332 protein-coding genes, 5 tRNA genes, 22 pseudogenes and 1 riboswitch are annotated in these 410,635 nt (G+C 61.9%); of the genes and pseudogenes, 215 read left to right on the top strand and 144 right to left on the bottom strand.

Translation table 11 applies throughout. The annotated features are described in order from the left end of the window. Positions 1-175: 175 nt before the first annotated feature. The 3 genes from AU175_RS02675 to AU175_RS02665 all read right to left on the bottom strand — a co-directional run bounded on the left by AU175_RS02675 (position 176) and on the right by AU175_RS02665 (position 479). Positions 176-247, bottom strand: a tRNA-Val gene (locus AU175_RS02675). A gap of 40 nt (positions 248-287) precedes the next feature. Continuing rightward, positions 288-358, bottom strand: a tRNA-Cys gene (locus AU175_RS02670). 48 nt (positions 359-406) lie between these two features. Further along, a tRNA-Gly gene (locus AU175_RS02665) sits at positions 407-479 on the bottom strand. Between the two features lie 238 nt (positions 480-717). On the opposite strand from AU175_RS02665, the gene AU175_RS02660 reads away from it, so the two are divergent. The 14 genes from AU175_RS02660 (at position 718) to hisF (ending at position 11,862) form a co-directional block, all read left to right on the top strand. After that, a tRNA-Val gene (locus AU175_RS02660) sits at positions 718-789 on the top strand. Between the two features lie 104 nt (positions 790-893). Then, entirely contained in the window at positions 894-1,751 is an 858-nt protein-coding gene (locus tag AU175_RS02655) for a cytochrome (RefSeq protein WP_066285613.1), read from the top strand. Positions 1,752-1,815: 64 nt separating this feature from the next. Next, positions 1,816-2,418 carry a peptide deformylase gene (def, locus tag AU175_RS02650; protein ID WP_066285612.1) on the top strand — a complete coding sequence of 201 codons (603 nt, stop codon included), beginning with the start codon at positions 1,816-1,818 and terminating at the stop codon, positions 2,416-2,418. Next, positions 2,415-3,335 (top strand): methionyl-tRNA formyltransferase, encoded by a 921-nt coding sequence (gene fmt, locus AU175_RS02645; protein ID WP_066285611.1) that lies wholly within the window; start codon positions 2,415-2,417, stop codon positions 3,333-3,335. Before def ends, fmt begins: the two co-directional genes overlap by 4 nt. After that, positions 3,332-4,912, top strand: coding sequence for an RsmB/NOP family class I SAM-dependent RNA methyltransferase (locus tag AU175_RS02640; RefSeq protein ID WP_066285606.1), 1,581 nt, complete (start codon positions 3,332-3,334; stop codon positions 4,910-4,912). Before fmt ends, AU175_RS02640 begins: the two co-directional genes overlap by 4 nt. Positions 4,913-4,930: 18 nt before the next feature. Beyond that, a complete protein-coding gene (rpe, locus tag AU175_RS02635; protein WP_066290423.1) occupies positions 4,931-5,611 on the top strand; it encodes a ribulose-phosphate 3-epimerase in 681 nt (226 codons plus the stop codon). A 40-nt stretch (positions 5,612-5,651) separates the two neighbouring features. Further along, positions 5,652-5,804, top strand: a riboswitch (FMN riboswitch). A gap of 174 nt (positions 5,805-5,978) precedes the next feature. Then, positions 5,979-7,130, top strand: coding sequence for a bifunctional diaminohydroxyphosphoribosylaminopyrimidine deaminase/5-amino-6-(5-phosphoribosylamino)uracil reductase RibD (ribD, locus tag AU175_RS02630; protein WP_066285605.1), 1,152 nt, complete (start codon positions 5,979-5,981; stop codon positions 7,128-7,130). Then, positions 7,130-7,765 (top strand): riboflavin synthase, encoded by a 636-nt coding sequence (locus AU175_RS02625; protein WP_066285603.1) that lies wholly within the window; start codon positions 7,130-7,132, stop codon positions 7,763-7,765. Before ribD ends, AU175_RS02625 begins: the two co-directional genes overlap by 1 nt. Further along, a complete protein-coding gene (ribB, locus tag AU175_RS02620; RefSeq protein ID WP_082978988.1) occupies positions 7,762-8,475 on the top strand; it encodes a 3,4-dihydroxy-2-butanone-4-phosphate synthase in 714 nt (237 codons plus the stop codon). The genes AU175_RS02625 and ribB overlap by 4 nt, the downstream gene beginning before the upstream one ends. Then, on the top strand, positions 8,472-9,218 hold the full coding sequence (gene ribA, locus AU175_RS02615; protein WP_066285601.1) for a GTP cyclohydrolase II: 747 nt from the start codon (positions 8,472-8,474) through the stop codon (positions 9,216-9,218). The genes ribB and ribA overlap by 4 nt, the downstream gene beginning before the upstream one ends. A gap of 18 nt (positions 9,219-9,236) precedes the next feature. Next, positions 9,237-9,722, top strand: a complete 486-nt coding sequence (gene ribH, locus AU175_RS02610; RefSeq protein WP_066285599.1) for a 6,7-dimethyl-8-ribityllumazine synthase — start codon at positions 9,237-9,239, stop codon at positions 9,720-9,722. A 96-nt stretch (positions 9,723-9,818) separates the two neighbouring features. Beyond that, positions 9,819-10,082 (top strand): phosphoribosyl-ATP diphosphatase, encoded by a 264-nt coding sequence (locus AU175_RS02605; RefSeq protein ID WP_028270786.1) that lies wholly within the window; start codon positions 9,819-9,821, stop codon positions 10,080-10,082. A gap of 91 nt (positions 10,083-10,173) precedes the next feature. Then, the gene (gene hisG, locus AU175_RS02600) at positions 10,174-11,034 is read left to right on the top strand and encodes an ATP phosphoribosyltransferase (protein WP_066285597.1); all 861 of its coding nucleotides are present in this window, start codon (positions 10,174-10,176) and stop codon (positions 11,032-11,034) included. 51 nt (positions 11,035-11,085) lie between these two features. Continuing rightward, positions 11,086-11,862, top strand: a complete 777-nt coding sequence (hisF, locus tag AU175_RS02595) for an imidazole glycerol phosphate synthase subunit HisF (protein WP_066285595.1) — start codon at positions 11,086-11,088, stop codon at positions 11,860-11,862. Positions 11,863-11,945: 83 nt separating this feature from the next. On the opposite strand, the gene AU175_RS02590 is transcribed toward hisF, so the two are convergent. After that, positions 11,946-12,590 (bottom strand): TIGR03085 family metal-binding protein, encoded by a 645-nt coding sequence (locus tag AU175_RS02590; protein ID WP_066290420.1) that lies wholly within the window; start codon positions 12,588-12,590, stop codon positions 11,946-11,948. Between the two features lie 112 nt (positions 12,591-12,702). Here AU175_RS02590 and hisI point away from each other — a divergent pair, with 112 nt between their 5' ends. From hisI to pyk, 11 genes are all read left to right on the top strand, one after another. After that, positions 12,703-13,158 carry a phosphoribosyl-AMP cyclohydrolase gene (gene hisI / locus AU175_RS02585; protein ID WP_066285593.1) on the top strand — a complete coding sequence of 152 codons (456 nt, stop codon included), beginning with the start codon at positions 12,703-12,705 and terminating at the stop codon, positions 13,156-13,158. A gap of 123 nt (positions 13,159-13,281) precedes the next feature. Then, on the top strand, positions 13,282-14,859 hold the full coding sequence (locus AU175_RS02580; RefSeq protein ID WP_066285591.1) for an anthranilate synthase component I: 1,578 nt from the start codon (positions 13,282-13,284) through the stop codon (positions 14,857-14,859). Further along, positions 14,859-15,494, top strand: coding sequence for a Trp biosynthesis-associated membrane protein (locus AU175_RS02575; RefSeq protein WP_066285588.1), 636 nt, complete (start codon positions 14,859-14,861; stop codon positions 15,492-15,494). The genes AU175_RS02580 and AU175_RS02575 overlap by 1 nt, the downstream gene beginning before the upstream one ends. A 142-nt stretch (positions 15,495-15,636) precedes the next feature. Beyond that, positions 15,637-15,924, top strand: coding sequence for an HGxxPAAW family protein (locus tag AU175_RS02570; RefSeq protein WP_066285586.1), 288 nt, complete (start codon positions 15,637-15,639; stop codon positions 15,922-15,924). Then, positions 15,924-16,745, top strand: a complete 822-nt coding sequence (gene trpC / locus AU175_RS02565; RefSeq protein WP_066285584.1) for an indole-3-glycerol phosphate synthase TrpC — start codon at positions 15,924-15,926, stop codon at positions 16,743-16,745. Before AU175_RS02570 ends, trpC begins: the two co-directional genes overlap by 1 nt. Positions 16,746-16,843: 98 nt before the next feature. After that, complete coding sequence (trpB, locus tag AU175_RS02560) at positions 16,844-18,169, top strand: tryptophan synthase subunit beta (protein ID WP_066285582.1); 1,326 nt, start codon at positions 16,844-16,846, stop codon at positions 18,167-18,169. After that, positions 18,166-18,978: a tryptophan synthase subunit alpha gene (trpA, locus tag AU175_RS02555; protein WP_197497026.1), complete on the top strand. Its 813-nt coding sequence runs from the start codon at positions 18,166-18,168 to the stop codon at positions 18,976-18,978. The genes trpB and trpA overlap by 4 nt, the downstream gene beginning before the upstream one ends. A 5-nt stretch (positions 18,979-18,983) precedes the next feature. Continuing rightward, a complete protein-coding gene (gene lgt, locus AU175_RS02550) occupies positions 18,984-20,126 on the top strand; it encodes a prolipoprotein diacylglyceryl transferase (RefSeq protein ID WP_066285580.1) in 1,143 nt (380 codons plus the stop codon). Between the two features lie 262 nt (positions 20,127-20,388). Then, positions 20,389-25,002: a glutamate synthase large subunit gene (gene gltB / locus AU175_RS02545; RefSeq protein ID WP_066285578.1), complete on the top strand. Its 4,614-nt coding sequence runs from the start codon at positions 20,389-20,391 to the stop codon at positions 25,000-25,002. Further along, a complete protein-coding gene (locus AU175_RS02540; RefSeq protein ID WP_066285576.1) occupies positions 24,995-26,452 on the top strand; it encodes a glutamate synthase subunit beta in 1,458 nt (485 codons plus the stop codon). Before gltB ends, AU175_RS02540 begins: the two co-directional genes overlap by 8 nt. 72 nt (positions 26,453-26,524) lie before the next feature. Then, on the top strand, positions 26,525-28,015 hold the full coding sequence (pyk, locus tag AU175_RS02535) for a pyruvate kinase (RefSeq protein ID WP_066285574.1): 1,491 nt from the start codon (positions 26,525-26,527) through the stop codon (positions 28,013-28,015). A gap of 101 nt (positions 28,016-28,116) precedes the next feature. Here pyk and AU175_RS02530 read toward each other — a convergent pair whose 3' ends face one another. Then, positions 28,117-28,722, bottom strand: a complete 606-nt coding sequence (locus AU175_RS02530; protein WP_066285573.1) for an ANTAR domain-containing response regulator — start codon at positions 28,720-28,722, stop codon at positions 28,117-28,119. A 204-nt stretch (positions 28,723-28,926) separates the two neighbouring features. Here AU175_RS02530 and AU175_RS02525 point away from each other — a divergent pair. The 4 genes from AU175_RS02525 to AU175_RS02510 all read left to right on the top strand — a co-directional run bounded on the left by AU175_RS02525 (position 28,927) and on the right by AU175_RS02510 (position 31,511). Further along, positions 28,927-29,008 (top strand) — tRNA-Leu (locus AU175_RS02525). 86 nt (positions 29,009-29,094) lie between these two features. After that, positions 29,095-30,225, top strand: a complete 1,131-nt coding sequence (locus tag AU175_RS02520) for a tyrosine-type recombinase/integrase (RefSeq protein WP_066285571.1) — start codon at positions 29,095-29,097, stop codon at positions 30,223-30,225. Between the two features lie 102 nt (positions 30,226-30,327). Continuing rightward, positions 30,328-30,600 carry a hypothetical protein gene (locus AU175_RS02515; RefSeq protein ID WP_156642164.1) on the top strand — a complete coding sequence of 91 codons (273 nt, stop codon included), beginning with the start codon at positions 30,328-30,330 and terminating at the stop codon, positions 30,598-30,600. Positions 30,601-30,782: 182 nt separating this feature from the next. After that, positions 30,783-31,511 carry an HNH endonuclease family protein gene (locus AU175_RS02510; RefSeq protein ID WP_066285568.1) on the top strand — a complete coding sequence of 243 codons (729 nt, stop codon included), beginning with the start codon at positions 30,783-30,785 and terminating at the stop codon, positions 31,509-31,511. Positions 31,512-31,878: 367 nt separating this feature from the next. On the opposite strand, the gene AU175_RS21170 is transcribed toward AU175_RS02510, so the two are convergent. Then, on the bottom strand, positions 31,879-33,582 hold the full coding sequence (locus tag AU175_RS21170; RefSeq protein WP_082978987.1) for a competence protein CoiA: 1,704 nt from the start codon (positions 33,580-33,582) through the stop codon (positions 31,879-31,881). Between the two features lie 292 nt (positions 33,583-33,874). Here AU175_RS21170 and AU175_RS02505 point away from each other — a divergent pair, with 292 nt between their 5' ends. From AU175_RS02505 to AU175_RS02485, 6 genes are all read left to right on the top strand, one after another. Next, positions 33,875-34,675: a TIGR02391 family protein gene (locus AU175_RS02505; RefSeq protein WP_066285566.1), complete on the top strand. Its 801-nt coding sequence runs from the start codon at positions 33,875-33,877 to the stop codon at positions 34,673-34,675. 38 nt (positions 34,676-34,713) lie between these two features. Then, complete coding sequence (locus AU175_RS02500; RefSeq protein WP_197497025.1) at positions 34,714-36,711, top strand: SIR2 family protein; 1,998 nt, start codon at positions 34,714-34,716, stop codon at positions 36,709-36,711. A 275-nt stretch (positions 36,712-36,986) separates the two neighbouring features. Further along, positions 36,987-37,475 carry a hypothetical protein gene (locus AU175_RS02495; RefSeq protein WP_066285563.1) on the top strand — a complete coding sequence of 163 codons (489 nt, stop codon included), beginning with the start codon at positions 36,987-36,989 and terminating at the stop codon, positions 37,473-37,475. Continuing rightward, positions 37,472-38,509, top strand: coding sequence for a hypothetical protein (locus AU175_RS02490; RefSeq protein WP_066285561.1), 1,038 nt, complete (start codon positions 37,472-37,474; stop codon positions 38,507-38,509). Before AU175_RS02495 ends, AU175_RS02490 begins: the two co-directional genes overlap by 4 nt. After that, positions 38,499-38,942 carry a hypothetical protein gene (locus AU175_RS21165; protein WP_082978984.1) on the top strand — a complete coding sequence of 148 codons (444 nt, stop codon included), beginning with the start codon at positions 38,499-38,501 and terminating at the stop codon, positions 38,940-38,942. The genes AU175_RS02490 and AU175_RS21165 overlap by 11 nt, the downstream gene beginning before the upstream one ends. Next, positions 38,929-40,104 (top strand): alpha/beta hydrolase family protein, encoded by a 1,176-nt coding sequence (locus AU175_RS02485; protein ID WP_197497024.1) that lies wholly within the window; start codon positions 38,929-38,931, stop codon positions 40,102-40,104. The genes AU175_RS21165 and AU175_RS02485 overlap by 14 nt, the downstream gene beginning before the upstream one ends. On the opposite strand, the gene AU175_RS22725 is transcribed toward AU175_RS02485, so the two are convergent. Further along, a complete protein-coding gene (locus AU175_RS22725) occupies positions 39,996-40,319 on the bottom strand; it encodes a helix-turn-helix domain-containing protein (protein ID WP_442855303.1) in 324 nt (107 codons plus the stop codon). The two genes, AU175_RS02485 and AU175_RS22725, sit on opposite strands and share 109 nt — an antisense overlap. A 204-nt stretch (positions 40,320-40,523) precedes the next feature. Between AU175_RS22725 and AU175_RS02480 the strand changes: the two genes are divergently transcribed. Then, positions 40,524-41,030 (top strand): hypothetical protein, encoded by a 507-nt coding sequence (locus tag AU175_RS02480; protein WP_066285558.1) that lies wholly within the window; start codon positions 40,524-40,526, stop codon positions 41,028-41,030. Positions 41,031-41,057: 27 nt separating this feature from the next. Here AU175_RS02480 and AU175_RS02475 read toward each other — a convergent pair whose 3' ends face one another. The 3 genes from AU175_RS02475 to AU175_RS22235 all read right to left on the bottom strand — a co-directional run bounded on the left by AU175_RS02475 (position 41,058) and on the right by AU175_RS22235 (position 42,113). After that, positions 41,058-41,381, bottom strand: a complete 324-nt coding sequence (locus AU175_RS02475) for an ArsR/SmtB family transcription factor (protein ID WP_066285556.1) — start codon at positions 41,379-41,381, stop codon at positions 41,058-41,060. A gap of 252 nt (positions 41,382-41,633) precedes the next feature. Further along, complete coding sequence (locus AU175_RS22240) at positions 41,634-41,909, bottom strand: hypothetical protein (protein ID WP_231938444.1); 276 nt, start codon at positions 41,907-41,909, stop codon at positions 41,634-41,636. Positions 41,910-41,951: 42 nt separating this feature from the next. Next, complete coding sequence (locus AU175_RS22235; RefSeq protein WP_231938443.1) at positions 41,952-42,113, bottom strand: hypothetical protein; 162 nt, start codon at positions 42,111-42,113, stop codon at positions 41,952-41,954. A gap of 1,330 nt (positions 42,114-43,443) precedes the next feature. Between AU175_RS22235 and AU175_RS22230 the strand changes: the two genes are divergently transcribed. Continuing rightward, positions 43,444-44,331, top strand: a complete 888-nt coding sequence (locus AU175_RS22230; protein ID WP_156642162.1) for a C40 family peptidase — start codon at positions 43,444-43,446, stop codon at positions 44,329-44,331. 304 nt (positions 44,332-44,635) lie between these two features. On the opposite strand, the gene AU175_RS02455 is transcribed toward AU175_RS22230, so the two are convergent. Continuing rightward, positions 44,636-45,781: a hypothetical protein gene (locus AU175_RS02455; RefSeq protein ID WP_066285548.1), complete on the bottom strand. Its 1,146-nt coding sequence runs from the start codon at positions 45,779-45,781 to the stop codon at positions 44,636-44,638. A gap of 165 nt (positions 45,782-45,946) precedes the next feature. Here AU175_RS02455 and AU175_RS02450 point away from each other — a divergent pair, with 165 nt between their 5' ends. The 9 genes from AU175_RS02450 to AU175_RS02410 all read left to right on the top strand — a co-directional run bounded on the left by AU175_RS02450 (position 45,947) and on the right by AU175_RS02410 (position 55,918). After that, entirely contained in the window at positions 45,947-46,723 is a 777-nt protein-coding gene (locus AU175_RS02450) for a hypothetical protein (protein ID WP_156642159.1), read from the top strand. Between the two features lie 480 nt (positions 46,724-47,203). Next, entirely contained in the window at positions 47,204-47,491 is a 288-nt protein-coding gene (locus AU175_RS02445; RefSeq protein ID WP_056084497.1) for a hypothetical protein, read from the top strand. 78 nt (positions 47,492-47,569) lie between these two features. Next, positions 47,570-48,862, top strand: coding sequence for a type IV secretion system protein (locus AU175_RS02440; RefSeq protein WP_197497023.1), 1,293 nt, complete (start codon positions 47,570-47,572; stop codon positions 48,860-48,862). Continuing rightward, positions 48,855-50,351: an SCO6880 family protein gene (locus AU175_RS02435; RefSeq protein WP_156642155.1), complete on the top strand. Its 1,497-nt coding sequence runs from the start codon at positions 48,855-48,857 to the stop codon at positions 50,349-50,351. The genes AU175_RS02440 and AU175_RS02435 overlap by 8 nt, the downstream gene beginning before the upstream one ends. Positions 50,352-50,578: 227 nt before the next feature. Further along, complete coding sequence (locus tag AU175_RS02430; protein WP_156642152.1) at positions 50,579-51,793, top strand: ATP-binding protein; 1,215 nt, start codon at positions 50,579-50,581, stop codon at positions 51,791-51,793. 89 nt (positions 51,794-51,882) lie between these two features. Then, on the top strand, positions 51,883-53,613 hold the full coding sequence (locus tag AU175_RS02425) for a type IV secretory system conjugative DNA transfer family protein (RefSeq protein WP_156642150.1): 1,731 nt from the start codon (positions 51,883-51,885) through the stop codon (positions 53,611-53,613). Next, positions 53,600-54,112 carry a hypothetical protein gene (locus tag AU175_RS02420; RefSeq protein WP_066285540.1) on the top strand — a complete coding sequence of 171 codons (513 nt, stop codon included), beginning with the start codon at positions 53,600-53,602 and terminating at the stop codon, positions 54,110-54,112. The genes AU175_RS02425 and AU175_RS02420 overlap by 14 nt, the downstream gene beginning before the upstream one ends. Positions 54,113-54,196: 84 nt before the next feature. Continuing rightward, positions 54,197-55,357, top strand: a complete 1,161-nt coding sequence (locus AU175_RS02415) for an ArdC-like ssDNA-binding domain-containing protein (protein ID WP_156642141.1) — start codon at positions 54,197-54,199, stop codon at positions 55,355-55,357. A gap of 57 nt (positions 55,358-55,414) precedes the next feature. Continuing rightward, positions 55,415-55,918: a single-stranded DNA-binding protein gene (locus tag AU175_RS02410; protein ID WP_066285536.1), complete on the top strand. Its 504-nt coding sequence runs from the start codon at positions 55,415-55,417 to the stop codon at positions 55,916-55,918. Positions 55,919-56,255: 337 nt separating this feature from the next. Here AU175_RS02410 and AU175_RS02400 read toward each other — a convergent pair whose 3' ends face one another. The 9 genes and pseudogenes from AU175_RS02400 to AU175_RS02370 all read right to left on the bottom strand — a co-directional run bounded on the left by AU175_RS02400 (position 56,256) and on the right by AU175_RS02370 (position 67,027). Beyond that, a complete protein-coding gene (locus AU175_RS02400) occupies positions 56,256-56,540 on the bottom strand; it encodes a hypothetical protein (protein ID WP_156642139.1) in 285 nt (94 codons plus the stop codon). Positions 56,541-56,605: 65 nt separating this feature from the next. After that, positions 56,606-57,136: a hypothetical protein gene (locus AU175_RS22225; protein WP_156642137.1), complete on the bottom strand. Its 531-nt coding sequence runs from the start codon at positions 57,134-57,136 to the stop codon at positions 56,606-56,608. 21 nt (positions 57,137-57,157) lie between these two features. Continuing rightward, a complete protein-coding gene (gene mobF / locus AU175_RS02395; protein WP_197497022.1) occupies positions 57,158-60,721 on the bottom strand; it encodes a MobF family relaxase in 3,564 nt (1,187 codons plus the stop codon). Further along, the gene (locus tag AU175_RS02390) at positions 60,718-61,125 is read right to left on the bottom strand and encodes a hypothetical protein (protein WP_231938442.1); all 408 of its coding nucleotides are present in this window, start codon (positions 61,123-61,125) and stop codon (positions 60,718-60,720) included. The genes mobF and AU175_RS02390 overlap by 4 nt, the downstream gene beginning before the upstream one ends. A gap of 778 nt (positions 61,126-61,903) precedes the next feature. Then, positions 61,904-62,389 (bottom strand): TetR/AcrR family transcriptional regulator, encoded by a 486-nt coding sequence (locus AU175_RS02385; protein WP_231938441.1) that lies wholly within the window; start codon positions 62,387-62,389, stop codon positions 61,904-61,906. Then, complete coding sequence (locus AU175_RS02380; RefSeq protein WP_231938440.1) at positions 62,386-64,338, bottom strand: MFS transporter; 1,953 nt, start codon at positions 64,336-64,338, stop codon at positions 62,386-62,388. The genes AU175_RS02385 and AU175_RS02380 overlap by 4 nt, the downstream gene beginning before the upstream one ends. A 101-nt stretch (positions 64,339-64,439) precedes the next feature. Further along, a pseudogene (locus tag AU175_RS21155) lies at positions 64,440-64,908 on the bottom strand (glycogen debranching N-terminal domain-containing protein); the annotation flags it as partial. A 48-nt stretch (positions 64,909-64,956) separates the two neighbouring features. Next, positions 64,957-66,474 carry a TRAP transporter large permease gene (locus tag AU175_RS02375; protein WP_082978979.1) on the bottom strand — a complete coding sequence of 506 codons (1,518 nt, stop codon included), beginning with the start codon at positions 66,472-66,474 and terminating at the stop codon, positions 64,957-64,959. Next, a complete protein-coding gene (locus tag AU175_RS02370) occupies positions 66,467-67,027 on the bottom strand; it encodes a TRAP transporter small permease (RefSeq protein ID WP_082978978.1) in 561 nt (186 codons plus the stop codon). The genes AU175_RS02375 and AU175_RS02370 overlap by 8 nt, the downstream gene beginning before the upstream one ends. 180 nt (positions 67,028-67,207) lie before the next feature. Here AU175_RS02370 and AU175_RS02365 point away from each other — a divergent pair, with 180 nt between their 5' ends. Then, positions 67,208-68,464: a TRAP transporter substrate-binding protein gene (locus AU175_RS02365; protein WP_066285524.1), complete on the top strand. Its 1,257-nt coding sequence runs from the start codon at positions 67,208-67,210 to the stop codon at positions 68,462-68,464. 149 nt (positions 68,465-68,613) lie between these two features. On the opposite strand, the pseudogene AU175_RS21150 reads toward AU175_RS02365, so the two are convergent. Next, positions 68,614-68,776, bottom strand: a pseudogene (locus tag AU175_RS21150) (IS3 family transposase); the annotation flags it as partial. Positions 68,777-69,030: 254 nt separating this feature from the next. On the opposite strand from AU175_RS21150, the gene AU175_RS02360 reads away from it, so the two are divergent. From AU175_RS02360 to AU175_RS02335, 6 genes are all read left to right on the top strand, one after another. After that, positions 69,031-70,653, top strand: a complete 1,623-nt coding sequence (locus AU175_RS02360; RefSeq protein ID WP_066285523.1) for a flavin-containing monooxygenase — start codon at positions 69,031-69,033, stop codon at positions 70,651-70,653. A 594-nt stretch (positions 70,654-71,247) separates the two neighbouring features. Further along, positions 71,248-72,396, top strand: a complete 1,149-nt coding sequence (locus tag AU175_RS02355; RefSeq protein WP_197497021.1) for a serine hydrolase domain-containing protein — start codon at positions 71,248-71,250, stop codon at positions 72,394-72,396. 312 nt (positions 72,397-72,708) lie between these two features. Then, positions 72,709-73,755 carry an NAD(P)-dependent alcohol dehydrogenase gene (locus AU175_RS02350; protein ID WP_066285520.1) on the top strand — a complete coding sequence of 349 codons (1,047 nt, stop codon included), beginning with the start codon at positions 72,709-72,711 and terminating at the stop codon, positions 73,753-73,755. A 1,052-nt stretch (positions 73,756-74,807) separates the two neighbouring features. Continuing rightward, the gene (locus tag AU175_RS02345; protein ID WP_066285436.1) at positions 74,808-76,841 is read left to right on the top strand and encodes an oxidoreductase; all 2,034 of its coding nucleotides are present in this window, start codon (positions 74,808-74,810) and stop codon (positions 76,839-76,841) included. A 334-nt stretch (positions 76,842-77,175) separates the two neighbouring features. Continuing rightward, positions 77,176-77,949: an EthD domain-containing protein gene (locus AU175_RS02340; protein ID WP_066285518.1), complete on the top strand. Its 774-nt coding sequence runs from the start codon at positions 77,176-77,178 to the stop codon at positions 77,947-77,949. A gap of 396 nt (positions 77,950-78,345) precedes the next feature. Then, positions 78,346-79,092: an SDR family oxidoreductase gene (locus tag AU175_RS02335; RefSeq protein WP_066285517.1), complete on the top strand. Its 747-nt coding sequence runs from the start codon at positions 78,346-78,348 to the stop codon at positions 79,090-79,092. Between the two features lie 284 nt (positions 79,093-79,376). Here AU175_RS02335 and AU175_RS02330 read toward each other — a convergent pair whose 3' ends face one another. Together AU175_RS02330 and AU175_RS22720 are read right to left on the bottom strand one after the other, a co-directional pair. Further along, entirely contained in the window at positions 79,377-79,691 is a 315-nt protein-coding gene (locus tag AU175_RS02330; protein WP_156642133.1) for a helix-turn-helix domain-containing protein, read from the bottom strand. Continuing rightward, positions 79,688-80,017, bottom strand: a complete 330-nt coding sequence (locus AU175_RS22720) for a tyrosine-type recombinase/integrase (protein ID WP_442855269.1) — start codon at positions 80,015-80,017, stop codon at positions 79,688-79,690. The genes AU175_RS02330 and AU175_RS22720 overlap by 4 nt, the downstream gene beginning before the upstream one ends. A gap of 1,253 nt (positions 80,018-81,270) precedes the next feature. Here AU175_RS22720 and AU175_RS02320 point away from each other — a divergent pair. The 3 genes from AU175_RS02320 to AU175_RS02310 are packed head-to-tail and all read left to right on the top strand — an operon-like array spanning position 81,271 to position 83,271. After that, the gene (locus AU175_RS02320; RefSeq protein ID WP_082978977.1) at positions 81,271-81,903 is read left to right on the top strand and encodes a biotin transporter BioY; all 633 of its coding nucleotides are present in this window, start codon (positions 81,271-81,273) and stop codon (positions 81,901-81,903) included. 34 nt (positions 81,904-81,937) lie between these two features. Then, positions 81,938-82,639 carry an energy-coupling factor ABC transporter ATP-binding protein gene (locus AU175_RS02315; RefSeq protein ID WP_066285516.1) on the top strand — a complete coding sequence of 234 codons (702 nt, stop codon included), beginning with the start codon at positions 81,938-81,940 and terminating at the stop codon, positions 82,637-82,639. Next, positions 82,636-83,271 carry an energy-coupling factor transporter transmembrane component T family protein gene (locus AU175_RS02310; protein WP_066285515.1) on the top strand — a complete coding sequence of 212 codons (636 nt, stop codon included), beginning with the start codon at positions 82,636-82,638 and terminating at the stop codon, positions 83,269-83,271. Before AU175_RS02315 ends, AU175_RS02310 begins: the two co-directional genes overlap by 4 nt. Here the strand turns inward: AU175_RS02310 and AU175_RS21145 are convergent. Next, on the bottom strand, positions 83,235-83,498 hold the full coding sequence (locus AU175_RS21145; RefSeq protein ID WP_231938591.1) for a CHY zinc finger protein: 264 nt from the start codon (positions 83,496-83,498) through the stop codon (positions 83,235-83,237). The genes AU175_RS02310 and AU175_RS21145 overlap by 37 nt on opposite strands. On the opposite strand from AU175_RS21145, the gene AU175_RS22215 reads away from it, so the two are divergent. Beyond that, on the top strand, positions 83,427-83,588 hold the full coding sequence (locus AU175_RS22215; protein ID WP_231938623.1) for a hypothetical protein: 162 nt from the start codon (positions 83,427-83,429) through the stop codon (positions 83,586-83,588). The genes AU175_RS21145 and AU175_RS22215 overlap by 72 nt on opposite strands. Positions 83,589-83,714: 126 nt before the next feature. Here the strand turns inward: AU175_RS22215 and AU175_RS02305 are convergent, their stop codons facing one another. From AU175_RS02305 to AU175_RS02275, 7 genes are all read right to left on the bottom strand, one after another. Then, on the bottom strand, positions 83,715-85,106 hold the full coding sequence (locus tag AU175_RS02305) for a class I adenylate-forming enzyme family protein (RefSeq protein WP_066285513.1): 1,392 nt from the start codon (positions 85,104-85,106) through the stop codon (positions 83,715-83,717). A 515-nt stretch (positions 85,107-85,621) separates the two neighbouring features. Continuing rightward, complete coding sequence (locus AU175_RS02300) at positions 85,622-86,302, bottom strand: 3-oxoacid CoA-transferase subunit B (protein WP_066285511.1); 681 nt, start codon at positions 86,300-86,302, stop codon at positions 85,622-85,624. A gap of 1 nt (position 86,303) precedes the next feature. Continuing rightward, entirely contained in the window at positions 86,304-87,005 is a 702-nt protein-coding gene (locus AU175_RS02295; protein ID WP_066285510.1) for a 3-oxoacid CoA-transferase subunit A, read from the bottom strand. Between the two features lie 4 nt (positions 87,006-87,009). Beyond that, positions 87,010-88,224 carry a thiolase family protein gene (locus tag AU175_RS02290; RefSeq protein ID WP_066285508.1) on the bottom strand — a complete coding sequence of 405 codons (1,215 nt, stop codon included), beginning with the start codon at positions 88,222-88,224 and terminating at the stop codon, positions 87,010-87,012. Between the two features lie 357 nt (positions 88,225-88,581). Continuing rightward, positions 88,582-89,955 (bottom strand): acetyl-CoA carboxylase biotin carboxylase subunit, encoded by a 1,374-nt coding sequence (gene accC / locus AU175_RS02285; RefSeq protein ID WP_066285505.1) that lies wholly within the window; start codon positions 89,953-89,955, stop codon positions 88,582-88,584. Next, on the bottom strand, positions 89,948-90,478 hold the full coding sequence (gene accB / locus AU175_RS02280; protein ID WP_066285503.1) for an acetyl-CoA carboxylase biotin carboxyl carrier protein: 531 nt from the start codon (positions 90,476-90,478) through the stop codon (positions 89,948-89,950). Before accB ends, accC begins: the two co-directional genes overlap by 8 nt. After that, positions 90,468-92,009 (bottom strand): pyruvate carboxylase, encoded by a 1,542-nt coding sequence (locus AU175_RS02275; RefSeq protein WP_066285501.1) that lies wholly within the window; start codon positions 92,007-92,009, stop codon positions 90,468-90,470. The genes accB and AU175_RS02275 overlap by 11 nt, the downstream gene beginning before the upstream one ends. Positions 92,010-92,167: 158 nt before the next feature. Here AU175_RS02275 and AU175_RS02270 point away from each other — a divergent pair, with 158 nt between their 5' ends. Next, positions 92,168-92,896 (top strand): IclR family transcriptional regulator, encoded by a 729-nt coding sequence (locus tag AU175_RS02270; protein WP_197497020.1) that lies wholly within the window; start codon positions 92,168-92,170, stop codon positions 92,894-92,896. 539 nt (positions 92,897-93,435) lie between these two features. On the opposite strand, the gene AU175_RS22715 is transcribed toward AU175_RS02270, so the two are convergent. From AU175_RS22715 to AU175_RS02255, 3 genes are all read right to left on the bottom strand, one after another. After that, positions 93,436-94,203 (bottom strand): IS5 family transposase, encoded by a 768-nt coding sequence (locus AU175_RS22715; protein WP_066285498.1) that lies wholly within the window; start codon positions 94,201-94,203, stop codon positions 93,436-93,438. A 184-nt stretch (positions 94,204-94,387) separates the two neighbouring features. After that, the gene (locus AU175_RS02260) at positions 94,388-95,374 is read right to left on the bottom strand and encodes an amidohydrolase family protein (protein ID WP_066285496.1); all 987 of its coding nucleotides are present in this window, start codon (positions 95,372-95,374) and stop codon (positions 94,388-94,390) included. 472 nt (positions 95,375-95,846) lie between these two features. After that, positions 95,847-96,080, bottom strand: a complete 234-nt coding sequence (locus AU175_RS02255; RefSeq protein ID WP_066285494.1) for a hypothetical protein — start codon at positions 96,078-96,080, stop codon at positions 95,847-95,849. A 136-nt stretch (positions 96,081-96,216) separates the two neighbouring features. On the opposite strand from AU175_RS02255, the gene AU175_RS02250 reads away from it, so the two are divergent. The 5 genes from AU175_RS02250 (at position 96,217) to AU175_RS02230 (ending at position 102,105) form a co-directional block, all read left to right on the top strand. Next, on the top strand, positions 96,217-97,032 hold the full coding sequence (locus tag AU175_RS02250) for an enoyl-CoA hydratase/isomerase family protein (protein WP_066285492.1): 816 nt from the start codon (positions 96,217-96,219) through the stop codon (positions 97,030-97,032). Beyond that, the gene (locus tag AU175_RS02245) at positions 97,023-98,210 is read left to right on the top strand and encodes a CaiB/BaiF CoA transferase family protein (protein WP_066285490.1); all 1,188 of its coding nucleotides are present in this window, start codon (positions 97,023-97,025) and stop codon (positions 98,208-98,210) included. The genes AU175_RS02250 and AU175_RS02245 overlap by 10 nt, the downstream gene beginning before the upstream one ends. Positions 98,211-98,264: 54 nt before the next feature. Next, the gene (locus AU175_RS02240) at positions 98,265-99,965 is read left to right on the top strand and encodes a long-chain-fatty-acid--CoA ligase (protein WP_197497019.1); all 1,701 of its coding nucleotides are present in this window, start codon (positions 98,265-98,267) and stop codon (positions 99,963-99,965) included. 2 nt (positions 99,966-99,967) lie between these two features. Continuing rightward, positions 99,968-101,143 (top strand): thiolase family protein, encoded by a 1,176-nt coding sequence (locus tag AU175_RS02235; protein ID WP_066290402.1) that lies wholly within the window; start codon positions 99,968-99,970, stop codon positions 101,141-101,143. 338 nt (positions 101,144-101,481) lie between these two features. After that, the gene (locus AU175_RS02230) at positions 101,482-102,105 is read left to right on the top strand and encodes a TetR/AcrR family transcriptional regulator (RefSeq protein ID WP_082978975.1); all 624 of its coding nucleotides are present in this window, start codon (positions 101,482-101,484) and stop codon (positions 102,103-102,105) included. Between the two features lie 195 nt (positions 102,106-102,300). Here the strand turns inward: AU175_RS02230 and AU175_RS22210 are convergent. The 7 genes and pseudogenes from AU175_RS22210 to AU175_RS02185 form a co-directional block, all read right to left on the bottom strand. Next, a pseudogene (locus tag AU175_RS22210) lies at positions 102,301-103,529 on the bottom strand (IS1634 family transposase). A 569-nt stretch (positions 103,530-104,098) separates the two neighbouring features. Beyond that, positions 104,099-104,821: a nitroreductase gene (locus AU175_RS02210; RefSeq protein ID WP_066285481.1), complete on the bottom strand. Its 723-nt coding sequence runs from the start codon at positions 104,819-104,821 to the stop codon at positions 104,099-104,101. Positions 104,822-105,374: 553 nt separating this feature from the next. Continuing rightward, a complete protein-coding gene (locus tag AU175_RS02205; RefSeq protein ID WP_066285479.1) occupies positions 105,375-106,070 on the bottom strand; it encodes an acetoacetate decarboxylase family protein in 696 nt (231 codons plus the stop codon). 24 nt (positions 106,071-106,094) lie between these two features. Further along, positions 106,095-107,582 (bottom strand): TRAP transporter large permease, encoded by a 1,488-nt coding sequence (locus AU175_RS02200; protein WP_066285478.1) that lies wholly within the window; start codon positions 107,580-107,582, stop codon positions 106,095-106,097. Then, positions 107,579-108,136: a TRAP transporter small permease subunit gene (locus AU175_RS02195; protein WP_066285476.1), complete on the bottom strand. Its 558-nt coding sequence runs from the start codon at positions 108,134-108,136 to the stop codon at positions 107,579-107,581. Before AU175_RS02195 ends, AU175_RS02200 begins: the two co-directional genes overlap by 4 nt. A gap of 3 nt (positions 108,137-108,139) precedes the next feature. Further along, positions 108,140-109,387, bottom strand: coding sequence for a TRAP transporter substrate-binding protein DctP (gene dctP / locus AU175_RS02190; RefSeq protein WP_066285474.1), 1,248 nt, complete (start codon positions 109,385-109,387; stop codon positions 108,140-108,142). Between the two features lie 256 nt (positions 109,388-109,643). Beyond that, positions 109,644-111,968, bottom strand: a complete 2,325-nt coding sequence (locus AU175_RS02185) for a CaiB/BaiF CoA-transferase family protein (RefSeq protein ID WP_066285472.1) — start codon at positions 111,966-111,968, stop codon at positions 109,644-109,646. Between the two features lie 133 nt (positions 111,969-112,101). On the opposite strand from AU175_RS02185, the gene AU175_RS02180 reads away from it, so the two are divergent. From AU175_RS02180 to AU175_RS22200, 9 genes and pseudogenes are all read left to right on the top strand, one after another. Further along, entirely contained in the window at positions 112,102-112,770 is a 669-nt protein-coding gene (locus tag AU175_RS02180) for a TetR/AcrR family transcriptional regulator (protein ID WP_066285470.1), read from the top strand. A 79-nt stretch (positions 112,771-112,849) separates the two neighbouring features. After that, the gene (locus AU175_RS02175) at positions 112,850-113,617 is read left to right on the top strand and encodes an SDR family NAD(P)-dependent oxidoreductase (protein ID WP_066285469.1); all 768 of its coding nucleotides are present in this window, start codon (positions 112,850-112,852) and stop codon (positions 113,615-113,617) included. Between the two features lie 32 nt (positions 113,618-113,649). Then, positions 113,650-115,119: an aldehyde dehydrogenase family protein gene (locus tag AU175_RS02170; RefSeq protein WP_066285467.1), complete on the top strand. Its 1,470-nt coding sequence runs from the start codon at positions 113,650-113,652 to the stop codon at positions 115,117-115,119. Next, positions 115,116-115,556 carry a MaoC/PaaZ C-terminal domain-containing protein gene (locus tag AU175_RS02165; protein WP_066285465.1) on the top strand — a complete coding sequence of 147 codons (441 nt, stop codon included), beginning with the start codon at positions 115,116-115,118 and terminating at the stop codon, positions 115,554-115,556. The genes AU175_RS02170 and AU175_RS02165 overlap by 4 nt, the downstream gene beginning before the upstream one ends. Further along, complete coding sequence (locus tag AU175_RS02160) at positions 115,553-116,707, top strand: thiolase family protein (RefSeq protein ID WP_066285463.1); 1,155 nt, start codon at positions 115,553-115,555, stop codon at positions 116,705-116,707. The genes AU175_RS02165 and AU175_RS02160 overlap by 4 nt, the downstream gene beginning before the upstream one ends. Continuing rightward, positions 116,704-116,859: pseudogene (locus tag AU175_RS22710) on the top strand (zinc ribbon domain-containing protein); the annotation flags it as partial. The gene AU175_RS02160 and the pseudogene AU175_RS22710, both read left to right, overlap by 4 nt. 24 nt (positions 116,860-116,883) lie before the next feature. Then, positions 116,884-117,129 (top strand): Zn-ribbon domain-containing OB-fold protein, encoded by a 246-nt coding sequence (locus AU175_RS22205; protein ID WP_231938437.1) that lies wholly within the window; start codon positions 116,884-116,886, stop codon positions 117,127-117,129. Beyond that, positions 117,122-117,589: an FAS1-like dehydratase domain-containing protein gene (locus AU175_RS02155; RefSeq protein ID WP_066285461.1), complete on the top strand. Its 468-nt coding sequence runs from the start codon at positions 117,122-117,124 to the stop codon at positions 117,587-117,589. Before AU175_RS22205 ends, AU175_RS02155 begins: the two co-directional genes overlap by 8 nt. A gap of 249 nt (positions 117,590-117,838) precedes the next feature. Further along, positions 117,839-118,075 carry a hypothetical protein gene (locus AU175_RS22200; protein ID WP_231938436.1) on the top strand — a complete coding sequence of 79 codons (237 nt, stop codon included), beginning with the start codon at positions 117,839-117,841 and terminating at the stop codon, positions 118,073-118,075. Positions 118,076-118,395: 320 nt separating this feature from the next. On the opposite strand, the pseudogene AU175_RS22705 reads toward AU175_RS22200, so the two are convergent. From AU175_RS22705 to AU175_RS02125, 6 genes and pseudogenes are all read right to left on the bottom strand, one after another. Then, a pseudogene (locus tag AU175_RS22705) lies at positions 118,396-118,500 on the bottom strand (hypothetical protein); the annotation flags it as partial. Between the two features lie 1,384 nt (positions 118,501-119,884). Further along, positions 119,885-120,313 (bottom strand): aspartate 1-decarboxylase, encoded by a 429-nt coding sequence (panD, locus tag AU175_RS02145; protein WP_197497123.1) that lies wholly within the window; start codon positions 120,311-120,313, stop codon positions 119,885-119,887. Positions 120,314-120,472: 159 nt separating this feature from the next. Beyond that, positions 120,473-121,609, bottom strand: coding sequence for a bifunctional 2-methylcitrate synthase/citrate synthase (locus tag AU175_RS02140; protein WP_066285455.1), 1,137 nt, complete (start codon positions 121,607-121,609; stop codon positions 120,473-120,475). A 24-nt stretch (positions 121,610-121,633) separates the two neighbouring features. After that, positions 121,634-122,542 carry a methylisocitrate lyase gene (prpB, locus tag AU175_RS02135; RefSeq protein WP_066285453.1) on the bottom strand — a complete coding sequence of 303 codons (909 nt, stop codon included), beginning with the start codon at positions 122,540-122,542 and terminating at the stop codon, positions 121,634-121,636. Then, the gene (locus AU175_RS02130) at positions 122,542-124,062 is read right to left on the bottom strand and encodes an MmgE/PrpD family protein (RefSeq protein WP_066285451.1); all 1,521 of its coding nucleotides are present in this window, start codon (positions 124,060-124,062) and stop codon (positions 122,542-122,544) included. The genes prpB and AU175_RS02130 overlap by 1 nt, the downstream gene beginning before the upstream one ends. After that, positions 124,055-124,714, bottom strand: coding sequence for a GntR family transcriptional regulator (locus AU175_RS02125; RefSeq protein WP_066290395.1), 660 nt, complete (start codon positions 124,712-124,714; stop codon positions 124,055-124,057). The genes AU175_RS02130 and AU175_RS02125 overlap by 8 nt, the downstream gene beginning before the upstream one ends. Positions 124,715-125,193: 479 nt before the next feature. Here AU175_RS02125 and AU175_RS02120 point away from each other — a divergent pair, with 479 nt between their 5' ends. The 4 genes from AU175_RS02120 (at position 125,194) to AU175_RS02105 (ending at position 130,428) form a co-directional block, all read left to right on the top strand. Further along, on the top strand, positions 125,194-126,753 hold the full coding sequence (locus AU175_RS02120; protein ID WP_066285450.1) for a Re/Si-specific NAD(P)(+) transhydrogenase subunit alpha: 1,560 nt from the start codon (positions 125,194-125,196) through the stop codon (positions 126,751-126,753). After that, a complete protein-coding gene (gene pntB, locus AU175_RS02115) occupies positions 126,750-128,228 on the top strand; it encodes a Re/Si-specific NAD(P)(+) transhydrogenase subunit beta (RefSeq protein WP_231938435.1) in 1,479 nt (492 codons plus the stop codon). Before AU175_RS02120 ends, pntB begins: the two co-directional genes overlap by 4 nt. Before the next feature lie 639 nt (positions 128,229-128,867). Next, a complete protein-coding gene (locus AU175_RS02110; RefSeq protein ID WP_231938434.1) occupies positions 128,868-129,920 on the top strand; it encodes an MBL fold metallo-hydrolase in 1,053 nt (350 codons plus the stop codon). Positions 129,921-129,993: 73 nt separating this feature from the next. Then, positions 129,994-130,428, top strand: a complete 435-nt coding sequence (locus AU175_RS02105; RefSeq protein ID WP_082978973.1) for an acyl-CoA thioesterase — start codon at positions 129,994-129,996, stop codon at positions 130,426-130,428. An 814-nt stretch (positions 130,429-131,242) separates the two neighbouring features. On the opposite strand, the gene AU175_RS22535 is transcribed toward AU175_RS02105, so the two are convergent. Next, a complete protein-coding gene (locus AU175_RS22535) occupies positions 131,243-131,371 on the bottom strand; it encodes a hypothetical protein (RefSeq protein WP_269449470.1) in 129 nt (42 codons plus the stop codon). Positions 131,372-131,537: 166 nt separating this feature from the next. Between AU175_RS22535 and AU175_RS02100 the strand changes: the two genes are divergently transcribed. The 8 genes and pseudogenes from AU175_RS02100 (at position 131,538) to AU175_RS02060 (ending at position 145,701) form a co-directional block, all read left to right on the top strand. Continuing rightward, complete coding sequence (locus tag AU175_RS02100; RefSeq protein ID WP_066285448.1) at positions 131,538-133,199, top strand: flavin-containing monooxygenase; 1,662 nt, start codon at positions 131,538-131,540, stop codon at positions 133,197-133,199. A gap of 271 nt (positions 133,200-133,470) precedes the next feature. Continuing rightward, positions 133,471-134,880, top strand: a pseudogene (locus AU175_RS22700) (transposase). Positions 134,881-135,479: 599 nt separating this feature from the next. Continuing rightward, positions 135,480-136,064: a TetR/AcrR family transcriptional regulator gene (locus AU175_RS02085; protein WP_066290385.1), complete on the top strand. Its 585-nt coding sequence runs from the start codon at positions 135,480-135,482 to the stop codon at positions 136,062-136,064. Between the two features lie 1,523 nt (positions 136,065-137,587). After that, positions 137,588-137,773: an ATP-binding cassette domain-containing protein gene (locus AU175_RS22190; RefSeq protein WP_231938432.1), complete on the top strand. Its 186-nt coding sequence runs from the start codon at positions 137,588-137,590 to the stop codon at positions 137,771-137,773. A 61-nt stretch (positions 137,774-137,834) separates the two neighbouring features. Then, complete coding sequence (locus tag AU175_RS02075; protein WP_066285440.1) at positions 137,835-139,886, top strand: hydantoinase/oxoprolinase family protein; 2,052 nt, start codon at positions 137,835-137,837, stop codon at positions 139,884-139,886. Beyond that, positions 139,883-141,991, top strand: coding sequence for a hydantoinase B/oxoprolinase family protein (locus AU175_RS02070; protein ID WP_066285438.1), 2,109 nt, complete (start codon positions 139,883-139,885; stop codon positions 141,989-141,991). The genes AU175_RS02075 and AU175_RS02070 overlap by 4 nt, the downstream gene beginning before the upstream one ends. A gap of 781 nt (positions 141,992-142,772) precedes the next feature. Beyond that, complete coding sequence (locus AU175_RS02065) at positions 142,773-144,806, top strand: oxidoreductase (protein ID WP_066285436.1); 2,034 nt, start codon at positions 142,773-142,775, stop codon at positions 144,804-144,806. Between the two features lie 142 nt (positions 144,807-144,948). After that, positions 144,949-145,701 carry an SDR family NAD(P)-dependent oxidoreductase gene (locus AU175_RS02060; protein WP_066285435.1) on the top strand — a complete coding sequence of 251 codons (753 nt, stop codon included), beginning with the start codon at positions 144,949-144,951 and terminating at the stop codon, positions 145,699-145,701. Between the two features lie 480 nt (positions 145,702-146,181). Here AU175_RS02060 and AU175_RS02055 read toward each other — a convergent pair whose 3' ends face one another. After that, on the bottom strand, positions 146,182-147,210 hold the full coding sequence (locus tag AU175_RS02055) for a DUF4192 domain-containing protein (protein WP_066285432.1): 1,029 nt from the start codon (positions 147,208-147,210) through the stop codon (positions 146,182-146,184). Between the two features lie 659 nt (positions 147,211-147,869). Here AU175_RS02055 and AU175_RS02050 point away from each other — a divergent pair. Together AU175_RS02050 and AU175_RS02045 are read left to right on the top strand one after the other, a co-directional pair. Continuing rightward, positions 147,870-148,076 (top strand): ribbon-helix-helix protein, CopG family, encoded by a 207-nt coding sequence (locus tag AU175_RS02050; protein ID WP_231938431.1) that lies wholly within the window; start codon positions 147,870-147,872, stop codon positions 148,074-148,076. Next, complete coding sequence (locus AU175_RS02045; protein WP_066285427.1) at positions 148,073-148,441, top strand: type II toxin-antitoxin system death-on-curing family toxin; 369 nt, start codon at positions 148,073-148,075, stop codon at positions 148,439-148,441. Before AU175_RS02050 ends, AU175_RS02045 begins: the two co-directional genes overlap by 4 nt. 1,470 nt (positions 148,442-149,911) lie before the next feature. On the opposite strand, the gene AU175_RS22695 is transcribed toward AU175_RS02045, so the two are convergent. Both AU175_RS22695 and AU175_RS02035 read right to left on the bottom strand, forming a co-directional pair. Continuing rightward, the gene (locus AU175_RS22695; protein ID WP_442855302.1) at positions 149,912-150,235 is read right to left on the bottom strand and encodes a carboxymuconolactone decarboxylase family protein; all 324 of its coding nucleotides are present in this window, start codon (positions 150,233-150,235) and stop codon (positions 149,912-149,914) included. 1,464 nt (positions 150,236-151,699) lie between these two features. Beyond that, complete coding sequence (locus AU175_RS02035; protein WP_066285424.1) at positions 151,700-152,635, bottom strand: zinc-binding dehydrogenase; 936 nt, start codon at positions 152,633-152,635, stop codon at positions 151,700-151,702. A gap of 1,046 nt (positions 152,636-153,681) precedes the next feature. Between AU175_RS02035 and AU175_RS02030 the strand changes: the two genes are divergently transcribed. From AU175_RS02030 to AU175_RS01995, 9 genes are all read left to right on the top strand, one after another. Then, positions 153,682-154,905 carry a cytochrome P450 gene (locus AU175_RS02030; RefSeq protein ID WP_066285422.1) on the top strand — a complete coding sequence of 408 codons (1,224 nt, stop codon included), beginning with the start codon at positions 153,682-153,684 and terminating at the stop codon, positions 154,903-154,905. Beyond that, the gene (locus AU175_RS22690; RefSeq protein WP_082978970.1) at positions 154,902-155,138 is read left to right on the top strand and encodes a ferredoxin; all 237 of its coding nucleotides are present in this window, start codon (positions 154,902-154,904) and stop codon (positions 155,136-155,138) included. Before AU175_RS02030 ends, AU175_RS22690 begins: the two co-directional genes overlap by 4 nt. Beyond that, entirely contained in the window at positions 155,119-156,078 is a 960-nt protein-coding gene (locus AU175_RS02025; RefSeq protein ID WP_066290383.1) for a PDR/VanB family oxidoreductase, read from the top strand. Before AU175_RS22690 ends, AU175_RS02025 begins: the two co-directional genes overlap by 20 nt. After that, positions 156,036-157,349 carry an MFS transporter gene (locus AU175_RS02020; protein WP_082978969.1) on the top strand — a complete coding sequence of 438 codons (1,314 nt, stop codon included), beginning with the start codon at positions 156,036-156,038 and terminating at the stop codon, positions 157,347-157,349. Before AU175_RS02025 ends, AU175_RS02020 begins: the two co-directional genes overlap by 43 nt. Before the next feature lie 5 nt (positions 157,350-157,354). Continuing rightward, a complete protein-coding gene (locus AU175_RS02015) occupies positions 157,355-159,151 on the top strand; it encodes an FAD-dependent monooxygenase (RefSeq protein WP_066290380.1) in 1,797 nt (598 codons plus the stop codon). Then, positions 159,144-159,905 (top strand): SDR family NAD(P)-dependent oxidoreductase, encoded by a 762-nt coding sequence (locus tag AU175_RS02010; RefSeq protein WP_066285418.1) that lies wholly within the window; start codon positions 159,144-159,146, stop codon positions 159,903-159,905. Before AU175_RS02015 ends, AU175_RS02010 begins: the two co-directional genes overlap by 8 nt. Positions 159,906-159,926: 21 nt before the next feature. Beyond that, positions 159,927-160,721, top strand: a complete 795-nt coding sequence (locus tag AU175_RS02005; protein WP_066285416.1) for an HpcH/HpaI aldolase family protein — start codon at positions 159,927-159,929, stop codon at positions 160,719-160,721. Further along, on the top strand, positions 160,721-161,503 hold the full coding sequence (locus AU175_RS02000; RefSeq protein WP_082978967.1) for an SDR family NAD(P)-dependent oxidoreductase: 783 nt from the start codon (positions 160,721-160,723) through the stop codon (positions 161,501-161,503). The genes AU175_RS02005 and AU175_RS02000 overlap by 1 nt, the downstream gene beginning before the upstream one ends. A gap of 191 nt (positions 161,504-161,694) precedes the next feature. Beyond that, the gene (locus AU175_RS01995) at positions 161,695-163,050 is read left to right on the top strand and encodes a glutamyl-tRNA reductase (protein ID WP_066290375.1); all 1,356 of its coding nucleotides are present in this window, start codon (positions 161,695-161,697) and stop codon (positions 163,048-163,050) included. Positions 163,051-163,274: 224 nt separating this feature from the next. Here the strand turns inward: AU175_RS01995 and AU175_RS01990 are convergent, their stop codons facing one another. From AU175_RS01990 to dctP (AU175_RS01940), 12 genes and pseudogenes are all read right to left on the bottom strand, one after another. Then, a complete protein-coding gene (locus AU175_RS01990) occupies positions 163,275-163,904 on the bottom strand; it encodes a FadR/GntR family transcriptional regulator (RefSeq protein ID WP_197497013.1) in 630 nt (209 codons plus the stop codon). Between the two features lie 460 nt (positions 163,905-164,364). After that, entirely contained in the window at positions 164,365-165,987 is a 1,623-nt protein-coding gene (gene mhpA, locus AU175_RS01985; protein ID WP_066290367.1) for a bifunctional 3-(3-hydroxy-phenyl)propionate/3-hydroxycinnamic acid hydroxylase MhpA, read from the bottom strand. A gap of 24 nt (positions 165,988-166,011) precedes the next feature. After that, a pseudogene (locus AU175_RS22685) lies at positions 166,012-166,239 on the bottom strand (YciI family protein); the annotation flags it as partial. A gap of 85 nt (positions 166,240-166,324) precedes the next feature. Continuing rightward, positions 166,325-167,221 carry a VOC family protein gene (locus AU175_RS01980; RefSeq protein ID WP_231938428.1) on the bottom strand — a complete coding sequence of 299 codons (897 nt, stop codon included), beginning with the start codon at positions 167,219-167,221 and terminating at the stop codon, positions 166,325-166,327. Positions 167,222-167,285: 64 nt separating this feature from the next. Further along, positions 167,286-168,143, bottom strand: a complete 858-nt coding sequence (locus tag AU175_RS01975) for a fumarylacetoacetate hydrolase family protein (RefSeq protein WP_066285397.1) — start codon at positions 168,141-168,143, stop codon at positions 167,286-167,288. A gap of 299 nt (positions 168,144-168,442) precedes the next feature. After that, a complete protein-coding gene (locus AU175_RS01970) occupies positions 168,443-169,654 on the bottom strand; it encodes a cytochrome P450 (protein ID WP_066285411.1) in 1,212 nt (403 codons plus the stop codon). 39 nt (positions 169,655-169,693) lie between these two features. Continuing rightward, positions 169,694-170,692, bottom strand: a complete 999-nt coding sequence (locus AU175_RS01965; protein ID WP_082978965.1) for a zinc-binding dehydrogenase — start codon at positions 170,690-170,692, stop codon at positions 169,694-169,696. Further along, a complete protein-coding gene (locus AU175_RS01960) occupies positions 170,689-171,099 on the bottom strand; it encodes a nuclear transport factor 2 family protein (protein ID WP_066285410.1) in 411 nt (136 codons plus the stop codon). Before AU175_RS01960 ends, AU175_RS01965 begins: the two co-directional genes overlap by 4 nt. After that, positions 171,096-172,103: an aldo/keto reductase gene (locus AU175_RS01955; RefSeq protein WP_066285409.1), complete on the bottom strand. Its 1,008-nt coding sequence runs from the start codon at positions 172,101-172,103 to the stop codon at positions 171,096-171,098. The genes AU175_RS01960 and AU175_RS01955 overlap by 4 nt, the downstream gene beginning before the upstream one ends. Positions 172,104-172,160: 57 nt before the next feature. Beyond that, the gene (locus tag AU175_RS01950; protein WP_066285407.1) at positions 172,161-173,645 is read right to left on the bottom strand and encodes a TRAP transporter large permease; all 1,485 of its coding nucleotides are present in this window, start codon (positions 173,643-173,645) and stop codon (positions 172,161-172,163) included. Beyond that, positions 173,635-174,279 (bottom strand): TRAP transporter small permease subunit, encoded by a 645-nt coding sequence (locus AU175_RS01945; RefSeq protein WP_066285405.1) that lies wholly within the window; start codon positions 174,277-174,279, stop codon positions 173,635-173,637. The genes AU175_RS01950 and AU175_RS01945 overlap by 11 nt, the downstream gene beginning before the upstream one ends. Before the next feature lie 77 nt (positions 174,280-174,356). Further along, a complete protein-coding gene (gene dctP / locus AU175_RS01940) occupies positions 174,357-175,475 on the bottom strand; it encodes a TRAP transporter substrate-binding protein DctP (RefSeq protein ID WP_197497012.1) in 1,119 nt (372 codons plus the stop codon). Between the two features lie 558 nt (positions 175,476-176,033). Here dctP (AU175_RS01940) and AU175_RS01930 point away from each other — a divergent pair. From AU175_RS01930 to AU175_RS01910, 5 genes are all read left to right on the top strand, one after another. After that, complete coding sequence (locus AU175_RS01930; protein ID WP_066285401.1) at positions 176,034-176,729, top strand: FadR/GntR family transcriptional regulator; 696 nt, start codon at positions 176,034-176,036, stop codon at positions 176,727-176,729. A gap of 413 nt (positions 176,730-177,142) precedes the next feature. Continuing rightward, on the top strand, positions 177,143-177,583 hold the full coding sequence (locus AU175_RS01925; RefSeq protein ID WP_156642123.1) for a hypothetical protein: 441 nt from the start codon (positions 177,143-177,145) through the stop codon (positions 177,581-177,583). Positions 177,584-178,356: 773 nt separating this feature from the next. After that, positions 178,357-179,214 (top strand): fumarylacetoacetate hydrolase family protein, encoded by an 858-nt coding sequence (locus tag AU175_RS01920; RefSeq protein WP_066285397.1) that lies wholly within the window; start codon positions 178,357-178,359, stop codon positions 179,212-179,214. A gap of 64 nt (positions 179,215-179,278) precedes the next feature. Then, positions 179,279-180,208 carry a VOC family protein gene (locus AU175_RS01915; RefSeq protein ID WP_066285394.1) on the top strand — a complete coding sequence of 310 codons (930 nt, stop codon included), beginning with the start codon at positions 179,279-179,281 and terminating at the stop codon, positions 180,206-180,208. Positions 180,209-180,212: 4 nt separating this feature from the next. Further along, positions 180,213-180,506, top strand: coding sequence for a hypothetical protein (locus AU175_RS01910; RefSeq protein WP_066285393.1), 294 nt, complete (start codon positions 180,213-180,215; stop codon positions 180,504-180,506). A 1,422-nt stretch (positions 180,507-181,928) separates the two neighbouring features. Here the strand turns inward: AU175_RS01910 and AU175_RS22530 are convergent. Continuing rightward, the gene (locus AU175_RS22530; protein ID WP_269449468.1) at positions 181,929-182,057 is read right to left on the bottom strand and encodes a hypothetical protein; all 129 of its coding nucleotides are present in this window, start codon (positions 182,055-182,057) and stop codon (positions 181,929-181,931) included. 321 nt (positions 182,058-182,378) lie between these two features. Here AU175_RS22530 and AU175_RS21595 point away from each other — a divergent pair, with 321 nt between their 5' ends. From AU175_RS21595 to AU175_RS01900, 3 genes and pseudogenes are all read left to right on the top strand, one after another. Next, entirely contained in the window at positions 182,379-182,546 is a 168-nt protein-coding gene (locus AU175_RS21595; RefSeq protein WP_156642121.1) for a hypothetical protein, read from the top strand. A gap of 358 nt (positions 182,547-182,904) precedes the next feature. Further along, positions 182,905-183,273 (top strand): annotated as a pseudogene (locus tag AU175_RS22600) (trehalase-like domain-containing protein); the annotation flags it as partial. Between the two features lie 174 nt (positions 183,274-183,447). Further along, positions 183,448-184,728 carry a glycoside hydrolase family 15 protein gene (locus tag AU175_RS01900; protein ID WP_331711948.1) on the top strand — a complete coding sequence of 427 codons (1,281 nt, stop codon included), beginning with the start codon at positions 183,448-183,450 and terminating at the stop codon, positions 184,726-184,728. An 886-nt stretch (positions 184,729-185,614) separates the two neighbouring features. Here the strand turns inward: AU175_RS01900 and AU175_RS01890 are convergent. The 8 genes from AU175_RS01890 to AU175_RS01855 all read right to left on the bottom strand — a co-directional run bounded on the left by AU175_RS01890 (position 185,615) and on the right by AU175_RS01855 (position 192,133). Then, entirely contained in the window at positions 185,615-186,112 is a 498-nt protein-coding gene (locus AU175_RS01890) for a hypothetical protein (RefSeq protein WP_082978960.1), read from the bottom strand. Between the two features lie 95 nt (positions 186,113-186,207). Continuing rightward, the gene (locus AU175_RS01885) at positions 186,208-186,825 is read right to left on the bottom strand and encodes a recombinase family protein (RefSeq protein WP_231938427.1); all 618 of its coding nucleotides are present in this window, start codon (positions 186,823-186,825) and stop codon (positions 186,208-186,210) included. 402 nt (positions 186,826-187,227) lie between these two features. Further along, complete coding sequence (locus tag AU175_RS21090) at positions 187,228-187,911, bottom strand: histidine phosphatase family protein (protein ID WP_082978959.1); 684 nt, start codon at positions 187,909-187,911, stop codon at positions 187,228-187,230. 234 nt (positions 187,912-188,145) lie between these two features. After that, positions 188,146-188,742 (bottom strand): hypothetical protein, encoded by a 597-nt coding sequence (locus AU175_RS01875; RefSeq protein ID WP_066285381.1) that lies wholly within the window; start codon positions 188,740-188,742, stop codon positions 188,146-188,148. Positions 188,743-188,974: 232 nt separating this feature from the next. After that, a complete protein-coding gene (locus AU175_RS01870; protein ID WP_231938426.1) occupies positions 188,975-189,202 on the bottom strand; it encodes a ferredoxin in 228 nt (75 codons plus the stop codon). Next, positions 189,199-190,401: a cytochrome P450 gene (locus AU175_RS01865; protein ID WP_066285377.1), complete on the bottom strand. Its 1,203-nt coding sequence runs from the start codon at positions 190,399-190,401 to the stop codon at positions 189,199-189,201. Before AU175_RS01865 ends, AU175_RS01870 begins: the two co-directional genes overlap by 4 nt. A 15-nt stretch (positions 190,402-190,416) precedes the next feature. After that, positions 190,417-191,724, bottom strand: a complete 1,308-nt coding sequence (locus AU175_RS01860) for a hypothetical protein (protein WP_066285375.1) — start codon at positions 191,722-191,724, stop codon at positions 190,417-190,419. Beyond that, the gene (locus AU175_RS01855; RefSeq protein WP_197497009.1) at positions 191,717-192,133 is read right to left on the bottom strand and encodes a PEP-utilizing enzyme; all 417 of its coding nucleotides are present in this window, start codon (positions 192,131-192,133) and stop codon (positions 191,717-191,719) included. Before AU175_RS01855 ends, AU175_RS01860 begins: the two co-directional genes overlap by 8 nt. Before the next feature lie 126 nt (positions 192,134-192,259). On the opposite strand from AU175_RS01855, the gene AU175_RS01850 reads away from it, so the two are divergent. Together AU175_RS01850 and AU175_RS22680 are read left to right on the top strand one after the other, a co-directional pair. Then, on the top strand, positions 192,260-193,696 hold the full coding sequence (locus AU175_RS01850) for an aldehyde dehydrogenase (protein WP_197497008.1): 1,437 nt from the start codon (positions 192,260-192,262) through the stop codon (positions 193,694-193,696). Positions 193,697-193,732: 36 nt separating this feature from the next. Next, positions 193,733-194,812, top strand: a complete 1,080-nt coding sequence (locus tag AU175_RS22680) for an alcohol dehydrogenase catalytic domain-containing protein (protein ID WP_066285368.1) — start codon at positions 193,733-193,735, stop codon at positions 194,810-194,812. Positions 194,813-195,148: 336 nt separating this feature from the next. Here the strand turns inward: AU175_RS22680 and AU175_RS01840 are convergent, their stop codons facing one another. The 8 genes from AU175_RS01840 to AU175_RS01805 all read right to left on the bottom strand — a co-directional run bounded on the left by AU175_RS01840 (position 195,149) and on the right by AU175_RS01805 (position 204,012). After that, positions 195,149-195,649: an HtaA domain-containing protein gene (locus tag AU175_RS01840; protein WP_066285366.1), complete on the bottom strand. Its 501-nt coding sequence runs from the start codon at positions 195,647-195,649 to the stop codon at positions 195,149-195,151. Between the two features lie 8 nt (positions 195,650-195,657). Continuing rightward, a complete protein-coding gene (locus tag AU175_RS01835) occupies positions 195,658-196,914 on the bottom strand; it encodes an NAD(P)/FAD-dependent oxidoreductase (protein WP_066285365.1) in 1,257 nt (418 codons plus the stop codon). After that, positions 196,911-197,102 carry a ferredoxin gene (locus tag AU175_RS01830; protein WP_066285363.1) on the bottom strand — a complete coding sequence of 64 codons (192 nt, stop codon included), beginning with the start codon at positions 197,100-197,102 and terminating at the stop codon, positions 196,911-196,913. The genes AU175_RS01835 and AU175_RS01830 overlap by 4 nt, the downstream gene beginning before the upstream one ends. 32 nt (positions 197,103-197,134) lie before the next feature. Further along, complete coding sequence (locus AU175_RS01825) at positions 197,135-198,403, bottom strand: cytochrome P450 (protein ID WP_066285360.1); 1,269 nt, start codon at positions 198,401-198,403, stop codon at positions 197,135-197,137. A 69-nt stretch (positions 198,404-198,472) separates the two neighbouring features. Beyond that, positions 198,473-199,264: a coniferyl-alcohol dehydrogenase gene (locus AU175_RS01820; RefSeq protein ID WP_066285358.1), complete on the bottom strand. Its 792-nt coding sequence runs from the start codon at positions 199,262-199,264 to the stop codon at positions 198,473-198,475. 2 nt (positions 199,265-199,266) lie between these two features. Beyond that, positions 199,267-200,712 (bottom strand): aldehyde dehydrogenase family protein, encoded by a 1,446-nt coding sequence (locus AU175_RS01815; RefSeq protein ID WP_066285356.1) that lies wholly within the window; start codon positions 200,710-200,712, stop codon positions 199,267-199,269. 70 nt (positions 200,713-200,782) lie between these two features. Further along, entirely contained in the window at positions 200,783-201,754 is a 972-nt protein-coding gene (locus AU175_RS01810; protein ID WP_066285352.1) for an ABC transporter substrate-binding protein, read from the bottom strand. 479 nt (positions 201,755-202,233) lie between these two features. Then, positions 202,234-204,012, bottom strand: coding sequence for a PEP-utilizing enzyme (locus tag AU175_RS01805; RefSeq protein ID WP_066285350.1), 1,779 nt, complete (start codon positions 204,010-204,012; stop codon positions 202,234-202,236). Between the two features lie 129 nt (positions 204,013-204,141). Between AU175_RS01805 and AU175_RS01800 the strand changes: the two genes are divergently transcribed. Both AU175_RS01800 and AU175_RS01795 read left to right on the top strand, forming a co-directional pair. Continuing rightward, on the top strand, positions 204,142-205,113 hold the full coding sequence (locus tag AU175_RS01800; protein ID WP_066285347.1) for a DUF7065 domain-containing protein: 972 nt from the start codon (positions 204,142-204,144) through the stop codon (positions 205,111-205,113). A gap of 732 nt (positions 205,114-205,845) precedes the next feature. After that, positions 205,846-206,934 (top strand): annotated as a pseudogene (locus AU175_RS01795) (IS630 family transposase). Positions 206,935-207,179: 245 nt separating this feature from the next. Here AU175_RS01795 and AU175_RS21590 read toward each other — a convergent pair. After that, positions 207,180-207,329 carry a hypothetical protein gene (locus AU175_RS21590; RefSeq protein ID WP_156642119.1) on the bottom strand — a complete coding sequence of 50 codons (150 nt, stop codon included), beginning with the start codon at positions 207,327-207,329 and terminating at the stop codon, positions 207,180-207,182. 130 nt (positions 207,330-207,459) lie between these two features. After that, positions 207,460-209,088 carry a pyruvate, phosphate dikinase gene (locus AU175_RS01790; protein WP_082978957.1) on the bottom strand — a complete coding sequence of 543 codons (1,629 nt, stop codon included), beginning with the start codon at positions 209,086-209,088 and terminating at the stop codon, positions 207,460-207,462. A gap of 135 nt (positions 209,089-209,223) precedes the next feature. Here AU175_RS01790 and AU175_RS01785 point away from each other — a divergent pair, with 135 nt between their 5' ends. Next, complete coding sequence (locus tag AU175_RS01785) at positions 209,224-210,114, top strand: tyrosine-protein phosphatase (RefSeq protein ID WP_082978956.1); 891 nt, start codon at positions 209,224-209,226, stop codon at positions 210,112-210,114. Positions 210,115-210,404: 290 nt separating this feature from the next. On the opposite strand, the gene AU175_RS01780 is transcribed toward AU175_RS01785, so the two are convergent. Further along, complete coding sequence (locus AU175_RS01780) at positions 210,405-211,124, bottom strand: FadR/GntR family transcriptional regulator (RefSeq protein ID WP_066285345.1); 720 nt, start codon at positions 211,122-211,124, stop codon at positions 210,405-210,407. Positions 211,125-211,323: 199 nt separating this feature from the next. Between AU175_RS01780 and AU175_RS01775 the strand changes: the two genes are divergently transcribed. From AU175_RS01775 to AU175_RS21930, 4 genes are all read left to right on the top strand, one after another. Then, positions 211,324-213,033, top strand: a complete 1,710-nt coding sequence (locus AU175_RS01775; RefSeq protein WP_066285343.1) for an FAD-dependent oxidoreductase — start codon at positions 211,324-211,326, stop codon at positions 213,031-213,033. A gap of 5 nt (positions 213,034-213,038) precedes the next feature. Next, positions 213,039-213,710: a nitroreductase gene (locus tag AU175_RS01770; protein WP_066285340.1), complete on the top strand. Its 672-nt coding sequence runs from the start codon at positions 213,039-213,041 to the stop codon at positions 213,708-213,710. A 431-nt stretch (positions 213,711-214,141) separates the two neighbouring features. After that, entirely contained in the window at positions 214,142-214,909 is a 768-nt protein-coding gene (locus AU175_RS21935) for a hypothetical protein (RefSeq protein ID WP_197497006.1), read from the top strand. Beyond that, the gene (locus AU175_RS21930) at positions 214,861-215,448 is read left to right on the top strand and encodes a hypothetical protein (RefSeq protein ID WP_197497005.1); all 588 of its coding nucleotides are present in this window, start codon (positions 214,861-214,863) and stop codon (positions 215,446-215,448) included. The genes AU175_RS21935 and AU175_RS21930 overlap by 49 nt, the downstream gene beginning before the upstream one ends. A gap of 177 nt (positions 215,449-215,625) precedes the next feature. Here AU175_RS21930 and AU175_RS01760 read toward each other — a convergent pair whose 3' ends face one another. After that, positions 215,626-216,045 (bottom strand): Zn-ribbon domain-containing OB-fold protein, encoded by a 420-nt coding sequence (locus AU175_RS01760; RefSeq protein WP_066285338.1) that lies wholly within the window; start codon positions 216,043-216,045, stop codon positions 215,626-215,628. Then, positions 216,042-217,238, bottom strand: a complete 1,197-nt coding sequence (locus AU175_RS01755; RefSeq protein WP_066285335.1) for a thiolase family protein — start codon at positions 217,236-217,238, stop codon at positions 216,042-216,044. The genes AU175_RS01760 and AU175_RS01755 overlap by 4 nt, the downstream gene beginning before the upstream one ends. Before the next feature lie 159 nt (positions 217,239-217,397). Here AU175_RS01755 and AU175_RS01750 point away from each other — a divergent pair, with 159 nt between their 5' ends. From AU175_RS01750 to AU175_RS01725, 6 genes are all read left to right on the top strand, one after another. Then, entirely contained in the window at positions 217,398-219,992 is a 2,595-nt protein-coding gene (locus tag AU175_RS01750) for a CaiB/BaiF CoA-transferase family protein (RefSeq protein ID WP_066285334.1), read from the top strand. Between the two features lie 98 nt (positions 219,993-220,090). Continuing rightward, entirely contained in the window at positions 220,091-220,858 is a 768-nt protein-coding gene (locus AU175_RS01745) for an ABC transporter permease (RefSeq protein WP_331711932.1), read from the top strand. Then, positions 220,855-221,628, top strand: coding sequence for an ABC transporter permease (locus tag AU175_RS01740; protein WP_066285332.1), 774 nt, complete (start codon positions 220,855-220,857; stop codon positions 221,626-221,628). Before AU175_RS01745 ends, AU175_RS01740 begins: the two co-directional genes overlap by 4 nt. A gap of 67 nt (positions 221,629-221,695) precedes the next feature. Further along, positions 221,696-222,547: an ABC transporter ATP-binding protein gene (locus AU175_RS01735; RefSeq protein ID WP_066290344.1), complete on the top strand. Its 852-nt coding sequence runs from the start codon at positions 221,696-221,698 to the stop codon at positions 222,545-222,547. 117 nt (positions 222,548-222,664) lie between these two features. Continuing rightward, entirely contained in the window at positions 222,665-223,297 is a 633-nt protein-coding gene (locus AU175_RS01730) for an adenylate kinase (RefSeq protein WP_082978955.1), read from the top strand. Next, on the top strand, positions 223,290-224,480 hold the full coding sequence (locus tag AU175_RS01725; protein ID WP_082978954.1) for a 4-hydroxybenzoate 3-monooxygenase: 1,191 nt from the start codon (positions 223,290-223,292) through the stop codon (positions 224,478-224,480). Before AU175_RS01730 ends, AU175_RS01725 begins: the two co-directional genes overlap by 8 nt. Positions 224,481-225,423: 943 nt before the next feature. Here AU175_RS01725 and AU175_RS01720 read toward each other — a convergent pair. After that, positions 225,424-227,580, bottom strand: a complete 2,157-nt coding sequence (locus tag AU175_RS01720) for an amylo-alpha-1,6-glucosidase (protein WP_066285330.1) — start codon at positions 227,578-227,580, stop codon at positions 225,424-225,426. A gap of 362 nt (positions 227,581-227,942) precedes the next feature. On the opposite strand from AU175_RS01720, the gene AU175_RS01715 reads away from it, so the two are divergent. Beyond that, positions 227,943-228,617: a histidine phosphatase family protein gene (locus AU175_RS01715; protein WP_066285329.1), complete on the top strand. Its 675-nt coding sequence runs from the start codon at positions 227,943-227,945 to the stop codon at positions 228,615-228,617. Positions 228,618-230,337: 1,720 nt separating this feature from the next. On the opposite strand, the gene AU175_RS01710 is transcribed toward AU175_RS01715, so the two are convergent. The 4 genes from AU175_RS01710 to AU175_RS01695 form a co-directional block, all read right to left on the bottom strand. Then, positions 230,338-231,939, bottom strand: coding sequence for an aldehyde dehydrogenase (NADP(+)) (locus tag AU175_RS01710; protein ID WP_066285328.1), 1,602 nt, complete (start codon positions 231,937-231,939; stop codon positions 230,338-230,340). A 69-nt stretch (positions 231,940-232,008) separates the two neighbouring features. Next, complete coding sequence (locus tag AU175_RS01705; protein WP_066285327.1) at positions 232,009-232,914, bottom strand: carbohydrate ABC transporter permease; 906 nt, start codon at positions 232,912-232,914, stop codon at positions 232,009-232,011. Continuing rightward, positions 232,911-233,840 (bottom strand): carbohydrate ABC transporter permease, encoded by a 930-nt coding sequence (locus AU175_RS01700; protein ID WP_066285326.1) that lies wholly within the window; start codon positions 233,838-233,840, stop codon positions 232,911-232,913. Before AU175_RS01700 ends, AU175_RS01705 begins: the two co-directional genes overlap by 4 nt. Before the next feature lie 4 nt (positions 233,841-233,844). Then, a complete protein-coding gene (locus AU175_RS01695) occupies positions 233,845-235,188 on the bottom strand; it encodes an ABC transporter substrate-binding protein (protein ID WP_231938424.1) in 1,344 nt (447 codons plus the stop codon). Positions 235,189-235,319: 131 nt separating this feature from the next. Between AU175_RS01695 and AU175_RS01690 the strand changes: the two genes are divergently transcribed. The 3 genes from AU175_RS01690 to AU175_RS01680 are packed head-to-tail and all read left to right on the top strand — an operon-like array spanning position 235,320 to position 238,065. Beyond that, complete coding sequence (locus AU175_RS01690) at positions 235,320-235,985, top strand: GntR family transcriptional regulator (protein WP_231938423.1); 666 nt, start codon at positions 235,320-235,322, stop codon at positions 235,983-235,985. Beyond that, the gene (locus AU175_RS01685) at positions 235,982-236,932 is read left to right on the top strand and encodes a dihydrodipicolinate synthase family protein (RefSeq protein ID WP_066285325.1); all 951 of its coding nucleotides are present in this window, start codon (positions 235,982-235,984) and stop codon (positions 236,930-236,932) included. The genes AU175_RS01690 and AU175_RS01685 overlap by 4 nt, the downstream gene beginning before the upstream one ends. After that, positions 236,929-238,065 (top strand): mandelate racemase/muconate lactonizing enzyme family protein, encoded by a 1,137-nt coding sequence (locus AU175_RS01680; protein ID WP_066285324.1) that lies wholly within the window; start codon positions 236,929-236,931, stop codon positions 238,063-238,065. The genes AU175_RS01685 and AU175_RS01680 overlap by 4 nt, the downstream gene beginning before the upstream one ends. A gap of 433 nt (positions 238,066-238,498) precedes the next feature. On the opposite strand, the gene AU175_RS01675 is transcribed toward AU175_RS01680, so the two are convergent. The 5 genes from AU175_RS01675 to AU175_RS01655 form a co-directional block, all read right to left on the bottom strand. After that, positions 238,499-239,290 (bottom strand): SDR family NAD(P)-dependent oxidoreductase, encoded by a 792-nt coding sequence (locus AU175_RS01675; RefSeq protein WP_066285323.1) that lies wholly within the window; start codon positions 239,288-239,290, stop codon positions 238,499-238,501. 168 nt (positions 239,291-239,458) lie between these two features. Then, on the bottom strand, positions 239,459-240,280 hold the full coding sequence (locus tag AU175_RS01670) for a sugar phosphate isomerase/epimerase family protein (protein WP_082978951.1): 822 nt from the start codon (positions 240,278-240,280) through the stop codon (positions 239,459-239,461). 179 nt (positions 240,281-240,459) lie between these two features. Then, positions 240,460-241,869 (bottom strand): MFS transporter, encoded by a 1,410-nt coding sequence (locus AU175_RS01665; protein ID WP_066285322.1) that lies wholly within the window; start codon positions 241,867-241,869, stop codon positions 240,460-240,462. A gap of 400 nt (positions 241,870-242,269) precedes the next feature. After that, positions 242,270-242,812 carry an AAA family ATPase gene (locus AU175_RS01660; RefSeq protein ID WP_066285321.1) on the bottom strand — a complete coding sequence of 181 codons (543 nt, stop codon included), beginning with the start codon at positions 242,810-242,812 and terminating at the stop codon, positions 242,270-242,272. Continuing rightward, positions 242,812-243,459: a bifunctional 4-hydroxy-2-oxoglutarate aldolase/2-dehydro-3-deoxy-phosphogluconate aldolase gene (locus AU175_RS01655; protein WP_066285320.1), complete on the bottom strand. Its 648-nt coding sequence runs from the start codon at positions 243,457-243,459 to the stop codon at positions 242,812-242,814. Before AU175_RS01655 ends, AU175_RS01660 begins: the two co-directional genes overlap by 1 nt. Before the next feature lie 146 nt (positions 243,460-243,605). Between AU175_RS01655 and AU175_RS01650 the strand changes: the two genes are divergently transcribed. The 9 genes from AU175_RS01650 to AU175_RS01610 all read left to right on the top strand — a co-directional run bounded on the left by AU175_RS01650 (position 243,606) and on the right by AU175_RS01610 (position 252,164). Continuing rightward, a complete protein-coding gene (locus AU175_RS01650) occupies positions 243,606-244,592 on the top strand; it encodes a Gfo/Idh/MocA family protein (protein ID WP_066285319.1) in 987 nt (328 codons plus the stop codon). After that, entirely contained in the window at positions 244,585-245,580 is a 996-nt protein-coding gene (locus AU175_RS01645; RefSeq protein WP_066285318.1) for a LacI family DNA-binding transcriptional regulator, read from the top strand. The genes AU175_RS01650 and AU175_RS01645 overlap by 8 nt, the downstream gene beginning before the upstream one ends. After that, positions 245,577-246,155, top strand: coding sequence for a VOC family protein (locus AU175_RS01640; RefSeq protein ID WP_066285317.1), 579 nt, complete (start codon positions 245,577-245,579; stop codon positions 246,153-246,155). The genes AU175_RS01645 and AU175_RS01640 overlap by 4 nt, the downstream gene beginning before the upstream one ends. Positions 246,156-246,158: 3 nt before the next feature. Then, positions 246,159-247,058, top strand: a complete 900-nt coding sequence (locus AU175_RS01635; RefSeq protein WP_066285316.1) for a sugar phosphate isomerase/epimerase family protein — start codon at positions 246,159-246,161, stop codon at positions 247,056-247,058. Further along, the gene (locus AU175_RS01630) at positions 247,058-248,050 is read left to right on the top strand and encodes a Gfo/Idh/MocA family protein (RefSeq protein WP_066285315.1); all 993 of its coding nucleotides are present in this window, start codon (positions 247,058-247,060) and stop codon (positions 248,048-248,050) included. The genes AU175_RS01635 and AU175_RS01630 overlap by 1 nt, the downstream gene beginning before the upstream one ends. 191 nt (positions 248,051-248,241) lie before the next feature. Beyond that, entirely contained in the window at positions 248,242-249,516 is a 1,275-nt protein-coding gene (locus tag AU175_RS01625) for an MFS transporter (RefSeq protein WP_231938422.1), read from the top strand. Between the two features lie 83 nt (positions 249,517-249,599). Beyond that, positions 249,600-250,607 carry a Gfo/Idh/MocA family protein gene (locus tag AU175_RS01620; protein WP_231938421.1) on the top strand — a complete coding sequence of 336 codons (1,008 nt, stop codon included), beginning with the start codon at positions 249,600-249,602 and terminating at the stop codon, positions 250,605-250,607. A 127-nt stretch (positions 250,608-250,734) separates the two neighbouring features. Then, the gene (locus AU175_RS01615) at positions 250,735-251,484 is read left to right on the top strand and encodes an SDR family NAD(P)-dependent oxidoreductase (protein ID WP_066285314.1); all 750 of its coding nucleotides are present in this window, start codon (positions 250,735-250,737) and stop codon (positions 251,482-251,484) included. A 215-nt stretch (positions 251,485-251,699) separates the two neighbouring features. Further along, the gene (locus AU175_RS01610) at positions 251,700-252,164 is read left to right on the top strand and encodes a VOC family protein (protein WP_066285313.1); all 465 of its coding nucleotides are present in this window, start codon (positions 251,700-251,702) and stop codon (positions 252,162-252,164) included. A 170-nt stretch (positions 252,165-252,334) separates the two neighbouring features. Here AU175_RS01610 and AU175_RS01605 read toward each other — a convergent pair whose 3' ends face one another. The 3 genes from AU175_RS01605 to AU175_RS01595 are packed head-to-tail and all read right to left on the bottom strand — an operon-like array spanning position 252,335 to position 255,436. Further along, positions 252,335-253,195 (bottom strand): carbohydrate ABC transporter permease, encoded by an 861-nt coding sequence (locus AU175_RS01605; RefSeq protein WP_066285312.1) that lies wholly within the window; start codon positions 253,193-253,195, stop codon positions 252,335-252,337. Next, the gene (locus AU175_RS01600; RefSeq protein ID WP_231938420.1) at positions 253,192-254,124 is read right to left on the bottom strand and encodes a carbohydrate ABC transporter permease; all 933 of its coding nucleotides are present in this window, start codon (positions 254,122-254,124) and stop codon (positions 253,192-253,194) included. Before AU175_RS01600 ends, AU175_RS01605 begins: the two co-directional genes overlap by 4 nt. A gap of 55 nt (positions 254,125-254,179) precedes the next feature. Continuing rightward, positions 254,180-255,436, bottom strand: a complete 1,257-nt coding sequence (locus AU175_RS01595) for an ABC transporter substrate-binding protein (protein ID WP_082978950.1) — start codon at positions 255,434-255,436, stop codon at positions 254,180-254,182. 778 nt (positions 255,437-256,214) lie between these two features. On the opposite strand from AU175_RS01595, the gene AU175_RS01590 reads away from it, so the two are divergent. After that, entirely contained in the window at positions 256,215-257,465 is a 1,251-nt protein-coding gene (locus AU175_RS01590; RefSeq protein ID WP_066285309.1) for a saccharopine dehydrogenase family protein, read from the top strand. A 579-nt stretch (positions 257,466-258,044) separates the two neighbouring features. Here AU175_RS01590 and AU175_RS01585 read toward each other — a convergent pair. Then, complete coding sequence (locus tag AU175_RS01585) at positions 258,045-259,265, bottom strand: MFS transporter (RefSeq protein ID WP_066285308.1); 1,221 nt, start codon at positions 259,263-259,265, stop codon at positions 258,045-258,047. Between AU175_RS01585 and AU175_RS01580 the strand changes: the two genes are divergently transcribed. The 6 genes and pseudogenes from AU175_RS01580 to AU175_RS01560 all read left to right on the top strand — a co-directional run bounded on the left by AU175_RS01580 (position 259,171) and on the right by AU175_RS01560 (position 268,060). Beyond that, positions 259,171-260,061 (top strand): LysR family transcriptional regulator, encoded by an 891-nt coding sequence (locus AU175_RS01580; RefSeq protein WP_331711931.1) that lies wholly within the window; start codon positions 259,171-259,173, stop codon positions 260,059-260,061. The genes AU175_RS01585 and AU175_RS01580 overlap by 95 nt on opposite strands. 523 nt (positions 260,062-260,584) lie before the next feature. Next, a pseudogene (locus tag AU175_RS22175) lies at positions 260,585-261,065 on the top strand (glycogen debranching N-terminal domain-containing protein); the annotation flags it as partial. 337 nt (positions 261,066-261,402) lie between these two features. Next, positions 261,403-261,694 (top strand): annotated as a pseudogene (locus AU175_RS22170) (formylglycine-generating enzyme family protein); the annotation flags it as partial. Between the two features lie 265 nt (positions 261,695-261,959). Then, entirely contained in the window at positions 261,960-263,813 is a 1,854-nt protein-coding gene (locus tag AU175_RS01575; protein WP_066285307.1) for a PKD domain-containing protein, read from the top strand. Positions 263,814-263,938: 125 nt separating this feature from the next. Further along, positions 263,939-264,970 (top strand): LacI family DNA-binding transcriptional regulator, encoded by a 1,032-nt coding sequence (locus AU175_RS01570; RefSeq protein WP_066285306.1) that lies wholly within the window; start codon positions 263,939-263,941, stop codon positions 264,968-264,970. A 678-nt stretch (positions 264,971-265,648) separates the two neighbouring features. Beyond that, positions 265,649-268,060, top strand: a complete 2,412-nt coding sequence (locus AU175_RS01560; RefSeq protein ID WP_066285304.1) for a glycoside hydrolase family 3 N-terminal domain-containing protein — start codon at positions 265,649-265,651, stop codon at positions 268,058-268,060. 253 nt (positions 268,061-268,313) lie between these two features. Here AU175_RS01560 and AU175_RS01555 read toward each other — a convergent pair whose 3' ends face one another. Further along, on the bottom strand, positions 268,314-269,420 hold the full coding sequence (locus tag AU175_RS01555) for a LacI family DNA-binding transcriptional regulator (RefSeq protein ID WP_066285303.1): 1,107 nt from the start codon (positions 269,418-269,420) through the stop codon (positions 268,314-268,316). A 297-nt stretch (positions 269,421-269,717) separates the two neighbouring features. Between AU175_RS01555 and AU175_RS01550 the strand changes: the two genes are divergently transcribed. The 27 genes and pseudogenes from AU175_RS01550 (at position 269,718) to AU175_RS01430 (ending at position 302,997) form a co-directional block, all read left to right on the top strand. After that, on the top strand, positions 269,718-271,247 hold the full coding sequence (locus tag AU175_RS01550) for an ABC transporter substrate-binding protein (protein WP_066285302.1): 1,530 nt from the start codon (positions 269,718-269,720) through the stop codon (positions 271,245-271,247). Between the two features lie 27 nt (positions 271,248-271,274). After that, complete coding sequence (locus AU175_RS01545) at positions 271,275-272,216, top strand: ABC transporter permease (RefSeq protein WP_066285301.1); 942 nt, start codon at positions 271,275-271,277, stop codon at positions 272,214-272,216. Beyond that, positions 272,213-273,979, top strand: coding sequence for a dipeptide/oligopeptide/nickel ABC transporter permease/ATP-binding protein (locus tag AU175_RS01540; RefSeq protein ID WP_066285300.1), 1,767 nt, complete (start codon positions 272,213-272,215; stop codon positions 273,977-273,979). The genes AU175_RS01545 and AU175_RS01540 overlap by 4 nt, the downstream gene beginning before the upstream one ends. A 5-nt stretch (positions 273,980-273,984) precedes the next feature. Next, a complete protein-coding gene (locus tag AU175_RS01535; RefSeq protein WP_066285299.1) occupies positions 273,985-274,818 on the top strand; it encodes an ABC transporter ATP-binding protein in 834 nt (277 codons plus the stop codon). Positions 274,819-274,907: 89 nt separating this feature from the next. After that, positions 274,908-277,727 carry a family 78 glycoside hydrolase catalytic domain gene (locus tag AU175_RS01530; protein ID WP_082978949.1) on the top strand — a complete coding sequence of 940 codons (2,820 nt, stop codon included), beginning with the start codon at positions 274,908-274,910 and terminating at the stop codon, positions 277,725-277,727. Beyond that, the gene (locus AU175_RS01525) at positions 277,724-279,220 is read left to right on the top strand and encodes a glycoside hydrolase family 43 protein (RefSeq protein WP_066285298.1); all 1,497 of its coding nucleotides are present in this window, start codon (positions 277,724-277,726) and stop codon (positions 279,218-279,220) included. The genes AU175_RS01530 and AU175_RS01525 overlap by 4 nt, the downstream gene beginning before the upstream one ends. 12 nt (positions 279,221-279,232) lie before the next feature. Next, positions 279,233-280,981, top strand: coding sequence for a DUF5605 domain-containing protein (locus AU175_RS01520; protein ID WP_066285297.1), 1,749 nt, complete (start codon positions 279,233-279,235; stop codon positions 280,979-280,981). A 177-nt stretch (positions 280,982-281,158) separates the two neighbouring features. Next, on the top strand, positions 281,159-282,460 hold the full coding sequence (locus AU175_RS01515; protein WP_066285296.1) for an MFS transporter: 1,302 nt from the start codon (positions 281,159-281,161) through the stop codon (positions 282,458-282,460). A 67-nt stretch (positions 282,461-282,527) separates the two neighbouring features. Further along, positions 282,528-284,270 carry a DUF5605 domain-containing protein gene (locus tag AU175_RS01510; protein WP_066285295.1) on the top strand — a complete coding sequence of 581 codons (1,743 nt, stop codon included), beginning with the start codon at positions 282,528-282,530 and terminating at the stop codon, positions 284,268-284,270. Positions 284,271-284,333: 63 nt separating this feature from the next. Next, positions 284,334-285,350 (top strand): Gfo/Idh/MocA family protein, encoded by a 1,017-nt coding sequence (locus tag AU175_RS01505; protein WP_066285294.1) that lies wholly within the window; start codon positions 284,334-284,336, stop codon positions 285,348-285,350. Beyond that, positions 285,347-287,830, top strand: a complete 2,484-nt coding sequence (locus tag AU175_RS01500; protein WP_066285293.1) for a DUF4982 domain-containing protein — start codon at positions 285,347-285,349, stop codon at positions 287,828-287,830. The genes AU175_RS01505 and AU175_RS01500 overlap by 4 nt, the downstream gene beginning before the upstream one ends. Positions 287,831-288,737: 907 nt before the next feature. Then, entirely contained in the window at positions 288,738-289,268 is a 531-nt protein-coding gene (locus AU175_RS01495; protein ID WP_066285292.1) for a YbhB/YbcL family Raf kinase inhibitor-like protein, read from the top strand. 71 nt (positions 289,269-289,339) lie between these two features. Further along, the gene (locus tag AU175_RS01490; protein ID WP_066285291.1) at positions 289,340-290,899 is read left to right on the top strand and encodes an IS1182 family transposase; all 1,560 of its coding nucleotides are present in this window, start codon (positions 289,340-289,342) and stop codon (positions 290,897-290,899) included. Positions 290,900-291,178: 279 nt separating this feature from the next. Next, positions 291,179-291,396 (top strand): annotated as a pseudogene (locus tag AU175_RS21070) (transposase); the annotation flags it as partial. A 61-nt stretch (positions 291,397-291,457) separates the two neighbouring features. Next, entirely contained in the window at positions 291,458-291,664 is a 207-nt protein-coding gene (locus tag AU175_RS01485; protein ID WP_231938419.1) for a ribbon-helix-helix protein, CopG family, read from the top strand. Beyond that, on the top strand, positions 291,661-292,029 hold the full coding sequence (locus AU175_RS01480) for a type II toxin-antitoxin system death-on-curing family toxin (RefSeq protein WP_066285289.1): 369 nt from the start codon (positions 291,661-291,663) through the stop codon (positions 292,027-292,029). The genes AU175_RS01485 and AU175_RS01480 overlap by 4 nt, the downstream gene beginning before the upstream one ends. Before the next feature lie 555 nt (positions 292,030-292,584). After that, positions 292,585-293,256 (top strand): sugar phosphate isomerase/epimerase family protein, encoded by a 672-nt coding sequence (locus AU175_RS01475; protein WP_082978948.1) that lies wholly within the window; start codon positions 292,585-292,587, stop codon positions 293,254-293,256. 145 nt (positions 293,257-293,401) lie between these two features. After that, positions 293,402-293,563 (top strand): annotated as a pseudogene (locus tag AU175_RS22675) (Gfo/Idh/MocA family oxidoreductase); the annotation flags it as partial. A 252-nt stretch (positions 293,564-293,815) separates the two neighbouring features. Then, on the top strand, positions 293,816-293,992 hold the full coding sequence (locus AU175_RS22160) for a hypothetical protein (RefSeq protein ID WP_231938417.1): 177 nt from the start codon (positions 293,816-293,818) through the stop codon (positions 293,990-293,992). Between the two features lie 572 nt (positions 293,993-294,564). Beyond that, positions 294,565-296,085, top strand: coding sequence for an ABC transporter substrate-binding protein (locus AU175_RS01465; protein ID WP_066285288.1), 1,521 nt, complete (start codon positions 294,565-294,567; stop codon positions 296,083-296,085). Between the two features lie 39 nt (positions 296,086-296,124). Beyond that, positions 296,125-297,066 (top strand): ABC transporter permease, encoded by a 942-nt coding sequence (locus tag AU175_RS01460; RefSeq protein WP_066285287.1) that lies wholly within the window; start codon positions 296,125-296,127, stop codon positions 297,064-297,066. Beyond that, on the top strand, positions 297,063-298,868 hold the full coding sequence (locus tag AU175_RS01455) for a dipeptide/oligopeptide/nickel ABC transporter permease/ATP-binding protein (RefSeq protein WP_066285286.1): 1,806 nt from the start codon (positions 297,063-297,065) through the stop codon (positions 298,866-298,868). The genes AU175_RS01460 and AU175_RS01455 overlap by 4 nt, the downstream gene beginning before the upstream one ends. Positions 298,869-298,879: 11 nt before the next feature. Continuing rightward, positions 298,880-299,776: an ATP-binding cassette domain-containing protein gene (locus AU175_RS01450; RefSeq protein ID WP_066290316.1), complete on the top strand. Its 897-nt coding sequence runs from the start codon at positions 298,880-298,882 to the stop codon at positions 299,774-299,776. Positions 299,777-299,841: 65 nt separating this feature from the next. Then, complete coding sequence (locus AU175_RS01445) at positions 299,842-300,420, top strand: Gfo/Idh/MocA family protein (protein WP_066285285.1); 579 nt, start codon at positions 299,842-299,844, stop codon at positions 300,418-300,420. Beyond that, positions 300,327-300,719, top strand: coding sequence for a Gfo/Idh/MocA family protein (locus AU175_RS01440; RefSeq protein ID WP_442855301.1), 393 nt, complete (start codon positions 300,327-300,329; stop codon positions 300,717-300,719). The genes AU175_RS01445 and AU175_RS01440 overlap by 94 nt, the downstream gene beginning before the upstream one ends. After that, positions 300,716-301,570, top strand: coding sequence for a VOC family protein (locus tag AU175_RS01435; protein WP_066285283.1), 855 nt, complete (start codon positions 300,716-300,718; stop codon positions 301,568-301,570). The genes AU175_RS01440 and AU175_RS01435 overlap by 4 nt, the downstream gene beginning before the upstream one ends. After that, the gene (locus AU175_RS01430; protein ID WP_066285282.1) at positions 301,567-302,997 is read left to right on the top strand and encodes an amidase; all 1,431 of its coding nucleotides are present in this window, start codon (positions 301,567-301,569) and stop codon (positions 302,995-302,997) included. Before AU175_RS01435 ends, AU175_RS01430 begins: the two co-directional genes overlap by 4 nt. Before the next feature lie 103 nt (positions 302,998-303,100). On the opposite strand, the gene AU175_RS01425 is transcribed toward AU175_RS01430, so the two are convergent. Genes AU175_RS01425 through AU175_RS01415 form a run of 3 tightly spaced genes read right to left on the bottom strand, consistent with a single transcriptional unit; the run spans position 303,101 to position 306,403 of the window. Then, positions 303,101-304,363 (bottom strand): metal-dependent hydrolase family protein, encoded by a 1,263-nt coding sequence (locus AU175_RS01425; RefSeq protein WP_197497002.1) that lies wholly within the window; start codon positions 304,361-304,363, stop codon positions 303,101-303,103. Further along, a complete protein-coding gene (locus AU175_RS01420) occupies positions 304,353-305,243 on the bottom strand; it encodes a sugar phosphate isomerase/epimerase family protein (protein ID WP_066285281.1) in 891 nt (296 codons plus the stop codon). Before AU175_RS01420 ends, AU175_RS01425 begins: the two co-directional genes overlap by 11 nt. 29 nt (positions 305,244-305,272) lie before the next feature. After that, positions 305,273-306,403, bottom strand: coding sequence for a Gfo/Idh/MocA family protein (locus AU175_RS01415; protein WP_066285280.1), 1,131 nt, complete (start codon positions 306,401-306,403; stop codon positions 305,273-305,275). A 245-nt stretch (positions 306,404-306,648) separates the two neighbouring features. Here AU175_RS01415 and AU175_RS01410 point away from each other — a divergent pair, with 245 nt between their 5' ends. Further along, complete coding sequence (locus AU175_RS01410; RefSeq protein WP_231938416.1) at positions 306,649-307,935, top strand: ROK family protein; 1,287 nt, start codon at positions 306,649-306,651, stop codon at positions 307,933-307,935. 580 nt (positions 307,936-308,515) lie between these two features. Further along, positions 308,516-309,442 (top strand): nucleoside hydrolase, encoded by a 927-nt coding sequence (locus tag AU175_RS01405; RefSeq protein WP_066285278.1) that lies wholly within the window; start codon positions 308,516-308,518, stop codon positions 309,440-309,442. A 362-nt stretch (positions 309,443-309,804) separates the two neighbouring features. On the opposite strand, the gene AU175_RS01400 is transcribed toward AU175_RS01405, so the two are convergent. Both AU175_RS01400 and AU175_RS21065 read right to left on the bottom strand, forming a co-directional pair. Then, complete coding sequence (locus tag AU175_RS01400) at positions 309,805-310,173, bottom strand: sulfatase/phosphatase domain-containing protein (protein ID WP_066285277.1); 369 nt, start codon at positions 310,171-310,173, stop codon at positions 309,805-309,807. Beyond that, positions 310,143-310,589 (bottom strand): annotated as a pseudogene (locus tag AU175_RS21065) (cupin domain-containing protein); the annotation flags it as partial. The gene AU175_RS01400 and the pseudogene AU175_RS21065, both read right to left, overlap by 31 nt. 180 nt (positions 310,590-310,769) lie before the next feature. Here AU175_RS21065 and AU175_RS01395 point away from each other — a divergent pair. The 3 genes from AU175_RS01395 to AU175_RS01385 all read left to right on the top strand — a co-directional run bounded on the left by AU175_RS01395 (position 310,770) and on the right by AU175_RS01385 (position 314,360). Continuing rightward, positions 310,770-311,453 carry a FadR/GntR family transcriptional regulator gene (locus AU175_RS01395; RefSeq protein WP_066290310.1) on the top strand — a complete coding sequence of 228 codons (684 nt, stop codon included), beginning with the start codon at positions 310,770-310,772 and terminating at the stop codon, positions 311,451-311,453. A gap of 180 nt (positions 311,454-311,633) precedes the next feature. Beyond that, entirely contained in the window at positions 311,634-313,541 is a 1,908-nt protein-coding gene (locus tag AU175_RS01390; protein ID WP_066285276.1) for a hypothetical protein, read from the top strand. A gap of 63 nt (positions 313,542-313,604) precedes the next feature. Beyond that, positions 313,605-314,360, top strand: coding sequence for an SDR family NAD(P)-dependent oxidoreductase (locus tag AU175_RS01385; RefSeq protein ID WP_066285275.1), 756 nt, complete (start codon positions 313,605-313,607; stop codon positions 314,358-314,360). A 98-nt stretch (positions 314,361-314,458) separates the two neighbouring features. On the opposite strand, the gene AU175_RS01380 is transcribed toward AU175_RS01385, so the two are convergent. Continuing rightward, on the bottom strand, positions 314,459-315,097 hold the full coding sequence (locus AU175_RS01380) for a TetR/AcrR family transcriptional regulator (RefSeq protein ID WP_066285274.1): 639 nt from the start codon (positions 315,095-315,097) through the stop codon (positions 314,459-314,461). Between the two features lie 186 nt (positions 315,098-315,283). Between AU175_RS01380 and AU175_RS01375 the strand changes: the two genes are divergently transcribed. The 8 genes from AU175_RS01375 (at position 315,284) to AU175_RS01340 (ending at position 331,898) form a co-directional block, all read left to right on the top strand. Then, a complete protein-coding gene (locus AU175_RS01375) occupies positions 315,284-316,804 on the top strand; it encodes an ABC transporter substrate-binding protein (RefSeq protein ID WP_066285273.1) in 1,521 nt (506 codons plus the stop codon). An 80-nt stretch (positions 316,805-316,884) separates the two neighbouring features. After that, entirely contained in the window at positions 316,885-317,826 is a 942-nt protein-coding gene (locus tag AU175_RS01370) for an ABC transporter permease (RefSeq protein ID WP_066285272.1), read from the top strand. Continuing rightward, positions 317,823-319,688, top strand: coding sequence for a dipeptide/oligopeptide/nickel ABC transporter permease/ATP-binding protein (locus tag AU175_RS01365; protein ID WP_066285271.1), 1,866 nt, complete (start codon positions 317,823-317,825; stop codon positions 319,686-319,688). The genes AU175_RS01370 and AU175_RS01365 overlap by 4 nt, the downstream gene beginning before the upstream one ends. Continuing rightward, positions 319,685-320,545, top strand: coding sequence for an ATP-binding cassette domain-containing protein (locus AU175_RS01360; RefSeq protein WP_066285270.1), 861 nt, complete (start codon positions 319,685-319,687; stop codon positions 320,543-320,545). The genes AU175_RS01365 and AU175_RS01360 overlap by 4 nt, the downstream gene beginning before the upstream one ends. Before the next feature lie 55 nt (positions 320,546-320,600). Further along, positions 320,601-323,117 carry a beta-glucosidase family protein gene (locus AU175_RS01355; RefSeq protein ID WP_066285269.1) on the top strand — a complete coding sequence of 839 codons (2,517 nt, stop codon included), beginning with the start codon at positions 320,601-320,603 and terminating at the stop codon, positions 323,115-323,117. Beyond that, positions 323,114-324,628 carry a glycoside hydrolase family 43 protein gene (locus AU175_RS01350; protein ID WP_066285268.1) on the top strand — a complete coding sequence of 505 codons (1,515 nt, stop codon included), beginning with the start codon at positions 323,114-323,116 and terminating at the stop codon, positions 324,626-324,628. The genes AU175_RS01355 and AU175_RS01350 overlap by 4 nt, the downstream gene beginning before the upstream one ends. Before the next feature lie 101 nt (positions 324,629-324,729). Continuing rightward, positions 324,730-329,484 carry a family 78 glycoside hydrolase catalytic domain gene (locus AU175_RS22155; RefSeq protein WP_066285267.1) on the top strand — a complete coding sequence of 1,585 codons (4,755 nt, stop codon included), beginning with the start codon at positions 324,730-324,732 and terminating at the stop codon, positions 329,482-329,484. Further along, positions 329,481-331,898 (top strand): glycoside hydrolase family 2 TIM barrel-domain containing protein, encoded by a 2,418-nt coding sequence (locus AU175_RS01340; RefSeq protein ID WP_066285266.1) that lies wholly within the window; start codon positions 329,481-329,483, stop codon positions 331,896-331,898. The genes AU175_RS22155 and AU175_RS01340 overlap by 4 nt, the downstream gene beginning before the upstream one ends. 588 nt (positions 331,899-332,486) lie before the next feature. Here AU175_RS01340 and AU175_RS22150 read toward each other — a convergent pair. The 8 genes and pseudogenes from AU175_RS22150 to AU175_RS01300 form a co-directional block, all read right to left on the bottom strand. Further along, positions 332,487-332,687: an RICIN domain-containing protein gene (locus AU175_RS22150; protein WP_231938415.1), complete on the bottom strand. Its 201-nt coding sequence runs from the start codon at positions 332,685-332,687 to the stop codon at positions 332,487-332,489. Between the two features lie 307 nt (positions 332,688-332,994). Then, positions 332,995-333,573 (bottom strand): annotated as a pseudogene (locus AU175_RS22140) (CBM35 domain-containing protein); the annotation flags it as partial. 573 nt (positions 333,574-334,146) lie between these two features. Then, positions 334,147-334,374, bottom strand: a complete 228-nt coding sequence (locus AU175_RS01330; protein WP_066285265.1) for a hypothetical protein — start codon at positions 334,372-334,374, stop codon at positions 334,147-334,149. Positions 334,375-334,434: 60 nt separating this feature from the next. Continuing rightward, positions 334,435-335,332: pseudogene (locus AU175_RS21060) on the bottom strand (IS5 family transposase). Positions 335,333-335,380: 48 nt separating this feature from the next. Then, complete coding sequence (locus tag AU175_RS01315) at positions 335,381-335,938, bottom strand: nuclear transport factor 2 family protein (RefSeq protein ID WP_066285262.1); 558 nt, start codon at positions 335,936-335,938, stop codon at positions 335,381-335,383. Positions 335,939-336,161: 223 nt separating this feature from the next. Next, the gene (gene catA, locus AU175_RS01310; RefSeq protein ID WP_066285261.1) at positions 336,162-337,010 is read right to left on the bottom strand and encodes a catechol 1,2-dioxygenase; all 849 of its coding nucleotides are present in this window, start codon (positions 337,008-337,010) and stop codon (positions 336,162-336,164) included. Between the two features lie 51 nt (positions 337,011-337,061). After that, positions 337,062-337,349, bottom strand: a complete 288-nt coding sequence (gene catC, locus AU175_RS01305; RefSeq protein WP_066285260.1) for a muconolactone Delta-isomerase — start codon at positions 337,347-337,349, stop codon at positions 337,062-337,064. Between the two features lie 34 nt (positions 337,350-337,383). Further along, positions 337,384-338,487, bottom strand: coding sequence for a mandelate racemase/muconate lactonizing enzyme family protein (locus AU175_RS01300; RefSeq protein WP_066285259.1), 1,104 nt, complete (start codon positions 338,485-338,487; stop codon positions 337,384-337,386). Positions 338,488-338,692: 205 nt separating this feature from the next. Here AU175_RS01300 and AU175_RS01295 point away from each other — a divergent pair, with 205 nt between their 5' ends. Further along, positions 338,693-338,959 (top strand): hypothetical protein, encoded by a 267-nt coding sequence (locus AU175_RS01295; protein ID WP_066285258.1) that lies wholly within the window; start codon positions 338,693-338,695, stop codon positions 338,957-338,959. An 86-nt stretch (positions 338,960-339,045) separates the two neighbouring features. Here the strand turns inward: AU175_RS01295 and AU175_RS01290 are convergent, their stop codons facing one another. The 3 genes from AU175_RS01290 to hpaC form a co-directional block, all read right to left on the bottom strand. Continuing rightward, a complete protein-coding gene (locus AU175_RS01290) occupies positions 339,046-340,473 on the bottom strand; it encodes an MFS transporter (RefSeq protein WP_231938413.1) in 1,428 nt (475 codons plus the stop codon). A gap of 104 nt (positions 340,474-340,577) precedes the next feature. Further along, positions 340,578-341,894 (bottom strand): amidase, encoded by a 1,317-nt coding sequence (locus AU175_RS01285; RefSeq protein ID WP_066285256.1) that lies wholly within the window; start codon positions 341,892-341,894, stop codon positions 340,578-340,580. Continuing rightward, complete coding sequence (hpaC, locus tag AU175_RS01280) at positions 341,891-342,409, bottom strand: 4-hydroxyphenylacetate 3-monooxygenase, reductase component (RefSeq protein ID WP_066285255.1); 519 nt, start codon at positions 342,407-342,409, stop codon at positions 341,891-341,893. The genes AU175_RS01285 and hpaC overlap by 4 nt, the downstream gene beginning before the upstream one ends. Positions 342,410-342,632: 223 nt before the next feature. Here hpaC and AU175_RS01275 point away from each other — a divergent pair, with 223 nt between their 5' ends. Beyond that, complete coding sequence (locus AU175_RS01275) at positions 342,633-343,253, top strand: response regulator transcription factor (protein ID WP_066285254.1); 621 nt, start codon at positions 342,633-342,635, stop codon at positions 343,251-343,253. Positions 343,254-343,363: 110 nt separating this feature from the next. Here AU175_RS01275 and AU175_RS01270 read toward each other — a convergent pair whose 3' ends face one another. The 6 genes from AU175_RS01270 to AU175_RS01245 all read right to left on the bottom strand — a co-directional run bounded on the left by AU175_RS01270 (position 343,364) and on the right by AU175_RS01245 (position 348,554). Then, positions 343,364-344,302, bottom strand: a complete 939-nt coding sequence (locus AU175_RS01270) for a PDR/VanB family oxidoreductase (protein WP_231938412.1) — start codon at positions 344,300-344,302, stop codon at positions 343,364-343,366. An 82-nt stretch (positions 344,303-344,384) separates the two neighbouring features. Beyond that, on the bottom strand, positions 344,385-345,125 hold the full coding sequence (locus AU175_RS01265; protein WP_066285252.1) for an SDR family NAD(P)-dependent oxidoreductase: 741 nt from the start codon (positions 345,123-345,125) through the stop codon (positions 344,385-344,387). Between the two features lie 7 nt (positions 345,126-345,132). Further along, complete coding sequence (locus tag AU175_RS01260; protein WP_082978945.1) at positions 345,133-345,690, bottom strand: aromatic-ring-hydroxylating dioxygenase subunit beta; 558 nt, start codon at positions 345,688-345,690, stop codon at positions 345,133-345,135. Then, positions 345,680-346,960, bottom strand: coding sequence for an aromatic ring-hydroxylating oxygenase subunit alpha (locus tag AU175_RS01255; RefSeq protein WP_066285251.1), 1,281 nt, complete (start codon positions 346,958-346,960; stop codon positions 345,680-345,682). The genes AU175_RS01260 and AU175_RS01255 overlap by 11 nt, the downstream gene beginning before the upstream one ends. A 57-nt stretch (positions 346,961-347,017) precedes the next feature. Then, positions 347,018-347,392, bottom strand: coding sequence for a hypothetical protein (locus AU175_RS01250; protein WP_066285250.1), 375 nt, complete (start codon positions 347,390-347,392; stop codon positions 347,018-347,020). 22 nt (positions 347,393-347,414) lie between these two features. Beyond that, a complete protein-coding gene (locus AU175_RS01245; protein WP_066285249.1) occupies positions 347,415-348,554 on the bottom strand; it encodes an acyl-CoA dehydrogenase family protein in 1,140 nt (379 codons plus the stop codon). 165 nt (positions 348,555-348,719) lie between these two features. Here AU175_RS01245 and AU175_RS01240 point away from each other — a divergent pair, with 165 nt between their 5' ends. Continuing rightward, entirely contained in the window at positions 348,720-350,243 is a 1,524-nt protein-coding gene (locus tag AU175_RS01240; RefSeq protein WP_197497001.1) for a PAS domain S-box protein, read from the top strand. 97 nt (positions 350,244-350,340) lie between these two features. Here the strand turns inward: AU175_RS01240 and AU175_RS01235 are convergent, their stop codons facing one another. The 3 genes from AU175_RS01235 to AU175_RS01225 form a co-directional block, all read right to left on the bottom strand. Further along, positions 350,341-350,934 carry a TetR/AcrR family transcriptional regulator gene (locus AU175_RS01235; RefSeq protein ID WP_066285248.1) on the bottom strand — a complete coding sequence of 198 codons (594 nt, stop codon included), beginning with the start codon at positions 350,932-350,934 and terminating at the stop codon, positions 350,341-350,343. Positions 350,935-351,130: 196 nt separating this feature from the next. Next, positions 351,131-352,678, bottom strand: a complete 1,548-nt coding sequence (locus AU175_RS01230; protein ID WP_082978943.1) for an APC family permease — start codon at positions 352,676-352,678, stop codon at positions 351,131-351,133. A gap of 91 nt (positions 352,679-352,769) precedes the next feature. Beyond that, positions 352,770-354,182: an aldehyde dehydrogenase family protein gene (locus AU175_RS01225; RefSeq protein WP_066285246.1), complete on the bottom strand. Its 1,413-nt coding sequence runs from the start codon at positions 354,180-354,182 to the stop codon at positions 352,770-352,772. A gap of 283 nt (positions 354,183-354,465) precedes the next feature. On the opposite strand from AU175_RS01225, the gene AU175_RS01220 reads away from it, so the two are divergent. Next, positions 354,466-356,409 carry a primary-amine oxidase gene (locus AU175_RS01220; protein WP_066285245.1) on the top strand — a complete coding sequence of 648 codons (1,944 nt, stop codon included), beginning with the start codon at positions 354,466-354,468 and terminating at the stop codon, positions 356,407-356,409. A 1,125-nt stretch (positions 356,410-357,534) separates the two neighbouring features. Here AU175_RS01220 and AU175_RS01210 read toward each other — a convergent pair. The 4 genes from AU175_RS01210 to AU175_RS01195 are packed head-to-tail and all read right to left on the bottom strand — an operon-like array spanning position 357,535 to position 361,875. Next, complete coding sequence (locus AU175_RS01210; protein ID WP_066285243.1) at positions 357,535-358,917, bottom strand: MFS transporter; 1,383 nt, start codon at positions 358,915-358,917, stop codon at positions 357,535-357,537. Between the two features lie 44 nt (positions 358,918-358,961). Next, positions 358,962-360,200 (bottom strand): NAD(P)/FAD-dependent oxidoreductase, encoded by a 1,239-nt coding sequence (locus tag AU175_RS01205; RefSeq protein ID WP_066285242.1) that lies wholly within the window; start codon positions 360,198-360,200, stop codon positions 358,962-358,964. A gap of 3 nt (positions 360,201-360,203) precedes the next feature. Beyond that, a complete protein-coding gene (locus AU175_RS01200; RefSeq protein WP_066285241.1) occupies positions 360,204-360,527 on the bottom strand; it encodes a 2Fe-2S iron-sulfur cluster-binding protein in 324 nt (107 codons plus the stop codon). Between the two features lie 34 nt (positions 360,528-360,561). Continuing rightward, positions 360,562-361,875: a cytochrome P450 gene (locus tag AU175_RS01195; RefSeq protein ID WP_082978942.1), complete on the bottom strand. Its 1,314-nt coding sequence runs from the start codon at positions 361,873-361,875 to the stop codon at positions 360,562-360,564. A 120-nt stretch (positions 361,876-361,995) separates the two neighbouring features. On the opposite strand from AU175_RS01195, the gene AU175_RS01190 reads away from it, so the two are divergent. Continuing rightward, entirely contained in the window at positions 361,996-362,907 is a 912-nt protein-coding gene (locus AU175_RS01190; RefSeq protein WP_066285240.1) for a LysR substrate-binding domain-containing protein, read from the top strand. A 118-nt stretch (positions 362,908-363,025) separates the two neighbouring features. On the opposite strand, the pseudogene AU175_RS01185 reads toward AU175_RS01190, so the two are convergent. Both AU175_RS01185 and AU175_RS01180 read right to left on the bottom strand, forming a co-directional pair. Then, a pseudogene (locus AU175_RS01185) lies at positions 363,026-363,301 on the bottom strand (aldehyde dehydrogenase family protein); the annotation flags it as partial. 238 nt (positions 363,302-363,539) lie between these two features. Beyond that, complete coding sequence (locus AU175_RS01180) at positions 363,540-364,493, bottom strand: NAD(P)-dependent oxidoreductase (RefSeq protein WP_066285238.1); 954 nt, start codon at positions 364,491-364,493, stop codon at positions 363,540-363,542. Positions 364,494-364,581: 88 nt separating this feature from the next. Here AU175_RS01180 and AU175_RS01175 point away from each other — a divergent pair, with 88 nt between their 5' ends. The 14 genes from AU175_RS01175 to AU175_RS01115 all read left to right on the top strand — a co-directional run bounded on the left by AU175_RS01175 (position 364,582) and on the right by AU175_RS01115 (position 377,941). Beyond that, a complete protein-coding gene (locus AU175_RS01175; protein WP_082978941.1) occupies positions 364,582-365,301 on the top strand; it encodes a FadR/GntR family transcriptional regulator in 720 nt (239 codons plus the stop codon). Next, on the top strand, positions 365,294-366,772 hold the full coding sequence (locus AU175_RS01170; protein ID WP_066285236.1) for an amidohydrolase family protein: 1,479 nt from the start codon (positions 365,294-365,296) through the stop codon (positions 366,770-366,772). Before AU175_RS01175 ends, AU175_RS01170 begins: the two co-directional genes overlap by 8 nt. Then, positions 366,769-367,725 carry a nucleoside hydrolase gene (locus AU175_RS01165; RefSeq protein ID WP_066285235.1) on the top strand — a complete coding sequence of 319 codons (957 nt, stop codon included), beginning with the start codon at positions 366,769-366,771 and terminating at the stop codon, positions 367,723-367,725. The genes AU175_RS01170 and AU175_RS01165 overlap by 4 nt, the downstream gene beginning before the upstream one ends. A gap of 264 nt (positions 367,726-367,989) precedes the next feature. Continuing rightward, positions 367,990-369,150 (top strand): extracellular solute-binding protein, encoded by a 1,161-nt coding sequence (locus AU175_RS01160; RefSeq protein WP_066285234.1) that lies wholly within the window; start codon positions 367,990-367,992, stop codon positions 369,148-369,150. 11 nt (positions 369,151-369,161) lie between these two features. Further along, positions 369,162-370,082, top strand: coding sequence for a carbohydrate ABC transporter permease (locus tag AU175_RS01155; protein WP_082978939.1), 921 nt, complete (start codon positions 369,162-369,164; stop codon positions 370,080-370,082). Position 370,083: 1 nt separating this feature from the next. Continuing rightward, positions 370,084-371,013 carry a carbohydrate ABC transporter permease gene (locus AU175_RS01150; RefSeq protein ID WP_082978938.1) on the top strand — a complete coding sequence of 310 codons (930 nt, stop codon included), beginning with the start codon at positions 370,084-370,086 and terminating at the stop codon, positions 371,011-371,013. A 35-nt stretch (positions 371,014-371,048) separates the two neighbouring features. Then, complete coding sequence (locus AU175_RS01145; RefSeq protein WP_066285233.1) at positions 371,049-372,005, top strand: nucleoside hydrolase; 957 nt, start codon at positions 371,049-371,051, stop codon at positions 372,003-372,005. Positions 372,006-372,083: 78 nt separating this feature from the next. Then, complete coding sequence (locus AU175_RS01140; protein WP_066285232.1) at positions 372,084-372,869, top strand: SDR family NAD(P)-dependent oxidoreductase; 786 nt, start codon at positions 372,084-372,086, stop codon at positions 372,867-372,869. Continuing rightward, entirely contained in the window at positions 372,869-373,804 is a 936-nt protein-coding gene (locus tag AU175_RS01135; RefSeq protein ID WP_066285231.1) for a polysaccharide deacetylase family protein, read from the top strand. The genes AU175_RS01140 and AU175_RS01135 overlap by 1 nt, the downstream gene beginning before the upstream one ends. Then, positions 373,797-374,924, top strand: coding sequence for a M24 family metallopeptidase (locus AU175_RS01130; RefSeq protein ID WP_066285230.1), 1,128 nt, complete (start codon positions 373,797-373,799; stop codon positions 374,922-374,924). The genes AU175_RS01135 and AU175_RS01130 overlap by 8 nt, the downstream gene beginning before the upstream one ends. Positions 374,925-374,938: 14 nt before the next feature. Further along, positions 374,939-375,706: an SDR family NAD(P)-dependent oxidoreductase gene (locus AU175_RS01125; protein WP_066285229.1), complete on the top strand. Its 768-nt coding sequence runs from the start codon at positions 374,939-374,941 to the stop codon at positions 375,704-375,706. An 88-nt stretch (positions 375,707-375,794) separates the two neighbouring features. Then, positions 375,795-376,733, top strand: a complete 939-nt coding sequence (locus tag AU175_RS01120) for a ribokinase (RefSeq protein ID WP_066285228.1) — start codon at positions 375,795-375,797, stop codon at positions 376,731-376,733. Next, positions 376,730-377,089 carry a glycerate kinase gene (locus tag AU175_RS22670; RefSeq protein ID WP_197496999.1) on the top strand — a complete coding sequence of 120 codons (360 nt, stop codon included), beginning with the start codon at positions 376,730-376,732 and terminating at the stop codon, positions 377,087-377,089. Before AU175_RS01120 ends, AU175_RS22670 begins: the two co-directional genes overlap by 4 nt. A 288-nt stretch (positions 377,090-377,377) precedes the next feature. Next, a complete protein-coding gene (locus tag AU175_RS01115) occupies positions 377,378-377,941 on the top strand; it encodes a dihydrofolate reductase family protein (protein WP_066290288.1) in 564 nt (187 codons plus the stop codon). A gap of 71 nt (positions 377,942-378,012) precedes the next feature. On the opposite strand, the pseudogene AU175_RS01110 reads toward AU175_RS01115, so the two are convergent. Further along, positions 378,013-378,366: pseudogene (locus AU175_RS01110) on the bottom strand (MOSC domain-containing protein); the annotation flags it as partial. A 143-nt stretch (positions 378,367-378,509) separates the two neighbouring features. Next, positions 378,510-378,899, bottom strand: a complete 390-nt coding sequence (locus AU175_RS01105; RefSeq protein WP_066285227.1) for a hypothetical protein — start codon at positions 378,897-378,899, stop codon at positions 378,510-378,512. A 92-nt stretch (positions 378,900-378,991) separates the two neighbouring features. Here AU175_RS01105 and AU175_RS01100 point away from each other — a divergent pair. Then, positions 378,992-379,387, top strand: a pseudogene (locus tag AU175_RS01100) (recombinase family protein); the annotation flags it as partial. A 205-nt stretch (positions 379,388-379,592) separates the two neighbouring features. Here the strand turns inward: AU175_RS01100 and AU175_RS01095 are convergent. Continuing rightward, the gene (locus AU175_RS01095; RefSeq protein ID WP_066285226.1) at positions 379,593-380,612 is read right to left on the bottom strand and encodes a LacI family DNA-binding transcriptional regulator; all 1,020 of its coding nucleotides are present in this window, start codon (positions 380,610-380,612) and stop codon (positions 379,593-379,595) included. Between the two features lie 107 nt (positions 380,613-380,719). Here AU175_RS01095 and AU175_RS01090 point away from each other — a divergent pair, with 107 nt between their 5' ends. From AU175_RS01090 to AU175_RS01075, 4 genes are all read left to right on the top strand, one after another. After that, positions 380,720-381,832 (top strand): Gfo/Idh/MocA family oxidoreductase, encoded by a 1,113-nt coding sequence (locus AU175_RS01090; protein WP_066285225.1) that lies wholly within the window; start codon positions 380,720-380,722, stop codon positions 381,830-381,832. Between the two features lie 263 nt (positions 381,833-382,095). Further along, positions 382,096-383,091, top strand: a complete 996-nt coding sequence (locus AU175_RS01085) for a substrate-binding domain-containing protein (RefSeq protein WP_066285224.1) — start codon at positions 382,096-382,098, stop codon at positions 383,089-383,091. A 52-nt stretch (positions 383,092-383,143) separates the two neighbouring features. Continuing rightward, positions 383,144-384,193: an ABC transporter permease gene (locus AU175_RS01080; RefSeq protein ID WP_066285223.1), complete on the top strand. Its 1,050-nt coding sequence runs from the start codon at positions 383,144-383,146 to the stop codon at positions 384,191-384,193. A gap of 11 nt (positions 384,194-384,204) precedes the next feature. After that, positions 384,205-385,104 carry an ATP-binding cassette domain-containing protein gene (locus AU175_RS01075; RefSeq protein ID WP_066285222.1) on the top strand — a complete coding sequence of 300 codons (900 nt, stop codon included), beginning with the start codon at positions 384,205-384,207 and terminating at the stop codon, positions 385,102-385,104. 908 nt (positions 385,105-386,012) lie between these two features. Here the strand turns inward: AU175_RS01075 and AU175_RS01070 are convergent. The 5 genes from AU175_RS01070 to AU175_RS01050 form a co-directional block, all read right to left on the bottom strand. After that, complete coding sequence (locus AU175_RS01070; RefSeq protein ID WP_066285221.1) at positions 386,013-387,521, bottom strand: CoA-acylating methylmalonate-semialdehyde dehydrogenase; 1,509 nt, start codon at positions 387,519-387,521, stop codon at positions 386,013-386,015. Positions 387,522-387,603: 82 nt separating this feature from the next. After that, the gene (gene iolD, locus AU175_RS01065) at positions 387,604-389,553 is read right to left on the bottom strand and encodes a 3D-(3,5/4)-trihydroxycyclohexane-1,2-dione acylhydrolase (decyclizing) (RefSeq protein ID WP_066285220.1); all 1,950 of its coding nucleotides are present in this window, start codon (positions 389,551-389,553) and stop codon (positions 387,604-387,606) included. 29 nt (positions 389,554-389,582) lie between these two features. Then, positions 389,583-390,518 (bottom strand): Cgl0159 family (beta/alpha)8-fold protein, encoded by a 936-nt coding sequence (locus AU175_RS01060; RefSeq protein ID WP_066285219.1) that lies wholly within the window; start codon positions 390,516-390,518, stop codon positions 389,583-389,585. Then, entirely contained in the window at positions 390,515-391,537 is a 1,023-nt protein-coding gene (gene iolC / locus AU175_RS01055; protein ID WP_066285218.1) for a 5-dehydro-2-deoxygluconokinase, read from the bottom strand. Before iolC ends, AU175_RS01060 begins: the two co-directional genes overlap by 4 nt. Before the next feature lie 101 nt (positions 391,538-391,638). Next, positions 391,639-392,043 carry a tautomerase family protein gene (locus tag AU175_RS01050; protein WP_066285217.1) on the bottom strand — a complete coding sequence of 135 codons (405 nt, stop codon included), beginning with the start codon at positions 392,041-392,043 and terminating at the stop codon, positions 391,639-391,641. Positions 392,044-392,218: 175 nt separating this feature from the next. Between AU175_RS01050 and AU175_RS01045 the strand changes: the two genes are divergently transcribed. The 3 genes from AU175_RS01045 to AU175_RS01035 all read left to right on the top strand — a co-directional run bounded on the left by AU175_RS01045 (position 392,219) and on the right by AU175_RS01035 (position 395,241). Then, positions 392,219-393,049 carry a TIM barrel protein gene (locus AU175_RS01045; RefSeq protein ID WP_066285216.1) on the top strand — a complete coding sequence of 277 codons (831 nt, stop codon included), beginning with the start codon at positions 392,219-392,221 and terminating at the stop codon, positions 393,047-393,049. A gap of 208 nt (positions 393,050-393,257) precedes the next feature. Continuing rightward, positions 393,258-394,286, top strand: coding sequence for a LacI family DNA-binding transcriptional regulator (locus AU175_RS01040; RefSeq protein WP_066285215.1), 1,029 nt, complete (start codon positions 393,258-393,260; stop codon positions 394,284-394,286). Between the two features lie 43 nt (positions 394,287-394,329). Further along, positions 394,330-395,241, top strand: a complete 912-nt coding sequence (locus AU175_RS01035) for a sugar phosphate isomerase/epimerase family protein (RefSeq protein ID WP_066285214.1) — start codon at positions 394,330-394,332, stop codon at positions 395,239-395,241. A 365-nt stretch (positions 395,242-395,606) separates the two neighbouring features. Here AU175_RS01035 and AU175_RS01030 read toward each other — a convergent pair. Further along, positions 395,607-396,665: pseudogene (locus tag AU175_RS01030) on the bottom strand (MFS transporter). 3 nt (positions 396,666-396,668) lie between these two features. On the opposite strand from AU175_RS01030, the pseudogene AU175_RS21570 reads away from it, so the two are divergent. After that, positions 396,669-396,918 (top strand): annotated as a pseudogene (locus AU175_RS21570) (5-deoxy-glucuronate isomerase); the annotation flags it as partial. Beyond that, positions 396,911-397,373, top strand: a pseudogene (locus tag AU175_RS01025) (acyl-CoA thioesterase). The pseudogenes AU175_RS21570 and AU175_RS01025, both read left to right, overlap by 8 nt. A 405-nt stretch (positions 397,374-397,778) precedes the next feature. Here the strand turns inward: AU175_RS01025 and AU175_RS01020 are convergent. Further along, the gene (locus tag AU175_RS01020; protein ID WP_082978937.1) at positions 397,779-398,933 is read right to left on the bottom strand and encodes an AI-2E family transporter; all 1,155 of its coding nucleotides are present in this window, start codon (positions 398,931-398,933) and stop codon (positions 397,779-397,781) included. 622 nt (positions 398,934-399,555) lie between these two features. Between AU175_RS01020 and AU175_RS21565 the strand changes: the two genes are divergently transcribed. Further along, entirely contained in the window at positions 399,556-399,867 is a 312-nt protein-coding gene (locus AU175_RS21565) for a hypothetical protein (protein ID WP_156642103.1), read from the top strand. Positions 399,868-399,898: 31 nt separating this feature from the next. Here the strand turns inward: AU175_RS21565 and AU175_RS01005 are convergent, their stop codons facing one another. Then, positions 399,899-400,921 (bottom strand): helix-turn-helix domain-containing protein, encoded by a 1,023-nt coding sequence (locus tag AU175_RS01005; protein ID WP_066285211.1) that lies wholly within the window; start codon positions 400,919-400,921, stop codon positions 399,899-399,901. A gap of 311 nt (positions 400,922-401,232) precedes the next feature. Beyond that, positions 401,233-402,507, bottom strand: coding sequence for an ROK family transcriptional regulator (locus AU175_RS01000; protein ID WP_066285210.1), 1,275 nt, complete (start codon positions 402,505-402,507; stop codon positions 401,233-401,235). A gap of 246 nt (positions 402,508-402,753) precedes the next feature. Here AU175_RS01000 and AU175_RS00995 point away from each other — a divergent pair, with 246 nt between their 5' ends. The 7 genes from AU175_RS00995 to AU175_RS00965 all read left to right on the top strand — a co-directional run bounded on the left by AU175_RS00995 (position 402,754) and on the right by AU175_RS00965 (position 410,438). Next, positions 402,754-403,887 (top strand): Gfo/Idh/MocA family protein, encoded by a 1,134-nt coding sequence (locus AU175_RS00995; RefSeq protein ID WP_066285209.1) that lies wholly within the window; start codon positions 402,754-402,756, stop codon positions 403,885-403,887. Next, positions 403,887-404,930: a Gfo/Idh/MocA family protein gene (locus tag AU175_RS00990; RefSeq protein ID WP_066285208.1), complete on the top strand. Its 1,044-nt coding sequence runs from the start codon at positions 403,887-403,889 to the stop codon at positions 404,928-404,930. The genes AU175_RS00995 and AU175_RS00990 overlap by 1 nt, the downstream gene beginning before the upstream one ends. A 44-nt stretch (positions 404,931-404,974) precedes the next feature. Next, entirely contained in the window at positions 404,975-406,111 is a 1,137-nt protein-coding gene (locus AU175_RS00985; RefSeq protein WP_066285207.1) for an ABC transporter permease, read from the top strand. A gap of 65 nt (positions 406,112-406,176) precedes the next feature. Then, complete coding sequence (locus tag AU175_RS00980) at positions 406,177-407,166, top strand: sugar ABC transporter substrate-binding protein (RefSeq protein WP_066285206.1); 990 nt, start codon at positions 406,177-406,179, stop codon at positions 407,164-407,166. Positions 407,167-407,246: 80 nt separating this feature from the next. Continuing rightward, a complete protein-coding gene (locus AU175_RS00975) occupies positions 407,247-408,098 on the top strand; it encodes a sugar phosphate isomerase/epimerase family protein (protein ID WP_066285205.1) in 852 nt (283 codons plus the stop codon). Further along, positions 408,091-408,945, top strand: coding sequence for a sugar phosphate isomerase/epimerase family protein (locus AU175_RS00970; protein WP_066285204.1), 855 nt, complete (start codon positions 408,091-408,093; stop codon positions 408,943-408,945). The genes AU175_RS00975 and AU175_RS00970 overlap by 8 nt, the downstream gene beginning before the upstream one ends. Then, complete coding sequence (locus AU175_RS00965) at positions 408,942-410,438, top strand: sugar ABC transporter ATP-binding protein (protein WP_066285203.1); 1,497 nt, start codon at positions 408,942-408,944, stop codon at positions 410,436-410,438. The genes AU175_RS00970 and AU175_RS00965 overlap by 4 nt, the downstream gene beginning before the upstream one ends. Positions 410,439-410,635 lie beyond the last annotated feature (197 nt).

Below are 410,635 nucleotides of genomic sequence, written 5' to 3'. Positions count from 1 at the left end.
CTGGAGGTTCCAAGGTGCTGTGACAAATCCTGTAAAGTCCCGGCCGGCCTGAGGAACCATGGACCGCGTTGCCTTATCAGTTTTGGTTGCCTCACCTGCTGATTGGCGACCGAAAGTGATAGGTCAAAGGGGGGAGCGGGCAACAAAAAAGCAGCTCCATGGAGAGCTGCTGCTGTGGGCGATACTGGGATCGAACCAGTGACCTCTTCCGTGTCAGGGAAGCGCGCTACCGCTGCGCCAATCGCCCATTGCCATCCGGAATCAACCGGAAACCATGGTTTTCACCGAGGTGGGTACGGGATTCGAACCCGTGTATACGGCTTTGCAGGCCGCTGCCTCGCCTCTCGGCCAACCCACCGTGTAAGCGCCGGATCGTAAAGAGCCGTTGCCGTGACAGTGTCCTGCGAGCGGACGACGAGATTCGAACTCGCGACATCCACCTTGGCAAGGTGGTGCTCTACCAGCTGAGCTACGTCCGCATTTTGGAGGCTTGATTCCGTGCCGTTTGGGCATTTCCTCGCGTTCCAACGAGTAAGAACTCTATAGGAGGTTCAGGGATTCTCCAAATCGAACACCACCGGCAGTGGGCTGATGCCTCGGGATCCGCGAATTCTAGGGAAATATCCGAATTACAGGCCTGTAATTAGGGCCAACGCCCGGTGCCTTTCCACCCGATTTCCGAATCGGCGCAGGGTGGGCTAGCATTCAAATGCATCGGGGCGATTGGCGCAGTGGTAGCGCGCTTCGTTCACACCGAAGAGGTCACTGGTTCGAACCCAGTATCGCCCACCGAGAAACAGGTCCGTTTCCGCTCCTCCAAGCGGAAACGGACCTTTTTTGTGCCCGGCCAATGTGCCCACCATTCTGTCAGCCCCTTGTGAAAGAGTCTTTGTATGACTGATCCGCTTCTTGCCCACGCCACCGAATATGGCCGCATGTACGCGCGCTCGACGTCCGAGCCGTTCACGGTCCCGTCCATCACCACGGTGATCGGCCAGCAGCCGCACGGACTGGACGGCTGGTTTGGGTACATGGGTGCAAGCAGCCTGGCGAAGGATCCGCTGCTGGCTGACTGCCTCGGCAGTCCGGCGAAGATCCGCCAGGCGGTCAACCGGGCGGCGAAGGCTGCCGAAACCTACCGTGACGAGGCGGCCAGGCGTGGAGACCGCGTCCACAACTACTGCGAGCAGGTGGCCCTGCGTGCCCTCGGCCGGCCGCACGCCATGAAGGAAACCCGTGAGGCGCTGGCCGCAAACGGTGAGGAAGCCTTCGCCGTGCGGTTCGACGAATGGTGGGAGCTGTACAGGGTGGAGCCCATCGCTCCGGAAATCACGGTCTGGAACAAATCAGTGGGCTACGCAGGGACCTTGGACCTGGTGGCAAAGATCAACGGCCGGATCTGCCTCATCGACTACAAAACCAAAGGCACCACTCGGGACGGAACGGTCAAGCCCCTCGACGACAAGGTAGTCATGCAGCTGGTCGCCGGAATGAAGGCGGAAGAAAGCCTGGTGGATCCCGTCGCCGGTGAGTGGGAGGCCTGGAAACACGGCGAAAACCCCGTCCTCCTTGCAGTGGCCATCGGCGAGACGGAAGTGCGGCCGGTGCGGGCAAACCCGGACGTCCTGAAGCACCACTGGTGGAAGTTCTGCGCACTGCGGCGCGTCTGGGAACTGTCCGCCGACACCATCAGCGCCGGCACAGCGCTGCTGCCCATCGCGCCCCCGCCCGTGCAGGCGCGGACCGCATAGCCCGCTGCGCACCGCCTAAACTGGATTGGTTCCCCAATCCGCCAACCGTGAGGAAAGACAGCACATGGCCATTCTGAATATCCGCATCATCGGCGATCCTGTGCTCCGCACAGTGGCCGATCCCGTGACGGAGTTCGGGCCGGAGCTGGCCAAGCTGGTGGCGGACATGACCGAGACCATGGAGGACGTGGACGGCGCCGGCCTCGCCGCACCGCAGATCGGCGTCAGCCAGCGGGTCTTTACCTACCGCGTCGGCGGCGTGGACGGCCACATCATCAACCCTGTCCTGGAAAACAGCGAGGACTACCAGCCGGACCACGTGGAAGGCTGCCTGTCCATCCCGGGGCTTGGATTCCCTGTCCGGCGTTTCCGCGCCACGAAGGTCACCGGCGTGGACCTCCATGGCAATCCCGTCACCGTCGAGGGTGAGGGCATGCTGGCCCGCTGCTTCCAGCACGAGACCGACCACCTGGACGGCATCCTCTACACCGACCGGCTGGAGGGCGAGGACCGGAAGAAGGCCCTGCGGTCCATCCGCAACGCGAACTATGACGCCATTACGGAACGCACGACGGCGAAGCGCGCCAAAACAGTCGGGTCCAGTTTCGGCGGGTCCAGTTTTGGCGGCGCAAGCTTTGGTGCCCCGGCGCCCGGTGCCGCTGAATGAGGGTACTTTTTGCCGGCACCCCCGCAGTCGCGGTGCCGTCACTGGACGCCCTCGTCCAGGCGGGCTTCGACGTCGTCGCAGTGCTGACCCGCCCTGACGCGCCGGTCGGACGCAAACGGGTGCTGACGCCGTCGCCCGTTGCACAGCGCGCCGCCGAGCTCGGCATTGACGTCATCCGCGCGGCCAGGGTTGATGCGGAGGTAACGGCAAAGATCGCAGCGGTCAACCCGGATGTTGCGGCCATTGTTGCCTATGGGGGACTGATCCCCCCGGCTGCCCTGGGCGTACCGCGGCACGGCTGGATCAACCTGCACTTCTCCCTCCTGCCGGCCTGGCGCGGTGCCGCGCCCGTGCAGCGCGCTGTGATCGCAGGCGACGACGTCACCGGTGCTGTGACGTTCCAGCTCGAAGCCGGCCTGGATACCGGCCCCGTGTTCGGGACCCTGACAGAAAGCGTCGGCCCCGAGGACACCGCCGGGCTGCTGCTGGAGCGGCTGTCCCACAGCGGTGCCGTACTCCTGGCGCAGACCCTCTCCGCCGTCGATGCGGGCAAGGCTGCCCCGCAGCCGCAGCAGGGAGACGTTTCGCTCGCCCCCAAGCTGACCCTCGAGGACGGCCGGATCGACTGGGGCCAGCCCGCGCTGGCCATCGGCCGGCGCGCCCGCGGGGTCACGCCGGAACCCGGCGCCTGGACAACCCTCGACGGACAGCGGGTCAAGCTGGAGCCAGTCCGGCTCCGGCCGGAGGTCACAGACCTCGGGCCCGGGGCGCTGATGCTCAGCGGCAAAAGCGTCCTGGCAGGCACCGGCTCCCACGCCGTTGAACTCACGCGGATCCAGCCCTCGGGCAAAAAGATGATGGCCGCGGCCGATTGGGCACGCGGTATGGCTTCCCTTGAAAGCGTGGTGTTCGAATGAGCATGTCCGGCGGAAACACAGGCGGCTCCGGCCGCGGCGGCAGCTCCGGCGGTACGGGGCGTGGCGGCGGCGGGGGACAACGGGGCGGTCGCGGCGGCGGCCAGCGGGACAGCAGCCAGCGCAACGCCCAGGGCCGGGAGCGCAACCGGCCCTCGCAGCGCAGCTTCACTGAAAACGCGCCGGCGCAGCGGACCCGCCGGGCGGATCCGGCGCGGCTGGTTGCTTTCGAAGTCCTGCGCGCCGTGGCTGCGGAGGATGCGTATGCCAACCTGGTGCTGCCGTCCCGTATCCGCCATCACGGCCTGGACAAGCGCGACGCCGGCTTCGCAACGGAGCTGAGCTACGGGGCACTTCGCGGCCAGGGTACTTACGATGCCGTCCTGGCCCGCTGCGTCGACAGGCCGCTGGACCAGCTTGATCCCGCCGTTCTCGATGCCCTTCGGATCGGTACCCATCAGCTGCTGGCCATGCGCGTGCCTGCCCACGCGGCCCTTGACCAGACGGTTGGCCTGGCCCGCGCCGTGATCGGCGCCGGCCCGTCTGCGCTCATCAACGCCGTGCTCCGGAAGGTCACGGCGCACACCCTCGACGAATGGCTGGACGTGCTGGTCGCCGGTGAAAGCGATGAAACCAAGGTCGCTTCCATCCGGCATGCGCACCCGGAATGGATCGTCCGTGCCATGCGCCAGTCCCTGGTGGCCCATGGGCGGTCCGCCACCGAGATCAACGATCTGCTGGAAGCCGATAACGCGGCCCCGGTGGTCAACCTGGTGGCCCTGCCGGGACTGGGAAGCCTGGACGAGGCACTCGAAAACGGAGCCACCCCGGGCGAGCTGGTTGAGGGTTCGGCCCTCTCCAGCGGCGGCGACCTCGGCCGGCTGGCCTCCGTACGCGAAGGCACCACCCGGGTCCAGGACGTGGGATCGCAGCTCGTGGCCCGCGCACTGGCCGCGGTGGACCTTGATAGCGCCACCAGCCCGGAGGCCTGGCTGGACCTGTGTGCCGGCCCAGGCGGAAAAGCGGCCCTCCTTGGTGCCCTGGCCAATGCCCGGGGCGCCAAACTCCTCGCGAACGAACCCGCGCCGCACCGGGCAAAACTCGTCAGCCAGGCCCTTTCCGCCGTCCCGAAGGACGCTTGGGACGTCCGCACCGGCGACGGCCGCGACGTCGGCACCGAGCAGGCCGAATCCTTCGACCGCGTCCTGGTGGATGTCCCCTGCAGCGGACTCGGCGCGCTCCGCCGCCGGCCGGAATCCCGCTGGCGCCGCACTCCCAAGGACCTCGCCGACCTGGGACCTCTGCAGCGCGACCTGCTCAAATCAGCGCTGGCCGCCGTCCGCCCGGGCGGCGTGGTGGCGTATGTCACATGCTCACCGCATCCCGCCGAAACCACCACCGTCGTGACTGACGCACTGCGCAAGCGCGACGACCTGGAACTCCTCGACGCCGGCGCGGTGCTGGACAGTGTCAGCCTCACCGGCAGCCTGGGCGCCGGGCACGGGCTGACTGCCCAGCTCTGGCCCCACATCCACAGCACGGACGCCATGTTCCTCGCCCTGATCCGTAAGAAGGCCTGACCCGTGAAAGGTACCCACGTGACGCAATGCTGCATCAACCCGAGCATCCTCTCCGCCGACTTCGTCAACCTCGAGGCGGAACTGCACCGCATCAGCAACGCTGACGCTGTCCACGTGGACGTGATGGACAACCACTTCGTTCCCAACCTCACCATCGGACTACCGGTGGTCCAGCGGATCCAGGCGGTCAGCCCGGTGCCGCTGGACGCGCACCTGATGATCGCCGACGCCGACCGGTGGGCCCCGGGATTCGCAGACGCAGGCCTCGCCTCCGTGACTTTCCATGCCGAGGCCTCCATAGCCCCGATCAAGCTGGCGCGCGAGCTCCGCGCCCGCGGCTCCAAGGCGGGCATGGCGCTGCGGCCCGGTACACCTGTGGAGCCCTACCTGGACATGCTGGCCGAACTGGACATGCTGCTCATCATGACCGTGGAGCCAGGCTTCGGCGGACAGGCGTTCCTGGACCTGACGCTTCCCAAGATCCGCCGGGCCAGGGCGGCCATCGACGGCTCGGGAATCGGAGTGGCCATCCAGGTTGACGGCGGCATCACCGAGGAAACCATCAACCGGGCAGCCGAAGCGGGAGCCAACGTCTTCGTTGCGGGCTCGGCCGTTTACGGCGCGGAGGACCCGGCGGCGGCCATTGAACAGCTGCGCAAAGCGGGCAGCCAAACGTTACGCGCGGGGTCGCCGGAATAGTCAGCCCACCTTCATGGTTGTGGCAGAATAGCAACACACAATACGTGCTCCGGGGTCGGTGTAAGTCCGAACCGGCGGTGACAGTCCGCGACCCGCGAGCCGGCGCTTTCCCACCAGGGAGGGAACCGGCGGACGGTTGAACCGGTGAAATTCCGGTACCGACAGTTAAAGTCTGGATGAGAGAAGCACGTACAGCTGTATCTGCGGCATCATTTGATGCCGCAGCCTTCTGCTGTCGTATACCCCCGGAGCCATCGCGGTTCTAGAGGGAAGGAACGACAACACACATGAACCCTTTGCGATGGCTCTTCGACGCCCTGACTCCTCTTGGCGTGGAAGCTGAAGCCGCCGGGCCGGCGGTCAGGCCATGACCGCGTCCACAGGGCAGGAGGCGCCGGTCTCCCAGGACACCAGGATGGTGTCTGCGTTCACCGCCGCGGAAACACGCGCCATGGAAGCCGCCCTTGACGCAGCCCTGCGCGGCCCGCGCGGCGCCAACCCGCTGGTGGGCGCCGTCGTCGTCGACGCTGAAGGCCGGCATCTGGTGACCGGGTTCCACCGCGGCGCCGGGACGGCACACGCCGAAGCCGACGCCATCGCCCAGGCCGAGGCAACCGGCTTGGACCTGCGCGGCGCCACCATGTTGGTCACCCTGGAACCATGCAACCACGTCGGCCGGACGGGGCCGTGCGCCCAGGCGATCATCGAAGCGGGAATCACTGACGTTATCTATGCCGTGGACGACCCCCATGACCCGGCGGCGGGCGGCGCCACCACCCTCCGCGACGCCGGTGTCAGGGTGCGCAGCGGACTCGCCGCGGAGGAGGCGCTTGAGCTGAACCGCCAGTGGTTCCAGGGAGTTGCCGAAAAGCGGCCGTTCGTGACCCTCCACATTGCCCAGACACTCGACAGCCGCATCGCCGCCGAGGACGGGACCAGCCAGTGGATCTCCAGTCCCGAATCCCTCGCGGACAACCACGGATTGCGCGGGAGGATCGACGCCATCCTGGTGGGGACGCAGACCGTGCTCATCGACAACCCGCGGCTGACCGCCCGCGACTCCTCCGGCGTGGTGGCGGGCAAACAGCCCCTCCGCGCCGTGATGGGCCTGCGTGCCATCCCGGCGGACGCGGCCGTCCACGGCGACGACGGAAGGGTGCTCCACCTGCCCACGCGTGATCCGCATGAGGCGCTCTCGCTGCTGTTCGCAGCAGGAATCCGCCACGTCATGGTGGAAGGCGGCTCGCGGATCCTCAGCGCGTTCCTTGCTGCCGGCCTCGTTGACGAGCTGATCGTATATCTGGCTCCCACGCTGCTGGGGTCCGGCACACCGGCACTGAACGGACTCGGCATCACAACGTTGCGGAACGCCCAGCACTGGAACTGGGACCAGTCCGACGGCGGCGCCGTCAGGACGCTGGGCCGGGACCTCCGGCTGCACCTGCGTCCCCACAACACACAACCTTTGGAACCACAACCGGGCCTTGCAGGCGCGGAACCAGCCTTGGGAGGGCACTGATGTTTACCGGAATAATTGCCGAGCAGGGGCGGGTCCTGTCCGTTGAACGGGACGGCGACACCAGCGCCACCGTCAGGCTCCACGCCCCCGCCAGCACCGAGGGCCTCGCCCTGGGCGGCTCCATCGCAGTCAACGGTGTCTGCCTGACCGCCACCCGGATCGACGGCAGGGACTTCAGCGTGGATGTCATGGGCGAAACGCTGGTCCGCAGCACCATCGGCGAACTCGCCGCCGGCGACTCCGTCAACCTTGAGCGTTGCGTCCCTGCAGGCGGCCGGCTGGACGGCCACGTTGTCCAGGGCCATGTCGACGGCGTTGGGCAGCTGCTGGAGCGCGAGCCACTGGGCAACTGGGAGCGGCTGCGGTTCGGCGTGCCGGCCAACCTGGCGCGCTACATCGCAGAAAAGGGCTCCATCGCCATCGACGGCGTCTCACTCACAGTGACCGCCGTCAGCCCGGCAGCGGAACCCGAGCCCTGGTTCGAAGTGGGGCTGATCCCCACCACCCTCGCTGAAACCGGGCTGGGTGCCAAATCCACCGGAAGCAGGGTCAACCTCGAGGTTGACGTCCTCGCCAAGTACACCGAACGGCTGCTGGCCTTCAGCACCGGCGCAGCCACTGGAGGAACCCGATGAACGGCACCGCGCACCTGGAGCAGCCAACAAAGGCCGCACTGGGACTGGACGCCGTGGAGGACGCCATCCGCGCCATGGCCGCAGGCCGCCCCGTGCTGGTAGTTGACAACGAGGACCGCGAAAACGAAGGCGACATCATCTTCGCCGCCCAGCACGCCACTCCGGCGCTGATGGGCTGGACCATTCGCTACAGCTCCGGCGTCATCTGCGTCCCGCTTTCCGGGGAACGCGCCGACGACCTGGCATTGCCTCCCATGGTCGCGGTGAACCAGGATGCCAAAGGCACGGCCTACACAGTATCTTGCGACGCCGCAGTGGGCGTCAGCACCGGCATCTCGGCCACGGACCGGGCCTTGACTGCCCGCATCCTGGCTGACCCCGCCGCCGGTCCGGCCTCCCTGACCCGGCCCGGGCATATATTCCCGCTGCGGGCAGTTAAGGGTGGAGTGCGCGAACGCGCCGGCCACACCGAGGCGGCCGTGGACCTGTGCCGGCTTGCCGGCCTGGAGCCCGTGGGCGTGATCGCGGAGGTGGTGTACGACGATGGTGAAATGATGCGTCTGGACGGACTGCGGATTTTTGCCGCCGAACACGGTTGTCCCCTGATCTCTATCGAGGATCTGGTGGCCTACCTTGAAGCAAGACCGGCGGCTGCAGCGGAGAGTGACACCGGGGTTATTCACCCGGGCGGAGAAGAGGAGAAACGATGACGGCTTCCGGAGCCAGTGACGACAGCCACGAGGGCAACCACGGCAACGGCCACCACAAGGGGCAGGCAGGCGACAGTAAAGTCCTTCACCCAGTTAGCGGTGGCCCCATTGTTCAACTGCCCACGGCGTTTGGGGACTTTGTGGCGCAGGCGTGGACTGACCTCGTGACTGGCGCAGAGCACCTTGCCGTCAGCTCGCCAAACGCGCCCAAGGACGGCAAGGCTCCTTTGGTCCGGTTGCACTCCGAATGCCTCACGGGTGACATCTTTGGCTCCTACCGCTGCGACTGCGGCGAGCAACTGGCCTTTGCCCTGGAAATGATCCATGAGCTCGGCGGAACCCTCCTGTACCTGCGCGGACAGGAAGGCCGGGGAATCGGTCTGGCCAATAAGATCAAGGCCTACGCCCTCCAGGAGGCCGGTTTCGACACGGTAGAGGCCAACGAACAGCTGGGCCTGCCGGTGGACGCCCGTTCCTATAACGCTGCTGCCCAGGTCCTGGCGGAGATGGGCCTGCACGAGGTCCGGCTCCTGAGCAACAACCCGGACAAGCAGAACAGGCTCGCCAAGGCGGGTGTCAAGGTGGTGGAGATGGTTCCCACCGAGGTGCCCTCGCGTGACCAGAACATCCGCTACCTGCAGACCAAAAAGGACCGCATGGAGCACCGGCTGACGCTGGACACCCATGTGGCGGCGGTGCCCGGCTCGTCCGCACCCGAAATTTTCCAGCACGAACAAGACTGAACGGAACCCAACATACCCATGAGTGGCCACGGCGCACCCGATATCGACCTCACTACCCTCAACCCGGCGGAAACGTCGCAGCTTAGGCTGGCCATCGTGGCCGCCAGCTGGCACACCCAGATCATGGACGGCCTGCTCGACGGCGCACTTCGCGCGGCCAAGGACGCCGGAATCAGCGAGCCCACCGTGCTGCGGGTGCCCGGAAGCTTTGAGCTCCCCGTCGCTGCCGCGCGGCTGGCACCGCACTTCGACGCCGTGGTGGCCCTCGGCGTCGTGATCCGCGGCGGCACACCGCACTTCGAGTACGTCTGCCAGGCGGCGACGACGGGGCTGACCGACGTCAGCGTTGCCACCGGCGTGCCGGTGGGCTTCGGGGTCCTGACCTGCGATACCGAGCAGCAGGGCCTTGACCGCGCCGGGCTGCCCGGATCCAGCGAGGACAAGGGCCACGAGGCCGTTACCGCTGCCCTGGCCACCGCCGTCGTGCTCAAGCAGTACACATAGGCCGCTGACGGGCGCGTTGTGTCTTCACTCACATCGCGCCCGTCATGCAACGGCCCGACAGGCGCCCTCCGGCCCGCAGCAAGTAGGCTGTAGGGCGTGAAGAATTTCGAGACGCTGTTCGCTGAACTGAGTGAGAAGGCAGCCACCCGCCCGGCAGGCTCCCGCACCGTCGCTGAATTGGAGTCCGGAGTCCACGGCATCGGCAAGAAAGTCGTGGAGGAAGCAGCCGAAGTGTGGATGGCTGCCGAGTACGAATCCGATGAAGCCGCGGCCGAGGAAATCTCCCAGCTGCTCTACCACCTGCAGGTTTTGATGCTCGCCAAAGGCCTGACCCTGGAAGACGTCTACAAGCATCTGTAGCCACTGCTGCAGCTGCGGCCAGCCCTGTCTGCCGTGCTCCAAGTGGCCCCGTTTGCCTGATCAACAGACCTCCCAACCAAGAAAGACCCCCATGCTGCGAGTAGCCGTCCCCAACAAAGGCTCCCTGTCCGAAGCCGCCTCCGCCATGCTGTCCGAAGCCGGCTACCGCCAGCGCCGGGACACGCGGGAACTGGTCATGGTGGACCCGGACAACGACATTGAGTTCTTCTTCCTCCGCCCGCGTGACATCGCCGTCTACGTCGGCCAGGGAACGCTCGACGTCGGCATCACCGGCCGCGACCTCCTGCTGGACGCCGAGGTGGAGGCTGAGGAGCTACTCCCGCTGGGCTTCGCCGCGTCGACTTTCCGTTTCGCAGGCCCCGTGGGCGACTTCGCCAGCGTCGAAGCGCTTGAGGGCAAGCGCCTGGCCACCAGCTACGACGGACTGCTCCGCGGCTACCTCGCGGGGCTCGGAATCAAAGCCAAAGTAATCCGCCTCGACGGCGCCGTTGAATCCTCCGTGCGCCTGGGCGTCGCGGACGCCATTGCCGACGTCGTCGAAACCGGCAACACGCTCAAGGCCGCCGGGATGGAGATCTTCGGAGAACCGATCCTCAAGTCCGAGGCAGTGCTGATCCGCCGCACCGGAGAAGGCGGCGCCGCGAACGGCACCGCCAAGGAAATTGAGGTCCTCATCCGCCGCCTCCAGGGTGTCCTGGTGGCGCGCCAGTACGTCCTGATGGACTACGACATCCGCAAGGAACTGGTGGAGCAGGCAGCAGCACTGACCCCCGGCCTGGAATCGCCCACCGTCTCGCCGCTGCGCGATTCGGAATGGGTGGCCGTCCGCTCGATGGTTCCCAAGAAGGAAACCAACCGGATCATGGACGAGCTTTACGACCTCGGCGCCCGCGCCATCCTGGTCAGCAGCATCCACGCCTGCCGCATCTGAGTTGCCGCTTTTCGGTAGCGCCGTATCCACCAGAGAATTCCAGGAGTACCCATGGCTGTAGCTGTACGAGTCATTCCCTGCCTCGACGTCGACGCCGGACGCGTCGTCAAGGGCGTCAACTTTGAAGGACTCCGCGACGCTGGTGACCCCGTAGAGCTTGCGCACCGCTACGACAACGCCGGCGCCGACGAGCTGACCTTCCTGGACGTCACTGCGTCCTCGGGCAACCGTGAAACCACCTTCGACGTGGTCCGCCGCACCGCCGAGGAAGTCTTCATCCCGCTGTGCGTGGGCGGCGGCGTCCGCGGCGTCGCCGAAGTGGACAAACTCCTGCGTTTCGGCGCCGACAAGGCCTCCATCAACACAGCCGCCGTCGCCCGCCCGGAAGTCATCGACGAAATCACCCGCCACTTCGGCTCGCAGGTGCTGGTCCTCTCGGTGGACGCCCGACGCACCCGGCCCGGTTCCGAGCCCACGGCGTCAGGCTTTGAAGTCACCACCCACGGCGGCCGCACCGGCACGGGCATCGACGCCGTGGCCTGGGCCAAGGAGGCGGCAGACCGCGGCGTAGGCGAAATCCTGCTGAACTCCATCGACGCCGACGGCACCAAGGACGGCTTCGACCTGGAGCTGATCCGCCTGGTCCGTGCCGCGGTGAAGGTTCCGATCATCGCCTCAGGCGGCGCGGGGGAGCCAGCGCACTTCGCGCCGGCCGTTGCCGCCGGAGCCGACGCCGTGCTGGCCGCATCGATTTTCCACTGGGGCCCGGACGACATGATGTCCCAGGTCAAGCAGGCCATCCGCGAAGCTGGCTTCGAGGTCCGCTGAAGCGCGTTCCAACCCAACTAAGTCGCAGCTGATGTCGTTATGAGGGCTCAAAACGACACCTGCTGCTACTTAGTTGGGGAAGCCTAGAGGCCCACTTCTGCGGACTGGAGCAGCGCGACGGCGTCGGGCTGGCCTTCGAACGTGACCAGCGCGTGGCGTGTCCGGCCGTGGGCGTGCATCAGCAGCTCGCCGGGCTCCCCGACGATTGCCACCGAAACAGGGGCGCGCTTGGCCACGTGCCGCGGGCCCGATGGGCGGACCAGGACAATGCCGAGGTCCACGCCGCGGTACAGGATGGCGGCTCGCTTGATGAGCTCGTCCCACAGCGCCTCGGAGTACGCTTCGTCGAGTGCCCGCGGTGCCCAGCGGTCCACGGCGCGGCGGACGTCCTCAGTGTGGACGAAGTACTCAATGAGGTTGGAGCTTTCGTCCAACGCCTTGATGTTCATGGGGGACAGTGCCGGCGGACCCGCCCGGAAGGTGTTCACCAGGCGGGTGTAGTCATCGCCGGTCTTCAGCTTCGCAGCCAGCTTGGCGGTGGCCTTGTCCGACGCCCTGGACAGGCTCTTGATGATGAGGCCCAGCCCTACGGCCGCCTTGCGTTCGCGCAGGTAAAGGTGCGCGGCAAGGTCCCTGGTGCGCCAGCCCCTGCAAAGGGTGGGGGCATCAGGGCCAGCCGCCAGCAGGGTTTCGGCCAGGACTTCTCGGGACGGGTCGACGAAATGCATCACTTGTGAAACTAGCACGACAGCGGGGGAGTTGGGCAGCAGAACCGCCAGCCCCAATGTGCGGTTCTTCACACTCCGGCGGGGGCTGTGGGGAGGCACTAGACTTGGTCTGATGTCTGAGCAGCCCGCCCCCGCCCGAGCCCCCGGTTCGCCCCTGTCCGCACCTGCTGCGGCCGCCCCGGCGGCGACGCCTGCTGGCGCGCCCGAAGCCAGCCCGCTTCCCGTCGAAGTAGCCGCTGCACTGAAGCGGGACGGCGCCGGGCTGGTGGCCGCCGTCGTGCAGCAGTTCGATACCAACGAGGTGCTGATGCTCGGCTGGATGGACGACGAAGCGCTGCACCGCACCATGACCAGCGGCCGCGTCACGTTCTATTCGCGCTCCCGCCAGGAGTATTGGCGCAAGGGCGACACGTCCGGCCACGTCCAGTGGGTCAAATCCGTGGCCATGGACTGCGACGGCGATGCGCTCCTGGTGCGTGTGGACCAGGTTGGCGCCGCCTGTCACACAGGCAGCCGCACCTGCTTCGACGGCAGGGGCCTTGAGGTGCGGACGGGCACGGCCCTCTGACCGGCGTCCCTGGAAAAGGCTTCACGGAACGCGGGACCGGCCCGCATCCCTACATACTTTCGGCAGCATACAACTGACGCCCTCCACCCGGCGTCGAACCAGAACAGGCGGAGAAGCATAGCCATGCAGGACCTTGGAATCATCAGCCCGGGCCTCGAGGAGTTCCGCGAACTCGCAGGCAGCAGCCGTGTCATTCCCGTCCGCCTCAAGGTGCTGGCGGATGCGGAGACACCCATTGGCCTCTACCGGAAGCTGGCCCAGGGCCAGCCCGGAACGTTCCTGATGGAGTCGGCGGCGGTCGGCGGGACGTGGTCCAGGTACTCGTTCATCGGCGCCAGGTCGCGCGCGACGCTCACCACCAAGGATGGCAACGCGCACTGGCTGGGACAGCCGCCGGTCGGTGTGCCCGTGGATGGCAATCCGGTGGACGCCATCCGGGACACCATCGAAGCCCTCCGCACGGACAGGTTCGACGGGCTGCCCCCGTTCACCTCCGGCCTGGTGGGGTTCCTCGGCTGGGAAACCGTCAGGCACTGGGAACGGCTGACCAGCCCGCCCGAAGACGACCTCCAGCTGCCCGAAATGGCACTGAACCTGGTCACCGACATGGCCGTGCATGACAACGTGGACGGCACGGTCCTGCTCATCGCCAACGCCATCAACTTCGACGGCAGCTCCGACCGCGTGGATGAGGCCTGGCACGACGCCGTGGCCCGGGTTAAAGCCCTGCTGACCCAGATCAGCACGCCCGTGGCCCAGCCGGTTTCCGTGCTGGAGCCCGCTGCGCTCGATTTTGCCTCCAGCGTGCAGGAACGGTGGGACGAAACGGACTACCTCGCCGCCCTGGACCGCGGCAAGGAAGCAATCGTCGACGGCGAAGTCTTCCAGGTGGTGATCTCCCGCCGCTTCGAGATGGAGTGCCGCGCGTCGCCCCTGGACGTCTACCGGGTGCTCCGCAACACCAACCCGAGCCCGTACATGTACATCTTCAGCCTCGAAGACGCGGACGGCCGGGAATACTCCATCGTCGGCTCCTCACCCGAGGCGCTTGTGACCGTGACCGGCCAGGAAGTCATTACCCACCCGATCGCCGGCTCCCGCCCCCGCGGCAAGACCGTCGAAGGGGACAAAGCCTTGGCCGAGGAACTCCTGGCGGACCAGAAGGAACGCGCAGAGCACCTGATGCTGGTGGATCTCTCCCGCAACGACCTCTCCAAGGTCTGCGTGGCCGGGACGGTGGACGTCACCCAGTTCATGGAAGTGGAGCGGTTCAGCCACATCATGCACCTCGTCTCCACGGTGGTGGGCACGCTGTCACCGCAGGCCAAGGCCTACGACGTACTGAAGGCCACCTTCCCGGCGGGCACCTTGTCCGGCGCCCCGAAACCGCGGGCGCTGCGGCTGCTCGACGAACTTGAGCCCCACCGCCGCGGCATTTACGGAGGCGTGGTGGGCTACCTGGACTTCGCCGGCGACATGGACATGGCCATCGCCATCCGCTCGGCGCTGCTCCGCGAAGGACGTGCCTACGTCCAGGCCGGCGGCGGCATCGTGGCGGACTCCGTCAACCCCACCGAGGCGCTGGAAACCGTGAACAAGGCCGCGGCCCCGCTGCGGGCCGTCCACACCGCCGGTTCCCTGCACAACATCTCGGCCGAGACCATCCCCGACGCCGGAACCACAACCCAGGCGGGCGCCTGATGCCGGTTCCGGACGTCACTGCCGGCAGCGCGTCCAAGGCCGCAGGAACCCCGGCCTGGGCCCGCAAGTCCACGCTGGTGCTGCTGGTTGCCGTGCTGGCCCTGGCGGTGTTCGGAACCACCACGCAGACCTGGATCACTGTCACACTCGACCCCAACCAGGTGGGCCAGGCCGGCAGCGCCCAGACCGCGCTGCAGGTTCAGGGGAGCAAGGCTGCCACCGCGGTGACGGCGCTGGCGCTCGTCGCCCTCGCCGGCGGCCTGGCTGCTGCCATCGCCGGACGGATCGCCCGGTGGATCATCACGGCCATCATCGTGCTGGCATCAGCCGGCATCGTCGGGGCGGCAGCCACCGTGCTTGCGGACCCACTGGCAGCCGCGCAAGGCTCCATTGCCGCCGCCACGGGTGTCACCGGAAGCAGCGCCGGGGTGACTGTGACCGCCTTCCCGGCGATCGCCGTCGTCGTCGGTGTCCTCCTGGCGCTGGGCGCCCTGCTGATCATTCCGGCGGGCCGGTACTGGAAGTCGCGGACAAAATACGACGCGCGGACAACGGGCAGCGCCGCAGCCACCGCCGGGCCGGTGGACGAGATCGACAGCTGGGACCGTCTTTCACGCGGAGACGACCCCACCTGACCGCACCAAGGTCGACGGACCGTCGCGGACGGTCGCCGGATCCGCGCCTGATCCGGCAATTGCCCCTCTGCGGGCAGCCGATAACGGGGTCCCGGCCAAAAAATGGCAGAATGTAAGCAGTATTGATCCTGAGGAGATTCACATGAGCAAAGCACCCGCGTCCGCGTCCAAGTCCGCCACGGAATCCGCTGTCCACCACGGCGTTGACCACAGCCAGGAACTCGGCCACGGCAACAGCCCGGCAGCCTGGACCTGCGTGATCGTGATGCTGGTCGGCGCGCTGGTCTGCTCCATCGCGTTTGTCATTGCCAACACCCCGATCTTCATCGCGGGCGCAGCAGTGATGGTTCTCGGCCTGATTCTGGGCTTCGTCATGCGCAAGGCAGGCTACGGCGTCGAAGGCAGCAAGCTGAAGAACTCCGGCCACTGATGGCGACTGTTCTCGATGACATCAATGCCGGTGTCAGGGAGGATATGGAGGCCAGGAAGCGCCTCGTGTCGCTTGCGGAACTGAAGGACCTGGCGTCGGCCGCTGCTCCGGTCCGGGACGCCTGGGCCGCGCTTGGCGGTCCTTTGGACCCCCGGGACCAGCTGAAGGTTATCGCCGAAATCAAGCGCCGCAGCCCCTCCAAAGGCGACCTGGCTGCGATCGCGGATCCTGCATCGCTCGCCGAGCAGTACGCCGACGGCGGCGCCGCAGTCATCAGCGTCCTCACCGAGCAGCGGCGCTTCCACGGTTCCCTCGCGGACCTCGACGCCGTCCGCGCCCGTGTGGACGTTCCGCTGCTGCGCAAGGACTTCACGCTCGACGAGTACCAGATCTGGGAGGCCCGCGCCCACGGCGCGGACCTGATCCTGCTCATCGTCGCAGCCCTTTCGGACGGCCAGCTCCAGGAATTCAGCTCGCTCAGCCGCGAACTCGGCATGAACGTGCTGGTGGAGACCCACACGGAAGAGGAAATCGAACGGGCGGTGGCGGCGGGGGCGCGCATCATCGGCGTGAACGTGCGCAACCTCAAGACGCTCGACGTCGACCGTTCAGTTTTCGCCTCCCTCGCCGGGATGATTCCCGCCGAGGCGCTGGTCATCGCAGAATCCGGGGTGCGCGGCGTCGACGACGTCAGGCACTACGCTGCCAGTGGCGCCAACGCCATCCTGGTGGGCGAGGCCCTGGTCAGCGACTCAACGCCGCGGGAGCGGATCGCCGAATTTACCGCGGCTGGTGCCGCTGCCATCGCCGCACGCGCGTAGCGCCGGCTCCATCCCGTCCCATCCGGCTTCGCACGCAGCCGCGGACAGGATGCCGCATGACAACTCATTAGTGAAAAGTGAACAGGATGGTGAGACTGATGGCCGAAGCGCCGACAGCCGGCTCTGACGAAGGCTCGGTGGATGCATTCCTGCAGGGCGGCTCCCTCAAGCACGCCCCGGGACCCTACTTCGGCTCCTACGGGGGCCGGTGGATGCCCGAGTCACTGATCGCGGCCCTTGACGAGCTTGAGGACACGTTCGAGAAGGCGAAGGCTGATCCTGACTTCATCGCCCAGATCGCCGAGCTGAACAGGAACTACTCCGGCCGGCCCTCACTGCTGACCGAGGCCAAGCGCTTTGCCGAACACGCCGGGGGAGTGCGGATCTTCCTCAAGCGCGAGGACCTGAACCACACCGGCTCGCACAAGATCAATAACGTCCTGGGCCAGGCACTCCTGGCCAAGCGCATGGGCAAGACCCGCGTCATAGCCGAAACCGGCGCAGGCCAGCACGGAGTGGCCAGCGCCACCGCCGCAGCGTTGCTGGGCCTGGAATGCGTTGTCTACATGGGCGCGGAAGACTGCCGCCGGCAGGCCTTGAACGTGGCGCGGATGGAACTCCTCGGCGCCACGGTGATCCCGGTCACCAACGGTTCGCAGACGCTCAAGGACGCCATCAACGAGGCGCTCCGCGACTGGGTGGCGAACGTCGGCAACACCCACTACCTGCTGGGCACTGCCGCCGGCGCGCACCCGTTCCCGGCAATGGTCCGCTACTTCCACGAGGTTATCGGCGAGGAGGCCCGCGCCCAGATCATCGAGCAGGCCGGCCGCCTTCCCGACGCCGTCTGCGCGTGCATCGGCGGCGGCTCCAACGCGATCGGCATCTTCCACGGCTTCCTGGATGACCCGTCCGTGAAGATCTACGGCTTCGAGGCAGGCGGCGACGGCGTCGAAACCGGCCGGCACGCGGCCACCATCACGCTGGGCAAGCCCGGTGTGCTGCACGGCGCCCGCTCCTACCTCATGCAGGACGACGACGGCCAGACCATCGAGTCCCACTCCATCTCCGCAGGCCTGGACTACCCGGGCGTCGGCCCGGAGCACTCCTACCTCGCCGACATCGGTCGGGTCAGCTACGAGCCCATCACGGACAGCGAAGCCATGGAGGCCTTCCGGCTCCTGTGCCGCACCGAGGGCATCATTCCCGCCATCGAGTCCTCGCACGCCCTCGCCGGCGCCATCAAGGTAGGCCAGCGGCTGGCGGCGGAAGCGGGTGACGCAGGCGGCGCTTCGGAGAAGATCGTGATCGTGAACCTGTCCGGGCGCGGTGACAAGGACGTGGCCACCGCAGCGGAGTGGTTCGACCTGCTGGACAAGGATTCCGCAGAGGCCGCCATCGGCAAGGAAGGGGAGCAGCTGTGACCGGGGTTCAGAACATCAGCAGCACCAGCAAATCGGCAGTCGCCATCGACAAGGCCCGCGCAGAAGGACGGGCGGCCCTGATCGGATACCTGCCCGCCGGGTACCCCACGGTTGAGGACACCATTGCCGCCGGCATCGCACTGGCCCGGAACGGTGCGGACCTGATCGAAATCGGCATCCCGTACTCGGACCCGGTCATGGACGGCCCGGTCATCCAGGCGGCCACCACGGAGGCGCTGGCCAAGGGCTTCGCGGTCCGCCAGGTCTTCGACGTCGTTGCCGGCATCACCAGCCAGACCGATGCCGCCGTTCTGGTCATGACGTACTGGAACCCCGTGGTCCGGATGGGCGTGGACGAGTTCTCGCGCCGCCTGGCCGAGGCCGGCGGAGCCGGCCTGATCACGCCCGACCTGATTCCGGACGAAGCCGCGGAATGGATGGAAGCGTCCGACAAGTACGGCCTGGACCGGGTGTTCCTGGTGGCGCCGTCGTCGTCCACGGAGCGCATGAAGCGCACGGTGGAGGCCAGCCGCGGCTTTGTGTACGCCGTCTCGATCATGGGGGTCACGGGCGCCCGGACCTCGGTCAGCTCTGCGGCCAAGGGCGTCGTGGCAGCGGCCAAGGAAGCCGGCGCCGAGCGCGTCTGCGTCGGCCTTGGCGTCTCAACCGCTGAGCAGGTGTCGGAGATCGCCGCGTATGCCGATGGCGTGATCGTGGGCACCGCCCTGGTGTCCGCCATCAGGGATGGCGGTGTGGAAGCTGTTGCCAGCCTGACCAAAGACCTCAGCACCGGACTGACCAGGAAGTAGCCCTCATGCAGACCCTCCTCCACGCCGCGGCCATGGTGCCGGCCAGCATCCCTAGCCCGGACTGGTCCGGCTTCGACATCCCGCTGCCGTGGGGTTCGCTGCGCATCCACGCCTACGCCCTCTGCATCCTGGCGGGCATCATCGTGGGCCTGTGGCTCACGTCCGTCCGCTGGGCGCGGCGCGGCGCACCGGAGGGAAGCGTCTGGGACATCGTTATCTGGGCCATCCCGTTCGGCATCATCGGCGGACGGCTCTACCATGTGGTGTCCTCTCCGGATGCCTACTTCGGCCCCGGGTTCGACGGCACCGGGGACCTGTGGCTGATCCCGCAGATCCAGCGTGGCGGCCTGGGAATCTGGGGCGCCGTGGTGCTTGGCGTTGTGGGCGCCTGGATCGGCTGCCGCCGGTCAGGCGTAAAGCTCACCGCCTTCCTGGACGCCGCGGCTCCCGGGCTGCTGCTGGCCCAGGCCGTGGGCCGCTGGGGCAACTACTTCAACCAGGAACTCTTCGGCGGGCCCACCACGCTGCCATGGGGCCTGCAGATCGATGCCGACAACGCCAACTTCCCGGCCGGAGTGCCGGCAGACACCCTGTTCCACCCGACGTTCCTGTACGAGTCGCTGTGGAACATCGCGGGCGTGCTGCTTCTCCTGGCCCTGGACCGCAGGTTCCACTTCCGCCGCAGCCGCCTCTTCTGGCTGTACGCCATGTATTACACCCTGGGCAGGGTCTGGATCGAAGCCATGCGCATAGATGACGCGGAGCAGATCAACCTCTTCGGCATCACCGCCCGGCTGAATGTCTGGACCAGCATCCTGGTCTTCGTGGTGGCGCTGGTTGCCTTCATACTCCTGGGAAGGAAGGGAAAACCCCAGCCTGACACCGTCTATCTGGACGGCCGGGAACCCACAACTGACCAGGTTGGCGGGGACGCAGAGCCGGTCCGTGATACGGACCCTGTTGTCTCAGATAGTGAATCGCGTGATAATCTCCCTGATAACCAAAGCGGTTCCAGGCGCCCTTCCACCCCAACGGAAGAGGAGCAGGAAACTTCGGCAGGCGGGCAGTCCCTTAAGGACTCACCGGCGGCCGGAAGGTCCGGCAGCAAAGCCGCAGGAACCGCGCCGGAGGCTGGCAGCACGAAGTAGCCAGCCGGCAAGCAGGGTCGCAGAGCCACCGCTCGCAGCGCCCAAACACCACAGCGTCGTGGCATCGGGACAGCCCGGACCAGCATAGAGCTGCCGGCCGGTCAATCCCGGGTCGGGGGCCTGCGTAACTGTTAGTTCAGCAGGCCGTGCTGACCTACAATTTCCAGTAGTAACACTTTGTTGCGCCCATCACAGTGGCGCCGACGAGTGGGGCCAACGGTGTCCCTTCCATACGCACGATCAGGAGGAAGGACGTCTCCCCATGAGCCAAACTCTTCACACTCCCAGCTGGTCCGAACCGGACAAGCCTGAGGCTGCCATGTCGCCGTTCAAGCGATTTGCTGCCCTGCCGGAGGCGCGTGGCCTGTACAACCCGGAGCAGGAGAAGGACGCCTGCGGTCTTGCGATCATCGCCACCCTCCGCGGCGAGCCCGGCTATGACATTGTCGACGCCGCCCTGACCGCGCTGCGCAACCTCGAGCACCGCGGTGCCGTGGGCGCCGACGAGGGAACCGGTGACGGTGCCGGCCTGCTGATGCAGATCCCCGACGAGTTTTTCCGTGCCGTTAGCGAGTTCGAACTTCCCGCGCCCGGGCAGTACGTTGCCGGAACGGCCTTCCTGCCCGCCGAGCAGCGCGAAGCCGATGCCGCCAAGGCAGGCATCGAAGGCCTTGCCGCCGACGAAGGCCTGAAGGTGCTGGGCTGGCGTGAGGTGCCCATCGTTGCCGACCTCGTCGGTGCCATGGCCCGCGCCTGCATGCCCTACTTCTCCCAGCCGTTCCTGGCCCCGGCCACCGGCGAAGAGCTGGACCGCAACGAGCTGGACTCCCGCGCCTGGCGGATCCGCAAGCGTGCCCAGAACAAGTACGGCGTGTACTTCCCCTCGCTGTCCTCCCGGACCATCGTCTACAAGGGCATGCTCACCACTGCCCAGCTGGAGCCGTTCTATCCGGACCTCTCGGACAAGCGTTTCAAGACCAAGCTGGCGATCGTTCACTCGCGCTTCTCCACCAACACGTTCCCCTCCTGGCCACTGGCCCAGCCGTTCCGCACCATCGCCCACAACGGTGAGATCAACACGGTCAAGGGCAACCGGAACTGGATGCGCGCCCGCCAGTCCCAGCTGGCCAACCCGCTGCTGGGGGATGCGCCGGAGGAGCTGTACCCGATCTGCACCCCCGGTGCCTCCGACTCCGCGTCCTTCGACGAGGTCGCCGAACTGCTGTGGCTTTCCGGCCGCCCCATCACGCACTCCATCATGATGATGATCCCCGAGGCCTGGGAAAACCACGCCACCATGGATCCGGCCCGGCGTGCGTTCTACGAGTACCACTCGCTCCTGATGGAACCGTGGGACGGCCCCGCCGCCGTGTCTTTCACCGACGGCAATTTGGTGGGCGCCACCCTGGACCGGAACGGCCTCCGCCCCGGACGTTACTGGATCACGGAGGATGGCCTGGTGGTCTTCGCCTCCGAAGTCGGCGTGATCGACGTCGAAGCCTCCAAGGTGGTCAAAAAGGGCCGCGTTTCGCCGGGCAAGATGTTCCTGGTGGACACCGACGCCGGCCGCATCATCGACGACGAAGAGGTCAAGGCAGAGGTGGCCGCGGCCAACCCCTGGGCCGAGTGGGTCAAGGACAACCTGATCGACCTCAACGACCTCCCCGAGCGCGAGCACGTGGTCCACACGGCTGCCTCCGTCAACATCCGCCAGCGGACGTTCGGCTACACCACCGAAGAGCTCAGGATCCTGCTCGGCCCGATGGCCCGTACCGGCGCCGAGCCGCTGGGCGCCATGGGTTCGGACACCCCGGTGGCAGTGCTCTCCAAGCGGCCCCGGCTCCTGTTCGATTACTTTGTGCAGTCTTTCGCGCAGGTCACCAACCCGCCGCTGGATGCCATCCGCGAAGAGCTGGTCACGTCGCTGACCTGCGCCATCGGCCCGAACGGCAACCTGCTGGACACCAAGCAGGTCCGCCAGCCCCAGGTCTCCCTGCCGTTCCCGGTGATCAACAACGACCAGCTCGCCAAGATCGCCAACATTGAGACGCCCGACGGCGACCGCATAGCCATGAAGGTCCGTGGCCTTTACCGTCCCGAAGGCGGCGAGAATGCGCTGCGTGCCCGGCTCACCGAAATCTGTGAGCAGGTCTCCGGTGCGATCAACCGCGGTGTGCAGTACGTTGTGCTGTCCGACCGCGACTCGAACGCCCAGTGGGCCCCGATTCCTTCGCTGCTGCTGGTCAGCGCCGTGCACCACCACCTGCTGCGCAGCGCCAACCGCACCAAGACCGCCCTGGTGGTCGAGGCCGGCGACGTCCGTGAGACGCACCACGTTGCTGTCCTGATCGGCTACGGCGCCTCTGCCGTAAACCCGTACCTGGCCATGGAATCCGTGGAGCAGCTCATCACCTCCGGCGACGTCGTTGGCGTCACGCCGCAGGACGGCGTCTACAACCTCATCAAGGGCCTGGGCAAGGGTGTCCTGAAGATCATGTCCAAGATGGGCATCTCCACCGTGGCGTCCTACACCGGCGCCCAGACGTTCGAAGCCCTGGGCCTCGGCCAGGAACTGGTGGACGAATTCTTCGCCGGCACGCATTCCCAGCTGGGTGGCGTTGGGCTGGACGTCATCGCAGCAGAGGTTTCCGCGCGGCACCAGATGGCCTACCCCGAGGGCGGCATCGAGCAGCCGCACCGGCCGCTGCTGGGCGGCGGCGAGTACCAGTGGCGCCGCGACGGCGAGCCGCACCTCTTCAACCCGGAGACTGTGTTCCGCCTGCAGCACGCCACGCGTGAGCGCCGCTATGACATCTTCAAGGCGTACACCAGGGGCGTGGATGACCAGTCTGAGAACCTGATGACCCTGCGCGGGCTCCTCAAGTTCAAGAACGACCGTCCCGCTGTCCCGCTGGAGGAGGTCGAGCCCGTTTCCAGCGTCGTCAAGCGCTTCTCCACCGGTGCCATGAGCTACGGGTCCATCTCCAAGGAAGCCCACGAGACCCTCGCGATCGCCATGAACCAGTTGGGCGGCAAGTCCAACACCGGTGAAGGCGGCGAGGACGTTGACCGCCTGCTGGACCCGAAGCGCCGATCTGCCGTCAAGCAGATCGCGTCGGGCCGGTTCGGCGTCACCAGCCTGTACCTCAGCAACGCCGACGACATCCAGATCAAGATGGCGCAGGGTGCCAAGCCCGGCGAAGGCGGCCAGCTGATGGCGCAGAAGGTGTACCCCTGGGTCGCCCGGACGCGGCACTCGACCCCCGGCGTCGGACTCATTTCCCCGCCCCCGCACCACGACATCTACTCCATCGAGGACCTCGCGCAGCTCATCTACGATGCGAAGCGCGCCAACCCCTCGGCCCGCGTGCACGTCAAGCTCGTCTCCGAAGTGGGGATCGGCACGGTTGCCGCCGGTGTCACCAAAGCCAAGGCCGACGTCGTACTCGTCTCAGGCCATGACGGCGGCACGGGTGCCTCCCCGCTGAACTCGCTGAAGCATGCCGGTGTGCCGTGGGAGCTGGGGCTCGCAGAGACCCAGCAGACCCTGATGCTCAACGGCCTGCGCGACCGTGTGGTGGTGCAGGTGGACGGCCAGCTCAAGACCGGGCGCGACGTCGTCATTGCCGCTCTGCTCGGTGGCGAAGAGTTTGGTTTCGCCACGGCTCCGCTGGTGGTGGAAGGCTGCATCATGATGCGCGTCTGCCACCTGGACACCTGCCCGGTGGGTGTTGCGACGCAGAACCCCGAACTGCGGGCCCGCTTCACCGGCAAGCCCGAATTTGTGGTCAACTTCTTCGAGTTCCTGGCCGAGGAAGTCCGCGAGATCCTCGCGGAACTTGGGTTCCGGAGCATCGAAGAGGCCATCGGCCACGCCGAGGTGCTGGACGCCCGTGAGGCGATCAACCACTGGAAGGCAGACGGCCTGGACCTGGACCCGATCCTGCACGGACTCGAGTTCGACGACGACGCACCGCTGCGCAACCTGACCTCGCAGAACCACGAGCTGGACAAGCACTTCGACCAGCGACTGATCACGATGGCCACCGAGGCGCTGACCGACCGCAGCCCCGTGAAGATCGCCGTGGACGTCATCAACACCGACCGCTCGGTGGGCACCATGCTGGGCCACGTGGTGACCAAAACGTTCAGCACCGACCTGCTGGCCACCGACACCATCGATATCACGCTGACCGGAACCGCGGGACAGTCGCTGGGCGCTTTCCTGCCCGCCGGCATCACCTTGCGCCTTTTCGGCGACTCGAACGACTACGTGGGCAAGGGCCTCTCCGGTGGGCGGATCATCGTCCGGCCGGACCGCACCAACGTATTCAAGGCAGAAAGCAACGTCATTGCCGGCAACGTGATCGGCTACGGCGCCACCAGCGGCGAGATGTTCCTGCGCGGCCAGGTGGGCGAACGCTTCCTGGTCCGCAACTCCGGCGCCACGGCGGTTGTTGAAGGAATCGGCGACCACGGCTGCGAGTACATGACGGGCGGCCAGACGCTGATCATTGGCCGCACCGGACGCAACTTCGGGGCTGGCATGTCCGGCGGCACCGCGTACGTGCTGGACCTGCAGGCAACCCGGGTCAACAAGGATGCCCTGCAGTCAGGCGAACTCCAGCTCGTGGCGCTCGACGCCGAAGACCGTGACATCGTCCACGGCCTGCTGGTCAAGCACGTCGAGGAGACGGAGTCGCTCCACGCCCAGCGGTTGCTGGAGAACTTCGACGACACTGCTGCCCGCATTACCAAAGTCTTGCCGCGCGACTACGCGGCAGTCCTGCAAACCCGTCTCGACGCCATCGAAGAGGGCCTTGACCCTGACGGCGAAGAAGTATGGTCTCGAATCCTGGAGGTGACCGGTGGCTGATCCACGCGGATTTCTGAAAGTACGCCAGCGTGAAACCCAGCCGCGCCGTCCGGTCCCGGTCCGCATCATGGACTGGAAGGAAGTGTACGAGGCCCAGGAAAAGGGTGTCCTGAAGGCACAGGCCGGCCGCTGTATGGACTGCGGCGTCCCGTTCTGCCACCAGGGCTGCCCGCTGGGCAACCTGATCCCGGAGTGGAACGACCTCACGTGGCGGGACAAGGGCGAAGAAGCGATTGAGCGGCTCCACGCCACCAACAACTTCCCCGAATGGACCGGACGGCTCTGCCCGGCGCCATGCGAGGCGTCGTGCGTGCTGGGGATCAACCAGCCTGCGGTGACCATCAAGCAGGTTGAAGTCTCCATCATCGATGAAGCCTTCGAAAACGGCTGGGTCAACCCGCTGCCCCCGACGCGCCTGACCGGAAAGACCGTTGCCGTCGTCGGCTCCGGCCCTGCCGGCCTGGCCGTTGCCCAGCAGCTGACCCGCGTGGGGCACACCGTTGCCGTCTACGAGCGCGATGACAAAATCGGCGGGCTCCTCCGGTACGGCATTCCCGACTTCAAGATGGAGAAGGAGCAGGTTGACCGCCGCATCGAACAGATGAAGGCGGAAGGCACCCGGTTCCGCACCGGCGTCGCAGTCGGCACCGACGTGACGTGGGAGCAGCTTCGCCGCCGCTACGACGCCGTCGTGATTGCCACCGGTGCTACCGTTCCGCGGAACCTGCCCATCCCGGGCCGCGACCTCGAAGGCGTGCACTACGCCATGGACTACCTCGTGCCGGCGAACCGCGTCGTGGCGGGGGAGACCGTCGAGAACCAGATCCACGCCAGGGGAAAGCATGTGGTGATCCTGGGCGGCGGCGATACCGGTGCTGACTGCCTCGGCACCGCGCACCGGCATGGAGCAGCGTCGGTGACCACCCTGGCGATCGGCAAGCAGCCGCCGTCGGAACGGGCCGGACACCAGCCCTGGCCCACGTTCCCCACGCTGTTCGAAATGGCCAGCGCGCATGAGGAGGGCGGCGAACGCACGTATCTCGCCTCCACCGTGGAGTTTGTGGGCGAAGACGGCCAGCTCACCGGAGTCAAGGTTGCCGAAACGGAATTCGTTGACGGCAAGCGGCTGCCCAAGGCCGGTACCGAGCGGATCATTCCGGCGGACCTGGTCTTCCTGTCCCTGGGCTTCACCGGCGCCGAGCCTGCGGGCATCAGCGAACAGGTCAGCGCCGAATTCGACGGGCGCGGCAACGTATCCCGCGACGGTTACTACATGACCAACACCGAGGGCATCTTCGTGGCCGGCGACGCCGGCCGTGGGCAGTCGCTCATTGTGTGGGCCATCGCCGAAGGCCGGGCATGTGCCGCCGCCGTGGACAAGTTCCTCATGGGCAGCACCATCCTGCCTGCCCCGGTGGCCCCGACGGACCGTGCGATCGCGGTTCTCTGACACCCGTTCAGTTCGCCGCGGGTTCACCTCCACAACAACTTAATCCATGCAGCAAACTACTAGGGTAGGTATATGAGACGCGCAAAAATTGTGGCCACTTTCGGCCCGGCCATCGCCAGTTATGAGAACACCCTCGCGGTACTCGAAGCCGGCGTTGACGTAGCCCGGATGAACATGAGCCACGGCGATTACTCCGTGCATGACAACACCTATGAGAACGTCCGCAAGGCAGCGGCAGACCTGAGCAAGCCGGTGGCCATCATGGCTGACCTGCAGGGTCCGAAGATCCGCCTGGGCCGCTTCGTGGACGGTCCGCACGACCTGTCCGAGGGCGACACCTTCACGATCACCACCGAAGACGTTCCGGGCACGAAGGACATCTGCTCCACCACGCTCAAGAGCCTCACCGAAGACGTCAACGTGGGCGATGCCCTCCTGATCGACGACGGCAAGGTGGCACTGCGCGCCATCGAGGTGGACGACGTCAAGGTCGTCGCCACCGTGACCGTGGGCGGCATGGTGTCCAACAACAAGGGCATCAACCTGCCCGGCGTTGCTGTCAATGTTCCGGCGCTGAGCGAAAAGGACGAGGACGATCTCCGCTGGGCCATGCGCCGCGGGGTTGACCTCGTTGCCCTCTCGTTCGTCCGCGACTCCTCCGACATCGTCCGCGTGCACGAGATCATGGACGAAGAAGGCCGCCGCGTACCGGTCATCGCCAAGATCGAAAAGCCGCAGGCCGTGGACCAGCTCCACGAGATCATCGACGCGTTCGACGCGATCATGGTTGCCCGTGGCGATCTCGGCGTTGAGCTTCCCCTCGAGGAAGTGCCGATCGTGCAGAAGCGTGCCATCGAACTGGCTCGCCGCTGGGCCAAGCCGGTCATCGTGGCCACCCAGGTGCTGGAGTCCATGATTGACAACCCGCGCCCCACCCGTGCAGAAGCCTCGGACTGCGCCAACGCCGTGCTCGACGGTGCAGACGCCGTCATGCTCTCCGGTGAGACCAGCGTGGGCAAGTACCCGATCGAAACCGTGAAGGTCATGGCCCGGATCATCGAATCCACGGAGGTCCACGGACTGGAGCGCGTTCCCCCGCTGGGGACCAAGCCCAAGACCCGTGGCGGCGCCATCACCCGTGCCGCCGTCGAAATCGCCGACCAGCTGGAAGCGAAGTACATCTGTACGTTCACCCAGTCCGGCGACTCCGCACGCCGCCTTTCGCGCCTGCGTCCCATCAAGCCGGTCTTCGCGTTCACGCCGGTGGAGCATGTGTGGAACCAGCTGGCGCTGACCTGGGGCATCCAGCCGGTGCTGGTCCCCATGGTGGGCCACACCGACGAGATGACCGCCCAGGTGGACCGCAGCCTGCTGGAAATGGACCTGGTGGAAGACGGCGACCTCGTGGTCATCGCTGCCGGTTCCCCTCCCGGAAAGGCCGGTTCCACGAACTCGCTGAAGGTCCACAAGGTGGGCGACCTCGCCGACACCACCGGTCCGGGCGACGCCGCCGGAAACAAGGAAAAGCTCGGCCCCTGGCCGGAAAAGAAGAAGAAGTCCTAGGCTTCTGACAGCGAAAAGGACCCCTGCCGATTGCGGGGGTCCTTTTGCTTGTGGTCTGGTGATGGGGCTTGCCGGGTCACCGGCCGGCCCCATCGGGGCTGCTAGTTGACCTGGTTGATGATGGTCTCGGCAACCTCGCGCATGCTGAGGCGGCGGTCCATGGAGGTCTTCTGGATCCAGCGGAACGCTTCGGGTTCGGTGAGGCCCATCTTGGTGGTCAGCAGGCTCTTGGCGCGCTCCACGAGCTTACGGGTGGCGAACTGCTCCTGGAGGTCCGAGACCTCGCTTTCGAGGGCCTTGATTTCCTCGTGCCGGGAGAGTGCGATCTCCAGTGCCGGTATGAGGTCTGCGGGGGTAAAAGGCTTGACCACGTAGGCCATGGCGCCGGCGTCGCGGGCCCGCTCCACGAGTTCCTTCTGGCTGAACGCGGTCAGCAGCACCACGGGGGCAATGCGGGCCTTGACGATCTTCTCGGCGGCGGAGATGCCGTCCATCACGGGCATCTTCACGTCCATCAGGACGAGGTCCGGCTTGAGTTCCTCTGCGAGCTGCACGGCCTTCTCGCCGTTGTCTGCCTCGCCGACAACCTCGTAGCCCTCACCGCGCAGGATCTCGATGATGTCGAGGCGAATGAGAGTTTCATCTTCAGCCACAATGACGCGGCGCGCCGGCTGGGACGTGGGGTTTGACTCCGTCTGTTCAGTCACGGGATCTCCTTGAAAAGGTACGGCGGGAACATCACTATCTTAGGTGGGCCCGCGGCTGTACTTTGATCTGCATGGTCAGTTGCGGCGTCAGCGGCGCGATTCTGGAATTCAGCCTATCTGCATGTAGAGTAATTCCGCGTACGTGAAGTGATCGCGTTGCTCACAATCAGCTGTGGGCGTACCCTGATGCTCCATGTATTCCGCGCCCGAGTGGCGGAATTGGCAGACGCGCCGCACTCAAAATGCGGTATCGAAAGGTGTGTGGGTTCGAGTCCCACCTCGGGCACAGTGTTTCCGCAGGTCAAAGGCCTGTCGGGCGGTTGAGTGTGTACAAAACCACCAAAAGTGTGTACACGAGCGTAACGTTTTTCTATGGCCAGCATCGCTACACGCACCAAAAAGGACGGGTCCAAGTCCTACATGGTGCGTTGGCGGGATCCGAAAACCCGAGCATCGCAAGGCCTCACCGTTGGCACCCTTGTTGAAGCTGAGACGCTGAAGCGGCTCCTGGACGCCAATGGTCAGTCCTTCGAAATCGCACAGCATGCCATCCTGTCGAACGAGAAGCGCACGCCGACAGTGGCTGAGGTCATTCAGGAACACATCGACCTGCTGATCCGCCCATCCAGCGGAACCACGAAGACCTACCAGACCATGCTGGACCTGCACATCCGGAACGTTATTGGCCATGTACCGGTGGACAGGCTGGACTATCGACTGATCGCGCATTGGGTGAAGTCCATGATGGCCAAGGGCAAGGCGCCGAAGACCATCCATAACGTGCACGGCCTGATCTCGGCCGCCATGAATACCGCAGAGATGCTCGGATACATTGCGAGGAACCCTTGCCGCGGCGTGCAGCTTCCCGGGATTGAAAAGGCCGAGGATGAGGCCATGTTCCTCACTCATGCGGAGTTCAGCCTCATCATGGAGGGGATGGGGGAGCGGTACAAGGCCTTCACCAACTTCCTGGTGATGACCGGCACCCGATTTGGCGAGGCCACCGCCCTTACTGTCGCTGACGTCGACCTGCTCTCGAAACCGCCCACGGCCCGGATCAACAAGGCATGGAAACGGGACGGCCAGAACCAGTTCTACATTGGGGCGACGAAGACAGGTGCCGGCAAGCGAACCATAGGGTTGAACCCTGCGCTGGTGGAATTGCTGATTCCGTTGGTGGCGAGCAGGCCAGGGAGGGAACTTGTGTTCACGACGCCTAAGGGTGAGCGCATCATCCACAAGCTCTACTGGCACCACTACTGGGTTCCTGCCGTTCAAACAGCCCAGGCTATCGGCCTCACCAAGAATCCGCGGATCCACGACCTGCGGCACACTCACGCGTCCTGGCTGATCCAGGATGGTGTGCCCTTGTTCACCATCTCGCGCCGGCTCGGGCACGCCTCCACGCGGACTACAGAGCAGGTGTACGGGCACCTGATGCCGGAGGCGCTTCAGGCGGGGGCTGACGCTACGGAACGCTCGGTGACAGCTTTCCTTAGGTGACGGTTGGGCGGCGCGATGCCTCTGGCTACTTCCGGTCATGTCGATGGGATTGACTGGCGTCTATGGAAGTAGCAAATAAGCTCCTTCCCGATGGAGGTTTCCATGGAGATCGAATTCTTCGAACCCGCAGAAGCTGCCGCCCTCATGCGCTGCACGGAGTCATGGCTGCGTGATGGCGCCACAAGCGGACGCTTTCCCCACGCGTGCTGGGGAAAGGGAAAGATCATCTTTACTTCGGAACACATTCTAGAAATCGCGAAGTTGAGTGAAATTCTCCCCGACGCTACTCGACCCCCGCTCTCACCCAGTCGCCCGGTGACGAAGGAACGACTCATCGGTACCCGCTCGAAGGTCAGACTGGCCAATGCGAACTGAGCAGGGTGACGTTTCGCATCCCGGCAACGTTTGGAACGAATGAGCCAGCGAGTGGCCATCTGGAGCGGATCACGCCGGAGTCTTAAGGCGTCGACGTGTCTGGCCGGTGCCACGTACACGCTTACAGGCGGCAGGCATTGGTCGAAGCTAGCGTGGAACAATCGCCAACAACCAAGAGGACAATGAAGACGACCTTTTCTCCCGCCAAAGTACTGACCGCTGTCACCGCCTTGGTGTTGGCTGGGTCATTAGTAGGTTGCGACGCTGCAGCTGACGCTCTAGGGGTTATTGAGTCTGCTCAGGGTAGTGCTACTGATGGGCCTGCCCCGCTGGACCCGGCCGCTGCCAGTGACGCCGCCGACGCCCTTGTACAACTGGAGGGCATTCCGGTGAAGGGGCGCGCCCCAAAGACCGGTTACACCCGCGATGAGTTTGGACCGGCTTGGGCCGACGTTGACCGCAACGGCTGCGACATCCGCAACGACATCCTCGCCCGCGACATGGCGAACGAAACGTTCAAGACGGGCACCAACGACTGCGTGGTCATAACAGGAACCCTGACCGATAAGTACGCAGGCACCACGATTACCTTCGCGCGCGGCCAGGACACCAGCTCCGATGTCCAGATCGACCATATTGTTCCCCTCAGCGACGCCTGGCAGAAGGGTGCGCAGCAGTTGAGCTCGGACCAGCGCAAGGAATTAGCCAACGATCCGCTGAATCTCATGGCTGCCGACGGGCCCACCAACAGCGCCAAGGGTGACAACGACGCAGCAACGTGGCTTCCGCCGAACAACGCTTTCCGATGCGAGTACATCGCCCGCCAAACTGCCGTTAAGGCCAAATACAGGCTCTGGGTTACCCAGGCGGAGCACGACGCGATCATCAGCATTCTAGAAGGCTGCAAATAGACCCGTTGGTCCAAGGAGCGAACTAACCGATCTACGATTTTGGCGCGTTCTACGAAGGTGCGCACCCTAGAAAGGGGATCATCTCCATAGCGCTGATGGTTTTTCCATTCCCGCTACCCCTCGTATCCCACAATCGGGCTCTCACTATCTCAGGGTGGCTTTCAGCGGAACCTGCCGTTAGACACGAGTCTGGAAAGGTGACGGATTTCAAGAACGACCCGTTTCTGCCCCTGCAATACGAGCTTTGGGCTGCAGCCGGTGATGCAGGTGCTCACAGCTGCTTGTACGCAGCCCAGACAGGCAAGTCAATAACGACCGGTTTGACCTGTATTTGGCAAGCCTCCAAAAAAGTCTGTGAATCGCAGAGCTATTTGGCTTTCTTTTTCGCACCGTTCAGTGGTCGATGCGGAGGGTTTCCCTTTGGGTAGCGCTCGCCCAACAGGTCCGGGAGATTGTCATGGAGCCCCTGTCTCCGACGGGCAGCTGAAACGTCTAGAACATGGCCGTTTTCGAGGAGGCTCACTGCAATGAATAGGGCATTGGCTAACTCCTTCAACGTCATGTATTCCACAGGCTTCACTCCAGGCATCTCCGTCACTTTGTTGGGGGAGTGACTCCTAGCCGCCAGCACTCGAAGGCGGGCTTCTGACCAGCTTTCCTGCTGTGCCGGCTGTCTGGGAGCCTTGTCCACCTCGCTATTAGGTGGGATTGCAGGGCGTGATTCTGGTGCAGGTCCTCCTGCGGTTGGGGCCATCGCAGCAGGCGGCGACTGCTTGGGGCGTGGCTGCCTTTGTGCCGCCTTGGCTGACCTCTGAAGACGGTTGCTGTTTGCCGCACTTCCTGAATTACGCGACTGCGGCCCGGTCATTGCCCCTGCCGCCGCCCTTGCCCCTTTCGGAGGAATGGGAGAAAGCACGTCAGTGAGGAGTTCCCGGCTGTGCCAGACTCGTGCGACCTGACCATCAGGAAATGATGCGGCAGTTGGGTCTTTGGGTGACTGGCTACAGAATCCGATGCCATGATCTCTACACATATGTGTGGCCCGTAAGGCCGAGGCCTTCAGCGGGATGGGTGCAGGCTCTGGAATGACATACTCGTGCCAGTTTCGGATTTCCTCCGTCATGGGAATGTCGCCCTGGAGGTAGCCGCAAGAGGGGCAGGTGTAGCCGAGGTAGGCGTGCCCGGCTGCATTGCTGTTCTTCATGCGAAGTGGTGCTGGTCTGGCCAAGTCGCTTTCGGCATAGAGGGCTTTGAGGATGACCGGCCAGGCGGCCTTCTCAGCGCGGTCTTCCAGGTGCAGTCTGCCGAAGTACTCTGCTCCTACGGTGCCCCTTAGACCGCACCGTGTTTCGATCTGGACGCGCTCAAGACGGCAGATCGTCATCCATGCTCGGCATTCGCTGCGGAAGCACTTCTTCATGCCGGTTGAGATGCTGAATGCAGTGACGGTGGCGTCTATGAATTGCAGATGGTGTCCGGTTAGAGCGCTGCGGATGGCTGAGGCTAGCTCTACATCTCCGCCCGGTTCACCGAGGTTGGCTGTCGGGGTTTCGATGATGACTTTATCTGGGGAATCTACGATCACATAAGACGGGACTCCGGCTGCATTCTGCCTGTTGAGTGGTGCGACAAGCCAGATACATTCGAGGCCAGACGCTTTGTAGCGTTCTTGCCGCCGGACGAATTCTGCCGGTTGCTGCGGGGAAAGCTGTATCTCGATGGCGACTCGTCGTCCATCTTTTTCCGCTAATACGTCCGCAATCCAGCTACGCTGGGGGCCAGCGTATTCGAGATTGGCAGTCCATCCGCACGCTTCTACAGCAGCTTCCACCGCGGCCTTTAGCGCCAGGTGTTCAGGACTTTCTGGCCCACCTGCATGAATTGTGCAATCAGTGCCAGGCTTATGTGCGAAGTACTGAAAACCGAGTTTGGATGTCTTGGGGACACCAGGTTGACCGCAGGTCATTGTAAGAGTTCGTTGCTTATAGACCGACTTGAGAACGGCCCATTCATCTGCTGAAAGCTGATGGGCCTCGGTCCTCGAACCATTGAGATGTGCAACGAGCGGCATAATGTTTTCCCCAGAACCTGGCCAGATCGTTCAGCCTTCTATGGATTCCGGCGTGAACGTGAACGACTGGCTAGCCAACCTAATTGCAGACAGTGTGACACCAGCCACTGACAGAATTGTGGATGCGAGGGAGCCACGTCGTCGTCTCAGTCTCAAAGAAGTGGGATGCACAAGCCATTGGCTATGAAGTTCCACGTCTGGAGCTTGACGGCGCTATTGCGCTGTAACGGTCTAGACGTCTCCGCATGCGAGGATGGCTCTCAGTTCCGATGATTTTTGTAGAGGAGAATTCGTGGCTGGACTGGACGTTCAGTGGGCTGAACAAGAAATTGACCAGTTTCTGCAGGTGACGACTCAGGTCAGTCCTAACCAGTCGGGTTCGGGTGTCTATTACATGGGAACGGTTATGCGCGGATCGCAGAGTGCGGCGAGCGAAGCAGCCGTTGTGGTCGAGCAGATTCTGGATCGCGTGTTGCCGGCAGGCTGGGCCAGTGGTCGGCCGAACCCGGACACCAAATATAGGTGGCTGCGAGACCAAGCTTCGAGAGCGAAAGCCTTGCTGAAGAGGGCTGATGAGATCGCCCAGCGTCTTGGGGACGGTGCGCCGGAGATGAACGCAAGCGCACTACATGAATGGGCGTGGGGCAGTGGCAAAGCGTTCTGGCACACGGGTCATTTCCACCAAGCTGTAATGCAGGCGGCTATCCGAGTGAACGCAGAAACGCAAAACAAAGTTGGACGCAAAGACGTTTCTGAAACGAAGCTATTCAATGAAGTTTTCAGCCTCGAATCCCCCAAAGTTGGTGCGCCCCGTTTGCGTCTAATGAAGGATGATTCAAGCGATACCTATAAAAATCTTCACAGGGGTGCCCGCGCGTTGGCAGAGGGACTTTACGCCGCTATTCGTAACCCTGGCATGCACGAGCCTGCAGGGCCAACGGATGAGCATTTGGCGCTGGAACAGCTGGCTGCGTTCAGCATTCTTGCGCGCTGGGTTGATCAAGCCGAGCTCGAAACCTACCCAGCAGAGGCTTGCCGGGGAGTGCAGGCCAATCGTGTCCCGTTACCAGGGAAGTGGGACACGTTCCATTAGTGTGATGCCCAATGTCTCAGCCTCGATATCGTGATTCCATGACGACTTCCACCCTTGACGAGGACACACTGTTATCACTTGCCTTTTCTCTGCGGGCAAACCCAGGGGCATACGCAGTACTCCTTGGCGCTGGCGTTTCTGCCCCGAGCGGAATCCTCACTGCCTGGGGTGTAGTGACCGATCTGATCTCCCGAGTCGCCGTGCTTGTCGGAGAAGACGCACCTGAGGATCCTGCGGCGTGGTACGAAGCACGTTTTGGTGAGGAAGCCAGGTACGAAAATTTGCTGGAGAAGCTGGCGCCGTCCCAGCTTGAGCGACAACGGCTCTTGCGTGAATACTTCGAACCGGCCGATCCTGACGATGAATCCGAGGCGAGAAAGCCTACGTTGGCGCATAGGTCGATCGCCAAGCTGGTCAAAGCCGGGGCCTTGCGGGTTCTGGTGACGCTTAACTTCGACAGGCTGTTGGAGCAGGCAATTAGGGATGAAGGCATTGAGCCGACAATCGTTGCGTCGGCGGGCGACGTGGCGGGGTTGGCTCCGCTTCATACTTTGGAATGCTGCATCGTCCATCTACATGGGGACTACCTCAACCCGAGTTCCATGCTGAATACGACGGCAGAACTTGATGTCTATGAACCGGAGATGTTGGAGCTTCTGCGGCGTATCCTTCGCGACTATGGCTTGATCATCGCCGGCTGGTCGGCGACCTACGATCCTGCTCTAGTGACTGCCATCAAAGCCAACTACCCTTCCCGGTACACAATGATGTGGATTGAACCCGGCTTTCAATCCACGTTGGCGGCAGAATTCAGGCAGCTGATGAACGGCTACTTAGTGCCCCTAGATGCAGATACTGCTTTTGGCCGCCTCGCAGACTCCTTGGCCGCCCTGGTGAACCGCGCAGCGCGTCATCCCCTAACAGTCTCCGCAGCTGCGGAGACTGCCAAGAGAGAACTGTCCGGACGGTGGGTTGCGATCCGTTTACACGACACACTGTCTCGGGAATTCGACCGGCTTCGGCGCGTCCCCGAGCTGAACTTGGGGGAAAACCTAACCGAAGCGGAAGACGGCTACTTGGCGATGGTCGGCAGAGTAGAAGAGGCAAGCAGGGTACCGGCCGCTTTGGTCTCAACCCTTGCGTACTGGGGAAGCGATGACACCGACGGCTGGTGGATAGAAGAGCTCGATCGATTCTCACATCAGCTGAGGGCCTCTGGCCTCGTGAAACTTCTTCGGATGAACCATATAGCCGGCTCTATTCTGTTCTACGCCGCCGGTATCGCCGCCGTCGCCTCCAAACGTTACCCCCTGGTGCGCCGCTTATTGTCACGGGAGGTGCCAAGCGGGCACAAGGATCAGGATGAGCTGCTCGCGCGCATCTTCGGCACGGACCGGGCTCTGGAAAACGCGTCTCCCCGGCTCTACGGTTTTCTCCGTCCTGTGCTTTCTGAAGCTCTCTCTATCAGCTCCGAAGCGCTGGAGGATGCGTGGCAGCAGTTTGAGGTCCTTCGAAACGCGAAAATAACAATGGCCCACAAGAATTTCCCTGATGGTTGGGAAGCTTTCTCGGACGCAGAGAGCGATCTTGACCTAGAGCACAGGATCGGCGCCGAAGGCTCTAGTGGTGACAAGCTCGACGGGGCACGAACACAGATGTTCAGAGAGCAAGACGAAAGACTGATGGAGATTGGCAGGCTCGCGGATCTTTGGAACGTTCACCTCTACGCAGTCGACAGACGACTAAACGAACGCTGGCATGTCCCAGTCGCCGAGCGACTCGTCAAGGAACTTTATTCTCAAGGCGATGCACATCCCTTGGTGCGGGCCGGGCTGGGATCTAATTCACAACAGCTGGCCGTAGCACTCCGGGGAGTGAGTAAGTTTGCAGGAGACATTGCCAACGAGCTGACTTGGAAGCGACTAAACGTCGGAGGAAATCGCGTGGGAGCCGGATTCTTGCCCGACGAAATTTGGATTGATACTGGCATGACAGCTCAGGAACACGCCGTGCACCACGAGGCTGGCTCTCCCTGACACGGTCCCATTGTGGCTGTAGCCCCCACCAAGGTGTTCCGGTTCCAAGGAACTGGGACAGCCCAACTGCACACCCGACGCCGTCGCGACCATCTGGCCGTCGCGACCATCTGTACGCCTCTTGAAGCCGCCGTCCATAGTGGGCCAACTTGATGCCCCCTCTCTGGACATGTCCAGAGAGGGGGCGTTCAATTGAAGTTGGGGCGCCTGGTGCACTCCCGTGGCCGCCGTCAATGGCAGTCACAACTTGCTGTCCGCTGCAAGGAGGGGGCGGTATGGACCAGCAAAAATCGCAAGAACAGGGGCCAGTTCAGGTTGCGGCCGAGGCGTTCGCATCACTGCGGCTACCGAACCACCTGACGCTGGAGAGGCTCATCGCCATCGTGGCCGCCCGACGTCGGCGTCGAATCGAGATCGAAGCCACGACGATCCTCAACGGCACGTCCGTCTGCGGTCTCTGGTTGTCGACGGATACTCGGGAAATCATTCTGCACGCCGTCACGGACTCAGCGCTCCATAGGCAGCAGTTCATCCTTCATGAACTTGGGCATATGATCCTGCGCCACGATGAGTTGGGAATTTCCTCCGACTATGCAGCAAGCCTCTTCCCGAATCTTGACGGAGAGATGGTGTCACGAGCTTTGGCACGGAGCAGTTTCGTCGACGACCTGGAGGCCGCAGCTGAGACTCTCGCAGATCTTCTTGCCGGCGCTATCCGCGACAGCACCATGGAGCCAAGGTCATTTGAGCAGGTTTTCGGGTGATCCAGGCAGTCACGGCTGCGGTCATCTGGTGCCTCGTTCTGTGCTTGCTGCCAGGCGCGCGCACGAGGAAGGACCACAGCATCCTCGTTGCCGCCGTTGCGATTGCAACGGCGCTCTCCTTGAACGTCGATCCAATCTATCTCGTGGGTGATCGAGCCCTCGGCGGCCGCAACCTCCTGGATCTTCTCGCGAACATTTTGATGGTCGTGGGAATCTACTTCCTTTCCCAGGCGATCCTCCGGGCCTCAGAGCTTAACGATGCACCTGTGCGCAGAGACCGTCGCGGCCTCCTAATTCTGGGTCTAGTCTCCGTGGGGCTGGTCCTTGCATTCCTCCGCATCGAAGCACCCGCGTCCTCAACGAAATTCATGTTGGATTACGGGGACCAGCCTGCTGCCGCCCTCTATTCCGCCATCCAGTTTATTTACATCGGGGTGGTAGTCGGCGTCACCGGATACGTGTGCTTTAGATTCCGACGTCGGATGGCCGCATCTTACTTTCGCATCGCCTTCACCCTCATCGGCGTTGGGTGCTTCCTCGCAATCGTCGTAGTGTTCTCAGTCTTGGGGATGGACCTAGCCCATCTTCTCGGAGACCAGGCGACCATGCAGCAGTTGGCTGCCATCTACGACACCAGTTTTGCTGGGGCGATGTTGTTCCTGTGTGCTGGACTGGCCCTGCCACCAGTTGCGCGCCGGATCGCTCACCGAACGCAACTGAGGACCCAGGCTGGCTTACTCGAAGACCTCACATCCACTTGGGAAAAAGCGACAGCTACCCGCAAGGATGGACGCATGGCGACGCCCACTGGAGTCATCGAGCGGGGAGACTCAGAGACGCGGAGGCTTCATCGGATGCTCGTCGAGATCGAGGATGCTCTCCTGATGGATCCCGCTGCTGCTAAGTTGCTGGATGAAGCTGATTTCCAAACATTGACTCGGACAGAGAGCTACCTCGCTTCCCATAGGAGCACGCAGGGTGGTCGATTGGGCATGGCGCGATGGGGGAGGGGGAAGAACCCAAGTGGCAGATGATGCCGTAGAACCCTCTGAGTCGCCGCAGGCCAGGCTCGCTCGCAAGATTAATCTCCTGCTGGATTTGTATGAGTCCCGAGGAACAGGCCCCTTGTCCTACAGGGAGGTCAGCGAAGCAATGTCTCAGCATGGCACGCCGTTGTCGCGGTCAAGATGGGCCTACATGCGAAGCGGTGACAGCTCCCTGGCTATGGACCAGGATCTGCTGCAGAACCTCGCGTCATTCTTCGGCGTGGATCGCCGATACCTTCTGGATGACTCAACAGAGATACCCGAACTAGTGGAAGCCCAGCTCAACCTCCTTAGGTCGATGCGTGAAGCTCGCGTCAAGAATTTCGCAGCAAGGCAATTGCAGGACTTGTCTCCGGAGACGCTGGCGCGGCTTAGGGAGGTCATTGACAAGCATGTCAGGAGCGAAGATGAAGGCTCCTAAAGTGCTGGGCCCGCTGGCGCTTGCAGCTGTATGTGCATCTTTTATAACGTTCCTCGGCGCCGCCTACTTTGCGCGCCGGGTGGTGGTGCCGAGCACTACACGTCGGGAGGATCTTCCCATCAGGCAAGTATTCCCCGGCGAGGATGGATCCCTGAGGATCGAACTGCCAGCGACCCTATTAACGAGAGCGCCAGGCCGATATAGCTTGTGGTTCGACAACGGGAAGGGCCACGCCTGCATAGGGGCTGTAATAGCCGAGGACGCCAGCGGGGGAACATTGACTCGGCTTGTGGAGCGAGTCGACTACGGTGACATACACGCTGCTACCGCCGGCATCTGGAGCGGGTACGCGTACTCCAAACCCGAGCAACTGGGTCTGCCATTTGAGAACGTGGAGATTCAGGTCGACGGCGGTATGGCACCCGCATGGAAATTCGCGCCCACGGCCGCCGGTCCGGTGTCTTCGACATGGGCCATCCACGCGCATGGGATGGGTGGAAAACGAGCCGGCGCCCTTCGCGGTGTTCCTGTTGTGAGCAGACTCGGCATCATATCGCTGGTCGTGTCGTTCCGGAACGACGGCGAAGCGCCGCCGTCGAACGATTCCCGGTACTCATTAGGCCAGAATGAGTGGTTGGATGTAGAAGCGGCCATCAACTACGCCGTGGACCATGGCGCTGAGCGGCTCGTATTGTTTGGATGGTCCCTGGGCGGCTCGATGGCCCTGCGTGCAGCAAATCTCTCAGCCCACTCTGATCGGATCGTCGGCCTGGTGCTCGCGGCTCCCGTTCTGGATTGGGCCGAGACTCTGACGTCTAACGGGAGTGCCAGTGGATTGCCCAAAGCTATCGCCAGGGCTGGGCTGAGCTTGCTGGGTTCGAATGCGGGCCGCTGGGTCACGGGTCTCAAGCAATCCATTGACCTCTACGCGCTGGACTGGGTTACCCGCGCTGCCGAGCTCAAGACGCCGACGCTTATTCTCCACGGCGTCGAGGACAAGTCGACGCCGGTGGAGGTCTCCGAGCGGTTCGCGGAACTGCGACCGGACCTCGTTCAACTGGTTCGGTTCGACGTCCCCGGGCACTCGCTCGAGTGGAACGGCGCTACCGAGAAATGGGAGTCATCCGTTGCCCGGTTTCTGACGTCGCTGCCGGCTGACTGAAACGCGGCCGCCAGGTCAGCGAGTTGCCTTTCGATTTCGTCCGGCTGAGCCATGTACGTTCCTGAACGGGGAATGATCATGCCTGCCTCGGACAACAAGGTTAGGTGTCTACGGACGCATGTGACGGCTATGTTCAGGGCTGCAGCAAGTTGGTTGGACGTCGCCGGGCCGCAGGTAATCAAAATGCGAATGAGGCGGCTTCGCGTCCGGTTCATCAAGATGTTCGCCATGAGACCACAACCACGTGATGAGGAAGCTCTTGAGCCCGCTGTAGACGGGTCTACAGCAACACGATACGCTCATCCCCATAGTGATGGAAGTACGGTGCCCCACTTATTGCGTAGGGAGTTTAGCTAAGGCAATACTGGGCAAGAATCGGTGGCTCGTATCCGAGGGCCATGTGAGTCTGGGAGGTGAACGTGTCCGCAGATGGAGAAGATGGCAAAGGCACGGAAGCCTCCCCGCAGGCCGAACTTGCACGCCGCTTGAACTTGCTGCTCGACGTCGTCGTGGCCGAGAAGGGACAACCCGTCACGTTCCGCGAAGTCCAGGAAAAGCTGGGGAAGAAGGGGATCAAGCTTTCTAGAGCCCGCTGGTTCTACATGAAGGACGGCACGGGCAGGCTGGTGAGTGACCCGGCACTACTGGGCGCCTTGTGCGAAATCTTCAATGTGGATCCCGCGTATCTGCTCGGGAGCGACACCACAGATCTGCCTCAGCGGATTGATTCCCAGCTTGAATTCGTGAAATCTCTCCGTGCCGCGAGGGTGAAGACGTTCGCGGCCCGCACCCTGGGGGATGTGTCGCCGGAGACGCTCCGGGCAATCACCGAGTACTTGAACAAGGACATTAGCCGCCGGCCGGAGGGGGAGCGGGCGGCCAGTTCGCAACCCGACGGGGGCGAGGAAGCGGAAAACGAAGTGTAGACGCGCCTTCGCTACGAAGGTACCCAGCTACTTCTCCAGCAGGTACTTAAGGTGAGCGTCGAGCAGTTCCTTGATCCGGACAGGGTTCGCCGAATACCGTGGTGACCGTCCGTGTCTACGTCCAGGCTCGACGTCGACTGTCACCACGCCTGCCTCTTCGAGCGCGGCCAGATGCTTGGCCACGCTGGGATCGCCCGCGCTGACAGCAGCGACGATGTCTCCGCGCGTCGCGGGCCCAGTGGCAGTGAGGAATCGAAGAATCTCGTTTCGCGCCCGGTTGCCGAAGGTTGCGACGGCAGCCTCCACGTCAGCCGACCAGGCGGCGTCGTGAGGCTGCGTAATTCTCGGCATAAGGTCATTCTTCCCGAAGGCGGTGCAAAAAGTAAGAACCGCACTCTTGACGATACTTTAATTATCTTCGACAATAATTCCTATAGCTTCTTCTGATCGTTGTTGGATCTCCGCATCCACTAACTGGGGTGGCCGTTTGCGCGACTCTGCGAACTACTCGATCTGAACAGTCAAAGCGGTGAAGCCATGGAAATTGAAGCCAAGGCGTATCAATCTACAGAGGGACTAGAGACGGTCGCTGACGTTGATGTCTCATTGCGAAGCGCACCTCCGCCGGGAGAACCCGTCATCCAGATCGACCGGATCATGGTCGCGGTTGATGGGGTGCACCGGTACGTCGTTTCTCGGCTCGCGCGGATCGGGCGATCCTGCGATGTGGACGACGTCATGCAGGACATCCGGGTCGCCGTGTGGGACGGGGTTGCGCGGGGACGTTACCGGGAACTGCCCGGCATCCCGTTTGAAGCGTGGGTCCAAGGTGTCTGCAATAAGATCTGCGCTGCCCATATCCGGCGCGAGCTTAGCCATCAAACGTTGCCCTTGCTTGTTGACTTCACGACGACGGAAAGCTCACCGGAGCTTCTTGCTGTCGTCCATGCCGGTGCGGCAGGAAACGACGTCGAGAACTATGTTGATCAGGCCTGGGCACACGCCATGCTGGGCCTGGTCCAGCGCAGCGTCAGTGAGGAAACCTGGAGGCTTGCCGTATCCGGCCTCACGGGGCCGAGGCATTACGGACCTCCGTCCCCCAAAGACCGGCGTCGATGGCATGCCGTAACCGTCGTTCGGCAGACGGCAAAGACAATCAACACGGCATTGAACTGCCACCCCGAACCCGGATTAGGCGTCGACGAACTCTGCCGGTGCGCTGCGAACTGCCTTCCCACAAACGTTCTTCGGAGCGTCGCGGAGACTATCGTCCGTCCGGGACTGCGGGGACTGGATAGGTCCGTCCAGATGGCTGCTCTGGCTTGCGAGCTCGGCGTCACCGAAAGGTACATTGCGGTCAATATCGGATTTGCCCGGCAGCTGTACCACGCAGCTTGGCGCGTGCTTCAGCACGAAGTACATAGACCGGCTCTGTAGGTCTTGGTCGTCATTCACCGGAGTTGGCCATGAATTGGTTCCGAAGAGTTAGCCGCCGGGAGTGGCTGGCGGGAGGGCTGGTTGCCCTGCTCATGATTAGTGCGGTCTTCCTACTTTGGCCTGCCGATAGTCCCAGCGGACCGGTCCCGTCGACCACGTCCGCAACCGCGCCTTCAATTGCGAAGCCATCAGGCACTGCCACTGCAACCGGCAGTACGTCCGGTGTTCCTGACGAGCCGGTCGTTACGGCGGATGCGTCGGCGGATGGTTTGCCACGTACCCGCGATTACCGGACGCTCGCTGTAGCGGCAGCAACGGGAATCTATAGCTGGGACAGCCGTTCGTCGTCGTACTCAGACGTATATGCCAAGGTGCGGTCCTGGTGGGAGTTGCTGCCCGATGGATCGAATCCCTTATCTGTGCTGGTTCGGGAGTTTGAAGGGACAGGCGTGACAGCGGCGACGTTCACCACCCTGGCAGAACACTCCGCTCGCCGAAGCGGCACCGCCGAGTCGTTGCGCTGCGATCTCGAGTTGGCCAAGGTTCAGGAGTATCCGGCCCCGTGGGAGGGCCTCCACGTATGCACTGTGACGGTGCAAGTTGTAGACGAGTCCACTAACGGCAGAAGTGCCTATGCGGCACCTGTCACGGTGATGGTCAACTGTCCTCCTGCCACCACCGCTCCATCTGGGCACTGCGCCATGGTTGCCTTCTACGCGACCGCAGAGAGAATCGTCTACTAGTGTCTGGACTGGTGGCCGTCGCAGGCCTCATGCGGCGCCGGGCATTTATGAAGGTCGTATCGGCGGCCGTTTCCCTCGCTCTGCTGGTTGGCGCCATGGCATTTGCCGGAGGCGTGGCGGCGCTAACTGGTATGGCGCGCCAATCCGCAGTCGCCTGTACACCAGTAGGATCCGAGGTGTCCACTGCCCCTAACGTCACTGGTGCCGGCTTGGAAGTTCGGAACGCCGGACGCTTGCTCTACGAGCTGACGCCTCGTCAGGAGAGCGTTGCGCGGACATACATCGCGGTCGGCAAGCAGCTGGGCATACCGCGCTCCGGCCAGATCATTGCCATCATGATGGCGCTGCAGGAGTCAAGCCTGCGCATGCTTGCGAACCCCAGCGTGCCGGCTTCCCTGCATTTCCCCAATGACGGCGTTGGACGTGACCACGACTCGATCGGTTCAGCGCAGCAGCGCCCGGCGGCAGGTTGGGGGACGGTTGAGCAGCTGATGGATGCCTCTTACAACGCGCGTGCCTTCTACGGGGGTCCGTCTGGACCGAATCGCGGAAGTCCGCGAGGACTGCTGGACGTTCCCGGTTGGCAGGCAATGGACAAAGGTTTGGCGGCGCAAGCCGTCCAGGTGTCTGCTTTTCCTGAACTGTATGCACGTTGGGAGCCTGCGGCCACGGCAATCGTTGCTGCGCTTGAGGGCGGCACTGCTACTGCCTCTTGTGCAGATTCCTCGCCCGCGCCGCAACCTGGAGCACCTTCCCGTAGCTTGAGCCAGCTGCGTCAGGACATTCTGAGGTTCACGCAGGACGGTCTAGGCGGCAGATATGTGTGGGGAGGGACTGCCTTCAAAGCTTGGGATTGCTCCGGCTATGTGCAGTGGATCTACAGGCAAGCCGGAATCGAGCTGCCGCGAGTAGAACAGTGGCGTGTGGGTGTCCGAACAGAGGACCCTCAACCAGGAGATCTGGTCGTTCAAAATCCCCAGGGACCTGACAACTGGGGCCACGTCGGCATCTACGCGGGCGACGGCATGATGTGGAGTGCTCTGAACCCGGCGGTAGGGACGTTGTTGCATCCAGTGAGTTGGAATCCTGGTCCTGCGTATTTCGATCTGTTGGAGCGCTAGAGAACTCTTCTAGTGCCATTAGTACGTCGCTAACCTGCGACGTCCCGCCTATCGCTGAGACTTGTTATTGACCGCCTGAACCGAACATATACCAACGGGCAAATCAACCCAGCTCGATTTCAGGGCAGAATTACGTTCATGGCAGCTGTTTCGATTGCCTTTGTCATCCTCGGTGCAGCCCGGGCTTCCGGGAGGTTCAACCCTTGCTGGCGGCAGCGGTCGTTTTCGACAGCGCGACGCGCCGCTTACAGCGTGGAGGTTGCGGAGGACATCGGCCAGCCAGTGTCGAATAGATGGCACATGGTCAAGCTGACGCTTCCTTGCTTACGGTAGCGGCGGCATTTTGTCGGCGTGCCAATTCGTCAAGCAATCGTAGGGTCGAAAGATTCGTCCAGAATACCCAGTCCAGGAACTCCTCCCCGTAGTCCGACTTCTGGGACTTATCCCGGTGTCGGAGATTAAAGGTATTTGCAATTCGGAAGAGATCGCTCTCGTCACCAGAGGAGAGTTTCCGACCGATTGCCTTCCGCTTCGGTTCCATCTCGCCGTAGAGCATCACAATCGCGGCGCGCTTCTCGGCGATGGATGCGTCACGAGCTCTGAATTTTCTAACGGCATGAGCCACTTCGTCTTCGGGGGCGTCGGCGCGTTTAGTAATCTCGGAGCTGGCGAGGTCGTCCAGGGGCGAGTTGAAATGCCGTATAAGCCGCCCTTGCTCTTCGCCCGAGGAGCCTAGCCGGAGCGGTACGCGGTGGTTCTCCAGTAACGCGTTAAGTCGCCAGCGATAGACGCTCTGCCCCGATTGGCTGTTCCAGTTCTGATAGTGCAGACCACAGTCCCCGTAGCTGTGAATGGTGGCTGTTCGCGGCCTTTGGGCTTGGTCGTGAAAATACTCGACTAATGAGTACACCGCCCCATCGGAGAGCCCGAAGATATCGCCGGGGGTCATGGGCCACTTTACGTCCAGCTTTGTGGCGCGGCGGATCGTCTTTCGAACCTCGTCCAAATCGAGGGGGTCGTCGACACAGTTCTTTTTCAGGACCTTGGGGAAGTAGCCTACCTCCTCCAACTCGGTTATGAGTTCGAAGAAGTCTTCAGCGAAGGTCTCGTAGGGTTTGTCTGCTGCTAAAGCATTAGCGGCTCCGTTCCGCTCCGCCCAGTAAACGGGCGCCTTGTAGGGCCGTAGCCTGGAGTGGTCCTTCAGGAGATCGGTCAACCAGGCCCGAGCCAGTGCATCGCTCTGTGGAAGCCACGTCCTCGTATAGGCGTTGTCAGGGGGTATTGCAGCCAGAAACGCGGAGGCCACTTCCTCGTCCTCGTAAGCCTCAAGTAACAGGTGGCTGACCTTAGAAACCCACTCGGGGTCACCGGAAGGCAATTCCAAAATGCGCCGGGCTTCCCACTCGAATAGGGGCCGAGGCCAAAGCAGAGCGTAGGTGGGATCATTCATAGCTAAAACGATAGGGGTTCGTGGCGGCATTTCCCGGCTGGAGACCCCTTGTTCGATGACGAAAGTTGCCGCTGTATTCGCTGGCGCTGGTGTCGAATAGAAGACACGTGACACATAGGTGACGGAAACTGCGCCGTAGAGATACAAGTGTTGTAATCTCACCGCATGTCCTCGGAAGTTGGAGTATCTCAGCCCCCACCAAATGATCCGACCTCCGGTTCCCGGTCAGATGATATGCATAGAGAGCCGACCTGGAAGCAGAACCTGGCCGTTGCGGTAGCGGGTGCTTTAGCAGGTGCACTACTAACTGGTATCGGGGCATACTTAGTGGCTCAAGAGGCCGGTAGACACTCTCTGCGCACCGCGGAGATAACGGGGGATTACCTTCTACGCAATTCTGAGAATGAGTTCCTCCGAGAACAACAGATAGCTGCGTACGGCGACTACATCGAGGACCTGCTTACTCTGGAAGAAAAGTACCGAGAAGCAGTCGAGATAATTGCCCCTGCCGTACCGACGGATGAGAAGCAGGCAAGCGAGGAGGCGACCAAGGCCGCTCAAAGAGCTTTGGAGCTTCGCGGTGAGTTTGACGATGCTATGGACGGCATAACGCAGTCAAAGTCAGTGGTCGACGTGGTGGGCCTCGACGCCGTCAAGAGTGCCGCTAAGACAGCCATCGAGTGCTATGGGCCGCTGAAGGGTGAGATACAAAATCACCTCGCGGCACACTCAGCAAAGAAGCCGATCCCCCCTATGACGCAAACTTACGTCCAGGCGCTGGACAAGATGCACGACGTGGGGCGTGAACCTTTCACAACAGAGGCGCGAAAGAGCCTCGATATTCCGGACGCCATTAGCAGCAGCGCTAAGGTGAGTGCATGGTCGCAGACGAAGACTCAGCCAAGTCCGGGCACGAGTCCGGCCACGAAGTGTATGACATAGTCCTGGCGGCCGAGGAGCTGCTCGGCGGCAAACTGTCCGGCGAGGAGCTGGCTGAGCTCCATTGCCGATGGCGGTACTGAAGCTTGCGTCACGACAGCGCCAGCGGGCACAGGGCACCCGAACCTCCAACGAAGACGCAAGAGCCGAGAATCCACCAGAGCATCTGCGGCACTTCCTTGCGCCTATTCGTCCTATCCAGATCTGAATCATGCCCTGCAACGTGCCCATGTCATCGGTCATCCGCGCGTGTGCCGATTTGCTCAGCGGCAGGGTCTACGGTCCCTTCCTTAGCGGTGCTCTCGTGCCGAGCTCCAGTCTTAAAAGGATGGGTTGTGAGACGTTCTTACTGCTCCGTCGTGACTGTCGTGATCAAGGCTCTGCCAATGGTTATGGAAAGAGGTCATGTCGCTTTCTTCCGCTGGTTCCATGAACCCGTGAGCTCATCTGCTCACTCCATGGAATACGACGGACGGAGCACCCATGTTTTTCGCAGCGGTGGACCCGGGGATCACCCCGAATGCGAGCTTTCCCTTCCTGGAATCGCTCAAACAGATCGGCGGCGGCATCCTCGTCGGCGCCTTCATCATCATTGCCATCGTGGCCATCATCGGCGCTGCGATGCTTTTGGCTGGCAAACTTAGCCAGTCGTCACGTCTTGCTTCGGGCGGTGGCGTGATCCTCCTTTGGACCGGCCCGGTTGCTGCCATTCTCGGGGGCATCAACGGCTACATCCTTTGGTCGCAGACCGCCTTCCCGCTTGGATTTTAGCTCATGCCTGTTGAGTGTGACCTCAATGGATGGTGGCCGCCCGGCTGCGGTTTGGTCTCACAAGCGAACGACAACGCAATGGGCGCAGTCACTTCCCTCTTCGCAAACATCCTCCAAAGCATGGCGGCCTGGCTTTGGGCCTTTATTACCGGCGCCTTCTCAGTGTCGGACGTCGACGACTCCCAGTGGCTCTCCATTGAAGGGCTGACGAGGTGGTGGGTGGTCGTCATGATGACGCCGCTCGTCGTCGTGATGATCCTCCAGGTCTTATCGGGCCTGGTCAGCCAGCAGCCGAGACGAATCGGCCGCGCGATGCTCGGCGGCGTTGCCGCCATCCCACTCGTGGGGGCTGCTGTGTATCTCGTCCGGCAACTGACGCGGGTGAGTGACTTGGCATCGGCCGCGCTGCTCGAGTCGATTGGGTCGGACCCATACCTCGTGTTCATGAGGCTCTTTGGGTTTGAACGGGCACCAGAAGGAAGTGGTCGGGAATGGAACTTGGTATCGCTTGCACCTGGGACGACAGGGGGCCCAGCCGGTGCCGTCGTCGTCACAGTGATGGCAGTTATAGTCGTGTGGATCCTTGCCTTCATCCTGATGTGCTCGATGATCTTCCGTTCCTTTGCACTCGTCGTTTTGGCGGCCGTCGCGCCGGTGGCCCTGATGCTTCTGCCTTGGGACAAGACAAAGTCCTGGGCACGCCGCTGGTGCGAGGTGGTCATTGCCCTAGTGTTGGCGAAACCCTTAGCCGCAACGGTATTGGCCGTTGCAGTGAAGCTCTTTGCGGAGTCAAAGTCCTTTGCTGGTTTGGCGGCCGGAACGGTGGGCATGGCGCTTGCCTGTGGCGCGCCCTTGATGGCCCTGCGCTTGGTTAGCTTCGCGGGTGGGGAACTTGCGGCAGCGGCCCAAACGGCCGGTGGCGGCCACGTCCTGTCGCGGAGCAGCAGCGTGGCGGCTCGCCAGATCAGTCGGCAGACAGGTGGTCGCCTAACTCTTGCTGGCTTGGTGAATCGTTCGGCCATGACCCGGCCAGTCAGCTCAAGCCGTAGCCTCTTCCCGACACAAGTGTTGGCCCCCGCTGTCCGGTCCGGCGTGCCGTCGCCCCACGGTGACGGGGGCCAGCTGGCCCTGAGAATCGCGCCCTCCACCGGAGGCCCGAACACCCTGATGTCGCAGCAGGGCTTAGTGCGCATAGACCCTCACGAAAACACCAGTACCGCCCCGGCATCCGCCCGGCAGGCTCCACTCGGAGATGCCGAACCGCAAGCGCATCCCAACGCAAGCCCAGCGGCGGCCCCTTCTAGGGAGCGGCCTCCGAAACCCCATCCACCAAGAATCGACCCTCCGAACGGAGGAAACCCACATGTCTGAAGATGCTCGTGCCCTTGAGGCCGTTAAGTTCCCGAGATACGAGCGCCGGGGCTTCTTCCTCGGCCTCAAGTGGTACCAGTTGCTGATCGTCGCGGGGGGAGGGGCAATTGCCATCGTGGCTTCTGCGAGTAGTGGGCCGGTTGGCCTGTTCTCCTCCGGCCCCCTATGGCTTGGGCTTATGCTGCTCGGGCTCCTCCAGTTTTCCCGCATCCCTTATCCCGCATGGGCAAAACAGCTCGCTGTGTTCTTCTACCGGGCAGCCGCGGGGCAAACACGGTTCCTTGCAAAGCCCGCTGTTCCGCAATTAGCTGGTCGGCTCGCCCTCCCGGGTGGTCTCGGCAACATGGAGATTCGAACAATGGCCAGTGGTGAATGCTTCATGGTCGACCGACACGGCCGGGAGGCAATCGCTGTGCTGCGCTGCAGCACGCGATCCTTTGCCCTCCTGGATGCAGAGGAAAAAGCGTGGGCGGTGCAAGCCTGGTCACGTGTGCAAGCCGGCATGGCTCAACGGCCAGGCGTGGCCAGGATTGCCGTCCAGGATTACACCGTGCCCTATCCGTCGTCGGCACTCTGGGAGTTCTACAGAGGCCACGCCATACCGGTCCAGGACGGTGAAAAGGCTGCGTGGGGACAACGGGCGTATGAGGACTTGCTCAGTGCGGCGGGATCAACTATGAGCCATGAACTCCTGGTGGCAGTAGTCCTGGATACAAGCAAGGCACGACGGCGAATCAAGGAGTCGGGCGGGGGACTGGTCGGTCTGGAACACGTCCTGCGGCTGGAAGTCGAGGCGATGAATACGTCCCTCGGTACTCACAGCGTGAAGGTAGAAGGGTGGATTGGGGAATCGGGAGTACTAGGCATCATCCGTGGTGCATTCGATCCCGCTGCTTTGCCGGCTACCAAAGCGCCCGTTGCGGTAGCACCGCCGTCGGACGAACTGGCAAGTAAGGCGATGGATTCTCTTCACCGCCATGGCCCAATGGCTGTAGAGGAACACTGGACCTATCTGCGGACCGACACCGGGTTCCACCAGACTTTCTGGATCGCTGAATGGCCGCGCCAGAAAGTCTTTCCGGGATTCCTGCACCCGCTGATCTACGTGGGCGAATTCCGCCACACGTTCACGGAAGTCATACGGGCAGTGCCTACCGCTGAAGCCCTCCGTGACATCCGCTCCGCGCAGGAAGCGCATGAAACCCGCCGCCGCATCAATGCCCGCTTCGACAGGCCCCTCACCCGTGAGCAAAAGGCCGAGGAAGAGGAAGTGATCCAGAGGGAGGAAGAGATCGTCGCCGGCCATGGTGACGTCCGTCCGGCGGCTTACATCACCGTCACGGCGACCTCGCTGGAGGACTTGGCACGGCATCGCCAGGAACTTGAGTCCGCTGCCGCCGGGGCGTTCGTTGAGCTCCGGCTTCTCTACGGACAGCAGTGGGCCGCGTTTGTCGCCGGTGGCCTGCCGCTTGGAAGGGGACTGCGGTGAAACAGGCATTGAAAAGCTTCGAGTACCTACCGTCAGGGAAGAACCGGATGGGACGGAAGGCACGAGGGCGGCCCACACCGCCCGGTGAAGGGTGGGCGAGTGCCGCGGTAGGGGACAAGCAGCGCGACCCGCAGGGGTTTCGCCTCGCGGGTGACTGGGGGAGCAGCGAGCCGAACTCCCTGCGTGGTCCTCATCGGCTGCGGCCCGCGCCCCACCGCGCATCAACCATGACGTTTGCGGCCGCCTACCCGTTTCTTACGGAGTCGGGGCTGGGGCACGAGGGAACCTACATCGGTACCGATGTGTTCGGGTCCGGGGCTTTCTCGTATGACCCTTGGATCCTTTATGACAAGGGGATCATCAGCGGTCCTTCCATTGTTGTTATTGGGACAGTCGGCACCGGCAAGTCCATGTGCGGCAAGTCGCTCGTGACGCGGTCAATCACACTAGGGCGAAAGGCAGCCGTCGCGTCTGATCCCAAGGGCGAGTGGGTTGCAGTGGCGGCGGCTGTTGGCGGCAAGGTCATTTCCATTGGCCCGGGCCGGCCCGCGAGAGTGAATCCCCTCGACGCCGGTCCACGCTCCACTGCCCTTACCGAGGCCCAGTGGCAAGCGGTGGTGAGGCAACGGCGTCGGTATCTCCTGGGGGCTTTGGTTTCGCTCATGCGGCAAGGCACGCCCCTTCGCCCCGTGGAGCACACAGCCTTGGACATCGCCCTCATGGAAACCATGGCCGAGAACTCAAACCCGACCCTGCCCATGGTGCTGGACCACCTCCTCAAGCCGTCGAAGGAGATGACGGCCCTGGTTGGTACAGATGGAGCAACCGCCGTGAGCCACTCACTGAGACGTACCGTATCCGGTGATCTCGAAGGCATGTTCGATGCTCCATCCACTGTGGCCTTCGACGCTGACGCCCCGATGATGGTGATGGATACGTCAGCGCTGATCGGAGCGTCGGAGCAGGCCCTCTCGCTAGCCGCGGCCTGCGGCGCCACGTGGTTGGAAGCCGCCATCACCAATCCCGACGGCGGGAAGCGGCTTGTGGTGTACGACGAGGGGTGGCGGATGCTCGCGGATCCGTACATGTTGGCCAAGATGAGCGAACAGTGGCGGCTAGCCAGAACGTATGGGATTGCAAACCTGCTCATCATGCACAAAGTCGCCGACCTCAACGAGATCGGGGACAGTACTAGCGGACACCGGCAGAAAGCCTTGGGTCTGCTGACTGAGGCTGACACCAGGGTCATCTACCGGCAGAAGCACGACGCCATGCGCCTGACCAAGGAAGCGCTCGGCCTGACCGAAGCTGAGTGCGAGCATGTGGAGAACCTCCCGAAGGGCGTCGGGCTCTGGAAGGTGGGGAACCGCTCCTTCATCGTGGCAAACCGCGTGACCACGGACGAGCTTGCCGTGTTCGGCACGGATGACAGGATGCTGTGAGGAGGCCAGGCAGCGCACGGGCTGCAAGCGACAACCCTTTGGTTACCGCTGGGCTTGTCGCCGCTGCAGCCTACATAAGTCTTTGCGTAGTGGTGCAGGCAGCAGCGCACGTGGCCGGCTCTTGGCAGTGCGGCGCCATGCCGCCGCCGCCCTTCAACCCTGCCGCCGCCGTCGGACTCATCGCCAACAGAATGGAATGGATCATTGTTCGCCGGGCTGATTGTGTGTTTGGCACAGACAGCGTCTGGTGGGTTCTGGCCCCGGCTCTACTGCTGGTTGGTGCGCTCGCCGTCGGTGCGGTGGTCCTTTGGCGGCGATGGAAGCAATCGGGCGGCTGGCTGCGCCAGGACATACTGAACCGCGACGGCGTTGCCCGCCGGGCCGAGATTCTCCACGATTTTGGCGCGAGGGCCGTGCGGAAAAGAGGAAAGTTCACGCGCCCGGGACTCGCGAATCCTTCCGTGCAGGATCTGTCATGGACGCTGGGCCGCTCACGGGGCGTCACCGTTCATGTTTCCACGGAGGAGTCGATGGTGATTCAGGGTGCGCCACGATCCGGCAAGGGCTTGTACGTCGTCATCAACGCCATTCTTGATGCGCCGGGGGCAGTCGTCACAACATCCACGCGTGCGGACAACCTGGTGGTGACGATGAAGGCGCGGGCTTCAGGTGGGCGACCCGTGACCGTCTTTGACCCACAGGGTATGTCGGGGATCCCGTCGTCGCTTCGCTGGTCACCCGTACGTGGGTGCGAGGACCCCGATATTGCTACCCGGCGGGCGTTGGTCATCACCGCGGACACGGAGATGAAGGGGGAGAACGCAGCGTGGCAGAAGCGTTCCCTGATCGTTCTTCAGTGTCTGCTGCATGCGGCGGCGCTGTGCGGCGAGGGAGTGAAGGCTTTCCGACGCTGGTCTTCCAGCCCTGTACTGGCGCGGGAAGCACTGGAGGTGCTGAGCCGGCCCGGGGCTGCACTTGGCTGGCAGGCCGACCTGATGGGCATACTCGAAGATGACCCGCGGAATACGTCCAATTCGTGGATTGGGGTTTCGGCGGCGGTGGCGCCGCTGTCCTCGCCCAAGGTGCTGGCCGCGCTGAATCCGCAGGATGCATCTGAAGAGTTTAATCCGAAAGCCTTCATCCGGGAGCGGGGAACCCTGTACCTGATTGGCACTCGGGCTGGAGCCGCTGCCGCAGGGCCGTACCTGTCCGCGCTGATTGACGACATCGACAATGCAGCGCGGGAAATGGCCTTCGTATCGCCAGGAGGACGGCTGGAGCCACCTCTTTCCTTGATCCTCGACGAAATCGCCAACCTGGCCCCATGGCCCGGGCTGCCTGTGGCGCTGTCCGACGGCGGCGGTATCGGGATCTCAACGCTCGTCGTTTTGCAGTCGTTGTCCCAGGCCCGTTCGGGCTGGTCCATCGATGAGGCATCGACCATCTGGGACTCGGCGATCATCAAAGTGATCTTTGGAGGCGGATCTGACGAACGGGACCTGCGTTCGCTCGCCGGGTTGCTGGGGGAGAGGAGCCTCACCCTCACCACGCGGTCCTGGTCTTCCGCTGGCCGGCAGGACGGGGAGCAGATACGGGAAAGTCCTGTGATTGCTCTGGACGAGATTCGACGCCTGCCCGCTGGCACCGCGCTGATGCTTGGGCGGCGGACTCGACCGATCCTGCTCGACCTACTCGAGTGGCACAAGCGTAAGGACGCAGGGGAGCTGCGCCGCTTGAAGGCGGAGATGGAGCGCATCTTGGCCGACGGGCACAGGGAGCGTCAGCAAAAGACAAAAGGGGCGCCGGATGCGCAGCCATGACGAGACCGAGGAGTTCGATGTTCCGTCTGCTGGCTCCTTCGGGGACGACGAGATCACCGCACAGTTGTTTCGATCCGCTTTTGGTGCTTCAGCGGCGTCCAAGAGCGTGACCCGCCGTTGGCGGGAAATGACTCCGGAGCAGTCCCAGGAAGTTTGGGGTGCCCTTTTCTCATGGGTGCGATGGCTTGTCGCGACTTATCAGCTGACGACGTCGGTCATTCCTGACTGCTGGTGGCGTCACCCCGAGATTGTGGCTGAGTTGTATGCGCTTCACCGCGCTGAGCTTGCCTCCTACACCCAAGATGACCCGGGCTTTGGCCCGCTTGCCTTTCACGAAAGGCTCCCGCACGCCGTCGAACGCTTGCGGATGCACACCAGGACCGCCGGGTGTGTGGGGCTGCAGGCACACAAGGAGCCTGCGCCCCGAATCCTGTCTGGTGATGACCCTGACTTTGTTGAGTGGCGGAAGGCTGCTCATCAATTGGTTGCTGACTTCTGAGTCATGTCGCTCTTCAGGTGCTTAACCATGAACGGGTGTCTGCGCAGCGATGCTGCGGTCCAAGAAGCATGAAGGGTGGCTGTCGTGGCCGCTACACCTGAAGTTCCATCTAGCATTTTGCCTGGCCAGAGCTCTCCGGAAGCCAGCGTCGGCGCTCGCCGTATGGCGCCCGAGGAGCGAATCGCCTCATTGATGGATGGCCTCCACTCGATCCTTGAGGAGGCGGTCGAGTCACCTTCACATTGGCAGGTTCTGCTCGATGCCTCAGCCAATTTGTGGCGGTACTCAGGTGGCAACGTCGCCTTGCTCATGATGCAGATGGCGCAGCGGGGTACGGACGAGCCGACGCTCGTCGCCGGGTACAAGGAATGGGAACGACACGGCCGCACTGTCCTTCGTGGCGAGCAGGCCCTGTGGGTCATTGCACCTCGGACTGCCCGTGTGCAGCAGATGCTGCTGCCCGACGGTACGCGCCAGCGCATTCCTCTCGGCGACAAACTTCCCAAGGGCGCCATCGACGAGGGGAAGAAGACCCTCATCACGGGTTGGCGCGGACAGGCAGTCTTCGACGTTTCGCAGACCCAGGGGGCTCCGCTGCTGGTTCCCAGGCCGAGTGATGCCCCGACTTTCGACGCGCTACACCTATGGGAGTCGCTGGCTCGTGGTGCCCGCACGCATGGCTTCTCGATCCAGGTCACCGATGCGCAGTTCGGGCTGACGAGCGGCTTCACTGACTTCGCACAGCGCCAAGTTCAAGTGGGCGGCTGGCTGAACGCGGAGGAGCGCGTCGCCGTCCTGGCACACGAGCTCGGCCATGTCCTGCTGCACGGGCCCGACGACAGACTGGGCAAGCTTTACGGGAGCAGCGTGGACCACCGCGGCCTTGCCGAGGTCGAGGCCGAGTCTGTGGCGTACACGATCCTCAAGGCTCATGGAATCGACCGGGGTCGCCAGTCTGCAAGTTACCTGTCCGGCTGGGCTGATGCAGTGATTGAGGCGGAGCATTCAGCCGCTGTGCGCAGCTCTTCTCTGAAGCAAACCGCCTCGCGGGTGGATATTGCGAAGTCAGTTTTAGGCCGCGTCACGGCGGCAAGCAAGGACATCCTCGAATCCACGAATCCGCCTGGTTTTGGCGGGAAGGTTCCCACTGCTGAGGTCTCGCCCCAGGTGCAAGGCAAGGATTCGTACGTAGGCCTGCAGCAGCCCGGCGGACCATCCCGAGGGTTGGAGATTTCCGGACCGTAGGGCGGCCGCGAAGTGTTGGACGGGAGAAACCCGTCTGCGAAAGAAAGGGCAGAAGATATGAGTACCAAGATTCCGGTCAACATTGCCGGAAACCTCGTCGCGGACCCTGAGCTCACCTACGGTGAGTCCGGGGTAGCGCACGCCAAACTGCGGGTTGCTGTGAACCAGCGGATTCAGGGAGCCGACGGGTCCTGGCAGGACGGAGAGCCTGTCTTCCACAACGTCTCGGCGTTCCGCGCGCTCGCAGAGAATGCTTCGAACTCCTTGAAGAAGGGTGACCCCGTTACGGTGTCGGGTGAACTCGAATTCCGTGCCTTCGAAAAGGACGGCGAGCGGCGGGAAGCCCGCCGGATTGTTGCTGAGACGATCGGTCCTGACCTTCGGTTCGGCACGGCGGCCTACCAGCGCTCACCGCGGGCGGCAGCCGGTCCGGATGCTGCTGCAGATGCGGGTCTTCAAGCGGCACCCGAAGCTGCCCAGCCTGCTTACAGCATCGCTACGAAAGGACCGGTGGCCGCGCCCCCTTTAGGCGGGCCGGCGCGAGCTGACATAAGCATGTAGCTGACTGCTGCTGGAAGTGGGTGGCCTGATCCTCATTTGGACCAGGCCATCACCTTGTCTACGCTCCGCTTGTACGCTCTGACGCTTTCGGCCGCCGCTCTAAGAGAGTCGGCGGAACTGCCCAGGCTTCACCTGCACCAGGATCGGCAGCGCGAGCTGGACAGGTGCGGTGCCGACCGGCTTATCGAGAAGATCGTTGTCGACGTCTGTCCTCTCAGCTCCCCTGAGGGATCTCTTTCCATGCCCACGACCCTAGGCACGACCGCGAGCCGTGCGTTCCTTCGACACGCACGGCGCTACCCGATGATTGCCTGATCGTGGCCGGGATGGCTGCCGACTACAACGCACTGCTGCCCTTCCACTCTTCGGGCTTTACCCGCCTGATGCTTGAGGAATGAGCCCACCCCATGTGGTACTTGCCTGAAGTATCCAGCCACTCGATGAGGCCGTACTTGTGGGTCCACCCGACAGCTTTACCGTAAATTCCGCTGACGTACACAAGCGGACGCCCATACTTCGGAAAATCTCGGATGGGGGCCGGGTCGTCTATCGGCCGGCTTGCTTCGGCGTCCATGCGAATCATCATTCGCTCGACATCTTCAGGGGAGCCGGACTTGATCATGAAGTCATTTTAGAACATACGTTCGAATGTTTGTATCGCCGGAGCGTCGTAACAGTAGATGCCGCTTAGGGGCTCCGGCCTTCGGCGGGTGCCCAAGCTAAGCAGTCGGCGGCTCGAACGAAGTACGTCTCCGGCCATGGTGTGCTGGGCATTACTTGAGTGGGGTCGGGGGTGATGAGCAGGACGGATCCTGGCCATAGTGGTTCGGGTAGTGCTTCTATCCAGGCACGCTGAACGTGGTTGAGGCGGTTCCACATGATGGTGACCCATGAGCCGGTGGGTTGCACCGCGTCGACGCTGAGGAGGGTCACCTCTGTCGTGGTTCCGTTGGCCAGCTTAGCGTTGTCAAAGGATCGCCATCTGTTTGCTGCATTAGCGAGCCAAGTCCGTCGTTGGGCAGATCTTTTCCCCCATAACAGCGCCAGCACTAGAACAGTTGCCAGCAACAAGCTGCCAACGATGACCTTCATGACGAGAGGAAGTTCCGTGGCAGCCAAAGCTACGAATGAGAAGGCAAAGACTATGAAGACAACCGCGCTAGCTATCACTAGTCCGGTTGTCGCTACCTTGGGTCTTACCGCCGGATTGACGACCATTCGCATTACCTCCCTACCAGATTAGAGCTGCCAGCCGGCACCTGTAAGGAGGACTTGCTGAGAAAGGGCTGAATCCAAAAGTGAGTTATCTAGTTGAGCCGTGCCACGGCGATGAACATTGTTAATTGCTGCGTTGATTCGTTCACGCTGGCCCTGTTGTTCCCATTCGTAATCCGCGGGAGACGGACCCAGGGGGAGGGGAGAGTCCGGCAACGCCCACCTGTCGCGAAAGACGGCAACGTCACGGACCAGCTGCCAGGTTTCGCCGCTGGTGCTATCTCCGACGGCTTCAAGCAAAGCACGTTTCCACTCAGGATCGGCTGTCAGCGCTGCCATGCTCACGGTCTCCGTTCTTTGGGAGATACGTACCCTGACCTGCTGAATCATCGACGCTAAGTCAGGGCGCGGAATGGTGAGCTTTTCAACCAGAGGTTCCTCAACCGCCGTCGTCCTTCCTGTCATGAACCGGCGGAGGCGCACGCTGAGGACAGCGCAGCGATCATTGGCAATACTACTTTCCTGGCAGAACTGGCTCAGTATGCGCTCGGTACCCTGCCGGCTGACGGCTGTGGCTTTCCGCCATGCCGCGACAGTTGCGCCCCACGACGGAGATTGTTCGAATTCCTGTGAGGCACCAGGGGCATGTTCGTCCAACTGCTGCCTAAGATCCAGTCCTGCCGCGATCTGCGCGAGGTAGTCATACTCCGCGTAGAGCCGCTCAAGGCTGTCCGCCTTCCTAAGCTCCGCGTCACGAATCTCGTGGGCAGTCCGTTCGGCGCCCTCAGCCGCCAGCACCTCGCCAAGGATGCCCTGCCATGAGAGCTGCAGTGATGGATCGACAGCTAAATGTTCGGCGTCGTCACCTTCGCTGACGTAGGCAAAGTTGCCGGAACGGCCGCGGGTCATGCTCACATACAGCAGCTCGCGCGTGAGCCTGCCCTGAGTGATCACGGTGTGGCCCGTGTCCACGGTAAGGCCCTGGGAACGGTGTGCCGTGGTTGCATAGCCCAGCTCGACGGATGTCTCCAGATATGCCCGGGGGAGTAGGACGCACGCGCCTGTGTCCCGCCGCCGCGCGAGCAGGGAGCCGTCACGCCGACTGATGCCTTCGACGTCGAACAGCGTTCCGTTCCTCACGAAATTACCGTCACTGTCCACTAGCTTTCGGTTATTTCCGCGGGCGATGACCGTATCACCGGAACCCGCCCCTAGGCCATCGCTGAGCAGCACCGTCTGCTCTGGATCCACCTCTCCCTGGGCCACTCGATCCGCCTGCGCCCGTTCATTGAGCATGCCGACCGTTTCATTGTCGGCGGCAATGAGGATGGACGACTTGCCTGCCCGGGTATCTGCCTGCCAGGCGAGGTACGCCTGGTCAGCCATATTCAGGTAGGTGCCGTGCCGGATCCGCCCATGTTGGGCATAGTCGTTGACGGCTGAGTAGTCACCGTTCCGGAGCTTGAGCGACGACGCACGCTCCCACTCCCCATGGAATCTCCAGATCGTGCTCAGCCGTGTTGCCTTCCCCTGCCGGTCCAGCCAGCCAAGTACGCCTCCGGCGTCGATGGCATCCAGCTGTCCCGGGTCGCCGACCAGGAGGATCTTCGCGCCAGCATTCTGGGCCTGCTGTACGAGAGCCGCAAGCTGGAAAGTCGAAACCATCGACGCTTCGTCAACGATGATGAGCTGATTCGCGTGGAAGCACCAGCGTTGCTGGGTGGCAGCGAGCTGCGCCGCCTCCTGGGCTAACGTGATGCTCCAGCGCTCGCCGAAACGAGCCGTGGTCAGTTGCGAATGCACGTTGAAGAAGCGCCCCGCCCGTGAACTGGCCCCCTGTCCGGCCGATTCGTGCAGCCACTTAGTGACGTTTTCCGTTGCCATAGCGAGTTCGCGGCCCAGCACTTCCGCGCTGGCAGCTGCCGGGGCAAGTCCTATAACGCTGCCAGCGCCGTACTCCGCTTCCCAAACTGCTTTCAGTGCACTCAGCGTTGTCGTCTTTCCCGTGCCCGCTGGCCCCACGATGGCGTCGAGACGGTTGCCGCTCAGGACCACCTCGGCGACGGCGGCACGCTGATCGGAGTGAAGCACTCGGCTCTCCGGCTTTTGGACTCGGTCAAGTAGATCCATAATGACGTCGGCGCGGACTGCAGGGCCGCCGTCGTCGTCCCTTGCTTCCATGACCGCGCCCTCGCAGGCGAGCGTGGACGTATCGGTGTAGAGGCGTGACCCGTGAAAGTCGAAGACGCTTCGAGGCCCATGCTGGACGTCTGCCTCGGCGTGGGCCGGGACGGTGTACCGGTAATCATTCAGAGGCACGGATTGCTGCTCGGCTGCGGTGGCGATGGCGTCCATGAGCGTGCTCCTGTCCGCCGCCGTGCGGCAACGCACCTGGGCACAGACGCGTTCGGCTTCCGCAAGGAGATTCCAGCGATTCCAGGTTGAGCGCTTTTGAGCGACCCGCTCACGGGTCAGGGTGGCGACGGCGGTGATCCAGTCAGGGGTCAAATCAGTGAAGGCAAATGGCGTAATTCTGGAACGGTTGATCGTTGCCGGAATAACATCGTCCGGTTGGAATCCTTTGGCGGTGGCGCGTGCCTTCCATTCTCTGGATAGCTCGTGCAGGGGAGTGGGGAGCTCGGACTTGGGAACGCGTGTGGTCAGGGTCGCTTGCTGCCGCAGCTTGATGACCGTTGCTGTGCTTGGCGGACGGCCGTGTTCCATTGTCCACTCCGCGACGAGGCGGTCTGTTTCCACGTTGATCAGCCGGGACCGGTTGGAGAACTCGCGGATGAGGTCCTCATCGATCCCGGTGAGCTGCTGGCTGGGATTGCCCGTGTTGATGACGGGGAGGCGGATGTCCGTGTCGCTGCCAAGTTTCCGGTGGAGCGCGTCAAAGAGGAGTCCGTTGTAGTGTTCGCTGGCAGCGACGGTGGCCTTGTATAGCGTGCGGGAGTCAAGGGTGACCCAGGCGTCGTCGGTGATGCGCTGGATGCGGTTGGCGATGACAAGGTGGGTGTGAAGTTGCGGGTCGCCGGTGCGGGATTCCCAGTGGTCGAAGGCGGCGGCGATGGCGCCCCTTGTGCCGACGTGGGCGACGCCGTTTCGTCCGGCGCGGGTGTGGATGACCTGCTCTTCCAACCAGGCAAGTGTTGCTTTCACTGATTCGTGGTGGACGCGGAGGATTAGGTCTTGCGTGCTCCTAGGGCTGAGTGCCCAGAGGACTGACACTGACTTCGGCACACTGAAAGTCAGGTCGAAGCCAACGACGGCGTTCCTCCCTGCTGGTGGGCCGGTTTTGTTTTCGACGGCGGTGGGTTGGCTATGCGGGCGGCCCAGTGGTGCGTTGGTGTCCGGATGTACGGCTAAGTCGAAGACTGCTTTCGCGTCTGTTTCGGTGACGCCGCCGCCGGCACCTCTGTTGATGCCCGGCAGTCCGCTGCCGATCCACCATCCTTCAGGCGTCCCGGCCTTCATGTAGTAGGTGGTGGCTTCCGGGGGAGTAGTGGTGAGGTCGTCCATCATCGTGGTCTTGAACAGATAGCGGAGACCCGACTGTGCTGAAAGGCGTGCGATGGACATCGTCATGACCGCGGCGCTCCTGCCTGGCGCTTGGATGGATGCCATCCGCGGCGGGCGAGGATGTCCAGCGTTGCGGGGTCCAGGGCGACACCTTTTGCGTTCGCAAGCGAGACCAGCCAAGCTGCGAGATGCGCGAGGTCCTGCACGTTGGTCCGTTGCGCACGCTTCAGCCGGGCTACTTCGAGCTGGAGGACATTGTTGCTTTGACGCTGCTCGGAGTTCTCAGCTTCGAGACGATCGATCTCACAGGTCTGGGAGCGGAGCTTGGACTGCAGAATCTCGACACGCCGCTGGCAGATCCTTGTCCTAGTTGCCAGCTGGCGCTGCAAAGCCTTCAGCTCGTCCTTGGGAACTACGGCTCCGGCGTCAGCCTCTACCGCCACTGCGAGACGGCGCGCAGTTCGACGCATCCGGTCCCGCTTCCTGTTGCCGCAGCGGATCGAACAGAAGCGCTGACTTTTGCGGGAAGGCTCGAAGCCCATCGTGCACTCTTCGCAATTCTTGATCACGGAAGTTCATAAGATCGGGGTCCGGTTTCGACATGACCTAGCGTGAGCTGTCCTCACGCTGATGACCTTGGATGCCAGAGGTGTGAAGCGTTGATGCGGTGAAGGCTCGTCGCAGACGAGGAGCGGCAGACATAGCTGCGCACTGCTTTGGCTTGTGGGCACTGTTACTTGTTGCCCATGGGTTCGAAGCGGTTTGTAGTCGTCGGAGCGGCAGACGGGGCGATGCGTGAGAATGGGTGGATACGGGATTGCCCGCTTGCTGCAAGCCCCCGAATCCGCTCACCGCAGTCCCAACTGATCCTGTTCGTGATGCGCCGGGACTGTGTGGCGGGAGAACCGGTCCCGACAAGCTGACGAAGCCGGCTTACTAACAGCCCACGGTGTCCGGTCTGGGTCTATGAGTTCCCCTAGTCACCGTCAACAAACGAGGGATCGTACTCTACTGTGACAGTTTGCGTCTGGCTGCCTGACGTCAGGTTGGGGTGTACTTGATTGGGCGTCGGAGCAGCGCAATCTGCCATTTTCTGCTGCCGACCGATAATTGGCCTTACGGCAATAACGTCAACCGCCGTTTCCTACCCTTAATGGAGATGTCTAGCAGCCGTTTCCTACCGGCCATCGTTCGTTGGCGACGCACAAGCGTCGATTTGTGTCTGAACGATTGCGCCGTAGTGTGCGACTAGTTCGTCAAAAGTCCAGGCGCCAAACAGGTCCAGGGTTGGACGCTTTCGCCGAATCCAATCATGAGGGCAGTCACGGTCGCGGCGAAGCGGCGATCGGCCGAGCCGTCGCCGATGAGGTGTGCAATGGCGGCGAGGTAGCGTTCACAGGTGTCTGCGCGGGCAGCCTCAGGGTTCGGGGAGTCGAGTACCGCGAACGGAATGTTGGCCCAGGGCTCCTGTATGCCGCGTTCGCGGCGGATGAGCACCCGGAACACCAAGGCTCCTCCGAGCTCTGACGTAGGGACGTTCAGTTCGGCGAGCAGCGACTCGTCCGGTTGCACCGCGGCAAAGAGTTTTTCCTTTGAAACAAACAGTTTCATGACCAAGGCTGCCGAAACGCCCGCCTCTGCGGCGATATCACGGACTGTGACGGCACGGTATTCGCGTTCCCCAAAAGGCCGGGATGCTGCACGGAGGATCGTGTCGTGGCTCGGGCCGCTCATGCTCCCACCGGCTCTCCAGAGCTTTGTTCCATAGCTGGCGCGGTGAAGTCCAGGGTGACCGAACGGTTGTCCACCGCGAGCTTCTGCGCCATCGCGTGTTCCGTCCGCGGATGGAGCATGGTCATTACGTAGCGGCCCGCAGGGGGCAGCGGAAAGGCATAGGTGCCCTCTTCGTCTGTCCGCGTCGTGGCAACATAGCCACCGCCGGCCTCTAGCAGGGTAATCGCCGCTCCGGCAATCGCGTGACCACCCGTGCTGGCTGTGCCAGTGATCATCAGCCGGTTCCGAAGCTGGAAGTTATGCTCCAAGGTCCGGCCGTCGAATTCGAAGACCTCCGCCATCGGCGTCCAACCGGCCGTGTTGGCCACCATGAGGTACTTCCCAGCGACAGGCAGGGCCACGGAATAGTTTCCCTCCGCATCCACGCGGCTCCAGTCCACCGGCTCGCCTCCAATGTGCAGGACCGTAACTACGGCGGGGGTAAGGGGCCTCCTGTCGGGGGCCAGGACACGTCCTCGGACCACGAGCTCACCTGCAGTGACATCGGGGGCGGGTGGCCGCGTGACCGCAGCAGAGTGCGGGATGAAGACCGCGGCCAGCATGGAAGCGGCCGAGGCAAGGGCGGCCATCCAGAACACGTCTTTGAACGCATCGAAGGCAGGGAAGCGCTCAGCCCCGACCGTCATCGTGACAGCGGTGAGAACGGCGGCAACCGCAGCGCTCGAGGTTGAGGTACCGATCGACCGGACCAGGCTGTTCAGCCCGTTCGCGGAGGCAGTTTCGGTGATGGGCACCGCACCCATGATCAGGGTCGGCATGGAGGCGTAGGCGGTAGCCGTGCCCACACTCACCACCGTTGAACCGATGATCACCAAAGCGATGGAATCGTAGAAAAAGACACGGCCCACATAGCCCACAATCAGGACAACTGCCCCGGCCATCAGCGCAGTCTTCCCGCCGAAGACCCGGATGATCCGCCCCGAAATGGGCGCGAACAACACCATCGCAAGCCCGGACGGGACCATGCACAGGCCGGCGCTGATTACGCTCAACCCGAAACCGTACCCGGTCGAGGCCGGCAGCTGCAGCTGCTGCGTGGTGAGGAGCATGTTGGCGAACATGGCGAAGCCGATGAGCAACGACGCCACGTTGGTCATCAGCACCGGCCGGCGCACCGAGGTCCGCAGATCCACCATCGGCTGGCTGACCCTGAGTTCATAGGGCACCCAGACGGAAAGCAGTATCGCCGCAGCCAGGAACAGCAGGAGGACCGGCTCCGAGCCCCAGCCCCAGGAACCGCCCTTTGATATGGCCAACAACAACGCGGCCAACGCCGCGGACAACACCAACGCACCCCCAAAGTCGAAGCGGCCAGGCGTACGGACCCTGGACTCAGGGACCACCAGTGCCACAGCTAAAAGCAACAAGGTGCCGGCGGCAGCGGCCACCCAGAAGATCGACGCCCACCCCAGACCCTCATAAAGGACCCCAGTAAGAGGCAGGCCCATGGCGCTGCCGATTCCCAGGGTTGCGCTCATTAACGCGACGGCCGTACCCATCTTCTCCTTAGGCAGCTCATCGCGCATGACGCTGATGCCCACCGGAATCAGGGCCGTGGCGAAACCTTGGAGGGTCCGCCCGATGACCAGCCACACAAACGAACCGCCCACGGCCGCCACCACCGACCCTGCCACCATGATGGCCAGGCACACCACCATCATCTTGCGTTTGCCGTACATATCAGCGCTGCGCGAGACAATCGGGGTTGCTACGGCGCTGGCGAGCAGGGTCGATGTCACCAGCCAGGAAGCATCGTCAGCACTTACGCCAAGGATTCCGGGGAAATCCGGAAGGAGCGGAATCACCGAAGTTTGCATCAGCGCAACGACGGTGCCACTGAGGGCCAGGACCGCGGTGATGGCGGAGGAGGACGGGTGTCTGGGTGTCAAGGCGCTGGAGCGCGGCATCGGTCGCTTTCGGCTGGGCGGGGTTTGATTGCACGGCGGCGAAGTGCTTTCCTACGGTGAGCAGGGTAAGCCCGGCGCTGTTGTTAGTCCCTTTCGCGTCCAGCTTGTTCTACCAGTTCTGTCAGCCAGGGCCGCTGATTGCGGTGAAAAACTATGCCGTCGGGCAGGTCCTGCACGGTAGGTTCGGAATCGGTGATGTCGATGGTGATGCGGCCGCCGCCCAGGGGAGCGTTGGTGATGTGCAAGCGCCATAGGATTCGGGGAGCACGGGGTCCATCCAAAGGCCGCCCAAGGAAATATGAGTGTCCTAGCGCGTCAAACTCGTCACCAGCTGGACCGGTGTGGTCGCTGCCCATGCTTGCGCGCACATGCCGTTGGGTAAGGGACGGGCGCGGCGGTCTCGTCCCGGCTGAAGCCGCAGAACAGCTCCGGCAGCCGGCCATCGGTATATTCGGCCGCGTCCAGCAGCGCCATTGCGATGCGCTGCGCCTCCTCCACAAAGCCGTAGCGCAACAGGCCCGCGGCGATGATTGCGTTGTCATGAGGCCAGACCCCATCCGGAGGCGGTTCAGGTACTCCTCCTGGACCGAATCGCGATCGTCACTGGCCTTCCATAGCGTTCGGAATCCAGAGCACGATATCGGGGTACAGGATCAAAAGCAGGATCGTCAGGAGAATCGACGGGAAGAACATAAGGATTGAGTTAAATACGTCGCCAAGCGTGATCTTCTCACCGCTGAGCGTGCGTTCATTTTTCACCATGGAATGAATGATGAAGGATAGTAGCCCTACGGGGGGGGATAGAACTGCGATCTCTCCCAGGATGACCACGAAGATCCCAAACCAGATCAGGGGGATGTCTAGTGCAATCAGGGTAGGCAGAAGGAGGGGGACGGTAAGAAGAAGAATTGCGAGCGAGTCCATTGCCGTGCCCATGATCAGATAAATCACTGTAAGCACCAATAGGAACTCAATTGGTCCCAGACCGAGTTCAATAACCCACGTTGAGAAAGCCCTGCCCAGCCCTGTCACGGCGACGAGTTGAGATAGTACGTATGAACCGATCAGCAGAAGGAACATCGCACCGCATGTTGAAACCGTTCCGGCAGCAGCATTGTAAATCCGCTGGAGTGGCTTGTCCCCGCGTCGAAAAACAAAGCAGACGATGATAGAGGCCAGCGCCGCAAATGCCCCAGACTCTGTCGCCGTGAATATGCCCGTATAGATTCCGAAAACTGTGACGAAAAGGATCACTGGTAGCGGCCAGGTGCCACCAAGAGAGCGAAAACGCGCCCCCCATCCTTCCCCGGCAGCCTTTTTCGCGCCGACCGTGTCCTTACCGACCATCTTTGGGAACAGTGATGTCACCACAATGATGGTGATGATCATGACGGCTGTGATGAGCACCCCTGGGAGGATTCCGGCCATGAGCTGCGGGCCAATTGGCACCTCCGCGATGCCCGCGTAAATCATCAGCAGGATGCTCGGTGGAATGAGCTGCCCTGGAAGGCTTGACACCGCCACTGCGCCAACGGCCAGATGCTTGCTATACCCGGCTTTGAGCATCTCCGGAATAGCGACCTTTCCGATCGCGTACGTTGTCGCCACAGTCGAGCCGCTCACGGCTGCAAGTCCGGCCCCGGCGACGTTTGTTCCCACGGCGAGTCCGCCCGGAAGCCAACCCAGCCAATGGCGGGCAGCCAAGAATATTCTGGTCGTTAGCCCCGATTCGGCGAAGAGTGCACCCATCAGTACGAACAGCGGGATGACGGTGAGGCTCCACTGCGCGACGGACCCGTAGGGAATAGTTCGCATCGCGTTCTCGACCGCGAGAGAGCCATTGAGTGCGTAGAGGCCCAGGAATCCCGGGACTGCCAGGGCAAAGAAGACGGGGACCTTCAAGAACATTAATACGATCATGAGGGCAATAGCTGCCACTCCGACCGCTTCCCGAGTGTCCGCGACGAACACGATAATTACGGGGGCGATCACCAGGGAGGCTGATATGCCGCGGACAAACCACGCGGGGAATCGTTTGGCCGGCGCCTTCCCGATACTCGGTGTTACCGCCTCCGCGACTAGCGGATTCGGGGGAATGCTTTTTTGCAGGTCAAACACTTTCGAGTTCCTTCCGGCTGAAAGAAGTGGTGCTTGCGATGTCCCGGAAGGCTTCTCTGCCCCACAGGAAGGCGAGGCTTGCGAAGACGGCAGTCATGATTGCTAATACGGGCCAAACCTGGATGTCTGTGAAGCCAGCTTTTAATCCAATGGAATACGCACGCTGAGTTTGCAAGACGCTGAAGTATGTGAGCAGGAGGCAGGTTGTGGCGCTCAGTGCGTTGCCGAAGACTCGGTATTCGCGTTGCTGGCCTGGCTGCAACTTTTCGTACAAGAGCGTGGCCTCGATGTGTTCATTTCTGAACTGCGCTACTAGGGCCCCAACAAAAACTATCAACGGAAGGTACCAAAACTGAGCCCACTCTGTAGTGGCTGGAAGAGGAGTGCTGAAGAGGTGCCGAGCCCCCACACTTAAGATCGTTTGAGTCATGAGTACCAGGAGAGCGAGAACGCCAACCATGGTGAGAACGGCACCGAAAGTTCCGGCGAATCTAGATTTCTGAGAACTTTTTCCGGCGCTAGACGGCTTGGCTTGTCCATGCACTGTGGTCATCCTTGACCCTTTCAGCGTGTTTTATTTATCGATAGCTACATGCATCGCGGCGTTGAACCGGGACTCTACTAGCTGGTGACGCACTTGTCCACGGTCGAAGATCAGATGATCTAGCGCTTGATATACAGCGGCGGTCATGCTTCCATAGCGGGAAGCGAGAGATCAATCGAAAGGAATCACGTGCCTAAAAACTTGATCAAACAATCTGCCGCACTCACGGGCTTTGTGCTCCTGGGGCTTGCCTTCACCGGATGCTCAACGGATTCAGGTCTCGGAGCAGCGGCGGCGGGAACCGGCGAAGGAGTTGCTGCGGGCGCGTCCGCGGCGGTGTGGCAAGAGGCCTTGGCCGATATGGACCCTGTCAAGCTGATTTTTCAATCGAATGCGGCGTCGGAGCTCTCGCCGCTGGGCGAAGCTGAAGTCAACTTCAAAGCATTGGTTGAGGAGTACTCCGGCGGAAATATTGAGATCGAGATCGCTTGGAATCATTCGATAGCTCCTCCCCTGGACGTTGATGAAGCTCTCCTGGACGGGAGAATTGACATGTCCCGCCTCCTCACGGGGAGCCAGCCGCAGGATTTTCCGGTGAGCAACGAGATGCCCACAACCACATTAGTCCGAGATTCTCGGCCCGCCGTTGGAGAAATGGCACTAAAGGGTTCATTGATCGAAACGGCTTGGGGTACTCCTGAACTGATCGCTGAATTGGAAGGTCAGGGCCTGACTGTTATCGTCCCGGCGCTGTCTGGTGGAGGCTCGCCAGTGGTGGCCTGCAATTCTCCTCGCGAAGATCTGAGAGGTGCCCAGGTGCGGGTTGCGGGCACGCACATGCACCGCCAGATTGAGGCCTTGGGAGGAGTCCCAGTTTCTATGAGCTTTGCCGATGTGTATGAAGGCCTGCAGCGCGGCGTCATAGACTGCACATCTGGAGGCATCGCGACTGTTGCCGAATTCTCTTGGCTTGAGCAGGCACCGAACGTGATTATCCCCGCGGGTGAAACTGCGTTCGTAGGCGGTAATGCCCCCATTCTTGCCGGGCCCTCGTTCAGTAGGTTGCCCCTCGCCGCTCAGCAGCTCCTTTTCGACATGACTTATAAGACTTTTGTCCCAGCCTCCCTCGACAATGAACTTAGCTGGTTGAGCTACTCGCTCGGGAAGGGCACCTTCACCGAGCTGTCGAAGGATGAGTCGGACAAGCTCTCTAACGCGAATCAAGAACTGATCCGCGACTTCTACGGCTCAAATCTCGTCGATGGGACGTCTTTCGAGAAACGCATTAACGACGCAAAGGCCGACTGGGTAGCGCTTCTGGAAGACACCGACGCCGCAAAGGTCGGCCTGAAGGACTTCCATGCCTGGTACGAGGGCGAGCCTGACCTGAGCGCATTCGTTGACCATGTGACAAAGACCGTGCAGGGCTACCGTCCGGGCGCATAGTTATCAGAGGGCGGATGGCTAAATGAATCGAATGATACGCGTCGGTGGCGGTGGAGCCGTCCCGCTGAGTGCAGCATGGTTGTGCACGTGCGGCCTCTGGATACTTCTGGAGAAGGGGCCTGCCCCGGCTTTTGTTGACTCGGGGTTTCTTAGGCCGCTGTGAGCGCAGTCCAGTTGATTGTTTTAGATTCAATAGGCGTGAGTTTTCCCAGCAGCCATCCATCGCCGCCGTTGGTAGGTCCTTTCGATCCAAGTCGTGATGGCGAGGCGCAGTTCCTGCCAGGTGAGCCACCGCCTGCGCGCAAGGATATTTTCTGCAGCAGATTTCAGTGTGACATGCAATTTCATATATGAAACAGGCGGGCATGGCCCTAGTGCAAGACGAGTCATGAGTCTTCGCCTGGCAAAGGCGAAGACATCGTGAACAAATGCGGACCGTATCTGCTGCAACTCCGGCCTCCAGGTCCCTGCGATTGCCCTGACTTCTGCCAAAGGGACAACGAGGGACAAGTCGCACAACGTGTAGCCGTGCAAGAACTCGAATCAGTGTAAATAGGAGTTATTTCGTGTCAAAAAGAAGCATTGCGCAAGATTCGCCTGCAGCACTGGATGCTGTTGTCGTGGGTGCCGGTATAACAGGCATCTATCAGCTCCATCGCCTGAAGGAGATGGGCCTCTCGGTAGCCTTATACGAGGACGGAGCCGGCGTGGGGGGCACCTGGTTCTGGAATCGTTATCCCGGAGCGCGTTTCGACTCTGAAAGCTATAGCTACGGCTACTTTTTCGACGAGCAGTTGCTGCAGGAGTGGGACTGGAAAGAACTTTTCGCAAGTCAGCCGGAAATCGAGCAGTATCTGAACTATGTGGTTGACCGGCAAAGCCTGCGGCCGCTGATTCACTCGAACACTCGTGTCGTAGGGGCGTTTTTTGATGAAGACACAGCTTTGTGGACGGTGACGCTGGGCACGGGCGAGAGCGTCCTCACAAAGTACCTAGTGTCTGCCGTAGGGATTTTGTCCGCTCCCTTCACCCCCGATATCCCCAATCACGAGCTGTTCCGCGGGGAAATGCACCATACAGGTCGATGGCCGCAAACACCTGTTTCCTTCAAGGGGAAAAAGGTTGCTGTCATTGGCACCGGAGCCAGCGGCGTCCAGATCGTCCCCGTTATCGCTGGTGAAGTTGAAACCCTGACCGTTTTCCAGCGCACACCCAACTGGGCCACCCCGCTGAACAACCGGCCTATCAGTGCCGAGGAGATGGCGGAGATCAAGGCGACGTATCCCGCTATCTACGAAAAGGTGTCGCAGAATAAGAGCGGCCTTCCGCACGACGCCGACCCCCGGAGCGCCTTCGATGTCACCGAGGAAGAGCGTCTGGAGAAGTACGAGGCGCTTTGGAACTCCCCCGGATTGCGAAAAATTACCGAAAACTTCAGGGACACCGAACTGGATTCCAAAGCTAACACCATGTTCACCGAGTTCCTCGAAAAGAAAATCCGGTCCTTGGTAAACGACCCTTCCGTAGCTGAGCGGCTGATCCCAAAGGACCATGGGTTCGGGGGGAAACGACCTCCTTTTGAGGCTGGCTACTTCGAGGCTTTCAACCGTGAGAATGTCTCTTTGGTCGATATGCGTGCTGATCCAATCGTGACCTTCACTGAGCAAGGGCTCAATACAGTGAAAGGTCACCATGAGTTCGACATCATCGTCCTCGCCACCGGATTCGACGCTGGTACTGGTGCCCTGCTTAGGATGAACATCCATGGCCGCGAGGGGCTGTCCCTTGCGGATGCCTGGAAGGACGGCCCACGCACCCTCCTCGGGGTGATGGTACCTGGCTTCCCAAATCTGCTCATTGCCGGCGGCCCGCACGGGACCCGCGGCAACGTCCCTCGATCGAGCGAAATGCATGTCGATTGGATCTCCGACCTAATCAATTTCACCGAGCAGAAGGGAAGCAAGTGGATTGAACCCACTCCCGAGGCGGCTGATGCCTACACCGCTCACGTCTACGAAACCGCTGGAGGCGGAAAACACGGCAGTACTCAAGCCTCCGCTTGGTACAACGGCGGCAATATTCCAGGGAAGGCGAACCACTTCCTTTTGAGTCCGGACCCCCACCCTGAGTACAGGCGCAGGGCGCGCGAAGTCGCAGACGACGGCTACAGAGGCGTCACCTTCGCATGAGCTCATCGGGAAGCGCTAACCCCACCCAGGACCTCGATCACGATCTGACGATCTCCTACCGAATGAAGCAGAACGCGCCCCGCGTGACCGGCTCCGTGTCATGAAGAGAAGGCCCTCATCCTTAATTGCCGATGGCGAAGGTGCGCGCTGTTGAGACCGGGAGTCGGTTGACTTCTTCAAGATCAACCTTCTTCATGCAGCGGCATGAGGCTTGTGGGCGAACTATTGTGTACCAGGGCAACGGGAAAGCAACATTGACATAGCGTTCGCTAACGAATATGTTTGGCTAGGATAAACGTTCCAGCAGGGTGTTCGCGCGGTCTGGGGATCCTAGCCTCGCGGACGATTAGCGCGAGGAGTGAGATCCGAGCCGCGAAAAAATCCGACGGTCCCGTACACCTGACAGGGGCTTCTGCTGCGATGTCTCGAGTTTCGCGCCAGTGCGGGCCCGGCAGTCGCCGGCTATCAGCCCGCCTGCTGAGGTAAGACTCTGACGTGGAGGAAATTGACTGCCCCGTCTGAGGAGGTCATTGCAGGTCCGGGTGTAGCTCGACCGCACGTCGAGTTGCCAAGAATGCAAAGGAGATTGACCAAGTGGTCGCAGTTCAAGGTATGTGCGCTACAAAGTTCGAGGCTGTTCGTGAAGCGTTCGAAAAAAACTTTGAGAAGGGCTTGGAGGTCGGCGCCTCGGTGGCCGTCGCCGTAGAGGGTGAACTCGTCGTCGATCTGTGGGCGGGAGTGGCAGACGAGGAGCAAGGACGCCCCTGGGAACGCGACACGATAACGAACACTTGGTCGACGACCAAGACGATGGCGGTACTCTCTGCACTCTTGCTGGTCGACCGAGGTGCCCTGGAGCTCGATGCGCCGGTCGCTCGCTACTGGCCGGAATTCGCAGCAGCGGGTAAAGACGGTGTCCTAGTTCGACATGTCCTGAGTCACACCTCGGGGCTTGCGGGCTGGGAGAAAGCCCTGCGACCTACTGATTTCGGTGACTTTGAAAAGATGACCTCCCTCTTGGCAGCGCAGGCCCCATGGTGGACCCCGGGAGATGGTTCGGGTTACCACGGCTTCACGCACGGATTCCTGATCGGAGAGCTTGTTCGTCGCGTTACAGGTCAGACCCTTCCGGACTTCTTTCGCAGAGAGTTGGCCGAGCCGCTGGGAGCCGACTTCCAGATTGTAGTTTCCGAGGCGGACTACAGTCGGATCAGCCCCAACATCGCCCCGCCCCCGCGCGTCGAGGCGCACTACGGCTTCGATGACGAAAACAGCATCGCGGTGCGTGCTCTCAAGAACCCAGGAATCGGCGGCGACGATGCCAACACCGATTGGTGGCGTCGGGCTGAGGTAGGCGCCGCAGGCGGGCACGGCAACGCCCGATCGGTCGCGCTGGTGCAGCGGGTATTGTCGAGTGCTGGGGAGATAGGCGGGCGTCGTTTCCTCTCCCGCAAGACATGTGAGGCCGTTCTCTCGCTGCAGGCCGACAACGTTGATCGTGTCACAGGTAGGCACATCAAGTGGGGTGTCGGGTTTGCGCTGAGATCCCCCGGACTTCCCCTTCCGGTAAACGACTCAACGTACTACTGGGGCGGGTGGGGTGGTTCATTCGTCACGAATGACCTCAGTTCCAACATGACGGTGGCCTATGTCATGAACAGGATGCAAAACGTAACAGTTGGGGATGAGCGCGGGGTTGCCTTGTTCAAGGCCGCTGAGCAATCCCTCGCTGGAACCGTCTGAGCCTCATGCCGTCTGTCCCGGTTTTACAGATCCCATCAATTGTCTCTCAGCGCAAGACTCATCCGAATACGTTGCGTTTTTGACTATTGTTTTTATCCTGCTGGCCGATGCAGCCAGTCGTAATTTCAGGTTTCACACGTTAGCTCGACGTGACGTCCAGCCGCCACGTCCAAAGGAGATTGCCCCAGTGGTCCAAGTTCAAGGCTATTTGCGGTACGAAAGCGACATCGGCAACGTCCCGCCCACTAACGAAACGGCGGCGACACCCATAACAACGCGAGGCCGTCACCGTAATGGATTTAGGGGGGCTTGATGCGGGCACTGCGATATCACACCCTCGGTGAACCACCTCGCATCATGAATGTTGATGTCCCAGTACCCGGACCTGGGCAGGTGCTGCTTCGAGTGACTGCTGCGGGGGTTTGTCACTCCGACGAATGGCTCATGAGCAGGTCACGCGAAGACTACACGTACGGCGCGCTCCCGCTTACGCTAGGGCACGAGGCTGCGGGCGAGGTAGTTGCGGTGGGAAGTGGCGTCACCGGCATCGACTTAGGCGAGGCTGTCTTGGTTTACGGCCCCTGGGGGTGCGGTAGGTGCCCGTCCTGCGCCGCCGGCAGTGAGAACTACTGCCGACAGCTTGGCGGACCTAGGCCACCGGGAATCATGGTCGATGGAGCGATGGCGGAGTATTTGCTCGTTCCGGCCGCCCGTCATCTGGTTCCACTAGGGGACCTTGATCCGGTCGCTGCCGTTGCGCTGACGGATGCGGGGCTGACTTCGTACCACGCGATCATCACTTCGATGCCGCGTCTGCTTCCCGGTTCCACTGCGCTGGTAATCGGTATCGGGGGACTAGGGCACATGGCAGTCCAAATCCTACGGGCTCTGGCTGGTGAGACGACCGTAATCGCCGTCGATGCGCGCGAGGACAAGCTCGACCTCGCGCGGGAAGTAGGTGCCCATCACACCCTTCTCGCGGGGCCATCAACGGCCGACCGTGTCCGCGACCTCACTGCGGGAGCGGGTGTCAACCTCGTTCTAGACATGGTCTGCGCGCAGTCGACAGTTGATCTCGCTCGACGCAGTGTTGCGATCGGGGGTGACATCGCAATGATCGGGACGGGTTCTGGGATCCTCGGAGTAGGAGTCGGTCAGATGGCATTCCAGGCCTCAGTGCGTAGGCCGTTTTGGGGGTCGTTGCCAGATCTATGGGAGGTCGTAGCGTTGGCGCGTAACGGAAGAATTCACACGGAGTTCGAGGCGCATCCCCTCGAATCCGGGCCGGAGGTCTACGAACGTCTAAAGGCGGGCGAAGTGCGCGGCAGGGCGGTGTTGGTTCCCGGCCGCCCGTCCTAGGATCGGGCTTGCCAATTGGTTCGACCGCCGGAGACGTGATATTTCCTGGGAGTCGAGTGCGGGAGAGACCTGGTTCCCTTCATGCACGTGCTCCTTATGATCAGCTGATGAACTGGAAATGGCAATTCTGAGTGCCTGCCGGGATCGTTGGAAGCAGCCGAGTTCGGGCACTCGATGGCGGCACGGTCACACGGTAGTCGTCCATTCACTGTAAGCAGGGGAGATCCACCGCACTATTCGACCCCTGCGGCAACTACCGTCCGCGGACGGCCAAGAGTAGACGGAGCCGGCAGCGGACCGGGAAGATCACCATTGCGACACCTTCGTTGTACCAGCCTTGGATGCCGCTCCACACGCGTAGAAGGAGCCGCGCGGTGAGTGGGACGTCAGCTGCCACGACAGTCCTCAATCACGCCGACTTCCAAAAGCTCCACCAGCGTTTCCTGAACCGTCATTCGCTTGGCAACATACCTCCCAGGAAATCGGATCTTCTGAAGCGAAGCTCGTCATAGAGTCGAGCTAGCTCGTGCCGGGCTGGACCAGGACAGGCGAGGATTTGGCTCTTAGCCGATTCTCGCCGCTGCACTTACCGGAGCTCAAAGAGCACGGATAGCAGGAACAACAGCGCCGAGGATCGCGGTGCGCGTTGGCCTCCGCGACACCTCTGCGAGCGTACAGCTTCCCGGCCTTCCACTGGTGGGCGAAGGGCCGGACGCCCATTCAGGCAGTTGTCGTTTATCACTTTTGAAACATCCTGCGTAGCAAGCGTCACACTGGTTGCTGAGCCACGCTTCCCGCTGGGATCGTTCGTTTCACAAAACGTGAGAGCCCCCTTCCGTTGCCGCTGCAGAGAACCACGCCCCTAAGAGGAGGGCTCAACTGAGGCAACTAATTGGTCTACTCGGGTTTCACAAGACAAGGCAGGAAGTTGACTTATTTCATAGCGCTCGATAGCCTTCAGTCGCTACGTCGTAGTGTGTCTCACCACACACCCGGCAGGCCTCCCTGTTGCTAGCAGGGCTGAGGGACGTTGGAAATCAATTGGAGATCACATGAGAACGATCGATCGTGAGGCTGTCGGGGCGGGCATTTCGGACCTGGAGATGTTGTGGCAACCCATCATGATCGGCGGGCTGGAGATTAAGAACCGGGTGCTGTTGCCGGCTCATGGAACGTCTTACACCCGCGACAGTGGCGGGGGCCTCATTTCAGAAAGATATGCACGGTACCTCGAGCGCAGGGCGGAAGGCGGAGCCGGACTTCTTGTGACCATGGCGGCCGCGGTAGATCCGCGATCGGCGGGGCCCTCAGGGATTCACCTCTTCGATGAGCGTAATATCCCGCTTGCTCGTGACCTTACGCGGCGTGTTCAGAAACATGGCGCGAGGATTTTTACTCAGCTCTACCACGGCGGTTACCACGCTGATAACTCCATTGACCTCAACTGGAGCACCCCTGTGTCCGCATCGGCGCTCGTGTCGCCGACTCTTGGTCGGACAGCCCACGCTCTGACCGAGGCGGAGATCGCCGAGATCGTCGAACTCTACGGGCGTGCAGCAGCCAACGCGAAAAGCGGGGGATTCGATGGAGTAGAGCTCAGTGCCGGCCACGGATACCTCGTTTGCCAGTTCTTGTCCCCGTTGACCAATCGGCGTGAGGATCGGTACGGGGGCTCAGTGGAAAACCGCGCTCGGTTTGCTATCGAAATCGCACAGTCCGTCAGACGGCATGCTGGTCGTGACTTTGCCCTGGGTATCCGTCTGTCATATGACGAATATCTGGGGGAGGCCGGCCTCACTCCCGATGTCTCTGATGAGCTCCTGCGGGAAATCAGTGGGAGCGAGCTCTTCGATTACGTCAGTGTGAGTGGCGGTAACTACCACACGATGCACCATATGATTCCGCCGTCCTCGAGTGGGCTCGTGGCCAACCGGATTGACAATTCCGCGCGCGCGAAGGCGATCGTCGGAGACTCAATCCCAGTGCTGGTCGCCGGCGCAATCCGTACTGTTGAGGTGGCAGCAGCGGTGCTGGCCAGCGGCTCTGCAGACATGGTCGCCATGGCGCGGGCTCATATCGCTGACCCCGATCTGGTCAAAAAAGCACAGGAGGGCCGTGCGGCTGAAATCAGACACTGCATTGGATCCAACACGTGCTGGAAGCGTGCGTCGACCGATAAGTACCTCGCTTGTTCGGTCAATCCCCACGTGGGCCGTGAAGGCGAGTGGCCTGATGGGCAGGCGGCTTCCTCACGTTTCGTTGTAATCGTCGGCGGGGGACCGGCTGGCTTGAAAGCAGCGGTTATCGCGGCTGAGCGAGGCCACAGAGTAACCCTGCTGGAACGACAGGGAGAGCTCGGCGGGCAATTCCGCCACATGCGTGTACTGCCAGGGCGCGCACAATGGGCGACCCTGACAGATGACCTGACGGCTGCCGCGTACCGACTCGGGGTCGACGTGCGGCTGGGCGTAGATGCCACTCCAGAGCTTATTTCGGACCTGAAACCAGATCACGTCATCGTCGCAACCGGTGCCCGTTTTGATCATTCCGGCTATTCAAGCCTTCTGCCATTCCAGCTCTCCGGCATTGGCGGCGCATCCGACAATACCGTTCTGGATCCGATATCAGTGCTGGAAAACCCTGCACTCGTCGGGAAGCGCGTCGTGGTGATGGAAGACAGAGGCGACTACACAGCGCTTGGAATCGCCACCCTCCTAGCAGAACGCGGCCACCAGGTGGAGTTGGTCACACCACGAAGTCACATCGGAGCCAATCTCTACGCATCAGTGGAGGCACCTTGGGTGGTCTCGCGCGCCGCACAAGCCGGTGTTCGTGTTACAGCGTCGTCCTACCTATCAGAAGTCTCCCCCGGATCGGTCACCATCAACTCCGTCTACGGCGGTGAAAGCCGGAAAGCCGAAGTCGATTCCGTCGTACTGGCCCTGATGCGGCAACAAAACGATGAACTGACCCGGGCACTCGCCCAAACCGGCATCCCCACCCAAGCCATCGGCGACTGCGACGCTCCCGGCGACGTTGACGAGGCCGTATTCGCTGCAGAAAAAGCAGCGCGCCTCATCAAATGACTCACCCTGCCGACACGAACCAAACAACTGGACCAGCCTCCTGCCCGTATTCATGTGTAGGAGTTGCGGACCAGGCCTGTTTTCATTCAAATTGGTGAGGTACGAGAGGTTCGGTGTGTCGGTTGCCGGACATACCGCCTCTTAGCCCAGGATTGCACACACCCCGTAGCGGACTCTTCCTTTCAGCCCCCGTTGTGGGTGTAACTCAGTGCGCTATGCGGTTTGGGCGCGTCCCCCCGGTGGGACGTGGAGGGCCCGCCCGTTTCCGGGTTCGCCACCTCTTCATCGAATCCATGCGTCCATAACACCTAGGCCTAGCAGAAGGAATGATCAAATGATCCGGCTTGTATTTCTCTTGCGGCGCCATCCTAAGCTCAGCGTGGAGGAATTTCAGGAGCACTGGCGCGATCAGCACGGACCGCTAATGGCTTCACATCAGGTGCGGCTTGGAATTCTGAGATACACCCAGACTCATCGCCTCGACGACGCTTTTAACGCGCTTGCCGCCGCTCCACGGGGCCCAATGGAGCAGCCCTACGACGGAGTGGGCGAGGTGTGGTGGGAGTCGGAAGGAGCAATGAGGGAGGCATCGGGCAGCGTTGCCGGCAAGCGAGCCAATGCTGAACTCCTCGCTGATGAGGCGGATTTCATCGACCTGCCCAACTCTCCGCTCTGGTTTGCCCACGAGTTTCCACAGTTCAGCACCTCCTTGGACCACTTTGTCGCCCGTCCGATGAGCGGACTAGTCAAGGCGCACTTTCCCTTGCGACACCGCCCTGAGATGACCATGCAGGAAGCGCAACACTACTGGCACACGTCTCACGGACCGCTTGCCCGTTTGCTGGCTCCAGCCCTGACTTTGCTGCGATACCAGCAGGTGCATCGGTTTGAGACGCCCTTGGAGGCAGCATTTAGGTCAGCGCGAGGCACGGCGGTCGAAGCCTACACGGGCCATGCCGAAATGTGGTTCGACCGAGGCAGTTCTCGAGATGGCTTCCAGGCCGACGAGTTGCGTAGACGGGCCGTAGAGGACGAGGCCCGCTTTGTTGATTTTGCTCGGTCGTCCATCTGGGTTGGAAAAGAACACGTCTTCGTCGACCGCTGGTAGCGAGCAGGTATAAATGCGTAAGCTGCCATGGCGATTTCCTGAACTACGCCGGAGGGGGTGCGTCATACTCCTATCATTCGTGCATATGCAGGTTGTTCACTCCTCTCTGGTCCGTGTTCTGCCCGTTCCCTTATTACTTGATCACGACGAGAGCGAAGATGATTGAGCCAGCACTGAATGCGAGCGATCCAAGAAGCATCTCCCGGACCGAGAGAGGCTGCTCGCGCAAGGCTGGGGGTCTCCCCATTCCGGAGAGACCTCCCCGACGGTCCTGCTACGACACGAGATGTCACGCCGCACCGCAACCGAGATCCGGTCAAGCCATCAGACGGGTGTTGAACCGGGGATTAGCACAAGGCCGGCCGACAGGCATGCCCTTTCAGGAAAGAAGTGAGTATGGGACGCGTAAGCGGAAAAGTTGGTCTTGTCAGCGGTGGAGCGCGTGGAATGGGTGCGGCGCAGGCGCAGCGCCTCGTCGAAGAGGGTGCGCGGGTGATAATCGGCGACGTCCTCGACGAGGAAGGTGCCTCAACTGCCGCCGCCCTGGGTGACAACGCCCGGTTTCTGCACCTCGATGTTACGAAGCCCGAGGACTGGGACGCAGCCGTGGCGGCTGCCGTGTCCGAGTTCGGAGGACTGGACATTTTGGTGAACAACGCTGGAATAATGAACTTCGCACCTGTCGACGAGTACACCCTCGAGCAGTGGAACACGATCATCGCGATCAACTTGACCGGAACCTTCAACGGCATCAAGGCCGCGATCCCGGCGCTCAAATTGTCGGGGAAGGGATCAATCATCAACATTTCGTCAACGGCCGGTCTCAAAGGGTTCGGATCCTTCCCGGGATATACCGCTGCGAAATTCGCCACACGTGGACTGACCAAAGCAGTTGCCATCGACCTCGGTAAGTACAACATCCGTGCCAATTCTGTGCATCCGGGCAACGTTCGCACGCCCATGACTGATGGTTATGACATCGACCAGAGCGGCGTGCCGCTGGCCCGTTTGGGCGAAGCATATGAGCTTGCAAACCTGGTCCTATTCCTCGCGAGCGACGAATCTAGCTTTTCCACCGGGGCCGAATTCATCGCGGATGGCGGCGAAATGGCGGGGTCTGTTCCGCCAGCCGCCGACATATAGGTCCACCGGTCATCAATACGCCCGGGCCAGCTGATGCAGTGGTAGTCCTGGTCGATGCCTGCGCAATCAACGCGGCCAGGAAGCATGCGCTCTGTTCGGCAGCCGGGGCAAGGTCCGTGTGTGCGCATGGCCGCTGTAAAGCAGGTCCCGCAGATCCTGCCCTCGGGCCAGCTGGCACGGTGCTTGCCGGCTGCCCTGGAGCATCTGGCGCAGATGAACGCGCCGGTCGTGCGAGGGCGGCCGCGAACCGTGGCGCGCCGAGTGATGTCAGCCATCGTCTCGGATTATGCGGCCGCGTTTGGGGCGATGGTCTTGTTAAGGTCTACGACATTGGGGTCGGACGCGACTTTGCGGACCTTGGCGTCTGCGGCCGTGACGGTGACCAGGTCCTCGGGTCCCCAGGCGAAGATGTCGCAGAGGGCGGCGACCATCATGAGTAAAACCCGTTCCGGGCGCTGGGTGACCAGCCGATAGACCTGCGAGGCAGAGAGTTCGATGCCGCGTTCCTTCAGCAACGGGCTCAGGTCGGTGCTGTTGTGTATTCCTCGGGCTGCCATAAGTTCTGCAAGCCGCCACCGGTAGTCGATCTCTCGTTTCATGGGGCTTCCGTCTTCCATCCAGCAAGGGCGTCCTGGACGGTGGAGTCCAGGGCCCGGCGCAGTGTCTTGACCCGGTAATCGCTGGAGACGGAGGTGTAGAGGGCTGTTGTTGTTGACGCGTGTTCGTGCCCGGCCTGGTGCCGAACGAATAAGGGGTCCATTCCTGATTCGATCAGGTGGGTGACGTAGGAGCGGCGCAGCGAGTGGATGTCGAAACCGGGGGAGAGGCCGAGGCCTTCCCAGTACGGGTTGAAGCGGCGGTTCAGGGCGGTTTCGGAGACAAGGGTGCCGCGTTCAGAGGGAAACAGGTCCAGACCGTCAGTCATGTGCAGGTGTCCTCGTTCCAACCAGTCAGCGATGATCTCCGCCGACCAGGCGAACACCGTCAGGACACTGCGGCGTTTAGGGGGAGACCCTCTCATGGCCTTCACATATCGGACCTGCAGTACCCCGTACTTGCTGAACTCCCGGGCGTGCGGGGTCCTGGAGAAATCGACTGTCTGCAGGTGCCTAACCTCGTTACGGCACAGCCCCCAGCAGTAGGCCACCTTGAAAAGGACCGTATCGCGGTAGGCCGGCAGGCAGCCCTTGCGGCCGAGCCAGCGATCCGGTCCACCTCGTCATCGGCCCGGTCAATGAACGCCTGCAGCTCCTGCCTCGTGAAGGGGCGCCGCTTAGGAGCCGATTCGGTCGCCTGGGCATGGACCGCGGTGTTCCAGTCGAAACAAACCTGCGCAGGGTGCGTACCGAAGTACTGTTCGCAGACCCGGTCCCAGCCATACTCAGGCGACGCTGCGTATGCCCAGAACCCCTAAGCGCTGCCTGGTAGCTCCGGATGGTGGACTGCGAGGCGTGCTTCACGCTACGCAGATCCCCGAAGAACTCGTCCACGTGGGCCGGCGTCCACCGCCATGGATACTCGTTCGTGGACTCCTGGAACCGCGCGTCACCACCCGTTCCCGGCTCTCGATGGTGCCAAACGCTAGGTTCCGGCTCAACTGCTGGTTGCGCCAGCCGCTAGCATCGGCGTGAACACGTGGTCCTCGGTGTGAAGGAAACGCACAGCACCGAAGTCGAGCACCCGTCCCGATGAATCGCCGGCCAAGAAACCCTCCCGACTCCTTGCATTGGATGGATGCAATTGATGTTGAATCCGCACAAATCCGCGGATTGGAGGCCATCCCAGCTTGATGCACTCCGGCTCGCGAGGGCTGCTTTCCAGGACTTGCCACCAGCCCGACCGGGCCAATTGCGCGGTGTTACCGCAGCTCACAGGCTCTTTCAGCTTCGACTCGCGGGTTGCCGGATAACGACCTTGCGGAAACGGTAGCGGTGAAACTCTTACGCCAGGAACAACTCCCCTCGGCCATCCATCACTTACTGCTGCTAGGGAGTTCTTGGACGATCCATATCTTGTTTGTTTAGCGAGCGATAGGTAAACTACAGATGTCCTGCATTACATTCAATCGCCCCACACCACTGTCCGGGACTCTTGAGCGCATGGTTGCTGGCACGCTGCCACCACCTTAAAGCCACCCATAAAGCCGCAACGCCTGCGTTGTTGAGTAAAAGGATTCTAATGCCAGATAGTCTTATTTCCAGTCAGCCCACTGAGGTACCTCGCTCCCGACGACGCACCACCCTGTTGCCGCGTGACCTTGGGCTTATTGCCTTATTTGCTGCGCTCATTGCAACCTTGGGTTTTGTCGCGGTTCCAGTTGCAGGTGTGGCGGTACCGATCGGTTTGCAGAACTTGGGTGTGTTCCTAGCTGGTGCCATTCTTGGCGCGCGGCGTGGGACGCTGGCCATCGTCACCTTCTTGGTTTTGGTCGCGGCCGGACTCCCGCTGCTGTCAGGAGGACGCGGAGGCATCGCGGTGTTCATGACTCCATCGCTGGGATATCTCCTGGGATGGGTCGTCGGTGCTTTAGTCATCGGCTTTCTGACGGAAAGGATCCGTGCCGGAAAACGTTTTTTTCCGAGGGTTTTGGCCGCCGTCCTGCTCGGCGGAGTACTGGTGATTGACCTGCTGGGAGCGCTTGTTTCGCCCATGTTTACGGGCTTGGATCTCGGCGTCACCCTAATCGGCTCGGCGGTGTTCCTTCCGGGAGACATCCTCAAAGCAGTACTGGCCGCGCTGGTGGCAGCTGCAGTACACCGCGCTTATCCGATTCCACCCGTGGGCATCCGGCGAGGCGAAAGCGGGAGCTAGGATCCGCATACAACCGCCGAAAGGATCTGCGCCCATGATTTCCCTGAAAGACGTCAGCCATGACTTTGACGGATTCGACGTGCTTCGAGAGGTAAACCTTGACCTTCACGAACATCGGATTGCCTTCATTGGTGCAAACGGGAGCGGCAAATCCACCCTGGCCCGCACCCTCAACGGCTTGCTGATCCCGCGGCGGGGTTCGGTTCTAGTGGACGGTGTAGATACGCGCAAGAACGCTGTCCAGGTGCGTCGCAGAGTTGGGTTCATGTTCTCGGACGCGAATCACCAAATCATCATGCCATCTGTTGCGGAGGACGTCGCTCTGGGGCTCCGGGGACAGAAGCTTTCAAAGCTGGAAAACGCAGATATCGTGGCCGCGGCTCTGGACCGTTACGGGTTATCGGAATTTTCCAGCCACTCAGCTCACCTCCTATCCGGCGGGCAGAAGCAAATGCTGGCCCTGGCCTCCGTCTTGGTTACCCAACCGGACATTCTGATTTGTGATGAACCAACGACCCTCCTTGATTTGCATAATGTCCAGATCTTCCTCGATACCCTTGAGACACTGAGCCAGCAGGTCATCCTGATGACGCATCATCTGGAAATTATTGAGGATTTCGACCGAGTCATCGCAATGGATCGGGGACAGGTTCACTTCGATGGCTCACCCCAGGACGCCGTGGCCGCTTACCGACGTCTCATCGGCAATCGGGAAAAGGAGCGCATCCGCCGATGATGGGCCTGTACGTCGACGGTGCTTCTGTGCTGCACCGAGCGCCCGCGTCCGCTAAATTCCTAGTGCTGTTCCTGATTCTCGCAGCTGTTTTCCTCGTAGAGAATCTGTATGCGCTAGGTGCAATCCTACTGTCCAGTCTGCTGGTCTACCCGGCCGCTGGCATTCGGCCTCCACTGGTGTGGGCGGCGGTGCGGCCGGTTGTCCCCATCGTGGTGCTGACGGTCGCAGCCCAAATGCTTTTCCATAGTCTGCAGCGCGGGGCAGTGTTCGGCATCCGCCTACTTATCGCCATTCTGCTGGCAAGCCTGCTCACATACACCACCCGAAGCAGCGATATGATCGAATTTTTCGGCAAGATGCTTGAACCGCTGCGACGCATCGGCATAAGCCCTTGGCGGGCCAGCCTGGTCCTGTCGCTGACGATGCGCGCGATTCCTCTTCTGTCATCGTCCGTCACCACGGCGCGGGAGGCGTTTCTGGCCCGTGGGCAAAAAGTTTACAGCTATGAAATCGTGGTTCCCGTTATCGTCGGGCTCATCCAGTCTGCTGAAGCCATCGGCGACGCCATATCGGCCCGAGGCCTCGAAGCGGACACCTACGAGAGCGGAACACTGGACGAGGTGTCAAAATAGAGGTGCGCGTGACTGCTGCAGGCCTCGTTGAACTCCGATGAGCACGACGGGCAGTGGGTGCTTGCACGGTACTCAGCAATGGTCAGCTCGGTCCGGCAGATCCCGCAGAGAATCGCCAGCTCCTGCCATTGGTCCTCCGGCCACAGCCTAACCGAGTGGTGCGCACATTCTTCGTGACACCGGAAGCAGGGATAGTAGTTTCCGCAGCAGTTGAACTTAACGGCAATGATGTCCTTACGGGTCCGGTAGTGGACGCAGCGCGTCTGCTCATCGACGGGTTTGCCGTAAACCTCCACGGGGTCCTTTCGGTTGTATGAGGGTGCACGAAGTTTTACGTGCACCGAATTCTTGACGAATGCCCGGGCAATGGGCAGCCTAGCCAATTCTCAGGCGTTTGTGTTCTTCATGCCTCAATGCCCTCCTTGTGCGGTAGATACATAGGTCTACTGCAGCTGATTGAGTCGCGCGTCGTTGTTGTTAATCCACTCCAGAAACATCTTGCGGTCTATTTTGCCTCTGTCTGTCAGGGGAATCTCGCTGAGCAAGTAGTAGTGCAGCGGCCTCTTGTCTCTGCTCAGGAGTGCCTCTAGGCCCGAGTTGAGTGTGGTTGGGGTGATCCCTCCATAGGAGAGCACGACTCCCGCCACCACACGCTGGCCGCGCAGGTCATCAGGCATGCCAACTGCCACCGCAGCTTCTACACCGGGGATGGAGGAAATAGCGAGTTCGACCTCGTGCGGGTAAATGTTCTTACCTGCCGTGTTGATCATGTCCGAGCTCCGCCCGAGTATGTGCAATTCGCCGTTCTGAAGGTAGCCCTGATCGCCCACCGTGAAATGGCCGTCCAGGCAACGGAGGGCTTTGCCGTCATCACCCCAGAGGTATCCCTGACACACCATGGGGCTTTTGACGCTGATGTTGCCGGGGGTGTTCTCTGGCAAGCGCCGACCCAAATCGTCGAGGATCTGTACTTCTACGCCGGGGAACGGCCGGCCTATGGCGGTGCCCGCGGCATCCAGCGGCGCCCCTGCGGGAAAGCCACGGCCTGACACGAAACTAAGCTCTGCTGCACCGTAGTACTCGAAGACCGTGGCGTTCGGCGCCCAGCGCCGGGCGGCTTCCAGTGTCCGAGCATCCAACTTGGATCCGGCGCAGATGATTGTCCTGATCCCGGAGGCGTCAACCGATGCCATGAGACCGCGTTCGCTCAGGAGCCGGAGCATCGTGGGGACGAGAACCAGTCTTGTAATCCCATCATGCATGATCACAGCGTGGGCATCTCCGACATCGAAACCACGCAGGGTATGGAACGCGGTACCTGCGTAGAGGCACTCGGAGAGCGCGTAAAGATTCAAACTTGCCGAGAGCGGACCGGGTGCAAACGTCTTGTCGTCCGGGCGAAGGCCGAAAAAGTCGATGGACGCGTCAAGAGAGGCCTGCCAGGACCGGCGGGAGCGCGTAAAGGCCTTCGGCGTCGACGTCGTCCCTGCAGTGAACCCAATGAGGAACGCCGAGTCAGGGTCGCCGTCTTCCAACACAGTACCCGCACCCCACGACGGGGAGGGCAGCCTCCGAAGAATCTCTTCCCTGGCCTGAGGCGTCCATACGTGATCCAGGACGGCGATTTGCCGTTCCCCGGCGATTCCCGCACAGTAAAGCGCGGCAAACTCGGCCGTGTTGGGTTCGGACAAAATGTACAGTTCCGGAGTGGAAGGGAGGAGCTCCGCGGCTGCTCCACGAAGCTCAGACCAGCTGAAACCGCGGCCGCCGACGGCGATGGCCGTGTCGTCTGGGCGGAGGTCCGCCCACATCTGAATTCTGTTCAGGAATGGCACCGGTTCACGTCCTATTGATGGGTATAGCTTTTTCTGCCCAGTTGCAGGACGACAAGCACCTAAGCGGTGGTGTTCCGTCGAGGGCCCCAGCTATCGATGAGCTTTTCTGGCGGCGTTGGTCAGCCGCGATAAGCAGGTTGCCCCTGTTCGAGCAGCGGCAGCCCATTTGTCCATAGGCTGCGCAAAGACATCAGCATAAGCCGCGGGGTCAATTGGGATCATGTCAGCGACCCCAGCTGGGTGGAGGTGGACAGCGTCGCACTAGATGCTCATGAATGTCCACCAGCCTTCTTTCACCGATGTCTGTGCGAATCCACGCGACGCCCAACTCCAGCGCCGTCTCCTGGATCACACCCCGGCATTGGAAGACGTTCTTCCAATCGAATACCTCTACCGATTCCCCTGGAGCGAGTGAATGGAAAGGAATGCTCCAGGTTGGCGTGTTTACGTACATGGGTCTTGTCTCCTTGCTTGCCTCGGAATACTTTCCTCCTAGGGGTCTAGAGGAACGCCTATTACTTCACGACGGTCTTGAGCGGGACGGGTACGAGTTCCTGGAGTTCTTCGAGGGTGCAGCCGAAGGTTTCGCGGACGGTGACGCCCTCGGGGCCGGTGAGGAACACGGCTTTGTCGGTGTAGACGCGAGTGACGCAGCCGACGCCGGTGAGCGGGTAGGTGCAGGCGTCCACGATCTTGGAGGCACCTTCTCGGGTCAGGAGCGTCATCATCACGAAGACGTCCTTCGCTCCGGTGGCGAGGTCCATGGCACCGCCGACGGCGGGAATGGCACCGGGTGCCCCGGTGTGCCAGTTGGCCAGGTCACCCGTGGCAGAGACCTGGAACGCGCCCAGGACGCAGATGTCCAGGTGCCCGCCGCGCATCATCGCGAACGAGTCGGCATGGTGAAAGTACGCCGACCCCGGGAGTTCGGTGACCGGGATTTTGCCAGCGTTGATGAGGTCGCCGTCGATCTGGTCGCCCTCGGCGGCGGGTCCCATGCCGAGCATCCCGTTCTCCGTGTGGAGGGTGATGTCCTGGTCCTCGGTGAGGTAGTTGGACACCAGGGTGGGCTGGCCGATCCCCAGGTTCACGAACGATCCCGGGGCGATGTCCTTGGCCACGAGGCGGGCCAGGTCGTCCCGGCCCAGGGGTGTGGCGGAGGTCTGGATGGATGTTTCGTTGGACTGGACGGTCATCTCAGGCCACCTTCTCACTAGTGCCGGCAATGCGGGGGTCTGAGGCCGCCACGCGGACAACCGTATTGACGTAGATACCGGGCGTGACCACGTTTTCCGGGTCCAGCGCCCCGGTCGGAACGATCTCGGAGACCTGGACGATGGTCTGCTTGGCGGCGGCGGCCATGATGGGGCCGAAGTTCCGGGCGGTCTTGCGGTAGACGAGGTTGCCCTTGCCGTCGGCCTTCAAGGCCTTGATCAGGGCGACGTCGGCGTGGATGGGTGTCTCAAACACCTGGCCCCGGCCGTCGATAATGCGGGTTTCCTTGCCCTCGGCCAGCATGGTGCCGTAGCCGGTGGGGGTGAAGAATCCACCGATGCCGGCTCCGGCGGCGCGGATCCGTTCCGCGAGGTTGCCCTGCGGCACCAGTTCCAGCTCGATCTCGCCGGCCTTGTATTTGGTATCGAAGTGCCAGGAGTCGGACTGCCGCGGGAACGAGCAGATCATCTTCTTCACCCGTCCTTCCTTGATCAGCAGCGCCAGGCCCTGGTCGCCCTGGCCGGCGTTGTTGTTCACCACCGTCAGATCCTTGGCCCCGCATTCGAGCAGCGCGTCGATCAGTTCGAACGGCTGCCCGGCGTTGCCGAACCCTCCGATCATCACGGTGGAACCGTCCCTGATGCCGGCCACGGCCTCCTGGACTGAATCTACAAAGTTCAGCATTCGCCTACGCCTTTCGAGCAGTTACGTTTTCGAGGACTACGGCCAGGCCCTGGCCCACGCCGATGCAGATCGCGGCGACACCCCAGCGTTCACCCGAGGCCTGCAGGGACCGGGCGAGGGTGCCCAGGATCCGGGTCCCGGAAGCACCCAGCGGGTGGCCCATCGCGATGGCCCCGCCGTGCCGGTTCACAATCGAGGGGTCAATGCCCCAGGCGTTGATGCACGCCAGTGACTGCGCGGCAAAGGCTTCGTTAAGTTCGACGGCGCCCACCTGGTCCCAGCCGATGCCCGCCTTCGCGAGGGCCTTGTTCGCCGCCTCCACCGGGGCGAACCCGAAGAACTGCGGATCATTGCCGTGCGCACCGCGCCCGGCAATCCGGGCCAGGGGCTCGAGCCCGAGCAGCCTGACGGCACGCTCGCTGCCGATCCAGGCCGTGGAGGCGCCGTCGGACAGCGGCGACGCATTGCCGGCAGTGACCGTGCCGCCCACCTCAGCGCCCTCGGGCTCTGAACGGAACACCGTCTTCAACGCGGCCAGCTTCTCGGCGGTGGAACCGGGGCGGATGCCCTCATCCCGCACCAGGTCCGTGCCGGGCACGGGTGCGACGAGGTTGTCGTAGAAGCCCTCGTCCCATGCCGCAGCGGACAGGTTATGTGAGTTCGCGGCGAACTCATCCTGCGCCTGCCGGGTCACTCCATACCTCTCGCGCAAACGCTCGGTGGCCTCGCCCAGGGAAATGGTCCATTCCTTAGGCATCGCCTTGTTGACCAGGCGCCAGCCCAGCGTGGTGGAAGCCAGCGTCATGTCCCCGGCCGGGTAGGGCTTCTCCGTTTTGGGCAGCACCCACGGGGCACGGGACATCGATTCGGCGCCGCCCACCAGCACCAAGTCGGCGTCGCCGGCGTTGATCTGGCGCGAAGCGATGATCGCCGCGTCCAGCGACGAGCCACAGAGCCGGTTGACCGTGGTCCCCGGAATGGACACCGGCAGGCCCGCCAGCAGGGTGCCCATCCGGGCAATGTTGCGGTTCTCCTCGCCGGCGCCGTTGGCGTTACCGAACACCACCTCATCAATCCGCTCCGGATCCAGGGCGGGAGCACGCTTGACGGACTCCTGGATCACATGCGCGGCAAGGTCGTCCGGACGCACGGCGGCAAGGCCGGAACCGAACTTACCGAAAGGGGTGCGCACGGCGTCGTACACAAAAGCCTGATTCATGATGCTGTATCCATTTCTCGAAAGACCTGCTGGGCAGTCTTGAAGGCGGTGTTGGCGGAGAGGACACCGCAGTAGAGGCCATTTCTGAGGACCGCACGGACGGGCACGTCGCCAGTTCCCAGTGCCCGTGCGCAACCGCTGATGTGCCTGTTCCTCATCACCACCTGCGCCCAGCATGTCGTTGTCAGTCCACGCCCGCTCGGCATGTCAGGACGATGTCCCGGTTGCAGTCCGGGTCCCGCTGCTGGTCCTGGCACGCACTGGATGCTAAACCTGAGTGCATTCCTGTGGCGGGGCGTGCGATCAGGTCGGCCAGGTCCGGCGACGGGTTTGCGTCTGTGAGGACACAGATTGTCCCTATACTCCTGCGGTGGCGCGTGTTGAAGATAGGAGTTCGGCGACGAATGCGGTGTTGAAGTCCCCGCTTCGGAACTTCTCGGTCTCGAGGATCTGCTTGTGGAAGGGCGCTGTGGTGGTGATGCCGTCGACAACGAGTTCGTCCAGGGCACGGATGGTCCGTGCGATGGCTTCATCGCGGTCTTTGCCCCAGCAGATGAGTTTGCCAATCATTGAGTCATAGAACGGCGGGATTGCATAGCCCGTCTCGATATGGGTGTCCATACGGATCCCGAAGCCGCCGGGTGCACGGAAGTTCGCGACGGTCCCTGGACGCGGTGCGAAGTTGTTGTCCGGGTCCTCGGCGTTGATGCGACATTCGATGGCGTGGCCGGCGATGACGATGTCATTCTGCCTCAAACTCAGTGGGATGCCACCGGCGATCTGCAACTGCAGCTTGATGAGGTCGATCCCGGAAACCATTTCCGAAACGGGATGCTCTACCTGGATACGGGTGTTCATCTCGATGAAGTAGTACTTACGCTCGATGTTGTCGAAGACGAACTCTACTGTCCCGGCATTCGTGTACCCCACTTCCTTGCAGAGTGCGACCGCTGCGTCCGCGAGGCCCTGCCTGAGCTCCGCGTCCAAGACCGGCGAGGGTGATTCTTCAATGAGCTTTTGATTGCGCCGCTGTGCCGTGCAGTCACGTTCACCCAGATGCAGAACGGTAGCGCCGTCGGAGATGACCTGGATTTCGATGTGACGGATGTCTGTGAGGTACCGCTCGATGTACACCGACGCATCCCCGAACGCGACCTCGGCTTCCGACATGATCTCGCGCAGATCGTTTTCGAGCGTCTCGGCAGCCTCGACGACCCGCATGCCGCGCCCGCCGCCGCCTGCCGCCGCCTTTATCAGCAGCGGGTAGCCGACCTCGCTGGCGACGGCAAGGGCTTCGTTGTACTCAGCGATCGCGCCGACCGAACCGGGAACTGTCGGTACCCCGGCCCGGCGGGCGATCTTCTTGGCTTCGATCTTGTCGCCCATCCGACGGATGATGTCCGCTGCGGGGCCAACGAACCCGACGTTTTCCGCTTCGCAGAGTGCAACGAAGTCAGCGTTCTCAGACAGGAATCCGTATCCGGGATGGATGGCATCAGCCCTGTAGGCCTGCGCAGCTGAGATGACAGCGTGCATGTTGCGATAGCTTGACTTGGCCTGCGCCGGCCCGATGCACACTGCCTGGTCTGCCAGCTTCACCGACAGCGAGCCGGCGTCTGCTTCGGAATAGGCAACGATGCTCCGGATACCAAGTTCCTTGCAGGCCCGGACGACGCGCAACGCGATCTCGCCGCGGTTGGCGATCAGGACGCTCCTCAACGGTTCAGGCATCGCGGGTGATCACCATCAGCGGCTGACCGTACTCGACTGCCTGCTCGTTATTGACCAGGATCTTCGTCACGGTGCCTTCGACGCGCGCCTCGATGTTGTTCATCAGCTTCATCACCTCGACGATGCCCAGCACCGTCGAGGCGCTGACGGTGTCCCCCACCTTGACGAAGGCGGGCTCCCCTGGCTTGGGTGACGCGTAAAAGACGCCGACCATGGGCGCCTTGATCAGTACCTCGTTGGCCCCCAGTTCGTCTGCGGATGCCGGTTCAGTCACTACGCGGCTGGCCACCGGGGCTGGTGCGGGTGCTGGTGCGGGTGCTGGTGCGGGTGCGGGAATGGAGGTCGATTCCGGCGCGGGCGTCACGGCTTGGGGGGCCGGACGGTCGTTTGAGGACTGTCGATCGCGGGAGAGGAAAAGCTCCACGTCGCCGTGTTTGATCGAGAGCTGGCGCACGTCCGGTGTCAGGTTCGCCCAGTCGACGATGTCCCGAAGTTCTTTGATATCGAGCGGGTTAAGCGACATCTTCACAATTTCCTTTTTCCAGTCGTATGTTTAGGTTCCCGGCAGTCAGCGACTGAGTGCCGGATTCGGTTGAGTCGTAGAGCGCCTTGACCAGGCCCAGGATGGGCCGGTAGATCTCGTCCGGGTTTCCCCCGGATGCCACAACTCGTTTCATCTCATCGACCTGGCTTCCCGCGAACATCGCGCGCAGGAGCAGGAAATCGATGGATTCATCCGGGTGCCGATCCCGCAATGCGGGCAACATCGGCTCAATGGCCGGCGGCTCCAACGGGATGTCCGATGCCCCATTGGCAATGACTTTCTCGAGCACTTCGGGATCGATGGGGGCAAGAAGTGTTCCGTAGTAACCCAGGGCGTATTTCTTGATCTCGTTCGGAACCACGGAGTAACGCTCACCCGAGATCACGTTCATCACCGCCTGTGTTCCCACGAACTGCGCAAACGGCGTGATCATGATCGGGTAGGCAAGCTCCCCGCGCACCCGCGCCACCTCGAGCAGCAATTCGTCGTATCGGTCGGCCAGACCTGCCGTCTCCAGCTGCGACCGGAAGTTCGACAGCATCCCGCCCGGGGTCTGGTGCATGTAGTGCAGACCGTTGTACTCGATCGGAACACCCAGGGGCTTGTCCTCCGCCGCGGCGATATCAACGATTTTTGAACTGATCGCGTCGATCCGCTCATCATCTACGTTGACGACATACCCGAGTGCGCGCAGGTCACGCACGATGCCCTGCGTCGACGGCTGCCCGTTGCCTGCTGAAAGCGGCGCGATAGAGGTGTGCAGTGCATCTGCGCCCAGTTCCACCGCTTCCAGGCAAACCAGAGGGGCGAGTCCTGTCAGGGAATGGGTATGCACTTCCAGCGACCGGTCGCCCATGACGCTTTTGAGCGCAGGAACAAGCGTGCGGATGCGGTCCGGCGTCAGCAGGCCAGCGGCATCCTTGAGCATGATGGCGTCGACGTCCGCCTTCTCGATCAGTTCGATCGCCTTCTTAACGAAGAGCTCGTCCGTATGTACAGGGCTCTCGGAGAACGACACTGCACCGAAAGTCGATGCCCCCAGTTCCTTGGCTCGGATCAGGCCGGGTGCGATGTTGTCTACGTCGTTGAGCCCGTCAAACGAACCGATGACACGGAAACCGTTTGCGTACAGCCGCTCCACCCACCCCGCGATCACATCGTCGGCGAGGAAGTCGAACGCTGCGATATTTTTGGACCGGATCAGTGCCCGGAACGTTGTGTTCGGGGCGTGCTGGTGCGCAAGCCTTACCCGCTCCCACGGGTCCTCCTTCAAATAGCGGACCGCGACGTCGAACTGGATCGGCGCGACCAGGTCCACCTGCGCGAAGCCGGCTTCATCGAAGTCCTTCGCCATAGAAATGATGTGCTCGGTCCGCATCCTCGTCGCCCATAGCGACTGGTGCGCGTCGCGCAGTGTCGTATCAATGATCTTGATCTCGCGCCGACTTCCCGCCGGCCGCCCCCCAAGACTCATTACCGACGCAATCGACGGTGGTGTACTGGTCGACATCGCTCTCCTTGTGTCAAGATAGTGAAAGTGAGTTTCAGAATCTGCCACACTATGGAATGATTTGCTAACAAAGTCAAGTATTTTTTGGCGTCAGCGGGACGGATTAAGCAATGAATGCAGCGTCGATAAGCGAAGTAGAATCCGGAAAACAACGCCAGGTGATCCAATCCGTCGCCCGGGCTTCGCGTATCCTGCTCGCGGTCGCGCGGTCACGGCATGGACTCACCGCGACCGAGGTCGCGTCGATCGTTGGCCTCTCCATGCCCACGGCCTACCACCTGCTCGCGACCCTTGAGGAAGAAAAACTGCTGAGCAAGGAGTCGGGCAAGCGATACACGCTCGGCTTCAGCGCCATCGACATCGCCAACTCGCCCAGCCTGCGCGTACGCGTGGACGCCAAACACAGGCAGGCCCTCAGGCAACTCGCCGAAACCACCCGCGAAACGGCGTATCTCACCGGCTGGTTCCGTGGCGAGATCCGCATCCTCGCCATGGTCGAAGGGTCCCAGGCCGTGCGGGTCGCCGGCCTCGAAGTGGGTTTCACCGGTGATGTGCACGCACGAGCAAGCGCCAAGGTACTCCTCGCCTTCGCCGACGAGGAACAGCGCTCATCGATCCTGGATAACCTGGATTTCACCCGATTCACGCCCATGACGGTAAGCGATCGAGCCGGCCTCGAATCCCAAATGGCCGAGATACGACGCACCGGCATCCTCTACGACCGCGGCGAATACCGGGAGGACGTTCGGTCATTGAGCGCCCCGATCCGCACTGACGGACGTGTCGTCGCTGCCTTGGCGGTGACAGTTCCCTCCAGCCGCTACGAGCGAACCGAGTCTGCGCTGGTCGCAGCTCTCGTGTCAGCAGTCACGCTCGCGGAGCAGTAGGCTCGGCGCTGCGATATCCACCAAGACGCCTGCGCCCCTGAAGTCAATTTGTTTGGCACCTTCTCGGCCGATCCAGCATGGACCAGCGCGGTGCCAAGCCGGACGTTGACACAATCCCGGGCCGCTTCGTGCTACCGCGATGACCACCTCCAGCCAAGAGGTCGACGAAAACACCTGGTGCCGCGCCTGCTCGGGAAAGCCCGTGATCGATCGGGGCCGCGCTCCTGTAGGCAAGGGCCTTCTTCGACGTCGCGGCATGTTTCTGCGTCCTCGCCACCTCCATGAAAAGGGCATAACCGCAGCCCGGCATCCCCGGCGCCGTGCAACACGCGGAGGTTTTTCCTGAGGCAGGGCAACGCACTCTTGGAGGTTTCCCACTGAGGCAAAATAACCACTGCGGTTACGTGAAGGTTTTAGGTCAACGCGTCGATTGTCAAATCGACGTACTGTACGCTGCCGTGTTTGTAAGGCACTCGGGGGCGCGATTGGAAGGCGTCAGTAGACGCCGCCTATGCCCTGCGCGCCAAGAGCCCCACGCGTTAGTGGCGCCACGGGTTCGTCAACAACAATGGAAGTCTGGTCACTGTGTGCGCGTGCGAGGACGGTGCGCCGTGCGCTTGGAGGCTGTTCGCGAGCCGTTCCAATCCAACTTCACCAAGGGTTTGGGCGTCGGCGTCCGTCGCGGTCGCAGTTGAAAATGAGATCATCGTCGACTGTGATGCGGACTGAGCGACGAATCGGACGGCAGGGGTGGAAGGAGACAAAATCACCAACACACGTGTAGCCCTTATCTGCCAAAACGCGGTCCCGAGGGGGTGCGCGGTATTCCCCTTCCAGGACATGGGACCCGAATCTCCTCGAGAGCGGTGGCCTATGGTCGTGTCATTCAGGTTGCCGGCCGTAAGGACGGCTGAGAGTTTTTGCCCTTTGCCGTGGGTGGCCATGTGCCCCTTGGATGTCAGGCCACCGCGGGAACGTCCGATCGCGTGGTCAGGCAGTTCGATGCCGAGTTTCTGTAATTTGACGGGTCCCCCTGTGAGGCGTGGAAGGGTCGCTCCGTGCTGGCGGAGGCGCACGATCCTGGAATCAATTGAGGCAACCCAATCAAGATCGCCCAAGGTCTCCGCTCGGGTCTGGACGTGTTCGAGTACTTTCGTCCACGTGCCATCTTTGGCCCAGCGGTCGAAATTCTTGAGTACGGAGTTCCAGTTCCCGAAGTGCGCGGGAAGGTCCCGCCACGGCGCCCCGGTTCGAAACTTCCATGCAGTCCCCTCCACGATTAGGCGCCGATTCGCGACCGGGCGCACGTTGCCCTTCTATGCCGGGAACAGGGGACCGATCACGGACCACACCTCGTCAGGACCAGAAAGCGTCGTTCATCACCCAGCCACCGCAACACGCCCTCAATGGGGTTTAGTAACACACCCTAGGACTCTCCAGTTGCTCACTCTTCGGCGTCAGGCGAGACGACTCTCCCCGGCCGCTGCCAAATTACAGGGTGTACAGCTTCCGCGCTGTGCCACCGAGGACCATGTGCTGGTCGGTCGCCGGGAGATCCGCTAGGAGGAGTTTGATCGCATTCCATAGAGTCCGGTAGCTGGCAACGCCGCGGTCCATGGGGAAGTTGGACTCCGCGATGCAGCGCTGAGCTCCGAAGGCGGATAGCGCATATGACACGAAGGGAGCCCAGTGATCTGCGATCTCGGCGCTCGACACCGGAGTATCGCGCCCGGCAAGGGTGCCGGCCATTGGGGGCCAGCCCAGGCCCCCGATCTTGAGGTAGGTATTCGGGAGCTCGCTGAACTCGTCGATCCCGGCGCGCCACTCGGCGAAGACCTCGTCGGGCCTTCCGGCATGGCGGCCGACTGCGGCCGGCGACCCAAGGTGCTCAAGCACCACCGTCGTCTCCGGGACGGCACGAGTGGCACTCGCCAGCTTTGAGATCTGGGGGTGGTACACGAACGCTTCGAACAGGTAACCGCGGTCACCGACGAGCTTGAGTCCGGCGCGGAATGGGTCGGAGTCCATGAGCTCGGGAGCGGGCTGCTCTTTCGGTCGCGGAACGGCCGGGTCCTCGTCCCACGCGGTCGAGTGCCGGATCCCTCGGAACCGGCCTCGAGCCGCCTGGTCGTGAGCATCGAGGGCCTCTCCCAACTCCGGGCTGGTGAGATCGGTGAACGAGATGATCCCCGACAGGGCTGGAGCTCCCTCCGTGTCCGCAGCGACCGCGACCGCTTCCGTCTCCCCCACCGACCTGAGGTGCTCCGGACCGTCGGGCCGAATCGCCCACCCGCATTCGACGTAAACGGAGTCGACAATGCGATGTCCCGATTCCGTATCGGCACGGAACTCCGGGATCATGTAGTCGGGAAGCCGCGGTTTCTTGTCGTCCCAGATGTGCATATGAGCGTCGATGACTTCGACATCCGGATTCACAACGTCTTCGACGTCACCGCCCCGCAGTCCACTGTCGGACATCCCGCGCCTCCTTTGCTTAGCGTTCGCTAACTACGATCGTGGCTTGTGGATCGGCTTACTGTCAAGCCCAGCAAATTACTCGACGCAAACAGGCTCCTCCGGGCTGTCTTCGCCTGAACTCCGGACCGCGTCGAGCTAGCATGACGCAGCGGTCGGCGACATCCGGCGGCGTCAAAGCGCCGCCGGGATTGAACCAGTAAACTTAGACCGGGCAACATGCCGAGGATCGCGCGGCTCGCTTCGCGGGGGAGTGGAGTGGCGAAGGAGCCGTCCTCGCACCCCTGGGCCACAGGCAGGTGGTGACAAGGTTCTCGATGTAGTCACGTCGAGCAGCATAACGGTCGAAGTCTCCGGTGTCAGGCTCCGCATCTCGCGATTGAGGAATGCCGGATTCCAGTGTTGCGCCATGTACTCGACGATCGAGCGGACCAAGGCCGCCAGCCAAGGACGAGGCCCCGTTTCTGTATTACTACTACGCGAACAAGAGGGAATTCTCACGTACGCGATGAACGTTCTGGAAGTAGGGGTCAATGAACCATCCCCAGGGGTCCCGATGTGTGGTGGTGACACCCACACGTTTCGTGATGGTGCGAACCAGCGTCGCGTCATCTCCGTGAACTACGAACTCCGCGAGGGAAGCCTCGAGAATGTCCGGCAACATCTCGGTAGCCAGCTGGGCCTGCCCCACAACTTCACCTGCACGCATGGCTCCTCCCTCCGCGCTGCGAACTTATCAATTGCTTGATCAGGGCGGGAGCGCGGTTCTTGCTTCCATCGCAATTCACGCCTATGCTAGCGAGCGATAAGTAAAATTTCCGGGGTGAAAAGAATTGACTAACAACATGCCAAAGACCGACGACGCATCGCTAGTAGTCACCGAGAAGGTCGATCATGTGCAGGTCATCCGGATTAATCGCCCGGAAGCGCGCAATGCCATTAACGCTGAGGTTTCCTCCGCCCTAGGCGCTGCCCTGTCCGAGGCGAACGCCAATCCGAGTGTGCGGGTTGTGGTGCTCACCGGTACAGGTTCGGCGTTCTCCGCCGGGGCGGACCTCAAGGAACTCGCGCGAGGCCTGACCGCCGACAGCGTCCACTCGCCTGAGCACCCCGAGTGGCATTTCGGCGGCATCGTGCGGCAGTGGTGCGACAAGCCTGTCATCGCCGCCGTAAACGGGCACGCGATGGGAGGCGGCCTGGAGATCGCCCTAGCTTGCGACCTGATCGTCGCGTCGACGACGTCGAAGTTCGGATTCCCGGAGGTGAGTTGGGGCCTCTTCGCCGCAGGTGGGGGAGCGGTCCGATTGCATGAGTTCGTCGGCCTGCGCCGATCGCTCGAGATGCTCCTGACGGCAGACCCTATCGATGCGGCGACGGCGGTGTCATGGGGTCTGATCAACTGTGTAGTCGCGCCTGATGAGGTACTCGAGCAGGCTATGATCCTCGCGGCACGCATCGCGTCCCACGGCCCGAACGCGGTCCGGCTCACCAAGAAGGCTGTTTACCGCTCCGCGACCGACGGGTCAATGTGGAGCAAAGACTGGGGCGACGACCGCACCTGGAACATTAACGATGAGACTACGCTCGTCACTTTCCCCAGCGCTGAAGGCATCGAGGGGATGGCGGCGTTCGCAGAGAAGCGAGAGCCGCGATGGGAGTAGGCAGCCCTTCTGAGCAGTTCGGACCGCTCACCGGTTTGCGGGTGCTTGAACTGGGAGGAATCGGACCTGCCCCCTTCGGCGGCATGCTTCTCCGCGACCTCGGCGCAGAGGTGACGCGTATCGAGCGGGTTGAACACGTCGATGCCCCCGATATCAGCGTCTTCGCCCACTCCATTCTCACTCGGGGCCGCCGATCGATCGCCCTCGACATCACGACACCCGAGGGCGTTGCGGCGGTGATGGGTTTGATCGGCGACGTCGACGTGCTCATCGAAGGGTTCAGGCCCGGTGTTCTCGAGCGGCTCGGCTTCGCTCCTGAGACACTTTGGTCGCGCAATCCCCGGCTCGTCATCGGCCGCATGACGGGGTGGGGCCAAGACGGCCCGCTTTCTGCTTTCGCCGGACACGACATCAACTACCTCGCGGTAAGCGGCGTGCTCGGCGGAGCCGTCGGCCCGGACGGTACGCCCGTTGCTCCTCTGAACATGCTGGGGGACTTCGCCGGCGGGGGCCTGCTGCTGGCGTTCGGAGTGCTAGCCGCGGTGCACGAGGCGACCCGAACCGGCACAGGGCAAATCGTCGATGCGGCGATCGTCGATGGTGTGGCCCTGTTCACCGCGATGCTGCACGCCATGCGCCGTCACGACATGTGGGACGACGGCGACATCGGCGGGAATCTCTTCGACGGCGGCGCACCGTTCTACGGAGTGTTCCGCACACGCGACGACCAGTGGCTCGCCGTTGGCGCGATCGAACCGCAGTTCTACAACCGATTCATCGACATTCTCGGTCTCTCCGACCAGCTCAACGCCCTCGGGCAGCACGACAAGTCGCACTGGGCGCAGACCCGCGCGCTCTTCGTTGAGACAATTGCCGAACGCACCCAGTCGGACTGGCTTACCGCCTTCGACGGAGTGGATGCCTGCGTAAGCCCCGTCGTCCGACCAGCCGACGTGCTCTCCGAGGTTCACCTGGACGCGCGCCGCGTCTACACGGACGTCGATGGGATGATTCAACCGGCTCCGGCTCCCCGCTTCTCGCGGTACCAGACGATGACGGCAGCCCCGACCGTTGCCCCTGGCGCCGACACCGTGGCCGTCCTTCGGAATGCGGGCTTCGACGACACCGAGATCGATTCCCTGATCGCGCGCGGGGTGGCGCGTCAGCGACGGACCTGACCCGCATCGGTCACCTCTCGCGGTGGCCTTCGACAGCACAACGGAGTGAAATACATGGACGCAACACCGAGCCGCAGCCGCGGCGCCGAACACCGACCGACGGCAGCGACGACCCGCCCGGGCCTAATGATGGACTTTCCATTGACAACAGGCCAGTTCTTCTGGCGTATGCGTCACGTCAACCCCGACAGTTGCATCTTCTCCGTCCGGGACGCGGAGGGAACGTTCGACACTCACACGTTCGCCGAGGTCGCCGGCCGCAGCTTACGACTAGCCGCTGCCTTGGACCGGCGCGGCATCCGGCCCGGCGACTGCGTGGCGTCGTTCGCTTGGAACAGCGTCGAGCACATGGAGACGTACCTGGGCGTCATGGGCATGGGTACCGTGCTCCACACCATCAACCTGCGCATTCACGACGACCAGATCGCGTGGACTGCCCGCCACGCTGGTGACCGTGCCCTTATCGTCGATGACTCCCTCGCTCCTCAGATTTTCACGCTACTCGACCAAATGCCGGACGTCGAGTTCGTCGTCGTGATCGGCTCAGGCGACGTCCCTGGCATCGATCGACCGATCTTCCGCTACGACGAACTCATCGCCGAGGAGGTCGGCGACTACGCCTTCCCCGAGTTCGACGAACGCAGCGCCGCGGCACTCTGCTACACGTCGGGGACGACGGGCGATCCGAAGGGGGTGCTCTACTCGCACCGATCCATCGTCCTCCATGCGTTGACGATGGTTGGGGGAGACGTCTTCGGCATCCGACGCCATGATGTCGTGCTCGCGGCGGTATCGCTGTTCCACGCGATGGGATGGGGACTGCCGTTTATCTCGATCCTGACGGGTTCCAATCTCGTCATGCCGGGGCGCTTCCTCCAGCCGGCCAGCTTGGCGCGCACCATTCGGGATCATGGCATCACGTGGTCGAGCGGCGTGCCGACGATCTGGATGGACCTCCTCAACCACCTCGACGAGCACAAAGAGGACGATCGCCGCTGGGACACTCTCTCGTCGCTGCGCAAGCTCCTGCTGGGTGGCACCCAAGTTCCCCGGGACCTCATCACCCGAATGCACGACTTTGATGTCGAGGTTGTATCGGGGTGGGGCATGACCGAGACCTATCCGGGTGCCGCCGTGACGGTCGTTGACCCCTCCGAGACCCACGAGCAGAGCCTGCCCAAGCGCGTTCGCGGCGGAAAGGTGAGCCCGCTTTACGAAGTGCGGCTCGTCGACGACCAAGGCGTCATCCTGCCTCACGACGGTGAGGCGCACGGTGAGATCGAGGTGCGCGGCCCGATGGTCGCTTCGCACTACTACGGGCTGGAACCGGAGGAGGTCGCCGGCAAGTTCCGCGACGGATGGTTGCGGACTGGAGACATCGCGACGATCGATCGGGAGGGATGGATCACCCTCACGGATCGCGCGAAGGACATGATCAAGTCGGGCGGCGAGTGGATTTCGTCGGTTGACCTGGAAGTCGCGCTACAGGATCATCCGGACGTCAACGAGGTGGCGGTCGTCGGCCGACCTGACGAACGGTGGACGGAGCGCCCGCACGCATTCATCGTCTCGCCGAAGGATCTGGACGTGGATGGGCTGCGGAAGCATCTGCTCTCGCGCGTCCCGAAGTGGTGGGTACCAGAAACGTTCGAGCGTCTCGACAGCATTCCGCGTAGCACCACTGGGAAGTTCGACAAGAAGGCGCTTCGCGCGCGGCTCAAGGAGATTAACGACAAGACAGGAATTGAGAAGTGATGATACGAAACGCAGTGATCGTCGACGCCGTTCGCACGGCGTCCGGGAAGGGAAAGCCTGGCGGGGCCCTCTCCGGCGTGCATCCGGCCGATCTCTTGGGGACAACGATTGCGGCACTCGTGGAACGGACCGGCATCGATCCGGGCCTCATTGACGACGTCATCGCCGGATGCGTCAGCCAGGTCGGCGATCAGGCGCTTAACATCGCCCGGACCGCGGCGCTCGGGGCCGGACTGCCGATCCATGTTCCTGGCACCACCGTCGACCGTCAGTGCGGGTCCAGCCAGCAAGCCGCGCATTTCGCCGCGCAGGGCGTAATGGCCGGTGCCTACGACATCGTCATCGCCGGCGGGGTCGAATCCATGAGCCGGATTCCGATGTACTCGAATACCGGCGGCGGAGATCCGCTCGCACCGCTCGCCCGGCGCTTCCCGAGCTTGCCGCCTCAGGGCATCGGTGCCGAACTCATCGCATCGCGCTGGGGGCTGACCCGGAACGATCTTGACGAATTCTCGGCGCGGTCACACACACACGCCGCGCGCGCTGCCGAAAGCGGGGCGTTCGATGGCGAGATCATCCCTGTCACTGTCGCCGACGGGTCACTCCATACTCGAGATGAGACCGTACGCCCGGCGACCACAGTGGAGGGACTCGCCGCACTCTCTCCGGCATTCAAGAGCCCCGAGTACTGGGAGCGCTATCCCGAGATCGCGTGGAGCATCACCGCGGGAAACGCATCCCCGTTGACCGACGGCGCATCCGCAATGTTGATCATGTCGGAAGAGCGGGCACTCCAGCTCGGGATGCGCGCACGCGCCCGCTTTCACGCGTTCGCGGTGCGCGGATCCGATCCCGAAATCATGCTCACCGGGCCCATTGACGCCACGCGGCACATCCTCGAACGCACCGGCATGAAGATCGAGGACTTCGACGCCTACGAGGTAAACGAGGCTTTCGCACCTGTGCCGTTGGCGTGGGCCGCGGAACTCGGAGCCGACTCCCAGCGGCTCAATCCCCGCGGCGGCGCGATTGCGCTCGGCCATCCACTCGGGGCATCAGGCACACGCATCCTGACCACCATGCTTAACTACCTGGAGGACACGGGCGGGCGCTTCGGGCTTCAGGCCGTGTGCGAAGCGGGCGGCATCGCCAACGTCACCATCATCGAGCGAATCTGAACTTGAGGAGGCCCCACGGCGGGCGGACGGCCCTCGTGATCCCGGAACTGACGGTTGGATGTCGGGGTCGAGCGCAGCGTAGTCCTCTATGCTCGAATCATGGGCTTCCATAGCTGGTATTTCTTCGCCCTAGACGACCGGTTGCGTGCGCCCTAGGAAATAGGGTGCCCTACAATCGATGTATACTATATCGAACGAACGCTAGCGCACGGCGGAGCCTCAGCCGCGACCCCCAGCTGCTCATTCGAGACGCCTGACGTGGCGCTGGATAAGCCACAGGGGTGTTAGATCAGTAGTTGGGGGTTTTAGCCGGTCGATAAGAAAAGGACCTGATCGACGTGGCAGACGCGACCCAAATGGCAACATCGACGTGGCGCACAGACAGTGATTTGTCGCTCTCGCCCATTCTCGAAGCCGCACTGAAGGACCTCCAACAGCACGGCTACCACGGGACGACCGTGCGCAGCATAGCTGCCGGCGTCGGTCTAACGATGCCGTCGTTGTACTACCACTACGGCAGTAAGGAGGGCATCCTCTTCGCCCTCCTTGACATCGCGATGGACAGGCTCCTAGCGCGAATCGAACAAGCCGTGGATGAAGCCGCCGGCGACGACTACAAGGGCTTGTCGAACTACGTTGCCTCTGTTGCTCTGCACAACACTCTCCACTACGACCTCGCTCGATTGCACGACGAGTTCCGTTATCTGGGTCCCGACCTGCGTGCCAAGTACGTGGAGAAGCGGTCAAAGGTGCAAGACATTCTCGTCGATCTGCTGATCGCGGGAACGGCCGCGGGCAAGTTCGACGTCCAGGACCCGAGGTTCACAGCGCGCGTGATGCTCGGTACGGTGAGCGGAATCATCGACTGGTACAGCCCTGGCGGGTCACTTCAGGCGGAGGAGATCGCCGACCGATACGCTAGGTGCACGCTCCGAATGGTGGCGGCCGAACCGGATCACTGACTGCTGTCAGTGATGCCGCGCAGACGGCAAACTGCGGCAAAGCCGTCTCCGTTCAACACAGACTTCCATGGGGGCCATCGCGCTCGCTCCGGAAGTACTCAGTCAGTTGAGCTGCCAGAGTGCCTTGAATTGGTCCTCGTAGTCCTCAGTGCAGACCGGAACCGAGCCGGGTTGACTCGAGGTTGTGGGGAGTCATCACCCGGGAACGGGTAGAAGACGCTGTCTGACCTGACTTGGCTCATTTGCTTGGTGCGTGACTTTTGGGCTTTGAAGTGCCTTGAGAATGGCCTGTTGCTCGGGCGTGATGACGGGTGCGAACGCCTGCGTGGTGCCGTTGATGGTGATGGTTGCTGAGCGTAACGGCCGGAGCTGCTCGATGACATTGCGCACTCCGAGCCCGGTCCTGGACTGGACAGTCCGGGAGACCGCAAGCGCTGTGAAGACGATGGTCAAGTGAGCTTCTATCGCGTTGCGGGTGCGGTGGAGCATGGGCCTGGCCCCGCAGGTCTGACTTGCTCATCCGGTAGGACTGCTCGACGTGCCATAGGTCTTGGTAGGAACTGATGATACTTCGGACGCGGATATGAGGTCCGCCGGGATGTCGCTCCCGTAGCCTTTCACCCCGTCAAGTTGCCAGGCCCGTGCCAGCGAGGCTTCGTCCAGGCTGCGTTTGCCGCCCGTGGTCTGGATGAAGCGTGGGATCATCCCAGACGGACTTGGCGCGCAGGTCGGAGTCATTCTTCTGCTTGTGGCCGGTTCCGGGCGTGGTGGTGTCGATCAGTTTTCCCGTCGGTAACCGCGTCGCCGTCCCAGCGGAAGTGCGAGGCCAGATTGTTCGGCGCCTTCCTCATCCGGGAACCGACAATGAACCGAAAGTTCGCCTCGTCCAGCTCGCGCAGGTTCCCGCTGAGAGCATGTCGGCGTCGGCGTCGGCGACGACGACCATGTCGGCCCGGCAGTGGCGGGCCTGGACCTGCTTGATGATCGGGATGATGGTTGCGGTTTCGGCCTTGTTGCCTTCGAAGCAGCCGATCTGGAACAGGAAGCCGCCGCGGTCAACGAGCAGGCCGACGAGGGTCTGGGAATTGACGCGACGTCCTTGGAGTACCCGACCTTGCGCAGCTGTGAGTCCGTGACGACACCGCGGGGCAGAGCCGGTGCGCCCAGCAGTGTCCGCGGCCGTGCCGGGGATGTCGAACAGGGCCGGATCGCCCGCCCGAGCGAGCAGGCCTTTCAGGGGCGACGCGGGCTGAACTTCAAGCTCGAGGACACCCATGGGCGGGGTTCTCAAGCAGCACACCGAGCTCAGCCTCGGTATGCGCCGAGTCGACGTGCTTAACCATGCGCTACCGGCCCCTGACATCCTCCGCGATCAGCACCCCGGTCGCGCTCGAGTCCGTCCGCACCCGCCTAATGAAAGCCACGCGGTGACACTAGGACAAAACCCATTAGTGCGTGAAAAGCTGCCCGTTATATTTATTGGGTCCCCGAGGGTCGGGGATATGGTCGCTGGATCCGGTATGACTTTCTTGCCCTGTCTTTGATGATCCGGGGGTGTTGTCGCCCGGGTTCGGAGGCACGCGTTGACTGCCGATAGGGACACGGCCGGTTCCTTCCGATGGGGCCAGGTCTCTTTGTAACGTGGGTGCCAGCATCGGGTGTCGTGACTGGGGCCATAGGGGAAGAAGCACAATGCCTGCCGTCATCTGCCTGGCCCGCCGGCGCTGCGACGTCATCTACTCAATGCTCAGACAAGGCACCTTCTACGAGGAAAAACCCGCCCTGGCCGCTTGACCAAAAGCATAGGGACACCCCCGCGAACATTACCGCAGCTCAGCGACCCGCTGGCTCGCGAAACCACAGCCCGTGAGCCAATTCAGGAAAACGGGTAGAAGTCGCTCTCAGATCGCTGATCGAGTACGGAAAAGCAGCTGTCGAACCACGCGTCGATGACCTCCTGGTTGTCCGTCGGCGGGCTCCATGCGCTGCACGGTCATGGCCCACTGGGCGGCTTTCCCTCGACGAACGTCACGGCATCGGTGAGTGTCGCCCGGTCCGTGCGGAACGCGTTGACCGGGTGGTCGAGATCGGCGTAGCCGAACGAGACCGCACAGACCACCAATCGGTCCTGCGGAATCTCGAAGAACTGACGGACTACGTCCGAGTACATGGCAATGGCGGCCTGCGCGATGGTGGCGACACCGAGCGACGATGCCGCGTTCACCAGGTTGGCGACGTAGCCACCGCAGTCGATCGCACCGTAAACACCCTGGTTCCGGTCGGTCGTGACGATCGCGACGTGCGGAGCGTCGAAGAACTCGAAGTTCCGCAGCAGCTGACGGGCACGGCCTGGCATGTCCGACTTCTCGATGCTGAGGCTGTCGTAGAGCGCGAATCCAGATTTGCGCCGCCGGTCCTTGTAGACGCCGACGTATTCGACAGGCGGCGGGAAGTCGGGGCTTTCGCCCTCCTCCTGGGCACGAGCCACGAGCTTGTCCGCTAACGCGCGCTTTGCGTCGCCGCTGGCAACGTACACGTGCCACGGCTGCGTGTTGCACCAGGAGGCGGTCCGTTGCGCCAGCGCGAACATGTCCGAGACGACAGCCGTGGGTACCGGCGCGGGGAGGAAGGCACGGCAGCTCCACCGCTCGCTCAGGAGCCGGCGGAAGGCCAGGGCACACTCGTCGTCTCCGTCGGCTGTTGAGTTCTGGATCACGGTCGTGGTGCTCCTCTGTTGGGTGATCAGTGGTGCGCGGTGCCCGGGGGTGTGGTCCGGGCGTGAAGACGTACTTGCCGACGTACTGCGCTGCCCCGTTGGGAGAGGACGCTGTCCCGCGTCCGCCAGCGGTACCGCGGTCGGGTGGCGTGAACGTACCGTTCGCGACTTTGCTGAAGACACTCGGACAGGGTGGTGCCCTCACCGACCCGGAGCCGACCGGATCCGGCATTTTTGCGGTCCTCCGCCGTAACAGGTTGCCCTGCAGCCTTGAACACGATCTTGCTCGTCAGGACCAGAATCCGGCGGAACCGTATTCCCACCGGCTGCGTAGCGGTCGTGCTTCACGGCCAACTCCTGATATGCCAGCAGGTGGTCTCCCTGATACCGTAATCGTTTCACCGTGCTTACAGCATCTAATGCACTAGGCACCCACACATTTGCTATCAAGCATGGCAAGCCTGTTTCAGAATTCGCAGCGTGTAGGACAGGCTGCAAGTCTGCGCTCGGCCTCTGTCACCACTATTCGTCGACCGCCGTCCGCGGGCACCGGTCACCATTCGGTGATCAGCGAGCCGCGGTCCAGAGAACTCCGGCCGCCCCGGTTGTATCGGGCATCGACGACCTCTAGCACCGGTAGCAAAGACCAGTCGTCGCCAGGATCCCCCCCCAGCAGCTTCAATACCGCAGTCGCCGACCAGAACTGCACCTCGGCCGGTTCGAAGACCTGTCCTAGGGGCGACAGCAGTCCGTAGCGGGCTTCAGGTTCGAATGGGTTGAGTCGCGTCGCATAGGTAAGCATGCCCAAGCTCGCCGGTGGATCGGTCCGTACCCCGAGACGCATGACCATGCGCACGTAATCGAACCCGTGCCGGCCCGCCGTGAGGATGAGTACGTCGCCATCCCATTGCATCTGCGCCTCGCCGGTCTGGAGCGGCATGCCCCAGATCTCGCGGCCCGCGATGACGCCTGTGAACGTCGTCTTCATCCCGGTAATCCCGTACAAAACCGGCTTGCCCTCCAACTCGGCACGCACGCTCAGGTACACACCGACGTAGGGGCCGAACGTGCTGCGCCGATGATGAACCGCACGCAGCACACCATAAGCCTCACCCTCAGGAAGCGAGAGCACCGGCGGAAGCACCGAAGCGACCACGGCGCGGTCCGTGCGAAACACGACAGTAACCTCGTCGCCCTTGTCGTAGTGGTAGGGAGGATCGTCGATGACGTGCCCGATGAGTTCAGTCATTAGCTTGCTTCTTTCGAGAAGTGATTACTTGGCTGCGAGCGAGGGTATGAAGAGCGGTATGTCCGGTAGAAAAATCAGGATCACCACCACCACGATCGAGATGGCCGTGAAGGGCATAATTCCGAGGAACACGTTACCGAGCGTCACCTTAACACCCCGATTGACCTTCGGATCTTGCGCGATGCGGTGCACCACAAAGGTAAGCAACCCGATCGGCGGGAACACCATACCGATCTCGCACATGATCACGATGAACACTCCGAACCACAGCAGGTCGACATCCATTGCCTGCAGTGGAGCGATTAGCAGCGGCACGGTCAGAAGGATCATCGGGAGCGATTCGAGGAACATCCCGAGAACGATGTAGACCAGGATAAGTACAAGCATGAACTGGACCCGGTCGAGATCGAGGCTAATGAGCCAAGTCGTCAGGTTCTGGGCAATCCCGCTGAGCGCGATCACGCGAGTGAGCAGCAGTGCTCCGATCATGAGGATGAACAGCCCCGCCATTGAGATGATCGCCTCGCGGAAGATATCTCCGACGAATTTCAAGGTTGAAATGAAGCCGCGGTTACCGCGCGCGAGGCCAAACCAACCGACGATGAGCGCAAACACAGCGCCAAATGCCGCAGCCTCAGTTGCCGTGAAAACGCCGACGAAAATGCCACCAACCACGAGGAACGCGATAAGTACCAGCGGGATGGTGCCGACTAGCGAGCGCAGGCGCACGCCCCAGGTCGCCGACGGATCAGTAGATCGAGGCGCGACTGATGGCTTCAGGCTTGCCCATAGGACGATCACCAGTCCGAACCCGGCCGCGAGCATGAGGCCGGGGATGAGGCCGGCCAACAATTGCGGGCCCACCGGAACCTCGGCGACGCCCGCGTAGATAACGAGCATGATACTTGGCGGGAGAACTTGGCCAAGCGTCCCCGCCATCGCGACCGAAGCCGTTGCGAGCGTCGGTTTGTAACGGGCGTCGAGCATCTCGGGAAGAGCCATCTTGCCGAGGGCAAAGGTGATGCCCATCGTGCTGCCGCTTGTCGAGGCGAGACTGGCCCCGGCGGCGTTCGTCGCGAACGCTAAGCCCCCGGGCAGCCAGCCCAGCCAATGTCGAGCGGCCGTATACGCTTTGGCGGTCACCCCGCCCTTCCACATTGCGATGCCCATGACAATGAAGAGCGGGATGACGCTGAGCGACCACGAAGCGACTCCAGTGAAGGCGACCTCCCCCGCGGAAGCTCCTGCTGTCTTGTACGACGACACCGCAGCAAGCCCGACGACGGACGCTGCGATCATCGCGATGCCGATCGGAACGGTAAGCGCCAAGAGCAAGAGCAAGAGCACGATAGTCAGGACGCCGATCATAAGTTTCGGCGCCTCGCCGAGCAGCATTACGGCCACGACGACAGCTGTAGCGACCACGAATGCAACCGTCAACCATACAGGAAATCGCTTGCGGACCGTGCCGTCCTCCGCCAGCGGTGGCAGAAACTGGGTGTGGGTATTCATACCAGTACGTTCTCCTCAGGGGGAATCTGTTCTGTCGTGTCGATGCGCTTGCCAAGTTTGTATAGGTTCGCGACGGAAGCCAACGCGAGTATGACGAAGGAAACAACGACTACGAGCCTGCCCGGCCAGAACGGCACCCATCGGGTCCCATTCGCCCGCTCCCCGTGATCGATCGAGCCAAGCAGCGCCTCGAATGAGACGAACGAAAGCCAGGCAACGATCAGCAAAGTGATTACCTCCACCAGTGCGTCCAGTCGGCGTTTGGAAACGCTATCCAGCGCCTCGAGCAGAAGGGTCACACGTATCTGCTCGTTCCGGAACTGAGCGTATCCAAGCGCCAGAAGGGACACCCCGGGCATCCAGAAGTACGCGACGACGTCCAGGGTTCCTGGCAGTGGCGCACTCAGGAGATTGCGGGCGGTTACATCGATGATCACGTGAACCATCATCAGGGCGACAAGTCCGGCCGCGACCCCCACCGCTACAACCGTGATGCGATCGATGATGCGGATCCAGGCCGGGGATGAGCTGGGGGGCAGGCTCGCGGTCGTCATTATTTATCCACCTACCGCCGCCGCAGCCAGCCGCTCGCGGTAGTCATCCCAAGAAAACGATTCGGCGGCGTCCAGGTAGGCCTGCTTTAGTTCCTTGCCGTTGGGCTCTTTATTGAGAACGTACCCCAGGTCATCATTGAGGTAAGCGTCCCACTCGTCTACCGTGGCCTTGTACCTCTCGATCACTGATTCCGGGTCCTTTATTGTGTCGGGAGCCAGGCCTGCGATGTTCTCGATGCGCGCTTGGTGAGCTTTTTCGATGGTCGGAAGCAGCTCACTTGTGTCGACCCAGGTGACCCCGTGCGCCTCGCTCTCGGTGGCCCATCGGGCGTTCACCTCCGCGTAGCCGCGGAGGTAGTCTCCCGCCAGACCGGTCGCTTCCTCACGGAAGATCGTCCGGACCTCCTCAGGGAACGCTTCCCAAACATCTTTGCTGACCATGTAGCCGGAACCCGCCGAATTCGGGAGCGGGAGGGGGTGCACATAAGTCGCAACGTCCCATAGGCCGGCACCCATAGCGACCGACGGTGCGGTGACCGCGCAGTCGATGACGCCGCGCTGCAGGGCTTCGAAGATTTCGAGGTCGGGGGTGAATACGTTCGTCATGCCCAGCGCCTCGATGTCGTCTGAGAACGGCCAGCCCGCGGTGCGGGTCTGCACGCCCTGGGCATCCGCCAGTGTCTCGATCGGCTTCGTGCACAGCAGGAACAACGACGGCCCCGTATAGGAACCGAGGGGAACGGCGTTCCATTTCTCGAGTTCGGCGCTTAACTCCGGCGTGCTGAGGGTAAACTCCTGGCTAGCGGCAGTTCCGCTGAGCATGTCCTGCGGGTAGCCGCCCCACTGCAGAGTCGCAAGCGCGTTTGCCCACTGGCCCCCGGGGAGCGAGTCGCCGAAGTAGCCCGGAATGTAGTTCGTCATGTCGGTCAGGCCGGACTGAACCGCCGCCAGGCCTTCTGTCACGGGGTGCAGCGATCCGGAGAGATATACATCGAACGTGACCTTGCCCTCCGTGCGTTCGGTGACGGCCTCCATGAAGTTCGCCGTCGCCTTCTGCGACAGCGAACCTTCCCCGAAGGCTTCGCTGTACGTCAGCGTGACCGGCTCCATGTCTTTCAGGGTGGGGCCGTCGGCATTTGTAGTCCCCGAGCCCGTGCACGCTGCTAGCGTGATTGCACTAGCGGCGACCACGGCCGCTGCAATGATGCGTTTGCCAATGCCGGGCGATGAGTTGGTTGAGGCATAGAGCATGTGACTTCCTTGTCTGAAAAAAGTGTTAGAGCAGTGCCGATCCTAACCCGGTGATTTATCGGATTCGGTCGCAAAGCAATTCACAAATTATATATAGCTATCGCTCAATAGGTCAATGTCCGCTACCGTGGTCGTCGTTAGACCTCGCCGCCCGATCCGCGCTCCGTGGAGGCGATCGATTGGAGTGCATTGTTCAACGAACCCTGTCTGATCGAAGACGACTACGCAGGTTCCAATTTGGGGCTGCGCGATGACGCTACGACTCCGGTGCCTCGTGGACGAACAGGACGCGGTCCTTCACGAGCGCGTCAATCTCATCGTCGGCCATCCCGAGAACATCGGCCACGACCTCGCGCGTGTGCTCAGCCAGGAGTGGCGCAGGATGCCGGAGAGGCATGCCTAGATTTGTGAATTCCACCTCGGCACCGTGGACGCACAAACCCTCCGGATAGTGCGGCTGGGCGAGCATCGTGAACGCAGAGCGCGCCACCAGGACCGGGTCGTCGGGTAGGTTCACCTCATGCACGACCGGGGCGGCCTTCACTCCTGCTCGTTGCAGAGCGGCGGCCATCGTCTCGGCCACGAGTCCCGCTGTCCAGACTTTCACGATCTCTTCGAGCTCGGCGCGGTGCTCGACGCGTCGAGAAGCTGAGGCGAATCGCCTATCGTCGGCGAGATCAGGCCGCGCCATCGATTCGCACAGCGCGCGGAAGGACGCATCCCCGTCCACCTCGAGATAGATCCATTGGTCCTGATCCGGGTCACCGGCTGCAGCGAACACACCCCGGGGTGCATCACCCAGGCCCTGCGGCCGGTCCAGCTCCGCGATCGCCTCGGCTGCCGCGTTCATGATGATGTCGATCTGCGCGGTCTTGGCGTCACCGCCGCGGCCGGTGCGACGCCGGCGCAGCACGAGGGCGAGGGCGATCGACGCACTGAGCCGTCCGGCGAGGTGATCCGGGAAGACCGTGAGCCCATCGCCGAAACCCTCCTCGAGGTCGGGATAACGCCATTGATGGGTCAAGCCCGACACCGCCCGCACGAGCGGTCCGTACCCGAAGAACCCGCGGAATGCCGGAGATTCCCCGAACGCACTCGACTCCACGGTGACGATTTCCTCGTTGCAAGCGGAGAGCGCGGGGTGATCGATTCCGAGGGATTCAAGCGTTCCGGGTTTGAAGTTGCTAAGAACCACATCCGAAACTTCGGCGAGCCGGCGGAAAATCTCCTTTCCGTGGTCGCTCCGCAGATCCAGACCCAAGCTCCGCTTGTTGCGGTGCCCCCGCGCAAAGCTCGCCGACATCCCCGTTGCGAGGGTGGCCAGGCGCGACCCGTCGAGGTGGTCACGGCTCTCGATCTTGATCACATCGGCGCCGTGATCGGCAAGAAGCCGCCCGGCTTCGGCCCCCGCAACGATGACGCCGAGGTCTAGCACCCGGAGTCCCTGCAGGGGTGAGGAACCCGGCGACCACGGGCCGAGTTGGTCAAGCAAGGATGCGGCGGAGCGCCAGTCCAGGCCGGACTTCGGTTCGCTGGAGCGCACCCGCTCGCCGTCGATCACGAACATGCTCTGGACTTCACGATGGCAGCGGCCGTCCCCGTCGACCACGGTGAGGATGACGCCCGACTCGGCCATGGCCTCCGAACTCGCGGCGGCCGCCAGCGAATCGACGCCCACGATGGGCACCCCGCGCGACTGACCCGCGGCGATTGCCTCCGAACGTGTCATCGAAGCGAGGTGGGCAGCGATGAGCGGATAGAGCCTTGCGGCGGCGGCGAGTCGGACATCTCCGCGGCCGAAGCGCTCGTCGGCGAATTCCGCTGGCTCGCCGAGCCATCCGAACATGCTCCGCCACTGACCCGGGCTCAAGATGCACAAGCGTACCCAGCCGTCGGCGACACGAAAGACCGGGTAGAGCCCCGCCGCGTCGGGTCGGCCGATCGTCGCGCTCATGTTCTGGGCACCGAGGACGCTGCCCTTGATCCCAAATGGCGGGTCGAGCGCGTGGATCATGGCATCGGAGACCGCAAATTGGATGGTCTGCCCAACGCCGCTGCGTGCAGTCGCGACGAGAGCGAGAAGCACCGTCCAGAGGCAGTGAACGGCGACCGTGACGTCAACGATGTACGCCGGCGGGATGAGAGGCGTCCGCTTCTCGGGCAGACCCGAACGCGCGAGCGCTCCCGACTGCGCAAAGTGGACGCCCGGCGAACCCGACCATTCCGACCGCCGACCGGACGTTCCGAATTCGCTGATGCGGACCCAGATGAGCTGCGGCCGGGCTCGCCGCAGCGTCGTCTCTACGAGGCCGTCCGCGCAGAGCCGATCCTCGCTTCGGTCGGTAATCACGACATCCGCGTTGGCGGCGAGCCTCGTCAGATCCTCCGCCCGGCCTAGGCGCTTGTTGTGCTGCCGAACTCCATCCGCGATGTCGTCGCGATCGTCACCGACGGCGATGACATCCGCCCCGAGATCGGCGAGCAACCGCGTTGTGTATCGCGCCGGGCCGCTGACAAGATCCAAGATTCTAAGTCCGGCGAGGGGCTTGGAGTGGGATTCACCATCGGGATCGTGGTTCACGCACGACTCCTTCGTTGCATGTGAGGGATACTAAACAGGCACAGTTGACTGTTATTACGACGGTAGGGGACTTCGCCCCGCTCCGCAATTCCGACATCATAAAAGGGCGATTCAACACAAGGGAGGCGCATTGATGAAGGCAGCCTATTCAACGCAGGCACGTTCGCGGGCAGTTCAGGAGCGGAGTGTCCAGACCAGGTCACGGATCCTTGAGGCAGCAATCGAGGTGCTGACGACCTACGGCTACTCGGGCGCGACGACCACTCGGATCCAGGAGACGGCCCGAGTGACCCGGGGCAGGCTGTTGCATCATTTCCGGTCGCGAGATGAGCTTCTGATCGCGGCGGTTCAGCAACTCGCCGCCGCACGTATGGGCCTGCTTCGTGAGCGTTCGACGTGGCCCGAGGACCGGCATGAGCGCCTGGACGCGGCAATCGACGCGATGTGGGAAACGCATCAGCAGAGCTACTTCTGGGCATCCAGCGAACTGTGGATGGCCGCACGGCATGACGACCGACTCCGAGCTGCGCTCCTGCCGCGGGAGCGCGCCCTCGCCAGGCTGATCCACGACACGATCCGCTCGTTCTTCGGTTCGGAACTCTCCGAACTGCCGAACTTCCGTCTTCTGATTGATGTCCTTCTGACGTCGATGCGCGGGACGGCCATGACGCACGCGCTCACGGGACCTTCGACGTCGCCGCAGCCGCTCGACGAGTGGAAATTCGTCGCCCGTAGCGTGCTCGGGATGTCAACGGGCACCCCAGCCCCTCAGCCCGCCGCGCCTGCGGGACCACTCACTTGACGCATCGCCTCGCCCCCCGCTAAGGTCCAATACAGTCAATCACGACTGTTTTTTACCCGATCAGCTCAGAAGGGTTCAGATGCTTGATCTCACAGGGGCCAGCGCACTCGTCACAGGTGGGGCCTCAGGTCTCGGACTTAGTGCCGCCCGCCGTCTGCACGCCGCAGGCGCATTCGTGACCATCCTCGATATGTCTCCGGCAGCCGGAGCCCAGGTATCAGCCGAACTCCGTGACCGCGTGGCGTTCGTCGAGGGTGACGTCACGAACTCGGAGTCCGTCGGCGCCGCCGTCGATCGGGCAAGAGATCTCGGTCCACTGCGCGTGCTCGTCAACTGCGCGGGCATCGGCACCCCGGGGATGATCCTGCGCAAGGGTGTCCCCATGCCTCTCGAGGAGTTCGAGCGTGTGGTTCGCGTCAATCTCATCGGCACGTTCAACGCCATCCGTCTCGCCGCTCCCGCGATGGTCGCGACCGACGAGGTGGGTGAGGAGCGCGGCGTCATCGTCAACACGGCCTCTGTCGCCGCCTTCGACGGTCAGATCGGACAGGCAGCCTACGCCGCTTCCAAGGCCGGCGTGGCCGGATTGACCCTCCCGCTCGCCCGCGAGTTTGCCCGCGCGAAGGTACGCGTCGCGACGATCGCCCCGGGACTGTTCGAAACCCCTATGCTCCTGAACAGCCTCAGCCAGGAATACCGCGACGCCTTGGGCGAGCAGGTTCCCCACCCCTCCCGGCTCGGCGTGCCCGACGAATACGCAGCCCTCGTGATGCACATCATCGCCAACCCGATGCTCAACGGGGAAACCATCAGGCTCGACGGCGCCATCCGCATGGCACCTCGCTGACCTTCACCCCCTCGCGAATCGCAGGAATGAACATGACCTATACCGCCTTTCCCGTCCCCCAGGTGACCTCTCCCCTGACGCCCCAGCTGCTGATTGGTGGCAGGCTCGTCGACGGCGACCGCCCGTCGATGGCGATCCTCAACCCGGCGGACGAGACGGTGTTCGCCCTCTCCGCCAGCGCGTCGCCCGAACAACTTTCCGCGGCGATTGATGCCGCGAAGACCGCGTTCCCCGGGTGGCGCGACACTCCCGTCGACGAGCGGCGCGCCGCAGTGCGCAGGATCGGCGAGCTGATCAGCGAACATCAGGAGGAACTCGCGACGCTCCTCACCTCCGAGCAGGGCAAGCGCATCACCGAGGCGCGTGGCGAGATCGGTCGGGCCGCGCTATGGTTCAGTGAGATGGCTACGCTCGACGTCCCGTGGGATGTCGTCGTCGAGGAGGACGACGAGCGAGTGGTGCGCATCCGGCGCGTTCCCATGGGCGTCGTCGCCGCGCTGTCCCCGTGGAACTTCCCGGTCACCTTGGCCATGTGGAAGGTCGCCCCGGCGCTGCTGACGGGCAACACCGTGGTGCTCAAGCCCTCGCCGTACACGCCCGTCACGAACCTTCGTATCGCCGAGCTCATCAACGGGGTGGTCCCCGCCGGAGTGTTCAACGTCGTCGCCGGCGACCACGACCTCGGGCCGCTCCTGACGAGCGACCCGCGGATTGATCGGATCGTCTTCACCGGGTCAACAAGCACAGGTTCGGCGGTGATGCGTTCGGCCGCTGCGACCCTCGCGAGCGTCACGCTCGAGCTGGGCGGCAACGACGCGGCAATCGTCATGCCCGACGTCGACCTCGACACCGTTGCGGGGCAGGTATTCTGGACGTCGTTTACGAATAACGCCCAATACTGCCTAGCATCCAAGCGCGTCTACATTCACGAGAGCATCTACGACGAGTTCGCGGCGCGCGTGGTCGCGTACGCCAGGAGCATCCGGGTGGGCAACGGGCTCGATCCCGAGGTCGACCTCGGACCGGTCGCGAACCACGATCAGTACACCCGTGTGCGCGCGATCATCGACGATGTCGAGAAGTCCGGACTCACGTTCCTGCTACGCGGCGAGATCCCCGAGGGTAAGGGGTTCTATATCCACCCGTCAATAATCGACAACCCGCCGGACGACGCCCCAGTCGTTGCGGAGGAGTCGTTCGGCCCCATCGTTCCGTTCCTCAAGTTTTCCGACGTGAACGAGGTTATCGAGCGCGTCAACGCGTCGCCGTACGGACTCGGCGGATCGGTGTGGTGCGCGGACCCCGAACTCGCCGAAGGCATCGCGCGACGCATCGACTCCGGCATCGTCTGGATCAATGAAGTGCAGCGGCTGTCGGCGCGGTTCCCGCTCGGCGGCCACAAGATGTCCGGTGTGGGAAGCGAGAACGGGATCGACGGGGTGCTGCAGTACACAAACGTGCAGGTCCTCTCCGCGCATCGCCAAGGGATGGCGCCCTCGTGAGTGGCATCGCCGCCCTCACGCCCGGCACAGTAGTTGCGTCGCGAGATCACCGTGTCGATGAGATCGACCTGTTCCTGTTTAGTGCCGCTTGCTCGCTGCCACACCGCATTCACTACGACCCGGAGTTCGCGCGCTTGGAGGGGCTCGCAAACGTACCCGTGCACGGCCCCCTGCAGGCGACCTGGCTCACCCAACTCGCATCCGAATGGGCTGTTCAGCACGGAGCGACGCTCCAGTCGTCCTCGGTGCGACATCTGAAACCCGCCTATCCTCGCGAGCTGCTGCGCGCCTACCTCACCGTCGCCGATTCCGAGCTCGAGGACAACGGGATTGTCCTCGAGCTTCGTCTCGCGAAGGAAGACGGCACGGTCACCACGACCGGGACCGCCACCATCGTCCCCCGTGGCGCGTCCCGCGACGGTGGAGGGTCGCCGTGAGCAGCATCTCTATCGCGGGCGTCGGATCGAGCGCATTCACGCGCGCGAGCGGGAGGTCCGTCCCCGCGCTGGCCCGCGAGGCGACACTTCTCGCCCTCGCCGACGCGGGCATGTCACCGGCCGACCTTGGCGCGGTCGTGCCCGTTGGCGGTTCTCTCTTCACCGAGGACGTCGTCGCCGGGTTGGGTCTGCGTGATGACGTCCTTGACGTGCTGCCGCCACCTGGTGGAAACGGCGGCCTCAACTCCGTCGGCGCCGCAGAGCTGATCCTCCGGGCCGGAGCAGCCGATGTCGCGGTCGCCGTGTTCGCCCGCAACGGGCGGTCGGCGAGCCGAATCGGACGCCGTGTGTCCGATCTGCCCGGCCAACAGTTTCGGGAGTTCCTAGAGCGCCCCTATGGATGGGTCGCTCCGGCACAGTGGTACGCGATGATCGCGCAGAGACATATGGCCTTGCACGGGACGAGTACGGACGCCCTCGCCGAGGTCGCCCTGACGATGCGGGCCCACGCACAGTTGAACCCGCACGCGATGATGTTCGGCAAGCCTATGACGCGTGAACACTACGACGCCTCGCCGATGGTGAGCGACCCGTACCGACTGTTCGATTGCTGTCTTGAGACCGATGGCGCGGTGGCGGTAGTCCTGACATCGCGCGACCGACGATCCAATCCGGCGGGGGAGCGCGACGTCCGGCTGCTCGCTTTTAGCTCCGCGCGTCCTCAGAGCGCCGACGATCTCACCAACCGCGAGGACTGGTTTCGGATAGGGCTGACCACTGCCGCTCCGGCGGTCTACGAGCGGGCGGGAATCGGTCCGGCCGACGTCGACACCGCTATGATTTACGACTGCTTCACATTCGAGGTGCTCCACCAGCTCGAAGAGGCGGGCTTCTGCCCACGGGGCGAGGCCGGCGCGTTCGTGCTTTCCGGTGCTCTGCGGTTGGGCGGACGTCTTCCGACGAACACCCATGGCGGCCTTCTCTCCGAGGGGCACCTTCTCGGACTTTCGCACGTCGTCGAGGCTGTGCGTCAGGTGCGTGGGGAGGCCGGGGACCGGCAGGTCCCTCACGCCAGGGTCGCCGCAGTGACGGGCTGGGGAGACTGGGGGGACGGCTCGATGGCGCTGTTCGGCGGAAGGGGTGTGGAATGAATGCCGAGGAACACATGAGCCGGGCGCAGCTCCTCGCGCCGGAACTCGCGCCACACCTCGACGGTTCCGACGCCGCACCGCTCGCGGTACCGCGTTGTGTCGCTTGTGGTACCCACCAGTGGCCGCCACGCCCCTCATGCGCCGTGTGTAGAAGCACGGAGTTCGTCTCAACGCCTGTGGACCCAGTCGGCACGATCTACTCGTGGACGACGACGCACCGGGCTCCCACTCCCGAGTTCGCCCACCTGGTGCCCTACACAATCGTCGTGGTCGCGCTTGATGAGCCGCACCGCATCCGGCTCCTCGGTCGGCTCGCACCGACGAACGAAGCGCCATCACTTCGTGTAGGCCTGCGCGTCCAGGGGACGCGCGAGCGATCCGCAGAAGGAGTCCCTTTGCTCGTCTGGAACATCATTGCTTGACGACGGCAGCGACGACCTTCTCGAACCGCGGCATGTCGAGGTCCTTGTCACCCGTGACGCCATCAGCCGGTTCGCCGCCGCTGCCGGCATCACCGCAGCCACACATCACGACATCGCCGCGGCGCGACTCGCGGGTTTCTCCGACCTCGTCGCACCGCCGTACTTCTTCGTCTCGTTGGGACTGACCATGAGTCGAATCCTCACGCGACGGGAGCTAAGCGACGGCGGGATCCCGAACGATGACCCCCTTGCTGCGAAGAAAGTCATGGCGGGCGAGACGACGGTCCGCTGGTTCGGTGACATCGTCGCCGGAGACATAATCACAGTCACACAGACGTTCATCGGATCCGTGGCGAAGGCCGGCCGTTCAGGTCCATTCGAGATCTACACCTTCCGACGCGACTACTCCCGTGGTGGTGAAGTAGTCGTGCGGGAAACCTACTCGCGAGTTGTACGATGAGCTCCCGCAGCGACCCCGCGCCCGGCAGTAAGGACCACAACGCAAAGGTACTGCCATGCCCGGCAGATCAGCTTCACCACGCCCCGGCCGGGAAGCAAAACGACGGGGCCCATGTGGAACAGAAGAACTGGGCCCGTGTCCGAACTGGTGGTGGTCTACTACTACCACGACACCACCCCGAACTTTGAGAAGCTCAATTGAATCTGGGATCTGTCCTACAACGAAAACAAGCTCACCTTACTCCACATCATGTGGTCATTCGCTGAGCTGCTCGGCCCCAATGGCATTTTTGTCAACGCGATCGCACGCGGCCCGGTGAACACTCCCATGTGGGCACAGTTCGCAGAGAACGCAGGCCCCGACGCGGCTGCCAATCGTGCCACGCGGGCCGCGCAGCTGCCAATGCGCCGGTTTGCTGAACCGACGAAGTCGCCCGCGCCATCCTTTTCCTGGCCGATCCGGACAACCGCGACATCACCGGAGTAACACTGGACGGTGCAGGCGGAGCACCTCTCGGAATGGATACTTGGTCCGCCCCAAATGAACCCCCGCCAATTGCCGTCAGTGGCAAACACTTGGTTGCGGGACGGTGACCGGGAGCGGATGACCCCTCTCCGCGTAACTCCCGGAGGACTGTCTCTGGCCCCTCTGTCAAGCCACCTGGATGAGCGTGCTGGCCGCGGAGGTCTTGTGATCCCCGCTCAGAACCCGGTATACGACGTCGGATAGTCGGCGTTTGAGGATAGGCAGTGCTTCCATGCTGCCGTCCCCGCCTGCTTTAGGCGGGCCAGAAGTTCCCGCGCGCCTTGATGGCAGCGGGCCTGAGTCAGGACGATTCCGTGCAGCGCAGCGTTCAGCTGTCTGTTCCCGGTTCGGGAGAGTCGGTGCCGGGCCTTGTTCGAAGACCACACCGGCGGTCTCTCCCAGGATCTTCTTCGCTGCCGTCAAGGACCCACAGCTGACGATCGCCATCCGTGCCGCAGCGATGACTGGGGTCCGCCGGCTGGGTTCGGCTGTGAGTTCATCGATCTCCTCGGTGAGGCGGTGCAGATGGGTGAGGAGCCGTTGAGCGAGGTTGGCGACGACCCCGGAGAAGTCATCCAGGCGGAATTTGATGCGTGCGAACGTGCCCTGGTCGAAGTTGGCCGGGCAGGATCGAGCTCGTGCAGGTGCCAGCGTAGCTGGCTGATCACGCGGGTCCGTTCAGCGGCGATGTCCTCGTGGTGGTTGACCAGGACGGGCGACGGGCAGATCGGGTTCTCGCAGGGCGGAACGTGCGATCGCGAGAGCGTCTATGGGGCGGACTTGCCGAACGTGGGGGCGCTGTCCCGAACGTGGGATTCACACGCGCCGCAAGGAGGTCGCCTTCCAATCGTCTCCTCAGGTGCCGCCAGTCCTCGATCGCCCAGAGCCGTTCCTGATCATCTTGTTTGTTCGCCCATGCCAGCAGGAGAGATGGTCGCTACTGGTCGTGCCGATCGTCTTGACTGCCAGCTGCTGCCAACCGTGTCAGCGATCACGGCCATGTGGGAGCGCTGTGTGGGGTACGCCCAAGTCTATGGTTTCCAGCCCGGTAGCTCCGGGGAATAGGAAGAAGAAAAATGGGACGTGTAGGTGGAAAAATTGCCATCATTAGTGGAGGGGGACGCGGAATGGGCGCAGCTGCATCCCGGCGACTCGTTTAGGAAGGCGCGAGGGTTGTAATCGGTGAAGCGCTCGGCGAAGCGGGTGCCGCGACAACAGCCGAACTAGGTATGGACGGGCGATTCGTGCACTTCGGCGTTCGTAAGCGTATGTTTCCACCTTCGGTCTCGTTGCTCTGAAAGTGCTTTACCCGGCGGTGCCAGTCGCCCTAGAGGTCGTCCCGGCTTTCCCTTATGTCCTCGACCGATCGGAGCGGTTGGTACCCGACTCCCGGCAGACGCGCAAAATAAGAACGCCGTCAGCGCAAGTAAATAGTCTTCGTCCTGCGCCAGCTTCAAGATGAAGCCAAAGGACCAGGCCATTCTCAGTTACAACATCAACTTGGCCCGCTAGGTCAGGCCGTCGTTTTCGACAAGTAGAACGCTGTCTCCGCTCGCCAGCCTTGTCCAGTTCCTAATGTAGTCCGCGCAGGCTGTGAGCATAGCGAAGCGGAGACTGTCGTCTGTGGTTGCTGCAGGTGATGGGTCCGGATCCGACCTCCGGGTTTCGTTGCCTTATCCGTAGTTTGAGCGCCGGTTCTTATAGGGCCGTTTTCGTATGTGCCGGGACTTCTGCAGAGATGCTTTCGGAGCTGTTGCTCATGACCACGACTCAGTTCACCGCGCTGTTGTTCAATGCTAAGGGCGGGCGGACCAAGCCGGGGGTGACTCCTTCGGCGGGGTCGTTGCCGAGCTGGAGGATCCTGTTGTGCTGGTCTACATGCACAATCCTGGGTTCGAAGGACCTGGCTTCTTCGGTGGTCATATTCGCATAGGAGATGAGAATGACAGTGTCATTCTCATGGATCACGTGCGCAGCAGGTCCGTTTATGCCGACTACACCGGTGCCCCGTTGGCCGGCGATGGTGTAGGTCTCCAAGCGGGCACCGTTGGTAACGTCGACGATCGCTACGAGCTCTCCGGGCAGGATGTCGGCCGCCTCCAGCAGGTCCAGATCCACGGTGACCGAGCCAACGTAGTGCAGGTCGGCGTGTGTGACGGTGGCCCGGTGAATTTTTGATTTGAACATCGTGCGAGTCATCAGATTCACGGAGATTACCCCTGACTAGTTTGAGGACGCAGGCGGCGTCGTGTTGCTTGGCGAGCAGACGGTGAGGTGCCGTAGCCGTTGCGATGTTTGATGATCCGGGTGATCATCCGGCACCTCACCGCTGGAATCGAGAGGCAATTCAATTGCCAGCTACAGGGAACGCTGTTCGTGCCCGTTGTATTCGCTCAGAGGACGGATGAGGGAGTTGGAAGCGGCTTGTTCCATGATGTGGGCGGTCCAACCGGTGATGCGGCTGGCGACGAAGATCGGGGTGAAAGTGGGAGTGTCGAAGCCCATGAGGTGGTAGGTCGGCCCGGCGGGGTAGTCGAGGTTGGGTTTGATGGCCTTGGCCTGGTCCATGGCCTGTTCCAGGCCGTTGTACAGGCCCAGGACTTCAGGCCGGCCGTAGTAGGCGATCATTTTGTCGAGGGCTGCCTTCATGGTGGGCACCCGGGAGTCGCCCTGTTTGTAGACGCGGTGGCCGAAGCCCATGACCTTTTTCTTCTGCGCAAGGGCATCTTCCATCCAGGCCTTGGCACGTGAGGCAGCTTCTTCGAGGGACTCCTCCTTGCGGATGCCGATCTCGTCGAAGGTGTGCATGACGGCTTCGTTGGCGCCACCGTGCAGAGGGCCTTTGAGGGCTCCGATGGCTGCGGTCACGGCCGAGTGGAGATCTGAGAGGGTGGACGTGACGACGCGGGCGGTGAAGGTGGAGGCGTTGAAGGAGTGTTCTGCGTACAGGATCATCGAGACGTTGAAGGCCTCGGTGACCTCGTCCACGGGCTCTTCGCCGAAGGTCATCCAGAGGAAGTTGGCGGAGTAGCCGAGGTCATCGCGCGGCTCGATGACGTCGTGTCCGTGGCGGCGGCGCTGGTCGTAGGCGACGACTGCGGGCATTGCTGCCCAGAGGTCGATGGCTTTGTTCATGTTGGCCCCGGGCGAGGAATCCTCTGCCAGCTTATGGCGCGCTCCGAGCACCGACGCCGCAGTGCGGCACACGTCCATCGGGTGGGCGTTCTTAGGCAAGGTGTCGATGATGGCTTGGAGTGTAGGGTCGAGTGCCCGACCGGCCCGTTCGCGTGCAGTAAACTCGGCCAACTGCTGCTGGGTGGGCAGCTCGCCGTTCCAAAGCAGGTAGGCCACTTCCTCGAAGCTGCACTTTGCGGCAAGCTCCTGGACCGGGTACCCGCGATACAGCAGTGAGTTGGTGTCGGGGTTGACCTTGGAGACGGCGGTGTAGTCCACCACAACGCCGGCGAGGCCCTTTTTGATGTCTGTGTCAGTCATGCTGAACTCCTTCGTTGCAGCCCTTTACAAGCGAGTGTGGGGGATTTGGAAGTTGAAGATACCGGAATCGAATTTGTTGTATGCCTCGTAGTCCACGAGCTCATAGAGGCGTGCCCGCGTCAGCATCTCAGGAACAAGTACTTCTTGTGTTCCCAGACTCTTGAGCGTGTCCAGGACACGTTCAGCTGCCCCCATGGCGCTGCGGAGCAGGGTGACCGGGTAGATGACCATGTTGACGCCCACGGCCTGGAGCTCTCTCGTCGAGAAGAGGTCGCTTTTGCCGAATTCGGTCATGTTGGCCAGGATGGGAACGTCCACGGCGTCCCGGATCGCACGGAATTCGTGCAGGTCGCGCATGGCTTCGGGGAAGATGGCGTCGGCGCCGGCGTCCACCAGGGCTTTGGCGCGATCTTTGGCTGCTTGCAGTCCGTCGGTGGCGCGGATGTCGGTGCGGGCCATGATGAGGAAGTTTGGGTCGCGACGGGCGTCGGCTGCGGCGCGGATGCGTTTGGTGGCGGTGTCCAGGTCCACCACGTTTTTGCCGTCGAGGTGGCCGCAGCGTTTGGGGTTGAACTGGTCTTCGATGTGCAGGCCGGCTAGGCCGGCGTTTTCGATTTCCTGGACGGTGCGGGCGACGTTCATGGGTTCGCCGAAGCCGGTGTCGGCGTCCACGATGGCGGGCAGGTCGGTCATGCGGGCGATCTGCCCGGCGCGGGTGGCGACTTCGGTGAGGGTGGTCAGGCCGATGTCGGGCAGGCCGAGGTCGTTGGCGAGGACGGCGCCGGAGATGTAGACCCCGCCGAAACCTTTCTCCTCGATCAGCCTGGCTGAGAGCGGGTTGAATGCGCCGGGGAACTGGGCGATGGTGCCCGAAGCAAGCAGGTTGTGGAAATCGATTCGCTTCTGCTCGGGCGTGACCTTGGAATACAGCATCAGAAGAGTCCCTTGGGTGCGGCGCTCAGGTTGATGACGCCGGGGGCAGCGGTGATGTTCAGCTGGTCCAGTTCCCCATGACCGAGTTGGGGGAGGCGTTCGACGGCGGTGAGGAACCGTTCGATTTCGGCTTCCTCTACGAGGCCAGCGGCCAGGGTGCGGAACTTGTGGATGTACTGTTCGCGGCCGAAGGGGCGGGCACCGAGAGGGTGGGCGTCGGCGAGGGCGATCTCATCACGGATCACGGTGCCGTCGGCCAGGGTGATTTCCACGGACCCGCCGAAGGCCTTCTCTGCGATGTCCAGGGAGTGGTAGCGCCGGGTCCATTCCGGGTCTTCCTCGGTGGAGACCTTCTGCCACAGCTCCACGGTGTCCGGCCGGGCGGCACGTTCCGGGGAGTAGGAGTCCACGTGGTGCCAGGCGCCGTCCTGCAACGCGACGGTGAAGATGTACGGGATCGAGTGGTCCAGCGTCTCCCTCGAAGCTGTGGGGGAGTACTTCTGCGGATCGTTCGCGCCGGAACCGATCACGTAGTGGGTGTGGTGGCTGGTCCTGATCAGCACCGACTTCACGTTTCCCGGGTCCGTGGCTTCGGGGTGCTCTTTGTGGAGTTTCCGGGCGAGGTCGATCCAGGCCTGGGCCTGGTACTCGGCGGAGTGTTCCTTGGTGTAGGTGTCCAGGATGGCACGCTTGGCCTCCCCGGGAGTGGGAAGCGGGACCATGTAGGACGCCTCCAGGCCATCGAGCAGCCAGGCAATCACACCGTCTTCGCCCTCGTAGATCGGCACCGGGGAAGTCTGCCCACGTATTGCACGGTCCGCCGCCTCGACCGCCATCTTCCCGGCGAACGCGGGGGCGTGGGCCTTCCACGTGGAAATCTCGCCCTTACGGGACTGCCGCGTGGCGGTGGTGGTGTGCAGCGCCTGGCCCACGGACTGGAAGATCGTCTCAACGTCGAGGCCCAGCAGGGTGCCGATGCCGGCCGCGGCGGAGGGGCCAAGGTGGGCCACGTGGTCGATCTTGTGCTTGTGCAGGCAGATCGCCTTCACCAGGTTCACCTGGATCTCATACCCGGTGGCGATGCCCCGGATGAGATTCGTGCCGCTGGCTCCCACGTGCTGTGCGACGGCGAGGATGGGCGGGATGTTATCGCCGGGGTGGGAGTACTCCGCAGCAAGGAAGGTGTCGTGGTAATCCAGTTCGCGCACTGCTACCCCGTTGGCCCACGCGGCCCACTCCGGGGAGACGCGTTCGCCGATGCCATAGATCTTCGCGCCTTTGCCACCGGTGCTCGGGGCGTGCGCCAGAGCCTGGGCACGGGCCGCGACGATCGGGGCCCGGTTCAGCGATGCTATAGCCACCGAGGAGTTGTCGATGATCCGATTAATCACCATGTCGGTTACTTCGGCCGCTACGTCCACGGGGTCAGCGGCTACCACGGCGATCTTGTGCGCCAACTGGTCCTCGCGGGCGAGGTTTTCCTCACTTTTGTACACGCGGACGTGGTGCTTCTTAACCATGGGGCTCCTTCGGGAGTGCGGGGTGAGTGGCTTTGATATGGGCAAGACTGCGGTGCAAATGGAGTGTGGTGGCTGCTTCGGCCAGTCGCGGCTTCCCATCGGCGATGGCCTCGGCGATGGCTGCGTGCTCGGCCGCTGCGGCTATGAGCCGATCGTCCACTTCCGCGGCCAGCCGTCGGATCCGCACGAGGTGCACACGGAGGGTCCGCGTTGCCTGGACGAGGTAGGAGTTGGAGATGGAGGAGTCGATGGCCTGATCCAACCGGGCTACCAGGGCGTAATACGCGTGTCGGGTAGGGTCAGCTGCGGTGAGGAGCGTTGGAGCATCCCGAAGTTCCCGATGGAGCGAAGCAAAAACACTGGCGGTGCCCCGTTGCGCAGCCAGAACAGCGGCTCTGCACTCCAGTATTTCGCGCAGCTCGAAGAGTTCATCAACGTCGTCCAACGAGATGTCAGTCACGACGACACCTCGACCGCCGGCAGCCTGGGTGAGACCCTCAGCGCTTAGTCGGCCAAGGGCCTCCCGTAATGGTGTTCGGGAAACGCCAAGCCGTTCCGATTGTTCGACTTCAGCCAGAACTGTTCCGGGTAATAGACGCCATTCGACAATGTCTTCACGAAGAACTTGGTAAGCCCGCTCACTAGCACGCATGAAAGCAGTGTATACAAATATTTTGGACACAGCAACGGGGTGGAACACTTATGTATACACGACGGGGGCTTGAAGGCCGTTGAATAGCTAAGTGGCCAGCCATAAATCGTCCGCGTCTGGGCCTAGCGTGGCCGTAGTTGGCACACCGTTCCCTATAAGGGTTAGTTAGCAGGCGGAATCGCTGCGAGCATAATGTATACAACCTGCAGTATATTTTCTGGACCACCATGGACGAGTGCTCCCCAAATGTATACACTGGTTTCGATTACTCCCGTGTTCTGGATCCCAGACAGAGCGTTCGGCTGTGCCGGTGATGGTGATGCTCGACGTTCCTACTTCTGCCCAATGGCATTCCCACAACACCAGCGAGGGTCAGGGACACGTCAAGCCTGCGGACGATCCCTACAAGAGAAATCAATCGATACCGCGCCCTGGGCAGTAAATTTCTGCTTGCCCCGGCTGGATGAAAGAGAGTTAACGTGGCACTTATTGGCGTTGTGGCCGAGTTGGGTCGCGAGACGCGGGTGGCGGCGACGCCCACCACCGTGAAGCAATTATTGGGATTGGGCTACGAGGTTGTGGTCGAGAAGGGTGCGGGGGAGTCCGCGTCGTTCCGTGATGAGGCTTATGCCGAGGCCGGTGCTGTGATTGTGGGTGCTGATGAGGCGTGGGGGAGCGAGGTGGTGTTGCGGGTCAATCCGCCCACTGAGGATGAGATCGCCCGCCTGGCCGAGGGTGCCACGCTGATCGGGTCGTTGAGCCCTGGGTTGCGGCCGGAGTTGGTGGAGGCGCTGGCGGCGCGTCCGATCACGGCGCTGGCGTTGGATGCGGTGCCGCGGATCTCGCGGGCCCAGTCGATGGACGTTCTCAGTTCGATGGCGAACATTGCCGGTTACCGTGCCGTGATCGAGGCGGCGCACGAGTTTGGCCGGTTTTTCACGGGACAGGTGACCGCGGCGGGCAAGGTCCCGCCCGCCAAGGTCCTGGTCGCCGGCGCCGGTGTCGCCGGGCTGGCGGCGATCGGGGCCGCGTCCAGCCTGGGCGCGATTGTCCGGGCGACGGACCCCCGGCCCGAGGTCGCCGACCAGGTGAAGTCCATTGGCGGAACCTACCTCAAGGTCGAGGTGGAGGTCGCCGAAGAGATGAGGTCCTCCGACGGGTACGCGAAGGCCACGTCGGAGGCATACAACGCCCGGGCTGCGGAAATTTACTCCGAGCAGGCAGCGGATGTGGACATCATCATCACCACCGCACTCATCCCGGGACGCCCGGCGCCGAAGCTGCTCACCGCCGAAGACGTTGCCGCCATGAAGTCCGGCAGCGTGATCGTGGACATGGCGGCGGGCCAGGGCGGGAACGTCGAAGGCTCCGTCGCCGGGGAACGCGTGGTCACTGACAACGGTGTGGTGATCCTGGGCTACACGGATCTTCCGGCCCGGCTCCCGGCCCAGGCATCGCAGCTGTACGGGACGAACATGGTGAACCTGCTCAAGCTCCTGACCCCGGACAAGGACGGGCAGCTTCGGATCGATTTCGACGACGTCGTGCAGCGTTCCGTGACGGTGGTGCGCGAGGGTGAGAAGACCTGGCCGCCGCCCCCGGTCCAGGTCTCCGCCGCACCCGCGGCAACGACCCAGGCCCCGGCCGCCGGAAGCACCGCGCCGAAGAAGAAGGAAGGACTCAGCCCCGCCGGCAAGGTCGGCTTGTTTGCCGCCGGGATCGCGGTGCTGTTCGGGATCAACGCGGTCGCTCCCGCGCCGCTGCCCCAGCACTTCACAGTCCTGATGCTCTCGATCGTGGTCGGCTTCTACGTCATCGGGAAAGTCCACCACGCCCTGCACACCCCGCTGATGTCCGTCACGAACGCGATCTCCGGAATCATCGTCGTCGGCGCCCTGCTCCAGGTCACCTCCGAGAACATCGTCATGCAGGTCCTCGCCGCCGTCGCGGTGTTGCTCGCCAGCATCAACATTTTCGGCGGCTTCGCTGTCACCCGGCGGATGCTCGCCATGTTCTCGGCCGGGAAGGCACGTTCATGAGCGCCGCCACCGCAACAGCAGCAGCAACACTTACGAGGAGCTTCACCGTGACCGACACCGTCTCCGGTCCATTGACCGCCGACTCCATAGCGGGGGCGGCCTACATCGTCGCGGCCCTGCTGTTCATCCTCAGCCTCGCCGGGCTGAGCAAGCACGAAAAAGCCCGCGCCGGGGTCGTCTACGGCATCACGGGCATGGTCATCGCCCTTGCCGCCACGATCTGGCTAACCCTGCAGGACGCCTGGGGCACCGGCCACGCCCTGACCGGCCTGGGCCTGCTGGTCGCCGCGGTTCTGGTCGGCGGGGCCATCGGACTCTGGCGCGCCCGGGTGGTCGAAATGACCGGCATGCCCGAACTCATCGCCCTGCTGCACAGCTTCGTCGGCCTCGCAGCGGTCCTGGTGGGCTGGAACGGCCACCTCGAAGCCCCCGCGCTGTCGTCGGACCTGATGGCGATTCACCACGCCGAGGTCTTCATCGGCGTGTTCATCGGCGCGGTAACCTTCACCGGCTCGATCGTGGCGTTCCTCAAACTTTCCGCCCGGATGAAATCCGCACCCCTGATGCTGCCAGGCAAGAACGCCATCAATCTCGGCGCCCTCGCCGCGTTCATCGCCCTCACCGTCTGGTACGTCAACGACTCCCAGCTCTGGCTCCTCATCGTGGTCACCCTCCTGGCTCTGGGGCTGGGCTGGCACCTGGTTGCCTCCATCGGCGGCGGCGACATGCCCGTCGTCGTGTCCATGCTCAACAGCTACTCCGGCTGGGCCGCCGCCGCGGCCGGCTTCCTGCTGAACAACGACCTGCTCATCATCACCGGCGCCCTGGTCGGCTCCTCGGGTGCGTACCTGTCGTACATCATGTGCAAGGCCATGAACCGATCCTTCATCTCCGTGATCGCAGGAGGGTTTGGCATCGCCGCCCCCGCCAGCAAAGGGGACACGGACCACGGCGAGCACCGCGAGATCACCGCCGAGGCGACAGCGGAAATGCTGACGAACGCCTCGTCCGTCGTCATCACTCCCGGCTACGGCATGGCCGTCGCCCAAGCCCAGTACCCCGTCGCTGAACTCGCCCACCAACTCCGCGAACGCGGCGTGAACGTCCGGTTCGGAATCCACCCCGTCGCCGGGCGCCTGCCCGGGCACATGAACGTGCTCCTCGCCGAAGCCAAAGTCCCTTACGACATCGTCCTGGAAATGGACGAAATCAACGACGACCTCGGCGACACCTCCGTGGTCCTCGTCATCGGCGCCAACGACACCGTCAACCCCGCCGCCGCCGAAGACCCCGGCAGCCCCATCGCCGGGATGCCCGTCCTGAAGGTCTGGGAAGCCGAAAACGTCATCGTCTTCAAACGCTCCATGGCCGCCGGCTACGCAGGAGTCCAAAACCCGCTCTTCTACCGCGACAACTCCCAAATGCTCTTCGGCGACGCCAAACAGCGCGTCGAAGACATCCTCCGCGCGTTCTAACCAATAGCGCCCGCGTAGCCTTTCTGCTGGTCAATATAACAACACCGGGGTGGCGCTAGTCCGGGTTACACAACCGGATCCGTTTACGAGGCAGACGACAGAAGAGAGAGATGAGACGACGAGACCATGCCCAAACGCCAGGTTCCTCCAAAGTACCCTCTGCAGACCTTCCGACGCTGTGTGCGCCGGATCGGACTCCCTGCGCTGAAGAAACACCAGTACCCCGTCAGGCCATTAACATCGACGAACTGACCGCATCCCCCTGGATTGGTCTTCACTACAAGCACGAATTCTTGCTCCACTACAGGCACGAGCTGTTAGAGCAGCATCCGAAGGACTAGCTGGGGGCTTCGGACAAAGAGAGACTAGTAGAGTGCGTGAGACAAGCAGGGGGTAGAGGGCCGGGCATACTCGATTTCAAAGTAGCCGGATATGCCTCATAGATCATCGGAATCAGCGATTCCGGCCGCGACCAGCCCCGTCATTACTTCTTCCTGCACGCAGGCCGCTGCGTAGGCTCCCATTCATAAGGGACCGCAGAAGCTCCTGAGCGTCTTCCGGCTAGCCACGCCCCGCATTCATGCAAGGGCGGGGCTGGCGGGAGGCGCCGCAACCCATTTTGCTGTTTGAGAGGAAATAATGAACCTGCCGCCGATTACCCTGACCGGCCACGCACAGAAGGAGGCGTGGAGGAACAGGGTCCTGCCGCCCGTGGAGCGGCTCGCTACGGAGGTGTGGTCCATTCCCGTGCCGTTTCCGGATAATCCCATGCGTTACACCCTCAGTTACCTGCTCCTGGGGGACGGCGACGCGGTCCTGATCGATCCGGGCTGGGACAGCGACGTCGGCATTGAGCATTTGGCGGCCGGAGTGCGGCAGGCCGGCCTTGGCCTGCCCGACCTGACCGGCATTGTCGCCACCCACTATCACTCGGACCATCTGGGGATGGCTGCCCGCCTGCGGACGGCCACGGGCGCGTGGGTTGCCCTGGGTGACCGGGAAGTCCGCCGGCTTACCGCCGGCGAGGACCCTGATGTTGTTCTGAACAACGACCTCGAGGAGCTGACGCTCTGGGGCGTGCCGGCGGACCGGCTGCCCGAAGCGGCCCTGGACCACGCGCATTTCACCCATCTGCAGAACCTCGCCGATCCGGACCTGCGTCTCACCGACGGCAGCCTCGTGCCCGCCAAGGGTCTTGACCTGCGCGTGGTTATGACCCCCGGGCATTCACCGGGGCATATCTGCCTGGTCGATGAGCCGCACGGCCTGATCTTTAGCGGGGACCACGTCCTGCCGCGCATTTCCCCGCATATAGCGCTGGAGGTGCCGGGGCCAGAAAACCCGCTGGCAGACTACTACCATTCTCTGGACCTGATTGGGTTCGAGGACGAGATGGAGATCTGTCCGGCGCACGAGTACCGGTTCCGCGGCATGCAGCGGCGGGTCGCACAGCTGATCCACCACAATCGCGAACGCTCCGCCGAGGTCCTGCGGGTGCTGGAGGCGCATCGGCCCGAAAGTGTCTGGGACATCGCCCGGCACCTGACGTGGTCCCGCGGATGGGAGTCTCTGCAGGCCTTCTCGCTGCGCTTGGCGGTTTCCGAAACTGCCAGCCACGTCGTGTACCTGCGTTCCCAGGGACACGCCATCGACGTACCCGTCACCGAACCCCGCACAGCTATGTCCCAATGACGGCAAGCCGCCGGGCAAGCTCCCGATTGGAGCGAGCCTAGAAAGTGCTCGACCACGAAACGTAGGAGAACTTGTGAAACTTATCACACCCATGCAGGTGCGATTTTCGGACGTCGACCGCTTCGGCCACATCAACAACGCAGTCTACTTGACCTATATCGAGCTCGCACGTCTCCGGATCTTTCAGGACGAGTCGCGCGGAGCTTCGGTGGAAAGTCTCTCGGGTGAAGGGGCCGGGATCGTGATCGGCTATCAAGAGATCGCCTATCGAGCTCCGATCGGGCCGAACGTCCAGACTGTCGAGGTGGCCGCATGGGTGACACGGGTGGGGCGATCGAGCTTTGATATCGCCTACACCGTTCGTGACGGAGAAGTTGAGTGCGCGATTGCTGCAACATCTATCGTGCTAGTTGACGTTTCGACCGGCCGCCCTCGTACACTCCCGGTTCCTGCGAAGGCAGTCCTTGAACATTTCAGCGGGCCGCCCGTCAACGTACGCGGGCGGTGAGGTCGGGCCCAGCTCCTCAGTGATTCCACCCGGCGACTCATCACAGGCGCGCGCCGCAGAAGTTCTTAAGACAAAATCTAGGGCGATGCCGGATCCTCCACCGGTAAAAAGGAGAGATTTGCCTTTGAACTCAGCCCGCGAAATGGCTCACTTTTCGACCATCGCTGACACCTGAGTCATCGCGCAGAATCTGACCGCGTTCAGGGTCCGCAGTGCTGTGGTCTATCCCTGCCAGTTCAGGGCCTTAGGGTTAACCAGCGTTGTGCTTGCTGCCATCCTTCAACAGTGCGGGGATTCTGCCAGTTGCGGCATCAAGCCGGCCCAGCGCTTTGGGTGAATTCAAGCCGGTATTAACCCGAGCCCCAGCTGCCACCCAGTACCCATGCGTCCGGTGCGAGACCCTGAGCTCGTACCTCAATGGCAGTAAGCAGCTGCTCCAAGGAGAGGTTCGGTGGTGCATTGAATCCGCATCAACCGGGTCGGATGCCGACACCGGCTCGGCCCTGTCGGCGCCCCGGTTTCATCTCCGCCACGGCGATTCCGGCCGCCCTCCGGGGCGCGGATTAGCCCGGCGCCGTAGGATGAGCCCCTCGACGGCAACGACTTGTTGCCGTTCGTGCTCGAGGCCATACAATCGAGGCTCCGCCCGATGGCAGCTGCCGTGGCGGGGATCGATTCGGTTGCGATGCATGCACTGGCAGAGGTGTCGATGACTGCGTAGGTGGGGGCTCTGGCGCGTTTCCCTGCCAGGCGGGGCCGCAGTGGATGACCACGTCCGCTTCGATGAACCCATGAACCCAGAAACCTGTTCGTGCTAGTCCCCTGCCTTGCCGACCCTGATCGAGTTCCGCAGCAGCGGCCCGGCCTTGGTCGCCGACAGTCCCCGTTTGGCTGCATCGGTGGGTTTGAGAAGCCAGTCGATCGTGGCCCCCGAGGCTTCCATCAGTTGGTCGCCACAGCCGGTGTCAGCCGCCCCGCGTCCAGTTCCTCAAAGGACCTTCACAGTATCATTGTAGAAGCCTTAGAGCATTGACGTAGCGCTCGCTAAGGGCTAGTCTGGCCGTTGTAACCGCAGACCTTTTGCAGGATTATCATTCGAATGGAGAGCAATGGGGCACTCAACCAATGCAACAGTTTTAAATTCACCTCACGCAGCTACGTCAGCCGACATTGACTCGGATGTTCTGGATGCACTCGTCATCGGCGCTGGGGTTAATGGTGTGTATCAGCTCTACAAACTTCGTGAAGAAGGTCTTAATGTCCGGTCCGTGGATGCGGGCGCGGGTCCGGGGGGGACTTGGCATTTCAATCGGTATCCTGGGTCACGTTTTGATTCGGACAGCTATATCTACGGATATTTCTTCTCGAAGGAAATCTACGAGGGGTGGGAGTGGAGCGAACATTACGCTGGCTATGAGGAGATCGAGCGCTACGTTAATTACGTAGTCGATAAGACCGATCTGCGACAACTCATGACGTTCAACACCCGGGTCGAGAGTGCAACTTTTGATCAAGAAAACAATCGCTGGGAAGTTGTAACCAATACAGGTGAGACCATCCGTGCTCGGTTTGTGGTGGCCACTCTGGGACTTCTGTCGGTGCCCTTGTATCCACCGGTTCCAGGTCGCGAGAAGTTCGCCGGGGAGGCCTACCACACGGGTGAGTGGCCCGATGGCGTGGACCTGAAGAACAAGCGAGTGGCCGTCGTCGGTGTCGGCGCTAGTGGCGTGCAGGTCGTGACGGCAATTGGCAAAGCCGATGAAGTCGCCGAGATGACTGTTTTTCAGCGCACGGCTAACTGGTGTTCGCCATTGCGCAACCGGCCGATCACGCCCGAAGAACAGGCCAAGCTGAAGACGTCGATGAAGGAACTTCACCACAGTTCCAGCAATTCTTTCGCAGGCTTCCTCAGCTATGATCTGGAAGCCCTGCCTCCGTGGCAGGAGCACACTCCCGAACAGCGCCGCGCCCACTTCGAAAAGATCTGGGCGCTACAAGGGTTTGCGAAGTTTTACGCCAACTACAGCGAGTTTCGAACCTCTCCTGAACTTAACGACGAGTTTTGCGGGTTTATTGCAGATACGATTCGTGAGCGGGTCAAGGATCCAGAAACCGCGGAAACTCTGATCCCGAAGGACCATCGCTTCGGCGAGAAGCGCCCCCCTTTCGAAGATGGATATTATGAAGTTTTCAACAAGGACAATGTGGCTTTGGTTGACCTCCTGAAGACGCCCATGGTGGAGATCACCGAGCGGGGCATCAAAACCACGGAGCAAGAGTTCGAGTTCGATGTCATTATTTTCGCCACGGGCTTTGACGCCATCACAGGACCTTACAACCAGATCGATATCCGCGCCGGTGACACTACACTGAAGGAAGCGTGGGAACACGGACTGCTCACGAATCACGGAATCCAGACTCCCGGATTCCCCAACTTGCTGTTTGGATACGGGCCGCACAGCCCGGGTGGTAACGTGCCTCGCTGCGCTGAACCCCAGATCCATTTCGTGACGGAACTTTTAGTGAAGGCCCTCCGAGAGGACCATGCGCGCCTGGAAACAACAAGCGAGGCCGCCGAAGCGTGGACCCAAGAAGTGGCAGACCGCATAGCCGGTACTGTGTTTGAAAACGCTAAGGACTGGAGATCAGGTGCCAATGTCCCTGGGGCAAAGACGGTTGCCTACCGCTTCTTTGCCGGAGGCCTAGATACTTACATTGCTAAGCTGAATAAGATTCGGGAAGCAGACTACGAAGGATTCGAATTCTCCTAGCATTCAGTGCTCAACTTTGCAGGTGTCACAGCCGGCAGAGAAGCTTGGGCGCCATGCCGCTTCAGCTTTGAACCCCGCAAGGGGATGGAACGGGTGACGTCTCGTTGGTACCGATGGGCGTCACCCTCAGGATTTCAGTCCCTTCCTATTAGCCCGGAGTTTTCATGGCGGGTCCGTCGGGACGGCAAGTTAATCAGGGGGAGGGGTGCTCTGAGCTGGGAAAATAGTTGTTGTCGAGACAATTATTTGCCTGCGAAGGAGCACCCTTTCAATGCAAAAATATAGTCGCATGTTCCCGTCCCTGCCGGTCAGTTTCACCAGCCAGTTGCTGATCTCCCGCGCCGGAGCCTCGGTCCTCGCCGGCTTCATGGACCCGGGCAGTCTCTGCGAAGACAGAATCGGCCAGTTTGTTCCCTCCGGCGCGCGGCACCGGTCTGGCCGGCTGGTTGGATCCCTGGCCGCGATGCTCGCCGCCGGCGAACGCGCCTCGGATCTCGACATCCTGCGGCCCTCACCAGGGGGTCTTCGTTCAACTGCCCTCGAACGCGACCTTGTCCTGGTTCGTCGAAGGCACCGTCACCTACCCGGAACTCGTTCAGCTACGGCTTTGAAACCCGCACCCGGGCCTGGCATGCAGTAGGGAACCGGAACCGGCCCTGGCCGCCCCAGCCGCGGACCCGCTCGTCGGATAAGGAAGACGTCGCCGGAACCTACAAGGGCGGCTACGGGTTCCCCCGTTCATCGCCAGGGTCGATGACGGCACCGATAAGGGTTCTAGGGAAATGCTCGCCTGCTCGCTGCGGCCCGGCAAGCCGGACCGAACAGCGCCGAGGACCACATCTGCGTCTTCCACCGCAGCAGCCCAACTCCCCGAGAGCCTCTTCAACGACACCGGGGCCCTGGCCAGGGAGAAGATCCTGGTCCACAACGACAGCGCCGGGGCCTCACGGAGATCCCTCTGGCATCTGCACAGCTTCGGAGTGCAGTTTTCCACCAGCTAAACACTCCCGTTCGCAAAGCAACATGCGCGACTGGATTAGCGACAAGGAGTTCTGGCAGCCTGCCCCTGGACCAGCCAGGGAACGACCGGACCGATGCTTAGGTCATCAACGTCACCGACGTCATTTCCGCTCACCGATTTACCCGCCAGGCACCAAACTTTTCCTCCGCGCCGGGTCGCTGCACCCCGGCGCGCAGCCGACCCTGCTCCATGCTGATGGGCATCGGATCACTGCTCTTCTGACCACCTCGCCGCGCTGGCACGAAGCCTGCGATGCCCGGCACCGCGCCGGGGCCGATGCGAGAACCGGATCAAGACCCTGAAGAACACTGACTGGGCAAGCTGCCCTTCTTTGATTTCGCCGCCAACCAGGCCTGGGCAAACGTCGCCGCACTGGCCTCTAATCTCGTCTCCTGGATCCAACTCGCCGCACTCCTGGACGGTCACCATGCCAAAGCCCGGGACATCAAACGCTGGCACTACCGGCTCTTCACAGCCGCGTGGAAAATCACCGTTGTTCTTTGGCGAAGAACGCCGAAACTTTTTCAAGAGATCATTGTCCATTGTGTTTCGCGGGTCCCCCGGACCATCAGGCTTGCCGGCGTCGCCCGCCTCTCCTTCCCCATGCATGCAGCGAGACCCGCCGCTCAGCGCCCGGTCACGAACCTTCACGGACCCTGACTCCCGTATCATGAAGACCGCCGACGCCTCCTACCACAATTGCTGTAGCGCCGCCCAGGGCTCCGGTTGACGCAGGCCATAGGTCATCGTCTCGACCGAATTGAATAACACCGCAGTGGACATGCAGCAATTTGTCCCGAACTGGAACACACCAGGTTCCTCGCTACAACAGGAACTAAGAGAGGGGTGTCTCAGCCACGGAGCTCCCTACTACCCCGCCAAAGAGTCCGAGACCTCCGACAAACTTGGCCAGTTCGCGCGCCCTCACCGCAAACCAGAGAACCAGTACGGCAGCCGGCGACGCGCAGCAGCTCAGATCACAATACGTCAACCCACTGAGCCACCTACCGCCCACGCTCCTGGGGCGTATCTTGTAAATGGGGGACTATCTGGCGGGAATACGCTGCATCCTTTACGGTCAATCAATATGCTGTCCGGGGCGCGCTCCGAGAAGCCGTAAACATATCCCGACCGCGGCGTTTCGCGCTATTATTTAGCTAGCGCAAGACACAAACCACTAGACCTCCGAACGGGATCAAGCCATGCCTACTGTGAACGTCCCCGCGCTTCAAACAGCGGACGAGTCCGACCGTGTAGGAGTGTCTGACCAGTTGCCACTCTCACCAATTCTCGCCGCCGCCCTTACCGAACTCAAGGAGCACGGATACCACGGAACGACCGTGCGCGGGATTGCGTCGCGCGTCGGCTTAACCATGCCATCGTTGTACTACCACTATGGCAACAAGGAGGGTATACTTTTCGCCCTTCTCGAAATAGCGATGGATGATCTCCTAGCGCGCATTCAAGGCGGTCTGGAACAAGCTGGTGGCGATACCAAGGCTCGATTTTCCAAGTTTGTTTCCGCCGTCGCCTTGCATAACACTCTCCGGCATGACCTGGCGCGACTCCATGACGAATTTCGTTTTCTCGGCTCCGACTTCCGTGCACGGTACGTCGCTAAGCGCAGAATTGTTGAGGAAATCTTAGTGGAGCTATTGGAAGCCGGCGTCGCCGAGGACATCTTTGACGTCGAGGACATCCGATTCACCTCGCGGCTCATCCTCGGCATGTTGACGAGCATCCCAGACTGGTACAACGAAGACGGTCGCTTAAGCGCCGGGGAAATTGCCGAAGAGTATGCGCGAAATGCTCTTCGTTTGGTCGCGCACAACGGCGCTGGCTGACGTGGTCTCGGGCTGGGGTGCTGATCTCGGCCCGCGCACCAGTGCCTTGGGCGGGGAGGTCGCTTCGTTGGCGGCGCGGGCCGTGGTGGGTCTCATGTTCACCACGGGGACGCTCTTCACGAACACGAGGCGTTGCGGTCGAACACCGCCAACGTGCCGCGGGCCCGGCCTTCCAAAACGACTACCCATGCACTGGCCGATGGTCGAGCGGTTTTTTGCTTGGCTCACCTGCGGCAACCGCCGCCTTCCCCACCTCGGCATCAGTAGGGACAACGCCTGGCTGCAAACTGCGGATCGTGGGAGTTGACCTGTGCAGGCTCCTCCAACCCGGGCTGACCTTGCACGAGGGATGGGCACTCGGATATTCCACTGTTCAAACCCGGCCATTGATAAACCATTGTATGACGCCTAGATCTGATGCAAATGAACGCAACCGGGCGGAATGACCCCGTCGCTTTCCAGACCTGACGGTTGCCCCGCTTTCAGCTTCATCCAGGAGCCGACCCCTGAACGCCGCTGCGGGAGGGGGTTCTCGCGTTCACGGGAAGTCAGTGGGCATTCCCATACTCCCATGGCCGGTGGGGTGCAACGGCTCTTAGGAAGACCAAGATGATGTATTACAAGCATGTTGTTCACGCACTTTTATCTACAGGCACAATACCCCGTTCCTAACTGATTTCTAGGACGAATCCACATCCGGTGGAGTAGTAAGGCACAATTTCGCCCGGCCTGTCTGTGATCTACGGCTTGTCGCGCGTGTTCCCGCTACTGCTGCTGAGGGAGCTACCCCCAATTACTCCCCGATCCCGGCCGTGGATAACCGGATTGACCCCAACTGTGGACTGCTCAGTTCCCAGCCTGACGTTGCGACGGGCGCCCTTGTGGGGTCCGATGTACCAGGGGATCGTGCGGACCAGCGTGGCGGGAGCGCCGGAGGCGAGGGCGACGGCGCGGCCGCGGTTCGGTTCGGCAGGTTGGAGACGTCGAAGATGCGTTCCTTGCCCTCTTGCCGGAAGCGGCTGGAGCCTGATTCCCGGAGGAGCTGGAGATGTTTGGGTAGCTGTAGTCCCCGATGAGATCCGAAGGTGCGCGGAGGAATCGCCGCCAGATGGGCAGACCACGCCTCGGACACTGCGTTTGGGGCTCTTCTGTTGGAGAGAAAGGTCATGGAGTGAAAAGCATGGAATTCCCAGAGTTTGGTCGGGTGCAAGAGGCGAACGAGACGCGCTGAGGCATCCCCGCTCCACCGGGGAGCGCGATTGTCAACATATGCCCGCCGCCCCGACGAGTAAATGCTGCAGGCGCACTTTTGCAGAATTTCCAAAGGATTTCCTTTAATGGTTGACTGCCGTTCGCGTCTGTGGAAACATAGCGAACGCTAGAGCATCGTTGCTCAAGCGACTGAGTCGACGATGCCTCTTACAAGGACGCCTCCCGCTGGCGAATCGCCGCTCTCTAACATGCGAGAAGCCTCAAAGGAGAGACATGAACGCGTCAAACCACCGCGACTTCAGATGCTAGACGTGTCGAAGACATTCGGCAGCGCTCACGTGCTGCATGATGTCGCACTCACCGCTCTGCCGGGTGAGGTCCACGCGCTCATGGGCCAGACCGGGTCGGGCAAATCAACGCTTATCAAGGTCCTCGCGGGGTTCCACGAGGCCAACCCCCGAGCGATTTTGTTCGTTGACGGCGTGAGCGTGTGTTAGGTGAATCCAATGACGTGCACAAAGCCCTTTTCGAACTTTCATTTGACACAAAGGAGTTGCAGTGAGTTTCACTATTGGCGTTGATGTCGGAGGTACTTTTACCGATATTATGCTCAGCGATGGCCAGCAGAGCTGGCGTAGTAAAGCGTCGACGTACCCGCAGGAGTTTGGTCGAGGTGTGAAGGAAGCATGCACCCTTGTTGCGGATCAGGTCGGCCTTTCTCGGGCGGAGATGCTTTCGCGAGTGGACCGTTTCGGGTTAGGTACGACAGCGGTTACCAATGTCATCACCGTGCAGAAGGGCCGCAAAGTGGGGCTCTTGACAACGGCAGGGTTCGAGGACGTGCTTTCGATGGCCAGGGGCCGACGCGCGTCAGTGGATGGGTGGCTGGAGGTGCCGTGGCAACCTGTCGAGAGGCATTGCACGTTGGGAGTGAGCGAACGAATCGGGCAGGGCGGAGTCGTGGTTGAGCCTCTTAATGAGGCACAGGCTATCGAAGCAATTGACGATCTCGTAAATGTTCAAGCGGTGGAGGCCATTGCGATCTCGTTGCTTTGGTCGTTTGCTAACCCTGTGCATGAGGACCGACTGGCAGCCCTCGTGCGCGAGAGGCACCCGAATATCCCGGTTTTTTCTGGTTCTGGTTTGCACCCGACGATTCGAGAGTATGAACGCACAATGGTCGCCGTTCTCAATGCTTATTGTGGGCATGCGCTGGATGGGATCTCGGATCTAGCGGAGGATCTCGAAGACGAGGGTCTGGCTGTTCCGATGATGTTGTTGCAAGCCAATGGTGGCTTGACGACGCTGGATGAGGTACGCCGGTCACCGTTCAGTCTGAATGCGTCAGGGCCGGCTGCTGGGGTGATGTGGGCTGCTGAGATCGCTTCTAAGTCTGAGTTTGGCAATGTTATCTGTGGTGACACCGGTGGTACTAGTTTCGATGTGGCGCTCATTCGAGAGGGGCGGCCAGAGCGTACGCAACGCAAGTCCCTGCACGGTGCAATTGTGGCGCAATCAACTGTGGACATCGAGTCGATCGGCGCTGGCGGGGGTTCCATCGCCTGGGTTGATGAAAGAGGGCTGCTTCGCGTTGGTCCTGAATCGGCGCGTGCTTACCCTGGGCCTGCTTGCTATGGGCGGGGCGGGGTTGCGCCGACGATCACCGATGCAATGTTGGTATTGGGATATATTGATCCACTGAAGTTTTTGGGTGGTGCGATGCCACTCGACGTCAATGCTGCGCTTCGGGCTTGTGGTTCCCTGGGGGAGCAGCTTGGCCTTGATGCAGAACAGGTTGCGTTGGGGATTCACTCTATCGCCGTCCAGCAGATGGGAACGGCAGCGCGCCTTCTGGCAACGTCATCGGGCCTGGATCCGTCGAGCGTCGTGTTCCTCGGATATGGCGGAGCAGGGCCGCTTTTTGCCGGTGAACTCGCCGCGATAGCTGGTCTACCTACGGTTTTGGTGCCGCTTGCAGCGTCTGTGCTGTCGGCCGGTGGTGCTGCGTCGGTTGACGTTCGAAGCGAGCGCATCCTGTCTGTGAACGAATCGGTCGATAAGGTCCAAGTCGAAACCCTCATGGCTCAGCTGAAGTCGCTCGGGGTTGAAGTTGACGGCGACGTGGCACGCACCAACGTGCCCGAACATAACCGATCCGTGATGTACGAGGCCGATATGAGGTTCCAGCGCCAAGCGTTCGAGCTTACTATTCCCATCGATGTGGATGCTCTTGACTTTGAGACCCTCAAAGAAACGTTCATCGCGCAGTATTCTCAGCGATATGGAAGGAGTGCGGTCGCTCTTGGAACTCCGGTGGAGGTGGCCTCGGTTAGAGCCGTCGGTTTTGGAGAGATACCGAGTGCGGCGGTTCTTGAAGACAAAAACTACGGCGCGAGCTCAGAACCGCCTGTGAACAGTTTCAGGATGGTCCTTCTCGAGGGGACCGAACGCACAAAGGTCAAGACCTATCAAGCCGAGGATTTACTCCCACAGCACAGCTTCCTCGGGCCCGCCCTCGTCGATCAGGGCGATACCACGATTGTGGTACCGGAAGGTTATCGAGCGACGCGTGACTCACGTCATTCACTACTTATGGAGGCAATCTCATGACTCTCATCGACGCAACCACTGCAACAGTCGCCGACTCGATGAACATCATTGAAGTCGAAGTCCTGCGTCATCGGCTTCAGGCTCTAGTGGATGAGGCTGCTCTCATCATCCAACGCACCGCAGTCAGCCCCATCATCGTTGAGAGCGGCGACTACAGCTGCGCCATGCTCGACGCACGGGGAAACCTCATCGTGGGCGGTGGGCAGATCACCATGCAATTCAACGAGGCAACTAACGCAGTTCGCGGCATATTGAAGGTTCGGAGCGATATCTCTGAGGGAGACGTATTCCTGGCGAATGACCCCCACGGCGCTGGCGGTCTGCAGCCACAGGACGTCATCGTGCTCCGACCCGTCTTCGTCGAAGGTGAGCTTTCGGCCTGGCTGGCCAACGATGCTCACCTGATGGACATGGGCGGAATGGTCCCCGGCTCGCTTTCACCAGATGCCACCGAGTGCTATCAAGAAGCGCTCCGATTCCCGCCCGTGCATTTGGTGCGCGCCGGCGTTGAGCAAGTGGACGTATGGTCGATCTTTATGAACAACGTGCGCATGGCAAAACTGGTCGAAATGGATCTTCGCGCACTGGTTTCCGGAGTGAACGTGGGCAGCGAGCGTCTGAAAGAGCTTATCGAGTCCACGGGCCTCCAGCGGTTTCTCTACGGCATAGCAGAACTGAACAGGCGGACCGAACTCGCCGTACGCGGACGCATCGCAGAACTGGCCGAGGGGACGTATTCCAACACGACGTGGTCTGAGTGGAACGGTTCGTTCCACCGAATCCCATGCTCCCTCCGCGTTGAGGATGCATTGCTGACTTTCGACTTCACCGGGGCCGCACCACAGGTGAAAAGTTTTCTCAATTCCAAGCAGCACGTGGTTAAGAGCATGATCAGCATGTATCTCGGCAACTACTTGCTCGGAGACCTGCCACATAATCAGGGTTACCTAGACTCCTTCGAGGTTATCTGCTCGGAGGGTTCTATCCTCGACAGTCGACCGCCCGCACCGACTGCCGCGAACCATCTCCTCTCCGCCATGGATGCCGTTGAGGCTGCCCTCCGGTGCCTACTCGCCGCTGCGGTGGCGTCGCCGGGAAGTTACGTGAGCAAATTCCTCTCCGTAGTACCACCCCATTCCGAACAGGCGCTGACCATGTTTAGTGGAGAGAACCGCGCCGGAGAGTTCTTCGTGTGGCTGGCAGGGGACACTCTCCTCAGAGGCTCCGGCGCCACGCCCGATCGGGATGGAATGGACTACTACTGGGAAACGGTAGGCAAGCAGACCCTCTGGGAGCAAGCCGATGTGGAGAGTACAGAGGCGTGGTACCCCGTCCGTTACCACCACCGCCGCCGCGATGTGCGTTTCGCGCACGGAGCTCAGCGCGGTGGCATCGGTGGACAGGCAACGTGGGAACCGATCGGGTCCACCTCTCTGTTCGGAACTTCCGTGGGACAGCACGATCTCCTTCCGTGCGACGGTTCAGCCGGCGGATTGGAAGGTCCCCGTACACGAATCGCTGTCGGTCATCATGACGGCACGGAGACTGAGCTCAAACACACTGCCCAGCAATTTGAGGTCAAACCGGGCGAGGAGTTCCGTTCCTGGGGAGGGAGCGGTGCGGCCTGGGGCGACCCCCTTGACCGGAGCGTTGAACTGGTCGAAGAAGACGTCCGTCAGGGACTGCTCACCGAATCAGAAGCCCGTGAGATTTACGGCGTAGCCGTCGGGGATCTCGAGACGACGATGTCGACTCGGACGCAAATCGGTGCTGAGCGTCTTCGGCGGGCGTCACTACCTACAGACGAACCAGTGGCTCTCGATGCCTCCATGGATCTTGACGTCCCGGGGCTCCCTATCGCACCTGGCGTCGAACAAAGGGGAATGTTCGCTGTGGCAATCGACACGGGAGCAGTGCTCGCAAAGGCACCACAGCACTGGACCGCTGGTTGCCCCGTCATCCTTGAATCCGCCGGCGACTCTGTCCAGCGGCGAGGATATCTGGATCCCAAATCTGGACGCCTACTTCACTCCGAAGTAATTCCTATGGGAGAACCTCGCACCTTCGCATCATTGCCTGACCGATGGGTCACTGCGGGGATGTGAGGACGGCTCCAGCTGCGCCGTAGTTCCGGCAGGGAATGCCTCCATACCGCTGCCGACACCCTTCACCTGGGTGCCGGCAGCGGTTTTGGTTGCTCGAATCGACGCTGCGCCAGGAAATACCTCCGGGAAGGGCGATTCATTGCCTCATTTGAAAAGCTAGTTTGCGGTCGATCGGCGCCGCGCTCATGCGCGCCAGCAAATCAGCCTGTCCGTCGCTGATCGCGAGCTCTTTCTCCCGGCGCAGCATCGGCACAAGGACCGGAAGCATCGGGCCAGCAGCCTGCTTTCAGGGGCGCGCAGCACGCCCAGCACCTGACCAACGGGGGCAGGAGATCAGCTCCGTATTCCGGATGTGGCCCGGCCTGCGCCGGACAACTTTCAGGACCAAGGCGCCCCGCAGAATCGCCCGGACGTAACCGCGTTGGCACCCGGTCAGGTCCACTAGCTCATTCAAGATCCGGGACTTCACTGCCCGATCCGAGGTCTTGTAAGACGAGGCCTTCTTATCGTCCCAGCCTTCCAGTGCATCACCGTTAGCCCAATGAAAACGTGCAGAGCCCCCTTCCGTTGCCGCTGCAGAGAACCACGCCCCTAAGAGGAGGGCTCAACTGAGGCAACTAATTGGTCTACTCGGGTTTCACAAGACAAGGCAGGAAGTTGACTTATTTCATAGCGCTCGATAGCCTTCAGTCGCTACGTCGTAGTGTGTCTCACCACACACCCGGCAGGCCTCCCTGTTGCTAGCAGGGCTGAGGGACGTTGGAAATCAATTGGAGATCACATGAGAACGATCGATCGTGAGGCTGTCGGGGCGGGCATTTCGGACCTGGAGATGTTGTGGCAACCCATCATGATCGGCGGGCTGGAGATTAAGAACCGGGTGCTGTTGCCGGCTCATGGAACGTCTTACACCCGCGACAGTGGCGGGGGCCTCATTTCAGAAAGATATGCACGGTACCTCGAGCGCAGGGCGGAAGGCGGAGCCGGACTTCTTGTGACCATGGCGGCCGCGGTAGATCCGCGATCGGCGGGGCCCTCAGGGATTCACCTCTTCGATGAGCGTAATATCCCGCTTGCTCGTGACCTTACGCGGCGTGTTCAGAAACATGGCGCGAGGATTTTTACTCAGCTCTACCACGGCGGTTACCACGCTGATAACTCCATTGACCTCAACTGGAGCACCCCTGTGTCCGCATCGGCGCTCGTGTCGCCGACTCTTGGTCGGACAGCCCACGCTCTGACCGAGGCGGAGATCGCCGAGATCGTCGAACTCTACGGGCGTGCAGCAGCCAACGCGAAAAGCGGGGGATTCGATGGAGTAGAGCTCAGTGCCGGCCACGGATACCTCGTTTGCCAGTTCTTGTCCCCGTTGACCAATCGGCGTGAGGATCGGTACGGGGGCTCAGTGGAAAACCGCGCTCGGTTTGCTATCGAAATCGCACAGTCCGTCAGACGGCATGCTGGTCGTGACTTTGCCCTGGGTATCCGTCTGTCATATGACGAATATCTGGGGGAGGCCGGCCTCACTCCCGATGTCTCTGATGAGCTCCTGCGGGAAATCAGTGGGAGCGAGCTCTTCGATTACGTCAGTGTGAGTGGCGGTAACTACCACACGATGCACCATATGATTCCGCCGTCCTCGAGTGGGCTCGTGGCCAACCGGATTGACAATTCCGCGCGCGCGAAGGCGATCGTCGGAGACTCAATCCCAGTGCTGGTCGCCGGCGCAATCCGTACTGTTGAGGTGGCAGCAGCGGTGCTGGCCAGCGGCTCTGCAGACATGGTCGCCATGGCGCGGGCTCATATCGCTGACCCCGATCTGGTCAAAAAAGCACAGGAGGGCCGTGCGGCTGAAATCAGACACTGCATTGGATCCAACACGTGCTGGAAGCGTGCGTCGACCGATAAGTACCTCGCTTGTTCGGTCAATCCCCACGTGGGCCGTGAAGGCGAGTGGCCTGATGGGCAGGCGGCTTCCTCACGTTTCGTTGTAATCGTCGGCGGGGGACCGGCTGGCTTGAAAGCAGCGGTTATCGCGGCTGAGCGAGGCCACAGAGTAACCCTGCTGGAACGACAGGGAGAGCTCGGCGGGCAATTCCGCCACATGCGTGTACTGCCAGGGCGCGCACAATGGGCGACCCTGACAGATGACCTGACGGCTGCCGCGTACCGACTCGGGGTCGACGTGCGGCTGGGCGTAGATGCCACTCCAGAGCTTATTTCGGACCTGAAACCAGATCACGTCATCGTCGCAACCGGTGCCCGTTTTGATCATTCCGGCTATTCAAGCCTTCTGCCATTCCAGCTCTCCGGCATTGGCGGCGCATCCGACAATACCGTTCTGGATCCGATATCAGTGCTGGAAAACCCTGCACTCGTCGGGAAGCGCGTCGTGGTGATGGAAGACAGAGGCGACTACACAGCGCTTGGAATCGCCACCCTCCTAGCAGAACGCGGCCACCAGGTGGAGTTGGTCACACCACGAAGTCACATCGGAGCCAATCTCTACGCATCAGTGGAGGCACCTTGGGTGGTCTCGCGCGCCGCACAAGCCGGTGTTCGTGTTACAGCGTCGTCCTACCTATCAGAAGTCTCCCCCGGATCGGTCACCATCAACTCCGTCTACGGCGGTGAAAGCCGGAAAGCCGAAGTCGATTCCGTCGTACTGGCCCTGATGCGGCAACAAAACGATGAACTGACCCGGGCACTCGCCCAAACCGGCATCCCCACCCAAGCCATCGGCGACTGCGACGCTCCCGGCGACGTTGACGAGGCCGTATTCGCTGCAGAAAAAGCAGCGCGCCTCATCAAATGACCCACCCTGCGGAACACGAACCAAACAACTGGACCAGCCTCCTGCCCGTATTCACGTGTAGGAGCTAGGAACTAAACAGTCCGATTAGATCGGGGAGAAGTCCAGAATCTGCTGATTGAGTAATCAAGGGAGAAAGTCGAACATGGGCCAGGAATTCAACGGAAAAACCCTCCTTGTAACCGGGGGAGGATCGGGCATCGGTGAAGCCGTTGTCCTGAAGATGGCGGCAGAAGGGGCCTCAATCCTTGTCGTCGATCTGAACGAAGAGGCCGCATCCTCAGTCTCTACCGCAGCTTCAAGCCTTGGGGGCAGAGCCATCGCTTTTCGGGCCGATGTGGCCAATCCGGAAGACATGAAGAGAGCCGTCGAGACCGCATCATCAGAATTTGGTGGCCTCCACCTGGCGTTTAATAATGCCGGCATCGGTGGACCACTCAGTCTCCTCGCTGATACTGATGTCAACGACTACACGCGTGTAATGGAAGTCAACTTACATGCGGCGTTCTACGCCATGCGTTATGAGATTCCAGCGATAATCGCTGCGGGGGGCGGTTCGATTGTCAATACGTCTTCAGTTTTGGGCTTGGTCGGCGATCCTTTGGCAGCACCTTACGTCGCTGCAAAGCATGGATTGACGGGTCTAACCAAGGCTGCTGCGCTGGGGTACGCGGATCAGGGCGTGCGGGTAAATTCGATTCATCCCGGCTACATCGACACTCCGCTACTGGAGAAACTGCCTGAAAAAAGCTACTCGAACATTGTCGCCAAACATCCCATAGGCCGACTCGGAACAGCTGCTGAAATCGCTGAGATGGCTTTGTTCCTATTCTCCGATAAGGCCTCCTTCATAACGGGATCGCAGTTTACAATTGACGGCGGCTATACCGCTCGATAACTCAAAGTCCCGTTCAATGAAAGACCTTTCGTGGCTTGCTTATTTGAAGTAGTGTAGGCCCCGCAGGAACCGACGCGTGGAGGGTGGTGGGTGTCCGCTTTGTCCGCTGGGGTTACCTCCTGACCCCTGAAGATACCGGGACCGCCCTGACCGAGACTTGGGAATTCCTGCCGGGCGGGATCGCCGTGTTTGAGGAGAAGTACTCCTGTAAGTCTTGCTCGCCATGAGCATGGATGTGCACGGAGGAATGGTCGAGGAGTTGTTCCGTAACGAGACTCACGGTCGCTTCCGTGCCGGTTAGAACGGTGGGCGAGGTAGTGGCGAGGGGCCCTTCAAGAAGTTCTGCGCTTCCTTCGGGAAGGTGGAAACAACCAGCATGGGCATTTCCCTGCGACTGCGCCTCGGAAAGCCTCTCACGCGTGGGCGTAGTCAAGGGCACGCTGGCAGGGGCTAATTGAATCTCTAATTTTTCCGAAAGGGCTAGTCGAACGGTAATGCTTTGTAGGCGGTGTTTTTGTTTATGTTCCAGCCGGCGACGATGCCTGAGCCGATCATTTGGTCGCTAAGGCGGGCGAGGCGGTAAGCAGGGTCGGTGTCGAGGGCGAGCTGGAGAAACTGGTGGGCTTTGCTGCCTCTACCTTCCCACCAGTTGATGTACCCAATGGTTGTGAGGACTGGTGCTGCGTGTTCGGCGCTGGTGCGGGTGTAGGCGTGCAGCAGCAACTGTTGCGCCCACTCGATGCGTGACCACTTCGGTGCGGCTTCTGTTTGGGCGAACAGGATCTGCTGCATGGGTTCGTCCACCCCTGGGATGTCTGCGATGAGCCGGTCGCGGATCGCGGGGAATTGCAGGTTGGCGACGAGGGCGTGGCAGTCGTCGTCGCTGGGGAAGGTTTTGGAGTCGAGCATGTCTGCCCAGAGCTTCCGGCCTTGCTGGAGCGCGGTGTCGGTTGGTTGGGAGGCGATGGTTTCCATGTGGTGTTCGACGGCGGCCGCTTTGGCTTCTCCCTGGCTGGTCCTAGGGAGGGTAATGTGGTCGGTGGATTCAACGAAGCTGCCACGGTAGATAAATTCGGCGTTGATCGCGCTGGTCTGGGTGGAACTGACGGGCAGCGCGAGGCTGGTGCCGGGGTCGCCGTCGTAGGGGGAGAACGTTTCGTCACCGACGAAAAGCCCGTCCCGGATGGTGATGCCCTGTTCAGCGAGGACCCCGGTGAGCGCTGCAATGGTGCCGGCCCGGGGTCTGGCCTGGCCGTGCTGGGCTGTTTCGCTGGTGTAGACGGCGAAGAGGATTGATGTGGCGGTCGTGTCGCTGGTGAGGTAATGGGCGACGGTGCGTGCGTAGGGAAGTTCCTGGCCTGGTTGACGGGGGAGATCGATGCGCAGGGTTGCGCCGATGCTGTTCTCGTTCAGGGTGATGCAGACCAGGCTTTCCTGTGGCCAGAAGCCCAGGGTGTGCCCGATAAAGCTGAGTACATCTGATGGTGTTTTGATCGTGAGCTTTTCCATGACCAGTGGTTTCCCTTCACCCTTTGTTTTGCTGTGTTTTCTGCGGTTGTTCGTTGTGGGCGTCGTTCTGGTAGGGGACCACCCGCTGGGCTGAGGGGCCGGAGTGCAACTTGGGGGACCGGCGCCGGGGCGAAAACTTCATGTGGCGGTTAGTGCTGCACCGGTCTGATGAAGAAGTTTTCGGTTCGGGGTCGGCGCGGTAGCGCCCTGGTTGCGCGGAGGACCCGTCCAGCGATCATGGGGCATATCAGAATGACAAGCAGCGGTGATGCTTTTACTTGTTCATCGAAGTCAACGCATCAAGCCGCATGACTTCCGGCGAATACCCTGCCTTCGTCCTGTGGCCGGGCATTGTTTAGCCATCGTGTGTGGCAGCTGTGATGACTAAAGGGAATGAAGGCCTGAGTGCAATCCAAGAATCGCCCTCTGCACCGGTCACGCGATACGTTTTGCTGAACCTGCCCGGTGTCGGCACAGAGACACTCGTAGGCGAGACCCGGCGTTCTCAGCAGAGCGTCCTGGAACGCGCCGGCAGCCACATTCCATTGCCGGTAATCTGACCCAACTGCGAGAAGCGCTCGGTTCTGCAGGGCACTCCCCGGTTGTCGCGATTACCCTAAATGTGATCTGATCTGGTACTGGTCCGGTACCATTGGTGGATGGCTATGAATCTGCGTGTCCCGGAAGATCTTGATCGTCGTCTGGACCAACTTGCCGCCGAGGAACACACCTCGAAGTCGGCTTTGTTGCTGCAGGGTGCGGAGTTGGTGCTCGAGCGTCACCGGCGCACTCGTGAGATCGGTGAGGGCCTGGATTTCGTGATGAGCCATGACGCCGAGCTTTTGACGCGCCTTGAGGATGCGTGAGCGAGTACTTCGAGATTGAAGACGCGCTGCAGGTCGTTGACCGGTTCGGGTTCCATATCCGGGATATCGGTCTGCTGGCCTCGGCTCTGGCCCGGCCGGCAACGACAGTCATGGGTGTGGAAGCTTATCCGCAGTTGGCGATGAAGGCGGCGGCCTTGATGGAGTCAGTGGCGCGCTTCCACCCGCTGATCGACGGCAACAAACGCACAGCGTGGACACTGATGGTTTTGATGCTCTGGGTCAACGGTTACCGGCATGACTTCAGCACTGATGCGGCATTTGATCTCGTGATCGGGGTGGCCGCCGGTGATGTCTCACTTGAAGTCAGCGCCGGGCAGATTGGCAAGCATCTCATCAGGCGCTAACTAACGGGTTCGGGAGCTTGCCGGCTGGACGGTTTCCTCACGCGTCGTCCTTGAAAGCGGTGCAGGCCGGTTCAAGGGATGGCCCAAAGGAGGTGGCAGCGACCATGAAGCTCCTGGAAGCTGGCCAGCAGGCGAACGTAGGTCTGGTGCTTTTGTGGCGGTTCGTGGTTGCCGGATGTTGAAGCCGCGGCCGTTCTTCCAGCTGGGCAAAACCTATCAGGACCAAGAGAACCGCATCCTGCCGCTTGGGGGTGCCATCGTTGGTCCGAAGACTCTAAGGTGACGGAAATGGTGTGTGGACAATGTCCACAGATTCGGCTTCGGACCGCGTCGTACAGCCCTCGAACCGTCGTGGATTCAGCGTTTTTTCGCGGGTTCCCAGGGTTTGCAAGACCCGGAAGACAGTTCGAGTCCCACCTCGGGCACAAGAGATCCCCTCGTCAGAGGGGATTTTGCTTTAACGTGTGTACAAAGATTGTGGTGGCGTCCCTCTGACGCTAGGTTCGCGGGCTGTGGCCTGGCCGCTGCGGGGGCCTATTCAGGTGTGTGGGTGGCGGGTTCAGGGCCCTGGCTAGTGGGTCCTCCGCCTGCTGTGGGCTGGGATTATGTGGTTCCTCGTTTCGGTTCTAGGGGTTGGTCGGGGTGCCCAACACTCATTCATGGTTCGGGGTTGCGGGGACAACATGACGTCGCCGACTGTGGCGGGAAATTCTTCTTGGAGGGTTCCTCTTAGACGTCAGGGGAGTCGTATGTGCGCGTTTTGTCCTATCAAAGTGTGTGTGGACACTGTCCACATTTACGTCTGCTTTATTGAGTCCTTCTTGTGGCGTAGGAGTGCGGGGGAGCGGCGGGGACTGAAGGTGTGTGGGACCGTAGACCACCTGTCGACCCAGGGTCCCGCAGTTAAGAGGCGTGTCAGGCTAAGCGTGTGTACAAACTTCCGGTGAAGTGTGGACGCAGTCATGACTTCACTTCAATCCGCATCCCGGCATGGACTGGAGCGGTAATCCTTTCACGGTGTAATCCGGTCCGCACAGCGTCGGATTCGCGGGACCCGGGGGAGTTCCATCCTTAAGACCGGCCGGGCGGTCGGCCGGGACAGGATCGTGACCATTTTTCGAATGCCAAGCACTTAATGAGGCGTGGAGCAGGGCAGTTCGCAAGCCGGAGCGGGCAGCACAGCCGTGAGTCGAGGAGAGTCGAGCAGGGAGCCGGGCCTTCACCCGGTACAAGGCAGCCTGATGGCAGCGGACGTGGTTGGACTATACGGTCGGCCTGGCAGCAAAGGACGGCCTCGGGCAACCATCAGTCAGGGGGATCTAAGACTCTTCACAGAGGGAGTGTATAAACGCCTTTGGACCCTATTCTGACGTTATTTGCGTGAAAGCCTGACGGTAGGTTTGGGCGTGCCATAACCGGTCAGGCGTCCACGGGCGACTTCCTGAGCGGGGGCTGAGCGGGTTCTAGCTCCTATGATCTGTGATGGCTATTTCTGCGACACGGAGGGCTTCTAGCGCGGCGGCTGGAGCACCACAATATGTCAAGGTCTGTAGCAGGACCTCCTGAATCTCCTTTATTGACCCCCTTGTTGAGGGCCCCATGGACGTGCCCTTCCAGTTCGTGCGAACGGTTAAGGGCTGTCAGCATGGCGAGATTGAGCATGCTCCTCGCCTTCAAATCGAGCCTTGGCCTGCACCAGATCTGACCCCATGCATACTCTGTAGCAAACTCTTGGACTGGACGGCGGAAAACGATTGCCAGTTCAAGCGCCCTGTCGACCTTCCTTTGTCTCATCACCCTTTCCGGATGCAAGCCCTCAAAGTGCTTTGCTGTCTTTGGCTCTCCAAGGCTCAAAAGTCTTCCTCTTCCTATCAACTCGTCGGCTCGACTGACCTTTCGCGTCGAATGCAATTGGGGAACGGATTAGCAGGCTGCCTAAGGGATGAATTCATAGCAATTACACACAGCCTGGGTGCGGGCGCCTCTGGCGACCAGTGCGTGCCAACCAGAGATCCGTGAGCTATCGGCTTCTTAGCTGTTCGAGCCCGCTGGCGACCATCGACATATTGACCTCAGTAAGTTGGTGAGCGGCCACGCCTGCGGTGGCATAGGGATCTTTTCGCCAGTTCGACCTCGAGGTGCTTCCTGTCCTGCACCATGGAGAGCCGGATACTGCCGTTGCGGGTCGCCTTGCTGCCGGCGGCTGCGATCAGGCCGGAGTCGACGGCCGCATGGAGCCACTCGATGTGGGGATGACGGTGAGCAGCTACGACATCGGCGGGTGCTGTGTAGCTGATGTTAATGACGAACTTGGCGAAGCCTTTCAGACATCTTTATCTTCTACCCGCGCTCTTAGACGGGCTGTGAGTGGATCCCGAGGGCGGCGAGGTCGTCGGGTTCGAGGAAGGAGGGGGGAGGTGGCGGCCCCCGGTTGAAGAACCCTGGCGGGAGGTGGCGGCCCCCAGTTGAAGAGCCCTTGGGCGCCTTTGAAGTTTCGGGGTCCAGATTTCGTCGGAGTAGTAGTCAGAGAAGTTTCCCGCGGGTCTTTGAGGTTCCAGAAGAAATTCGAGCCGGCGTGGTGGCGGCAGGGGCCCCAGATGTGGCGTTCGGGGTTGTTTTCGAGCATGGCCTTGGCGCCGCGTCCGACGTCGTCGATGTCGTCGTCCGGCCCGGAGGTGTGATGCAGGACGTTCACGGGGCGCGGCGAGGGCCAGAACGTTGTGGTCCACCGAGCAGCGCATCAAGGCGCCTTTGTCAGAAATGTAATCGCTGACCCTGAAGCCGATGCCTTCGGTGAAGACCCGCATGGCTGCTTCGAAATTCACGGTGCCGATGACGGTATGTCCGAGTTTGCGGGGCTTGATGGGGACAGAGACAGACCGACGTGTGCCGGGACGGAGACTCCGGCCTTCTTCGCATGCAGAGCGCGTCGAGTGCGAACCCGGGCCGGGCAGCCGGATACTCGCCGACGCTTTGCAGCTCTGGGGGAACGGCCACACAGTCTAGCTCAAGCCGTGCGCCGTGAGTCATGCTCTTCGGGTGGGCCCGGGCGCACCGTCGCGACCGACGAAGTAAGCGCACTTGTCTTTGGTAACAACTTCCAGTTTCGTGGCGTTTTGTGGCCGTTCTGCATGCCCTATTCCTTGAAGAGCCAGCCAGGTATCTGAGGAGAGAGAAGTGCATGAAAGTTCTGGTATCGGAACGGGTAAATAGCCTGGTTGTTTCTCCATTTGCTGCTCGTCGTGACTGCTGGAACTTTTACGGTCGCATTGCGACCAGACGGCCGTTGACCTCGCCGCGCTCGAAACGCAGGATCGCGTCGTAGACGTCGTCGAATCCGACGATCTCAACGTGGGATGACACTGTCCCTGCGGCAATCAGATCCAGCACTTCCGCGCAGTCCTCATTGGTTCCGCCGTTGGAGCCGATGTAGGTCAGCTGTTTGAGGATCATTGTCGTGGTCGAGATGTTCGTGCGCTCGGTCCCCATTCCGACCTGTACGACGGTGCCGCGGAAGCCAACAGTTTCAATCGCATCGTCTGTGGTGGAATCGAAGCCCGCGTAGTCCACGATCACGTCGAGGTGCTTGTCCGTGAAGTCGCGGATGTTCTCAGCGAGGCCGTCGACTCCCAGTCCCTCAACCCGTTCCCATGCCCCTCGGTTCACCTCGGCCACGTAGATCTTGGCACCTATCGCCTTCGCGAACTGGATTGCCAAGCTGCCGAGGCCGCCGGCGCCGATGATCCCGAGCCGGGTCCCCGCCTTCACGCCGCCGACTTTCAGCGCGTGGTATGACGTCATGCCGGCGTCGGTGGCGGGTGCGGCCTGTTCCCACGGCACCGCATCCGGAACGGGGATGACTTGGTAATCGAACGCTTTGACCTTATCGGCGAAGCCGCCGTCGGTGCCGGTGCCCGGACCCGCCACAGTAGCGGGGATGGCCACACGCTGTCCGACGTCAAAGCCAGTGACGTCAGCTCCGAGCTCCGAAACAATCCCGGCAATTTCGTGTCCGAGAGTGATCGGAGTGAAGCCCAGAATTCCCGTCAGCGTGCCATCGAGATAACCGACGTCGGTGTGACAGATGCCCGCGGCCTTGACCTCGACCACGACTTCGTTCGGCCCGGCTACCGGATCGGGGACGTCGACGTAGATCAGCGGTTCGTGTGCGGCCAAGAGGCGCCAGGCTTTCATAATCGATCCATTCTGTTGGTAGCCGATGAGGGTGCGTTGTCGTCCTGACGTTCTTGTCATGCCTATGTGTGTCTGCGTCTACTTTAGCTCCCCGGCGATCCCATATGAGGTCGCCTTCAGACCGTTCTCGGGCCTTCACGTATGGCTTGGTCTCGGTCATGGTGTCCTTATGGTGTCGGTATGTCGGTATGTCGGCATGTCGGGGCTCGCGGGTTAGAGGTGCGGACGGGACACCGCCCGCACCTCCAGAGATGGTCAGGCGCTGGCGCCCACGCCGGTTGCCACGTAGGGGCAGCCGGAGGGGCGCCAAGGCGCCGATATAGAGCAGGGGTCTGGAAGGTTTGCCTCGGCTCTACGAGGGCGACTTTCCCGTCTAGTGATAGCAGATCGTCCACGAGGAACTCCTTTTCTTGTCGGTCGTTCCTGTCCGTAGCGGTAGACGAGGAAGACTGAAGGGCCTGATCCCCCGTTCGGGCCTGATCAACCGCTAGCGATCACGCTGTCGAACGGGGGTGTCAGGCATTCAGGGTTACAAAGCGGCGACGGACTGAGTCTTAGCGAAAGGGGGTGCGCTGAAAAGCAACCGCGAAAGAGGCACAGCAAAAGACAGGCATAAGAGGAAAGCAAACGTCCGATCTTGAACCGTGATCTGCCCTCACGGTTGCAGACCTCACGGTTTCAACTGGCAGCCGGCAGCACCCCCTTGGTGCATGACCCGTGAAGCGTTCCTGGCCCGGCCGCCTGAAGTCTTTCCGGTGGTCTTGTAATGGCACCCCCGACATCACCCATGCACCACACGCAGAATCACGCGCATCGCGTCCCTGACGCAGGGCAAGTGCCCGCCCGCTGGGCCATCCCCTCTAGTGATTCAACACTTGGCTTTGCGATCGTGCTCACAGACCCCAATCGTAGCGGGAATCCGTGACGTAATCAGCACTATTGATCATGATCATCTCTTGACTTAGAGATGGTGTTCACACATAGTATTAATAACCATTGATTGTAATAGTTTCGTATTCAGCTGGATCGCTAACAAAGGAGTTTGGATGTCAACGCTGCCGGAGTACAGGGCGCCCCGTGATATGCGGTGCCCGTTCGACCCACCGCCGGCCACGATGGAACTGGCCCGAAAATCGACTGTCACAAGGGTCCGTCAGTGGGATGGGATCGTTGCGTGGCTGGTCACGGGATACGAGGAGGCGCGAGCGGTGCTCTCTGACAACGAGCACTTCAGCGTGAACCCGGCTAACCCGGGATTTCCCGAGAAGAACGCCGCGTACACCGCGGTGATGGGTCGAGACCACAACCTACGGACAATGGATCCGCCCGAGCACGGTGAGCAGAAGCGAATGCTCGTGCGTGACTTCACGGTAAGGAAGGTCGAGTCGCTCCGGCCGAAAATGCAGGATCTTGTGGACGAGCTGATTGACGAAATGCTTGATTCGCCTCAGCCATTCGAGTTCCACCATGGGTTCGCGCTCGAGATTCCAACACGCATCATTTGTGACCTTCTCGGAGTGCCTGTTGAGGATCGAAACTGGTTTACCGGGCTGAGCCTCACCGCTACCTCGGCCGGTGTCTCGGTTGAGGAAGCGGCGGCTGCTGGCCAGGATCTCTACGACTACATCGACAAGTTGCTGGACGTGAAGCTTGCAACTCCTGGAGAGGACCTCACCAGTCGGCTGGTCCACGAACAGCTCCAGGCGGGCGCCCTCAGTCGTAAGGACACGATCGAGTTGATCCGGTTTCTACTTATCGCGGGGCACGAGACGACGGCCAATACAATCACCCTCAGCGTGCTTGCCCTGCTGCAGCACCCTGATCAGCTCGAGGCCATGAAGAGCGATCCCGAGTTGATTCCGAACGCCGTCGACGAGCTGTTGCGGTACCTCTCGGTGGCCCACACCGGACGCCGACGCGTGGCTATCGCCGACGTCATGGTCGGTGACCAGCTCATCAAGGCTGGTGAAGGTGTCATCGTTGGCAATCACATCGCCGACCGTGATCCTGACCAGTTCCCGGAGCCGGCGACTCTCGATATCCGGCGGCAGAACGCAAAAACCGCGCTGGCCTTCGGATTCGGCATCCACCAGTGCCTGGGACAGACCCTGAGCCGGGTCGAGTTGCAGGTCGTGCACAGTACTCTGTGGCGCCGCGTCCCGAGTTTAGCGCTGGCCAAACCGATCACCGAGCTCGACTTCGTCGAGGATCGTCCGATCATCGGTGTCGATTACGTTCCCGTTATCTGGGACGCAGGTTCGGTCCAATGAGGGCGGTCGTGGACCCACAGATTTGTGCGAGTTCCGGGCTCTGTGAGATGACGCTGCCCGAGGTCTTCCAGCAGGACGACATCGACGGCAGGGCACATGCAGTCCGAGACCCCCGACCCGATGAAGAAGCGCAGGCACAAGAGGCAGCTGATATGTGCCCCGCACGTGCGATCAAGCTGCTGAGGGGTGATTCAAGTGACGGAGGTGATTCAGATGACAGCACACGCCCTTAATACATTCGAGGGGGAGGTGTGCATCACCGAGAAAAAGTTGGTGGCCGAGGACACCTTCCTGTTCAGGTTCGTACCCGTCGGCAATGGCACATTCCCCCAGTGGGCGCCCGGTTCTCATGTTGAGATCCGCCTGGGCGAGGGTTTGATTCGGCAATACTCCCTTTGCAGCCGTTCCACAGACCGCTTCTGGGAAATCGCTGTTCTCCGGTCCGAAGCAGGGCGAGGCGGCAGCGTGCAGCTGTGCGACACCCTGGGCATAGGTGACAAGGTCGAGATATTTGGGACGCGGAACCACTTCGGGTTCGAGGACTCACCGCGGTACCTCTTCCTCGCAGGCGGAATCGGTATCACGCCGATCCTGCCGATGATCGAGGCCGCCGAGGAGGCGGGTCGCAGCTGGGAACTCCACTATGGAGCCCGGTGCAACGAAGCCCTCGCATTTGAAGACCGACTGAGCCAATACGGCGACCGCGTCACGCTGTACCCAGAGGATCGGACGGGGCGAATTCCCCTCGGGGAGCTGACCGCAGGACTCGATCCGGCCACCTTGGTCTACAGCTGTGGGCCCGGCCCGATGCTGAACGCCGTTGAAGCGGCCATGGCGCATCTGCCGGAGTCAATGCTCCGTATCGAGCGTTTCGCCGCGGTCGAAGCACCGCAGCCAGTCGGTGGTGACCAGCCCTTCAAGGTCGAGTTGGCCCTGTCGGGAGAAACGATCGAGGTGGCCGCGAATGAATCCATGCTGGACGCCTTGAGAAAGGCTGGCACCAAGGTCGACTTCTCATGCATGGAAGGTACCTGCGGCGCCTGTGAGGTCTCCGTGCTTCGGGGGAAGATCGATCACCGAGACGCGGTTCTCACGAAGGCGGAGCAACGGGCCGGTGAGCTGGTCATGCCGTGCGTGTCCAGGGCCACCGGCACATTGACGCTGGAGTTGTGAACGCGCGCGGCGCCGCCCGCCTGGGCGTTCGTCCATCCAGAAGCACGAGTATCGTCCTTACGGCAGTGGCGCTCATCACGATCGCTTGCTTGCTAAGGCCGCCGACGTCGGCACTCGGTCCGGTGATCACGAGCGTCCAAATCGACCTCGGCGTGGGGCCGGTGTGGGCAGGATTCCTTCAGGGCCTGGGATCGCTGTGCCTCGCCCTGCTCGGTTTGGTGGCCGCGGGGGCCGCGTCGAAGGCAGACCTGAAAACCCTCATGGTCGTGGTTTCGATCGGCCTGGTGCTGGGCTCGCTCACCCGTGCACTGATCGTCCACTGGACGGTATTTTCAGTGGCAACCGCTATTGCCGCCGCTTGCGGGGCGCTGGCTACCGTGCTCATCCCCAGCCTCATTATGCGGTGGTTCCCTCGACACATCCCGCAGATGAGTGCGATCACGGCCGCCGGCATCATCGCGGGCACGGCGCTCGGTTCCGCGGTGACGCCCGCAGTGGCGGCGGCTACCGGATCATGGCGGTACGGGCTGGGCCTGTGGGGTGTATTGGCGGTCGTCCCGCTTGTGCTCTGGCTGTTCGTTCCCCGGTCGTCGACGCCCGAGGCGGCGCCCAAGAAGACCAGTGTCCCGAAACGCCGGATGTCGATCGGCTGGACCGCTACATTCTTCGGAATGCACTCCGCGAACGGGACAATAGTCATTGCGTGGCTGCCTGGCCTGCTCGCCCAGGAGGGAATATCGGCTTCCTCGGCCGGGCTTGCTGTCGGCCTCTTCTCGGTCGTCGGCGTCCCCGCGGCGCTGCTCCTGCCGACGTTGTTGGCCAGGAAGGTATGGGCGCCTGTCTGGCTCCTCCCCGTTGGGTCGGCAGTGTCGACGGCCCTCGGATGGGCCGGGCTCACGATCGTGCCCTCGTGGTACATCGTCTGGGTGGTCCTCTTCGGGTTGTCCATGGCCGCCTACCCCTGGACGTTGACCAGAATCGCCGAACGGTCCCAAGACTCGCAAGCGGCCATGTGGGTTACGGCTCGAGTCAACCTGATCGGTTACGGGATGGCGGCACTCGCACCTCTGTTGGTGGGTGCGCTGATCGGGGCCCAGCTGGACAGCCGGCTGATTTTTGCCATAGTCGGCGCCTTCAGCCCGATTTACGCGGTTGCAGGCTTGATGGCGTCACGGGCCCAAATAGCCGAAACCGAACGTTCGGACCCTTCGAGCGGCCACAGCTCGCGGGCTACACGACCTGGCACGAGTAAGGAATTCGAAAGGAAATGAGAGAGATGACCACCATCGAAAGCAGCACCGATGTATTTGCCGGCCTCGGCCGCCCGGACGTGAATGTCGACGTCCTTGTCATCGGCGCCGGTCCTGCCGGGCTGACCGCTTCACTGGCCCTGGCGCGCGACGGGGTGTCGGCCTTGACTGTCACCAAGTATCCCGGGACCGCAAATAGCCCGCGCGCACACATTACCAATCAGCGCACCATGGAGGTGCTGCGCGATCTGGGGGTGGAAGAACAGGTACGCGCCGTCGCGGTGCCGAATGAGTTGATGGGCCACAACGTCTGGGCGACGAGCTTCGCAGGTCAGGAAATCGCTCGGCTCATGACTTGGGGATCGGGCGTGGAGCGACACCACGAGTACCAGAAAGCCAGCCCATCGGAGATGTGCAATATTCCCCAGCACATCCTCGAGCCAGAGCTTCGGGACGCTGCTCTCGACCAAGGCGCTGATATCCGGTTCTCCAGCGAGATGGTCGGGATTCGCCAGGACGATGACGGTGTGGACGTGGTGGTGCAGGACCGTGACAGCGGTGCCCGCCAGTTGGTGCGGGCCAAATATGTGATCGCCGCGGACGGTGGTCGGTCCCGCGCGGCTGAGCTGTTGGACTTCCCCTTTAGAGGGGAAAGCAATCTCGGTGCGGCAGTGAGCGTCTGGATTGAGGCCGACCTAACTAAATACACCGAGCACCGCCCGGGAACGCTGTACTGGATGACCCAACCCGGTAATGACTACTGGGTCGGTTCCGGGACATGGATCTGCGTGAAGCCGTGGACCGAGTGGGTTCTGCTGTTTATGTATGACCCCGCGGAGGGGGAACCGGACCTGTCGGAGGAGGCGCTGAGGGCCCGGGCGCACACCACCATCGGTGATCCCGACATCGATGTCCGCATCAAGTCTGTCGGCACCTGGCAGATCAACCATGTGGTGGCCGAGCGATATTCGATCGGTCGAGTCTTCCTCGCTGGTGACGCCGCCCATAGGCACCCGCCAGCGAATGGCCTCGGAACCAATACATCGATCCAGGATGCTTACAACCTGTGCTGGAAGCTGAAGATGGTCCTGGAGGGTGTCGCTGGTACTGAGCTGCTCGAGACCTACCACCTCGAGCGCCAGCCCATCGGAGAGCAGGTAGTCGACCGGGCGATGAAGAGTGTCGCGGATATGCTGCCAATCAGCCAGGCAATCGGTGTCGAGCCCGGTCAGTCGCCGGAGGAAGGCTGGGCCCGGCTCCATCACCTGTTCTCTTCCGAGGAGGGTGCACCCGAACGGCGGAGGAAACTCGATGAGGCCATCCAACTACAGAATTACCAGTTCAACGCGTTAGGTGTAGAGATTGACCAGCGCTACCAGCATGGCGCATTAGTCAACGATGGTGAGCCTTGGGACGAAGGATCGGTGGATCCTGAGCTACATCACCGTCCAACCACTCACGCGGGAGCCCGCCTTCCACATGCTTGGATTGAACACAAACGAACCCGCCTGTCCACACTCGACATCGGTGCTTCGCAGTTCCGACTGTTCACCGGTCGCACCGGCCAGATGTGGATCGATGCAGCGGCGAGGGCTGGGAAAGCTATCGGCATCGACGTGCCCGTTTTCCAACTCGGTCGCTCGTGTGAGTATGACGATGTCTATCTCTCGTGGGAGAAGGTGCGCGAGGTCGGTGACGATGGAGTCATCCTGGTTCGACCCGACGGACACGTCGCGTGGCGTGCTCACAAGATGCCAGTCGATCCTGAGGCGGAACTGACTGCTGCATTGGCCGCGACGCTGGCTGTTGATGTCAATGACTGAGCCTAACGCGACTTCGGAGCGTCGGGTCGCGATGGTGACTGGTGCAGCGTCCGGGATCGGCTTGGAGGTGGCGCGGCGGCTAGCGAACAGCGGTGCAGCCGTCGTTCTCCTCGACGCCGACGAGGAGCGTGGGCACAAGGCCGCGGCCACGCTGACGTCGGAGAAGGGCGAAGCATTGTTCCTCCCCGTGGATGTCTCCAACCCCGACGACGTTGAGTGCACTGTGGCTCAGGCCGTCGAGCGGTTTGGCCGCCTCGACTTGGCGTTCAACGGTGCCGGCATCTACCCCAGTCCGCGCCCATTCCACGACACTGACCGGGACACCTGGCGGCGCACACTGGAGATTAACGTGCTCGGTCTGGTGTGGTGCCTGCAGGCCCAGGTGCGTGTAATGCTCGCCACTGGTGGTGGAGCCATCGTCAACGCAGCATCGGGAGCAGGCTTGCGTGGCAGCCCACTCACCTCGCCCTATGTGGCGGCGAAGCACGCCGTGGTCGGTATCACGCGGACCGCTGCTATGGAGTACGCCCGGCAGAACATCCGCATCAATGCTGTTGCGCCCGGGCTGATCGAGACCCCGATGACCCTCCGGCTGTCCCAGGAGCAGCTCGCGGAACGGATCGCGAAGTCCTCGATGGGCCGGTTCGGCACGTCCACGGAGGTGGCGGCCATCGTGACGTTCCTCCTGTCGGACGAGGCCTCATTCGTTAACGGCACGACCTACACCGTCGACGGTGGCGGCGGCCCTGTATAGCGCTGTACGAGAGGAATAACAATGTCACAGTCACCGCCATCCGCGGCACAGGAAAGAACCTTCCGGGAGGCGTTTCGCTCATTGGGAAAGCGGCACGCGCCACCGGCCCAAGGGGCATTCGTCACGACCCCCGACCCCGCGTTCACCCTAATCAACGGCTACGCCGGTCTCGACTTCGTCGTGATCGACAACGAGCACTCACCCCTCAGCCCGGCAGAGGTGGCACCGCACGTTATCGCAGCCCAAGCGGCCGGGATCCTCGCCCTCGTGAGAGTGGGGGTGAATGATGCCGCGCGCATCCAGAGCTTCCTCGATTTGGGGGTTTCCGGCGTTGTGGTGCCCAAGATCGAGTCCGCAGAGGAGGTCCGCGCAGGTGTCGCGGCGACTCGCTACCCACCTGGCGGTCAGCGCGGGATGTTCCCCCAGGGGTACGCGGCAAGCTTCGGCTGGACGGGCTGGCATATCTATAAGCAGCGAATGCGAGACGGGGCAGTGGTCATCCCGATCGTCGAGACGGTTGCCGGCCTCGACCGGCTGGACGAGATCGTCGCCGAGGACGGCGTCGACGCAGTCTTTCTTGGTGCCGGCGACCTGTCGGAAGACATGGGTGTCGACATCATGGACTCGCGAGTCGGTGAGGCGTATGAAGCTGCGCTCACGAGTTGCCGTAAGGCGGGGAAGTTGATCGTCGGCACCGAGTACTTCGGTCGCGACGCTGACTTCATGATGCACCAACCCGAACGCTCCGCCTACGCAACTCTAATTGGCGATGCCGTAAAGCGAGTCCGAACCGCACGGCAAGAAGGGACCCTCTAGTGACCACCTCATGGGCAGATCTCGTCCGTCCTCCCGTGGACATGACCGGAGACCGGGTCCTGGTGCTTGGTGCTACAGGCGGAATCGGCCGCGCTACTGTGGCCGCCTGCCTGGGGGCCAACGCCCATGTCACGTTGCTCGACCTGCGAGATCCAGAGGAGGACGTGCGTCAACTGCGGGCACTCGTAGGTGAGGACCGAGTCGCCGGGGCCGCTCTCGACAACGGCGACAAGGCGCAGGTGGCCCGGATGATTGATGAGCTAGGGCCCTTCACTGCGGTCGCCGACTGCAGCGGCATCTACGTTGACGGCGATCTGTTAAACGACGACCCCGACTCATGGGAAACAAACTTCGACCGCATCATGCGGATCAACGTTTTGGGGCCACTGAACGTCCTCCGGGCGGTGCTGCCTGAAATGCAGCGTTGCGGACGGGGACGGGTGGCATTGATCGGCTCGCTCGGCGCCCGCAATGGGGGCAGCAACGCTGCCGTCAACCCGGCCTATGTTGCTTCCAAGGGCGCGGTCCAGTCCCTGGTGCGTTCACTGTCACGTTCCATGGCGCCGCACGGCATTGTGGTCAACGCCGTGGCCCCCGGCATGATCGAGACACCAATGATGGCCGCAGCGAGCCACACCGGCGCCACCCAGAGGCCGACGATCCCACTGGGACGGACCGGTGCGCCCGAGGACATCGGGCGCCCCATGGCCTTCCTGTGCTCACCCGCGGCCTCGTTCATGACCGGCATGATCCTCGACGTCAACGGCGGCCTGTATGCATAACGGCCTAGCCGGACATGTCCGTCACTAATTTGCTGAGTCACATCCACCCGCGGGTGGCGCTGTCTCCACGGTCCAAGGTTCCGTGGCCAGACAACGCGCCTTTCCAACGGGGCAGGGGCATCCCCGTCGCAGAGGAAGTTCCCGGAGGGAAGCCAATGGCCACGGAGAATGCCGTGTCAGAAGGTGACGCGATGCCGGTGGGAGCAGAGAAGTATGCCGCTGCGCGGTCAGCCCCGGGCGGCCAGGTGTTTGCCCTGGTCGCCTCCCACCACGGAACCGGACTGGACTTCCTTGCGCGGCTGGGGGCAGGCCCACGCCGGATCACGTCCGCAGCCCTGGCCGCATCCCCCGACCTAGCCGGCACCGTGCTGCTGTCGACCTGCAACCGCTTCGAGGTCTACTTCGAGATCGCGGCCGGCACGGAGCCATCAGCAGCCCGGGGCCGGATGCTGTCGATCATCAGCGACTGCTCCGGCGTCCCCGACGAAGAACTCCGCGCGTCCCTGGACTTTTTGTCCGGGCAAGCGATGACGGAGCACCTGTTCTCCGTAGGTGCGGGCCTGGATTCAGTGGTGGTCGGCGAACGGGAAATTGCAGGCCAGCTTCGGCGGTCTCTGACAGCAGCCCAGGAATCGGGAACGGCCAGCGGCGCCCTGATCCGCCTGTTTCAGGCCGCCTCACGCGCCGCACGCGACGTCGGGTCCCTGACGACGCTCGGCGACGCCGGGCGCTCTATGGTCTCTGCCGCCCTGGACCTGGCCGCCGTGAAGCTGGGCAGCAGCGGGGTGGCAGGGCTATCGGTGGTTGTCATCGGCACCGGAGCCTATGCCGGGTCTACCCTGGCACTTCTTGCAGCCGGGCACTGTGACAACGTCTCCGTCTTTTCGTGGTCCGGACGCGCCGAGACCTTCGCGGGAGCCCGGGGTGCTGCCGGGCTGAGCCGCTCGGAACTGCCTAAGGCAGTCCAAGGCGCCGATGTGGTGATTGGTTGCAGCGGCCGCGGCATCCGGCTTGGGGCAGATGAATTCAGGCGGTTCCGGCAGACCGGGCAGGAGCGTCTCATCGTCGTCGACCTTGCCCTGAGCCGCGACTTCGAACCGGAGACCGGTGAGCTGCCCGGGGTTGAACTCATCACCCTGGACGACGTGCGGTCCGCATCACCCCGCGAGCACTCTGCCGTTGTCCAGGAGGCCGCCGAAGTCGTCCGACAGGCTGCACTGCGGTTCGAAGACGACCAACAGGCCCGCCTCCTGGACCCCGCGATCGTGGCACTGCGAGGGCACATGCAGCGGGTTCTTGCCAGCGAGGTGGTGCGGGTCAAGAACCAGCATGGCTGCACCGCCACCGCAGAAGCCGTGGAGTTCGCTTTGCGGCGCATGGTCCGGCAACTCATGCATGTGCCCACGGCCCGGGCACGGGAACTGGCGGCGTCCGGCCGGCAGGGCGACTACACTGCAGCCTTGGAGGCCCTTTACGGACTGAACGTTGAACCAGCACCCGAGCAGATCGCCGCCAGCGAGAGGGTCGACGCGGCGCAAGCAGGTTAAACGCACTCGATTAGGGCACCGCTGGATGTTTCTGCCCGCTGCCCTGCGCAGTGGCCCGACCGCTGCAGCACTCGACGCCGCCACTGCGCACTTCAGGCCCTGACACCGATCAGTGGGCTGCAAGCGCCTGCCTGTGATGGCTGGCCACGCCCGCACGGTGTCTCACATCCACGCAGGCACCGTCGAACATAAGCGCGCGGCAGGTCCGGCTGCACCGTCAAGATTCAGGACTTAACGGTAATTGTCTTGTGCTCCAAAAGGAGTTGACGGGACAGTTCCTCATCCCGCTGCTCGATTGCATCCACCATGCGCTCGTGCATCAGTAAGAGGTCATGGAAATACTCCGCAAGCGGCTGGTCCTGGGCATGCACCTCGAGCGTGTGCGACTCGATGATCTCAAGCAGGCTCTTGTAGAACGACGAGAGCATCTGGTTCGGGCTGACATCGGCGATCTCAGCATGCAATCCCCAGGTAGCCCGCACGAACGCGACCGCGTTGGCTTCCTCAGACGCGACCCGCATGGCCTCGACCTTCTCCCGCATCGGCACGATATCTGCGGGAGAGGCGTAGGCGAGTGCGTCCTCCATAAGCAGCGGATCGAGGGCATCGCGGATCCGGACCGCATCGGCCACGGCCATCGCACCTGCATCCAAGGCGAGCATGGAGTTTCCGAATCGAACCTGCGCAGTCTGCTCGGCGGCGAACAGGCCACCGCCGGGCCCGGGTCGGACCGCTACCAGTCCGCGCGTCTGCAACAGCCGAAGCGTCTCGTTGAACGTGCCTACCGCCACCCCGCATGCCTTGCGAAGCTCCTCCTTGGTGCCCAGGCGGGACCCGGGCTCGACCGACTTCACGATCGTCTCGATAGCGGCAGCAGCCTGCTCAGCCCTGTTAAGATTCGAACTCCCGGGCCCCATAAGCCCCGGTCGCCTCTGGGTTCCGAGCAACTGCGGGACCACGTTCGATCGACCGGCCGTGACTTCCGAGTTGTCAACTGACACCAGCAGGCCTCCTACGCTTATATTTGATACCTATCAATATAGACGAAAGCTTGACTGGGCGTTCAAGACCCGGCGATCGAGACTTCACCATCAAATTACCGTGCAGATCTGACCGGCGTTGGTCTTTGACCTTCACAACTCAACGGGACGTGTCGTCGAAGCGTGTGCTTGCGGTAACGGGGGGAACGTCCGGGATCGGACTGGCGGTAGCGCGGAGCAGCAAACGGCAAGTCAGCCGTTGTTCTCCGCACCGACGAGGAGCGGGGACACAAGGGGGCGAGCACGCTGACATTCGAGAGGAGCGCTGCAGTTGTTACCGGTTCGCGGTCGCAGGTTCAGGGCGGCGGCGGGCACCGTTGCTTTCGCAGCGGAGAGCGGCCATGAAGTCGTTGGCAAGTTCTGGGATTGCCGCGGCGGCCGCTGTTCCGTAAATGTAGCCGTCGGGCCGGATAAGCACCGCGTCGGTTTCCATTTGGTCGAGCCAGCGCTCGTAGGCACCGGTGGTGTCGACGGCGGTTCCTGCAGCCGGGATCTGACCGAGGGCAACGACCTCCACCCCAACTGAGGCCAGGGCGGCCTTTTGGTTCTCTGGCAGCTGCGAGGCGAGCGCGTTGTTCCTTGTGAGCAGGGTGCCGGTCACGAAGACGTCGTCAAATAGGCCTTCTCCTGCTGGGCCGCGGACGGTTGCCTGGATTGATAGGGTCCCGCCCGGTCCATCGTTGCGGAACAATCCGTCTCCCAGACGGGGTGCGGGGTGGGCGGGCATGCTGATGCCAGCGGCAATATCGCCCATCATTTTCGCGTCTCTCTTTGCAGCGTCCGCGGGGTCGGTGAGGCAGATGATTTCGCCGAGCTGGATGGAGCGTTCAATGAAGTGGCGGACGTGTTCTGCCCGTTCCGGTCCGTAGGAGTCCAGGACGGAGTCGTCAGCCAAGCCGGAGAGGACCAGATCGAGTTTCCATTCCAGATTTGCAGCGTCCCGCAGTCCCGAGCACATGCCTTGTCCTGCAAACGGCGGCATCAGGTGGGCGGAGTCACCGGCGAGGAGCATGCGGCCCTTGCGCCAGACATCACACGAGCGGGCCTGGAAGGTGTAGATGGTCCGTCGTTCCAGATCGGCAGTCTCAGGCGTGACGCCCCAGGGCCGGAGGAGTTCCCAAACACGTGCCTCGCTGTTGAGTTCTTCTTTGGTCTCCCCGTCAAGACGCAGGAATTCGAAGCGGCGCCGCCCCGGTCCGCCGGGGACGAGGGTGGTCGGTCGACTTGGGTCACAGATTTGCAGTGCCGGCGGATCGACGTGCACTGGCCCTTTCGGAAGCAGGTCAATGACCAGCCAGTCGTGGAAGTAGCCGAGATCCGTCATGGTGGTTTCCATCCACCGGCGGACTTTGCTGTTGGCGCCGTCGGCACCAACCAGGTACTTGCCCTTCAGTGAGCGCCGGTCGCCTTCCGGATTGCGCACGTGCAGGGTGATGTGCTCGTCGGTCTCGAGCCGGGATTCTGCTTCCCATCCGCGCAGCAGGGTGACCGTTCCCAAAGCCTCCACCTTTTCGTGGAGGAACGCTTCAACGCTGGGCTGGTGGAAGAAGTAGCTGGTGTTCCAGCCTGTTTTTCCTCCTCCCCGCCATTCCAGTCGTAGCAGCGCTTCACCGTCTGCATTGTGCCATTCGTAGAGGTCGTCGTAGGCCTCGACAGCGTGGGACATCTGGTCGGGGGAGGCATCCAGGGACTGCAGCAGGCGGGCGATTTCGTCGTCGAAATGGACGGCGCGCGGCAGCGGGTAACTGACCAGCTGACGTTCAACGACGGCAACGCGGTGGCCGCGCCGACCGAGCTGCAAGGCAAGGACTCGTCCTACCGGGCCGTAGCCGGCAATGATCACGTCGAAGTCCTCCGCGGCCGGGGTTTTCAACTGTTCGAGGCCATTGCCGACCATGGGCACATTGACTTCTGTCACGTGATGGTTCGCCACCCCTGTGGTGGCATAGGGGTCCCTCGCCAGCTCGGCCTCGAGATACTCCCTGTCCTGGATGAGGGAGAGCAGCATGCCGCCGTCCCGTGTCGTCTTGCTTCCCGCAGCTGCGATGATGCCCGAATCGACGGCGGCCTGCAGCCACTCGATGTGGGTTTGGCGGTGTTCCGCCACGACGTCGGCGGGCGCGATGTAGCTGATGTTAATGACAAACAAGGTGGGGCCTTTCAGGCATCGTTGTCTTGCCGGATTCAGACCGGTTGGGAGTGGAGCCCAAGGGCGGTCGGTGCGTGGGTGCCGGTCATGAGGGCGGCGAGGTCGTCGGGTTCGAGGAAGGAAGGGGGTGGGGGTGGGCCCCAGTTGAAGAGGCCTTGAGCGCCTTCGAAGGTTTCGGGGGTCCAGATTTCGTCTTCGGGGATGCAGTCCATGTCGGAGTAGTACTCGGAGAAGTTTCCCGCGGGTCTTTGAGGTACCAGAAAAAGTTGGAGCCGGCGTGGTGCCGGCCGAGGCCCCAGATGTGGCGTTCGGGGTTGTTTTCGAGCATGGCTTTCGCGCCGCGGCCGACGTCGTCGATGTCATCGACCTGCCAGGAGGTGTGGTGCAGGAAGTTCACGGGTGCGGCGAGGGCCAGGACGTTGTGATGGTCCACTGAGCAGCGCATGAACGCGCCTTTATCGGAGATGTAGTCGCTGACTTTGAAGCCGATGCCTTCGGTGAAGAACCGCATGGTTGCTTCCAGGTTCACGGTGCCGATCACGGTGTGCCCGAGTTTGCGGGGCTTGATCACGTAGTCCCTGACGACTCCGGGGGCCCGGCCGAAGCGGTCGATGCGGCCTGGCCCGTTGTATGGGGTGGCAGGAGTTTTTTCCTGAGCGATCCGGGGTGCGACATGGATGCGGGCGGTAAACCCGGAGACGGGTTCGGTGGCGAGCAGTTCGGTGCCGTTGTGGTTGATCGGGACACCGAGTCGGGTCATCTGGGAGGTGACCTTGGCGACGTCGTCATCGTTGTCGGCGCCGACGCCGAGTTCGACCAGACGGCGGCTGGGGGCGTGGATGATTTTGAGTTGTTCGCCGCCGTCCCGGGTCCCGAACGAGTTGTTGCCCAGAGGGTCGAGTCCGAATTCCTCATAATAGGCGGCCGTTTCGGCGACGTTCGGCACACCCATCACCACGCGGGTCAGACGGTGCAGTGACATGGGATTACTCCTTTGTATCCAGGGGTTTAGGTAGGTCGTGGATCCGGCGCCAGTACAGTTCTGTTTATTTGCCGGGAGAAATGAAGGTCTGGCTGATTTCGCCGATCCCTTCAATCCGGGAGACCAGGGTTTCACCGGCCTGGATAAATCGCTGAGGGCTGCGGCCCAGGCCGACACCGGCAGGGGTGCCAGTGAAGATGATGTCGCCCGGGAGCAGGGTCACCGTCTGGGACAGGCCCTCGATCAGGGCCGGGACAGAGAAGATCAGTTCACTGGTCCGGCCCTTCTGAAGTTCCTCGCCGTCGATACTGCACCCGATTTCCAGATCATCCGGATTATCAAAGGAGTCGGGAGTAACCAGCCACGGCCCAACAGGACCGAACCCGGGAAATGACTTACCCAGCCCGAACTGCGGCGCCGGGCCGCGGAGTTGGGAGACCCGTTCGGAAATGTCCTGCCCGACCGCGAGCCCGGCGACGTACTCCCAGGCCCGCGCCGCGGGGACGTTTTTGGCCTCGGTACCGATGATGGCAACGAGTTCGACTTCCCAGTCCGTGTTCCCTCCCTCAGGCAGCACGACTTCGGTTTCGGCGCCCGCGAGGCAGGTGCCAAACTTCGTGAACACCGGAGGCAGCGTATCCGGCTGGGCGAACCCTGACTCCTTCGCGTGCTCACTGTAGTTCAGCCCAATCGCGAAGATCTGCCGGGGCGCAGGCGACGGGGACCCGAGCAAGGACCGGTCAACGACCACGTCAACGGAAGCCTTGGTCAGGGAACCGGCCCACCCAGCGAACTCATTCCATTGGGCGTAGACCGAACCCAAATCCGGGCCGAACCTGCCGTCGCTGGCGGTATGGACATCAATGCCGGCCTCGTCAGAGACCAGCACAACAGCTCGGTTGTCGTGGTTAGCGATACGCACAAAAGCTCCTTGTTAGTAGTGCTGCCGGTTCGATGTGCGGCGGCAGTCCGCAGTGTGGACGTGCGATCAGTTCTGTAACCAGAACCCGGGGCACCCCCTGGTAAAACCGGAGGTTACCTTTGGGGCTCAGGTCAACCCCTGGGTCCTGAAGTGGTGCACTGTCGAATTGTGGTCCGTTGCATCAACAATGGCGGGAGTGCCCCCGCACGATAGCCTCGCCCTCACCGTTCGTGTGGGGTGTCCGGCCAGCACTGTGCATCCGGCCACTGGCGGATGACAAGAGCCGCTCTGTCGCGTCATCACCCCCAGGCCACTGGCAGTTCATACACCCCGAAGACGGTGTGGTCGGTTTTGTACGGCAGGTCTTTACGTTCGACGGTGAGGCGGAGGTCCGGTAGCTTGCGCAGCACGGCAGGAAGCACGACCTGCAACTCCACCACTGCCAGGCGTTCCCCGACGCACCGATGGGTCCCGTACCCGAAGCTGGCCGATTCCTGAAGGTGCTCGCGGTCGAAGTCGACCTCGCTGGCGTGCTCGAAGACACTCGGGTCCCGGTTGGCCGATTCGCTGGAGACGATAACCCCTTCCCCGGCCTTGATTGTGACGCCGCCGATGGTGACGTCCTGCAACGCTACCCGGCACCGTCCGGCCTGAGCGATGGTGACGAAACGGAGCAACTCCTTGACGGCCCGCTCTACGAATGCAGGGTCCTCGGATTCACGCAGCTGTGCGGCGAGATGGGGGTGGTCGAGCAACACGAGGATACTCATCGATATGGCATTGGCTGTTGTCTCGTGGCCCGCGAGGAAGAGCAGGCGGATGCCCTGCGTGAGTTGTTCAAGAGTGCACTGGCCGGTATTCACGTGTTCCTCGATGGCTTCGGAAATCACGTCGTCGTCCAGGGGGTGCTCTTTGCGCTGCTTCACCAGAGACTCGCAGAACTGGAGCAGCACGGCTGAGGCAGCGGCCGATTCCTCAGTGGTCGAGCGCCACGAGAGGATCGTGTTGGTCGCCTCCTCCACCACGAGGTGGTCTTCGTAGGGCGCATTGAGCATGGCGAAAATGACCTGTGACGGGATCGGCAAGGCTAGCTGTGCGTAGAGATCTGCTGTATCACCCTCAGCGATCAGGCCGTCGAGGACACGGTCGACCAGGTCAGCGATCTTCTCGTGCAGCGAATTGATGCGGCGTACTGTAAACCACTTGGTGAACATGCGGCGCTCGAGGCTGTGCTGGGGGTTGTCCTTGTTGTTGAAGGTCTCGAGTCCGCTCTTCCGGTAGCCGGCGAGGGCGGGGCTAACGTGCGGGTAGCCAGGGACATCGGGGCGTGCACTGAAGCGGTCGTCGGCGAGCACCTCGTTGGATTCCTTGTGGCCCACAATCAGCCACGCCTGGTCGCCGTTCCATAGGCGCGCCTTGGTGATCGGCTTGGTCAACAGGGTGTCGAGGTAGGCCGCTGGAGGCTCGTACGGGCAGCGGGCATCTCGGGCGATCGGGTAGTCAATGGTCATTAGTTTCTCCTCTGTGTTACAGACATGGGTAGTTTGTGGTCAGCAGGTCTTTGGGCGGGTGACCAGCCGGCGGCCTGCGAGCTCGTTGTGCTGGATACGCCGGTACGCCTCCGGCAGTGCGTCGAAGGGGACCTCGTCAACGGTCGGGGCGAGGTTTCCCCGCTCCAGCTCGACGAGCACCTCGGCCAGCGTTGAATGGTCTCCTCCATGGGAGCCCCTCAGGGTTTTTTCGCCCATGATCAGGTCGTAGGTGTCGACCGGTACGTTTCCGTCCGCCAGGCCCACGACAACGACTCTGCCGCTGGGCGCCACCGCCTGCAAGCTGCCGTGGACAGAGCCCGCGGAGCCGACGAAGTCGATCACGACGTCGGGAACCAGCCCGATCTCCGATAGATTCAGGGTGCATTGGCTCGCGCCGGCTGCCTTGGCAGGCGCGAACGACGCAGGGTTGCGATCGACGCCTACCACATGGGCCCCCAGGAGAGCTGCAGTGCGTACAGCGTTCATCCCCAGGCCGCCTAGACCCAGGACACACACCAGCTGCCCTGCGGTCACGGCTGCAGTCTTTTTGACCGCTGTCCACGCGGTAGTAATGGCATCCGGAGCGATGGCCGCCAGAGCATCCGGGACGGCGTCGGGCACACGGACCAGCCTGGCTGCCGGCAGTTCGCAGAACTCGGCGAACCCGCCGTCAATCGTATTGCCCGGGGAGCCGAAGGCGACGTTGCTCGGGTCGTTGGCGGAGATGACCCTGTCGCCCACGGTCCACCCTTCGACGTCCGTGCCCAGCGCGACGATCCTGCCGCAGATCTCGTGCCCGAGGGTGAGTGGTGGCTGAGTAAGGTTCCGCGCGCCAGTGGAAGAGCCAAAGACCTTTCCTTCCATCAGGTAGAGGTCGGTGCGGCACAAACCGGCCGCGAGTACTTCGACAAGCACCCATCCGGGGCGCGGCGACGGAATGGCTACCCGTTCTAGCTGGATGGGTTGGCCCACGGCGACGAATCTCGCAGCCCTCATGGAGGTAGCGGTGGCGCTCATGACGGTCGGTAGCGGAAGGAGATGACCCGTTCGGCGAACTTCCACTCTTCCCCGTCCCACCGCACCCGGTCGATATAGGATCCAAGCTCGGTAATTGCCGGCGGCGAACCGGTGCCTTCCACGTCCACCACCATGAGGTAACAGCGGCCCTGCACATGGGACTCGTCGATGCGGGTCAGGATCAGGTTGTTGTTCCAGTGCTGGCGACGGCCCCGGAGCGGGTCCGCCCGACGCTGCTCAACATGAGCGGCTAGCCCTCGTCGGAGCTCGATGCCGTTGCGAATCGTGACCGCGTCCTCGGTGAAGCAGGTCTCCCACAGCGCCAAATCGTCCTGGTCGGCAGCCTGATTGTAGCGCGCGTAGAGGGACGTGATGGCGGCATAATCTTCCGCAGATAGCCCTCTCACTTGGGCACCTCGGGCGTCTGGCCCTCGGCCCAGGACATGTCCCAGTAGCGGTTCCCGGCAGTGGTGCCGACCGGGAGCAGGTCCTCTATACGGTCCAGGTCGGCCTGGGACAACACGAGCTCCACGCTGGCAGCGTTCTCCGCTACCAGCTCAGGGCGGTCGGACCCTGGGATAGGCACGACGTGGTCGCCTTGGGCGAGCAGCCAAGCCAGTGCGATCTGGGCGGGGCTGCACCCCTTCTCCCCGGCGATTTCGCGAACGATTCTCACGATCTCGAGGTTACGGTTGAAGTTCTCCTCTTGAAATCTTGGCATCCGTCTGCGTGAATCGTCTGGAGGCAGGTCGGCAAGCGACGCGATGGCGCCGGTGAGGAAGCCACGCCCCAAGGGGGCGAACGGAACAACACTGATCCCAAGTTCTTTCGCAACCGGGATCACTTCGGACTCAATGTCGCGTGAGAACAAGGACCACTCGCTTTGAACTGCACTCAGCTCGTGGGTGCGGTGCGCCCGCCGAATAGTCTCAGCACTGGCCTCACAGATGCCGATCCAGCGGACCTTTCCAGCTTCGACCAGTTCGCCCATTGCCCCCACTGTCTCTTCGATCGGCACTTTCGGGTCAGGGCGGTGCAGATAGTAGAGGTCGATGTGGTCGACTCCGAGACGGCGTAAAGACGCTTCGCACGAAGACTTCACGTACGGCCTGTCACCGCGGATGGCGTCGGCCGTGTTCTCGGCCATCGCGACGACACCGAACTTTGTGCTGAGGGTCACTTCGTTCCGTCTGCCGGCGATGACCTCGCCGACGAACAGCTCGTTGGCGTGGTCAGTACCGTAGGAATCTGCCGTGTCGAACAGCGTCATGCCATGTTCGATCGCCGCGTCTACCGCCGCCCTCGCGGTAGCTGTCCCGACGGGCTCGCCGTATTGCCCCGTCAGGTTGAGGCAGCCGAGCCCGAGGGCACCCACTGCCGGGCCCCGGGCACCGATTCTTCTCGTTTTCATTGTCGTAGTCCCTAGTGTGCTTTGGATTGGATTTATCAGGATGCGGTGTGGCCCCGGTCAATCCACCAGGTTAGGTAGCCACATAACGAGGTCCGGGAAGAGGAAGAACACAAACGTCAGCGCGAGATCAAGCAGGACGAAGGGCACTGCCTTCTTGTAGATTCCTTCTGCTTTGAGTTTGGTGATGCCCGAGATGATGAAGACATTCAGGCCGACCGGAGGGGTGATGAGTCCGATCTCGATGATTTTCAGCATCAGGATGCCGAACCAGACGAGGCTGAAGCCCATCTCGTCGACGATCGGCAACATCACCGGGCCCGCGAGGAGCAGGATCGACAGGCTGTCCATGAACATCCCCAACGGGATCAGGATCAATAGGAACAGCAGGATGAGTGCCTGGGGAGGGACGTTCAGCTGTCCTGTCCAGTCCGAGACGAGTTGTGGCAATCCTGCCCGGGCCGCGAAGAAGCCGAAGACCGAGCCGCAAATCAGCAGGAGGAAGATCATACTCGTCGTGTTGGCTGTCTCCTTCAACGCCAGCGATACCACGTTGCGGCGTGTCAGCCCTTTGGGTCGGGCCGACGTGAATATAACGATGAGCAGTGCGGCGAATGCGCCCCAAGCACCGGCCTCTGATGCGGTTAGTAATCCTGAGTACATGCCGCCCATGACGACGGCGAAGAGCATTCCGGCGTAGACGATGCCGCTGAAGCCGGCGAACCGCCTGGACTTTTGTGGGACGCCGAGATCCAGATCAATCCCGGCCGCGGGAATCCGACTCTTCGAAACCGTCGACGCGGCAGGAGCTTCGAGCAGCATCGTTGTTTCGCCGGCGGAAGAACCGCCAGCGGCAACGCCAACCGGTGCAAGATCAGAGATGGCCAAGGATTTGGAGCCGGTGAATTTGCGCAGACCTCCGGTCCCGGTTTCCTTACCGACGTAGGCACGGACCACTACGAAGATGATCAGCGCCAAACAGGATGCAACGCCCGGGATCAGGCCAGCCATGAGCATCTTCCCGGCAGACTGCTCGGCGACCACTGCAAAGATCAGCAGGATTACGCTTGGTGGGATAAGGACGGCGAAGGTACCGGCGGCGACTGTTACGGCGGCAGCGTACGCCGGGTGGTAGCCGGCGCGCCGCATTTCCGTGACCGACAGCCGGCCGAAGGTGGCGATGTCGGCCGCGCTAGTCCCCGAGATCCCGCTGAACATTCCGATGGCCACAGCTGTCGATGCGGCGAGTCCGCCGTGCACCTTGCCCACGACCTTGTTGACCGCCGCGAAGATGGCTTCACCGATTCCGGTATGCGCCACCAGAGATCCGAGCATGATGAACATGGGGATCACGAACAGCGTGTACTTCGACGAACCCGAATAGGGGAATGAACCAAGGATGGACATTCCGACGCCGAATCCGCTCAGGATGACGATGCCGATGAAACCAGAGATGCCGAGCGCGAGAGCGATGCGAACCTGGAGGGAGATCATTATGAAGAACGACGCGAAGGCCACGATGGTGGCGAGTAACTCAGTACTCATGATGAAGAACTTTCTCGTTGTGCTGAGCGGCAGGTTGTGTCGCGTCGGGGCTGGTGGCCATTTCGGGTGCCCCATCAAACGGCCCACCGGTCGCTGCGAAAGCGGTCGCCGGGACGCCTTCTTCAGATGACGCGGTTCCGTCGGGATCATGACGCAGATCGAGAATCTGGCGCAAAATTCCGCACAGGATTGCTACGGCGAGGAGCACGAATCCCAGGAAGATGAAAATCTTGGCTGGGTAAATTGGGATCCGGATCAGGCCGAACTCGACTTCCTGGATCGCCACCGACCGCAGAGCGGGCGCGGCACTCGCGTAGGCGAAAAGCGAGGCCCCGAGGAAACTTATGGTCGTGCCGATGAGTCGTGCCCCCCGGCGCGCCCGCGCAGGCAATTGATCGGTGACAATCGAGGTGGATATGTGCGAGTCGGTTACCTCGGCTCCCAACATCCCGGCGAAAACCAGAATGACCAGAAAAACCTCCGTGATCTCGACGCTTCCAGGAATGCCTCTCCCGAATAACGTCCGCTGTATACCGTCGGTGACCGTGAGGAGCATAAGAATGAATATCCCGGTTCCGGCGGCGATCGAGGCGATCCTACTGGTTGCCGCGAGTACCGAATCGACGACGCGCATTTTCTCGCTTTCTGGTGCGGGGTCCGTTTCCGCAAGCGCTGGCGGCGGGACCGTCGTGTCTGGTGACATCGGGATCGTCACTTATTCACGCACGCTTCTGTGGCAGACTCGTAGGCGGGATAATTCTTCTGCTTGGCTTCTACCTGTTGGGTGTACCGGTCGAAGAACGTCCTGGCCTTCTCTTCGTCGCCGATGGTGCCCGCCCAGGATTTGTAGACGCTGTCACCGACAGCCTTCTCCCATTGATCGACCATGTCGTCAGAAAACACTCCGACCGTCGCACCCTGCTTCAGGAGTGCATCGCACACCTCCGCGCCCATTTCGGCCTTTATCGAAGTCAGCTTTGCGTTGAACTCCTTGCGGAGGTCAACAAACACCTGCTGCACGTCGGGGCCAAGGTTGTCGTATACCGATTTATTGATCACGGTGGTGTCGATCGCGTACACACCAGAACCCGTCTCGTAGGTGTAGGGCGCCACCTCGGCAAATGATTGCTGCGGGATGTATTCCAGTGACTGGGCACCGTACGCATCGATCGTTCCGCGCTGGAGTGACTCGTAGACCTCTTGGCCGGGGATTCCGATTGGGTCCGCGCCGATGGCGTTGAATACCTGGGTGATGTTGCCAGCGGTCCGAACCTTGAGTCCCCTCATGTCCTCAAGCGAATCGATCGGTTCTTTGGCCCCCATCATTGCTGGCCCCAACTGTTTCCAGGCGAGAACTACGACGCCGTTGTTCTCCCATTCAGCCCGGAACTCTTCATCGGTTTCGTAGAGTTCCGCGTAGGCGTCGGTGACCGCAGCGGGGTTGCCTTCGTTGGTGAAGGGCAGTCCCACTACTTGGGTCAGTGGCAGCTGGGCGGGGTAGTAGATCGGGTTGATTTCCCCCATGTCGACCTGGTGGCTGGCGACTCCTTCGAGCATCGTGTCCCCGCCGAGAAGGGCACCTGACCATGATCCCTTCATCGTCACGCATCCGTTGGTTCGCTTTTCCAGTTCGGAGGCGTACCAGCCCGCCATGGTTATTTCGGAAGGGCTCTTGGGCGTGCTGTACGCGGCGTACTGTAACGTGACTTTCTCGCAGGACTCTGCGTTGGTGGTGACGCTGCTGGCACTGCCGCCCGCACACGCGGTGAGCGAAGCGCAAACTAGTGTCACGATGGATACGCCCACAGCGCGTTTTGCTGGACTTTTCATTTTATTTTCTCCGTTTTCGGTCTGCGCACTCAGGCAGCAGAAGGCTTTCGACTTTTCGTTTCGCCCGGAAGCGAAGTGCATTTCGACGAGAGGACCGAACTAGTTGGTGAAGCGAGCGTGCACAGCAGGTGAAGATCCAGGCTCTTATGATCGGTACAGAACGTCGATGGGTGCCGCTCCTGAGCTCCGATTCGGCGCCGCAACCGTAGCCGCAGGGCCTACTCAGCTCGGGAGCGGGCGAACGAAAATCCGCTCCGGCGAAGCGTCGGCAACTAACGTATCCCCAGGCCCCGAGGTCACGCCGAGCTCAGCACTGAGCTCAAAGGACAACGGGACGATAAGGTTTGTCACTCGCATCGATACCCTCAATCAACCATGATTAATGTTACCGATTTCAACTTTGATGTGATCTGCACTGCATGTCAAGACCTTCGGCTATATTGATAATAATCAAATATAAGTGTTAGGGGTGCTGCGTTGATTGATAACGAAGAGATCGCAGGCACGCGGTCAAGCTCGGCCGCTAATCTGTCTGGCACCAGGTGGGGACCCGAGCTCATGGGAGCCGGGAGTTCGATTCTGAACAGGGCTGAGCAGGCCGCGGCCGCCATCGAGACGATCGTGAAGTCGGCCGATCCTGGGTCCCGCCTGGGCACCAAGGAGGAGCTGCGCAAGGCATGCGGGGTGGCTGTGGGCACGTTCAACGAGGCGCTTCGACTGTTGCAGACACGGGGTCTGGTAGCGGTCCGCCCCGGGCCCGGTGGTGGCCTGTTCGCGGCCGAACAGTCCGTGCAGGTCCGACTGGGAAACTCCATGCTTGCCCTGGACGCAGGTGCGATGGCCGTGGCCGATGCAGTTCGGATCCGCGATGCCCTCGACCCCTTGCTCATGGAGGACGCCCTCGCCTACGCCTCGCCGGCCGACATCGTGCTCATGCGCAAGAAGGTCGAGACCATGCGCCTCGCGTCCGAGCAAGGCGACGCGATCGCGTTTGTGCACGCGAACTGGGGACTGCACACGGAGATCGCCAGCGTCAGCCCGAATCAGTTGCTCTCTTCTTTCTACAAGAGCCTGCTAGAGATCATCGAGTCGCACACGCGTGCGGTGCACGGCACCCAGGACCAACCGCTTCCGGAATATCTCCACGAGCGCTCCGTGCTGCACGAGCGGATGGTGGATGCAATTGAGCAGCGGGATGAGGAACTGTCCCGCCAGGTCCTCTTCGACCACAACACGACAAGCGTCAAGACCTGAGCGTTGGCTGTTGACAGGATGAGATGCCTGCGCAGATGATCGACACGGTGTCCACGTCGATGCAAGGCAGATTCCAGATGGACCCTGTCATCCGATTAGTTGTAGTCCATTGATCGGCGCCAGGGTCCGACGAGACTGACCTATAGCTCGCGAAACGGGGTGATTGCCTCATTTGGAAAACGCTCGCGAAATCACGGGCGGCTACGGTCGCGGCGGTGAGATGAGGGATGGACCTGTCGAAGGCAATGCGTAGGGAGAACACGAAGAAAAGTACGCAGCCGATTATGCGAAGTCGTCGAAGAACGCCAAGGGATTGCTTCTGGACGAGCTCGTTGCCATCATCCGGGGTTGTCCAGGGCTAACGCCGCCGGGCACTGTCCACGGGGGATAGGCGTAAGGCCCAGCGAAAATTGGTGGTGCGGAAGCCGCGGGGACGGATTTACGGCGATGACACCCTCAAGGTCCTGATCAGTGTGTGGCGGCTCGCCGGGATGCCCTCAGGCAAATACCTGGCAGCGACCATTGACTTGTGGCTACCGAAGCTGGACGCGTTCGGGGAACTCGATGCGAAGCGGCTGGCCCCCGCAGTGGCGGCCCAGCTGATGCAGGGTCTCCGGGGCCACGATCGACCGGCTCCTCAAGCCCACCAAAGACGCAGCCAAACCCAAGGCCCGCCTACAACCAAGGCCCAGCGCGTCATCGACTCCGGAATCCTCGCCAAAGCCAAAGCCTCTGAACTCGCCGAGCTGACGGCGGCTACCAGCTCGGCCGACCCCACCCGCGGCATCACCACCATCCAGACCGAACTGATAGCCCTCGCCGTAGCGAAGCATCAGCTGCGCGAGCAAAAATAGATGAGGCACGCGCACCACTTTCGCGAGCATCTTGCCATGAGTCACTACGGGGCCGGCCCCTGATTCACGCTCGAAATCGACATTGGATTGGCCCTCATAGGCAGTGTTCGTGTCAGATGCACCGCGTCGCGAGCGTCGGTCTTCAGGGTGGAGAACTCGATGGGTTTCGGACATGACGGACCGGAAGTAGATGTCCCTGAGCGGAGTTGGCGAGGGCTGCCTCTGTCACGGTCCGACCATGGGGGTAGGCCCGGACGGCAGGCTCGACTTCCTCGATTGTGGGTGAGCCGTTAGTCCCTTTTTGTTTCGTGCAAGTGGAATTACCCGACGAGCTGGATCAGGAACGCTATCCCGTGGCCTCTGCAGCACGAAGGAACAATTCCGGGAGAGGCACAAGCCTGCTTTGGTGAACTTCGCTGCATAGGAATCCAACTTCCCTAACTACTGGGCGTGGAGGTCGATCTTGGCCGCCCCGTAAGTGGAACGCCGCAAGTCTTTCATTGAGCCGGTCCGATACCGCTGGCGACAGCTTGGTAACCAAAGGCCAAGGCGCAGCAGGTCTTGGACGACGGGCCGGGGCGCTGGCTTAGTTGCGGACCTCACCTCGGGGGCTGCTGAACGCTGCAGCAAGGGGCGCAGAGGCGGTCGTCCTTATGATTCCAGTCTTGACACTAGACCACATCACATTTACCGTTGAAATCGCTATTATCGATCATTATGATTATGGCTTGAAGCCGCGATCGGTCACGCGATTTATTCCAAGAGGAGCTTTTGTGCGTATCGCTAACCACGACAACCGAGCTGTTGTGCTGGTCTCTGACGAGGCCGGCATTGATGTCCATACCGCCAGCGACGGCAGGTTCGGCCCGGATTTGGGTTCGGTCTACGCCCAATGGAATGAGTTCGCTGGGTGGGCCGGTTCCCTGACCAAGGCTTCCGTTGACGTGGTCGTTGACCGGTCCTTACTCGGGTCCCCGTCGCCTGCGCCCCGGCAGATCTTCGCGATTGGGCTGAACTACAGTGAGCACGCGAAGGAGTCAGGGTTCGCCCAGCCGGATACGCTGCCTCCGGTGTTCACGAAGTTTGGCACCTGCCTCGCGGGCGCCGAAACCGAAGTCGTGCTGCCTGAGGGAGGGAACACGGACTGGGAAGTCGAACTCGTTGCCATCATCGGTACCGAGGCCAAAAACGTCCCCGCGGCGCGGGCCTGGGAGTACGTCGCCGGGCTCGCGGTCGGGCAGGACATTTCCGAACGGGTCTCCCAACTCCGCGGCCCGGCGCCGCAGTTCGGGCTGGGTAAGTCATTTCCCGGGTTCGGTCCTGTTGGGCCGTGGCTGGTTACTCCCGACTCCTTTGATAATCCGGATGATCTGGAAATCGGGTGCAGTATCGACGGCGAGGAACTTCAGAAGGGCCGGACCAGTGAACTGATCTTCTCTGTCCCGGCCCTGATCGAGGGCCTGTCCCAGACGGTGACCCTGCTCCCGGGCGACATCATCTTCACTGGCACCCCTGCCGGTGTCGGCCTGGGCCGCAGCCCTCAGCGATTTATCCAGGCCGGTGAAACCCTGGTCTCCCGGATTGAAGGGATCGGCGAAATCAGCCAGACCTTCATTTCTCCCGGCAAATAAACAGAACTGTACTGGCGCCGGATCCACGACCTACCTAAACCCCTGGATACAAAGGAGTAATCCCATGTCACTGCACCGTCTGACCCGCGTGGTGATGGGTGTGCCGAACGTCGCCGAAACGGCCGCCTATTATGAGGAATTCGGACTCGACCCTCTGGGCAACAACTCGTTCGGGACCCGGGACGGCGGCGAACAACTCAAAATCATCCACGCCCCCAGCCGCCGTCTGGTCGAACTCGGCGTCGGCGCCGACAACGATGACGACGTCGCCAAGGTCACCTCCCAGATGACCCGACTCGGTGTCCCGATCAACCACAACGGCACCGAACTGCTCGCCACCGAACCCGTCTCCGGGTTTACCGCCCGCATCCATGTCGCACCCCGGATCGCTCAGGAAAAAACTCCTGCCACCCCATACAACGGGCCAGGCCGCATCGACCGCTTCGGCCGGGCCCCCGGAGTCGTCAGGGACTACGTGATCAAGCCCCGCAAACTCGGGCACACCGTGATCGGCACCGTGAACCTGGAAGCAACCATGCGGTTCTTCACCGAAGGCATCGGCTTCAAAGTCAGCGACTACATCTCCGATAAAGGCGCGTTCATGCGCTGCTCAGTGGACCATCACAACGTCCTGGCCCTCGCCGCACCCGTGAACTTCCTGCACCACACCTCCTGGCAGGTCGATGACATCGACGACGTCGGCCGCGGCGCGAAAGCCATGCTCGAAAACAACCCCGAACGCCACATCTGGGGCCTCGGCCGGCACCACGCCGGCTCCAACTTTTTCTGGTACCTCAAAGACCCCGCGGGAAACTTCTCCGAGTACTACTCCGACATGGACTGCATCCCCGAAGACGAAATCTGGACCCCCGAAACCTTCGAAGGCGCTCAAGGCCTCTTCAACTGGGGCCCACCCCCACCCCCTTCCTTCCTCGAACCCGACGACCTCGCCGCCCTCATGACCGGCACCCACGCACCGACGACCATGGGATAAAACGATGATCCGTACAGCCATGCCGGCTGAGTTTCCAGGAATCCATGGCCTGCCCGCAATACGGCGGCAAGCCGCCTACGTCGGACACTGGGAAAACCTGTGGTGCAGGGAGTTCATCGAGCTGCGCTGTGGCGCAGCAGTCGTCGGGGCAGGATGGGTCGATGAAATCGCGGACGACGGCACGGTTATCTGGGTGAATCGAATTAACGGACTGGGCAGGTCAATGATCCACCGCTCCGATGGAATCGACGTCTGGCGTGTGGATTCACGGGTCCAGGGGAACCGGCCCCAATCCTGAACTTCTCCAATCAGCGACCGAGCAGACCCGAACCTGCAGCTTGAAATCGCACAAACCACGTGAGTGCCGATCAGGACAATCTCCCCTACGGACGACTACCCCGCCGCCCCGCGCGCTAAGCGTATATACACCGGTAGTAGATCGCTGGATTCGTTAAGGGTTAGTCCAAGCCGGCCAATTCGAGCCCATAGGAGATCCAATGCAAACCCGAACTTGCCCGATGGGCAGCCCGACCCGACAATGCATCCGAGAAAAAAGACCACAGCGTGGTGCTCATCCAGCCTGATGGAGCAAGTCTCTGACGACGACGAACTCATTGCGTGGCCGTGGGCGGGGTTCCAACCCAACAAGGTGACCTCGTCGAAGGCTTCGGCGGTGCCATGGATCTGGTAGTTGGCGCCACACGTGGCATCGTGGTCACAGACCACGTCGCCAAAGGAATGCAGCCCTAAAATCGTTGCGGAGTGCGGCCTTCCCCTTACCGTTGACCGGATGATCAGCGACCGAGCCGTCACTGACGTTGGAAACGGAGGCCATGTCCCCGGGCAAGACGCACCTGGACATACTGTCTTAGAAATGCAGGAAATTTGCCGGACGTCCTTGCTCGTCTACCCTGATACTTCTATTTGGGGATGGCCGGACGTCGAATTCTCCGCGGCGCTGCGTCAGCAGGCCCTCGAACACGTGAGGGATACTCAGAACATTCGGGGCGCCCGGGCATTACGCCGCCGAGCAAGCGGCCTTGGCTGCGCTGATGGCGTGGCCGCCGAGGAGTGCCGCCGGGATGGAGGAGAAGCGTCCATTGAATCGGGAGAAGGGAGTCCAGGCATAAAGGGCGATTCGGGCGCTTATGCTTATGCCCCTACTGGAGGGGACCGGGTGGCAGAAGCGGTGGCCTGCTGCGAGGCATGCACCCCTCATTCAGCTGCCAGATGACCAAGTGCTGCCGAATACGGCATCGCTTGCGCCGGGATTCCCGTTCTGGCACTGCTCAGGACCCCATGGCACTGCCAGACTTGGTCAGCGGCCCAATCACTTCAGCCGTCAGGACCTCTATGCGATCAAGAATCCGGTCGGCTCCGGGTTGGTCAATATAGAGAGCAAGCCCCTGGATACGCGCGGTGCATTGATCCGGATGACCAGCACGGGCTGGGCCTGATCGTTTCTATCCTTCTGTCCGGGACTACGCACGAGAATCGCATCGCTTCCTTCTTCGACCGGAACGAGAGGAATCCGCAAGGTTGCTCTGGGGTGTGCCATCAACGTGGATGTTAGGTCGCGCATCCAGGCGGATGCCTAAGCGTGTAGTGCGTTGTGCACGGCAGTGGATAAAGCCGGCGCGTAACGGTATGCCACGTGGAGGACCGCTGCCCCTTGCCTGCTTCCAAAGAGGCGATGGATCCGCCGCAAATTTCTGCCCTGTCAGGTCTCAGGATCCGCTTCATACCAACCCACCCAGGCGGACGAGGTCAATTTGATGCTGGGCGCCGCCAGCTCCGCTTCCCACAGGGCAAGGTCCTTGCTGTGGACAAGGTGGGACAGCAGTCTCATTTGATGTGCCAGGAAAATCATGGAGCCATTTCCCTTCCAAGCGTAGGTCGCCAGCCGTTCCAAGTCCGCAGCGACGACGCTGGGGAGACTCGACGGGCGGCATGTAGGGCCATTGAACGGAACCGGATGCGAGATGCAGGCCGGCGTAGATAGGGAATCAGCGGGGAAGCACCTCGATGGCTCCGATTTGACGTAAGGGGAAGCCTTTCGTCATGGAGAGGTGGCACAGGAACGGACGATGGAGCAGGAGCCGACGGTCCTGCACGGCGGAACGTTGTCAGGCTCCCGTAAGCGCACGGTCGGTCAAGTTGGAAAGCCCGTATGCTCCACGGCATCATCGACACCCCAGCAAGGGCTGCGGCGCTAAACATGGACATTCCCCTATACCAGCAAGTAGTCGCCGTCAGGCTGGCAGACGAAGAAAGGAGGCTGTTCGACCTGGGCGAACGGAACAATCAGCCATTCGTTCCCATAAAATTCAACGTATGAGTCCGATGGGCATCGGGAATAGGCTTCTTCGCGTGTCATCTCACTGCTTCCTTTCTCGTCGTGTATGTACCCATAGGATGACCATAATCAATCACTATTAATGATAGATGTGACCGACGACTCAGTCAATAATCGATCATTACCATTATTATCTATAACTATTAATCGTGAGGTGCGGAACCCCCATCAGCGGAGGCCGCGCGTCGTGTGCTGAGATCGGTGGAACCGCTCACGCGATACCTAGCCTCCGGCGGGACGGCAACGGGCTACATTGACGCCTGCCGGCCCATTTCACTTGGCTGCATTTGCCTTGCACCAGGGTCTCCCGTGGGCGTGGCCGTCGTGCTTAGGTATAACCATGGCTGCACCAATAGAGGACTACGCGCTCCTGTCAGACCTCGCTACCGGGCCACTCATCTCCCGGAGCGGAAGCGTGGATTGGCTCTGCTTTCCGCGCTTTGACTCACCTTCAGTTTTCGCAGCACTTCTGGGTACTGAGAAGCATGGGCGGTGGCTGATCGCACCGGCTCAGCCCGACGCTGTAGTCGTAAACCGTCAGTATCTGGAGTCAACTTTCGTTCTTGAGACGACGTGGCGTACCCCGAGGGGACGGATCCTGGTGACGGACTTCATGCCAGCCGGGCGGGGACGGTCCTCACTTTTGCGACGGGTGACCGGGCTCAAAGGTAGAGTTGCCGTGCGGCAGGAGCTGGCTATCCGCCCTAACTACGGAGCGCTCACCCCATGGATGAGCCGGGGGCGCAGGGACCCGGCCAACTTAGCCGGGGAAACGCTGCTAGCCATCGCAGGGCCTGATGCCTGGGTCTTACACGGTGGACAACTGCCTCACGCCCATGACCAGAGACATATTGGCGAATTTACGGTTAGTGCCGGCCAAAATGTGGACTTTGAGTTGACGTGGTTTCCGTCGTACCGGGAGATTCCGCCACCACTTGACTTTGACGTTGCCTTGGCCGAGACGGTGAACTATTGGACCCGTTGGGGTAACCATTGCCGGCAGGACGGTGCATACGCGGCCGAAGTCAAGCGATCCCTGCTGGTGCTGCGCGCTCTGACGCATTATGAGACAGGCGGCATCGTCGCCGCACCGACGACTTCACTGCCTGAAGATTTCGGCGGTACACGCAATTGGGACTACCGCTATTGTTGGCTTCGTGACGCCGCACTGACCCTGGAAGCCATGCTGACCCATGGGTATGAATCGGAGGCGCTAAAGTGGCGCAATTGGCTCTTGCGCGCCCTCGCCGGAGACCCCGAGGATATACAGATCATGTACGGGCTCGCGGGCGAACGCGATTTGGCAGAGAAAGTTCTGAATCATCTGCCCGGGTACCAGGACGCCAGACCGGTACGGATTGGGAACGCTGCGGTCTACCAGTACCAGGCTGACGTTGTAGGCGAGGTCTTGGTCGCCCTTGAAAGGCTGCGCCTCGCCGGCGGCAAAGAAGATCCCTTCTCCTGGGCGCTTCAGCGGGCACTGCTCGGTTACGTGGAAAAGCACTTCGATGACAAGGACTGTGGCTTGTGGGAGATCCGTGGCACCGCCGAATACTTTACGCATTCGAGGGTGATGATGTGGGCCGCATTCGACTGCGGCGTCCGGGCTGTCCGTGACCACGGGCTGCCTGGCCCAGCTGACCGCTGGGACGAACTGCGCCGGCGTCTGCGGGCGGAAATTATGGGCCGCGGCTTCAACCACGGGCTCAAGTCCTTCACCCAAACCTACGGCGGCGATCACACGGACGCGGCCCTTCTGACCCTGCCGCAGGTTGGCTTTCTCGCCTACAGCGATGAGTGCATACTCGGTACGGTGGCGCAGTTGGAAAGAGAGCTACTCACCGAGGAAGGCCTGCTGCTACGCTACCGGACCGAAAGCGGCATCGACGGACTCGAACCAGGTGAGCAACCGTTTCTGGCCTGCTCCTTTTGGCTGGTAGAGCAGTACGCGCGTACTAACCGCAGGGCAGAAGCCGAGGCGCTCATGGACACCCTCGTGGGCTTCACCAATGAACTGGGCTTGCTCAGCGAAGAGTTTGCCCCAAAGGAGCTGCGGATGGCCGGAAACTATCCACAGGCATTTTCCCATTTGGCGCTGGTGCGTGCTGCAGACGCGATGCATGGAGTTGACAGGCTGAGCCTGGCTGCCAAGTCGGCAGCATAAAAGCTCCCGGCAAGAACTGGCGTAAACGTGCGTACAGTGCCGGGGTTCGTGCGACCTGGTCGCTTAGGACAGGGAATCTGCTAAGGACGGCCGGGGACGCTATGAAGCTGTCAGCCAGAATGTTCGCGCGGTCGCCGGGCATCGTGTAGGCCTTCGATAGGTCGCTGAAGGTCAGGCAGCAGAGATCCTCGGCCGCAGCGGCCGTGTGAATGAATTATCGGCGTTAGGGGTCTGAGGCCTCCGTAGATGGAAATAGTCAGCCAAAAGGAATGGCAGAGCGTAATCCGCTGCCTATGCTACAAGTTCGACCGTTGTCAGCTTTCGGGGTGCGATCCCGCCGCGCCCTCTATGAGAGCTACTTGCGCTGGGACCCGAAGCGCCACAAGTGCGGGCGGGAGGCAGAGGGCCGCTGTCTGCTCGGGGTTTCGCACCTGGCCGACGGCGGCCAGAGTGGCGCCCAGCAGGGACGGTACCTGCAGCAAAGGTGGCTGACCTGCGGAAACGCCGGATTTGTCATGGGACGGGAGTTCTCTCAGCTACTTCTACTCGTCCCACTCAAGAGCCCGATAATTGATATTCCGTCAACCAAGCGATAACTACGGCGGGGTGCCAGCTGTCGTATCTAATCGCGCACCCGATTCGGTGATGGTTCTTCCCTTGCGTCTAGCCCTAAGGGCAGACGAGGGAAGACCGGTAAGGAGTGGTTGGGGACGGATGCGGCTCGCGCTTGTTTGCACGATTCGTGCCATATAGAGTGAAGTGTGCAAAGGGCATTAGCTCTGCGAAGTGGGCCTGGCAGTCTTCCGGATGGTATGACGAGCCGGGCCCGCGTCTGTTAATCGACGCAGTCCACGACTTCCTGGACGAGTGGACTCGCTAACCTGATTCAATCTCCACCTTTCTGGTGGCACCAAGCGACTGCGTCACTGACCCACAGCAGGGGTTCCTCGTGGGGCCGACGGTGTCCGTATTCCAGCTTGCCCGTTGCATTGACGGAAGCGAGATACGAAGCGATGACCCGGCGGTCCGCCTTTTCGAGGGATGCGTCGCTTTCCAAGACCAATCGAGCTGCACCAGCGGAAGTGAGGTCCTTGAGGAGATACCGCAGGCACAGGGGACGGGCTACCTTGTCCGGCAGGTTCATAGCAGCATACACGCGAGTTGTAAATCCGGCTTCGATTGCACCTTTCAGGAAGGCCTTCCGTGAAGCATCGCTTTCACTCTTGAAATGGATTCTGCGCTGACCTGCACGGTTCAAGGCAGCGACCGCCTTCCTTGCCACACTGACGTCCGCCGGTGCTATTACGGAAGCGACAACGTAATAGGCCTTGGATTTGGACTCGTCAACGAATACGTGTGCTCGGGCGGGGATCAGCGATGTCACTGTTGAACTCTACCTACCCGGTCCGACTGCCCCGCCCATAGTCCGTCCTCGACGACGGGCCGCCGCCCTGAGACCCCGAAGAAATCAGGATTGTCTTAAGCTGGCCGTGCTCGTCTCCCGCAAAGCGGCCGCGGTGGGGGAGGGTGGTACCCCCAATGAGCTTGGCGCAGGTACTGGTAGACAGTCTCGCGACTGATTCCGTAGTCACGGGCGAGAACGACTTTCGAAACGCCGCTGCCGGCCCGCTTGACCAACTCGGCGGCCCGTTCCGGCGTGAGGGTCTTTTTCCGTCCTTTGTAGGCGCCGCGCTGCTTGGCCAAGGCGATGCCTTCACGCTGGCGTTCCCTGATGAGGGAACGTTCGAATTCGGCAAACGCACCCATGCCCGAGAGCATGAGGTTGGCCATGGGGGAGTCTTCACCGGTGAAGACTAGGCTCTCCTTGACGAACTCCACCCGCACTCCCTTGCGAGTGAGGCCCTGGACGAGGGCGCGCAGGTCATCGAGGTTTCGGGCGAGCCGGTCCATGCTGTGCGCCACCACGGTGTCGCCGTCGCGTGCGAACTGCAACAGCTCGGTCAGTTCTGGCCTGGAAGTGTCCCTGCCTGAGGCCTTGTCCGTGAAGACCCGGTCCAAAACCTGGCCTTCAAGCTGACGTTTCTCGTTCAGATCCAGAGTGCTTACACGCACGTACCCGATCCGCCGTCCAGCCACGTAATGCCTCCAACCCTGAACCCGTCAGGTTGAGTTCTAGACCTGTCTCAGAAAGAAGTCAAGACGAGTACGGAAGTTTGTCAGATTTGGGTGTGCCTAACCGGACAACCTCCCCATCCATGAGCCAGGTACTCCGCGGCTGGTTAGCCAACAGGACCCGTCCGTAAGTGCCAGCAGATATTCCCCGTGCAGAGCAAGGTGCTATCCAGTAGCCGGCGAGGTGGCGAGAACCCCGAACAGCAGATGCGTGCGCCAGTGGGGGAATATCCCACGCCTTGGGCGGCTTCGGACAGGGCACCTGAACCGGCGGTGGTTCGGTGCGCTTGTTGATCCACCTCGCATAACGGACCACGGTGATCGCACACTGGAAATTGAATCCCCCTCAAGCGGACAACTTGTGCTCTAACGTAGGTCTTGCTCAGTGAGGGATCCGGTCGGCCCATCTTTACGACTTAGGCTGTGTGATGCAGCGCCGCCCTCGGGGCCAGCATTCCACATCAGGAGCTTCCATTTTCCGCTGACGGACCGCTCAACAAGCGCGCTACCAGTGTTGTGCAGTTCAGCGTCAGCCGCGAAACTATCAGATACGTTTTGGCAGCGCAGCCCGGCCCAGACGCGAATTGATGCTCCATGGCTGACGATGACGGGAAGTTGCTCGTCTCGACTCGTCACTCGGTCGACAACGTCGTCAAAACGTTCGAAGAATTCACGCCCGTTTTCGGCTCCCGGCATACGAGGGCTAAGGTCGCCTGCCGCCCAACCCCAGGCGATCTTGACGTAGCGGGCCAGAGCTTCTTCTCCCGCGGCCATTTCCATGTCTCCGGCGAGGATCTCGTGCACCCCGTGCTCGACAGCGAGGGTGAGAAATCGTTCATCCGCGAGCGGCTCACCGGTTTGCACCGTACGCACCATTGATGATGCTGTGACGCTGCTGACTGGATAAGTTTTGAGCGCGCCCGGGACCGCCGCGGCCTGTTCGCGACCGAGGTCCGTGAGGCCAGGTCCTGGAATGCGGCTGTCGAGGAGGCCAAGGACGTTGGAGGGAGTCTGGGCGTGTCGGAGAAGTAGAAGTTGCGCTGCAGGCATAGGTCAGTCCTCAGGAGTGTATTGTCCAGTCGCCAGGTCAAGACCAGGCTGCAGGCGAGCGTAAGGATCGTGTGCGTTTGTCTGCGTAGAGGTTGAGTATGAGAAACCGGACGCCTAGGACAAAGGACTAGACGTTCGGCTGGGTCCTAGCCGGACGTCTAGTTGCTCATTCAGCACACGTGGTTCGGCAAGGTTTCACCGCATGGTTCCAGTGCTTGACAGCGCCAAACCCCCTCATTCGTCTTTGTCGGTTCTTTCATGGCCCAGCGTGGTGAGAAGGTCTTCGTGGAGTTCCATCCAGACATCGTGATAGGAGTCAGTCATGGGGGCTGCGAGGGCCTTGCCGTCGCCGTTGCTGAAGGCGTCGAAGGCGCGATCAAACCTGGGTTGGTAGTACGCAAATCTTTTCATGGCCGAGGAAGCGGAGGTGAGAACGGAGGACAACTGTTCATGGACCGTGGTGAGGCGGGGCAACACCATGCCAATATCTCCTGCAGCAACAAGTTGCCAGTCGGTGGTCACGGCCTTGAATTCCTTGTTGGGGGCAAGGAAAGACTCATAGGCAGGCTCAAGCGCCGAAATTTCATCCGCCGTCAGGACATCGGCCCGCAGCTTGGCGTGACGCGCCCTTCCATCTGATGTCAGCAGGTACCCAGTGATTCGACCGGTGCGGTGCTTTACATATCCATCCTCCACGGCTTTTGCCAGGATCTTTTCGACCTCTGCGGTGGTCAGGCCGGTGCTCTCGCTGAGAGGTTGCGCTTCGGTGAATCCTCGTACTTTCAGCGCGTGAAGAATGCTGTATTCGTCGGCTTCGACGTTGATGGACAAGGAACCTCCATTGGTTCGGTCGTGCTTACTGTTGGTGGACACGACATTTGCTATTAGGAGCGGCCCCGGACGAATCTGTTTCAGACGAGAAACGGTAATCCGTCGGGTTTTAATTTTAGGGTCAGCGCGTATGCACCTGGGCTATCTGGGTGCATACGCGCTTGATGCGGGGCAGCGTTCGTGCAGCTGCATTCGTGCCACTATCGGCACAGGGGTTGTCCTGGTGAGCGGGTTAGCCCTGGATCCTGAGGGCCTGGGTTGGGCATCGCCGAACGGCTTGTTCAACAGCGGCGCGTTGGCTTTCCGGGATTTCTCCTTCGATGAGGACATCGAGGTCACCCTCATCATTGATCGTGAAAACGTCCGGTGCGGCGAACTCACATTGCCCGTGGGCCTCGCAGAGGTCCCAGTCCACTTCCACTTTCATCGCTTCTCCATTCCTTACTGATGTAATTGTCATGACTTTTCCACGGCTACCTGAAGGCGCTTGAACGCGTGGAACTGGTTGGTGTGCAGCCGGTCCGGCTCACTGAGGGGGCGGAAGCGAATGCCACGCTTCAGCACCTTCTCCAGGAAGGTTTTCACTTCCGCTCGAGCAAGGTGTGATCCCATGCAGGCGTGGATTCCCCAACCGAATCCCATGTGGTCATTGGGGAAGCGGTTGATCTGCACCTCCTGGGGGTTCTCGAAGACCTCGGGATCCCTGTTTGCCGCCTGGAACCAGAGGACAACTTTGTCGCCCTTCTTGATGGTTTGTCCGCGGAACTCCACGTCCTTGGTGGCTGTTCGACGCATCGCGCGAATGGGCGTGACGTACCGCAGCATCTCTTCGATCGCGGGCCGGATCAGTGCGTGGTCATTCACGAGGGCGTTCCACTGGTCAGGAAATTCGTCGAAAGCGAGAACTGAGCCGGTGATGAGATTGCGTGTGGTCTCATTGCCTGCCCCTACTAGAACAAAGTAGTAGGCGGCAAGGTCTTCCCAGCTGAGGGGCTCATCATCGATTTTCGCCGCAATAAGTTTCGAGACGATGTCGTTGCGGGGCTCTGCCCGGCGCTCTTCGGTCAGTTTGCGGAAGTATTCGAAGAGTTCGTCACGCGCCCGTTCCTTTTCGTCTGGGCCTGTAATGAACTCCGGGTCATCCGAAATCACGCGGTTGGTCCAGTCGAGGAGCAGCCCACAGTCTTCGCCGGGGACACCGAGAACCTGGCCAAGTACCCGGATGGGCAACAGCGCGGCTACGGTATGGACCAGCTCGATCTCTTCCTGACCCTCTATGGAGTCAAGAATTTCGTCCACGGTCTGGTCAATGACGTCTTGCCATTCCGTAATTTTTACGGCCCGCAGGTGGGGTGTGACGATTTTACGGAGCTTACCGTGGCGGGGCGGGTCGGTGTTGTGTACCGTGCTGGTCCCTCCCTCCACTTTCCGGCTGAGGATCTGTGTACCGTCGCCGTTGATGAAGGTGGTCGGATCATTCACGATTTCAAGGATGTCAGCGTATCTGGTGATGGACCAGAATCCTGGCCCATCTTTCTCAGGGTTCCAGTGCATCGGTTCGGACTCCCGAAGTCTGGACAGGAGTGCGTTTTCGGCGCCGTCGATGAACGGGCCGAGATCCATCAGGTCGATATCAGACTCGGGCCTGGTTGCGGTCATGGCGTTCCTTCTTTTCTAGCTTGCGTTTGAGACGTGAGGAAATCCTGCCCCGAAAAGCAAAACAGGGGTGAGAATTTCCGCGGCACGTTCGCTTGTGAGCGCCGGCCAGGCTGCTTCGGCATGGGGATGGAGTGTGTCGAAACCCTCCTCTTTGAACTTTTCCCATAAGCCCACCTTTGAGGCATGGGGGAGGAGGAACTCTCGGGTGTAAACCATGACTCCGTCCCGGATTTTTTCTTCCTTCGACTTCTTAGAGAGGACCTTGTACATCTCCATGGTGCCTTTCTGGCACTGAGCGGAAATGCGCTCCATTTCGTCATTTTCGAGCACCCGGATTTCACTCATGGGGGTGTCGATCTTGTCGCGGGCGAAAATGACGGCCCCTTCCAGGTAGTCGAGGTAGTTCGACGGTTGGGAGAAGGTGGTCTGGATCTCGTTGACGGTTGCCGTGACCTTGTCGGAGGGGAAGATCATAACCTGCGTGACAGCGTAGGGGAGGCCCGCTGCCACTCCTGCCCACGGGTATGCCGTTTCGTTGAGGAAGTGGTCGCGGACGATGGCGAAGCGTCCGTCTGGGAGGGGATACGGTCCGGTGTCCGCCATCCCGGCCCGGCAATCGTAGTGGAGCATGAACCCGAAGAGTTCTGTGCGCGCGTTGAACTTACGGAAGGCGGCAAGGGCTTCCGGATCCTGAAGTGGCCTAACTTGGTCCACCAGCTGCTGGAGCACCTCCGGAGCCAGTGTAGGCACGGTGTACTGGCGGCCAGAGACGAAGCCACTTCCACCATTCCATGTGCCGTGCTGTAGGCGCCGGCCGAACTGGATGATGGTTTCCAGGTCCTCTCGGCGTTCATCTGGCGATTGCTGGCCCAACTCAATGCTGATACCGCGACCAAGGATGGGGCATACAGAGGCAGCCCAGTTGCGGGTGACGTTGACCTTGGTCCCGATTTCTCGGCTCGAGGTCTTGGCCAAATCCAAGAGCCCGTCGACGCCGATTTCTTCGGTGAGCCTCCGGATGAAGCGTGGGTAGTTGTTCCACTGCTGGACGAAAGAAATGGTCTCGTACTCCTGGCGTGGAATAAGCCCTGATTCTCCTTCGGACGCCCGGCCAAGAATAAAGTCAAACAAGTTCCAGCCCGCGTAGTCCAGCCAGCTGTTGATCTCCGGGACCGTCAGCTTGTCACGGCGAACGTTCTCATCCGTGGTGTCCATGAAAGGCACCTCCACGCGGGCGCGCATCTGCTTGTCGCCTTCTATACCCTGAGGGACTTCTCCCAGCCAAGCGGACAGGTACTTTTGGACGTCGATGGTCTCAGACATTTGCCGCACTCCCAGCTGCGTTGACCAGGAAAATCCGACCTTCAGCACCAGCTATATCCAGCCGCACGGTCGTTCCATCGGCGGGAATCGTCTCTCCGCGGGAGGTCGAGACACCTTCAGAGAAGTTCGTGGACATGACGCATGGGATCCCGAATTCGCGGGAAAGTATGCCCAAGTGACTTTCCGGGGCTCCCTGGAGAGTTATAAGTCCTGCTACGCCCGACATCAGGGCAGGAGACATGAAAGTCGTGGTTCCACCACGGGAAATCACCACGGTGGACTCCACATCTGGGCCGTCAATGAAGTCCAGCACCTCTTCGGGAGAGTCAAGGAATCGTATCGTTCCGGTCGCCCCCTTCTCCGAGGTAAAGGCCTTGACTCCTGTGCCGATCATCTTGTCTTGCGACATGCTTTGTGCCTCCATTGGCTGTAGCGAAAGGAACTCTAGATGAGTTTATGTCCTACCATTTATTTGGACCAACTCTTTATGTATGATGTGACGTAACCAACATGCCTGTCAAGGGGGTTCCTGCTCGTGATCGAACTACACGACGACGTTTACATCGATGGCCGCTGGCGGCCGTCCAAATCTGAACGCCGCAGTCCCATTTTCAATCCTGCCACAGGAGAAATCTGGGCAAACGTTCCCGACGGGAACACAGAAGATATAGATAATGCCGTGGCAGCCGCGCGCAGGGCCTTCCCTGGCTGGGCAGCGACGCCCGCTGAAGAGCGCGCTGGCATGCTTCGCCTACTGGCGGATCAGATTGATGCCCGCTCGGATGCTCTAAGTAATTGTATTACCACGGAGAATGGCACACCCATTTCCGAAACACGGTCTGCGCCTGGGTATGGAGCGGCTCATCTGCGTGAGGTGGCCAGCCTTGCGCATCTCCTGACGGAGGAAGACAAGCGTTCGAACCCACTGTCGTCGGGTTCGTCTCTGGTGCGGCGGCACCCTCTGGGAGTTGCGGGGCTTATTACACCCTGGAACTTTCCGCTGGGCCTGATCATCGTCAAACTGGGGCCTGCGTTGCTGGCGGGCTGCACGGTAGTCCTGAAACCTGCTCCGGAGACTCCCATGGCTGCCCGGATGCTGATGGAAGCCATTGAGGCGACGGGCTTTCCGCCCGGAGTTGTGAACATGGTGACAGGTTCCGCGGAGGCAGGATCGGCTCTTGTTGAGCATCCTCGCGTCGACAAGATTTCCTTCACGGGATCCACTGATGTGGGCCGGATGATCGGTGCCTCCTGCGGCCGCTTGCTGCGTCCGGCCACTTTGGAACTGGGAGGCAAATCTCCTGCGATTGTCCTGGACGATGTCGATACGTCAGTTCTGGCTGCGAACATCCTCAAGGTTTCCATGCGCAATACAGGACAGACCTGCAAAGCCTGCACTCGGTTGCTGCTCCCGGCGCACCGCCATGATGAGCTCCTTGAATTGGTGGCTGAAGTGGTTTCAAGTGCTCCGCTCGGTGACCCGTTCGATCCGGCCACCTTCTTTGGGCCCCTCGTCTCTGAGCGTCAGCGCCAGCGGGTCTTGGGCTACATGGAGATCGGTGCAGCTGAAGGTGCCAAGGCGGTTGTAGGCGGGGGCCTGCCCGCAGGACTGCAGCGGGGCTTTTACGTTGAACCCACGGTGTTCCGGGATGTCACCCCAGGCATGCGCATTGCTCAGGAGGAGATCTTCGGTCCCGTCCTGGCGGTGATTCCCTACTCGGACGTGGATGAAGCCGTCGCAATCGCCAACGATTCACCCTTTGGCCTTGCCGCCACAGTCTTCGGTGCCGACATAGACCGTGCCCGCAATGTTGCGGACAGGCTGGACACCGGAAACGTGGGGATCAATCACTACGGTTCAAACGCCGCAGCACCTTTCAGTGGCCACAAGGCGAGCGGGCTTGGCACCGAATTTGGGCCTGAAGGCCTGTCTCAGTACCTCACATACACATCGATTCATTTCCCAAACTGATCCTTCGATGACCGAAGAGACTAGGAAGAGAGACTCATGAAAGCTGCAGTCATGTGGGAAGCGGGCACCCCCTTTGAAGTCAGGGATATCGAGATATCTCAACCCGGCCCCGGGCAGGTATCCGTTGAGCTGCGGGCGTGCGGAATCTGCGCGTCCGACCTGTCGCTGACAACTAAGTTCGGACAGCCCACTCCCGTTGTCTTGGGCCATGAGGGTGCAGGTGTCGTAACCGCCACAGGTGACGGTGTCGACACCATATCCGTCGGCGATCACGTTGTGATTGTCTGGGTTCCCCCTTGCGGCCGGTGTGCTCCCTGTCGCCGCGGTGATGACTACCTGTGCGCCAACCGCCGCTCCTCTGCGGATATGAGGGCGGGCAACGGGCGTGTCTTCTCTCCCTTGAGTGTGGGTGACAAGTTGGTCCATCAAGGAATGGGCACTTCAACGTTTGCGGAACAGACAGTCGTTCCGGCGAATGCAGTGGTACGCATCGATGACGATGTTCCGTTCGAAGTGGCAGCAATGATGGGATGCGCTGTGCCAACCGGTGTTGGTGCCGCCCTGCGGAGCGCAAAGGTCCAGCCTGGAGACGACGTCGTCGTCATCGGCTGTGGCGCCGTCGGACTCAACGCCGTGATGGGCGCGGTCGTGGCCGGAGCGGCCCGCGTGGTGGCTGTCGACCCCATGGCATCCCGGCGCGAGCTTGCGTTGTCATTGCGTGCAACTGCTTCCGCCAGTTTCGAAGAGTTCTCATCTTCGATTTCAGACATGGACATCGTTATCGATGCTGTAGGTGCCCCGGCAACGGTCCTCGCAGCCTGGAAGGCGGTCCGCCGCGGCGGGACTGTCACAGTAGTTGGGGCTGGCCGCCCTGACCAGGTCGTGGAAATCCCGGCATACGAGCTGTTCCACGACGACAAGAAGCTCACTGGCAGCTTCCACGGCGGCATCAGCATGCACCGGGACCTGCCGATGCTCGTGGGACTGTGGCGTAATGGCCGGCTCCCGATCGAACGGCTGATCAGCGGAACAGCGGGACTGGCGGACATCAACGAGGTCGTCACAGCCCAGCAGTCCGGAAGTGTTGTAAGGACGATCCTTACGCCGGGAAACTAAAACTTTTCCGTACCAAGCCGGGATGCACGGCTGCCAGTATTGACGGCCTGCATCCCGGCTTTCTGTTTGCCATTGAGCACATGGCCTCTGGACCCTTCGGTCATTGGTTGGGCATCGGCCAGCTAACCGGGTGCAGCCACGGCCAGGAGTGGCTCCAGGCGGTGCCTGTGGCCGGAGGTTTGGTTCGCAGTAAGAGGGCACTCTGCGTAGTGTTCTGAATGCCGGCTTCCCGGGAAGATGCCGTCCGGTCACTGCCAAACTCCCCTGAAGACGTTTTGCGCACGACAAAGCCGCCAGGACCCGGGAACGGTACTGGCGGCCTGTGTCTGGAAGTTCTTATGTGGAGACCCAGAAGCTGCAAGGATCTGCCTCGGAGCCGGGCGGGTAAACTCCCCCAAGCAGCGTGGACCCGTGCTGGGTCAGTGCGGTCGGCACGTCCTCCCAGGTCAATCGATCCGCGGATGTTGAGGCCGGCAGTGTGCTGGCTATTGCAATTGCCACCCGGCTGGGGCTAAGTCCCTGTGGGGATCGGTTCACCGTCAGTTGGGTTTTTTCACCTTCAATTTCGATCCACGGGTCTGAGATATCGACCCGTAGCGCTCCATGGTATCCCTCGAAGCGAATACTTCCGGCGAACTTCAGGATGCCCAGCCCGGACCGGGAATCAAAGGATGAGGCGCTGTCCAAGCCAAAGGCTATTGATTCCGGTTCGATGCCGCCGGGACCGCTTATCCACCGTTCCGCACCGTCGGGAAGGGAGCGGACATATTCGCGGAAGCGGCTCTTGATGTTCCACCGCAGTTCTCCCTGAAGCTTGGCAGCAGCATCTTCAATCATTGGTGCCCCTAGACCGTTTCCTGCTGGATCAGGGCCAGTTTCCGGCCCAGTTCCTTATAGTGTTCCACCGCTTCAGCCCAGGTGGAACGTTGTTGGATACGGCGGCGGTCCTTCATGATTTTGGCCGGTTCGTTGACAGCAAGGGCTCCAACGACGTGGTCACCGGACCGGTAGAGAACGACGAACTTTTCCTCCTCGTACCCTCCGATCACCACTTCGGGTTCTGCATCGTGTGCTGTGCCGGCGAACTGGATCCGGTGGCCGTACCAGTCGCTCCAGAAGTACGGCACGGTCGAGTAGGCAAGGGCGTCTTCAACGCCTGCGGCGTTTCGCCCGGCGATAGCGCCCTGTTCGTTCGCGCTGGTCCATGTCTCGAGTCGTCCCGTCCGCCCGGTATGGGCGTTGGGCCAGCTGATGGCGTCACCAGCAGCGTAGACATCGTCCAGTGACGTCTTCAGGTACTCGTCGCAGGCGATGCTGCCGTCAGGGTGAAGTTCTATACCGGAATCTTTGAGCCAGGAGGTGGTGGGTACAACGCCGATGGAAACGAGCAGCAGGTCAGTTTTGATTTCGCTGCCGTCACTTAGGACAACAGATGAAACCTTTCCACCCTCACCTTCAGTGCGCAGTTCAGCCAAAGTTACTCCGCAGCGGAGGTCGGTGCCGTTTCTGGGGTGCATCTGGGACAGCACCAGCCCCATTTCCCGGCCTACCGCCCGCTCCAGGGGGTAGTGGGTTGCTTCAATAACGGTTACCTCGCAACCACGTTTGCGGGCCGCCGTCGCGATTTCAGCACCGATAATTCCCGCACCCACAATGGTGATGTTGTGGGTAGCATCCAACGCCCGCCGCAAAGAGTGAGTGTCTTCCAGATTACGGAGAGTCACCACACCGGGGATTTCGGAGTAGCCGGGCAATTCGCGGGGAGCAGCACCGGTAGCGATGACAAGGGAGTCGTACGAGATTGACTCCCCATTGACCACGACGGCCTTTTCGTCGGGCCTCAATGCCGTAACCGGGTTGCCCAGGACCGCCCTGACGTTGAGTTCATGGACGTAGGAGTCAGGATCGCGCAGGTAGGGAATTTCCGCGTCGCCCAGGTACTGCTTGGACAGCGGCGGACGATCATAGGGCAGGTGTTCCTCGGCCCCGATGAGAACTATCTCTCCGGTAAAGCCACTGGCCCGGGCGCCCTCGGCCGCCCTCAGCCCCGCCAAGGAGGCTCCGACAATGACCAGCCGCTTCGACACCACGGGGGCGCTCATGAGATCAGCTTCAGGGCGCTGGTGGGGCAAGAGCGGACAGCTTCTTCGGCCTGGGCCAGATCCTGCTCGTCCACGGTTTCCCGCAGCACGATCAACTGGCCGTCGTCGCCGACTTCGAAGTGGGTAGGAGCCGCCGCCTCGCATAGTCCGAGTCCGACGCATTTGATTCTATCGACAACGATTTTCATGGTATCCCTCCTTGGGATGCGTAACTTTATAGCTAGACCGCGGCGATGTGGACCGGCAGGTGCCGGACGCCGTGGATGAGGTTGCTGACCAGGTATTCCGGTTCACCGGTGACGGTGACCGTGGTCCGCTGAAGCAACTCTCCGAAGATCGCCTTCAGCATTGTGGTGGCGAACCTGTTACCGAGGCAGAAATGCACGCCGCCGCCGCCGAAGGAAACATGCGGATTCGGGTTCCGGGACAAGTCAAACTTCATCGGGTCAGCGAAGCGTTCCTCATCGCGGTTCGCGGAGCAGTAGAAAAGGACTGCTTTGTCTCCCTTCGCCATGTGCTGTCCGCGGAACTCAACATCGCGCGAAACTGTCCGGCCGTGGTGGATCACCGGGCTTGCGTAGCGCAGGAACTCATTGGTCGCCGTCGTGATGCGCCCGTTGAAGTCCTCCATGAGCCAGTCCTTCTGATCCGGGTTGGCGTCCAGTGCCATCATGGTGAGGGTGGTAGTCTGCTTCGTCGTGTCATTCGCGGCGATGGTAATGAGGTAGGCGAAGCCCCCAATGTCATCGTCGGAAAGACTCTGACCGTTCTGTTCTGCCCTTACGAGGTTTGTGATCAGGTCATCGCCGGGATTCTTCCGCCTGTCAGCTGCCAGGCTGCGGCCTAATTCGAAGACGTACTCACGAGCCTCCTTGAAGGCCTTCATCGGGTCCTTCGGATTCCCCAGTTCGGGATCGGCCTTGCCAATGAGCTGGCCGGAGGCCCGCATGAAATTGTCCAACTCGGTGGCTGGAACCCCGATAAGGCGGGCCCCAGTAATGCCAGGGAGTCGCTCAGCGACGGTGGTCACGAAATCAACATCGCCGGCTCCGGCAACATCATCCACTATGGATGTGGCATTTGCATGGATCTGGTCGACGAGCTTACCCACCTGCTTGGGCGTGAATGCCGAACTGACCAGCGACCGGTTCTTCTGGTGAAGTTCCCCGTCCTGGGTATGAAAGAAGCTGGACGTAGATCCATCCCACGGGTAGGGGTCCATATGGAGTCCTTGACCGGAGAGGAACACGTCATTCATCTTGGCGGCCTCAGCGAGGTCATCTGCTTTCGTGATCGCCCAGAATCCTTTTTCTTCATGCTGAGCCGGAATCTCGGTCGGCCGGTTGAAACTGACCGGCGCTTCCTTGCGCAGCTTGGCGAACGTACCCTCCCGCTCGTTGAAGGTCTGCGACCAGAACTTCGCTGAGGAAATGTCCAGGTCGGTGGTGTATTCGTGCTCAGTAAACGCCTTTTTGGCGAGTATGGCCATTTCTGGTTTCCTTATCTCGGTTGTCGGAGTCGAGTTTGTTTACGGGCAACTGCCCTGAGGCCGGATCCTTTAGTAGCCGGGAAGCGGGACGTCCCCCGTTTCCATGCCGGCCTTCAGACCTCCATCGACGTTGATGAGCTGGCCGTTGACGAAACGGGCAGCATCGGAAGCCAGAAAAATGATGACTTCGGCGATGTCGGACGGCTCCGCGAAGCCACCGATCAGCCGCTTGATCCGGTCTACTCGCTCCTCACCCATAACTTCAGTGAAGTGGTTAATGAGGGGCGTGTTCGTCATCCCGGGGCACACCGCGTTAATCCGCAACTTTGCCTGGGCGAAAGCGATCGCGCGGTCCATGGTGTAGTAGCTCGTGGCCTCCTTCGAGAAGTTGTAGGCCTTACCCTCTGGCTTGTTGGTCCGGTACCAATCCAGCCCCTCCGCGAACGATGTGGTAGCCATCAACTTTTCATGAACGTCTTTACGCGTACGCCACATCACGTCGCCGTTGGATGACACGTTAACTACTGAAGCGCCAGTGTTCAGGTTGCCGACCATCGCTTCGGTAAGGTGCCGCAAACCAAGGAAGTTGACGGAGAAGACGAACTCCGGTTCCAGTTTGCCTCCGGGAACGCCAGCGACGTTCAAGAGACCATCCCAGCCTCCGCTGAGCTCGGCCACGACTGAATCAATACTCTCTGGCTGCGACAAGTCGATGGGGATGTGCCGGGCGACCGGCGCGGTCGGTTCGTTACGGTCCAGGCTGACAACTTCGGCCCCTGCCTCAATGAGTTGGACGGCGGTAGCATGTCCCATTCCTGACGCTGCACCGGTGACGATGATTCGCTTACCTTTGAATGTCATGATTAGGACCTCTCGTTGTCTGCTCGGTTGTTCTGCGCTTGGCGCGGCGGCGCTGCCAAGGTTTGGAGTTGGGTATATGCTTCGTAGCCCCAGCGGCCGTTTTCCACCCCGATACCGCTCCATTTGAAGCCGCCGAAGGGAAGATGCGGTCGAATGCCACGGGTGTGGTTGTTCACGGATGCCTGCCCTGAATCAAGGCGGCGGGCCACAGTGAGTGCGTGGTCTATGTCTGTTCCCCATACGGAGCCACCGAGACCGTAGTTGCTGGCATTGGCCCGGGCGATGGCATCGTCTTCGTCTCTGTACGCCATGATGGGCAGGATGGGACCGAATTGCTCTTCGTCAACGATCCTGTCTCCGTCAGTGACGTTTGTGAGGACGGTAGGTTCGAAGAAGTAGCCGTTGCCGTCGATGGGGTTGCCGCCGGCAGCTGGAACGGCTCCGCGGGCCAGGGATTCGTCGGCAAGCTCCTTGATCCATGCCAGCTGGGCTGCCGTGGTGAGCGGTCCCAGCTGCACTCCGTCGCTCATTCCGTCACCTACGCGTGCTGTGCGGGCAACCTCGGCGATGGCTTCCACATAGTCGTTGTACCGCCGTGCGGGGACGTACAGCCTTTTGATGAGCGCGCACATTTGACCGTTGTTTTTGAAGGCTGCCCAAAACAGATCGCCGGCGATGGCCGCTGGGTCCGCGTCCTCGAGCACGATGGCTGCATCGTTGCCGCCGAGTTCCAGGGTGACCCTTTTTAGGTCAGGCGCTGCCGCGGCCGCAACCTTCTTGCCGACCTCAGTCGAGCCGGTGAAACTGATCTTTCTGACCAGGGGGTGGGCGGCAAGCTTGTCGCCGAGGGGGCTGGGCCCGGTCAGAACAGTGAAAACCCCGGGAGGAAACACCGATTTGAGCACGTCGGCGACGGCCAGTGCCGTAAGCGGCGTGTAGGGCGACGGCTTTAGGATGATGGTGTTACCGGCGCGCAGAGCAGGGGCAGCCTTCCAGGCGGCGAGAAGCATAGGCTGGTTCCACGGGACAATTCCTGCGACGACACCGAGCGGTCGGCGGACAACTTCCACGTATCCGTCCCGGGTTTCCTCGTGGAATTCAGGTTCCAGCTCCAAATCCCGGTAGTAGCGGAACCAGTCAGCGGAGCGGTGTACGTCCGCGACAGCTTCCGCAAGAGGCTTCCCCTGTTCCGCGGTGAGTACCTTTCCGATCTGGTCAGCATGCGCATCGAGTGCATCTGCTGCAGCCCCCAGGCGTTCCCTGCGGTATGCCTCGTCCAACTGCCACGTTCTGAAGGCTTTGTCAGCGGCGCGTACTGATGCATCCAGCTGTTCCGGAGAACAGGCCGGGGCTTGGGCGAACACTTCACCGGTTGCGGGGTTGACGACGTCGAAGGTGGCGCCGTTGGTCAGGTCGGGGCCCCTGCTGGTTGTTGTAAGTGATTGCATATCTGCTGCTCTCTCGTCCCGCTCCACCACTGGAGCTCGATTGCGAATTGCCGGAGTAGTGGTTCGGCGCCTAGTCCGCGACCATCGCCGCGACGTCAACGTCTGATGCGGTGTAGCCGTACTTGGTCATCAATCCGGCGAACTTCTGAAGCTTGTCTGTGTGCACCTGGGCATCAAGGTCCTCGATCACAACCGTGTCGGCAGTGGCTTTTTCCATCTTGATGAATGTGGGAAGGACTGCGCGGAGTTCGACTTCATGCTCGGCGGCGTATGTCAGGGTTTCCTTCAGCGCGGCCCGGAACTCTTTGATGACATCGCCGTGGGAGGAAGCCCAGCTGGAGCTCGTGAACACGAGCTGCGTACTCTGGCCCGGCAACGCTGCGCCGTAGGGCGATGTCACGATTCGCAGGCCTGAGTTGACGGCATTTGTCAGGAAGGGCTCGGACAGCCAGATCGCGTCGGCATTGCCGCGTTCGAGCTGTGCCTGGGCATCAGAGAACGGCATCTCGGTGAATTTCACCGCGTTGGGATCACCGCCATCCTTGGCAACGGCTTCCTTGATGGTCAAATCACCGGGACCTTTGATGGTGTTGACCGAGACCGTCTTGTCGGCCAGGTCCTTGGCCGACTGAATGCTTGCATCCTTGGTAACTACACCGTTGCTGTCTGCCCTGCCTTCAGGCGAGTATCCGTAGCCTGCAACGATGCTCATGTCCAGGCCCTTGTCCTGGGCAGTCAAGACAGCCAGGGGATGGCCCAGGGCGATGTCCAAGGAACCGGAGGTGACCGCTGGCAGAAGAGCCGCGCCGCCAGTTCCCTGAGTCAGTTCGAGCTTGAATCCATGCTTTTCGAAGATGCCCTTATCCATGCCGAGCTGAAGAGCACCTGCGGACGCTGCGGGCACGAACCCGACCCGGAGGGTTTGCAGGCCTTCCTGATTCTGGGTAGTCCCTGCTGAACCTGAGACTGACCCGCCTCCGCAAGCGGACAAGGCAGTCAGCAGTAGGGCTGCCAATGCCGCCTTGAGGTAGTTGTTCTTCATTGAACCCTGCTTTCTGTTCTTCACATGAATAGGACCATATCAATGGTCCTTCCATTGATATGGTCCAACTCACATGCCGTTTTGTCAACGTAGGGAGTCTAGGGCGGGCATTTGAGGACCACATGCAGGTAGGCCTCAACGGGGCGATAAAGCTTGTTCGCGTTACAGGTGAAGCGGTGGGGCACCCAGAGCGTTGCGATAGTTGATGATCCGGACGATCACCGGTGCCCCACCGCTAGTGATTCGCGCCGTTGACTACAGGGCGCGCTGCTCGACGCTGTTGTAGTGGCTCAAGGGGCGGATGAGTGAATTGGCCTCAAGTTGTTCCATGATGGGTGCCGTCCAGAAAGCGTGGCCACACTTCTGAAGGCACATCAGCGGTAAGAATCACAGGTTTTCCTCGTCGCGTCAGGAACGAAGGCGAGGACATCGAAGGGGAGCCCGGGCTACCGCATGTGCAGCCCGGGCTCCCGGCATGCCTAAGGTACTTCGAGGACCTCGACCACGCCGGTGTTACCGTCGACGCTCACCTTCATTCCGGTAACCAGACGCTGCATGGCGAACGGCACGGAGACGGAGGCTGGAATTCCAAGTTCCCGCGACACGATCGCCGCGTGCGAAACCGGGGCTCCCGTCTGAGCAATCAGCGCGCCGGCGCTGAGGAAGAGCGCGCCCCATGAGGAGTCGGTGGTGTTGGCCACCAGGATGTCGCCAGGTTCGATTTCCACGTCGTCCTCGATTGATTCGACCACTTTGACGTATCCAGTGTGCGTTCCCGGCGAAACGCCAAGTCCGGTCAGTGTTTCCCCGACGGTCGCTTTGGCGAGTTCTCCCGTTGACTCGGAGACAAAGTCTTCGATGGAAGGGTACTCACTGTCGATGATGAAGGGGGGCGTTCGCCCTTCCAGGTCCAACAGGGTGGCGCGGCGATCTGAGATAGCGGCTTCCCAAGGCGCGGGATTTGCCAGGAAATCATCAATTTCGGAGTCCAGCAGCAACAGGATGTCAGTCCACTTCTCGAACTGCCCGTTGCGGACGAAGCGCTGGCCTAGCTCCCGCATCGTAATGCGGGCCTCATCCACCAGGCGAGTGCAGAGAACCTTCGATCCTTCCCGGCCGGGCAGGGCAATCTGGGCAGCGGCAGCGGCGGCCTGGAAGGGTCCGTGGAGCTCTGTGCCTTCGAGCAACGCAATAACTGTTGCAATCGCAGATGCGCGTTCGTCGATGAATGACGCGGTCCTGGTCTGGGGGGACCCCTCATCTGCTACTTTGCGGGCACCTTCGAGCATGTGCAAAACAATGCTCGGCTCTGTGCCGTATGTGGCTGATCGCAGTTCCCACACGCTTGGACCGATGAAACCCCAATCGAGCATGAAGGCGTCCCACCGGTCAAAGAACTCATCGACGTCAGGTCCGGAGAGGGTCAGAAGCCGGTCGGAAAGCCCGTCCAGCCCCTTGTCGAACTCCGCCGTCAAGGTCGGCGAGGACCGGATAATGCGCGAGAGTGACCACAGCTCGAAGGACTGGCGCGCGGAGTCTACGTCACCAAAGCCTGAGATCACCTTTGATTCGAGATCCGGGCGCCCCGCAGCCCTGCAGCCTGCGGAAATGGTCCCGGAGATAATCGTGGCACCGTAAAGGTTGACCATGTGCGTGGCAAACACGGGGCGCAGTTCCTCAGCAAGCCACCGGGCACGGGCAACGAGGTCTGTGTTGGAGAGCTTCGTCAGGTCCGGGCGTGCGGCGACGAGCTCCTCGATCGCCTGACGATGGCCACGATTCACGGCATCAGCATCGGGCGCAGTAAGGATCTGATTCATCCACGCACCCGTCGCGGCCGAGCGTTCCTCGTCCTCGTCGTCGGGATGTGCTCGGTAGGGGCGGACATCCGGGTGCTCACCAAAGAAGGACTGGTCGATGGCCTCCGGGGTCATACCCGGGGCTCGCACCCCGAGGATGCGCGAAATCGACACACTGATATAGATGTAGCCCCCGAAAGAGGCTACGCAGACACACCGCCCTGGACCCTCTTCACTGAAGTCCTCAGCCGTGAAGGCCCCCATGCGGATAAGGGCGTCGCGGAAGCCCCCTTCATAGTCCACCCGGCCAAAGAGGCTCCACGTGAACGGGCTGGAAGCAACAGTAAAAACCTCGCCCGTGTTGGCGCGGGTGTAGATGGGAAAGCGGGGACTGACGATGTCGTCACTGGGAAAAATTTTCGTCTCGCGCTCAGCAAGGGCGGTATCGTTCAAAACCACTGGATCTCCTTTGACAAACTTCATTGTCCGACTCGGTAAAAAAAGACTACAAGGGTTGGACCATTTACGGAAGGGATATATGGTAATGGTTCTACCGTTAGTCCAAGTTTCTACTAGATGGAGTGCAAGATGATCCTCGCCAACGACGCCGAGTTCCACGAACCGCCCGCAAATGAGCCGCTCTGGGCTGAAACGAACTACTTCGGATTCGAGATCCCCCAAGCCTCGGCACACATCGGTCTCTATTCACTGTTTCGCCCCAACCTCGGTGTGGTCAATTCCACCGTCTTTGCCAACTCCCGGAAGGTGAACGCCGGGTGGGAGATCGATTACTGGGACCATAGGGCCTACCTGCCGATCAAAGACCAGCCGCTGACAAATTTTGCCCTTGACAACGGCCTTAAGGTGATCTGCCGGGAGCCCAACCGTATTTGGGACATTTCGTTCCACAATGACGTGGCCCTTGACGTGGATGTGACCTTCGAAGCACTCATGCCACCCTTTGACATGCACGATCCGGAAATGAATCCCCGGGCCAAGCGTAAGGGAACCGACCTGTCCGCGGCCCCCCTGTGGGCCGGCGGACACTTCGACATGACTGGGAAAGTCACCGGCGAAGTCACCCTCAGAGGCTCACGGTATGACGTCGACTGGCTGTCGACGATGGATCACAGTTGGGGTGTCCGGGGCGAATACCAGCCAGGAACCATGACATGGCTTCAGGCTCATTTCTCCCGCGATCTTGCCGTTCATGCGATGTTCCAGTTTGATCCCACCGTTCCTCAGGATCAACCCCTGGACCTTGAACTCACCCATGGGTTCGTGATGCAAAACGGTAAAGTCTTCGGCCTCAAGAGTGGGACGGGGCGTACTGAACGAAAGGGCTTGTACCAGGTCCAAACCATCCTGGACCTGGTTGACAAGGATGACCGCGAGTGGCACCTGGTGGGGGACAGCATCACGCAGTTCCCCGCCGAATACTGGCCCGGCTCCATGTCCATGATGGTTATGAAGAAATGGAGGATGAATGATGAGACGGGTTACGGCACCAGCACCGACTTTTACGACTACTCCCACTTCGCCGGGTTGTTTCCGAACTAATTCATCGGGGGAGGGCCGTTAGCTCCTGTGTTCGGGGGAAAGACGGCTGCTTCCAACATGCAGCTTCCCATGGGTGATCAGGTCCTGCCTGTTCACCCATGGCCGTTAAGCCGGCTCTGCCCGGTACCAGCGGCATGCAACCATTTTGGGCCTTTTCCGAGTTTCCGGAATCCGACAGGGAGGCAATGGAATCGTAGTAAGACATGGCTGGTTGGTGAGGACGTGACTTCCCAACGACTTGGGCGTCGGAAATGGCGCCCTGTGCAATAAGCGGCGCAAAATGAGGTGCCAACGGAAAACGTGTTGGCTCAGGAGTTTTTAGTTTCCCATCAGCTCGAATGTCACCGTCAGAGACTGCTGGATCGAGCTTTCGGTGGCCCTGCTGCTAAAGACGCCGGCGGAGCCCATGCCGGACGCCCCGACCTGAACACGAGGACGTGCACAGGCTCAGAGCCACGTATGGAGCAGCCGTCGCGCGGTCTTTCTGATCTGCCATTGTTGAGGCTCCTTGGGTCCCGGGCTCGGCCTTTGGCACCGGTGCGGTTTCCGGTCCGGTTCTCCTGCCAGTCGAGTGCGGCCACTGACTTCAGGGAAGTTGCGAGTGGCAAGCTCGGCGAGCGAATGCTCGAGTGGCCGACTTCGTCGCACAGGTATGTCTGTGCTGCCGGTCCGCCTCGGGCACCTAGTGGTGTGTCTCCAAAATATCTAGAGGTCGGCTGTTAATATTGGTGTATGTCGAATCGTGCTCCTGCTTTGGTGGTTTCTGATGCCCAGCGCGTGCTTCTTGAGAGGCTTTCCAGGTCCCAGACGGCGTCGCACCGAGAGGTCCAACGGGCGCAGGTTCTGCTGATGGCTGCGGAGGGGTTGGCGAGCGAGTGGATCGCGGGGGTTGTTGGGGTGAGTCCGGCGACGGTCAGGTCGTGGCGTGCCCGCTTCGCGGAGGATTGTCTCGCTCATCTGGGTGAGGTTCGTCCGGGGCGGGGCCGCAAGCCGGTCATTCCGCAGTCCAAGATCGATGAGATCGTTGATCTGACGCGCAATTCCAGGCCCGAAGGCCAGACGCACTGGTCGGTACGGACGATGGCCGCCAAGGTCGGGGTCTCTCCGGCGCAGGTGCAGCGGATCTGGGCGGCCCGGGGCTTGAAGCCGCACCTGGTCGATACGTTCAAGCACTCCAACGATCCGCGTTTTTAGGAAAAATTCATCGATGTCGTTGGTCTGTATCTGAACCCGCCGGAGAAGGCGATCGTGCTGTGCATGGATGAGAAGTCCTCGATCCAGGCCTTGGACCGCACCCAGCCGTCCCTGCCGATGACGAGGGGCCGGGCGGAGACGATGACGCATGACTACAAACGCAACGGCACGACTACCTTGTTCGCAGCCTTGGACGTGGCCACCGGGAAAGTCATCGGTTCTTGCCTGCCCAAGCACCGGCACGAAGAATTCCTGGTGTTCCTCAAAACCATCAATAAGGAAGTCCCGCAGGGCCTGGATGTCCACCTGATCCTGGACAACTACGCCACCCACAAGCACCCGGACGTGAAGGCCTGGCTGGAGAAAAATCCCCGCTTCCAGCTACATTTCACCCCGACCTCGTCCTCATGGCTGAACCTCGTTGAACGCTGGTTCCGGGAGCTCACAGACAAGGCCCTGCGCCGCGGAGCGTTCCACTCCGTACCGGACCTGATCACCAAAATCGAAGAATATCTCGCCGCCCACTACACCGAACCCAAACCCCTGGTCTGGACCGCGACCGCAGACACAATCCTCAAAAAAGTCGCCCGCGGCCGCGTCGCCCTCGAAACCATCAAACAAAACTGAGACACACCACTAGTAGCCCCGGGGTAGAGGCCGACCTAACCACAAGTCGGCGCCCCTGTCGCGCTCGGAAAAGTGAGTGGTCAGCCGACCGGCTCAGCCTTTCAGGCTAGGCCGTCACGTGCCGGGGCAGGCCGCGGTGGCTGCTGTTACGTCCGAGCAGCATCGCTGCGTCACCGCGCAGCCACGAGACCCTATCTGCGCCCGCTGCGCTCTGCTGCAAGTGACTGCTGAGCGCAGCGGGGGTTTTATAGTTGCTGGGGCGAATCTACTGCGTACTGCCAACCCACCCAGGCTGTGTGGATGAGTGTTTCCACAGCCGCGTCGTCGTCGTCGTAGCTCTTGGGGCTTGTTGCGGGTTCGCCGGCGCTTGGGACGTTGGGATTGATTAGCTGCATGATTTCTCCTCATTCTCTGATGGCGGCACTGCAAGCACCCATCTACGAATTTCTTGAGGCGCTGTCGTTGTGCCGTCGTCCCGCTGGTCGCGGGAGCTCCCCCAACAGATAGATCCGCTGCCGTGTGCGGTTATACCGTGGTCAGTTTGCTGGCCCAGCTTTCCAGTTCGGCCAGTTCAGGAAGGGCGCTAGCGAGCACGTCGTCCGCCGGGTCGCTGAGGTCGGACGCAACTTCGCCAACCCAGACCTGACCGGTCGTGCCATCGATGGTGATGATGTCTCCCTCCCGGATCTCCTTGTCGGCGGTGACGAGCTTGTCGGACGACCAGGTGATGCCCTTGGCTCCAACCACTGCCGGTATGCCCCATCCTCGCGCGACTACTGCAGCGTGGCTGACGAGACCGCCTTTGGTAGTGAGTACTCCGGCGGAGGCGGCCATACCGGCTACATCCTCGGGGCTGGTTTCGCGGCGGACCAGGATGACGTCCCCATCGGCGTCTGCGGCAGCCTCACTTGTCAGGACGACGGCCCCGGTTGCCCTTCCGGGGGATGCCCCCATGCCTGTGTCGACCAAGTCGTCCTCATGGCCAGCGGCGCTGACACGGGATAGTACTTCGTGGCGCGCCTTTTCCCGCACTTCGACGGGTACGCGCTCCAGGGCCTCTTCGCGTGTGAGACTCACGTCAGGATCGTGGACGAAATCGACGGCTGCTTTAACCGCGGCAACGCAACCGCGTTTTCCGGCCCTTGTTTGCAGCAACCACAGGTGGCCATCTTCAATCGTAAACTCGACATCGCAGATGTCCCGGTAGTGGATTTCCAGCCGCCGCAAGACCGTCAAAAGGTCGGAGTAGGCGGCGGGCTGGTGTTCCCGGAGGTGTGTGATGGGGAACGTCTGGGCGGTGCCAGCAACGACTTCCTCGCCCTGAGCGCGGGGAAGATAGTCACCGTAGGGCCCCGGCGCACCCGTTGCCGGGTCCCGGGTGAAGACAACACCGGTGCCCGAGTTGTCGCCACGATTACCAAAGACCATTGTCTGGACGTTCACAGCGGTACCCATTGATTCATCAATGTTTTCCTTGGCCCGGTAGGCCTTGGCCCGGTCACAATCCCAGGACTTAAAAACGGCTTCGATTGCCTCCCGCAATTGCTGTCGCGGTTCCTCCGGCACGGAACGTCCCGCGAGCTGGACAATCTTCTCCTGCAGTACAGACACTGATTCCTTGAGCTGATCAGCGTCATCACCGGCCGGCCCGTGACTTCCGAGGTCTTCGGCGGAAATGCCCATCACGGTCGTGGCGAACATGTGCAGGAACCTGCGGTAGCTGTCCCACGCGAACCGCTCATCTCCTGAAGCTGCTGCAAGTCCCTGAACGGTCCTGGCATTGAGTCCAAGATTCAGCACGGTGTCGAGCATCCCGGGCATTGACACTGGTGCTCCACTGCGCACTGCGACCAGGAGTGGATCCTCTGAGCCGCCGAACAACCTGCCCATCCTTTTTTCCAGGGCCTCGATGTGGCCGCTGAGCGCTGCTTCAAGTTCGGTCGTCCAGCCAGAATGGCGATATGCACGCGATGCTTCCAGCGTGATCGTGAACCCTGGCGGAACGGCCATGCCCAGCGCCGCGGTCATTTCGGCAAGGCCGGAGCCCTTTCCGCCGAGGAGATTAACCAGCTGCCGGGCCGGCACCGCGTGGCGGTGATCGAACGCGTAAATGGGCGCTGCGGAATGAGAATCAGCGTCGAAGAACTGTGCCACGTCGCACCTTTCGTTTTTGGGTTATGGTCGAACCATTGAAAGTCTGAACCAAATGTAGCATCGTAGAGATCGCAGGGGAAGCCCTGCTTGTGACAGCGGTCACCCGACCGCCACACCCAGTGTAGGGAGCCCTTTATGTCAGTTGATAACACCAGAACCGTGCTGCCGGGAGTCGCTGAGTCGCGGGATCTGGGAGCAGGAGAGCTCTTCACGCCACTTCAGAGCACGAGAATCGAGCTACCCGGACTCGAAAACCTGCGGGACCTGGGAGGCTATCCGAGCCAGGACGGAAGGGTGATTGCCCCCCGTCGACTGTTCCGTTCCGAAGTCCTCGTGGCCGAGGGAGTCAGCAAGATCCACGGCGTGTGGAGTGCCGCTAACGCCGATCAGCTCGCGGGGCTGGGCATCAAAACCGTCATCGACCTCCGGGCAAGGCACGAGGTCGCACGCACGCCCTCATCCTGGAGGGAGGCCACCGGCGCCCTGGTCGTTGAACTTCCGATCGCCGAGGGCGGGGAAGGGACCGACACCAACTACGTCCGGCGCATGCTCACCGGAGAACTCACACAGTTCACCGAACTCGACATGGCCAACTTTTACAGGGAAACCCTTGACCGTCGCGCAGATATTTTTGCCGCGGCCATCACAGTCCTTGCCGACAGTAGTCAGGTGCCGGCGCTGGTCCATTGCTCCGCCGGCAAGGACAGGACAGGGCTCCTTATCGCGCTCGTCCTTGAATTGATAGGGACCCCTCGTGAGCTGACGGTCGCCGACTACACGCTTACCGGCCTGTTCCGGCCGAACCGCGTCCAGGCATACGCTCCGATACTCCAAGGCGCGGGCCTGGAACTCGATAACGTCCGCATCCTGTTCGAGACACCGGCATCGGCAATGGATGCTGCGTTGGCGTATTTGGACGAGCAGTTCGGCGGAGCCGCCGATTACCTGATCGCCGCCGGGGGGATCTCAAAGGAAATACTGGAATGCCTCAAAGCCACGCTGCTTATCACCCCTGAATTGCACTGACCGTAACTGCTGGCGCAGGGAGCAACCCATCCGCATGAGCGGTGAAACAGCAAGGAGACACTCGTGGCAGGCCCAAACTTCGTGCCAGGCCGGAACAGGCAGCACCTACTGGGCTGGCCCAGCCCACGCCTCTTGGCGCCGGACGCCGACCTGGTTGCAGGTCCAAGACTAATACCGCGACGGAGCTAATTTTCCAGCAGCCCAAAGCGCAAATGCCCTGATCGAGGGTTACCGCATCGATGAGCAGCAAGACTGGTCCGCAGTCCGGAGGACGCAGCGACCTCCGGGGACTAATTGCCGTTGGCCTCCAGCCACGTATCGTGAATCCCCTGCAGGTAAACCGTCACTTCATGCGCTGCCGCGTCAGCATCCCTGTCGCGTAGAGCCTTGATCAACCGGCGGCGGTACTCCCACACGGCTTCACCTGCCCGCGGTCCGATTCGTCCAGCGAGATCCTGCGTCATTCCAAAGAGTGGCCTGAGCATGCTTGCAAGGATAGGATTCCTCGCAGCCAGAGCCAGTTTCTCGTGGAATTCGCCGTGAGCCTGCAGGACAGCGGGAAAATCAGCCTTGGATGACAGCTCATGGGCGCGGGCAACCGACGCTTCGAGGTCATCGAGTTCCTCTTCGGTAATCTCCACGGCCGCTTTACGGACGATGAAGGACTCCAGCGCGATCCGCGCCTCCGTCAAGTCTGCGATAGAGAATTGGGTCAAGGCCAGGCCATCAGAGATGCCTTGCGTCACGGCATCAGTATTGGACTCAGTGACGAAGGCCCCCCCGGTGCGGCCCTTCTTGAGGGTCACGAGTCCGGCGATCTCAAGCATGCGAAGGGCCTCGCGTACCGTATTTCGGCTTACACCCAACTGAACAGCGAAGTCACGTTCATTGGGCAGCTTCTGCCCGGGACTCAGTTCGCCGCTTCGAAGCAATTCGCGGACCTGATCAATAATGTCATCGAATGCGCGCTTGGGTTTCGCTGGCAGAAATGCCACCTGCTGTTCAGACATGCGTACTCCTTCTAAATTCCGGCCCTGATACCCAATGGATGCATTGCCCAGGTCTTCCTAGTCGTAGATCTTCCCATGATTACTTCTTCACGTTCTGTAGTGCCTGCAACCGAGGGCGCTTGACACCTGAGTTGGTGACCACCATCATATCAATGGATGGACCAAAAAGGGGTCAGTGAAGGTTTAGGAGCCAATTTCGATGAACAAGCCGACGGAGTGCGACGTCCTGGTCATAGGATCGGGGGTTGCCGGCCTGGCCGCTGCTATCCGCGCTGCGAAGCAGGGACTCAGCGTGATCGTAGCCGAGAAGGACCAGTACCTGGGCGGAACGACGGCGATCTCCGCGGGTTGGGCCTGGGTTCCGGGAAACAAGAAGGGAGCGGCTGAGGGGGATACCCGCGAAGAAGCAGAAACATACCTTCGGCAGTTGGCCCCGGAAACTTTCAACGCTGCGGGGGTCAAGGAATTCCTGGACGCAGTGCCGGAGGCCTTGGAGTTCTTCGAAAACGAGACGGACGTGCAGTTCCTCTACCCGGACAAGGCCCCGGACTACCAGATGGACCTGCCCGGTGCGCGAATGTCCGGCCGCGCACTTATTCCAAAAGACGTGGATGCGCGCATTCTGGGGGACAAACGTTTGCTGATCCAGCCCTACTTGAGCTCCTACACCGTCTTTGGGTACATGCCCCAGGTCGGGCCGGACATCAACGAGTTCTTCCACGTCAACCAGTCATTCAAATCCTTCGTCTACGTGGCAAGGAAGTTGTTGAGGACGTGGGTGGACACGGCACGGTACAAACGCTCAGTCCTGCGATCCAACGGCAACGCAATGATTACCCGCATGGTCAAGAGCGCTGATGACCTGGGCGTACGCATTTGGGTAAACACCCCGGCGTTGTCCCTTCGCCGTGCTGAGGACGGGGCCGTAACCGGTGCAGTTCTTGGAGGCGAACACGCTGGAACGGTCAACGCGCGGTTTGGGGTCGTGCTGGCAGCCGGCGGATTCTCCGGCAGCAAAGAGCTCCGCATGAAGTACTTTCCCCACGACCCCCAGGGCGACAACCACTTCACTCCTACCGTGGGCCATGGCGGCGACGCGGTGACCTTGGCACAGGAAGTGGGGGGATTCGTTGACAACTCCGTGTATTCGGTCGGTTCCTGGGCACCGGTGACCGTGTTCAAGTATCTTAACGGCAATCAGCGTCTCTTCCCCCATCTGCGGGCAATTGGCCTGCCCGGAATCATCGCGGTAGACGGTGATGGGAAGCGATTCGGCAACGAGGCTTTGAGCTACCACGACTTCGGTGGGCAAATGCTTGCCCACACCCAAGGGCAGCGGGATACCTTCGGGTGGGTTATTGCGGACGCCAAGACGATGCACAAATACGGCATTGGCTACGCCAAACCCTGGCCCATGCCCCGCAGCTATTTCTACAAGACCGGCTACTTAGTTAAGGGCGACTCTTTGGTCGACCTGGCCCTGAAAATAGGCGTGGACTATGACAACCTCGCCGAGACGATCAGGGAATTCAACAAGGGTGCAGAATTGGGGGAAGATCCCCACTTCGGGCGAGGTTCAACCCTCTACAACAACTTCCGCGGTGACATGGAACACAAACCTAATCCGAACCTCGCCCCGCTGGATGAAGGAAAGTTCTACGCAGCCAAAATCCAAATGGGAGACCTGGGTACGTTCGCCGGCCTGGGGGTCAACGAACGCTCGGAGGTACTGACCGAGGAGGGCCAGGCTGTGCCGGGTCTTTACGCCGTAGGTTCCGCGGCGGTAAGCGTGTTCGGTGGTGGCTACCCCGGCTACGGCTCCCATATCGGCCCTGCCCTCGTCTTCGGCTACCGTGTAGGCCGCGATATCGCGGCCCATGCGGCAGAGCGTGGCACCCTTCGAATCTGACGCTCATGTCGATGAACAGGTTCGAAGCACTTCTGGAGTCCCGGTACAGCTGCCGGGCGTTCCTGAGCGACAGCATCGCCGAACAGGAGTTAGCCACGCTTTTTCGCATGGCTCAGAGGGCGCCGTCATGGTGCAATGTCCAGCCTTGGCAGGTCAGCCTCGTCTCGGGCGCCATCCTGGCGGAGCTCAGCGCAGCACTGCTGGCGGCAGAATCCAGCGACACTCCACAGCCTGATCTGCCCGCCCCGGCCGCATATGAGGGTGTTTACCGGGAACGGCGGGCAGAGACTGCCTACGGGCTTTATGGGAGTCTAGGAATAAGGCGCGAAGACAGGGAACTTCGGAGGGCCCAAGCCCGCGAGAACTTTCGCTTTTTCGGCGCCCCGCAGGTCGCCGTGGTGACGACAGAAGATGTTCTTGGCAGCTACGGTGTGCTGGACTGCGGCGGATACATTACGACACTCCTGCTGGCGGCGGAGAGCCTGGGACTGGCAGCGGTCCCGCAGGCCGCGATCGCAATGTACTCCCAGACAGTAAGACGAATTCTGGACCTCCCGAAAAACCGGCTGGTCGTCGCCGCGGTCGCCCTTGGCTATTCGGACGACCGGCACCCGGCGAACCGGTACCGCACGTCCAGAGCATCAGTTTCAGACGTAGTGGTGAGAATAGCCACGTAGGTTTAGGAGTCCTGGCGGGGCCAGCTGGAGCTTACAGTCTCGACGCTGGGACGTGGCAATGCTGCGGCACCTTCAGGATTCGGTGAATGACCGCGTCGATAGGCGCCGGGATACTGCCCGGCGCCGATACTCGCGGGCAGGCGCTCCTGCATATGCATTAGCAACGCACTCTTCTGGATGCCATCACACACTTCAATGCGAGCGAGCATTTGATGGGGAAGAAGTGGGACGGCGTCGCCTCCCTCGGCAACGCACTGTAGCGCCAACTATGCTGCCGAAAGACGCCCAGACCTGGGCGGCGTCAGGCTAAAGGAAGCCAACTATTTCCGTTCGCTCTTGACGTGTCGGCAGAACCGCATATGGTTGGACCGTACGTATGGAATGGCCATTGCTTAATGACGATGTTGAGCCATACACCTAGGCAGGCATGCGTGACCGAGACAGTAGATTTCGCAAAGTTCGTGGAAAAATTTATGGCCGAAGTTCCCGGAGGTCATGAGGGCGACCAGGAAATGAGACGACGGGATCCTCATCCCTTTGTTGACACAACTGTTGCAGACATACGGCCCGACAAGCTCGAGGACCACCAAGTTGATAGCTGGTTCAACTACATGGCGTGGAACCTCTGGGAGCTCATTGCCTCGCGTTCCACTGAGGGTGAATCCGGGCTCATTCCTCGTCAGGAGTATGAGACGCTGTCCTTCGTTCAGCAATGGGATCTTTACCCGGAGGCGATGCGCACAATAACGTCCGAGATCGGCGTGGATGGCCTGGTGGACCTTGGAAGGGTATCCAAACGCGAAGTGGGAACCAAGGTCAACCATCTTCGAAACTATGCCTGTTCCTTGATGCCTATCCTCGGCAGGGGCGTCGGTGTGAAGCTGGGCCTCGTGGATGCCGAGGCTTCACGGCCCGATGTTGAAACAGCCATTCAGTTCGGACGACGGCTCTGGCACGGAACGTGGGGTGACGGTCCCGGCCTGGCTTCCGGCAGGGGATTCGTCCTCCCCCATCTTGACCGCGATGTCCTGGACCCGCTTATTGACAAGGCCACTGCACTGGACGACCCGGCCAGGAGGGCAACCTTCCGACGGTTCAATGCAACAACAGAACTTTTTGCTTCATGCTGCACTATGACAACAGACTGGGAATGGGAGATACCGGTCCATACCCACTACCTGGCGGCGGATTCGCCTTAGTCCGTGATCACTTCCTCAACGAATCAGCCTACCCGTGGGCCGACGTTGCCGAAGGCATGCCATACGCCGTCACCGAGGTGATGGTTTTTGGCGCCGGAGACATAGAAGTGACCATAAATGACATCGGCACCACCTTCACTAAGCCCAACACTTACTTAGATCACCTCGATCGGGTAGCGGTCTTTGCGCGCGACACACCGGAAACTCCAATGTCCGAACTTCGGCTTCTGGCAGACGACGAGCTGAAACGTATTTCCGGGCTCTCAGAAAAGGGAACTCTTGCCCTCTATCGCATGTACTCGAAGATGAGCACAGGCGACAAGATCTGGGGCGGCATTACGGTGTATTCCCACGACTTCATGCGGCCAATAGCTGAGAGGGCAGGGATCTGGGACGAGGTCCGGCAGGGCGGGTTCGATGCCCCAACAGCCCGCACAAAAGAAGCCTGGTCAGTGCTCACCAGTGGTCGGGCAGGGGAAATCTTGGCCCCGGTGTTCCTGATGGGAGACGGTTTCCCACCTGTCCGCTCCAACAAGTAGCAACGACGCTTGGCCTCTCGCACGCCGGCAGCTGCAAAAGTGTGACGGATAGGTGCGATCCCTTGGGGTCTGCCGGAAGGAAAGGGCAATGGCGGGCTGGGTGATGTAGCCGCACAACCAAGATGGGCCGCCCCCGGAAATACCGGAGGCGGCCCATGTTGTAGTGGGAGCAGAATGTCAGGAGTTCATCGCCCGCGCCGCGTAGGACAGGCCGTCGGTGTGGCGGACCGCCACCAGTTCTACGGCGGCACCGATCGAAACCTCCGCCGAACCGATAAGGCGGGTGGCCAGCCGGATGCCCTCCTCCAGATCGACAATGCAAATGCGGTAGGGCAAATCCCCAACAAAGGCAGATGGCGAGGCGTGAACAGTCGTGTGGGCGTACAGCGTCCCGCGGCCGCTCAGTTCCACCCACTCCACCTCTTCATCCCATGCGTGGGGGGACACGGGCTTGGGGGGAAACGTCAACTGTCCGGTTTCAACGCCGGCTGTTGTCATGAAACGGCCCTCACCCAAGGCATCCCAGAACTGCCGGGTAAATTCCGTAATCCGCGGCGGGTAAGGATGCGCCTGCCCCGATTCGATTACCGGAATCATGAGTGAACCCCTTCCAGGATGTGCACCAATGCTGCGTTGTAGTTTCCGAGTTCGGCGCTGGTCAGTGCCAGCTCGGCGTCCTTTACCTGACGCTCGTCTGCCAGGCCCATCAGCTGTTCGTAGGCCTCCACAAAGCTGTAGAGCGGTGTCACGTATGCCGGATGCCCCCGTGATGTGAGTCCACCGGATGTCGAGATTGGAATCTCCCCGCCCAGGGAAGTGCGGCCCTCCGCGGCCCATTTGCCTCCATTGCCCCTGGGCGTCAGGCCGAGAGCTTCACTGACCAGGACTTCCACGATTGTGCAGGGCGCGTAAAGCTCAGCGACGTCAATGTCAGTAGGCAGGAGCCCAGCGTCGGCAAAGGCCTGCTCGCCGGCCGCCCGCGCAGCCCCAAACGCCGTCATGTCGTTGGGGACGTCACTGAGCTGGTGTACACCTTCATGGTAGAAGCCCCTGGAACGGACTCTGACGTAAGGCCGGCCCAAGGACTTCGCATAGTCCTCTTCAGCGAGGATCAGTACCACAGCCCCGTCACTGCGCGGCGGTACCTCGTACAGGCCCAACGGCTCAACGATCATCCGCTGGTCCAGAACCTCGTCCAGCGTGATGGGCTTCCGGAACTGGGCAAGCGGATTCAGCGAGGCATGCATCCGGTTCTTGACGGCAACCGATGCAAGCTCACGGCGTGAAGAGCCATACTCGTGGATATAGCGGCTGGCATCCAGTGCGTACCAAGTAATTGGAGTGATACCAAACGGTGCATGGAAGTCGACATCACCTGTTGCCCGCATAGAACTCATCATGTGGTCCTGGGCGCGGGCTGCAGTCTCAAAGTTAATCCCGAGGGCGAGGCTGACCTTTGACCGCCCGAGCAGGATATCGTTCGCCGCGTTCTCAAAGGCCCAACCTCCGGTCATTCCATTCCCCAACACCTCGGAGACGTTGCCGTAACAGGGCAGCCGAAGGTAGCTGGCCATGAACGTGGCGAAGTACTTCTGCAGGGTGTAGTGCCGGTTCATGGCGAAGCTCAGGCCTTGAATGTCACCTTTGTCAATGCCGGCAGTCTTAACCGCATCCACGACAAGTTTCGCCAAGACTTCGTGCTCCAGGACCTGCGTCTCAGCATCCGGCTGCGTCTGCCATTTTCCCACCGGCAAAGCTGAAGCACCGATGATCGTCACTGATCTACTCATTGATCTCCTAAAAAGCATCCCGGTTACCGCTCGGAAGGGATCGTCGGTTGACAGCCTTCCCAAGTGAGGTCCATCATATCAATGGATGGGCCAATAACCCATTAGTTGAGGATTTCGACGACGTGATCCTTTAGCCGGATCGGAATGTGGTGAACGCGAATGGGTGAAACAGCCAAGGACACTGGATACCTCAACGACCTTAGGGTCCTTGAAGTGGCTGACGAGCTGGGGGAGTACTGCGGGAAGGTTCTGGCCGGCCTTGGGGCGGATGTGGCCAAAGTCGAACAGCCCGGCGGTGAGAAGACACGTGGATACGGTCCTTTCGTAGGCGATGTCGAGGACCCCAACCAAAGCCTGCACTTTTGGCACTACAACCTTGGAAAGCGTTCCGTGACGCTGAACCTGGAAACGAAAGACGGACAGGAGTCCTTCCGACAGCTATCCGGAGCCACGGACGTGATCATCGATTCCAGGCCTCGGGGGTGGATGGATTCCAGAGGGATCGGCTATGAGGCGCTGCGAAGGGCCAACCCTGGGCTTATCTACGTCAGGATCAGCCACTTTGGCGATGACGGCCCGTGGGCCGACTATTCCGGCAGCGACCTGATCCACCTGGCCCTGGGCGGGGTCATGATGAACAGCGGCTACGACCCTGATCCGTTCGGCCACTACGACACCCCCCCTATCGCCCCACAGATGTGGCAGGCCTACCACGTCGTGGGAGAGATGGCCGTCATCTCCATCCTGGGCGCTTTGAACTACCGACTGCAGTCGGGAGCTGGGCAGCTGCTATCTGCAAACGTGCACGAAGCAGTTAGCAAGAACACCGAAACCGACCTTCCCGACTGGATTTTCCTCCGTCAGAAACACCTGCGCCTGACTTGTCGGCACTCGATGGTCTCGGGCAGCACTCCGGCGTTGTCCATCACCAAGGACGGCCGGTATCTGCTGCCCTACCGCACATACCTCAAGGGTTCCGTCACGGCCAACGGCGGAGCCTGGGACGGCACCGTGAACGTCCTGCGGAAATACGAGATGCAGGGTGATCTGGATTCTGCCCGATATCACAGCGCGGAGAGCCGCAATGAAGACACCGCGACCGAGCGCCTGTCTTTGCAGACCGACAAACTCATATCCCGTTCCTTGTTCAAGAGCGACCTGTGGCGGGACGCCCAAGACAATGGACTTCCATGGGCGCCGGTCCGCCGTCCCGAAGAAAACATCGACGACGAGCACTGGCTGGTTCGCGGCGCCTTCACCGATGTCCACCACGCCGAACTGGACCGGACTTTCACCTACACCGGCGCCAAATGGTATTCCCCGGATGTCCAATGGCAAATCGGTCGGCGTCCGCCTTTGACCGGCGAGCATACGTTGGAGGTGCTGGGGGAGTGGCAGGCGCCTCACGAGGATCGTACCCAGTCGATGGAAGCCCGCCCGGCTGCAGAGCAGATTCTCAGCAAGCACGGCAAACCCTTTGCCCTCTCAGACGTTCGCGTCATCGACCTCAGCTGGATGCTGGCAAGCGCCGGCGCCGGGCGGTTCCTGACGGCGATGGGAGCTGAAGTCATCAAGGTAGAGCACGCTTCCCGGCTGGACGGCATGCGCACCGGTCTCGGTGCATGCCCCCCAGGCGGCCGTGCCGAGCGCGACGCCGCGACGGAGCCCCTGCCTACGCCCACCTCCAAAAGCCCCAACCGTGGCGGCTCCTTCATGGAGATCAACGCCGGCAAACTCGGGATGTCACTCAACCTGAAAAGCGCCGAGGGTAAAGCAATTCTGGAGGACCTGATCCGGGGCGCGGACATGGTGGTCGAGGGCTTTTCCCCCGGCACCATGGACCGGATGGGGCTCGGATATGAGCGGCTCAAGGAACTTAACCCGAAGATCATCTACGTCCAGCAGTCCGGCTTCGGGCAGTACGGCACGTACGGCCGGGCCAGGGCGTTTGGCCCGACCGCCCAGGCGTTTACCGGCATCAGCGAAATGTCCGGCCTTCCCGAACCGTTCCCGCCAGCCGGAATCGGCTACTCCTACCTGGACTGGGTAGGAGCCTACAACATGTCCCAGGCAATGCTGGCAGCTCTCTACCGCAGAAACATCACCGGCAACGGCTGCCACATTGACGCCTCTCAGGGTGAAGCCGGTCTCTACCTGACCGGCACTGCCATCCTGGACTGGTCGGTCAACAAGCGCCAATGGTCCAGATACGGGAATCGGTCCCCGTATAAGCCCGCCGCTCCGCACGGCGCCTACCGAACGGTCGGCAGTGACCGTTGGATATCAGTGGCCGCTTTCACCGAGGACCACTGGCAGAGCCTCACCGAGGTTCTTGGCCATCCCGCGTGGACCCAGAATCCAAGGTTTGCCGACCTGCAGCAGCGATTGGACAACCAGGATGAGCTGGACGCCGCGCTGGATCTCGAGACCAGGAAATGGGACGGGTATGAGCTCATGTCCGCCCTCCAGATCCGCGGTGTGCCGGCCGGGGTCTGTCAGGATGCCCAAGACCGCTACGAGACCGATCCGCAGCTCAAACACCTTCAGTGGTTGGTTGAGCTTGACCAGACCGAGATCGGGACGTGGCCGGTGAAGGAACACCCGGTACGGATGGAGGCGACGCCCGCATATATGGGCGGTCGCTTGAACCGGTCGGGTCCGAACTATGGGGAAGACACAGATTATGTTCTGTCAGAAATCTTGGGCTTTGACGATTCCCGGATCGAAGAACTCCGTCAAGGCGGCGTGGTGTGAGCAGCCGGGCGGCCCACACCGTGCAACCGGATATCGGGAACGGAGGGGCGGACGCTCCTGCCCGTCCAGCCCGAGGCCGCAGCCTGGCATTGGGACCCTTGAGCAAACCCCTTCTAGGGCTGGTCGGCATTGCCGGATTTTTGCTGATCTGGGAGGTGTGTCCACGAGCTGGTCTGGTTGACATCCGGTTCCTGCCGCCAGCGTCCGAGGTTCTCGGGATTCTGCTTGCCGACCTTGGGCTTGCGGCGTTCTGGGCCGCCGTCGGCGAGACCATGACAGCCTGGGCCGTCGGTCTGGTCACAGCCGTCATTGCCGCAGTCGTGCTGGGATTTGTGGTGGGATCGTCCACCTTCTTACGCACGTTCACGTATTCCCTTGTCGAGTTCATGCGCCCCATCCCCTCAGTGGCGCTAATACCGCTGGCCGTGCTGCTCTTCGGCGTGAAAATTGAATCTTCGCTGATGCTGATTATCTATGCCTCGTTCTGGCAGGTCTTTATCCAGGTTCTCTACGGCGTCGCCGACGTGGATAACGTCGCCATGCAAACCGCTAGGTCCTACGGCCTGAAGGCCACCGCCCGCGTCCGTCACGTCGTCTTTCCAACCGCCTTGCCGTACCTCATGACAGGGATTCGCCTGGCTGCTGCCGTAGCGCTCATCCTGGCTGTCACGGCAGAACTGGTAATTGGATCACCTGGCCTTGGCCGCGAGATTGCCTTGGCACAGTCCGGCGGCGCCATTTCATCTATGTACGCCCTTGTGCTCGCTTGCGGGCTGCTTGGGGTTGCAATCAATGTGGCCATGCGATGGGTCGAGCGAAAAACCTTGGCATGGCACTCATCTGTGCGATCGGAGACGGTCGTATGACAGCCCTGAAGTCGGTCCTCTTCGCCCTAACCTTGCCGGCACTGCTCGTGGCCTTCTGGTACATCGCCACCTCGGGAGCCAAGAACTTCTTCATCCCCACACCGGCCTTGCTGGCGGAAAAGTTTGTGTCAGTCTGGTTCTCGGACCGATTTTTCTCCGACGTTTTGCCTTCACTGGGACGGCTAGTCATAGGGTTGGTCTCCGCATCTGTTCTAGGCATCGCCGCAGGTCTTCTGATTGGATCCTTCAGATGGCTACGGAGTTTGACTGAACCGGTCCTTGAGTTCTTTCGCGCCATTCCACCTCCCGTGCTGGTTCCGATTCTGATGCTCCTGATTGGCGTCTCGGACCTTATGAAGGTGGCGGTGATCGTCTCGGCGTGCGTATGGCCAGTCCTCCTCAATACTGTGGAGGGTGTACGAGCCGTTGACAGCGTGCTCTCGGAGTCTGCCCGCACCTATGGACTCAGTGGGGCAGCCCGGGTACGCTATCTGGTCCTGCCCAGTGCCAGCCCACAGATCATGACGGGGATCCGCCAAAGCCTGTCCGTCGGCCTGATATTGATGGTCATTTCCGAAATGTTCGCCTCTTCGTCGGGGCTGGGATTCACCATCGTCCAATTCCAGCGTTCGTTCGCGATCCCGGAGATGTGGTCGGGCATCGTCGTTCTGGGCCTCATCGGCGTGATCATGTCGTTCATCTTCCAGTGGACCGAGCGCAAAATCCTGCGCTGGTACCACGGCCTGCGAGAGGTAGAAAATGCAGCTTGAACCCAACCTGGCGGCGACAAACGTCCCGGACGAGATACGAAACGCCGACACCCCCTGCGATAAGGCGATGCACGCCACCGAACCCTTGCCCTCGTCCGAGGGAGTCATGCTCTCAGTACGGGGCCTGAAAAAGGTGTACCAGACTGACGGCGGGGACAACGAAGCGGTGAGGAACCTGACCTTCGACGTGCGTGCCGGAGAACTGGTATGCCTCGTCGGACCGTCCGGATCAGGCAAAACCACTTTGCTCAAATGCATCTCCGGGCTCATGGCCCCGACCGCCGGTGCTGTCCTTTTGGATGGAAAGCCTGTATCCGGTCCACCCAAAAAAATGGCAGTCGTGTTCCAGGAGTACGGCCGGTCCCTGTTTCCTTGGATGCGGGTGCGGGAAAACGTAGAGCTTCCGTTGAAAAATCAGCGTGTTCCGAAAGCTGAACGTACCCGACTGGTCAATGAAGCGCTGGAAGCGGTGGGCCTGTCCCACGTTCCCAGGTCCTTTCCCTGGCAACTGTCCGGTGGGATGCAGCAACGCGTCGCGATCGCCCGTGCGATCGCGTACCAGCCTGAAGTTCTCCTCATGGACGAACCCTTTGCAGCCGTAGACGCACAGACCCGGGCAGACCTGGAAGACCTGATCCGGGTGGTCTGGAAGAAGCTTGGCGTAACCGTGCTATTCGTAACCCATGACATCGACGAATCCGTCTACCTCGGGGAGAGGGTAATTATCCTGTCCAGCTCGCCCACCGTGGTTCAAGAGGACATTGTGATTGACCTTCCGGCTGATCGGGACCAGCTCAACACCCGTTCCACTCCCCGCTTCGCGGAGCTGCGGCACCACGTGTACAAGCAGATTCAGCTGGCCAAGAAGGGCCACCGGCCCGCCTCTGCCAGCGCCGGGAAAGACGCACGTAGCGACTGACGCCGTTCCTTAAAAAGGTTCTTCAAACGGAGAGCACATCGGTGTGTCCTGACGCGAACGCCTCGCGATCCCCAGTTTAGAGACGACCAACCCAACACTTAATGAAGGGCTCCGGCCATGAGTAATGTTTTGATAATCGGGCCTCCGGGCTCGGGCAAGGGCACCCAGGCGGGGCGCATTGCCGACCACCTCGGCATCGTGCCGGTTTCCACCGGTGATATCTTCCGCGCCCACGTAAAGAGCGAATCGCCCCTTGGCATGGAAGCAAAAATCTACATGGAGGCAGGAGACTTCGTCCCGCACGGTGTGACCAACAGGATGGTACGGACCCGCCTCAACGAGGCAGACGTCAGCAATGGCTTTCTTTTGGATGGCTACCCCCGCACCCGAGCTCAGGTGGATTATCTCGACCAGATTCTCGCCGATAGTGGCCAGCGAATCGACGCCGTCCTGCAAGTCACTGCGGTGGACGAGGAACTTGTCCGGCGGTTGCTAATACGAGCGCAAGAAGCAGGCCGCAGCGATGACACCGAAGTAGTCATCCGCCACCGACTTGATCTCTACCACGAGCAAACCGAAGCCATGGTAGCCATCTACGCTGACCGTGGGATCCTTGCCCGAGTAAACGGCATGGGTGCCGTGGGCGAAGTCACGGAACGAATGCTGCTCGCTCTCGGCACGGTTACCCCGGAAAACCTCGAGGCCAGAGCCAGCGTCGCCCAAAGACTTGCAGGAGGAACACTTGTCTAACCGTCACATCATCACCACCCAGGTGGCTATCATGGGCGCCGGTCCCGCCGGGCTGATGCTTTCCCACCTGCTGGCCCAGGCCGGCATCGACTCCACAGTGATCGAGATCCGCAGCCACAAGGACATCGCCGAGACAGTCCGCGCCGGAATCCTGGAGCACGGCACCGTCAACCTGCTCGTGGACAGCGGAGTCTCGGACCGGGTGCTCCGCGACGGGGACCGGCACGACGGCATCGAGCTCCGGTTCAATGGGGAAAGCCATCGCGTGGACTTCAAGGAGCTGGTGGGGGAGTCCGTCTGGCTCTACCCGCAGACAGATGTTTTCCTCGACCTTGCCGCCCGTAGGAGCGCCGACGGCGGCGATGTCCGCTACAGCGTTACCAACACCACCATCCATGATTTGGAAGGCAAACCCAAGGTCTGGTTTACGGATGCCGACGGTGTCGAGTACGAGATCCAGGCCGAGTATTTAGTGGGTGCGGACGGTTCCCGAAGCCACTGCCGCTTCGAAATCCCTGAGGCCGACCGGAAGTGGCACTTCCATGAATACCCGTTCGCCTGGTTCGGCATTCTCGCGCAGGCCGCCCGCAGCGCCGAGGAGCTCATTTACGCCAACTCCGACAAGGGTTTCGCACTCATCAGCCAGCGCACCGAGACCGTGCAGCGGATGTACTTCCAGTGTGATCCGAAGGAAAACGTGGCGGAGTGGGATGACGACCGGATCTGGGCCGAGTTCCGCCGCCGGGTCAACGGCAACGGCTTCGAACTCAACGAAGGCCCCGTCATCGAGAAAATGGTTTTGCCCTTCCGCAGCTTCGTCCACACTCCCATGCGGTACGGAAACCTGTTCCTGGTGGGGGATGCCGCGCACACCGTGCCGCCCACCGGCGCAAAAGGCCTGAACTTGGCCATCCACGACGTGAGGATGCTCTTCGAAGGACTTGAAAGCTACTACCGTTCGGGCTCCTCCGACCTCTTGGGGGCCTACAGTGCCCGTGCTCTGGACCGCGTCTGGAAAGCCCAACAGTTCTCCTACTGGATGACCACCATGCTGCACACGCCCGAAGGCGCCAATGACTTCTCAAGGGCACGGCAGTTGGGCGAACTGAACTCGGTTGTCTCCTCACGGCACGGATTGGCGTACCTCGCGGAGGCGTACACCGGCTGGCCCGGCATCAGCTGATTCCTGACGCGCCCCAACGGAGCCGGTGCCTGAAATGCGGACACGACGCTCCACCCGCAACCACGACAAGAAACTGGAGGGAGATCTGGATGGCCGCACACCGCCCTGAGGATTGGAGTCAACTCGTCGGAGTCCGGGTGGAAGTTGGAAGTCAGAAAGCACCACCAAGGTTTCCGCACAGGGACCGTCGAAGAGGCAATGCCGGATTCCTCAGCTCTTTGGCTGGCAGCGTCCGGGCTGGACCGCAGGATAATGATAGAAGCCGCTGAAGGCTACGAAGTTTGGGTGGAACCTCAAAAGTTGCACTCAACGATGCCCTACCGTATGACGGCCGCGACCCCTTGACCTGGTCCCGATGAAGGCTCAAATAGCCTTTGAATAAGGTCCTCGCACGAGCCGGCCACCACTCCGTGCGTCAGACAGATTCGCCTTATCCGGCCAGAAAGTGGCAGCCGCCGAGCAGCCACTGACGCAGGCTAGCTCAATTTCGACCGCCGAACTGGCGTTCTTCTTAGGCGCACAGATGATCAGTGGACACCAACAGACGAACAACGGGAAACAGCATGTCTAACATCATTGAAGCCATCAATATCGAAGTCACCAGCAGGCACGACCTTGAGCAACGACTGGAGGCCGCTGAAGCTGCCCTTCAGGAAGCTGCCAGGCGCACGAGGGCACACGGAATCCTGATAACCCGTCAAGAAGCCGGTAGGTACACGGCCAGATTATCGGATCAGGTTCCTTACGGGTTGACACGGGAGCTTCATTCCTGATCCGCGGCGATCCTCGCCAATGGCAGGAGGCCGCCCTGTGGGTTCCCTTCCTGTCAACGGCAGAACTGAGACCGATGGAGAATATGGAGTGTCATCGACCCTAAGCGTGTCACTAGCGTCTGGCAGTACGCACTGAAGCCAAGTGGTTCCTTGGGCAGCGGCCGCTGCCGCTAGTTTTTCTTGCGCAGCCGACCCATTCTTACGAGATCGGCAGACCAGGGGCGCATTCCTCGATGGAATACGAGCTCTACGGGGAGCCCTTGAATAGTCGCATTGGAACCTGAAACATCAATGCTGATCCGGCTGCCTGCCATGGGGGCGTTGCTGATGTGTAGCTCGCCATAGGATTCCGGAAGCACCGGCTCCATCCACAAGCCGCCAAGGGCAACGTCAGGGTAATACCCCATCAAACTTTTTATCAGCATGATCGGAGTGGTAGCGGCCCATGCCTGCGGCGAACAGGCGGTTGGGTATGGAATTGGTTCACCGGTTTGGTCCCGGGTGAACCCGCAGAACAGCTCGGGTAAACGACCCTCTGAATATTCTGCTGCCTCAAGCAGTGCTGTGGCTATACGCTGTGCCTCATCCACGAAACCGTAGCGCAGAAGTCCGGCCGCGATGATGGCATTGTCGTGCGGCCAGACGGAGCCGTTGTGATAGCTCACGGGGTTATAAGCCTCCATGTCGGAGGCCAACGTGCGCACGCCCCACCCGCTGAACATTTCAGGGGACATGAGTTTTTTTGCTACCAACTCGGCCTTGTCCTCGTCGACAATGCCGAACAACAAGCAGTGGCCCATATTGGAAGCACAAGCGTCAACTGGCTTTTTGTCACCGTCCAGTGCCATGGCGTAGTAGCCTCGCTCCGGCAACCAAAAGCGCTCATTAAAGTCTCGCTTCAGCCTCGCTGCGCGGTCCTCGTATTCCGTCGCCAAGGGAACATCACCGGCGTCGAAGGCTAGCCAGGAACGAGCGAGATATGCGCCGTACACGTATGCCTGCACCTCACACAACGCGATTGGGGGCTCGGCTAAACGGCCGTCCGCAAAACAGATGGCGTCCCAGGAATCTTTCCACCCTTGGTTAATGAGACCGTCGGGGTTGAGTCGTGCGTATTCCACGAATCCGTCGCCGTCACGATCACCATAGTTTTGAATCCAGCCCAGCGCCCGGTCCACGTGAGGAATCAACGCGGCGATGGTTTCCGGAGCGAAACCCCAGCGGCTGATTTCCCCTATGACAGCCACGAACAGTGGCGTGGCGTCGACACTGCCGTAATACGCAGACTTTCCGCCCAGCGCCAACTCGCTGGAAACACCAAGTCTGACTTCATGCAGAATCTTGCCAGGCTCTTCCTCGCTCATTGTGTCCACAACCCTGCCCTGACGATCGGCCAGGGTTTGCACAGTGCCGAGGGCAAGGGAGGGGTCGACAGCCATGGCCATAAAAGAAGCCCACAACGAGTCCCTGCCGAACAATGCCATGAACCAGGGCACGCCCGCCGCAACAACAACTCTGTCCGGATGGGCAGGATCTTCGATACGAAGGGCTCCCAGGTCGTCGTAACTGCGCCTAAGGGTTCGCTCGATTGAACGGTTGGTTACATGGACGACAGGAATTTTGGAGACCCATTCCTGCCTTCGCAGGTCTCTTGGAGACATTTCGCCTTCGGACGGATGCGCGATTGGCCCAGCCGGTCGGTAGCCTTCCTTCGTTGGAGTCGCGCTCACGGTGGTGTGCCATTGTCCGTGCGCAGGGACAATTGTGCGATATGTCAGCGACTCTGAGATCGCTGCACCGTGGCCGGCCGACACGACCACGCCCTTCCGAAGGTCCTGCCACACAGCCCTGATGATCAGGGAGTCACCTTCCACTTCCCGCGTCTCGTCCCAGTGTCTACGCGTACGCGCTTCCTTCACCTCGAAAAGATCGGCGAAGTCCGCCTCAACATTGATGGAAATCAAACAGTCCAGTGGTGCGGCTGAGTAGTTATGAAGGTGAAGCTGCTCCACAATTCCTGAACCAATCTCCCGGATGCGCTCCATAATCAACGGGCTGTCGGCATAGCCGCCCTCACTGGCTGTGCGCGCCGTAAAAATGGCTCGGTAGGGCGTCACCATCCGCGCGGCCAAAGGCTCCAGCGGTTCTCCATTAACAGCGAGATTCCAGCTCGATAGGATACGGGTGTCATCCACGAAAACCCCCTGTGAACGACCAGGATAGATGTCCCCGTTCCCAGCGGATATGCAGAACGACGAGCCTTCCACCAAGGTGACCGTTCCAGGACCGAGTGGCCCGGCGGAGGTGTCAGCGTTCCATCCAGCCATGCCGCTCCTTCAACAGACGCACTTTCCAAAGGACCACCAGTAGCGTCACCCTTGGTCCATTCGACGCTACCCCTGCCGACAAACCAATTCCAGCCCTAAACGCCCCCAGCCCCCACTCGTCGACGAGCAAATAGTCGGCATTTGGGCGTGAGCACACCATCCCGTCGTAATATCGGCTAGGCAGGGCGGTCTTCGGTCAAACTGCAAAGCCATTCTCATGCTCGCAGCTCTGGCTATTCGGTCTCAGCTTTGGAAAGGGCGTTTACCACACGTGGGCTGAAGGCTCCGCATCAACTAAAGCCGAGGAGACTAAATGGTACGTCCATTGACATTTCGGGTGCTTATGATGCGACACTTGAGGCATGAAGCTGCTCCTTATCCGCCACGGACAGACCCCCGAAAACGTACTCGGCCGGTTGGACACAGACCACCCCGGCCCCGGCCTTACAGAATTGGGTGAACAGCAGGCACAAGCTATGGCCCGCTCGCTCGCGAACGAGACAATCGGGGCGCTTTACGCATCCACGCTGACCCGAACGCAGGTCACCGCTGCACCGTTGGGCATTATGCACAGCCTGGATGTGGAGGTCCTCGACGGCCTTCATGAAATTGAAGCGGGTTCCCTTGAAAAACTGGCTGACCGTGAATCCCTCAAACGCTACTTGGGGACGATTTTCTCTTGGGCGGCCGGCCAACTGGATCCACGTATGCCAGCCGGACCGGACGGTCACGCCTTCTTCGGCCGTTTCGACGCTGCCATTGCCCATGTCGCGGAACGCGCGGCTGGACAACACGGAACGGCCGCAGTCGTAAGCCACGGTGCCGCTATCCGCACCTGGGTCGGTCGCCGGGCAGAGGACATAGACCACGAATTTGCTGCGGAGCACGAACTGGACAATACAGGCATCGTGGCCCTTGAAGGGGATCCTGACGGCGGCTGGAAGCTCATCCATTGGGACCGCAGCCCCGTGGGTGGGCTTGCCTTGGCTGATCCAGCAGCAGAGGACCCGACCGGCAAGAACGCAACCAACCTCTAGTGCAATACAACCTTGTGTACCCCGCTAACGAGCTGACACGGCCGCGTTGCGCTAACTGCCCGAGCACGCTCAGATAATCGCCGAAAACTTGCCTTTCGTCACAACGGTGAAGTCCTCCTGCTGCCCTTTTTGGAATAGGAATGTGGCAAAAATCAAGTGTGGACATTGTCCACACTTTTGGCTTCGGACTGGGTCGTACATCGGTCGGATTGGGCCGGATTGGCTATGTTTTCTGGAGTTCCCAGTGTTTGCAAGAGCTGGAATGCGGTTCGAGTCCCACCTCGGGCACAGTGGATCCCCTCGTCAGAGGGGATGTTGCTTTTAACGTGTGTACAAAGCTTGTGGTGTCGTCCCTCTGACGCTGGTGCGCGGGCTGTGGCCTGGCCGCCGCGGTGGCCTATTCAGGTGTGTGAGTGGCGGGTTCAGGGTCCTGGCTGATGGGCCCTCCGCCTGCTGTGGGCTGGGATTATGTGGTTCCTCGTTTCGGTTCTGGCAGGTTGGTCGGGGGTGGCCAACACCTATTCATGGTTCGGGATTGCGGGCACAACATGACGTCGGCGACTTTGGTACGAAAATTCTTTTGAAGGGCTCCTCGTACACGTGAGCGAGCGGTTTGTGCTCGGTTTGTCCTGCCAAAGTGTGTGTGGACACTGTCCACACTTACGTCTGCTTTTATGGGTCTGCCGGTGGCTAGGGAAGAGCGCCGAAGCGAACTAGCGTACGGGCGGGCACTAGCGCCCTGATGGCGCAGGGGGACGGGTCGGCGACCATGAAGTTCAGGGTGACAAACAGCGAAGATGGCTTGGCTTGGTCGTTCATAAATTGTGGGGGAGCGGGGCACCATGACTAACAGGAGTGGACCCGACCCCTGACACCCTGAAATGTTGGACAGACGGCAAACACTGGCGCTGCTCCCGCCACGGTAAGCTCACAAACTCCACCCAGCAGTTTCGCCGATCGGTCCCCTCGAATACTTGACGAGCTGACATGGTCCGACGAGGGACCGTGCCCGACGGACGTCGATGTTGCGCTGTCGTGGGCTCTGTCGCAAGTATCAGGTCTGGATATACGGGCCTTCCCAAGCCAATGTCAAAAGAGAAGAATCGAACCTCATTCTGACCACGCATGGTTTCCGCCCTGACGTCAGCTTTGGGTGTGCCCTAATTCGCCAAGCATCCTTGCCACGACGTCAAATCTCCAGATTTTCCGAGTCTGGCCCGGCTATACCTCCGCCTGACTCGACAAGGGGTTTTCGAGCTCTCAACCTGATAACCCTGTGAGCGGAGGCAGGTGCTTACGTAGGCTTTCACGATGCAAGTACTGCTAGGTCGCCGGTGACAGTTTCGATGGCCTCTCTGCGACTTGGTTGCTTCCGGCCCAGGTACGTCTGTGGAGGCTCGGCCGGCAGGGAAGCCGCTGAAAAGCTCGAAGATGCCGTTATTAATCGGACCTATTCCTTTAGGCCGGATGGGGTCGTAAAAGATGACATTTGTGCTCTGCCTGCCGAGGAACATTCCTGGTCTGAACATATCCCTTGGCGTGGCACTGTTGGGGTGCGGGATGGCATTGGGGTACCTAACGCCCAGAACGACCATGGTGCATTCACGTGGGTGAAAAGGGCCGCTGGGAGAGTCGGAGTCTTCGTGAATCTGCCGCCTCCCGCGTTTTTGCGGGGTTGGGGTCCCGCAGGTGAATCACATAGGGACGCCGCAACTGCCGTTCACACGTAGGTTGTCGCCAACTGCTGTTCGCCGTTGATGCGGCGGTTGAGGTGCCAGGGGTTGTCGTCCTGCAGCGGGGCCGGGAGGAGTTCTGGCGGAAGGTTTTGGTACGCCACCGGCCGCAGGAAGCGGCTGATGGCGAGGGTTCCGACGGAGGTGGTGCGTGAATCGGACGTGGCGGGGAAGGGTCCGCCGTGGACCATGGCGTGGCCTCCCTCGACGCCGGTGGGCCAGCCGTTGACGATGATCCGTCCCACTTTCTGTTCGAGGGCCGGGATGAGCGGCGCCGCCGTCGGGTAGTCCGCTTCGGTGAGCTGCAGGGTGGCGGTGAGCTGGCCTTCGAGCCGGTTGACAGCCTCGATGAGGTCCGCTGTGGAGGAGTAGCGGATGACCAGGGATGCTGCGCCGAAGATTTCCTGGTGCAGGACGTGGTTGCTGACGAAGTCCCGGACCGGGGTGCCGAAGATGGTGGGTGCCGGTGCGTTTTCGGTGGGGCCGGTGGTGCCCTTTCCGACGACGGTGACGCCGTCTGCGGAACCGAGGGCTGCGGCGCCGGCGTTCCAGGATCCGGCGATGCCTTCGGTCAGCATGGTCTGTCCCGCGCAGGCGGACACGGCGCGGCCGACGGCGGCAGCGAGTCTGTCACCTGCCTCGCCTGCGGGGGCGAACAGCAGGCCCGGGGAGGTGCAGAGCTGCCCTGAGCTTCCGGTGACCGCGGTGACGTACTGGGTGGCGAGGGCGTCAATGTCTTCGGCGGAGCCGTTGAGCGCACCTTCAAAGACGAACACAGGATTGAGCGAGGACATTTCGGCGTAGACCGGGATGGGTTCGGGCCGGGAGGCCGCGGTGCGCATCAGGGCAATGCCGGCGGCCTGGGAGCCGGTGAAGCCGACGGCCTTGATGTTGGGGTCGGCTACGAGGGCCTGGCCGATGCTGGCGCCGGGGCCGTAGACCAGGGAGAACACGCCCGGGTGTAGGCGGAAGTCCTTGACGGCCTTGACCACTGCCCGGCCCACGAGTTCGCCGGTGCCGGGGTGGGCGTTGTGGGCCTTGAACACCACCGGGCAGCCCGCGGCCAGGGCCGAGGCGGTGTCTCCGCCCGCCGTCGAGAACGCCAGCGGGAAGTTGCTGGCACCGAACACGGCCACCGGGCCGAGCGGGATCTGCCGCTGGCGGATATCGGCACGCGGCAGCGGGGCACGGTCCGGGAGGGCCGGGTCGATCCGGACGCCGCGGAAGTCGCCCTGCCGGACAACGTTCGCGAAGAGCCGCAACTGGCCGGTGGTGCGGGCCCGTTCGCCCTGCAGCCGGGCCGCGGGCAGCCCGGTTTCCTGGCCCGCGCGGATGATCAGTTCCTCGCCGATGGCCTCGATATTGTCCGCGATCGCGTCCAGGAACGCGGCATGGGTTTCCGGATCCAAGGTGCTGAACGAGGGGTAGGCAGCAGCGGCGGCGGAGGTCGCCGTCGTCAACTGCTCTTCGGTGATCAACGAGTAGGCGGGGTGGAGCTGTTCATTCGTGGCGGGGTTGAAGGCAAAAGTGGTCTTGCCGTCGCCGACGAGGGGCTGCCCGGCGATCAGTGAGTGTCCTGTAAGGGTCATAGTGATTCCTCGGGGAAATTAGTGGCTAGTGGGGGAAGGATAACCAGCAGCGGCGGTTGCGGGTGTTGGTTATCCCTTGACTGCTCCGGCGCTCAGTCCCTGAACCAGGAATTTCTGGACGTAGGCGAAGAGCAGCACCACGGGAATGATGGCGATGACGCCGCCTGCGGCGAGGGCTCCGAAATCGGCGCCGAATTCGCCCAGCAGGTAGCTGAGACCGACGGGGACGGTGAATTGGTCCTGGCTGCTGATGAACATGATGGCGAAGAGGAAGTTGTTCCAGGCGCTGATGAAGGCGAACGAACCAACGGCCACGATGCCAGGCTTTAGGAGGGGCAGTACCACTAGCCGGAATCCTTGGATGCGGGTGCAGCCGTCAACCCAAGCAGCTTCTTCCAGTTCCACGGGGACGTTCCTGATGAAGCCTGACATCAGGACCAGGGACAACGGTAGATGAAACACGGTGTCCGAGATGATGAGGCTCCAGAGGCTGTCGGTAAGGCCGACTGCGTTGAAGATCTCGAAGAGTGGGATGAGCATCATGGCCCCTGGCACGAACTGGGTGCAGAGCATGGCTACCAGGAAGAGTGTTTTCCCGCGGAACTTGAATCGGGCAAGCGCGTAACCGCCCAGCAGGGCGATCACGGTGGAGGTCAGCAGGCTCATGACGGCGACAAAGAGGCTGTTTTTGAAGTAGATACCGAATCCGGACCCGTTCCATACGGTCTCGAAATGCTCGAACGTAATCGGCCACGGGACCAGCGACGTTGATCCTGAGGGGCGGAATGCGAACAGCAGCATCCAATAAAAAGGTACGAGCGTGAAGATGAGGAACAGTGCCAGCGGCACGTAAGTCAGGATCCGGTCTATGCGGCGCGCGCGCTTTTTCAGAGGGCTGAGGGGCCGGTTTGTGTATTCGCCGTTGTCCCCTGTCTGAGGGCGGGTTGGCCTTGTTTGGGGAAGCAAGGAGGTCATTTGTCATCCTCTTTGGACTTGGTGATGCGCAGATAGACCAGCGAGAAGAAGGTCAGGATCATGAAGGCCACCACTGTTAGTGCGGAGCCGTAGCCGAAGTCTCGGTCATGGATGGCTGTTTGTGCCACGTAGAGGGGCAGCGTTGTGGTGGCGCCGGCAGGTCCGCCGCCGGTCAGGGTGTAGAGGAGGTCGACGTTGTTGAATTCCCAGACGGCCCGAAGCAGGGTGGCGATGATGACGGCCTGCCGTATGTGAGGCCATGTGATGGACAGGAATTTCCGCAACGTGCTGGCTCCATCGACATCTGCGGATTCGTAGAGTTCGAGGGACACCGATTGGAGGTCGGCCAGGATAAGGATCGCGAAGAAGGGTATGCCTTTCCACATTTCGGCTAGGACCACGGCCCAGAATGTTGTTCCGCTGCCGGAAAGGAGCGAGAACCCATATTCTCCGATTCCGATATCTGCGAGGTAGCGGCCGATTCCGGTTGATGGGTTGTAGATCAGGATCCAGATGGTGGTGGTGAGGATGCCGGAAACTGCCCAGGGAGAGAAGACGAGCGAGCGGGCGACGGCCCGGCCGATGAATGTTTTGTTGATCAGCAGTGCCAGTGCCAACCCAAAGATGAACTGCAGTCCAACCTCCACGGCCACCCATTGGAGGGTGAAGGTGAGGCTGCGCCAGAAGAGGGGGTCAGAGCCCATGGCGATGAAGTTGTCCAGGCCGGCGAACCCGTCGTTCCACGGCTGGGTGACGTTGGAGTGCTGAAGGCTGTAGTAGAAGACGCTGCCGACCGGGTAGACCAGGAACACCAGCGTCAGCACCGCTGCCGGGCCGATCAGGAAGTAGGGGTAGAAACGGCGGAGCTTGGCTTTGGGCTTTCGTTGTTTTGATTGCGCCGGACGTTCGGGGGTTATGACAGACATGGCGTCACTTCTTCATGTATTTTTGTTGGGCCTTCGTGAGCTTCTCGGCCGATTGGGTCAGGAAGTCCTTGACTGAAAGCTGTTTCTGAAGCACCCGCTGCCATTCAGGAAGCATCTCCGTGGTGGTGATGGAGTTGAACTCCGGCAGGTAGAACGGCTGTTCAAGGACAACGGCGTCTTTGTTTTCGAGTGCCTTGATGGACGTCTGCATGGCGGGGTTCTCGGTGACCCAGGATTCCTTGGCGACTTCGAGGTTGCCCGGGAGGTAACCGGATTTCTGCGCCCAGAAGCTGTTGCCCTCAACGCTCATCGTGTACTCAAGAAACTTCCAGGCGGCTTCCTTGTGTTTGCTGGTCTCGAACATGGCAAAACCGGTAGTCATACGGCCAGAGAGCACTGACTTGCCCGACTTTGAGGGAAATGGTGCCACCGCTGCGACTTTGTCGGCTCCGAGGGCGGCGACGTGGGTGGGGTACGAACCGATGCTGTGGCTGAGCATGGCGGCGCCACCGGAGCCGAACTGGGCCACCATCGTTTTGAAGTCAGCAGTCAGGTCACTCTCGGCGGTGTCCTTGCCGTAGAGATCGACATAGTCCTCGGCCGCGGCTACGACTGCAGGATCGTTCAGGGTTGAGGTGCCGTCTTCCCGGAAGAATGTATCGACGCCGGCCTGCGGGTAGACCATCTGGACAAATTGCGAGAAGAAGCCGTTCCCACCGCGCAGGGTGTAGCCGAACTTCCCCGTTGACTTGTCTGTGAGCTTGTCCGCCACCGCGTAGAAGTCATCCCAGGAAGTAGGAGCTGACAATCCGGCGTTCTTGAAGAAGTCTGACCGGTAATAGATGACGTCCGCCAAACTCGTGGCTGGTGTCAGGTACAGCTTCCCGTCAGGAGATGCAGCCTTGGAGGACTTGGTCATGGCCGGTGAAACCTTCGCGTCCCAGCCGCCGCCTTCAAACTTCTCATCCAGAGGCGCCAGCGCCTTCTGAGCAACAAGCGCGGAAATGTCCGATGCCTTGGGTGTAATGATGTCCGGTGTCGCCTTCGTCGCAATCGCCGTGCTGATCTTCTGCATGTAAGAGTCCGTCGGCAGGCCAAGGTAATTGACCTTGATGGACGGATTCTTCTCCTCGAACATACTGATCAATTTCTTCAGGTTTTCCGTGCGCTCGGGGCGGGTGTCCGTGTCCCAAAGTTCAAGGACAACATCGCCCCCTTCCGCGCCGGAGCTGTCAGTGCCCGTCCCGCAGGCACCCAACCCCAGTGCCGCCGTGATTATGGCAGCGACCCCGACCAGGGTCCCGCCACGGCGGTTCCTTTTGAGCGACGGTCCCTTGTTCTTACGCATCATTGCGTTCCTCTCAATGGATGAAGCGGGTCAATGGATTAGCGGGAAATGATCCCCGTCCGGCCCTTCTCGTACATCATATACTACATACGATGTGCATGATATGATGTTTTGGTCGAAAGGAAATTATTATGAGTACGCAATTCATGGGCGGGGCGTTGCTGCCGACGGCGTCCAGGACCAACCTCGTTGTTGAGGCCCTCCGGCGCTCGATTCTGACTGGTGAGCTAGCCGCCGGGCAGGCTTTGGTGGAGACCGAACTGGCTCGTCATTTTGGCATTTCCAAAACTCCGGTCAGGGAAGCGCTTAAGACTCTGGCTGGGGCAGGCCTGGTAACGATGAGCGAATACAAGGGCGCCACGGTGCGCGTTGTTGATGAGGAAATGGCGACCAGCATCTTCGATGTCCGCTCCTTGCTGGAGCCCGTTGCGGTTGCGCGAACCGTCGAACGTGGCTTCAACGTGGTGCGGGCGCAGGAGGCCCTTGACCGGGCAGCGGAAGCCAGGGACGAAGCGGAACGTAGCCTGGCAAACCGTGATTTCCACCAGTTGCTGTACTCAAACAGCGGCAACACAGTTCTTACGCAGATGCTTGACGGGCTGCGGGAGCAAACGGCCCTCATTTCGGCGAACGCCTGGATTAAGCAGCACTCCTGGGAGGAAGAAGCGGCCGAGCACGCTGAAATCCTTGCCGCGGCACGAAGCGGTGATGCAGGCAAAACGGCGGAACTGGTACTCCATCACATTCGCAGTTTCGCCGCCCGCGCGGTCGGACAGATCGCTAAGGGGCAATCATGACCTTCTCCGACCTGAGGTCAGCTTTAGCGGACGTCGTGGCAATTCCAGTGACGCCGTACAAGAACGGCGCTGTGGACCTTTCGACATTCAAGATCCTTTTGCGCCGGCTGATCGACAACGGTGTCACCACCATCACGCCGAACGGGAATACCAGCGAGTTCTATGCGCTGACAGCAGCTGAACGCAAATTGCTGATCGAGGCATCTGCCGAGGCGGCCGGGGATGAGGCGACGCTTCTCCTTGGCGTGGGTCATGACATCCAGACGGCCATCACGGACGTGCGCCTTGGCAGGGATGCAGGCATTCCAATGGCCATGATCCACCAGCCCACCCATCCACATATTTCAGCCGCCGGCTGGGTGGAGTACCACGCCGAGATCGCCTCCGCTGTCCCGGAAACGGCCTTCGTCCTGTACATCCGCAATGAATGGGTGACCGCGCCCATGCTGGTGGAATTGTCCGATCGGTGCCCGAACATCATCGGAATCAAATACGCAGTGCCCGATCCAACTCAGTTCGCACGGATCCGGGACCTGGCCGGCGCCGACCGCTTCGTCTGGATTGCCGGCCTGGCCGAACCATACGCCCTTTCCTACGCTGCCCACGGGGCCACGGGATTCACTTCGGGACTCGTCAACGTCAACCCGGAACTTTCGCTTGCCCTCCGTGACGCCCTACGCAATGGAAGCTATTCATTGGCCGGGTCGCTGCTGGCTCGGATATCCAGGTTTGAGGAAATGCGCGCCGAACACCGGTCGGCCAACAACGTCAGCGTGGTCAAGGAAGCCCTCGCGCAGCTGGACCTTTGTGACAGATCCATCAGACCGCCCAGCCGCGAAGTTGATGATTCGGACAGGACCGAAATCGCGGAGATCCTTGCAGACTGGGCAACCAGCCACAACCTTCTCGCCACTCCCCGGCCCTCGGAAAAGACAGTGGTCGCATGAAAATCACGGGCTTCAAGACCTTCATGCAACGAGTCGGCACCCGGCCGCGGCTGCTCCTTCGGATTGACACCGATGAAGGAATATCCGGCTGGGGTGAGGCCTATAACCATGGCCCGGACTGGGCCCTTGTTCCGGTCCTGGACTACCTGTTTGAACAGGTCAAGGGGGATGATCCCAGGCGCGTGGAGTACGTGACCCAAAAACTCATTCGCAAAGCCCGGTTCCCGCAAGGAGCCATCGGCCTGGCAGCAATCTCGGCAGTAGACCATGCACTGTGGGACATCGCGGCCAAAGCACTCGACGTTCCTGTCTACAGCCTCCTCGGGGGATCAGTGCGAGACCGCGTCTCCGTATACGCGGGCGTTTACTCAGCCCCGGACCCGATCGAATGCCGGGAAATCACCCAGGAACTCAACGAAGAATACGGATTCACCGCTTTCAAGCTAAGCCCGTTCCGCGGAGAGCTGCACGATCGCCGCTGGGGGCTCGTGGTCAAGGAAACGGCTGACTACTTCGCCGCCGTACGGGAAGCATGTTCCGACGCCTGGGACTTCGCTTTTGATGCCCATGCCAAGATTTTCGAGCCATACCAAGCGATCCAACTCGGCAACGCCCTGGCGCCATACCAGCCGCTCTTCTTCGAAGAACCCATCCGGCCCGAATACTTCCCGGCATGGCACAGGCTCCGCGCAGAACTCCATGTCCCCCTGGCGACCGGCGAGAGCCTCTACTCGGCAAACGAGTTCCTGAGCCTCCTCTCAGGCGCTGGAGCAGACATCATCCAGCCGGACATCTGCGTCGTCGGAGGAATATCCCAAATGCGGAGAATCGCTACCATCGCCGAAGCACACTTCACCACAGTGGCACCCCACAACCCCATGGGCCCACTCGCAGTCGCCCACAACCTGCACTTTGCCGCAGCCTGCAGCAACTTCTCCATCCTCGAATACAAACTCGAAGAAACCACCTGGTGCCCAGACCCCTACCTCCCGACCGACGGCCACCTAGAACTCCGCCCCGACCGCCCCGGCTGGGGAATCGACATCGACGAAGCCGCGCTGAGCACAGATGACTACGTCCACTGGGAACGTCAGCTTCCAATACGGCCAGATGGATCCATGGCTTATTGCTAAAAGGAGCAGCGCCCCGCCGAAGATCGCACGCGCTCGTTGGTTCGGCGTCCAGCCGACGAGTCTGGCACCTTCAAAAGAAACTGCGGCCTAAGGCTCCGCTGTGTCAGGTTGGGGTGTACGCGAATTTGACGGGCATCGCTGCCACTTACGCGTCTGGTCTTCTAACGCGGGGACCCCGCAGCTCAGAGGCGCGCGGGGCGACCGCCCCCCACGGCGTTTGCGAGAGTGCGCGGCAGCTTCGGGCGACACTGCGGCAGCGTCGGGCCGAGCGCGACGGCGGGACGGCCTAGCGCAACCGACCCTAAGCGCAAGGGTGCACTGACCCGCCATAGTTAGTCAGGGCAAATGCCTGGAGCAGCTCGCCGGTAGCGTGGCCGCTAGTGTGAAGGGCGACGGAGACGCCACTTTTCGGGGTGCTGGTACAGACCGGGTGTCAGGATTTAGAGCTGGGTCGACCAGGGATATGGCTAAGAATGGACTTGGTAAAGCCGCCATCGACGCAGATGTCTTGCCCCGTGACGTACCCCGAAAGCGGGCTTACAAGGAACTCGATCACGTTCGCAATGTCCACGGGTTCTCCAACTCTTGCCAACGGGATGATGTTTTCCCTTGCCTTTTTGATTTGGGGATCGGCATACATTTTTTCGGTCAACCGCGTGTGGGTCATGCCTGGTGAGACGACGTTGACGCGAATTCCTTCGGGTGCCCATTCCAGCGCAAGTGTTTGGGCCAGCATCGTCAGCGCGGCTTTGCTGGGGCTGTAGGCGCCTGATCCAGCATGCGGTACCTGACCAGACATGGAAGAGGTGAAGCAGGCGGATCCGCGGCTCTGCCTCAAATGTGGGTGGCTTGCTTTCGCGAGAAGCCACGGGCCGCGAAGGTTGACGGCGAACATTTCGTCCCAGTCTTCAAGGGACACGTCGCAGATGGCGCCGGGGTTTGCGATTCCCGCGTTTGCTACGAGTGCGTCCAACCCGCCAAATTCGGTTACCGCGGCTTCTACCAATTTACCTGGCACCTCTGGGTCGCCAAGGTTGCCTGCCAACGCGATAGCGGTACCCCCCATTGACTGGATTGAACGAACGACTTGTTCCTGGTTGCCGTTCGAATCGTGTCCTGCCACGGCGATCATCGGGTGCACGCCACGAGCCAGAGCCGCCTCTGCGATTCTGAGGCAGGTTGCTGCTCCTATACCGCTGCTTCCGCCACTAACCAAAGCTCTCATCGCTCATACTCCTTTATCAGCGGTTCACATGCCAAAAATTGCTGCTGCAAATCTCATGCAAATCATGACCTGCCACATTCCTGGCGTTGATGATCGATTCGCAATGTGAACTATTTACACACTTTCCTGCGGATCCTCCGCTACCGCGCCGCGTCACCGGACATCGGGCTAGTTTGCCAGTTCCCAGCCCTGATCTTTGAGGTCCTGCATTGCCTTCTGAAATTCTTGGACGGGGTTCTCTTCGCGAATGATCTCAAGAACAACGTTGTTGACTCCGCACGTTTCTCTGACGGCCTTGCCCAGGCCGCTCCAGTCGATTACTCCGGTGCCGATCGGATCGTGGCCCCAAGTGTCCGTGCCCGTATCAGAAATGTGTACCAGGCCAATCGATTCGTGATGGGAGAGCAGGCTTTCTACGGGATCCTCTCCGATGTACGCAGCGTTGGCGACGTCGTACACGACCTTGACTGAGTCGTCGTTGATCGTGCTTACGACCCCTGCCAGGTCCTGGATGGTGGGGGTGAAGCAATAGGGGGTGTTTTCGAAAAGCAGCCGTGTGCCGGCCTGTTTGGCAAGCGGAATCAGGTTCTCCAGGCTCTCGTACATCCACCCGTAGGTCTTCTCGAGTGACGGTGAGATCATCGGGCGCCTTGTGCCGGGGGAGATCACAACCTCGGGGACATCCCACGCTGCAGCCAAGTCGATCACCGACGTGATGTGCTCGATACTTTTGCGGCGCATGCTGGCGCCAGGGCTGGCCAGGTTGATGTCGTATCCGCCGGCGTTCAGTGACCTGATTTTGGCGCCATATTCATTAAGTCTTTCACGGATTGCCGCACGTTCGAGGGCGGATATTTCATCCGGCCAGCAATGTGGGGAGCTAACCGGAACTTCGAAAGTTTTATACCCGTTGTCGACTAATTCGGTGATTGCATCAATTGCCGAAGATGACCATAGGTAGGAAAACGTGTTAATAATCATTTGGTTCATGTGGAAACCCCCTTTAGTTCTGCGCCTATGGAAAAATTGTTTCGTTCATACGGCAATGTCTATTTCGATCGTGCTTAAGGGATCGCACCCTTCACGAGTCGGGCGGCTCGACGAGGCCCGGGGCCGTCACGCCCCTGTGCCCGGTCGAGCCGCCGCGGCTTCCCAGGGCGGCAGCGTGCCTAGTGGGAACGCTTCACCGCGCCGGTGGCCTGCGAGGTGCTCGCGAGCAGGTGTTCGCCTTCGAGTACTTCAGGGTCAGCAAGCGCCACGGTGGCACGGTCGCCGCGGTTGCCCGTCTCCGGGAGGGTGAAGTAGACGATGAGGCTGAGGGCGACAATGGCGATCATGTAGACCGCGACGAGCATGGGCTGTCCGGCGCCGACGAACGCTGCGGCGATCAGCGGGGCGGTGCCACCGAAGACGGCGATCACGATTTGGTGTGCGAGGCCGATGCCCGATACACGTACTGAAGCTGGGAACAGTTCGGCCTGGATGGTGGGGTAGACCGACTGCCATATGCCGAGAACCACCCATCCGGATGCCGAGACCAGAACGTACACGCCGAAGCCGGGCTGGTTCAGCAGCAGGAGCATGGGGTAGAAGAGAACGATCATGCCGATGGCGCCGACGATGGGGAAGATTTTGCGTCGGCCGAGGCGGTCGGAAAGGTATCCGCAGGCCGGAACGATGATCACGAGCAAGACCAGCCCGATCACGCTCCCGGCCAGGGTGGAGGACAGGTCCCTGCCGGTGGTGAGCTTTGCGTAGGTAGGAAGGAAGGTGGCCCAGGTGTAGTACGCCACCGCCGGGGCGGACAGCGCAGCTGCCTGCAGCAGCGCCTTGGGGTGTTCGCGGACCAGGTCCACCAGGCGGGCCGCAGCGGACTTTTGATCAACCAAGGACTCTGCCTCAAACTCAGGCGTTTCCTGTGCGCGGGCCCTCAAGATGAGGCCGACTATACCGAGGATGCCTCCAATGACGAACGGGATGCGCCAACCAAAGGCGGCAAGGTCCGCTGGGGCAAAGGATGCTGTCACCATTGCCGCGGCCCCGGTCGCCGCGAGCGTCGCCAGACCGCTCGCCATGTTGGTGAACGAACCGAACAGGCCCCTCCGGTTCGCGGGGGCGTGTTCGACCATGAACGCGATGGCACTCTGACCCTCACTGCCGGCGGAGATGCCCTGGATGATGCGTGCAACCAGGAAGAGAACCGGCGCTGCATAGCCGATGGTCGCAAATGAAGGCGTGAGGCCGATGATGAGCGAGCCGAGCGCCATCCCGGAGACGGACAGCGTCAGGATGAGCCGCCGGCCGAAGCGGTCGGCCAGTGGGGAGATGATGATGCCGCTGAGCGGGCGGACAACAAACCCGACCGCGTAAGTGAGCAGTGCTGCGACCAGGGAGGCGAACGGGTCATCGCTTGGGAATATCTGTGATGAGAACACCGCTGCCAGGAGCCCGTAGATGTACCAGTCATACCACTCCACAAAATGGCCGATCGTGCCCGCCACGACGTTGCGGTAGCCACGACCGGGGGCCTTGAGATCGGTAGGGCCCGGGCTGCCGGGGACGTCTTGTGAGGTCTTCATTGAACTCTCCATATTTTTCCGTGTACTAGGAGGGGTGTTGGAATATTCCCGGCCACCTGAAACGGTACGCGGCTCTCTCCCGGCTGCAACCCGGTTCAACCGGACAACCGCCGGCTAAAGCCAAAAGCCGAGCCGCAGCGCCTACGCGCTGCCTGCCTTCACGTGGGAAGGAAAGCAATCCAGCCCCTCCACTTAGTCAGTGAGATCGGTTGCTGAGATCGGTTGCAAGCAACGATACGGACCCCATGTGATCCTTGTCAATGTCTTGTGGGGTTCTAGCGCGAATTTGGATGAAAGGTCTTTACTTCGGAGCAAAGACAGGGTCAAGGCTGTGACTTCTCCGTGCCCCGTTGATCATCGTGCGCGAGCCGGTGCCCCGAATGCGCGGCGCGAGTTCACTTCAATCGACTCGAAGGGGTGCCTCATTGTTGAAGTCTTGGAAATCCACTCCGGACCAAGCGCACTCCAGGCTGCCGTATACAGACCAGTAGTCATCCCAGTGGGCAAGTTTCCACTGGTCCCGCTCCAGTCCGCGCCGGGTGAGCCGGGTACGCAGGACGTCTTGAGGTACCCGGACGCGTATCACGGTGATCACGGGGGACGGCCATTGGAAGTCTTCTGCTACACGCGTCAAATAGTCTGGTTGTCGGAAATAGGCTCCGAAGGGAGCATCGAGGACAACGGATCGGCCGAGGCGCAGGTTTATCCCCGCGACATCCATGAGAGTTTCATACTCGAGGGGCAGCAAATGATCGCGATAGTAGTCGTTGGACTCGCGGTCGCTGGGATCATGCCCGGTGGCGGTTAGCGCGAACTCGACGAAGCGGCCACTGACCCGGTCCTTGTCCAGGTAGGCAGCCTCATGCTGTTGAGCTGTCTGCTGGGCAATGGTCGTCTTTCCCGATCCGGCAGGACCGATAACAATAAAGACGCGGGGGGACATTATTTGCGTGCCTCTGCTACTGCTGTGAGGAACGCCCGGGCCGCCTCCGTGACACGGGCGAAGTCGCCGTCGCGTTGCCATGCTTTTGTCACGTAGCTGCCCACGCCGACTCCGGCCACGCCCGCCGCGAACCAGTCGCCGACATTTTCAAGGGTGACGCCGCCTGCCGGCATGATCGGCAGGTGTGCCAGCGGTGCCAGCACGGACTTCGCATACGGGATGCCACCGGCTTCGGTGGGGAAGAGCTTGAGGATGTCAGCGCCGGCTTCGGCGGAGTTAATGAGCTCGGTTGGCGTGTAGGCCCCGCTGACGGTTGGTACCTGGTACCGGTTCGCTGTCCGGATCATCGCGGGGTTCAGCTGAGGGCTGACCAGGAACTGGGCGCCGGCCCGGATGCACTCGTACGCTGCGTGCTCGTCGAGTACTGTCCCGGCACCGATGGCCACGCCGCTGGGTCCATGCTTGGCGGCGAGCCGACGGATCACGTCTACGGCGCCGGGAATTGAAAGGGTGATTTCGAGGGCACGGAAACCTCCTGCGATGGCAGCTTCCGCAACGCGCTCGGCAACCCCGGCGCTCTCCAGTCGCACAATGAGGACGGCCCCGGACTCGTCGATGGTTTGCAGGGTGCGAAGTTTCTTATACATGCTGGCCTCTCTCTGGCCGGGTATGCCCTAACTTCTTCAGCGTCCCGGCCCCTATGGGTGTTGGTTCCATTGACAAACTCTCCCACCATCCATAGTGTTATTGCAACCGATCTCAGCAACCGATCTCATACAAGGGGGTATCGCGGTTGACTCACGTACGCACAATCATTCTGGGTGCTTCGCACTGGCATGTTCCGCTCTGCGCGCAGGCGATTGCCGAAGAGCACGAAGTTATCGGGGTCGGTGACGATGATGTTTCCCTGGTGCAGGTGCAGGAGCTGGCCAAAGTTTGGGGCGCACCGCTTGAAGCCGACTGGCAGAAGCTGGTTGATCTCCCGGACGTCGGGCTGGCCTATGTCTTTGGTCCCCATGACGGTATGGCCGAAAAGTGTATGGCCCTGATCGAGCGCGGTATCCCGTTCGTCGTCGAAAAGCCATTGGGCACTTCCCTCAACGAGCTTTCTGCCGTGCGCCAGGCCGCCGAGGCAGCTGGAGTGCCTGTAACTGTCCCCCTGGTCCAGCGCGGCGGACCCACCGAAAAATGGCTTGCCAAGGCAGGCCCGCCTACTTACCAGCGGACCTCATTTATCGCTGGTCCACCATCCCGGTATCTTGAAAATGGCAATCCCTGGATGCTCGACCCCGTGAGGGCGGGCGGGGGTTGCCTGGCCAACCTTGCACCGCATTTTGTTGATCTGTTCCTCCGGGGCTGCGATGAGTCGGCAGCACATGTGGACTCCCGGCTCTCATCTGTTCTTCACCACCAAGCCGTTGAGGATCATGCAAGCCTCATCATCACGACACCGCAAGGACGTGAAGCCATTGTGGAGGTCGGCTACGCATTCCCTGGCTCTCCGCTTAAGCGCTACTGCAGCTTTACATCGGTCGGTGAGGCAGGATTCGCCTCCGTTGATTCGGACGGCACAGCTACTTTCACGGCACTGGACGGCACCACGGAGGTCGACAAGATCAATGTGGACAGCGACCCTCTCTACGATCCGTTTGTGCGGAGCGTTGCCCGGACGCTGGAAGATGGATTCCGGGGCCTGACTACGCTGGCCCAGCTCGAAAATGTCATGCGCCCCATCTGGCAGGCCTATGACGACCAGCACGGAGGAAAAGAACATGCCTGACTTGAGTATCGACGTCGTTGCAAAAGCTGCCGGTGTCCACCGCTCTACGGTTTCCCGGGCGTTCTCACGCCCTGAGGCTGTGAAGAGTGAAACCCGCGAGCACATCCTCCGGGTCGCCGAGGGACTCGGCTACACGATGAGTCCGCTCGCCCAGGCGCTTCGGACCAAGACCAGCACGTTCATCCCGCTGATCGTCCCGGACATCACCAACCCGTTCTTTGCAGAACTTGCCAAGACGATGACGCAGGCGGCAGACGAGCGCGGCTACCAGCTGCTGCTCTGCGTGACCAATGGCGACCCTGCCAAGACCGACGGATATTTCACCGCCATGCAGGCCATGTATGCCCCCTTCGGTATCGTCGCGCCCTCCACAAAGGTCGATACCGAGGCCCTGAAACGCTTCGACTTCGGCCACAAGGTGGTGGTGATCGACCGGGTGGAAGGGGACGATGCGGTCCCAACCGTCACCGTCGACAGCCGGCGGGGCATCATGCTCGCACTGGAGCACCTGCATGGCCTCGGGCACACTTCGATCGGCTATGTTTCCGGCATCGCCGGAACGCACACCGCCCAGGACAGGATGGACGCGTACCTGGAGCTGTCCGCCGAGAGCGGCAGCACGCCTGTTGTGCTCGACAGCGGGTCGGATCTGGATGCGGGCACGCGCGGCGCCGAACATTTCCTCGAAATGGACAATCCGCCGACCGCCATCATCGCGGCAAATGACATGGTGGCCTTTGCAGTCATGTCGGCGCTCGGCCAACGCGGGGTGCGGGTACCAGAGGACGTATCGGTCATCGGGTTCGACGGTCTCGCTCTCGGCGCCCGGTTCAACCCTCCTCTGACCACGGTTCGGCAGCCCATCGCCGACATGGGACATATCGCCATTGAACTGGCTGAGAAGCAGAACGCGGACGGCTCCGTGGACCATATCGTCCTCGAACCTGAACTCCTGGTCCGCGGCTCCACCTCGGGACCGCGCAAATGACCGCGCAGACTAACGGCGCCCCGGCAGGAACACTGCGGCGGCTACCGGGACTCCAGCACACAGACCACGTCGGCCTAACGGTGCCCAATCTTGAGGACGGGATCCGGTTCTTCGTTGAAGTCCTGGGGGCTGAAGAGCTGTACCGCTCCGAACGAGGACCCGACGAAGACTTCATGCCCACAAACTTTGAAGTCCCGGCCGATGCCAAGCTCACACTGGCGATGCTGCGCCTGCCACCGAACCTGAACATCGAGCTTTTCGAGTGGAGCAGCGCTGAGCGGCGCGAGACGCCGCCGCGGCACTGCGACGCCGGCGGGCACCACCTGTGCTTCGTCGTGGACGACGTGGATGCAGCGATCGCAGTGCTGCAGGAAACACCTGGGGTACGCGTGCTTGGTGAACGCAAGGAAGTCGCTGGCGACAGCCCCCGCGTAGCCGGCAACCGCTGGACCTACTTCGTCGCCCCGTGGGGATTGCTGATGGAAATCGTGGACCGGTCCCGCGTCGCAGCACCGCCCCGGCTGGTCGGTCCTGCGGACTGGACAGCAGCTCCAAACATCTCAGAAAGGACATAACCAATGCGGCTAGCCGGCCACACCCTAGGCACACCGGACCACACGGTTCCCCAAGCACTTGATCTCTTCCAAGCCGCTGGGCTCGACGCCGCCGAGGTCATCTACCAGAATGACTACAAATCAGGATTGCCGTTAGGTGACCGTCGCGCCGCGATGGAGGCATTGAGAGCAGCCGAAAGCGCAGGCGTACCCATCGTGGGTCTGACGCCTTACACCACCGCCATCAACTCACTGGATAATGTCGAATGGCGCACAGCAGTCGATGAATTCCGTGGCGCCATAGAGACCGCACACCTGCTCGGCGCTGACCGGGTCCGCGTCTACGCCGGATCCTGGCATCACGGGGACAACGACCACGCAGCGCATTGGGCAAAACTGCGCGAGGCACTGGAAACTCTCGCGCCCGTTGCAGACCAGGCCGGGGTTCGCCTTTGCGTGGAAAACCACTTCGGTACCATGACCCAGACCGCGGCGGATACCGCTGGCCTGGTCCGGGAAATAGACCACCCTGCCGTCCGCGTTCTGTACGACCAGGCGAACCTGACATTCACGCACGACGAAAAGTATGAACAAGCCCTCGCTGTTCAAGGTGACCTGATCGGTCACGTCCACGTGAAGGACCTTGTCTTCACGGATCCCGACGCGGCCTTCCGCGCCACGGAAACGGCCCGGGTCAACGCTTCTGAGCGCGCTGTCCGGTCCCGCGTCGTCGGAAACGGCGTCGTTCCGTGGCCTCAAATCCTCGCCGGGTTGCTGAAGCATGGCTACGACGACGTGCTGAGCATCGAGCTCGAGTACCGTTGGCACCCGCAAGACCTCCCTGCGCCCGAGGACGGATTCCGGGAATCTGCCGCCGTCCTGCGCTCAATGCTCTCTAATTTGGCTGAAGTGAGGAACGCCTGATGAACACCACCCGTCTCCGAGTCGGAGTTGTCGGCGCAGGCAACATCGCTACCATCGCCCAATTACCCACCCTCGTCCAACGCGATGACGTTGAGCTGGCCGCCTTGGTGTCCCGGCGTGAGGATCCAAGCAGCCTGGTCCGGCGCTGGGGGTTCAACACCGCCTACAAAACGGTGGAGGACATGCTGGATTCACAGGAACTGGATGCAGTCTTCGTGCTGACGCCCCGCTCAGAGCACGCCCACGGCGTCCAACTGTGCCTGAACCGTGACGTCGATGTGTTCTGCGAAAAGCCATTAGCCCCGGAAACCGATGAAGCAGAACGTCTGGCAGATCTCGCCGACGAGCGGGGCCGGATCCTGATGGTTGACTTCAACCGACGCTACGCGCCCGTCTACACTGCCGGGCGGGAAGTCTTCGGCGATAAAGGCGCCACCTTCTGCGTCGCCCAAAAAAACCGCCCGGGATCGGAATACCGTGCAACATTCGAGAACGCTATCCACATGGTCGATCTCCTCCGCTGGTACTGCGGCGGCGAGCCCCTGGATGTGGCCGCCCATGCCGCCGGTGACGACCCGTGGGAAGAAGACGGTGTTGCAGCAACCATCCGCTTCAGCACCGGGAACACCGGAGTGCTGATGGCAGCCCGCACGGCAGGAGCATGGAACGAAAAACTGGACGCCTACGGCGACGGGAAGACCGTCGAAGTCAGGGCACCGGAGACGGTTTCGACCACCGTCAAGGGCGTTACCACATCACGGGAACTCAGCGCCGAGGCCTATGGCTGGGCTACGGCGACAGACACTCTGGGATTTTCGGCCGCCGTTCATCATTTCCTGGACCGGGTTGCTGACAGGGCGCAGCCACTTACTTCAGGCCGGGAAGCTGTCCACACCCAGCGCTTGCTCGACCGGATTCTCGCTGCCTCCGGTTTGCCCACAGAAGAGCAAGCCGGCCGGGAATGGGCCAGCCACGCAGTAAACGGAAGCTAACAACCAACCGAGGTCGCCCTTCTGCACAACACTCGCAACCCTTGAGCACTGCGGAACTGTGGCTTGAACAAACCTGCTGAAAAATTGGAGGTGCAGACATAGCTCTACTTCGCCTCCGTCAGGGCAGACCACAAGCCGGGGAAGCGGGGGGACAACCGCTACGCGGCCGGCTCGCCGCGCTTGCCGGTATCGTGCTGGTCGCGTTCAGCGCCAGAGAAGCGGTTTCGGCGGTGTCCCCCCTCCTTGATCCGATCAGCGGGGATCTTCCCCTCGATGCGGTGACGACAGGGATCCTTGGGATGCTTCCGACCGCGGGTTTCGCAGCGATGGGCTTCCTGGCTATGCCGCTCCTCCGGCGAATCCAACTGGAACACCTGCTACTGGTTTCGATCCTGCTGACGACACTTGGTCAGGTCGGCCGCGCACTGGGGTGGAATACCCCGACATTTTTGGTGTTCACCTGGGTCGCCATGCTCGGGATCGGGCTGGTCAATGTCGTGGTTCCGCCTTTGCTGGTGAAGTACTTTCCCGACAAAATCGGGATCCTCGCAGCGCTCCACGTAACTCTCCTGGGCGTCAGCACCGCTGTGGCCGCCCAATCTGCCATACCCTTGGCAGATCTTTATGGCTGGCGGTTCTCCGTCGGCATTTGGGCGGCCTTCAGCGCGGTCGCCGCGGTGCCTTGGTTGATTGTTCTCGCAGGCAAGCGGACTGTGGCCCGCTCCACGACATCACCAGCCAACGATGGGCGGTCTCGGCCAACGAACGCGATCAAACCCTGGAGATCATCGATTGGCTGGGGTGTAGCACTAGTCTTCGCAGGGTGTTCAAGCAATACTTTTGCGGCGCTCACGTGGCTTCCGGCTGTTCTTATTGACAGAGGAATGAGTCAGGGAACCGCTGGATCCATGCTGGCGCTCTATTCGATCCTCGCCCTGCCTGTCGCCTTGGTTGTGCCTCTGGTAGTAGTGAGAATGCCTCGTCCGCTACCCGTCGCAATCCTGTTTGTCGTAGCATTCGCCATCGGCTACGGGGGCATAATCTTTGCTCCACCAGCCTCTGCAGTGGTCTGGGTGGTTATTGCCGGACTTGGCCAAGGCGTGTACTCCTACGCGTTCACGATGATCAATAAGCGAACACGAACGCAATCCGGTTCAGGGATCCTCTCCGGGTTTGCTCAAGGAGTCGGTTACGCCCTGGCAAGCGTTGGCCCGTTCCTTTTTGGTCTGCTGCATCATCCAGGAGACGGCTGGCAGCCCTCGTTCGTCATGCTCGGAGCCTGGCTCCTGGTGCTTTCGGCAGGAGCCGTGATGGTCAACAAGCCACGCTTTCTCGAGGATGCCTTCCAACTGGCACAGCCAGGCACTAAAGAAACCACTGCAGAGCCGGACTGCAGCAGATCAACAAGCCGAAATATTCCTCGCCGAAAGCGGAGAACGCCGGGCAAGAAAATTCGAACCGAATAGACCCCTGACAGACCCTTCCTGCAACCGACCTTTATTTGCAACCGACCTCGAAGGAGAGATGTGATGATCAGCTGGTTCCTCCCGTGCCCGACCTTTGGCGGTATTACATGATGACCGGGGCGGGAAATGCTCCTCGCGTCGCTGTCGTAGGCGCGGCCGGCTGGGCCGGATCACGGCACGCGCGGGCATTTACCGCGGCAGGTGCTAAGGTCACCGTCCTTGTGGAGAGGGACGAGCGCGGCGTCGCCCTCGCGCAGGAGCTCGGCGCACAGTTGATGCCCACTACCGCAGAACTCCACCCCGAACATTTGGACCTGGTGGTCGTAGCCTTACCCACCACGGTGCAACCGGTCCTATGTGCAGATCTGCTGAACCGGGGATTCCGGGTGCTGACTGAAAAGCCGGTGGCCGCAGATACGGAAGGTGCTGCCGTCCTGGCTGCCGCTTCCGGGGTGAACGAGAGGCTCATGGTCGGGTATACGCTCCACCAGCATCCCGCCGCCGCACAGATCACTCAATGGATCAGGGACAAGAACGTGATCGCCGTTTCCGTCCGTTCGGTCGCCCACAAACAGAACGTCAATTCATGGCGCGCTGACCCGAAGGAGGGCGGCGTCGCTGTCGTGAACGGCATTCACGCCATCGAATTAGTCTCATCATGGTTTGACGGCGACCCGAAAGTACTTGCCACCAGCGCCAGCAGCAGCCTATATGGGTCGCCGGTACCGGAGCACGTCGTGTCCACCCTCGAGTTTCCTGAGGGCGTCGTATTCACCATGCAGAGCTACTGGTCTCCCTGGCAGGAACCTCAAGGTCTCAATCAGGGCGACTGGAGCCTCACCATCGATGTCCTGGCCAGTGAAGGCCGGATGCTCTGGACCAACGACTCCCTTCAGGTGTGGGAGCGTGAGGGCGACCACTACGAAAAGACCTTCGAGCCCTCCGACCTCTTCCTGCGCCAGGCAGAGACGGCGCTGAAGTTCTGCGCCGGTGGAACCCCTCCGGTCACGTTCGCCCAGGCACTCCGCGCCACGCAAATCGCCGATGCGGTCCTGGCAGCATCCGGCGCTGACACCACGATCGCCCCGTAGGGTCACCAAAAACCTGAACACTGCCCACCGTCCATTGCACAACCTTAAGTAAGGAACTAGACATGAAACCAGCAGCCCGCGTTCCGACCGCAGGAGATCCGCGCGGAGTCCAGAGCGGAGAGAACCGATGAGCCTCAAAGACCAGGTGGTTCTCGTAACCGGATCAAGCGGAGGAATAGGCGATGCCGCCGTCAGTGCATTCACAGCTGCCGGCGCCACCGTCATCGGTGCTGATCGTTCCGCTAAAGACGACCAAACCCTGGACGCCTTCTACCCCCTCGACATCACCTCGGAACAACAGTGCGCAACGACTGTGCAGGACATCGCGGCGCGGTATGGCCGCATCGATGTCCTCGTCCATGCAGCTGGAGTGCTTGGTACAACCCCCGACATCATGGAGACAACCACCGAAGAATTCGATTCCATTCTGAGGATCAATGCCTCTGCAACGTTCTCGATGGTACGAGAGACAGCAAAATCAATGCTCGGGTCCGGCACGGCCGGCTCAATCGTGGTCTTATCCTCAGTGGCGGCCAAGGAAGCACGCCTCAACTACCTGCCCTACAATGCGAGCAAACTCGCAGTCCTGCACATCATGTGGTCATTCGCAGAACTGCTGGGACCTCAAGGCATTTCCGTCAACGCCATCGTCCCAGGTCCAGTGAACACACCCATGCGGGCACAGTTTGACAACGATTCGAGCCCGGACGCGGCAGCCAGCCGCGCGAAGAGGGCAGCGCAACTGCCGATGCGCCGGTTTGCCGAACCCGACGAAGTCGCCCGCGCCATCCTTTTCCTGACCGATCCCGACAACCGCTACATCACCGGAGTGTCTCTGGATGTCGCCGGCGGGGCACACCTGGGAATAGGAACCTGAACCCCCTGTACCGTGCCCCGCGATCGTAGAGGCCCGTGCCACACCTATTTGCAGTGCGGCACCACGCATGCCCATATGCCAGGCAAACCAGCACGGCCCCTCAAGGCTGTGTCTGACCAACCCCGACCAAGTTTAGGTCCGCAACGACGAGGAGAAGACCTGATGTCTGTTCTTTTGGTCCAGTTCAAGCCCCTGGGAATGTTTAGGCGGGAGAAATGAAAACTGCAATTCGACATCATCACACTGCCCTGCACGTTACGGACATGGAGCGCAGCGCACGGTTCTACGTGGAAGGGCTTGGCCTTACCCGCGTGAAAGCGTGGACGTCGGGTCCATACGTCGGCGAACTTTACGGCCGTCCCGACGTCAAGGTCAAAGCCCTAATGCTCTCAACGGGTGACGGGACCTTCAACTTGGAGCTGGTCCAGGTTGAGGATCCGCCACCCGCTGTAAATCCATCAGAGGCGCAGCCGGGGACTGCCCATCTTGCCTTTACCGATATTGACCTGCGCCAGGTTTACGCCAGAATGACAGCGCTCGGGTACAGGGCTTTGTCCGAACCGGTTGCCCCCACGTCGGGGCCGGTTTCAGGAGGCCTGCTGATCTACCTGCTCGATCCGGACGGAAATCGCGTGGAGCTGATTCAGCCGCCCGACTGGCGGCCAAACGACAACTCTTGAGCTATCCGCATCCGGAGAAATTGACTTGTGACGCGGGCTGAGGGGCCTGCCAGGGTCTAGAAGATTGCAGATCCGGTGAGCTGCTCTACACAGGCACGCACATGACCGCTCGGAAGCGGTCATGTGGCGTGCTTTCTGGGTTGGGCCCGGCGGGAGAACTCTTGCTTCAGTTATCCCTTAACACCACCGGACGTCATGCCGGCAACAAACCAGCGCTGGAACGCCAGGAAGATTGAGAGGACGGGGATGAAAGCAACGACGATGAATGCGGCGAAGAGTCCCCAGAAGCTACCGAAGCCGGTGGTTATGTATCGCACTATGCCGTTCTGTACGGTCTTCATGTCTTCTGTCGTGGCGAGGACGGTGCCCACAAGGAAGTCGTTCCACACGAATACGAAGATGAAGATGGCTACGGCAGCGATACCGGGACGGATGAGCGGGAGGATGATTCGCCACAATATCTGTATCCGGGAGCAGCCATCGATCGCGGCCGCTTCCTCAATCTCAACGGGGATATTCTCAATAAAGTTGCGCAGGAACAATATGGTCTGTCCACAGATAATGGCCGTGTAGACAACGATCAGCAGCGGGTAGGTGTTGATCAAGGCGGTTCTGACGAACATGGAGTACAGGGCGATGAAGACCACGATCGCGGGAACCATCGAAAGCACCAGTATGCCGGTCATCAGAGTTTCCATGCGCCGGCTTCGGTACCTGGTGGCAACGTATGCCGCAGGAATGGAAATCGCCAACGCGAGAATGATAGAGCCCACAGCGTAGATGAGGGAGTTAATAAAGAACCGGCTGTTCGTTGAGGTCAGCAGGCCAACATAGCCCTCGAATGAGAGCGGGTCCGGGATCCACCGTGGCGGGAACTCGATGGTATCCGAGGCGGTTTTCAGCGAGGTGGAGACGATCCATGCGACAGGCGGCAGAACGACTGCGGCTGAAAGGATGACGTATGCCCAGGCCGGAACCGCCCGAAGGACCGCGCCGGGCCGGCCTTGGCGACGCGAGGTTGTGGTGCTCACAGGCTTTCCTTCCGTCGGAAGCGAATCGCGACAAGGGTGAGGACGATATTTACGGCAAAAAGGAGGATGGCCGTTGCTGATGCCCCGGAAAGATCGAACCTGTCGAACATCTGGTTGTATACCCGCATTGACAGCGTCTCGGTCGATCCGATAGGACCGCCTCGTGTCGTCACCAGGATGATGGTGACCATCTGTACATAGAGCATGAGTAGAACGATCACCACGGAGACGATCGTGTTGCGCAGGTGAGGCAACGTGACGTTGAGAAATGCGTGCCGAATGCCCCCGCCGTCCACTTTGAGGCTTTCGTACAATTCCACTGGAACGGTCTGAAGGGCACCGAGAAAGAGAAGCATGGCCTGCGGGTAGGACCACCACGCCGTCATCAGAGTCACGGCAACGAGCGCGCTGTTTGGGGACGAGAAAACATCAGTAGGACCGAACCCAAGGGCTTGGGTGATAGCTGAGGCCGGCCCGTAATTGGGGTTAAGAAACCAAAGCCAGATTGTTCCTGCTGTGGCCTGGGAAAAAAGCCACGGCAACAGGAAAAGACTGCGGACGGAACGCTTGAACCGATGCAGGTTGTTCAGCACAATCGCAGACAAGAGTCCAGCAGGCAACGCGATGACCAGTGCCCCGAGCGAAAATACAAGCGTTGTCCAGATGCGGGCGGGAAGCTCGGAGTCCGAAAACAGCTCGGCAAAAGAGTTCAGACCCGAGAATTTGCCAATCTGGTAGTACGAAGTCTCGTGAAGCGCTGTCCATGCCGTGTAGATAAGCGGTCCAACAAAGACAAAGAGAAACACGGCAGTGACGGGGACGACGTACACCCAGACCATGCGGTCTTTACGAGCCCGGCGGAAAGCCTGGATTCCTGTGGATGGAGTGGCCGTCTCATATGAAGTGCGGGTCGGGTTGTTTGTTGACATTATCTCTCCCTTCCGGGGAGAGCCTGATTTTCAGGCTCTCCCCGGACGTTGGGCACTATTTCTTGTTGGCCGCATCTTGGGCGGAACGGATAAACTCGCTCCCCGATAGATTGTTGAGGGTTAGTCTTTGCCCGGCCTGGGAGAGTCCGGTGGCCAGCGAGGTCCAGTTATTGGAGTATGTGCGGGGTTCGCTGTTGCTCTTGACGTAGGCGGCGATGTCGTTCACCGTTTTCGCTTCGGGTGTGGAGAAGAACGGCTGCTCATAAGTGGCCGCACGCGTGGGGACCTCACCGCCGGTGGCCATCTTCGCACCGGCTTCAGGGCCGGTCATGTACTCGATAAACTTCCAGGCCGCCTCTGTATTCTTGCTCCCAGAGCCTATTCCCAGAGTCCACCCAATGGTGGTGCCGGTGGTGTCTCCGGTAGATGCCTTTGGCAGAGCGGTCCACTTGATATCCGGGTTTTGGGAAGCGAACGAAACGATTCGTTCGGTGCCCATGACTGACATTGCGACAGTGCCGCTGGCCATGCCGTCCGCTACGGTGCCGTACGTGTCGGAAACAACGTTGCTACCCAGCGCCTTTGCGTCCCGGAGCTTGGCTAGGAAGTTGCCAAACTCCTCGGCCTTCTGGGTGGCGAAATCCGCTTGTCCGTCTTCAGTCCATATGTCCTGATCAACTTGCGTCATGAAGCAGTTGAAGAAAGTGCTGATGATGGCTGAGTTGTCGGTGTCCGAGAACCCGGTTCCAAACCCGGTGAATCCAGCTGCTGCAGCTTTCTGTGCAACGTCAACGACTTCCTCGTAAGTGGTTGGAACGGTCGCACCGATCTGAGACAGGATTTTTTCGTTGTAGTACAGGGCGCAGGTGCGGTACTCATAGGGCACCGCGACCTGCTTGCCGTCAGGACCCGCAAAAGTGTCGGTAGGACGGAGCCAGTCGGTGACCTCCGACGCAGCATCAGGCAGCGGCGAGTAAACGCCGGCAGAGGCCATCTGGGGGACGAGAGGGGTGAACATCTTAAACACGTCCGGCGCCTGCCCAGCCGCTGCTGACTGCGGCAGCCTGTTCAACATATCGCCCAGCGAAACCACCGAGAGATTGATCTTGATGTCGGGATTTGCCGCCTCGAAATTGGCGACGTTTTCCTTCAGTGCCTTCGATCGCGGATTGTCTTGGCTGGGATCGAGGAAGTCCCAATAGCTGAGCGTCACCGGCCCCCCGGGTTCCGAAGTTGAGGGGGAGCAGCCGCTAAGGGCAAGGCTGACTGAGACGGCTGTGACGAGTGCCAGGCCCCATCGCTTTTTGATCATGAGTTTCTCCTGTGGACTGGGTTGCTGATGCGGGAGCATGCCGTACTCAAAACGACGCCTGCTAACTGTGGGGCCACCGAAGGTCCGGGGATGAGCCAGTTGATCATCGAGTCTCTCCTTTGAGATCGGTTGCATTCGCTGGAACAGTGAGATCGGTTGCTGAGATCGGTTGCAATAAACATAGGGCTACAGGAAGGCTCTGTCAAGGATTCTTTTTGTTCGGATCTTTGGGGTCCGGATTTCTGGACGGTCATCGAATATTTCGTTTGTGCTCTGCCGCGATAGGGCTCTGTATCAGCTTCTTGATTCGTTCATCTATGGAAGATTTGCCTTGGTAGCCGCCAAAAGGGCGAGTCGCGCCATGGTGGGCGCGGGCTGCGGGCAATCTGCGATCTGCCTAGCACAGGAAGATGCCAGGCGACGGACTGGGACGAGTCATCCCATCCACCTCTACTCGTCCCACTCAAAGGTCAATATTGGACCTTTCGTCAGTCTGCCTCGGCGGGGCAAACGCGTGCTCACTGACCACGCGACCGGTTCTGGTGGCGACTTTGATCCGTCATGGCTGGAGTCAATTCCGGTTATCCACTGCCGGAAAGTAGGAGCCGTCGGTGTGCTCCCTGGCAGCAGTAGCGGTGGATAACCCACGAGAATTGTCCCCGGCTGTGGGCGGGCGGACCCGACTTCTCGTTGAAAGTAGATCAGTTCCGGTTGTTCCGCGGACCACGGCAAGGAGCCGTGTGTCAGCTTGGAGTTGCCGCTGTGAAAGGCTGCAGTTATGGACACCTCATCTCGGGAACATGACCTCGTTCTCTACGGAGCGACGGGTTTCGTCGGCCGACTGATCGCCGTCTACGTCGCGGAGCATGCACCGGCCGGTATGCGAGTCGGACTCGCGGGCCGGTCGAGGTCCAGACTCGAGGCGGTTAGGTCGCAGTTGCCGGTCGCGGCGCACGGATGGGCCCTCATCGAAGCCGACTCGGAGGACGCGGACTCGGTCGCCGCCCTGGCCGCGGGAACACGCGTGCTCTTCACAACCGTCGGTCCATACGCGAAACACGGACTACCTGTCGTCGACGCGTGCGCACGGGCTGGTACCCACTACGCGGACCTCGCTGGTGAGGTGGCCTTCATCCGGGAGGCGATCGATCGCTACGACGCTCTGGCCAAGACGAGCGGGGCCAGGATCGTGCACTCCTGCGGCTACGACTCCGTGCCGTCCGACCTCGCCGTACTGCTGCTTCATCAGGCAGCAGAAGCCGATGACGCTGGCGGTCTGGGCGAGGTCCAACTCGTTGCTACGGCCAAGGGCGGCATCAGCGGAGGCACGCTCGAATCGATGCGCGGGCAGCTCGACGCGATGCGATCGAGCACCGCCCTGAGGTCATTAGCCGCGGACCCCTACGCTCTGAGCCCCGACCGGACTAGGGAGCCGACGACTCAACAGCCTCCTGACACCGGTCCTGTGCGCCGTACCGATGACGGCACCTGGACCGCGCCTTTCATCATGGCCCCGGTCAACACTCGGATAGTGCGCCGCAGCAACGCATTGCAGGGCTGGGCCTATGGCCGCTCCCTTCAGTACGGCGAGGTGATGGGGGTGGCCCCCGGACCGGCAGGAGCGGTCATCGCCAGGGCAATCGCCCTTGGGATCCGAGCATTCACGGGCGCGATGGCATTCCCGCCCACCCGGCGGATGCTCGACCGCTGCCTTCCGGCACCAGGTACTGGTCCGAGCACCAGCACGCAGCGCGCGGGCTGGTTCCACTCCCAGGTAACCGCCCGCACCGAGCACGGGCACCGATACCAGGCGATAGCTGCCGGCCCCGGTGATCCCGGCTATGCCGCCACCGCCGTGATGGCAGGCGAGACTGCACTCGCTTTAGCCCTCGACGGTGACCGGCTGCCGACCGTTAAAGGGTCGCTGACACCGGCCACCGCACTCGGCAACGTGCTCATACAGCGACTCCGCACGGCCGGCCACACCTACCAAGTAACCAAACAGGGGAGCGTGCCTTACTCCACCTAGGGGGACCGGCCCCGGGGCGAAAGCTTCGTCTCCGAGCCATCCACCTCACTCCGGGAAGTTTTCGTTCCCGGGGTCGGCGCGGTAGCGCCTTGGTTGCACGGAGGATTCGCCCAGCGATCATGGGGGCATATCAGAATGACGAGCAGCCGTGGCACTTTTGTCTGTCCATAGACGCCAAGCAATAAAGCGGCTGGACTTCTGCAAGGCACCGGCGACGGGGATCGCTTAAACGCTCATGAGTGCGGCTTTCGAATTATGACGGTGACCGCACCTGTCTGATCTTCTTAGTGTCGGCTGGTCGCGGGTACCTGCGGCATGTGCCGCCAGTTTCCGAGCTTTGGTCTCCTGTAAGTTCCGGCTCGGTCATGCCCCTGCCCGATTTCTACCGGCGACGATCAGCAAGAGCAAGGACGGAAGACCGAGAGGGCCGGGCTTCGTCTACACCTCCGCCAGATGCACCTTTGGGTTTTTGGCCGGAATCTCTTATTTTGTTCAGCAGACGCGGCCCTGATGGAGCCTGCAGGCTAGGGAGTCGCAGATCGGATGCTCACGGAACATACGGCGACTGAGTGCACAAACTCAACTGATGACACGGTTCCTCCCGGACAGTACGGCCATGACGCATAGAACGAGCATCAGCATGGCGGTGGCGGTCAGCGGGAGAGTCCAGCTGCCGCTGAGATCGTGGAGGGCGCCGAATGCCACGGGCCCGGCGGCGGCGATCGCGTAACCCACCGACTGTGCCATTCCCGAAAGCGAGGCGGCCTGCTCGTGGTTCACGGCGCGGAGGCTGAACAGTGACAACGCGATCACGATGAGGCTCCCGCACCCCAAGGCTCCGACCACCACCCACAGCAGGGTGAGTTGCGGCGCAAGGGCGAGGCCCGCATACGCGCAGAACGCGAGGATGCTGCTGCCAAGGGCGATCGGCCGCTGGTCAGATGTGTGGTGCAACACGGCTCCGGCGGCTAGGCTTGCCAGCACGCCAACCAACAGGAACACCGAGGTGTGCAGGCCGGAGGTGGCCGCAGGAATCCCTTGTTCATGTTCAATTCCGGGTAGCCAGGCGACCATGACGAAGAACGCCAGCGACTGGAGCCCCATGAAGAGCGTGACCTGCCAGCCCAGCGCTGACTTCCACGGGGAACGCAGATGGCCTTGGGCATGGCCTTCGACCTTGGCCGCGATGGGATTCCGGGACCGCAGCTTTGGGAGCAGGATGGCCAGCGCGATCAGCGCCAATCCCGCCCAGACGCCAAGCGCCAGCCGCCAGCCGTATGTGCTGGCGTTTGCAATAGGAACGACGACGGCGGCACCGGCCGCGGCAACGGCACCTTGAACGGCAGTGTAAATTCCGGTCACCTGACTGACTCGCGTAGGCAGGTCTCTCTTGACCAGCGATGGCAGCAGGACGTTCAGGAAGGCGATGCCGCTTCCGATGAGCACGGTACCGGTCCAGACAGCGGCTTCCACCGGAATAGAGCGGCCGAGGATTCCTGTCGCGAGCAGCAACAGCGATACCCACAGTGCCCTCTCTAAGCCCAGCCGGCGCGCCAGACCCGGGGCGACGGGGGAGAAGACGGCGAAAGAAATCAACGGCAGCCCGGTCAGCAGGCCCGCAGTGCTACCGGACCAACTAAATTCGGCGCTGATGTCTGAGAGCACCGGACCCACGATGACGAAGGCTACGCGCAGGTTCAGGGCGATGAGCAGGATGCCGAGGAAAGCCGCGCCAGCCTGTGCCGTGCGTATCGTTGTTACCCGTTCAGTCACTTCGAGGGCGGCTGAACAGCTGCTCATCTCCCAGCCTGCCTTGACGCGTCAGATCCGCCTTTTGGAGCACGAGTGCGGTACACCCCTGTTTGAGCGTCTGCCCAAGGGCACCTTCCCAACTCCGGCCGGCGTCGCCCTCCATAAGCACGCCCTGACCATGCTGGCCATGGCCGGGTCCGCTCGGGACGTAGCGCGTCAAGCCGGGCCGGCACGGCAGCCTGTCGCTCTTGGGTTGGCCCCGGGTCTGCCTTTCGAGTGGGTGGACCGGCTTCTCGTGGCAGTAGCTGCACAAGCACCCCTGGCTGAGCTGGAGTTGACAGACGGCGACACCACCAGCCAGCTGAGAATGGTCCGGGAAGGTCGTCTGGATATTGGCCTGGTGCATCAGGAGCCTTCACAGGACTTGGTCGGCGGGCGCGTAAGGAAGGAGTTCTTCGGGCTTGCCTGCCGACCCGGACTGCCGGCGATCGGCGCCGAGGCGGACTGCCGGCTGGCCGATGTTCATGATCAACGGGTGCTGATTCATTCCAGGGAGCAGTTCCCCCTCGGGCATGACCGGCTGTTGGCAACCTCCCATGAGCTGGGTGTGGCTCCAGCCTGGCGGATTGCGACCTTCAACGAACACGCCCGCGCCTGCGCGGACTCCACGTCGTCGGTCGCGGTGATGCTGACCGAAGCAAGCGCCCACAGGCTCCTACCCGATTGGCACTGGAAGCAGCTCGTGGACCCCGCCATTGCGCTTGAGACGTGGCTGGTTCGCCAGCCCGTGACGCGCGGAATCGTTGAAAAGGTCGCGGACATCATCCTGGAAACATTTCAGTAGCACCGGGGAAATCGGCCTACGAGGGGTGTTCCTGGGACGCGTTTCTAGCCGGACATGCATTTTCCGCAATGCCCCTCCGTCTCGGCTGAAGCGGCCAATGCCTCTACCCCTCGTACTACAAAATGGTTTTCTTTGAAGCGGCTGCAAGTGCTCTGGCCGTCAGTTTGAGGTGTATTTTAGCCTGGCACGCCCCCGCCAGAACTGACATGGTGAGTTCGCGGTCGACCCTGGAGATTTGCCCGTTGACAGGGGAAGCAAGGAGACCGGCTCGACGGCTTCGGCTGGGCAGTCCACATCTAGTCGTCGTCGGCCCACGAGACGAACTGCCATACCGGGCCGGGATGGCCCTGCGTTCTTTCCCGGAGATCGTCGCGGAGGCTAACTATACTTGGCGAGCCTGCTGGGTGAGCTTGAGTGGGGGAGGGATCGCGTGTTGTTGTTTCGGACAGCGATGGCGGGGGAGAGCGATCCCAAGGGCCTTTGCGTGTCTCAGCCGTTCTTGTCGCGAGAGCCGCGGTCCGGATCCAGTACAGTGTGGCCGCACGACAATGCAATCATCGCAACCGGACTCCTGCGCTACGGCCTCGTAGGACAGGCGCAGCGGATCGCCACAGCCCTGTTTGAGGCGGCCGAATATTCGGACGGCCGGCCCCCCAATTGTTCTGCGGCTTCAGCCGCGAGCACTACGACGAACCCGTGCCCTATCCCACTGCGTGCTCTCCGCAGGCTTGGGCAGCCACCACCCCCATCCAGCTGGTGACGAGTTTAATGGGATATTGTCCGGATGTTGCGCGCGGCGGCCTATGGATGGATCTGGTGCTTCCGGAATCCTTCGGGGAACTGCACATCACCAACGCCCCCATAGCAAACAGCCGATCAGCATCCATATCTCCGGTTCCTCTGCGAACGTAGAAGGGCTGCCCGACGGCATGGTGTTCCACCACGCAACGCGGCCCCGGGCGGCAGACTTGGTGGAACAGGCCAGAAAGCGAGGAAAGGCCTAGCAGTTCAATGCATGCACCCGGATCGGCGGGGTTTCCAAGGCCTGCGGAATACGCGGCCTGCATTCGTTGAGGATTAGCAACTCGAAGGCCACGGCGCAGTCGGCGTAGACGCCGTTAAGACTCTATCTGCGGGAAATCGACCCACAAATGGCGGTTGTCGCCTCTCATGGGCAAAGGGTTTGGTCTCCGCGCCCCAGTATGGCTATCCGTTCCACAGTGCCCGGAAACGGCTCGTTTCCGCGTTGCTGGAACGTGCCCACACCTACAACGCCGCCCCGGACAAGCGCCTGTTCATCAACACACTCAGGGTTTTCGGAAGCTACCTCAGGCCGGAGATCGATCCGATCGGTTACGTGGATACGGATTCTGGCAGGCCGTCGGCAACGTGTGGGAATGGTGTTCGGACTGGTTCGATCTCCGACCTACTACCGGGATGCGCAGAAGGAGAACCCGACCGGTCCGGAGTCAAGGGTTTTGCACGTGCTCCGCGGGGGGAGCTATCTGTGTCATGACTCCTACTGCAACCGCTCCGGAATGCGGCGCGCTCCCAGAATACGCCCGAGTCGTCCATGGGCAACGCTGGATTCAGAACGGTGGCAGTGCCTGCAACATCAACACGGGTCCGATGACGGGCGCCGGGACAGAGCACATTCCTGCCGGAAACGTGCGCCTAGATGTTAGGTCAAAAGGGCAAAGATGCCCAGAGCTAACAAGTCTCCGGCCAGCGCCTTTACATTCGCATACCTGGAATGCTGCAGGCGGTTTTAGGGGTTGACCGGGTGAGTGCGTCCCTGTAATCTCCTTGAAACGTTCCATTGAGAACGTTCTCCAAAGCAGACGGTTGACAGCCCAAGTCCTGTAAGTCGCGCTGGAGATCCCCAATGAAGGAGGACCATGACCATCCATTCCACACTCGCTCGCCGCGGAGGAGTCGGTGCCCTCGCAGCAACGCTACTGCTGGGGTCCGGGCTCGTCACGGCCGGACCGGCACTTGCCGCGCCAGCCGAATGCACTACCATCGGTGGCGCCATGCAGGTCACCGCCGACTGCCTCGACCAGACGTACGCCACGCCCGTCATAGACAGCGAGACCGACGAGTCCGCGCCCACGCCACACCACCGCATTCGGGGTCATTTCGAGGGCACAAACATCCAATTCACCATCTATCTGCACGCCCAGGAGGACAAAGCCCGTTGGGAGGGGCGGTTCTTCCAGTACACCTACCCCGTCGTGTTCACCGCCGGGCAGGACACCTCACAGGCGGATGACCGCGCCATCGGGTTCGCGCTTTCCAGCGGCGGGTACGCCGTGCAGGCCGGAAACAAGTCCCTGTCCCTGGGTTACCGGCACGCGGCCGCGGCAGCGAAATTTGCGGAGACGGTCGCCGCGAAGTATTACGGCAGTGACCGGCCGATTGCCGGTTACCTTTATGGACCAAGCGGCGGCTCGTTTCAGACGGTTGGCGCCGCAGAGAACACCTCCGGCGTGTGGAACGGGTTCGTGCCGATGGTTCAGGCAGTGCCTCAGCCGACGAGCTACAACTTCCTCGGCCGGTCCGCCGCCGAGCTCATCCTTGGCGGCAAGGCCGCGCAGATCCGGTCTGCCCTCCTGCCGGGCGGCAGCGGAGACCCGTATGCAACCCTCGACGAGGCCGAGCAGGCCATGCTGAAGGAGGTCCACGCTCTAGGCATCCCATGGAAGGGCTGGGAGTTCCCTGACTACCTGCTTGGCCGCTCTGAGCAGTATCCGAACGGCCTCGACTCCAGCGATCCGCTTTGGTATGACCCGACCTATGTCGACGACTTCTGGAACGCGGAAGGTTACCTTGGCACGGAGACCTCGCCGCTGGGCGAACGTGTCCGCGCAGAACTAACCAAGGCCGGCGATACCGTCGCCAACCGCTGGAATATCGCCAACCGCTTTTATTATCGCTACCAGATCCCTGCCGCCAGCGAGGGCTGGATCGGGCTCGATCAGTTCCGCAATCCTGACGGCACACCGCTCTATCCGCAGCGGCCCGTGACTGCACCCGGCTTCTCTGGCGCCGTCTCCGGCAACGCCGCCTTCGACGGCTCCGTGAACGGGAAGGTCATCGCGGTGTCAAACCTTTACGACGCCGATGCCCTGCCGTGGCACACTGACTGGTACCGCCAGCGTGTCGAAGCGAGCCTGGGTGACGCCGCGGCCGACACCTACCGGGTCTACTTCAACGACCACGCGGACCATCAGGACGCGCCCGTCTCGGGGGAGCGGGCCAAACACCTCGTCAACTGGTACGGCATGGCTGAGCAGGCGCTCCGGGACGTTGCCGCTTGGGCCGAAGAAGGCGTGAAGCCGCCCGCGTCCACCAACTACAACGTCCAAGATGCTCAGATCGTCGTGCCGGGCAATGCCGCCGCCCGACGGGGGATCCAGCCCACCGTCGACCTAACAACCCACGGCAAGGAGACCGCCACGGTACACGCTGGCAAGCAGGTCACGCTAGAGGCCAAGGCGCAGGTGCCCACCGGTGCCGGAAAGATCGTGAAGACGGAGTGGGACCTCGACGGCGACGGCGTCTACACGGAAGCCCCGCTCAGCCGGATCGGCAACGCGATCACGTTCCAGGCCACCGCCACCTTCGACCAGCCCGGCACATACCTGGTCGCGGTACGCGTGTCTTCCGAGCGCGACGGCGACCCGACGGCCCGGTTCGCTCTGGCCCAAAACCTCGACAGAGTTCAGGTCGTCGTCACGGCCGCCGACTGACGTCCAGGCATCTGGACCAGTAGAACAGGGGAGCCCCCGCATCAGTGCGGGGGCTCTCGTTGTCAGGCCTTGTCGGATACCGCTTCGTCACCAAGTAACCTTGGAATCGAAGTTAGGGGAAGTCGATGAGCGAGGCCAACGACCAGCGTCGGCGCCGAGTCACGATTGTGGACGTGGCAAAGCACGCGGGAGTGTCTACAGCGGCCGCCTCCAGAGTCCTCCGTAACGCCTACGGCGCCAGCGAGTCGATGCGGGCCCGCGTTCAGGCCTCCATGGAGGAGCTCGACTACCGCCCCCACGGCCCCGCGCGCGGTATGCGGGGGCGCACATTCACGATCGGCGTAGTCGTCTCGGACCTTGAGAACCCGTTTTTCAGCCTCATCACCGACGGGTTGTCCAGCCTAATCCGCCCCAAGTCGTATGAGCTGTTCGTCTCGCCTGGCGGTTTTGAGGTGCCCCCGCAAAAGTCGGTTGTCGAGGCGATGATCGACCATCACATGGACGGGCTCGTGCTGGTGGCCCCGCCGATGTCCATCGCCGAACTCGAACAGATTGCCATGAGCATCCCGCTCGTGGTCGTAGGCCATCACAGCCAGAGCCCGGCTTTCGACACGGTTGCGGCCGACGACGAGCGGGGCGCGCAGCTCGTCGTCGACCACCTCGTAGGGTTGGGCCACCGGCGCATCGCGTTCGTCATGCACGCGGATGGTCGAGGCGACGAAGCCAGGCCGGAGTCCCACCGCCTGCACGGCTTCGAACGCGCTATGAGCCAGCATGGCCTCGCCAGCGACGCAATTGTCGTCGACTCGCGTTGGAGCCTCGACGGCGGAGGAGACGCTGCCCGGCAAATCGATGCACTGGACACGCCTCCGACAGCGGTGCACGCCGGCGCGGACATCGTCGCGTTGGGAATGATGAATGAGTTGTGGGCTGGCGGCAAATCAGTGCCCGAGGCCTACTCCCTGGTGGGCTACGACAATTCGAGCACGTCGTCTCTCGGGCCGATCTGGCTCACGACAGTTGACCAATCCGGTGTGGAGATGGGCAAGCGGGTCGGCCACCTGCTGATCGAGCGCATCGAAGGTAGGTCCGAGGCCCGCCATGAAGTGTTCGAACCGCGGCTGGTGGTACGCGGGACGACTACTCGTCCGGCCTGATTATCAGGGAGCCAAGTGCCCTCAACCGATCCGATCATCAGGGCGGGCAACTCTGGATTTCTTTCCGTCCCGAAACAGAAGTGCTCAGGGACGGCTGGACGATGAGCCCGTGCCTGCAGCGTGAGCGTCGTCTCTCCCTCATGCAGGAGTTTGATCACGGCACGCTCGTCCGCATCGGCTTGGAGCACTGCGGATCGGAGGCGGTGAAAGGTGGATCGGGTTGCCAACAGCCCGCCAATAGGTTGGCGGTCCGGTAAGCATCGAAGCCGGTTCCGGGCCCAGACCAGATGTTGTTGTCCGTTCTGCCGTACAGCCAGTACGTCGGGCCGGCGGCGTCGCTAAGGACGAATGGTTCACGGATCTGAACACTGTCCGGACCTATGCCGGGCGTGCCGGGCGTTCGCGCTGCGTCGGCTGGTTTGTGGGTTTGTCCTGGCATCTCTACCTTCGAACAATATCTGGAGCCGCCGGCGTCAGGGCGTCACCTCGTCGTGACCATCTGCTTGCGGGTTTCCGGCTTCGGCGGCTAGTGTAGCGTACAACGTTGCACGCAGTAGTGCCTCGTTGATCTCGAAGTCCGGCGCCCAGTCGTCCGGCACGGCGGCCAGATCCGCCGTCAGCCGGTTCGGAAAGAGCGAAGCCTCCTCCACCGGAAGGACCAGTGAAGGAGGACTGCACATGAGTGCGAACGAAACGGATCCGTGGATGGACGAGCAGCTGACGGCTGGCGAAAGAGCCCACCTGCTCCTGGCCGAGTTGAGCCTGGACGAGAAGATGGCCCAGGTCTCCTGCTACTTCCCGACGGACATCACTCAGACCGACGACTTTCTCCAACGCTTCCCGCGCGGAATCGGTGAGGTGTCGTGCCTGGAAGTGCGCTCCGCGCTCACCCTGGACGAAGTAACCGCCTTCCAACACCGCGTTCAGGCCGCGGCCATGGAGGGGTCCGGGCACGCAATCCCGGCGATTTTCCACATGGAGGGACTGTGCGGCGCGTATCTTCCGGGTGCGACGAGCTTTCCCTCGGGGCTGGGCCGAGCTGCCAGCTGGGACATTGACCTGGAGCACAGAATCGGCGAGATTGTGGGCAGGCAGGAACGTGCTCTGGGTATGACGCACACGCTGGCTCCCGTCCTGGATGTATCCCGCGATCCCCGTATGGGACGGCAGGGGGAGACCTACGGGGAGGACCCCAGCCTCGCGGCTGCGCTTGGCGTCGAATACACCCGTGGCCTCCAGGGCGAGGACGCGGCCGGCCGGCGCACCGAAGCCGTGGCAAAGCACTTCGTCGGCTCCCACCATACTGAAGGCGGAATCCACGGCGCTCACTGCAACGTCCCGGACCGCACCCTGATGGAGGTTTACGGCAAGCCTTTCCAGGCCGCAATCACCTTGGCCGGGCTACGTGGCGTGATGCCGTCCTATAACTCGGTGGCCGGCGAGCCCGTATCGGCATCGAAACGACTGCTGGCGACTCTGCTGCGAGAGCAGATGGGTTTCGATGGAATGGTCGTCTCGGACTACGGAGCGGTAGGAAACCTCCACACCGTCCAGCGCGTCGCGCAGTCCCCGGCACACGCAGGGCTCGCCGCCCTGCGCGCAGGCATGGATGTCGAACTCCACGTGCCACAAGGTTTCGGCAGCGAGCTCCGGGAGTGGTTCGCCGCAGGACGCGCTGACGTGGCACTGCTCGACCGGGCTGTCCACCAGGTGCTGGCAGCCAAATTCCGGATGGGCCTGTTCGAGCATCCTTTCGCACCCGATCCAAACGAGCGCGACAACACTTTCAGGTCAGCGGCCGACTCGACAGTAGCCCTGCAGTCGGCGCGGGAGTCGATCGTCCTGCTGCACAATGACGGTGCGTTGCCGCTGCAGCCGGGTATTCGAAAACTAGCGGTGATCGGCTGCCACGCGGCGAGTGCACGGTTCTTCTTTGGCGGGTATACGCACTACTCCATGGCCGAGGGCAAGCTCGCGGTCAACTCCTCGATGGCCGGCCTTGCGACCCCCAGCGACGATCTTGAAACAATCACCAACACCGTCCCAGGCACCACCATCGAGGCATCCGACGATAAGGCCTTCGAAGCCCTGCTCGAACAACAGCAGCCAGGCATCCGCAGCTTACTGGACGAACTTCGCGTTAGAATGCCTGACACCGAGGTCAACTGGGCGTACGGCTACCCGTTCGCCGGTGACGACGATTCCGGACACGACGAGGCCATCGCGGCCGCCGAGCGCGCTGACGTCGTGCTCCTGACTCTCGGCGGTAAGCATGGCACCGCATCCATCGCCTCGATGGGCGAGGGGATCGACGCGACGAACATCAACCTGCCGCCCTGCCAGGAGGACCTGATCGCCAAACTCGCTCGGCTGGGCAAGCCGGTGATTGGCGTGCACTTGGATGGGCGGCCAGTGTCCAGCGACGCCGCAGACACCCACCTGTCGGCTCTCCTTGAGGCGTGGAGCCCGGCAGAGGCCGGCGCCGAGGCCATTGTGGACGTGCTTACAGGCACGCACGGACCCAGTGGCAGGTTGCCGGTCAGCATCGCCCGAAACGCCGGCCAGGTTCCGGTCTACTACAACCACCCGCACGGATCGGCATGGCACCAAGGCGAGAGCATCGGATTCCCTGACTACGTCGATGCACCACACACGCCGCGATACCCGTTCGGTCACGGCCTGTCATACACCAGGTTCGCGTACACGGACCTGACACTCTCCAGGCACCGCGTCGAGGCTGGCGACACGATCGACATCACCGTCACTGTCACAAACGACGGCGTGAGTCCCGGCACGGACGTCGTCCAGTTGTACGTGAGCGACACGTTCGCCTCGGTCTCCAGGCCGGTTCTGGAACTCGCCGGGTTCCGTCGGGTCACCCTTGAGCCCCGGCAGCAGGCCCGGGTCGTCTTCCAGCTCGACGTCAGCCAGCTGGCGTTCCTCGACACTGATATGCGGTGGCGAGTCGAAGCAGGCGAGATCGACGTGATCGTGGGGGCTTCATCAGAGGACCTGCGGCTGAAAGACACGGTGGTCATCGGGTCGGACGCTCTGGTCGATGGCAGGACGCGGGGGTTCTACGCCGGGTAACCACCGGTGCATGCGGTTCCCGCGAACGAGGGCATCACAGCCAGGCCCGGGTAAGCCCCGGGCCTGGCTGTGATGCCAGTCAAGGCCCCAACAGGTCCTAGGGCTCTTTGGCAAGGGGACTGGGTTCGGCAGTCGCTCAGATGGCAGGCGACGGTTCCTGCGCGATTCGTCCGGGGCGGAGCGTCACGAGAGCACGCTACCAAAGCTCAATAAGCTGCAACTCGCGGGAGGATGTCGGCCGAATCAGCAGCGCCTAGGTGGAGGACAGCTCAGCCTGCGACTGCAGCGTTGCGGTAGCCGGCGGACCGCTCGTGGCCCGGGGGATGAGCCGGGGCGCGACGACATAGTTTTTGGGCGTCTCCCGGCCGTTGATGCGTTCCAGCAGCAGCTTGGCGCTGTTGGCGCCGGTGAGCTGTCCGGACTGGTCGACGGTTGTCAGTGAGATTCGCCCGATGGTGGACACGTAGATGTTGTCGTAGCCGGTCACGGTGAGGTCTTCGGGCACCATCAGTCCTTGTTCTTCGGCTGCCCGGAGGACGCCGAGGGCAGCAACGTCTGCGCCGGCGAAGATGGCCGTGGGGCGTGGTGTCCCGGCCAGCGCTTGGAGGGCAGCTTGGTAGCCGCCCTTCTCGGAGTAGGAGGTAACGATAACCTCAGGTTCAAGGCCATGCCGCTTCATTGCCTGCTCATATCCGTCAAGCCTGGCCGTGTGGGAGAGCACGAAGGGCCTCGTTAGTCCGCCGGACGGCATGCTGGTGTGAACGATGCGTCGGTGACCTAGCCCGACCAGGTGATCGACCATGAGACGTGCGCCCTCGTAGTCGTCGTCAACTACGGTGTCGAAGTTTCGGGCGCCACCGTGCCGGGCGACGACGACAGTCGGGATCTTCGCCGCGATGTCTTCGAGCCATTCCGCGGTTGTCCACGGGGCGATGAGGATGAGGCCATCCACCTGTCGATCAATAAGGGCCTCGACGGCGCGTTGCTGGCGTTCAGGCGCTATTCCTGCGGCCACGATGATTTCCTGGTAAGGGCTGGTTTCCAGTTCGTCGCTGATTCCCTGCACAACTTCGGGTTGGAAAGGGGAGGTCAGCTCAACCAGGACTACGCCAATGGTGAAGGACTTGCCGCGCATTGCCCGCGCCCCTGCATGCGGCCGGTAACCGAGCTTCTCAATCGCCGCTGTCACTTTGCTGCGCATTTCCGGGCTGACGCCGCTGGCACCTCGGATGACTTTGGACACTGCGGAGAATGAGACCCCGGCCTCGCTCGCGACGTCCTGGAGCGTGGTACGGCGTGATTTGCTACTGATTGCGCCGTCGTGGGACGTCTCCTGCGGCGCATTTCCTTTGTCCTTCATGGCATTCCAAGTGTAACCCGCCGGACAACGTTTTACGATCCGCTTGGAAGAAGCACATTTTGAAATGCGTCTTTAAGAAGGCGGAAGGCAGGAAATTCCTTGTAATCGCGGGGGGGAGGGGCGGATGGTGTGACCGTCGCGACAATATGTCCTTGACGTCAACTCGATCGGTGCCCTACGCTTTTCATGGACAACGTTGCACGCCGATTCAGTCTCCAGACTTCGCGAAGCCGCGAATAGGTGTGGCGGCAGCAGTCGGCAGGCGTTCCTGCGATTCAAACTAACGAAGGAGTTAACATGCGGCGCACACGACGACGTGCACTTGTCGCCCTGGCAGCCCCACTGGCACTTAGCCTCGCGGCACTCACTGGTTGCACCAGTGGCGGCCAAGCGGGTGGAAATACGGGCGGCAATGCCAAGGACACACTTACCCTGGGCCTCACAGCCGACATTCAGGGGTGGGATCCCGGCGTCCAGCCCACCTACCAGGGCTGGGGCGCCGACGCTGTTTGGGATTCCCTGCTTCGCTGTGGTCCAACGGGCGAGCCGTCTGCATCACTGGCAGACAAATGGGAGTTCAGTCAGGACCAGAGGACGGCCACGCTGCACATCCGCGAAGGCGTCAAGTTCTCTGATGGAACACCTGTGGACTCGGCAGCTGTCAAGGCAAACGCTGAATACTACGCGACGGCCGGCGGAGCATCCAGCCGCTGGGCCGGCATCACGGTCGAAACGCCCGACGCGCAGACGGTCAAAATCTCCTGGCCCGCGGCCAACCCGCTGCTCGCCCTGCGGATGTGTGAGTCGAAGATCGCGACTCCCGCCTCGATCGCGGAGGGCAAGTTCGAAGCCCCCATTGGTTCCGGCCCCTACACCCTGGACACATCAGCGACCACTGGCGGCTCCGTCTACACCTTCGTCAAGAACGACTCCTTCTGGGACAGCGCAAGTTTCCCTTACAAGAAAGTTGTGCTGAAGGTCCTCGAGAGCGAGACGGCCTCGATCAACGCGCTCAAGACGCAGCAGATCAACGGTTCCCTGATCACGACTGCAACCTACGAGGAAGCCAAAGCGTCGGGATTGGCTTTGGAGACTCTGAAGGCCAACACCACCCGGTTGCTCATCACAGATCACCTCGGCGAGAAGATCCCCGCGCTGGGAAGTGTTGACGTTCGCCGGGCCATGAACATGGTCTTCGACAAGGATGCCATCGCGGAGAAGCTGTACCTTGGCCGTGCCACCCCCGCCTACCAGATCTTCCGTGAGGGAAGCAACGCATACATCGCGGACATGAAGGACCCTTACCCCTTCAATGTCGACGAGGCCAAGTCCTTGATGGCGAAGGCCGGCTTCAGCGATGGATTCACGCTCCAGATTCCCACCATGCAGGGGCAGGGCCACGAAAAGCTGATGCCCTATATCAGCCAGCAGCTGGCACTGATCAACATCAAGGTGGAAGAGGTGCCGTTGTCCGGCCCGAACGCCATCAGCGAGCTGCTCAGCGGTAAGTTCCCGGTTCCGTTGTGGCAACTCGGCAACTATGGCGAGTCGCTCCAGGACATCAGCGACTACACGCTCAAAGACGGCATCTGGAACGTTTCCCATCAGGCGGACGCGAAGATCGACGAGCTGTGGAACACGATCCTGACCGGAACCGAAGCTGAGCGCAAGCAGGCCCAGCAGGACGTCAACCGCTACATCACCGACCAGGCATGGTTTGTACCCATGGCATACCCGGAGCACTTCTACGCGACCACCGCCGGCGTGGAAGTTTCCCAGGTCAGTGATTTTTCAGGGCTGCACCCGCTGCTCCGCGACTTCAAATAACCAATTCGAGAAACCCGGCAACCCACAATGATGTTATCTGTCCTGAAAAGACTCCTCCGTTCGGCAGTGATAGTGCTGATAGTCACCTTCGCAACCTTTAGCCTCATGTTTGGCAATGGGCCCGGAATCGCACGGGCGATTCTCGGATACCAGGCCACCGAAGGTGACGTTCAGCGCAAAGTGGTCCAGCTGGGTCTCGACCGCCCGTTGTTGGTGCAATACGGGGATTGGTTGGGTAACGCCGTCACCGGCAACCTCGGAGAGTCGTTCTTCACGGGTCAAACCGTGACGTCTGCTCTCGCAACGAGGGTGCCGGTGACTCTCACCCTGGTCGTCCTGACCATGATCCTCACCATTATCATCAGTGTGCTGCTGGGTGTCGCGGCTGCAGTATATGGCGGGTGGCTGGACAGGGCGCTCCAGTTCGTGGCGGTTCTCGGCGCTGCAGCCCCCTCATTCATCATCGCTATCGGCCTCGTGTTTGCCTTCGCGATTGCAGTCCGGATCTTTCCCGCGACCGGGTACGTTTCACCGGATATCAGCCTCGGCGGCTGGCTGCTCTCCGTGACACTTCCGGTGATCTCACTACTGGTCGGTTCGGTCGCCAATGCAGCCAGCCAGTTCCGCGGCGCGGTGCTTGACGTCTTGTCACGGGACTTCGTCCGGACGCTCCGCGCCCGCGGCATCCCCGGATCACACATCATCTTCCGCCACGTCCTGCGCAACGCCGGGGGACCGGGCCTGACAGTCCTCAGCCTCCAAACGCTTGGGCTCGTGGGCGGTGCGATTTTCGTCGAACTGGTCTTTGCCCTGCCAGGTATTGGGCAGCTGGCGAACCTTTCGACCCAGAACGGCGACGTGCCGATGGCCATGGGGCCAGTGGTAGTGACCATCATTATTGTCCTGGTCGTCAATTTCATCGGCGATTTCGCCAACACGATGCTGAACCCGAAAGCGAGGACGCGATGAGCGCCGAAACGCCAAATCCGGCTGCTACAGAGGCTCCCGTCCCGGTTGCAGGCCGCTCCGTCATGAAGCGACTGGTCACCAATCCCATGGGTGCCATTTGCCTCGCCTATCTGCTCTTCGTTATTTTCCTGGGGCTTTCAAGCCCCTTCCTGGCTCCCTTCCAGCCGAACCAGGCAGACCTCAATGCTGTCAACGCGGGTCCCTTCGAGCCCGGACACCTCCTCGGGGCTGACAGCGCAGGCCGCGACATTCTCTCCCAGCTGATGTGGGGAACCAGCCAGACCCTCCTGGGATCGGTGCTTGTTCTGACTATCTCGGTTGCCGCCGGCGTCACCGGAGGCCTCTTGGCCGGCTTCTATCGCGGCAAGTTTGAGACTGCCGCTGACTGGGTCAACGACGTCATTATGTCCCTGCCCAGCATCGTCCTGCTCATCGCCCTTTATGCCCTGACTGGCCCCAACGTCATGGTCGCCATGGCCGTGTTCGGTTTGCTCGTCGCGCCGACCTACTACCGCCTGGTCCGTGCCGTGGTAGTCGGGGTCAGGACCGAACTGTACGTCGACGCCGCAAAAGTCGTGGGGCTCTCAGACCAGCGGATCATTGGCCGGCACGTGTTGTGGGCCGTACGTGCACCCGTGGTCATCCAAAGTTCATTTATCCTCGCGGCCGGAATCGGCATCCAGGCCGGCGTCGAATTCCTTGGCCTGGGCGACCCGAAGCAGGCCTCCTGGGGTGGCACGCTCCAGAACGCCAACAACAACATCTACAACAACCGGTTCGGTGTCCTTTGGCCGGCGCTCCTGGTCACACTTACGATTCTCGCCCTGGTTTTGCTCGGAAACGTGCTCCGCGACGTTCTTCAGTCCTCGGCACGCAACAAGACACTGCGTAAGGACCGGCGCCGCGAGCTGGCCCGCAAGGCCCAGCAGGAGCGGACAGCCGCCACTTCAGACTTGCCAGCTCAGGACGTCGTCCTGTCCATCCGGGGGCTGAGGGTTGGGTACCCCGATGGCCCGGACAGCGTACGGGAAGTCGTTCATGGCGTTGACCTCGACGTCAGGCGTGGCGAAATCCACGGCCTCGTCGGCGAATCAGGCTCCGGAAAGTCCCAGATGGCCTTCTCCACGCTCGGCATCCTGCCCAAGGAAGCCGTCATCCTCGGCGGAAGCATCTACCAGGGCGGCGAAGACATCCTCGCGGACGACAAGTCCATGAAGAAGGCCCGGGGTCACCGGATCGGCTACATCCCGCAGGAACCGATGTCCAACCTCGACCCGTCATTCACCATCGGCGCCCAGCTGGTTTACGGGCTCCGGGCCGTCAAGACGATCAGCGCCAAAGAAGCAAAAAAACAACTCACAACGCTGCTGGCCAAGGTTGGCATCCGCGATCCGGAGGGTATTATGCGCCTCTACCCGCACGAGATTTCCGGCGGAATGGCCCAGCGCGTGCTGATCTGCGGAGCCGTTGCTGCGGACCCGGACCTGATCGTTGCAGATGAGCCCACCACCGCGCTCGACGTCACGGTGCAGGCGGAGGTCCTGGAACTTCTCAGGCAGTTGAGCAAGGAACGCGGGCTGGCCATGATTCTGGTGACGCACAATCTCGGCGTCGTGGCCGATCTCTGTGACACAGTCAGCGTCATGAAGTCCGGCCGGATCGTCGAACACAACGATGTTGAGTCCTTGTTCGAAGACCCCCAGCAGGACTACACCAAAGAATTGCTGGAATCCACACGTCGCGTTGAACTGCTGGAGGTCTGAGCGAGATGCCTAGTCCCATTCTTGAAGTCAAGAACCTCGATGTCACCTATACAGGACGTCATGGCCTTTCGAAGAAGGTCATCAACGACGTTTCCTTCGACCTGCATCCCGGCGAAACGGTCAGCCTGGTGGGCGAGTCCGGCTCGGGCAAGACCACCATCGGACGGGCGATCCTCGGCCTCGCACCGGTGACATCAGGATCAATCACCTTCTGCGGTGAAACCATCAGCAACATTTCCCGATCGGAGCGACGCAGGATCGCGCGAGGCATCCAGGTAGTGTTCCAGGATCCCTATTCCTCGCTGAACCCATCCATGACGGTGGAAGACATCCTCGTTGAGCCCATGCAGGCGGCAGGGGCTTCAGGCGGACGGGACCGTGTTCGAGAGCTGTTGGACTCCGTCGGCCTGCCGAGCGACTCTGGGAGCCGCTACCCGAAGGAGTTCTCGGGCGGACAGCGGCAACGCATCGCCATTGCACGCGCGTTGGCCCTGGATCCGGCCGTCATCATCTGCGATGAGCCAACGAGCGCATTGGATGTGACGACCCAGGCACGCGTCCTGGCGCTCCTGAAGGACCTCCAGCAACAGACGGGCGTGGCTTACCTTTTCATCAGCCACGACCTCGGCGTTGTGAACCTGATCAGCGATCGGATCGGAGTCCTGTACCAGGGTTCGATCGTGGAACTGGGAGAACATGTGGCCACCAAGCCCCAGCACGAGTACACCAAGCGCCTCCAGATGGCAGCGCCTGTGGCCGACCCCAAGAAGCAACGCGAACGCCGGGCGGCCCGGTTGAAGCTCCTGGCCGATGAAAAGGTTGGCGCGGGCCGCCTCTGAATTCCGGTGCAGCCCCTCGACCCCGGCTACCACCGCGGACCTGGCACGCCAGCGGTCCGCACCCGAATCAACCCTGTATGGAGACCCCTATGGCACTCGCTGCCGCTCCCAATGCCCCCCGTTTTGAACACCGCACCGACTCCGGCCCCGTCCTCGGGCTGGGAACGGGAACGCCCCGGCTGTCCTGGTCGGTTCCGACTGCCGACGCCGCTTATTCGCAGACGGCCTATGAGGTTGAAGTGACCCGAACGGGCCAGGCGGAGGTTTACAGGGTGGAGAGCCCCGAGCAGGTGCTGGTCCCATGGCCCGCTCCCGCCCTCTCCTCTCGGGAACAGGCAGAGGTAAGGCTACGCGTTGCCCACAATTCGGACTGGAGCGGTTGGAGCGAGAAATCACTCGTCGAAGCCGGCCTCCTCAACACCGACGACTGGCAGGCCGACTTCATCAGCCCCGTCGGTGTCGGCGGACAGGACATGCCTGCGCCCATTCTGGCCGGGACCATTGACGTGCCGGTTGAAGTAGCCAAAGCACGCCTCTACGCCACCGCCCACGGAATTTATGTTGCCACGCTGAACGGGCAGCGGATCGATGACAGTGTCCTGGCCCCTGGCTGGACATCGTATGAAAACCGACTCCGGTACCATACCTACGACGTCACGGCGCTCGTGCGCCAAGGTGCCAACACCCTGGACATGCTCTTGGGCAACGGCTGGTACCGCGGCCGTCTCGGTTTCGAAAACAAGCGTGCACTGTATGGGGACAGACTGGCAGTGCTCGCCCAGCTTGAGGTCACAACGGTCGACGGCGGCACTTACGTCCTGCTGTCGGACGGCTCCTGGACGGCCCGGGAAAGCAACATTCTGTCAGACGACCTGTACGACGGGCAGCGGACCGACCTGCGCGTCAGGAATGCCGTCGGCGCCCCGGCAACGGGCACGGTGGAAGCCATCACTGCCGATCTCTCCCGCCTTGTCGCCCCCGAAGGCCCGGCGATCCGGCCAACGGAGGTTATCCAGGCGCAGTCCGTTTTCACGTCGCCTTCCGGGCAGACGCTGGTGGACTTCGGCCAGAACCTGGTCGGCTGGGTCCGGCTCCGGGCCCACAACCTGCCCGCCGGCAGTGAGGTTGTCATCCGCCACGCGGAGGTCCTCGAGAACAGTGAACTCTGTACCGAACCGCTGCGCACGGCCAAGGCAACGGACTCCTACCTCGTTGCAGGCGCGGCCGAGGAAACGCTGGAACCAGAGCTCACCCTGCACGGCTTCCGCTACGCCGAAGTGGCAGGTGTGCGGGGGCTCAGGGCAGAAGACATCGAGGCCGTTGTTGTCGGATCGGACCTCCGACGGACCGGATGGTTCTCCTCGTCCAACGAACTGCTCAACAGGTTCCACGAAAACGTTGTGTGGAGCGTACGGGGCAACTTCGTGGATGTTCCCACTGACTGCCCGCAGCGCGACGAACGGCTGGGCTGGACGGGGGATATCCAGGTCTTCGCGCCCACAGCCTCGTTCCTTTTCGATAGTGCAGGCTTCCTGAGGTCCTGGCTGGCGGACCTTGCCGCCGAGCAACTGCCGGACGGTTCGGTACCCCACGTTATTCCCGACGTCGTGCATTCAGATTTCACGAACGCCCCCACGGCGGCGTGGGGTGACGCAGCAGTGCTGGTCCCATGGACGCTTTACCAGCGGACCGGGGACGTCCAGGTCCTGGAACAGCAGTTCCAGAGCATGTGTGCGTGGGTAGACAAGGTTGCCGCGCTGGCAGGCCCTGACCGATTGTGGACGGGTGGATACCAGTATGGTGACTGGCTGGACCCCAGTGCGCCGCCGGAGGATGCCGCGCGAGCCCAAACAGACCCCGACGTTGTTGCATCGGCTCATTTCGCCCGCTCGGCAGAGGTCCTCGGCAAGGCGGCTGCAGTGCTTGGGCGTGACAATGACGCTGCTCGGTATGCCACGCTGGCCGAAGAGGTCCGTGCCGCCTTTGCCCGGTCGTTTGTCACCCCTTCCGGCAGGATCCTCTCGGACAGCCAGACGGCTTATGCCATGGCCCTGGAATGGGCGTTGCTTCCCGCTGAAGAACAGCGGGCGGAAGCCGGCCGCCGCCTGGCCGATCTGGTGCGTGTCAGCGGATTCCGGATCAGCACCGGATTTGTTGGCACCCCGCTGGTTTGTGACGCCCTTACCTCCTGTGGGCACGTGGACACGGCCTACCGCCTTCTGCTGCAGACGGGCTGCCCGTCATGGCTCTACCCCGTCACCATGGGCGCGACCACGATCTGGGAACGGTGGGACAGCATGCGGCCGGATGGCAGCGTCAACCCTGGCGGCATGACATCGTTCAACCACTACGCGTTGGGTGCCGTCGCTGACTGGATGCACCGCAGCCTCGCGGGCCTGGCGCCTGCGGCTCCTGGCTACCGCGCGCTTGAAGTGCGGCCGTATCCGACGGCGGCACTCACGTCGGCATCCGCCAGTCACCTGACTCCCTACGGCGAGGCGGCTGTTCAGTGGGAGCGTACCGGCGGACGGCTGAAACTGGACGTAAAAGTGCCAGTGGGCGCTACAGCCCAAGTTCATGTTCCCGGTGCCCCGGAGCCCGAAACGGTTGCGCATGGCGAGCACACCTGGGACGTTTCCGATCCCACGACAGCCTCGGAGAGCCAGGCAGCCGAAACCATCCGCGACGTGCTTGACCATATGCCTGCCGCGTGGTCGGCTGTGGTGGCTGCCGCCGTCGAAACCGGCGTCACCCCCGAGGGCGAAGCCCAGGCGGCAGACAAAATCAGCCGGTACCTCAACGAACCCGCCAACACATTGGGGACCGTGCTGGTCCCCGAACCGTGGGTCAATGGACGGGCTCCGCTGCGAAAGCGCGTGGCCGAAATCCTTGCTGAGCCGCGTTCATGACGGCTCGGGACAGGACCGGGAACTCCGGGCTGAAGCCTATTTTGCCTGGCTTCTACCCGGACCCCACGATCTGCCGGGTGGGCGAAGACTACTACCTGTCGACGTCGAGCTTCGAATACTTCCCCGGCGCACCCGTCTTCCACAGCCGGGACTTGGTGAACTGGTCGCAGATCGGCCATGTCCTCGACCGCAGGAGCCAATTCAAGCTGGGGGACCCCCGCCCGTCAACGGGCATCTACGGATCCACGCTGCGCCACCACAACGGCATGTTCTGGTTCATCACCACCAATGTCAGCGACTACGAATCCGGCCAGGTCCTGGTGCACGCAGAGGACCCGGCCGGACCATGGAGCGACCCCGTCTTCATCGCGGGCGCAATCGGCATCGACCCCGATCTGTGCTGGGACGACGACGGCGCCTGCTATCTGAGCTGGAAGGCCATGAGCTTTACCGAAGGTGAGATCGGCATCCTTCAGGCCCGCCTGGATACCGCCAACGGCCGACTCCTGGGCGACCCGTATCCGATCTGGCAGGGAAGCGGCATGGGTGCCGTGGAGGCACCCCACCTTTACCGCGTTGACGACTACTGGTACCTGCTGCTTGCCGAGGGCGGAACCGAGCGCGGGCACTGCGTCACGGTCGCCCGCAGCATGCGGCCATCCGGGCCGTTCGATCCCTGCCCCACAAACCCCGTCTTTACGCACCGCAGTTCGATCCACCCGGTTCAAAACGTAGGGCACGCCGATCTTGTGCAAACACCGGAAGGGGAATGGGCCGCCGTCTATCTCGGCGTCCGCCCCAAGGGCCCTACACCGGGCTTCCACGTCCTCGGACGAGAGACATTCATCGCGGGTATTGACTGGGTAGACGGATGGCCGTGCTTCGACGAGGACCGCTTCGACGTCCCGGCAACGGAGACTGCATTTACGGAGAACTTTTCCACAGGGGAGCTGGACGCCCGATGGGTAGTCCCCGGCGGCGAACCTGGCAACGTGACCATCAGGAACGACGACGGCGGCATCAGCCTTTCCAGTTTGGCTGATGGAACCCCGGGGCTGCTCTGCGCACGTGTTCGTGACCTCGGTTGGGCTGCGGAAGCGACCCTCTCCGGAGCAGGCAGTTTCCAGCTCCGCCTCGACGACCGGTACTGGTACGGACTGACGGTTCAGGACGGACAAGTCCGGGCGTCGGCCAGTGTGGGCGATATCCGTCACGACCTGGGAACAGCCGACGCAACGACGCCCACGGTCACCCTTCGCATCGAAAGCGTGCCGGCGTCGTCCCCCACTGTCCCTCTTGGCCATGGCGGGCCTGACGAGATCGTGCTGTCCGTCGTCGGGCCTTCACAGCCCCGTGAACTCGGAAGGCTGGACGGCCGCCACCTTTCCACCGAAGTGGCCTCCGGCTTTACGGGCCGGATGTTGGCACTTCAGTCGGCGGGCCCCGAAGGCAAATTCCTGTCCGTTAGCTACACACCCCAGCCCCTGCAGTAGGAACTCATCCCCATGCCATTTACACAGAACGCGACCGTGGCGGACATTCTCGCCGACCCCAAGGCTTCGTCCGTGCTGGACCGCCACCTTCCGGGTTTCCGGACCTGGAACGATTGGACGCTCTCACCGCTGGCGAAGCTGGCGGAGATTGCCCATTGGGCGAGGGGAGTCGGAGCGATGGATCCTGACCTGACAGCACTGTGGGAGGAATTGGGAACTCTGGAATCCTCGCCCGTGGTCAAGGAGATTCCTGCGGCGCCGCCGGGGCCCCTAGCGGATTATGAAGCATCCGGCCGTGTACGTGCCCGAGCCGTCATCGATTCCGTCAGGTCCGCTCAGCAGTGGGGTGTTGCAGAAGTGGTCCTGGAGGGTCCGTCACACGGCAATCCATTCACGGACGTGGAGATCCACGCGACGTTCCGATGCGACGGAGATTCGGTACAGGTCGGCGGATTCTATGACGGGGACGGCGTCTACCGCATCCGGTTCATGCCGCCGCGTCGCGGCCAGTGGGCGTTTGAGAGCGGGTCCAACGCTTCCTCGCTTGATGGGCTCACCGGAACAGTTGACGTAACCGGGCGGGATGAAGGCAACCATGGCCGGGTGGTGGTCCGGGACATGTTCCATTTCGCCTATGAGGACGGCACTGCCTACTTCCCGTTCGGGACTACCGCCTATGCCTGGACTAACCAAACTCAGGAACTGCAGGACCAGACGCTTCGAACACTGGCAGATTCTCCGTTCACGAAGATCCGCATGTGCGTTTTCCCGAAATCCTATTCCTACAACGCCAACGAACCCGACAACTACGCCTACGCCCGGAACGCCGACGGCAGCTGGGACTTCACCCGCTTTGACGTAGCCTTCTTCCGCAACTTGGAGCAGAGAATTTTAGGCTTGCAGCAACTAGGTATCGAAGCGGACCTGATCCTCTTCCACCCTTACGATCGTTGGGGCTTCTCGGATATGCCGGCGTGGGCCGATGACCTGTACCTCAGCTACATCGTGCGCAGGCTCGGCGCCTTCCGCAACATCTGGTGGTCCCTGGCCAACGAATACGACTTTATGCAAACCAAAAATGAGGCCGACTGGGAACGGTTCGCTGCCGTGGTCGGCCGGGAAGACCATGCGGAGCACCTGATCTCCATCCACAACGGGGCCAAGTTCTACGACTACTCCCGGCCGTGGGTCACGCATTGCAGCATCCAGCGGACGGACAACTACGTCTCTGCGGAAAACACGGATTCATGGCGGAAGCAGTGGGGTAAGCCTGTTGTCATCGACGAGGTCGGTTATGAAGGCGACGTGGCGGAGGGCTGGGGCAACCTCAGTCCACAGGAGCTGGTCCGCCGCTGCTGGGAGGGCGCAGTCCGCGGCGGCTACGTCAACCACGGCGAGACGTACCTCGATAAGGACGACGTGATCTGGTGGGCCAAGGGAGGCACCCTCAAAGGCCAGTCGCCGGAGCGCATCGGCTTTCTCAGCGGTCTGGTGGCCGAATCACCCAGCGGGCGGTGGGACCCGCTGCCGGGGGATTGGGACTCCCGGACAGGAGGCGACGACGACCACCGGATAATCTACCTCGGTCTGGGCCGCCCCCGATTCCGGTCGGTCCTCGTGCCGGCAGGAGCTGCCTGGCACGTGGACATCATCGACACTTGGAACATGACGGTCGATACGTTGCCGGATCCCGTGCAGGGGCGGGTGGTAATCGACCTGCCAGGACGGGAGTACATGGTCATCCGAATCCGTCGTGCATAAAACGTTGCACAGATTCATTTGAACATGTTGAGCTGCCTTGACGCCTCAATGCAGGCTCGATTAGTCTATAACGGACAACGTTGCACACCGATGCGACGGCGTTCCACTAGCCCTCGTTAGGGCTTCTGATCCGCACCACTTCGCGGCAGAAATATTAATCTGTTGTGAGGAACCAGCATGGCGCCAAATCTGAAACACGGCCAGGACGAAGAACAGGTCCAGGTCCAGCAAAGCAATGAGAAGTTCCCTTTCGTCGGGCTTGTGGTCCTCTCTGCTGCCATTTTTGTTTCGATGGCTACCGAGTTCCTGCCGGCCGGACTTATCCCCCAGCTATCCGGGGATTTTGACCGCTCGGTGTCCGAAGTCGGAAACCTCATCACGGTCTTCGCGTTGACGGTGATTGTCACGGCCGCACCTCTGGCCGTTCTCACCCGCCGGATTCCGCGCAAGGGAATGGTCCTTGGCTCGTTTGCCGTCATCGGTGCGGCCAATCTGATGACAGTAGTTGCGCCGACGTTTGAGGTACTGCTTGTGGCCCGTGTGCTTGGTGCCGTAGCGCACGGTGCCTTCTGGTCCGTTGTGGCGGCCTACCCGGCGCACCTCGTCCGTCCCTCACAGTTGGGCAAGGCCACGGCGATCACAGCGGCCGGAGGTTCTGTGTCCGGGGTCGTCGGCATCCCTCTCGGTAATGCCCTGGGGCAGGCCTTTGGCTGGCGGGTGTCATTCGCCGTACTCGCTGTGCTCGTGTTGATCGTTTTTGTGTTGATGATCCGCCTCCTTCCAGCCATACCCAGGCAATTGCCCGCCCGGACAAGCAAAGCGAAGGTCCGTTACGGGCAGGACAAGAGCTTGCCCGCCATCCTGATGGTTTGTCTTCTCATCCTGCTTGTCGTGGCGGCGCAAAACGGCTTCGGAACATTTCAAGTGGTGTGGCTGCTGGATGTCGCCCATTTCGCCCCAGGCGCCATCCCCATTGTTCTCCTGGCCGGGGGAATCGCAAGCGCGGTCGGAGTCGCCTTGGTGGGTGGCATTTACGGCCGGTTCCCGCGGAGGTTGTTCCTCGGTGCGCTGACAGTCATGGTTGTCATACTGTGCGCTGTTCCCCTGGCCGCAGCCAGCGGCTCAACGACCATTGTTTGGGTTCTCGTCATCCTCATGGGGGCCGTTTTCGGCGGCATACCAGTCATGCTTCAGACACGGATGATGTGGTCGGCTTCCCCAGGCAGCCGTAATCTGGCGGCGGCCCTTCAAACCACCGCGTTCAACGTCGGTATTGGGGGAGGGGCGTTCTTCGGCGGGCTCGCCGTGGAGGAAACATCCATGGCCGTTTTGCCCTACTGGGCTGCCGGCGGCATGTTCCTAGCCTTGCTCACAGCCGGCATCTGGGAAATCTACAGCGGCCCTGGCCGCAGGAAAATTCGCCCGCAACCCTCAACGGAACAGCCAGAGAACTGGACGCACCAGACGGCCGATGAGTAGTACGGGCCGCCTCCGAAATCACGGTACGAATTTTCGCCAACCCGAACACCAGAAAGGACCACTCTCCATGCTCTTCATGGATGAACAAACCAAGACCCGCGAGATTCTCGAGGACGAAGCGGGCCGGAACGCCCTCCGGATTGCACTTCCTGAAGTGGTCGACAAACCCGCGAAGTTCGGCGGCGCACTGGAGCTCCCCATCGGCGCCCTGGCCACAGTCTTCCGCGTCAAGGAAAGCATCCAAGCAAAGCTCTGGGAACGGCTGGCGAGTATTCCTGCCAAAGAGCGCACCGAGCCGCTCCCCGTCAAGCCCAACGAGGACTACGAGGGACCGGAAGTGCCCACCGCTTCGGCCGCCATCTCCGCTCCGGCGGCCGGGAAAGTCAATGCCACGCTGGAAATCGTCCTTGGAGGGCCAAGGCATGACAACCCCTTCACCGACGTCGAATTGCACGCGAACTTCAGGCTCGGCGATATCGAACTACGCGTAGGCGGCTTCTACGACGGTGACGGCAGGTACGTGATCCGTTTCCTTCCGCCGAAACCCGGAACGTGGGAATTCCGCACTCTATCAACGGCCCGTTCGCTGGATGGACACGCCGGCACCATTACGGTCGAGCCCTCCTCAGCACCCGGACCGGTCCGAGTCGCTGAGACATTTCACTTCGCCTACGCCAATGGCGAGGTCTACCGCCCGGTTGGCACCACTCTCTACGCATGGACGCATCAGAGCCAGGAACTTCAGGAGCAGACGCTGGAGACGCTGGAAAAAAGCGCCTTCACCAAGGTCCGTATGTGCGTCTTCCCCAAGGCATTCATCTTCAACGACAACGAGCCTGAGTTGTATCCCTTCAATCGTGACGGCGACACCTGGGACAGCTCACGATTCAACCCGGCATACTTCCGTCACCTGGAGAAGCGGATCCGTGACTTGGAAGACCTCGGAATCCAGGCCGATGTGATCCTCTTCCACCCCTACGATCGCTGGGGCTTCCAGGACCTGGGCAGGGCCGCTGACGACCGATACCTCCGCTACGTCGTCCGGAGGCTGGCAGCCTTTCCAAACGTATGGTGGTCCCTGGCGAACGAATACGACTTCATGACCACCAAACGGCGCGATGACTGGGAACGATTCGCACAGATCGTCACCGATGAAGACCACGCGGACCACCTGCTGTCCATCCACAATGGCACGCGCATGTACGACTACTCTGCAGAGTGGGCAACCCACTGCAGCATCCAGAAGGTCGACTATTACAAGACCGCCGAACAGGTCACCGACATGCGGGAACAGTGGGGCAAACCCGTTGTCCTCGATGAAATTGGCTACGAAGGTGACCTGGAATATGAGTGGGGAAGCCTGTCAGCAGTTGAAGTTGTCCGCCGGGCCTGGGAGACAACCCTCCGAGGCGGCTACTACACCCACGGCGAAACGTACTACGACGACAACGACGTTCTCTGGTGGGCCAAGGGCGGACAACTCGTAGGACAAAGCGCCGAAAGAATCGCATTCCTCGACCGGCTCATCGGAGAATCCCCAACCGGGCGGCTCGAGCCGATCCTGCGGATGTCCCCAACACCGATTGGCGGCGTCGAAGGCAAATACGAACTCCACTACCAGGGCTATAGCCAGCACCGGTTCCAGACGATTGATATTGCCGAGGGCCATACGGCCCAGGTCGACCTGATCGACACCTGGGCGATGACCATAGAGACGCTACCGGACACGTTCACCGCGGGACAACGGATTGAACTGCCCGTCCGGCCTTACATGGCGTACCGGTTGCGGATTGAACGAATCGCATCTTGAGAAGGGAACAGGGGTGAAAAGGGCGGCTTTTCACATGGAAATCCGCGCACCAAGGAGGCACACATGTTGAGGATCGGTATTCTGGGAGCATCCGGGATCGCGCCTGCCGCGGTCATCCGCCCCGCCCAAAGACGGGACGACGTCGAGATTGTGGCTGTTGCATCCCGCCGCCGAGGATCCGCGGCGGAGTACGCCAGACTGCACTCCATTTCCCGTGCTTATGGTTCTTACGAGGAACTGCTTGGAGACGCCGAGGTTGACCTCATATACAACGCGTTACCGCCCTCGCAGCACGCTAAATGGTCGATCCGAGCGATGGAGCGTGGCAAGAACGTGCTTTGTGAAAAGCCATTCGCGATGAATGCCGTCGAAGCGCAGAAAATGCGCGACACCGCAGACCGGACTGGCCGGCGACTGATCGAAGCGTTCCATGATCGCTATCACCCTTTGAGCCTCGAACTGGACGCCATCAAAGCATCTGGGCGGCTAGGGAGAACCATCTCGATTCGCGCCGAGTTTTCGGCCAGCATCCCATACGACTCCGGTTCGATCCGTCACGACCCACAAGTCGGTGGCGGGTCTCTCATGGATCTCGGCTGTTACCCGGTCCACTGGGTGCGCTCGTTTCTGCGTGAAGAGCCCCAAGTGACGAGCGCCAAGGCAACCCTGAATGCCCTGGGTGCAGACATGAGCATAGAAGCAGACTTGAAGTTCCCCTCCGGTGCGGCTGCGACCGTTTTCTGCACCATGGACGAAGGGCCGCTGGTGCAGACATTCGACGTTGTCGGATCCTTGGGAAGACTCTACGTGAAAGGCCTGGTCTTCCCCTCCCACGGGCACAGCATCGCGGAGAGTATTGCGGGAGTCACGAGAGTACGGACCGTTCAAGGAACAGAAACCTACGACCATCAGTTGGATGCGATCGTCAAATGCATCAAAAGCGGGGAATCGCTGCTGACGGAAGGCACGGATTCGGTTCGAAACATGACGGTGATTGATGCCATCTACAAAGCCTCCGGGGTCCGGACCACCACAACCCCTGCCACAGCCAGCCCACACATAGACAAGGACGTTCAGTGAGACTTCCCTTTAACACCGGTTGGACGGTGAAGCCCAAAGTCAGCAGCTTCACGGATATCGTCGGCAGTCGAAACGCCGGGAAATCGGTGACGCTTCCTCACGATGCGATGATCGAACTGCCCCGTTCAGCAACGGATGGCGAAGGAGCGTCAACGGGCTTCTTTCCTGGTGGTGTAGTCGAGTACGCGAAGACCTTTGACGTCCCCGAAGCGTGGCTCGATAAATGCGTGAGCATTGAATTCCAAGGCGTCTACCGTGACGCGATGGTGTTCGTCAACGGTTCCTTCGCCGGGCAACACCGCAACGGGTACGCACCATTCCGCCTCCCTCTGGACGGCCATCTGCGCCATGGGGAACCCAACACCGTACGGGTGGAAGCCCGAGCCCATCAGGACTCCCGATGGTACTCCGGGCTCGGAATTCATCGCGACGTCACGCTGATCGTGAGCCCGCTGGTACACATACCCGTCGACGGGGTACGCATCACGACACCGGATGTCGACGGTGAAGGAGCGGTTGTCGAAATTTCCACTTCAATACGGAGCGAAGACCGCCAAACACGGGAACTGACGCTAAGGACAGAAGTGTGCGACGAGCAGGGCCGGGTTGTGATTCACGACGAGGGCCTCATCACCATCGCCCCGCAAAGCTCAACAACCATTCGGCAGCGTCTCTACGTTGTTCAGCCAAGGCTGTGGAACACGGACCAGCCTCACCTGTACCAAGCGCGCCTGACGTTGAACGCCGGCAGCCAGAAGCAAGAGGAAACTCTTACCGCTTTCGGCATCCGCAAACTTCAGCTCGATCCGCAGCACGGACTGCGCATCAACGGGGAAACGGTAAAGCTCCGGGGTGCCTGTATTCACCATGACAACGGGCTGCTGGGTGCGGCTGCCATTGGTCGGGCAGAGGAGCGACGAATCGAGATCTTGAAGTCTGCAGGTTTCAATGCGATCCGCAGCTCCCACAACATGGCCAGCCTCGCCATGCTGGAAGCCTGCGACCGTCTGGGAATGCTTGTTCTGGACGAGGCTTTCGACATGTGGTTCGAGGGCATGAAGCCTTTTGACTACTCTCTTGATTTCCCTGAATGGTGGGAACGGGACATTGAAGCGATGGTGACGAAGGACTTCAACCACCCAAGCGTCATCATGTACTCCATTGCGAACGAGGTTCCCGAATCCGGTTCCGGAAACGGTGCCATTTGGGGGCGCCGCATCACCGAAAAGATCCGCGCTCTCGACGACACCCGCTTCACAACAAATGCCATCAGCAGCTTCTGGGCAGTGAGCGGAGAAATCCTGGAAGAGTTCGTGGCGGAAGTGTCATCCCTGCAGGCCCGAGGCGTCAACGATGTCATGAACGCGATGACTGACATCTTCGACCGCATCACCACCTCGGACCTCGTTACCCAACGGACCGCCGAATCACATGCAGCCGTCGACGTAGCAGGACTCAATTACGCCGAGCAGCGGTACAAGACCGACGGCGTCCAGTTCCCCAACCGCGTGGTACTCGGCACTGAAACCAACCCGCGCCAAACCGACATCATCTGGGGGCTTGTTGAAGAGCTCCCATTTGTCATCGGAGACTTCACGTGGACTGGCTGGGACTATCTCGGTGAGGTCGGCCTGGGCAGGACAGATTACACCGACCACGAAGGTGCAGCTGGCGGCGGCGACCCCGACTACCCATGGCTGCTTGCCTGGTGCGGCGACATCGACATCACGGGTTACCGTCGCCCGGCCTCGTACTACCGCGAAATCGTCTACGGGCTCCGCAGCGAGCCGTACCTTGCTGTGTTCAGGCCAGAGAACCGCGGAAAACGCCGTCTGGAGATGCAGTGGGCGTGGAGTGACACCGTGTCGAGCTGGACCTGGGATGTGCCGGAAGGGACTCCCATGGAAGTCGAGGTATACAGCGACGCCGAAGACGTGGAGCTCCTCCTCAACGGAATATCGGTTGGACGGGCACAATCCGGAGCGGCGAACCACTACCGTGCTCTCTTCACGGTTCCCTATCAACCCGGGACACTCACCGCAGTGGCGTACGACAACGGAAAAGAACGAAGCCGCACGGCGCTGACTAGCGCCAGTGAACCCGGACTGGCAGTGAACATCGACCGCGACCAACTATCCGCAAACGAGGCAGATCTGGCCTTCGTGTCACTGGAACTCCTTGATCCTTCCGGCAATCTCGCTACCAATGCCGACCGGGAAGTTTCCGTGCAGGTCACCGGTCCCGGAATCCTGCAGGCACTTGGGAGCGCACGACCCGTCAGCACCGAGAGTTTCAACACCAGCAGGTGCACAACATTCGATGGAAGGGCGCTGGCAATCATCCGACCGACTGCCGCCGGCATCATCGAGGTGACCGTATCCTCTCCGGATCTCCACGACGTGCACAGCAAGATAACGGTGGCACCCACACAGAACGGGCTCAAACCGGCCCCGGCAACCGCAACGAGCAAGCCCCACTAATTTATGACCAGGTTCCGGCCTAGGAGCCTCTGATGCGCACATTCTCGCGGCTGGAATATTTATCTGCCTGTTGTAAGGAACAGAAATTGAAATCATTCGAGAAATATGGCCAAGAGCAGACGATCTGAAACTGCCATGACGCAGGAGCGCTTACCCTTGGGAGGCTTGCTCCTATTCCATAATGTTCGCCACGACAGTTGACACGAGGCCCATCTTCATTTAGGCACTGCGTTCTACGCCCGGGCAACAAGGATCATCCACTAACCATCCGCCACATGGATGCGGGGACCGCTTCGGGAAGACGTGGATCGCTGAAGTCCTGTAGAGCCGTTCGTTCGTAAAGTTTCTGGTTACGGCGTGCACAAAGGGACAGAGAGTATGAACGTGACTGAAATCGACAAGTTTGGTGGTGGTGAAGCCGAGCCTAAGCAATTTCCCGATGCGAGGGTGAGAATGCAGGACGTCGCCGTAGCGGCCCTTTCATCACCAAATGGTTGTGTGCAAGTCGAATGCGATGGGCTTTCAGCGTCTCCCAAAAGGGCCCCGGGTGCTTGCGGGTCTTGCTTGTTCATCAGACACCAGCTGGTGTTGGGTTGGAGTCCCAACTTGAGTCCAGTTGCGGGTTATCGTCGACTTTCTTGATGCGAAATGGGCTCGATCGCCCGAATTCTGTGCTCCCAAGCCAAAATTCCACCCCTTAGATAGGCTGTCCCCGTGACGGACGAGATAGAGTGGCCCGCCTTGCCAGCTCCTCACGCATGCGGCCATAGCTGCTGCCGTGACCGTCTCACGCGCTGGCGCTAATCCGCCCACGCGTGCCGAACTCAACTGCATTGAAACCGCGGCAGAGGACGCTCCTGCCGTCGAACTGACGGGTGCGGAGCTTGACAACAACTGAAAGGAAGCCATGAAAACGCATGATCCATTTGCACCAGCATCCGGTATCGAATCCTTCGAAGTCATCAGCGAATCCTTCGAGGATGGCCAGGTTCTTCCGGAAGCCCAACGCAGCGCCGTCCTGGGAGCCGGCGGGCAGGACGAATCGCCCCAGCTCACCTGGTCGGGCGCGCCCGAGGGAACCAGGAGCTACGCAGTCACCGTCTTCGACCCCGATGCCCCAGGCGCGGGCTACTGGCATTGGGCTGTGGTGAACATCCCGGCAGACGTCACCTCCCGCCCGGCCGGTGCAGGTTCCCGGGACAACTCCCGGTTACCGTCTGGTGCGGTGCAATTGAAGAACGACGCCGGATATGCCGGTTTCGTGGGAGCTGCCCCGCCTCCCGGGCACGGTCAGCACCGGTATTTGCTGGTGGTCCACGCCATGGATGTTGAGCGGCTGGACCTGCGCACTGATGACACCCCGGCCGCCCTGCAATCCGCTCTCTCCACCCACACCTTGGGCCGGGCGAGGCTGACGGGAACCTTCGAACGCCGCTAGGAGACTGCTGAATTAGTCAAGGTTGGGGCGCGTCGGCTGGACTCACGTGTCTGGTGGTTAAGACTGGTCTTATGCAGGGACGCGAGGACGCGCAACGCGGGTATTTGGATGTGGAGGCGCTGGCCGGAGAGTTGTTGGCTCCGGGCAGTGTCTTCGCTTTTCTGGCCAAGCATCGGGGGCGGTTGTTTCCGGATTCGATGATGGAGGACCTGTTTCCGTCGCGGCGGGGCCGGCCTTCGGTTCCGGCTCCGGTGATCGGCTCGGTGCTGGTGTTGCAGTCGTTGCAGGGCCTCTCTGACCGGGAAACAGCCGAGGCTTTAACCTTTGATCTGCGTTGGAAAGCCGCGTGCGGGTACGGGCTGACCGATACCGCGTTCCACCCGAGCACCCTGACGTACTGGCGCAGGCGTCTGGCCGGTTCCGGGAACCCGCACCGGATCATGGAAGCTATCGCCGAGGTCGTCGCGGAGACCGGGGTCCTGAAGGGCAAACGCCGGCGGGCTGTGGATTCAACAGTGTTGGATGACGCGGTCGCGAGGCAGGACACCATCACGCAGCTGATCGCGGGGATCCGCCGCTTCGGCCGTGACCTCCCCGGCGGCCGGGAACTGCTGGCCAGCCAGGCCACAGGCTATGACTACACGCGCACCGGCAAACCGGACATCGCCTGGGATGACCAGGATGCCAAGGAAGGGCTGGTTTCGGCGCTGGTCACCGACGCGCTGGCGCTGCTGGCCGCGGTCGATCCCGAGACCTTGGACGGCAGGGCGGCCGATGCGTACGCGCTGCTCGCACTGGTCGCCGGGCAGGACGTGGAACCGGCCGAGGATTCGGACGGGACCGACGGGCGGTGGCGTATCGCCCGCAAGGTCGCCCCGGACCGGATGATCTCCACCGTGGATCCGGAGACCCGGCACGCGCATAAAACCCAGTCCCGGCAGCAGGATGGATTCAAGGCCCATCTTGTCATCGAGCCCGATACCGGACTGATCACCGCCGTGGAGCTGACCAAGGCCTCCGGGCCGGAGAACAGTGACGGGACCGTTGGTGCCCGGCTGATCTCCATGGATCCCACGATCGCCGGCACCAGCGTGGACGTCCTGGCCGACTCGGCCTACGGTTCCGGGGAAATGCTCGCCGCTCTCGCCCGCACCGGCCATACCCCGGTGATCAAACCGTGGCCGCTTCGCCCTGCCGTCGAGGGCGGGTTCACCCTCGATGACTTCACCGTCGATGAAGCAGCCGGCACCGCAACCTGCCCGAACGGTATCACCAGGAACATCACCGCCAAACGGCGGGTCACGTTCGGCGCCGCCTGCACCGGCTGCCCCCTCCGGCACCGGTGTACCGCCTCACCGCGGGGACGCAAGCTCGATCTCCACGAACACGACGCGCTGCAGCGCGAGCACCGTCAACGCGCCGCGGACCCGGCCTTCCGGGACGCTTACCGCAGGCACCGCCCGATGGTCGAGCGGTCCATCGCCTGGCTCACCCGCGGCAACCGACGCGTTCCCCACCGCGGCATCAAACGGAACAACGCCTGGCTGCACCTACGAATCGCGGGACTAAACCTGCGACGCCTGCTGGCCCTCGGACTCACCACGAACAAGGGATCATGGGCGCTGGGATGAACCGCCCGCCGGACCGGATCCATCGGTAAAAATCGCTGGATGACACCCCAGATCTGCGGCAGAATGTACGCAAGCGGGCGGAACGACCCCGTTGTCGCACCCAAGGGTGCTGACCAGAACACGCCGCTAGACGGCCATTGGCGGCGTTCCGCCCGCCCCAACATCCCGCTAATTCAGCAGTCTCCTAGGGCGTGTCTCCCAAGCCCTGAGGCGGTTGTCCGGAATGCTTGATGTCTCTCGTATTTCTATGTTTTGACTGATGGGCAATGGGCTCTCATTATGTCGTTGCTGCCGTCTTCCAATGGTCGCCGGGGTCGCCCCTTCCGGGACGACCGGCGGGTGGTCGAGGGCATTATTTACCGGTACGGCTGCGGGATCGCTTGGCGGGATGTGCCGGCCGAGTTGGTCCGAGGCAGACGCTTTGGAAGCGGCACCGCCGCTACAGCGGTGACGGAACTTGGGACAGTATCCTGGCCGCGCTGTTGACGGTCGCGGATCGGCGTTGCCAACTTAACTGAGACCGGACCCGTGCTGGTACTGATTTGGTACCATTGGTGGATGGCTATGAATCTGCGTGTTCCCGAAGATCTGGACCGCCGGCTGGACCAGCTGGCGGCAGAGGAACACACTTCTAAGTCTGCGTTGCTGCTCCAGGGTGCAGAGCTCGTCCTGCAGCGTCACCGTCGGACCCGTGATATCGGCGAGGGCCTGGATTTCGTGTTGAGCCATGATGCCGAGCTTTTGACGCGCCTTGAGGATGCGTGACCGAGTACCTCGAGATTGAGGACGCTTTGCAGGTCGTTGACCGGTTTGGATTCCATGTCCGTGATATCGGGCTTCTGGCCTCGGCACTGGCGAGGCCTGCGACCACTGTGATGGGAGTGGAAGCCTATCCGCAATTAGCGACGAAGGCAGCGGCGCTCATGGAGTCGGTGGCGCGGTTTCATCCACTGATCGACGGCAACAGGCGTATGGCGTGGACGCTGACGGTTCTGATGCTCTGGATCAACGGCTACCGGCATAACTTCAGCACTGACGAGGCCTTCAATCTCGTCGTGGGTGTGGCAGCCGGCGACATCACACTGCGGGACAGCGCGGGGACGATTGCGACCCACCTAGTCAGACGGTAGCCCTGCGTTCACCTGCGGTTCGGAGATGCTTCGAAGTGGCAAAAAGAGAGTGTTGACACTGTCAACACATTCGGCGTCGGACTGGGCCATATCTCGGCCGGATTGCCTCGGATTGGTTATGTTTTCGGGAGTTCCCAGTATTTGCCAGGGCTGGAATGCAGTTCGAGTCCCACCTCGGCACGTGTTTCCCTTGTCAGAGTGGATTCTAAGTTCGATTCAGAATTTTATTCGCCATCTTTTGGCCGCTTTTGTGCAGGGATAGCATTCCGATAACGCCTGGCACTACTAGACCGGCGCTTGCTGCCTCCCCGAAGGACCCTCCATGCCCCTTTCCCCGCAACAATTCGCCCTTAACCCGATTCAGTGGCTGGCCACAGAAGACGGATGGATTAATCCACGGCTCGCGCCGCCGCTCCACGACATGCTGCCGGTTATCGCTGGGTCCGGATTTGCTGCCATTAAGACCGAAGTCCCGGCCGGTGTTTCCGCTGAGGCCTATCGTGCAGAACTGGCCAAGGCCGGCGTCGGGCCCGGACCAGGCTACGTACCCATGCCTTGGGTCATGGACGACTCGGATCGACTTCCGTACTTCGAACGTGCCCGCCTGACCGCAGCCAACAACGCGGCCCTGGGCGTCCCCCTGGTCTTTCTGGCTCTTGGAATGGACCAGGCTGCCCCCGGGTCCGCCATCCGGGGGTGGGATATGACAGCCGCGAAGACCGCCTGGCGCAAATATCGGAATACATCGCGCGGGCAGCCGAGATCATGGCCTTTGAAGGCGCGACCCCAGCCCTGCACCCCCATGTCGGAACGTGGATTGAAACTGTCGACGAAGCCAGATACGTTCTTGACCGGGTTGATGAGAGCGTCCTCAAATTCGGGCCGGACGCTGGCCATCTCGCGTGGACAGGGGTTAACCCCGCCGACGTCATTGCCGAATACGCGCCCAGAGTCGCGGGAATCCATATTAAGGACTACCACAGCAGTATTGCGCGGCGGAGCAGAATCGAAGACATTGACTACCGATCGACTGTGCTGTCGGGTTTGTGGACCGAGCCCGGTACCGGGGACGCCAACATCGAGGAGGTGCTGGCTGCGGCCGGGCCGGCTTTCACAGGCTGGGTGGTGGTTGAGGTCGACAGGGGCTCGGTCCCTCCGGCTGAAAGCATCAGACGATGCGGCGCATGGCTGACCAACCGATTCGCGTTTCAGAACGCCGGCAGTTGACAGAGATGACACGAACGCAATTCGCTCTGGTCGACACGGGAGTCATCGGCACCCATCACGGCAAAGTCATGCATCAGTTGCATGACGAGCTTGAGTTGGTCGCGGTTGCGATCCGAACGTAGCCCGGGCGCGGAGTCTTGCTGCGCTGCATGGTGCCGGCGCCTACAGCACTCTTACCAATGCCCTCTCTGACGTTGAGTTCGACGCCGTATCCGTCTGTACTCCTACTGGAGCCCACGGCGAGGTTGCGATAGAGGCGTTCCGGTCCGGCAAACACGTACTTATCCAGACGCCGGCCGACGTTTCCCTCGCAAAAACCGATGCGAACATCGCTGCCCAGCAGCGGGCGGGCACGGTCCTCAGCGTTGTATCGCAATACCGCTTCGACCCGGCGACAGACATTGTTCTCGCCGCGATTGGGTCGGGGTCTGGGACGGCTCACTTCCGGAAGTGCCGCCATCAGCTGGTGGCGAGGCCAGAAACACTACGACTCGGGGGACTGGCGGGGTACATGGCGCCTGGACGGCGGGGGAGCTTTGATGAATCAAGGGTGTACACAGTGGATCTCCTTGTCGCCGCGTTGGGCACGCCGATGGAGGTATTTGCATACACCGCATGCCTGGTCCATGAACGCCTGGAAGTGGAGGACGTGTCGGCTGCCGTAGTGAAGTTCGCAATCAGTGCGCTGGGTGTGCTGCGCACCCACAGCCGGGGCGGACCCGGGCTCGCTGTCTGATTCACACAAGCTCCAGTTCAAAAACTTCCTAGCCGCCATCAGGGTCGAGGGAGACATCCGGGTGGGTCTGACCGAAAGCAGGACATCCGTCAGCGTAATCCTCGGGGCTTAGGAATCAGCCCGAACGGGTCTTAAAGTCAGTCTTGTCTAGATCGACGAAGTAAAGGATTCCTTCGTCGGTAATGGGGATTCCTACGACCGTCGAAAGCCCATCTTTAAGCAGTGAGAAAAACTAAATTCGGCATCTTGCAGGCCACGTCGTACTAAAACATGCTTATGGAACAAGGTGTGACAACAGCCACAAGCCCGGACCGGGAGTGGAAAGACAAGAACGTGAAAGCCTGCGCAGGATCAACCTCCAGCACACACTCCGGAAACGGAATCACGGTAAGGCAAGAACGGCGTACGCGACGGCGGCCAGGCGCCGCCGTCCTAACTCCCGGTGTTCTTCTGCTCAGTGTGAGACATAGCCGGCCCTGAACTGCCACATCAACAACTTAATCAACAACAATGCGCACCCGCGCACCGGAAGCGAAACAGACGCCCACGACGGCGTTCCATGAGGAGAAAAAATGATCAAGAAGCTAGCAGTGGCAGGCACCGCAGTGCTTGCACTGACACTTTCGGCCTGCGGCGGAGGTGACACCGGCGGCACTCCGGGGGAGGGGGCTACTGGCGGAACACTGACGCTTTCCATTTCGCAGGACATGAAAAGCTGGGACCTGGCCGAAGCCGGTCTCGGTCACTCCGAGCAGTATTACCAGCCGGTTTTTGACCCGCTGCTCAGGCTGGACCAACAGGGCGAGGTCAAAGAGAACCTTGCGACATCCTGGACCTACGATCCGGCGCTGACGACCCTCACGCTAAAGTTACGGACCGACGTTAAATTCAGCGACGGTTCGGCCCTTGACTCCACTGCAGTCAAGACCAGCCTCCTGCACGCCAAGGCAGGTACCGGCGAATCTGCGGCCAAACTCAAGTCCATTGACGACGTGCAGGCACCAGACCCCAGTACCGCCGTCGTCAAACTTACCGCACCCGATCCGGGACTGCTGCGAAACTTTGCCAACGTTCCCGGGATGATTGCCAGTTCCACCGCGCTTACGGCCGCCTCTGGTCCAGTGGGCTCCGGCCCCTACAAGCTTGACGCCTCCGCCTCAACCGCCGGAACGGAATACGTCTTCGTCGGCAATCCGGATTACTGGAACAAGAAAGACTTCCCTTTCGACACCATTGTGATGAAGACCCTGGATGACCCTACGGCGGAGACCAACGCGCTGCTTGCTGGCCAGGTCGACGGCGCGAGCATCACACCGGACAGAATCCCCGCACTTGAAGGTGGCGGGCTGGACATCACAAAATTCTATTCAGGGATCGTTGAGGGACTCTACATCTGGGACCGCGCCGGAAAGATCACCCCTGCCCTGGCCGACGTCCGCGTTCGCCAGGCCTTGAATTATGCCTTCGACACGAAGGCAATTGTCAAGGTCGCCAAGAAAGGCCTGGGCGAAACGACCACACAGCACTTCGCCCCTGACAGCGAGGCCTTTTCGGCCGACCTGGACAAGAAGTACGGCTACGATCCGGCCAAGGCCAAGGCGCTCCTGGCTGAGGCCGGCTACGCCGGCGGCTTCGACGTCGTCATGCCCGACATCTCGACGCTGTTCCCCGAGGCCCAGGCTGCCATGGTGGAACAGCTCGGTGCCGTGGGTGTCCGCGTGCAGCTTGACAAGATCCCCTTCTCGCAGTTCATGCCGTCACTGCTCCAGGGCAAGTACGCCCTGTCCTATTTCAAGACCGGCTCGACGGACCCGTGGAATGTGATCCAGCTGCTCGTCAAGGAAAAGGCAACATGGAACCCTCTGGGCTACAAGGACGACCATGCTCTTGACTTGGTGAACCGGATCAGCCTTGCCACCGGCGAAGAGCAGGACAAGCTGTATAAGGAACTGAACGAGTACATGGTTGACCAGGCTTGGGACGCACCGTGGAACTTCGTCCAGGACGTTTATGCCTCGTCTAAACGCGTCCAGGTAACGACGCAGCCGTACTCGATGCTGCCTCCCATCTACAACTTCAAGCCGGCCAGCTAGTCCAGCTAATTCGGGCCGCAACCTACAAAGGAGGATGCCATGGTCTCGTTTCTGCTCCGGCGCCTGTTAGCCGGAATCACCCTTGTACTTCTCGTTGCCAGCGCAACATTTGTCATGCTGAATTTCACGGGAGCCGACATCGCGCGCAACATCGTAGGAGAAACCGCGACGCCGGAGCAGGCCTGGGCCAAGGCAACCGAACTGGGCTTGGACGAGCCCCTAGCGCTTCGCTACATCGAATGGCTGGGTGCCACGCTGACAGGAGACCTGGGTAAATCCTGGTTCACCACGGTCCCGGTAGGCACGACGCTCCAGACAGCGCTCCCAGTCACTCTTTCCATCATTCTGGGCGCCCTGATCATTTCAGCCCTCGTCAGCGTCGTGCTCGGATCGCTTGCCGCTGTGCGGGCAGGCTGGTTCGACAAGACCGTGCAATTCTCCGCAGTACTTGCCGATGCTGTCCCCGGATTCCTTGTGGCCTTGGCACTGGCGCTTGTGATTGCCGTCAACTTCGGCTGGCTGCCCGCCACCGGATACGTGCCCTACCAACGCTCGGTTGTCGAATGGCTGCGGTCCATCACGCTTCCCTCCATAGCGCTTGCATTCGGCGCCATCGCGGCCACAACATTGCAGCTGCGCGGCTCGATGTTCGACGTACTGCAAAGGGACTACGTCCGTACGCTCCGCAGCCGCGGACTGACTGAAAACAGCATTGTCTTCAAACACGCGCTGCGGAACGCAGCTCCGCCTGCGCTCACAGTGCTGTCACTCCAATTCATCGGCCTGGTGGGCGGCGCGGTCATCGTGGAAAAGGTCTTCGGACTCCGCGGGATCGGCAGCTTGGCCACGGCAGCCGCAGTACAAGGCGACGCGCCGGTGGTGCTCGGAGTCGTCATCGTCATGGTCCTGCTCGTGGTGGCAGTAAATCTCGTCGCCGACCTGGCCTACGGTTGGCTGAATCCAAAGGTGCGTGCCGAATGAGTGTCCCCCCTACCGACGGACTTGTCGTTGTCCCCAGCGCGCCTGTACGCCGCCGCCACCTGATGGTCCGGCTGCTGCATGATCCCGTCGCGGTTGCAGCGCTGGTCATCCTGGCGCTGTTGGCGGCAGCCAGTGTCCTTGCACCCGTCCTGACGAGCCACGACCCGATAAGGTCATCTCTTTTCGACACACTGGCGCCCATGGGCCCTGATCATCCGCTTGGAGCCGACGGCGTCGGCCGGGACGTGTGGGCACAACTGCTCTACGGGGCACGGACCAGCCTCGCAGCAGCCCTCGTTGCTGTCGCTGTAGCGTTCGCCGTGGGTATCCCTGCCGGCCTGCTTGGCGGCTACTACCGAGGAAAAGCTGATGCCATCCTGTCGTGGGCCAGCAACTTCATGATGGCCGTCCCGGCGATTATCGTGCTGCTGGTGGTCATGGCTGCTGTCAGCCAGAGCACGTACGTGGCCATGGCCGTTCTGGGCCTGATCATTTCACCATCGGTGTACAGGCTCATCCGGGCCTCCGTTGTGTCAGTTCGTGAAGAGCTGTATGTTGACGCTGCCAGAGTGTCCGGGCTGACTGACGGCAGGATCATGCGGCGCCATATTCTGCCGGTGGTCCAGGCTCCCTCCATCATTCAGGCGGCCCAGATATTCGGTGTTGCCATCAGCATCCAGGCGGGCCTGGCGTTCCTTGGCCTGGGCTCACCGTCGGAAACAAGCTGGGGCGCCATGCTTAACGACGCCTTCGCCAATATCTACACCGCCCCTATGCTGCTCCTTTGGCCGGCGCTTGCCATCTGCCTGACGACGACCTCGTTGGCTCTGCTCGCCAATGCGCTTCGGGACGCATTGGGCGGCAAAAAGGTCCGGCAGAAGAGTTCCGTTCAGCGGCCAAAGACATCCGTGAGGCCCGCCCGCGGAGCCAAATCAGCAAAGCCTGCGGTGCGTAATCTTGGAGCCGAGCTGCTCCGGGTGGACAACCTCAAAGTGACCTACCCGGTCGACGGCGGCACGAGGACCGTCGTGGATGGTGTCTCCCTCGTGGTGGAGCGCGGCAAGGTCCTCGGACTGGTCGGCGAATCCGGCTCGGGCAAGTCCCAGACGGCTTTCTCCCTTCTGGGACTTCTCCCGCCGGAAGCGGGCATGCAGGCAGATGGCATCAGGTTCGACGGCGACGAACTGGGTGGGTTGGGCCGGGGTGCCATGAACCGGTTCCGCGGCAAGCGGATCGCCTATATCCCTCAGGAACCCATGTCCAACCTGGACCCGTCCTTCACCGTCGGATCGCAGCTTGTTGAACCCGTGCGCCAGCATCTTCGCATCTCGGCGCGGGCAGCCAAAGCAAAGGTTCTCTCGCTCCTCGAAAGGGTTGGCATCACCGAACCGGGAAGGGTCTTCGATTCCTATCCGCATCAGATCTCTGGGGGCATGGCACAGCGCGTTCTCATTGCCGGTGCTGTTTCGTGCGACCCGGATTTGCTGATCGCGGACGAACCGACGACCGCGCTTGACGTGACCGTCCAGGCAGAGATTCTCGACCTCATCCGTTCCCTGCAGGACGAACGCAATATGGGAGTCATCCTGGTGACGCATGACTTTGGCGTGGTCGCAGATATCTGTGACCGGGTAACTGTCATGCGTTCCGGAAAACTCGTAGAAACAGCCGACGTGGCTGAGCTTTTCGCGAATCCGCAGGCCGACTACACCAGGATGCTGCTTGCTTCCACTCTGGAAGACGCAAAACCACGCACCGCACTGAAGGGGCCCGCCGTCGGGCGCCGGGACCGGACCGCCTGATGGGAACCGACATGACAAATCTCGAACTGCCCGCCGGAACATCCGGGGACGGCGGGGGAAACCCGTTGCTCCGCGTGGACAACATCAGAGTGGAGTACCCGTCCAAGAAATGGCGCAGAGCCGGGTTCGTCGCGCTGGATGGAGTGTCCTTGGACGTCCAGGCCGGTGAAACCGTGGGAATCGTTGGTGAATCGGGATCAGGAAAAACGACACTGGGGCGTGCCGTCCTCGGCCTCGCTCCCGTGACCGGCGGGTCGATCGTTTATGACGGGCGGGAGATCTCCTCGATGAGGCGATCCGAGAGGCGCTCCCTCAGTGATGAGATTCAAGTTGTCTTCCAAGACCCTTACACGTCCCTGAACCCGGCGCTGACGGTGCTGGACATCCTGAGTGAACCGCTGCTGATGTCCGGAACGGGCAGGGCAGCCGCTGAAAAGCGCGTCCGGGACCTGCTCGACCAGGTGTACCTGCCGTCCGACGCCGCCCAGCGGCTCCCCCGGGAGTTCTCCGGCGGACAGCGCCAACGGATTGCGATTGCCCGCGCACTGTGCCGGGATCCCCGCCTGATCGTCTGCGACGAACCCGTCAGCGCCCTGGACCTGTCGAATCAGTCCCGCGTCCTGGATCTCTTCATCGAGATACAAGAGCGGACAGGCGTCGCGTACCTCTTCGTGACCCATGACCTCTCCGTTGTCCGCTACATCAGCCACCGTGTTGCGGTCATGTACAAGGGAGGCATCGTCGAGACCGGTGATGCGGCCGTGGTCACTGCCCATCCCGTGGAGGCATACACCCGGCGGCTGCTCCTGGCAGCCCCCGTGCCGGACCCCCAACGCCAGGCTGTGAGGAGGGCCGCCCGGAAGCAATTTGACGCAGCCCAGCGTGAGGCAACCCGGATTGGCGCTTAGAAAACCATCACTTCCCGGCAGGTCCTCATCACCGCCGCCGCGCCGGAATCATTGAACGGATCACCTTGAAAAAAACCCTGAACGTGGGCATCATCGGCGCGGGCTTCGCGGCAGATTTCCACGCCGAGGCTCTTAAACGTGTCACGGGGACCGATGTCAGACTCGTCGGCATCGTCGGAGGAAACCGTCAGCGGGCCGAAAACTTAGCTCGTCGCCACGGAATCCCGGACGTGTTTGGCAGCATTGCAGAACTCCTGGCACAGCCGCAGATCGATGTGGTGTGTGTCTGCGTCCCGAGCGGGGCGCACGCTGACGTGGTGATAGCTGCCGCCAACGCCGGTAAACACGTCATCTGCGAGAAGCCACTGACAGGATCCTTCGGTGAGCATGCCAACGGCACCGCCGTTGACGACGTGGAACGAACCAGGGCCTCCATGGTTGACATCGAAGCCGCCGTGAACTCTGCCGGTGTGACCTTCTGCTACGCGGAGAACTGGGTCTACGCTCCCGCCATGACCCGGACGAAACAACTCCTGGCTTCGTCCGGAGGATCCATCCTGGACATCCGGGCCGAAGAAGGGCACAGCGGCTCCCACTCACCGCTGCCCGGCGCAGGGACACTGCCGGTGGAGGATCTCTCATGACACTCGGCGCACACCCCATTGCCACCGCGATCCACTTGAAGACCTTCGAGGCGAGCCTGGCCGGCGTCCATATCGGTGTCGACTGGGTGTCGGCCCAGACGGCACGCCTCCATGAATCCGACGCTGCCCGAAGGTCTCCGGCACATGGTTGGATCATCTCCGAGTGGGAAAATGTGGAGACCTGGGCCAATGTCGTCCTCGGCTTCAGCGACGGCAGCCGGGCAGTTGTGACGGCCTCGTTCGCCATGCTGGAGAACCGCCGAGTGCAACTGGGACTGTCACTGCAGGCCACATCATGATCCGGGAACTGAACCACGTCGGCCTGTTCGTACAGGACATGGGAAAGTCATTGTCCTTTTACCGCAACGCTTTGGGCGGGACAGTGACCTTCCGGGGCGTCCGCACCGCCGGGCCAAACGAAATCGCCTACGTCCGGTTCGGCAGCGGCCTGGTGGAGCTGATTTCCGGACCCGCCCCGGATCCGAGCTGGGGCGACCGGGGCCTGCATCACCTTGGATTCATCAGCGATGACCTCGACGCCGATTACTCGCTGCTCGCGGAAGCCGGCGCCACACCGTGGAGACCGCCAACACAGGCGGGAACAGGCGGCGGCCGTGTTGCCTTCCTCCTGGACCCCAACGGAATCCGGGTAGAACTCCTGGAGCGCGAAGGCAAGCCCCAAGCATCGGAGGCCGATCCGCCGGGTCCGGCGGTACTTGACCACTTCTCCATCACTGCAGCCAACCACGACGCGGCCACGTCGTTTTACGGCGACGCCATGGGCATGGAAACCCTGCCCCTTGGGACTGGAACGAACGCAGCGCATCAGGTCTCCTACCTCGCGATGGGGCCTGACGTCCTGGAAATTCACTCCTACACCCCGCCGCGATCCGGTTCGCTTATTGGCCACATTGCCTTCTGCGTGGCCGATGTCCCCGAGGCCTTGAACGCGCTTGCGCGGAACGGCATCGGTGCCGCCCCGGGATATCCGCGGCCTGCCCGCGGCAACTCGGGCTCCATGGCACTGGTCCACGACCCTGACGGTAACGAGGTGGAACTCCTTGACCGGCTCCCCCTGCATGGAGGCGCGTCGCCGAGCGCCGCGTTCGGCACCGACGAACAGTCCGCGGAAGTTGCGGTGGGCCGGTGACCAGTTGCCACGCCACAACGCCGGAACTGGCAGACCTTGGGATAGTCCAGGCGGCGCGGGGCCTGCGCGCGCGGGAGTACTCAGCCGTGGAACTGCTGGCGGCCTGCCAAACGAGAATCGCGCGCGTCAACGGCGGGCCGCCCAGTTTCGATGGAGACCCCTCTCGCATCAATGCCTGGGTCCGGCTGTACCCCCAGAAAGCCTTGGTGGCCGCCCGGGAGGCAGACCGGACGCTGGGCATCCGGGGCCGCGATTCTCCGCTGATGACAGGGATTCCCGTCGGCCTCAAGGATATCTTTGCCGTTCAGGGACTTCCCCTGACGGCGTCGAGCCGCGTCCTGAACGAACGGCCTGAACGGGTGAACAGCACGGTGTGGGAGAACCTCGCCCATGCTGGTGCCGTCCTGGTCGGCCACACGCATACGCATGAGTTTGCCTTCGCAGGCTCCTGCGACCAGTCCGGCAACCCCTGGAACGCCGCCGCTTCACCTGGCGGTTCCAGCGGCGGTTCCGCGGCAGCCGTTGCGGCTGGGATGGTGCCTGCAGCAGTCGGCACCGACACCGGCGGGTCGGTACGGGTTCCGGCCGCCTTCTGCGGAATATCGGCGATTCGTCCTTCCACCGGCCGGATTGGAACCGTGGGGGTTCATCCGCTTGCCCCGACCTTTGACACGCCCGGACCCATGGCGCGTTCCGTTGCCGATGCCGCTGTGCTGCTCTCGGCCATGGAGGGCCGGGACCGGGGACGGCCCGACGGGTTCGCCGCTACTGGCAAGGCCCGGCCGCTCACGGGTCGCCGCATCGCGCTGACCAGCCGTCCCGACGCCCTCGATCTCGATCCTGACGTCGCCGAGGGCTACGAGCAGACGCAGCTGGCCTTGATTCGGCTCGGGGCGTCACTGGTCCATGTGGAACTTCCGCCACCCCTGGCAGGAGTTGAAGATTTCGAGACAATCTTCCAAGCGGAGGCGCAGTTCCATCACCGGGCCTACTCGGACCGTCTCGCCCTTTACCGGGCGTCGACGAGGGCCACACTGACACGTAGCGCACCGGATACCCGATCGCGGGAGTACCAGCGGGCGCGACACAACCGGCGGCGGGAGTCGGAGTCCTGGCGGGCATGGATGAAACATCATCACCTGGACGCTGTTCTTGAGCCGGTTTCCCCCGTGCTTGCGCCCCTGCGTGGCCACGGCTATGACCCCGACGCCGCACAACCGCCCCTGGGGGCGCTGGTGCTGCAGTGGCCGCTGCTGGGCTTCCCCGTGGTGGCCTTGCCATCGGGCGTGGGCAGTAGGAGCGGTATGCCCATAGGGATGGCCCTGATCGGAAACAGGAACGGGGACGACGCCGTCATCCGGCTGGCCATCGACCTTCAGGAGCGGGAACTCCCCTCGCTGCCGGTTTCCCCAATGGCGTTGGGCTGAGCACCGTAACGGCATCACCCCACACAGCCGAAAGGCGCCCAGCTCCTAACGGAGCCGGGCGCCTTTTCCGCGTGCGGACAGGCTCTGACACTATTGGCCAATCTCAGGCGTTGCCGGTCCCCGCCGCTCGCAGGTCCTTCCGGATGATGCCGGACTGGATGATGACCCGGATGTTCTCCGGTTCGCCCAGCACCGAGACATCAGCGGCGGGGTTGGACGAGAGCACCAGCAGGTCCGCTTGGAGCCCTGCCCTGATTGTGCCGGTGACACCGTCAACACCCAGCAGCCGGGCGCCATTTGATGTCGCCGCTGTGATGGCATCGAGCGGTTTCATGCCGAGATCCACCAGCCACTGGAGCTCCTGGGCGTTGGCTCCGTGAGGGCTGACACCGGCGTCGGTGCCCATGGCCACGGGGACCCCGCGTTCAATGGCCCGGGCGATATTGATGCGCGTCCGCTCGGCCCAGCGGGCCTTCTTGTCGCGTTGCTTCTCACTGGCGGTGGGTGAGGTGTGGAATAACGTGGACAACGTCGGTACCAGGAACACGCCGCTTTCCAAAGCCAGATCGCAGGCTTCGTCAGTTATGCCGTAGCCGTGCTCGATGCTGGCCACCCCGCCCCGGATGGCGTTGAGGATTCCGGCGGTGCCCTGTGCATGGGCCGCAACCTTCTTGCCCCGATGCCGGCGTGCCTCGTCAACGACCGCGCGGATTTCGTGTTCGCTGAGGTCCTCGTCGTCGGGGTCGTCGTGCGGGCTGCCCATTCCGCCGGTTGCGCAGATCTTGATGAGGTCGGCGCCGTCCCGGAACTGGGTGCGGACAGCAACGCGCAGCGACGTCTCGTCGTCGGCGATGGTGGTGAAATGGGCGGCGGCGTTGATCCCGTTCTGCAGGGTGCAGTCGCAGTGGCCGCCGGTGTGTCCCAGTATCTTGCCCGCGGTAAGCATCCGTGGTCCGGCGATGACGTCTGTTTCCTGGGCAGTGGCAAATCCCTGAGGAACGCCGCCAAGGTCCCGCACTGTGGTGATGCCAGAAAGTAGCGTTCGGCCCATCCGCTCGGCCACGCCGAACGTATTGAGCACCGGGTCACGCTGCGCGGCAGTCAACGCCTGGCCTGGCTCGAACGAGAGATGGACGTGCGCGTCGATGAGTCCGGGCAGAAGAGTGAGGCCCGACAGGTCCTCCACGCACCGGTCATCACGCGGCGGTGCGGAAGCATCCGGCCCGGCGTAGGAAATCGTCCCGGACTCTCCGATGATGACCGTCCAGCCGCGCTGCGGCGCAGCCCCCGATCCGTCAATGACGGTGGCGCCTTCGAGCCGTCGAGCGACGGGGCCGCGTTGGGGATTAGCGTCGTCAGACAGCAATTCCAGCCGCCCATTCGGCACACAGCCGCACGCTGTCCTCCGGTGTCGCCTGCGCCCCACGGTCCACTTCCATGACCAGCCAGCCGTCGTAATTGGCCGGCAGAGCGGCCAGGACGCCGTCGAGATCATTAGAGCCCTGACCCGGCTCAGCCCAAATGCCTGCGCGAACCGTTCGCCGATAGTCCCATTCCTCAGCTTTGGCCTGGTCAAGAACGGCCTGCTGGTAGTCCTTGACGTGCACGCCGGCTACACGGTCCGCGTAGTCCCGGATCAGCTGGGCCGGATCGGCTCCTGCCCACGCGAGATGCCCCATATCGGGGCCGAAGGCCAGGACGCCACTGTCGACGCTGTCCAGCACAAAGCGGGTCTCCTGGTCGGTTTCCACCCACGTGCCGACGTGCGGGTGGAGCGCGGGGGTAATGCCGAAGCTTCGGACTGTCTCTGCGGCACTGGCCAGCAGGTCACGCGCCCTGTTCAGGCGGTCGGCATCGAAGTCGTATCCAACTCCCGGCCGGCGGACTCTTGCGGCTTCCTTGTCCATGCCCATAGCCAGGAAGACGGTGGGAACGTCCAGTTCCGCATGCTCGCTACTGATCTTCCTGATCCGTTCTTCGATAATCAGGTTCTGGGCCGGATCATCGGACAGCAGAACTGCTATGTAGCCTGGGGCTGCAGCCAGCCCATGGTCTTTGAGGCAGGCGGCGTAATCGCCTGAAGTCATTCCGGCAGGAACTGCAGAATGCACGGCCCGGATTCCTGCCTCGCTGATGAAGCGCAGCTGGTCATCGAGGGACGGCGCCAAGGCAGGGTCTATCCAGCCGTCATCGGTTGCGATCCATTGGAGCGGGTTAATCGCAATGCGGTCCAGAGTGATTTTCACTGGTGGTTCCTGTCGCTTGTTGTGGGGGATCAGTTTGAGTACTGCGTGCTGTAGATGGTCGGTCGCGGTTCAGGGCGAGAGCAGGTGCTGAGAATATTTACCGGGGCGCCGCTGTCTTCGGATTCCTGGAATGCGCCCAGAACCTCCAGCGTGTGAAAGGCAAATTCGCCGTTTACCCGCAGGCTCGACCCGCTTAGTGCTCCCGCCAGATCGGCCACTCCCAGGCCGCGCATGTACTGGTCAGGCGTTCCGACGCGTCCGAAGGGCTCTGTGACTGGCTCCAACGTCCGCCATTCGACGTCGTTGAGGTTCTTGATGCGGACATCACCGTCGAATGTGTTCGGATTCGGCAACGACAATGTTCCCTCGGTGCCGTAGATCTCCATGTAGGGAAGTTCTGTGTGCCAGACGTCAAAGCTCATGACTGTGGTGGCCACCGCGCCGGAGGTGAATGAGAGGCTGGCGGAGGCATGCGTAGGCACCGTTACCTCGACAAAGTCCACGGCACGGTCCGGTGCCGATACCGGACGGCGGCGCAGCCCGGTCCGCGTTGAGGCGAAGACCTGCTGCACCGGGCCCAGGAGGTTGACGAGGTTGGCAACATAGTAGGGCCCCATGTCCAGCACGGGGCCGCCACCGGCGCCGAACAGGAACCCCGGGTTCGGATGCCAGGTTTCGGCCCTGCTGTGACGGACAAATGCTGTGGCGCCAATCGGTTCTCCAATCATGCCGTCGTCGAGTGCACGGCGCGCCGTCTGGTTGGCACTGCCGAGAAACGTGTCGGGCGCCGAGGCGACAGTCAGGCCGGCGTCCCTGGCATAGTTCAGAACCGCACGGGCATCGACCTTGCTGAGGGCCAAGGGCTTTTCTACGTACACATGCTTCCCCGCCTGCAAGGCGGCAATGATGGTAGACGCATGAAAAGCCGGGGGAGTCAGGTTGACGACAATCTCGACGGCAGGGTCCTCGTACAGCTCCTCGGGAACGCCGAAGGCGGGTATCCCGTACGTGGCAGCCGCTTCACGCGCCCGTTCGACGTCCATATCGGCGACGTGCACGATTTCCAGTTCGGAAAACCTCTGCATGCCTTCGACATACCTGGGGAAAATGTTCCCGCATCCGAGGATGCCGATCTTACGGGGGGCGGATGAATCTGCCATTGTTCTCCTTCGGAGCGTGACGCCGGGACGGAAATTCCTTAGACGGTGCGTAGGGCGTACCTCAAGGGTTCTTTAGTTCATCCAGCGCAACAAGATGCCGTAAAAAGTCCGATTCAAAACTTAATTCGGCCAAAAAGTACAACGAGTGCGGGGCCGATACCATGGGTGTGGGGGCTATTTAGCCGTTGACGCCGACAAAGGGGGGGGCTTAAGTTCAGCTCATGCCAGATAACAAAACCGCTCACTTGCCCGATGTAATTCCACTGGCCATGATGACCGTATTGCGGAGCGTCGCATTGGACGGAGCGACCAGCCGTGCGGAAATCTCGCGTTTGACCGGGCTTGCCCGGTCCACCGTCGGGCAGCAGGTTGAAGTCCTGCTGGGCTGTGGGTTGCTGACCGAAGAGATCATGGACTCAAGCGTCCGCGGTCGGCCCCCTCATGTACTTGCTGTCAGCACTACCGCCGGTACCATCGCGGTAGCTGACGTCGAGGTCAATGCCGTACGGCTGGCAGTGACGGATCTGTCCGGTACCCTGATCCTTCGATCAGCACTCACAGTCGACCTGGCCCGCGGTCCGGAAGCCATTCTGGGCGATCTCGCGTCTGAATGGCGGGACATGCTGAGCAGAAGCGGCCATGATCCGGATGGCATACGTCAGATCGTTGTGGGATTGCCGGCGCCAGTCGACTACCAGCGGGGCTGTGCTGTGCGCCCGCCAGGAATGCCGGGCTGGGACAGTTTTCCCGTCGGTAGTTTCTTGTCGCAGGAGTTCAACGTTCCGGTCTTTGTCGACAACGACGCGAACCTGGCAGCCCTTGGCGAGACCGCGCGGGGCAAGGACACGGAAAAGCCGTTGCTTGCGGTAAGAATCTCCTCAGGAATCGGCGCCGGACTGGTCACCGCCAACGGCGAAGTGCATCGAGGCGCCGACGGGGCAGCTGGAGACATCGGCCACATCCGGGTTCCGGGATATGAGGAGGTGCTCTGCAGTTGCGGGAAGCGCGGGTGCCTGGAAGCGGTCGCGTCGTGCACCGCAGTCCTGGCGGACCTTGAGCTCACCGGTGGCAATGACCCGGAGGCGGGTGTGAAGCAGTTGGTGCACCTGCTCGCAACGGGCGATGCCAAGACGCTGAGCCGAGTCCGTGACGCCGGAGCTGTCGTCGGTGAGATCATGGCAACCCTGGTTCATGTCTACAACCCCCGGACGCTGGTCCTCTCCGGCCCCATGACAGAGGCCTGTGACGATCTGCTGTCGGAGGTTCGATCTGTGGTCTACCGGCAGGCATTGCCGCTAGCCACGCGGAAACTGGTTATTACCGCTACTCGACTTGAACAGACGGCCGGTTTGATCGGCGGTGTCGTGCTGGCCGTACGTGAGGTTTTCAGCGACAAGGGAATGGAATCACTTATCACCTCGGTGGCGACATCGCGTAAGTCCCCGCCACCTCTGCAATTCCCGCCCGTGGGGAGCGGGGACAATAATAGGCAGCCTGGAACGGCACAGCTGCCGGCCGCCGACTGGCGGTAACTGAAACCCTGGCTCCTAGACCTGTCCGGAGTGGCTGAACGATTCTGGCGAGGCCAGGGGCAGCTCGAAAGCAAAAGTTGCACCGCGCGACTCGTTTTCTTGCCCACATCCCATAAGTGAATTCCTTACCAAAGTCAGGAATTGCTGGGTGCGGCGACGAAGAATCACCAATTGTTGGGCCCTGATCAGGCATTTAGGTTTGAAACAGAAGATATCCGATGCCGACCTTAAGCCTGAGCTTGTACTCGATCCTCAGGACAAAGCTATGGCATTGGCCGCGAAGTCGTTGACGAATTCGTGCTGGACACGGCCAAGTAGACCGGAAGGGCAGCTAGCGGAAGGCATCAGGTTTCGGCATTGCGAAGCCTCGCGCCTTTCGGTTTGGGCGCCCGTGACCAACCGAGCGATGATGCTCTTGCCTCGCAATTGATAGCCCTGTTCGAAGGCTTGCGCCTCCAATGGCTTCTCGATCCAGGCTCGCCGGACATGGCGGGCGAACTGCGTCTTTTTTCTCGAAGGGGTTTCGAGCGAGAAACGCTAAGGAAAGCCAGCCACCCAAAACACCCAAGTAGGAGATCCCATGCGCGCACGCGCCCGCGTCATAATCGACAACGACTTCTCGGGTGACCCCGACGACCTGTTCCAGTTAGCCCATCATGTGTTGAGCACGTCAGTCGAAATACCGTTCGTTATCGGTTCACACCTGTCCCCTGGCGACCCGTGGGACCCCTCAACGACCCAAGCCGACAACGCCGCCCGTATAGCGCGCGACTTGCTGGACCTTATCGGCAGCGACATCCCAGTCGTCACTGGGAGCAACGTCAGAATTCCCGACATGGCGACGCCGGCACCGAGCGCGGCGTCAGCGGCCATCATTCGGGAGGCGCTCCGGGACGACACTGATACGCAGCTCTTCATTGCACTTGGTGCAGGCATGACCGACCTCGCAAGTGCGCTTCTGATCGACCCACGCATCGCCCACCGGATAACGGCATTGTGGATCGGCGGCCCGGAGCATCCCGGAATGAGCCTGCCATTTCCCGCTCCTACGCAGATCGAGTACAACCTCAACATAGACGTCCCGGCTGCCCAGGTGGTCTTCGATTCCGCTGTGACGCTGTGGCAGGTGCCACGGGATACTTATCGTCAAGCGCTCGTCTCCCTCGCGGAGCTCGATGCTCGAGTACGGCCCCACGGGAAGCTCGGCCAGATGCTTGCGGCCAGCATCGACGGCATCCGCGCACGTTTCGAGGATCACGGGAAGAGTTTTGGGGAAACCTACTGTCTTGGCGACCAACCGCTTGTCCTGCTGACTGCCTTGCACTCCACCTTCGAGGCCGATCCTTCTTCCAGCACGTATGTGACGATTCCGAAGCCCCGACTGACCCCGGAGGGGTGGTATGAACCTCGCGAGAACGGCCATCCAATGCGCGTCTACACCCGGATCGACACGCGCCTGATGTTCGAGGACATGTACTTCAAGATCGCCAAAGCGGCCGAGGCCTAATACAAACTATTGCTGGACTGGAACGGCCCCCTGCGCCAGGTTCTCCGGAACTCAACGAGGCCGGGTGCGGCTACTTGGGGGATTCGACCACAACTCATGGCATGAATAGGTTCGCACTCTTACCGGCATCTTGTTAGAGCCAGCTGCGCAGGCCACGCGTTTTGCCCGCGTCGCCGTTGATGGCTCAGGGATGCGAGCCATGATGGCATCAGCAGGACCGCTGCAAGTCCTTCGCCGGGCTATAGCCCGCGACCCGAGTGGAGTCTGGCTCAACGTTCCGCACCGGGAACCGTTAGTAGGCGGAACACGTCCTTCGTACGTCACTGCAGTCAGCGGTGAGCCCGCAGGGATCAGTGCCCTCCTTAACTGGATGCCCGGAGCGCTTGGGCGTACTTTTCGACACGCTTGAGTGTCCCGGCATCGTGGGGACCCCACTCCGGGTGCGGAGTATCGGAACCGGCGTAGGGTTCATCCCGGTAGTGGCGCTGGTACTCGGCGAGCTTCCGTTCCAGTTCGGCACGGATGTCTGCGTAAGCGGGATCGTCGGCTACGTTCCGGATCTCGGTGGGGTCGTTCCGGAGGTCGTACAGTTCCCACTCGGCTTCGAATTCACGCTCGGAGGCGCCGGGGACGCCGAGACCTGCGCCGTAGTAGTGGATGAGCTTGTAGTCCGTGGTGCGAATGCCGTAGTGACCGGGTGCCGCACCGGATCCCCGTCCACCACCGTCCACACACCCTCACCCTCAACCACGAAGCGGAACGCGTTCTGCGAATGGCGGTGCTCCGGCGCTGTTTCCCGGGCGCCCAGGTACTGGATCGCGGCCCACAGCGTGGGAGTGGCGTACGGGGTCCCGGCCAGGCCCGGGTTCGCCAGGGCAATGGCACGGCGCTCCCCGCCCCGGCCCACCGGCACCAAATCACCGGCACGGGCAGCCAACGGGTACAAATCACTCCACCGCCACACATGCGGCACCGCCTTCGGGGACGGGACCATCGGCATCAGGTCCCCAATCTCCGTCCATAACGGAATCAGGTTCTCTTTATCGAAATCCCGGTACAGCTGCTCCAGCTGGAGAGCTTCCTCCGGAGTCGGCTCCGGAAGGGCGTGGCCGGCGGCCACCGATTCATGCGTCGGGTTGTCAGACATGTCATTCCTTCATGTTGGCTGCTGGCTAGGGAAGAAGTTCTGGACGCTGGTGACAGCTACCTACATGGTGATGGCGACCTCATCGCTTGGTTCAAAGCCGAGGCGCCAGGCGCGGACCCACAGTCTGGTTCCTTTTTCTGCTGTGAGGGGACTGCTGTACAGGTTCCAGCGGCGTCCGTCATTCTGTGGAGCTCCGCTAACCTGCTCCAACGCCTCCTGGCGTATTTCACCAGTGGTGATATCGCCGTCGGGACGCGCCTCCCCGCGGAGCGCCAGTTGGCCGCCTCCCTGGGTGTTGGCCGGTCCGCGGTGCATGAGGCACTTGCCGCCCTGGAGATCCTGGGGATTGTGATTGTGCGCCCCGGGTCCGGCACCTACCTTCGCGATGGCATCTCCGAACTCCTGCCGCGCACGTTGAGCTGGGGCCTGATGCTGGGTGCGCCGCGCACCCGTGAACTCGTGGAATTGCGCAGTGGCCTGGAAGTCCAGGCCGCGCAGCTCGCCGCAGACCGGATCATCGATGAGGCCCTTGAGCGCATGCGGGACAACCTGGCCACCATGGCCGAGACGCTCAATGACCTGGCGGTCTTTGTGGAAGCCGATGCCGCATTCCACCGCGAAATCGCCGAAAGCTCCGGAAACCAGGTTCTCAAGGAGTTGCTTCAAAGCATTCGCTCCCTGCTGCGGATCTGGGTGGACCGCGCGCTGACTGACGAAGGGCATGCGGCGGCCGCGCTCAAGGAACACGCCGAAATATTCACCGCTCTTGAGGCGCGTGATTCTGAGGCGGTTACCAAGACCATGCGCTCGCACATGATGACCGCGTCCCGGCGGCTGCTCGCCGGCTTTGACGCCTCGCAGTAGCTTTTCGAGCAGGCTCCTTCTGGTCCAACTGCCGTCCGGCCATTGGTCAACCGGTTGACTTGATGTGGATGGTAATTCCATAATCGGAGAGGGCCTGCCTCACAGGTCCTCTATGAATTTGCTTTAGCGACGCCGGGTATCCGGGCCATAGCAGCCCCGGACAAGGCAGAGAGCAGTGATGTGTCTTCCCAGCCCCTGACCGGTCAGCCGGAACAGTCGCCTTCCGTCCAGGCCTGCCTTGCACCCCCAGTCCAGGTCCTCTCCGCAGGTCCGTGGACTGCCCGGCTTGTGGGCGACGAACTTGGACATGTCAGCTATGCGGGCCGGGAGGTCCTGCGGGCTGTCAAGGCGGTAGTCCGTGACCACGATTGGCGGACTCCGGAGGCCTCGGTTCGAGACGTCGAGGTCAAGCGGGACAACGACGGCCTGGGGGCGCGCTGGACCGTAGCGTTTGCCGGCCACAGCGTGGAGTACGACGGCGTACTGACGGCCGAATTCACTCCCGCGACCGTGGAAATTTCCTTTGAAGGTGCGGCTGCGCATGCCTTCCGCAGAAACCGGATTGGATTGGTGGTACTCCACCCTCCGGCTGAGGCCGGCCGGGAAATCACGGTGGAACACCCCGACGGCGGCACTACAGCCGCGCAGTTTCCTCGCGACATCAGCCCGCACCAGCCCTTTACGGACATCGCGGCACTTGAGTGGGCCGACGCCGGTACTGCCTTCCGTCTTTCGTTCACCGGTGACGTCTTTGAGACGGAGGACCAGCGGAACTGGACGGACGCGTCCTTCAAGACGTACAGCACGCCGCTGTCGCTGCCCTTTCCGGTGGACGTGGCTGCCGGGGACTCTGTGCGGCAGTCCGTCCTCCTCGAGGCCGCCACGCTGGAGCCACAGGAGGCTGTGGAAGCGGCCGCTGTCGCTGCCCACGGCGACACCTTCAACGTGCCCACGGTGGTTTCGGCGCGGATTGGCCGCGAAGCCGGCCGGGTTCCCGCATTGGCTGTGGGGGCCGGGTCGCAGCCAGGGGTGCTCCCTGCGATCCCCGGGCTCGATGCCCTTGTGGTTGACCTTGTCGAAGGACAGGGCGAGGCTGCCCGATCGCACTGGGCAGGCCAGCTGGAGGCCGCGGCGGCCGCCGCCACCATCCATAGAGCCGGGCTGGACATCCGGGCGGTCACCGCGGACCCGGTTGGCGCCGTCGCAGACCTCGCAGCTTATTTGCCGCAAGCCAAGCGACTCGCGGTGTTCCATCCTGCCAGCCACGTCACTGAGCCGGACACATGGCCGGAACTCAAGGAATCGGCGCGTGCCGCCGGGTTTAGCGGAAGCCTCCTGGCCGGAACCCGGGCGCACTTTACGGAACTGAACCGGGAGATCGGGCGCACGCCGTCGGACTCTGACGCCGTCACTTTCAGCATCACGCCGCAAATGCACAGTACAAGCCCCGCGCACATCATCGACAGCGTGCCCATGCAGCGGCTCGTGGCCCGGAACGCGCTGCGCCTGGGCGGCGGACGACCCGTCCACGTTGGTCCCGTGACGCTGCTGCCGCGGTTCAACGCCGTGGCCACGTCGGGTGCCGACATCGAGGCCGAAGCTGATGAACTCCAGGGCGAGCCGTTCACCGCGGCGTGGACGCTGGCGAGTATCAATGCGCTGACCATGGACGGAGTGGCGTCCGTCAGTTACTTTGAGGCGTCCGACCCGCGGGGCATTTGTGACGCCGGTGGCCGGCTGAATCCCGCCGGTGAACTGCTCAGGGAGCTCGCCGGGCTCCGGGACTCCGTGGTCATGTCGGTCCACACCGATGCGGGGCCCGTGACGCTCTATCCGGTGCTGGCGACGGCTGGCATTGTCATTTTCGCAGGCAATCTCTCCGGCTCGGCCATCGCCGCGGATGTCCGGCTTCCGGACGGCATGGGCGCTGCCGGCGCCACGTGCGCCGCTTTCGGGCAGGCGACCTCCGCTGCCGTCGGCTTCAATGCCAACAACGACGGCGACCCCGCAGCCGGGCGGCTGACGCTCGGACCCTGGTCTGCCGGCGTCGTCCGTTTCCCGGACACCAAGGTTCCGGCACCGAACTGATCGCCCCATATTCTTTGCTGCCGGCTTTCGACGGCGGTGCCACCTATGTGAAAGGAGACCCCCATGGGTCTGCGTCTTGAAGGAAAAACTGCCCTCGTCACGGGGGCCGGCTCGGGGATAGGCCTGGCCGTTGCCCAGCGATTCGTCGCCGAAGGAGCCACTGTCTACTTCGCCGACATCAACGTGGAAACCGCCGAGAAAGCCGCCGCCGCTACAGGGGCCTCGGGGGCCCACGCCCTCCGGATGGACATTTCAGACGAAGAGAGTGTGGTTGCTGCCTACGCTGAGGTTGCAGCGGCCGGCCAGCTCGACGTGGTGGTGGCGAACGCCGGAGTCCAGCTGTTCGGCCGGGACGCTAAAGTAGGCGACCTGGACCTGGCCGTCTGGGAGAAGACGGTCACCATCAACCAGCGCGGAGCCTTTCTGACACTCAAACACGCCGTCCGGGCCATGGAAGGAAGCGGCGGGTCCATCATCTGCACGGGCAGCCCCACCGCCGTGGTGGCCTGCGGCCAGACCTTCACCGCCTACACGAGCTCCAAAGCGGGCGTCCATGGCCTCGCTCGAGTGGTGGCCGCCGACTACGCGCACGCCGGCATCCGCGTCAACATCGTGGTCCCGGGCTACACCGAAACACCCCTGGTCCAGGCCATCGCCGACGACCCTGTCAGTCGCGCTGGCCTGGTGAATTCCACCATGCTGGGCCGGCCGGGGACGGCTGCCGACGTGGAGGGCATCATGGTCTTCCTCGCCAGCGACGACTCGGCCTACGCAACCGGCGGGATCTTCACGGTGGACGGCGGCCTGACGGCGCTGTAGGGCGGCGCCCACGGGCCGCGCTGACCGTGTGGCCGCACAAGCGGTCCTGGCACGCACCGCTCAGGCGGCGCAGGACCGCTTGTGCGCCCAATGCTCGGCTAGAACTTTTCCGTGGTGATGGCCTCCAGGAACGCAACCACCTCGGCGGGCATATCCACGGAGTCGTTGTCCAGCAGCCACTGCACCTGCAGGCCGTCCATGAGTGCCACAAGCTGGCGTGCAGCGGTGGAGGGAGCGATGCCCGAACGCAGCTGGCCTTGCCTTGCCAGCTCGTCGAAGGCTTCTGTCATGGTGCTACGGACCCAGTTGTAGCGCCTTTGGAAGTACTCATGGGCCGGATGGTCGGGATCGGTGGCTTCAGCCGACAGGACGCAGTACAGGGCGACCAGGCCGGGAATGGTGGTGTTGTAGCGCGCGAGCTCCACAACTCCGCGGAGCATCTCAATCCCCTGGGCAGTCAGTGCGCCCGTCCGGCTGACAGATTCCTCGTCCCTTAGCGTCAGGACAGCCTCCAGCAGGGCTTCCTTGTTGGGGAAGTGGTGCAGCAGTCCGGCCTGTGTCAGGCCCACTTTGTCGGCCACATCCTTCAGTGATCCCGCGCGGTAGCCCGACGTCGAAAACACCTCAAACGCCGCGGTCAGGATTTTATGGCGGCGCGCCTCGGTCTTGGCATAGCTGCCCCGTGGACGCCCCCGGCGGGACGCCTCGGCGACCGCGGCTGAGGTTGTGTCAGTCATCGCATAACCCTAACAAGGTAGTTTTCACGGGCGGAAAGCCAATTGGTCAACCGCTGTGGGTGACGTCACATTTCGGAACGATTCATCTTTTCAAAGTAAAAACCTAGTACCCACTAGGTTTTGATGTTACGGTCTTTTCCAATGGCCGTCCATGATGGACGCCACTGACCGTGAAAGGGACCAAAGATGTTCCGATCTAAGCGAATGGCCGCCCTCGTTGCCGCCGTTGCCCTGGGCCTCACCGGCTGCTCTGCCGGTGGAGACGCCTCCGGAGAACAGTCCTCCGAAACCCTCACCCTCGGCACGCTTCTGGCGCCGAAGACGTTTGCAGCAGACCAGTCCGAGTTCGCCAACCTGTCGCCGTTCTACCAGGCCGTCTACGACACCCTCCTCCGCATGGAACCGGACGGCACGCTGGTGCCCATGCTGGCCACGGAGTGGAAGTACAACGAGGCCAAGACCGTCCTCACCCTGAAACTTCGCGACGACGTGAAGTTCACCGACGGCACTCCGTTCAATGCCGACGCCGCCAAGCAGAACCTCGAGCGCTTCAAGGCCGGCACATCACCGGACGCGCAGTTCCTCGCGGCCCTGCAGACCGCCACCGCAGTGGATGCCACCACCCTGGAACTGACTTTGTCGGCTCCGGACCCGGCGTTCCTGAACTACCTGTCCAAGGACGCGTCGTTCATACAGAGCCCGGCTTCCTTCGGCAACGCGGACATCGCCACCAACCCAGTCGGCTCCGGACCGTACATCCTGGACACCGCCGCCACCGTCACTGGCACCTCCTACACCTACAAAACCAACCCGGACTACTGGGACAAGGACCTGGTCCACTACGACAACCTGGTCCTGAACGTCTACGGCGACCAGACCTCGCTGCTGAATGCCATCAAGTCCGGCACGCTCAACGCTGCCAACACCATTGACAACAACACGCTCACCGAGATCGAAGCAGCCGGCTACAAGGTCAACCCGCTCCAGTTGAACTGGTCCGGCCTGCTGATCTTCGACCGCGCTGGCACCACCAACCCGGCCCTGGCAGACGTCCGCGTCCGCCAGGCACTGAACTACGCGTTCGACTCCAAGGCAATGCTGGAATCCATCGGCCAGGGCCACGGTGAGCTGACCACGCAGGTGTTCCCGCCGTCGTCGGACGCCTATGACGAGTCCCTTGACTCCCGCTACAGCTACGATCCCGCGAAGGCCAAAGCGCTGCTGGCCGAAGCCGGTTACGCCAACGGGCTCACCCTGCAACTGCCGTCCTCCACCCTCCTGGGCAACACCATCCCGGCGCTGATCACCCAGCAGCTCAAAGACGTGGGCATCACGGCTCAGTTCACCGATGTAGGAAACAACTTCATCGCTGACCTCCTGGCACCCAAGTTCGGTGTGAGCTACATGATCCTCGAGCAGCAGTCCGACTGGCAGCTGATCAACATGAAGCTCACTCTCAACGCACCGTGGAACCCGTACAACTACCAGGACCCGAAGGTGGATGAACTGGTCAACAAGATCCACATGGGTTCCGAGGACGAGCAGAAGTCCGCAGCGAAAGAACTGAACAGGTACATCGTGGAGCAGGCCTGGTTTGCCCCGTGGTACCGCCCGCAGTCCAGCTTCGTGACTGACGCAAAGACCAACGTCGAGGTCCAGACGGGTAACGCCTACCCGTTCCTCTGGTCCTTCACCCCCGCCTCCTAGCGGACAGCTGCCGCACCGGGCCCACTTCAACAGTGCGGTCCGGTCCGGCAGCCTCAGGAACCTTCCCTAAGGATTTTCGAATGTACCGATTCGTGCTGCGACGCCTGTTTGCCGGTGTCCTATTGCTGTTCGTCATCACCACGGTCGCCTACCTGATGCTGTATGCAGGCGGCGGCGACATCGCCCGACGCATCGTGGGCCCCACCGCCAGCGACGCCCAGGTGGCCCTCAAAGCCAGCCAGCTTGGCCTGGACCGCCCGCTGGTGGTGCAGTACTGGGACTGGCTGACCAGCGCCCTGACCGGGGACCTTGGTCGGTCGTGGTTCACCGGCCAGCTCGTCAGCGTCGGCGTCAGCAGCCGGCTCTCCGTTACCGTCTCCCTGGTCCTCGGCGCCGTGATCATTGCGGCCCTGATCTCGGTAGTGATCGGTGTGTGGGCAGCGGTCCGGCGCGGCTGGGTCGACCGAGTGGTCCAGTTTGTGGGCGTCCTTGGCTTCGCCATCCCCGGCTTCCTCATTGCCCTGGGGCTGGTGTCCCTGTTCGCCCTGAACCTCAAGTGGTTCAAGGCCACCGGTTATGTCCCCATTTCGACGTCGTTCGGCGGTTGGGCGGCGACCGTCACGTTGCCGATCATCGCCCTTTCCATCGGCTGCATCGCCGCAGTGGTCCAGCAGGTCCGCGGCTCACTGATTGACGCGCTCCGCCAGGATTACGTCCGGACCCTGCGGGCCCGTGGACTGTCCTTCAACCGCGTGGTCTACAAGCACGTCCTGCGCAACGCCGGCGGCCCGGCCCTGGCGGTGCTCGCCGTGCAGTTCATCGGGCTGCTGGGCGGCGCCGTCATTGTGGAACAGATCTTCGCGCTTCCCGGCCTCGGGCAGATCACCGTCGCCGCCACTGGCCAGGGTGACATCCCGGTGGTGATGGGAGTTGTCGTCGCGACGGCCGCCATCGTGGTGACCGTCAACCTCATCATCGACCTTGCCCAGGGCTGGCTCAATCCGAAAGTTCGGCTGTCATGACCGCTACACCCCTCGCACTGCCCACGACGGCAGTCAAAGTTTCCCTTTTCCGCCGTCTCCTGACCCACCCCACGGGCGTGGTATCCCTGCTGGTCCTGTTCCTGGTGGCCGTGGCCTCGGCCCTGGCGCCGCTGTTGGCCACCCACGATCCCAACACCGCCAGCCTGCAGGACGTGCTGGCCAAGGCCGGCTCCGAACACCTCCTGGGTGCCGACAGCGCTGGCCGGGACGTCTTAAGCCGGCTGCTCTTCGCCGGCCAGTTCAGCCTCGCGGGCGCACTGTTGGCCCTCTCTGTCGCACTCGTCATCGGCGTCACAGCGGGCCTGATCGCCGGGTACTACGGCGGCTGGTTCGACTCAGCCTCCTCCTGGCTCACGGGCCTGACGATGGCCCTTCCCGGCATGGTGGTGCTGCTGGCAGCCCGCGCAGTCCTCGGCCCGTCCATGTGGCTGTCCATGATGATCTTCGGCGTCCTGCTCTCGCCCGCGTTCTTCCGCCTGGTCTACGCCTCAGTCACTGCCGTCCGCAACGAGCTTTATGTGGATGCGGCGCGGGTTTCCGGGCTGAGCGATTTCCGGATCATCGGCCGCCACATCCTCACCGTTGTCCGGGCGCCGGTCATCATCCAGTCGGCCATGGTCCTGGGCATCGCAATCGCCATCCAGGCCGGCCTTGAGTTCCTGGGCCTGGGCGATCTGAACATCCCCACCTGGGGCAGCATGCTCAACGATGGCTTCATCAACATCTTCAAGTCGCCCACCCTGGTCCTGTGGCCGTCTCTGATGATCGGCCTGGTCTGCATCGCGCTGACGCTGCTGGCCAACGCGATGCGCGATGAGCTGGAACGCAGCCGCGGGCCGGTCAAGAAGAGCCGCAAGGCCGCTGCAGCAGCCGCAGCAGCCGACGCCGAAGGTGCCGCCGAGAAGCGCGGTGCCGCCGCCGTCGTACACCCTGACGAACCCGCCGGTGCAGAAAACAGCAACGCCGGCGAGCTGCTGCTGGAAGTCACCGACCTCGGCGTCGGCTACGACCAGCCCGACGGGTCCACCACCCACGTGGTGAACCATGTGGGCCTGACCGTCCGCCGCGGAGAAGTGCACGGCCTGGTGGGTGAATCAGGATCGGGCAAGACGCAGACCGCGTTCTCCATCCTCCGGCTCCTGCCGCAGGGCGGACGCATCACGGGCGGTTCCATCTTCTTCGAGGGCAAGGACCTGGCGCACCTGTCCGAGAAGGAGATGACCAGGGTCCGCGGGAAACGCATCGCGTACATTCCGCAGGAACCCATGTCCAACCTCGACGGCGCGTTCACCATCGGCAGCCAGCTGACCGAACCCATGCGCGTGTGCTTAGGGCTCTCCAAAGCCGAAGCCCGGAATCGCGCGCTGGCACTGCTGGCCAAGGTGGGCATCCCCAACCCGGAACGTACGTTCAACGCCTACCCGCACCAGGTCTCCGGCGGCATGGCCCAGCGCGTCCTGATCGCCGGTGCCGTGTCCTGCGAACCTGACCTGCTGATCGCCGACGAACCCACCACCGCCCTGGACGTCACGGTGCAGGCCGAAGTCCTGAACCTGCTCCGCGAGCTCCAGGACGAGCTGAATATGGGCGTCATCCTGGTAACCCACAACTTCGGCGTGGTGGCCGACCTCTGCGACCGCGTCACCGTCATGCAGACCGGCCGGGTGGTGGAAACCGGCCCCGTCCGGGCCATCTTCAACAACGCCCAGCACCCCTACACCCGCCAGTTGCTGGATGCGATCCTCGAAGACACCGCACCGCGCGGGCAGTACACCACGGCTGGCCACAACCCCGCCGAAAAAACGGCTGAGCCCAAGGAACTGAAAGGAGTGACGTCATGACCGAGACCCTGCTGGACGTTAAGGACGTTGTTGTCGAATACCCTCTCAAGGGCTTCCGGAAGGAACCGTTCAAGGCCCTCAAGGGCGTGTCCCTGGACATTCGCCCCGGCGAAACCGTGGGCTTGGTAGGGGAGTCAGGTTCGGGCAAGACCACCCTGGGGCGCGCGGTCCTCGGGCTGGCGCCTGTCACCGGAGGCAGTATCAAATACCGCGGCCAGGAAATCTCCAAAGCCACCCGCGCCCAGCGCAAACAACTCAGCCACGAGATCCAGGTGGTCTTCCAGGACCCCTACACGTCGCTGAACCCGTCCATGACCATCGAGCAGATCCTCACCGAGCCGCTCACCGTCCGCAAAGTGGAGCGCCAGGCCGCCAACAAGCGCGTCGCGGAACTGTTGGACCAAGTCCGGCTGCCGCACGACGCAGCGCACCGGCTGCCGCGCGAATTCTCCGGCGGCCAGCGCCAGCGCGTCGCGATCGCCCGGGCCCTTGCCCTGGACCCGAAACTGATCGTCTGCGACGAACCCGTCTCCGCCCTGGATCTTTCCACCCAGGCCCGGGTCATGGAACTCTTCATCGAGATCCAGGAACGCACCGGCGTCGCCTACCTCTTTGTCTCCCACGACCTCGCGGTGGTCCGGCACCTCAGCCACCGGGTTGCTGTGATGTACCACGGCGAGATCGTGGAATGGGGCGACGGCGAGCAGGTCACCGGAGCGCCCGAACACCCCTACACCCAGCGGCTCTTTATGGCCGCGCCGATTCCCGATCCCGACCGGCAGGCCAAGCACCGGGCAGACCGGCTCCGCCTCCTGGAACTCCAGCGCGAGCAGGACGTCCAGGCCGGTGCCGCCTGACCCCGCCCGATCGAGCACGCCCCCTTCCGCCGCAGGACCAGCCAAGAAAGCCACTATGGAAACCCTCATTACTGACCTGAATACTGACCAAAGCACCGACGCGCGGTTGAAGGCCCTCCTGGCTGAACTGACGCTCGAAGAGAAAGTCCGGCTGCTGACCGGCCGCGACTTCTGGACCACCTGGCCGCTGGAGAAGATTGGCCTGCGCCGGATGCTGTTCTCCGACGGGCCCACCGGTGTCCGTGGCGAGGTGTGGGACGAGCGGGAGCCGTCGATGAACTTCCCGTCGGCTGCGGCGATCAGCTCCTCCTGGGACCCTGCGATCGCTGACCGGCTCGGGGCCGCGTCTGCCGTCGAGGCCCGGCGCAAAGGCGTCGACGTGGTCCTCGGCCCCACCATCAACCTGCACCGTTCGCCTTTGGGCGGCAGGCATTTCGAAGCCTTCAGTGAAGACCCGGTCCTCACGGCGGAGCTCGCCGCGGCGTACGTGACCGGCGTGCAGCGCAACGGCGTGGGCGCGACTCCGAAGCACTACATCGCCAACGACTCCGAAACCGACCGCTTCACCGTGGACGTGAAGGTCGCGGACCGGCCCCTGCGCGAGCTGTACCTGCTGGCGTTTGAGAAAGCGATCGTTGAGTCGAAGGCGTGGCTGGTGATGAGCGCCTACAACTCCATTAACGGCACCACCGCCACGGAAAACGGCCTGCTGGAAACCCCGCTGAATGATGAGTGGGGCTTCGACGGCGTGGTTATCAGTGACTGGACCGCGGTGCGGAGCCTGGATAGCGCCAACGCCTCCCAGGACCTGGCCATGCCCGGCCCGGACGGCCCTTGGGGCGAGGCCCTGGTGGTGGCCGTGAAGTCAGGCCAGGTCCCGGAAGCCGCCATTGACCGGAAGGTGTTCCGGATCCTGCAGCTCGCCGCCCGGGTCGGCGCCCTGGAAGGCTTCGACGCCGTTGCGGCCGAACCGGTGGACCGGGAGGACCCCATTGCGTTCGCCCGCGAAGCCTCCGCCGCCGGCACGGTCCTGGTCAAGAACGACGGCGTGCTGCCGCTGGCTGTGTCTTCGCTGGGTAAGGCCTCCGCCACGAAGGTCGCGGTGATGGGGCACAACGCCCGTTACGCCCGCACCCAGGGCGGCGGCTCCGCCACGGTCGTGCCCGAAAAGATCGTCACCCCGCTGGACGGGATCCGCGAAGCGTTCGGTGCGGACAATGTCAGCTACAGCGTGGGCGCCGTGGTCCAGGAAGGCATCGCCGAACTGCCGCTGGAACAGCTCACCAACCCCGCCACCGGAACCCCCGGGGTGAGGGTCCGCTTCCTGGACTCCAACGGGAATGAACTGTTCGCAGAGGACCGCCGCTCCACCGCCCTGGTCTGGTTCGGCGGGGACGCCCCCATCGCAGCGTCTTCCCTGGTCCAGTTCCACACCATCTTTACTCCGGATGAGACCGGCCCCGTCAGGCTCGGCTTCTCCACCGTGGGCCACGGCCGGATCTTCGTCGATGGAGTCCTCGCCCGCGAGACCACCATCGAAGCGACCGGAACGGACCTCGGCGCCGCGTTCCTGGCCCCGCCATCGGCATCTGTTGAAGTCCAGGCCACCGCAGGCGTCCCGCTGGAGGTCCGGATCGAACTGGACACCGCAGACCGCGCCAGTGCCCTGTCCAACGCCCTTGCCATCACCATCGGCGTGGAAGCGGACGACGCCGACCCGGACTCCCTGATCGACGACGCCGTGGAGGCCGCCCGGGCAGCCGAGGTCGCCGTCGTCGTCGTGGGCACCAACTCCCGCGTCGAATCCGAAGGCTACGACCGGACCTCCCTGGACCTGCCCGGCCTGCAGGACCGCCTCGTGCACGCCGTCGCCGCGGCCAACCCCCGCACCATCGTGATCGTGAACTCCGGCTCCCCGGTCCTGCTGCCCTGGCGCAACGAGGTGGCCGCGATCCTGATCGGCTACTTCGGCGGCCAGGAATTCGGCCATGCCCTCACCGACATCCTCACCGGCGCCACCGAACCCGGCGGCCGGCTGCCCACCACCTGGCCCGCCACCCAGGACGACGTGCCCGTCATCAACGTCACCCCCGCCGCCGACGGAACCCTGACCTATGACGAGGGCATCCACGTCGGCTACCGCGCCTGGCTCAAAACCGGCACCGAACCCGCCTACGAATTCGGCTACGGCCTCGGCTACACCGACTGGACCCTCGACAACGCCGACGCACCCGCACAAGCCGCACCCGGCGCCGTCGTGCCCCTCACCGTCACCCTGGCCAACACCGGCACCCGGGCGGGCAAAAACGTCGTCCAGGTCTATGCCGAAAAGCCAGGCTCCGCCGTCGACCGCCCCGTCCGCTGGCTCGTGGCCTCCACGCCTGTGTGGGCCGGGTCCGGAGAAACCGTGACCATAACCCTGGACGTCCCCACCCGCCTGCTGGCCTACTGGGACAACGGCTGGACCTACGAACCCGGCGACTACACGCTCCGCATCGGCACGTCAGTCACCGAACTGCCCCTCGAAACCACGCTTACCCTGGCAGGCATCTCCGAGGAGGGAGTTGCATGAACCTGCCCAACCCCCTGATCCCCGGCTTTAACCCGGATCCAAGCATCGTCAAGGTGGGCAGTGACTACTACCTGGCAACCTCAACGTTCGAGTACCTGCCCGGCATCCCCGTCTACCACAGTACCGACCTGGTCAACTGGGCACGGATCGGCCACGTGGTGGATCGCGAAGGGCAGCTGGATTCCCGTGATGTGCCCACCCTCGGCGGTGCCTGGGCGCCCACTATCCGCTTCCACAATGGACTGTTCTACGTGGCCGTTACCGACGCCATGGCCCGCGGCACCCTGGTGTTCACGGCCAAGGATCCGGCGGGCCCATGGAGCGAGGGGCTGGTCATCGAAGGGGCCATCGGCATCGACCAGGACGTCGCCTGGGACGACGACGGCACCGCCTATATGACCTACTCCGGATTGGACACCGTCACCGGGAGCTTCGGTGAGCACGGCGGCATCCTCCAGGTCCGCGTTGACCTTGAAGCCGGCAAGGCACTTGAGGAGCCGCGCAGCGTCTGGTCCGGCACAGGCCTGATGTTCCCGGAAGCGCCGCACCTCTACAAGCGCGGCGACTACTGGTACCTCATGATTGCCGAGGGCGGCACCGAGCGCGGCCACAGTGTCAGCATCGCCCGCGGAACCTCCCCGGCCGGTCCGTTCGAGTCCAACCCGGCCAACCCCATACTGAGCGCCCGCAGCACGGACCGTCCCATCCAGAACACCGGCCACGGTGACCTGGTGGAAACCCCCGACGGCGGCTGGGCCATGGTGCTCCTTGGCATGCGTCCCAAGGGCATGACCCGCGCCTTCTCCGCGCTGGGCCGGGAAACGTTCATCACCCCGGTCACGTGGGTGGATGGCTGGCCCGTCGCGGAACCTGTCATCCTCAACCCCCGCGAAGGCGGCAACGCATTCCAGGATGACTTCGCGGACGCGGAGCTCGACGGCGGCTGGATCGCCGTCCGGCGCTTTCCCGGCGCTTTTGCCTCCACCGAAAAAGTCCCGGGACGCCTCACTCTGACCAGCGACTGCACCGGCCTGGACGATGCCCGTCCCGCGTTCCTGGGCCGGCGCCAGCAGTACCAGGTGGACACCATCGCCGCGCTGGTGGACGTCGGTGGCTCCAGCGCCAGCGAAAGCGGCTCCGGTGGCCTGGCAGTCCGCTACGACGAGGCACACCACTATTCCATTGAAACCGACGGAACCACCGTCACCGCCCGGGCAAGGGTCTCTACGATCGAACAGACCTGGACCCACCCGGCGCCCGGCAGATCGGTGGAACTGCGGATCGAAACCCGCGAACCGAACCCGGACAACGCCGTCGGCAGCCTGAGCTCAGACACCATCGCGCTGCAGGCAGTCATCGACGGCCAACCGGTCACCCTCGCTGAGCTCGACGGACGGTACCTCTCGGCCGAGACTGCCGCGTCCTTCACCGGACGGGTCGCGGGTGTCTTCGCCAGCGCCGGCACGGTGGCGTTCGACTGGTTCCGCAGCGAAGGCCGCGAACCCCGCTAGGCAACCAGCCTCGCCAGATGGCACTTCGCGGCAGTGCGACTGCTGGCATTGCCCCGGAGTGCCATCTCGATCCCTTGACTCCTCCGCCTGAAAGGCCCTCCGTGACAAACACGACCCTGACACCGCAGTCAGCCGCCCTCGAACAGACAGTTGTGAGCCGGTTGTCGGCGGAGTACCGCACAGACACCCCGTTCGTGGCCGAGCCGCGGCCCCGGCTCAGCTGGGTCACTGCCACCGGGAGCGCAGAGTGGCTGCAGGTTGCGGCCGAGGTCAGGGTGAGGCGGGACGGGACGGCGGAGGCTGCACTGCTCGACGGCCCTGAGTCCGTGCTGGTGGATTGGCCTTTCGCGGACATCGCCGCGGGCGGGCAGGTGGAGGTGGACGTCCGGGTCACCGGGAACGACGGCGGCACCTCGGACTGGTGCGCGCCATTGACTTTGGTGGGCGGTTTTGTGGACGGTCCCTGGCAGGCCGAAGCCATCGGCCTCCCCGCCCCGGCCGGCGAAGATCATCCGCTGGGCCAGCCCGGCCAATTCCGTCATGAGTTCATGGTGCGGGAGGGCCTGGCCAAAGCCACCCTCTTCGCCACCGCGCACGGCGTGTATCAGGCCGAAATCAACGGGACGGAGGTGGATGACCAGGTCCTCAAGCCGGGTTGGACCGCCTATGCGGACCGGCTTAATCACGAAACCACCGACGTCACGGCGCTCCTGGCTCCGGGTGCCAATGCCATCGGCGTCTGGCTGGCCGGCGGCTGGTTCACGGAAAAGTATGGCTTCCACGGCTTCGCCAAGCCGTTCTACGGCGAGCAGCCGGCTGCCAAGGTGGAGTTGCGCATTGAGTACACGGATGGCACGAAGGATATTGTGGCCAGCAGCCCGGACTGGCGGGCCCACACCGGCGGTCCGCTGGTGTCCAGCGGCATCTACGCCGGCGAAGCCTTCGACGCCCGCAGCGCGGAGGCCGGCTGGTCCCAACCGGGTTTCGACGACGGTCACTGGCTCCCCGCCGCTGCCGATCTTGCAGACACCTGGGCGGAGGCCACTCCGGCCATAGCCCCGCCGGTGCGCCGCATCGAGGAGCTTCCCGTAAGGGAAGTCCTGACAACTCCCTCCGGCGCCACCGTGCTGGATTTCGGCCAGAACCTCGTTGGACGACTCCGGATCCGCGTTTCCGGCGAGGCCGGCCGCACCATCACCCTCCGGCATGCCGAGGTCCTCGAGGCCGGCGAACTGTCCCTGCGCCCGCTGCGCCAGGCGTCCGCCACCGACAGCTACACCCTCGCGGGCTCCGGTGTTACGGAACACGGCGTAGGGGGAGAGGGCGTCGAGGAATGGGAGCCGCGCTTCACGTTCCACGGCTTCCGCTATGCCCAGGTGGACAACTGGCCCGGCGAGCTGGACCCGGCGGCGATCACCGCCGTCGTGATCCACAATGACATGCGCCGCACCGGCTGGTTCGACTGCTCCGACCCGCTACTGAACCGGCTTCACGAAAACGCCCTCTGGGGGATGCGCGGCAATTTTCTGGCCCTGCCCACTGACTGCCCCCAGCGGGACGAGCGGCTGGGCTGGACAGGCGACATCCAGGTCTTCAGCCCCACCGCCAGTTATCTCTACGATTCGCTGGGTTTCCTCGGCTCCTGGCTGCAGGACCTCGCCCTCGAACAGGGCCACCGCGACGGCGTGGTCCCCATCATCGTGCCGTCCGTGCTGGGCGTGCTCGAATCACCGGTGGCCGCCTGGGGCGACGCCGCAACCGTGGTCCCGTGGGTGCTTTTCGAGCGCTTCGGTGACGCTGGCCTGCTCCGCCGGCAGTACGCCAGCATGCGGGACTGGGCCGACGCCCTCTTGAACGTCCGGGACAGTTCGGGGCTGTGGCAGGGCCAGATGCAGCTGGGTGATTGGCTGGACCCCGCTGCTCCGCCGGACAAGCCCGGTGCCGCCCGCACCCACGGCGACATCGTGGCCAGCGCCTACCTGTTCCGGTCCCTGGACCTGGTGGCTCACGCGGCTGCCGTCCTGGGGAACGACGCCGACCACGGCAAATACGCTGCGCTCGCCGAGGAGACCCGGCAGGCGTTCCTGGCGCAATACGTCACGCCGGCCGGCCGCATGGTTTCGGACGCCCAGACTGCTTACTCGCTGGCCCTGATATTCGGCATCAGCGCCGATCCGGCACAGCGCCAGGCCCTCGGTGACCGGCTCGCCGAACTGGCCCGGCTGGGCGGCTACCGGATCGCCACCGGCTTTGTTGGCACGCCGCTGATCGCCGACGCCCTGACGGTTACCGGCCACCTCGAGGCTGCCGAGCGGCTGCTCACGCAAACCGAATGCCCGTCCTGGCTCTACCCCGTCACGCAGGGCGCCACCACCATCTGGGAACGCTGGGATTCCATCATGGAGGACGGCAGCGTCAACCCCGGCGAAATGACCTCGTTCAACCACTACGCGCTCGGCGCGATCGCCGACTGGATGCACCGCACCGTGGCTGGCCTGGCTCCGGCCGCGCCTGGGTACCGGAAACTGTGCATCGCACCCCGGCCGCTGAACAGCCTCACGCACGCTTCGACGTCGCACGAGACCCCGTACGGCCTGGCGCAGGTTGCCTGGAAGCGGGTGGGGGACAGGATCCTGGTGGAGGCTACGGTGCCTCCCGGGACCACCGCGGAGGTCTCGCTTCCGGACGGCTCCGCAGGGTTTATGGTGGGCTCGGGCCAGCACAGCTGGGACGTTCCCGACGCCGGGCCGGCAGCTGAACGCAGCATGGCCTCCCTGCACAGCCCGCTCGCGGACATCATGGACGACCCCGAGGCGTATGCCGCCGTATGGCAAGCCATCGATGAGCATGACCCCGCCGGTGCGGTGGCCTTCCGCAAGGACACCGTCTGGTACCGGCAGACCACCCTGGACCAGAGCCTGATCTTCACCCAGCCCGCCGTCAAGCAGGAGATCGCCGCCGCGCTGGCCGGCCTCGCTGAACGCGCCGCTCCGAACGCACCCGTCACGACTCCTGAACTCCACAAGTCCCTAACCAAGAAGGCTCCGATGACAACATTCACCGCTGAAAGCCCGCTGTACTTTGTGATGCGGCACGCCGAAGGCAACCGCATCCTCAGCGAGCGCGTCCCCACCCTGACCAACAACCCACTGCTGCACACCCTGTACTTCCACGAGGTGGGCATGATCCTCGGAACCGAGGAAGCCCTGAACGGAAAGCCGGCCGAGGTTGCGGAGATCCTCCGCCTCATCGGCGAGCTGGAACCGGAGGACACCGTGGCGCAGCGGGCCGCGGCGGCCGCCGTCGACGTTCCCGCCCCCGCTGCCGGCCACGAACCGGAAACCGTGGAACGGGCCAGCGTGGCTGTTTCCCTGCCCACGACGGCGGCAGCGCAGGACCGGCTCGAAATCACCTTCGCCGGACCCTCGCATGGCAACCCGTTCACCGACGTCGAGCTCCGCGCAGTCTTCACCGCCCCGTCCGGGAAGACGTTGGACGTGCCGGGCTTCTATGACGGAGACGGCAACTACAAGGTCAGGCTCCTGGTCCCCGAGGCGGGGGAGTGGACCTTCATCAGTTCCAGCAACGCCCGCTCGCTCGACGGCATCACCGGATCGTTCAGGGCAGCGGAGGCTGCATCCGGTGCCAAGGGCTTGGTGCGGGTGGCCAACACGTTCCACTTCGCGTACGACGACGGCACCCGCTACCTGCCGATTGGCACCACGGCCTACGCCTGGACCCACCAGGGCGATGCCCTGGAAAAGCAGACCCTGGACACGCTGGCCACAGGACCGTTCAACAAGATGCGGATGTGCGTCTTCCCCAAGTCGTACCTGTTCAACGAAAACGAACCGGACCTCTACCCGTTTGAGGGCTCCCTTGCCGGTGGTTTCGACTACGAGCGGCCCAACCCGGCGTTCTACCGCCACCTCGAACAGCGCATCAGCCAACTGGACGAACTTGGCATCGAGGCTGACCTCATCCTTTTCCACGCCTACGACCGCTGGGGCTTCTCCACCATGACCCCGGGCCAGGACGACCGCTACCTGAAGTACGTGGTGGCCCGGCTTGCCTCGCACCGGAACATCTGGTGGTCCCTGGCCAACGAATACGACCTGCTGTTCCGCAAGACCACCGAGGACTGGGAACGCTTCGCCGGCATAGTCCAGGCCAACGATCCCAGCGGCCACCTGCTGTCCATCCATAACTGCCACGCGTTCTACGACTACAGCCGGCCCTGGATCACCCATAGCAGCATCCAGCGCCAGGACGTGCACAAGACCGCAGAGTTCACGGGGGAGTGGCGCGACCGCTGGCAGAAACCGGTGGTCATCGACGAGTGCGCCTACGAAGGCAACATCGACCAGGGCTGGGGCAACATCACCGGGGAGGAAATGACCCGGCGGTTCTGGGAAGGCGCCGTCCGCGGCGGCTACGTTGGCCACGGCGAAACCTATATGCACGACCAGGACATCCTGTGGTGGGCCAAGGGCGGGGTGTTCCACGGCAGCAGCCCCGAGCGCATCGCTTTCCTGCGCCGCATCCAGGAAGAGACTCCCGGAGGCTTCCTTGAGCCGCTGCCCAGTTCCTGGGACGTTCCGACCGCCGGCATCCAGTACGAGTACGAACTCAACTACTTCGGCTTCAACCAGCCCACGTACCGGAACTTTGTGATGCCCTCTGGGCGGCAGTACCAGGTGGACATCATCGACACCTGGAACATGACAGTGGAAACCCTGCCCGGCACGGTGGAAGGTCGGTTCCGCGTGGAACTCCCGGGCCGGCAGTTCATCGCCGTGCGGCTCCGGGCAGTTACGCAGTACACCAACCCCGACGCCGAGGAAGCACACCAGTGAAACGCATTACCTTCGTCGAGGGTTGGGCGGTCGGCCCCAAGCTGGGCGCCTTCGAGTCCCGGGATGCCGCGACCGCCGCTGTACCGGTAACTCTCCCGCACGACGCACTGCGCGACCTGCCCCGTTCGGCGGACGGGACCCAGGGCGTGCACAGTGGCTACATTCCGGGGGGAGTTTTCGAGTACACGAAGAGCTTCGATGTGCCGCTCCACTGGCGGGAGAAGTCTGTGCGCATCGAGTTCGAGGGCGTCTACCGCGACGCGACTGTCTACATCAATGGTGACTTCGCCGCGCACAAGGCGAACGGCTACGCGGCGTTCGTCGTGGACGCCGATCCTTTCCTCCGCTTCGGTCAGTCGAACACAATCACTGTCGAAGCGCGCGTACACAAGGACAGCCGTTGGTACACCGGGGGCGGCATCTACCGCCCGGTGCACCTCGTAGTGGCGGACCCCGTTCACATAGCGCTCGATGGCACGGTGGCCACAACCACCGACATCGACGATGAGCGGGCGATCGTGGAGATTGCAACGCGCGTCGAAAACGACACCCGCCACACCGCCACCCGCCGACTCACCTGGACCGTTCTCGGTGAGGACGGTGCCGAAGCGGCCTCTGGTACGTCGCCGGTGACGGTGTTACCCGGCGCCAGCTCCGTTGCGCGGGCGCGCCTGCCGCTGCCGACCCCACGCTTGTGGGGTCCGGATGCGCCGCACCTCTACTGTGTACGGTCCGTGCTGACCGAACTCGACGGCACTGTGGTCGACGTGGACGAGATGCGCTTCGGCATCCGCCGTCTCCAACTGGACACGACCCACGGGTTGCGCATCAACGGTGTCCCTCTAAACCTGCGCGGAGCATGCATTCATCATGACAACGGACCGCTCGGTGCGGTTTCGATCGCGGATGCGGAGGAACGCCGCGTGCGCCTGCTTAAGGCCGCCGGGTTCAACGCGATCCGCAGTGCCCACAATCCGGCCAGCCGTGCCCTGCTCGATGCCTGCGACGTGCACGGTGTGATTGTGATGGACGAGCTGACCGATGTGTGGGTGAAGTCGAAAACGTCGTTCGACGCCTCCATCGGGTTTGACGAGCGCTGGCAGCGGGATGTCGCGGCTCTTGTCGCGAAGGACGTCAACCACCCGAGTGTGGTGCTGTACTCGATCGGCAACGAGATTCTCGAACTGGCCACACCGCACGGCGCCACGTGGAGCCGACGCCTCGCTGAGGAGTTCCGGGCGCTTGACCCGACGCGGTTCGTCACGAACGGCATCAACGGGATCATCGCGAATTTGGACCGGATCGGCGAAGCGATGGCCGAGCCTGACGCCTCGGATCCCAACACCATGATGGCGAACATGGGCGAGAAAATGGCGCTTATGAACGCCTCGTCGTTGGTGACAGACTCCACCGAGGAGTCAGCCGCGGTGCTCGACGTCGTCGGGTTCAACTACGCCGATTCCCGCTACGCACTTGATGCGCAGCTGTTCCCTCATCGCGTGATAGTCGGATCCGAGACCTTCCCCGATCGCATCGCGTCATTGTGGGCAGACGTGCGCCGTTTCCCTCACGTGATCGGCGACTTCACCTGGACGGGTTGGGATTACATCGGTGAAGCAGGCATCGGTCGCGTCGACTACACGGACGGTGAGGACTACGAGCCAACCGGGACGGCCGGACCCTACCCGTACCTGCTCGGCGCCTGCGGTGACATCGACATCACCGGCCACCGCCTTCCGGCGTCGTTCTACCGGGAGATCGCCTACGGCCTGCGGGCCGAGCCCGCGATCGCGGTACATCGTCCCCAGCACTACGGTCGCCCCACCGCAAAGACACCCTGGTCCTGGGATGACGTTGTCTCCAGTTGGACGTGGAGCGTTCCTTCCGGCTCGCCGGTGACCGTTGACGTGTACGCCGATGCTGACGAGGTCGAACTGCGACGCGACGGGGCCGTGCTCGAACGGACCGCCGTTGGAAAGCCACTGCCGCTGATTGCCCGCTTCGAGACGGAATACCACCCGGGTGCACTCACTGCCGTCGCTTATACGGACGGCGCAGAGGTCGCCAGAACAAGCCTGCGCACCGCTGTCGGGCCGGTACTTGTTGCTCGTGCCGAGCAGGCCGAGATCGCGACGAACGGAACGCTCGGATACGTCGTTGTCACGATCGAAGATGCCGAGGGCACAACCGTCTGCGACGCGGACCGCCTCGTGACCGTGGAAGTTTCCGGCGGCGAGCTCGCGGGGATCGGCTCGGGACGGGCGCGCACAGAGGAGTCTTTCGCGGGCCCCTCGTGCACGACCTACGACGGCCGCGTGTTGGCGATTGTGCGCCGAACCGGTCCAGGGGAGATGCGTTTGACCGCAACGGCGGAGGGCTTCGATCCAGCGGTCGCGTTGATAAACGCACGGTAGCGCCCAGGAACGTTGACGCGCGTGCCCCACTGAGGGATGGCCCGGGGAGTGAAACACACCCGGGCCATCCCTAACGTCCTCGTCAAGCGGAAGCGTTCAGTGCGTCCGGACATCCGCAGGTACATGACCTGCCGTGAACCCGGGCGTGGAAGACTGACGTGACCTTGGCGGCGGGCAACTGGCCGCCAAACACCCTGGAAATTCAGCCCATAGAACTGCAGGGAGGGGCCCCGGAACAAAGCCGGAATGAAGGTGTGTGGGCGGACCAAACGTCGGCCGGGACCGGGATGCGTATTCAGGCCGGATCGCGGCGACGTTCACCCGAACAAAGACGCGGAACCGGACCAGCCCACCCTCTCCGCCAGCGTCGCGGCCGGCATCTCGGCGTCTTCACCAACACCCGAACCCTGGGAGGGTCATTTCAGGTACACGGCGTGCAGTCATTCCAACTCGGACCGTACGTGACCGTTCCACCAGCGGCTGGTGGACGTTCGGTTGGCCGCTCTATCCATCAACGAAGGACCCTCGCCCAGCCTTACCGGGAGAGGGTCCTTCGTATCTATTTGGAGTGGAGCGCTGATTCGAGCGTTACTGTATGCCTTCGCGGGTGAGTTTCCATTCCTGGCATGTGAACCCGTTGGCGGTATATTGCTGGGCGGCCGCGCCATCGGTCGTAGAAGTACCAGCTATTTCGAGCAGTTTGCCGCTGTTCACGTTGGCGAGCTTCCACCAGCCGCCGCTGACCGTCGGTGACCATACTTGTGTGGGATGCCCGGTGGGAGACCCCATTGGGTCGCTTGGACTCCGTCTCCGGTTGCTGCGGCGCCGATTTCGAGGAGTTTGCCGCTGTTGGCGTTGGCGAGCTGGATTCCTCCGCTGGCTTGCCGGACGTTCCAGATCTGGGTGGGGTTGCCTGTGTCTCCCATTGTCCGGCTCCTGCACCGTCAGTGGTTGACGCGCCCACGATTTCCAGGGATTTGCCACTGTTGCGGTTGGTGACCCGGAATTGCGGGTCCAGAGCAGCAGATGGGCTGTATACGTGGAGTGCGTCGAGTTCGGCGTAGGAGGATCCCTTGGTGAAGGACACGTTGTTTGTTCCGGCCGCCAGTGTGGTGGTCATCTGCGCCCAGCCATAGCGGCCCCAGTCGACGGTCGCCGGGTAATTCAGTGTGGTCGATGTTCCCCCGTTGACTTTGACCGAGTGGGAGCTGTTTGCCCCTGTTCCGTTCGTGTAGCGCATGTTCAGGGTGTAGGTTCCTGCTGCCGGTACCTTGACGGTGAAGGTGACGGAACTGCCGGCGTTGTTGATGTTGCCTACTTTTGCGCCGTTGCACGCGTCCGTGTCGTTTACCAGGGCTGCGTCCTGTCGGATTGCGCGTTCGGCCTCATACTGTTGGGCCTCCAGGGGGATTGAGCCTACCCGGACATCGTTGTAGGTGGTGACGGGATTTTCTACGTTGGTGGCCTGGTAGAGGGCTCTGCCGTCGACGCTGGTGTCAAAGCCCTGCGCGAATCCGGTGAAGGACCCGCCTTGGGTGTCGGATGCGTCGTAGGTGACAGCGAACGGCAGACGTTCCCATGGGCCGTCGCCGAGGTTGTAGTTGACGTAGAAGTTCTGTCCGCCGTCGATGTTGCCTGCCGCGTCGAGGGACCATTTCGAGGCGATGATGACCATGCCTTTCGGGCCGCCGGTCGGAACCCACTTGACGAAGGGAGTGGATCCGATTCCCCGTCCGTCCTTCAGTGCGACCTTTGTTCCGATACTGGCCACCGGTGACCAGTTGAGGCCATCGGGTGAGGTCTTGAAGTAGACCGGCGCGGTGTTCTGAGACTGGCTGGGCCGGTTGACGACTTCGAATGTGGCCAGATAGCGGCCGTCCTGCATTTTTTGGTCACCGCGATCATGCCGGGCCGGTCGCTGTTGTTTGGCGGTGCTGAGACGTTTGCCAGCGCGCCCCATGTGAGACCGCCGTCGGTGGAGCGTCGGTAGGACACTGCCTGAAGAACGCCGTTGGCCTTTTGCCGCTCATCAGAGAAGTAGGCGACGAGTCCGCCGTAGCCGTCGATAGCGAGGGAGGGTTCCCACACGGTGGTGGTAGTGGAGGTGGGACTATTGAAGTTCCAGTTGGTGAGTAGTCCCGCCTTACTCGTCATTCGATGTGTCGGAAATCGGTGGGATCTTCCCCGCGGGGATCGTCTGGGGCGCCGGACCTCGCCTTAGCCGCGGTGTCCGGCCACCCTGCGGGTTTTAGACATCCGGGTAAAGGGCTAATTCGCTAATAGTCCCGTGTGGAACCTCTGGGGAAAGTTCAACCGTGAATGTCTGGTGGTCATGCCGCGTCACCAGTACGCCGCGTCCAGGACTGTTGAGCGCTTCCCGGATTGCTGCGTCGACGGCCAGGTCAAGTTGGTTTTCAAGGTTCCTGCGCTGGGTAATCCTGACCTTGACGGCGTATTGGTCTGCCTGGTCAAGCATGTGTGCTCCTTCCTCTGGTCTTGTTGCCCGGCGTTTCAGGTGAATGAATCTGCCATCGTGCTAGGGAGTGTTGCTAAAGCTGGCGTTTAGCCAGACGAGCGATGCAGCGAGTTGGACGGCGGCGAGGTAGTTGCGTGCGGTTTTGTCCGATCTCATGGCGAGGCCGCGCCAGTTCTTGAGTCGATTGAATCCCCGTTCGACGACGTTGCGACCCTTGTAGGCCTCACTGTCGAACGCTGGCGGGCGCCCGCCAGCGGAGCCTTTTCGCTTCCGGTTCGCTGCCTGGTCAGACTTTTCCGGGATGGTGGCCTTGATTCCCCGCTCGGCCAGCCGGGCGCGGTTGGCCTTGGACGTGTAGCCCTTGTCCGCCAGGAGGCGGTCCGGACGGACGCGCGGTCTTCCCTTTCCTGGGCGCGGGACTCGAATCTCCTCGAGGGTGACGGCCATCATGGTCGTGTCGTTGATGTTGCCAGCCGTAAGGACGGCTGAGAGCATTCGCCCTTTGCCGTCGGTGACCATGTGCAGCTTGGACGTCAGGCCACCGCGGGAACGTCCGATCGCGTGGTCAGGCGGTTCGATGCCGAGTTTCATGTAATTCGACGAGACCCCCTGTGAGGCGTGGAAGGGTCGCTCCGTGCTGGTGGACGCGCACGATCGTGGAGTCAATCGAGGCGACCCAATCAAGATCTCCCAAGGTCTCCGCGCGGGTCTGGACATGTTCGAGTACCTTCGTCCACGTGCCATCCTTGGCCCAACGGTCGAAATTCTTGAAGACGGTGTTCCAGTTCCCGAAGCGCTCGGGAAGGTCCCGCCACGGCGCCCCGGTTCGGAACTTCCATGCAGTCCCCTCCACGACCAGGCGGCGGTCCGCGACCGGGCGCCCGTTGCCCTTCCATGCGGGAAACGGCGGTCCGATCACAGACCACACCTCGTCAGACACCAGAAAGCGATCGCTCATCACACCAGCCAACCGCAACAAGCCCCAAAAGGGGTTTAGCAACACGCTCTAGGGCCCCATCAGGACGGAGGCCGACGGATAGTCCGAGGCGAAGGCGTCCGACAGGGGTGCAATGAAGACATTTTCAGTGCGGGTCCTGGTGATTTTCCAGCCGCCGCCAGTCTTTCGGAAAGAATTGTTGAGCCGACTCGACCGCAGCAACGACGTCCCGTCGGAAAAGAGCCAAGGCTGCATATGGATCCACTGGCCGGTGGCGTTGTCACCGTCGACATAAATTTGTTCTGAGGTGAGGTAGTGGGCGTTGAGCAGCAGTGCGGGTTCCTGTTTCTCACCCCAGAAGCGTCTGAAGTGTTCGCGGATCGCCTCGTGCCCCTCGGCGCGGCCGAACTGATTGTCGTAGTACTCACCTACGCCTTCCCACACGGCATCCTCAGCGTAGAGCTCCACGATCAGGTCGATGCGGTGGGCGTCGTCACGGACCGCAAATTCAGGGCAGGGGGTGTCGCAGAGGAACATGTAGCGGGCCTGGAGACGGCGGATTTCGGCTTCAGCCTCCAGCACGTCAATGCGCTGGACCAGGCTTGCCAGAGTCGTTTCTTCAGACATCGTATTTTCCATATCGTTGTGTTGGTCGTGGGATGGTCCAACGGAGCTAGGCGCCTGCATTGCGCTGCATATTGCGCAATGCAGGCGGTGCCCTGCAAAACTGTGCGTTCGTACGCTTGGGTGGGACGAGAGAACGGCTTCCACTGGTGAGTCGCCGGCATGGTCTCCTGAAGAACCCAGGGCTCGACCATGCCGTGGCTCCTCGACGAACTGCCGGGCTGCGCTACTTGGCTGGTGCGAGGACGAAGTCGTAGCCGACTTCACGGCCGGAGCCGTCGGTCCTCTCCTGCGGATTGAGGATCAGTTCGGGTTTGACTGCCGATGCGATGTCATCCGTGAGGTGTTCGCCGGCCTGGAAGTACAGCTGCGTGGTGATGAGTTGGTGTTCGTCGGCACTGACCTTCAGGTGCAGGTGTGCAGGCCTCCAGGCGTGCCAGCCCGCTGCTTCGATGAGCTTGCCGCACGCCCCGTCTGTGGGGATCTGGTAGGGCGCGGGCTGGACGGTGTTGATCTCATAACGGCCCTCGGCGTCCGTGAGGATCGTGCCGCGCAGGTTCCACTCCGGAATGCCCGGGGCGAACTGCGAGTAGAAGCCAAGGTCATCCGCATGCCAGATCTCCACTCCTGCGCCGGCAAGGGGGCGGCCGTCGACGCTGGTGGCTTTGCCGTGCAGCACCAGGGGAGTGCCCGCCTCAACGTCGCGCATAGGGAGCGTTGCCGGGGACTCCAAGACCGGTGACTCGGGCACATAGTAGGGGCCCTCGATGGTGCCCTTGCTGCCTTCGCGGTTCTCGTTGGCCACTTCCTCGACAGCATGTTCAACCCACACGTCCAGGAAAAGCGGCCATTCACCGGTTTCGCCCACCTCGATCAGCCAGGCCTTGAAGGCGTTGTACTCCTCATAGGTGACCTTTTCCTCAAGGACGGTGTCTACCAGGGCCCTGATGGCGCGTGAAGCAAGCCGGTTAACCCGTTCGGTAGTAACTTCGGAGGTGAAACTCTTTTTGGCCCGGAAGCGCTCGGTAGCCTTCGCTCCCGAGTCAGCGGCGGTGGCCTGTGTTTCTACGGACATGGTGTTCCTTTCTGAGTGTCAGGGTTCATTAGCGATACCTGACGTGTTCCGTTACGTGGTGCTATCGAGGGCGGAAGGGTGCTGGGCGAGGGGTGTGACCTCGATTTTCATAAAGGGGTAAAGCGGGAGTGCCTGCAGGATTTCGTGGAGTTCGTCGTTGCTGTCCACGTCAAAGACTGAGTAGTTGGAGTAGCGGCCAACGACGCGCCACAGGTGAACCCAGCGCCCGTCACGCTGCAGTTCCTGGGAACGGGTCTTCTCGGTGGCTTTGGCGGCTTCGACTTCTGCCGCTGGCAGATGCGATGGGACACTTACGTCCATCCTGACGAGATAAAGCATGGTGGATACCTCCGGCGTGTGTTTGGTCTGTCGGCTAGCGGTCTTGACGGTAGCGTTCGAGCCGCTCCGGATCGATGTCGGCCCCGACGCCTGGAGCGTCGCGGACGCTGATCGTTCCGTGGGTGATGGTCAACGGTTCCGTCAGGAGGTCATCGGACATGTCCAGGAAGTTTGAAAGTTCACCGGCCCTGCGGGACGTCGCCTCGTGTGCCGCCCCGAATGCCACGGTGGCAAGCGTTCCAATTTGGGAATCGATCTGGTTCCCCATGACGACGTCGACGCCCAGTCCCGTGCACAGCCCCAGGATTTGCTGGGCCTCCGTAAACCCGCTGCGTGCTGTCTTGATGCTGATGGCGTTGCAGCCGCCGGAGAGCAGTTCCCGCGAGACGTCCCCGGCGGTGGGAACGCTTTCATCACCTACGACGGGGATGGCCGATTTGGTGACGAGACGGCGCCGGCTCATGGTCTCTTTCGCGTCGCAAGGCTCTTCCAGCAGCGAAAGCCCCAGCCCTTCTGTCCTTCGAAGGACCTCCAGGGCCTCGTTTGCTGTCCAGCCGCGGTTTGCATCCAGGTAGATGTCCGACTCTGGACCCAGGCCATCCCTCAATACGTGGCAAGCCCCGATATCAAGCGCGAGTGGGCGGCGCCCCACTTTGAGCTTGAAGGTGTTGATGCCGTATTCGGCCCTGATGCTGGCTGCTTCCTCAAGGAGCTCCGACGCTGGTTTGAATCCAAGCATGTGGCTCACCGACATGCGGTCCGTGTACCCACCGAGCAGCCTCCATACGGGTAAGCCGCAGGACTTCCCAATGATGTCCCACAGGGCGATATCGATGGAGCCCTTGGCGGCTTGATTGTGGACAGTCCGGTTGAGGATGGCATGGATCTTCCCGCGCTCCAGCGGGTCCAAACCCAGGATTGCGGGCGCGAAAATCGTCTCTACGACGGCGACGGCGGACTGCTGCGTTTCACCGTATGTGTAGGGGCGTGGGGGAAGATCTGCCACTCCGGTAATTCCCTCGTCCGTGTGCACGCGGATGAGCACATGCTCAGCGTCGCTCACATAGCCGCTAGCGAAAGCGAGGGGCCTTGAGTACGGGATCGAGTAGGGGATCGCCTCGATGCGATCTATCTTCAACTGCAACCCCTTTGGTCGTGACGATAACGTCGTTTCACTGGATGGGAGACAGGATCCGCGTCACGGGTCCTGTCTCCTCAATTTTCGTGGCCCGGCGGGACAACCAACAGGCGAACTATCACAGGCCTTTGTAAGGCTTTCTCTCCTGTCGCGGCAGGGAAATCCGTCGTAGGGTTCGGAAGAAACGAGACTAAGGAGGCTGTGGATGCGACAACGGAACTTCCATCGCATGTTTTTGACCTGCTACGTGGACACATTTGGTTATGGCTGGCACCACGTGGACCTGTTCGTTCATGATGAGCATGGCCTTGAGGTGAACTGGGTTCATTGGCAGGTTGATGAGGATGGGCCCATGGCGGCTGATGCCGTCACTGCTTTGGTCGAGCCTGAGCTGAAACGCATTTCTGAGTGGCAGCATGGGATGAGCGCCAACGGCATGGAATACTGGACGGCCGATGCAGCCTGGCGGTAAACGCACAGGCAACCAGGCACGCTAAAGAAGAGTGGCTCCGCTGGATAATTCCAGCGGAGCCACTCCTCTTTAGCGGTTTGTTTCAGTCACTTGGTAGCCGGGACAGGGCTCTCATCGGCGGCATCCGTAGCGTACTTGTTCTGCAGTAGGCGGCCTGTGCGGTCGGGGTTAAGGAAGAAGACCGACAGGACGCCGGCCACCAGAAGCAGCGCGCCTGCTACGCCGAAGGATTGGTGAACACCATCGGTCATGTTTGCGATCATCTCTGCTGTGTCCTTTTGCCCTGGACGGGTGCGGTAGCCGGCGTTCTCCATGAAGAGACCGACTGCTGTTGGGGAAATGATGGCACCGACAGATGCGATGCCTCCCAGGGTGGCCATGAGGACCGGCCGCTGCTGGGGGCCGACCGCATAGGCCATGGCGCTGGGGGCCATGGGGTAGATAACACTGCACCCGGCGGCGATCGTCAGTAGAGCTACGGACGCCGCGCCTGTTGTTGCGGGCAAAAGGAGGAAGGACGCTCCAGCCACGGCAAGGGAAACACCAAAGGGCACGCCGATGGCTTTGTGGACGCTGACGCCCCGCCTCATGAGGTAGCGACCGAGGATGCCTAGGGCGAGCAGGACGGCGGCTCCGAAGAGCCAGGGGAAAGTAAAGAACACAGCGACCATTTCGGGAGAGAGATTGACAACTCCCGCGAGGTATTTGGGGGACCAGGTGGTGAGGAACCCTTGAGTCCAAAAGTTGGTGAATCCTGCGAATACGGCTACGACGAAGGATCCAGACATGAGGATGGCGCGCCATGGAACGCGCTTCTGACGATCGATTCCCGTCAGCCTGTCCTGCTCAGTTGAGCCCGCTTCCGTCTCGCTGGCATGCGCCTCCGCATCGGTAGCTGCCTGAGATTCGGGAACGGCGGAGGCGTTGGGGGCTGGTTTGCCTCGCTTGCCGCCGTATGGGCCGTCCCCTCCCAGGATGAACCAGGTGATTGTCCAGATAAGTCCAATGATTCCCAATACGCCGAAGGCCCACCGCCAGCCGAAATTGACGATGATGACAGCGAGGAGGGGAGCTGCGACCACGGGCCCGAGGGTTGAACCGATGGCAATGAGGTTGCTGGGCAAGGACCTGTCCGCCGGACGGAACCAGGAATGCGCTGATGACAGTGAGATGGCCGTTGCGGGTCCCTCCGCACCGCCAAGCAGGATTCGGGTGACGAGAAGGACAGCTGCGCCACCGCCGAAGAGCATCGGGAATTGAAGGATTGCCCAGCTGAGTCCCATGGCGAGGAGCACCCACTTGATGGGGACTTTGCCTGCCCATATTCCCAGGAGCACCGATGCGATGGCGTACAGGAAGAAGAAGGCGCTGCCAATGAAGCCAAACTGGACAGTGCTGATGCCGAGTTCAGGGATCGCTTGTTGGGCCACGAGGCCAAGGACGGCTTTGTCGGCGAAGGCGATGATCTGGAAGAGAACGAGCATAACTGTGATCAGCCACGCCCGCTTGTTCATGCGGCCAGTTTGAACCGCGTCTGCCAGGGATCCTGGTTTTGCCGTTGTGGATGTCATATTTTGCCTCTGTGTTTAAGGGGAGTGGGGAAGCAGCAGATGCTGGCTTAGTCGGACAAAGCTGGCTGGGCGTGATGCCCGGCAGAGGTGAGGATGAGGGCGGCTTCTATCCGTTCACCGATTTCGAAGAGTTGCGGCTCCCGGCCGGGGAGGCCGATGAGCTGCAAACCAAGAGGCATGCCGGAACGGCTGCGTAATCCGGGGATGCTCAACGCCGGCATGCCCAACGCCTGCCAGGGTCGGCTGAGGACAGGACTTCCTGTGGCGCCAATGCCGCGCGGCGCCGCCCCCAGGGCTGCCGGGCCCAGGACCGCATCGAATCTTTTCGGCACTGCCAGAAATTTGCGGCGGGATGCGGCGATGCGCGCGAGGGCAGCTTGGTACTCCTCCTCCTTGATGCCGCGGCCCGCGGTGAGGAGATCGATGAAGGGCTGGCTCAGCGCCTCGGGTTGAGTCAGTTCGGCAGAACGCTCGACGGCGGCTTCCGCAGCCATCACTGTGGCGTGGTCTTTCGCCAAAGCGCGGATGAGTTCGTGGTCTGTCCACTCCGTGAGGTGGATGTCGTGGCCGTTGCCGAGGACTGCGGAGGCGTGGTCCAGCGCTTCTGTCATGTCCGGGGTCAGGTCGTCCAGCCCGCTGCCGTTCCAGAACAGGAGGTCCACGGAACCCGGGTTGTCCTGAACCTTGATTGCGTCGTAGCCGCCCAGGGCATTCCAGGCATAGCGAAGGTCCTTCACGTTGCGGGCCAGCAAGCCGAGGGAATCCAGGGACCTGCTCAATCCGGTGATACCGGTCATCGCGAACTGTCCTTGTGCGGCGACAAACCCTGCAACACCGCAGTAGGACGCTGGGCGGATGAGGGAACCGGCGGTTTGTGTTCCGAGGGCCAGGGACACAGTTCCGGCTGCGACGGCGGCTGCTGAGCCGCTGGATGAGCCACCGGGAGTGTGGTCAGGGTTGGCGGGGTTGCGGGTGGGGCCCGGGCTGAAGTAGCCAAATTCGGTTGTGACGGTTTTACCAAGTACGACGGCGCCGGCCTCCCGCAGGAGACGGACGCAGTCTGCGTCCACCTCAGCAGGAACACCGCATTTCAGCCGGGATCCGCACTCCGTTGGCAGGCCCTGGACGTCGATAAGGTCTTTCACTGCAACGGGGACACCCCACAGAGGCCCTTTTGTGCCACCGATGGTTTCGAGGGCGGATGCTTGCCTCGCGGCGCCGTCCTCATCCACCCTTACCCAAGCCCGAATTGACTCTTCCGTGTCAGCGATCGACTTGAGACTTTCTGCGACGGCGTCATGGGGAGTGACGATCCCGTCTCGGAGTCTGGCGGTCAGCTCCAGCAGGCTGTTGGGGGCGTTCAAACTGCGACCAGCTCCGGGGTTACGGAAAGACGATGAAACTGCCTCTTGAAGTAAACGAGGCTGTCACGCTCCTCCTGGACTTCAATTCGGTCTACCTGAACGAAGATCACTGAGTGGGATCCCTGGGTGCTGCGGTCGCTGATACGGCCGACAATTTTCACCAATGCGTCCCGCAGTACCGGCACGTTTCCGGCGTCCTTTTCCCAGATGTCCCATCCGAAGCGTTCCTCCATGGGCACCTTGGTCGCACCTGAGAAGTGGCGGGCAAGTTCCTCGTGTTCACCGCTGAGGACATTGATGCAGATCTCGCCGTTGTTCTTGAAGATGTCGTGTGTGGCACTGCTCTGGTTTACGCAGACGAGGACGGTGGGCGGCGCATCCGTGACAGAGCAGACCGCGCTGACAGTGATGCCTACCCGGCCGTGTGGGCCGTCCGTGGTGACGACGTTAACCGCTGCCGGCAAGTGGGCCATGGCTGAGCGGAAATCTTTCTGTATCTGGGAAAGTTCAGGCATTTCATTCTCCAACCGCCGTGACCGGAAACCGGTCGTTTCGTGATTCCTATGAGAAAAAATCTAGGATGCTTCCCGGCTAATGAGTATTGCGATTTATTCCAGCATGCTTTAGCGTTCGCCTTAGATAAATAGGTGACATCCTTACGGGCGTCTTCGTTGACTACCGGGTTGCGGGCTAGGTAGCTTCAAAGAAGCCCATTTCCCCCTTGCAAGGTCGTCATCCATGGATTCACCCGAAGCTCTCGTCTACATCGTCGACGATGATCAGGAGCTATGCGACTCACTTTCGTGGCTGTTGGAGTCGGTGAACATCAAGTCATGCATCTACAACGATGTGGCCACGTTCCTTGCCGAATACGATCCAGAACTTCCGGCATGCCTGGTGCTGGATGTGCGGATGCCCAGGACGGGTGGGTTCCAGCTGCAGGAGACATTGAATCAGGTTTCCTCGCCGATTCCCATCATCTTCGTATCGGCACATGGGGACATACGGATGTCGGTGAAGGCATTGCGGCAGGGTGCGATGAACTTCCTGGAAAAGCCGTACGATCCCCAGCACATGCTGGACGTGGTTCAGGAAACCCTGGAGCTGGCTCAGGAGCGCTTCGAAGCAGACCGGGGCAGACGGGAAATCAAGAAACGGATTTCCGGCTTGACTCCGCGGGAGCGGGAAATTCTCGCTTTAGTTATCGACGGCCTGCCGAGCCAGAACATTGCCCGGAGACTGGGTACCAGTGTGAAGACAGTCGACGTGCACAGAACCCGGATTAAGGCCAAGACAGGGGCAGACAGTATCGCCACTCTCGTCCGGGACATCCTGCAGCATGATGTACCAGTGAACTGATCTGGGGAGGTCGGCCATAGTTGCGAGGACCACAAGACGCAGCAGGCCGGCCACAAGGGCCGGCCTGCTGCGTCGTTCTTTAGTTTCTGCAAGAGCCCGAAAGCCCTTTTCTAGAAGATTTCCAAGACCAGTCGTGAACTCTTGGCTCTCGAAACGCAGGCAGCAATCTGGTCATTAGCCTTCTTCTCGCTGCTGGACATGCACTGGTCACGATGGTCAGGCTGGCCCGCCAAGACCCCCATGATGCAGGTACCGCAGATGCCCTCCTGGCATGTGGTGTCGATTTCGACATCGTTTTCAGCCAGAACCTGCACGATGGATTTCCCCACAGGAACCTCGAAAACCTCGCCGTCCAGTTCGACCTCAAAGGGGGTGTCGCTGTCAGAATCTACAGGTTCTCCGGCTTGGAAATGCTCGATGTGCACGTTGTCTTCTGGAATCACGGCAGAGGCGTGTTCTTGAACGCGCTTCATGAAACCCTCTGGTCCGCAGGTGTAGACGTGCGAAGCAGATGTCAGGCCCACGAACGCTTTGTCCAGGGCGGATGGTTGGTCCTCGCGTTTGAGACCGAAGTGGAAATGGACGCGTTCACCAAATCCACTTTTTTGGCTCATCAGGTCGCAGAAGGCCGCTTCGTCGCGTGACCGGGCAAAATAATGCAGATCGAAGTCCTGTCCGGCGCGATGCAGGTGGTAGGCGATGCTGAGCATGGGTGTGACGCCGATGCCTGCGGCCACGAGTATGTGACGGTCAGCGCTGGGCACGACCGCGAGGAGATTGCGTGGGGCGCTAATCTCTAGTTCGTGGCCGACTGTCACCTGGTCGTGGAGGGCGGCTGAACCGCCTCGCGACTCCGGCTCAAGTTTGACGGCGATCACGTAGTCCTCCGTGGAGTCCGGCGGGCTGCACAGAGAGTATTGGCGCACCACAGCTGTGGGTCCGACGATGTCGATGTGAGCACCCGCCGGATAGGGGTCGAACCGTGCCCCATCTACGCGCTGGAGGCGGAAAGATTTGATGTTGTTCGTCTCTTTCAGTACTTCAGCCACTCGTACCCTGAACATACCCATGGGGCAACGCTCCTTTCTTGTTTTTCAGCTCTCTCGGTTTCGGCAGTTATTTTCGCTGTGCTTAGCGCATGTAGATTCCGCCGTTGATGTCCCAGCAGGCTCCGGTCACCGACGAGGCGCCGGGGGAGGCGAGCAGGGCAACTGTGTCGGCGATGAATTCCGCATCACCGAACCGGCCTACCGGGATATTCGCCTTGATGGCGTCCAATTTGTTGGGATCCACCGTTTCGTAGACGACCGGGAGCTCCAAGGGCCCGGGGGAAACCGCATTGACCGTGACGCCGGAGGAAGCGAACTCCCTGGCGAAGACCTTTGTCAGGGTGGATACGCCGCCTTTGGAGGCGGCGTAGTGCGCCCCTGTTGCGGTCCCGCCGTTATGTCCTGCAAGTGAGTGGATGTTGATGATCCGGCCATAGCCCCGGTCCCGGAAATGCGGTGCGAACACCTGGCAGCCGAGGAACGTCCCTTTGAGATTGATCTCGACGTTGGCGGAGAAGTCTTCCGGGGTTATCTCCAGCAGGGGGGCGACCTTTGAGCGCCCCGCGTTGTTGACCAGGACGTCGGTCCCTCCCCATTTTTGGGCCAGGGCGTCCCGTACCGCTTCGAAATCCTCCTTGCGGCGGATGTCCAGTGCGCCGGCCCAGACGGTGTCCCCTGAAGGGTCAAGGCTGTCCGCGACCGGCTGGACGGATTCGGTGGTGGTGCCGGTGATCGCTACCCGGAATCCCTCCTTGTGCAGGGTCCTCGCGATGACTTCACCGAGACCGCGGGCAGCACCAGTGATTAGTGCGACGTTGTTCATGGTGCTCCTAGAGGAGGAAGCCGGAGGCGTTGACGGCTGAGTCGGAGTTGACCAGGCGGATGACCTTGAGGTCGATCCGGGCATCGTCGCCGGCAATCCTGATCCGGTGGGTGAGGTCAGCGCCGAGCATTTGGAACTTGTCCCTTTTGAAGCCCACCAGCACCTGCGCTGAACGTAGGGTCACGGTGTCCTCCGTGATCTCCTGGACCGTGAAACGGGAGATAGTCCGGGAGGTGCGGGCCGCAGCGACCGCAGACATGGAGTAGCCCTGCACCAGGCGGGTTACGCGCATGTGGCGCATCCGCGCGTCGTCGTAAACCATGTTCAGGGACGATTCGAAGTCGGCAACGTTCGGTTCAACCGGGATGACGTACTTGGCATCTTCTGTATATAGGGTCTGCCAGGCTTCGTAGTCCTTATCGTCGAGAAGTTGGGCTTCGAGCCAGATGAGTTCAATGGCTCGGGCGACACGGGGATCGGCCAAGTTGCCGAGGCCCAGGTTAAAGGGCTCGCGGGCTGGGCGGTTGTCGATCGCTTCCACTGCTTCGGGGGCCTCAGTTGTCATCGCTCATCATCCTTGTCCACATTGCGTACGATTCGCGCATGCCGGTTTCATCCGTCACGTGCGAGGTTTTCCAGCCTTCTTCAACGGTTTCTTCGCGGCCAAGGCCGCGGTTGACCAGGATAGGCATATCCGGGTTGGCTACTGCCCCGCGCTGGACCCGGTCCCATGCCTCCGAGTCATCGGAGGTGCCAAAACCGAAGGGGCCCTGGAAGTGCTCGTGGATACGGAGCCGTTCCCGGTTGACACTTTCGGGTCCGCCGTCCAGGCCAAGTGCCATGTGCTGGATTTCGGTTTCATTGACGGAGATGGGGCGGAGCACCCGGAAGAAGGACATGGACAGTGAGAGGTTTGGGAACAGGTTCAGGTTGTAGCCGGCGCCGTGCATGGTGCGGACGATGCGGCGCACCTGTTCCTGGGGCATCGTTTCGGACAGTTCGTCGATGATGTGGCGGAACCGTTCCTGGAGTTCTTCGGAACCGTCATCTTCTTCCAGGTCAACGTGTTCGGGGACCATAACAGCAACGCTGTGCCCGTTGCCCAGGGCATGGGTGACGGCCTTCTCGTCGGTCATGAAGGAGAGCATGTCAGCGGTCTCCGCATCGACCGAAGCCATCCAGGAGCGGTGCACGATCGGGAAGTGGTATCCGTCGGTGGTGTTTTCAAGCTGGATCTTCCAGTTTCCATCGAACCGGAATTTGTGCTCGCCCTGGACCTTCACCGGGAAGCCTGCGCCCTGCTTCATAAACCGGTCGATCCAGATCTTCGCGTCGCCGAGGAAATCCTCCAGGGGCTCGATGTCCGTCTTGAAAGTGGCGAAGATGAGGCCGTTGTACGACTCCACCCGCAGCTTTTGGAGCGACAGTTGCTGCTTTTCGATGACGCCTTCGTATCCGTCCGGGTACGGGATGCCCCGGAGGTTTCCCTCGAGCGAGTAAGACCAGGAGTGGTACGGGCACGTGAACCCGTTGGCCTTGCCTTTGGGGACCTCGCAGACGCTGGCGCCGCGGTGCCGGCAGCGGTTGAGGAGAACGTTGAAGTTGCCCTTGCGGTCTCGGTTGACTACAACCGGCTGCAGACCGACGTGCGTCATTTTGAAACTTCCTGCGTCGGGAATTTCGCTCTCGTGGGCGACCCAGACCCAGGTGCTGTAGAAGATCTTTTCCATCTCACAGTCAAAAACTTCGGGATCTGTGTAGAGACGGGCAGCAACACGGTCGTCGGCCGCCAGCCCGGCGAAACCGCCTGACCGGTCTGTAGTGGGGACAGTCATTGGTACTCCTTCAATTGCAGGTCAAATAGTGGTTGGATCTCGGCCAGTTGCCGTGGCCTATCCTGCCGGGGCTACGTCGTCACGGATCACGAGGGCGCGGCCGATTCGGGCCTCGACTGTTGCGTAGTGCCAGAGGGCGTGCTCGCCGATCATGGTGGTCCGGAAAAGGTTGCAGGCGGCCTTAACGGTCTCTTGGGTGTCAACGTCGGCGAGAATGTAGCAGGTCCAGGGCCAACCTGTGGAGGGGCCTACCATGTGGGAGTCGTCGTCCATGTTGCCGATGACGTGCACGCCTTGCATGCGGGCCATCTCGGACATCATTCCTGAGAATGCGGTCCAGACACTGCCGATGTCATTCTTGGGAAGGTCGAAAAAGTTCTGGTTGATTCCGATGCAGAAAAGCACTCGCAGGGGTTCGCTGGGGGTAGTCACGTTGGCTCCTTGGTGCAGTGTTCTAGATGAATGCCGGGATGGATGGCGGGGTGTCCATGAGTACTGCGCCTGCGCCGTCGTAGATTCCGTCTCCGAGGAAGGCGTGCTGGGTTACAACGGAGGCGTCCCGGAGGTATCGCTGCATTGGGTTGGAATCGTAGATGGCAGCGGTTCCGGACAACGTGTATGCGCTCTGGACTGCTGCCGCTCCCACCTTCGCCACATGGGTGGAGGCCAGGCGAAGGAGAGCCTTTTGCTTGTCTGTGGCCGGGTCGCCTGCAGTTACAGTGGCGAACACTTCTTCGGAAATGTCGTAGAAGAACGCACGGGCCGACAGCAGGGACGCTTCGGCTTTGGCGATGTCGATGCGGTAGTAGGCCCGATCTGCCAGTTTAGGGGCGCCGGTGATCCCGCTGCGTCCACTGCCTACGCGGGTGGCGTAGTCGAGCGCTGCCCGGCCTGTGCCCAGGTTTACGGCCGCAAGGACCTGGGCAGCATAGGCAATTGCCGGGTAGCGGTAGAGCGGCTCATCGACGGTCGGTTCGCCACCCCGTATGAACGTCCATTCATCCGGTACGAACTCTCCCTGCACGCGCAAATCGTTGCTGCCGGTGCCCTTGAGTCCAATGACATCCCAATTTTCGACAATCTGAACCTGGTCCGGACGCAGCAGGGCAGTGAGGGGCTTTCCGTTGTTGTCGTCTCCGCCTGCCAGCCCGACGCCGATGATGTCCGCACCGCGGCAGCCGCTTGAAAACTTCCATTCCCCGGTGACGTTCCATCCACCAGGGAACCGGTCTGCCTTTTGGACGGGGAAGAGCCCGCCTGCGAAGACAACGTCCGGGCCTTCGGCATAAAGCTTCGCCTGGGTTTCCAGCGGCAGGGCCGCCAGATACACGGCAGAACCGAAACTCGCGACCCAGCCGGCCGAGGCGTCAACGGCGGAGATGCGCTCAACAATCCTCAGAAATTCAGCGGGAGGCAGGGCGTCGCCTCCGAATTGTTTGGGAGTTGCTGAGCGGTAGATTCCGGCCTTTTTGAACTCAGCGATCACATCTTCGGGCAGCGACTTCTGTTCGCTGAATTCTTCGCGGCGACGCTCCACCGTCTTCAGCACCTCGTCTAAGGTGGCGCTTGAAGTCGGGTTTAGGACTTCTGTCATGTGTGGCTCCCAAGGGGTTCAGCAACGAATTTTGTCTGCTTCAAAGCTATGGGGGTGCCGATGACGCAACAATTGGAGATTCTTCGCGGGCCAGCACAGCATTTCCTCGTTTTGCTAAGGAATTCACCTATGCCCGGCGCTGGCTGTCAGGGCGTAAAATTCCTTGTGTCCAACTCCTCTTTAGGTAGCGAGCTACCCTTCCCTGACGTTGGCGACTACGCCAGCCTTATGCAGTCGCTGACGTACTGCATCCTCATTCATGATGCCGAGACCAAAGACATCTTGTGGGCCAACCAGGCAGCCTGCGACATGCTGGGGTTCAGCCTTGATGAATTGAGGCCTCTCAAGGCGCCGGACATGAGCAGCGCTGATCCGAGATTCCGGCGCTCCATCGGGGTTCATTGGCTACAGGATGCCGTTGACCACGGGATGAGCCGCATTGAATGGATGTACAAGTCAAAGACTGGCCGTGAATTCCTCACAGAAGCTATAGCCGTAAGGGCTGACCTGCGTCAGCGGCCCGTTGTCATGGTGCAGTTCCGGGACATCGAAAAAGAGGAACTGCTGAAGTCCGACCTTCAGCGGACCGAAGGAAGGCTGCAGGCTTTCCTGCGGCACATGGCGGAAGGAATCCTGGTCGTGGATCAGGACTCGGTGATCAGTTATGCCAGCGTTGCCGGCGGGGAGCAGCTCGGCAGGGACGTAGACGAATTGGTTGGCACCGACCTCTTGGGCCTGTGCTCGGAGCAGTCCAGGCCGGAACTCCAGAAGGCCCTTGCCAGCCCCCACGCGGAAGGTTCCCCGGTGAGCCTCCGCTTGCAGATTGCGCGCCCTGACGGAACAACGGCATGGTTCGGGGCCAGCTGCCAGTACATCGCACTTGAGCACGACCTGACCGGGACGCTGGTCCTCCTCCACGACATCTCCGAGCAGGTGGAGGCTGAGAAGCAACACCGGCGGGACTTGGAGCACCTTAACTACCTTGGCCGCTACAACGCGATGGGGGACATGGCTATGGCCATCGCCCACGAGCTCGGTCAGCCGCTCGCCGCGGCCACAAACTTTATCGACGGAGTGGCTCGCCGGCTGGTCAATCCGACAACCAGCCGCGATGACCTCGAATACGGCCTGGATAACGCAAGGAAGCAGATCGATAGGGCTAACCACATCGTTTCCAGTTTGCGCTCGTTCGTAGTTCAGCTTGAACAATCCGAACAGATTGTCGATTTGAACGAAATCGTCGAAGACTGCCTCTACTTCATCATGCTCCGTGCCCAGCAACACGACACGGAGGTCCAAGTCGTCAAGAGCGACCTGCCACTCTGGATCCGCTGCGAGAAGGTGCTCACAGGTCAAGTGATACTTAACCTCTGCCACAACGCTATTGACGAGATGTCAGGGTGGCCGGCGAAGGAACGGCACGTCACGATCACCACCTACGCGACGGCTGATTCCGGTGTCTTCCGCGTCGCTGATCGCGGTAAGGGACTGGCGCACATCCCGGACGGGCGCATTTTCGACGGTGCCTTCACGTCGAAGTCAACAGGAAGCGGCATCGGTCTCGCTCTTAGCCACCGCATCATCACCCGTCAACAGGGCCGTCTCTGGGCCGAAGAAAACGATTCACGGGGAGCGTCTTTCATCTTCGAGCTGCCGCTCGCCGTAGTGGATGGCACCGACGACGAGTAGGCAAACCCAGGATCCCGAGCAGGGTAACAGCGGAGGGACATATGATGGCGGGTGCTCTCGGCCCCCCAGGTCGTCGAAAATGAGTCGGTCGGGACAACTATGGGTTGTGTATGAGCCGGAGCAGAGCTTCCAGGTGGGAAATGAGCTGGGCCGGGGTACTGGTGCCAGGGGCGAGGGCAGCGCTTGTTTGCGCGCCGAGAAGCATGTTCATCAGGATCCCGGCGAAGTCGTCATCGCTTATTAGAGGGAGCGTTTCCCCAGCCGCCCGGGCGTCCCGAAGGTGGACGAGTATCCTTTTGCGCCACTGTTCCATGGATTGTTCATGCAACGCGGATTTGGACTCATCGACCAGGGCGCGTTGCCAGAACGCTATGACGATCCGGGCTTCGCTCCGTTTTTCCTCATCCAGCGGGAGTACCTCGTGACAGAACAGCCGCAGAGCAGCCAAGCCCTTCTTGCTCCCGGTGGCATTGTCTATTCTTTTGTTCGTCTCGTTAAACACATGCTCGAAAGCGAAGGTGAGCAGTTGCTCTTTGCTGCCAAAGTAGGGTTTCAAGGCGCCATTGGCGAATCCTGCCTCTGCGGCGATTTCCCGCATGGTTGCGCCCTCGAGGCCGTCGCGGGCGATGAGCCTCCATGTGGCGCCCACCAGCTCCACTCTCCGCTGATCGTGATCAACAACTTTTGGCACCAATACTCCTTTTACTCCGTCCGACGTGCGGACTCCATTTAGCGTAACTCGACGGTGCCCCCGCGCCTCACGGGATCGCCGAGTTAGCCAGGTGTTGGGATGGCCGTTGCTGGAGGGTGGACAGAAAGTGCGAAAAGGAACGGCACCCTCGGCCGTCCGGTGAGGGTGCCGAGGGTGCCAAGCATGCATCTGTTGGCTATGTCTGGTTGACCCCCAGGACCTCGCTATCTGATGCTCGCTGGCCGGAAGGGTGTTCTTGGCCAGAGACACCTTCGCTGCCGTGTCCGATGCCGTCAAAGACTGCGGGTGCCTTGGTCTTGAGGTGGTGGCCCCACCACAGTCCTGCGGCGCCCGGTAGCAGGGCGATGGCAGGGAGGATCCAGGAAAGAGGTGAGGAGCCTGAGGAGCCGATGAGTACGTCAAAGTTTACGAAGATGAGTACGCAGACGAGTCCCAGTGCCAGGGCGCTGAGCAATGGGGCTATGAGGCGGGTCCAGAGTGAGTGCCCGTGATGGTCGGTACGGAAGTAGCCCCAGACGGAGAGGGAAACCAGAACCATGAGAAACACCAGTCCGAGGGCGGCTGTATTTGAAAGCCACGTGAAGAGCGTCAGGACGGGGAAGAGCGGGCCGAGTTCGGAGCCCGTGCCCGCGACGGCGAAGATCAGTATGGCAATCAGGGCTATGGCGGATTGGGTGAGTGAGCCGGCCACCGGGGCATGCGTGCGACCGTTGACGTAAGCGAGCCGTTGGGGAAGGACACTTTCCCGGGCCAGGGAGAAAACGTATCGGGCCACAGCGTTGTGGAAGGCAAGCAGAGCTGCAAAGAGGCTTGTCAGGAAGAGTACTTGGGCTATGTCGGCCATGATCGTGCCGACATTTTGCCCGATGAAGGCGAACATGAGTTCGGGTCCCATTTCCCGTGAAGCTGCAACAATCTGGCTCGGACCGGTCCCGATCGTCATGGCCCAGGCAGAGAAAGCGTAGAAGGCTGCGATGACAGCGACGGAGATGTAGGTGGCTCTGGCTATGGAGCGGGTGGGGTTTTTCGTCTCCTCGCTGTAGATGGCCGCGGATTCAAAACCCATGAACGAGGCGATGCTGAAGGCCAGTACGCCCCCAACGCCGGCGGTGAAGAGGTCGCCCGGCAGCAGCCCTGCTGTCGATACTCCTTCGGGCTGAACAACGAAGGCGGCCACGTCAAAGATGATGACTGCCAGAAATTCCAGTCCGACCATTACCGCTACGACACGGACAGAGAGGTCCACTTTGTTGACGCCGAGCCATCCTACAACCAGGAAGGCGACGCCGGCCGTTGCCCACCAGGGGATATCCGAGCCTGTCTTGGCGTTGATGAACGCTGCCGAGGCGAACCCGAAGAGACCATAGACTGCCACTTGGATGCTGTTGTAGGCAGTGAGGGCAAGGAACGAGGAGGCAACGCCCGTTCTCTTTCCCAGCCCTTGGGCGATATATGCGTAAAAGGCGCCGGCGTTTCGGATTTTTGTGCTCATGGCGGCGTAGCCGGCCGTGAACAGGGTAAGGACCACACCCAGCACAATGAACGACAGTGGTACGCCTATCACGCCGTTCACGGCGAAGTTGCTGGGGTAGCCTCCGGCGACGACAGTCAGGGGAGCCGAAGCGGCGATGGTCATAAAGACAAGCGCGGGTACTCCGAGCGTGCGCCGACTTAGGCCCGGCGGGTCAGCGACAACGGTGGATTCTGGGTAGTGTTGGGACATTTCAGCCTCCGAAAGGTGGTGCGGGGTGCAGGGGAGTTGCTTAGGAGTGCATGTTTACCCCGTGGGGCAAACCGCCAGTCAAACGTGGGTCTTAGCCGTTGATTACTTGGGGAATGCCAAGGGCTTTGAGTCCTTCAACGCCGAATTCAAGGCCGTAACCCGACTGCTTGGATCCTCCGAAAGGAATCAAGGGGTTGACCATTCCGTGGGCGTTGATCCATACAGTTCCTGCCTGGATGCGTGATGCGACTTCGCGGGCTGCGGCGGGGTCAGCGGACCAGACTGAGGCGCCCAGTCCGACGTCGAGCCCATTTGCCTTGGCAACGGCCTCGTCAACGGAGCTGTAGCGGATGATCGGCAAGGCTGGGCCAAACTGCTCTTCAGCGACGAGGGGGTTGTCATTGTCGATGTCGGCCACGAGGGTGGTGGGATAGAAGTTGCCGGGCTGATCGGTGTCCGGGTTTCCGCCGAGCAGAACGCGGGCGCCGGATTCCTTCGCTGCCTCCACCAGCCGGGCGACGATGTCGAACTGCTGCCGGTTCTGCAGCGGACCCAATACGTTGTTTTCATCAAGACCGACGCCCATTGGCATGGCTGCCGCAAAGGCGGTCAGCTCGCTACAGACGGCGTCGTAGATGTCGTCGTGCACGTAGAGGCGCTTCAGTGCGGCGCAGGTCTGCCCGGTATTGATGAACGCGCCCCAGAACAAACCTTCGGCGATGGCCTTGGGATCGGCGTCGGGCAGGACAATCCCGGCGTCGTTGCCACCCAGTTCAAGGGTCAGCCGCTTGACGGTCGCCGCGGAGGACCTGATGATCGCCTTGCCGGTGGCGGTGGAGCCGGTGAACATGACCTTTCCGATCGCGGGATGTTCGACCAACCGGGCACCGACGTCACGGCCCCCGCTGACCACCGATAGCAGGCCTTCGGGCAGTTGCTCGTTGATGACCTTGATCAGGGCCAGCACAGACAACGGCGTGTATTCGGACGGTTTGACCACGACCGCGTTACCCATGCGCAGGGCGGGGGCGATCTGCCAAATGGTGATCAGCATCGGCCAGTTCCAGGGACCAATGGCACCAACGATCCCGATGGGCCGATAGTGGAGTTCTGCACGGGTTTCCCCGTCATCGACCACTGTCTCGGGGTTGAGCGGGGTAGCGGCCGTGGCGCGAAGCCACGCGCCGCATGCGCTGACCTCGAACCGGGCATTTGGGCCGTTGAGCGGCTTGCCCTGCTCCCGGGATAGCAGGTGGGCAAGCTCTTCGGCAGAGCGTTCGACGGCGTCGGCGGCCTTCATGAGTGCGGCGGACCTCGCCTCGTGGCCCAAGGCGGCCCACTCCGGTTGTGCCGCAGCGGCGCCTTCGACCGCGGCTTCAAGGTCGCTGACGGTATGCACCGGGGCGTCCCCCACCGGCTCGCCGGTCGCCGGGTCAAAGATTGTCCTTGATCTTGCCGGCGATGATGCTCGTTCCGCGGTACCGGGGGCAGTGCTGATGTTCATCGTGCTCCTTTTGCTGGGTGGATTCACAGGGACCGAGGGGCGGCATGAGGTGCACGTGCGGCTCGGTCGTGGTGGAGGAAGCTCTTGCCGTCATGGCTCATCTGCTTGCATGACGTGTGACACAACACACAGTAGACGGCGTTTCCCGCCCTTGTCATGCTTTTTTCCACAATTGGCGAAAAAAACTTTTGTGTCCGCTCCGGCCTTGTGGCCGTGATCACAATGGCGTAATCTCTACAGTCATAGAAAAACACATTCCCACCTTTCACGCGAATGAGGACCCATGATTACTCCCGTGCTGCAGGCAGCTTCTGTCCACCCGTTGGCCAGCCCCGACGAAATCACTGCGGTCCAGTCCCTGCTGGGTTCAAGCGGCCTTCTTGGCCCAGAGAAGCGGATTGCCTATCTTGGGCTTTTGGATCCTTCACGCGGCCAGGAGGGACAGGACCGCCGGTTTCGGGTCTTCATCCATGACGTCTCCGGCGCGGCGCCCGTGGACGCCGTTGTGTCCCTGACACGCGGGCACGTCCTCTCCGTCACTGAACTGGACACCACAGTCACCGGCGAACTGCCGGTGCTTGAGGAAGAGTTTGAGCTGGTGGAGATTCTTCTTTCCACGGACGAGCGTTGGCTCGCCGCCCTCGCCGCACGTGACCTGGACGTCGCCAGAGTACGGGTTGCGCCGCTTTCGGCTGGCGTATTCGAGTACGCCGAAGAAAAGGGGCGCCGCATCCTGCGTGGTCTGGCATTCGTCCAGGAATTTCCGGAGGACAGCGCCTGGGCGCATCCGGTGGACGGGCTCGTGGCCTATGTGGACGTGGTCAACAAGGAAGTCACCCAGGTGCTGGACCTCGGTCCCATGCCGATCCCGGCCGAGCACGGCAACTACACCGATCCGGAACTGACCGGGCCGCTGCGGACCACACAGAAGCCCATCAGCATCACCCAGCCGGAGGGGCCAAGCTTCACTGTCACCGGCGGCAATCACGTGGAGTGGGAGAAGTGGAGCGTGGACGTCGGGTTTGATGTCCGCGAAGGGGTTGTCCTGCACAACCTCGCCTTCCGGGACGGGGACCGGCTGCGGCCCATCATCAACCGTGCCTCCATCGCCGAGATGGTGGTCCCGTACGGGGACCCCTCGCCCGTCCGGTCCTGGCAGAACTACTTCGACACCGGCGAGTACCTGGTGGGCCAGTACGCCAACTCCCTGGAGCTCGGCTGCGACTGCCTGGGCGAGATCACCTACCTGAGCCCAGTGGTCTCGGACGCCTTCGGCAACCCGAGGGAGATCCGGAACGGCATCTGCATGCATGAGGAGGACTGGGGCATCCTGGCCAAGCACTCCGACCTGTGGTCCGGCATCAACTACACCCGCCGCAACCGCCGCCTGGTGATCTCCTTCTTCACCGCCATCGGCAACTACGACTACGGCTTCTACTGGTACCTCTACCTGGACGGCACCATCGAATTCGAAGCCAAGGCCACCGGCGTCGTCTTCACCTCTGCCTTCCCCGAAGGCGGCTCGGACAACATCTCCCAGCTCGCCCCCGGTTTGGGCGCCCCCTACCACCAGCACCTCTTCAGCGCCCGCCTGGACATGGCCATTGACGGGTTCACCAACAGGGTCGAAGAGGAAGACGTCGTCCGCCAGCCCATGGGTCCGGGCAACGAGCGCGGCAACGCCTTCTCCCGCAAGCGCACGGTACTCACCCGCGAATCCGACGGGGTCCGTGAGGCCGACGCCCGGAGGGGCCGGACCTGGATCATCTCCAACCCCGAATCCCGCAACCGGCTCGGCGAGCCCGTCGGCTACAAGCTCCACGCCCAAAACCAGCCCACGCTGCTGGCCGACCCCGGATCCTCCATCGCCGCCCGTGCCGCCTTCGCCACGAAGGACCTCTGGGTCACGCGCTACGCGGAAAACGAGCTATACCCCACCGGCGACTTCGTCAACCAGCACTCCGGCGGAGCAGGCCTGCCCGAATACGTAGCTCAGGACCGGGACATCGACGGCCAGGACATCGTGGTCTGGCACACCTTCGGCCTCACCCACTTCCCGCGCCTTGAGGACTGGCCCATCATGCCGGTGGACACCGTGGGCTTCAAGCTGCGGCCTGAGGGCTTCTTCGACCGCAGCCCGGTCCTGGACGTGCCTCCTGTCGCAGGTTCAACCTCGGTTAGTGGCTGCCGTGAGGACAGTGTCTCCGGCAGCCATTGCCACAGCTAAGGCTTCCGCCATGTTATTGACAGGACGGGCTGGAACCGGCGGGCCTGTTCTCCATGCCCGACTGTGCGCGGGCGTTGTTGCAGCTTCCAGTGGCGTTCACCTGTGGCTTGCCCTCCAGAATCAGCACGGCGCTTGGTTGGGTGCGTTAATGATGGTCCTGGCGGCTGTCTGTATGCCTTGCGCCGTCCATATTTGGCGTGAAAGCCAAGTGGCCGCGCTCCAACGTGTAATGGGCTGCGGGCTTTTCATGGTTGCCCTCCATGGGCTGCTTCTGATGGGCGGTACAGCGCGAGGCCACGCGCATCACGACACCTCCGGGGATCTCGAGTCGGTGGCTGACGGGGTCGGGAATCTGTTGGCCGTCATCGGCCTGGAGCTAATGACGGCGCTGCTTGCTTCCACGCTGATAGCCCGGTTGCGAGCTAATGAACGCGCAGCACATCATCCCCTTCACTGAACAGCGACCACCACGCTATAACATCCCGCTGCCCATAACCGGCGTTTCTTCACATGAGGCGGGGGCGGCGTTTGATCTGCTTTTGGAGGATCTTTGCTGCAGATCGGCGCCTGCAGCGCTCCCGGGTTGGGGAGCGCGGCACTCGCCATTTTGCTGCTCAGAATCTGTCAGAAAGGGGGTTTCATCATTACTGTCCACACTTACGTCTGGTTCGCCTCGAGAGAAGGGATTTCTGGGCCCCATTGTGACGGTTGGATCACCGAAAGTACGGATGGACGGCACTAACAGCCGGCTCCGCTTACCATGCATGGGTCCATGGCGCCGCTCGGAGCGTACTCAGTATCGGGCCCTTCTATCACCGAAGTACTAGGCTGACACTCTCCACAGTCAAGCCCCACTGGGAACGCTAAAGCTGGGATCAGCAAAGAGACGGCCTGAGGCCCTACTGGTTCTGGGGGATTGGCCGCCCCTCTTGGTAACCGGCTGCGGATAGGACCACACGAGTGCGTTTTCTCGGAACTCTTCGAGTTGGCTGCGCCGGGCGTACGTGAGCATGCTGCCGGCGCCGGGCGCGCGCTTTGGTCCCTTGGGACATCACAAACAGCTGGACCCTGCGGGCTCTCGTGAGGATGACAAGAGCCCGCAGGGCCTTTCTGTTCGTAGTCCTGCTAGACGGTCGCTTTTTCGTAGGCTGGTTCTCTGCGCTTATCGAAGATTGTGGCTCCGACTTCCTGTTCGGCTTGGTTGTTGATGGAGAGGTCGATACCTGGCCGGTCCCGCAGGATTAGGACGGCGATTACAGATAGTAGGGTCATGCCGAGCAGATAAAGGGAAACTGAGGCGCTGCTCCCGGTGGACTGTATGAGTGCCTGGGCGATGGTCGGTGCGAACGCCCCGCCTAGGATGGCGCCGATGGCGTAGGAGATAGAAACGCCGGAAAAGCGAACTGAGGCCGGGAAGATTTCGCTGTACCAGGCTGCCTGGGGTCCGTAGCTGAGTCCGAGCCCGATGGTGAACAGGCCAAGGGAGAGGTAGAGCAGGGGCAGCGACCCGCTGTCGATGAGCCAGAACAGTGGGAAGACCATGAGTGTCTGGGAGGCGAAGCCGATTAGGTAGGTCCGTTTGCGCCCGATTTTGTCCGCGAGGTAGCCGGACAGAAGCGTGAAGAGGAACCACATGGCGGCGGCGAAGGTGATGGCAAGGAGTACGTCGGTGCGGTCCAGGCCTACCTGGCTTGTGGCGTAGCTGGGGATGAATCCTCCGGTGGCCATGTAGCCGGCTGCGTTGTTTCCCGCGAAGACGAGTGCGGCGAGTAGGACCAGCAGCCAGTGTTTGCGGAACAGTTCGGCGGCCGGGACTTTCGTCTGTTGCTTTTTGGTGGCGATTTCCTGGAACACGGGGGATTCGTCGACTGCGCGCCGGACCATGTATCCGACGCCGATCAGCACGATGCTGAGCAGGAAGGGCACGCGCCAGCCCCATTCGATGAAGGCTGTTCCGGGGGAGACCCATCCGGTCATAACGGCTGTGACTCCGGAGGCCAGGAGCATGCCCAGCGGTACTCCGAGTTGGGGGAAGGCTCCGGCGCGGCCGCGGTGGTCCCTTGGGGCGTGCTCGACGGCCATGAGGACTGCGCCTCCCCATTCGCCGCCTGCTGAGATGCCTTGGAGGATCCTGAGCAGCAGCAACATGACGGGGGCCAGGATTCCTGCAGTTTCGTAAGTTGGCAGGATTCCGATGAGTGTGGTGGCGGCTCCCATCAGGATGAGTGTTAGGACCAGCATTGGCCGTCGGCCGATGCGGTCGCCAAAGTGTCCGGCGAGGAAGGCTCCGAGCGGCCGGAAGAGGAAGCTTATCCCCACGGATGCGAATGCCAGCAGAAGCCCGATCGACTCACCCGCGGGGGCAAAGAAGACTTGGGCAAAGACGAGTCCTGCGGCGGTGGCGTAGATGAAGAAGTCGTACCACTCGATGGTGGTTCCGACGATGGTGGCGAAGGCGACGCGGCGTTGCGTCTTTTTCGCCGTGGCGTCGGTTGATGCATTGGGCATGGTTTCTCCTGCGTTGGGTCAAGGCGGCGTTTAGGGGCAGAGCGCTAGGCGGGGTTTAGCAGTGCCTGCTGTGTATGTGCTTTTAGGCTGAAGCCTGGGGCTTGGGCTTCTTCGGGTGATGGTCCCAGGCCTGCGGATAGAAGTTTCCGGGCGGCCATATGGTCTGCTGCGGCATTTACGGATTCGACTGCTACGAGTTGGCCCTCCCGGTGGCAGAGGACCGAGAATTTTGCTGCAGCGGGGTCTCCGATGAGTGTGGCTGAGTCATCGGCTCTGGACATTCCTGCCATCTGCAGGCGCAGTGTGCCTTGTGTTGACCAGAACCAGGGTGTTTCTTCGTAGTGGTCCGTTGCGCCAAGGACGACCTGTGCTGCGTGCCGCCCGTGCGCCGCAGCGTTCTGGACCGACTCGAGCCGGGTTCTGGTCCGGGTATGGGGGTTCGGGTAGTTCGCGCAGTCGCCAATGGCGAGAATTCGGGGGTCTGAAGTCCTCAGGGACTGGTCTACGACGATGCCGTTGTTTGTTTCGAGTCCGGCCCTGGCGGCAATCTCGTCGTTGGGCATGACACCTACTCCGACGACAATGAGATCAGCCGGGTAACGCCGATTTGTGGTTGAGTGGGCGGCACAGACCCGGCCATCAGGGCCAGCGTCAAAATGGCTGATCCCCTCATCTAGACGAAGCTCGATACCGTTCCGTCGGTGCGCGTCCGTAAACCATTCGCTCATAACAGGCGTCAGGGCCCGGGCCATGGGTCGGGGGGCAAATTCCAGCACTGTCACGGAGCATCCGTGGGCTCTTGCGGCTGCGGCGAATTCCAGGCCAATAAATCCTGCTCCAATCACGATGACGTCCCGGGCTTGGGCGAGGGCCGCGTGGAGTTCTTCCGCGTCCTGCAGAGTCTTCAGGCTGTGAATGCCTGTCGTTTCCGCTCCGGGGCAGGTCAGTTTGCGGTTGCGGGAACCAGTGGCCAGGACAAGGTGGTCATAGGGAATCGCAGTCCCGTCTGAGATGGTGACGGTCTTGTTGTCCCGGTCGATGTCCCTTGCGGAGACACCGGTGCGCAGGTCAATGTCGTTGTCGGTGTAGAAGGTTGCTGGCCGGAGTGGCAGGGCCGCAGGGCGGCCGGCCGGAGCCAGGTAGTCCTTGGACAGTGGCGGGCGCTGATATGGCAGGCCCTCTTCCTCGGCGAGGATGGTGATGCTGCCGGTATATCCGCCGGAGCGGAGGGAGTCAGCCGCTTGAATGCCGGCCTGGCCGCCTCCGATGATGATTACCCCCATGGTTTAGACCTGGTCCGTGGGGACGTCGACGATGATCGCGTCGAGGTGTACACCGACGCTCACCTGGCATCCAAGGCGGGACTGGCTTGTCCGCTCTGCCGTGGTGCAGTCGAGCATTTCGTCTTCGTCCTCGCTGAGCTCGGGCAGAGCGTCCTCGAACTCGGGGCGCACATACACATGGCAGGTGGCGCACATGGCTTGGCCGCCGCATTCGCCGACGATTCCTTCAACGCCGTTGGCGACTGCGGCGCGCATGAGAGATGTCTTTTCCTCCACAGAGACGGTGTCGGATTTTCCGGTGGGCTGTACGAAGGTGATGGTTGGCATGATTCTTCCTTGGAGTGCTTGGATGGGGCTGGTTTCAGTTCCAGAGGACTGGCATTTTGGTCAGTCCGCGGAATACCCAGCCGGCGTCGATAGAGGGGTTGTCAGGGTCCAGCCGCAGACTGGGCAGCCTGTCGAAGAGCGCGGGCATCGCCACTTGGGCCACCTGGGCGCGGGCGACCCAGGTCCCGGCGCAGAAGTGTGCGCCGCCACCGAAGCCAAGGTGCGGCTTCTTAGGCCGATGGATGTTGAACGTCTCCGGGTCGGTGAACACGGCAGGATCGCGGTTTGCGGCGCCGAGCACGACGCCCAGGCGTGCTCCGGCGGGGAGGCGCACACCCTCGAGGACTGTTTCGCGGGTCGTCTGGCGCGGGTACATCCCAATGGGCGCGACCCAGCGGACGGACTCTTCGAAGGCGACGGAGAACAATTTCGGGTTTGCCAGCACGTCGGCCAGTTGGTCCGGGTTTGCCAGGAGGGCCCAGACCGTTGTGGCCAGCACGTCGCGGGGCTCGTTGAGGCCGCCGCCGATGGTCATCTTGAGGTTGGCCCTGATGGACTCAAGTGGAATAGGCATTGAGGCCAGCCCGGATAGCAGCGATGGATCGGGGTTCTTGCGCAGGTACGGGATCATGTCATCAATGGCCGCGTCTACTTCTTTGGAAGATGCTTCGCTCTTGGCCCATACGGAGGGGTCGTCGGCGTAGTTGCCGGTGCCATCGATCATCGTCTGGCTCCAGTGCTGGAAGTCCTCCTGGGTGGAGTTGTGGAAGCCACAGATCAGCCTGAGGTTTTCTGCCGCGTAGGGTGCGGCATAATCCCAGACGAAATCAGCGCCCGGGCCCTTGGCGGCGAGCTCTTCCAGGTATTTGGTGTTGTTCTTTTCGAAGATTGATGCCCAGTGATTCTTGATCGTTCCGGGGCGCAGCGTGCTGCCGTAGGAGTCCCGATCGATTTTGTGTTCCGGGTCGTCTTTGCGCAGCATCGAGTGGCCCATGGCCCGCTTCATCAGTGAACCGGATTCGTTGGCGGAGAACGTGTCCGCGTCCTGTTCGATGGTGTGGCAGGCAGCGTAGCTGGTGACCATGTAGCGGTTCACTGCCGGCACCCAGTGCACCGGAGCTTCTTCACGCATGCGCCGGTACATAGGGAACGGGTCGCGGTACAGGTCCGGTATGGTCACCCAGTCAGCCACCGGGGCCTCAACGGCGGCCGCAGCAGCTGAGGAGTCTGCGACGACGCCGTGGTCCGCTGGAACCGAGGATAGTAGTGCGTTCCGCTCCGCTGCGTCTTCCGGCAGCGCCCCCGTGAACGGGCAGCCTGGGGCTTGCGGGGTTCCCTGGACGATCATCTTTGGTCTCCTTAAGTGTTGCGCGACTTTGCCTGTACTCAGTGTGGGTTAGAACATATCCCCGGTAAAGTACAACTATCTGGGCTATATCCACGGTTTTAATGAGGAGGGAGGCGAAACATGGCACGCTACACGTTGCGACAGCTTGAGATCTTCATTGCTGTTGCCGAGCACGGAAGCATGTCGGCTGCAGCGGACGCCTTGCTTGTGTCGCAGTCTGCGGTCGCTGGAGCAGTCAACGCCTTGGAACATGCTTTTGGAGCGCAACTGACCATACGGCGCAAGGCCCACGGCGTGGCACTTACTGCCGCCGGGCGGTACGTCTTGGACCGGGCCAAGGGGCTGCTCAACGCGGCTTCAGATCTGGAACTTCATGCCGCGGATGCGGGAGCGGAGTTGCGTGGGTCCCTGACATTGGGCTGCTACAGGACCCTGGCGCCTACGGTCCTGGCCGCACTCATTGACGACTACAGCCGACTGTATCCATTCGTCGAACTCGACTTCTTCGTTGGTCCTCAGTCCGAGGTGCAGAGCGGCCTGGCATCTGGAACCCTGGACCTGGCTATCGCCTACGACCTGTCACTGCCCAACGGGCTGGTGAGCCAAAGACTCTTCGATGCCGTGCCAGCGATCGTCATAGCCGCCGACCACCCACTTGCCGCGCACCCGGCGCTGGGACTGGCGGACGTAGCTGATGAACCGATGATCCTGCTGGACGTCAATCCCAGCCGGGAAAACACGATGATGATGTTTTCCAGTGCGGGTATAGAGCCGAACATCAGGTTCAGGACTTTGGACTACGAGGTCACCAGATCGCTGGTGGGGCGCGGCATGGGCTACGCGATCCTTATCCAGCAGCCCGCATCCAACCAATCCTACGAGGGCCGCCCACTCGCGGTCCGGCCCATCGAGCCCACAGTGCGTAACGTGCCCGTATCTATCATCTGGCCCGCAGCCATCCGGCCGTCCCGAAGCGTTGGGGCGATGATGACACTCGCCGCGCAGCTATACGGCAAGCCAGCCAAGGGTTGATCTGCCGCATGGGGGTGTCCTGCCAGATAACGAGAGCTTGTCGCGGCCGCTTTGCGGGAAACTAACGGAGCTGTACTTTGGAGGCTTCCATGCTCGAGGCCGGAAGACTGTCGTGAGTTCAGCCGTTGATGATTTGGGGTACGCCGAGGGCTTTGAGGCCTTCGACGCCGAATTCGAGGCCGTAGCCTGACTGCCTGGCGCCGCCGAAGGGAACCCGCGGGTCGACGGCTCCGTGTTTATTGATCCATACCGTCCCGGCCTGGATCCTTGCCGCCACTTCGCGGGCAGCTTCCGGATCGGATGACCAGACTGAGGCTCCTAACCCGACATCGAGGCCGTTGGCCATGGCGACTGCCTGGTCGATGGTGCTGTATCGGATGATGGGCAAGGCCGGCGGGCAGTCCTATTGGCTGACTTGACCCGGCGTTGTTTGGAGGCAGGAAGCAGACGGGGTGGCATGCCCTTCATCGCCCCAGCGACGGGCCCTCCTGGAGGCGAATACGCCCAACATTGACACGCCCGGGGGTGCCAGTAGACCAAGGGGTTGGTCCTTGCGCCAGCCCGCCTGCAGCCCGTCCCCTTTGCGGGGGCACCGCCCGGGAACTGGGCGGGCGGGCGCTTAGCTCGCGTAGTCAGGAGACACTTTTTGAGGTGAGGTTTTCCAGCATGTTGCCGGTGTGAAGTGCTTCTAGGTTCCTACTGATCAGCGCTGCCGCTCCTTGTGGCCTGTTTCCGGCAACGTGCGGTGTGATGATGAGGTTTTCTGTTGTCCATAGTGGTGAGGTGGAGGGCAGTGGTTCGCTTTGCGCGACGTCGATGGCCGCAACCCTTAGCTGTTTCTTTTCGAGGGCGGATCTAAGATCTGCTTCGTCGACCGTTGAACCACGTCCTGCGTTGATGAAAACGGAGCCTCGCGGCATGGTGGCGAACACACTGTTGTTGAACAGCTTGTCGGTTCGCGCGGTAGCGGGCACAAGGGAAATGAGCACGTTTGTACTTGCCAGCATTTCCCGGGCAGTATCTTCTGTCACGACGGGATAGCCTGAGCGGTTACCCGCGGTGCTTGCCACACCCGTGACCTTTGCGCCCAGAGATGTGAGAAGGGGAGCTAGCTTCGCGGCGATGGAACCAAATCCCCAGATGAGGACACCTGCGCCAGCGAGTGTGTAGTCGCGGGCAGTACTCGGACTTGCCTGCTCATGAACGTACTCGTTGTCCCACGTACTGGATTGCTGAGCCAGGTGGAGCCGGTCGAGCCTCCGGATACAGGCGAGCACGAGCGTAAGGGTGTGCTCGGCTACCGGCCCATCATGAAGGGAACGGCCCGAACATACCTGTACCGGCTCAGGAAAGCCGGCTGCGGTGACAGCGTCCGTCCCCGAGGCCAGGGCTTGCACCAGGCGCAGGCGCGTGAGGTGTTTTGCCGCGGCTGCCAGTTGTGCCGGAGGGTTCTGCCACGCCACCAGAACCTCGGCATCCCTATGCTCTTCCGGTATTGGGGCGTGTACGTCATAGACGATGAAGTCGTCCACCCTTTCACCTGTAAACGACTCTGAACTGACCGTTGACGGAATCAGAACCTTCATTGCATCCCACCTGTTCTTTTGGTCCTAGGGCCTTTGCCTAGAAGTCTTACCTCTTGCATCTTACTCGTAAGACGTATATCTTGTGACTATGCACACATCAGATGAGTCAGGTCGGCAGCGCCGCTATTTGAATGTCGCCCAGGACCTGTTGATGGCCATTACCAATGGCGAGTTCGCAGCAGGAGAGCGGCTACCCGCCCATACCGATATCGCCGCTAAGTATCAGGTTTCCCGGCCTACCGCGCGGGAAGCGTTCCTGGCCTTGGAGCTTGTGGGGGCAATTGAGGTTCGCCATGGTGACGGGACTTTCGTACGGCGCGCTGCGAAGGTCGGCGGGACCGAAGGTTCCCCCCTTGACGTCCCTCCGCGGGAGTTGATTGAGACCCGCCTGTCGATTGAGCCTGTAGCAGCCAGCTTGGCGGCCACCAGGATTACGTCTGAGCGGATTTCCAAGTTGGAGCGGTATCTGGATCGCCAGGCCGAACTTGTGGAGGACTCCACAGGGGTTGCCGAATTTGTCGCCTTGGGGCTTCAGTTCCACTCGGATCTGGCACCTGGGTGCGGCAACTCAATCCTGTCGGGGATTATCGAGCAGCTGGTGAACATCGAATCGCATCCACTGTGGGTCCTCGTCAATCAACAAGGATTGCCGGACCCGGCGTCTCGGCAGGTGCAAGTCGACGAGCACCGTGCCGTCCTCAAGGCAGTCCGCGGCGGCGATCCACTATCCGCGGCCGAAGCGATGCGAAACCATCTTGGGCATCTGGACCGTGCCATTTTCATGAACGGAGGCGGCACTCGTGCCTGACCAAACAATCCCTACGCCCTATGACCTTGTTGTTACCGGCGGCCTTGTCGTCAACGCCACCGGATCCTCTGAGGGCACCGTCTTGATCCAAGACGGGCGCATCGCAGGGATCCTCGACGTGGACGCGCCGTTGCCCCCTCATAAGCGACAAATCGACGCGACAGGCCAGCTGGTTCTGCCCGGCGGGGTCGATCCGCACTGCCACGTCGGGCAGGTGCTCGGTGAATTCTCCATGCTGGACAGCCACGGTCAGGCAAGCATTGCAGCTCTGTGGGGCGGTACCACCACCATCATTGATTTCGCCATTCCGGAACCCGGCCAAAGCCCGCTGCAGGCTGTGTACGAGAAGCGCAAGGCTGCGCAGGATACGCGCACAGACCTGGCCCTGCACGGTGGTGTTGTCGCCTGGGACAACACCACACGCGATCAACTCCTGTCCTTAGCTGAACTCGGAGTCCTCACGGTCAAGATGTTCACAACATATCGTGACGGGGTGATGGCCGGATTCGACACCATCGAAAAAGTCATGGAAGTCCTTGCCGGTCTCGGTGGCGTAGCAATTATTCACGCCGAGGAGAATCACCTGGTCGAGCAGGCGCAAAACTACGAGCGCGAGCATGGGCGGGGCGACTCCCGGCACCACGGGCTGACGCGGCCCGAAGCAGCTGAAGCAGCTGCTGTCTCCCGCGCCCTGGGGATCGCGGCAAACACTGGAGCGGCTGTCTACTTCGTACACCAGACGACGCCCGATGTTGTGGATTTGGTTGCAGATGCCAGGTCCAAGGGCATCCGCGCCTACTCAGAAACCTGCCCGCACTACATCACTTTGGACGACAGCGTCTATGAAAGCGGGCGACCCGAACTTTTCGTTTGCTGCCCGCCAATCCGCTCCGCTGCCGCCATGAATGGACTGAGGGACCGGACGATCAGGGGCATGGTCCACACCCTTGGATCCGATCACTGCTGCTACTCCAGCGCACAGAAAGAAAAATACTCCCACGACGTGACCTCCATGCCCAACGGTCTCCCGGGTGTCGAACACCGAATGACGGTGTCCTTTGACACGCTCGTCATCCGCGGTGGAATGAGTGTTGAACACTTCGTGGCGATGTCTTCAACAAATCCCGCAGTCCTCAATGGCCTCAGGTCCAAGGGCTGGATAGGCCCTGGCGCGGATGCCGACGTGGTCATTTTCGACCCCACGATAACGAAGGTAATCAGCGCAAAGACGCACCATATGAACTCTGACTATTCGCCGTACGAGGGCACGGAGTTCACCGGCTGGCCCACTGCGGTGATCAGCGCAGGACGCGTCGTTATTGACGACGACGGGTTCCACGATCCGGGACCCGTTGGACGGCACATCTTCTCAAAAGCCCAGCTCGACGCCGTCCCGCTCCTGGCGGCACCCGCGATCGGCGGAACACAAACCATGATCACCGGATCCAACAAAGAGGAGCTCCTGGCATGACCCGAAAAGTGATTCTCGACGTCGACACGGGAACCGACGACGCAATCGCGATCATGTTGGCGGCCCAGTCCCGGCCACTGGATTTGATCGCCTGCACCACCGTGTGGGGTAACCACGACGTTGACACCACGACAGAGAACACACTGCGGACTCTCGACCTGATCGGTCGTCAGGACATTCCGGTGTACCGGGGACTCGGTAAGCCCTACGCACCCATCCCGTTCCTCTTCGAGGATCACGTTGACAGCGAGCGGGAAGTTATTCATCCTCGTGACTTCCCAGCGCCGGCCACCCTCCGACTGGCATCTCAGCAGCCGGCAGTGGAATGGCTGGTGGAAACTCTGCGGGCAACCACGGAGCAGATCACCTTGGTGCCAGTAGCACCATTGACGAACATCGCAGCAGCCATCACTCTGGACCCCCGGATCGTTCAGGCGATCGACGAGGTCGTCATCATGGGCGGTGGGCACGCGTTGGGTAACGTCACGGTTTCAGCCGAAGCAAACATCTGGCATGACCCGGTCGCAGCAGACGTCGTCCTGCAGGCAGGCTTCGAACGTCTCGTGCTGGTGCCCCTCGATGCGACCCATAAAGCCAACATGTCCTTGCGTCACACCGCCGCCCTGCGTGCCATTGGCACTCCGGCCGCTCGTGTGGCTGCAGACATCGTCGAGCAGCGAATCCATGGCTATAACGAAACCCAGCCTCAGAATGAACCGGATTCGGCTCCCGTGCATGATGCTCTCTGCATCGCGTACCTCTTAGACCCGGCCGTGGTCGACCTGGCGGCCTACCACGTCGCCGTCGACACGGTCAGCCCGCTGGCTTTCGGCAAAACATTTGTCGATGTCGCCTCACGCTCCCGCAAAAAGCCCAATGCATTTGTGGCATTGGGCGCGGGCGCGGACCTGTTCAACAAGCTTCTTTTCGAGGCCATGAGCGAAGGGAGATAGGCAGCTAGTCCTAACGCGGAGGGTGAATGCCTAGGAAACGAACACCCTCCCACGCCAGTAATGAAGGAGTCACTTATGTACAACAACTTTACATCACGACGGCGGAGAAGCCGTCTGATCCTTACAACACTTGCGATTGGCGCTCTGGCCTCATCCGTAGTTGCGTGTTCACCGAGTGCCCCGGAGACCAGCGCCAACTGCCCTGACGGGTCAGCCAAGCTTAAGGTTCTGCGGTCCACGACCAACGTGCCAACGGACGCCCAGATGGCCGACTACACGACCAAGACCAACGGGTGCGTCACCTTCGACGTCACCGATGTGCCTTTCGGCCAGTACGCCGACAAGGTCAGTGTTCTCAGCTCCTCGGCTAACGCACCGGACATCTACGGATATGACCTGCCGGAGACCGCGAACTACGCTTCCAAAGGCGTACTGCTTCCCCTCGATGACTACCTGCCTGAGGGGTGGAAGGACGACGTCCTTCCAGCCACGCTCACAGAGGGCAGCTACGAGGGCAAGGTTTACACCATGGGCGTTCAGCAGGACGCCTTGGGCCTGTACTACAACAAGACCCTGACTGACCAGGCCGGCATCACGGTCCCCACGACCCTGGATACGGCCTGGACGTGGGAGCAGGCCCGCGATGCCATGCTGAAGTGCCAACAGGGGACCCCTGGCAACCCAACAATTTACGGGCTCGCGCCGACGCAGCTGGGTTCGGGGACTCCGGGGCCGGTTTATAGCGACCTGTTGTATCTTCGCAGTGCCGGCGACCCTAAGGCGCCAAGTGATTCGTCAGCGTACAAGACCTTCTACGCGATCTCTCCTGATGGTAAAGAGGTTGACGGCTGGTTGAACACGCCCGAAGCGGTTGAAGCGGCGGGCTTCTATCAGTCACTGTATAACGGCGATAAAGCAGTCACTTCGAAGACGGGGCGGCCGAATGCATTTTTGGACGGCAAGGCGTGTTTTGACATGTTCCACGCGGGGCAGGTCCAGCCTTTGAAGGACGCCCAGGTGTCCTTCGACTGGGGTGTGGCACCGATGCCCTACATCAAGACCCCCATTGTTCATACGGGTGCGATCACTGTTGCGGCGTCGGCGAAATCGAAGCAGGCAGACGCGGCGGCGGAGTTCGTGGTTGCCGTGAGCACGGGTGCCGCAGCCAAGGAATATAACCAGAAGAACGGCCGCCTTCCCACGCTGAACAGCGTTTACAAGGAACTGCCGGAATTCCAAGAGCCCCCGCTGAGTCTGTTCTACAGTGAGCTGGAGAAGTGGGGCCAGCCGCGGCCGCCCACTACGCACTTCTCCCAGTACAGCCAGATCGTGGAGAACGCGCTGAAGAACATCGCCTACGGTGGCGACCCCAAGGACGAACTCGACCAGGCAGTGACCAAGCTGTCGCCGCTGATGTCCCGGTAAGGAGACCGTCCATGTCATCCACGACGACGAGGACGAGGCTCGTCCGTGGAACTGGAAGGAAGCGGTCGCGGCGAGAATTACTCGTCGCGGCCGGCTTCCTGGCCCCGTTCCTCATCATCCTCGCAGTATTCCAATACGTCCCGGTTGTACTCCTTATCAAGAACAGCCTTCTCAGTTACACGCTTATCAACCCCGACCTGCAGACGTTCGTGGGGTTGGAGAACTTCGCCCGGATCTTCAGCGATCCAGGGGCTCTTCAAACCATAGGGGTCACGCTGATCTTCGCGGTAGGAATGGTCGTCCTGATCATCCCGCTGGGCTTCCTCCTGGCCACGTATCTTAATCAACCCCTTCCAGGCAGGGGAATCCTTCGGACAGCAGTGTTCCTCCCGGTCATCACATCATCGGTTGTGGTCGCAACCCTGTGGAATTTCCTGCTGGCCAACGAAGGACTCGTCAACGCCGTCCTGAATTCTCTGGGGTTTGGTACCGCCTCGTTCCTAACCGACCAGGCTTTGGCTTTGCCGTCGATCATCATCATGAGTGTCTGGCAGCAAGTTGGCATGGCCGCCATCCTCTACCTCGGCGGACTTCAGTCCATTCCCGGTGACGTAATGGAGGCATCGGTCCTCGACGGTGCAGGGGGGCTGAAGCGGACATTTCTGATCGTGATCCCGCTCCTGTCCAGGACGACCGTCATGGTCGTGGTCATCATGACGGTCTTTGCGCTTCAGTCATTCACTCCGGCCTACGTCATGACCAAAGGCGCCCCGGGGGGCACCACCAACCTGCTCGTTTACGAGATCTACAAACAGGCTTTCACCCTGCAGGACCCGGGCTTCGCTTCTGCACTGTCGGTTCTGCTGTTGGTCGGAGCCATCACTATCAGCCTCGTTCAAATGAGACTTCTCCGAACCCGATGGGACTACTGAGATGACACAGCTGACATCGCAACGCGTGTCGGACGACGCCGGAGCCGGGGGCGGTGCCGGCGGAAACGGCGACAAGACCGGCCGGAGCCGCGTGCCCACCCGGCTATGGCAGCGGATCTGGACAACGGTCGTCGTCATTGCAATTCTGATGGCCTTCGTCCTGCCGTACGAATGGATGTTCGTTTCAGGCCTGAAGAGCCAATCGAGCATCTTCGCGGACATTAGCCCGCTCAGTTGGAAGACGTTCGTTCCACTTGCTGTGACCTTCGAAAACCTCGAAGAGCTGTTCGTTGACCGGGGCGTCGGACGCGCCCTGCTGAACTCGTTCCTGGTCGCGGCATTCCAAGTGGTGGCCTCACTCATCCTGTGCACGCTGGCAGCCTATGCGCTGACCAGAATCGCCTTCAAGGGCCGCAACGCAGTGTTCGCCGTCATACTTGCCACGTTCATGCTTCCCGCTGAAGCGCTCGTCGTTCCGCTGTATCAGCTGATTTCCGCAATGAGCCTGCAGGACACCCTCATTGCCGTGGGTGTTCCCTGGATCGCAAGCGCGTTCGGGTTGTTCCTGCTCCGTCAGTCATTCGAAGCGGTTCCTCTGGAACTGGACGAAGCTGCCAAACTCGACGGCGCGGGCCACTTCCGGATTTTCTGGTCAGTCATTCTCCCCGTGGTCCGGGTCGACCTCGTGACGTTTGTACTGATGATTTTCCTGTTCTCGTGGAACGCATTCCTCTGGCCCCTCGTGGCCATCCAGAGCACGGAAAACACACTTGTGCAGGTCGCCGTCGCGCAGTCAGTATCCCCCGGGGCGCTGCCAAACTGGGGCCTGACATTCGCGGGCGCCTCCGTGGCCACCATCCCCCTGCTAATTCTGTTCATCTTCCTTCAACGGCTCTTCATCCCCGGGCTCGCCCGATCCGGACTGAAGTAAAGCCGATCCAACAAACTCCTAAGGAGAGTAATTAAGTGCCTAAGAAGATCATTCTCGACGTTGACCCCGGACACGATGACGCGATAGCCATCCTGCTCGCGCAGGGAAATCCTGATATTGAACTGGCCGCCATCACTTCTGTCGCCGGCAACCAGGTCCTGGCAAAGACAACCTACAACGCACAGCGTGTTGCCACGCTCGTCGGAGCGATCAACATCCCGATCGCCGCCGGCGCGGAATTCCCCCTGGTGCGTGAACAGATCACCGACGGCGAAGTGATCGCCGGATCGGTCCACGGTGTCTCTGGGCTGGACGGTCCGGCGCTGCCGGAACCCGTGATGGAGCTCGACCCCCGCCATGCCGCACAGCTCATCGTGGACCTCGTTATGGCAGGGGAGCAGGACGAGTACACACTGGTCCCCACCGGACCGCTCACCAACATCGCCCTGGCCATGCGGCTGGAGCCGAAAATAGTGGACCGCGTAAAGGAAGTCGTCCTGATGGGCGGGGCCTACACCCAGGGGAACGCCACGCCCGCGGCCGAGTTCAACATCCTCGCCGATCCGGAAGCCGCAGCGGCGGTTTTCGCCGCACAGTGGCAGGTAACGATGGTGGGACTGGACCTCACCCACCAGGCAGTTGCCACCCCCGAGGTGAAGGAACGGATCCGGGCGATCGGAACACCCATTTCACAGGTAGTCGTCGAATGGCTCGATTTCTTCGGCGCGAACTACGATTCCGTGTGGAAGATGCCCTACCCGCCGATCCACGACGCCTGCGCCGTGGCGCGAGTGATCAACCCATCCGTCGTGCAGGCGATGGAGGCGTTCATCGCCGTCGAAACCCAGGGTAAATGGACCTACGGCGAAACCGTCACCGACTTCCTCGGCGCCTACGGCCTGCCCTTCAACAACCTCGCGGCCACCACTTTGGACTTCGACGCTTTCTGGGACCTCATCATCGATGCCATCAAACAAGTCAGCGCTAGCTGATCCTCCGCTGTCCGTCCCGGCCTGCGCCTCTGCACGCCGGGACGGCACTATCTTGCTCCTCAGAGAAAGGCATGAAACATGCGCCTTGCAGGTCGCACAGCAATCGTCACCGGAGCTTCATCCGGTATCGGCCGGGCCATAGCGCTCCGCTTTGCCCGTGAAGGGGCGAAGGTAGTAGTCAGCGACATACGCGAAGAACCCGTTTGGAACGGCACCGACGAGCTGCCCACAGCCGACCTGATCATGGCCGAAAACGGGACGGCGGTATTCCAGCAGACCGACGTTTCAAAGGCCGACGACATCGACCGGCTGGTGACCCGCGCCGTTGAAGACTTCGGACGCGTGGACATCCTGGTCAACAACGCAGGGCTCGTGTTCTCCTCCTCGGTGCTCGACACCAGCGAGGAAGACTGGGACCGGCTCATGGACGTGAACCTCCGGGGACAGTTTCTCAGCTGCAAACGCGGCATCAGGCAGATGATTGCACAGGACCCCATCGGGGAAGTCCGCGGCCGCGTAATCAACGTCGCCTCGCAACACGGCCTCGTCGGAGCCCCAGACTTTTTCGCCTACTCCGTCAGCAAAGGCGGAATGATCCAGATGACACGGCAGCTCGCCGTTGACTACGCCCAGCACGGAATTATCGTCAACGGCATCGCCCCCGGACGAATCATCACCGGAACCCACCCCGGGGAAGTCGACATGACCGACCCCGTACTCGAATACTCGCGATCCCGCACGCCGTTCCCTCGCCTCGGAAGGGCCGAAGACGTGGCCGGCGCCGCTTTGTTCCTCGCATCGGATGACTGCAGCTACATCTCGGGCCACAACCTCCTTGTCGACGGCGGATGGATGGCCTACTGATGACGACGACACTCACCGGGCCCTTCCGGGACCTTGTCGGCTACGGGCCACAACTGCCGAAGGTAACCTGGCCCGATAACGCGAACATCGCGGTCAACATTGTCGTAAATTATGAGGAAGGTTCCGAGTACTCCTATGCCGCCGGCGACGGCGAGAACGATGTCCTGGGCGACTCGGGTTACCGGTTTCCAGCCCATGTCCGGGATCTCGCCCAAGAGTCCATGTATGAGTACGGGAGCAGGGCAGGGGTCTGGCGGCTCCTGCGACTGTTCGACGAGTTACAGGTCCGGACAACCTTTTTCGGGTGCGCCGTGGCTTTTGAAAAGAACCCGGCCGTAGCATCGTATGCCAGCACCGCAGGCCATGACCTTGTCTCGCACGGCTGGCGGTGGGAAGAACACTGGAGACTTACACGTGACGAAGAACGTGAACACATCCGCAAGGCAGTGGAATCCTTCGAACGTACCTGGGGCAGTCGTCCCACCGGCTGGTACTGCCGTTATGGTCCCTCGGTAAATACCCGGGACCTCGTTGTTGAAGAAGGCGGGTTTTCCTTCGACTGCGACGCCTACAACGACGACCTGCCCTACTTCACAGAAGTCAAAGGACAAAGGCACCTCGTTGTTCCGTACTCGCAGACCTACAACGACTCGCAGGGGTCAAAGAACCCTGCTGAGTTCTTCGATTACCTCCGGCGGGCCTTTGACGAACTGTGGCTGGAAGGGGAGAAGGGGCTGCCGAAAATGATGTCAGTCGGCCTGCATCCGAGGCTGGCCGGGCAGGCTGCGCGCACATCCGCCCTGCGCGACTTCATTACCTACGCCCAGAAACGGGGCGGCGTCTGGTTCGCACGCCGGACGGACATCGCCGAGTGGTGGCTCGAGAACCATCACAACTTCCCCATTGTGGACTCCATGCGGCAGTCCGGTGAATGAATCCCGCCCCGACTACCTGCGACGTTGGGAGGAAGTGTGGGACGCCCAAGAGAAGCAGGGCATCGACTCCCTGGTGCTCCATGGTGCAGGAGCTGTTTCCCAGTTCGGGAACATCGTCTACCTGACCGGACACGTGCCCAGCAATAAGGGAGTTTTTGCGGTCATACGGCGAGGCAAAGCACCCGAGCTGATCGCCGCGACGGCACTGGAGGCACAAGCCGTAAGGCAAAGCGGTTTCCTGGCTGCGGGAATACAGATACGGACCGCCAGCGTCCCGACACGGGCAGGACTGTGGACGGAAATAGCGTGTGCCGTCGGCGAGGGGCCAATTGGTTTGGCAGGTCCGGGCAGCAATGGGCTTTCCACAGGGGACGATCACGGTATCCGTCAAGCCCTCGGGCAACACACCCGTGTTGTGGACGGGAGCGGAACCATGGAGCAGCTGCGCAGGAGCAGCGACCAGGTCAAGGCAATGCAGCTGCGGCAGGCAATGCAAGTTGCCGAACGCGCCATCGGCGCCGGCGAAGAGGCTCTGCATACGGAACTTACAGAGAGGGAAGTCGCCGGAGCCATAGCACAGCAGCTGCGGGCAAGAGGCAGTCTTTTCGAGATCGTCCACGTCTCATGCAATGACTTCAGTGGCCAGGCGCCCCGGGAACGGAAGATCCTCGAGGGGGACATAGTCACAGTCTTCGTGGAAACCGCCGGGGCAGATGGACACTGGGTGGAGCTTGGCGCCGCCTTCGCCATCGGCCACGTTTCTGACCAACGGCTTCGCCTCGGGCACAGGACCATTGATGCGCTGGCCCGTGCTGCCACTCACCTCCACCCGGAACAGCCGTTCGCGGCAGTCGCTGAACATATGGCCTTAGCGGGGCAGTCCACCATCGGTTTCGGGCACAGTACCGGCATCGATGAAATACCCGTAGCGGTGGCCCCCGGAATACAAACCAAAATGCTGGAGGGCGAAGCCGTGGCACTGCACCCCAGCCTGATTGACCCCGCCAGCGGAGACGCGGCAGGCGTGGCCAACACGTTCCTCATCACCCCCCAGGGAGGAACCGCCCTTTCCACCTACCCTTCCACCTTGCATCAAATCCCCCGGGTCCGGGCATTCTAGAACCAGAAGGAACAATGACAAGAACGAGAACTGCCATCATCACCGGAGCAGCGAGTGGCATAGGCCGCGAAACCGCGGTGGCATTCGCCAAAGCCGGCATCAAATCGGTCATCGGCGCATACCCCGGGGATCCTCACGATCCGTACGAAACAATGAAACTTGTAGAAGAAGCAGGCGGGACAGCCGTCGTCCACGAACTCGACGTCCGGGACCCGGACGAGGTGGACGAATTCGCACGTCGAGCGGTCACCGAATGGGGCCGCCTGGACATCGCCGTCGCCAACGCCGGCATCGTCCGGCTTCACCCGTTGGGAAGCTTGACCGACGAAGCGTGGAACGACCTGATATCCGTGGACCTGACCGGCGTCATGCGCCTTTTCCGCAGCGCCGCCGCTCTCATGGTCGACGGCGGAGCTCTGGTAGGAGTGTCATCGATTTCCGGGGGCGTCTACGGCTGGCCGCAACACGCCCACTACACAGCCGCCAAAGCAGGCGTACTCGGGCTCTGCAAGGCACTGGCTGTAGAGCTCGCTCCCCGCGGGATCCGTGTAAATTCAGTCATCCCAGGCGTCATCGACACAGCTCAAACACAGGACGGGGAGAACTCGTTCGGACGCGAAGGCCTAGACCTTGCCGGAACGAAGATCCCGGCAGGACGGGTGGGACGCCCGGAAGAGATTGCCAACGTTGTGAGATTTCTCAGCAGCGATGACGCGAGCTACGTCACCGGCCAGCACCTCGTCGTGGACGGCGGGCTGACAGTATTCATGCCAATCTCCTAATCCCCGCAGCCGCGAGCCCGTCGGTTGCCCAAATGCACGAGCAGCAGCAACGCGCATCCAGCACCACAGCCAGAAAGGACCGATTGCCATGCCAACCGCAAAAATCCTCGTCGTAGGTTCCATGAACGCTGATTTCATGACCACTGTCAAAGAGCTTCCCGAACCTGGCCAAACCGTGATCGGCACCGACCTCGTCACCGAGCCGGGCGGCAAGTCATCAAACCAGGCAGCAGCCGCAGCCCTGCTGGAAGCAGACGTAACTCTCATCGGAGTGGTCGGCACCGATGCCATCGGTGACCGGCTCATCATAGAAGCGAGTGCCCGGGGAGTCGACACTTCCAGGGTCCGGCGGAACCCAGACACCAGTACAGGCTGCGCTCTGATATCCGTCAACCGAGAAGGCGAAAACACCATTATCGTCTCACCTGGCGCGAATGCCACACTCAGGCCCGAGGATGTGAGCGACGCTGATCTCCACGGCAACCCGCTTGTCCTAATGGCACTCGAAATTCCCCTGGAAACCGTTGTTGCAGTTGCCGAGCGGGCGGCGGCAGCGGGTGCCCAGGTCCTCCTTAACGCTTCTCCGGCCCAGCCGTTGCCGCGACGCCTGCTTGCGAATGTGGACGTGCTCGTCGTAAACGAGGGCGAACTGCTGGAACTATTGGGGGATCAGATTCCGTCAGGCCAGTGGGAAGACTACGCCCGGAGACTGCACGAAGACGGCATCGAGCGCACGGTTGTCACTTTGGGAAAGCAGGGTGCCGTTGTCATCGAGCACAGCGACGGCCACCTGACCATCACAGCGGTCGATCCTGCCTCGGTCACCGCTGTAGACACAACCGGAAGCGGGGACGCGTTCATGGGTGGTCTTGCAGCCGAACTGGCGGCTGGGCGGACGCTGACCGAAGCAGCCCAAACAGGGGCCCTGGCCGGTGCCTGGGCTGCCCAAGGCCACGGCGCACAACCGTCATACGGCAGAAGGACGGACCTCGACTCACTTGCCTCAACGGTTGCGGCCCGAATGTGAGCCGCACCAGTAAAGACGCGGCCCGCATCGTCTTCGCCCCCGACTCCTTAAGGGGCACAGCAACCGCGGATGCCGCGGCCCGCAACATCGCCGAGGGTTGGTTGACTGTCCGCCCTAACGACGACGTCCGACTCCTACCAATGGCGGACGGAGGGGAAGGAGCCATCGATGCCTTGAAGACGTTGTTCCCCGCTGCGGAACAACGGGCAGTCCGAATATCCGGCCCCGACGGACGCCCTGTAGATGCAGTATGGCTATACCTGCAGCCCACTCCGGGCGAGCCAAATGGTAGAGGGGTTGGTAGAACTCGCATCAACCAGCGGGATTACGCTCATGGAATCCCTCGCGCCCTATGACGCGCACAGCATCGGCTTTGGACAGGCCTCACCCGGAACGCGAGGCCGGGCGAACCCGGGCGTCGTCGCAGGGTTGCCAACGCAAAGCACCAGTTCGGCGGGAGTCCCAGTCCGCCCCCTACGCGGATCCCTCACCGGGAAGCTCAGTTGAAACGCGGACCGAAGCTATGGCATCGAGATCATGGGCAGTTACGGTGGCTCTATGAGGGACAGGAAGCAGCTAATCGTTTGCGGGACGACAGAGTTCAACGACGCCCCTCGACCACTACGAGACGGATGGCTGGCGCCGTGCGGAAACTGATCTACGGCATGAATCTGACCCTGGACGGCTACATCGCCGCGGCCGGCGACGACATCGGCTGGAGCGGGCCGAGCGACGAACTGTTCCAGTGGTGGCTCGACCAGGAGCGGGCTAGCAGCCTGTCGCTGTACGGCCGCAAGCTCTGGGCGACCATGAGCTCCTACTGGCCGACCGGCGACCAGCAGCCCAACGCCACCCCAGCGGAGATCGAGTTCGCGCGGAACTGGCGGGACACCCCGAAGGTGGTGTTCTCCTCGACGATCGACAAGGTCGACTGGAACACCCGCCTGGTCACCGGCGACGCGATCGCCGAGATCACCCGGCTCAAGGCCGGGGATGGCGGCCCGATGAGCGTCGGCGGAGCAATGCTCGCCGGGGCGGCCATACGGGCCGGGCTGATCGACGAGTACGCGCTGGCCACCTATCCGGTCCTGGTGGGCGGCGGCACCCCGTTCTTCACCTCGCTGGACAGCTGGGTGAACCTGAACCTGGTGGAGACGCGGACGTTTCCCGGCGGCGTGGTCGTGACCAGGTACGAGACGAAGCGCTGAGCGCGATTCCTCCGCGCGGTCGGGGAAGTACTCCACCAGCGGCCCCACGTCGATGGGCATCAGATAATCCGGCACGGATTACGCAGCTCGGTCACTTCGACAGCAGCCTCGGCGCCGAGTCGTAGGCGTGTCCCGCGGGGGAGTCTCAGCAGGTCGACCCCTTCCGTGGTGACATTCTCGCCGAGCTCGCCTGGAGCAATCTCTGCTGTCACGTCCTCGCATAGTTCCCGTTGGATCAAGTGAACCTGCCGGAGATCCGGCTGCGTCGGGTCTCGACGCACACGCGACAGATGCTGCACGGTGGCCCCGAAGTGGGCGTCTCCTTCTACGCCGAGGCCGGCGACAAGGCTGATGGATCCGCGGCGTGGCTTCGAGAAGCGGTGTTCGTCGTCGCGGCTCACGGCGATCACGCATGCGGTTGTCATCACACCATCGTGCCCTACGGCGACTGCCTGATTGAGGAATGCATCGCCACTAATGAACGCGGTTTCGAGCGCGCCGCCTGCCCGTAAGCCGGTGCCTGAGCGGGACGCAACATGGCCGTCCGGTCTCGCCGCGGACGGTGTGATCATGCGACGCCGAGATGAGGAGAATGTGGGTCAGGTCGGTAACCCTGCGCGTCGCGCTGAGCGGTGACGAGATAATTCGGTTGGGTCGCGTCGTACGTGGACCCTGCGAGGCTTAGACCTGCGGCCGCGACATCGGCTAGGAGTTCCGCGTGGTGGACGGGCCAGATCGGCAGCAGTTCGGTCGTCATCTGCAACTGGTCACCGTCCTGGAGTGCTGCCACGGAGATCTGCAGGTGGTGTTCGGCGTCCCATGAAGGCGGCACCTGCCAGGAGTACACCACCACTGCCTTGCGGCCGGCGCGTTCCACGAGCCGGTCCCAGACGTCCAGCCTGCTGCCGGCTGAGCGGATCTGTTCCCAGTTGCGGGAGGTCAGCGCCAGAAGGTTCAAGGCTCGATCGCGCCTAGCGGCGCAAAGCTCGTTCCTTCACAGGCGTTGCTTCGACACAGAATCAGGGGGCCCTAAACGGTGCACTCGGCGTCATGCTTATCGGCTACGCCCGTGTCTCCACCAACACTCAAGACCTAACCGCCCAGTGCGACGCTCTCGCGGCCGCCCCGGCGTGGATCCCGACGCTATCTACGTCGATCACGGATTCACCGGCACCCAACGCGAACGACCCGGCGTTGGCAAGCCCTGGCCGCATGCCGCAACGGAGACACCCTCGTGGTAACCAAGCTTGATCGCCTCGCTCGATCGTTGCCCGACGCCAGGGACATCGCGGACGAACTCACCCGCAAAGGGGTTGCCCTCATCCTTGGCGGCAGCGTCTACGACCCTCACGATCCGGTGGGGAAGCTGCTATGCAACGTCCTGGGCATGGTTGCCGAGTTCGAAGCCGAATCCGTGCCAGGACGCGGGAAGGAATGGCAGTGGCTACCGTCTACCGCGCCATTCAAAGAGCAAGGTTAACGCCGCCCAGGCGATAAATAGCGCCGAAAAAGACCGCCATTTATCGCCGAAGGTCACACTCCTAATAGGCGTAACTAACGTCAGGTTGGGTGTACATCAAGCAGGCATGGGGCAGGGGTCGAGGTCACGGAAGAATGCCTCTTTATGGAGTTTGGGCTGCCAGCTGATGGACTACCCCACGGAGGCGGTGTCGGTTTGGACCGTGGCCGCTTTGGCTGTTGTCTCGCGGACTACCAAGTGTGGCATTCTAACTACGCTGGCTGGCGGGCGAGTGCCTTCCACGCGGTCAACGGCACGGTCAACGGCGGCGGCCGCGAGGAGTGGAGCGTCCTGACTGATTGATGACAGTTGAACGTAGCTGAGCCGGGCAAATTGGCTGTCGTCATAGCCGAGAACCGACACGTCCGCCGGAACCTTCAGTCCTGAGGCACGCAGGCCTTCCATGACACCGAGGGCGCACCTGTCGTTAAACCCGATCACGGCGGTGGGCGCGAATGCCTGAAAATTGCGACCAGCCCTGATTCCGGCTTCTTCATCAGGGCCGCCGGGAACAACTACTGGCTCCAAGCCGTGGCGTAGCATCTCTGCGCGGAACGCTTCCCTTCGGTGGTCTGCGGAAACGGCTGACCCCCCGTCGACGTGCACAATGCGTCTGTGGCCCAAGTTGGTGAGATGTTCGACCGCTATGCGGATGCCGGCGTGATCGTCGCTGCTGACTGAATCCACTTCTTCCCCGACTTCGTCGCGGAGAAGGCTCACGACGGGTACCTGGCGGGCGTGTCTGGCGAGTTCCTCGTTGCTGAGCGTAGAGGAAATGAGGATGAGCGCTTCAGCGCCAACGTCCAGGAGCGACTCGATGGCACGCTCCTCAGGCCGTCCGGCGGCTACGGCACTAAGGGCAATCTCATATCCTCTGGCGGCCGCTTCGGCGTAGGCGGCGTCGACGATTTCCGTGTGGAAGGGCTGTGAGCTGGAGAAGACGAGGCCAAGAAGTTTCGTTCGGCTGCTGCGAAGCAGCCGCGCCCTGGTGTCTGCTCTATAGCCGAGTTCCCGCGCCGCTTCCAGAACTTTCTCACGTGTTCCCTCGGCAGCGCCGGGTGCACCGCGCATGACGATGGAGACCAAGGCACGCGAGACCCCGGCTGCGTTAGCCACGTCCATCAAGGTTGCGCGGCGCTGCTGTTTCGTCATGTTCCTCCTTGACTAAAACACTCTATAGAACGATCTAGACATGACGCCAATCACATGCCAAGATATTCTCACTAGAACGATCTAGAAACCAGCTTTCAGGAGTTTTTATGAGTTACCTTCAGCACCCGGTCGCTGACGACCAGCCGGTTCGCATCGGCCTTATCGGTGCAGGATGGATCGGTGGCTTCCACGCCGAATCTGTCGCACGGCGGATCCCTAACGCCCGGCTGGAAGCGATCGCCGACCCGGCTCTCCCTGCTGTCGAGGCTCTGGCGAGCCGGTTGGGAGTGACCAAGATCAGCGCCGATCCTGCGGACGTGATCAACGACCCCGACATCGACGCTGTCCTCATCGCGGCGCCGGCACGGTTCCACTCCGGGCTGATTGCTGCAGCAGCGAAGGCCGGAAAGCACGCCTTTTGCGAAAAGCCGGGCGGTCGCACCATCGAAGAGATCGACGAAGCGATCGACGCGGCCGAGGCTGCCGGTGTCATTGTCCAGTTCGGCTTCACCCGGCGCTACTCCGCCGACTTCGCCGCAGCACGCAAGCTGATCGACGACGGTGCCGTGGGAACCCCGCAGTTGCTGCGCTCCCTCACCCGCGACCCGGGCACTGAAGCGGGGATCGCCAGCCCCGAGCGGATCCCGGCCGGCACCATCTTCCTTGAAACGCTGATCCACGACTTCGACACGCTGAACTGGCTCAACCCCGGGGCTGTCCCCGTGCGTGTCCATGCAGTGGCTGACGCCTTGGTCGCACCCCAGGCAAAGGCCGGCGGACTGCTCGACACAGCAGTCGTCACCGTCACCTACAGCAACGGTGCCATCGCCGTGGCCGAGGCCAACTTCAACGCCCTCTACGGCTACGACGTCCGGGGCGAAGTCTTCGGCTCAGCTGGCATGGTGACCGCCGGCGGACCCCAGGCAACCAGCGCCGCCAGTTACACGGCTGCCGGCATCAACGCCGAAACGGTCCGCCTGAACGTGGACCTCTTCCACGACGCTTACACAGATGAACTCGCTCACTTCGCGGACGCCATTCAGGCCCGCCGCGACGGACTCCCGGTCGCCGGCCCGCAGGCCCCCGGCGGTGCGGATGCCCGCAACGCCCTGGCAATCGCCCTGGCTGCAGTACGCTCCGCTGAAACCGGGCAGCCCGTCGACGTCGCCACAATCGCGGAACTGCACCCCGCCGAAGCGGAGCTCCACTCGGTCGGCTAAACCGTGCACGCTCAAAGTGCCTGTTGCGCAAAAGCACCAAGAGCCCGGACGGGGCGGCGTATCACCGCACCGTCCGCGCTCTGCACAATCAACTAAATACAGCCGTCGGTCGCAGTTCTGTAACCGGGTCCCGCAGGGGCTTCAGAACTAGAGATTTGCGACGGACTGCATGGTCTTTTTAATCAGTTTTCAGCTCAACAAAGTCCGCCTACTGCCTTCCACGGCAGGACGCTGACACACCTTGGAATCAAAGGAGATCCACAGTGAAGAAAACCAACCTCCGCCAGTTGGCCGTGGCTGCAGCCGTCATTCCGCTCATCGCCCTCAGCGCCTGTTCAACCCAGGGCGGCCGGCCAGCCGACAGTGGCGGCGGAGCCGCAGCCGGACAAGTAGCCTCAACTCCCCGGATCAAGATCGCCATGGTGACTCACGCACCGGCCGGAGACACTTTCTGGGACATCGTGCGCAAGGGCGCTGAAGAAGCTGCCGCCAAGGACAACGTCGAACTTCTCTACACCTCCGATGCTGAAGGCGGCCGCCAGGCCCAGCTGATCCAACAGGCCATCGACCAGAAGGTCGATGGCATCGCGGTCACGCTGGCAAAGCCGGACGCGCTCAAGGACGTTCTGAAGAAGGCTACCGACGCCGGGATCCCAGTTGTCAGCCTGAACGCCGGTGGCGACGTCTGGAAGCAGCTGGGCGCTTTCACACACTTCGGGTCTAACGAGAACATCGCCGGCAACGCGGTGGGCGAACGCCTCGCCAAAGACGGCATCAAGCACCCCATCTGCGTCATCCAGGAGCAGGGCAACGTGGCTCTGGAAGCCCGGTGCCAGGGTGTAAAGGAAAAGGTCCCGGGTACAGAGAACCTTTATGTCACGGGTACCGATATGAGCAGCGTTTCTTCGACCGTAACTGCGAAGCTGCAGGCTACGGCCGATGCAGATGCAGTGATCGGCCTTGCAGCCCCGGTGACGCTGACCATCGTCAAGGCGGTCGAATCTGCCGGAAGCAAGGCCAAGGTGGCTTCCTTTGACATGAACGCCGAGCTCGGCAAGGCGATCACCGACGGGACAGTCGCATTGACTGTCGACCAGCAGCCATGGCTTCAGGGTTATGGCGCCATCGACTCGCTGTGGCAGGTCAAGCGTGGCGGGTTCCACGTCGGCGGCGGGCTGCCGGTTTTGACCGGCCCGTCCATCATCGACAAAGACTCTGCCGCGCAGGTGCTCGAGTACGCCCAGCAGGGTATCCGCTAAATAACCGCGCCCAGGCCGGGGCGTAAGCCCCGGCCTGGCCTCAGGAGATCCAATGACTCAGACACTAGCCTCGCCCACGCGTCCTGTAACCGATGAACGTGTTGCCAAGCGCAACCCCCTTCAGAAGCTCCTCGGCCGCCCGGAAGTAGGCGCTCTCGTCGGCGCCGCAGTCCTTTTCGTCTTCTTTTCCGTCGCCGCCCCCGTGTTCCTGCAGCCGGCCTCCCTCGCGACCGTGCTGTACGGCAGCTCCACGATCGGCATCATGGCTGTCGGAGTCTCGCTGCTGATGATCGGCGGGGAATTCGACCTCTCCACCGGTGTTGCGGTGATCAGCTCCGCCCTGACGGCTTCCCTTTTTAGCTGGTACTTCAGCACGAACGTCTGGGTAGGCGTGGCACTGGCCCTGATCGTCTCCCTAGCCGTCGGCTTCATCAATGGCTGGCTGCTGATCAAGACCAAGCTGCCCAGCTTCATCATCACCCTGGCCACCTTCCTGATGCTCACCGGCCTCAACCTCGGCCTGACCCGCATCATCGGCGGCGGCGTGTCCTCGCCATCCATCTCCACCATGGACGGCTTCGATTCCGCCCGCGCCATCTTCGCCTCTTCCGTAAAGATCGGAAGCGTGGACGTCAACATCACCGTGTTCATCTGGATCGCCCTGGTGGCACTGGCCTCGTGGATTCTGCTCCGCACCAAGATCGGCAACTGGATCTTCGCAGCCGGCGGGGACGCCAATGCTGCCCGCGCCGTAGGTGTACCCGTCACCAAGACCAAGATCGGACTCTTCATGGCCGTCGGGTTCTGCGCCTGGATCCTGGGCATGCACAACCTGTTCGCCTTCGATGCCGTTCAGTCCGGTGAAGGCATCGGTAACGAATTTCTCTACATCATCGCCGCCGTGATCGGTGGCTGCCTTCTGACCGGCGGCTACGGTTCGGCAGTGGGCGGTGCCATCGGTGCCTTCATCTTCGGCATGGCCAACAAGGGCATCGTGTACGCCCAGTGGAACCCGGACTGGTTCAAGTTCTTCCTGGGGCTGATGCTGCTGCTCGCCACCATCGTCAACCTCGTGGTCAAGCGCCGCGCAGAACAGAAATAAGAAGGCAAGCAATGAACGCGCACCAGATTGATCAGCGGACCCTGCTGCAGAACGAAACCGACCCTCTCACCCATACTCCGGTGCACCTGCTCTCACTGGAGAAGGTGGGGAAGAACTACGGCAACATCCTTGCGCTCAGCGATGTCACCATGGCCGTGGACAACGGCCGGGTCACCTGCGTCTTGGGCGACAACGGCGCCGGCAAATCCACGCTGATAAAAATCATCGCCGGCCTGCACCAGCACGACGCCGGCACGCTGAAAATCATGGGGGAGGAACGCAAGTTCAGCTCACCCCGAGACGCCCTTGATGTTGGCATCGCAACCGTCTACCAGGACCTCGCCGTCGTCCCCCTGATGCCCATCTGGCGGAATTTCTTCCTCGGCTCGGAGCTCACCACAGGGTTCGGGCCGTTCAAGAGCCTGGACGTCCAGAAGATGAAGGACATCACCAAGCACGAACTCGCCGAAATGGGCATCGACCTCCGTGACGTCGAGCAGCCCATCGGACAGCTCTCCGGCGGTGAGCGCCAATGCGTGGCGATCGCCCGCGCGGTCTACTTCGGGGCCAAGGTCCTGATCCTTGACGAGCCGACGGCGGCCCTGGGAGTCAAACAGTCAGGTGTGGTGTTGCGTTACATCCTCCAGGCCCGCGACCGCGGGCTCGGCGTTGTCTTCATTACCCACAACCCCCACCACGCTTTCCCGGTGGGGGACCGGTTCCTGCTACTCAAGCGCGGCAAGTCCATCGGCTACTACGAGAAGAAAGACATCACGCTCGAAGAGCTGACCGCCCAGATGGCCGGCGGCGCCGAACTTGCCGAACTCGCTCACGAACTAGAGCAGCTTGGCGGACACAGCGACGTTGTAGCTGAAGTCGAATCTGAAATCAGCAAGACCGAAGGAAACTAAAAGCCCGCACTGTCCGCCAACCACACAGGCCTGATGGATATGAAGTGCCGATGCCGCCTGCAAGTGTCAATGACACTGGCAGGCGGCATCTTTTCGTAGCCCAAGTTCCAACCTGGCTTTCCTGTGTGCCGGGCTTACGCTGCGGCACTCCAGTTACCGCGTACTGCCATCGCTGAGAACACCGTCCGGGGCGAAAGAATGTCCTCCAGGGCATCCCTGAATGCTGGCCCATAGGAATTGGTTTCGCTCGACACGTGCGCCGCTTCGCACCTGGCGATCAACAGGACTTCGCCGAAAAGCCCAGGTTCCTTGTAGCTTGGCCCAGGTTCGCCGGGTCGATACTCTCCAGGCGGGACGCCTCCAGCCCTCGGCAGCCCGAAGGAGATGAAGCTGGATCACCAGTCCAGGGGCGATGGGCGCCCGCGCCGCCCTGCGACGGTGCGGCAGAGCGGCTCAAGCGGTGTCACCGCGGGCGGGCAGCCGCCTTCCCGAAGGCCTGCAATGCCTGCCCGGAACAGCCCATGCAGTGCCGAACCCAAAATTTGGGGCGCCTTAGCTCCCCGCCCTGTTGCACCAGGCGGCGCGTTGAGTCGGTTAAGCAGATGACCCGTGCGGGCATTAGCCCGCACGGGTCATGGGTAGGAAGAACTGAAGTCGCGAATCCGGACGATATGACGCTCAGCTTTTTCTTCTGGTCAGCCGGATAGAGCCGGAGCGCTTGTTCACCACTCCCAAGTCTCCTGCGTGAGCCCGGCGGGAACGGAGTCACTGCGTTGAACGCTGAAGAAACCGGCAGCATGACTCGTGATTGGGGATCGATTCTGCGACATAGCTGCGCACCTTGGGGGGGCTGGGGTTGTTGGGATAAATGCAGGGGCTGGCAGCCATTGCCGCCAGCCCCCGGTGAATTAGTTGGAGGGGAAGTTGTAGGAGGCGCCGGAGGCGTGGGTGGGTTCGGGCCAGCGGGAGGTGATGACTTTGCCGCGGGTGTAGAAGGATACGCCTTCGGGGCCGTAGATGTGCTTGTCGCCGAAGAGTGAGGCTTTCCAGCCGCCGAAGGAGTGGTAGGCCACCGGGACGGGCAGGGGCACGTTGATGCCGATCATGCCGACGGTGACGGAGCGCTGGAACTTCCGGGCGGCAGCGCCGGAGGAGGTGAAGATGGCGGTGCCGTTGCCGTAGGGGTTGGCGTTGATCAGCGCGATGCCGTCTTCCAGGCTGTCGACGCGGACCACAACCAGGACGGGTCCGAAGATTTCCTCGGTGTAGGCGGTCATTCCGGTTTTGACGTGGTCGATTACGGTGGGGCCTACCCAGAAGCCGTCTTCGTGGCCGGGGACTACGAGGTCGCGTCCGTCCACCACCATGGCCGCTCCCGCGGCTTCGGCTTCGGTGACGATCTTCACGATGCGTTCCTTGGAGGCCGGGGTGATGACCGGGCCCATTTCGGCGTCGGGGGCGGTGCCGTTGTTGACCTTGACGGCCAGGGCGCGCTCCTCGACCTTCTTGACGATCAGGTCCGCGGCGTCGCCGACGGCGACGGCGACGGAGATGGCCATGCAGCGTTCGCCTGCGGAGCCGAACGCGGCGGCGGCGAGGTGGTCGGCGGCGTTGTCCAGGTCGGCGTCGGGGAGGATGATGGCGTGGTTCTTCGCCCCACCCAGGGCCTGGACCCTTTTGCCGTGCCTGGTGGCGGTTTCGTGGACGTATTGGGCGATCGGGGTGGAGCCGACGAAGGAGATGCCGTCCACGTCCGGGTGGGTCAGGAGCCCGTCGACGGTTTCCTTGTCGCCGTGCAGGACCTGGAAGACGCCGTCGGGCAGTCCGGCGTCCTTCCAGAGCTTGGCGAGCAGCATGGAGGCGGAGGGGTCGCGTTCGGAGGGCTTGAGGATGAAGGCGTTGCCGGTGGCGATGGCCATCGGGGCCATCCACAGCGGCACCATGACGGGGAAGTTGAACGGGGTGATGCCGGCAACCACGCCGAGGGGTTCGCGGAAGGAGAAGACGTCGATGCCGGTGGAGACCTGGTCCGAGTAGTCGCCCTTGAGCAGGGTGGGGATGCCGCAGGCGTATTCGATGACTTCCAGGCCGCGGCCGATCTCGCCCTTGGCGTCGGAGAGGACCTTGCCGTGCTCGGCGGTGATCAGGGCCGCGAGGTCGTCGACGTGGGAGGCGACGAGTTCGCGGAACTTGAACAGCACGGCGGTGCGCTTGGCCAGGGAAATATCGCCCCAGGTGTCGGCGGCTTTGCGGGCGGCGGCGACGGTGGCGTCCAGGTCGGCGCGGTTGGCCAGCTGCAGCTGCGCGGAGACCTGGCCGGTGGCCGGGTTGTAGACGGGGGTGGTGCGGTCACCCTCGCCGGCGGTTTCGGCGCCGTTGATGAAGTGGTTGATGTCGGTAGTGGTCGTCGTTGACATGGTGGGCTTCCTTGGTCTGTCGCTGGGAAAAGTGTGCCGGGCTGCTGGAGGCACCGGAAGCTGCCCGGTGCCTCCAGCAGGTTCAGCCGAGCAGTTTGCGCTGGCGGCTCTTGTGGTCGGTGTAGGTCTGGAAGGCCTGCTGGGTGGATTTAAGTTCGGAGACCTGGGAGACGGGGACGTCCCACCAGGATTCGGAGGACGGTGCATCCAGCAGCGGGTCGGATTCGACGTGGATCAGGATGGGACCGCCCCGCTCGGGGGCGGCTTTCGCGTCGCGGATGGCCTGTTCGAGTTCGGCGATGACCTTCTCCCCCGGTTCGATCCGGATGACCTTCACGCCCAGGGACTCGGCGTTCAGGGCCAGATCGACGGGCAGGGTCTCGCCCTCGTCGAAGCTGTGCTGCTCCTCGTCAAGGGCGCGGTACCGGGTGCCGAACCGCTGCGAGCCCAGCATCTCGGACAGGGAGCCGATGGAGGCGTAGCCGTGGTTCTGGATCAGGACCACGATCAGTTTGATGTGTTCGGCGACGGCGGTGACCAGTTCGGTGTGCATCATCAGGTAGGAGCCGTCCCCCACCATCACGACGACGTCCCGCACCTCCGCGCCTTCCCCGCCTGCCGCCGTCGTGCTTTTCGCCTCAGCGATCGCTGCGCGTTTGACGCCCAGGCCGCCGGGGATTTCGTAGCCCATGCAGGAGTAGGCGTATTCGACGTGGTAGCCGAAGGGGTCGCGGACCCGCCACATCTTGTGCAGATCCCCCGGCAGCGAACCCGCGGCGCAGACCACCACGTCGGCATCGTCCATGGCCCGGCGGGTGGCGCCGATGATCTCGTTCTGCGCCGGCAGCGGCGTGTACCGGGTGTCGAAGGCCTCGTCCACGGTGGCGTCCCAACGCTGCTTCTCGGCCGCGATTGTCTGCTCAAGGTCCGCGCCCACACGGTAGCCGCCCAGGGCCTGGTTGAGCTTATCCAGGGCCTTGCGGGCGTCAGCGACGATCGGCAGGTGCGTGCCGTGCTTGTACGCATCGATCGCCGCGACGTTGATGTTGATGAAGCGCACGTCCGGGTTCTGGAACGCGGTCCGGGACGCGGTAGTGAAGTCCTCATACCTGGTGCCGACGCCGATGACCAGGTCAGCCTCGGCAGCGATGGCGTTCGCCGCCGTCGTGCCCGTGGAGCCAATGGCTCCGAGGGACTGGGCGTGGTCCCAGGGCAGGACGCCGACACCGGCCTGGGTGTTCCCCACCGGGATGCCTGTCAGCTCCGCGAACCTGGCGAGTTCGTCGTTGGCGTAGGCGTAGAGGACGCCGCCGCCGGCAATAACCAGCGGCCGCTTCGCCGCCCTGATCGCCTCGATGGCGCGGGCGGTGTCGGCGTCGTCGGCGTCCGGGCGGCGGATCCGCCACTCGCGCTCGGCCAGGAACTCCTCGGGAACGTCGAAGGCCTCGGCCTGGACGTCCTGCGGCAGCGAAATGGTCACCGCCCCGGTCTCGGCCGGGTCGGTGAGGACGCGCAGGCCGTGGTGGAACGCCGAGAACAGCTGCTCGGGCCGGTTCACCCGGTCAAAAAACTTCGACAACGGGCGGAACGCGTCATTGACCGTGAGGTCGTACGCGTACGGCTGCTCAAGCTGCTGCAGCACCGGGTCCGCGGCACGGGTGGCGAACGTATCCGACGGCAGCAACAGCACCGGAAGCCTGTTGGTGGTCGCCAGCGCCGCACCGGTGAGCAGGTTCGAGGAACCCGGCCCAATGGAGGTGCTGACCGCGAACGTCTGGCGGCGGCGGGGGTGCCGGGCGTAACCCACGGCCTGGGGGACCTGCGCCTGCTCGTTGCGGCCCTGGTAGTACGGCATGATCGCCGGGTCCAGCTGCTGATACTGCTTCAGAGCCTGGCCCACGCCGGCGACGTTGCCGTGCCCGAAAATCCCGAACGCGCCCGGGATCAGGCGCTCCCGGTACTCCACACCGCCCACCGTGTCCACGGTGTACTGCCTGGAAAGGTATTCAACGACGGCCTGGGCCACCGTCATCCTGCGTGTTCCTGTTGTGGTTCCCATTGTTACTCCGATGCTTCTGTGGTGTGGTGCAGCAACGAGGCGGCCGCGGCGACGGCGCCGGCGACGTCCCCGTCATTCGGGTAGAGCAGGGTACGGCCGACGGTCAGGCCCTGCACGCCCGGCAGGGACAGGGCCGCGCCCCAGGTGGCGAAGACCTCGTCCTGGCTGCCGGCCGGGTCCCCGCCCAGGAGGACGGTGGGCATGGTGGTCGCCGCCATCACGCGCTCCATCTCCGCCACCACCGGAAGCTTCATCCAGGTGTAGGCGCTGGTGGAACCCAGGCCTTCGGCGATGCCGATGGACTTAATCACCGCGTTGGTGGACAGGTCGTTGCGGACTCTGCCGTTCTCACGGACGGACAGGAATGGCTCCACCATGGCGATCAGCTTCCGCTCCGCCAGGGAATCGATGGCCTTAGCCGTTGCTTCGAGGGTGACGACGGTGTCCGGGTCGCCCAGGCAGATCCGGGTCAGCATCTTCCCGCCATCCGCGCCCAGCGCTTCGAGAGCTGCGGCGGTGTGCCCAGTGAACCGGTCATCGAACTCGTTCACAAGCCCGGCGAGCCCGCCGCGGTTCATCGAACCGAAGACCAGCTTGCCGTCCAGGGCGCCGAGCAGGAGCAGGTCATCCATGATGTCCGGGGAGGCCAGGATGCCGTCGACGGCCGGGTTCGCGAGGGCGATCTGCAGCCGGTCCAACAGCTGCCGCCGGTCAGCCATCGCCACAGGATCCGAACCAACTGCGAGGGCGCCCCTGGCCGGGTGGTCGGCAGCCACAATGAAGTTTTGCCGGCCGGCCTTTCCACCCGGGTGGCGGCGGCGGGCCTTCGCCGCGCGGGCCACGGCCTCGGGGTCTTCGAGCCGGATGGTGCTCAGGTGCTCGTAACGGCGCGGGTCATCATCAACTGCGCTGTTGGAGGCAAGGGGGGTGAGAGTCACAGGGCAGCTCCTTCGGTGGCAAATTCGGCGGTCCCCGGTGCAGCACCGGGGATGGGGCGGCCGCGTTCGGCCAGCAGCGAGGTGACCTCGTCCGGTGTCGGCATCGCGTCCGCGCAGGACAGGCGGGAGGCGACAATCGCGCCCGCAGCGTTGGCGTAGTCCAGGACCTGGGCCAGGGGCCAGCCGGACAGCAGGCCGTGGCAGAATGCGCCGCCGAAGGAATCACCGGCGCCCAGGCCGTTCAGGGTATCCACCGGGACCGGCGCAGAGACAACGCGCTCGGTGCGGGTCTTGGCCATCACACCCTCCGGGCCGAGCTTGACGACGGCGATCTCCACGCCTGCATCGAGCAGCCGGTCCGCCTGTTCGTCCGGGGTGCCCTCACCGACGGCGACGGCGCATTCTTTGTCATTGCCGATCGCAACGGTGACGTGCGGGAGGATCTTGGCGACCTCCGCGCGGGCTTCTTCCTCAGAAGCCCAGAACATCGGCCGGTAATCCAGGTCCAGGATGGTGAACTGCCCCTCGGCCAGGCCGGTGCGGGGCCGTGCCTCGTGCGCAGCAATGTGCGCGCTGCGGGACGGCTCCTGGCACAGGCCCGTCACCGTGGACCAGAAAATTCCGGCCTCCCGGATCGCGTCCAGGTCCAGGTCCTCAGCCTTGATCTGCAGGTCCGGAGCCGTGGGGAAGCGGCCGTAGAAGTAGAGCGGGAACTCGTCCGTTGCCGGCTTGATCGCGCAGAAGGTGACCGCGGTCTGCAGGCCAGCGACGGGGGCTACGAAGGAGCCGTCAACACCGAACTTTTCCAGTTCGCGGCGCAGGAATACGCCGAAGGGGTCCTTGCCCGTGCGGGTGATGACGCCGGCGTGACGGCCGTGCCGGGCAGCGGCAACGGCAACGTTGGCAGGGGAACCGCCGAGGTACTTGCCGAAGGAGTTCACGTCCTCCAGGCCGACGCCGGTGTCGTTCGGGTAGATATCAACGCTGATGCGCCCGATCGTAAGAAGCTCGTGGGTCACGATGATCGTGGACCTTTCTGTGTGATTGTCATGGGTGGGGCAAAGTTCCCGTCAAGGGGTACCGCCCGACCCGCCCCCAACGGCGGGCCGGGCGGTACTGCTCATTTCTTGGGTATAGCCAGTTCGCCGGTGACGTACTGGGCCTTTCCAAAGCCGAACGACCAGTCGCCCGGGGTGTTTTCGACGTAGCCGATGAAGACGTTCTCGCCTCCGATTCCCACTTCGCCCAAACGGTCCGCCACGGCAGCGAACAGGGACTGCTTCGCGGCCTGGCTGCGTCCGCCCTGGGTAAAGATCTGGATCATCACGACATCGTGGGAGCGTTCAAATCCCAGTCCGGCGTCCTGCGCGAAGATCTGCCCCTGCGGGTGCTCGGTCAGGATGTGGAAGTAGTCCCTTTCGGGGATGCCATACTCGGCCAGAATCGCGTCATGGATGGCTTGGCTCAGGCCCTGGAGCTGCTCTTTGTTCCGGCCTTCATTGACGTCGATTCTTACCAGTGGCATTGCTTCACCTCTTCATTTGTCCTGACATGCTTACTAATACGAGGCTAGCACGTGACAGTGGCGATGGGCCAGTACTTCGATTGAGGTACTGGCACGTGCTAATCTGGCGTGCAGTATGGCGATGGAGCCTGTCGAGAGCGACTGGCGGCGCCCCGGAAATATTGGAGGATCTCGCATGAGTGTTGCGCTCAACCCAAACGGCATTACCCTGGCTGCGTCAGCGGAGATGTTGTTCACTGACCTACCTTTCGAGGAGCGCGTCAGAAAGATAGATTCCCTGGGATTTCAGGTCGAAATTTGGGACTGGACGGCTAAAGATCTGAAGGGGCTGGCAGGCACTGGAGCGACGTTCGCCTCCATGACCGGTTACATCCGCGGTGACTTGATTGAGGAAGACGGGGCCAAGGAACTGCTGGCGACCGCCGAAGAGTCTCTGCAGGCGGCAGAGGTGCTTGATTCCCCGCGGCTGAACCTCCACGGCGGCGGCCTGGACGGCAAGGGTCTTCCTGTCCGTCCAAGGGAGTCGACGAGTGGACCGGATTGGGTGCGTGCGACTGACACTCTGAAGCGGGTTGCCGATCTGGGCCAGAAGTACAACCGCATCTTCACGCTTGAAAACCTCAACACGGCCGTCGATCATCCCGGCACCCCGTTCGCAAAAGCGTGGGAGACCATTGCTCTCGTTGAGGCCGTAGGCAGCCCGTTCCTGCGCCTGAACCTGGACCTTTACCACGCACAGATTGGCGAGGGAAACCTGATTGAGCTGGTCACCCGGGCACTGCCGCTGATTGGAGAAATTCAGGTCGCCGACGTTCCCGGCCGGTTCGAACCCGGCACCGGCGAAATTGCATACCCTGCCGTTGCCAAGGCTTTGGCGGACATTGGATACGTGGGAGTCGTCGCCATGGAGGCCTGGGCCAAAGAGGATTCAACCGCCGCCCTGGAATCGTTCCGGGACGCCTTCTCGGGCGCCCTGCGCGGGTCAGCCGTACCGGTGAGCCACTAGGAAAGTCGCCGGGACTTCCCTTCCTCCTAAACGGGGGAGCGGGCAGCAGCAGACGGGGTTTCGCCGGCGCCCGCCTCGTGCCGGTTCACTAAGGTAGTCGGAGCAGCAAGCGATCGATCAAAGTCACGGAGCACAAGTGGACATTCAAGCGGAGCAATCAGAGGCGACATCGCCAGCGGCGACCGGCCTTGCAGCAAGAAGGCCCACCATGAAGACCCTCGCAGACCATGTTGGGGTGTCCCGCCAGCTGGTCTCCCTTGTCCTCCGCGACCTTCCCGGTGCCAGCGATGACACACGCAAGAAAGTTCTCGCAGCGGCAAAGGAAATCGGCTACTACCCGGATGCCTCCGCACGGGCACTCCGGGGACGCCGCACCTTCCGGCTTGGGGTGCTGTTCACCATGCATCAGCCCTTCGAGGTTGACCTGGTCGAGGCTCTCTTCGAGTCGGCTCAGAAGCTCGGGTTCTCCCTGATCCTAGGTCCGTTGACGAAGGACCGCAGCAGCGCCACTGTCGTTGCGGAGCTGCTGGGCCAGCGGATTGAAGGACTCTTCGTGCTCGCGGCCGAGGGGGGAGGTGGCTTTGCCTCAGGTCTGCCGGGAAGTATCCCTGTGACCATGGTCGGTGGCCCCCGCAGCACGGAGGCCCGCGACGATTTACGCGTCGACGATGCTGCCGGCACCCGCATGCTCGTGGAGCACCTCATCGAGCTGGGGCACACCCGGATTGCCTACGTCAACGGAGGCAACGGTCCCGGCAGCACGGTCCGCGGCCGTGCTTACGAGAAGGCGATGAACGCAGCAGGCCTTGGGGACCGTATCGACGTCGTTGAGGGGGACTACTCGGAAGAGGGGGGATCGGCAGCGGCGATCGAGCTTCTGCACCGTGCCCACCTTCCGACCGCCATCATGGGCGCCAACGACCGCAGCGCAATGGGCATTATGGGAACCCTGGTGCGGCATGGGCTTCGGGTCCCCGAAGACATGTCCGTCGTTGGCTTTGACGACAGCACGCTCTCCCGCCTGCCCTATGTCCAGCTCACCACAGTCGGCTTTACTCCGCGGGACCTCACCGATCGGGCAGTGGCAGCGATGGTGACCCGCCTTGAAACCCCGGACGCCGCCTGGCTTGAACACAAGGAAATTCCGCACGTGGTCGTACGGACCTCCAGCGGTGTACCGCGCACTGAAGGTGCACCACTTCCCACCCCAAAGTTCTTCCATCTGCCTGTGCCATAGGCCTGGCAGCCACGGACACTAAAGCTTGAAAGTAGAAACAGCCATGACAAGCAGCATTCACATAGGAACCGCACCGGATTCCTGGGGCGTTTGGTACCCCAATGATCCCCAGCAGCCCCCTTACGACCGTTTCCTCGATGAAGTCCGGGACGCAGGATACGAATGGATCGAGCTTGGGCCCTACGGGTACCTGCCAACCGATCCGAACCAGCTCGCCGACGAGCTGGGTTCGCGCGGGCTGCGGCTGACTGCGGGAACCATGTTCACGTCCTTCCACCGCGGCGCTTCGGAGTCCTGGGACGCCGCTTGGGCCGAAGCCCAACAGATCGGCAAGCTGATTTCGGCGCTCGGGGCAGAACACGTAGTTGTTCTTCCGGAGATGTGGGGCGAACCCGAATTCACCAACCCGGCCCTGCGCACACCCGGGACGGAGCAATGGAACAACCTCCGGGAACTCCACAACCGGCTTGGGCGGGCACTGCAGGAAGAATTCGGGCTTGCCCAGCAATTTCACTCACACGCCGAAAGCCAAATTGGCACTTATCGGGAGCTCAACAGATTCCTGAACGAAACCGACCCGCGCTACGTCAGCGTCTGCCTCGACACAGGCCATCTGGCCTACTACGGCGGTGACAGTGTCCGGCTCATCAAAGAACATCCCGACCGGATCGGTTACCTGCACCTGAAGCAGGTTGACCAGGATCTGTTGTTCGACGTCCTGAAGAACGGGGTTACCTTCGCCGACGCGGTACCTCAGGGGATCATGACCGAGCCGCCCCGGGGCGTACCGGACTTCGAACCGATCCTCGATGCCGCAGCCGGGCTGGGCAGGGACCTGTTCGCCATCGTTGAGCAGGACATGTACCCATTGCCCAGCTTTGATACGCCGTTTCCGATCGCCGAGCGCACCCGGAAGCACATCCTCTCCTGCTCCGTCCGTGCCACGGCCTCCTAAACAGCTGACGTGACGGCCGGGCCGTCAGAACCGGAAGCGGGGATTCCCCTTTTCATTCGGATTCCTTGTGCATCCGCCGGGCGTAAATTGCGCAGATGCCCTGGGACCCGCGTCCGTGGCACCTCTCATCGGCAAGTCCTGCAGTCCTCCCTGGGCTTTGCTCCGGCTTCGGATCTACAGCATCGATCAAAACGCATTTGGGCCCCGACCTTTCGTGAGGTCGGGGCCCAACTTCTTGATAGTTTCGAAAAACTATTTAGCGCGGTACCAAGAGCCCGCTGCGGCCGTTGTACAGGGTTCCGACGGTGGCTATCGCTTCGCGCCGCCTGCTTGGGCCCTGGAGGCCGTGGCCGCGGGCAGTCCTTCTAGGGGGGCGGACGCTCTTTTTTATGGACCTGGTAGATCGCGCCGGTTGTGACGTCCTCTTCGAGCGCCTCAAGGGTGCGGCCGCGTGTTTCGGGCATCTGCGTGTAGACGAAGATGAGGGCTGCAATACCCACGGCACCGAACATGAAGAATGTGCCAGTGATCCCGACGGCGGCGTCGATGGAGGGCAAGTACAGACCGAAGAAGGCGTTGGCGATCCAGAGGCAGAAGACAGAAATACCGATGGCAAAACCGCGGATATGCAGCGGGAAGATTTCGGACAGCGTGACTTAGGTGGCGACGTTCAGAAATGTGTTCATAGACCCCACGAAGGCGACAATCAAGAAAAGGAGAACGAACGGGCGTGCCGGGTTGCCGATAGGCAGTGTCACGGAGGCGATGCCGATGAGGAAGTGGCATGCGGTGGTGAGTCCGTAGCCCAACATGAACGTCGTGCGGCGGTTCATGGTTTCCATCAGCCGCAGCGCGATGAGGCTGCCGAGAACCGAGATGACTTCGGGGGCGCTGTTGGCGATGAGGGCTGCGTTGGAGTTGAAGCCAGCCTTAATAAGGACCGACTGCCCGTAGTACAGGATGGAATTGATGCCCGTGAGCTGCTGGGCAACGCCAATGCCAATACCAACCAAGATGAGGCGCAGCGGCCACTTGTTCTTCAGCACCGCAAGCACTGACCACCTCGTCGTTTCCTTGTATTCGTTTCCGAGGTGCCTGACCTCTTCAACTTCGGCTTCCGCGCGATCGACGGAGCGGATGGTCTTCAGTACGTTAAGGGCATCTTCCTGCCGCCCCTTGGAGACGAGCCACCCGGGGTGATTCAGGCATGCGAAGCATGCCGGAGAACAATGCGACGGCCGGCAAGGCAGAGACTGAGAGCCTGATGCGCCAAACACCGTGGAACTCTCCCCAAAGGTTGCCGATACGGCGTTGACCACGAAGGCAGCCAGCATGCCAGAGACAATCATGACCTCGTTACGGCCGGCGAGCGATCCACGAATCTCGTAGGGCGCCAGTTCGGCAAGATACACCGGCACCACCATTGACGCCCCATCGACGTCTCCGCCGAGGTCTGCCCTGGCGACGTCGTCCTGGTCCCGTACGGCTGGCACGGCCCCCGCCATGGCCGCCCCAGGCTACGACCTTTACTACCTCAACGTCATGGCCGGCCCCGGCCCCATACGCGACTGGCTGATCAGCGACGACCCGCACCACGGCTGGGTCCGACAGACCTGGGACACCCAGGACATCGACCCGCGCCTGCCCTTCAAAGCCTCACCGACCGTCGATGCCTGATTACTCATCTGGAATCACCCTCAGGACGCGCAAGTGGATTCGACCAGAAGACCTCAACGCTGACGGCACCCCTTTTTGGCGGCAGCCTGTTGAAGTGGATCGACGAGGAGGCGGCGATATACGCCATCCTTCAACTGGGAAACGGCCGAGCCGTCACAAAATATATCCCCGAAATCAACTTCATCAGCTCCGCAAGGCAGGGCGAGGTGGTTGAGATGGGCCTGACAGCCGCAAGGTTTGGGCGGACCTCCCTGACAATGCGGGCCGAAGTCCGCAACATGATCACACGCCAAAGCATCCTCACAATCGAGGAAATCGTCTTCGTAAATCTAGGCCAACCTGCGCCTCACGGACAGACGGAGATAACCTACGACGGAGCCACAGTGCCGACATCCCATCCGCTTAGCCACGGGCTCCTGCAGCTACTTCTGCTCCCGCTGTTTAAAGGCCGATAACGGTTATTGAGTCAAGTCGCCATCGGATTATGCCCGAGAGCAGGGTTTGTCGGAGTCGCTTCGCCGTAGAGCCGACTGAACGGGGGAGCGGGCAGCGCGGGCAACTTGCGGGCGACGGTCTGCCATCCTCGTCTAGTAGGCAAAATTCGACACGACGGTCTGCGTTGGCGTCAGAATAGCGCGAATTCCGTTTTATTGACAGTGGTTCATGATGTTCTCAGATGCAATCCGACAGTCAGAGAAAAAGAGAGAGTCGACCCACGGGTCCAGCTCCTGACTCCCGGGACGTAGGGACGCTGTACCGGAAGCAGCGGCCCTGTGGTTCGCTCTGGCTTCCGTGGCGGCAGGACAGGCCCCGGGGTGGAACCAGTCGACGATGGGCGCGTGGCTCCTGTCAGGGCGGGTCTAGCGGCTGTTCTGTCGGGGAATCACGACTTTGTGAATAATGATGACGGCGGAGGTGGCCAGCGGCACCGCTACCAGCGCACCCAGAATACCGCCCAGCGTGCCTCCCGCCACGACGGCGACCAAGACGAGCGAACCTGGTATTTCCACGGCCTTGTCCATGATCCTCGGAGTGAGAATGTAGGCCTCGACCTGCATGTACACCAGGTAGTAGATTCCCGCCACGACCGCTGTTTGTGGCGAAGCTGTAAGACAAACGGCGGTGATGACAACTGATGAGACCAAGGTGCCCACCATGGGGACAAAGGATCCGAAGGCGGCGATAACTGCCAGGAGCAGCGGGCCGGGAGCTTGAATCAGTGTCAGGAAGACTGCGGATAACAGGCCGTTAATTAGGGACAATGCGAAGTTTCCCATTAGGTATCTGCTGATTGAATCTGCAGTGTCCTCTGCGATATCGATAAAGGCTTCCCTCTGGCTTGCGGGAACCAGGCGGTATGCTGCCCTCTTGGTCCGGGCGAGGGTCGCCGTGAGATACATGGTGAGGATGAACACGAAGATTGCTCCGGTAAAGCCACCCAGCAGTCCCGCCCCGACGGTAAGGAGCCCACCTCCGAGGGCAACGAGGTTATCTGGGTCGCTTAGGAACCCTGTCAGGGTCGCAAGCAGTTCGTCCAGGTTCAGGTAGCCGGAGAGGATACCCGCGATGTTTTCCACCCAATCCGAACGCAACAGCCGTTCTATCAGCGCTGGCAGGTAATCGATCAGGGCACGGATTTCCCCGATCAGGCGGGGAATGATCCAGTACAGCAAGCTGGTGACGGAGAGCCCCAGCGCACCGATTACGAGGACGACAGCCAAGGGTCGGGGCACGTTCCGGCCTTCCAGCCATCGGAGTACGGGGTCTAGCCCGAGGGCGACAAAAACAGCCAGGCCAATGTATACGAACAGCGTTGCCAGGGAGGAAACCGCAGCCCAAACGATCAGCCCTACCCCGACGCCGAGGGCACCGGCAAGGCCGACCCGGAAAGCGTGGATCTGCCCCTGCCGGGGATCGGATGGGCCGGCAGGCGCTCCTGCTGCAGGGGGCCCATATGGAGAACGGGCCCGGTGCCACTTCGTTATCGGAGTGACCCGTTTCCTTACCGGCGTCATAGGAACACCCGGTCCTGCTGCTGGATGCCTGCCCGGCCAGCTTTACCAGTCTGGTTGACGAGGGGGTCATCAGACCACCGGCAAGATGAGATCGCCCCGAAAGCCCAGATGGTCAGGACATGGACGGCTAGGTCCCACCAGCGAGGCACCACGCCCAGAACCGTCAAGCCAAACACATAGGGCAGAACCACAGCCGGCTCTGCACACCGCGGCACAAACAAGCACACGGAAACCACCTGGAACCGGACAAAATTGTCAGGTCCGAACCAGGCAGGCAGCACAAGGCCGTTGAGCAGGGCAGTTGACTCTGCGGCGTCCGCCATCACGGCAAGGACCCTCTGACCAGCCTGGGCTTTCCGCTGTCCATGCCGGTCAGGCTACAGAGAATCGGCAGGAGCTGCCAGAGCGCCACTGAAAAGTTACCTGGTGACGTTACTCAGTGTTTGGCGGCCCTTCTCGCTGCGCTCGCCGGCGTCGACATTCTCGTCAACAACGCCGGCCTCTTCGGGCTAAAGCCCTTCGCCGAGATACCCGACGAGGACAGGTCGCGCTATTTTGCCGTCAAGCATGAGCGGAGTCCGACTCTCGCGAGAGCTGCTGCCCGGAATGCTCGCGGCAGGATGTGGCCGAAATCATCTTGTTGGGATGCGAATCAAGCGTAAACATACCGGCTGACATGACGAACTCCGGCGTGACAACGCCGGGATGCTCGCCTGGAGTAACGGCCTCGCCAAGCTCACCCGCGGAACGGCGTTACGTCAACACAATCCTCGGCGGCCCGACCTACTCAGACGGCGTGGCCAATACGGTGCACAACATTGCCGAGGCGCAGCGAATCTCTACGGAGGATTTGAAGGCGGTGATCATTGGCGCGAACCAGACGTCTCTCCTCGGGCGCTTCATCGAACTGGACGAAGTCGCGAATGGGACATGACCTCGCCGATAGGTCGAGCGCGGTTTAGGCGCTAGGGCTTCAGTGACTCGCGCAGTTGTTGCAGGGCGATATTAACGTTGGTCTCGGATCGATGGATCTCCCTTACATTCATCCCGGTAAACTCTTTCACCGCACGGCGCATACTTTGCATATTGGTGAATCCGCACGATTCCGCAATTTCTGAGTATGTTGTCTTCTGAGCGTCGGCCTGCAGGAGTAGCTCCAGCGCTCTGCGCGTTCTCAAAGCGCGTATGCGCTCACTCAGGTGGAGTTCTTCGTTCTCGAAAAAGTAGAACAGGGAGCGTCGGGAGAGGTTAAACCTATCGGCGACCATTGCCACATCCAGATTGGGGTCGTCATAACTGTCATTAAGGTATTTCTTCACCGCCCGGCTTAGGGCCGGTTTCTGCGCCTCATCGCTGACCGATGTTTCGAGCAGGGAGCCCACCAGGGTTGCCATCACGGATCGGAAAATGTCTGCGGTCCCCGATGCTGCCCGGTCGATGCCCGGCCGCTTCCAACTCATCAGCGCAGGGATCACGAAAGTGCCCACAATTGGGTGTTTTGCGAGGTCAGGCAGTCGAAGTAGGGAGCTCAGTTCGGCCTCGCTCACATTTAGGCTGCTGCGGTCGATATTAAGCTGCAGGGCGTGAAAACCTTCGGGCGCATCAAAACTTCCGCCCAGCGAGGTATCGATGAACCTGACGGAGCCCGGTGATACTGGCTCAGGAACACCATTGAGAGTGAGCGTTAGCCCCGGCGCCTTGCGGAAGTAGGCCAGGCGCAGGTCCGCGGTGTCGGGATTCGGCGCCCACGAGCCCAATGCGGGGGCGTTGTGCATTTCTATGAGGCTGAAGCCCGGCCCGGCGAGATTAATGGCTGAAGGATTGAAGGATACAGGAGTCGTACGTACCGCTTTTTCCAACCGCATTGGGGTTTCGACGGCGCTGCCGTACCACACTCGCCAATGTTCGAACCTTTGTTCGGGGTTCAGCCCCTCCTGCACGACATATCGTCGCAGACGGCCGCTGTCCCCGGTACCAGTTTGAGGCATGCCATCCTCCTTCACCAGCTGAACCATTATGGCGGACTTGGGAGTTGCCGCGGCGCCTGAGGAAGAGGCTGCGGTGGCTCATAAGGCTGGCCGAGAGGACCTCAGCTGTTAGGGGTAGTTTACTTCTATAACCCTTTGATTGGGCCGTTGATGAGTTTGGTATCGGCACCCCACCCGAAGACGAGTATTGGTGCCGCCGCCGGGCTTGGGTGGGCATGCCCTGGAATACGGTGGATGCTGGGAGAAGTGACCCAATCCGTCGCTTGCACCTTTGGCGCGGCCGTCTTGCGCATCTTCAGTCGGAGGCGTGGTCAAGGAAATGTGTCCTGCAATTGTTTGTCCAGCACGTCAGGGAGCGGCTGGGACATCTGGGCGACGTCCTCCACTTCCTGGAGACCGTGAGTATCTTCGTGTCCGCCGGAATGCAACCTGGTTGCGAGGTCGTTGACTCGGTGAGGGGAGAGGACGTGTTCGACGGCCAAGATGCTGGCCCCAACCACGCCAGCTTCCGGCCCGGTTTCAGATTGGGTGATATTCAGGTGCTGGGTCGCCAGCGGCGTTGAGCGTGCATAGACCGTTTCGCGTATCCCGGCGATCAAATGTTCACCGGACTGTGCAAGCGATCCGCCCACGACAATGAGGGAGGGGTTGATGAAGCTAACGCACATGTTGAGCATTTCTCCGATGTCGCGGCCGGCCTGTCGGACGGCTTGAATGGCAGCCAAGTCTCCTGAACGGACGATCGCGACGACGTCGTTTGCGGTGGTTGCTTGCAGTCCGCTTTCGCGGAGCTGCGCGGCTACGGCCGGAGCGCCTGCTATGGCCTCCAGGCAGGCAGTCTTGCCACAGCGGCACTGAATTCCTGCCGCCCTGGAAACAGCAATATGGCCGACGTCTCCAGCGACTCCTGCCGCGCCTCGCTGCAATATTCCTCCACTAACAACTCCCGATCCGATACCGGTGGCGACTTTAAGGAAGATCATGTTGTCCTCATTGGGCCAGCGGGCCGCCCGCTCCCCGAGGGCCATAAGATTGACGTCGTTATCGACGAGTATGGGAACGTCAAAGGTCTTCCGGACGTACGCGGGGACATCGAATCCGTCCCATCCCGGCATGATCGGCGGGCTGGTCGGCTTTCCGGTGGAGTGTTCCACCGGACCAGGCAGCCCGATGCCGACAGCGATGATATCCGTTGCCGGACGCTTTATCGCTTTCAAATGGCCCCTCAGCGTCATGGCTAGCCAGTCCAGAACAGCTTCCGGTCCGCACGAAATCTCAAGTCGTTCAGTGGTTTCCAAGAGAATCCTTCCCGACAGGTCCGTGAGAGCCACGGTCGCGTGTGTGGCGCCGACGTCGGCGGCAGCGATCAGCCTTGCACGCGGGTTGAAGGCTAGTCGCGCCGAGGGGCGGCCTCCGGTGGAAGCCGCATCCGACACCGGCACAACTAGGTCGAGTTCCAGGAGGGCCTCGAGGCGGGAACTGATGGCTGCCCGCCCCAAGCCTGTTATTCCAGCCAGGTCTGCTCTGGTTCGCGGGCGTCCGTCCCGCAGGATTTGCAGAAGTTCGCCGGATCCGCCGTTGTCCATGTCTCTCCAATTGTCGGCTCGAAGTGGGTGAATTGTGAGACTGAGGTCTGACCCAAAGGCTCAGGACCCCGGGGGCCCTCATCTCCACTCAGTGTCAAGGTGCCCCCTCATTCCCGTCCACTCGTCGAGGCCCTTAGGATCAAAAAGTGCACCTTGGGCGTGCTTTCCACCGCCCTTAGCGTCAAAAGGTGCAGACTTTTGCTGATCGACTGACCAAAGCCCCGTGCTGCGTGTCACTGTTTCGGCATGGAAAACGACAGAACCACGACAGCCCCCACCCGGTTACGGGCCGGGTTTGTCGGCGCCGGGTTCATGGCTGAGGTGCATAGCCGAGCCGCCCGTGCTGCCGGGGCGGAAATCGCCGGCATTGCGTCCTCGAGCCCTGCCAGTGCCGCCCGCGCCAAGGACCGCCTCGGCGTCGAACAGGCTTACGACTCCGTCCAGGACCTCGTCCAGGACGGAACGATCGACGTCATCCACATCTGCACGCCGAACGCCACGCACGCCGCACTGGCCGAGGCGGCGCTGAAGGCAGGCAAGCACGTTGTTTGTGAGAAGCCTCTGGCTACCAACGTGCAGGATGCCACCAAACTGGTGGAGCTAGCCGCAAGCGCTGGGACGGTTGCGACCGTTCCTTTCGTCTACCGGTTCCACCCGATGGTGCGGGAAGCCCGGGAACGCATTGCATCCGGTCAGACGGGACGGATCTCGACCATTCAAGGGTCCTATCTTCAGGACTGGCTGCTGTCCCGGGACGACGACAACTGGCGGGTGGATGCCGGTCTTGGTGGCCCCTCGCGGGCGTTCGCCGACATCGGTTCCCACCTGTGCGATCTTCTCGAATTCATGAGCGGTGAACGGATTACACAGGTCGGGGCCCTGAGCCGGACTCTCTTCTCGGGCCGGGCAAACAACAAGGAAATCCAGACCGAGGACCTCGTTGCAGCTGTATTCGCCACTGAGGCCGGCACGGTGGGAAACCTCCTGGTCAGCCAGGTTGCACCAGGACGGAAGAACCGCCTGATGATCGAGATCGCAGGTTCGGAGAGCAGCCTCCAGTTCGACCAGGAAGCCCCGGAGACTTTGTGGCTAGGCAAACGCGCCGGATCCCAGTTGCTTGTCCGCGACCCGGACACGCTTAGCCCCGAAGCGGCACGGCTCAGTGTTCTACCGGCAGGGCATCCGCAGGGTTATCAGGACGCATTCAATGCGTTTGTCGCCGATACGTACGCCGCGATCGGCGGAGACCTCCGCGATGGCCTGCCCACGTTCCAGGACGGCCTCAGGTCAGCCGTCCTCACCGAAAGCATCATCGAATCCTGCAAGGGCGGCCAGTGGGTCGACGTCCCATACCTGAAAGAACTAGAAGGAGTGCAGTAATGAAAATCATCCAGGTAGGCCTCGGCGCGTGGGGCGCTTCATGGCTGAACGTGATTCACCAAAGCAAAACCTGGGAACTGGCCGGCGTTGTCGACGTCAACCCCGACGCCGCACGGGCCGCAGGTGAGCAGTACGCAATCCCCACCTACGCCACTATCCAGGAAGCGCTAAAGCACAAGGAAACGTTCGACGCTGTCCTGGTCATCGTCCCGCCCGAGTACCATGCAGCCGTGGCCACCCCGGCCCTGGAAGCCGGTGTGCATACTCTGATTGAGAAGCCCCTCGCCCACAACCTTGAGGACGGCATCCGCATCATCGAGGCGGCCGAGAAATCTGGCAAACAGGCCATGGTGTCGCAGAACTACCGTTTCAAGCGCGCCGCGCGCACTGTTCAGCGCCTCATCCGTGAAGGGGTCATCGGAGACCTCGAGCACGTCTTCATCGACTACAAGAAGAACCCGCCGTTCGAAGGGTTCCGGCTCGAAATGGACGAACCCCTCATCGTTGACGCGATGATCCACCACCTTGACCAACTCCGCGGCATCGTCGGCATTGAAGCCACCACCGTCCGCGCACGGTCCTGGAACACTGGCACCTCCAGGTTCAAGGGCAACGCCTCCGCGGTCGTGCAGTTCGACTGCGACAACGGTGCCCGCGTCGTATACACCGGTTCATGGAGCTCCTACGGCCCCCAGACCAGCTGGGACGGAGACTGGGAAATCCAAGGCAGCAAGGGCGCCATCACGTGGAAGAACAACGAAGTCACCATCAACTTCGCCTCACTGTTCGACACCGTTTTCCTCGCTGGCGCGGTGGAACGCTCCGGCGTTATGCACGTCGACCTGGACCCGTTGCCGGTCGAGGAACGCCTGGGGACCCTCGCAGCGTTCCGCGACGCCATCGAAACAGGGCATAAGGCTGAGACGGACGTCACCGACAACATCCAGAGCCTGCAGCTCGTCATGGCCACCGCCGACTCCGCCCGTCAGGACGGTGCGCCCATTTTCTTAAAAACCAACGCCGAACTCTTCGGCAGCCACTAGCACTTCTGACCCGAGGAAGTGTCGAATTGACTGGAGATACAACCATGCAGCCACAAACAGCCACCGGCCCCGCCGGTCCGGTTTCCGGGAAGGCTGGCCCCGGAAAATTCCAAGACAAGTCACGTTCACGGCTATCCGGCGTCGGCGACTTCATCGGTGCGCAGGGCCTGCTCGTCGTAGTCCTGCTCTTCGGTGTACTGCTGACATTCCTCAGCCCAGTATTCCTGACCACGGTCAACCTGGTGAACCTGCTGTTCCAGTGCACGATCCTCGGTGTGTTCGCCATCGGCATGACCTTCGTGATCCTTACCGGCGGCATCGACGTCTCGGTGGGCTCCACCGCTGCCCTGTCGTCTGTGCTGTCCATGGGCGTGATCGTCAACATGAACATGCCGCCGGCAATCGGACTCCTGACTGGCCTTGTGGTTGGCGCCGGAGTCGGAGCCGTCAACGGGCTGATGGTTACGAAGCTGGGCATATCCCCACTTATCGCGACACTGGCAACACTCTCCGCCGGCTCGGGTATCGCCTTCGCCTACTCCGACGGCGGCAACATCACACCCGTACCTAAAATGCTCACCGAGATGGTCAGCGCGAAAGTGGCAGGGATCCCCCTGCTCATACCGGCCGTTCTGGTGCTGGCCTTCCTGGCTCACCTGGCCCTGACCCGTACCACCTACGGACGATCCATCTACGCCGTCGGCGGTAATAAGGAAGCAGCCCTGCTGGCAGGGATCCGCGTCGACCGTGTCACCATGAATGCCTACATCATCGCCGGTCTCTCCGCGGGAATGGCCGGGCTCCTGCTCACCGGCCGGCTGGCTTCCGGAAGCCCCCGTGCCGGCGATGGTATTGAACTGACCGTCATCGCCGCCGTGGTCATCGGCGGAACCAGCCTCTTCGGCGGCCAGGGAAACATCAAGGGCACCCTGCTCGGTGTGCTGTTGATCGCCATGGTCTCCAACGCCGTAAACCTGCTCGGCATCCCCTCGTCCTACGACCGGATTGTCCAAGGCGTCGTCATTTTCGCCGCCGCCGCCCTGGACGTGTACCGCTACAAGTACGTCCAAAAAAACCTGTCACGGAAACGCAAGATCGGGCCGCCGCCGGCGACAGACCCGAAGACGGCCGGCACCACAGCCACCGGGACCGCCACAGCGCACACCGGTACGCCGGCCTGACGCGTCACCCGCTCACAACCCGGCTCAGCCTGCACGGCTAAGCACCCAACAGAAAGAGTAAGTCAATGAAGACCTCACCGAAACTGGCGGTCCTGGCGGCAATCTCCGCCGCTGCCATCGCCCTGAGTGGCTGCGGTGCACCCAGCGCTGCCCAGGAAGCAAGCGACGGAACGAAGACCAAGAAAATCGCCGTCCTGCTCTACAGCCAGAGTTTTGAATTCATGGTTGCCCTCGGGCAAGGCGTCAAGGATAAAGCTAAGGAACTCGGCGTGGAGGTCACAGTCCTTGACGCCAAAGGTGACTCCAGCACCCAGATCAGCCAGATCCAGGACCAGCTCGCCCAAGGCGTGGACGGCATCGTTCTTAGCCCGAACAACTCCGCGGAACTGGTTCCCGGAGTCCAGATGATCCACGACGCCGGAAAGACTGTCACCACTGTCGACTCGGTGATCCCGGGCGACATTGCCGACGCTGCCGTCGCCTTCGACAACGAAAAGGCCGGCAAACTCGGCGCTGAAGCCTTGTCCAAACTGATGGGAAACAAGGGAACTGTCCTTGAATACCAAGGAGCCAAGGGCGCCTACCACGCCATCCTGCGCGGCAAGGGCTTCACCGAGGGCATCAAGCAATTCCCCGACATCAAGGTCATCGGCCGTGACGCACAGTGGACTGCAGATAACGCCCTGTCCCTGACCGTCGACAACTTCACCGCCGACTCGAGCATCAACGGTCTCTTCAGCCACAACGACGAAATGGTGCGTGGCATTGTCTCTGGCCTTTCCCAGATCAACAAGAACGCTCCGGTCGGAGCCGACAATCACATCCCGCTCGTTGGAGTCGACGGCACACCGCTCGCCCTGGACCGCATCCGCAACGGTATTCAGGACGCCACGATGGACCAGAACCCGTTCGAAATGGGAGCACTGGCCCTTCAGGCCCAGGTGGATCTGCTGGACGGCAAGCAGGTCCCCAAGATGCAGCTGACCGACACCAAGCTGATCACCAAAGAGAACGTCGATGATCCTACGCTCTGGGGCAACATCTTCAAGGACTAGAGCACCAAAGCCATAGACGGCCGGGCCGAGCCCCGCTGCTTGGCCCGGCAGCACCAACCAATTCCAACTCAAGGAGAAACATGTCCCGCTTCAAGTATTCCTACAACGCCATCGTCTACTACCAGGAAGACATCGCCAAAGGCATCGACCGCGTCGCCCGCTACGGCTACGACGCCATCGAACTCGTAGGAGAACCGGCAACGCACAACGTCGAAGAAATCAACCGGCTCACCAAGGACGCAGGCATCGACGTCAGCTCCATCTGCAGCATCTGGTTCGGCGAGGAACGCGACCTGATCAACCCCAGCGCGGCCAACCGGCAGAAGGCCCTGGACTACGGCAAGTCGGTAGCCGACTTCGCCGCCGCCGTCGGAGCTCCGACCATCATCGTTGGCCCGTCCCCGGTGGGTAAGACCGAAGCCCTGGCCAGCGACGAACAGGAATGGGAATGGGCTGTCGAGAATGTCCGCACGCTCGGCGAATATGCAGCCAGTGTCGGCGTCAGCATCACTCTCGAAGCGTGGAACCGCTACGAGACACATTTCCTGAACCGGCTCGACCGCGCCGTTGAACTGCTGGACGCTACCGGCCTGAAAAACGGCGGCGTACATGGTGACCTCTTCCACATGAACATCGAGGAAGACAGCATTCATGGCGCCTTCGCCCGTGCCGGCAGCAAGGTCAACCACGTCCACTTGGCCGATTCAACCCGGGCAGCCCCCGGTGTAGGACACACCGACTTCCGTCCGACACTGCAGACGTTGAAGGACATCAACTTCGACGGATATCTGACCTTCGAGCTCCTGCCTGCCGCATCGAACCCCTTCGCCATGATGGCACGCGGCGGCCACCTGGAGTTCCTGGACTCCTACACCGAAAAGGCCATTAACGAAATGAAGAAGCTGGAACAGGAGCTGTGGCCCAATGAGTAAGTACGAGTTCGGCGTCAGCACCTTCATCCTCGTCTCCCCGTTCACCGACAAGGACGTCGATCAGTTCGATGTCGCCAAGGAGATGGGCTACGACCTGATCGAGGTTTGTATTGAAGACCCCGCCGTGGTCAGCGCGGAAGCACTGAAGAAGGCCTCAGAACGAACCGGACTGCCCGTGTCCATCTGCGGCGCGTTTGGACCGGACCGCGACGTCTCGCACGAGGACCCGCAGAAGCGGCGGCAGGGCATTGACTACCTGAAACTGTGCGTCGACATCGCCCAGGCCGTCGGATCGCCCCACGTGGCCGGCCCGATGTACTCGGCCACCGGCAAAGCCCGGTTGCTTCCCCCGGAGGAACGCCAGCAGCAGCGCCAGTGGGCGGCAGACAGCCTGCGTGAAGTGGCCGACTACGCCTCCGAACGCGGCGTCACCCTGGCCATAGAACCGCTCAACCGGTTTGAAACCGACCTGGTCAACACCGTCGAACAGGGTCTGGAACTGTGCGAGCTGATCGGCCGGGACAACGTCGGCCTGATGCTCGACACGTTCCACATGAACATCGAAGAGAAGAACATTGGTGCAGCCATTACCGCTGCCGGTGACAAGGTCTTCCACTTCCAGGTGTCGGAAAACGACCGCGGAACGCCCGGCAGCGGACACGTCCCGTGGTCCGAGACCTTCGACGCACTGAAAACCATCAACTACCAAGGTTCCATTGTGGTCGAATCATTCCTTCCCACGGTCGAGGAAATCGCCAAGGCTGTTTCGCTCTGGCGTCCGGTTGCGCCGTCCATGGACGCGCTGGCCCGGGACGGACTCACCTTCCTGAGGAGGGAACTGGCATGACCGAGAAGCCCGGACGTACTCCAGCAATCGTTGAAGCACGCAATCTCGTAAAACTGTTTCCGGGCGTCGTCGCCCTCTCCGGCATGAACTTTGAGCTTCATGCCGGAGAGGTGCACTGCGTCTGCGGCGAAAACGGAGCAGGAAAATCAACGCTGATCAAGACACTCAGCGGGTTCTACACGCCCGACGAAGGCGGCGTGTACGTGGACGGCGAGCTTATGCTCTCCAGCACGGTGGCCTCCAAGGCCGCCGGCATCGCCACCATCTACCAGGAGCACAACCTGGTCCCGGACCTGTCCGTGGCTGAAAATGTTCTTCTGGGAAACTGGGGTGGACACAAAGGCATCCTCTCCCGCCGCGAGATCCGCAAGCGCGCACGCAAGGCCCTCGACCAGGTTGCACCCCACCTCAACCTCGACACCCCAGCCATGGCGCTCTCAACGGTGGACGGTCAGATGGTGGAAATCGCGCGCGCCATCGCCCAGGACGCAAGAGTCATCATCATGGATGAGCCCACCACGGCCCTGACCGAGCAAGACGTTGAAAAACTGTACAAACTCGTCGACGAGCTGCGGAGCAAGGGCCTTGCGATCATGTACGTTTCGCACAAACTGGAGGAAGTCTTCACCCTGGCCGACCGGATCACCGTCATTCGCGAAGGCAAAACGGTGGCCTCATCCGTCCCGGCAGATGAACTCGACGCCCGTTCCGTGGTGCAGCTGATGGTGGGCAAGGACGTTGACCTCTACGAGCACATTCCCCGCGAACGCGGTGAACTTGTTCTTGACGCGCGGGGTCTAAGCCTTGCCGGTGCGTTTGAGGACGTGAACCTCCAGCTGCACGCAGGAGAGATCGTCGGACTCGCGGGACTCGTCGGTGCAGGCCGGACCGAGGTCGCCCGGTGCATTTACGGGGCAGACAAAGCCGACGCAGGAACGGTCGAGGTAAGCGGGCGGAAACTCAGTCTCCATGGCGCCTCAGCCGGCATCGCCGCCGGCATTGCCCTCGTCCCGGAGGAACGAAAGCTGCAGGGCATCATTCCCATGCTGTCCATCCGCGAAAACACCACGCTGACGCTACTGAAGCAGGTCAGCAAATGGGGCGTCTTACAGCGCGGCTATGAAAAGAAGATGGTCAGCGGCTACATCAAAGAACTCGATGTCAGGACCCCGTCCGCAGAAACCCCGATACAGTCCCTGTCCGGCGGCAACCAGCAAAAGGTCATCATCGCACGTTGCTTGGCAAGCAATCCCAAGGTCCTCATCCTGGACGAGCCAACAAAGGGCATCGACATCGGTGCGAAGGCCGAGATCCACCGTTTGATCGAGCAACTGGCCCGCAGAGGCGTGGCCGTGCTGGTCATCTCCAGCGAGCTCCCCGAGCTGCTCGAGCTCTCCGACAGAGTGATGGTCATGCGGGCCGGCAGAGTGGTGGCCGAACTGGACAAAGCCCAAGCAACCAAAGAAAACGTCATCGCTTACGCCGCGGCGTAAGCGATCCATCCAGAACGGAACAATCATGATCGATCAACAGACCCGGCCGTTCACCCTGTTCACCGGCCAGTGGGCCGACCTCCCGTTCGAGGAAGTCGCGCGCCTGGCGTCCGGCTGGGGCTACGACGGCCTGGAAATCGCCGTCTCCGGGGACCACCTGGACGCCTGGCGCTGGGACCAACCCGGCTACGTCGAAT

It is taken from the genome of Arthrobacter sp. B6 (assembly GCF_001663775.1).
GTDB lineage: Bacteria > Actinomycetota > Actinomycetes > Actinomycetales > Micrococcaceae > Arthrobacter.
The sequence above is the reverse complement of the archived record's forward strand: the minus strand, read 5'-3'. Positions and strand labels throughout refer to the sequence as shown.

What these genes read in the sequence shown, in the direction of transcription:
- catA (WP_066285261.1), bottom strand. Translation starts at nt 337,010, where the DNA reads ATGTCCGTAGAAACACAGGCCACCGCCGCTGACTCGGGAGCGAAGGCT.
- AU175_RS01495 (WP_066285292.1), top strand. Translation starts at nt 288,738, where the DNA reads ATGAAAACGCATGATCCATTTGCACCAGCATCCGGTATCGAATCCTTC.
- trpC (WP_066285584.1), top strand. Translation starts at nt 15,924, where the DNA reads ATGGCGACTGTTCTCGATGACATCAATGCCGGTGTCAGGGAGGATATG.
- AU175_RS02065 (WP_066285436.1), top strand. Translation starts at nt 142,773, where the DNA reads ATGAGAACGATCGATCGTGAGGCTGTCGGGGCGGGCATTTCGGACCTG.
- AU175_RS01830 (WP_066285363.1), bottom strand. Translation starts at nt 197,102, where the DNA reads ATGAAAATCGTTGTCGATAGAATCAAATGCGTCGGACTCGGACTATGC.
- AU175_RS01600 (WP_231938420.1), bottom strand. Translation starts at nt 254,124, where the DNA reads ATGTCAACAAACAACCCGACCCGCACTTCATATGAGACGGCCACTCCA.
- AU175_RS01505 (WP_066285294.1), top strand. Translation starts at nt 284,334, where the DNA reads ATGTTGAGGATCGGTATTCTGGGAGCATCCGGGATCGCGCCTGCCGCG.
- AU175_RS02060 (WP_066285435.1), top strand. Translation starts at nt 144,949, where the DNA reads ATGGGCCAGGAATTCAACGGAAAAACCCTCCTTGTAACCGGGGGAGGA.
- AU175_RS22235 (WP_231938443.1), bottom strand. Translation starts at nt 42,113, where the DNA reads ATGCCTCGGCCCCGTGAGGCCGGATACGGCAAGCCTCCAGGTTTCCTC.
- AU175_RS01090 (WP_066285225.1), top strand. Translation starts at nt 380,720, where the DNA reads ATGAGTTACCTTCAGCACCCGGTCGCTGACGACCAGCCGGTTCGCATC.
- AU175_RS02125 (WP_066290395.1), bottom strand. Translation starts at nt 124,714, where the DNA reads ATGCGTGCTAGTGAGCGGGCTTACCAAGTTCTTCGTGAAGACATTGTC.
- AU175_RS01835 (WP_066285365.1), bottom strand. Translation starts at nt 196,914, where the DNA reads ATGAGCGCCCCCGTGGTGTCGAAGCGGCTGGTCATTGTCGGAGCCTCC.
- AU175_RS22530 (WP_269449468.1), bottom strand. Translation starts at nt 182,057, where the DNA reads ATGAGACTGCTGTCCCACCTTGTCCACAGCAAGGACCTTGCCCTGTGG.
- AU175_RS01155 (WP_082978939.1), top strand. Translation starts at nt 369,162, where the DNA reads ATGTCATCCACGACGACGAGGACGAGGCTCGTCCGTGGAACTGGAAGG.
- AU175_RS02625 (WP_066285603.1), top strand. Translation starts at nt 7,130, where the DNA reads ATGTTTACCGGAATAATTGCCGAGCAGGGGCGGGTCCTGTCCGTTGAA.
- AU175_RS01355 (WP_066285269.1), top strand. Translation starts at nt 320,601, where the DNA reads ATGGAAACCCTCATTACTGACCTGAATACTGACCAAAGCACCGACGCG.
- pyk (WP_066285574.1), top strand. Translation starts at nt 26,525, where the DNA reads ATGAGACGCGCAAAAATTGTGGCCACTTTCGGCCCGGCCATCGCCAGT.
- AU175_RS01770 (WP_066285340.1), top strand. Translation starts at nt 213,039, where the DNA reads ATGTCGATGAACAGGTTCGAAGCACTTCTGGAGTCCCGGTACAGCTGC.
- AU175_RS02250 (WP_066285492.1), top strand. Translation starts at nt 96,217, where the DNA reads ATGCCAAAGACCGACGACGCATCGCTAGTAGTCACCGAGAAGGTCGAT.
- AU175_RS01680 (WP_066285324.1), top strand. Translation starts at nt 236,929, where the DNA reads ATGAAAATCACGGGCTTCAAGACCTTCATGCAACGAGTCGGCACCCGG.
- AU175_RS01870 (WP_231938426.1), bottom strand. Translation starts at nt 189,202, where the DNA reads ATGACAATTACATCAGTAAGGAATGGAGAAGCGATGAAAGTGGAAGTG.
- AU175_RS01520 (WP_066285297.1), top strand. Translation starts at nt 279,233, where the DNA reads ATGCCATTTACACAGAACGCGACCGTGGCGGACATTCTCGCCGACCCC.
- AU175_RS01540 (WP_066285300.1), top strand. Translation starts at nt 272,213, where the DNA reads ATGAGCGCCGAAACGCCAAATCCGGCTGCTACAGAGGCTCCCGTCCCG.
- AU175_RS01800 (WP_066285347.1), top strand. Translation starts at nt 204,142, where the DNA reads ATGATCCTCGCCAACGACGCCGAGTTCCACGAACCGCCCGCAAATGAG.
- AU175_RS02340 (WP_066285518.1), top strand. Translation starts at nt 77,176, where the DNA reads ATGATCCGGCTTGTATTTCTCTTGCGGCGCCATCCTAAGCTCAGCGTG.
- AU175_RS02570 (WP_066285586.1), top strand. Translation starts at nt 15,637, where the DNA reads ATGAGCAAAGCACCCGCGTCCGCGTCCAAGTCCGCCACGGAATCCGCT.
- AU175_RS02655 (WP_066285613.1), top strand. Translation starts at nt 894, where the DNA reads ATGACTGATCCGCTTCTTGCCCACGCCACCGAATATGGCCGCATGTAC.
- AU175_RS01200 (WP_066285241.1), bottom strand. Translation starts at nt 360,527, where the DNA reads ATGCCAACCATCACCTTCGTACAGCCCACCGGAAAATCCGACACCGTC.
- AU175_RS01615 (WP_066285314.1), top strand. Translation starts at nt 250,735, where the DNA reads ATGAGCCTCAAAGACCAGGTGGTTCTCGTAACCGGATCAAGCGGAGGA.
- dctP (WP_197497012.1), bottom strand. Translation starts at nt 175,475, where the DNA reads ATGAAAAGTCCAGCAAAACGCGCTGTGGGCGTATCCATCGTGACACTA.
- AU175_RS01485 (WP_231938419.1), top strand. Translation starts at nt 291,458, where the DNA reads ATGGCTATGAATCTGCGTGTTCCCGAAGATCTGGACCGCCGGCTGGAC.
- AU175_RS22720 (WP_442855269.1), bottom strand. Translation starts at nt 80,017, where the DNA reads ATGACTGACGGTCTGGACCTGTTTCCCTCTGAACGCGGCACCCTTGTC.
- ribA (WP_066285601.1), top strand. Translation starts at nt 8,472, where the DNA reads ATGACGGCTTCCGGAGCCAGTGACGACAGCCACGAGGGCAACCACGGC.
- AU175_RS02400 (WP_156642139.1), bottom strand. Translation starts at nt 56,540, where the DNA reads ATGATCAAGTCCGGCTCCCCTGAAGATGTCGAGCGAATGATGATTCGC.
- AU175_RS01585 (WP_066285308.1), bottom strand. Translation starts at nt 259,265, where the DNA reads ATGAGCAGCTGTTCAGCCGCCCTCGAAGTGACTGAACGGGTAACAACG.
- AU175_RS02410 (WP_066285536.1), top strand. Translation starts at nt 55,415, where the DNA reads ATGAGTACCAAGATTCCGGTCAACATTGCCGGAAACCTCGTCGCGGAC.
- AU175_RS22240 (WP_231938444.1), bottom strand. Translation starts at nt 41,909, where the DNA reads ATGGCTAAGCTCGCGCCGGATATGGGCAGCGCAGATCTTATTGCAGAC.
- hisG (WP_066285597.1), top strand. Translation starts at nt 10,174, where the DNA reads ATGCTGCGAGTAGCCGTCCCCAACAAAGGCTCCCTGTCCGAAGCCGCC.
- AU175_RS01595 (WP_082978950.1), bottom strand. Translation starts at nt 255,436, where the DNA reads ATGATCAAAAAGCGATGGGGCCTGGCACTCGTCACAGCCGTCTCAGTC.
- AU175_RS01035 (WP_066285214.1), top strand. Translation starts at nt 394,330, where the DNA reads ATGACAAGCAGCATTCACATAGGAACCGCACCGGATTCCTGGGGCGTT.
- AU175_RS01575 (WP_066285307.1), top strand. Translation starts at nt 261,960, where the DNA reads ATGACCATCCATTCCACACTCGCTCGCCGCGGAGGAGTCGGTGCCCTC.
- AU175_RS01695 (WP_231938424.1), bottom strand. Translation starts at nt 235,188, where the DNA reads ATGCGTAAGAACAAGGGACCGTCGCTCAAAAGGAACCGCCGTGGCGGG.
- AU175_RS01515 (WP_066285296.1), top strand. Translation starts at nt 281,159, where the DNA reads ATGGCGCCAAATCTGAAACACGGCCAGGACGAAGAACAGGTCCAGGTC.
- AU175_RS01385 (WP_066285275.1), top strand. Translation starts at nt 313,605, where the DNA reads ATGGGTCTGCGTCTTGAAGGAAAAACTGCCCTCGTCACGGGGGCCGGC.
- AU175_RS02055 (WP_066285432.1), bottom strand. Translation starts at nt 147,210, where the DNA reads ATGGAAAAGCTCACGATCAAAACACCATCAGATGTACTCAGCTTTATC.
- ribH (WP_066285599.1), top strand. Translation starts at nt 9,237, where the DNA reads ATGAGTGGCCACGGCGCACCCGATATCGACCTCACTACCCTCAACCCG.
- AU175_RS01050 (WP_066285217.1), bottom strand. Translation starts at nt 392,043, where the DNA reads ATGCCACTGGTAAGAATCGACGTCAATGAAGGCCGGAACAAAGAGCAG.
- def (WP_066285612.1), top strand. Translation starts at nt 1,816, where the DNA reads ATGGCCATTCTGAATATCCGCATCATCGGCGATCCTGTGCTCCGCACA.
- AU175_RS01995 (WP_066290375.1), top strand. Translation starts at nt 161,695, where the DNA reads ATGCCGGTGGGAGCAGAGAAGTATGCCGCTGCGCGGTCAGCCCCGGGC.
- AU175_RS21595 (WP_156642121.1), top strand. Translation starts at nt 182,379, where the DNA reads ATGCTCCACGGCATCATCGACACCCCAGCAAGGGCTGCGGCGCTAAAC.
- AU175_RS02030 (WP_066285422.1), top strand. Translation starts at nt 153,682, where the DNA reads ATGTCAACGCTGCCGGAGTACAGGGCGCCCCGTGATATGCGGTGCCCG.
- AU175_RS01780 (WP_066285345.1), bottom strand. Translation starts at nt 211,124, where the DNA reads ATGTCTGAACAGCAGGTGGCATTTCTGCCAGCGAAACCCAAGCGCGCA.
- AU175_RS02310 (WP_066285515.1), top strand. Translation starts at nt 82,636, where the DNA reads ATGATGGGCCTGTACGTCGACGGTGCTTCTGTGCTGCACCGAGCGCCC.
- AU175_RS01530 (WP_082978949.1), top strand. Translation starts at nt 274,908, where the DNA reads ATGGCACTCGCTGCCGCTCCCAATGCCCCCCGTTTTGAACACCGCACC.
- AU175_RS01040 (WP_066285215.1), top strand. Translation starts at nt 393,258, where the DNA reads ATGAAGACCCTCGCAGACCATGTTGGGGTGTCCCGCCAGCTGGTCTCC.
- AU175_RS01980 (WP_231938428.1), bottom strand. Translation starts at nt 167,221, where the DNA reads ATGTCACTGCACCGTCTGACCCGCGTGGTGATGGGTGTGCCGAACGTC.
- AU175_RS01720 (WP_066285330.1), bottom strand. Translation starts at nt 227,580, where the DNA reads ATGGCTGGATGGAACGCTGACACCTCCGCCGGGCCACTCGGTCCTGGA.
- AU175_RS02195 (WP_066285476.1), bottom strand. Translation starts at nt 108,136, where the DNA reads ATGACGACCGCGAGCCTGCCCCCCAGCTCATCCCCGGCCTGGATCCGC.
- AU175_RS02180 (WP_066285470.1), top strand. Translation starts at nt 112,102, where the DNA reads ATGAAGGCAGCCTATTCAACGCAGGCACGTTCGCGGGCAGTTCAGGAG.
- AU175_RS01825 (WP_066285360.1), bottom strand. Translation starts at nt 198,403, where the DNA reads ATGGCCATACTCGCCAAAAAGGCGTTTACTGAGCACGAATACACCACC.
- AU175_RS00990 (WP_066285208.1), top strand. Translation starts at nt 403,887, where the DNA reads ATGAAAATCATCCAGGTAGGCCTCGGCGCGTGGGGCGCTTCATGGCTG.
- AU175_RS02255 (WP_066285494.1), bottom strand. Translation starts at nt 96,080, where the DNA reads ATGCGTGCAGGTGAAGTTGTGGGGCAGGCCCAGCTGGCTACCGAGATG.
- AU175_RS21590 (WP_156642119.1), bottom strand. Translation starts at nt 207,329, where the DNA reads ATGCAGCTAATCAATCCCAACGTCCCAAGCGCCGGCGAACCCGCAACA.
- AU175_RS01045 (WP_066285216.1), top strand. Translation starts at nt 392,219, where the DNA reads ATGAGTGTTGCGCTCAACCCAAACGGCATTACCCTGGCTGCGTCAGCG.
- prpB (WP_066285453.1), bottom strand. Translation starts at nt 122,542, where the DNA reads ATGCTGTATTCCAAGGTCACGCCCGAGCAGAAGCGAATCGATTTCCAC.
- AU175_RS02290 (WP_066285508.1), bottom strand. Translation starts at nt 88,224, where the DNA reads ATGAATCAGGCTTTTGTGTACGACGCCGTGCGCACCCCTTTCGGTAAG.
- AU175_RS01330 (WP_066285265.1), bottom strand. Translation starts at nt 334,374, where the DNA reads ATGCTTGACCAGGCAGACCAATACGCCGTCAAGGTCAGGATTACCCAG.
- AU175_RS01295 (WP_066285258.1), top strand. Translation starts at nt 338,693, where the DNA reads ATGCGACAACGGAACTTCCATCGCATGTTTTTGACCTGCTACGTGGAC.
- pntB (WP_231938435.1), top strand. Translation starts at nt 126,750, where the DNA reads ATGAGCGCCGCCACCGCAACAGCAGCAGCAACACTTACGAGGAGCTTC.
- AU175_RS21930 (WP_197497005.1), top strand. Translation starts at nt 214,861, where the DNA reads ATGGGAGATACCGGTCCATACCCACTACCTGGCGGCGGATTCGCCTTA.
- mobF (WP_197497022.1), bottom strand. Translation starts at nt 60,721, where the DNA reads ATGACGATGTCCATCGCACGCCTTTCAGCACAGTCGGGTCTCCGCTAT.
- AU175_RS01675 (WP_066285323.1), bottom strand. Translation starts at nt 239,290, where the DNA reads ATGAGAGCTTTGGTTAGTGGCGGAAGCAGCGGTATAGGAGCAGCAACC.
- AU175_RS01195 (WP_082978942.1), bottom strand. Translation starts at nt 361,875, where the DNA reads ATGATCGTCCAGGGAACCCCGCAAGCCCCAGGCTGCCCGTTCACGGGG.
- AU175_RS02240 (WP_197497019.1), top strand. Translation starts at nt 98,265, where the DNA reads ATGGACGCAACACCGAGCCGCAGCCGCGGCGCCGAACACCGACCGACG.
- AU175_RS02295 (WP_066285510.1), bottom strand. Translation starts at nt 87,005, where the DNA reads ATGCTGAACTTTGTAGATTCAGTCCAGGAGGCCGTGGCCGGCATCAGG.
- AU175_RS01125 (WP_066285229.1), top strand. Translation starts at nt 374,939, where the DNA reads ATGACAAGAACGAGAACTGCCATCATCACCGGAGCAGCGAGTGGCATA.
- AU175_RS01930 (WP_066285401.1), top strand. Translation starts at nt 176,034, where the DNA reads ATGGGAGCCGGGAGTTCGATTCTGAACAGGGCTGAGCAGGCCGCGGCC.
- AU175_RS02455 (WP_066285548.1), bottom strand. Translation starts at nt 45,781, where the DNA reads ATGAATGATCCCACCTACGCTCTGCTTTGGCCTCGGCCCCTATTCGAG.
- ribD (WP_066285605.1), top strand. Translation starts at nt 5,979, where the DNA reads ATGACCGCGTCCACAGGGCAGGAGGCGCCGGTCTCCCAGGACACCAGG.
- AU175_RS00970 (WP_066285204.1), top strand. Translation starts at nt 408,091, where the DNA reads ATGAGTAAGTACGAGTTCGGCGTCAGCACCTTCATCCTCGTCTCCCCG.
- hpaC (WP_066285255.1), bottom strand. Translation starts at nt 342,409, where the DNA reads ATGCCTGAACTTTCCCAGATACAGAAAGATTTCCGCTCAGCCATGGCC.
- AU175_RS02330 (WP_156642133.1), bottom strand. Translation starts at nt 79,691, where the DNA reads ATGAAACGAGAGATCGACTACCGGTGGCGGCTTGCAGAACTTATGGCA.
- AU175_RS01225 (WP_066285246.1), bottom strand. Translation starts at nt 354,182, where the DNA reads ATGAACATCAGCACTGCCCCCGGTACCGCGGAACGAGCATCATCGCCG.
- AU175_RS01915 (WP_066285394.1), top strand. Translation starts at nt 179,279, where the DNA reads ATGTCACTGCACCGTCTGACCCGCGTGGTGATGGGTGTGCCGAACGTC.
- AU175_RS01165 (WP_066285235.1), top strand. Translation starts at nt 366,769, where the DNA reads ATGACCCGAAAAGTGATTCTCGACGTCGACACGGGAACCGACGACGCA.
- AU175_RS02575 (WP_066285588.1), top strand. Translation starts at nt 14,859, where the DNA reads ATGCCGGTTCCGGACGTCACTGCCGGCAGCGCGTCCAAGGCCGCAGGA.
- AU175_RS01265 (WP_066285252.1), bottom strand. Translation starts at nt 345,125, where the DNA reads ATGAACAACGTCGCACTAATCACTGGTGCTGCCCGCGGTCTCGGTGAA.
- AU175_RS02640 (WP_066285606.1), top strand. Translation starts at nt 3,332, where the DNA reads ATGAGCATGTCCGGCGGAAACACAGGCGGCTCCGGCCGCGGCGGCAGC.
- AU175_RS00995 (WP_066285209.1), top strand. Translation starts at nt 402,754, where the DNA reads ATGGAAAACGACAGAACCACGACAGCCCCCACCCGGTTACGGGCCGGG.
- AU175_RS01545 (WP_066285301.1), top strand. Translation starts at nt 271,275, where the DNA reads ATGATGTTATCTGTCCTGAAAAGACTCCTCCGTTCGGCAGTGATAGTG.
- AU175_RS01555 (WP_066285303.1), bottom strand. Translation starts at nt 269,420, where the DNA reads ATGAAGGACAAAGGAAATGCGCCGCAGGAGACGTCCCACGACGGCGCA.
- AU175_RS01525 (WP_066285298.1), top strand. Translation starts at nt 277,724, where the DNA reads ATGACGGCTCGGGACAGGACCGGGAACTCCGGGCTGAAGCCTATTTTG.
- AU175_RS02445 (WP_056084497.1), top strand. Translation starts at nt 47,204, where the DNA reads ATGTTTTTCGCAGCGGTGGACCCGGGGATCACCCCGAATGCGAGCTTT.
- AU175_RS02435 (WP_156642155.1), top strand. Translation starts at nt 48,855, where the DNA reads ATGTCTGAAGATGCTCGTGCCCTTGAGGCCGTTAAGTTCCCGAGATAC.
- AU175_RS01455 (WP_066285286.1), top strand. Translation starts at nt 297,063, where the DNA reads ATGAGTGTCCCCCCTACCGACGGACTTGTCGTTGTCCCCAGCGCGCCT.
- dctP (WP_066285474.1), bottom strand. Translation starts at nt 109,387, where the DNA reads ATGCTCTATGCCTCAACCAACTCATCGCCCGGCATTGGCAAACGCATC.
- lgt (WP_066285580.1), top strand. Translation starts at nt 18,984, where the DNA reads ATGCAGACCCTCCTCCACGCCGCGGCCATGGTGCCGGCCAGCATCCCT.
- AU175_RS22535 (WP_269449470.1), bottom strand. Translation starts at nt 131,371, where the DNA reads ATGGAAGCCTCGGGGGCCACGATCGACTGGCTTCTCAAACCCACCGAT.
- panD (WP_197497123.1), bottom strand. Translation starts at nt 120,313, where the DNA reads ATGACTCGCACGATGTTCAAATCAAAAATTCACCGGGCCACCGTCACA.
- AU175_RS01950 (WP_066285407.1), bottom strand. Translation starts at nt 173,645, where the DNA reads ATGAGTACTGAGTTACTCGCCACCATCGTGGCCTTCGCGTCGTTCTTC.
- AU175_RS02205 (WP_066285479.1), bottom strand. Translation starts at nt 106,070, where the DNA reads ATGACTGAACTCATCGGGCACGTCATCGACGATCCTCCCTACCACTAC.
- AU175_RS02300 (WP_066285511.1), bottom strand. Translation starts at nt 86,302, where the DNA reads ATGACCGTCCAGTCCAACGAAACATCCATCCAGACCTCCGCCACACCC.
- catC (WP_066285260.1), bottom strand. Translation starts at nt 337,349, where the DNA reads ATGCTTTATCTCGTCAGGATGGACGTAAGTGTCCCATCGCATCTGCCA.
- fmt (WP_066285611.1), top strand. Translation starts at nt 2,415, where the DNA reads ATGAGGGTACTTTTTGCCGGCACCCCCGCAGTCGCGGTGCCGTCACTG.
- AU175_RS01785 (WP_082978956.1), top strand. Translation starts at nt 209,224, where the DNA reads ATGTCAGTTGATAACACCAGAACCGTGCTGCCGGGAGTCGCTGAGTCG.
- AU175_RS02100 (WP_066285448.1), top strand. Translation starts at nt 131,538, where the DNA reads ATGGGGCACTCAACCAATGCAACAGTTTTAAATTCACCTCACGCAGCT.
- AU175_RS01220 (WP_066285245.1), top strand. Translation starts at nt 354,466, where the DNA reads ATGATTACTCCCGTGCTGCAGGCAGCTTCTGTCCACCCGTTGGCCAGC.
- AU175_RS01175 (WP_082978941.1), top strand. Translation starts at nt 364,582, where the DNA reads ATGCACACATCAGATGAGTCAGGTCGGCAGCGCCGCTATTTGAATGTC.
- AU175_RS01860 (WP_066285375.1), bottom strand. Translation starts at nt 191,724, where the DNA reads ATGTCTGAGACCATCGACGTCCAAAAGTACCTGTCCGCTTGGCTGGGA.
- AU175_RS01070 (WP_066285221.1), bottom strand. Translation starts at nt 387,521, where the DNA reads ATGTCAACGACGACCACTACCGACATCAACCACTTCATCAACGGCGCC.
- AU175_RS01005 (WP_066285211.1), bottom strand. Translation starts at nt 400,921, where the DNA reads ATGCCTCAAACTGGTACCGGGGACAGCGGCCGTCTGCGACGATATGTC.
- AU175_RS01315 (WP_066285262.1), bottom strand. Translation starts at nt 335,938, where the DNA reads ATGTCTGAAGAAACGACTCTGGCAAGCCTGGTCCAGCGCATTGACGTG.
- AU175_RS01160 (WP_066285234.1), top strand. Translation starts at nt 367,990, where the DNA reads ATGGCCGACTACACGACCAAGACCAACGGGTGCGTCACCTTCGACGTC.
- AU175_RS02430 (WP_156642152.1), top strand. Translation starts at nt 50,579, where the DNA reads ATGACGTTTGCGGCCGCCTACCCGTTTCTTACGGAGTCGGGGCTGGGG.
- AU175_RS01230 (WP_082978943.1), bottom strand. Translation starts at nt 352,678, where the DNA reads ATGTCCCAACACTACCCAGAATCCACCGTTGTCGCTGACCCGCCGGGC.
- AU175_RS02050 (WP_231938431.1), top strand. Translation starts at nt 147,870, where the DNA reads ATGGCTATGAATCTGCGTGTCCCGGAAGATCTTGATCGTCGTCTGGAC.
- AU175_RS01465 (WP_066285288.1), top strand. Translation starts at nt 294,565, where the DNA reads ATGATCAAGAAGCTAGCAGTGGCAGGCACCGCAGTGCTTGCACTGACA.
- AU175_RS01275 (WP_066285254.1), top strand. Translation starts at nt 342,633, where the DNA reads ATGGATTCACCCGAAGCTCTCGTCTACATCGTCGACGATGATCAGGAG.
- AU175_RS01965 (WP_082978965.1), bottom strand. Translation starts at nt 170,692, where the DNA reads ATGAGCGCCACCGCTACCTCCATGAGGGCTGCGAGATTCGTCGCCGTG.
- AU175_RS01645 (WP_066285318.1), top strand. Translation starts at nt 244,585, where the DNA reads ATGCCTGACTTGAGTATCGACGTCGTTGCAAAAGCTGCCGGTGTCCAC.
- AU175_RS01380 (WP_066285274.1), bottom strand. Translation starts at nt 315,097, where the DNA reads ATGACTGACACAACCTCAGCCGCGGTCGCCGAGGCGTCCCGCCGGGGG.
- AU175_RS01710 (WP_066285328.1), bottom strand. Translation starts at nt 231,939, where the DNA reads ATGACCCTTACAGGACACTCACTGATCGCCGGGCAGCCCCTCGTCGGC.
- AU175_RS01690 (WP_231938423.1), top strand. Translation starts at nt 235,320, where the DNA reads ATGAGTACGCAATTCATGGGCGGGGCGTTGCTGCCGACGGCGTCCAGG.
- AU175_RS22695 (WP_442855302.1), bottom strand. Translation starts at nt 150,235, where the DNA reads ATGAGACAAAGGAAGGTCGACAGGGCGCTTGAACTGGCAATCGTTTTC.
- AU175_RS01815 (WP_066285356.1), bottom strand. Translation starts at nt 200,712, where the DNA reads ATGCAATCACTTACAACAACCAGCAGGGGCCCCGACCTGACCAACGGC.
- AU175_RS22200 (WP_231938436.1), top strand. Translation starts at nt 117,839, where the DNA reads ATGTGGTCATTCGCTGAGCTGCTCGGCCCCAATGGCATTTTTGTCAAC.
- AU175_RS01685 (WP_066285325.1), top strand. Translation starts at nt 235,982, where the DNA reads ATGACCTTCTCCGACCTGAGGTCAGCTTTAGCGGACGTCGTGGCAATT.
- AU175_RS02450 (WP_156642159.1), top strand. Translation starts at nt 45,947, where the DNA reads ATGTCCTCGGAAGTTGGAGTATCTCAGCCCCCACCAAATGATCCGACC.
- AU175_RS02440 (WP_197497023.1), top strand. Translation starts at nt 47,570, where the DNA reads ATGGGCGCAGTCACTTCCCTCTTCGCAAACATCCTCCAAAGCATGGCG.
- AU175_RS02390 (WP_231938442.1), bottom strand. Translation starts at nt 61,125, where the DNA reads ATGCGTCGAACTGCGCGCCGTCTCGCAGTGGCGGTAGAGGCTGACGCC.
- AU175_RS02015 (WP_066290380.1), top strand. Translation starts at nt 157,355, where the DNA reads ATGACCACCATCGAAAGCAGCACCGATGTATTTGCCGGCCTCGGCCGC.
- AU175_RS01510 (WP_066285295.1), top strand. Translation starts at nt 282,528, where the DNA reads ATGCTCTTCATGGATGAACAAACCAAGACCCGCGAGATTCTCGAGGAC.
- AU175_RS01490 (WP_066285291.1), top strand. Translation starts at nt 289,340, where the DNA reads ATGCAGGGACGCGAGGACGCGCAACGCGGGTATTTGGATGTGGAGGCG.
- ribB (WP_082978988.1), top strand. Translation starts at nt 7,762, where the DNA reads ATGAACGGCACCGCGCACCTGGAGCAGCCAACAAAGGCCGCACTGGGA.
- AU175_RS22225 (WP_156642137.1), bottom strand. Translation starts at nt 57,136, where the DNA reads ATGGTCGTCAATCCGGCGGTAAGACCCAAGGTAGCGACAACCGGACTA.
- AU175_RS22680 (WP_066285368.1), top strand. Translation starts at nt 193,733, where the DNA reads ATGAAAGCTGCAGTCATGTGGGAAGCGGGCACCCCCTTTGAAGTCAGG.
- AU175_RS02275 (WP_066285501.1), bottom strand. Translation starts at nt 92,009, where the DNA reads ATGTCGACCAGTACACCACCGTCGATTGCGTCGGTAATGAGTCTTGGG.
- AU175_RS02345 (WP_066285436.1), top strand. Translation starts at nt 74,808, where the DNA reads ATGAGAACGATCGATCGTGAGGCTGTCGGGGCGGGCATTTCGGACCTG.
- AU175_RS01945 (WP_066285405.1), bottom strand. Translation starts at nt 174,279, where the DNA reads ATGCGCGTCGTCGATTCGGTACTCGCGGCAACCAGTAGGATCGCCTCG.
- AU175_RS01210 (WP_066285243.1), bottom strand. Translation starts at nt 358,917, where the DNA reads ATGCCCAATGCATCAACCGACGCCACGGCGAAAAAGACGCAACGCCGC.
- AU175_RS01755 (WP_066285335.1), bottom strand. Translation starts at nt 217,238, where the DNA reads ATGAGTAGATCAGTGACGATCATCGGTGCTTCAGCTTTGCCGGTGGGA.
- AU175_RS21170 (WP_082978987.1), bottom strand. Translation starts at nt 33,582, where the DNA reads ATGCCGCTCGTTGCACATCTCAATGGTTCGAGGACCGAGGCCCATCAG.
- AU175_RS01095 (WP_066285226.1), bottom strand. Translation starts at nt 380,612, where the DNA reads ATGACGAAACAGCAGCGCCGCGCAACCTTGATGGACGTGGCTAACGCA.
- AU175_RS00975 (WP_066285205.1), top strand. Translation starts at nt 407,247, where the DNA reads ATGTCCCGCTTCAAGTATTCCTACAACGCCATCGTCTACTACCAGGAA.
- AU175_RS01460 (WP_066285287.1), top strand. Translation starts at nt 296,125, where the DNA reads ATGGTCTCGTTTCTGCTCCGGCGCCTGTTAGCCGGAATCACCCTTGTA.
- AU175_RS02140 (WP_066285455.1), bottom strand. Translation starts at nt 121,609, where the DNA reads ATGACTGACACAGACATCAAAAAGGGCCTCGCCGGCGTTGTGGTGGAC.
- AU175_RS01560 (WP_066285304.1), top strand. Translation starts at nt 265,649, where the DNA reads ATGAGTGCGAACGAAACGGATCCGTGGATGGACGAGCAGCTGACGGCT.
- AU175_RS01740 (WP_066285332.1), top strand. Translation starts at nt 220,855, where the DNA reads ATGACAGCCCTGAAGTCGGTCCTCTTCGCCCTAACCTTGCCGGCACTG.
- AU175_RS00985 (WP_066285207.1), top strand. Translation starts at nt 404,975, where the DNA reads ATGCAGCCACAAACAGCCACCGGCCCCGCCGGTCCGGTTTCCGGGAAG.
- AU175_RS02350 (WP_066285520.1), top strand. Translation starts at nt 72,709, where the DNA reads ATGCGGGCACTGCGATATCACACCCTCGGTGAACCACCTCGCATCATG.
- AU175_RS02035 (WP_066285424.1), bottom strand. Translation starts at nt 152,635, where the DNA reads ATGAAAGCCTGGCGCCTCTTGGCCGCACACGAACCGCTGATCTACGTC.
- AU175_RS02320 (WP_082978977.1), top strand. Translation starts at nt 81,271, where the DNA reads ATGCCAGATAGTCTTATTTCCAGTCAGCCCACTGAGGTACCTCGCTCC.
- AU175_RS01080 (WP_066285223.1), top strand. Translation starts at nt 383,144, where the DNA reads ATGACTCAGACACTAGCCTCGCCCACGCGTCCTGTAACCGATGAACGT.
- AU175_RS01775 (WP_066285343.1), top strand. Translation starts at nt 211,324, where the DNA reads ATGAACAAGCCGACGGAGTGCGACGTCCTGGTCATAGGATCGGGGGTT.
- AU175_RS01855 (WP_197497009.1), bottom strand. Translation starts at nt 192,133, where the DNA reads ATGTCGCAAGACAAGATGATCGGCACAGGAGTCAAGGCCTTTACCTCG.
- gltB (WP_066285578.1), top strand. Translation starts at nt 20,389, where the DNA reads ATGAGCCAAACTCTTCACACTCCCAGCTGGTCCGAACCGGACAAGCCT.
- trpB (WP_066285582.1), top strand. Translation starts at nt 16,844, where the DNA reads ATGGCCGAAGCGCCGACAGCCGGCTCTGACGAAGGCTCGGTGGATGCA.
- AU175_RS02385 (WP_231938441.1), bottom strand. Translation starts at nt 62,389, where the DNA reads ATGAGCGGCCCGAGCCACGACACGATCCTCCGTGCAGCATCCCGGCCT.
- AU175_RS01075 (WP_066285222.1), top strand. Translation starts at nt 384,205, where the DNA reads ATGAACGCGCACCAGATTGATCAGCGGACCCTGCTGCAGAACGAAACC.
- AU175_RS01970 (WP_066285411.1), bottom strand. Translation starts at nt 169,654, where the DNA reads ATGACCATTGACTACCCGATCGCCCGAGATGCCCGCTGCCCGTACGAG.
- AU175_RS01255 (WP_066285251.1), bottom strand. Translation starts at nt 346,960, where the DNA reads ATGACTGTCCCCACTACAGACCGGTCAGGCGGTTTCGCCGGGCTGGCG.
- AU175_RS01590 (WP_066285309.1), top strand. Translation starts at nt 256,215, where the DNA reads ATGGACACCTCATCTCGGGAACATGACCTCGTTCTCTACGGAGCGACG.
- AU175_RS01840 (WP_066285366.1), bottom strand. Translation starts at nt 195,649, where the DNA reads ATGATTGAAGATGCTGCTGCCAAGCTTCAGGGAGAACTGCGGTGGAAC.
- AU175_RS01670 (WP_082978951.1), bottom strand. Translation starts at nt 240,280, where the DNA reads ATGAACCAAATGATTATTAACACGTTTTCCTACCTATGGTCATCTTCG.
- AU175_RS01760 (WP_066285338.1), bottom strand. Translation starts at nt 216,045, where the DNA reads ATGATTCCGGTAATCGAATCGGGGCAGGCGCATCCTTACCCGCCGCGG.
- AU175_RS01570 (WP_066285306.1), top strand. Translation starts at nt 263,939, where the DNA reads ATGAGCGAGGCCAACGACCAGCGTCGGCGCCGAGTCACGATTGTGGAC.
- AU175_RS02500 (WP_197497025.1), top strand. Translation starts at nt 34,714, where the DNA reads ATGACGACTTCCACCCTTGACGAGGACACACTGTTATCACTTGCCTTT.
- AU175_RS01535 (WP_066285299.1), top strand. Translation starts at nt 273,985, where the DNA reads ATGCCTAGTCCCATTCTTGAAGTCAAGAACCTCGATGTCACCTATACA.
- AU175_RS01205 (WP_066285242.1), bottom strand. Translation starts at nt 360,200, where the DNA reads ATGGGGGTAATCATCATCGGAGGCGGCCAGGCCGGCATTCAAGCGGCT.
- AU175_RS01360 (WP_066285270.1), top strand. Translation starts at nt 319,685, where the DNA reads ATGACCGAGACCCTGCTGGACGTTAAGGACGTTGTTGTCGAATACCCT.
- AU175_RS01640 (WP_066285317.1), top strand. Translation starts at nt 245,577, where the DNA reads ATGACCGCGCAGACTAACGGCGCCCCGGCAGGAACACTGCGGCGGCTA.
- AU175_RS02005 (WP_066285416.1), top strand. Translation starts at nt 159,927, where the DNA reads ATGTCACAGTCACCGCCATCCGCGGCACAGGAAAGAACCTTCCGGGAG.
- iolD (WP_066285220.1), bottom strand. Translation starts at nt 389,553, where the DNA reads ATGACGGTGGCCCAGGCCGTCGTTGAATACCTTTCCAGGCAGTACACC.
- AU175_RS02475 (WP_066285556.1), bottom strand. Translation starts at nt 41,381, where the DNA reads ATGCCGAGAATTACGCAGCCTCACGACGCCGCCTGGTCGGCTGACGTG.
- AU175_RS00965 (WP_066285203.1), top strand. Translation starts at nt 408,942, where the DNA reads ATGACCGAGAAGCCCGGACGTACTCCAGCAATCGTTGAAGCACGCAAT.
- AU175_RS22690 (WP_082978970.1), top strand. Translation starts at nt 154,902, where the DNA reads ATGAGGGCGGTCGTGGACCCACAGATTTGTGCGAGTTCCGGGCTCTGT.
- AU175_RS01750 (WP_066285334.1), top strand. Translation starts at nt 217,398, where the DNA reads ATGGGTGAAACAGCCAAGGACACTGGATACCTCAACGACCTTAGGGTC.
- hisF (WP_066285595.1), top strand. Translation starts at nt 11,086, where the DNA reads ATGGCTGTAGCTGTACGAGTCATTCCCTGCCTCGACGTCGACGCCGGA.
- AU175_RS02175 (WP_066285469.1), top strand. Translation starts at nt 112,850, where the DNA reads ATGCTTGATCTCACAGGGGCCAGCGCACTCGTCACAGGTGGGGCCTCA.
- AU175_RS02520 (WP_066285571.1), top strand. Translation starts at nt 29,095, where the DNA reads ATGGCCAGCATCGCTACACGCACCAAAAAGGACGGGTCCAAGTCCTAC.
- AU175_RS01910 (WP_066285393.1), top strand. Translation starts at nt 180,213, where the DNA reads ATGATCCGTACAGCCATGCCGGCTGAGTTTCCAGGAATCCATGGCCTG.
- AU175_RS22725 (WP_442855303.1), bottom strand. Translation starts at nt 40,319, where the DNA reads ATGAACCGGACGCGAAGCCGCCTCATTCGCATTTTGATTACCTGCGGC.
- AU175_RS01660 (WP_066285321.1), bottom strand. Translation starts at nt 242,812, where the DNA reads ATGTCCCCCCGCGTCTTTATTGTTATCGGTCCTGCCGGATCGGGAAAG.
- AU175_RS01665 (WP_066285322.1), bottom strand. Translation starts at nt 241,869, where the DNA reads ATGAAGACCTCACAAGACGTCCCCGGCAGCCCGGGCCCTACCGATCTC.
- AU175_RS01705 (WP_066285327.1), bottom strand. Translation starts at nt 232,914, where the DNA reads ATGACCTCCTTGCTTCCCCAAACAAGGCCAACCCGCCCTCAGACAGGG.
- AU175_RS02260 (WP_066285496.1), bottom strand. Translation starts at nt 95,374, where the DNA reads ATGTCCGACAGTGGACTGCGGGGCGGTGACGTCGAAGACGTTGTGAAT.
- accC (WP_066285505.1), bottom strand. Translation starts at nt 89,955, where the DNA reads ATGCCTGAACCGTTGAGGAGCGTCCTGATCGCCAACCGCGGCGAGATC.
- AU175_RS02110 (WP_231938434.1), top strand. Translation starts at nt 128,868, where the DNA reads ATGAACCTGCCGCCGATTACCCTGACCGGCCACGCACAGAAGGAGGCG.
- AU175_RS02420 (WP_066285540.1), top strand. Translation starts at nt 53,600, where the DNA reads ATGCGCAGCCATGACGAGACCGAGGAGTTCGATGTTCCGTCTGCTGGC.
- AU175_RS01020 (WP_082978937.1), bottom strand. Translation starts at nt 398,933, where the DNA reads ATGACGCCGGTAAGGAAACGGGTCACTCCGATAACGAAGTGGCACCGG.
- AU175_RS01290 (WP_231938413.1), bottom strand. Translation starts at nt 340,473, where the DNA reads ATGAACAAGCGGGCGTGGCTGATCACAGTTATGCTCGTTCTCTTCCAG.
- AU175_RS02335 (WP_066285517.1), top strand. Translation starts at nt 78,346, where the DNA reads ATGGGACGCGTAAGCGGAAAAGTTGGTCTTGTCAGCGGTGGAGCGCGT.
- AU175_RS22150 (WP_231938415.1), bottom strand. Translation starts at nt 332,687, where the DNA reads ATGGGGTCTCCCACCGGGCATCCCACACAAGTATGGTCACCGACGGTC.
- AU175_RS02485 (WP_197497024.1), top strand. Translation starts at nt 38,929, where the DNA reads ATGAAGGCTCCTAAAGTGCTGGGCCCGCTGGCGCTTGCAGCTGTATGT.
- AU175_RS01610 (WP_066285313.1), top strand. Translation starts at nt 251,700, where the DNA reads ATGAAAACTGCAATTCGACATCATCACACTGCCCTGCACGTTACGGAC.
- AU175_RS01735 (WP_066290344.1), top strand. Translation starts at nt 221,696, where the DNA reads ATGCACGCCACCGAACCCTTGCCCTCGTCCGAGGGAGTCATGCTCTCA.
- AU175_RS02070 (WP_066285438.1), top strand. Translation starts at nt 139,883, where the DNA reads ATGACTCTCATCGACGCAACCACTGCAACAGTCGCCGACTCGATGAAC.
- AU175_RS02130 (WP_066285451.1), bottom strand. Translation starts at nt 124,062, where the DNA reads ATGGTTAAGAAGCACCACGTCCGCGTGTACAAAAGTGAGGAAAACCTC.
- AU175_RS01955 (WP_066285409.1), bottom strand. Translation starts at nt 172,103, where the DNA reads ATGAAAACGAGAAGAATCGGTGCCCGGGGCCCGGCAGTGGGTGCCCTC.
- AU175_RS21090 (WP_082978959.1), bottom strand. Translation starts at nt 187,911, where the DNA reads ATGCCTGCAGCGCAACTTCTACTTCTCCGACACGCCCAGACTCCCTCC.
- AU175_RS01435 (WP_066285283.1), top strand. Translation starts at nt 300,716, where the DNA reads ATGATCCGGGAACTGAACCACGTCGGCCTGTTCGTACAGGACATGGGA.
- mhpA (WP_066290367.1), bottom strand. Translation starts at nt 165,987, where the DNA reads ATGGTCGGCAATGGCCTCGAACAGTTGAAAACCCCGGCCGCGGAGGAC.
- AU175_RS02580 (WP_066285591.1), top strand. Translation starts at nt 13,282, where the DNA reads ATGCAGGACCTTGGAATCATCAGCCCGGGCCTCGAGGAGTTCCGCGAA.
- AU175_RS01810 (WP_066285352.1), bottom strand. Translation starts at nt 201,754, where the DNA reads ATGAAGAACAACTACCTCAAGGCGGCATTGGCAGCCCTACTGCTGACT.
- AU175_RS01135 (WP_066285231.1), top strand. Translation starts at nt 372,869, where the DNA reads ATGACGACGACACTCACCGGGCCCTTCCGGGACCTTGTCGGCTACGGG.
- AU175_RS01630 (WP_066285315.1), top strand. Translation starts at nt 247,058, where the DNA reads ATGAACACCACCCGTCTCCGAGTCGGAGTTGTCGGCGCAGGCAACATC.
- AU175_RS01635 (WP_066285316.1), top strand. Translation starts at nt 246,159, where the DNA reads ATGCGGCTAGCCGGCCACACCCTAGGCACACCGGACCACACGGTTCCC.
- AU175_RS01260 (WP_082978945.1), bottom strand. Translation starts at nt 345,690, where the DNA reads ATGACAACTGAGGCCCCCGAAGCAGTGGAAGCGATCGACAACCGCCCA.
- AU175_RS01450 (WP_066290316.1), top strand. Translation starts at nt 298,880, where the DNA reads ATGACAAATCTCGAACTGCCCGCCGGAACATCCGGGGACGGCGGGGGA.
- AU175_RS02200 (WP_066285478.1), bottom strand. Translation starts at nt 107,582, where the DNA reads ATGAATACCCACACCCAGTTTCTGCCACCGCTGGCGGAGGACGGCACG.
- AU175_RS01715 (WP_066285329.1), top strand. Translation starts at nt 227,943, where the DNA reads ATGAAGCTGCTCCTTATCCGCCACGGACAGACCCCCGAAAACGTACTC.
- AU175_RS01370 (WP_066285272.1), top strand. Translation starts at nt 316,885, where the DNA reads ATGTACCGATTCGTGCTGCGACGCCTGTTTGCCGGTGTCCTATTGCTG.
- AU175_RS01865 (WP_066285377.1), bottom strand. Translation starts at nt 190,401, where the DNA reads ATGACCGCAACCAGGCCCGAGTCTGATATCGACCTGATGGATCTCGGC.
- AU175_RS01700 (WP_066285326.1), bottom strand. Translation starts at nt 233,840, where the DNA reads ATGTCTGTCATAACCCCCGAACGTCCGGCGCAATCAAAACAACGAAAG.
- AU175_RS01405 (WP_066285278.1), top strand. Translation starts at nt 308,516, where the DNA reads ATGCGCGCACGCGCCCGCGTCATAATCGACAACGACTTCTCGGGTGAC.
- AU175_RS01550 (WP_066285302.1), top strand. Translation starts at nt 269,718, where the DNA reads ATGCGGCGCACACGACGACGTGCACTTGTCGCCCTGGCAGCCCCACTG.
- AU175_RS01150 (WP_082978938.1), top strand. Translation starts at nt 370,084, where the DNA reads ATGACACAGCTGACATCGCAACGCGTGTCGGACGACGCCGGAGCCGGG.
- AU175_RS01180 (WP_066285238.1), bottom strand. Translation starts at nt 364,493, where the DNA reads ATGAAGGTTCTGATTCCGTCAACGGTCAGTTCAGAGTCGTTTACAGGT.
- AU175_RS01365 (WP_066285271.1), top strand. Translation starts at nt 317,823, where the DNA reads ATGACCGCTACACCCCTCGCACTGCCCACGACGGCAGTCAAAGTTTCC.
- AU175_RS01245 (WP_066285249.1), bottom strand. Translation starts at nt 348,554, where the DNA reads ATGACAGAAGTCCTAAACCCGACTTCAAGCGCCACCTTAGACGAGGTG.
- AU175_RS02495 (WP_066285563.1), top strand. Translation starts at nt 36,987, where the DNA reads ATGGACCAGCAAAAATCGCAAGAACAGGGGCCAGTTCAGGTTGCGGCC.
- AU175_RS02245 (WP_066285490.1), top strand. Translation starts at nt 97,023, where the DNA reads ATGGGAGTAGGCAGCCCTTCTGAGCAGTTCGGACCGCTCACCGGTTTG.
- AU175_RS01120 (WP_066285228.1), top strand. Translation starts at nt 375,795, where the DNA reads ATGCCAACCGCAAAAATCCTCGTCGTAGGTTCCATGAACGCTGATTTC.
- AU175_RS02025 (WP_066290383.1), top strand. Translation starts at nt 155,119, where the DNA reads ATGACAGCACACGCCCTTAATACATTCGAGGGGGAGGTGTGCATCACC.
- AU175_RS01820 (WP_066285358.1), bottom strand. Translation starts at nt 199,264, where the DNA reads ATGACATTCAAAGGTAAGCGAATCATCGTCACCGGTGCAGCGTCAGGA.
- AU175_RS02010 (WP_066285418.1), top strand. Translation starts at nt 159,144, where the DNA reads ATGACTGAGCCTAACGCGACTTCGGAGCGTCGGGTCGCGATGGTGACT.
- AU175_RS01655 (WP_066285320.1), bottom strand. Translation starts at nt 243,459, where the DNA reads ATGTATAAGAAACTTCGCACCCTGCAAACCATCGACGAGTCCGGGGCC.
- AU175_RS01730 (WP_082978955.1), top strand. Translation starts at nt 222,665, where the DNA reads ATGAGTAATGTTTTGATAATCGGGCCTCCGGGCTCGGGCAAGGGCACC.
- AU175_RS01140 (WP_066285232.1), top strand. Translation starts at nt 372,084, where the DNA reads ATGCGCCTTGCAGGTCGCACAGCAATCGTCACCGGAGCTTCATCCGGT.
- AU175_RS01415 (WP_066285280.1), bottom strand. Translation starts at nt 306,403, where the DNA reads ATGGCAGATTCATCCGCCCCCCGTAAGATCGGCATCCTCGGATGCGGG.
- AU175_RS01350 (WP_066285268.1), top strand. Translation starts at nt 323,114, where the DNA reads ATGAACCTGCCCAACCCCCTGATCCCCGGCTTTAACCCGGATCCAAGC.
- AU175_RS01000 (WP_066285210.1), bottom strand. Translation starts at nt 402,507, where the DNA reads ATGGACAACGGCGGATCCGGCGAACTTCTGCAAATCCTGCGGGACGGA.
- accB (WP_066285503.1), bottom strand. Translation starts at nt 90,478, where the DNA reads ATGTCGCTTAACCCGCTCGATATCAAAGAACTTCGGGACATCGTCGAC.
- AU175_RS02315 (WP_066285516.1), top strand. Translation starts at nt 81,938, where the DNA reads ATGATTTCCCTGAAAGACGTCAGCCATGACTTTGACGGATTCGACGTG.
- hisI (WP_066285593.1), top strand. Translation starts at nt 12,703, where the DNA reads ATGTCTGAGCAGCCCGCCCCCGCCCGAGCCCCCGGTTCGCCCCTGTCC.
- AU175_RS00980 (WP_066285206.1), top strand. Translation starts at nt 406,177, where the DNA reads ATGAAGACCTCACCGAAACTGGCGGTCCTGGCGGCAATCTCCGCCGCT.
- AU175_RS01580 (WP_331711931.1), top strand. Translation starts at nt 259,171, where the DNA reads ATGAGCAGGATGCCGAGGAAAGCCGCGCCAGCCTGTGCCGTGCGTATC.
- AU175_RS01190 (WP_066285240.1), top strand. Translation starts at nt 361,996, where the DNA reads ATGGCACGCTACACGTTGCGACAGCTTGAGATCTTCATTGCTGTTGCC.
- AU175_RS02590 (WP_066290420.1), bottom strand. Translation starts at nt 12,590, where the DNA reads ATGCATTTCGTCGACCCGTCCCGAGAAGTCCTGGCCGAAACCCTGCTG.
- AU175_RS02370 (WP_082978978.1), bottom strand. Translation starts at nt 67,027, where the DNA reads ATGACCACAGTGCATGGACAAGCCAAGCCGTCTAGCGCCGGAAAAAGT.
- AU175_RS02510 (WP_066285568.1), top strand. Translation starts at nt 30,783, where the DNA reads ATGAAGACGACCTTTTCTCCCGCCAAAGTACTGACCGCTGTCACCGCC.
- AU175_RS02170 (WP_066285467.1), top strand. Translation starts at nt 113,650, where the DNA reads ATGACCTATACCGCCTTTCCCGTCCCCCAGGTGACCTCTCCCCTGACG.
- AU175_RS02515 (WP_156642164.1), top strand. Translation starts at nt 30,328, where the DNA reads ATGGAGATCGAATTCTTCGAACCCGCAGAAGCTGCCGCCCTCATGCGC.
- AU175_RS01375 (WP_066285273.1), top strand. Translation starts at nt 315,284, where the DNA reads ATGTTCCGATCTAAGCGAATGGCCGCCCTCGTTGCCGCCGTTGCCCTG.